General features: G+C 50.4%; 382 protein-coding genes, 30 tRNA genes, 6 rRNA genes, 2 pseudogenes, 2 riboswitches and 2 other annotated features (2 of these 424 running past the window's edge). Of the genes and pseudogenes, 347 read left to right on the top strand and 73 right to left on the bottom strand.

All coding sequences use genetic code 11. From position 1 onward, the window contains the following. The 22 genes from gltX to tuf form a co-directional block, all read left to right on the top strand. On the top strand, positions 1 to 556 hold the 3' portion of the coding sequence (gltX, locus tag PRIO_RS30320; RefSeq protein WP_020427092.1) for a glutamate--tRNA ligase. It extends 908 nt beyond the left edge of the window; the window shows 556 of its 1,464 coding nt (coding positions 909–1,464); its start codon lies off the left edge, out of view; its stop codon occupies positions 554 to 556. A gap of 510 nt (positions 557 to 1,066) precedes the next feature. Next, positions 1,067 to 1,759, top strand: a complete 693-nt coding sequence (cysE, locus tag PRIO_RS30315; RefSeq protein ID WP_020427091.1) for a serine O-acetyltransferase — start codon at positions 1,067 to 1,069, stop codon at positions 1,757 to 1,759. Positions 1,760 to 1,817: 58 nt separating this feature from the next. Beyond that, positions 1,818 to 3,224 (top strand): cysteine--tRNA ligase, encoded by a 1,407-nt coding sequence (cysS, locus tag PRIO_RS30310; RefSeq protein ID WP_046507627.1) that lies wholly within the window; start codon positions 1,818 to 1,820, stop codon positions 3,222 to 3,224. Then, positions 3,221 to 3,658: a Mini-ribonuclease 3 gene (locus PRIO_RS30305; RefSeq protein ID WP_020427089.1), complete on the top strand. Its 438-nt coding sequence runs from the start codon at positions 3,221 to 3,223 to the stop codon at positions 3,656 to 3,658. Before cysS ends, PRIO_RS30305 begins: the two co-directional genes overlap by 4 nt. Before the next feature lie 41 nt (positions 3,659 to 3,699). Beyond that, a complete protein-coding gene (gene rlmB, locus PRIO_RS30300; protein ID WP_020427088.1) occupies positions 3,700 to 4,461 on the top strand; it encodes a 23S rRNA (guanosine(2251)-2'-O)-methyltransferase RlmB in 762 nt (253 codons plus the stop codon). A 2-nt stretch (positions 4,462 to 4,463) separates the two neighbouring features. Continuing rightward, a complete protein-coding gene (locus PRIO_RS30295; RefSeq protein ID WP_020427087.1) occupies positions 4,464 to 4,985 on the top strand; it encodes an NYN domain-containing protein in 522 nt (173 codons plus the stop codon). A gap of 163 nt (positions 4,986 to 5,148) precedes the next feature. After that, positions 5,149 to 5,793: an RNA polymerase sporulation sigma factor SigH gene (gene sigH / locus PRIO_RS30290; protein WP_020427086.1), complete on the top strand. Its 645-nt coding sequence runs from the start codon at positions 5,149 to 5,151 to the stop codon at positions 5,791 to 5,793. A 487-nt stretch (positions 5,794 to 6,280) separates the two neighbouring features. Continuing rightward, positions 6,281 to 6,430: a 50S ribosomal protein L33 gene (rpmG, locus tag PRIO_RS35220; protein WP_074086515.1), complete on the top strand. Its 150-nt coding sequence runs from the start codon at positions 6,281 to 6,283 to the stop codon at positions 6,428 to 6,430. A gap of 20 nt (positions 6,431 to 6,450) precedes the next feature. Beyond that, on the top strand, positions 6,451 to 6,642 hold the full coding sequence (secE, locus tag PRIO_RS30285) for a preprotein translocase subunit SecE (RefSeq protein WP_020427085.1): 192 nt from the start codon (positions 6,451 to 6,453) through the stop codon (positions 6,640 to 6,642). Positions 6,643 to 6,663: 21 nt separating this feature from the next. Then, positions 6,664 to 7,197, top strand: a complete 534-nt coding sequence (gene nusG / locus PRIO_RS30280) for a transcription termination/antitermination protein NusG (RefSeq protein WP_020427084.1) — start codon at positions 6,664 to 6,666, stop codon at positions 7,195 to 7,197. Positions 7,198 to 7,272: 75 nt separating this feature from the next. Then, entirely contained in the window at positions 7,273 to 7,698 is a 426-nt protein-coding gene (gene rplK / locus PRIO_RS30275) for a 50S ribosomal protein L11 (RefSeq protein WP_020427083.1), read from the top strand. Between the two features lie 80 nt (positions 7,699 to 7,778). Beyond that, positions 7,779 to 8,471 (top strand): 50S ribosomal protein L1, encoded by a 693-nt coding sequence (gene rplA, locus PRIO_RS30270; protein WP_020427082.1) that lies wholly within the window; start codon positions 7,779 to 7,781, stop codon positions 8,469 to 8,471. Positions 8,472 to 8,539: 68 nt separating this feature from the next. After that, positions 8,540 to 8,693: a sequence feature (ribosomal protein L10 leader region), on the top strand. Between the two features lie 64 nt (positions 8,694 to 8,757). Then, on the top strand, positions 8,758 to 9,261 hold the full coding sequence (gene rplJ / locus PRIO_RS30265) for a 50S ribosomal protein L10 (protein WP_020427081.1): 504 nt from the start codon (positions 8,758 to 8,760) through the stop codon (positions 9,259 to 9,261). 65 nt (positions 9,262 to 9,326) lie between these two features. After that, positions 9,327 to 9,689, top strand: coding sequence for a 50S ribosomal protein L7/L12 (gene rplL / locus PRIO_RS30260; RefSeq protein ID WP_020427080.1), 363 nt, complete (start codon positions 9,327 to 9,329; stop codon positions 9,687 to 9,689). 135 nt (positions 9,690 to 9,824) lie between these two features. After that, on the top strand, positions 9,825 to 10,421 hold the full coding sequence (locus PRIO_RS30255) for a class I SAM-dependent methyltransferase (RefSeq protein WP_020427079.1): 597 nt from the start codon (positions 9,825 to 9,827) through the stop codon (positions 10,419 to 10,421). 424 nt (positions 10,422 to 10,845) lie between these two features. After that, positions 10,846 to 14,391 (top strand): DNA-directed RNA polymerase subunit beta, encoded by a 3,546-nt coding sequence (gene rpoB, locus PRIO_RS30250; protein ID WP_039832596.1) that lies wholly within the window; start codon positions 10,846 to 10,848, stop codon positions 14,389 to 14,391. A gap of 110 nt (positions 14,392 to 14,501) precedes the next feature. Next, the gene (rpoC, locus tag PRIO_RS30245; protein ID WP_020427077.1) at positions 14,502 to 18,113 is read left to right on the top strand and encodes a DNA-directed RNA polymerase subunit beta'; all 3,612 of its coding nucleotides are present in this window, start codon (positions 14,502 to 14,504) and stop codon (positions 18,111 to 18,113) included. Positions 18,114 to 18,295: 182 nt separating this feature from the next. Next, positions 18,296 to 18,547: a ribosomal L7Ae/L30e/S12e/Gadd45 family protein gene (locus PRIO_RS30240; protein ID WP_020427076.1), complete on the top strand. Its 252-nt coding sequence runs from the start codon at positions 18,296 to 18,298 to the stop codon at positions 18,545 to 18,547. A gap of 133 nt (positions 18,548 to 18,680) precedes the next feature. Continuing rightward, positions 18,681 to 19,100 (top strand): 30S ribosomal protein S12, encoded by a 420-nt coding sequence (rpsL, locus tag PRIO_RS30235; RefSeq protein ID WP_020427075.1) that lies wholly within the window; start codon positions 18,681 to 18,683, stop codon positions 19,098 to 19,100. A gap of 45 nt (positions 19,101 to 19,145) precedes the next feature. Next, on the top strand, positions 19,146 to 19,616 hold the full coding sequence (rpsG, locus tag PRIO_RS30230) for a 30S ribosomal protein S7 (RefSeq protein ID WP_020427074.1): 471 nt from the start codon (positions 19,146 to 19,148) through the stop codon (positions 19,614 to 19,616). Between the two features lie 48 nt (positions 19,617 to 19,664). Continuing rightward, a complete protein-coding gene (fusA, locus tag PRIO_RS30225; RefSeq protein WP_020427073.1) occupies positions 19,665 to 21,743 on the top strand; it encodes an elongation factor G in 2,079 nt (692 codons plus the stop codon). A 108-nt stretch (positions 21,744 to 21,851) separates the two neighbouring features. Then, a complete protein-coding gene (gene tuf / locus PRIO_RS30220; protein WP_020427072.1) occupies positions 21,852 to 23,042 on the top strand; it encodes an elongation factor Tu in 1,191 nt (396 codons plus the stop codon). Between the two features lie 154 nt (positions 23,043 to 23,196). Here the strand turns inward: tuf and PRIO_RS30215 are convergent, their stop codons facing one another. Next, positions 23,197 to 23,538 carry a cupin domain-containing protein gene (locus PRIO_RS30215; RefSeq protein ID WP_020427071.1) on the bottom strand — a complete coding sequence of 114 codons (342 nt, stop codon included), beginning with the start codon at positions 23,536 to 23,538 and terminating at the stop codon, positions 23,197 to 23,199. Positions 23,539 to 23,829: 291 nt separating this feature from the next. Here PRIO_RS30215 and PRIO_RS30210 point away from each other — a divergent pair, with 291 nt between their 5' ends. The 36 genes from PRIO_RS30210 to rpsI all read left to right on the top strand — a co-directional run bounded on the left by PRIO_RS30210 (position 23,830) and on the right by rpsI (position 43,604). Then, complete coding sequence (locus PRIO_RS30210; protein WP_020427070.1) at positions 23,830 to 24,540, top strand: Crp/Fnr family transcriptional regulator; 711 nt, start codon at positions 23,830 to 23,832, stop codon at positions 24,538 to 24,540. 209 nt (positions 24,541 to 24,749) lie between these two features. Then, a complete protein-coding gene (locus PRIO_RS30205; RefSeq protein WP_081487121.1) occupies positions 24,750 to 26,114 on the top strand; it encodes a protoglobin domain-containing protein in 1,365 nt (454 codons plus the stop codon). 256 nt (positions 26,115 to 26,370) lie between these two features. Then, on the top strand, positions 26,371 to 26,679 hold the full coding sequence (gene rpsJ / locus PRIO_RS30200; RefSeq protein ID WP_006676490.1) for a 30S ribosomal protein S10: 309 nt from the start codon (positions 26,371 to 26,373) through the stop codon (positions 26,677 to 26,679). A 38-nt stretch (positions 26,680 to 26,717) separates the two neighbouring features. Continuing rightward, positions 26,718 to 27,341, top strand: a complete 624-nt coding sequence (gene rplC, locus PRIO_RS30195) for a 50S ribosomal protein L3 (RefSeq protein WP_020427068.1) — start codon at positions 26,718 to 26,720, stop codon at positions 27,339 to 27,341. Positions 27,342 to 27,366: 25 nt separating this feature from the next. Further along, complete coding sequence (gene rplD, locus PRIO_RS30190) at positions 27,367 to 27,990, top strand: 50S ribosomal protein L4 (protein WP_020427067.1); 624 nt, start codon at positions 27,367 to 27,369, stop codon at positions 27,988 to 27,990. Beyond that, positions 27,990 to 28,283, top strand: coding sequence for a 50S ribosomal protein L23 (gene rplW / locus PRIO_RS30185; protein ID WP_020427066.1), 294 nt, complete (start codon positions 27,990 to 27,992; stop codon positions 28,281 to 28,283). The genes rplD and rplW overlap by 1 nt, the downstream gene beginning before the upstream one ends. A 27-nt stretch (positions 28,284 to 28,310) precedes the next feature. After that, positions 28,311 to 29,141, top strand: a complete 831-nt coding sequence (gene rplB, locus PRIO_RS30180) for a 50S ribosomal protein L2 (RefSeq protein ID WP_020427065.1) — start codon at positions 28,311 to 28,313, stop codon at positions 29,139 to 29,141. A gap of 77 nt (positions 29,142 to 29,218) precedes the next feature. Further along, positions 29,219 to 29,497 carry a 30S ribosomal protein S19 gene (gene rpsS, locus PRIO_RS30175; protein ID WP_019908227.1) on the top strand — a complete coding sequence of 93 codons (279 nt, stop codon included), beginning with the start codon at positions 29,219 to 29,221 and terminating at the stop codon, positions 29,495 to 29,497. Between the two features lie 31 nt (positions 29,498 to 29,528). Beyond that, positions 29,529 to 29,861, top strand: a complete 333-nt coding sequence (rplV, locus tag PRIO_RS30170; protein WP_019908228.1) for a 50S ribosomal protein L22 — start codon at positions 29,529 to 29,531, stop codon at positions 29,859 to 29,861. A gap of 13 nt (positions 29,862 to 29,874) precedes the next feature. Beyond that, positions 29,875 to 30,540 carry a 30S ribosomal protein S3 gene (gene rpsC, locus PRIO_RS30165; RefSeq protein WP_019908229.1) on the top strand — a complete coding sequence of 222 codons (666 nt, stop codon included), beginning with the start codon at positions 29,875 to 29,877 and terminating at the stop codon, positions 30,538 to 30,540. A gap of 2 nt (positions 30,541 to 30,542) precedes the next feature. Further along, positions 30,543 to 30,977, top strand: a complete 435-nt coding sequence (gene rplP, locus PRIO_RS30160) for a 50S ribosomal protein L16 (protein ID WP_020427064.1) — start codon at positions 30,543 to 30,545, stop codon at positions 30,975 to 30,977. Beyond that, positions 30,967 to 31,164 (top strand): 50S ribosomal protein L29, encoded by a 198-nt coding sequence (gene rpmC, locus PRIO_RS30155; protein ID WP_019908232.1) that lies wholly within the window; start codon positions 30,967 to 30,969, stop codon positions 31,162 to 31,164. The genes rplP and rpmC overlap by 11 nt, the downstream gene beginning before the upstream one ends. A 43-nt stretch (positions 31,165 to 31,207) precedes the next feature. Continuing rightward, positions 31,208 to 31,474, top strand: coding sequence for a 30S ribosomal protein S17 (rpsQ, locus tag PRIO_RS30150; protein WP_020427063.1), 267 nt, complete (start codon positions 31,208 to 31,210; stop codon positions 31,472 to 31,474). 39 nt (positions 31,475 to 31,513) lie between these two features. Continuing rightward, positions 31,514 to 31,882: a 50S ribosomal protein L14 gene (gene rplN / locus PRIO_RS30145; RefSeq protein WP_020427062.1), complete on the top strand. Its 369-nt coding sequence runs from the start codon at positions 31,514 to 31,516 to the stop codon at positions 31,880 to 31,882. Positions 31,883 to 31,920: 38 nt separating this feature from the next. Then, the gene (gene rplX, locus PRIO_RS30140) at positions 31,921 to 32,274 is read left to right on the top strand and encodes a 50S ribosomal protein L24 (protein ID WP_019908235.1); all 354 of its coding nucleotides are present in this window, start codon (positions 31,921 to 31,923) and stop codon (positions 32,272 to 32,274) included. A gap of 30 nt (positions 32,275 to 32,304) precedes the next feature. Then, positions 32,305 to 32,847 (top strand): 50S ribosomal protein L5, encoded by a 543-nt coding sequence (gene rplE / locus PRIO_RS30135; protein ID WP_020427061.1) that lies wholly within the window; start codon positions 32,305 to 32,307, stop codon positions 32,845 to 32,847. A 48-nt stretch (positions 32,848 to 32,895) separates the two neighbouring features. Next, complete coding sequence (locus PRIO_RS35215; protein ID WP_036589425.1) at positions 32,896 to 33,081, top strand: type Z 30S ribosomal protein S14; 186 nt, start codon at positions 32,896 to 32,898, stop codon at positions 33,079 to 33,081. 32 nt (positions 33,082 to 33,113) lie between these two features. Further along, a complete protein-coding gene (gene rpsH / locus PRIO_RS30130) occupies positions 33,114 to 33,512 on the top strand; it encodes a 30S ribosomal protein S8 (RefSeq protein ID WP_019908239.1) in 399 nt (132 codons plus the stop codon). 30 nt (positions 33,513 to 33,542) lie between these two features. After that, positions 33,543 to 34,085, top strand: coding sequence for a 50S ribosomal protein L6 (rplF, locus tag PRIO_RS30125; RefSeq protein ID WP_020427060.1), 543 nt, complete (start codon positions 33,543 to 33,545; stop codon positions 34,083 to 34,085). 84 nt (positions 34,086 to 34,169) lie between these two features. Next, complete coding sequence (rplR, locus tag PRIO_RS30120) at positions 34,170 to 34,538, top strand: 50S ribosomal protein L18 (RefSeq protein WP_020427059.1); 369 nt, start codon at positions 34,170 to 34,172, stop codon at positions 34,536 to 34,538. Positions 34,539 to 34,564: 26 nt separating this feature from the next. Then, complete coding sequence (rpsE, locus tag PRIO_RS30115; RefSeq protein ID WP_019908242.1) at positions 34,565 to 35,062, top strand: 30S ribosomal protein S5; 498 nt, start codon at positions 34,565 to 34,567, stop codon at positions 35,060 to 35,062. A gap of 14 nt (positions 35,063 to 35,076) precedes the next feature. Beyond that, positions 35,077 to 35,262, top strand: a complete 186-nt coding sequence (gene rpmD / locus PRIO_RS30110) for a 50S ribosomal protein L30 (RefSeq protein WP_019908243.1) — start codon at positions 35,077 to 35,079, stop codon at positions 35,260 to 35,262. Positions 35,263 to 35,302: 40 nt separating this feature from the next. Then, positions 35,303 to 35,743 (top strand): 50S ribosomal protein L15, encoded by a 441-nt coding sequence (gene rplO, locus PRIO_RS30105; protein WP_020427058.1) that lies wholly within the window; start codon positions 35,303 to 35,305, stop codon positions 35,741 to 35,743. Next, positions 35,743 to 37,041 carry a preprotein translocase subunit SecY gene (gene secY / locus PRIO_RS30100; RefSeq protein WP_020427057.1) on the top strand — a complete coding sequence of 433 codons (1,299 nt, stop codon included), beginning with the start codon at positions 35,743 to 35,745 and terminating at the stop codon, positions 37,039 to 37,041. The genes rplO and secY overlap by 1 nt, the downstream gene beginning before the upstream one ends. Positions 37,042 to 37,138: 97 nt before the next feature. Beyond that, positions 37,139 to 37,783, top strand: coding sequence for an adenylate kinase (locus PRIO_RS30095; protein ID WP_020427056.1), 645 nt, complete (start codon positions 37,139 to 37,141; stop codon positions 37,781 to 37,783). A 4-nt stretch (positions 37,784 to 37,787) separates the two neighbouring features. Continuing rightward, positions 37,788 to 38,540, top strand: coding sequence for a type I methionyl aminopeptidase (gene map / locus PRIO_RS30090; protein WP_020427055.1), 753 nt, complete (start codon positions 37,788 to 37,790; stop codon positions 38,538 to 38,540). Between the two features lie 9 nt (positions 38,541 to 38,549). Continuing rightward, entirely contained in the window at positions 38,550 to 38,858 is a 309-nt protein-coding gene (locus PRIO_RS30085; RefSeq protein WP_020427054.1) for a KOW domain-containing RNA-binding protein, read from the top strand. Positions 38,859 to 38,860: 2 nt separating this feature from the next. Continuing rightward, positions 38,861 to 39,076 (top strand): translation initiation factor IF-1, encoded by a 216-nt coding sequence (gene infA, locus PRIO_RS30080; protein ID WP_018753971.1) that lies wholly within the window; start codon positions 38,861 to 38,863, stop codon positions 39,074 to 39,076. Positions 39,077 to 39,129: 53 nt separating this feature from the next. Next, a complete protein-coding gene (gene rpmJ, locus PRIO_RS30075) occupies positions 39,130 to 39,243 on the top strand; it encodes a 50S ribosomal protein L36 (protein WP_003322638.1) in 114 nt (37 codons plus the stop codon). Between the two features lie 19 nt (positions 39,244 to 39,262). Then, a complete protein-coding gene (rpsM, locus tag PRIO_RS30070; protein ID WP_020427053.1) occupies positions 39,263 to 39,631 on the top strand; it encodes a 30S ribosomal protein S13 in 369 nt (122 codons plus the stop codon). A 19-nt stretch (positions 39,632 to 39,650) separates the two neighbouring features. Beyond that, complete coding sequence (rpsK, locus tag PRIO_RS30065; RefSeq protein ID WP_020427052.1) at positions 39,651 to 40,046, top strand: 30S ribosomal protein S11; 396 nt, start codon at positions 39,651 to 39,653, stop codon at positions 40,044 to 40,046. Positions 40,047 to 40,177: 131 nt separating this feature from the next. Further along, on the top strand, positions 40,178 to 41,122 hold the full coding sequence (locus tag PRIO_RS30060; RefSeq protein ID WP_019908253.1) for a DNA-directed RNA polymerase subunit alpha: 945 nt from the start codon (positions 40,178 to 40,180) through the stop codon (positions 41,120 to 41,122). A 34-nt stretch (positions 41,123 to 41,156) separates the two neighbouring features. After that, on the top strand, positions 41,157 to 41,522 hold the full coding sequence (gene rplQ, locus PRIO_RS30055; RefSeq protein ID WP_020427051.1) for a 50S ribosomal protein L17: 366 nt from the start codon (positions 41,157 to 41,159) through the stop codon (positions 41,520 to 41,522). A gap of 220 nt (positions 41,523 to 41,742) precedes the next feature. Next, positions 41,743 to 42,522, top strand: a complete 780-nt coding sequence (gene truA, locus PRIO_RS30050; protein WP_020427050.1) for a tRNA pseudouridine(38-40) synthase TruA — start codon at positions 41,743 to 41,745, stop codon at positions 42,520 to 42,522. Between the two features lie 231 nt (positions 42,523 to 42,753). Continuing rightward, complete coding sequence (gene rplM / locus PRIO_RS30045; RefSeq protein ID WP_020427049.1) at positions 42,754 to 43,191, top strand: 50S ribosomal protein L13; 438 nt, start codon at positions 42,754 to 42,756, stop codon at positions 43,189 to 43,191. A gap of 20 nt (positions 43,192 to 43,211) precedes the next feature. Continuing rightward, a complete protein-coding gene (gene rpsI, locus PRIO_RS30040) occupies positions 43,212 to 43,604 on the top strand; it encodes a 30S ribosomal protein S9 (protein WP_020427048.1) in 393 nt (130 codons plus the stop codon). A 70-nt stretch (positions 43,605 to 43,674) separates the two neighbouring features. On the opposite strand, the gene PRIO_RS34205 is transcribed toward rpsI, so the two are convergent. Together PRIO_RS34205 and PRIO_RS30030 are read right to left on the bottom strand one after the other, a co-directional pair. Continuing rightward, positions 43,675 to 44,562, bottom strand: coding sequence for an ImmA/IrrE family metallo-endopeptidase (locus tag PRIO_RS34205; RefSeq protein WP_020427047.1), 888 nt, complete (start codon positions 44,560 to 44,562; stop codon positions 43,675 to 43,677). Between the two features lie 89 nt (positions 44,563 to 44,651). Continuing rightward, on the bottom strand, positions 44,652 to 45,050 hold the full coding sequence (locus PRIO_RS30030; RefSeq protein ID WP_020427046.1) for a helix-turn-helix domain-containing protein: 399 nt from the start codon (positions 45,048 to 45,050) through the stop codon (positions 44,652 to 44,654). Positions 45,051 to 45,257: 207 nt separating this feature from the next. Between PRIO_RS30030 and PRIO_RS30025 the strand changes: the two genes are divergently transcribed. The 21 genes from PRIO_RS30025 (at position 45,258) to PRIO_RS29935 (ending at position 64,662) form a co-directional block, all read left to right on the top strand. Then, positions 45,258 to 45,776, top strand: a complete 519-nt coding sequence (locus PRIO_RS30025; protein ID WP_020427045.1) for a sigma factor-like helix-turn-helix DNA-binding protein — start codon at positions 45,258 to 45,260, stop codon at positions 45,774 to 45,776. 188 nt (positions 45,777 to 45,964) lie between these two features. Next, positions 45,965 to 46,387: a hypothetical protein gene (locus PRIO_RS30020; RefSeq protein ID WP_020427044.1), complete on the top strand. Its 423-nt coding sequence runs from the start codon at positions 45,965 to 45,967 to the stop codon at positions 46,385 to 46,387. Continuing rightward, positions 46,384 to 46,731, top strand: coding sequence for a hypothetical protein (locus PRIO_RS30015; RefSeq protein ID WP_020427043.1), 348 nt, complete (start codon positions 46,384 to 46,386; stop codon positions 46,729 to 46,731). The genes PRIO_RS30020 and PRIO_RS30015 overlap by 4 nt, the downstream gene beginning before the upstream one ends. A 3-nt stretch (positions 46,732 to 46,734) precedes the next feature. Continuing rightward, on the top strand, positions 46,735 to 48,180 hold the full coding sequence (locus tag PRIO_RS30010; protein WP_020427042.1) for a phage tail sheath family protein: 1,446 nt from the start codon (positions 46,735 to 46,737) through the stop codon (positions 48,178 to 48,180). 13 nt (positions 48,181 to 48,193) lie between these two features. Next, positions 48,194 to 48,712, top strand: a complete 519-nt coding sequence (locus tag PRIO_RS30005; protein WP_020427041.1) for a phage major tail tube protein — start codon at positions 48,194 to 48,196, stop codon at positions 48,710 to 48,712. Between the two features lie 13 nt (positions 48,713 to 48,725). Further along, positions 48,726 to 49,049: a phage tail assembly protein gene (locus PRIO_RS30000; protein WP_020427040.1), complete on the top strand. Its 324-nt coding sequence runs from the start codon at positions 48,726 to 48,728 to the stop codon at positions 49,047 to 49,049. Between the two features lie 149 nt (positions 49,050 to 49,198). After that, entirely contained in the window at positions 49,199 to 52,198 is a 3,000-nt protein-coding gene (locus PRIO_RS29995; protein ID WP_020427039.1) for a phage tail tape measure protein, read from the top strand. Then, positions 52,195 to 52,395: a tail protein X gene (locus PRIO_RS35210; protein WP_081487119.1), complete on the top strand. Its 201-nt coding sequence runs from the start codon at positions 52,195 to 52,197 to the stop codon at positions 52,393 to 52,395. The genes PRIO_RS29995 and PRIO_RS35210 overlap by 4 nt, the downstream gene beginning before the upstream one ends. A 16-nt stretch (positions 52,396 to 52,411) precedes the next feature. Further along, on the top strand, positions 52,412 to 53,434 hold the full coding sequence (locus PRIO_RS29990) for a phage late control D family protein (protein WP_039786570.1): 1,023 nt from the start codon (positions 52,412 to 52,414) through the stop codon (positions 53,432 to 53,434). A gap of 1 nt (position 53,435) precedes the next feature. After that, positions 53,436 to 53,843, top strand: coding sequence for a phage baseplate assembly protein V (locus tag PRIO_RS29985; RefSeq protein ID WP_020427037.1), 408 nt, complete (start codon positions 53,436 to 53,438; stop codon positions 53,841 to 53,843). Between the two features lie 88 nt (positions 53,844 to 53,931). Next, positions 53,932 to 54,330, top strand: a complete 399-nt coding sequence (locus tag PRIO_RS29980) for a phage tail protein (RefSeq protein WP_039786568.1) — start codon at positions 53,932 to 53,934, stop codon at positions 54,328 to 54,330. Beyond that, positions 54,327 to 54,656 carry a GPW/gp25 family protein gene (locus PRIO_RS29975; protein WP_020427035.1) on the top strand — a complete coding sequence of 110 codons (330 nt, stop codon included), beginning with the start codon at positions 54,327 to 54,329 and terminating at the stop codon, positions 54,654 to 54,656. The genes PRIO_RS29980 and PRIO_RS29975 overlap by 4 nt, the downstream gene beginning before the upstream one ends. A gap of 3 nt (positions 54,657 to 54,659) precedes the next feature. After that, complete coding sequence (locus PRIO_RS29970) at positions 54,660 to 55,787, top strand: baseplate assembly protein (protein WP_020427034.1); 1,128 nt, start codon at positions 54,660 to 54,662, stop codon at positions 55,785 to 55,787. After that, entirely contained in the window at positions 55,780 to 56,331 is a 552-nt protein-coding gene (locus PRIO_RS29965) for a phage tail protein I (RefSeq protein WP_020427033.1), read from the top strand. The genes PRIO_RS29970 and PRIO_RS29965 overlap by 8 nt, the downstream gene beginning before the upstream one ends. Before the next feature lie 12 nt (positions 56,332 to 56,343). Continuing rightward, a complete protein-coding gene (locus tag PRIO_RS36480; protein ID WP_052741534.1) occupies positions 56,344 to 59,862 on the top strand; it encodes a phage tail-collar fiber domain-containing protein in 3,519 nt (1,172 codons plus the stop codon). A gap of 15 nt (positions 59,863 to 59,877) precedes the next feature. Beyond that, positions 59,878 to 60,216, top strand: coding sequence for an XkdW family protein (locus PRIO_RS29955; protein WP_020427031.1), 339 nt, complete (start codon positions 59,878 to 59,880; stop codon positions 60,214 to 60,216). Further along, on the top strand, positions 60,217 to 60,351 hold the full coding sequence (locus PRIO_RS35205; protein ID WP_020427030.1) for an XkdX family protein: 135 nt from the start codon (positions 60,217 to 60,219) through the stop codon (positions 60,349 to 60,351). 384 nt (positions 60,352 to 60,735) lie between these two features. Further along, positions 60,736 to 61,428 (top strand): phosphoadenylyl-sulfate reductase, encoded by a 693-nt coding sequence (locus PRIO_RS29950; RefSeq protein WP_020427029.1) that lies wholly within the window; start codon positions 60,736 to 60,738, stop codon positions 61,426 to 61,428. Between the two features lie 39 nt (positions 61,429 to 61,467). Beyond that, complete coding sequence (gene sat / locus PRIO_RS29945) at positions 61,468 to 62,643, top strand: sulfate adenylyltransferase (protein ID WP_020427028.1); 1,176 nt, start codon at positions 61,468 to 61,470, stop codon at positions 62,641 to 62,643. Positions 62,644 to 62,715: 72 nt separating this feature from the next. Further along, positions 62,716 to 63,462, top strand: coding sequence for an N-acetylmuramoyl-L-alanine amidase CwlD (cwlD, locus tag PRIO_RS29940; RefSeq protein WP_020427027.1), 747 nt, complete (start codon positions 62,716 to 62,718; stop codon positions 63,460 to 63,462). A gap of 90 nt (positions 63,463 to 63,552) precedes the next feature. Continuing rightward, a complete protein-coding gene (locus tag PRIO_RS29935; protein ID WP_020427026.1) occupies positions 63,553 to 64,662 on the top strand; it encodes an Mrp/NBP35 family ATP-binding protein in 1,110 nt (369 codons plus the stop codon). Between the two features lie 43 nt (positions 64,663 to 64,705). Here the strand turns inward: PRIO_RS29935 and gerD are convergent, their stop codons facing one another. Continuing rightward, a complete protein-coding gene (gene gerD, locus PRIO_RS29930) occupies positions 64,706 to 65,401 on the bottom strand; it encodes a spore germination lipoprotein GerD (protein WP_020427025.1) in 696 nt (231 codons plus the stop codon). A gap of 128 nt (positions 65,402 to 65,529) precedes the next feature. Between gerD and PRIO_RS29925 the strand changes: the two genes are divergently transcribed. Continuing rightward, positions 65,530 to 66,120 (top strand): KinB-signaling pathway activation protein, encoded by a 591-nt coding sequence (locus tag PRIO_RS29925; protein WP_039786559.1) that lies wholly within the window; start codon positions 65,530 to 65,532, stop codon positions 66,118 to 66,120. Positions 66,121 to 66,293: 173 nt separating this feature from the next. Beyond that, complete coding sequence (locus PRIO_RS29920) at positions 66,294 to 67,115, top strand: PPK2 family polyphosphate kinase (RefSeq protein WP_020427023.1); 822 nt, start codon at positions 66,294 to 66,296, stop codon at positions 67,113 to 67,115. A 51-nt stretch (positions 67,116 to 67,166) separates the two neighbouring features. Here PRIO_RS29920 and pdaB read toward each other — a convergent pair whose 3' ends face one another. Continuing rightward, positions 67,167 to 67,970: a polysaccharide deacetylase family sporulation protein PdaB gene (pdaB, locus tag PRIO_RS29915; RefSeq protein ID WP_039832611.1), complete on the bottom strand. Its 804-nt coding sequence runs from the start codon at positions 67,968 to 67,970 to the stop codon at positions 67,167 to 67,169. A 107-nt stretch (positions 67,971 to 68,077) separates the two neighbouring features. Between pdaB and PRIO_RS29910 the strand changes: the two genes are divergently transcribed. The 20 genes from PRIO_RS29910 (at position 68,078) to PRIO_RS29815 (ending at position 76,200) form a co-directional block, all read left to right on the top strand. Then, positions 68,078 to 68,689, top strand: a complete 612-nt coding sequence (locus PRIO_RS29910) for a stage II sporulation protein M (RefSeq protein WP_020427020.1) — start codon at positions 68,078 to 68,080, stop codon at positions 68,687 to 68,689. A 252-nt stretch (positions 68,690 to 68,941) separates the two neighbouring features. Beyond that, positions 68,942 to 69,172: a hypothetical protein gene (locus PRIO_RS29905; protein ID WP_020427019.1), complete on the top strand. Its 231-nt coding sequence runs from the start codon at positions 68,942 to 68,944 to the stop codon at positions 69,170 to 69,172. A 364-nt stretch (positions 69,173 to 69,536) separates the two neighbouring features. Beyond that, positions 69,537 to 71,087, top strand: a 16S ribosomal RNA gene (locus tag PRIO_RS29900). 123 nt (positions 71,088 to 71,210) lie between these two features. After that, positions 71,211 to 71,327 (top strand): 5S ribosomal RNA (gene rrf, locus PRIO_RS29895). Between the two features lie 47 nt (positions 71,328 to 71,374). Beyond that, positions 71,375 to 71,451, top strand: a tRNA-Ile gene (locus PRIO_RS29890). An 85-nt stretch (positions 71,452 to 71,536) separates the two neighbouring features. Further along, positions 71,537 to 71,612 (top strand) — tRNA-Ala (locus PRIO_RS29885). Positions 71,613 to 71,858: 246 nt separating this feature from the next. Further along, positions 71,859 to 74,786: ribosomal RNA gene (locus PRIO_RS29880) — 23S ribosomal RNA — on the top strand. 79 nt (positions 74,787 to 74,865) lie between these two features. Beyond that, positions 74,866 to 74,982, top strand: a 5S ribosomal RNA gene (rrf, locus tag PRIO_RS29875). Together the 16S, 23S and 5S rRNA genes with 14 tRNA genes alongside form the textbook arrangement of a ribosomal RNA operon. 6 nt (positions 74,983 to 74,988) lie before the next feature. Continuing rightward, positions 74,989 to 75,064 (top strand) — tRNA-Asn (locus tag PRIO_RS29870). A gap of 1 nt (position 75,065) precedes the next feature. Then, positions 75,066 to 75,141: transfer RNA gene (locus tag PRIO_RS29865), tRNA-Thr, on the top strand. An 11-nt stretch (positions 75,142 to 75,152) separates the two neighbouring features. Next, positions 75,153 to 75,227: transfer RNA gene (locus tag PRIO_RS29860), tRNA-Glu, on the top strand. Between the two features lie 146 nt (positions 75,228 to 75,373). After that, positions 75,374 to 75,449 (top strand) — tRNA-Val (locus tag PRIO_RS29855). A gap of 52 nt (positions 75,450 to 75,501) precedes the next feature. Then, positions 75,502 to 75,575 (top strand) — tRNA-Gln (locus PRIO_RS29850). Positions 75,576 to 75,580: 5 nt separating this feature from the next. Continuing rightward, positions 75,581 to 75,653, top strand: a tRNA-Lys gene (locus tag PRIO_RS29845). A 16-nt stretch (positions 75,654 to 75,669) separates the two neighbouring features. Beyond that, a tRNA-Leu gene (locus PRIO_RS29840) sits at positions 75,670 to 75,753 on the top strand. Between the two features lie 7 nt (positions 75,754 to 75,760). Continuing rightward, positions 75,761 to 75,835: transfer RNA gene (locus tag PRIO_RS29835), tRNA-Gly, on the top strand. A gap of 13 nt (positions 75,836 to 75,848) precedes the next feature. Continuing rightward, positions 75,849 to 75,925 (top strand) — tRNA-Arg (locus tag PRIO_RS29830). 26 nt (positions 75,926 to 75,951) lie between these two features. Then, a tRNA-Pro gene (locus PRIO_RS29825) sits at positions 75,952 to 76,025 on the top strand. 12 nt (positions 76,026 to 76,037) lie between these two features. Beyond that, a tRNA-Gly gene (locus PRIO_RS29820) sits at positions 76,038 to 76,111 on the top strand. A gap of 15 nt (positions 76,112 to 76,126) precedes the next feature. Beyond that, positions 76,127 to 76,200 (top strand) — tRNA-Pro (locus PRIO_RS29815). Positions 76,201 to 76,543: 343 nt separating this feature from the next. Here the strand turns inward: PRIO_RS29815 and PRIO_RS29810 are convergent. Further along, positions 76,544 to 76,957: an ImmA/IrrE family metallo-endopeptidase gene (locus tag PRIO_RS29810; protein WP_020426170.1), complete on the bottom strand. Its 414-nt coding sequence runs from the start codon at positions 76,955 to 76,957 to the stop codon at positions 76,544 to 76,546. Between the two features lie 37 nt (positions 76,958 to 76,994). Further along, on the bottom strand, positions 76,995 to 77,444 hold the full coding sequence (locus tag PRIO_RS29805; protein ID WP_020426171.1) for a helix-turn-helix domain-containing protein: 450 nt from the start codon (positions 77,442 to 77,444) through the stop codon (positions 76,995 to 76,997). A 310-nt stretch (positions 77,445 to 77,754) separates the two neighbouring features. On the opposite strand from PRIO_RS29805, the gene PRIO_RS29800 reads away from it, so the two are divergent. The 31 genes from PRIO_RS29800 (at position 77,755) to glmS (ending at position 105,574) form a co-directional block, all read left to right on the top strand. Next, on the top strand, positions 77,755 to 78,270 hold the full coding sequence (locus tag PRIO_RS29800) for an ArpU family phage packaging/lysis transcriptional regulator (protein ID WP_039785527.1): 516 nt from the start codon (positions 77,755 to 77,757) through the stop codon (positions 78,268 to 78,270). Between the two features lie 486 nt (positions 78,271 to 78,756). Further along, positions 78,757 to 79,170 carry a phage tail terminator family protein gene (locus PRIO_RS29795; protein WP_141639041.1) on the top strand — a complete coding sequence of 138 codons (414 nt, stop codon included), beginning with the start codon at positions 78,757 to 78,759 and terminating at the stop codon, positions 79,168 to 79,170. After that, the gene (locus PRIO_RS36315) at positions 79,167 to 79,343 is read left to right on the top strand and encodes a hypothetical protein (RefSeq protein ID WP_020426175.1); all 177 of its coding nucleotides are present in this window, start codon (positions 79,167 to 79,169) and stop codon (positions 79,341 to 79,343) included. The genes PRIO_RS29795 and PRIO_RS36315 overlap by 4 nt, the downstream gene beginning before the upstream one ends. Next, the gene (locus PRIO_RS29790) at positions 79,343 to 80,665 is read left to right on the top strand and encodes a phage tail sheath family protein (RefSeq protein WP_020426176.1); all 1,323 of its coding nucleotides are present in this window, start codon (positions 79,343 to 79,345) and stop codon (positions 80,663 to 80,665) included. Before PRIO_RS36315 ends, PRIO_RS29790 begins: the two co-directional genes overlap by 1 nt. A 1-nt stretch (position 80,666) precedes the next feature. Beyond that, positions 80,667 to 81,131 (top strand): phage tail tube protein, encoded by a 465-nt coding sequence (locus PRIO_RS29785; protein WP_020426177.1) that lies wholly within the window; start codon positions 80,667 to 80,669, stop codon positions 81,129 to 81,131. A gap of 108 nt (positions 81,132 to 81,239) precedes the next feature. Then, a complete protein-coding gene (locus PRIO_RS29780; protein WP_020426178.1) occupies positions 81,240 to 81,662 on the top strand; it encodes a phage tail assembly chaperone in 423 nt (140 codons plus the stop codon). 199 nt (positions 81,663 to 81,861) lie between these two features. Next, positions 81,862 to 83,811: a phage tail tape measure protein gene (locus tag PRIO_RS29775; protein WP_020426179.1), complete on the top strand. Its 1,950-nt coding sequence runs from the start codon at positions 81,862 to 81,864 to the stop codon at positions 83,809 to 83,811. Position 83,812: 1 nt separating this feature from the next. Continuing rightward, positions 83,813 to 84,514: a LysM peptidoglycan-binding domain-containing protein gene (locus tag PRIO_RS29770; protein WP_020426180.1), complete on the top strand. Its 702-nt coding sequence runs from the start codon at positions 83,813 to 83,815 to the stop codon at positions 84,512 to 84,514. 12 nt (positions 84,515 to 84,526) lie between these two features. Beyond that, positions 84,527 to 85,489: an XkdQ/YqbQ family protein gene (locus PRIO_RS29765; protein WP_020426181.1), complete on the top strand. Its 963-nt coding sequence runs from the start codon at positions 84,527 to 84,529 to the stop codon at positions 85,487 to 85,489. A gap of 5 nt (positions 85,490 to 85,494) precedes the next feature. Next, positions 85,495 to 85,791 carry a DUF2577 domain-containing protein gene (locus PRIO_RS29760; RefSeq protein WP_020426182.1) on the top strand — a complete coding sequence of 99 codons (297 nt, stop codon included), beginning with the start codon at positions 85,495 to 85,497 and terminating at the stop codon, positions 85,789 to 85,791. Then, positions 85,788 to 86,219, top strand: coding sequence for a DUF2634 domain-containing protein (locus PRIO_RS29755; RefSeq protein ID WP_020426183.1), 432 nt, complete (start codon positions 85,788 to 85,790; stop codon positions 86,217 to 86,219). Before PRIO_RS29760 ends, PRIO_RS29755 begins: the two co-directional genes overlap by 4 nt. Further along, positions 86,212 to 87,270, top strand: coding sequence for a baseplate J/gp47 family protein (locus PRIO_RS29750; RefSeq protein WP_020426184.1), 1,059 nt, complete (start codon positions 86,212 to 86,214; stop codon positions 87,268 to 87,270). The genes PRIO_RS29755 and PRIO_RS29750 overlap by 8 nt, the downstream gene beginning before the upstream one ends. Before the next feature lie 4 nt (positions 87,271 to 87,274). Then, positions 87,275 to 87,688: a hypothetical protein gene (locus PRIO_RS29745; RefSeq protein WP_020426185.1), complete on the top strand. Its 414-nt coding sequence runs from the start codon at positions 87,275 to 87,277 to the stop codon at positions 87,686 to 87,688. A 1-nt stretch (position 87,689) separates the two neighbouring features. Continuing rightward, on the top strand, positions 87,690 to 88,712 hold the full coding sequence (locus tag PRIO_RS29740; RefSeq protein WP_020426186.1) for a DUF2793 domain-containing protein: 1,023 nt from the start codon (positions 87,690 to 87,692) through the stop codon (positions 88,710 to 88,712). A 12-nt stretch (positions 88,713 to 88,724) separates the two neighbouring features. Then, on the top strand, positions 88,725 to 89,060 hold the full coding sequence (locus PRIO_RS29735) for a hyaluronate lyase N-terminal domain-containing protein (RefSeq protein WP_020426187.1): 336 nt from the start codon (positions 88,725 to 88,727) through the stop codon (positions 89,058 to 89,060). A gap of 2 nt (positions 89,061 to 89,062) precedes the next feature. After that, on the top strand, positions 89,063 to 89,674 hold the full coding sequence (locus PRIO_RS29730; protein WP_020426188.1) for a YmfQ family protein: 612 nt from the start codon (positions 89,063 to 89,065) through the stop codon (positions 89,672 to 89,674). 11 nt (positions 89,675 to 89,685) lie between these two features. Further along, the gene (locus tag PRIO_RS29725) at positions 89,686 to 91,266 is read left to right on the top strand and encodes a C1q-like domain-containing protein (RefSeq protein ID WP_020426189.1); all 1,581 of its coding nucleotides are present in this window, start codon (positions 89,686 to 89,688) and stop codon (positions 91,264 to 91,266) included. Beyond that, on the top strand, positions 91,223 to 91,759 hold the full coding sequence (locus tag PRIO_RS29720; RefSeq protein ID WP_081487084.1) for an XkdW family protein: 537 nt from the start codon (positions 91,223 to 91,225) through the stop codon (positions 91,757 to 91,759). The genes PRIO_RS29725 and PRIO_RS29720 overlap by 44 nt, the downstream gene beginning before the upstream one ends. 54 nt (positions 91,760 to 91,813) lie before the next feature. After that, the gene (locus PRIO_RS37260; protein WP_020426191.1) at positions 91,814 to 91,945 is read left to right on the top strand and encodes a hypothetical protein; all 132 of its coding nucleotides are present in this window, start codon (positions 91,814 to 91,816) and stop codon (positions 91,943 to 91,945) included. A 302-nt stretch (positions 91,946 to 92,247) separates the two neighbouring features. After that, entirely contained in the window at positions 92,248 to 92,556 is a 309-nt protein-coding gene (locus PRIO_RS29715; protein WP_020426192.1) for a hypothetical protein, read from the top strand. A 1-nt stretch (position 92,557) separates the two neighbouring features. Beyond that, on the top strand, positions 92,558 to 92,755 hold the full coding sequence (locus PRIO_RS29710) for a hypothetical protein (RefSeq protein ID WP_020426193.1): 198 nt from the start codon (positions 92,558 to 92,560) through the stop codon (positions 92,753 to 92,755). Continuing rightward, positions 92,742 to 93,134, top strand: coding sequence for a hypothetical protein (locus tag PRIO_RS29705; RefSeq protein WP_020426194.1), 393 nt, complete (start codon positions 92,742 to 92,744; stop codon positions 93,132 to 93,134). Before PRIO_RS29710 ends, PRIO_RS29705 begins: the two co-directional genes overlap by 14 nt. Continuing rightward, positions 93,106 to 93,804, top strand: a complete 699-nt coding sequence (locus tag PRIO_RS29700; protein WP_039785526.1) for a M15 family metallopeptidase — start codon at positions 93,106 to 93,108, stop codon at positions 93,802 to 93,804. Before PRIO_RS29705 ends, PRIO_RS29700 begins: the two co-directional genes overlap by 29 nt. 103 nt (positions 93,805 to 93,907) lie before the next feature. Beyond that, positions 93,908 to 94,189, top strand: a complete 282-nt coding sequence (locus PRIO_RS29695) for a holin (protein WP_020426196.1) — start codon at positions 93,908 to 93,910, stop codon at positions 94,187 to 94,189. A 299-nt stretch (positions 94,190 to 94,488) separates the two neighbouring features. Continuing rightward, on the top strand, positions 94,489 to 97,281 hold the full coding sequence (gene ppc, locus PRIO_RS29690) for a phosphoenolpyruvate carboxylase (RefSeq protein ID WP_020426197.1): 2,793 nt from the start codon (positions 94,489 to 94,491) through the stop codon (positions 97,279 to 97,281). A gap of 538 nt (positions 97,282 to 97,819) precedes the next feature. Then, on the top strand, positions 97,820 to 98,386 hold the full coding sequence (gene sigW, locus PRIO_RS29685; protein ID WP_020427142.1) for an RNA polymerase sigma factor SigW: 567 nt from the start codon (positions 97,820 to 97,822) through the stop codon (positions 98,384 to 98,386). A 122-nt stretch (positions 98,387 to 98,508) separates the two neighbouring features. Further along, a complete protein-coding gene (locus PRIO_RS29680) occupies positions 98,509 to 99,123 on the top strand; it encodes a zf-HC2 domain-containing protein (protein WP_020427141.1) in 615 nt (204 codons plus the stop codon). Positions 99,124 to 99,330: 207 nt separating this feature from the next. Continuing rightward, a complete protein-coding gene (gene cdaA, locus PRIO_RS29675) occupies positions 99,331 to 100,161 on the top strand; it encodes a diadenylate cyclase CdaA (RefSeq protein ID WP_020427140.1) in 831 nt (276 codons plus the stop codon). Continuing rightward, positions 100,154 to 101,614: a CdaR family protein gene (locus tag PRIO_RS29670; protein WP_046505843.1), complete on the top strand. Its 1,461-nt coding sequence runs from the start codon at positions 100,154 to 100,156 to the stop codon at positions 101,612 to 101,614. Before cdaA ends, PRIO_RS29670 begins: the two co-directional genes overlap by 8 nt. Before the next feature lie 110 nt (positions 101,615 to 101,724). Continuing rightward, the gene (gene glmM, locus PRIO_RS29665; protein ID WP_020427137.1) at positions 101,725 to 103,065 is read left to right on the top strand and encodes a phosphoglucosamine mutase; all 1,341 of its coding nucleotides are present in this window, start codon (positions 101,725 to 101,727) and stop codon (positions 103,063 to 103,065) included. 676 nt (positions 103,066 to 103,741) lie between these two features. Continuing rightward, entirely contained in the window at positions 103,742 to 105,574 is a 1,833-nt protein-coding gene (glmS, locus tag PRIO_RS29655; protein WP_020427135.1) for a glutamine--fructose-6-phosphate transaminase (isomerizing), read from the top strand. A 241-nt stretch (positions 105,575 to 105,815) separates the two neighbouring features. Here the strand turns inward: glmS and PRIO_RS29650 are convergent, their stop codons facing one another. Together PRIO_RS29650 and PRIO_RS29645 are read right to left on the bottom strand one after the other, a co-directional pair. Further along, positions 105,816 to 106,982 carry an MFS transporter gene (locus PRIO_RS29650; protein WP_020427134.1) on the bottom strand — a complete coding sequence of 389 codons (1,167 nt, stop codon included), beginning with the start codon at positions 106,980 to 106,982 and terminating at the stop codon, positions 105,816 to 105,818. 6 nt (positions 106,983 to 106,988) lie between these two features. Then, positions 106,989 to 107,273, bottom strand: coding sequence for an Atu4866 domain-containing protein (locus PRIO_RS29645; protein WP_020427133.1), 285 nt, complete (start codon positions 107,271 to 107,273; stop codon positions 106,989 to 106,991). Positions 107,274 to 107,451: 178 nt separating this feature from the next. Between PRIO_RS29645 and PRIO_RS29640 the strand changes: the two genes are divergently transcribed. Next, the gene (locus PRIO_RS29640; RefSeq protein WP_039786636.1) at positions 107,452 to 108,384 is read left to right on the top strand and encodes an AraC family transcriptional regulator; all 933 of its coding nucleotides are present in this window, start codon (positions 107,452 to 107,454) and stop codon (positions 108,382 to 108,384) included. A 359-nt stretch (positions 108,385 to 108,743) separates the two neighbouring features. On the opposite strand, the gene PRIO_RS29635 is transcribed toward PRIO_RS29640, so the two are convergent. Continuing rightward, complete coding sequence (locus PRIO_RS29635) at positions 108,744 to 109,106, bottom strand: hypothetical protein (protein ID WP_020427131.1); 363 nt, start codon at positions 109,104 to 109,106, stop codon at positions 108,744 to 108,746. Between the two features lie 857 nt (positions 109,107 to 109,963). Here PRIO_RS29635 and PRIO_RS29630 point away from each other — a divergent pair. From PRIO_RS29630 to PRIO_RS29600, 7 genes are all read left to right on the top strand, one after another. Further along, on the top strand, positions 109,964 to 110,806 hold the full coding sequence (locus PRIO_RS29630) for a transporter substrate-binding domain-containing protein (RefSeq protein ID WP_020427129.1): 843 nt from the start codon (positions 109,964 to 109,966) through the stop codon (positions 110,804 to 110,806). A gap of 18 nt (positions 110,807 to 110,824) precedes the next feature. Further along, positions 110,825 to 112,159 carry a CapA family protein gene (locus PRIO_RS29625; RefSeq protein WP_020427128.1) on the top strand — a complete coding sequence of 445 codons (1,335 nt, stop codon included), beginning with the start codon at positions 110,825 to 110,827 and terminating at the stop codon, positions 112,157 to 112,159. 43 nt (positions 112,160 to 112,202) lie between these two features. Continuing rightward, complete coding sequence (locus tag PRIO_RS29620) at positions 112,203 to 112,961, top strand: amino acid ABC transporter permease (RefSeq protein WP_020427127.1); 759 nt, start codon at positions 112,203 to 112,205, stop codon at positions 112,959 to 112,961. Then, complete coding sequence (locus tag PRIO_RS29615) at positions 112,961 to 113,713, top strand: amino acid ABC transporter ATP-binding protein (protein ID WP_020427126.1); 753 nt, start codon at positions 112,961 to 112,963, stop codon at positions 113,711 to 113,713. Before PRIO_RS29620 ends, PRIO_RS29615 begins: the two co-directional genes overlap by 1 nt. Positions 113,714 to 113,968: 255 nt before the next feature. After that, positions 113,969 to 115,381: an ABC transporter substrate-binding protein gene (locus PRIO_RS29610; RefSeq protein ID WP_039786632.1), complete on the top strand. Its 1,413-nt coding sequence runs from the start codon at positions 113,969 to 113,971 to the stop codon at positions 115,379 to 115,381. 60 nt (positions 115,382 to 115,441) lie between these two features. Then, positions 115,442 to 116,413 (top strand): carbohydrate ABC transporter permease, encoded by a 972-nt coding sequence (locus PRIO_RS29605; protein WP_020427123.1) that lies wholly within the window; start codon positions 115,442 to 115,444, stop codon positions 116,411 to 116,413. Between the two features lie 3 nt (positions 116,414 to 116,416). Continuing rightward, on the top strand, positions 116,417 to 117,271 hold the full coding sequence (locus PRIO_RS29600; protein ID WP_020427122.1) for a carbohydrate ABC transporter permease: 855 nt from the start codon (positions 116,417 to 116,419) through the stop codon (positions 117,269 to 117,271). Between the two features lie 155 nt (positions 117,272 to 117,426). Here the strand turns inward: PRIO_RS29600 and PRIO_RS29595 are convergent, their stop codons facing one another. Then, the gene (locus PRIO_RS29595; RefSeq protein ID WP_231869776.1) at positions 117,427 to 118,428 is read right to left on the bottom strand and encodes a HAMP domain-containing sensor histidine kinase; all 1,002 of its coding nucleotides are present in this window, start codon (positions 118,426 to 118,428) and stop codon (positions 117,427 to 117,429) included. A 50-nt stretch (positions 118,429 to 118,478) separates the two neighbouring features. Continuing rightward, on the bottom strand, positions 118,479 to 119,153 hold the full coding sequence (locus PRIO_RS29590; RefSeq protein ID WP_020427120.1) for a response regulator transcription factor: 675 nt from the start codon (positions 119,151 to 119,153) through the stop codon (positions 118,479 to 118,481). A 197-nt stretch (positions 119,154 to 119,350) separates the two neighbouring features. Between PRIO_RS29590 and PRIO_RS29585 the strand changes: the two genes are divergently transcribed. Genes PRIO_RS29585 through arsC form a run of 5 tightly spaced genes read left to right on the top strand, consistent with a single transcriptional unit; the run spans position 119,351 to position 124,155 of the window. Then, positions 119,351 to 121,720, top strand: a complete 2,370-nt coding sequence (locus tag PRIO_RS29585) for an ABC transporter ATP-binding protein/permease (protein WP_020427119.1) — start codon at positions 119,351 to 119,353, stop codon at positions 121,718 to 121,720. Next, the gene (locus PRIO_RS36310; protein WP_020427118.1) at positions 121,717 to 121,968 is read left to right on the top strand and encodes a hypothetical protein; all 252 of its coding nucleotides are present in this window, start codon (positions 121,717 to 121,719) and stop codon (positions 121,966 to 121,968) included. The genes PRIO_RS29585 and PRIO_RS36310 overlap by 4 nt, the downstream gene beginning before the upstream one ends. Positions 121,969 to 122,013: 45 nt before the next feature. Next, positions 122,014 to 122,367 (top strand): ArsR/SmtB family transcription factor, encoded by a 354-nt coding sequence (locus PRIO_RS29575; protein WP_020427117.1) that lies wholly within the window; start codon positions 122,014 to 122,016, stop codon positions 122,365 to 122,367. Between the two features lie 57 nt (positions 122,368 to 122,424). Next, positions 122,425 to 123,714: an arsenical efflux pump membrane protein ArsB gene (locus PRIO_RS29570; RefSeq protein WP_020427116.1), complete on the top strand. Its 1,290-nt coding sequence runs from the start codon at positions 122,425 to 122,427 to the stop codon at positions 123,712 to 123,714. A gap of 21 nt (positions 123,715 to 123,735) precedes the next feature. After that, on the top strand, positions 123,736 to 124,155 hold the full coding sequence (gene arsC / locus PRIO_RS29565) for an arsenate reductase (thioredoxin) (RefSeq protein WP_020427115.1): 420 nt from the start codon (positions 123,736 to 123,738) through the stop codon (positions 124,153 to 124,155). Between the two features lie 716 nt (positions 124,156 to 124,871). On the opposite strand, the gene PRIO_RS29560 is transcribed toward arsC, so the two are convergent. Further along, on the bottom strand, positions 124,872 to 125,939 hold the full coding sequence (locus PRIO_RS29560) for an LLM class flavin-dependent oxidoreductase (protein WP_020425648.1): 1,068 nt from the start codon (positions 125,937 to 125,939) through the stop codon (positions 124,872 to 124,874). 398 nt (positions 125,940 to 126,337) lie between these two features. After that, the gene (locus PRIO_RS29555) at positions 126,338 to 127,537 is read right to left on the bottom strand and encodes an oxalate decarboxylase family bicupin (RefSeq protein ID WP_020425649.1); all 1,200 of its coding nucleotides are present in this window, start codon (positions 127,535 to 127,537) and stop codon (positions 126,338 to 126,340) included. A gap of 169 nt (positions 127,538 to 127,706) precedes the next feature. On the opposite strand from PRIO_RS29555, the gene PRIO_RS29550 reads away from it, so the two are divergent. The 4 genes from PRIO_RS29550 (at position 127,707) to PRIO_RS29535 (ending at position 133,912) form a co-directional block, all read left to right on the top strand. Continuing rightward, complete coding sequence (locus PRIO_RS29550) at positions 127,707 to 128,564, top strand: copper amine oxidase N-terminal domain-containing protein (RefSeq protein ID WP_020425650.1); 858 nt, start codon at positions 127,707 to 127,709, stop codon at positions 128,562 to 128,564. Positions 128,565 to 128,607: 43 nt separating this feature from the next. Continuing rightward, on the top strand, positions 128,608 to 130,164 hold the full coding sequence (locus PRIO_RS29545) for a tetratricopeptide repeat protein (RefSeq protein ID WP_020425651.1): 1,557 nt from the start codon (positions 128,608 to 128,610) through the stop codon (positions 130,162 to 130,164). A gap of 50 nt (positions 130,165 to 130,214) precedes the next feature. Further along, positions 130,215 to 130,476 (top strand) — a binding site (T-box leader). An 81-nt stretch (positions 130,477 to 130,557) separates the two neighbouring features. Further along, the gene (locus PRIO_RS29540; protein WP_020425652.1) at positions 130,558 to 132,249 is read left to right on the top strand and encodes a glutamine--tRNA ligase/YqeY domain fusion protein; all 1,692 of its coding nucleotides are present in this window, start codon (positions 130,558 to 130,560) and stop codon (positions 132,247 to 132,249) included. A gap of 400 nt (positions 132,250 to 132,649) precedes the next feature. Then, positions 132,650 to 133,912, top strand: a complete 1,263-nt coding sequence (locus tag PRIO_RS29535) for an Nramp family divalent metal transporter (RefSeq protein WP_085981493.1) — start codon at positions 132,650 to 132,652, stop codon at positions 133,910 to 133,912. Between the two features lie 424 nt (positions 133,913 to 134,336). Here the strand turns inward: PRIO_RS29535 and PRIO_RS29530 are convergent, their stop codons facing one another. The 3 genes from PRIO_RS29530 to PRIO_RS29520 all read right to left on the bottom strand — a co-directional run bounded on the left by PRIO_RS29530 (position 134,337) and on the right by PRIO_RS29520 (position 137,478). Further along, the gene (locus PRIO_RS29530) at positions 134,337 to 135,644 is read right to left on the bottom strand and encodes an ABC transporter substrate-binding protein (protein ID WP_020425654.1); all 1,308 of its coding nucleotides are present in this window, start codon (positions 135,642 to 135,644) and stop codon (positions 134,337 to 134,339) included. 107 nt (positions 135,645 to 135,751) lie between these two features. Then, the gene (locus tag PRIO_RS29525; protein ID WP_020425655.1) at positions 135,752 to 136,588 is read right to left on the bottom strand and encodes a carbohydrate ABC transporter permease; all 837 of its coding nucleotides are present in this window, start codon (positions 136,586 to 136,588) and stop codon (positions 135,752 to 135,754) included. Further along, a complete protein-coding gene (locus PRIO_RS29520) occupies positions 136,588 to 137,478 on the bottom strand; it encodes a carbohydrate ABC transporter permease (protein ID WP_020425656.1) in 891 nt (296 codons plus the stop codon). The genes PRIO_RS29525 and PRIO_RS29520 overlap by 1 nt, the downstream gene beginning before the upstream one ends. 191 nt (positions 137,479 to 137,669) lie before the next feature. Here PRIO_RS29520 and PRIO_RS29515 point away from each other — a divergent pair, with 191 nt between their 5' ends. The 3 genes from PRIO_RS29515 (at position 137,670) to PRIO_RS29505 (ending at position 142,199) form a co-directional block, all read left to right on the top strand. Further along, the gene (locus PRIO_RS29515; RefSeq protein ID WP_020425657.1) at positions 137,670 to 139,487 is read left to right on the top strand and encodes a sensor histidine kinase; all 1,818 of its coding nucleotides are present in this window, start codon (positions 137,670 to 137,672) and stop codon (positions 139,485 to 139,487) included. 27 nt (positions 139,488 to 139,514) lie between these two features. Then, entirely contained in the window at positions 139,515 to 141,095 is a 1,581-nt protein-coding gene (locus PRIO_RS29510; RefSeq protein ID WP_020425658.1) for a response regulator, read from the top strand. A 96-nt stretch (positions 141,096 to 141,191) separates the two neighbouring features. Next, positions 141,192 to 142,199, top strand: a complete 1,008-nt coding sequence (locus PRIO_RS29505) for an HD-GYP domain-containing protein (RefSeq protein ID WP_020425659.1) — start codon at positions 141,192 to 141,194, stop codon at positions 142,197 to 142,199. 20 nt (positions 142,200 to 142,219) lie between these two features. On the opposite strand, the gene PRIO_RS29500 is transcribed toward PRIO_RS29505, so the two are convergent. Beyond that, positions 142,220 to 143,383 (bottom strand): N-acetylmuramoyl-L-alanine amidase family protein, encoded by a 1,164-nt coding sequence (locus tag PRIO_RS29500; RefSeq protein ID WP_020425660.1) that lies wholly within the window; start codon positions 143,381 to 143,383, stop codon positions 142,220 to 142,222. A 166-nt stretch (positions 143,384 to 143,549) separates the two neighbouring features. Here PRIO_RS29500 and PRIO_RS29495 point away from each other — a divergent pair, with 166 nt between their 5' ends. Continuing rightward, entirely contained in the window at positions 143,550 to 144,551 is a 1,002-nt protein-coding gene (locus tag PRIO_RS29495; RefSeq protein WP_020425661.1) for a TIR domain-containing protein, read from the top strand. A 4-nt stretch (positions 144,552 to 144,555) separates the two neighbouring features. Continuing rightward, a complete protein-coding gene (locus PRIO_RS29490) occupies positions 144,556 to 144,789 on the top strand; it encodes a hypothetical protein (RefSeq protein ID WP_020425662.1) in 234 nt (77 codons plus the stop codon). 1,023 nt (positions 144,790 to 145,812) lie between these two features. Here PRIO_RS29490 and PRIO_RS29485 read toward each other — a convergent pair. Further along, complete coding sequence (locus tag PRIO_RS29485; RefSeq protein ID WP_020429509.1) at positions 145,813 to 146,511, bottom strand: ArsR/SmtB family transcription factor; 699 nt, start codon at positions 146,509 to 146,511, stop codon at positions 145,813 to 145,815. 96 nt (positions 146,512 to 146,607) lie between these two features. Here PRIO_RS29485 and PRIO_RS29480 point away from each other — a divergent pair, with 96 nt between their 5' ends. Beyond that, the gene (locus PRIO_RS29480; protein ID WP_039789205.1) at positions 146,608 to 147,228 is read left to right on the top strand and encodes a flavin reductase family protein; all 621 of its coding nucleotides are present in this window, start codon (positions 146,608 to 146,610) and stop codon (positions 147,226 to 147,228) included. A gap of 12 nt (positions 147,229 to 147,240) precedes the next feature. Here the strand turns inward: PRIO_RS29480 and PRIO_RS29475 are convergent, their stop codons facing one another. Next, a complete protein-coding gene (locus PRIO_RS29475; protein WP_020429513.1) occupies positions 147,241 to 148,344 on the bottom strand; it encodes an LLM class flavin-dependent oxidoreductase in 1,104 nt (367 codons plus the stop codon). A 312-nt stretch (positions 148,345 to 148,656) separates the two neighbouring features. On the opposite strand from PRIO_RS29475, the gene PRIO_RS29470 reads away from it, so the two are divergent. Beyond that, on the top strand, positions 148,657 to 149,997 hold the full coding sequence (locus tag PRIO_RS29470) for a PQQ-like beta-propeller repeat protein (protein WP_020429514.1): 1,341 nt from the start codon (positions 148,657 to 148,659) through the stop codon (positions 149,995 to 149,997). A 121-nt stretch (positions 149,998 to 150,118) separates the two neighbouring features. Here the strand turns inward: PRIO_RS29470 and PRIO_RS29465 are convergent, their stop codons facing one another. Continuing rightward, on the bottom strand, positions 150,119 to 150,646 hold the full coding sequence (locus PRIO_RS29465) for a type III toxin-antitoxin system ToxN/AbiQ family toxin (RefSeq protein ID WP_020429515.1): 528 nt from the start codon (positions 150,644 to 150,646) through the stop codon (positions 150,119 to 150,121). 318 nt (positions 150,647 to 150,964) lie between these two features. On the opposite strand from PRIO_RS29465, the gene PRIO_RS29460 reads away from it, so the two are divergent. After that, positions 150,965 to 152,248, top strand: a complete 1,284-nt coding sequence (locus tag PRIO_RS29460) for an ArsB/NhaD family transporter (protein WP_020429516.1) — start codon at positions 150,965 to 150,967, stop codon at positions 152,246 to 152,248. 131 nt (positions 152,249 to 152,379) lie between these two features. After that, a complete protein-coding gene (locus tag PRIO_RS36475) occupies positions 152,380 to 152,526 on the top strand; it encodes a hypothetical protein (protein ID WP_231869775.1) in 147 nt (48 codons plus the stop codon). Between the two features lie 260 nt (positions 152,527 to 152,786). On the opposite strand, the gene PRIO_RS29455 is transcribed toward PRIO_RS36475, so the two are convergent. Beyond that, the gene (locus tag PRIO_RS29455) at positions 152,787 to 153,332 is read right to left on the bottom strand and encodes a glutathione peroxidase (protein WP_020429519.1); all 546 of its coding nucleotides are present in this window, start codon (positions 153,330 to 153,332) and stop codon (positions 152,787 to 152,789) included. A gap of 216 nt (positions 153,333 to 153,548) precedes the next feature. On the opposite strand from PRIO_RS29455, the gene PRIO_RS29450 reads away from it, so the two are divergent. From PRIO_RS29450 to deoC, 8 genes and pseudogenes are all read left to right on the top strand, one after another. Continuing rightward, a complete protein-coding gene (locus PRIO_RS29450; protein ID WP_020429520.1) occupies positions 153,549 to 154,223 on the top strand; it encodes a Na-translocating system protein MpsC family protein in 675 nt (224 codons plus the stop codon). A 147-nt stretch (positions 154,224 to 154,370) separates the two neighbouring features. Then, a complete protein-coding gene (locus tag PRIO_RS29445; RefSeq protein ID WP_020429521.1) occupies positions 154,371 to 154,760 on the top strand; it encodes a response regulator in 390 nt (129 codons plus the stop codon). A 201-nt stretch (positions 154,761 to 154,961) separates the two neighbouring features. Then, on the top strand, positions 154,962 to 157,226 hold the full coding sequence (locus tag PRIO_RS29440; protein WP_020429524.1) for a PAS domain-containing hybrid sensor histidine kinase/response regulator: 2,265 nt from the start codon (positions 154,962 to 154,964) through the stop codon (positions 157,224 to 157,226). A gap of 428 nt (positions 157,227 to 157,654) precedes the next feature. Further along, complete coding sequence (locus tag PRIO_RS29435) at positions 157,655 to 158,731, top strand: bifunctional 3-deoxy-7-phosphoheptulonate synthase/chorismate mutase (RefSeq protein ID WP_046505821.1); 1,077 nt, start codon at positions 157,655 to 157,657, stop codon at positions 158,729 to 158,731. Between the two features lie 138 nt (positions 158,732 to 158,869). Next, a pseudogene (locus PRIO_RS29430) lies at positions 158,870 to 159,319 on the top strand (SulP family inorganic anion transporter); the annotation flags it as partial. A gap of 232 nt (positions 159,320 to 159,551) precedes the next feature. Continuing rightward, positions 159,552 to 161,309 (top strand): methyl-accepting chemotaxis protein, encoded by a 1,758-nt coding sequence (locus tag PRIO_RS29425; RefSeq protein ID WP_020429529.1) that lies wholly within the window; start codon positions 159,552 to 159,554, stop codon positions 161,307 to 161,309. A 216-nt stretch (positions 161,310 to 161,525) separates the two neighbouring features. Next, positions 161,526 to 162,356 (top strand): prohibitin family protein, encoded by an 831-nt coding sequence (locus PRIO_RS29420; RefSeq protein WP_231869773.1) that lies wholly within the window; start codon positions 161,526 to 161,528, stop codon positions 162,354 to 162,356. A gap of 161 nt (positions 162,357 to 162,517) precedes the next feature. Then, complete coding sequence (gene deoC, locus PRIO_RS29415; protein WP_020429531.1) at positions 162,518 to 163,195, top strand: deoxyribose-phosphate aldolase; 678 nt, start codon at positions 162,518 to 162,520, stop codon at positions 163,193 to 163,195. 807 nt (positions 163,196 to 164,002) lie between these two features. Here deoC and PRIO_RS29410 read toward each other — a convergent pair. Both PRIO_RS29410 and PRIO_RS29405 read right to left on the bottom strand, forming a co-directional pair. Continuing rightward, entirely contained in the window at positions 164,003 to 165,283 is a 1,281-nt protein-coding gene (locus PRIO_RS29410) for a glycoside hydrolase family 125 protein (protein WP_020429532.1), read from the bottom strand. A gap of 24 nt (positions 165,284 to 165,307) precedes the next feature. Further along, positions 165,308 to 168,067, bottom strand: a complete 2,760-nt coding sequence (locus PRIO_RS29405) for an alpha-mannosidase (protein ID WP_046505817.1) — start codon at positions 168,065 to 168,067, stop codon at positions 165,308 to 165,310. Positions 168,068 to 168,422: 355 nt separating this feature from the next. Here PRIO_RS29405 and PRIO_RS29400 point away from each other — a divergent pair, with 355 nt between their 5' ends. Genes PRIO_RS29400 through PRIO_RS29375 form a run of 6 tightly spaced genes read left to right on the top strand, consistent with a single transcriptional unit; the run spans position 168,423 to position 178,552 of the window. After that, on the top strand, positions 168,423 to 169,337 hold the full coding sequence (locus tag PRIO_RS29400; protein ID WP_020429535.1) for an ABC transporter permease: 915 nt from the start codon (positions 168,423 to 168,425) through the stop codon (positions 169,335 to 169,337). Positions 169,338 to 169,353: 16 nt separating this feature from the next. Beyond that, the gene (locus tag PRIO_RS29395) at positions 169,354 to 170,265 is read left to right on the top strand and encodes a carbohydrate ABC transporter permease (RefSeq protein ID WP_020429536.1); all 912 of its coding nucleotides are present in this window, start codon (positions 169,354 to 169,356) and stop codon (positions 170,263 to 170,265) included. A 38-nt stretch (positions 170,266 to 170,303) separates the two neighbouring features. Further along, entirely contained in the window at positions 170,304 to 171,935 is a 1,632-nt protein-coding gene (locus PRIO_RS29390; RefSeq protein ID WP_020429537.1) for an extracellular solute-binding protein, read from the top strand. A 33-nt stretch (positions 171,936 to 171,968) separates the two neighbouring features. Continuing rightward, positions 171,969 to 174,272, top strand: coding sequence for a glycoside hydrolase family 3 N-terminal domain-containing protein (locus PRIO_RS29385; RefSeq protein ID WP_020429538.1), 2,304 nt, complete (start codon positions 171,969 to 171,971; stop codon positions 174,270 to 174,272). Between the two features lie 3 nt (positions 174,273 to 174,275). Then, complete coding sequence (locus PRIO_RS29380; RefSeq protein ID WP_020429539.1) at positions 174,276 to 177,533, top strand: alpha-mannosidase; 3,258 nt, start codon at positions 174,276 to 174,278, stop codon at positions 177,531 to 177,533. Between the two features lie 2 nt (positions 177,534 to 177,535). Beyond that, on the top strand, positions 177,536 to 178,552 hold the full coding sequence (locus PRIO_RS29375) for a glycoside hydrolase family 130 protein (protein ID WP_020429540.1): 1,017 nt from the start codon (positions 177,536 to 177,538) through the stop codon (positions 178,550 to 178,552). A 23-nt stretch (positions 178,553 to 178,575) separates the two neighbouring features. Here the strand turns inward: PRIO_RS29375 and PRIO_RS29370 are convergent, their stop codons facing one another. After that, complete coding sequence (locus PRIO_RS29370) at positions 178,576 to 180,912, bottom strand: helix-turn-helix domain-containing protein (RefSeq protein WP_020429541.1); 2,337 nt, start codon at positions 180,910 to 180,912, stop codon at positions 178,576 to 178,578. Between the two features lie 161 nt (positions 180,913 to 181,073). Between PRIO_RS29370 and PRIO_RS29365 the strand changes: the two genes are divergently transcribed. The 8 genes from PRIO_RS29365 (at position 181,074) to PRIO_RS34195 (ending at position 189,692) form a co-directional block, all read left to right on the top strand. Continuing rightward, positions 181,074 to 182,174 (top strand): amidohydrolase/deacetylase family metallohydrolase, encoded by a 1,101-nt coding sequence (locus tag PRIO_RS29365; RefSeq protein WP_020429542.1) that lies wholly within the window; start codon positions 181,074 to 181,076, stop codon positions 182,172 to 182,174. Continuing rightward, the gene (locus PRIO_RS29360; protein ID WP_039789217.1) at positions 182,152 to 183,255 is read left to right on the top strand and encodes a DgaE family pyridoxal phosphate-dependent ammonia lyase; all 1,104 of its coding nucleotides are present in this window, start codon (positions 182,152 to 182,154) and stop codon (positions 183,253 to 183,255) included. The genes PRIO_RS29365 and PRIO_RS29360 overlap by 23 nt, the downstream gene beginning before the upstream one ends. Before the next feature lies 1 nt (position 183,256). After that, positions 183,257 to 184,012 carry a 2-dehydro-3-deoxy-phosphogluconate aldolase gene (dagF, locus tag PRIO_RS29355; RefSeq protein WP_020429544.1) on the top strand — a complete coding sequence of 252 codons (756 nt, stop codon included), beginning with the start codon at positions 183,257 to 183,259 and terminating at the stop codon, positions 184,010 to 184,012. Further along, positions 184,005 to 185,018, top strand: coding sequence for a sugar kinase (locus PRIO_RS29350; protein WP_046505809.1), 1,014 nt, complete (start codon positions 184,005 to 184,007; stop codon positions 185,016 to 185,018). The genes dagF and PRIO_RS29350 overlap by 8 nt, the downstream gene beginning before the upstream one ends. A 10-nt stretch (positions 185,019 to 185,028) precedes the next feature. After that, positions 185,029 to 185,751, top strand: a complete 723-nt coding sequence (locus PRIO_RS29345; RefSeq protein WP_020429546.1) for a GntR family transcriptional regulator — start codon at positions 185,029 to 185,031, stop codon at positions 185,749 to 185,751. Positions 185,752 to 186,583: 832 nt separating this feature from the next. Beyond that, positions 186,584 to 186,742, top strand: coding sequence for a GNAT family N-acetyltransferase (locus tag PRIO_RS36305; RefSeq protein ID WP_167345680.1), 159 nt, complete (start codon positions 186,584 to 186,586; stop codon positions 186,740 to 186,742). 196 nt (positions 186,743 to 186,938) lie between these two features. Then, positions 186,939 to 188,231: a homocysteine synthase gene (locus PRIO_RS29340; protein ID WP_020429547.1), complete on the top strand. Its 1,293-nt coding sequence runs from the start codon at positions 186,939 to 186,941 to the stop codon at positions 188,229 to 188,231. 405 nt (positions 188,232 to 188,636) lie between these two features. Then, positions 188,637 to 189,692 (top strand): hypothetical protein, encoded by a 1,056-nt coding sequence (locus PRIO_RS34195; protein WP_144412141.1) that lies wholly within the window; start codon positions 188,637 to 188,639, stop codon positions 189,690 to 189,692. 578 nt (positions 189,693 to 190,270) lie between these two features. On the opposite strand, the gene PRIO_RS29330 is transcribed toward PRIO_RS34195, so the two are convergent. Next, complete coding sequence (locus PRIO_RS29330) at positions 190,271 to 191,359, bottom strand: RNA-guided endonuclease InsQ/TnpB family protein (RefSeq protein ID WP_046505805.1); 1,089 nt, start codon at positions 191,357 to 191,359, stop codon at positions 190,271 to 190,273. A 114-nt stretch (positions 191,360 to 191,473) separates the two neighbouring features. Between PRIO_RS29330 and PRIO_RS37550 the strand changes: the two genes are divergently transcribed. The 5 genes and pseudogenes from PRIO_RS37550 (at position 191,474) to PRIO_RS37365 (ending at position 193,733) form a co-directional block, all read left to right on the top strand. Continuing rightward, on the top strand, positions 191,474 to 191,671 hold the full coding sequence (locus PRIO_RS37550) for a helix-turn-helix domain-containing protein (protein WP_082118151.1): 198 nt from the start codon (positions 191,474 to 191,476) through the stop codon (positions 191,669 to 191,671). A 67-nt stretch (positions 191,672 to 191,738) separates the two neighbouring features. Further along, positions 191,739 to 191,930 (top strand): hypothetical protein, encoded by a 192-nt coding sequence (locus PRIO_RS37115; RefSeq protein WP_020425988.1) that lies wholly within the window; start codon positions 191,739 to 191,741, stop codon positions 191,928 to 191,930. An 18-nt stretch (positions 191,931 to 191,948) separates the two neighbouring features. Further along, the gene (locus PRIO_RS37110) at positions 191,949 to 192,227 is read left to right on the top strand and encodes a serine hydrolase domain-containing protein (protein ID WP_020425989.1); all 279 of its coding nucleotides are present in this window, start codon (positions 191,949 to 191,951) and stop codon (positions 192,225 to 192,227) included. Between the two features lie 12 nt (positions 192,228 to 192,239). After that, positions 192,240 to 193,250: pseudogene (locus tag PRIO_RS29325) on the top strand (serine hydrolase domain-containing protein); the annotation flags it as partial. Positions 193,251 to 193,271: 21 nt separating this feature from the next. Further along, positions 193,272 to 193,733: an S-layer homology domain-containing protein gene (locus tag PRIO_RS37365; protein WP_331709856.1), complete on the top strand. Its 462-nt coding sequence runs from the start codon at positions 193,272 to 193,274 to the stop codon at positions 193,731 to 193,733. A gap of 150 nt (positions 193,734 to 193,883) precedes the next feature. On the opposite strand, the gene PRIO_RS29320 is transcribed toward PRIO_RS37365, so the two are convergent. After that, positions 193,884 to 194,360, bottom strand: coding sequence for a hypothetical protein (locus tag PRIO_RS29320; RefSeq protein WP_331709824.1), 477 nt, complete (start codon positions 194,358 to 194,360; stop codon positions 193,884 to 193,886). A 151-nt stretch (positions 194,361 to 194,511) separates the two neighbouring features. Between PRIO_RS29320 and PRIO_RS29315 the strand changes: the two genes are divergently transcribed. The 9 genes from PRIO_RS29315 to PRIO_RS36295 all read left to right on the top strand — a co-directional run bounded on the left by PRIO_RS29315 (position 194,512) and on the right by PRIO_RS36295 (position 204,064). Next, complete coding sequence (locus tag PRIO_RS29315) at positions 194,512 to 195,981, top strand: RNA-guided endonuclease InsQ/TnpB family protein (protein ID WP_046505802.1); 1,470 nt, start codon at positions 194,512 to 194,514, stop codon at positions 195,979 to 195,981. A 154-nt stretch (positions 195,982 to 196,135) separates the two neighbouring features. After that, positions 196,136 to 196,324: a hypothetical protein gene (locus PRIO_RS29310; RefSeq protein WP_020425895.1), complete on the top strand. Its 189-nt coding sequence runs from the start codon at positions 196,136 to 196,138 to the stop codon at positions 196,322 to 196,324. A gap of 270 nt (positions 196,325 to 196,594) precedes the next feature. Then, positions 196,595 to 197,458, top strand: coding sequence for a helix-turn-helix transcriptional regulator (locus PRIO_RS29305; protein ID WP_046505798.1), 864 nt, complete (start codon positions 196,595 to 196,597; stop codon positions 197,456 to 197,458). Positions 197,459 to 197,608: 150 nt separating this feature from the next. Further along, positions 197,609 to 198,949 (top strand): ABC transporter substrate-binding protein, encoded by a 1,341-nt coding sequence (locus tag PRIO_RS29300; RefSeq protein ID WP_020425892.1) that lies wholly within the window; start codon positions 197,609 to 197,611, stop codon positions 198,947 to 198,949. Positions 198,950 to 199,020: 71 nt separating this feature from the next. Further along, positions 199,021 to 199,887, top strand: a complete 867-nt coding sequence (locus PRIO_RS29295; protein ID WP_020425891.1) for a carbohydrate ABC transporter permease — start codon at positions 199,021 to 199,023, stop codon at positions 199,885 to 199,887. Positions 199,888 to 199,899: 12 nt separating this feature from the next. Further along, positions 199,900 to 200,775 (top strand): carbohydrate ABC transporter permease, encoded by an 876-nt coding sequence (locus PRIO_RS29290; protein ID WP_020425890.1) that lies wholly within the window; start codon positions 199,900 to 199,902, stop codon positions 200,773 to 200,775. A 60-nt stretch (positions 200,776 to 200,835) separates the two neighbouring features. After that, positions 200,836 to 201,789 (top strand): glycoside hydrolase family 43 protein, encoded by a 954-nt coding sequence (locus PRIO_RS29285; RefSeq protein ID WP_020425889.1) that lies wholly within the window; start codon positions 200,836 to 200,838, stop codon positions 201,787 to 201,789. Positions 201,790 to 201,846: 57 nt separating this feature from the next. After that, the gene (locus tag PRIO_RS29280) at positions 201,847 to 203,835 is read left to right on the top strand and encodes an AbfB domain-containing protein (RefSeq protein WP_020425888.1); all 1,989 of its coding nucleotides are present in this window, start codon (positions 201,847 to 201,849) and stop codon (positions 203,833 to 203,835) included. A gap of 70 nt (positions 203,836 to 203,905) precedes the next feature. Further along, positions 203,906 to 204,064: a hypothetical protein gene (locus tag PRIO_RS36295; RefSeq protein WP_167345565.1), complete on the top strand. Its 159-nt coding sequence runs from the start codon at positions 203,906 to 203,908 to the stop codon at positions 204,062 to 204,064. A gap of 132 nt (positions 204,065 to 204,196) precedes the next feature. Here the strand turns inward: PRIO_RS36295 and PRIO_RS37255 are convergent, their stop codons facing one another. Further along, on the bottom strand, positions 204,197 to 204,322 hold the full coding sequence (locus PRIO_RS37255; protein ID WP_269451279.1) for a hypothetical protein: 126 nt from the start codon (positions 204,320 to 204,322) through the stop codon (positions 204,197 to 204,199). Positions 204,323 to 204,461: 139 nt separating this feature from the next. Here PRIO_RS37255 and tnpB point away from each other — a divergent pair, with 139 nt between their 5' ends. Beyond that, the gene (gene tnpB / locus PRIO_RS29275; RefSeq protein ID WP_046504599.1) at positions 204,462 to 205,541 is read left to right on the top strand and encodes an IS200/IS605 family element RNA-guided endonuclease TnpB; all 1,080 of its coding nucleotides are present in this window, start codon (positions 204,462 to 204,464) and stop codon (positions 205,539 to 205,541) included. Between the two features lie 480 nt (positions 205,542 to 206,021). Here the strand turns inward: tnpB and PRIO_RS29270 are convergent, their stop codons facing one another. The 3 genes from PRIO_RS29270 to PRIO_RS29260 form a co-directional block, all read right to left on the bottom strand. Beyond that, a complete protein-coding gene (locus tag PRIO_RS29270; RefSeq protein WP_020426839.1) occupies positions 206,022 to 206,822 on the bottom strand; it encodes a polysaccharide deacetylase family protein in 801 nt (266 codons plus the stop codon). A 181-nt stretch (positions 206,823 to 207,003) separates the two neighbouring features. Then, entirely contained in the window at positions 207,004 to 207,204 is a 201-nt protein-coding gene (locus PRIO_RS29265; RefSeq protein ID WP_046505792.1) for a hypothetical protein, read from the bottom strand. Positions 207,205 to 207,403: 199 nt separating this feature from the next. Continuing rightward, positions 207,404 to 208,270, bottom strand: a complete 867-nt coding sequence (locus PRIO_RS29260) for an AraC family transcriptional regulator (RefSeq protein WP_020426837.1) — start codon at positions 208,268 to 208,270, stop codon at positions 207,404 to 207,406. 175 nt (positions 208,271 to 208,445) lie between these two features. On the opposite strand from PRIO_RS29260, the gene PRIO_RS29255 reads away from it, so the two are divergent. The 8 genes from PRIO_RS29255 to PRIO_RS36290 all read left to right on the top strand — a co-directional run bounded on the left by PRIO_RS29255 (position 208,446) and on the right by PRIO_RS36290 (position 220,776). After that, positions 208,446 to 209,033 (top strand): hypothetical protein, encoded by a 588-nt coding sequence (locus PRIO_RS29255; RefSeq protein ID WP_231869772.1) that lies wholly within the window; start codon positions 208,446 to 208,448, stop codon positions 209,031 to 209,033. A 5-nt stretch (positions 209,034 to 209,038) separates the two neighbouring features. After that, positions 209,039 to 213,070 carry a glycoside hydrolase family 2 gene (locus tag PRIO_RS29250; protein ID WP_046505789.1) on the top strand — a complete coding sequence of 1,344 codons (4,032 nt, stop codon included), beginning with the start codon at positions 209,039 to 209,041 and terminating at the stop codon, positions 213,068 to 213,070. A gap of 31 nt (positions 213,071 to 213,101) precedes the next feature. Then, entirely contained in the window at positions 213,102 to 215,576 is a 2,475-nt protein-coding gene (locus PRIO_RS29245) for a GH36-type glycosyl hydrolase domain-containing protein (RefSeq protein WP_020426834.1), read from the top strand. Positions 215,577 to 215,975: 399 nt separating this feature from the next. Beyond that, positions 215,976 to 217,931 carry a heavy metal translocating P-type ATPase gene (locus PRIO_RS29240; protein ID WP_020426833.1) on the top strand — a complete coding sequence of 652 codons (1,956 nt, stop codon included), beginning with the start codon at positions 215,976 to 215,978 and terminating at the stop codon, positions 217,929 to 217,931. Between the two features lie 203 nt (positions 217,932 to 218,134). After that, positions 218,135 to 219,076, top strand: coding sequence for a thioredoxin-disulfide reductase (gene trxB / locus PRIO_RS29235; RefSeq protein ID WP_020426832.1), 942 nt, complete (start codon positions 218,135 to 218,137; stop codon positions 219,074 to 219,076). Between the two features lie 155 nt (positions 219,077 to 219,231). After that, the gene (locus tag PRIO_RS29230) at positions 219,232 to 219,465 is read left to right on the top strand and encodes a glutaredoxin family protein (protein WP_020426831.1); all 234 of its coding nucleotides are present in this window, start codon (positions 219,232 to 219,234) and stop codon (positions 219,463 to 219,465) included. A 140-nt stretch (positions 219,466 to 219,605) separates the two neighbouring features. Further along, positions 219,606 to 220,046 (top strand): GNAT family N-acetyltransferase, encoded by a 441-nt coding sequence (locus PRIO_RS29225; protein WP_020426830.1) that lies wholly within the window; start codon positions 219,606 to 219,608, stop codon positions 220,044 to 220,046. A gap of 568 nt (positions 220,047 to 220,614) precedes the next feature. Continuing rightward, positions 220,615 to 220,776 carry a hypothetical protein gene (locus tag PRIO_RS36290; RefSeq protein WP_167345678.1) on the top strand — a complete coding sequence of 54 codons (162 nt, stop codon included), beginning with the start codon at positions 220,615 to 220,617 and terminating at the stop codon, positions 220,774 to 220,776. 120 nt (positions 220,777 to 220,896) lie between these two features. Here PRIO_RS36290 and PRIO_RS29220 read toward each other — a convergent pair whose 3' ends face one another. Both PRIO_RS29220 and PRIO_RS29215 read right to left on the bottom strand, forming a co-directional pair. After that, entirely contained in the window at positions 220,897 to 221,091 is a 195-nt protein-coding gene (locus PRIO_RS29220) for a hypothetical protein (protein ID WP_020426829.1), read from the bottom strand. Between the two features lie 130 nt (positions 221,092 to 221,221). After that, the gene (locus PRIO_RS29215) at positions 221,222 to 222,382 is read right to left on the bottom strand and encodes an ROK family transcriptional regulator (protein WP_020426828.1); all 1,161 of its coding nucleotides are present in this window, start codon (positions 222,380 to 222,382) and stop codon (positions 221,222 to 221,224) included. Between the two features lie 404 nt (positions 222,383 to 222,786). Between PRIO_RS29215 and xylA the strand changes: the two genes are divergently transcribed. The 9 genes from xylA to PRIO_RS29170 all read left to right on the top strand — a co-directional run bounded on the left by xylA (position 222,787) and on the right by PRIO_RS29170 (position 237,462). Next, positions 222,787 to 224,106: a xylose isomerase gene (gene xylA, locus PRIO_RS29210; RefSeq protein ID WP_020426827.1), complete on the top strand. Its 1,320-nt coding sequence runs from the start codon at positions 222,787 to 222,789 to the stop codon at positions 224,104 to 224,106. Between the two features lie 189 nt (positions 224,107 to 224,295). After that, a complete protein-coding gene (gene xylB, locus PRIO_RS29205) occupies positions 224,296 to 225,792 on the top strand; it encodes a xylulokinase (protein ID WP_020426826.1) in 1,497 nt (498 codons plus the stop codon). Positions 225,793 to 225,952: 160 nt separating this feature from the next. Beyond that, entirely contained in the window at positions 225,953 to 227,737 is a 1,785-nt protein-coding gene (locus PRIO_RS29200) for a cache domain-containing sensor histidine kinase (protein WP_020426825.1), read from the top strand. Then, positions 227,734 to 229,287: a response regulator transcription factor gene (locus PRIO_RS29195; RefSeq protein WP_020426824.1), complete on the top strand. Its 1,554-nt coding sequence runs from the start codon at positions 227,734 to 227,736 to the stop codon at positions 229,285 to 229,287. Before PRIO_RS29200 ends, PRIO_RS29195 begins: the two co-directional genes overlap by 4 nt. A gap of 429 nt (positions 229,288 to 229,716) precedes the next feature. Then, positions 229,717 to 230,697: an ABC transporter permease gene (locus PRIO_RS29190; RefSeq protein ID WP_020426823.1), complete on the top strand. Its 981-nt coding sequence runs from the start codon at positions 229,717 to 229,719 to the stop codon at positions 230,695 to 230,697. A gap of 65 nt (positions 230,698 to 230,762) precedes the next feature. Next, positions 230,763 to 231,668, top strand: coding sequence for a carbohydrate ABC transporter permease (locus PRIO_RS29185; RefSeq protein ID WP_020426822.1), 906 nt, complete (start codon positions 230,763 to 230,765; stop codon positions 231,666 to 231,668). A gap of 149 nt (positions 231,669 to 231,817) precedes the next feature. Further along, positions 231,818 to 233,554, top strand: coding sequence for an ABC transporter substrate-binding protein (locus PRIO_RS29180; RefSeq protein WP_020426821.1), 1,737 nt, complete (start codon positions 231,818 to 231,820; stop codon positions 233,552 to 233,554). 140 nt (positions 233,555 to 233,694) lie between these two features. After that, positions 233,695 to 236,079, top strand: coding sequence for a glycoside hydrolase family 95 protein (locus PRIO_RS29175; protein WP_046505779.1), 2,385 nt, complete (start codon positions 233,695 to 233,697; stop codon positions 236,077 to 236,079). A 246-nt stretch (positions 236,080 to 236,325) separates the two neighbouring features. After that, complete coding sequence (locus PRIO_RS29170; protein WP_039786312.1) at positions 236,326 to 237,462, top strand: transglutaminase domain-containing protein; 1,137 nt, start codon at positions 236,326 to 236,328, stop codon at positions 237,460 to 237,462. Positions 237,463 to 238,940: 1,478 nt separating this feature from the next. On the opposite strand, the gene PRIO_RS29165 is transcribed toward PRIO_RS29170, so the two are convergent. After that, on the bottom strand, positions 238,941 to 240,434 hold the full coding sequence (locus PRIO_RS29165; RefSeq protein WP_231869771.1) for an amino acid permease: 1,494 nt from the start codon (positions 240,432 to 240,434) through the stop codon (positions 238,941 to 238,943). A 134-nt stretch (positions 240,435 to 240,568) separates the two neighbouring features. Continuing rightward, positions 240,569 to 240,783, bottom strand: a riboswitch (Lysine riboswitch). Between the two features lie 100 nt (positions 240,784 to 240,883). Beyond that, positions 240,884 to 242,017, bottom strand: coding sequence for a virulence factor (locus PRIO_RS29160; RefSeq protein WP_020426869.1), 1,134 nt, complete (start codon positions 242,015 to 242,017; stop codon positions 240,884 to 240,886). A gap of 242 nt (positions 242,018 to 242,259) precedes the next feature. Here PRIO_RS29160 and PRIO_RS29155 point away from each other — a divergent pair, with 242 nt between their 5' ends. Together PRIO_RS29155 and PRIO_RS29150 are read left to right on the top strand one after the other, a co-directional pair. Beyond that, positions 242,260 to 243,249 (top strand): MBL fold metallo-hydrolase, encoded by a 990-nt coding sequence (locus tag PRIO_RS29155; RefSeq protein ID WP_020426868.1) that lies wholly within the window; start codon positions 242,260 to 242,262, stop codon positions 243,247 to 243,249. 119 nt (positions 243,250 to 243,368) lie between these two features. Then, complete coding sequence (locus tag PRIO_RS29150; RefSeq protein ID WP_020426867.1) at positions 243,369 to 244,994, top strand: ABC-F family ATP-binding cassette domain-containing protein; 1,626 nt, start codon at positions 243,369 to 243,371, stop codon at positions 244,992 to 244,994. 101 nt (positions 244,995 to 245,095) lie between these two features. Here the strand turns inward: PRIO_RS29150 and PRIO_RS29145 are convergent, their stop codons facing one another. Continuing rightward, a complete protein-coding gene (locus PRIO_RS29145) occupies positions 245,096 to 245,281 on the bottom strand; it encodes a hypothetical protein (RefSeq protein WP_020426866.1) in 186 nt (61 codons plus the stop codon). A 136-nt stretch (positions 245,282 to 245,417) separates the two neighbouring features. On the opposite strand from PRIO_RS29145, the gene PRIO_RS29140 reads away from it, so the two are divergent. Both PRIO_RS29140 and PRIO_RS29135 read left to right on the top strand, forming a co-directional pair. After that, positions 245,418 to 246,287, top strand: a complete 870-nt coding sequence (locus PRIO_RS29140) for a cation diffusion facilitator family transporter (protein WP_020426865.1) — start codon at positions 245,418 to 245,420, stop codon at positions 246,285 to 246,287. 211 nt (positions 246,288 to 246,498) lie between these two features. Beyond that, entirely contained in the window at positions 246,499 to 247,581 is a 1,083-nt protein-coding gene (locus tag PRIO_RS29135; protein ID WP_020426864.1) for a C40 family peptidase, read from the top strand. 305 nt (positions 247,582 to 247,886) lie between these two features. Here the strand turns inward: PRIO_RS29135 and PRIO_RS29130 are convergent, their stop codons facing one another. Both PRIO_RS29130 and PRIO_RS35180 read right to left on the bottom strand, forming a co-directional pair. Beyond that, a complete protein-coding gene (locus tag PRIO_RS29130) occupies positions 247,887 to 248,270 on the bottom strand; it encodes a hypothetical protein (protein ID WP_020426863.1) in 384 nt (127 codons plus the stop codon). A 297-nt stretch (positions 248,271 to 248,567) separates the two neighbouring features. After that, a complete protein-coding gene (locus PRIO_RS35180) occupies positions 248,568 to 248,735 on the bottom strand; it encodes a DUF1328 domain-containing protein (RefSeq protein ID WP_046505773.1) in 168 nt (55 codons plus the stop codon). A 182-nt stretch (positions 248,736 to 248,917) separates the two neighbouring features. Here PRIO_RS35180 and PRIO_RS29120 point away from each other — a divergent pair, with 182 nt between their 5' ends. From PRIO_RS29120 to PRIO_RS29075, 10 genes are all read left to right on the top strand, one after another. After that, positions 248,918 to 249,424 carry a DUF948 domain-containing protein gene (locus tag PRIO_RS29120; RefSeq protein WP_020426860.1) on the top strand — a complete coding sequence of 169 codons (507 nt, stop codon included), beginning with the start codon at positions 248,918 to 248,920 and terminating at the stop codon, positions 249,422 to 249,424. Between the two features lie 255 nt (positions 249,425 to 249,679). Beyond that, complete coding sequence (locus PRIO_RS34190; protein ID WP_141639058.1) at positions 249,680 to 250,030, top strand: hypothetical protein; 351 nt, start codon at positions 249,680 to 249,682, stop codon at positions 250,028 to 250,030. A gap of 88 nt (positions 250,031 to 250,118) precedes the next feature. Further along, entirely contained in the window at positions 250,119 to 250,466 is a 348-nt protein-coding gene (locus tag PRIO_RS29110; protein ID WP_020426858.1) for a YflT domain-containing protein, read from the top strand. 214 nt (positions 250,467 to 250,680) lie between these two features. Continuing rightward, positions 250,681 to 251,853: a SpoIIE family protein phosphatase gene (locus PRIO_RS29105; protein ID WP_039786352.1), complete on the top strand. Its 1,173-nt coding sequence runs from the start codon at positions 250,681 to 250,683 to the stop codon at positions 251,851 to 251,853. Then, positions 251,850 to 255,518 (top strand): response regulator, encoded by a 3,669-nt coding sequence (locus PRIO_RS29100; protein ID WP_039786349.1) that lies wholly within the window; start codon positions 251,850 to 251,852, stop codon positions 255,516 to 255,518. Before PRIO_RS29105 ends, PRIO_RS29100 begins: the two co-directional genes overlap by 4 nt. An 82-nt stretch (positions 255,519 to 255,600) precedes the next feature. After that, the gene (locus PRIO_RS29095) at positions 255,601 to 256,470 is read left to right on the top strand and encodes a CheR family methyltransferase (protein WP_020426855.1); all 870 of its coding nucleotides are present in this window, start codon (positions 255,601 to 255,603) and stop codon (positions 256,468 to 256,470) included. Positions 256,471 to 256,488: 18 nt separating this feature from the next. Next, complete coding sequence (locus PRIO_RS29090) at positions 256,489 to 258,159, top strand: response regulator (RefSeq protein ID WP_020426854.1); 1,671 nt, start codon at positions 256,489 to 256,491, stop codon at positions 258,157 to 258,159. Between the two features lie 97 nt (positions 258,160 to 258,256). Then, positions 258,257 to 258,595 (top strand): STAS domain-containing protein, encoded by a 339-nt coding sequence (locus tag PRIO_RS29085; protein ID WP_020426853.1) that lies wholly within the window; start codon positions 258,257 to 258,259, stop codon positions 258,593 to 258,595. 18 nt (positions 258,596 to 258,613) lie between these two features. Then, on the top strand, positions 258,614 to 259,066 hold the full coding sequence (gene rsbW, locus PRIO_RS29080) for an anti-sigma B factor RsbW (RefSeq protein ID WP_020426852.1): 453 nt from the start codon (positions 258,614 to 258,616) through the stop codon (positions 259,064 to 259,066). Further along, positions 259,063 to 259,833 carry a sigma-70 family RNA polymerase sigma factor gene (locus PRIO_RS29075; protein ID WP_020426851.1) on the top strand — a complete coding sequence of 257 codons (771 nt, stop codon included), beginning with the start codon at positions 259,063 to 259,065 and terminating at the stop codon, positions 259,831 to 259,833. Before rsbW ends, PRIO_RS29075 begins: the two co-directional genes overlap by 4 nt. Positions 259,834 to 259,966: 133 nt before the next feature. On the opposite strand, the gene PRIO_RS29070 is transcribed toward PRIO_RS29075, so the two are convergent. The 3 genes from PRIO_RS29070 to PRIO_RS29060 form a co-directional block, all read right to left on the bottom strand. Next, on the bottom strand, positions 259,967 to 260,299 hold the full coding sequence (locus PRIO_RS29070) for a DUF5665 domain-containing protein (RefSeq protein ID WP_020426850.1): 333 nt from the start codon (positions 260,297 to 260,299) through the stop codon (positions 259,967 to 259,969). Positions 260,300 to 260,452: 153 nt separating this feature from the next. Next, the gene (locus PRIO_RS29065; protein WP_020426849.1) at positions 260,453 to 260,956 is read right to left on the bottom strand and encodes a YtxH domain-containing protein; all 504 of its coding nucleotides are present in this window, start codon (positions 260,954 to 260,956) and stop codon (positions 260,453 to 260,455) included. 185 nt (positions 260,957 to 261,141) lie between these two features. After that, positions 261,142 to 262,893, bottom strand: coding sequence for an alpha-glycosidase (locus tag PRIO_RS29060; RefSeq protein ID WP_020426848.1), 1,752 nt, complete (start codon positions 262,891 to 262,893; stop codon positions 261,142 to 261,144). Positions 262,894 to 263,345: 452 nt separating this feature from the next. Here PRIO_RS29060 and PRIO_RS29055 point away from each other — a divergent pair, with 452 nt between their 5' ends. The 4 genes from PRIO_RS29055 to PRIO_RS29040 all read left to right on the top strand — a co-directional run bounded on the left by PRIO_RS29055 (position 263,346) and on the right by PRIO_RS29040 (position 267,795). After that, positions 263,346 to 264,668: a sugar ABC transporter substrate-binding protein gene (locus PRIO_RS29055; RefSeq protein WP_020426846.1), complete on the top strand. Its 1,323-nt coding sequence runs from the start codon at positions 263,346 to 263,348 to the stop codon at positions 264,666 to 264,668. A 19-nt stretch (positions 264,669 to 264,687) separates the two neighbouring features. After that, positions 264,688 to 265,995 (top strand): sugar ABC transporter permease, encoded by a 1,308-nt coding sequence (locus tag PRIO_RS29050; protein ID WP_020426845.1) that lies wholly within the window; start codon positions 264,688 to 264,690, stop codon positions 265,993 to 265,995. Beyond that, positions 265,992 to 266,828, top strand: a complete 837-nt coding sequence (locus PRIO_RS29045; RefSeq protein ID WP_020426844.1) for a sugar ABC transporter permease — start codon at positions 265,992 to 265,994, stop codon at positions 266,826 to 266,828. The genes PRIO_RS29050 and PRIO_RS29045 overlap by 4 nt, the downstream gene beginning before the upstream one ends. A gap of 241 nt (positions 266,829 to 267,069) precedes the next feature. After that, a complete protein-coding gene (locus PRIO_RS29040; RefSeq protein ID WP_020426843.1) occupies positions 267,070 to 267,795 on the top strand; it encodes a pirin family protein in 726 nt (241 codons plus the stop codon). 93 nt (positions 267,796 to 267,888) lie between these two features. Here the strand turns inward: PRIO_RS29040 and PRIO_RS29035 are convergent, their stop codons facing one another. Further along, the gene (locus PRIO_RS29035; RefSeq protein ID WP_020426842.1) at positions 267,889 to 268,113 is read right to left on the bottom strand and encodes a DUF1128 family protein; all 225 of its coding nucleotides are present in this window, start codon (positions 268,111 to 268,113) and stop codon (positions 267,889 to 267,891) included. 145 nt (positions 268,114 to 268,258) lie between these two features. On the opposite strand from PRIO_RS29035, the gene yyaC reads away from it, so the two are divergent. Both yyaC and PRIO_RS29025 read left to right on the top strand, forming a co-directional pair. Continuing rightward, a complete protein-coding gene (gene yyaC, locus PRIO_RS29030) occupies positions 268,259 to 268,804 on the top strand; it encodes a spore protease YyaC (RefSeq protein ID WP_020426841.1) in 546 nt (181 codons plus the stop codon). A 105-nt stretch (positions 268,805 to 268,909) separates the two neighbouring features. Continuing rightward, entirely contained in the window at positions 268,910 to 269,695 is a 786-nt protein-coding gene (locus PRIO_RS29025) for an alpha/beta fold hydrolase (RefSeq protein WP_020426840.1), read from the top strand. A 639-nt stretch (positions 269,696 to 270,334) separates the two neighbouring features. Here PRIO_RS29025 and PRIO_RS29020 read toward each other — a convergent pair. Both PRIO_RS29020 and PRIO_RS29015 read right to left on the bottom strand, forming a co-directional pair. Further along, positions 270,335 to 271,627 carry an MFS transporter gene (locus tag PRIO_RS29020; RefSeq protein ID WP_167345705.1) on the bottom strand — a complete coding sequence of 431 codons (1,293 nt, stop codon included), beginning with the start codon at positions 271,625 to 271,627 and terminating at the stop codon, positions 270,335 to 270,337. Between the two features lie 5 nt (positions 271,628 to 271,632). Further along, entirely contained in the window at positions 271,633 to 272,136 is a 504-nt protein-coding gene (locus PRIO_RS29015) for an ArsR/SmtB family transcription factor (protein WP_020426028.1), read from the bottom strand. A gap of 263 nt (positions 272,137 to 272,399) precedes the next feature. Between PRIO_RS29015 and PRIO_RS29010 the strand changes: the two genes are divergently transcribed. The 3 genes from PRIO_RS29010 (at position 272,400) to PRIO_RS34185 (ending at position 277,423) form a co-directional block, all read left to right on the top strand. Further along, positions 272,400 to 273,062, top strand: a complete 663-nt coding sequence (locus PRIO_RS29010) for a DUF6483 family protein (RefSeq protein ID WP_020426029.1) — start codon at positions 272,400 to 272,402, stop codon at positions 273,060 to 273,062. A gap of 353 nt (positions 273,063 to 273,415) precedes the next feature. Beyond that, positions 273,416 to 274,609: a class I SAM-dependent methyltransferase gene (locus PRIO_RS29005; protein WP_020426030.1), complete on the top strand. Its 1,194-nt coding sequence runs from the start codon at positions 273,416 to 273,418 to the stop codon at positions 274,607 to 274,609. Between the two features lie 144 nt (positions 274,610 to 274,753). Further along, positions 274,754 to 277,423 (top strand): O-antigen ligase family protein, encoded by a 2,670-nt coding sequence (locus PRIO_RS34185; RefSeq protein WP_052741532.1) that lies wholly within the window; start codon positions 274,754 to 274,756, stop codon positions 277,421 to 277,423. A 302-nt stretch (positions 277,424 to 277,725) separates the two neighbouring features. On the opposite strand, the gene PRIO_RS28995 is transcribed toward PRIO_RS34185, so the two are convergent. Together PRIO_RS28995 and PRIO_RS28990 are read right to left on the bottom strand one after the other, a co-directional pair. Next, positions 277,726 to 278,379 (bottom strand): SdpI family protein, encoded by a 654-nt coding sequence (locus PRIO_RS28995; protein WP_020426280.1) that lies wholly within the window; start codon positions 278,377 to 278,379, stop codon positions 277,726 to 277,728. A gap of 1 nt (position 278,380) precedes the next feature. Beyond that, positions 278,381 to 278,713 carry an autorepressor SdpR family transcription factor gene (locus PRIO_RS28990; RefSeq protein WP_020426279.1) on the bottom strand — a complete coding sequence of 111 codons (333 nt, stop codon included), beginning with the start codon at positions 278,711 to 278,713 and terminating at the stop codon, positions 278,381 to 278,383. Positions 278,714 to 279,042: 329 nt separating this feature from the next. On the opposite strand from PRIO_RS28990, the gene PRIO_RS28985 reads away from it, so the two are divergent. From PRIO_RS28985 to PRIO_RS28905, 17 genes are all read left to right on the top strand, one after another. Then, the gene (locus tag PRIO_RS28985) at positions 279,043 to 279,657 is read left to right on the top strand and encodes an undecaprenyl phosphate transporter UptA (RefSeq protein ID WP_020426278.1); all 615 of its coding nucleotides are present in this window, start codon (positions 279,043 to 279,045) and stop codon (positions 279,655 to 279,657) included. Beyond that, positions 279,654 to 280,220, top strand: a complete 567-nt coding sequence (locus tag PRIO_RS28980; protein WP_046505765.1) for a thioredoxin family protein — start codon at positions 279,654 to 279,656, stop codon at positions 280,218 to 280,220. The genes PRIO_RS28985 and PRIO_RS28980 overlap by 4 nt, the downstream gene beginning before the upstream one ends. A 6-nt stretch (positions 280,221 to 280,226) precedes the next feature. Beyond that, positions 280,227 to 280,856: an MBL fold metallo-hydrolase gene (locus tag PRIO_RS28975; RefSeq protein ID WP_020426276.1), complete on the top strand. Its 630-nt coding sequence runs from the start codon at positions 280,227 to 280,229 to the stop codon at positions 280,854 to 280,856. A 188-nt stretch (positions 280,857 to 281,044) separates the two neighbouring features. Then, positions 281,045 to 281,221 (top strand): hypothetical protein, encoded by a 177-nt coding sequence (locus PRIO_RS36285; RefSeq protein ID WP_020426275.1) that lies wholly within the window; start codon positions 281,045 to 281,047, stop codon positions 281,219 to 281,221. 58 nt (positions 281,222 to 281,279) lie between these two features. Beyond that, positions 281,280 to 281,813 (top strand): RNA polymerase sigma factor SigY, encoded by a 534-nt coding sequence (gene sigY, locus PRIO_RS28970; protein ID WP_020426274.1) that lies wholly within the window; start codon positions 281,280 to 281,282, stop codon positions 281,811 to 281,813. Continuing rightward, positions 281,800 to 282,129, top strand: a complete 330-nt coding sequence (locus PRIO_RS28965) for a YxlC family protein (RefSeq protein WP_141639044.1) — start codon at positions 281,800 to 281,802, stop codon at positions 282,127 to 282,129. Before sigY ends, PRIO_RS28965 begins: the two co-directional genes overlap by 14 nt. 267 nt (positions 282,130 to 282,396) lie before the next feature. Continuing rightward, positions 282,397 to 282,588 carry a PLD nuclease N-terminal domain-containing protein gene (locus PRIO_RS28955; RefSeq protein WP_020426271.1) on the top strand — a complete coding sequence of 64 codons (192 nt, stop codon included), beginning with the start codon at positions 282,397 to 282,399 and terminating at the stop codon, positions 282,586 to 282,588. Beyond that, positions 282,588 to 283,499 carry an ABC transporter ATP-binding protein gene (locus PRIO_RS28950; RefSeq protein WP_020426270.1) on the top strand — a complete coding sequence of 304 codons (912 nt, stop codon included), beginning with the start codon at positions 282,588 to 282,590 and terminating at the stop codon, positions 283,497 to 283,499. Before PRIO_RS28955 ends, PRIO_RS28950 begins: the two co-directional genes overlap by 1 nt. Continuing rightward, the gene (locus tag PRIO_RS28945; protein ID WP_020426269.1) at positions 283,496 to 284,266 is read left to right on the top strand and encodes an ABC transporter permease subunit; all 771 of its coding nucleotides are present in this window, start codon (positions 283,496 to 283,498) and stop codon (positions 284,264 to 284,266) included. Before PRIO_RS28950 ends, PRIO_RS28945 begins: the two co-directional genes overlap by 4 nt. 157 nt (positions 284,267 to 284,423) lie before the next feature. After that, positions 284,424 to 284,807: a hypothetical protein gene (locus PRIO_RS28940; protein WP_020426268.1), complete on the top strand. Its 384-nt coding sequence runs from the start codon at positions 284,424 to 284,426 to the stop codon at positions 284,805 to 284,807. 367 nt (positions 284,808 to 285,174) lie between these two features. Beyond that, positions 285,175 to 285,462: an Asp-tRNA(Asn)/Glu-tRNA(Gln) amidotransferase subunit GatC gene (gene gatC, locus PRIO_RS28935; RefSeq protein ID WP_020426267.1), complete on the top strand. Its 288-nt coding sequence runs from the start codon at positions 285,175 to 285,177 to the stop codon at positions 285,460 to 285,462. A 22-nt stretch (positions 285,463 to 285,484) separates the two neighbouring features. Beyond that, positions 285,485 to 286,942 carry an Asp-tRNA(Asn)/Glu-tRNA(Gln) amidotransferase subunit GatA gene (gene gatA, locus PRIO_RS28930; protein ID WP_020426266.1) on the top strand — a complete coding sequence of 486 codons (1,458 nt, stop codon included), beginning with the start codon at positions 285,485 to 285,487 and terminating at the stop codon, positions 286,940 to 286,942. A gap of 100 nt (positions 286,943 to 287,042) precedes the next feature. Continuing rightward, complete coding sequence (gene gatB, locus PRIO_RS28925; protein ID WP_020426265.1) at positions 287,043 to 288,476, top strand: Asp-tRNA(Asn)/Glu-tRNA(Gln) amidotransferase subunit GatB; 1,434 nt, start codon at positions 287,043 to 287,045, stop codon at positions 288,474 to 288,476. 97 nt (positions 288,477 to 288,573) lie between these two features. After that, entirely contained in the window at positions 288,574 to 289,044 is a 471-nt protein-coding gene (locus PRIO_RS28920; protein WP_020426264.1) for a GNAT family N-acetyltransferase, read from the top strand. A 41-nt stretch (positions 289,045 to 289,085) separates the two neighbouring features. Further along, entirely contained in the window at positions 289,086 to 291,011 is a 1,926-nt protein-coding gene (locus PRIO_RS37100) for a DUF4097 family beta strand repeat-containing protein (protein WP_020426263.1), read from the top strand. A 125-nt stretch (positions 291,012 to 291,136) separates the two neighbouring features. After that, on the top strand, positions 291,137 to 291,568 hold the full coding sequence (locus PRIO_RS28910; RefSeq protein ID WP_020426262.1) for a Fur family transcriptional regulator: 432 nt from the start codon (positions 291,137 to 291,139) through the stop codon (positions 291,566 to 291,568). 208 nt (positions 291,569 to 291,776) lie between these two features. Continuing rightward, the gene (locus tag PRIO_RS28905) at positions 291,777 to 293,498 is read left to right on the top strand and encodes a glycosyl hydrolase family 18 protein (protein WP_020426261.1); all 1,722 of its coding nucleotides are present in this window, start codon (positions 291,777 to 291,779) and stop codon (positions 293,496 to 293,498) included. Between the two features lie 92 nt (positions 293,499 to 293,590). Here the strand turns inward: PRIO_RS28905 and PRIO_RS28900 are convergent, their stop codons facing one another. Further along, positions 293,591 to 293,956: a DUF2614 family zinc ribbon-containing protein gene (locus PRIO_RS28900; RefSeq protein WP_020426260.1), complete on the bottom strand. Its 366-nt coding sequence runs from the start codon at positions 293,954 to 293,956 to the stop codon at positions 293,591 to 293,593. 128 nt (positions 293,957 to 294,084) lie between these two features. Here PRIO_RS28900 and PRIO_RS28895 point away from each other — a divergent pair, with 128 nt between their 5' ends. The 21 genes from PRIO_RS28895 to PRIO_RS28800 all read left to right on the top strand — a co-directional run bounded on the left by PRIO_RS28895 (position 294,085) and on the right by PRIO_RS28800 (position 305,644). Beyond that, positions 294,085 to 294,960: a nucleotidyltransferase-like protein gene (locus tag PRIO_RS28895; RefSeq protein WP_020426259.1), complete on the top strand. Its 876-nt coding sequence runs from the start codon at positions 294,085 to 294,087 to the stop codon at positions 294,958 to 294,960. A 439-nt stretch (positions 294,961 to 295,399) separates the two neighbouring features. Continuing rightward, positions 295,400 to 296,950 (top strand): 16S ribosomal RNA (locus PRIO_RS28890). Positions 296,951 to 297,356: 406 nt separating this feature from the next. Continuing rightward, positions 297,357 to 300,284: ribosomal RNA gene (locus PRIO_RS28885) — 23S ribosomal RNA — on the top strand. Positions 300,285 to 300,349: 65 nt separating this feature from the next. Further along, positions 300,350 to 300,425: transfer RNA gene (locus PRIO_RS28880), tRNA-Asn, on the top strand. 3 nt (positions 300,426 to 300,428) lie between these two features. Continuing rightward, positions 300,429 to 300,518, top strand: a tRNA-Ser gene (locus tag PRIO_RS28875). A gap of 61 nt (positions 300,519 to 300,579) precedes the next feature. Continuing rightward, positions 300,580 to 300,654, top strand: a tRNA-Glu gene (locus PRIO_RS28870). Positions 300,655 to 300,823: 169 nt separating this feature from the next. Beyond that, positions 300,824 to 300,899, top strand: a tRNA-Val gene (locus PRIO_RS28865). 34 nt (positions 300,900 to 300,933) lie between these two features. Continuing rightward, positions 300,934 to 301,007 (top strand) — tRNA-Met (locus tag PRIO_RS28860). Positions 301,008 to 301,037: 30 nt separating this feature from the next. Then, positions 301,038 to 301,115, top strand: a tRNA-Asp gene (locus PRIO_RS28855). Positions 301,116 to 301,254: 139 nt separating this feature from the next. Further along, a tRNA-Phe gene (locus PRIO_RS28850) sits at positions 301,255 to 301,330 on the top strand. A gap of 20 nt (positions 301,331 to 301,350) precedes the next feature. Then, positions 301,351 to 301,426: transfer RNA gene (locus tag PRIO_RS28845), tRNA-Thr, on the top strand. A gap of 4 nt (positions 301,427 to 301,430) precedes the next feature. Then, positions 301,431 to 301,516, top strand: a tRNA-Tyr gene (locus PRIO_RS28840). A gap of 5 nt (positions 301,517 to 301,521) precedes the next feature. Further along, positions 301,522 to 301,595: transfer RNA gene (locus PRIO_RS28835), tRNA-Trp, on the top strand. Positions 301,596 to 301,619: 24 nt separating this feature from the next. Further along, positions 301,620 to 301,695: transfer RNA gene (locus PRIO_RS28830), tRNA-His, on the top strand. Between the two features lie 47 nt (positions 301,696 to 301,742). Next, positions 301,743 to 301,818, top strand: a tRNA-His gene (locus PRIO_RS28825). 19 nt (positions 301,819 to 301,837) lie between these two features. Continuing rightward, positions 301,838 to 301,912 (top strand) — tRNA-Gln (locus tag PRIO_RS28820). Positions 301,913 to 301,917: 5 nt separating this feature from the next. Next, positions 301,918 to 301,992 (top strand) — tRNA-Gly (locus PRIO_RS28815). Positions 301,993 to 301,998: 6 nt separating this feature from the next. Continuing rightward, positions 301,999 to 302,069 (top strand) — tRNA-Cys (locus PRIO_RS28810). Between the two features lie 36 nt (positions 302,070 to 302,105). Beyond that, positions 302,106 to 302,184, top strand: a tRNA-Leu gene (locus tag PRIO_RS28805). Positions 302,185 to 302,574: 390 nt separating this feature from the next. Further along, positions 302,575 to 302,784, top strand: a complete 210-nt coding sequence (locus tag PRIO_RS35800) for a hypothetical protein (RefSeq protein ID WP_144412140.1) — start codon at positions 302,575 to 302,577, stop codon at positions 302,782 to 302,784. 901 nt (positions 302,785 to 303,685) lie between these two features. Continuing rightward, positions 303,686 to 305,644, top strand: a complete 1,959-nt coding sequence (locus PRIO_RS28800; protein WP_020431497.1) for a carbohydrate-binding protein — start codon at positions 303,686 to 303,688, stop codon at positions 305,642 to 305,644. Between the two features lie 498 nt (positions 305,645 to 306,142). Here the strand turns inward: PRIO_RS28800 and PRIO_RS28795 are convergent, their stop codons facing one another. Further along, positions 306,143 to 306,778 carry a ParA family protein gene (locus PRIO_RS28795; RefSeq protein ID WP_020431496.1) on the bottom strand — a complete coding sequence of 212 codons (636 nt, stop codon included), beginning with the start codon at positions 306,776 to 306,778 and terminating at the stop codon, positions 306,143 to 306,145. Positions 306,779 to 307,493: 715 nt separating this feature from the next. Between PRIO_RS28795 and PRIO_RS28790 the strand changes: the two genes are divergently transcribed. The 4 genes from PRIO_RS28790 to PRIO_RS28775 are packed head-to-tail and all read left to right on the top strand — an operon-like array spanning position 307,494 to position 311,380. After that, entirely contained in the window at positions 307,494 to 308,162 is a 669-nt protein-coding gene (locus PRIO_RS28790) for a hypothetical protein (RefSeq protein ID WP_020431493.1), read from the top strand. After that, on the top strand, positions 308,152 to 309,015 hold the full coding sequence (locus tag PRIO_RS28785; RefSeq protein WP_020431491.1) for an ABC transporter ATP-binding protein: 864 nt from the start codon (positions 308,152 to 308,154) through the stop codon (positions 309,013 to 309,015). Before PRIO_RS28790 ends, PRIO_RS28785 begins: the two co-directional genes overlap by 11 nt. Beyond that, positions 309,008 to 310,216, top strand: a complete 1,209-nt coding sequence (locus tag PRIO_RS28780; protein WP_046505756.1) for an ABC transporter permease — start codon at positions 309,008 to 309,010, stop codon at positions 310,214 to 310,216. The genes PRIO_RS28785 and PRIO_RS28780 overlap by 8 nt, the downstream gene beginning before the upstream one ends. Positions 310,217 to 310,234: 18 nt before the next feature. Then, the gene (locus tag PRIO_RS28775) at positions 310,235 to 311,380 is read left to right on the top strand and encodes a hypothetical protein (protein ID WP_020431486.1); all 1,146 of its coding nucleotides are present in this window, start codon (positions 310,235 to 310,237) and stop codon (positions 311,378 to 311,380) included. Between the two features lie 78 nt (positions 311,381 to 311,458). Here PRIO_RS28775 and PRIO_RS28770 read toward each other — a convergent pair whose 3' ends face one another. Both PRIO_RS28770 and PRIO_RS28765 read right to left on the bottom strand, forming a co-directional pair. Beyond that, positions 311,459 to 313,066, bottom strand: coding sequence for a response regulator (locus PRIO_RS28770; RefSeq protein WP_020431484.1), 1,608 nt, complete (start codon positions 313,064 to 313,066; stop codon positions 311,459 to 311,461). Continuing rightward, positions 313,059 to 314,804: a sensor histidine kinase gene (locus PRIO_RS28765; RefSeq protein ID WP_197545371.1), complete on the bottom strand. Its 1,746-nt coding sequence runs from the start codon at positions 314,802 to 314,804 to the stop codon at positions 313,059 to 313,061. The genes PRIO_RS28770 and PRIO_RS28765 overlap by 8 nt, the downstream gene beginning before the upstream one ends. A 418-nt stretch (positions 314,805 to 315,222) precedes the next feature. Between PRIO_RS28765 and PRIO_RS28760 the strand changes: the two genes are divergently transcribed. The 6 genes from PRIO_RS28760 to PRIO_RS28735 all read left to right on the top strand — a co-directional run bounded on the left by PRIO_RS28760 (position 315,223) and on the right by PRIO_RS28735 (position 322,510). After that, positions 315,223 to 316,584, top strand: coding sequence for an ABC transporter substrate-binding protein (locus tag PRIO_RS28760; protein ID WP_020431480.1), 1,362 nt, complete (start codon positions 315,223 to 315,225; stop codon positions 316,582 to 316,584). Positions 316,585 to 316,675: 91 nt separating this feature from the next. Further along, positions 316,676 to 317,551: a carbohydrate ABC transporter permease gene (locus tag PRIO_RS28755; protein ID WP_020431478.1), complete on the top strand. Its 876-nt coding sequence runs from the start codon at positions 316,676 to 316,678 to the stop codon at positions 317,549 to 317,551. A 23-nt stretch (positions 317,552 to 317,574) separates the two neighbouring features. Further along, positions 317,575 to 318,396, top strand: coding sequence for a carbohydrate ABC transporter permease (locus PRIO_RS28750; RefSeq protein WP_020431476.1), 822 nt, complete (start codon positions 317,575 to 317,577; stop codon positions 318,394 to 318,396). Beyond that, on the top strand, positions 318,393 to 320,708 hold the full coding sequence (locus tag PRIO_RS28745; RefSeq protein WP_020431474.1) for a glycoside hydrolase family 65 protein: 2,316 nt from the start codon (positions 318,393 to 318,395) through the stop codon (positions 320,706 to 320,708). The genes PRIO_RS28750 and PRIO_RS28745 overlap by 4 nt, the downstream gene beginning before the upstream one ends. After that, the gene (pgmB, locus tag PRIO_RS28740; protein ID WP_020431472.1) at positions 320,689 to 321,396 is read left to right on the top strand and encodes a beta-phosphoglucomutase; all 708 of its coding nucleotides are present in this window, start codon (positions 320,689 to 320,691) and stop codon (positions 321,394 to 321,396) included. The genes PRIO_RS28745 and pgmB overlap by 20 nt, the downstream gene beginning before the upstream one ends. Next, complete coding sequence (locus PRIO_RS28735; RefSeq protein ID WP_020431470.1) at positions 321,386 to 322,510, top strand: DUF4432 family protein; 1,125 nt, start codon at positions 321,386 to 321,388, stop codon at positions 322,508 to 322,510. Before pgmB ends, PRIO_RS28735 begins: the two co-directional genes overlap by 11 nt. 771 nt (positions 322,511 to 323,281) lie before the next feature. On the opposite strand, the gene PRIO_RS35165 is transcribed toward PRIO_RS28735, so the two are convergent. After that, positions 323,282 to 328,696: a CBM35 domain-containing protein gene (locus PRIO_RS35165; protein WP_082118150.1), complete on the bottom strand. Its 5,415-nt coding sequence runs from the start codon at positions 328,694 to 328,696 to the stop codon at positions 323,282 to 323,284. A gap of 268 nt (positions 328,697 to 328,964) precedes the next feature. On the opposite strand from PRIO_RS35165, the gene PRIO_RS28720 reads away from it, so the two are divergent. The 17 genes from PRIO_RS28720 (at position 328,965) to PRIO_RS28635 (ending at position 383,376) form a co-directional block, all read left to right on the top strand. Further along, entirely contained in the window at positions 328,965 to 330,149 is a 1,185-nt protein-coding gene (locus PRIO_RS28720; protein ID WP_046505751.1) for a sensor histidine kinase, read from the top strand. Next, the gene (locus PRIO_RS28715; RefSeq protein ID WP_020431457.1) at positions 330,143 to 330,790 is read left to right on the top strand and encodes a response regulator; all 648 of its coding nucleotides are present in this window, start codon (positions 330,143 to 330,145) and stop codon (positions 330,788 to 330,790) included. The genes PRIO_RS28720 and PRIO_RS28715 overlap by 7 nt, the downstream gene beginning before the upstream one ends. 258 nt (positions 330,791 to 331,048) lie before the next feature. After that, entirely contained in the window at positions 331,049 to 331,981 is a 933-nt protein-coding gene (locus PRIO_RS28710; protein WP_020431455.1) for an ABC transporter ATP-binding protein, read from the top strand. Positions 331,982 to 331,995: 14 nt separating this feature from the next. Beyond that, complete coding sequence (locus tag PRIO_RS28705; protein WP_046505745.1) at positions 331,996 to 333,273, top strand: ABC transporter permease; 1,278 nt, start codon at positions 331,996 to 331,998, stop codon at positions 333,271 to 333,273. Continuing rightward, the gene (locus tag PRIO_RS28700; RefSeq protein WP_020431451.1) at positions 333,236 to 334,384 is read left to right on the top strand and encodes an ABC transporter permease; all 1,149 of its coding nucleotides are present in this window, start codon (positions 333,236 to 333,238) and stop codon (positions 334,382 to 334,384) included. Before PRIO_RS28705 ends, PRIO_RS28700 begins: the two co-directional genes overlap by 38 nt. Before the next feature lie 256 nt (positions 334,385 to 334,640). Then, positions 334,641 to 335,336, top strand: coding sequence for a thioesterase II family protein (locus tag PRIO_RS28690; protein ID WP_020431447.1), 696 nt, complete (start codon positions 334,641 to 334,643; stop codon positions 335,334 to 335,336). 92 nt (positions 335,337 to 335,428) lie between these two features. Continuing rightward, complete coding sequence (istA, locus tag PRIO_RS28685) at positions 335,429 to 336,556, top strand: IS21 family transposase (RefSeq protein ID WP_020431445.1); 1,128 nt, start codon at positions 335,429 to 335,431, stop codon at positions 336,554 to 336,556. 390 nt (positions 336,557 to 336,946) lie between these two features. After that, on the top strand, positions 336,947 to 355,405 hold the full coding sequence (locus PRIO_RS28680) for a non-ribosomal peptide synthase/polyketide synthase (RefSeq protein WP_331709823.1): 18,459 nt from the start codon (positions 336,947 to 336,949) through the stop codon (positions 355,403 to 355,405). A 65-nt stretch (positions 355,406 to 355,470) separates the two neighbouring features. Next, positions 355,471 to 356,727, top strand: a complete 1,257-nt coding sequence (gene fabD, locus PRIO_RS28675; RefSeq protein WP_020429590.1) for an ACP S-malonyltransferase — start codon at positions 355,471 to 355,473, stop codon at positions 356,725 to 356,727. Between the two features lie 48 nt (positions 356,728 to 356,775). Then, positions 356,776 to 361,590 carry a type I polyketide synthase gene (locus tag PRIO_RS28670; protein ID WP_046505738.1) on the top strand — a complete coding sequence of 1,605 codons (4,815 nt, stop codon included), beginning with the start codon at positions 356,776 to 356,778 and terminating at the stop codon, positions 361,588 to 361,590. A 16-nt stretch (positions 361,591 to 361,606) separates the two neighbouring features. Further along, entirely contained in the window at positions 361,607 to 366,427 is a 4,821-nt protein-coding gene (locus PRIO_RS28665; RefSeq protein ID WP_020429588.1) for a type I polyketide synthase, read from the top strand. 40 nt (positions 366,428 to 366,467) lie between these two features. Further along, positions 366,468 to 368,009, top strand: a complete 1,542-nt coding sequence (locus PRIO_RS28660) for a phytoene desaturase family protein (protein ID WP_046505733.1) — start codon at positions 366,468 to 366,470, stop codon at positions 368,007 to 368,009. After that, positions 368,002 to 374,700 carry a non-ribosomal peptide synthetase gene (locus PRIO_RS28655; RefSeq protein WP_020429585.1) on the top strand — a complete coding sequence of 2,233 codons (6,699 nt, stop codon included), beginning with the start codon at positions 368,002 to 368,004 and terminating at the stop codon, positions 374,698 to 374,700. The genes PRIO_RS28660 and PRIO_RS28655 overlap by 8 nt, the downstream gene beginning before the upstream one ends. A gap of 38 nt (positions 374,701 to 374,738) precedes the next feature. Next, positions 374,739 to 375,785 (top strand): methyltransferase, encoded by a 1,047-nt coding sequence (locus tag PRIO_RS28650; RefSeq protein ID WP_020429584.1) that lies wholly within the window; start codon positions 374,739 to 374,741, stop codon positions 375,783 to 375,785. A gap of 43 nt (positions 375,786 to 375,828) precedes the next feature. Then, positions 375,829 to 377,541 (top strand): ABC transporter ATP-binding protein, encoded by a 1,713-nt coding sequence (locus PRIO_RS28645; RefSeq protein WP_331709855.1) that lies wholly within the window; start codon positions 375,829 to 375,831, stop codon positions 377,539 to 377,541. After that, positions 377,538 to 379,451, top strand: a complete 1,914-nt coding sequence (locus PRIO_RS28640; RefSeq protein WP_020429582.1) for an ABC transporter ATP-binding protein — start codon at positions 377,538 to 377,540, stop codon at positions 379,449 to 379,451. The genes PRIO_RS28645 and PRIO_RS28640 overlap by 4 nt, the downstream gene beginning before the upstream one ends. Before the next feature lie 373 nt (positions 379,452 to 379,824). Further along, positions 379,825 to 383,376, top strand: a complete 3,552-nt coding sequence (locus tag PRIO_RS28635) for an alpha-amylase family glycosyl hydrolase (protein WP_046505729.1) — start codon at positions 379,825 to 379,827, stop codon at positions 383,374 to 383,376. A gap of 145 nt (positions 383,377 to 383,521) precedes the next feature. Here the strand turns inward: PRIO_RS28635 and PRIO_RS28630 are convergent, their stop codons facing one another. The 3 genes from PRIO_RS28630 to PRIO_RS28620 all read right to left on the bottom strand — a co-directional run bounded on the left by PRIO_RS28630 (position 383,522) and on the right by PRIO_RS28620 (position 385,941). After that, positions 383,522 to 383,998, bottom strand: a complete 477-nt coding sequence (locus PRIO_RS28630; protein WP_020429580.1) for an SAM-dependent methyltransferase — start codon at positions 383,996 to 383,998, stop codon at positions 383,522 to 383,524. 100 nt (positions 383,999 to 384,098) lie between these two features. Next, complete coding sequence (locus PRIO_RS28625; RefSeq protein WP_046505726.1) at positions 384,099 to 384,914, bottom strand: MerR family transcriptional regulator; 816 nt, start codon at positions 384,912 to 384,914, stop codon at positions 384,099 to 384,101. 106 nt (positions 384,915 to 385,020) lie between these two features. Further along, entirely contained in the window at positions 385,021 to 385,941 is a 921-nt protein-coding gene (locus PRIO_RS28620) for an aldo/keto reductase (RefSeq protein ID WP_020429578.1), read from the bottom strand. A 163-nt stretch (positions 385,942 to 386,104) separates the two neighbouring features. On the opposite strand from PRIO_RS28620, the gene PRIO_RS28615 reads away from it, so the two are divergent. The 4 genes from PRIO_RS28615 to PRIO_RS28600 all read left to right on the top strand — a co-directional run bounded on the left by PRIO_RS28615 (position 386,105) and on the right by PRIO_RS28600 (position 390,465). Next, positions 386,105 to 386,491 (top strand): MerR family transcriptional regulator, encoded by a 387-nt coding sequence (locus tag PRIO_RS28615; RefSeq protein ID WP_020429577.1) that lies wholly within the window; start codon positions 386,105 to 386,107, stop codon positions 386,489 to 386,491. 450 nt (positions 386,492 to 386,941) lie between these two features. Beyond that, positions 386,942 to 387,808 (top strand): ABC transporter permease, encoded by an 867-nt coding sequence (locus PRIO_RS28610; protein ID WP_231869985.1) that lies wholly within the window; start codon positions 386,942 to 386,944, stop codon positions 387,806 to 387,808. A 36-nt stretch (positions 387,809 to 387,844) separates the two neighbouring features. After that, entirely contained in the window at positions 387,845 to 388,738 is an 894-nt protein-coding gene (locus tag PRIO_RS28605; protein WP_039789274.1) for a carbohydrate ABC transporter permease, read from the top strand. Positions 388,739 to 388,866: 128 nt separating this feature from the next. Continuing rightward, positions 388,867 to 390,465, top strand: a complete 1,599-nt coding sequence (locus PRIO_RS28600) for an extracellular solute-binding protein (protein WP_020429574.1) — start codon at positions 388,867 to 388,869, stop codon at positions 390,463 to 390,465. Between the two features lie 126 nt (positions 390,466 to 390,591). Here the strand turns inward: PRIO_RS28600 and PRIO_RS28595 are convergent, their stop codons facing one another. The 4 genes from PRIO_RS28595 to PRIO_RS28580 form a co-directional block, all read right to left on the bottom strand. Beyond that, complete coding sequence (locus PRIO_RS28595; protein ID WP_020429573.1) at positions 390,592 to 392,112, bottom strand: DUF4179 domain-containing protein; 1,521 nt, start codon at positions 392,110 to 392,112, stop codon at positions 390,592 to 390,594. A gap of 20 nt (positions 392,113 to 392,132) precedes the next feature. Beyond that, on the bottom strand, positions 392,133 to 392,642 hold the full coding sequence (locus tag PRIO_RS28590) for a sigma-70 family RNA polymerase sigma factor (protein ID WP_020429572.1): 510 nt from the start codon (positions 392,640 to 392,642) through the stop codon (positions 392,133 to 392,135). A gap of 203 nt (positions 392,643 to 392,845) precedes the next feature. After that, entirely contained in the window at positions 392,846 to 395,077 is a 2,232-nt protein-coding gene (locus PRIO_RS28585) for a helix-turn-helix transcriptional regulator (protein WP_020429571.1), read from the bottom strand. Positions 395,078 to 395,250: 173 nt separating this feature from the next. Then, on the bottom strand, positions 395,251 to 396,006 hold the full coding sequence (locus PRIO_RS28580) for an AraC family transcriptional regulator (protein WP_020429570.1): 756 nt from the start codon (positions 396,004 to 396,006) through the stop codon (positions 395,251 to 395,253). A gap of 326 nt (positions 396,007 to 396,332) precedes the next feature. On the opposite strand from PRIO_RS28580, the gene PRIO_RS28575 reads away from it, so the two are divergent. From PRIO_RS28575 to PRIO_RS36280, 10 genes are all read left to right on the top strand, one after another. Then, a complete protein-coding gene (locus tag PRIO_RS28575) occupies positions 396,333 to 397,469 on the top strand; it encodes a BMP family ABC transporter substrate-binding protein (protein ID WP_020429569.1) in 1,137 nt (378 codons plus the stop codon). 102 nt (positions 397,470 to 397,571) lie between these two features. Next, on the top strand, positions 397,572 to 399,134 hold the full coding sequence (locus tag PRIO_RS28570; protein ID WP_020429568.1) for an ABC transporter ATP-binding protein: 1,563 nt from the start codon (positions 397,572 to 397,574) through the stop codon (positions 399,132 to 399,134). Continuing rightward, positions 399,127 to 400,173 carry an ABC transporter permease gene (locus PRIO_RS28565; protein WP_020429567.1) on the top strand — a complete coding sequence of 349 codons (1,047 nt, stop codon included), beginning with the start codon at positions 399,127 to 399,129 and terminating at the stop codon, positions 400,171 to 400,173. The genes PRIO_RS28570 and PRIO_RS28565 overlap by 8 nt, the downstream gene beginning before the upstream one ends. Next, complete coding sequence (locus tag PRIO_RS28560; protein ID WP_020429566.1) at positions 400,170 to 401,105, top strand: ABC transporter permease; 936 nt, start codon at positions 400,170 to 400,172, stop codon at positions 401,103 to 401,105. The genes PRIO_RS28565 and PRIO_RS28560 overlap by 4 nt, the downstream gene beginning before the upstream one ends. A gap of 265 nt (positions 401,106 to 401,370) precedes the next feature. After that, positions 401,371 to 402,327, top strand: coding sequence for a nucleoside hydrolase (locus PRIO_RS28555; RefSeq protein ID WP_020429565.1), 957 nt, complete (start codon positions 401,371 to 401,373; stop codon positions 402,325 to 402,327). A 3-nt stretch (positions 402,328 to 402,330) separates the two neighbouring features. Then, positions 402,331 to 403,743: an ADP-ribosylglycohydrolase family protein gene (locus PRIO_RS28550; protein WP_020429564.1), complete on the top strand. Its 1,413-nt coding sequence runs from the start codon at positions 402,331 to 402,333 to the stop codon at positions 403,741 to 403,743. A 1,036-nt stretch (positions 403,744 to 404,779) separates the two neighbouring features. Continuing rightward, on the top strand, positions 404,780 to 405,541 hold the full coding sequence (locus PRIO_RS28545; protein ID WP_081487226.1) for a methionine ABC transporter ATP-binding protein: 762 nt from the start codon (positions 404,780 to 404,782) through the stop codon (positions 405,539 to 405,541). Continuing rightward, positions 405,534 to 406,196, top strand: a complete 663-nt coding sequence (locus tag PRIO_RS28540) for a methionine ABC transporter permease (RefSeq protein ID WP_020429562.1) — start codon at positions 405,534 to 405,536, stop codon at positions 406,194 to 406,196. The genes PRIO_RS28545 and PRIO_RS28540 overlap by 8 nt, the downstream gene beginning before the upstream one ends. 70 nt (positions 406,197 to 406,266) lie before the next feature. Then, positions 406,267 to 407,112: a MetQ/NlpA family ABC transporter substrate-binding protein gene (locus tag PRIO_RS28535; RefSeq protein ID WP_020429561.1), complete on the top strand. Its 846-nt coding sequence runs from the start codon at positions 406,267 to 406,269 to the stop codon at positions 407,110 to 407,112. Between the two features lie 81 nt (positions 407,113 to 407,193). Then, positions 407,194 to 407,340 carry a hypothetical protein gene (locus PRIO_RS36280; RefSeq protein ID WP_167345676.1) on the top strand — a complete coding sequence of 49 codons (147 nt, stop codon included), beginning with the start codon at positions 407,194 to 407,196 and terminating at the stop codon, positions 407,338 to 407,340. A 138-nt stretch (positions 407,341 to 407,478) separates the two neighbouring features. Here PRIO_RS36280 and PRIO_RS28530 read toward each other — a convergent pair whose 3' ends face one another. The 6 genes from PRIO_RS28530 to PRIO_RS28505 all read right to left on the bottom strand — a co-directional run bounded on the left by PRIO_RS28530 (position 407,479) and on the right by PRIO_RS28505 (position 413,141). Next, positions 407,479 to 408,468 (bottom strand): metallophosphoesterase family protein, encoded by a 990-nt coding sequence (locus PRIO_RS28530; protein ID WP_020429560.1) that lies wholly within the window; start codon positions 408,466 to 408,468, stop codon positions 407,479 to 407,481. A 151-nt stretch (positions 408,469 to 408,619) separates the two neighbouring features. Beyond that, positions 408,620 to 408,961, bottom strand: coding sequence for a DMT family transporter (locus tag PRIO_RS28525; RefSeq protein WP_020429559.1), 342 nt, complete (start codon positions 408,959 to 408,961; stop codon positions 408,620 to 408,622). Then, complete coding sequence (locus PRIO_RS28520) at positions 408,958 to 409,956, bottom strand: HAD family hydrolase (protein WP_052741530.1); 999 nt, start codon at positions 409,954 to 409,956, stop codon at positions 408,958 to 408,960. The genes PRIO_RS28525 and PRIO_RS28520 overlap by 4 nt, the downstream gene beginning before the upstream one ends. Positions 409,957 to 410,002: 46 nt before the next feature. Then, a complete protein-coding gene (locus PRIO_RS28515) occupies positions 410,003 to 411,349 on the bottom strand; it encodes an ABC transporter substrate-binding protein (RefSeq protein ID WP_046505717.1) in 1,347 nt (448 codons plus the stop codon). 34 nt (positions 411,350 to 411,383) lie between these two features. Continuing rightward, positions 411,384 to 412,220: a carbohydrate ABC transporter permease gene (locus PRIO_RS28510; protein ID WP_081487263.1), complete on the bottom strand. Its 837-nt coding sequence runs from the start codon at positions 412,218 to 412,220 to the stop codon at positions 411,384 to 411,386. A 39-nt stretch (positions 412,221 to 412,259) separates the two neighbouring features. Then, the gene (locus PRIO_RS28505) at positions 412,260 to 413,141 is read right to left on the bottom strand and encodes a carbohydrate ABC transporter permease (protein WP_046507532.1); all 882 of its coding nucleotides are present in this window, start codon (positions 413,139 to 413,141) and stop codon (positions 412,260 to 412,262) included. Positions 413,142 to 413,360: 219 nt separating this feature from the next. Here PRIO_RS28505 and PRIO_RS28500 point away from each other — a divergent pair, with 219 nt between their 5' ends. The 4 genes from PRIO_RS28500 (at position 413,361) to PRIO_RS28485 (ending at position 417,127) form a co-directional block, all read left to right on the top strand. Beyond that, complete coding sequence (locus PRIO_RS28500; RefSeq protein WP_020430957.1) at positions 413,361 to 413,921, top strand: GbsR/MarR family transcriptional regulator; 561 nt, start codon at positions 413,361 to 413,363, stop codon at positions 413,919 to 413,921. Between the two features lie 1,083 nt (positions 413,922 to 415,004). Continuing rightward, positions 415,005 to 415,457: an Lrp/AsnC family transcriptional regulator gene (locus PRIO_RS28495; RefSeq protein ID WP_020430961.1), complete on the top strand. Its 453-nt coding sequence runs from the start codon at positions 415,005 to 415,007 to the stop codon at positions 415,455 to 415,457. 59 nt (positions 415,458 to 415,516) lie between these two features. Further along, positions 415,517 to 416,464 carry an EamA family transporter gene (locus PRIO_RS28490; protein ID WP_020430963.1) on the top strand — a complete coding sequence of 316 codons (948 nt, stop codon included), beginning with the start codon at positions 415,517 to 415,519 and terminating at the stop codon, positions 416,462 to 416,464. 123 nt (positions 416,465 to 416,587) lie between these two features. After that, positions 416,588 to 417,127, top strand: a complete 540-nt coding sequence (locus PRIO_RS28485; protein WP_020430965.1) for an NADPH-dependent FMN reductase — start codon at positions 416,588 to 416,590, stop codon at positions 417,125 to 417,127. A 106-nt stretch (positions 417,128 to 417,233) separates the two neighbouring features. Here PRIO_RS28485 and PRIO_RS28480 read toward each other — a convergent pair whose 3' ends face one another. The 5 genes from PRIO_RS28480 to PRIO_RS28460 all read right to left on the bottom strand — a co-directional run bounded on the left by PRIO_RS28480 (position 417,234) and on the right by PRIO_RS28460 (position 424,611). Next, on the bottom strand, positions 417,234 to 419,429 hold the full coding sequence (locus PRIO_RS28480) for an alpha-galactosidase (protein WP_020430967.1): 2,196 nt from the start codon (positions 419,427 to 419,429) through the stop codon (positions 417,234 to 417,236). A gap of 145 nt (positions 419,430 to 419,574) precedes the next feature. Then, entirely contained in the window at positions 419,575 to 422,103 is a 2,529-nt protein-coding gene (locus PRIO_RS28475) for an ABC transporter permease (protein ID WP_020430969.1), read from the bottom strand. Further along, entirely contained in the window at positions 422,100 to 422,801 is a 702-nt protein-coding gene (locus PRIO_RS28470; RefSeq protein WP_020430971.1) for an ABC transporter ATP-binding protein, read from the bottom strand. The genes PRIO_RS28475 and PRIO_RS28470 overlap by 4 nt, the downstream gene beginning before the upstream one ends. 92 nt (positions 422,802 to 422,893) lie before the next feature. Further along, a complete protein-coding gene (locus PRIO_RS28465; protein WP_020430973.1) occupies positions 422,894 to 423,928 on the bottom strand; it encodes a sensor histidine kinase in 1,035 nt (344 codons plus the stop codon). Next, positions 423,925 to 424,611, bottom strand: a complete 687-nt coding sequence (locus PRIO_RS28460) for a response regulator transcription factor (RefSeq protein WP_020430975.1) — start codon at positions 424,609 to 424,611, stop codon at positions 423,925 to 423,927. The genes PRIO_RS28465 and PRIO_RS28460 overlap by 4 nt, the downstream gene beginning before the upstream one ends. Before the next feature lie 253 nt (positions 424,612 to 424,864). Here PRIO_RS28460 and PRIO_RS28455 point away from each other — a divergent pair, with 253 nt between their 5' ends. From PRIO_RS28455 to PRIO_RS28405, 11 genes are all read left to right on the top strand, one after another. Further along, complete coding sequence (locus tag PRIO_RS28455) at positions 424,865 to 425,167, top strand: A22B family peptidase (protein ID WP_020430977.1); 303 nt, start codon at positions 424,865 to 424,867, stop codon at positions 425,165 to 425,167. A gap of 46 nt (positions 425,168 to 425,213) precedes the next feature. Beyond that, positions 425,214 to 425,891, top strand: a complete 678-nt coding sequence (locus PRIO_RS28450) for a PspA/IM30 family protein (RefSeq protein WP_020430979.1) — start codon at positions 425,214 to 425,216, stop codon at positions 425,889 to 425,891. 4 nt (positions 425,892 to 425,895) lie between these two features. Further along, a complete protein-coding gene (locus PRIO_RS28445) occupies positions 425,896 to 426,381 on the top strand; it encodes a PspC domain-containing protein (RefSeq protein WP_020430981.1) in 486 nt (161 codons plus the stop codon). A gap of 3 nt (positions 426,382 to 426,384) precedes the next feature. Then, positions 426,385 to 427,089, top strand: a complete 705-nt coding sequence (locus PRIO_RS28440; RefSeq protein WP_020430982.1) for a PspA/IM30 family protein — start codon at positions 426,385 to 426,387, stop codon at positions 427,087 to 427,089. A 432-nt stretch (positions 427,090 to 427,521) separates the two neighbouring features. After that, on the top strand, positions 427,522 to 428,169 hold the full coding sequence (gene liaF, locus PRIO_RS28435) for a cell wall-active antibiotics response protein LiaF (RefSeq protein WP_020430983.1): 648 nt from the start codon (positions 427,522 to 427,524) through the stop codon (positions 428,167 to 428,169). Positions 428,170 to 428,208: 39 nt separating this feature from the next. Beyond that, the gene (locus PRIO_RS28430; RefSeq protein WP_020430984.1) at positions 428,209 to 429,243 is read left to right on the top strand and encodes a sensor histidine kinase; all 1,035 of its coding nucleotides are present in this window, start codon (positions 428,209 to 428,211) and stop codon (positions 429,241 to 429,243) included. A 14-nt stretch (positions 429,244 to 429,257) separates the two neighbouring features. Beyond that, positions 429,258 to 429,914: a response regulator gene (locus PRIO_RS28425; protein ID WP_020430985.1), complete on the top strand. Its 657-nt coding sequence runs from the start codon at positions 429,258 to 429,260 to the stop codon at positions 429,912 to 429,914. 76 nt (positions 429,915 to 429,990) lie between these two features. Further along, positions 429,991 to 430,932, top strand: a complete 942-nt coding sequence (locus PRIO_RS28420) for a YwmB family TATA-box binding protein (protein WP_020430987.1) — start codon at positions 429,991 to 429,993, stop codon at positions 430,930 to 430,932. A gap of 448 nt (positions 430,933 to 431,380) precedes the next feature. Next, positions 431,381 to 432,931, top strand: coding sequence for a glucose-6-phosphate dehydrogenase (zwf, locus tag PRIO_RS28415; RefSeq protein WP_020430989.1), 1,551 nt, complete (start codon positions 431,381 to 431,383; stop codon positions 432,929 to 432,931). Positions 432,932 to 433,228: 297 nt separating this feature from the next. Beyond that, entirely contained in the window at positions 433,229 to 434,683 is a 1,455-nt protein-coding gene (locus PRIO_RS28410; RefSeq protein ID WP_046501121.1) for a transposase, read from the top strand. 541 nt (positions 434,684 to 435,224) lie between these two features. Then, a complete protein-coding gene (locus tag PRIO_RS28405) occupies positions 435,225 to 436,811 on the top strand; it encodes a peptide chain release factor 3 (protein ID WP_039789498.1) in 1,587 nt (528 codons plus the stop codon). Positions 436,812 to 436,923: 112 nt separating this feature from the next. On the opposite strand, the gene PRIO_RS28400 is transcribed toward PRIO_RS28405, so the two are convergent. Further along, positions 436,924 to 437,160 (bottom strand): small acid-soluble spore protein SspI, encoded by a 237-nt coding sequence (locus PRIO_RS28400; RefSeq protein WP_020429766.1) that lies wholly within the window; start codon positions 437,158 to 437,160, stop codon positions 436,924 to 436,926. Positions 437,161 to 437,317: 157 nt separating this feature from the next. Between PRIO_RS28400 and PRIO_RS28395 the strand changes: the two genes are divergently transcribed. The 8 genes from PRIO_RS28395 (at position 437,318) to PRIO_RS28360 (ending at position 446,174) form a co-directional block, all read left to right on the top strand. Then, positions 437,318 to 438,007: a potassium channel family protein gene (locus PRIO_RS28395; RefSeq protein WP_325175574.1), complete on the top strand. Its 690-nt coding sequence runs from the start codon at positions 437,318 to 437,320 to the stop codon at positions 438,005 to 438,007. Positions 438,008 to 438,036: 29 nt separating this feature from the next. Next, positions 438,037 to 438,834: a TrmH family RNA methyltransferase gene (locus tag PRIO_RS28390; RefSeq protein WP_020429762.1), complete on the top strand. Its 798-nt coding sequence runs from the start codon at positions 438,037 to 438,039 to the stop codon at positions 438,832 to 438,834. 602 nt (positions 438,835 to 439,436) lie between these two features. Continuing rightward, positions 439,437 to 440,066: a hypothetical protein gene (locus PRIO_RS36470; RefSeq protein WP_063850484.1), complete on the top strand. Its 630-nt coding sequence runs from the start codon at positions 439,437 to 439,439 to the stop codon at positions 440,064 to 440,066. A gap of 467 nt (positions 440,067 to 440,533) precedes the next feature. Further along, positions 440,534 to 441,175 carry a DUF1349 domain-containing protein gene (locus PRIO_RS28380; RefSeq protein ID WP_020433384.1) on the top strand — a complete coding sequence of 214 codons (642 nt, stop codon included), beginning with the start codon at positions 440,534 to 440,536 and terminating at the stop codon, positions 441,173 to 441,175. A 32-nt stretch (positions 441,176 to 441,207) separates the two neighbouring features. Next, a complete protein-coding gene (locus tag PRIO_RS37250) occupies positions 441,208 to 441,804 on the top strand; it encodes a sugar O-acetyltransferase (protein WP_046505707.1) in 597 nt (198 codons plus the stop codon). 438 nt (positions 441,805 to 442,242) lie between these two features. Then, a riboswitch (cyclic di-AMP (ydaO/yuaA leader) is annotated at positions 442,243 to 442,375 on the top strand. 4 nt (positions 442,376 to 442,379) lie between these two features. Beyond that, complete coding sequence (locus PRIO_RS28370; protein WP_039790937.1) at positions 442,380 to 442,850, top strand: C40 family peptidase; 471 nt, start codon at positions 442,380 to 442,382, stop codon at positions 442,848 to 442,850. A gap of 220 nt (positions 442,851 to 443,070) precedes the next feature. Next, the gene (locus PRIO_RS28365) at positions 443,071 to 444,108 is read left to right on the top strand and encodes an ABC transporter substrate-binding protein (protein ID WP_020433389.1); all 1,038 of its coding nucleotides are present in this window, start codon (positions 443,071 to 443,073) and stop codon (positions 444,106 to 444,108) included. Positions 444,109 to 444,116: 8 nt separating this feature from the next. Next, on the top strand, positions 444,117 to 446,174 hold the full coding sequence (locus PRIO_RS28360) for an iron ABC transporter permease (protein ID WP_020433390.1): 2,058 nt from the start codon (positions 444,117 to 444,119) through the stop codon (positions 446,172 to 446,174). Between the two features lie 404 nt (positions 446,175 to 446,578). On the opposite strand, the gene PRIO_RS28355 is transcribed toward PRIO_RS28360, so the two are convergent. The 3 genes from PRIO_RS28355 to PRIO_RS28345 are packed head-to-tail and all read right to left on the bottom strand — an operon-like array spanning position 446,579 to position 450,153. Next, a complete protein-coding gene (locus PRIO_RS28355) occupies positions 446,579 to 447,976 on the bottom strand; it encodes a sensor histidine kinase (protein ID WP_020433391.1) in 1,398 nt (465 codons plus the stop codon). After that, positions 447,970 to 448,665, bottom strand: coding sequence for a response regulator transcription factor (locus PRIO_RS28350; protein WP_020433392.1), 696 nt, complete (start codon positions 448,663 to 448,665; stop codon positions 447,970 to 447,972). Before PRIO_RS28350 ends, PRIO_RS28355 begins: the two co-directional genes overlap by 7 nt. A 15-nt stretch (positions 448,666 to 448,680) precedes the next feature. Continuing rightward, entirely contained in the window at positions 448,681 to 450,153 is a 1,473-nt protein-coding gene (locus PRIO_RS28345) for a VCBS repeat-containing protein (protein ID WP_020433393.1), read from the bottom strand. Positions 450,154 to 450,364: 211 nt separating this feature from the next. On the opposite strand from PRIO_RS28345, the gene PRIO_RS28340 reads away from it, so the two are divergent. From PRIO_RS28340 to PRIO_RS28290, 10 genes are all read left to right on the top strand, one after another. Next, positions 450,365 to 450,568 carry a sporulation protein Cse60 gene (locus PRIO_RS28340; RefSeq protein ID WP_020433394.1) on the top strand — a complete coding sequence of 68 codons (204 nt, stop codon included), beginning with the start codon at positions 450,365 to 450,367 and terminating at the stop codon, positions 450,566 to 450,568. Between the two features lie 112 nt (positions 450,569 to 450,680). Then, positions 450,681 to 451,361, top strand: coding sequence for a response regulator transcription factor (locus tag PRIO_RS28335; protein ID WP_020433395.1), 681 nt, complete (start codon positions 450,681 to 450,683; stop codon positions 451,359 to 451,361). Beyond that, positions 451,336 to 452,322, top strand: coding sequence for a sensor histidine kinase (locus tag PRIO_RS28330; protein WP_020433396.1), 987 nt, complete (start codon positions 451,336 to 451,338; stop codon positions 452,320 to 452,322). Before PRIO_RS28335 ends, PRIO_RS28330 begins: the two co-directional genes overlap by 26 nt. A 79-nt stretch (positions 452,323 to 452,401) precedes the next feature. Further along, the gene (locus PRIO_RS28325; protein WP_020433397.1) at positions 452,402 to 453,160 is read left to right on the top strand and encodes an ABC transporter ATP-binding protein; all 759 of its coding nucleotides are present in this window, start codon (positions 452,402 to 452,404) and stop codon (positions 453,158 to 453,160) included. After that, the gene (locus PRIO_RS28320; protein ID WP_020433398.1) at positions 453,157 to 455,238 is read left to right on the top strand and encodes an ABC transporter permease; all 2,082 of its coding nucleotides are present in this window, start codon (positions 453,157 to 453,159) and stop codon (positions 455,236 to 455,238) included. Before PRIO_RS28325 ends, PRIO_RS28320 begins: the two co-directional genes overlap by 4 nt. 141 nt (positions 455,239 to 455,379) lie before the next feature. After that, positions 455,380 to 457,209, top strand: coding sequence for an APC family permease (locus PRIO_RS28315; protein WP_039790938.1), 1,830 nt, complete (start codon positions 455,380 to 455,382; stop codon positions 457,207 to 457,209). Between the two features lie 164 nt (positions 457,210 to 457,373). Continuing rightward, positions 457,374 to 457,967, top strand: coding sequence for an RNA polymerase sigma factor (locus PRIO_RS28310; RefSeq protein WP_020433400.1), 594 nt, complete (start codon positions 457,374 to 457,376; stop codon positions 457,965 to 457,967). After that, positions 457,933 to 459,171: a DUF4179 domain-containing protein gene (locus PRIO_RS28305; RefSeq protein ID WP_046505700.1), complete on the top strand. Its 1,239-nt coding sequence runs from the start codon at positions 457,933 to 457,935 to the stop codon at positions 459,169 to 459,171. Before PRIO_RS28310 ends, PRIO_RS28305 begins: the two co-directional genes overlap by 35 nt. A 118-nt stretch (positions 459,172 to 459,289) precedes the next feature. Next, complete coding sequence (locus tag PRIO_RS28300) at positions 459,290 to 460,021, top strand: AAA family ATPase (RefSeq protein WP_085981680.1); 732 nt, start codon at positions 459,290 to 459,292, stop codon at positions 460,019 to 460,021. A 690-nt stretch (positions 460,022 to 460,711) separates the two neighbouring features. After that, on the top strand, positions 460,712 to 461,373 hold the 5' end (the start) of the coding sequence (locus PRIO_RS28290; protein ID WP_020433406.1) for a non-ribosomal peptide synthetase. Its footprint extends 1,957 nt past the window's final position; only the first 662 of its 2,619 coding nucleotides appear in the window; it begins with the start codon at positions 460,712 to 460,714; its stop codon lies off the right edge, out of view.

The following is a 461,373-nucleotide window of genomic DNA, read 5'->3' as shown; positions in this document are numbered from 1 at the left end:
CTTCACCGCGAACCGTCTCTCCAAGAGTCCGGCTGTTTTTGATACGAATAAGCTCGCGCATTTGAACAACCACTATATCAAGCATGCCGATCCGAAGCGGATTGCGGCTTTGGCCATTCCCCATCTGCAGCAAGCCGGAAGATTGCCGGCATCGCTGAATGAGGAACAGCAGGCTTGGGCGGAAAGTCTGGTGGCGCTGTACCAGGAGCAGATGACTTCCGCGTCGAATATCGTGGAGTTGTCAGAGCTGTTTTTCCGCAGCCATGTAGAGCTTGAAACAGAAGCCGCCCAGATTCTGGCCGAAAGCCAGGTTCCTGAGGTCCTGTCCGCTTTCCTGGCCAAGGTGGAAGCCACCGGTGAGTTTACTGCCAGCAACATGGCCGTTCTGATTAAGGAAGTGCAGAAGGAGACCGGACATAAGGGCAAAGCGCTGTTTATGCCGATTCGTGTCGCTTTAACCGGACAAACGCATGGCCGTGATTTAAACGCTACCATCGTGCTACTGGGCCGAAACCGGGTCATTGAACGTCTGAAATCGCAGATCAAAGGGGCTTAAGCGGGGACAGCAAGGCGGAGAACCCCTTGTCAGTCCGTTGTCTTTTAGCTAAGATAGAAGAATAATAATAATAGCTGGGATCAGGAAAAGTACGCGTACAAAGACAATTGCCAGAGAGAATAACCGCTAAGGAATCTCCTTTGCAGGCTGGAAGTTATTCATTTGTCTGCCGCAGAACATGCGCCTGTGAGCTGCACGGTTGAGCGTTCCTGCTAGGAATGTTAGACCGTGCCGGGAACGTTGCCGTTACAGACGCCAAGAGGGACACAGGGCACTTGCTGGCCGGAAATACTGACCAGTACAAAAGGCCATGTCCAAGCAGAGTGGAACCGCGGTTAAACGTCTCTGCAGCTTTATGCTGCAGAGGCGTTTTTTGTTGAAATTTGGGGAGAGTTGTACGCGAAAGCCAAGGCTCACAGCATACACATAGAGAGAACGTGGGCTGCAGACAATACCTTCCTTGCGTACCTGTAAACAGGAGGCGGGAAGTCAAAGAAGAGGGGAACCGTGATGTTTAAGCATATCAAGTCGGACATTCGGGCAGTATTCGACAACGATCCCGCAGCCCGCAGCTGGTTTGAGGTTGTCTTCACTTACGCCGGACTTCATGCGATTTGGGCACACCGGATAGCCCACTCTTTTTATAAGCGGCGTTGGTTTACACTTGCGCGTATCGTTTCCCAGGTGAGCAGATTCATGACCGGTGTTGAAATTCATCCGGGGGCAACGATCGGCAGCCGCCTGTTCATTGACCATGGAATGGGTATTGTAATCGGAGAGACCTGTGAAATCGGGGATGATGTAATTATCTATCAGGGAGTAACGCTAGGGGGAACGGGTAAAGAAAAAGGGAAACGTCATCCGACCGTAGGCAACAATGTGGTCATTGGCTCCGGCGCAAAAGTACTGGGATCGTTCCAGATCGGCGATAATTGCAATATCGGCTCCAATGCGGTTGTTCTCCGTGAGGTGCCAAGCAATAGTACGGTGGTAGGCAATCCTGGGCGGGTGGTCAAGCGCAATGGGGAACGGGTATCCGACAGGCTCGACCATACCAAGATGCCGGACCCGCTTGTCGATTCACTGCGTTTCCTGCAAAAAGAGATCGAAGAGATCAGAGAGCAACTCGGTACGGAAGACAAGCAGAAAAAAGAGCAGCGCCGGCTGGAAAGCCAACAGTATATTGGTGATTACGAAATTTAAAGCACACCGGGATTCTTCAGGAGAAACCGGGGCCACGCAGAAAGGGTTGGAAACAAAGATGGCTTTGCAAATCTATAACACAATGACACGCAGCAAGGAAACATTTGTTCCACAGGAATCAGGAAAAGTGAAGATGTACGTATGCGGACCGACCGTGTATGGCTACATGCATATCGGAAATGCCAGACCGGTCATTGTTTTTGACATGGTCCGGAATTACCTGGAGCAGACAGGGAACGAAGTGAATTATGTGACCAACTTCACGGATGTGGATGACAAGCTGATCCGCAAGGCCGAGGAGATGAAGACTACAGTAGCTGAGGTTGCGGAGATTTTTATCGCTGCCTACCAGGAGGATCTGGCCGGGCTCGGTGTAAAATCAGCGACGATGAACCCGCGGGTTACCCAGAGCATGGAGCTGATTATTGAGTTCATCAAGGAGCTTGAGAATAAAGGCTATGCCTATGAGAGCGGCGGCGACGTCTATTACCGCACAGCCAAATTTGCCGATTACGGCAAGCTGTCCCGCCAGAATCTGGAGGAACTGCAGTTCGGCATCCGGGTGGAAGTGGATTCACGCAAAGAAAAACCCGAGGACTTTGTCCTCTGGAAGGCAGCTAAGCCTGGAGAGGTCCACTGGCACAGCCCATGGGGCGAAGGCCGTCCCGGCTGGCATATTGAGTGCTCGGCCATGGCCCGTGAATTTCTTGGCGATACTATTGATATTCATGGCGGCGGACAGGATCTGCAGTTCCCGCATCATGAATGCGAATGCGCCCAGACCGAAGCGTTGACCGGAAAACCGCTCTCCAACTACTGGATGCATAACGGGTTCATTAATATCGGTGACGAAAAAATGTCGAAATCGCTCGGCAACGGTCTGCTGGTGAAGGATATCCGCCAGCGCTTCAAAGCGGGGGCCATCCGTTATTTCATGCTCTCCACCCATTACCGCAACCCGCTGAATTTCACTGAGGAATCCATGCTGTCCGCAGAAAAAAGCGCAGAGCGCATCGCTCTCGCGGAGAGCAATGTGAAGCACCGGCTTGAGCTTGATCCGGAAGGGGCCAAAGGCCGGGCAAGCGAACAGATCACAGAGCGGTTGGCTGCGATTGTAGCCAATTTCCATGCTAAAATGCAGGATGACTTCAACACCCCGGATGCTATTACCGCCGTGTTTGACTGGGTAAGCCTTGCGAATAATACACTTGCGAATCCGGAAGCATTGTCCGCAGACTTCTCGGCACTGCTGCAGGCTTTTACCGAGATGAATGCTGTGCTGCGCCTGACCCCGGAGAATGAGGAAGAGGCTGCCGGCGAGGAAGTGGAGAGGCTGATCGCTGAACGGGCCGAAGCGCGCAAGAATAAAAACTGGGGACGTTCCGATGAGATCCGCGATGAACTGAATGCCATGGGTATTCTGCTTGAGGATACCCCGCAAGGCATGCGGTGGCGGCGCAAATGAGCGGGCCGTTTAATCTGGAGAGTGCCTGGTTTCCCTATGAGCCCTCCAAGCCGGCCCGGCTGCTCTCTCCGCTCGTACTGGCATATGCCGGGGATGCTATCTATGAAGTGGCGGTACGCCAGTATTTGATCTCGCTGCCGAATCTTCGCCCGAATCATTTGCACCGTACAGCGACCGGGCTGGTTTCGGCCAAAGCGCAAAGCACGATCCTTGCGTACCTGGAGCCGGAGCTTACCGATGAAGAGAAGGACGTCGCCCGGCAAGGAAGAAATGCCAAATCGGGAACCATCCCCAAAAATGCGGATGTTCTGGAATACCGGCATGCTACTGCTTTTGAGTGTCTGATCGGTTATTTATATTACACAGGCCAGCAGGCCAGAATCCGGGAGCTTGTTGACAGCAGCATACAATACATGATGAATCGGCCTAAGTGAGGCTGCACGGGTATATATTTTAGAGAACAGGAGGCATGAACATGGAAGAATTGAAGACAGAAGAGGAAGTATTGGCCGGCAAGCATTCAGTGCTTGAAGCGCTTCGTGCCGGCCGTACACTCAATAAGATTTGGATCGCCGAAACGGCGCAAAAGCATCTGACCGCACCCATTATTGCCGAAGCGCGCAAAGCGGGAATTGTGATTCAGCATGTGGACAAAAGAAAGCTGGACCAGCTTGCACCCGGAGTGCAGCATCAAGGGGTAGTTGCACAGGCTGCACCTTTTGCGTATACAGAGGTAGCCGATATTCTGGCAGCGGCAGAAGCCAAGGGAGAACCTCCGTTTCTGCTTTTGCTGGATGAAATCGAAGACCCTCACAACCTGGGCTCCATTCTGCGTACCGCTGATTGCACGGGTGTGCATGGAGTTATAGTTCCCAAGAGACGGTCTGCACAGATTACAGCAACTGTGTCCAAAACCTCTGCAGGAGCCGTTGAATATGTGCCCGTCGCACGTGTAACCAACCTTGGGCAGACTATTGACCGCCTCAAAGAGCTGGGAGTCTGGGTAGTAGGGACCGATGTGGATACGGATCAGAATCTGTATGCATCGGATATATTTACAGGTCCGGTAGCGGTGGTAATCGGGAACGAGAATAAAGGAATGGGCCGTCTGATCCGGGAGAAATGCGATGTTCTGCTGAAGCTGCCTATGGCCGGTAAGATCAATTCGTTAAATGCTTCGGTCGCTGCAGGCGTTATCATGTACGAGGTGCTGCGCCGCCGGCATCAGCAAGGATAGTTATGGCCGACTGGCGCGATATTCTGCTTGTGGATGGATACAACATGATTGGCGGCTGGCCTGACCTTGCCGAATTGTCACTCTCAGGAATGCAGGGAGCGCGGGACCGGCTGCTGGATATGCTGGCAGATTATCAGGCGTTTTCCGGGCTGCGCGTCATTGCCGTATTCGATGCTTACCGTGTGCCGGGCCTGGGCAGGTCTTTTGTGCAGGGGAAAGTGCAGGTGTTCTTCACCAAGGAAAAAGAAACGGCCGATGAATGCATTGAGCGGCTGGTCGGTGAGTTCAGTCACCGCAGACGGCAGATTTACGTGGCCACCAGCGATTTTGTGGAGCAGCACGTCATTTTTGCTCAAGGGGCATTGCGGCTGTCGGCCAGGGAACTGCGGCTTGAGATCGAAGAGAGCCAGAAGCAGGTCAAAAAGGTGATCGAGCCCAAAAACATCAGCTCCACAAGGCATTCCCTGGAAGAAAAACTGCCGCCAGAGACCCGCAGACGTCTCGAAGACTGGCGGCGTCAGTAAGAAGGCTGGAGAATGAAGCGTTTTCCGATAAAATACCATAATATGCTATTGAAGATTGTTTTTGGTCAATCTGCGGTTGACGGTGTTAGGTAACATAATATATACTGATCCTATATTTCGCGAAGTAACGATGTGTCTTGCGTTGCAGCCGGGGGGATTCTTGGTGAGTGTCGACCTCAAGGAATTAATGCTGTCCGAGTATGATTTCATAAGTGATGAAGAAATTGTCGAGATCTTCCGTGGTGGCGATAGTGGCGCATTGGAGCATCTGATTAACAAGTACCGTAATTTTGTCCGAGCCAAGGCCCGTTCATATTTTTTGATTGGGGCAGACCGTGAAGATATTGTACAGGAAGGCATGATTGGCCTATATAAGGCAATCCGTGACTTTAAGGGCGACAAGCTTTCTTCGTTCAAGGCTTTTGCTGAACTCTGTATCACCCGGCAGATTATAACTGCTATTAAGACGGCTACCCGCCAGAAGCATATTCCGCTCAATTCCTATGTTTCTTTGGACAAGCCGATCTATGATGAGGATTCCGACCGGACCCTGATGGATGTCATTTGCGGAACCCAGGTGCTGGATCCTGAAGAGCTCATTATCAACCAGGAGGAATTCATCGGTCTGGAAGATAAGATGGCGGAGATTCTAAGCGATCTGGAACGCAAAGTTCTGATGCTCTATCTGGACGGACGGTCCTATCAGGAGATTGCAGAGGACTTGAAGCGGCATGTGAAGTCGATTGACAACGCCTTGCAGCGGGTGAAACGTAAATTGGAAAGATATCTGGAAGTGCGTGACAATTGATGATATAATGTACAGGAAAGGCTCGGGACTCGAGTCTTTTTTAGTGTTTTGTGCCGTTTTCAACTGAATTGACAAGAGAATTGCAGTCCGTCCCGTTGACAGCAGGTTTACACGCAGTGCAAATGCTCCATAATGTTAAGTAGAGATGGATAAGTCATGCCGAACGCAGCACAACCAAGGAAAACTTTCGTTTCAGCAGACTATACCGGAAGATTCTCCTTGAGAATCTGAAAAGGGTTCATGCAATTATGGATTCTGGTCTTACTAGACAGCGATTTGATGTGAAAAATTAAGACCAAAGACAACACGCTCTACATGGCTACAGCACCCGAAATTACCCAATGCGATGGGGGAATTCTTTCGTTGACACAGTGGTTGACATTATGCTAAAGTGTTTTAGGTAGGCCTAAATTCGCGGCTTTTTTTAGGATCAATATTTGCGTCTTCTAATTTAAGATTAGAAGGACGTCTTCGGGAGGTGCACATCATGCGGGTAATTATCACTTTGGCTTGTACAAGTTGCAAACAAAGAAACTATGCGACAACCAAAAACAAGCGAAATCACCCCGACCGCTTGGAGATGAAGAAATTTTGCAAGTTCTGTAACGAGCAAACTCCTCATCGCGAAACCAGATAGTCTTTGGAGGTGTAGTCGGCGTGAAACGTAGTTTCAAGTCTTTGTTTTCCTTTTTCACTGAGAGCTGGAGTGAACTCAAAAAAGTTCGCTGGCCTAGCCGTAAGGAATTGAAGAACTACACATTGATCGTTCTCGGTACAATTGTAGTGATCGCTCTTTACTTCTGGGTTCTGGACATCGGTATTTCCGCTGTGATTGAAGCGATTATTTAGAGAGGTCCCAGGTGGCTTGATATGGAAAAAAGATGGTACGTTGTTCATACCTATTCCGGGTATGAGAATAAGGTTAAGGCCAATTTGGAAAAACGCGTTGAGTCTATGGGCATGGAAGACAAAATATTCCGTGTTCTTGTTCCTATGGAAGAAGAACTGGTAAACAAGGACGGCAAGAAAAAAACCGTTATGCGTAAAGTTTACCCTGGATATGTTTTGGTCGAAATGGTTCAGACTGATGATTCATGGTATGTGGTCCGCAATACGCCGGGCGTTACCGGATTTGTTGGTTCGACAGGTTCCGGGTCCAAACCTACCGCTCTGCTTCCGGAAGAAGTTGAACAAATTCTGAAGCATATGGGCATGGTTGAACCTAAAGCGAAGATTGATTTCGAAATCAAGGAATCCGTACGTATTATGGTTGGTCCCTTTGCGAATTTTGTGGGCTCCGTGGAAGAAATTTTGGCTGACAAGAGCAAGATCAAAGTGCATGTCAACATGTTTGGACGGGAAACCCCGCTGGAGTTGGATTTCACTCAAGTGGAGAAAATATAACAGTCGCAAGGGTTTCTTGTGGGAGAACGCTATATAGCGTTCGAATACCACTATTTACGCAAGGAGGTGTCACTCATGGCTAAAAAAGTTATCAAAATGGTGAAACTGCAGATTCCTGCAGGGAAAGCGAATCCAGCGCCTCCAGTAGGTCCGGCGTTAGGTCAAGCAGGTGTCAACATCATGGCATTCTGTAAGGAATTCAACGCTCGTACTGCCGACCAGGCTGGCCTGATCATCCCGGTTGAAATTACAGTATTTGAAGACCGTTCCTTTACCTTCATCACCAAAACTCCTCCGGCTGCCGTTCTGCTTCGCATCGCTGCAAAAGTAGAAAAAGGATCCGGTGAACCAAACAAGAAAAAAGTAGCGAAGCTGGGCCGCGCAGCGGTTCGTGAAATCGCTGAAACCAAAATGCCTGACCTGAACGCTGCTTCTATCGAAGCTGCAATGCGTATGGTTGAAGGTACTGCCCGCAGTATGGGGATCACAATCGAAGACTAATATGTTTTCGGTGAACCGGTCTTGCATGACCGTAATATGTGGGAGGGATTTCCGCTAATACCACAAAGGAGGAACATTTCATGGCTAAACATGGTAAGAAGTACCAGGAATCCGCTAAGCTGATCAACAGCGAAGCGACTTACGAGCCTTCAGAAGCTGTAGAGCTTGTGAAAAAGGCGGCAACTGCCAAATTCGACGAAACCGTTGAAGCAGCAGTTCGTCTGGGTGTAGACCCGCGTAAACAAGACCAAGCTGTTCGTGGTGTTGTTGTCCTGCCTCACGGCACAGGTAAAACACAACGCGTGCTTGTATTTGCAAAAGGTGAAAAAGCGAAAGAGGCAGAAGCTGCTGGCGCGGATTATGTAGGCGATCAGGATATGATCAACAAAATCCAACAGGGCTGGTTTGAATTCGATGTCTGCGTAGCTACACCTGATATGATGAGCGAAGTCGGTAAGCTCGGCCGTCTGCTTGGTGGTAAAGGCCTCATGCCTAACCCTAAAGCCGGCACAGTTACTTTCGACGTTACCAAGGCTGTTCAAGAAATTAAAGCTGGTAAAATCGAATACCGTCTTGATAAAGCAGGCCAAATTCACGCGCCTATCGGCAAAGTGTCTTTTAATGCTGAACAATTGAACGATAATCTTAAAGCTCTGATCGATGCTCTTAACCGTGCGAAACCGGCAGCTGCCAAAGGTGTATACCTGAAAGGCATCGCAGTTTCGTCCACTATGGGACCGAGTGCTCGTGTGAACACCACTGCTTTCAGATAAATAAAGGTTGACTCCTGGAGTCATCTTTGATAGTCTGTAACAGTTGTGAACTTTAAGGTGATCATTCTTGAACTTGAATATGCTTACCGTAGACAGTAGGTGCCGCAGGGCTTAATTTCCTACCGAGGTGTTGTGATAGAAACAAGAAGTGTATGGCGCTTGCCTGACCACTTTCGTTTTATCAAGCCTTCGTGAATCTGCGGAGGCTTTTCTAATGCCTGCGTAGGAACGGCGAGCATTCCCCGGAAAGAATCGTCATAACATAATTTTCAGGAGGTGTATACAATTGGCAAATGCAAAAGTAATCCAAGCTAAACAGGATGCGGTTGATGTTGTAACTGGCAAACTGCAGAACAGTGTTTCTACTGTTGTTGCGGACTACCGCGGATTGAATGTTTCCCAAGTGACTGAACTGCGCAAGCAGCTTCGTGAAGCCGGGGTTGATTTTCAAGTCCTGAAGAACACATTGGTTCGTCGCGCAACAGCTGCGGCTGAACTGACTGAACTCGATGCGGTTCTGACTGGTCCTACAGCGGTCGCTTTCAGCGAAACAGACGCAGTAGTAGCAGCCAAGATTCTGAACGATTTCGCTAAAAAGAACGATGCTCTGAAACTTAAGGGTGGCGTTGTAGAAGGCCGTGTCATCGATGCGGACCAACTGAAGGCACTGGCTGAGCTTCCTTCCCGCGAAGGTTTGCTGTCCATGCTGCTTAGCGTGCTTCAAGCTCCAATGCGCAACTTCGCGCTTGCAGTTAAAGCAGTCGCTGACAAGGAAGAACAAAGCGCGTAAGCCTTTGCTTCCAGCATCATAATTTTTAAACCAAACAAATTTAAATGTAAAATGGAGGTTCAATCATGAGTAAAGAAACAATCTTGGAAGAAATTAAAGGCATGAGCGTATTGGAACTGAACGACCTGGTTAAAGCAATCGAAGAAGAGTTCGGCGTAACCGCTGCAGCTCCAGTAGCAATGGGCGGAGGCGCTGCAGTTGCTGTAGAAGCAGAGCAATCCGAATTCGACGTAATTTTGACAAGCGCTGGCGCTTCCAAAATCAACGTTATCAAGATCGTTCGCGAAATCACAGGCCTGGGCTTGAAAGAAGCTAAAGACCTCGTAGACAACGCTCCAAAGCCAATCAAAGAAAAAGTAAGCAAAGAAGATGCAGAAGCTGTGAAAGCGAAATTGGAAGAAGCAGGCGCAGCTGTAGAATTGAAGTAGTATAGCCTTATGATTAACCCGGGAATGGGCGTTATGCTTGCTCCCGGCTCTCTAGCAACCCCCTTGAACTTGTTCAAGGGGGTTGCTGTATAAGTTATGTCTTGCCAGATAGAGCAGAACGAAAGGGAGGATTATATGTCGCAGCATTATTACTCACAGCAACCGGATGCACGTCATGACAGACGTACCATTGATACGGTGCTGAGAGGAAAAAGCCTCCGTTTTACCAGCGATGCCGGTGTCTTCTCCAAAGGAGACATTGATTACGGCAGCCGTGTACTGATTGAAGCCATGGAGATTCCGGATGGATCGGCTGTGCTTGATGTGGGCTGCGGGTATGGACCCATTGGAATCAGTGCGGCTTACCTGGCACCCAAAGGACATGTCACGCTGATTGATATCAACAGCCGGGCCGTAGAGCTTGCCCGTGAGAATGCCCGGAACAATGGGGTTCACAACGTTACTGTTATGGAGAGCGATGTACTCTCTGCAGTGAAGGGACAGAAGTTTGATGTGATTGTAACTAATCCTCCGATTCGTGCCGGTAAGGCAGTGGTGCATCAGATTTTTGAAGAGGCTTATGACCATTTGAATGAAGGCGGAACGCTGTGGTTGGTTATCCAGAAGAAGCAGGGAGCGCCATCGGCGGCAGCCAAGCTTGAAAGTTTGTTTGGGGATGTAGAAGAGGTGGGCAAGGATAAAGGTTATCGGATCATTAAGGCCCGGAAATAAAAATATATAACCTGTTGACATGTGTTGTCGATAGTGTTATTATTATAAAATGTCAGTATTAAGCTAGGCTCCATGTCTTTAGTTTGCTGAAATGTCAAGTAATATATTGTCGCCCGGTAAGCGCAGGCCGTACGGCAAGTTTTTGCGAATTCAGTTCTCTATGTTCCTGTCTCGGCGAAGGTCGCCGGGCCAATAGATAATAGCGCTTAAACTGTTGCTTGGTGACGTATAATACCTACGTTTTAGGCAAATCTACGGATAAGGAGTATTTTGGCCGTGGAAAAGATGCGCTCTTTTTTCGAAGATTTCGATAAGGGCTTTTCTTTATTTATGGCTGAATCCTTATGTTATGGTTCCATTATACGGGTCCAAACAAGGGTTCGCAATCAATTTTTAAGTGAGTAGACATGAGGGGTGAGTAAAGTTGGCAGGACATCTTGTTCAGTATGGTCGACGCACTCGGCGGAGCTATGCGAGAATTAAAGAGGTACTCGAGGTCCCTAACCTGATCGAAATCCAACAAAAATCGTATGATTGGTTTTTGGAGGAAGGTTTGCGTGAAATGTTTCAGGACATCTCGCCAATCCAGGATTTCACAGGGAATTTGGTGCTTGAGTTCATTGATTACAGCCTAGGCGAACCGAAGTATACGGTTGACGACGCTAAAGAGCGGGACGTAACATATGCGGCTCCTCTACGTGTGAAGGTGCGGCTCATTAATAAGGAGACCGGTGAGGTCAAAGAGCAGGAAGTGTTCATGGGAGATTTCCCGCTGATGACGGAGACCGGCACTTTTATTATCAATGGTGCGGAACGGGTTATTGTCAGCCAGTTGGTTCGCTCTCCAAGCGTCTATTTCAGCACGAAAGTAGATAAGAACGGCAAAAAAACCTACACCGCCACAGTAATTCCAAACCGCGGGGCCTGGCTTGAACTGGAGACCGACGCTAAGGATATCATGTATGTCCGTATCGACCGGACCCGTAAAATTCCAGTTACAGTACTTCTGCGTGCTCTCGGTTTCGGCAGTGATGCTGAAATCCTGGAACTGCTGGGTAATGATGAATATATTCGCAATACGCTGGATAAAGACAATACGGACTCCACGGAGAAGGCGCTTATTGAAATCTACGAGCGTCTGCGTCCGGGTGAACCGCCGACACTGGATAATGCCAAGAGCCTTTTGGTTGCACGTTTCTTCGATCCAAAGCGTTATGACTTGGCCAATGTAGGCCGTTACAAAATCAATAAGAAGCTGCACATTAAGAACCGGTTGTTTAACCAGCGTCTGGCACAGCCTTTGGTTGATGAATCCACTGGAGAAATTCTGGCGGAATCCGGACAAATGGTTGACCGCAGACTTCTTGATGAGCTGATTCCTTATTTTGAGAAGGATGTCGCTGCCAAGACCTACCGTGTTACCGGCGGAGTGCTGGACAGTGAAGATATCCCGCTGCAAACGATCGATGTATTCTCGCCGATCGAAGAAGGCCGGGTTATCAAGCTGATTGCCAACGGCAATATCGACAAATCCGTTAAGCATATTACCCAGGCTGATATTATATCCTCAATCAGCTACTTTATTAATCTGCTGCACGGTATCGGCAACACAGACGACATTGACCACTTGGGTAACCGCCGTCTGCGTTCCGTAGGTGAATTGCTGCAGAACCAATTCCGCATCGGGCTGTCCCGTATGGAACGCGTAGTGCGTGAGAGAATGTCGATTCAGGATGCGAATGCAATTACTCCGCAGGCCCTGATCAATATTCGTCCGGTCATCGCGTCCATTAAAGAGTTCTTCGGCAGCTCCCAGCTGTCGCAGTTTATGGACCAGACGAACCCGCTGGCAGAACTTACGCATAAGCGTCGTCTGTCTGCACTCGGACCCGGCGGTCTGACCCGTGAACGCGCGGGCTTTGAAGTTCGGGACGTGCATCACAGTCACTACGGCCGGATGTGTCCAATCGAAACACCGGAAGGTCCGAACATTGGTCTGATCAACTCCTTGTCCACCTTTGCCCGCATCAATGAATACGGCTTTATCGAAGCTCCGTACCGTTGGGTGGATCCGAAGACCGGCAAGGTCACAGAGCATATCGATTATCTGACCGCCGATGAAGAAGACAACTATGTAGTTGCGCAGGCAAACGTGCAGATTGATGAAGATGGAACCTTTAAGGAAGATATGGTTATCGTCCGTTACAACAAGGATTCAGACAACATCACGACTATGCCTAGTAACCGTGTTGACTACATGGACGTTTCGCCAAAACAGGTTGTATCGGTCGCTACGGCGCTCATTCCGTTCCTGGAGAACGATGACTCCAACCGCGCACTGATGGGATCTAACATGCAGCGCCAAGCCGTTCCGCTTCTGATTCCGAAGGCTCCGCTTGTCGGTACAGGAATGGAGCATAAGTCCGCTAAGGACTCCGGCGTATGTATTGTCTCCAAATATGACGGTATTATTGAACGCTCTTCTGCCAATGAGATCTGGCTGCGCCGGGTTGAGATGGTTGAAGGCAAAGAAGTCAAAGGGGATATCGTTAAATATAAATTACACAAATTTATGCGTTCGAACCAAGGGACTTGCATAAATCAGCGTCCGCTTGCTAAAAGAGGCGACATTGTGAAGAAGGGTGACATTCTTGCGGATGGTCCTTCCACCGAAATGGGCGAGTTGGCTCTGGGCCGCAACGTAGTTGTTGCCTTTATGACTTGGGAAGGTTACAACTACGAGGATGCGATCCTGCTGAGTGAGAAGCTGGTGAAGGAAGATGTATACACTTCGATTCATATCGAGGAATACGAATCCGAAGCTCGTGACACGAAGCTGGGACCTGAAGAAATTACCCGTGATATTCCAAATGTCGGTGAAGAAGCACTGCGCAACTTGGACGAACGCGGCATCATCCGCATTGGTGCGGAAATCAATGCCGGTGACATCCTTGTAGGTAAGGTAACTCCTAAGGGTGTAACTGAGCTGACTGCTGAAGAACGTCTGCTCCATGCAATCTTCGGGGAAAAGGCACGTGAAGTTCGCGATACCTCCTTGCGTGTTCCGCATGGTAGTGATGGTATTATCGTTGACGTCAAAGTATTCACACGTGAGAACGGTGATGAGCTGCCTCCGGGTGTAAATCAGCTGGTTCGTGTCTACATCGCCCAGAAACGTAAAATCTCTGAGGGTGACAAAATGGCCGGACGTCACGGTAACAAGGGTGTCGTTGCCCGTATTCTTCCTGAGGAAGATATGCCATTCCTGCCGGACGGTACACCGGTACAGGTAGTACTGAACCCGCTGGGCGTTCCTTCCCGTATGAACATCGGACAGGTGCTGGAGGTCCATCTTGGTATGGCTGCTCTTCGTCTGGGCATCCATGTAGCTACTCCGGTATTTGACGGTGCCCGCGAGTATGACGTCTTTGATACGATGGAAGAAGCCGGCATGCAGCGCAATGGTAAGACTGTGCTGTACGACGGACGTACAGGTGAGCGCTTCGAGCGTGAAGTAACTGTCGGTGTCATGCACATGATCAAGCTGGCGCACATGGTTGATGATAAGATTCATGCCCGTTCCACAGGTCCTTACTCACTCGTTACCCAGCAGCCTCTCGGCGGTAAAGCCCAGTTTGGTGGACAACGTTTCGGGGAAATGGAAGTATGGGCGCTTGAAGCTTACGGCGCCGCCTATACACTGCAGGAAATCTTGACGGTAAAATCCGATGACGTGGTTGGCCGTGTGAAGACGTATGAATCCATCGTCAAAGGCGAGAACCTGCCGGAACCTGGCGTGCCTGAAGCGTTCAAAGTATTGATCAAGGAACTGCAGTCGCTTGGTATGGATGTCAAGATCCTCAGCGGTGATGAGCAGGAGATTGAGATGAAAGAACTGGACGATGAGGACGAGACGTCAGGCGACAAGCTGAGCCTTAACTTGGAAGGCGCGGAAGTTGGAATAGAGTAGTCAGATCAAGAGTGATTTCATGTAAATGAACCGTGCCCTCTGTTGACCTAACCGTCAAGAGAGGGCCTATGCGGTAATAAATCAGGATAGAGATTAAGGAGGGTTGCTCCTTGTTGGACATTAACAGTTTTGAATTTATGAAGATCGGGCTTGCATCTCCGGAAAAAATTCGCTCTTGGTCCCGCGGAGAAGTGAAAAAACCGGAAACCATTAACTATCGTACTTTGAAACCGGAAAAAGAGGGCTTGTTCTGCGAGCGCATTTTCGGACCGCAAAAGGACTGGGAATGTCATTGCGGCAAGTACAAACGTGTACGTTACAAAGGCGTTGTGTGTGACCGTTGCGGCGTTGAAGTAACTCGTGCCAAGGTTCGCCGTGAACGCATGGGTCACATCGAACTGGCAGCACCCGTCTCTCATATCTGGTATTTCAAAGGGATTCCTAGCCGTATGGGCCTGGCCCTCGACATGTCCCCGAGATCGCTTGAAGAGATCATCTACTTTGCATCTTATGTTGTAACTGATCCAGGTGAAACACCACTGGAGAAGAAACAGCTTCTGTCCGAGAAAGAATACCGCAGCTACCGTGAAAAATATGGCTACGGATTCCAGGCCGGTATGGGTGCCGAGGCCGTTAAGAAACTCCTTCAGGATATCGATATCGATAAAGAACTGGAGTTCCTCAAAGAAGAGCTCCGTACAGCTCAGGGCCAACGCCGCAACCGGGCGATCAAGCGCCTGGAAGTAATCGAGGCTTTCCGCAACTCCGGCAACAAGCCTGACTGGATGATCATGGATGTGCTTCCGGTTATTCCTCCAGAGCTTCGTCCAATGGTTCAACTCGATGGCGGACGTTTTGCTACGTCTGACCTTAATGATCTGTATCGCCGTGTAATTAACCGGAACAACCGTCTGAAGAGACTGCTTGATCTCGGTGCACCTGATATTATCGTGCAGAACGAGAAACGTATGCTCCAAGAAGCCGTGGACGCATTGATTGACAACGGCCGCCGTGGCCGCCCTGTAACCGGGCCTGGTAACCGTCCGCTCAAATCGCTCAGCCATATGCTAAAAGGTAAGCAGGGACGTTTCCGCCAGAACCTGCTCGGTAAACGCGTTGACTATTCCGGCCGTTCCGTTATCGTTGTAGGACCGTATCTCAAAATGTACCAGTGCGGTCTGCCGAAAAAAATGGCGCTTGAATTGTTCAAGCCATTCGTCATGAAAGAGCTCGTGAACAAGGGGCTTGCCCATAACATCAAGAGCGCCAAACGTAAAGTTGAACGTGTAAGCCCTGAAGTCTGGGATGTGCTTGAAGATGTTATTAAGGAGCATCCGGTTCTGCTGAACCGCGCACCTACGCTTCACAGACTGGGGATTCAGGCATTTGAACCGATCCTGGTTGAAGGTCATGCCATTCGTCTGCATCCGCTCGTATGTACGGCTTACAACGCTGACTTTGACGGTGACCAGATGGCGGTGCACGTACCACTGTCAGCGGAAGCTCAGGCTGAAGCTCGTATTCTTATGCTGGCATCGGGCAACATCCTGAACCCTAAGGACGGCAAACCGGTAGTTACCCCTTCCCAGGATATGGTCCTTGGTACATTCTATTTGACCATGGACAACAAGGAAGAAAAAGGGACCGGTATGATTCTGCGCACGGTGAACGAAGCTGTATCAGCTTACCAGCGTGGAACCGCAGGCCTACATGCACGTGTAGCCATTCCTGCTAAAGCTCTCGGCAAAACATGCTTCACCGAAGCCCAGCAGAACGCAATGCTCGTTACGACGATCGGTAAGATTATCTTCAATGAAATCTATCCGAGCAGCTTCCCGTATATCAACGAAGCAACTAAGACCAACCTGCTGCAAGGCACACCAGAGAAGTACTTTATTTATGAAAAAGGCGCGGATATCCGCGAGCTTATTCTGAGCCTGCCGGACGCAAGTGCTGTAGGTAAGGAATATTTGGGGCTGATTATTGCCCGCTGCTTTGAAATCTACCATACAACCCAAACATCCATGATTTTGGATAAAATCAAGCAGCTCGGCTTCACGTACTCCACCCGTTCCGGTGTAACAGTAGCCGTATCGGATGTTATTGTACCTGAAGAAAAGATAACCATTCTTAAAGAGTCGGAAGCCAAGGTTGATGTGGTTGCGAACCAATACCGCCGTGGTCTGATTACCAATGATGAGCGTTATGACCGTGTTATTGAAATCTGGTCGAAGACTAAGGATGATCTGACGAACATCCTGCTGAAATCGATGGACCGGTTCAACTCCATCATGCTCATGGTGGACTCCAAGGCGCGCGGTAACAAATCGCAGATTACACAGCTGGGTGGTATGCGTGGTCTGATGGCTACGCCGTCCGGACGGATTTTTGAATTGCCGATCAAGGCGAACTTCCGTGAAGGCCTTACCGTCCTCGAGTACTTTATCTCCACTCACGGAGCGCGTAAAGGTCTGGCGGATACAGCGCTGCGTACAGCGGACTCTGGTTACCTGACCCGCCGTCTGGTTGACGTGGCACAGGATGTTATCGTCCGTGAAGATGACTGCGGCACCGATAAAGGCTTCACTGTCAGCCGTATTCAGGATGGCAAGGAAGTTATTGAGGATCTGTACGACCGTATTGAAGGACGTTACTCCTTTGAAACTGTCCGCCATCCGGAAACGAAGGAAATCATTGTTAACCGGAACGATCTGATTGACTCCGATAAGGCTGAGGAGATCGTGAATGCCGGGGTAACCAAGCTGCAAATCCGTTCCGTGCTGAGCTGCCGTGCCCGTCACGGGGTCTGCAAAAAATGTTACGGACGCAATCTGGCAACGGGCAAACATGTGGATATCGGTGAAGCCGTAGGGATTATCGCCGCTCAATCCATCGGTGAGCCGGGAACCCAGCTTACCATGCGTACGTTCCATACCGGTGGTGTTGCCGGTGATGACATCACGCAAGGTTTGCCGCGTATTCAGGAGTTGTTTGAAGCCCGCAACCCTAAAGGACAGGCGACAATCAGCGAAATTGACGGGGTAATCAAGGAAATCCGTGAAACCAAGGACCGCCGCGAAATCGAGGTTCAAGGTGAAGCAGAATCCAAGACCTACTCCATTACCTATGGTTCCCGTCTGCGCGTCAGTGAAGGCCAGGAGATTGAAGCTGGAGATGAACTGACAGACGGTTCGATCGATCCAAAAGAAATGCTGCGCATCAAAGGGATCCGCGGGGTACAGAACTACATTCTGCAGGAAGTGCAGCGTGTATATCGTAACCAGGGCGTAGAAATCAATGATAAGCACATTGAAGTTATGATCAAGCAGATGCTGCGTAAAATCCGCATCATCGAAGCCGGCGATACAAATCTGTTGCCGGGCGCTTTCTCGGATATCCATGAATATGAAGCTGCCAACAAGGAAGCCATCCTTACCGGTAAAGAGCCTGCAGTCGCTAAGCCAGTGCTGCTCGGGATTACCAAAGCTTCCCTTGAGACAGATTCCTTCCTGTCTGCGGCGTCCTTCCAGGAAACGACTCGTGTCCTGACAGATGCTGCAATCAAAGGAAAAGTGGATAAACTTCTCGGCTTGAAAGAAAACGTTCTGATTGGTAAGTTGATTCCTGCCGGTACGGGTATGAACCGTTACCGCAATGTCAAACTGAGCGATCCGAATGAAGAAAACCTGCTGGAAGACTTAGAAACTGTACCTGCTGAATAATAGAATCACCATGAGCAGTTTAATCGCGTCACGGTTCCTTAGGGGAGCGTGGCGCGGCTGGCTGCTGTAATTTTCAGCAAAATTATTGCTGATTTTCTTGACATCATCCGATGATAATGCTAATATGTCTAAGGTGCGTGAGTAGCCGCGTTATTCTTATTCATTGGAGGTAATATTTTATTATGACTGATGATATGGGATTGCAGGATGCTCAGGTCAAGATCGGTACCAAACAAACCGTCAAGGCGGTAGAATTGGGCCAAGCTGCAGAAGTCTATGTGGCGGAGGACGGAGATCAACGGCTTACTTCCAGAATTGTTATGCTTTGCAACAAACAGGGCGTGAAGATCACTTACGTGGACACCATGCTGAACTTGGGCAAAGCCTGCGGTATAGAAGTTGGTGCTGCTATGGCAGCCGTCTTAAAACAATAGCAAGGAAATTGTTTTTGTGCCGGGGGTACACACCGGAAGCAAAGACTTTTCATTTGTCTTTTTATGAACCACCTGGGTCTGTGGACTTAATGTTCGTAAATGGATTATCATTTCAGGAAGGGGGTGGCACAACATGCCAACTATTAATCAATTGGTTCGTAAAGGCCGTCAAGCCAAAATCGAAAAGTCCAAATCTCCCGCTCTGCAAAAAGGGTTCAACGCCCTGAAGCGTGAGGCTACAAACTTGAGCGCTCCGCAGAAACGCGGTGTATGCACTCGTGTAGGCACAATGACACCACGTAAACCAAACTCCGCACTTCGTAAGTATGCCCGTGTTCGTCTGACGAACCGTCTTGAGGTGACTGCTTACATTCCGGGGATCGGACATAACCTTCAAGAGCACAGCGTAGTATTGCTGCGCGGAGGTAAAGTTAAGGACCTTGCGGGAGTTCGTTACCACATCGTACGTGGCGCTCTGGATACAGCAGGTGTAGCTAACCGGATGCAGGCTCGTTCCAAATACGGTGCGAAACGTCCTAAAGCTAAGAAATAAGATTACAAGACCTGAATAATAAACATTTAAGAAAGGGGGATATCCATGCCACGCAAAGGTCCAGTTACTAAGAGAGATGTATTGCCAGATCCATTGTATAATAGCAAGTTGGTTACCCGTTTGATCAACCGTATTATGCTGGGTGGTAAAAGAGGTGTCGCTCAAAGCATTCTGTACAATTCGTTTAAATTGATCCAAGAACGTACTGGCAAAGAGCCGATGGAAGTTTTCGAAGCTGCCATCAAGAATATCATGCCGGTATTGGAAGTTAAAGCTCGTCGTGTCGGCGGTGCTAACTACCAGGTGCCTATCGAAGTTAAACCTGAGAGACGTACTGCTCTGGGATTACGTTGGCTCGTGAACTACTCACGCAACCGCGGCGAGAAGACTATGGAAGAGCGTTTGGCGGCTGAGATCATCGATGCTTCCAACAACACAGGCGCTTCCGTTAAGAAACGCGAAGACACGCACAAAATGGCTGAAGCGAACAAAGCGTTTGCTCACTACCGCTGGTAGGATCTAAAGCCGTTCAAATAACTTATATTTTGAAGGGAGACCCATTTCATGGCAAGAGAGTTCTCCTTGAAAAATACACGTAATATCGGGATCATGGCACATATTGATGCTGGTAAGACTACTACCACTGAGCGGATTCTATTCTACACAGGCCGTACGCACAAGATCGGTGAAGTTCACGAGGGTGCTGCTACAATGGACTGGATGGAACAAGAACAAGAGCGCGGAATCACCATTACTTCTGCCGCTACAACTGCTTCGTGGAAAGGTCACCGCATCAATATCATTGATACTCCGGGACACGTTGACTTCACTGTTGAAGTTGAACGTTCCCTTCGTGTATTGGATGGGGCAGTAGGCGTTTTCAGTGCGAAAGAGGGCGTTGAGCCTCAGTCTGAAACTGTATGGAGACAGGCTGACCGGTATGGTGTTCCCCGTATCGCATATGTCAACAAAATGGATATCATCGGCGCGGACTTCCTTAACGTTGTAGAAAGCATGCGTGACCGCTTGCAAGCCAATGCAGTTGCCATTCAACTGCCAATTGGCGCCGAAAACGACTTCGTTGGTATTATTGACCTGGTTGAGCAGAAAGCTCACATCTTCAAAGATGACCTGGGCCAAAACATCGAAGTAACGGACATTCCGGCTGATTATCTGGAACAAGTTGAGGAGCGCCGTCTCGAGCTGATCGAGAAGGTTGCAGAACTCGACGAAGATCTGACTATGAAGTACCTGGAAGGCGAAGAAATTACAGTTGATGAAATCAAGGCTGCACTGCGCAAAGGCGTATGTGAAGTTAAGATCTTCCCTGTAATTGTCGGATCCTCCTACCGCAACAAAGGTGTTCAGCTGATGATGGATGCTGTTGTTGATTACTTGCCATCTCCTCTGGATGTACCTGCTATTCAAGGTCATCTGGATGACGGTACTGAAGCGGTTCGCCACTCTTCGGATGAAGAACCATTCTCAGCACTGGCATTTAAAATCATGACTGACCCTTATGTCGGTAAACTTACGTTCTTCCGTGTATACTCCGGTATTCTGGAATCCGGTTCTTACGTAGTTAACGCTACCAAGAACAAACGTGAGCGCATCGGCCGTATCCTGCAGATGCATGCGAACAGCCGCCAAGAAATCTCCATCGTATATGCTGGTGATATCGCGGCAGCCGTTGGTCTGAAGGACACAAGCACCGGTGATACACTTTGCGACGAGAAACATCCGGTTATCCTGGAATCGATGAACTTCCCTGATCCGGTTATCGAAATCGCAGTTGAGCCAAAAACCAAAGCTGACCAAGATAAATTGGGCGTTGCTCTAGGTAAGCTGACTGAAGAGGATCCAACTCTTCGTGCGCATACTGATGAAGAAACTGGCCAAACCATCCTGGCAGGTATGGGTGAGCTTCACCTTGACATTATCATCGACCGCATGCGCCGCGAATTCAAGGTAGAAACCAACGTGGGTAAACCGCAGGTTGCTTACCGTGAAACATTCAAAGCACCAGCACGCGTCGAAGGTAAATTCGTTCGCCAATCCGGCGGTCGCGGTCAGTACGGTCACGTATGGGTTGAATTCGAACCTCTCGAACCAGGTACTGGCAGCCAATTCGAAAGTAAAGTTGTCGGTGGTTCCGTTCCTAGAGAATACATCGCTCCTGCACTTGCCGGTATTGAAGAGCAAATGAAAAACGGCGTTCTTGCAGGCTTCCCGCTTGTAGACGTTAAGGCTACCATCGTAGATGGTTCCTACCATGATGTTGACTCCAACGAAATGGCGTTCAAAATCGCCGGCTCGATGGCACTCAAAGCAGCCAAAGACAAGTGTAAGCCTGTCCTGCTTGAGCCAATCATGAAAGTGGAAGTAACTGTTCCTGAGGAATACATGGGCGATGTAATGGGTATGCTGAACTCCCGTCGCGGCAGAATCGAAGGTATGGATTCCCGTGGTGGAGCGCAGATTATCCGTGCGAAGGTGCCTCTTTCCGAAATGTTCGGTTATTCCACAACACTCCGTTCCGGTACTCAAGGACGCGGCGTATTCTCGATGGAACTTTCTCACTACGAAGAAGTGCCTAAGACTATCGCTGAAGAAATCGTCTCCAAGAACAAAGGCGCAGAGTAATCGCATTTTTTAACTTGCCGTCCGGATATCAAACTCAGTCATCTAAGAATTGCATGTAGGCGGGCGGCTCAAATATAAGGAACCCCACATTAAGGAGGAACTGTTCAAATGGCAAAGGCAAAGTTTGAACGTAACAAACCGCACGTTAACATCGGTACTATCGGTCACGTCGACCATGGTAAAACAACTCTGACTGCTGCAATCACTACTGTATTGTCCAAAAAATACGGTGGCGCTGCTGTAGCATTCGACCAGATCGACAAAGCTCCAGAAGAACGCGAACGTGGTATCACAATCTCCACAGCTCACGTTGAATATGAAACTCCTAACCGTCACTACGCACACGTAGACTGCCCTGGACACGCCGACTATGTTAAAAACATGATCACCGGCGCAGCGCAGATGGACGGAGCAATCCTGGTTGTATCCGCAGCTGACGGCCCTATGCCACAGACTCGCGAACACATCCTGTTGTCCCGCCAGGTAGGCGTTCCTTACATCGTCGTATTCCTGAACAAATGCGACATGGTTGAAGACGAAGAACTTCTGGAACTGGTTGAAATGGAAGTACGCGATCTGCTGAACGAATACGAATTCCCAGGTGATGATACTCCAATCATCCGTGGATCCGCTCGTGAAGCTCTGCAGAACCCTGATGGCGATTATGCACAGAAGATCGTTGAAATGTTCGAAACGATCGACACGTACATTCCGCTTCCAGAACGCGATACTGACAAGCCTTTCTTGATGCCTGTCGAAGACGTATTCTCCATCACTGGCCGCGGTACTGTGGCAACTGGCCGTGTAGAACGCGGAACAGTTAAAGTCGGAGAAGAAGTTGAAATCGTGGGTATCCACGAAGACAAGAAAAAATCCGTTGTTACGGGCGTTGAAATGTTCCGTAAATTGCTGGATTCCGCTCAAGCTGGTGACAACATCGGAGCCCTGCTGCGTGGTGTTGACCGCAACATGATCGAACGCGGACAAGTATTGGCTAAGCCAAACTCCGTTAACCCACACACTGAGTTCACTGCTCAGATCTACGTTCTGACTAAAGAAGAAGGCGGACGTCACAAACCATTCTTCACTGGTTACCGTCCACAGTTCTACTTCCGTACAACTGACGTAACTGGCATCATCAACCTGCCAGAAGGTACTGAAATGGTTATGCCTGGTGACAACATCACTGTAACCGTACAACTGATCTCCCCTATCGCTATTGAAGAAGGTACTAAATTCTCCATTCGCGAAGGCGGACGTACAGTTGGCGCCGGTACTGTTGCTTCCATCCAAAAATAATCCGGTTCTATCCGTTAGGATAGTTCTGAACCCAAGAACAGGGATTCTTCTAACGAAGAGTCCCTGTTTTTTCAAATTATAAGGATTTATATGTTTCCCGCTTGTATAAAAAACTCCACTTTCAAATAACTGAAAGCAGAGCTGCAAATGTATTTTAGATCTCCTTGGCGTACATGGGCGCAGGAGTCTTACTTAAGACAACATGCAAACTTGCGGGTTGATCACTGGTGTTAGTATAGGCAAAGGATTCATCACCGGCAATATGGAGAATATCTCCTTCCACAAAAGCATAATCCGCTTCGTTCACTTGGATGCTTCCTTTTCCTTTTAAGGCTAAGAGGTATACCTCGGCTCCAGGGTGCTTGTGGACAGGCAACTGCTGACCGGGCATAAAGTTAAGCACAAATACCAAGCTGTCGCCTTTTTGAAAAAGCACTCTCTTCGTAAAATGCTCCTCATGATACTGAATTGCTTCCGCTACTGTTTTTTTCTCCATGCTAATCCCTGCTTTCAATTATTTTTTTGCTGCAATTACAGCTTAACCTCATATTTACAATGTTCATGGCCGGTAGCATTACATTTGATCGCTTTTACGGCAACTCTTCGTCCCAATATTTTTGAGCTTCAGCTCCTTTAAGTTTCTATTTCTATACTCTGATTTTGCGGGAGAAAGAGATACTTTTCCTTGATGCAGATCAATTTTTCCGGAATATTGTGCGGCCAATCACTCGGGCTCCTTAGAATCCTTGTTATGGTGAAATAGCAGAGAAGAAAGGGAGGGAGAAAAATGATGAATTGCAATGCTTGTGAGTCATTATCTTGTGCCCGGGGGGTGCCGGTGTTTGAGAGTCTTTCGGACAAAGAACTGGAGATGATCGAAGCTATCATTGAATCCCATCATTATAATAGAGGCCAGCAGGTATTCAGAGAGGGCGAAGAGTCGGATTCATTGTTTGTGGTGAAAAACGGACTCATTAAATTGACCCAAAGTAATGAAGAGGGAAAGCAGCATGTGGTGAGATATCTTTTTCCGGGAGATTATTTCGGGCAGTTCGCGCTGCTGCACCATAAACGGAATAACTTTACTGCGGAGATTGTAGAAAGTGGAAGGGTATGCCGGTTGCGGCGTAAAGATTTTCTGCCTCTTTTAGAGCAAAATGCTTCCTTGGCGTTCAGTTTTTTGATGTCCATGAGCGAGCAGCTGCAGCAGGCAGAGGAGACAGCAGGCGTCATGCATATGTTTGAGGTGGAAACGCGGCTTGCAAGGCTGCTGGTAAAATTGACATATAGCAACAAAACAGAGCCGTTCTCTCCAACCCGAAACCAAGTGATTGAACTTCCTTCAGCAAAAAAGGAAATCGCAGCCATGATTGGAACTACCGCTGAAACCTTAAGCCGCAAGCTGCACAAATTAGAAGCCGGAAATATTATTGCTGTACGCAAAAGAAGTGTGGAAATTATCGATATGGAAGCCCTTTGCCAAATAGGAGGGTGCTGAGAGAGGAAGTTCCATATTGTTATATATAGAAAGTGATTTGAGCCTCATCAATGAAAAACTCCACCTTAACTTCGACATTTTCAGACAATAAACTGCGATACATTCCATATTAAGCGACAATTTTCTACAGAATAATATTTAAAATTCTTTACATCTCGCCGGCTTATAAGGTAGAATATTTCTATATAATAATGTAAATTATTAGAAATATGGGGGAGCTGGGTATGGAAAAAAGGCCGTTTTCTTTTAAACATGGATTTTCGTCACGCAATGCTGATAAGGAAGACCTCGCCGCCCCCTCAACTGTTAATAATGAAGGTTCATCTCTACCGCGAAGTTCCTTTTATACCCTTGAAGGCCATGATGAGTTGAATGAGCAAATGAAAATGATAGATTTATCTGTAGAAGATCTGAAGCTGCTGCAGCAAATGAAGCCAATCGTCGAGAAAGATATCGACTACATTACCGACCAGTTTTATCAGACGGTGCTGGGTGTGGATAAGCTGCAGACGATCATTCTGGAACACAGCAGTATAGAGCGGCTCAAAAAAACCTTGCGTGAGCATATTATCGAAATGTTTGAAGGTACTATTAATGAAGAATATATCGCCAAACGTCTGACTATTGCCAAAATACATAAGCGAGTTGGGCTTGAGCCCAAATGGTATCTTTCCGCTTTTCAGAATCTGCAAAATGTATTTATCACTGTCATCTACAATGAGACCGGTAAGGATAATGAACGGCTCAAAGTTGTTCAGACGGTAACCAAGCTGCTAAATCTGGAGCAACAGCTGGTTCTGGAAGCTTATGAGAAAGAAAATATCAGGGAGAAAGAAGAGCAGTATCTGGCAGTGAAAAATGAACTAAAGCAAAAAATTGCCGAATTCAGCGGCGAGCTAATAGATCTGAGCATTGATACCAATGCTGCTGTAGAGCAATTGGTTGCGAGCAGCAATGAAGTGAACGATACTTTCCGCCGTACGGCCGCATCTGCTTTGGAATCGCAAGGAATGGCCACAGAAGGTCATGGACATCTGGATAGTCTTACAGGACAGATTAACCTGATCTATGAGAGCACGCATGCTATGGAGCGCTCAGTGAATGAGCTAAGCAGCTCATCCAAGCAGATTCAAAAGATTGTGGCTGCAGTCCAGGATATAGCTGATCAGACTAAAATATTGTCGCTTAACGCCACCATCGAAGCAGCACGGGCAGGTGAGCATGGCAAAGGCTTCAGTGTAGTTGCCGGAGAGGTAAGCCGCCTGGCGGAGGATACGAAGAATACAGTTGTGCGAATTGGGGAGCTGACAGAGCAATCAGGGAGTCTCACGAGGCAGGTCGTTGAGGAAATCCGGAAAGTGCAGGAGCTGACCCAAAGCGGCAGGCTTCAATCCATAGAGACCAGTCAGCTTTTCAGCGACATTGTGAAATCCATGCAGGTTAGCACACAGGAGATAGTGACCGTAGAAGAAGAGATTAAAGTGTTGATTCAGACCATCGAAGGGATTGGATCAAGCACAGCACAAACAGCGGCATCTGCGGAGTACTTTAAGAAAGCTACAGATGATCTCTAAACCATAACAGTGTCCATTGCCCAATAACTTCTATAATAATAGAAAGAAAACAGTGCCTGAAAAAATTATGCACTGTTTTTCTGTTTTCACTTGCAATGTTACCGCCTATTATATATAATAATAAATGTTGTTCTGAGACGTTGCGATGATGTGAGAGGTTACTGACACACCCGGCCCCTTTGCCATGAGGCCGACGTCAGAAAATTTTCACGGAGTATGTCCGATAATAAATTGGGCGATAGAAGGAGGGACTAAAATGGCAAAGCAAAAAATTCGTATCCGCTTGAAAGCATACGACCACAGAATTCTTGATCAATCCGCAGAGAAAATCGTTGAAACAGCAAAACGTTCGGGTGCTGGTGTATCCGGGCCGATTCCGTTGCCAACTGAGAAACAAGTTATTACTATTCTCCGTGCGGTACACAAGTACAAGGATTCCCGTGAGCAGTTTGAAATGCGTACTCACAAACGTCTGATCGACATTGTGAATCCGACACCACAAACTGTGGATGCCTTGATGCGCTTGGATCTACCGTCCGGTGTAGATATCGAAATCAAATTGTAATATTACTAAGTAACTAGGAAAGAAAAGAGGTGTCAACATTGAAAGGTATCTTAGGAAAAAAACTCGGTATGACTCAAGTGTTTACTCCAGAAGGTAATGTAATTGCCGTTTCGGTTATCGAAGCTGGACCTTGTGTGGTACTGCAAAAGAAAGACCTGAATATCGACGGATATGAAGCAGTGCAGTTGGGCTTTTCCGACAAAAAGGAAAGTCGCTCCAACAAGCCTGAACAGGGTCACGCCAAAAAGGCAAATGCAACACCTAAGCGCTACGTTCGTGAAATTCGCGGTGTTGACCTCGGGGCTCTCGAGGTTGGACAAGAACTGAAGGCTGATATCTTCACTGAAGGCGAATTTGTTGACGTAACTGGCACTACTAAAGGTAAAGGTTTCCAAGGCGTTATCAAACGTTGGGGCCAAAGCCGCGGACCAATGGCTCACGGATCGCGTTATCACAGAAGACCGGGTTCCATGGGTTCCATTCAAGCTAACCGTGTTCCTAAGGGCAAACGCCTGCCAGGACATATGGGTCATACGACTGTAACGGTTCAAAGACTTGAAATCATCAAGGTAGACGTTGAACGTAACGTGCTGCTGGTTAAAGGCGCAATTCCGGGCCCTAAAAACAGCTTCGTGAAAGTTAAAGAAACCGTAAAGAAATAATTACTGAAGAAAGGAGGAACATGAAATGCCAAAAGTAACACTTTTTAATATCAGCGGTAGCGAAGTTGGTGAAGTTGAACTGAGCGAAACAGTATTCGGTATTGAACCGAATGTGCATGTCCTGCACGAAGCTGTGCTTATGCAGAGAGCTTCCCTGCGCCGTGGTACACACAAAGTAAAAGGACGTTCTGAAGTGCGTGGCGGCGGACGTAAGCCTTGGAAACAAAAAGGTACAGGTCGCGCTCGTCAAGGCTCCATCCGTTCTCCACAATGGAAAGGCGGCGGCGTTGTCTTCGGACCAACACCACGCAGCTATTCCTGGAAATTGCCTAAGAAGGTTCGCCGTTTGGCCATCAAATCCGCTTTGTCCTCGAAAGTTATCGGGAATGACATTATCGTATTGGATAGCCTGACCATGAATGCTCCGAAGACGAAAGAATTTGCAGCAATCCTGAACAACCTGAAAGTGGGCAGCAAAGCTCTGATCGTAGCTCCTAGCTATGACGATAATGTAGCTCTTTCCGCTCGTAACATCCCTGGGGTGAAATTCCTGGCGGCTGACGGCATCAATGTTCTTGACGTACTGACGTACGACAAACTGATTATCACTAAAGAAGCAGTTCAGAAGGTAGAGGAGGTGTTCGCGTAATGAAAGATCCTCGTGATATTATCAAACGTCCGGTGATTACGGAACGCACATCCGAATATATGAGCGAATTGAAGTACGCTTTTGAAGTGGATATCCGTGCTAACAAGACCGAAATCAAAAAAGCTGTTGAGGCTATTTTTAAAGTAAAAGTAGTTAGTGTGAACACAATGCGCGTACCCGGCAAGCTGAAACGTTACGGCAAATATTCCGGTTACACTCCGGAGTGGAAAAAAGCCATCGTTAAGCTTAGCCAGGACAGCAAGCCGCTTGAGTTTTTTGAAGCGGTAGAATAAATTCTGTGAAGTAAGGAGGGAAATATAGTGCCAATCAAAAAGTACAAACCGACCTCTCCGGCAAGACGCGCAATGTCCGTGTCTACGTTTGAAGAAATCACAACAAACCAGCCAGAGAAATCGTTGCTTGCGCCTCTGAGCAAAAAGGCAGGACGCAACAACCAAGGTAAAATTACGGTTCGTCACCATGGCGGCGGACATAAGCGTAAATACCGTATTATCGATTTCAAACGGACTAAAGACGGCATACCAGGTAGCGTTGCTACAATCGAGTATGACCCGAACCGTACATCGAACATTGCTTTGATCCACTATGCTGATGGAGAGAAACGTTATATCATTGCTCCTAAAGGCCTTAAAGTTGGGGATAAAGTAGAGTCGGGCCCTGCAGCCGATATCAAAATTGGTAACAGCCTTCCTCTGGAAAACATTCCGGTAGGTACAGTTATCCACAATATCGAGCTGAAGCCAGGCAAAGGCGGACAGCTGGTTCGCGCTGCTGGTACAGAAGCTCAACTGCTCGGTAAAGAAGAAAAATACGTTTCCGTTCGCCTGAACTCCGGTGAAGTACGCAGAATCCTCAGCGTATGCCGCGCAACGATCGGTTCCGTAGGTAACGAAGATCATGAATTGATCAAAATCGGTAAAGCCGGACGCAGTCGCTGGCTTGGCCAACGTCCAGAAGTGCGCGGTGTTGTCATGAACCCGAACGATCACCCACACGGTGGTGGTGAAGGCCGCGCTCCAATCGGACGGAAATCGCCTATGTCTCCTTGGGGCAAACCAACCCTCGGCTACAAAACGCGTAAGAAAAACAAGGCATCTGATAAATATATCGTTCGCCGCCGCACAAAATAAGACGCTTCTGGTAAGTTAGCTTAGCGCGAAGCGTCGATTCGCGGTTTTGAAGAACCGGATGAAGGGAGGATTCATACATGGGTCGCAGTTTAAAGAAGGGGCCGTTTATCGATGGCTACCTGCTGAAAAAAGTTGAGGAATTGAACGCGGCAGATAAGAAGGTCGTTGTTAAAACCTGGTCCCGTCGCTCAACTATTTTCCCTCAGTTTATCGGACATACGTTTGGTGTATATGACGGCCGCAAACACGTGCCTGTATACGTAACGGAAGATATGGTAGGGCACAAGTTGGGCGAGTTCGCGCCAACACGTACTTACAAAGGCCATGCGGGTGACGATAAGAAAACCAGAAGATAATTAAGGTCTTCGTTTGAGAGGAGGGACAACAATGGAAGCAAAAGCACATGCAAGATCGGTGCGGATTTCCGCTCGCAAAGCGAAACTGGTTGTTGACTTGATTCGCGGCAAGCAAGTGGGGGAAGCAATTGCAATTCTTCGCCACACTCCAAAATCCGCTTCTCCAGTAGTGGAGAAACTGCTTAACTCGGCAATTGCCAATGCTGAGCATAACTATTCTATGGACGTGAACAGTTTGTTCGTTAGCGAAGTTTTCGTTAACCAGGGTCCTACTATGAAACGTTTCCGTCCGCGCGCCATGGGCCGTGCAAGCCGGATCAATAAACGTACCAGCCACATTACTTTGGTGGTATCTGAGAAATAAGGAGGGATAACACGTGGGTCAAAAGGTAAATCCAGTCGGACTCCGAATCGGTATTATTCGCGATTGGGAATCTAAATGGTATGCAGGCAAAGATTTCGGTACTCTTTTAATGGAAGACGTCAAAATCCGGGAATACCTTAAAGGCAAGTTGAAGGATTCCTCTGTTTCCCGCATCGAGATTGAAAGAGCGGCAAGCCGGGTGAATGTTACAATTCACACTGCTAAACCAGGTATGGTAATTGGTAAAGGCGGAGCAGAAGTAGAAGTACTTCGCAGCGCAGTTACAACTATCGCTGGCGGCAAAAAAGTGCACATCAACATCAATGAAATCAAACACCCTGAACTGGATGCAATTCTGGTTGCTGAAAGTATTGCACAACAATTGGAACGTCGCGTATCGTTCCGTCGTGCACTGAAACAAGCAATTCAAAGAACTATGCGTTCCGGCGCAAAGGGAATTAAAACTCAAGTCGGCGGACGTCTTGGCGGCGCTGAGATTGCCCGTTCAGAAGGTTATAGCGAAGGAACAGTTCCACTTCATACGCTTCGTGCCGATATCGACTACGGAACGGCTGAAGCACATACAACTTACGGCCGTATCGGTGTAAAAGTATGGATCTACCGTGGAGAAGTTCTTCCCCCAGCTAAGAAACAAGCTGCTCAGGAAGGAGGCAACTAATCATGTTGGTACCAAAACGCGTTAAACACCGCAAGCAACAACGCGGTCACATGAAGGGTATGGCAAAAGGCGGTACTGAACTCAACTTCGGTGAATTCGGTCTGCAGGCTCTGGAGCCTTCTTGGATTACTAACCGTCAGATCGAAGCTGCACGTATTGCAATGACACGTTACATCAAACGTGGCGGTCAGGTTTGGATCAAGATTTTCCCAGATAAGCCTATTACTCAGAAGCCTCTTGAGGTTCGTATGGGTAGTGGTAAAGGTAACGTTGAGAAATGGGTAGCTGTAGTAAAACCGGGCAAGATTATGTTCGAACTCGGAGGCGTGTCGGAAGAAATCGCTCGTGAAGCGATGCGTCTTGCCGCTCACAAGCTGCCTGTAAAGACTAAGTTTGTGAAACGTGAAGAATTGGGTGGTGAAGCAAATGAAAGCTAATGAACTTCGCAACTTAACCACTGCCGAGATTGAACAGAAGATCGCTGGTTTCAAAGAAGAGCTCTTCAATCTCCGTTTTCAATTGGCAACTGGCCAACTGGATAACCCGACTCGGATTCGTGATGTGCGCAAGGAAATAGCTCGTGCTAAAACCGTTATCCATCAAAGAGTACTTGGGATCAGTTAAGTGACGGCGGATTCTTAATCCGTAATCAGGAAGGAGGCTAACTATGAGCGAAGAACGTAATGCACGTAAAGTGCTGATCGGTAAAGTAGTCAGCGACAAAATGGATAAAACCATCGTAATTGCTGTTGAAACCTATAAAAAGCACAATTTGTACCACAAACGCATCAAGTCCACGAAGAAATTCAAGGCACATGATGAAGAAAATGTTGCAAAAATCGGTGATATCGTGAAAGTCATGGAAACTCGTCCATTGTCCAAGGACAAACGCTGGAGACTGGTTGAAGTGGTAGAAGCAGCGGTTATCATCTAAGACGACCTATGAAGCTTGATCGGAAGGAGGAAATTAATAATGATTCAACCATTTACACGTTTGCATGTGGCTGACAACTCTGGTGCGAAGGAACTGATGTGTATCCGCGTACTGGGTGGTACTGGACGCCGTACAGCAGCAATCGGTGATCTGATCGTTTGTTCCGTTAAACAAGCAACACCAGGCGGCGTTGTCAAAAAGGGTGATGTTGTTAAAGCGGTAGTTGTACGTACCAAACGTTCGGTTCGCCGTAAAGATGGATCTTACATTTCATTCGATGAAAACGCAGCTGTTGTTGTTAAAGACGACAGAAGCCCGCGCGGAACACGTATCTTCGGACCAGTTGCTCGCGAACTTCGCGATAAAGACTACATGAAGATCGTTTCCTTGGCACCGGAAGTAATCTAAAGGGAATGTCCCAAAAAGCGTCATAGGAGGTGTAATAAATGCCTAGAGTGAAAAAAGTTCTGGAATCCCATAACAATAAACTGCACGTGAAAAAAGATGATGTGGTGCTTGTGATCAGCGGGAAAGACAAAGGTAAAAAAGGCCGTGTCATCGCTGCTTATCCTCGTGAAAACCGCGTCCTGGTAGAAGGCGTGAACATGGTGAAAAAACACCAGAAGCCGAACCAGCTGAATCCACAAGGTGGAATCATCGAGCAGGAAGCTTCGATTCATGTGTCTAACGTAATGCACATTGATCCGAAGAGCGGTAAGGTTACACGTATTGGTTACAAAGTGCTCGATAACGGTAAGAAGGTTCGGGTAGCTAAGAGATCCGGAGAGATTATCGACTAATACAGTCCCAAAGAAAGGAGGTAAAGCTTCATGGCGGCAAGAATGAAAGAACGTTTTCTGAATGAAATTACACCTGCTTTGATGCAGAAGTTCAACTATACAACTGTTATGCAAGTGCCTAAGATCGAGAAGATCGTCATCAACATGGGTGTGGGTGATGCTGTTCAAAACTCCAAGGTACTTGATGCTGCAGTAAACGATATGCAACTGATCGCTGGTCAAAAGCCGGTAATCACCAAAGCAAAAAAATCCATCGCCGGTTTCAAACTGCGCGAAAATATGCCGATCGGGGTTAAAGTAACACTGCGCGGAGACCGCATGTATTACTTCCTGGACAAATTGCTTAACGTAACTCTTCCACGCGTACGTGACTTCCGTGGGGTTTCGTCTAAATCATTTGACGGTCGCGGTAACTATACACTTGGTCTTAAGGATCAACTGATTTTTCCCGAAATCGAATATGATAAAGTAGACAAAGCACGCGGTATGGACATCGTTATCGTAACAACTGCTAAGACGGATGAGGAATCCCGCGAGCTTCTGACTCAGCTGGGAATGCCTTTCACAAAATAAGGACGGTTCATCCATTTCTCCGAAAATGTTTAGGAGGTGTCAGGCTAAGTGGCAAAAACTTCAATGAAAGTTAAACAACAACGCGAACCAAAGTTCAAAGTACGTGCATATACACGTTGCGAGCGTTGCGGTCGTCCACATTCGGTACTGCAAAAGTTCAAAATTTGCAGAATTTGTTTCCGTGAGTTAGCTTATAAAGGCCAGATTCCTGGCGTGAAAAAAGCAAGTTGGTAAGAAGTTTATAAACGGGAAGGAGGTTTACACAAATGACTATGTCTGATCCTATCGCAGATATGCTTACTCGTATTCGTAACGCCAACACTGTGCGTCACGAGACAGTAGAAATGCCTGCTTCGACAATGAAGAAACAAATCGCGGACATTCTGAAGCGTGAAGGTTTCATCCGTGATGCTGAATTCGTTGAAGACAGCAAACAAGGGATTATCCGTATCTTCTTGAAATACGGCCCGAACCAGGAGCGCGTTATCTCCGGTCTTAAAAGAATCAGTAAACCAGGCCTTCGCGTTTACACGAAGAGCAATGAAGTGCCTCGTGTACTCGGCGGTCTTGGAATCGCGATTATCTCCACATCTAAGGGAGTTATGACCGACAAGGAAGCTCGTCAGTCTAAATCGGGCGGAGAAGTTGTCTGCTACATTTGGTAATAAACGTCACAAGATAAGGAGGTGCAACACATGTCTCGTATTGGTCGCAAACCAATCGCAGTACCTAGCGGTGTAGATGTCACTTTGAACAACGCCGTTATTACAGTAAAAGGTCCTAAAGGCACTTTGACTCGTGAGCTTCATAAAGACATGAAGGTTACAGTTGAAAATAACGAAATCACCGTTGTTCGCCCGTCGGACAACAAATTGCATCGTTCACTTCACGGCACAACCCGCTCCGTTGTCAACAACATGGTTAGCGGTGTGACTGAAGGTTTCTCGAAATCTCTGGAGCTGGTTGGGGTCGGATATCGTGCAAGCAAATCCGGAGATAAAATCGTACTGAACGTTGGCTACTCCCATCCGGTAGAAATTACACCGGAAGCAGGCATCGAGTTCGAAGTTCCTGCGAACACCAAGATCATCGTTAAAGGGATCGACAAAGAACGTGTTGGCGCATATGCTGCCAAGATCCGTTCCGTACGCGAACCTGAGCCGTATAAAGGTAAAGGTATCAAATATGAAGGCGAGCGTATCATCCGCAAGGAAGGTAAAGCCGGTAAGAAGAAATAATCGGCTGAGCCTTAATTGTAAGATACCCCGTGCATCTTAAAGTGAAGCTGTTTACGGCAAACTGAAGGGAGTGAAAGGGAAGTCATGATTACAAAAGAGGATAAAAACAAGGCTCGTCTCAAAAGACACCTGCGTGTTCGCAAGAAAATTCAGGGAACTGCTGAGCGTCCGCGTTTGAACGTGTTCCGTTCTTCGAAACACATCTACGCTCAACTGATCGATGACGTGACAGGTGTTACAATCGTATCTGCCTCGACACTGGATAAAGATCTGAGCGCTACTATCGGGAATGGCGGCAGCGTTGAAGCTGCAGGCAAAGTGGGTCAATTGATCGCTGAGCGCGCCAAAGAAAAAGGACATACTGTGGTTGTATTTGACCGCGGAGGGTATTTGTACCATGGACGGATTCAGGCTTTGGCTGACGCAGCTCGCGAAGCTGGTCTTGAATTCTAGAATATTTCTAAAAGGAGGTTAACGACTTGCGTATAGATCCGAACAGTTTAGAGCTGACAGAAAGAGTTGTACACATCAACCGTGTAGCAAAAGTTGTAAAAGGCGGACGCCGTTTCAGCTTTAGCGCACTTGTTGTTGTGGGCGACGGCAACGGCTATGTCGGTGCAGGTATCGGTAAAGCCGGCGAAGTTCCGGATGCCATCCGTAAAGGCATTGAAGACGCCAAGAAAAACCTGATCCACATTCCAATCGTAGGAACTTCGATTCCCCATCTGGTTACTGGACATTTCGGCGCAGGACGCGTGCTGCTGAAACCAGCATCGGAAGGTACTGGCGTTATTGCCGGCGGTCCTGTTCGTGCGGTATTGGAATTGGCAGGCGTTGGCGACATTTTGACAAAATCTTTGGGTTCTTCGAATTCCATGAACATGGTCAATGCAACTCTGGAGGGACTTTCCCGCCTGAAACGCATTGAAGAGGTCGCGAAGCTTCGCGGCAAATCTGTCGAAGAATTGCGCGGTTAAGGAGGGGAACGTCAATGGCAAAATTGCAAATCACCCTCGTACGCAGCGTGATTGGACGTCCGGAAACACAACGTGTTACTGTTAAGACGCTCGGCCTGCGTAAAACCAACTCGTCCGTAGTTCACAATGATACTCCTGCAATTCGCGGGATGATCAACAAAGTGAGCCACTTGTTATCCGTTACTGAAATTGAAGGCTAAACGCCTCTCATAAATTAACAAAAATAAGGAGGTGCAAACGATGAAGTTACATGAACTTGCTCCAGCTCCTGGCTCACGCAAAGAACGCAACCGCGTTGGCCGTGGTCCAAGTAGCGGGAACGGTAAAACTTCCGGCCGCGGTCATAAAGGGCAAAACTCCCGTTCCGGCGGCGGTGTTCGTCCGGGCTTCGAGGGTGGACAGAATCCACTCTATCGTCGTCTGCCTAAACGTGGTTTCATCAATCCTACCCGTAAAGAGTATGCGATTGTGAACCTGGAAGATCTGAACAGCTTTGCTGAAGGAACAGAAGTGACTCCACAGTTGCTGATTGAAACTGGTGTTGTTAAGAATTCCAAAAGCGGCATTAAGATTCTCGGTAATGGCGAACTGGCCGTTAAATTGACTGTACAAGCAAATAAGTTCTCTCAATCTGCGGTAGAGAAAATCGAGGCTGCCGGCGGTAAAACCGAGGTGATCTAATGTTCAAGACGCTTAAGAATATATGGCATATTGAAGATTTGCGCAAAAAGATCCTGTTTACCCTGTTCGTTCTGATCATTTACCGCATCGGTTCTTTTGTACCGGTTCCTGGTGTGAACAAAGAAGTACTGGAATCAACAAATCAGGGCGGCGAAGCTTTGATGGGTCTTTTGAACACCTTCTCGGGCGGAGCGCTCAAAAACTTCTCAATCTTTGCGATCAGTATTTACCCGTACATTACGGCATCCATCATCGTGCAATTGCTCTCGATGGATGTTGTCCCTAAGTTTGCCGAATGGGCTAAACAAGGGGAGCACGGGAAAAAGCAACTGGCGCAAATTACCCGTTACGGCACCGTAGTACTCGGTCTGATTCAAGCTTTTGCTACATCGATCGGGTTTAACCGGATATATGGAACTGAGATGATTCCAAATGCAACCTTTGCGGATTACCTGCTTATCGCGATCATATTGACGGCGGGAACATCGTTCTTGATGTGGCTGGGTGAGCAGATAACAGAAAAGGGAATAGGAAACGGGATTTCGATCCTGATTTTTGCGGGCATCGTCGCCGCCATCCCGGGATATATTACCACTACGGCACAGTCAAGCTTTATTCAGCCGGATCAGGTGTTCCTGAATATTCTTAAAGTCGTTATTATACTGATCGTGATTGTAGCGATTATTACAGGGGTTATCTTTGTACAGCAAGGTATCCGGAAAATCCCTGTACAATACGCTAAACGAGTGGTCGGTAACAAAATGTACGGTGGACAGAATACACATATCCCGCTTAAGATTAATGCGGCAGGTGTAATTCCGGTTATCTTCGCCGTTTCGCTACTTCAATTTCCGATTGTAATCTCGAGCTTTTGGTCAACTCATGAATGGGCTAAATGGGTCACCAACAATCTTGCTCATGATAAGCCGCTAGGCATGGTTCTTTATGTGATCATGATCATCGGATTTACGTTCTTCTATACGTTTGTTCAGATGAATCCCCAGCAAATGGCTGACAACATGAAAAAGAATGGTGGTTACATCCCAGGAATCCGTCCAGGTAAGGCAACTGAGAAGTATTTAACCAGAGTGATGTCACGCCTGACGATGTCCGGTGCACTGTTTCTGGCTGTAATCTCTATCCTGCCTGTATTGTTCGGTTCTTTGTCCGGGTTGCCTCGGCAGGTACAGATTGGTGGTACAGCCCTGCTGATCGTAGTCGGTGTTGCACTGGATACGATGAAGCAGATCGAGAGCCAACTGATCAAACGCCATTACAAAGGCTTCATCAATAAATAGTCGATAGGTTCCGGAGAAGCATGAACTCACTGACTTTCCGGCACCTATTGTGCTGTTTCTTGCTTGGTGGCGAACTTTTGGGGGGAGAAGAGAAATCGTGAACATTTTATTCATGGGCCCTCCTGGGGCAGGCAAGGGGACACAGGCAGCTGTAGTTGTAAAAGAGCTTGGTATTCCTCATATTTCGACGGGAGATGCCTTCCGCTTGGCAATCAAGCAAGGTACACCTGTTGGATTGAAGGCCAAATCTTATATCGATCAAGGCTTGCTTGTACCTGATGATGTGACCATTGGAATTGTTGAAGAACGGCTGCAGCAGTCCGATTGCGAAAAAGGTTTTTTATTGGATGGCTTTCCAAGAACCCTTTCGCAAGCGGAAGCGCTGGAAGATATCTTGAGCCGCTTGAATCGTTCGCTGGATCATGTAATCAACTTGAATGTGGACCGTGGACTGCTGATGGCGCGTCTTACCGGGCGCCGGATCTGTACCGTCTGCGGAACATCCTACCATTTAATTTTCAACCCGCCGAAGCAGGAAGGCATTTGCGACATTGATGGCGGTGCATTGTATCAACGTCCGGATGACAACGAAGAGAGCGTAGGCAAGCGCCTGGACGAGTATGATAATAAGACAGCGCCTTTGCTTACGTTTTATGACAATAAAGGTCTTTTGCGTCAGGTGAACGGGGAAAACGAAATCAATGTCGTTACTTCCGAAATCGTATCTTTGCTGCGGGGTTAATGTAATGATCATTTGTAAATCCGAACAGGAACTTGCCTTTATGAGGGAAGCTGGTCGAATTGTTGCCGAGAGTCACCGGCTGATTGCTGAGGCTATTGAGCCAGGCATTACGACTGGAGAACTCGACAGAATCGCCGATCAATACATTCGCAGTCAAGGTGCTGTGCCGTCTTTCAAAGGTTACAACGGTTTTCCTGCCAGCATTTGCGCTTCAGTCAACGAACAATTGGTGCACGGATTTCCGGGTAAGCGTAAACTGATCGAAGGCGATATTGTTACGCTGGATATTGGTGCAGAGTACCGCGGTTATCACGGTGATTCCGCCTGGACCTACGGTGTGGGCAGCATTTCCGAAGAAGCCCAGCGTTTGCTGGACGTCACGGAAGGCTCCTTGTACGCAGGACTGGCGTTAGTCAAACCGGATGTGCGCTTGTTTACAATCTCCCACGCCATTCAGCAATACATCGAGGATGCCGGGTTCTCCGTCGTGCGCGAGTATGTTGGCCATGGCATTGGGGCAGAACTGCATGAAGAACCGCAAATTCCGAATTATGGCATAGCGGACCGCGGACCACGTCTGAAGCCGGGTATGGTACTCGCGATTGAGCCGATGGTGAACGCAGGGGACAGATATGTCAGAACGCTGGAAGATAACTGGACGGTCGTTACGGTAGACGGTTCATTGTGTGCTCACTTTGAACATACAGTAGCTGTTACACCGGACGGCATGGAAATTTTCACAAAACTGAATGCGTAGGTGATCTTCATGAATATTGGGAGCAGCCCGCAGATTGGTCAAATCGTGAGAATTCTCAAAGGCAAGGATGCCGGAGAGGCTGCCGTTGTTATCGCAGTTGTGGATAGCAGATTTGTATATATTGCAGATGGGGACAAACGCAAGTTTGATGCGCCGAAGAAGAAGAATATTCAGCATTTGGAGCTCATACCCTTCATCTGCAGTGAGATTGTAGACAGTTTGGAAGAAACCGGCCGGGTGACGAACGGAAAACTGCGTTTTGCAGTCATGAAGTACGGTAAGCCTGCTGGAAAAAGTGCTAATGAGAAAGGAGACTAACTGTGGCTAAGGAAGATGTCATTGAAGTGGAAGGTACGGTCATTGAGCCGTTGCCGAATGCAACGTTTAAGGTAGAGCTTGAGAACGGTCATCAAATACTTGCCCATGTGTCCGGGAAATTGCGGATGCACTTTATCCGTATCCTAACCGGGGACAAAGTGGTCGTGCAGTTATCGCCTTATGATTTGTCTAAAGGCCGTATAACTTACCGTAAATAGATGGGAACTACAACAAAAGTTTTGCTTCGCAAAACTTTGAGGAGGTAATTAACATGAAGGTAAGACCTTCTGTAAAGCCCATTTGCGAAAAATGCAAAGTCATCCGCCGCAAAGGGACTGTTATGGTAATTTGCGAAAATCCGAAACACAAACAAAAACAAGGTTAAGAAGGGGGTGTAGCGTAAAATGGCTCGTATAGCTGGAGTGGATTTGCCACGTGATAAACGCGTTGAGATCGCCTTGACTTATATTTTCGGAATCGGTAAAACGACTTCCCAGAAAATTTTGAATGAAACAGGCATTGACGTTAACACACGTGTCCGTGATTTGACGGAAGATGAAGTCAGCAAATTGCGTGAAATGATCGACAAGTCAGTGAAGGTTGAAGGTGACCTGCGTCGTGAAATTTCCTTGAATATTAAACGTCTTACTGAGATCGGCTGCTACCGCGGTGTTCGCCACCGTCGTGGATTGCCTGTTCGCGGTCAACGTACCAAAACAAATGCCCGTACCCGGAAAGGCCCGCGTCGTACGGTAGCAAACAAAAAGAAATAAGAAGGGGTGATAAGAGACAATGGCTAAACCGAAAAAAGTCGTACGTACCAAACGTCGCGACCGTAAAAATATCGAGAGCGGCGTGGCACATATTCGTTCCACGTTCAACAACACTATCGTTACGATCACGGATCCTCACGGAAATGCAATTTCCTGGGCAAGCTCCGGCGGTCAAGGATTTAAAGGTTCCCGTAAGTCGACTCCATTTGCAGCGCAAATGGCAGCCGAAACTGCTGCTAAAGCAGCTATGGAACACGGCATGAAGTCCGTTGAAGTTATGGTTAAAGGACCGGGCGCGGGCCGCGAAGCAGCCATCCGTTCCCTTCAGGCCGCTGGCCTTGAAGTAAACCTCATTAAAGACGTAACTCCGGTTCCTCACAATGGATGCCGTCCGCCGAAACGTCGCCGCGTATAATGAAATCAGAATTGTGATTGTGGTATAATTCTGACGCATCTGCTAATAATAGGTGTTTAGGCATACTACATGATGCACCTGATGGGGTGACAGTTTCATATAGGAGCGACGTTTGAAGGAGGGGTACACTCGTGATAGAAATCGAAAAGCCGAAGATTGAGACCGTAGAAGCCAATGATGAAGGAACCTATGGGAAATTCGTAGTTGAACCGCTGGAACGTGGATATGGCACGACTCTGGGGAACTCGCTTCGCCGGATCCTGCTTTCCTCCCTGCCGGGAGCCGCAGTGACTTCGGTCCAAATTGACGGCGTTCTGCATGAGTTCTCGACCGTTCCTGGCGTAATGGAAGATGTGACGGAGATCATTCTGAACCTTAAAGCTCTTTCCCTGAAGATTCATTCAGATGAAGAGAAAGTGTTCGAGATTGATGCTGAAGGTGAAGGCATCGTTACCGCAGGTGATATCCGTGCGGACAGCGATGTTGAGATCCTGAACCCGGATCTTCATATTGCAACGCTGGGACCTGGCGCGAGACTTCACATGCGAATTTTTGCAGGCCGTGGCCGCGGTTACGTCCAAGCGGACCGTAACAAACGCGAAGATCAGCCCATCGGCGTTATTCCGGTGGATTCCATCTATACGCCTATCTCCCGTGTGAATTACGGCATCGACAACACTCGTGTCGGTCAAGTGACCAACTACGACAAGCTGACGATGGAAATTTGGACGGATGGCAGTATTAGACCGGAAGAGGCTGTAAGCCTGGGAGCCAAAATTTTGAACGAGCACCTCGTTTTGTTCGTAGGTCTTACGGATGAAGCGAAAGACGCCGAAATTATGGTGGAAAAAGAAGAAGACAAAAAAGAAAAAGTGCTTGAGATGACAATCGAAGAGCTGGATCTTTCTGTTCGTTCTTACAACTGCCTCAAACGTGCCGGTATTAATACCGTACAGGAGCTGACTACGAAAACGGAAGAAGATATGATGAAGGTCCGCAACCTGGGCCGCAAATCTTTGGAAGAAGTTCAAGAGAAGCTTGAGGAACTGGGACTGGGACTCCGTACAGAAGAATAGCTGGCAGATTGCTTGAGTAAAGGAGGGAAAACAAATGGCATACCAAAAATTGGGCCGTGATTCCAGTGCGCGCAAAGCGTTGTTCCGCGACATGGTAACGGATCTGTTTCTTTATGAGCGCATCCAGACAACAGAAGCTAAAGCGAAGGAAGTCCGTTCCATCGCTGAAAAGCTGATCACCAAAGCGAAAAAAGGCGATCTTCATGCCCGCCGTCAAGTCGCTGCATTTGTTCGTCGCGAGACTGTAGATGGTGAGCAGGATGCAATCCAGAAATTGTTCGCTGATATTGCTCCTCGTTACACAGAGCGTCCAGGCGGATACACTCGTATCCTGAAGCTGGGACCTCGCCGTGGCGACGCTGCGCCTATGGTTTATCTTGAACTGGTAGACCGCGCGTAGGATCACAAGTTATGATTTCCGGATGTACCCCTTAACGCACATACTTGTGAATAGTATGGGCAGAGATGTATTAACGTTATTGTGCTGCAGGGGCATTTGAGCCCTGCTGTGCAATATCCGCGGGAATCACCTTGTATAGAGTAGAAGGAGCTCCCGCCGGGGCTCTTTTTTTAATGTCGAACAGCTGCTGCAGTATGGAAATGGTGAAAGGAAGAACGGAATGCGTAATCTGTTGATGAAGGTCAATTATGACGGCACCCGCTATGATGGCTTTCAGACCCAGCCTCAGGGCAATACGATTCAAGACCATCTGGAACATGCCATTCTCCATCTAACCGGCGAGACGCTTAAGATTACGGGCTCAGGACGGACAGATGCAGGGGTGCATGCCTATGGCCAGCCGTTCAATTTCCTGACTGCTTCTAAAATCCCGCTTGAGCGGTGGTGTCTGGCGCTTAATGCCCGGCTGCCGCAGGATATCGTAGTCACTGAGGCACGGGAGGTCCCGCTTGAGTTCCACTCCCGCAGAGGGGCTAAGCGCAAAACTTACCGTTACACGATTAACGGCAACCGGTTCCCGGACCCTTTTCAACGGCGCCTGCAGTATCATCATCCGGTGAAGCTGGACCTTCCGGCAATGCAGCAAGGTTTGGCCCATATCATTGGTACCCATGATTTCACGTCGTTCGCGTCCAGAAAGTCTACAAAGACTTCTCATGTCCGGACGATTTTTGAGGCTCATATGGAGGTTGACCGTAGTATGTGCCGGAACGGGACTGCTGATCAGGGAGTGATTGACACTTATATTACGGGCAGCGGCTTTCTGCAGCATATGGTCCGCATTATAATGGGAACGCTGATACATGTGGGTGAAGGCAAAATCCGTGCGGAGGCGGTTGCGGATATTCTTGCAGCCTGTGACCGTGCGGCAGCGGGGCCTACGGCTGTAGCTCAGGGATTGGCACTGTGGAGCGTGGAATATGACGAGGCAGGGCTATAGGGTTCAACGCATTTATTTTTATAAAAAAATATGCATTGAAAATTAGAAATCACTTGCGCTTGTTATGTTTATGCTGTAATATAAAAGTTGTGTTTTCTTGATGGCTATCCCACAGCCCCGATCAAGGAAATGCCAAAACCAAGCTTTTTTTAACTCACATAATCGTAATTTAATGAGAACTTAGATATACGAAACAGATGATTTTCGTACGAGAACAAGGAGGAAACATTCATGCGTACCACCTATATGGCGAAGCCGAACGAAGTTGAACGCAATTGGCACATTATTGATGCCGAAGGCAAAACACTTGGTCGTTTGGCCAGCGAAGCCGCTGCTTTGATCCGTGGCAAACACAAACCGCAATTCACTCCACATGTTGATACGGGAGATTTCGTAATTGTTATCAACGCTGAGAAGATTCACCTGACCGGCAAGAAATTGCAAAATAAGAAATACTACCGTCACTCGATGCACCCAGGCGGCTTGAAAGTTACTGTTGCTGAGGACCTGCTGAAGACCAAACCGGAACGTGTCATTGAATCTGCCGTACACGGCATGATTCCTAAGACTCGCCAAGGGGATCACATGAAGCTGAGACTCAAAGTATATGCAGGCGCCGAGCATCCACATGCAGCACAAAAACCTGAAGTTTACGAACTTCGCGGATAAGAATAGAGGAGGACAGTTTCATGGCACAAGTACAATACTATGGGACAGGTCGTCGTAAACATTCGGTAGCACGTGTTCGCCTTGTACCGGGTGAAGGACGCATTGTCATTAACAAACGTGAGATGGACGAATATTTCGGTGTGGAAACATTGAAGATGATCGTAAAACAACCTTTGAACCTGACTGAAACACTGGGCAACTACGATGTAATCGTTCTTGCTCACGGTGGCGGGATTTCGGGTCAAGCCGGAGCAATCCGTCACGGGATCGCCCGTGCTTTGCTGAAAGTTGATCCTGAATACCGTGGATCTTTGAAGAAAGCCGGATTCCTGACTCGTGACCCACGCATGAAGGAACGTAAGAAATATGGCCTCAAGGCTGCACGTCGTGCGCCTCAGTTCTCGAAACGTTAAGATCTCTTGCATATCAAGCCTCTGGCCCAAAGGGCCAGAGGCTTTGTTAATTTTGTAGTCCTATCTTTTATCATAGAAACTTTCTAACGGAGCTCTGGTCTGCCTCAAGGATCTGTTCAATATCCCTCATTTGCAGCACAAAGTTTCGTTTTGATAAACCATATTTGTAGACAAGCTGGTGAATTTGTAAGGTTAATTGTCCATCAAAGCAGATCAAATCGCCTCTTGTTGCGGACTCGATTTCAATATTCTTCAATGATTCGAGGTCAATCTCTTGAAACCGTTCTTCGACAGGGACTACCCATTCATGTTGGCTTAACAGAGTCTTCTGATCAAGACAAACGATAAGTTGGTCCGGTCCATCTAAAGTGCTGTGAGGATCGTAATAAGCAAATATTTTAGTCTCATAATTATCTTGATTAGGCTCAGCATTCTTTCTCCTTGATAATTGTCGACCACCAGCATCAGGTATAAGTTCTCCTTCATACTCGCGGCGCAGGATTTGATCGAAACGTTTTTTAGCCATATCTTTGGATACACCAAAGATACTGGAAAGCTGATGGATAGCAACGTCATATTCATCAGATAATGCACCTGGTTGAATCATAAAAAAAGGCATAGTTGCATAAAGAAGAAATTTCTCTGCATCTTCCTCCTGGGCTTTAATAAAGGGGCTAGGAAGGACCATTTGATTGCCTGCGTGTCGCAGTATGTGACAGAGCTCATGCAAAAATTCGAAGCGTTGCTTCATTGGTGTTATTCGATTATCCAAAAGTATGCAGCGTATACCCGAATTGGATTCATAGGCTCTACTCCTGATAGGTGCGTACTCTACGTAGATATTCAGCTCTGTAGAGAGTTTTTCAATCGTGATATCTTCCGGAATTTGAATGTGATGGTCTATGTAAATTTGTTCCACAAAATGCTCCAGATGTGTTTTTTTATAATGTATAAACATAAAAAACCTCCATGATGGGAATGTATGTTCGTATATTGGGTATGAGGAATCAGCTCGTTGGCTGAAACCACGATTTTACGCAAAATAATTTATTTCTCACCTGGAAACTCCGATTTTTTCTTCTCTAAATCCTTGATGAATTGCCAAAAGGTTAACATTTCCCGTTTGCGTTCTTCAGGAGCCTCCAAATAATCTTTAAAAAAAAGCCCATGCTCCGGATTATTTAGGAAAGCCTCAAATTCAGAAAGTTCAGACAGCATTGGAGTTACAGCTTCTTGGTTCGTTCCGGAAGCCAAACGCTCCATATCTTCGGCAGTTATACCCAAAGCACGGCAAACCTTAATTACATTATCGACAGATGCGCCCCCTACTCCCCGCATTAAGATTGATCTAAGAGTAGTATAGGGAAGGCCCGCCTTTTCTGCAAAAGCTTTCGTGTTCAGGCCTGTTTCCTCGATTAACTTCTTTAAGACTTCAGCCCTCTGCACAAATACTCCTCCTCAAAAACATCAAAGTAACACGCTACTTCGTATTGTTAATATCATTTTAGTGCTTTTGGTTCTCAAAGTAAATATGCATTATCGTATTATTAAGTGCATTTTGAGTTGACAATATACGATATTGAGCATATCATGAATTCAAAATACGAAATTGCGTATTATTGAGTGTATTTCATAATTATTGGGGGAATGAGCATGAACAATATGTATGTAGATCGGCCGTTATTTTCATATTCGGAATTTGTAGATGACATGCTTCCAGATTATCAAATTTCCTTGAGGGGAGCAGAACAATTATATAGGCATGCTGATGCGGATGATAAAAAGGTAATCGCTGGTATGATCAGTGACTGCGAATATGTTGTAGAGTGGCTGAGCACTGGTCGGCAGCCGGGGAACAAGAGGGGTATAGAACGGAGAGCCGGTTACGAGCGGGAAATTCTTTTAGAACCAATGCGTATGCAAATTTTCACCAGACATACTCATACTAATGCGGTCAACTCAGAAGGCCTCTCAGAGGATCAGCAGTTACGACTGGAATATATAATGGCACTGTTAAGCAAAAGGGAACGGGAGTGCTACATGCTGGCTAACGGAGAGGGGTTTTCGCATGTTGCCATCGCTGAGATGCTCACGATTTCGGCAGGCAGTGTAAGTGAATATATCCAGCGGGCGCAAAGAAAAATCTGCTCGATAATGAACGGGAAGAATTAATGTGCCATAAAAGGAATTATTAATATAAAATGGATTAATTGTCTAGTGAAAGCCCTCAATAGATGCAAAGACAAATAAAAGCTTTGAGCTGACAATAACGCCAGCAAAGGAGGTGTAGAAAAGATGATAAAATGGAAAATTGTGTTCTGCTGTTTTGAAAAAAGATTCTAACTGCTAGGAGGGGAAATGTGACAATTACTTTATTGATCATGGCTATAAAAAAATTCCTGGAGAAGGAATTAGCTGATGACATGCTGCCTATACCAACAGTGCTTCTGGGTTATTTGAATCAGAGTACTGCCAGTAGCGCGGGGTACCCAGTAATTATGATTCTGCCAGCGGAAGGCGAAGGAGCCACCAGCAAAGATGAGATTCAAGTCAAGCTGTTTTTTGGAACACAGTCCGAGGATAGTACAGGTTTAATCGATCTGCTTAATTTGATGGATCGGGTACGCATATTACTTTTACGTCAGCGAGTCCTTGAGCAGAAATTTGCTATGGATGGTAGCTGGAAATGGAAAATGAACGAGGAGCATTCTTCATCCGAATGGGGTGGAGAACTAACAACTACCTGGGCATTGCCCCAAATTAGACAGGAGGTACAATTGTGAGCCGAAATATAAATAAGGACAAGCATCAGAATGAGCAGGTGGAAGCTGATATGGTACAGGTGATTCCAAATCAAACCTTGAAAACTATGGTTGGTCTTGAAGAAGAGAAACAAAAACAGGTCTTAATCTATCTGGGACCAAACCTGCCAGGTGGACAACTGCTACAATCCACCGTTTTCCGATCCGGTATTCCATCTTATTTGCAGCCACTGTTGGCTGAAAAGCCGGATGTGTCTGAGTTGATTGTACCGATAGCAGAAATAACGGCTGTACAAGACCGTATTGTTCAAACCGGAACAGCTGAATATGTAGTTTATCAAAGGCTTTTAGGAAAGGGGATTTAATCAATGGCTTCTAAACATGGTGTAACTATTATTGAACAATCCACATCGGTTCTGGCACCGACAAAGGCAACAAGTGGTATTCCTTTTGCAGTAGGGACATCCCCCGTTAATTTGGCTACTGCGGCCGTGCCAGTGAACACTCCAGTACTCGCATATACTTACGCGGAAGCGGTGGCTGCACTAGGGTATAGTGATGACTGGTCACATTATACGCTGAGCGAATTAATTTACTCTCATTTTGCCTTGTATGAAAAAGCTCCATTGATACTGGTGAATGTGCTTGACCCCGCTACACATAAGACGACAGTCACACCTGCTGTGGTTGCTGTCAGTAACCGAGTGGCTATCCTGCAGGCAGAGGGGGTTCTGCTGTCAACGCTCCTTGTCAAATCTTCAGACGGAGCATCGGCTTATGTGCCAGGCACCGATTATACTGCTGCTTTTGATGATAATGGGCATGTCATTATAACAACGAAGTCAACTGGTGCTATAGCGGCAAATGTGAGCCAGTTGTCCATTGGTTATAACAAACTGGATCCGGATGCAGTGGAGGCTGATGATGTAATTGGAGGCGTGACGCAGTCCGGTGAATATACCGGTTTTGAACTAGTAAATCAAGCCTACCCTCGTTTTGGCGTTCTTCCTGATATACTGTTGGCTCCGGGGTGGTCGCATTTACCTGCAATCGCTGCGGTTATGAAGGCAAAAGCGGGAAATATCAATGGCAACTTCAAGGCAATGGCTTTGACAGATATTGATCCTGCTCAGCTTTATACGGCGGCTGGCTCATGGAAGTCGGATAACAGCTATACCAGTCCTCTCCAGATTGCAGCTTACCCTATGCTGACCTTGGGGGATAAGCAATACCATTTCTCTACGCAACTCGCAGGACTTATCGCCGCAACCGATGCCAATAACGGTGGAGTTCCTTTTGTATCGCCATCTAACAAAACTTTGCAAGCAGATGGTACCACTCTTTCCGACGGGACAAGTCTGTTTTTAGGGATTGACCAGGCAAGCTTCCTTAACAGTTCAGGGATTGTAACAGCAGTTAATCTTGGAACGAGCGGCTGGAAGTCTTGGGGGAACAACACAGGGGCTTATCCGGGGGTAACGGACCCCAAAGACAGCTTCATTCCGGTTCGCCGCATGTTTAACTGGATCGGGAATAGTCTGATTATGACCTATATGCAAAAGGTTGATGATCCAATGAATAAGCGACTTATTGCAGCGGTTACGGATTCGGTAAATATTTGGCTTAATGGCCTGGTTGCATCCGGTGCGCTGTTGGGAGCACGGGTAGATTTTAATGAGTCTGAAAATCCGGTAACGGAATTGATGGCCGGCAAGATTACATTCCATTTACACATCACACCGCCTGGACCGGCACAAGAGATTTCATTCCTGCTTGAATACGACACAACATACTTAGCTGCGCTGGTAGCGTAAAAGGAGGAGAAATATGACTAAAAGATCAGAAAGAGTTATTGATTATTCGGTGTACTTGAACGCTACAGATTACTTGGGTACGGCAACTGCCACATTGCCGGAAATTACTTACCTGGTGGACACAGTTAAAGGGGGAGGAATCGCGGGTGAAATGGCCGCCCCTTCCCCAGGCCATACGGGAGCGATGAGTTTGGCGCTTAAGTGGCGTACGATTGAAAAGGCGGCAGCTGCGCTCTTAGCACCAAAGGTTCATACGCTGGACCTTCGGGCTTCGATTCAGACATTTGACACGGCAACGAGTGAATACCGTGAGGTACCGTTCAAGGTTACGGTCCGTGCAAGACCACTTGGCTTAACGCTCGGAAACCTCGATACCGCCGCAGTGATGGATACCACCAATAACTTTTCAGTGAATTATTTGAAAGTGTCGTTGGATGGCATTGAAGTGCTGGAAATCGATAAATACAACTATATTCATAAAGTAAATGATGTAGACTATCTTGCTACCACCAAGGCCAATCTGGGCCTATAAGGAGAGATGAGCAATGGAAACAGAGAGCAGTATAGGGGAGGTTGTGGCGGAACTATATACTTTTGCCCGACCGGTTACATTTGAAGGCAATACTATTGAGAGCCTGAATATTGATTTCGATAAACTGACTGGCGAGGACATCCTTGTCTGTGACAGGCAGTATCAAGCTGAAGCAGCCCGGCAATCAAGCGGGGAACTAATCAAGGAAACCAATAAAGCCTATCAGGCTTATATTGTAGCAAAGGCTGCAGGCGTTCATGTTGGATTGATAAGAGCACTTTCAGCCAAGGACTTTACAAAACTGACCTTGCGGGCGCAAAGTTTTTTGCTGCTGTAGGCTGCGGGGACGGCGATGGGATCAAAGACATCGCTGTCTCCTTAGCCATGCTCACCCATACCCCTATTCCTTATTTCCTTGCCTTGCCTCTTGAGGAACTGGGGGATTGGGTCGAGAGGGTGACCCGGATTAAAGGAAGGAGGTGACCTATGGCAGGGACAAGCAGCTTGAGCAGCAGCATTTATGAGATTGTTTTCCGTTTGAATGCGCTCGTGACTCCTGCTTTTCGTCAGTCGGTCGAGGAGGCCGAACACCAGGTTCAAGGTTTAGATCAGGCGCTGCAGGAGATGGTCAGGCGCGGTTATTTTGATACGCTTCGAAGAGAGGTTGAACAGGCAGATGACAGCATCGCGGATGCAGGTGGAAATGTCGAAGGATTCGGCGACAAACTTAAAAATGCAGTAAAAGAAATTGATTTCTCAATGCTTAATAAAGCAGTGGAACCGCTGAAGGCGGTATGGACTGCTGTGAATGAATCTTCCGAGGCGATGGCGCAGCTACAGGCTGAAACCGGAATGTCCTCGAAGGAAATGAAAGAAATGAAGGAAATCTCCAATAACCTGTACAGTCAGAATTACGGTAAAAACTTTGAGGATATTGGTAACGCCGTAGGAGCTGTGAAGCAAGTTTTGCAGCAAACAGGGGATGAATTGGAGAAGACAACACAGACAGCCATGACGTATCGTGATGTCTTTAAAGAGGACATAACTGGCTCTCTGCAAGCAGTTGATTCAATGATGCAAAAATTCGGTATCTCCTCTGAACAAGCGTATAATCTTATGGCCCAAGGCGCTCAAAAGGGGCTGAACACATCCGGCGGCCTCTTGAATGCAATAGAGAAATACAGTGTTGATTTCAAGAAAATGGGGTATTCTGCCGACGAGATGTTCGAATTATTGAGTGCAGGCATGGAGAATGGAGCGAGCTCGCTTGATGGTGTTGCCGATACTGTGAAAGTATTCGGAACAACAATTAAAAACGGCTCGGATTCCACAAAGGCTGCAATTTATGAGCTGTTTGCACCTGAGCAACTGAAAAAATTCAGCGCAGCACTTGTTAGTGGTGGAACGAAATCGAAAGAATTCGCTCAACTTGTAAAAGTTGCAGGGAAGGCAAGCGCAGCTGCACTTGTTGGAGATCTTAAGTCGGGCGGGGATTCCGCAAACAAGGCTATGCTTCAATTGCAAAAGACGCTGGGCACCGGTGATACAATCTTTAAAGGATTGGCAGACGGATCTATGACCGGCAAGGAAGCGATGGAGCAGGTTATTCTTAAATTAAAGGGGATCAAGGAGCCGATTCATCAGGCGAAGCTTGCCGGTTCCTTGTTCGGATCTCAGTTCGAAGACATGGGCAACAAGGCAGTATTGGCGCTTGGTCAAACCCGAAATGAGTTTGATATGACCAGGCAAACCCTGGAAGAAGCAGCTGAGATAAAAGATAGTACTCTTTCGGAGCAGTTTGCTGCAATGGGACGGGAACTGCAGGCAAACCTTGTAATTCCCTTAACGGAAAGCTTAATGCCTGCACTTCAGGGATTGACCAGTTGGGTTTCCAACAATAAGGAGTCGCTGATGGTAATCGGTCTTACAGTTCCTGCTGCGGTGCTGGCTACAAAAACAGTGAAGATTGTCCAAGAATTTTCTAAAATCGTTACTGCGGCCAGAGGGGCTAGTGGAGCAGCCGGAGGAATCGCCAGTGCGCTGGGGTTGCTCACGAATCCAGTTGGTATCGCCGTAGCAGGTGTAGGCTTACTCACTGCCGGAGTTATTGCTTATAAGAAGCACCAGGAAGATGCACGGCGTGAGCTTTTGAATATGGGGGACGTATTGGACAAAGCTTACTCTAATTATGCAGAAATCGACCATGCAAGCAAACGGACTCAGAATCTCATTACGGAATATGACCGTCTGACCCAAAAAATTAAAAATGCCAAAACTCCTGCGGACGAATTGGCTGAGGCTAGAAGGAAACAACAGCTTGTAGAACAAGAGCTTATCGAAATGAATCCGGATATTTTGTCTGCAGAAGGCTCTAAGAATAGTAAATTCCGCGAGCAGTTGGGGTTAGTCGGGGATATTAAAAAAGCCCATGAGCAAATGAGCCGTCGCGAGATGGAACATGACGCACTTTCAGCACAAGCGAAATTGCCTGATTTGGAAAGCCGGTATTCAGAATTGACCAAAAACCTCAGCACACAAAATTCTGATTATGAGAAGTCTAAAGTATCATTTCGTGACTATCATTTATACATGAATCAACTGGATGAGATTATGGGCGGTCAGGGAAATGATGAGCAGAAGCAGCAACAAGTAGATGAGGTGCTGCAGAATCTCAATAAGGCTCAAGGTACAGATTATGGTGGATATGCTGGTATTGCTGTTGCAACAGTTAGACAAGACTACGAAAAAATACAAGGTTCATTTGATAAGTATTATACCAAGATTAAGAAAACCCAAAGTGAGATGACCGAGGCTGAAAATAGCTTTTCCTCCTATTACGATCTACAAAAACGAATGATCGAGCTTGACCTGGGAGGCACTCTGGAGCAACAAGCCAAGAAATACAAGGATATGTCCGCTGCCCAGCAAAAGCAATTTAATCAAGCTATGAGTTACATGGTTAATCTTAATGCGGAGGTGGATAAACTACCTGCTGAAAAGAAAGTGAATTTGCAGCTCATATGGGAGCAGACTGGGCAGATTCCGAATTTCAGGCTTTCGGATGATGAGTGGAACGATGTCCAAGCGATGATTAAAACCAAAGGCAAACCCGATTCGCAAACTAAAGCCGGTCAGAAGGCAATTTATTGGGCACTGCATGATCCGGATTTTGAGGGGTATGCTGAAGGAGGAATTGCTAACGTCCCATCTATATTTGGCGAAGCGGGTCCCGAAATTGCCATTCCTTTGAATGGTAAACAGCGATCACGCTCTCTATTAGAAAAGGCGAATGATTTGATGGGCTACGGTGACGGGTTCAGCGGTAAAGGGGATATTCATGTAACCTGGGCACCGAATGTATCACTGCAGGGCGGTGATAAATCTATGGTCGAACAATTGCGTGAGGCCTTGAAGCAGACGGAGGATAGCTTTGAACGCCGCTTCAAAGCCATGGTCCAACAACAAAGGCGGGTGAGCTTCCAATGATCTATAGAACCGTGCAAGGTGATACTTGGGACGGAATCGCGTTCAAGTTATATGGAGATGTTCAATTCATGACATTGCTCTTAAATGCTAACCCTACACAAGCTGACGTCAGTATTTTTTCTGGAAATATCGTTCTTAAAGTGCCAAATTTACCTTCTGAATTAACCAACTCATTGCCTCCTTGGCGAAGGGAGTGAGAGTAAGTTGGAATGGATGCAAGACGCACGCAGGGCGGTGCTGGAGCTTAAGTATAACGGAAAGGACATCACGATGGACATCGCAAAGTCTCTGACCGACTTTCAATATAATGATGCTGTATCCGGCTCTCTAGATGATCTTACTGTTTCGCTTGAGGATAGGGAACGAAATTGGCAAGGCCCTTGGGTACCGGTTGAAGGTGATCAGATTAATGCTTCAATTCGAACCATCAATTGGGATAAGCCAGGAGAAAACAAAAAGTTGCCACTTGGAACATTTGAGATAGACAGTATTGATTTTAATGGTCCCCCTGACACTATATCCATTAAGGCGGTCTCACTTCCTATCAGTTCAGAAATTCGGATGCAGCGCAGTTCACGCAGTTGGGAAAAAACCAATTTAAAAACGGTAGCCGCTCAAGTTGCTAAGCGTGCTAACCTGAAATTAATATATGAGGCTCAGGACAATCCTTCTTATGAACGTCTGGAGCAGTCGGAAATGTCGGATTTGGCCTTTTTGTTGAACACAGCTACTCAAGAAGGCATAGCAATCAAAGTATCTGGAGGAAGTCTGATTCTCTTTGATGAAATGGTGTATGAACAAAAAGAAGCAATTACAACGATTGTACGGGGAGATGATAATGTTACGGGTTATAGCTTTGCGTTGAACACTGCATATGCAGCTTTCCGGGCATGTACGGTTACCTATACTCCTCCTACGAGCAAAGAACCTCTCAAAGCAACTTACACACCTAACGGTGCACCAAAGAATGGACCTGTACTTAAGATCAACGAGCAAGTTGATACTAAGGCTGATGCATTGCGATTAGCCCGTAAAAGGCTGCGGGAGCGAAATAAAGAAGGGGGGAAAGGGACCCTTTCTCTGATGGGAGATATTCGGATGGTCACAGGACTAACTATCAATATCAAGGGATGGCAGCGGTTTGATGGGAAATATATTATTGAATCCGCAAAGCACTCAATTGGAAGTAGTGGTTATACAACTAATTTGGAAATTCGCAAAGTATTGGGGTGGTAAGATGATCCTAATTGGACGGGTATCAACATCAGATGCGGTGGCGGGAAGTGTCAGGGTTACTTTTGCAGATCGTGACGATATGGTTTCAGGAGAGCTGCCGGTCATTACGCCGGGCGGTTGGGGGCGTGGCAATGCCATCCCGCTGCCTGGCGAGAGAGTACTGTGTGTTTTTTTGGATAACGGGCGTTCGGCCGGATTTTGTCTGGGGACTTATTTTGCAGAAGATGACCCGCCTTCCGGTACAAAAGATCAGCGCGGGGTGTGGTTTGAAGACGGCAGCTATGTCTATTATGACCGGACGGCGAAAAGACTGAATATCAAAGGGACCGGCGGGATGAAGATCGAAGGTGATTTGACTGTAACAGGCATAGTATCGGCCGACGTATTCAACACGAAGGGCGGGGTGTAAGAGGATGAACATGATTGGCATGATAATGGAGGGTGTGGATCAGCTAAACCATCTCCAAAGCAAGCCGGATAATAATATTGACTATAGGATGAACAAGATCGGCAGCCTGGGGCCTGTCATTTTTGTTGTCGCGGAAGGAGCGATTCGAACCATTGATGAGTTTAAGCGCAGCAGTTCTAGCCGGTGGGCACAGCATGACATTATTGGAAAGAAGCCCAAAAAGGAATTCATTGGTCCTGGATCGGATTCGGTCTCGTTCTCAGTCCGTTTTTCCGCTGCCCTCGGTCTTAATCCCCGCAAGGAGCTCGATAAGCTCACGGAATTGGACCGTGCCGGTAAAGCTCTGCCCTTGATCATCGGGCGCAAATATGTGGGCGTAGGGCTTTGGGTCATTACTGGTTTGTCTCAGGATTGGAATACCTTGGACAGCATTGGTAATGTTTTGGACGCACAGGTCACGATTTCACTTGAGGAGTATGTAAAATGATATATACCGTGGATATGACGCAGCCTACACATATCAATTTCACACCGGAAACGGTGGAAGAAGAAGTTTCTCAGAATATTCGAACTATTCTCACTACTCCACGGGGGTGCGCACCATTGGCCCGGGGAATTGGCTTGGACTACACTATTATTGATGAGCCGGCATCCATCGCCGAATCACGCTTGATCGCAGAGGTTATCACTGCTATTACAGAACAAGAGCCACGCGCCTCGGTATCAGAGATTTCTTTTAAGGATGATATAAAAGATTCTCTGAACGGCTGCCTGGCAGTTGTGGTGAAATATACACTGGTAGAGGAGGAATAGTAATTGGAATATGCTGAACTACCGGATATCCTCTTTTCTGAAGAGGACGCCGCTGCCATCCAGCAAGATGTGATCACTGTATATGAAGGCCTTGCTGGACGCTCATTGCAGCCCGCCGATCCGGTGCGGCTTTTTTTGTCTTCTCTTGCAGCGATCATTGTCCAGCAGAAGGTGCTTATCAACCAGACGGCTAAAGGGAATTTGCTGCGCTACGCTTCTGGAGCTGTCCTTGATCACATGGGGGCTTTTCAGGGTTCGGAGCGGCTGAATGCATCAGCGGCAATTGTCACACTACAGTTCGTTTTATCCATTCCGCTGGCCTCGGCTACCTCAATCCCTACAGGAACACGTGTTGGAGCGCAAGGTGGTAACGGTTCGATATTTTTTTCAACTACTGAGTATGTAGAGATCCCAGCGGGTGAGACGGCCGGTATAGCAACAGCAGTATGCTCCGATCCAGGAGCTATAGGGAATGGATTTTTGCCTGGACAGATTAATGTTCTAATGGATCCGCTTCCTTTTGTCCAGTCTGTGAGCAATCTGACGATTAGTTCCGGTGGAGCGGCTGCAGAAACGGATGAAGCTTTTAAAGAACGTATTCGAAATGCGCCTGAATCTTATTCAACAGCTGGCCCACAGGGAGCATATGAGTTTTGGGCAAAGTCAGCTTCGTCCGCAATCATAGATGTACATGCTTACTCACCAGCAGAAGGACGCGTAACCGTCGTTCCTTTACTTGCAGATGGTGAGGTACCTAGTCAGGATGTGTTGGATTCCATTTCCGAGACATTGGAAGATAGGGGCATCCGGCCATTAACAGATTTGGTTACAGTGAGTGCGCCGCAACCGGTAAGCTATAACACGATTGTGACTTATTACATCAGCCGCAGTCGGGCTTCGGAGGTTTCAAGCATCCAAGAGAAGATTTCTGCGGCAGTCACTGCATATCAACGGTGGCAAAAGGTCAAGCTTGGGCGGCATGTTAATCCATCGGAGCTGATCAGCCGCATCATGGCTGCCGGAGCGCAACGGGTAGTGCCAACAGCGCCGGTATATACGATCTTGACCGCAACCCAGGTTGCCCAGACAGGCACTACGACAATCACCTTTGGAGGGTTGGTTGATGATTAATATACAGACAGTAAGCCTGCTTGATCTGATGCCGCCATCCATTCGCAATGATTCTGCTATGGCTGCTGCAGCGATCGCACTGGATACACAGTTGCAGGGGATAACCAACATGATTGCAGCCCTGGATATCTTCGGACGGTCAGCGGAGTGGACAGATGCGGAAACGGATGAACTGGCATGGCAATACAACCCACCTTATTATGATCCGGATTTACCATTGGATCAAAAGCGGTTACTGATCAAAAATGCGATTGCATTCCATCGGCATAAAGGTACGGCGGGAGCAGTCGAGGATCTGATTGCAATACTTTTTGGTGAGGGCGCGGTGGAGGAGTGGTGGCAGTACGGTGGCGACCCGTATCATTTCCGGGTTGTGACCAACAACGCCGATGTAACCACCATCCGGGCGCAGGAGTTTGTCTCGGCGGTGGATGCAGTCAAACGACTGTCCGCCGTCCTGGATAGCGTCACAATATCACAAGCAGAAGAGCTGCCGTTATACTTCGGCGGTTTTTTGCATTTTGGAGAAACGATTACGATTTAAGGAGGGGTACATGTGGCAGTATTTGGCGGCATGACATTAACAAATAAAGGCCTCGTGCTACAAGGCAAGGCGCAGGCGGGGGCGCAGCTCAAATATACTCGCATAGCCATCGGAGATGGGGTACTGAGCGGGCAGTCCATCCCCGCGATGAATGCTCTGATATCACAAAAAAAGAGCCTATCTATCACCCGTCTTCAGACGCAACCACCGAATAAAGCGGTAATAGGTGCCTCTCTTTCAAATGCCGATATCACAACCGGATTTTATTTCCGGGAGGTTGGGGTTTTCGCGCAGGATCCGGACGCTGGGGAAATTCTATATGCTTATGCTAATGCAGGGGTAACGGCGGATTATATCGCCCCCGGCGGTGGAACGGACATTATTGAAAAGGTGTTTGACTGTATTGTTGTTGTGGGAACAGCATCGAATATTACAGCAACTCTTGATGATTCGCTTGTTTTCGCTCGGGAGTCCGAGGTCACGGCAAAGTTTAATGTATCGACTGGTCATAAACATACTGGAGTAGCTGGGGATGGACCAAAGATAACAGCTTCAGGATTAGCTGACTCATCGGTGGGTACGGCGCAGCTAGGAGCGAAGGTAGTCACGCAAGCAAAGATTGGGGATAAGGCAGTGGGAGCCGGTCAGCTTATGGATGGTGCGGCTACAGATACGATAATTGGTAATCGGACCATATCAGACGCCGCAGCCCCAACTGGAGACACTGGTACGCCGACTACTCTGCTGGGCTTGCTGGCAAATATGATCAAATCCATTACAGGTAAATCCTCCTGGCGGACAGCACCAGCCACAACGCTGGAGGCTGCCAAGGTCCACGCGGATGATTCCATCCGGCACATTACGGCAGCAGAACGAACCACATGGAACGCCAAGGCGCCTTTAGACTCTCCTACTCTGACTGGGACACCGACAGGCCCAACACCTGCGGCTGATACAAGCACTAAACAATTAGCTACAGCAGAATTTGTGCTGAATCAGGCCGGAACCGCTGCGCCGGGGCGTGACTTCAACAATTCTGGGCTAGTCGGCACATCGAAAAAGTATGCGCGAGAAGATCATCTGCACCCAGCGACGTACCCGAATGATTACAAAACAGCCGCCGCTCTACCGTCAACATATCCGGTGGGTTCGAGTATATTCTTTGCCCTAAATGCAAGTGGTAATGGATGGCCGAGCACCTATGGCACAATTCATACCATTAGGGGATACGATAGCGGAGTGTCCGCAATTCAATACTTTTATCCGTATAATGTCAAAGCTCCTGTAAAGTGCAGGATGGCTTACTATCCTAACGATGTGTGGGGAAATTGGGCGGAAGTCATCGACTCCAGTGGACCATCTACCACCGCATTAGTCCCTAACTTAAATGCTGAGTATGTTGGCGGGTATGGTATATCATTCTCCGCAATTGCCAATACGGTAGCTGTGAGAAATGGAAGTGGAAACCTAACTGGCGTACAATTCGTATCAAGTGCACCCAGTGGGTCAGCCCCGTTTGTAGTCGCATCTAACACAATGGTTCCAGGGCTAAACACAGAGCTTCATGGTGGATTCAAAGTAAGTGAACTTGAGCGCAAAGCAGCAGGTACGATATCTGCTGACCTAAACGCTGGTGCAGCGCTTGTACATGGAAAATATATTTACTCAGATTCCGTCGCTAACTCACCTGTCGCTGGTCTGTGGGGCACTTTGGATGTTACTGTGAGTGATGGCGGCACCTATAACGGGTCAAATTGGATATTTCAAGTTGCCCGGGTGGCAAGTTCAAGCGCTGGGACGACACGAGAGTTCAGAAGAAGCAAGATAAACAATGCTGCCTGGAGCGCCTGGAGTGAGTATTGGCACGCAGATACGCATAACTCCACAGGAGACCCGCACACGCAGTATGCATTAAAATCAACCCTAGCCGATACACTGACCTACGGTGGAGTCATAAACATGTTAGGAGATTCCGGACGATTCGTAGGCCCTGAAAATGACCCAAAGGACTACAAATGTTCCGACGCTTTTGCGAATAGCACCTTTTTCTCATCATGGAACGGAACGTCTGTAGCGGATGGCGGGAAATTTATATATGACAACTCAACCTACGGTGGTGCAGCAGGTTCACTAAACAGCGATGTAGCCAGTCTAGTGACCGCGATTGGTGGAAGTACTCGATATGGCCCAGAGTATCATATCGCCTCATACACAATGGGGCCTGGAACATATGGTCCTAATGCAACCGTTCCTACAGCCTATTTGATGACCGCTTGTAGTAGCATGCCTGCGGGTGGAGTCGCTAGTCGTTTCACGGTATCTTTTTGGATTAGATTAAAAACGGGGACACGTGTAGTAATAGATAAGGACTTCAGGCTTCGGAAGAACGGAGTGATCCAGTCCGCGCCTGTACAGCTAACTAGCGCCGATGGATGGATGCACATCGAAAATGTAATTGGCGCAGGCAGCGGTTACAGTAATGGTGCGCCTTATATACACGCCACCGCTGGCGATGTCGTTCAGATTGCGCTGCCTGTAGTTGTTTTGGGCGGTGTAGGTGTAGGTGTCCACAAAAATCCTGTTATGGGCGCGTCTTTGGGGTTTGTCCCACTTCCGCTTAGTTCCTATACAGCTAGTGATGTACTTGCCAAGCTATTGACTGTAGATGGTGCAGGCAGCAAGTTAGATGCTGACTTGCTGGACGGGCACCATTCCGGCGACTTTCTTCTAGCAGATGGAAGTAACTCCATTTTCTTAGAGCTTGGAGCAAACAGAGGCTCAGGGGGCGTGTCATACATTGACTTTCATACTTCAGGTGCCGGTGACTTCGACGCAAGAATCATAGCAGATGGTGGAAACGGAACGGGGAACGGTACTCTATCACTTCAAGGCGGACGCATCGTTACCAACACACAATTATGGGTTGCCCAAAATACCGCATACGGTGCATCTAGTTCACTTACGTTACCTATTGGCGACAGCGATACCGGGATCAATTGGGTTACCGATGGACGACTTGATTTTTATTCGAATGGTCAGCTTCCTTTCCAATTGAATGGGGACGCGTATTTCAAAACCACTTCTGATGGAATGGTGTCGCTGCCCCATTTTTGGAATGCATATCGTTATAAACCGCTAGTATCCGCGCGTTTGTCGGCTGATACTCCTATCGCTTCAAACGTCATGACGAAGTTGCTTTTTTCGACAAAAGAAGGGGATGCCAGGGGGGAATTTTCAAACGGGACATACACCGCGCAGACAAATGGTTGGTATTTCGTTTCCTCTTTTGTAAAAGGCTTAATAAATACAAATGCAAGTGCTAATTTAAAGATTTTTGTTAATAATGCGTTCCATAAGAGCCTTGCGACACTTGCAGGCAATGGTAACACGCTGTCATTAAATGGCACAGCTATGATATGGTTGACTGCTGGTTGGGCATTGGACATTAGAGTCGAAGTTTTCGGCGGAACGAATTTGTGGGGTTCAAGTACAGATGCCGGATACTTGCACATTACGAAACTAGCGGACTAAAGGAGGGCAATTATCATGAATATGTTTGACGCGATGGTGTACCTGTATCCAGATTTAGAGCCTAAAAAAGACTTTCAAATATGGGATGACAGTGACGGAAAAGGACCATACATCGGAGTGTGGGAGACGGATACCCCGAAACCTACAACCGAAGAGTTACAAAGGGCATGGGAGGAATTACAAGCACAACCAGTACCGGAGTTACCAGAGACTGACGCTGAAAGAATGGCTCGTTTAGAGGCGGAAAACGCAACTTTATTACTGGAGCTTGTGCAGACACAAACAAGGCAAAATCAAGTGGAGAAGGATCAGGCTGCTTTACTCCTGAGTCTCGTGGAAGGAGGTGTGCTGTAAATGAACTGGTACGCATTGGTTAAGCGTTACTTTGACGCGGGGTTGTATACAGGGGAGCAACTGCAGGTATTTGTAACCACCAAAAAGATCACAGATAAACAAGCTAAAGAGATTACAAAAGCAACCGCCGTATAGGCGTTTTTATGAGGGCCTCAGCGAGTTGAGTACGCGAAGCGTGCAAACAAAAAACCACCCGCTATGCGGGTGGAGGGATTTTTAAGAAACCACCCATTCCCCAAAATACTCCAAAAACATTTCTCCCTTATACTACAGATATCCCGAGTTAGTATGTATCATAATCATTCATGTCTACATTGGCCCTGCCGGATTGCCGGCGGGGTACTTTTTTGTTCAGAAACACCTGGAAGCAGTAGCGCTCAAACTCTGTACACAACTTTCACCCAAAATGGATAAAACTATTGACTTCAGCCCTGAATGTCTTATACTATTCCATATAAGATTAGTTGGAATTAGCGGATTTGTTTGTTATGCGGAATACCAGGATGGGGGAATATAATAATGAACTTATTGGAGAAAGAAGATTTAATCAGAGTCAAAGCCGAAGAATTGGAACATGCAACACCGGAGGAAATCATCCGCTGGGCTGTAGAGACTTTTCCTAATATAACCTTTGCCTGCAGCTTCGGTGCCGAAGATGTAGTGCTGGTAGACATGCTTCAGAAGGTCAGTCCGTCCACAGATGTTTTTTATCTGGATACGGATTTTCATTTTAAAGAAACGTATGAGACCAGAGATATAATGGCCGATAAATACGGTATGGAATTTGTCCGTGTATCGCCGCAGATTACGCCGGCAGAGCAAGCCGTTCAATATGGCGAGGCGCTGTGGAGCACCGACCCCAATCAATGCTGTGCAATCCGCAAGGTAGAGCCGCTTACCCGGATTTTGTCGCAGTATGATGCCTGGATTACAGGAATCCGCCGTGACCAGGCACCCACCCGGGCCAATGCCAAAAAAGTCGAATACGACAATAAGTTCGGTCTTGTTAAGTTTAATCCGATTGCCAACTGGACTTCCGAGGATGTCTGGAGTTATATCCGTGAGAACGATGTCGTTTATAACCCGCTGCATGATCGCAATTTCCCGAGTATTGGGTGCGAACAATGTACACGGGCGGTTATGCCGGGTGAAGATCCGCGTGCGGGCAGATGGTCAGGTTCAGATAAAACAGAATGCGGACTGCATAAATAAGAACAGAATTTGAATTGCACAGAAGGAGAGAGCGCATAAATGACTTCGATACTTCCTCATGGAGGAACACTGATTAGACGTGTAGCTGAAGGCGCACACAGAGAAGAACTGCTTCAGCAGGCTTCAGGTTACAAATCAATACCTGTGAATACCTGGACTTTATCGGATTTGGATTTGATCGGGGTCGGTGCATTTTCGCCGCTTACGGGCTTTCTGAATGAAGAAGACTACCACTCCGTTGTCAAAAGCATGCGTCTCGCTGACGGCACGGTATGGAGCATCCCGGTTACGTTGTCTGTCGAGGATGAAGCGGCTTCCGGGCTTGCCGTGGGCGAAAGAGTGTCGCTGATCGGTGAGGAAGACGGGGTTATTTATGGACTGCTCGATATTGAGAGTATTTATGAGGCGGATCAGCAGTTTGAGGCGCAGAATGTGTTCAAAACGACGGACCCTGCGCATCCTGGTGTGAGCAAATTACTGGCTAGAGCGTCAACCTATGTTGGAGGGCCTATTACCGTTCTGAACCGTCCTGCGCCTGAGAAGTTCAAAGAGTTTTACTTCGATCCCGCACAGACACGGCAAATCTTTGCTGACAAAGGCTGGAGAACCGTTGTAGGCTTTCAGACCCGCAATCCGGTGCACCGCGCTCATGAGTACATTCAGAAATGTGCTATGGAGGTTGTGGATGCGTTATTCCTTAATCCTTTGGTGGGGGAGACCAAGTCTGACGATGTGCCGGCGAATGTGCGCATGAAGAGCTATCTTGCTTTGCTGGAGAACTATTATCCAAAGGACCGCACCTTTCTAGGCGTGTTCCCCGCTGCCATGCGCTATGCCGGACCGCGGGAAGCGATCTTTCATGCGATGGTGCGTAAAAATTACGGCTGCACCCATTTTATTGTCGGCCGCGATCATGCGGGGGTGGGTGACTACTATGGCACCTACGAAGCTCAAGAGATTTTCTCGAATTTCACGGCGGAAGAGCTGGGAATCACTCCTCTATTTTTTGAACACAGCTTCTTCTGTGTAAAATGCGGAAACATGGCTTCCAGCAAAACCTGTCCGCATCCGGGGGATCAGCATTTGACGCTTTCAGGCACCAAGGTCCGGGGACTTCTGCGGGAAGGCAAGTGTCCGCCTCCGGAGTTTACGCGTCCTGAAGTAGCAGAGATTCTCATCGAGGGAATGTCTGTGGAAGTCACCGCCCAATCCTAAATAGCCAGTACTATTTGGCCCTCTTGTCCCATATAGATGAGTAGAATCTATCGGGACGAGGGGGTCTTTGTTATGTCTGGCCGAAAGCAGGGGAAAGTCTCGGTCTGGATCTCGTGGAGCAGCATTAAAAAAGGCATGCTTGGTGCTGTCCTGCTGGCGGTGATGATCGGTATTATTGCCTATGATATGCCAACCGCCAAAACACTGAATTACTGGAGTCTGCCGCTGTCGGGCAAAGTCATTGCCATTGATGCCGGGCATGGAGGCCCTGATGGGGGAGCGGTCAGCCGGGAGGGCCTGATTGAGAAGGATATCAACCTTTCGGTTTCTCTATATTTGCGGGATTACCTGCAGCAGGCGGGAGCGATAGTGGTTATGACCCGTGAAGGGGATTACGACCTGGCCCGGCAGGATACGAAGGGGTACGCCAAACGGAAAACAGAAGACCTGAAGCAACGGGTAAGAAGCATTGAAGAGAAGAGGGCAGATTTGTTTGTAAGTGTGCATATGAACAGTGTGCCTTCAGGACGCTGGAGCGGTGCCCAGACCTTCTATTACCCGAATCACACAGGCAACAAAGCTTTAGCGGGTTTTGTGCAGGCTGAGCTGAAAGCAACACTTGAGAATACCGACCGGATAGCCAAGACTGTAAATACTGTATATTTGCTGAAAGCTTTGAAAATGCCTGCTGTGCTTGTGGAGGTTGGCTTCCTGTCCCATCCACAGGAGTCGGCGCTGCTTGGAGACGATGTCTACCAGCGGAAGGTGGCCACCAGCATCTACCGCGGGATTTTGCGGTACGCCTCGGAACAGCCTTAGCCGTTACTACGTTTTGCGGAAGGGTAATGTTATAATAGATCCAAAATACCGGAGCCTTACCCGTCCGGAGAGAAAATTGAGGTGCTTTCCATGCTGACCAGGGAACAAATTCAGGAACTATTGCAGCCGCTTACTGACCCGGAATCCGGAAAAAGCCTTATTGAATTGCAGCTGATTCGCGATATCATGGTCAAAGAAGACCGGATCTCCCTATCGCTCGTATGTCTGGATACCGATGAGAAAAGCCGTATGGAGCTCGAGCAGAAGGTTCGTGATCTGCTGACAGAAGGAGGCGCGGGCAATATTCATATCCGGCTGCGTGATGCAACCGATTATGAGCGCTCTATCCTTCGCGGAGAGAGCACGGAGGACAAGCCGGAGCCGGAACAGGGCGGGGCGCTAAAAGGCCACGCAGCGGGCCTTGAGGGGCACGAGCTGATCAATAAGGATTCAGGAGTGAACTTCATCGCGATTGCCAGCGGCAAAGGCGGAGTAGGCAAGTCTACTGTAACCGTTAATCTGGCGGTCGCACTGGCCCGGAAAGGCAAAAAAGTCGGACTGATTGATGCGGATATCTACGGCTTTAGCATTCCGGATATGATGGGAATTGAAGAAGGACCGATCGTGGAAGAAGGAACGATTATTCCTGTAGAACGTTTCGGAGTAAAAGTTATGTCTATGGGCTTTTTTATCCGCGAGAATAGCCCCGTGATCTGGAGAGGGCCAATGCTTGGCAAAATGCTCCGCCAGTTCTTCAGCGATGTCGGCTGGGGCGAGCTTGACTATATGCTCCTCGATCTGCCGCCAGGTACAGGCGATGTGGCACTGGATGTCCATCAGATGCTTCCGCACAGTAAGGAGATCATCGTTACCACCCCTCATGCGACAGCAGCCTTTGTAGCGGCCCGAGCGGGTTCAATGGCTCTGCAGACCGATCATGAGATCCTTGGAGTCATTGAGAATATGGCTTATTACGAATGTTCGTCCTGCGGAAAGAAGGATTATATCTTCGGCCGGGGAGGCGGAGCAAGACTTGCGGAAACCCTGCATACGGAGCTGCTGGCCCAAATACCTCTGGGTGCACCGGATAATCACATTTCAGAACCGGACTTCTCACCGTCTGTATATAAGGCGGAGACCGCAACGGCGCAGCTGTTCGCTGAAATTGCTGACAAGCTGATCGCCAACAATGAGCAGTAAACCAAAAGAGGCCGTTCCCTTTACCGGGAGGGCCTCTTTTGTCTTAGGAGCCTGAATCATCGCCGCCTTGTTTACTTTTTCCGCCCTGCCCCTGCCCCTTTCCCTGTCCTTCTTTACCTTCCCCGCCTTTTTCTACCTTAGGCTGCAGCTCGTCCTGCACCACCGTCTTTAGAAGATCGAGCACCTCCATGCGGAACAATGGATTTTGCATGGCTTCCTGCATGATGGTCATGGATTGCTTGCGGTAATCGGAGGTTTTGGTAAGATCAAGGAACATCTTCATCATTTCAGGTGATTTCATGATTTCGGCGACTGACTTTTGGTATGTTGGATCTTTGATTAGCTGAAGGTGAAGCTCCTTGCTTTGTGAGTTGACCGCTTTGGCAAAGTCACCTGCGAACTTCGGATCGGTCATGATTTTTTCAATTTCCTTCTGGTACTCCGGTGCTGTAATGGTGTCCTTTACCGCGACCCGGATTTGTTCAGTGGTTTGCAGCGGCATCATTTTCATGCTTAATCCGCTGGTGCTGGTTCCTTCGGTGCCGGAGCTTGGAGTGGACATCGCTTCCTCGACGGCTTTTTTTCCCTCTTCGCTTTTCAATATATCTACAACCATGGTCTTCATTTCCTTGTAACTGACTTGTCCGGAAGAGGAACCGCTCTGTTCGCTTCCACATGCCGTTAAGGCCATAACCATGCTAAGCACCAAGCTTCCAGTCCACAAAGTCCTCCACTTCATTGGCGCTGCCCTCCTTTATAGGATTCCTGCATGTAGTATGCCGCAGAGACAAGCTTTTATGTTGCCTGGCAATGGTTTTTTGTCGGTAAGCTTGGTAAAATAAATCTGACATGTGGGAGGTGAACAGGCTGAATATAAAGAAATGGTTTTTTTTATTCTGGACGACGCTCCTGATCGGGGCTGGAGGGGCAGTCATTGCCGGATTGGCACTGCAGACCGTAAACGGCACCATTCATTTTAAAAGCACAGCCGATACTTTGATCTACCCTTTGATTCTCCTTGGCTACGGTATGCTTGTGAGCGTTTACGCCCAACTGGGGTTTTTTGCGTATCTGATTCTGAACTACATGGGAATCGGGGTGTTCCCGCGGAGGGTTTGGCAATACGTTCAGGTAGTTTTGGCGGTACTTGCACTGCTTGAGCTGATTTTTCTGCGTACCTTTGTAGGGAGCGGACGGGATGTTTCTTCCGATTGGATTTTAGGCATCGGCATTCTGCTTACTGCCCTTATTGTTGCTTATTTCAAAGTGCGGAGCACGAACCTCACAGCCTGGATTCCGACATTTTTCTTTATGACAGCCATCACCATCGTTGAGATCATTGGCGTACTTCAGATTGGGGTGGACAGTGCTACTGTATTTATTGTGATTCCGCTGGTTGCCTGCAATGCATTCCAAATTCTGATGCTGCACCGTATCCTGAAGCCGATATCCGCATAAGCTGCAGCCCATAAACCCCGGTCCTCAGTCATGAGAAGTCGGGGTTTTGTTGAAAATATAAGCAGGACGGCGTTGGTGTCCGAACTTAATCCGATTAAAATCGGAAGCATCAGGTTAATCTTTAAGAACAGTTACATAACTAAAAAACGGTTGAGACGACTAGGAGGGAATATATGAACATCAAGCGCTATATGATAAAAGACACAAATGAATCTGTCCTGAAAAAACTCGACCCCGACGAGAGCGGGGACTTTAAATCCAAGGAAGAGGCGGAAGCCAAAACGGCAAAGCTCAAAGAGCGTCTAGCCGAACTCCAGGATATCCTTTTTGCCCAGAAAAAGCATTCCCTGCTGGTCATTCTTCAAGGAATGGACTCCAGCGGAAAGGATGGCACGGTCAAGCACATTTTCTCCGGCATTAATCCTCAGGGGTTCATGGTCACCAGCTTTAAGAAACCTTCTCTGGAGGAAGAGGCGCATGACTTTCTATGGAGAGTGCATATGAAGACGCCGCCCAAGGGATACATCGCCGCGTTCAACCGGTCGCATTATGAGGATGTTCTGGTGCCGCGCGTGCATGGAACTTTGAAAAAAGAAGAAAGGAAGCGCCGCTTCCGCTACATTCGCGAGTTTGAAGCTATGCTGGCTGAAGAAGGCACAACCATCATCAAGCTCTTTTTGCATATTTCCAAAGATAAGCAGCTTGAAAAGATCCAGGAACGGCTGCAGGACCCGGCCAAACATTGGAAATTTGATGCCAGTGATCTGCAGGAGCGGCAGTATTGGGATGATTATCAGGCAGCCTATGATGATGTCTTCAAGGAAACCAGTACAGATACCGCACCCTGGTACTGGATTCCGGCCAATCACCGGTGGTACCGCAATTACCTGGCTTTAGCCATTGTTGTCAAAACCCTGGAGGGCTTGGATCTGAGCTACCCGAAACTGGATACCCCCACACCCGATATTTCGCAGCTCATCTCTCCAAGACATTAATAACTGTTGGCCCGCATCTGCACCAGGAGCACTGCGATACCACCTTGATTTCTACATCCCGGCGGCATCCTCCAAACCATCATTTAACATGGCGGAATCCCGGACTTCTTTACCTTCAGCACTGCCCTGGCTGATTAGTTCGGAGACAGTGACAAATTCATAACCTTGGCTGCGCAGATTATCGATAATCTGAGGAAGGGCCTCATGGGTCTGCTTGCAGGAATCACTGGCATGCAAAAGCACAATATCACCGGGATGCGCCTTGCTGGTCACTCGTCTCACGATATTGTCCACGCCGATGTTTTTCCAATCCAGCGAGTCAGTATCCCACTGAATGACCTTGTAGCCCAGATCGGTTGCCACCTGAAGCACTCTTTTGTCAAAATCACCATTCGGCATCCGGATCAAATTTGGCTCTTTCCCGGTTAGCTCCGTCAATACAGTATGGGCTGTGGTGATTTGGTTTTTTATTTCTTCATTGCTTAAGGCACTGTAGTTCACATGCTTGTGGCCGTGGCTGCCGATTTCGTAGCCTGCGTCTTTAATGCTTGTAACGATTTCCTGATGCGTCTTGCTCCAGGGGGAAGAGAGGAAGAAGGTCGCTTTATCTACCTTTTTATCTTCGAGCACCTTCAGAATCGGTCCGGGCCGTTTCTCTCCCCAGCTGATGTCAAACGTTAAGGCGATGAGCTTCTTTTCCGTCGGCACACTGTAAATGGCGGAAGGGGCCGTTTCCGAAAAAACGGTAATATTCCCTCTCTCGACATAGACGACACCGGCAGCAAGAAGCGCAGCGGCAAAGATATAAATGAACCGTTTTATCTTTTTGCCGCTGAATACATAAAAAGAATTCATAATGTCAGCGCTCCTCTCCCATGCGAAATGCTTGTTTGTTCTAAATGTATGCTCGTACAGGGCGCTTATGACCTTAGATATGTCCAACATACTTTCAGGAGGTAATTATGCTATCTTTTCCCGCTTTCGCCAGAGATTTATCTACCATCCGCAAGGCCTTATTGTTCGCACTTTTATTATTTGTGGCGGGAGGAGTTATAGGCTGGATTGGCACCGGCAGTCTGCAAAAGCTGCTTTCCGGCCAGTTGGAGGGTTTAAGTAAAATCAGCGGCAGCCTCAAGGAATCCGCACATCCGCAGTGGAGCTTTTTTCAATTTATATTTCTGAACAACAGCATCAAAGGCGTGCTCATAATCTTCCTGGGTGCTATTTTTGGTATCCTGCCTGCATTGTTTTTATTGATTAATGGCGGCGTAATCGGCTATCTGATTCATATCTCGGCCATGCAAGGCATGGATTTGTTTGACCTTATTGTCAAAGGGCTGCTCCCCCACGGGATTATTGAAATTCCGGCCATCATCATCGCCTGTGCCTTTGGTTTGCAGTTTGGCTGGAATGTAATCTCCGATCTATTCAGTTCAGCTGCGGCAAGAGAAAAGAGAAGCGGGGCGTGGCCGGCCTTTATGCGCCAAACCTTAAGAGCCTCCATATGGATAGTGATCCTGTTATTCGTAGCGGCCATCATTGAGAGCACAATTACATTTTCACTTTTATCATAAAATTCCACAGAAATGAGCATAACATTAAAGGCATCCGATTTTGGGTTTTGCCGGGGAGGAACGCATGCGGGGTTTTCGGAGAAAGCCATAAGGAATTTTTTTATAATTATGGTTACAGACACGACGCTCCGGTTAATCTAGTTTAAGTGGATATATAACCCTCTCTTCCCCTCCAATGGACTATCTTCAATTGCACAAGCAACGGCGCTTACGGATTTTGTTGGACTTAATTTCATGAAGGAGGCCAAGCATATGTTGGGAATGTTGTTCAACGAGAAGGAATGCAAGGAGCTGGACTATGTTTTGCGTAAAGAGCTTGATGAAATGCTCCTTGATTTAAGTGATCAGCGCTTGGACCACAATATCAGGCATGCTATTGCCAATCGATATAAGACTGTATTTCGGATGTATGCACGGTTTGCACCGCAGAAGGAGCTGTCCAAGTATGCATGGGGAGGACGTTATTCCCAGTCTAAACATTAGAACCTTTGATTTTAATTAAATAGGTTGACTAAAAGGGAGCCGCTGTGATACATTATATCTCGCGCTCCTTTTCAATGTTTTGGAGAGCGGCAAATGGCAGGCAAAGATGAAAAAAACTTTTTTCGAAAAAAACGCTTGCCAAATGCATAGGCGCTGTGATATATTATAAAGGTCGCCGCTGACAAGCGACGATGAAAGAAAAAGACATTGATCTTTGAAAACTGAACAACGAGTGAGTGGGATTTCACACAAGTGAAATCCAAAACAGATGAGTTTCACAGCGTGTTTCACGCTTTAGAAATTTCATCAGAGAATGCAAATTCTCGTCAGATGTTTCAAAATGAGCTATCGCTCTTTTCAATACCAATTGGAGAGTTTGATCCTGGCTCAGGACGAACGCTGGCGGCGTGCCTAATACATGCAAGTCGAGCGGAGTTTATCCTTCGGGGTAAGCTTAGCGGCGGACGGGTGAGTAACACGTAGGCAACCTACCCTCTAGACTGGGATAACTACCGGAAACGGTAGCTAATACCGGATAATTCCTTGACCCTCCTGGGTTTGGGATGAAAGGCGGAGCAATCTGCTACTAAAGGATGGGCCTGCGGCGCATTAGCTAGTTGGTGGGGTAACGGCCTACCAAGGCGACGATGCGTAGCCGACCTGAGAGGGTGAACGGCCACACTGGGACTGAGACACGGCCCAGACTCCTACGGGAGGCAGCAGTAGGGAATCTTCCGCAATGGGCGAAAGCCTGACGGAGCAACGCCGCGTGAGTGATGAAGGTTTTCGGATCGTAAAGCTCTGTTGCCAGGGAAGAACGTCCGGTAGAGTAACTGCTACCGGAGTGACGGTACCTGAGAAGAAAGCCCCGGCTAACTACGTGCCAGCAGCCGCGGTAATACGTAGGGGGCAAGCGTTGTCCGGAATTATTGGGCGTAAAGCGCGCGCAGGCGGCTGCTTAAGTCTGGTGTTTAAACCTTGGGCTCAACCTGGGGTCGCACTGGAAACTGGGCAGCTTGAGTACAGAAGAGGAAAGTGGAATTCCACGTGTAGCGGTGAAATGCGTAGAGATGTGGAGGAACACCAGTGGCGAAGGCGACTTTCTGGGCTGTAACTGACGCTGAGGCGCGAAAGCGTGGGGAGCAAACAGGATTAGATACCCTGGTAGTCCACGCCGTAAACGATGAGTGCTAGGTGTTAGGGGTTTCGATACCCTTGGTGCCGAAGTTAACACAGTAAGCACTCCGCCTGGGGAGTACGGTCGCAAGACTGAAACTCAAAGGAATTGACGGGGACCCGCACAAGCAGTGGAGTATGTGGTTTAATTCGAAGCAACGCGAAGAACCTTACCAGGTCTTGACATCCAACTAACGAAGCAGAGATGCATTAGGTGCCCTTCGGGGAAAGTTGAGACAGGTGGTGCATGGTTGTCGTCAGCTCGTGTCGTGAGATGTTGGGTTAAGTCCCGCAACGAGCGCAACCCTTGACTTTAGTTGCCAGCAGGTAAGGCTGGGCACTCTAGAGTGACTGCCGGTGACAAACCGGAGGAAGGTGGGGATGACGTCAAATCATCATGCCCCTTATGACCTGGGCTACACACGTACTACAATGGCCGGTACAACGGGAAGCGAAGCCGCGAGGTGGAGCCAATCCCAGCAAAGCCGGTCTCAGTTCGGATTGCAGGCTGCAACTCGCCTGCATGAAGTCGGAATTGCTAGTAATCGCGGATCAGCATGCCGCGGTGAATACGTTCCCGGGTCTTGTACACACCGCCCGTCACACCACGAGAGTTTACAACACCCGAAGTCGGTGGGGTAACCCGCAAGGGGGCCAGCCGCCGAAGGTGGGGTAGATGATTGGGGTGAAGTCGTAACAAGGTAGCCGTATCGGAAGGTGCGGCTGGATCACCTCCTTTCTATGGAGAATTGTTCTCTGCAATGAGAACATTCAAATCGGAAGTGTAAGCTTCCATTAGAACCCTCGGGTTCGAACACTCACTCGTGTTCAGTTTTGAAAGAGCAAGTCTCTTTCGTATACGTTTGGTGGCGATAGCGGAGGGGTTCCACACGTACCCATCCCGAACACGACCGTTAAGCCCTCCAGCGCCGATGGTACTTGGACCGAAGGGTCCTGGGAGAGTAGGACGCCGCCAAGCGGACAATCAATCCTTTGATTGATTTCCTTATGTTATATATGTTATATGGGCTTTTAGCTCAGTTGGTTAGAGCGCACCTCTGATAAGGGTGAGGTCGGTGGTTCGAGTCCACCAAGGCCCACCATATAACAACATAAGTAAGTAGGGGTCCCCGAAAAGTACTCGGAATCAACCTCGAAGCTGCACCTCACTTTTTGGGGTGAATGTATGGGGCCATAGCTCAGCTGGGAGAGCGCCTGCCTTGCAAGCAGGAGGTCAGCGGTTCGATCCCGCTTGGCTCCACCAAACTTGTTTCAAAAAGTATATGCAAGAACTTGATCCTTGAAAACTGGATACCGAAACGAAAATGCGTTTTAGAACATCTTTTAGCTAAAACTTGTGTGAACAAGTTTTAAATAGTTATTAGTATGCTGAAAGCGAAGATTTTCGATTGTCCAGCGACTTTTGGGCGGAGATCCCTTTGTGAATGATGTAAATCATGAACAGGATCGGAGTCCAAGCGGAGCGAACAAGCGAAACGATCTACGCGATGGTTAAGCTAATAAGAGCACACGGAGGATGCCTAGGCGCCAGGAGCCGACGAAGGACGTGGCGAACAACGAAACTGCCTCGGGGAGCTGTAAGCAAGCTTTGATCCGGGGGTGTCCGAATGGGGAAACCCGGCTGTGGTAATTCGCAGTCACTCACATCTGAATCCATAGGGTGTGAAGAGGCAGACCAGGGGAACTGAAACATCTAAGTACCCTGAGGAAGAGAAAACAATAGTGATTCCGTCAGTAGCGGCGAGCGAACGCGGAACAGCCTAAACCAAGGAGCTTGCTCCTTGGGGTTGTGGGACGTCTCACATGGAGTTACAAAGGAAAGTTATAGGCGAAGAGGTCTGGAAAGGCCCGCGATAGAGGTAAAAGCCCTGTAGCTCAAATAGCTTTCTCTCCGAGACGGATCCCGAGTAGTGCGGGGCACGTGAAACCCCGTATGAATCCGGCAGGACCATCTGCTAAGGCTAAATACTACCTGGCGACCGATAGTGAAACAGTACCGTGAGGGAAAGGTGAAAAGCACCCCGGAAGGGGAGTGAAAGAGAACCTGAAACCGTGTGCTTACAAAAAGTCAGAGCCCATTTTAGGGGTGATGGCGTGCCTTTTGTAGAATGAACCGGCGAGTTACGTTTAACATGCAAGGTTAAGGTGAGAAGCCGGAGCCGCAGCGAAAGCGAGTCTGAATAGGGCGATTGAGTATGTGGACGTAGACCCGAAACCGTGTGATCTACCCCTGTCCAGGGTGAAGGTGCGGTAACACGCACTGGAGGCCCGAACCCACGTACGTTGAAAAGTGCGGGGATGAGGTGGGGGTAGCGGAGAAATTCCAATCGAACTCGGAGATAGCTGGTTCTCCCCGAAATAGCTTTAGGGCTAGCCTCGGTGAATGGAGTCGTGGAGGTAGAGCACTGATTGGGTGCGGGGCCCGCAAGGGTTACCAAGCTCAGTCAAACTCCGAATGCCATGGACTTCTTGCCGGGAGTCAGACAGTGAGTGCTAAGATCCATTGTCAAAAGGGAAACAGCCCAGACCATCAGCTAAGGTCCCCAAGTGTGTGTTAAGTGGGAAAGGATGTGGAGTTGCACAGACAACCAGGATGTTGGCTTAGAAGCAGCCACCATTGAAAGAGTGCGTAATAGCTCACTGGTCGAGTGACTCTGCGCCGAAAATGTAACGGGGCTAAACACACCACCGAAGCTATGGCTTGATGCTTTGCATCAGGGGTAGGGGAGCGTTGTGTAAGGGTTGAAGGTTGACCGGAAGGACAGCTGGACATTACACAAGTGAGAATGCCGGTATGAGTAACGAAAAGATCAGTGAGAATCTGATCCGCCGAAAGCCCAAGGTTTCCTGAGGAAGGCTCGTCCGCTCAGGGTAAGTCGGGACCTAAGGCGAGGCCGACAGGCGTAGTCGAAGGACAACAGTTTGAAATTACTGTACCACCGTAATCCGCTATGAGCGATGGGGTGACGCAGGAGGGTAGTGACGCGGACTGATGGATGTCCGTCCAAGCAGTGAGGCTGGTGTGTAGGCAAATCCGCACACCGTAAGGCTGGGCTGTGATGGGGAGCGAAAATTACAGTAGCGAAGGTCATGATCTCACACTGCCAAGAAAAGCCTCTAGCCAGGAGAAGGTGCCCGTACCGCAAACCGACACAGGTAGGCGAGAAGAGAATTCTAAGGCGCGCGGAAGAACTCTCGTTAAGGAACTCGGCAAAATGACCCCGTAACTTCGGGAGAAGGGGTGCCTCGGTAGGGTGAATAGCCCGAGGGGGCCGCAGTGAAAAGGCCCAAGCGACTGTTTAGCAAAAACACAGGTCTGTGCGAAGCCGCAAGGCGAAGTATACGGGCTGACGCCTGCCCGGTGCTGGAAGGTTAAGGGGAGCGGTTAGGAGGCAACTCCGAAGCTGTGAACCGAAGCCCCAGTAAACGGCGGCCGTAACTATAACGGTCCTAAGGTAGCGAAATTCCTTGTCAGGTAAATTCTGACCCGCACGAATGGCGTAACGACTTGGGCGCTGTCTCAACGAGAGATCCGGTGAAATTTTAATACCTGTGAAGATGCAGGTTACCCGCGACAAGACGGAAAGACCCCATGGAGCTTTACTGCAGCTTGATATTGAATTTGGGTACGATCTGTACAGGATAGGTGGGAGCCGTAGAAGCCGGAGCGCAAGCTTCGGTGGAGGCGCCGTTGGGATACCACCCTGATCGTATCTAGGTTCTAACCTGGTACCCTAAGCGGGTACGGGGACCGTGTCAGGCGGGCAGTTTGACTGGGGCGGTCGCCTCCTAAAGAGTAACGGAGGCGTTCAAAGGTTCCCTCAGAATGGTTGGAAATCATTCGAAGAGTGCAAAGGCAGAAGGGAGCTTGACTGCGAGACCCACAAGTCGAGCAGGGACGAAAGTCGGACTTAGTGATCCGGTGGTACCGCATGGAAGGGCCATCGCTCAACGGATAAAAGCTACCCTGGGGATAACAGGCTTATCTCCCCCAAGAGTCCACATCGACGGGGAGGTTTGGCACCTCGATGTCGGCTCATCGCATCCTGGGGCTGAAGTAGGTCCCAAGGGTTGGGCTGTTCGCCCATTAAAGCGGTACGCGAGCTGGGTTCAGAACGTCGTGAGACAGTTCGGTCCCTATCTGTCGTGGGCGCAGGAAATTTGAGAGGAGCTGTCCTTAGTACGAGAGGACCGGGATGGACGTACCGCTGGTGCACCAGTTGTTCCGCCAGGAGCATGGCTGGGTAGCTACGTACGGACGGGATAAGCGCTGAAAGCATCTAAGCGTGAAGCCCCCCTCAAGATGAGATTTCCCAGCATGTAAGACCCCTTGAAGACGACGAGGTAGATAGGTTGGAGGTGGAAGCACGGCAACGTGTGGAGCTGACCAATACTAATCGGTCGAGGGCTTATCCAAATAACTAAAATGCAGTTTTCGTTTCGGATTCAGTTTTCAGGCGATCAAATTCCTGAAGCATTTGCACCGCAAGTGCCCGTTTGGTGGCGATAGCGGAGGGGTTCCACGCGTACCCATCCCGAACACGACCGTTAAGCCCTCCAGCGCCGATGGTACTTGGACCGAAGGGTCCTGGGAGAGTAGGACGCCGCCAAGCATATATTCCCTGATAGCTCAGTTGGTAGAGCACTCGACTGTTAATCGAGTTGTCACAGGTTCGAGTCCTGTTCGGGGAGCCATGCTCTCATAGCTCAGTAGGTAGAGTGCTTCCATGGTAAGGAAGAGGTCACCGGTTCGAATCCGGTTGAGAGCTCCACAAATTTTTGCGGCCCGTTGGTCAAGGGGTTAAGACACCTCCCTTTCACGGAGGTAACATGGGTTCGAATCCCATACGGGTCACCAATTTACATCTTCGAATTCTGGGATGAGAATCCATGGGGTTCGTTGAAGCACCGGCTTCGTAAGGAATACTTCGCAATCTCGTAACGGAGTGGAGAGTATCCCATACAGGTCACCAATTATTTTCCCTTGAGGACAACCATACATATGGAGGCTTAGCTCAGCTGGGAGAGCATCTGCCTTACAAGCAGAGGGTCGGGGGTTCGAACCCCTCAGCCTCCACCATAATCGTTCTCATATTGAAAGTGATTGTGGGCATACTATAGGTATCCATCATAGGGGATTAGCCAAGCGGTAAGGCAACGGACTCTGACTCCGTCATCATAGGTTCGAATCCTATATCCCCTGCCAAATGGGAGCCATTAGCTCAGTTGGTAGAGCACCTGACTTTTAATCAGGGTGTCGAAGGTTCGAGTCCTTCATGGCTCACTTTTATCAGTATCATGCGCGTGTGGCGGAATGGCAGACGCACCAGACTTAGGATCTGGCGTCTTACGACGTGGGGGTTCAAGTCCCTTCACGCGCACCATTTATTTGCGGACGTGGCTCAGCGGTAGAGCATCGCCTTGCCAAGGCGAGGGTCGCGGGTTCGATTCCCGTCGTCCGCTCCATAATTTTGATTTTGCGCCCTTAGCTCAGCTGGATAGAGCGTTTGACTACGAATCAAAAGGTCGGGAGTTCGAATCTCTCAGGGCGCGCCATTTTTTATTTATGAGGAATATATTAACGGGATGTAGCTCAGCTTGGTAGAGCACCTGGTTTGGGACCAGGGGGTCGCATGTTCAAATCGTGTCATCCCGATTTTACACCTGTGCGGGTGTAGTTCAATGGTAGAACTTCAGCCTTCCAAGCTGATAGCGTGGGTTCGATTCCCATCACCCGCTCCATAATTTTATACGCTTCGGGATGTAGCTCAGCTTGGTAGAGCACCTGGTTTGGGACCAGGGGGTCGCATGTTCAAATCGTGTCATCCCGATAACTCAGCTTGTGAGCTGACAATGAACTCTTACTTTTGTAAGAGTTTTTTTGTATTGGGAAATTATGCTTTCCTTTTCTTGTGGGTTCGGAAATTATGTAATGCTAAACCATGAGGGTTCTTGGAAGCTTCAGATGATATAGACGATGTAGGAGGATTACGTGCTATCAGTGGAATGAAGCGGACTGAGCAGAGACCTTATTTTGCGAAAAAGCCTGCTTTCCTGGCCGATTTGGACTCAGGGGCCGTTATATTGTTCGTTTGAGCCCTAAAATAAGGGGAGATAGGACAAATAGCGGAATCTCAGTCTGATTGTCATGTGGAGTGGAGGAACATACGTTCTCTACTCATCTAAAAAAAAGATGACTTCCGGTGGGATGCCAATCCGCAGGTAATAGCGCAATAAAGGCTCCTCTTGTTCGGGTGAACTCCCCGATGACAAAAGCTTGATGGCAAATAAATTAGCTTGGCGTTCCAGCTTGCCAGGTGAAAAATAAGAATTTTCCTCCAGAAAGAACCGGTTGATTCCTTTATGCAGGCGGTCATGGCCGAGCTCATGCGCACAAACAAAACGCTGCCACTCCAAAGGAAGCTCATTATGAATCACGATAAATCTTCGTCTAAGCTTCCGGTAATACAAGCCTTTCGTACTCTGTCCAAGGTTCATGAACCGAATATGAATGCCCAGTGCTTTGGAGAGCTCGAAGGGGCTGTTCGTTTTATATTTTTTGATCAACTTATTGATGATCTCATCCATATTCTTCACCCGCGCATAATAATGTATGTGATGTTATTCAACTCTTGCCGCCGCTTGAATCGTGCTTGGGTATAGTTCTTTTGTTCATCTGCTTGGCATCCCAGAAAAGGCCGGTCAGCACATCTTTAATCCGCTGTTTGTCTTCTTTATTCAAGGGAATCCCGTCAAACATAAGCTCCCCGTCATCCTCCAGCATTTTGCGGAAATCCCGCTTATCCTTACTTGTGGCCCATTCGGGAACCTTATCCTCAGCACCGCTCTGCATATCCTCGGATAAATAGCCTGCATGTTCCATTAGCTCCTCATAGGGGACATCAGCAGCCTCTGCGATCTTGCGCAAGGTAGCTGGTTTCGGCACCCCTCTCCGTCCGTTTTCGATCCGGGAGATCTGCGCACCGCTGATGCCCGCAAGAGAGGCCAGTTGATTGATTGTCAGCCCTTTTTGTTCCCGAAGCTGTCTCAGATAATTGCCGAATTCTTCTGCCATCGTTGATCACTCCTTATCGCCTATTGCTCTATTAATAATAATATAAGCTATTATTGTCAATAGGTAAACATAAAGTGAACAATTATGCCAAAAGGTAATACAAGTCGTTTATCTAAGATAAATCGTGATAATAGCTAATTTCTCCTTCCAAACGGCCTTATATGGGATTTTACGGAATTGGTAATCAGGTGGTATATTATTGAAAAAGGCGAACAATATACGAACAAGAAGAATTTTACCACATCTCACAGGAAACTTCTGCAATAATCATCCGAAACCAGCCCAAATGCAAAGGAGTGTATATATGATGATGAATTTATCTTCTTTACCTGAACTGGACCGCCGCCGTACTCAAACCACTATAGAGAGCATGTTGGAGAAGTACCGTATTTTTAAGACGGTTACTTTTGAAGCGAAGGAAGCGGGGATAACGTATTCTTACTCCGAGAGATTTCACGGTCCGACCCATACCATTACTGACCAGACTGCGACCATCGCCGCTCATAACGTAGATGTTCCTGCCGCAAGAAGAGCCTACTGTGCTGCATTGGATTCTGTAGTGGACAGGCTGGACAAGCGGGAGCAGCAGCTCGTGCGGGAACGCTATATGCGTAGAGATGAGGTATATGATTACACCGTGTACAATCATGTGTTTGATCCGCCGGTCAGCAAGGATACCTATGTTAAAATACGGTCAAAGGCATTCTACAAGATGGCGCTTGCGCTGACGGACCTGGGGTTGTTATCGCTCGATTCACTAATGAAAAACGGATCATCCATGAAGCAAGAGGAGCTGAAGAGCAGGAGACTGCCCAGCGTATATTAAGGAAGCGGAGGGTAAAATAAATAGAACACTGAAGTTCAAAATAAAAAGCGAAGGCTGTATTGTCCGAGGGGATGATGCAGCTTTTTTGTTGGGGAGGTAGATACCCTTGGCCGCCACCGAAAGGGACTTAAGTTATCACCGCCTAAAAACCGCCCGGAATCCTCTCAATGTTCTCTCTAATCTCGTCCTAATACCGGCTCCATGCGGAAATAAAGGGGGTATGATGTTAGCATGGCAAATAAAGCAGAAGGACACCGCAGGAGCATGAATGCTCCGAGGATTCAGCCTCGTTAAAAAACGAATGATTGATTTTTTGCGGTGAAAGCTTCTTCTGGCACCTGCCACAATACAAAGCGGATATTACTCCTGCAGAGGGGGATATATCCGTTTTTAATTTAAGGGGGGATACAGGGCTAATTATTAATGGACTTAAAGGTAAATGGCATCGGGTGACCGTGCCAGCAGGGTCAGGAAAGGATGCTTAATATGTCTGTACAACAATTACGGAATCAGATCAACGCTGCTCTTGGCCGCTACTTTCCGGACTTACCGGTATATGTCAGCGGGGAAAAGCCGCGGGGTGCTTATTTTGAGCCTGGATTAATCTCGGCAACTCTGGACAGGCAGCGGGAAGGCAGATATCTGGCGGTCTATCGTTTTGGTATCCGTTATGAACAAGGCAGCCGCTTAAATGCGGAGAATATGGCTGATGGATTAAGTGAAGCTTTGGCTTCAATGGAGCGTGAAGGCGAGGCTTTTCGCGTAATCAGACAGGCTTGGGAGGCAGGCACAGAAGGGAAAGGGCCGTTGTTTACGGCTGATTTCATGATCTATCTGCAAACTGCAGCAGTGGAGAGGGTGCCTATGAGGCATATGACGGGAGGAGAAAGGCTGAAATGAATACAAATGAAGTTAGTGATACAGCCTTCAGCACAAAGCAGATTGTAAACTCGCTGCACTTTTCCCCGGGGGAAAAAGATGTGTTGAATGTTATTTTGCTGGAGGATCAGAGCTACACGCTGGAAGAAGCAAGAGAGCAACTGAAGAGCTTTTTAAATAAGGAGGTTATCTAATGGCTGGTGGAACATGGACAACGCAAAATAAGGTGCGCCCTGGGGTGTACGTGAATGTAGCATCAAATCAGAGTGCAATTGGAAAAATGGGGACACGCGGCATTACAGCGCTCGCGCTTTCTCTTTCGTGGGGAGCACCGGGAGTCATTACAAAGATTACGGCCCAGGAGGATTTTGAAAAGCTGCTTGGCTACGATTTGGGACATCCCACCCTGCTGCCGGTACGTGAAGCACTGAAGCGGGCCAGCACTGTGCTGCTATACCGATTGAATGAAGGCGTGAAAGCAACGGTAACGAATAATGGTCTGCAGGTTACGGCCAAGTACGGCGGCGAGCGCGGGAATGATATCTCTGTAATCATTGAAAAAAATATTGAAAATAATGTTTTGTTCGATGTAAAAACACTCTTGGCTGGAACAGAGCTGGACAAACAAACTGTCGGCGACGCCGATGAACTCGCAGCTAACGATTATGTTACGTTCCAGAAGAACGGGACTGAGGGCTTGACCCTGACGGCAGGTATACGTCTTGCGGGTGGAGCGGGCGGTACAGTAACGAACGCTGCGCATAGTGATTTCCTGGGTGCCCTTGAAGTTCAAGAGTTTCAGACCGTCGGGCTGCTGTCCAAGGACAATTCACTGAAGGCGCTGTATAGCGCTTTTGTGAAACGGCTCCGGGATATGGAAGGCAAAAAGGTACAGGCTGTAGTGTCTGATTATGCTGCTGCCGGCCATGAGGGCATTATTAGTGTGAAAAATGGGGTAGTACTCAGCGATGGGACTACAATTGATGGTGAGCATGCGGTTGCCTGGGTAGCCGGTGCCTCGGCTGCTGCTGCCGTAAACGAGTCTCTAACTTATCAAGCCTATGATGATGCCGTAGACGCCGATGTGCGCCTCAGCCATTCTGAGACAACAGATGCCCTGCTGAACGGTGAATTCCTCTTCACTTACAGCGGCGGCCGGGCTGTGGTAGAGCAGGATATCAACACTTTTACGGCATATGCTCCGGATAAAGGCAGAGCCTTCTCCAAAAACCGTGTACTCCGTGTGCTGGATGGAATTGCAAATGATCTGAAGTCTATCTTTGAAAAGTACTACATTGGCAAGGTTGCCAATAATGAAGATGGCCGGACAATGTTCTGGTCGCAATGTGCGACTTATATGAATGATCTGCAGAATATCGGGGCGATTGAAGATTTTAAGGCCCAGACGGATGTTGTGGTTGCTGCCGGTACGGACAGTGACAGCATCGTTGTGGATGTGGCTGTAAAACCGGTCGATTCCGTAGAAAAAGTATATATGAAAGTGAAGGTGGTCTAAGATGGCATTTTTGAAGGCTAGCGATACTCTTTCCGGCCAGGAAGGCCGGGCTTATGCTGTGATTGGCACACAAACAGAAGAGATGTTCTATGTAAAAACACTTGAAGCTACCGTAGAGAAAACAAAAGCGGAAGTGAAAACACTTGGACGCCGGGGGGTGCAGCATAAAGCGACCGGATGGTCGGGCAGCGGCACGATGACGATTTTTTATATGACCAGCCGTTTCCGTCAAATGATGCTTGACTACATGCATACAGGTGTGGATCAGTACTTCGATATCGAGGTTACCAATGATGATCCTTCATCGAGTGTCGGGGCACAGCGGATCATTCTGAAAGGTGTTAACCTGGACAGCGTGATTATGGCTTCACTGGATACGGAGTCGGATGCTCTGGAGGAAGAAGTCAGCTTTACCTTTGAGGATGTACAGATTGCCCAGGCCTTTGGCAGCCCTGCACTTCAGTAATAAGAGAAATACAGATCTGAGGAAGAACGGCCCGGACGCGGCAGGCGGCGGGTCTCTTCTCTGTCTGTACGGTAAAACTTAAACCCATAAACTTATAGGAGGATCATCATGAGTGAATTAAGTATGTTTTTTGCGCAAAATGTGGCTTGTGATACAACGGAGGAATTTGTGGTTTCCCAGCGCTTTAAGGATAAAGAGGGCCAACCCGTGGCCTGGAAGCTGCGCAGCATGACCGAGGATGAGAACCAGGAATGCCGCAAGGCGGCTACCCGCAAGGTTAAAGGGAAAAGTGGGGTGTATACCTCTGAGATTGATCCCAATGACTACATGGCCAAGTTGATGACTTCGAGCGTAGTGCACCCCGATCTGAAAAATGCGGAACTGCAGCGTTCCTATAATGTGCTTGGTGCAGAGGCCTTGCTGCGTAAAATGCTGCTGCCCGGCGAATTCGCTGCGCTTGGTGAACGGGTTCAGGCGCTCAACGGCTTCGCCACCGATATGAACGAATTGGTGGAAGAAGTAAAAAACTAATTAACGGAGGCGACGGTGAGGCCAACCTGGCCTACTACGCCCTCCATGAGCTGCATATTTTACCGCATGAACTGATGAAGCTGTCCGCACGCGAACGGGCTGCCATCTATGCGATGATCGCTGTCCGGGTGGAGAAGGAGAAGCGGGAGCAGTCGCGGAGCAAGGGGAAGAGGAGATAGGCGATGAAGGGGGTGGAAGAATGAGAATAGATGTTTCTAAAGCCGTGATGCTTCCGGTCAAGTCGCTTGCGATCTGGAAAGTGTTAAATAAACAGTCCCAGCGCATTGGTGTCAAGCTGGATCTTGCCAATCGTTCGATTAAGGGAATGCAAGCCGCACTTACACGCTCCAGCGATGAATTAAACCGCACTTTGGACAAAGTTAACCAATCTTTGCTGGATATTAATGATACGCTGCTGGAAGGCTTCAAGCGAATGCCGCCGCAGATTCTGGTCACCAGAGACATTGTTGTCGGACAAAGTCAGCAGGCCAGTCAGTCCCAGCAGCTTGGGGTGCGTATGCTGAATGCTTCTCCAACCGTACAGGCGGCTAAGAAGGAAGAAGAAAAGGCCAAAGAGGTGGAATGGTGGAAAGGGTTCGAAAAGAAAGAAAAAAAGGAGGAAAAGGAAGAAGAAAAGAAGCCTGAAATTAAAGTTGAACCCTTACCTACACCCAAGATCAATTTGAAAAAAGAGCCTCCGGTTCCACCGGTCCCTCCAACGCCGCCACAGCCAGATTCCAAGATACTGAATTTTTTGAAGACTGCGGACTGGGTTACCCCGTTCAACAAGATTAAGTCTTTCGGGGAGAAGGCAGTCAAGGCTGCTGTAAAACCAGGAGATATTGCAGACTGGAACAAGCTGAATGATAATGTGGATGCGGCAATGGGCAAAATCGGTGTAAAGGCGCTGGGGGCCCTGCGGCCTGTAATGGATACACTGAATCAAGCGCTCACCTCCGGCCAACTGGCCCCAACGATTGACGCATTGGCAAATGGCTTTTTGGTGATAGCCAATGTAATCGGGATGATTGTGGATGGATTATTATGGCTGGTTGGTGTAGTGCAGGAGAATTGGGCGATTATTGAGCCGATTCTTATCGCGATAGCGGTTGTCTATCTGGCGGCAATGATCGTTCAGGTATATTTGCTTGCTGCAGCCTGGCTGGCTGCGAACTGGCCGATTCTAATCGTGATTGCGGTAATCGCGGGTCTGATCTTAATTTTTCAGAACCTGGGGATATCGGCGGGGCAGGTTGTAGGGGCTATCGCGGGGGCGTTCAGCTGGTTGATGGCGGTTTTCCAAAATATTTGGATAGGCCTGCAAAATGGATTTTATGTGGTTTGGGATGGCATTGTTAATGGATTTAATACTGCTGTTCTTTTTGTGAAGCAATTGTTATATGGCTTAGGTATGGGTACGCTGGATGTCCTCTATAATATGGCGGTTGGTGTTGAGAGCTTTGCTGATGGTTTTGTGAAGGTTATGGTAGAGGCGATCCGTTGGGTGGTTGACAAGTTCAACGGCATGGCTGAAGCGTTAAGCAAAATTCCTTTCTTCGATAAGATGGGGATCGGCACGATCAAGCTTGACCTGGATGGGCTGAAGGTTCCCCATGCCGCCAGCGAGCTGGTGGATAAGTACCGTAAAGAATTCAAAACACTGGAGCCTCCTGAGGATATCACTAAGCAGGAAACGAAGCATAAAGAGTATGTGGATACGAAAGATGCTTTTAACTCCAGCTATACACAGGCTAAAGAATGGACAGACAACAAGGTCGAAAGTATTTCGAGTGCATTTTCTGATAAAGGGCGCGATGCCAAGAAATTAACAAAACCGCCAGCAAGCGGGCAACAGATTCAGAACACTGCCGGTCTTTTTGCCAATCAGGGCGGCAACCTGAACAATGTGAACAGGGTAAATGAGGTCGGCTCCATCAACGACACCGTAGACATCTCCAGTGAGGATCTTGAAATGATGCGCGAGCTGGCGGAGATTCAGGCCATTCAGAACTTTGTGGAGCTGACGCCTACAGTGCAGGTGACTACCGGGAACATCAACAATGCCGGTGACATCGATACGATCATCAACAAGATCGGGCAAAAGCTGAATGAGGAATTTGTCTCTACGGCCCAGGGGGTGTATACGTAACGTGGAAGAATACGGTTTTTTCTTGAGTTTTAATGAGCTGGAGGATCTCTTCCGGTTGCCTGTGAATCCGGAGACGCTGGAAATCAAAGAGTCGGGAGACAGCAAAAGCTATACCATAGTCGATCTGGGTGAAATCAATGCCATTGCCTACCCGAAGCTGACGGAGATCACGATTGAGAGTATCTTCCCGGCGCAGCATTATCCTTTTGTGCTGGTGCGCAGTGAGGGGCCTAACCGGCTGCTGCGGCCTTTTGAATATGTGGAGATGATCCAGAAATGGATGAAGAGCCGCAGGCCGATCCGGTTTGTGTTGTCCGGGGTGAACTTGAAGGGGGAGCAGGATCACTCAGCCGTACCGAATGATTTGGCCTTGAATATGGCCATGAGTATCGAGAGCTTTACTTGGAAGCTTAGCGCGGGCACCTCCGGTGACGTGGAGTATTCACTATCCCTCAAAAAGTACGTGTTCTACCAGGCCAGTCCTGTAAAGATCGTCAAGGGCCAAGTTAAGGCAGAGCCAAAGCGGGCGAGTGATAAAGCGGTCCCCAAAACGTACACGATGAAAGCGGGCGACAGTCTGTGGAGCATTGCCAAGAAGATTCTCGGTGATGGTCAGAAATATAAGGTGATACAGAAGCTTAACGGCATCAAGGACAGTGAGCTGAAAAAGCTCCCCATCGGCAAAGTCCTTAAGCTGCCGTAGGAGGGAAAGCGTATGGAACTGCTGTTGAAAAATAAAGAAGGGCTCCTGTGGGATATTGCCGGGATTGTCTCAGATCTTTCCTGGAAGACGTCCCGGGCAGGCAAGCCGGCAACGCTGGACATGACTATTATCGACAGCGGCATCTATCAGCACCCCAAATTTAAGATCAGCAACGGGGATATTGTCCAGTTCCGCAAAGATGGCATCAATGTATTCTACGGGTTCGTGTTCAGCATTGATACCGGGAGTGATCAGCAGATCAAGCTGACGGCCTATGACCAGATCCGCTATCTGCTCGGCAACGGAAGCTACGTGCTTCAGGATGTTACAGCCAGTGAGCTCATTTCAAAAATTGCCAAGGACTACGGATTGAAGACCGGAGTGCTTGAAGAAACCACATACCGCATGCCTTCTTTAATAGAAGATGATAAGAAGCTGCTGGATATTATTATGAGGGCTATTGGCGGTGAGCTGGAGAAGAAGGGGCGGCTAATGGCTTTTTATGATGACTTCGGCCAGCTGACGCTGCGGGGAATGGACTCGATGAAGCTTGATCTGGTGCTGGGAGCAGGACATTATCTTTATGACTATTCGCTCAAAAAAAGCATTGATGACGATACCTACAATACGATCTATCTCTATAAGGACAACAAAGAGAGCGGCAAGCGGGAGTTCTACCCGGTCAGCGACCCGGAGAATGTGAAACGCTGGGGTATTCTGCATCTCTACAAAAAAGCCGATGACAAGGCGAACGCCGCACAGATTCAAGAGAACGCAGACAACCTGCTGAAGCTGCATAACCGGGAAAAAACAAGTCTTTCCGTACAGGCCATAGGCGATCTGCGGGTTCGTGCAGGCAACCTGATTTATGTGCTGTTGGATGCGCTGGACACCAGACTGTTTTTGGTGGAGCAATGCAGCCATAAGATTTCTGGCGGGGAGCATACCATGTCCCTGGATATAAAGGTGGTGTAGAAATAATGCTCGATATTATAAAAAAAGCAAGTCTCGGCGCCGTAGGGAGTACCAACCCTGTGGCTTTTTCGTATGGGACGGTAACCGTGGCAGCACCGCTGCAGATTCAGGTGGACCAGCGGTTTATTTTGTCAGGAGCCGCTCTGGTTCTTCCCGAATCCGTCATGGAGAGCAAGCTCGAATGGGATGGAAGGGAAATTGTTCTGCGCCGGGGGCTTGAGAAGGGGGACCGTGTCCTGATGGTCCGGATGCAGGGCGGGCAGAGTTACGTTGTACTGGACAGGCTGGTGGATCCGATATGATACCCGTAATTGGAAATGCAGGCCCGATCACCGCACCTCTTGAAGGAGACACCTCCTTGGGGAACACTGAAATGTCCAGTCTGACCTACAGAATGGATTGGGACAAAAAACGAATTACGAGCCGGTTGGACGGCCTTGAAGCAGTGCAGCAGGCAGTGGCCAAAATGCTGCGGACAGACCGTTATGAGCATCTGATCTACAGTTCTGATTACGGGACTGAGTGGAGTCTTGTGCTGGGAAAAGACAGGCTGCTGGTGAGAGCTGAAATCAGGCGTATTGTTAGTGAAGCATTGCTTCAGGATGAGCGGATTATCGGGCTGGAGGACACTAAGGTTTCTTTTAACGGAGATAATCTGAGCTTTAGCTGCAAGGTGATTACCCAGTACGGAAATTTCGAGCTAAGAAAGGAGATGAGTGAGGGTGTATGAAGATCAGACGTTCGAGGCTCTGCTTGGGCGGATGCTGGACCGTGTGCCATCCAGCCTGGATAAACGTGAAGGCAGCATCATTTATGATGCGCTGGCTCCGGCGGCCGCCGAAATGGCTCAGATGTATATTGAGCTGGATGTAAACAGCAATCTGTTTTTCGCGGATACGGCTACTGGTGAATATTTGGAACGCAGCATTGCCTGGTCGGGAATAACCAGACGTGCCGCAAGCAAGGCCGAGCTCAAAGCAATGTTCTATAATAGCGCGAGTGGACTGCTGGATGTTCCGCTGGGCAGCCGTTTTTCGCTCGATTTGCTGCATTATACGGCGGTGGAGAAGCTGGCTCCGGGAACCTACAGGCTGGAGAGCGAAACAGCGGGGGAGGAAGGCAACCGGTATTTTGGCTCCTTGCTGCCTATTGATTATATTCCTGTTCTGGCACGCGGAGAGATAACAGCCCTGCTGATTCCCGGTGAAAATGCCGAGGATGACGAGGCGCTGCGCCAGCGTTATCTGGAGTCGGTCAGACGCCCGTCAACGAGCGGCAACAAATATCATTATATGGAATGGGCGCTGCAAATAGACGGCGTAGGGGGAGCGCGGGTTTTTCCGTTATGGAATGGACCGAAGACGGTGAAAGTGGTCATTGTGGATGCCGCGAAGCGGCCTGCCTCAGAACTGCTGGTGTCGCAGGTGCAGCAATATATCGATCCTGTCTCTGGACAGGGTGAAGGCCAAGCGCCGGTGGGTGCGGTAGTGACTGTGGCGGCTGCAGCCGGGAAAAGCATCAGCGTGAGCGCCAAGGTTACACTTGCTTCCGGTTATAGTCTGCAGGAGGTAATCGATGCTTTTAAGGAGATCCTGGAGAAATACCGCAAGGAAAAGGCCTTTACTGCGTCCTATATCAGCCAATCTGTAATAGGTTCACTGCTGCTGGATACAGAAGGCGTTGTGGACTATAGCGGGCTGAAGTTGAACGGCGTAACGGGCAATGTCACTCTAAGCGAAACTGAAGTGCCGCTGTTCAGCAGCGTCGTGCTGGAGGTGTAGGGTGATGGGATACCCGCAGCAGATTGATGAATTTACGGACAAGCTGAACAAAAAAGCAAACGGCGGCAGCTATGTTGTTGAGGAGAAACTGTTCCTTACAGATGGGGTTTACAGCGGTCTGCTCGCACATGACAACATTAACAACCAGAGCATTGCGGTGTACACAGGTTCCCGTTACAGCGGAGTGGAGCTGCGGAATTTCTCAGTTTCTTTTCCGGATGAAACGCCTTGGCGGAGGATGATTAAGATTTTTGCCGAGGTTCCTGAAGTCTATGTCACTTATGAGACACCGGGCGATACTGTGGAAGCCGATGACATCAATGTCCTGCAGTGGGGGCTGACTGCTGCCCAAAGGGAGCTTGAACGCTACAAGGCAACGGGACGCATAGACGGAGGATCTTTTAGAAGAGAGGTGTAAAATGGCACAAACCATTCAAGTAAAACGCGGCACCCGGGCGGAGCTTGCTGCTTATGGAGTTCTGCAGGCGGGCGAGATGGGCTTCTGCACAGATACCAAGGAAGTCTATATTGGTGACGGCACCTCCAACTCCATGGTGGGCCGGGCGATGTCCGGTCCGGAGGCTTCACGTCCGGCAGCCGCTTCTGCGGGGCGGGTATACATTGTAACCAGCGGAACGAACAGCGGCTATTTGTATTTTGACGATGGCGCGGCCTGGCGCCGGATCAATGTGCAGAAGCTGAGTGATCTGACAGGGTCAGTGGACGAGGTTGCCGATGGGGCAACCTATGCCAAGGTACTGAAGGCAGACATCACGGCAGGACATATAAATAAGATCTCTGACGGTACAAATATCAAAACTGCAGCTGAGATCAAAACCCATATCGACGATGCGTCCAAGCACCGTGTAATCAATGATGCGGGAACGGCTATTACCGATCTGTGGTCAGCACAAAAAATCAGGAATGAGATCGAGCTGGCCAAGCATAACATCGAGCCGCAGAGTTCAGTGAAGGACCAGAATCTGGCCGTTCCCCCGGCGAGTCCTGCGGAGGGCGACCGTTACATTATTCCTGCGGCGGCAACAGGCGTCTGGGCGGGCAAAACCAGTCAAATTGCCGAGTATCAATCTGCGGCATGGGTGTATTATACACCGGCTGTGGGCTGGACGGCTTATGTTGACGATGAGCAGAAAATCTACAGCTGGAACGGCAGTGCCTGGGTTCGTACGGGTGGAGCATTACAGACGATTACAGCCGGCAATGGCCTTACCGGGGGCGGACAAGCCGATTCAGTAACACTGAACATTGGGGCAGGCTACGGGATTGGTGTGACGGCCGATGCGATTGCAGTGACCGCCGGCAAAGGGATCACCGTCGATGCGAACGGTGTAGCGGCCAATGTAGATGGAAGCAGCATCGTATACGACACAGTTAATGGCAACCGGCTGATGGTGGGTGCTATTGACGGCGGCACATTCTAGGGGGCGATGATAATGGCTCTGAAGACTTTAATTCAAATCCGCCGCGGCCAAGAAAGCGCACTGGGAACTCTTGCTGTTGGCGAACTCGGGTTCTGCACCGATACAGGCAAGCTCTACATCGGTACGGGCACTGTCAACAAACTGCTCGTAGCCTCACAAAGCACCGGTGATATGCTGAAAAGCATCTATGACACCAACAACAACGGCAAAGTGGATTACGCGCAGGCGGCGGATACCGTACCTTGGTCAGGGGTAGACGGGAAGCCGGCGGTGTATCCGCCAGCGGCTCATACGCATGAGTACATGCCTAAAGGCCCGCTGAGCTGGAATCAGCTTAAAGGGGTGTAACTATGACCTATGGCGAGAATTTATACGGGACCATAAGCTATTCTTCCAGTCCCGCGACACAAGACGGGCCGGAATTTAGCAAGCCTGACCTGATGAAATACCTGCCGGAGTATTATCAGGGTGTACTTGAGATGGAGCAGATCCAGGATAGCCATGCTGCGGAATGCGGACAGCTGGCCTATTCGATAGAGGATTCAGCATTGCAGACGAATGTGGAGTCGGCAACCTGGGGGCTTGCGCGCTGGGAGAAGGTGCTGGCCCTGACCACGGACAATACCAAATCCTATGCCGCCCGCCGGGAAATGATCAAGGCCAAGCTGCGCGGAAGCGGGACCACTACGCCGGAGATGATCCGGCGGACGGCGTCCGCTTTTTCCGGAGGGGATGTTCAGGTTGTGGAGGTGCCGGGAGCATACAGCTTTGAGGTGCGTTTTGTAGGGACGCTGGGCATCCCGGAGAACATGGCAGGGTTAATCCAAATCATAGAAGAGATTAAGCCTGCACATCTGGATTATAAGTTTGTGTACAGCTATACCTGGTGGAATTCGCTGAAGTCACTCACCTGGAATGCTGCGCACGCCAGAACATGGAATGAATTAAGAGTATACGAATAGGAGTGTGAACTATGCAGACTACGGGCAATTTGGGGCTGAAAAAGCCGGATGGCACAGATATAGTCGATATCGCCGATTTGAACGGTAATATGGATGTTTTGGATACTGCCGTTAAAAATGTGCAGGATCATGCCGTGGATACGGTAAAGCATATTACAGCGGCGGAACGCACCGCTTGGAATGCTAAGGCTTCCACAGCTGCAGCCACTGCTAGCGCTGCCGGACTGATGGCCGCAGCGGATAAGGCGAAGCTGGACGGAGTAGCGGCCGGAGCCAATAAATATGTACATCCCAATCATACCGGGGATGTGACCAGCACAGGGGATGGGGTTACCGCGATTGCTCCCGGGGTTATTGTAAACGCGGATATTAACGCGGCTGCGGCAATCGATGCAACCAAGATCGGCACTGGCGTTGTATCGAATGCGGAGTTTGGGTATTTGGATGGAGTGACCAGCGGGATACAAGGACAACTCAACAGTAAAGCGCCTTTGGCGACCACCCCGCAGCAGACGACAGCGGATATTACCTATTATGTGCGTACGGATGGGAACGACGGTAATAATGGATTGGCGAATACGGCGGGTGGGGCGTTTAGGACGATTCAAAAGGCAGTTAGTATGATTCCTGATACCGTCAACCATTTTGTGGCAGTAAATGTTGCGGCTGGTACGTATGCAGAGATTATTAGTCTATCTGGATATTCAGGATCTGGTCAAATAGCTGTGATGGGTGACAGTGTTGTATCTACGAGCAGAACGGTAGATGCAATTAAAATGTACAGCAACTCATGTTTTGTTACAGTAAATGGGTTCAACTGTTTGCCCCCTAGTGGTACTAATGCTGTTTCAGTAATATCAAGCGTCGGTGCCTTGATCAATAATATAAACAGTACTGTCGCCGCAGGAACAGGTGCCGGTTTAGATGTGAATTTAAGCAATATTAGAGCAACGTCATGTAATTTTTCCAACAAATTCATTGCAGTTAATGCCGTTAATGCCAGCGTTGCGTATATCGAGAATTTCACAGGTTCAGGAAACACTTGGGGAAATAGAAGTGTTCTCGGTTCTGTAGTCACAGCGGCAGGAACTCGTGTAACAGGTACTAGCGGAGATTCAAGTGATAACGGAATTTTAACCTACGGCGGTGTTATTAACCCATGGGGAGATAATACACATGACATCAGAGCAATAGTGTGGTGCGGCGGGCTGGCTTCAGGTTTAACAACCACCGCGTCCGCGTGGAATTTGCTTAGATATGTAATTTCCACCAATCAACAAAGCGGGTACAACACCACTACGGGAGTATTCACTAGTCCACAAACAGGTTGGTATAAAATCAAAGCGGCTGTCCAGTTACAGAGTGCCCCGGCTGCCACTTATCAACTCGGTATACTGCAAAATGGTTCTAGCAGATGGATTGCGGATGTTTTAACAACGACTGTGACCACACATACTTTCTTATCAGGAGACATATTCCTGTATCTCCCAGCTGGACAGACTGCTGCCATACAGCTATACACAGACATGTATTCCGTTGCCATAGTAAATGGCATGGATACAACCCACCTTGAAATTGTGCGAGTTGCATAAAAAGAATGGAGATGATGAAATGATTTTATCGCTTGCTATAGAACAGTTGTTTCCAACGGCGGAACCGAATAAAGATTTTGAAGTATGGGACAACGGCCCGGAACCCATCCTGCGGCCCGGAGCCGAGGAAAAAGGCCGAGTCCGCTACGAGATCAAGCCGCCGAAAGAAGGCGAGAAACCAGCAGAGGACGTCCATTATCGCTACGGTATCGACTACAACCTACTCACTGAGGGTGAGGATTACGATATCGTAGAGCGTGGACCCTATATCGCAGTCTGGAACCTGGATAAGCCCCAGCCGACAGAAGCCGAGCTGCAAGCCGCTTGGGAAGCCTACCAGGAAGCCGAAGCCAACAAGCCGCCGGAACTTACTGGGCTTGAACAGCTCCAAAAGGAAAATCTTCTGCTGAAGTCGCAAAACAATGCTCTGTCTGAGAGGGCTGACTTTATTGAAGATATCATTGCAGAGATGGCGATGAGGGTCTATCAGTAATAACCAGCCTGCTCTATATGGTTGAAGGTCAAAATGGGAAGAAGGTGATTTTTAATGACTATGTTTTTCGCACAGCGTGTAATCTTGGGGAAAACCAAGTTCGCTGAAGTTCCAGCAATATTGAAAGCTGGCGTAAAAGAAATCCTGGTGGATAACGGACTTGAGTTCCTGACTGAAGAAGTATAGATAAACGCTAGCGCCTGCTATGGCGTTTTTATTTTGCCCCCGGGGACCCGGGGGTTTTTGTACATCAATATATAATGAACTTGAAAAATGAATAAAAGGGTAGAAGTGCGGAGGGGAAGTTTGGAACTGTAGGAGCGTTAGCGTCCGCCTTTGTCTGCGGATTTCAACCGTTATAAACGGTATACATTCAAGAAATCTGCAGACAACAGCGGCTGGAAGTCCAAACATTCTCTGGAGTCACGGCCAATCCCAAAATAGAAAAATCACAAGTTCAGTTAATATAAAAAGAAAGGGGTGAAACAATGAACAGCAACGACGTAGCAAACTTGGAGAAAATTCTTCCCCTGGCTGATAAATATGGGCTGGCTTATATCGTGGCCCTGATCCTGCTGGTGATTGTTCTGGTGCTTTTGCGCTCGATTGTCAAAGGGAATCTGGTGCCGCGTGAACTGCTTGAACGGGCTGAAGAAGACCGGGACCGTCTGCAAAATATTCTGGATAAAGAGCGCTCAGATTTCATGGCACCCACGCTTGAAGTGCTGCAGAGACTGAAAGTTGATTACACATCAAGCGGTGTGAATGTAGTAAATGAAGAAGATCGGGGAGGATAACGTGCTGAGTAGATGGATCAAACGATTATCGCCCCTGCACCGGGAAAAGGAAAGGGAGCTGACCCAAGCCTCGGCCCGGGTAATGTTCTCTATCCTTCGATATAAGGACGTATCCAAAGAGATTCAGGAGGAGATCCAAAATAACGGATTTGCCGAATTTCTAATCTATGATCGGGGTGTCAACAATGGGCGTAATTGATGTTTTGCTGTTAATTGCATATTCGATGTCTTTGATTTGTGCGCTGCTGCTGATAGCTGCGCTTTTTTTGTATTTTCGCAGACGTCTGCGGGCAAAGGCGGTCAGCCTGTTTATGGTGGCAGCCTTTTTCTTTCTGAGTGCCTACACCGTCCAAATGGCAATCGCCTTGTGGATTCGCTTCACCGCAGTGCCTGGAGCAGGTGCTGTGCTGGCATCACTCCAAACAGAGGCCTTGGCGGTTGCCCAGACCGGAACCACAATTGGGCTGCTCATCCTAACCTTATTGGTGTTCACGAAACGTCAGGATTTGTTCATTGTTCTCCAGGAGGGCAAGAAGGGAGGAGCAAGCCATGCTGACCCTGACACAAATCAAAAATAAATCCGCTCCCCGGCTAATCGGCCTGCATCCCGTCGTACTCGCAGCAGTGGGTGCTCTAATCGAACGCTGTTACGCCTGCGGTGTCCCGATCCTCATTACGCAAGGGCTCCGGACGGCTGCTGAGCAGGATGCGCTCTATGCTCAAGGACGCACGAAGTCGGGGGCGATTGTTACTAATGCCCGGGGAGGACAGAGCTACCACAATTATGGCTTGGCGGTTGATTTTGCATTGCTGCTGCCGAATGGCTCAAGCGTGTCCTGGGACATGGCGCGCGACGGAGACAATGATCAGGCAGCGGATTGGCTGGAGGTGGTGCAGCAGGCTAAGCGGCTGGGTTTTGAATGGGGTGGAGACTGGACGAGTCTGAAGGATTATCCCCATTTTCAGATGAGCTTCGGATTGACGCTTTCCAAGCTGCGAGCGGGAGCACAGCCTTCAGTACAAGCGGTGGAAGCGGCGTATAAGCTAATCAACGGAAGGACTAAGGAGGAACAGAATCTGAATAGTGATGTGATTACCATAGTAAAAGTAAATGGCGCAAAAATAGCCGACGGCCGGTTAGAGCACGGTGTAACTTATGTGCCGGTACGTGCTGTAGCGGAGGCGCTGGGAGCTTCAGTCGGTTATGATCCGGTTACCCGAACCGTTGAGATTACAAGTGGCCGCTAGAATAACCGCAGCTGTATATTATGAATAATCAGCAATACTTACCCTGAATTGGAAACATTAACATACTTGAGCGGTAAACGCGAAACTTAAAGGAGTGATTTTTATGATCCAAACTGGTATTCTGGATAATGTATTGGCTTTTGCATCGGTATTAGCGGTATTTACACTTGCCTTGGTGCAGTTGATCAAAAATAATATCAATCTTCCGCGCAATGCCGTGCCTTTTATCGGACTTGGGATTGGGCTGCTCATAGGGGCTGCTGCGTATCCTTTTACCGATCTGGGGCTTACGCTCCGGTTATGGTCAGGGGGGCTTGCCGGATTATCCGCGACAGGTTTATTTGAATTAGCCTTCAATGACCGCCCGGGAACCACTCAAAAATAATACGTGAATTTAATTGACAGCCGGCTCCCTGGAGCTGGCTTTTTTTGTGTGACTGCGTGATATATTATCACACCAAAACTACATAAACCCGACGCAGATCAGGCAGCATAAATAGGAAGAGCTACATATATTTTTTTAGACTGTATAAACAGCTGGATTGGTGTATAATCGTAATTGCTGTATCGCTTTACCGCGTAATAAAGTTGGAGATTTCCGGGCAGTTTTATTGTATGATATGAGGAAAGCTTCAAATAGACAATGTTAAAAGCATTGATCCGGAAGAGGATGGGGGGAGCAGCATGACCGAACTTACGACTGCCGTGAGCAAAAGCAACTCAAACAATCTGCTGCGGCGTGACGTACGGTTCCTGGGGAATATTTTGGGCGAAGTCTTGGTTCACCAAGGCGGCAACGAACTGCTGGAGATCGTAGAGAAGATCCGCGAAACCAGCAAATCGCTGCGCTCATTGTTTTTGCCTGAACTGCACAATGAATTCAAGGAGCTAATCAATTCACTTGATCCTGAGAATCGACACCAGGTGATACGGGCGTTCGCTATTTATTTTCAATTGGTGAACATTGCCGAGCAGAACCACCGGATTCGCCGAAAACGCGACTACGAACGTTCAGCCGGGGAGACTGTACAGCCTGGTTCTATCGAAAGCGCGATTCAGGAGCTCCGCGAGCGGGATTTCTCACACGAGGATGTTCATGAGATCATGAACGGCCTGTCTTTGGAGCTGGTCATGACAGCTCACCCTACGGAAGCCATGCGGCGGGCGATCCTTGATATTCATAAGCGTATCTCCGATGACGTGATGGGTCTGGATAACCCTACCCTGACCTTCCGGGAACGCGAACAGCTGCGTGAGAAGCTGCTGAATGAAGTCATTACCTTGTGGCAGACGGATGAACTGCGTGACCGCAAGCCTACGGTACTGGATGAAGTCCGCAATGGAATGTACTATTTCCATGAGACGATTTTTCAGGTGCTGCCGGATGTGTATCAAGAACTTGAACGATGTCTGAGCAAATATTATCCGGGCCAGAATTGGCATGTTCCAACCTATTTGCGTTTTGGCTCGTGGATCGGCGGAGACCGTGACGGCAACCCTTCAGTAACCGCGGCTGTGACCTTACAGACCCTGCGTTTGCAGCGCAAGCTGGCGATTCGGGAGTATCAGCGCATTATGCGCGAACTGATGCAGTATCTGAGCTTTAGTACAAGCATCGTCAAAGTAACGCCGGAACTGCTGCAATCCATTGAATCGGATCGGGACATTATTCAACTGGATAAGGCGAAATCCTGGCATAATGATAATGAGCCGTACCGGATTAAGCTTGCCTATATGATCGCGAAGACACAGAACGTTATGGATGATGAGAAAAAAGGTACACCTGAGCGCTACGCTTCACCGGAGCAATTTATAGATGATTTGAATGTGATTGACCGCAGTCTGCGCCATCACTATGCCGACTATGTTGCGGATACCTACATTAAGAAACTGATTCGTCAGGTAGAGCTGTTTGGATTCCATACCGCGACTCTTGATGTCCGCCAGCACAGCCAGGAGCATGAAAATGCCATGACAGAGATCCTGGCCAAAATGAATGTTACGCAGGATTATGCCAAGCTGCAGGAGAACGAGAAGATCGGGCTTCTGGAAAAGCTGCTGAATGATCCGCGTCCGCTGACTTCGCCGTATCAGACCTACAGCGAAAGCACGGAGGAATGCCTTGCTGTGTACCGTGCCATTTTTACGGCGCAAGAGGAGTACGGCAAACAATGTATCACTAGCTACCTCATCAGTATGGCTGAAGCCGCGAGCGATATTCTGGAGGTTATGGTGTTCTCCAAGGAAGTCGGCTTATTCCGCAAAGACAACGATGGAACTGTTGTTTGCACACTTCAGGCTGTGCCGTTGTTCGAAACCATTGACGATCTGCATAATGCACCGCAAATCATGCGGACATTGCTCAACCTGCCGATCTACCGTGATGCGGTTAGGGCGATGAATGACCTGCAGGAGATCATGCTGGGATATTCGGACAGCAACAAGGATGGCGGCGTAGTTACCGCTAACTATGAGCTGCGGGTGGCACTCAAGGAAATTACAACTACGGCGGATGAATTCGGCATCAAACTGAAATTTTTCCATGGCCGCGGCGGAGCCCTTGGCCGTGGGGGCATGCCGCTGAACCGCAGTATTCTGGCTCAACCAGCTTCGACGATTGGCGGCGGCATTAAGATTACAGAGCAGGGCGAGGTCATCTCCTCACGGTACTCGATGCAGGGAATCGCCTACCGCAGCTTGGAACAGGCAACCTCCGCGCTGATCACGGCAGCGATTAATGCCAGATCGCCGCAGGCTGATCTGTACGACCCTAAATGGGAAGAGATTGTGGCCCGGATTTCTGAAGTATCACTGAGCAAATATCAGGACCTGATCTTCCGTGATCCGGATTTCCTGAACTACTTTAAGGAATCGACGCCGCTTCCTGAGGTTGGAGAGCTTAATATTGGGTCGCGTCCTTCCAAACGAAAGAATAGCGACCGCTTTGAAGACCTGCGTGCGATCCCTTGGGTTTTTGCCTGGACACAGAGCCGTTACCTGCTTCCTGCATGGTACGCTGCCGGAACGGGGCTGCAGAGCTTCTACGACGACAAGGAAGAGAACCTGAAGATCATGCAGCATATGTATGAAAAATTTTCGTTCTTCACTACGTTAATTGATACTCTGCAAATGGCGATTGCCAAGGCGGATCTGATTATTGCCAAGGAATACGCCGGCATGGGCAAAAATGAGGAGGCGCGTCAGCGCATCTTCGGACAGATCGAAGCGGAATTCAAGCTGACCTCCGAGCTGATTCTCAAAATCACCGGACAGCAGGATATTCTGGATAACGTTCCTGTCATCCAGGAATCCATTCGCTTGCGGAATCCTTACGTTGATCCGCTCAGCTACCTGCAGGTGCAGCTCTTGTCTGAGCTGAGAGCCCTTCGTGAAGCCGAGGGCGATGACGCCGAGCTTCTGCGCGAGGTGCTGCTTACCATCAACGGCATTGCCGCCGGACTGCGGAATACCGGCTGATATTATAGTGGACCTGGAAGCCGGCCCGGCCGCTTCCCAATCCCCGTCTGCCTCTGTATTGGAGGCCGGACGGGGATTTTGTTTTGGTAACCGGGACTTGGGAATCCGGTAGGGACGGGTTCAAAAAACGGAGCTGCAAGGATCAAGCAGCTTCCTGCCTTTTGCCCCTGCCCATTGTTGCCGATGTGATTTTGGGCAGAGCGGCAAAGTAACTCTAGGGTATAGGTGAGGAGAAGGCATGGAGAAGAATTTTGGAACTGTAGGAGCGTCAGCGACCGCCTTTGTCTCCGGATTTCAACCGCGAACAGCGGTACAAATCAGGAAATCTGGAGACAACAGCGGCCGGAAGTCCAAATATTCTTAGGAATGCCGCCGTATCCACCTGCCCCTACTGTGCAATTATTTTTGCCCAATATATATAGAAGGTAACAATACTATCCTTGATTTTTACACAAACTTGAATTACGATTTAAGAGCTTGTACCGTGGACAATCAAGAGATGAACGACCAAGGGCGGCAAGTCTGGGGGAGTTAACAGGTGGAGAATTTGGAAGGCAGATTGACAAAGCTCGCCTTGAAGGGCGACCAAAGGGCATTTGCCGAGCTTGTGGAACTATATAAAGACAAAATATATCATTTGGCCTACCGGATGCTGAACAACCGCCATGAGGCAGAGGATATTGTTCAGGAAACGTTTTTGCGTGTATACCGGAATTTGGACCGTTACGATGACAAACAGAAATTTTCAACCTGGATCTACCGCATCGGCACGAACCTTTGTATTGACCGGCTCCGCAAGCGGCGGCCGACGTATTCATTGGATGCCGAGATGAATGACCAGGAGGGGATTGACGGCTATTCCATGATCCCCAGCGATAATGTGACCCCGGAAACGGAACTGCTGCTCTCCGAGACGCAGAGTCTGATCTATGAGGCCATCGACAGCCTGCCTGTGAAATACAGGTCGGTGATGATTTTGCGTTATCTGCAGGATTTATCTCTTCAGGAGATTAGTGACGTCATGGATATGCCTGTAACTACGATTAAGACCCGCGTGCACCGCGGGCGGGAATTTTTACGTAAAAAATTAGGCCCCAAAATGTAAAAATAGATTATTTTTTATGAAACGCCTGACGGGCAGCGACGTATGTAAGTTAAGCAAGTCTTATGCGCTCTGCCCCTTTGCCATGTAATAATTAAATAGCACTCATGAAAGGATTGGCTCCTATGGAATGCAAACTGGCCGTCTCTATGATGCACGACTACCTGGATGACGACTTGCCCGAACTGCAGCAGAGGGAATTGAAGGAGCATCTTCTATCCTGTACAGATTGCCGTGCCAAGTTCAAAGAATTGGAACAGACCGATATGCTGATGTTTTCCCTGATGCACCAGAATCCTGTGGCTTCTGAGGATCTTGTAGGCCGGATTATGAATTCATTACCGCATGTCAAGAAGGAGCGGGCTTTTATTACCTGGATCAAACGGCATCCTGCGCTTACAGCGGCGTCCGTATTTATTCTCGTAATGCTGATGAGCTCCGTTACTTTTTGGAATCAGGATCGGCAGCTTGTTGTCAGGGGAAGTGACCTGGAACAGGTTGTCATCAAGGGTGATACGGTTATTGTACCTTCCGGCAAAACAATATCCGGTGATCTGACGGTGGAGAATGGAAAAACTCAGGTGTATGGTGAAGTGAACGGCAATGTGACGGTGATCGACGGTTCCTTGTATCAGGCTTCAACAGCCCATATCTCCGGGCAAGTCAAAAGCATAGACCAAGCGGTAAGTTGGCTCTGGTATAAAGTGACGAACATGTTCTCTGAAGTTGCCTACCGTTAATAACACTTGGTCACTTTTAGCAGAAATATCATTTGCGCCTCTTTTTCCGGAAAGATGGCGCTTTTTTGCTGCCTGGAAATATCATGCGGTGAATCCCTGCGGGTCTAAACTTGCAACCTGGGCTGGAACGTTATAACCTAGATATGTTACAGAACTTACAGACATTTTACATAAACCCAGCTAATATGAATTGACGGGGGTTTTGGCATGAGTTATTTTTCAGACATGACATGGAAAGATTCCATTAAAGATATAATCGATATACTGATCGTCAGCTATATTATTTACAAAGTGCTCAATATGGTGCGCGGAACCCGGGCGGTTCAGCTGCTCAAGGGGATTCTGGTGCTGGTTGTGATTTGGGCACTGAGCACACTGCTCGATTTGTATACCCTCAAATGGCTGATGAACCAGATTTTTACCTTCGGGATCTTTGCGATATTTATTATCTTTCAGCCGGAACTGCGAAGGGGGCTGGAGCAGCTTGGCCGGGGCAAGTTTTTTGGACGGGCTGCCGAGAACGATGAAGAGATCAGCAAGCTGATCGGTGAAGTCATTAAAGCTGTGAATTATTTGGCGCAGCGAAAAATAGGGGCGTTAATTGTCTTCGAAAGAGCTACCGGGCTTAATGAATATACGGAATCCGGTATTCCTATGCGCTCTGTGGTCAGCTCCGAGCTGCTGATCAATATTTTTATTCCGAACACGCCGCTGCATGATGGTGCGCTGATTATGCAGGAAGGGCAGATTGCCGCTGCCGCCTGTTATTTGCCGCTGTCGGAGAATCCGTTTATCAGCAAGGAGCTGGGGACACGCCACCGCGCCGCGATCGGGATTAGTGAAGTGGCCGACTCTGTCTCCGTTGTAGTCTCGGAAGAGACCGGACAGATTTCGCTGGCGATTAACGGGCAGATCGTGCGCGATATTAAGGAAGAGTCCTTGATCTCCAAGCTGTATGAGGAGCTGCGTGCCACTTCATCGCTCAAGGAGAAAAGCTCCGCTTTCTGGAAACGGAAGGGAGATAAGAACAATGGATAAGTGGATGAAGAATAACAATTTTAACAAAATTCTTGCCCTTGCCCTTGCGATTATCCTGTGGACCATTGTCCATGTAGATACTGCACCTACCAGCCAGACCACGGTCAACAAGGAGTCCAAAATTATCGAAAATGTTAAGATAGAGGTCAAAGGATTCGATGAGGACAAATATGTAATCACGTCCCAGGATGCCGTAAGCGTCAGGCTCGAGGTCCTGGGCAAAAAATCGGATCTTACCTATAAATTTTCGGATGCGTATAAAGTGTGGATTGATTTAAGCAACATTCAACCGGGGGATACCACACTGCCGCTTCATTATTCACTTCCAAGCGGAGTGACGCTGCAGGATATTAACCCCAATGAAGTGAATGTCCGTGTGGAACTGCGGAATACCAAGTCTTTTCCTGTTTCCATCGTTACTAAAGGGAAGCCGGCGGCGGGTTATCAGGTGGGTGCTCCTGTCATAGATCCAGCGGAAGCGCAGGTTACGCTGGCTTCAAGTGAGCTTAGCAAGGTGTCCAAGGTACAGGGGACCATTGAATTGGATGGTGAAAGCGAGACGATTAAGGATAAAAAGCTGAAGCTGTACGCAGTTGACAGCAGCGGCAATGAGATTAAGGATGCGGTCATCGAGCCGTCCACTGTTACTGTGGATCTGCCGGTCACTATGCCATTCAAAAGCCTGCCGCTTGACATCAGCTTTACCGGCCAGCTTCCAGGAGCGTTGGCGTTGTCCCGGGTGTTGCCCGAGCAGGACACAGTAACGGTATATGGAACCGAAGAGTCCTTAGCCGGTTTATCCTCCTATGAAGCAACGCTGAATTTAAGCGCAATAGATTCCGCAGGTACAAAAGAGCTGAAGCTGGAGCTGCCTGCTCCGGAAGGCACGGTGAAGATTGAACCTGCAGTCTTGAATGTCTCTGTAGTGACCTCGGAAGTAGCCGAGAAAACCATCGATAATATCCCCATTAAGCTGGAGGGGGTAGACAACGGGCTATCCGCCCGGATCACAGATCCAGCCAGCAAAGCTGTTACTCTGACGGTATCTGGAGCCCCGGCTTTACTGAATCAGCTGGACAAAAATAATATCAGTGTGGTGGCGGATGTTGTTGGCCTCAAGGCCGGGAACCATGCCGTAACGCTGCATGTCTCGCTGCCCAGGTTCATTGCTCTCGCGAATGCTTCGCAACGGCTCACGGCAACGGTAGAACTGCTGGCTCCGGCAACGCCGGAACCCACAGCGACGCCGGATAACAGCAGTGCAGCAGTGACCCCTGAGCCAACTACGGAGCCAGCCTTCGTTGAAGAAAGCCCCACAGCACCTCCACAGAGTCCGGACACTGCTGATCCTACAGCCACACCAACCCCTTCCGAAGGAGTACCGGAGAACGGCGCTAATTCAGGTGCTCTTAACGGAGTTGGCAACAATGTAAGCAGTACGGATGGAACGTAACTTTTTCAGCCGGTCGGCGTCTAACCTGTGAGTCAGAAGCACACGAAACAAGAATTCATTCATACAATAATTCATTAAGCTGAAGCAGCGTATTCTAAAGGAGAAAACAGATGGGTAAGTATTTTGGTACAGATGGCGTGCGCGGAGTTGCAAACCGTGAATTGACTGCAGAAATGGCCTATAGCATCGGCCGCTGCGGAGGATATGTATTGGCAGGAAATGTGGAGAAGCCCAAGGTGGTTATAGGCATGGACACGCGGATTTCGGGTCCACTGCTGGAATCGGCGCTTGTAGCGGGCCTGTTGTCCATTGGAGCCCGGGTCATTCGTCTGGGCATCGTAAGCACGCCTGCGGTGGCTTATATCACCAGATTGCTGAAGGCTGATGCGGGAGTGATGATTTCTGCTTCGCATAATCCGGTTGAAGACAACGGGATTAAGTTTTTTGGCGGAGACGGCTTCAAGCTGACAGATGAAACCGAGCTGCGGATTGAAGAGCTGATGGATGCCGAAATCGATGAATTGCCGCGCCCTGTAGGTGCGGGTCTGGGGACAGTAAGCATAGATAATGATGCAAAATATTTATATTTGGACTATCTTAAAACAACGATTTCCCATAGCTTCGCTGGACTTAAAGTGGTACTGGACTGCGCCCATGGAGCAGCCTATGAACTCGCGCCGCGCTTGTTCAGAGAGCTGGGGGCGGAAGTGATTGCCATCGGTTCGGAACCGGATGGACTGAACATTAATGACGGCTTTGGCTCCACACATCCGGAGACGCTGCGAGAGGAAGTTCTGCGTCAGGGTGCGGATCTGGGACTTGCTTTTGACGGGGATGCTGACCGCTTGATTGCCATTGATGAGAATGGCGACGAAGTCGACGGAGACTTTATCCTCTGTATTTGCGGAGATGCAATGAACCGTGCCGGCAAGCTTAAGGATGGCACCATTGTGTCCACAGTTATGAGTAATATCGGATTCTACAAAGCGACAGAGAAATTGGCACTGAACACAGCAAAGACCGCAGTTGGTGACCGTTACGTGATGGAAGAAATGCGCCGGGGCGGATACAATTTGGGCGGGGAACAGTCCGGACATGTGATTTTCCTGGATTACAACACAACAGGTGACGGTATTCTGACCGCGATCCAGCTGGTGGAAACAATGAAGTCATCGGGCAAGAAGCTCAGTGCGCTGAAATCGATGATGACCAAATATCCGCAGGTGCTGGTGAATGTTCGCGTACAGGATAAGACCAACTATCCGAACAATCCGGCGATTGAAGCGGCTATTCAGGAAGTGGAAGGCAAGCTCGGCGATAATGGCCGTGTGCTGGTGCGTCCTTCCGGTACAGAGCCGTTGATCCGCGTGATGGCGGAAGGTCCGGATAAGGCGGAACTGGATCTTTATGTTGGCCACATTGTTGATGTTGTTCAGCGTGAACTGGTGTAATTAATCAGATTAATGTTAGAGTTGTTCAGCCGGTGGAGGGAGTGCTTGATCTGCTTCAGCGGCTGAATATTTAAATTTATGTCCATTCTTCTGTGCGAACTGTCAAAAGTATTCCTGTAATACAGCGTTGCAAAAATGATGTAAGGTGCATATAATAGATTAAGTGTCATTCCAGAAGGAAAGCGGGGATAGTAAGGTTGGCAACAGCAAGCGCCAGAGCTTGATCTTGCGCGGGGGAGAAGGGACAGCAGTTGCCTATAGGGCAAGGCTTGAACGGATCACGGCAGATGTAAGCTGACGAGGTGGAGGTGTTCGAAATGTTCGGCGGGGACCTCCCGGTGATGCACCAGAGCCGTAAATGGAAGCGGAAAATGCGAGGGCGACCTTTCACACAACGTTTCTGTGGGTGCAACCAGAAGTTATTTTTCATTTCATGGGCTAGTGCAGTAACGGAGAGAAACACAGAGCGTTCTGCTGCGGCAGAGGAGAAGACTGTGCATTTCATGAACATAGATACAAGGGAAACGGATACTGTTCTTTTTTAAGGATTGCGTAATCGTGTGAACTTGGTGAGCCTGAAATACAACAGAATATTTGCTTTTTCTCAAAAACATGCCGCACGGCACGTTTCTTTCCTTATGCCGCCCACACTATAAATTGGACGGGGGAAATTATAATGTGTGGTATTGTAGGATATATCGGGAATCAGAATTCGCAGGGGATCTTGGTAGAGGGCTTGAAGAAGCTGGAGTATCGCGGTTATGATTCGGCAGGGATTGCCGTATTTACCAAAGAGGGCCTTCAGGTTGTAAAAGCACAAGGCCGTATGGCGAACCTGGAATCCAGACTGGAAGCAACTCCACTTACCGGCAGCGCCGGAATCGGGCATACACGGTGGGCGACGCATGGTAAACCTTCCGATGAGAACTCCCACCCGCACACCGACGAGAGCAAGAAGTTCTCGGTCGTACACAACGGGATTGTGGAGAACTACCTTGACCTTAAGGAAGAACTGATTGCCGGGGGATGCCACTTTACTTCCGAAACGGATACGGAGGTTATTTCCCACCTGATCGCCCGCGAATATAATGGTGATATTGTAAAAGCTGTACAAAAAGCGATCACCTTCATGCGCGGTGCATTTGCACTGGGAGTTCTGACTGAATATGAGCCCGACAAACTGGTGGCTGTGCGTCAAGCAAGCCCGCTGATCATTGGTCTGGGTGAGGGCGAAAACTTTATCGGGTCCGACATTCCCGCTTTGCTGGAATATACCCGCAACGTATATATTTTGAACGACGGCGAAATGGCTGTACTGACACGGGATGCTGTCGAATTGATGACGATTGAAGGCAACTTTATTTCTCGGGAAATGATTACTGTCGATTGGGATGCAGTTACCGCAGAAAAAGGCGGCTATGAGCATTTCATGCTGAAAGAAATCCACGAGCAGCCAAAAGCATACCGCGATACGATGCGTGGACGTACGAATGCTGAAGGCAGCAAAGTGATTCTGCCAGAGCTTAACCTGACGGAAGAGCAGATCAAGAACATCCGCAACATCCAGATTGTTGCCTGTGGTACGGCTTATAATGCAGGACTTGTTGGACGCAATCTGATCGAGTCCCTGGTACGTATTCCTGTAGAAAATGATATCGCTTCGGAATACCGTTACCGTTCGCCGATCGTTACACCGGAAACCCTGGTTATCGTAGTTAGCCAATCCGGCGAAACTGCGGATACACTGGCAGCGCTGCGTGAAGGGCAAGCGAACGGTGCGCATGTACTGGCAATTACTAACGTAGTGGGCAGCTCCATTGCCCGTGAAGCTAATGATGTGCTGGTGACCCTGGCTGGACCGGAAATTGCCGTAGCTTCCACCAAAGCCTACACTTCACAGATTATTGCATTCACGCTGCTTGGTCTGTATCTGGCTGAAGTGCGCGGTACTCAGAGCGAAGCACAGGTCGCTGAGATTTTGGCCGCTATGCAATCCCTGCCAGAGCAGGTAGAACAAATTCTCGCACAAAAAGAAGCGATCAAAACCTACGCTGAGCAGATTGCTGAACATAAGCACCTGTTCTTCATTGGCCGCGGCGTTGATTACGCTGTTGCTCAGGAAGGCTCGCTGAAGCTGAAAGAAATCTCCTATATTCACTCCGAAGCTTACGCTGCGGGCGAATTGAAGCACGGCACCCTGGCGCTGATCGAAGAGGGCGTTCCGGTGATTGCCCTGGCCACCCAGGAATCCGTTCTGGAGAAAACCGTCAGCAACATCAAGGAAGTAAAAGCCCGCGGCGCTGACGTCCTGGCGATTACGCACGAAGAGCACGTTACCGACCTGTTGAAATCCGTCGATCAAGCCTTCGTGATTCCTAAGACCCTGCCGCTGCTGACCGCTGCATTGTCCGTAGTTACGCTGCAATTGCTCGCCTACTACGCTTCGCTGGCCCTGGGCCACGATGTCGATAAACCACGAAACCTGGCGAAAAGCGTTACGGTGGAGTAAGGGGTTAAGGTATTATAAAATCTTTTGTTCAGTGAAAATAAAGTTTGACATCCAGATTAAACAACATGACTCCAGTGCGGGGCTGCCTTCGGGTAGCCCCGTTTTTATTTGCTTCTGGGGGTGGGACGAACGTAAATCAGGATAGGACACCGTTCGACGTGAATGGATCGTTCCTTCTGTCATTCCTTGATTTTGTAGAATCTTTCATCATTCCCTCGAAGTATTACTGAACCACTTTATTTTAAACGGCTTGCTCTACAGCTTCGCGATTTTTCTTTCTTGTCATCGAGTAGAGGGCGGAGAGGATAGATAAGAGTATAATCAACCCGCCTGCTACAGGATTGACGGAAATGCTGTATTGGCTCACTACGAAGCCGCCTATCATGGAGCCGAGTGCGACTCCAATGTGAAGCGACGAAGTATTGAAGCTGAGCTGAATATCCGCTGATTCGGGAGCCGTCTCGATAAGATAGCTCTGAATGGCCGGGCTTGGCGCCATATTGAAGGTACACCAGACAGCGACCACCAGCAATAAGCTGAACAAGTTGGATACGGCGTAAGGCAGCAGCAGAATCGCTGCGGCATGCAGCACGAGCGTGAGGATGATCGTCTTCCGCGGCCCCAGCTTGTCGGAGGACCAGCCGCCGATCCAGCCACCGGCAATTCCGGCGAGGCCGTAAACCAGGAGCACCAGACTGATTATAGGTGCGGATAAGCCCATTGTTGTTTGCAGATAAGGCGTAATATATGCATAGATCGTAAATTGACCTGTCATCTGCAGTATGGAAACCAAATGGACCGAGAGAATCTTGGAGCTCTTCAACGTGCCAAGCTGTGTCCGGAGAGAAACTGACGGTTGCGGCGGCGTTTTAGGCAGAAAGCGCTGTACGCATAAAGCCACAATCAATGTAAGTGCGGCGATTAAGACAAACGTCATTCTCCAGCCCCAGCGATCGCCAATCCATGTGCCGAGCGGCACGCCAAGCATCAGGGCAGCGCTCAAACCCATGAATATAATGCCGATTGCGCGGCCTTTTAATGCCTGAGGCACGATGCTGGCCGCCAATGTAATGGACAGAATGATGATGACAGAGCAGCTTGCGGCAAGCACTACTCTGGAAATCAGGAGCAGGGTAAAATTCGGACTAATAATGGACAGGATATTCCCCGCAAAAAACACACACATCGCGATAATGAGCAGCCTGCGCCGCTCCATATTGGCCGTCAAGCTAATAATAACCGGTGATCCGAGGGCGAACACAAGAGAATATACGGTAACGAGCTGTCCCGCGGCCGCAACGGAAACCTGCAGGTCCTGGGCAATCATTTCGATAATGCCCGCAATGACCAGCTCGACCGTACCGACGACAAAGGCGGCAATCGTTAAAATCCAGACTCTTCTATCCATATCTCCTCAATCCTCCTTGCTTTCCCGAAACAGAATCATACCGGCATGATAGAGAATTCCGTCCCGGAATTCCCCGTCAGCGGTAAAGCCTGTATCATCGACATAATCGATATGGTTGCCCGTGATTGTATAACTGCCTGTGTAGGCGCTTTTTCGGTTGCCGCGCGCCTCGTCATACCGGCCGTTCGTCAATAGTTCATGACGAATATAATCGTCCGCCGTAACCCACATCCCTACATACGGCTTGTTGTTCCCGGAGTTCATATTGTTTAAATCAGTGTTTATCTTCATAAGCAATCTTCTCCTTTAATCATTTACAGCCGCTATAGATATTATGAGGCACTTGAAAAATGGACAGATAGAAGATTCATCGCAAAAGATTGCTCATTCCTTTCAAGCAACTAAACGAAACAGAAGGAAGAAGCTATAATAACTGTAGTAAGTGTTCTGAGATGGAAGGTGGGGAAACGTGCCGAAAACAACAAACCTTATACAAAAACAGAAAGAACTCGCGGAGCTTATTGACCGGTTCTCACCCGGGGAAGGGGTTCACGCGACGGACATACCATCCTTATACTGTATTCGAAGCTCGAAGATCACCGAGCCAATCTATAGAGTTCATGAACCTGCTTTATGCATCGTTGCCCAGGGTAAAAAAGAAGTGATGCTGACAGAGGAGAGATACCAATACGGACCTTCGGATTATCTTGTGGTTTCGGTTGATTTGCCGGTATCGGGGCAGATTATTGAAGCTTTATCCGATGTGCCGTACTTGTGCTTCAGGCTTGATTTTAAGCCTGCTCAAATTGTAGAGATTCTGGAGGAGTCCGAACTTCGCGCGGTTCAACCAGCGGATTCCAGGCGCGGGCTGTTTATCAGCCAAACAAGCACTTCCCTTCTTGATGCCGCTATAAGGCTTGTACGGTTATTGGAGACACCTGAGGACATTAAAGCTTTGGCACCAATGTACATTCGTGAAATCTTGTACAGGATTTTGAAAGGGCAGCAGGGGGATGTGCTGAAGCAGATTGCTGTGGAGGGAAGCAGCGCTTACCGGATCAAGGAGGTCATCGAGCAAATCAAGCAGAATTATGCCCAGCCGCTGCGAATCGAGGAGCTGGCCGAGCTGGCTAATATGAGCCCTTCATCGTTGCATAGACATTTTAAAGAAGTCACAGCGATGAGCCCTCTGCAGTATCAGAAAAGAATCAGATTGCAGGAAGCGCGGCGCCTGCTGTTATCCGAAACTGCTGATGCGGCGGAAGCCGCTTTTCAGGTAGGCTATGACAGTCCCTCTCATTTCAGCCGTGAGTATGCAAGGATGTTCGGCCTGCCGCCGATCGCCGATATGAAACGACTGCGCGCGATGGTGGCTGGGGGACGTTGGAATCCGCAAACTTAATGCTCTGATCGCGAATTTCAACCGGCTGCTTCTTGATTTTTTGCCACTGCTCATGCAAGTGCAACCCGTTTCCACAACTCATCCCGTTCCAATGAGCTGTAATTCACCAGCTTCTCATGGAATACATCTCTCCCAATACCTCAAGCCACATTGATTTCGTTAAAATTCTGTTTTTCGCCGCGGTTTCTTTCTATGGGTCAGTGGACAATAGTTGTAAAAAAGCAGATTTGTTTCCGGGTCTACAATCGGTCTGATCAAGGTGTACTCATGGCGAATAGGATCAAAGAAGATCCCAACCATCCATAAACTCATCCATTGAGTTGTAGCCAAATCTTTTATACAGTGGGTAGTCAGGGTCACTAAAACGCCGATCTTGCTCCAACAAGTAAATTCCAAGGATCGTGAACCGGTAAAACAGTTAAACCTATTTTTCCTAAATAAGGTTGAAGGGTACTAGAAATCGAGTCGACATTTACAAGTCTGCCACCGGTATCGGGATATGTTTGATTATTTTCTTTAAAATACTCGGAAAGCAGCTTTGCAATATGTTGCAAATCCTCCCAGGCCTTCTTTTGTTTGTCTGTCAGTAAGGGGCGGGCATCCTCTGGTGAATTTGCCGACTTAATCCCCGGATAATTCGTCTTCGCGTAATTTTCCAACTCTTCTGCTACAGTAAGGTAGCGGTGTCCGTCAGGCAACGGCGTTAATGTTCCGTTTTCCAAAAGACCAAGAAATTCTCTTTCAAATGTAGGCCGAATAGTAAGCACCACTCTCGCACTGCCAGAACGCATTTGTTGGAAACTGAAAATTGGAGGGTGTTATTGAAATGGCTAAACTGATCTACGCTGCTAACATATCATTGGAAGCGACGCAAGAGTGAAATTCACTCTATTCCTTTATTTTCTTTGATCAAATACATCTAGAGAGCAGCCTGAAAGAATGATAAATTTCAATCCCGCCTGCAAAGCCGCTAACTTAGCGGCTTTTTTTATGTACTAGTTCTTATTTTACATCTACGGCATAGATTACGTCGTTGACTTTCAGGCACTGAATCATTCAGTATAAAAATGGATAATGCTGTGAATCAATTGAAACAATTGCCGGTCCACAGTTTGAAGTGCATAGTAGATTGCAGATAGAATGGGGGTCTCAGTGCCGCTTGCCTATTTGCTTGGCATATGGATTGCAGCATTTACGGTGGACGAATGGCTGCACGGAATAATGATGCTGCTCCGCTGGAGAAGCAGGGTCTGGGAGAAGAAGGACTGGTAAAGCCTGTCCCCATTTCGGACAACGGCGTAGAAGCGCAGGCCTAAACAAGGCAGTTTTAACTGAAAATATTAGTTCAACGCAACAGCGACAGTCCAGGACTTTATTCGTCCTTAGCTGCCGCTGTTTCTTCTGAACGGTTCCCCGTTTCCTATCTTAAATCGTCGACGTAATTCGCCATTTTCCGTCATAATACTGCCGTTGTGCCTTGACACAGTGTATACCCCGTGACATAATATTTTCATACTAAATTACTATGATAAGTTGGGGATCATGGTTTTTTCCGTTACTAAACGAGGGGGAAGTTACAATGAAAAAGAGATTTTTGCCAGGTGTATTTATATTGTTGCTGGGAGTTATTATTGCGGGTTGCGGAAACAAAAGTGAGGCAGGCTCCGGAGCGCAAAACGATGCGGGAGCAGGCTCGAAGACCATCGTTGCGGCGACGAGCGGGGTTAGCAATCCATTCAGTTATGATAAAGACGGCAAATTGACCGGATACGATGTTGAAGTTATGAAGGCTATTTTTGAAGGTCTTCCCGAATATAAATTGGAGGTTCAGGCCATTGAATTCGAAGGCATTCTGACAGGCCTGGATAATGGACGTTTCCAATTGGGCGCAAATAATTTTGGCTCCAATGCGGAAAGACGCAGTAAATACAATTTCTCTCTGCCAATTATTGAAAATGCGAATGTGTTCGTTGTCCGCAAGGATGACAATACCCTCAAGTCCGTTGAAGATCTGAAAGGCTACAAGGCTGTGACTGAAGTAGGCAACTCCGGCGCAACACTGCTGGAAAATTATAACGCGGATCATCCGGATGCCAAAGCAGAAATTATGTATACCGACGAAAACTTCGTAAAGCAGTTTGAAGGGATTGAAGCAGGGCGGTATGATGTGCGCATCATTTCCCGCGTTTCAGCCGAAAAGGCGATTAAAGAGCATGGTTTTACCAACCTGAAGGTAGTTCCTTTCTCTACTGAAAACAGCGATCCGGGTTCCTATATCCTGTTCTCCAAATCTGCAGACAGTACGCTGCTCGATGCAGTCAACAAAAGAATCAAGGAAATTTATAATGATGGAACTTTGCTGAAAATTAGCGAAGAACAACTGGGCGGCGATTACTTGCCTAAGAAAGAATTAATGGAGTAACAGGAGAAAGGTGAGGACATGAAATTTCTAGTCACAGGAGATGCACTGTTCTCCAGCAGCAATTTATATAAAACCATGGACCCGGAGCTTCTTGCTCTTTTGCAGGGAGCTGATGAGGTTTTTACCAATGCAGAGTTCGTCACGCCCAGAAAAAATACGGCTCCGGCTGCAGGCCGCGGCTATCAGACAAGTGTGCGGCCCAAGGCGCTGGACGAGTTTGGGCATTTGAATATTCGTTATGTCAGCTTTGCGAATAATCACACGGGTGATTACGGGGTTGAAGGACTTGTTGACACCATTGAAGAGGCGGAAGAACGCGGCTTGATCCCTTTGGGTGTTGGAATGAGTCTGCACGAAGCCCGTAAGCCGGTGTTTGTGGATACAGCAGACGGCCGTATTGCGATCATTACCATTGATGTGACGCGAAGTGAAGTATTTGCAGCATCCAACCCCGGAAACGGGGTTCCGGCCCGTCCGGGAGTTAATCCTCTTCGCTGGTCCCGTACGTATGTCGTTAATGATCAGGATTTCGAAGCACTGAAAGAGATCAGTGAACGAATCGGCATCGCTCCAAGCATGGAGATAGGCAAACGAATCGAGACCTACAAAAGCAAATCGGAAAATCATTATGAATTCGGCTCTCTGTTCGAAGGATACCTGACCTTTGAAAAAGGAGATCAGTCCCGTGTCAAAACGACGGCGCATGAACAGGATCAGCAGGAAATTTTCCGGACAATTCGTGATGCGAGGGAACGTAGTGATTTTGTTTTTGTAAGCTTGCATACGCATGAAGGGGAGAATGAGAACTGGTATTCGGATTACCCCGCAGAATTTATCGAAACCTTTGCGCGTGGTGCGGTGGATGCGGGAGCGAGCTGTGTATTCGGACATGGCGCCCACTTTACCAGAGGCGTGGAACTGTACCAGGGACAGCCCATTTTCTATAACTTGGGCAGCCTGTTTATGGAGTTTGAGGCAGGAGAATCGATTATTTCTCCAGAAATGTTCACGGCCTACGGTTATGCTGAGAATGAATCTCCATCTACCCTGCACAAAAATAGAACCAAAGACAGCGAAGGAAACTGGCAGGGCTTCTATAGTGACCGGAAGTTTTCGGAGAACTTTTTGGTATCGTTTGATCTTAGTGTGGAGGAAAACCGGTTTGACTACGAACTGATCCCGATTGATCTTAGGCTTACTCATCCCACTGTGACCAAGCGCGGTTTGCCTGTGCTGGCTTCCGAAGAAGCTGCTGCATCCTTGGTTGAAAGGCTGAATGCCGTAAGTAAAGAACGTTATAATACGGAAATTGTCTGCGAAGGAAAGTTTTTTAACGTTAAAAAATGGAAATAATTCCGTTTCGTGTAAAATGAACATGGAAGGAATGTAAAACTTCATGGGAAAGATTTTTGATATTAACGCGGTGTTCACATCAATTCCTCGTCTGTTAGAGGTTCTTCCTGTGAGTCTGCAAATCACTGTGATTTCAATGATAGTCGGCCTCGTGTTTGCTTTGATATTTGCAGTGATCCGTATGAAAAAAATCCCTGTATTGAGTCAACTGGTTACTGTCTTTATCTCGTTCATACGGGGGACACCAATCATTGTTCAGTTATACTTGACCTATAATGGTATTCCGTTGTTATTAAAATTCATTAATCAGCAGTACGGGACAGATTACAACATCAATGCTGTGCCTGCAATGCTTTTTGTTTTGGTTACTTTTGCGTTCAATGAAGCAGCTTACAATTCCGAAACCATTCGCGCTGCTCTGCAGTCGGTGAATAAAGGCCAGATCGAAGCTGCCGAATCACTGGGCATGACTTATCTCCAGGTTTTGAGAAGAGTCATCGTCCCTGAAGCGCTTGTCGTTGCGATTCCGCCGCTTGGAAATGCATTAATCGGATTGTTGAAGGGAACATCCTTAGCGTTTGTTGCAGGGGTTATCGAAATGACCGCGAAAGGTAAAATTATTTCAGGGAGCAACTTCCGGTTTTTTGAAGTTTACCTCGCACTTGCCATTATTTATTGGGTCATGACGATTATTATTGAACAAATTCTTAGATATCTGGAGAAAAGATTTTCAATTCCTGACCCCGTTGGGCAAAAAGTGAACCGTGGCGGTTGGTTTTCTTGGGGAAGGAGGGAGATCTGATGATCAGGGTAAGCCATTTATCCAAATCCTTTCACGGGAATTTAATCCTGGACGATATTTCGGTTGAGATTGAAAAGGGAGATGTCGTGGCCTTGATCGGTTCGTCCGGTGCGGGCAAATCCACATTTTTGCGTGCGTTGAACTGCCTTGAAAAAGCGGATCAAGGTGTGCTGGATCTGGAAGGATTCAAGATCGACTTTAGTACGATTACGGGCAAACAGCGGCTGGAGCTTCGGAAGCAAACAGCGATGGTTTTTCAGCATTTCAATCTGTTTCAGCATCGGACAGCGCTGGATAATGTAAAGGAAGGCTTGAAGATCGTTAAAAAAATGAATGATCGCGAAGCTTCGCAAATTGCCAAAGAGCAATTGGAGCAAGTGGGGCTTTCCGAACGGGCTCATTATTATCCCAAGCATCTGTCCGGAGGCCAACAGCAGCGTGTTGGCATCGCCCGGGCTCTTGCCATGAAGCCCAAGCTGCTGTTGCTGGACGAACCCACCTCAGCTCTTGATCCTGAGCTGGTGGGCGAGGTGCTTCAAACCATCAAAAAGACAGCGGCTACCGGTCAAACGATGATTCTCGTTTCCCATGAAATGAGTTTTGTATATGAAGTAGCAAACAAGGTACTCTTTTTGGATAAGGGGAAAATTGTTGAAGAGGGGACTCCGGACGAGGTCTTCAATCATCCTAAATCCGCGAGGGCAAAAGAATTTCTTCAAAACTATTTCCGCAACAAATCCAGCAATCTCTGATATTAGCCCAGTTCTTTTCGTATACATTTTTTTGTTAGACAGCAAATACACCCCGGGAAGGCGCCTAACAGGTGCCTTCCCGGGGTGTTTATTTTTAGCCAGTCACGGGTCATAGGGCGGCGGCTGCCTGAACGAAATCCAATAAAAGTGGAATTTTACCCAATGATCGGTTCCTTATGCCTGCGGACCATCGGTTCTATAATTATGTATGCGGTTACACAAAGCCGAGGAATCAATATAAAGGGGAGGCAAAGTATGAAAAGTATGAAACGTGTTTTAGTAGGGATCTCTACTATGCTTGTGATGACAACTGCTCTTACAGCGTGCGGAGGAAACTCGAATTCTAAATCTAACTCATCCAGTCCAAGCGAAGCTCCAGCAGCTTCGGCCAGTGCATCAGCGGCACCAGCCAAGGGAGATGGCTCGAAGGTCACCATCAATCTCTGGAGCTTCACGGACGAGATTCCAAACATGAGCAAAAAGTATCTGGAAACTCATCCCGACGCAAATGTGGAATTTAAAACTACGGTGATTGCAACCACGGATGGCGCGTATCAGCCTGCTCTTGACCAGGCTCTGGCCGCTGGCGGGAAGGATGCTCCGGATATTTTTGCGGCTGAAGCGGCGTTTGTCCTCAAATATACGCAAGGCGATGCATCCGGCTATGCTGCTAACTATGCGGACCTGGGCCTTGACGATCAGATGGTGAAGGATGCGGGTATTGCCCAATATTCGGTTGACATCGGCAGCAAAGACGGGCAATTGAAAGGACTCGGCTACCAGGCGACCGGCGGAGCCTTTATCTATCGCCGCTCGATTGCCAAGGATGTTTTTGGATCAGATGATCCGGCCACTATCAAGAATGAAGTTGGACCTGGCTGGGAGAAGTTCTATGAGGCGGCTGCCAAGCTAAAAGCCAAAGGGTATGGCATCGTTTCCGGAGATGGCGATATTTGGCACGCGATCGAGAACAGCTCTGAGAAAGGCTGGATTGTCGATGGCAAGCTGCATATCGATCCGAAGCGTGAAGAGTTCCTTGATCTCTCCAAGAAGCTGAAGGATAACGGTTATCACAACGATACGACGGACTGGACGGAAGCATGGTACGCAGATATGTCCGGCTCCGGTGCCCAGCCGGTCTTCGGTTTCTTCGGTCCCGCTTGGCTCATAAACTATACGATGAGCGGACAAGTAAAAGACACGAATGGCGACTGGGCAGTTACCGAACCGCCGACAGGCTTCTTCTGGGGAGGCACCTGGCTGCTTGCCAACAAAGACGTTACCAAGGATGATGCCAAGAAACAGGCTGTTGCAGACTTTATCAAGTGGGTGACGCTCGATACCTCCGAAACCGGGCTCCAATATTACTGGGCTAACGGAACGATGAAAGAGGGCGAGCAAGGCACGAAGGACAGTGTTGCCTCCTCTGTCGTCATGGCGAAGTCTAACGGCGAAGTTCCGCTGCTCGGCGGACAGAACATGTTCGATGTGTTCGTTCCGGCCAACGCTAACGCTTCCGGCAAGAACTTGACCCAGTACGACGAAACGATTAACAAGCTATGGCGCGAGCAAGTACGCGAATATACTGCGGGCAACAAAGACCGCGCTAAAGCGATTGAAACCTTCAAGCAGCAGGTCAAAGACCAGCTTGGTATCGATAGCGAATAAGAAAGAATCGGAGGGACGGGGAGTTATCCCGTCCCTTCATATAACTAAAGGGGTGAGAGCATGCGCCGCAAAGGTGTGAACTACTCAAAATTCGGCTATATCTTCACGTTGCCGTTTGTTTTGGCATTTCTGATCTTCTCGTTATATCCCATTTTATACACCGCAGTCATCGGGTTCACCAATATGCAGGGGCTGATACCCAAACCGGTTCATATTTTGGATAACCCGTTTCAGAATTTCAAAGACCTCCTTTTTGATAACGTCTCATTCCGGAAGTCTCTAATCAACACCGGGTTGCTCTGGATCGTCAACTTCATTCCTCAGATCGTTCTCGCGCTTTTGCTCACTGCCTGGTTCACGAACAAGCGCCTTAACATAAAGGGACAAGGTGCGTTCAAGGTTCTGCTCTATATGCCGAATATTATCACAGCGGGTACAATCGCCGTGCTTTTCAGCAGTTTGTTTGCTTATCCGATGGGGCCCGTAAACAGTATTTTTGAGATGCTGGGATGGTCCGATGCTCCGATTTTCTTCCTTCAGGATAAGACAACAGCGCGGGGCATTGTGGCGTTCATCCAGTTCTGGATGTGGTACGGCAACACCATGATCGTTCTTGTCGCAGGTGTTATGGGCATAAATCCCGCTCTCTTCGAGTCTGCGGCGATTGACGGCGCCAACGGATTCCAGACCTTTTTCCGTATTACGCTGCCGAGCCTCCGTACCATCTTGCTATTTACGCTGATTACATCGATGGTCGGCGGGTTGACCATGTTCGATATTCCACAGTTGTTTCTTGCGGGCGGACCGGACGACTCCACGCTTACCACGTCCATGTTCATCTATGGGCAGGCGTTCAAGGGAAGCTATATGTACAATCGCGCTGCAGCCGCGAGCATGATCATGTTCGTCATTGCGGCCATATTGTCTGGATTGGTGTTCTATCTAATGCGTGACCGCGACGCGGGTAGAATGAAGAAAGCGGAAAAGAATTATAAAAAATCTGCCAAAGCAGCAGCCGTGAGGGAGGTATAGCAGATGGACCACAATCATAAAAACGGAACCGTTACCCGAAAGATAAACAAGACGATTATCTATATCGTCTGCATCTTTTTGGCGGTGCTGAGTATCCTCCCTTTTTGGATCATGTTTGTAAATGCTACCCGCTCTACAGCGGAAATCCAAAGCGGTCTGTCACTGCTTCCTTCGACCCATATGATGAGCAACCTGCGGGTGCTGCTCGATAAGAGCTTCGACCCTATACAAGGGTTCCTGAATTCGTTTACTATCTCCAGTTCGGCAACTATCTTAACTGTCTACTTCTCGTCCTTGGCGGCCTATGGGCTTGTGACGTATGACTGGAAGCTGCGCAAACCATTCTTTACCTTTATCTTATGTGTGATGATGATTCCTTCACAGGCAAGTGCCATCGGATTCTATCAGTTCATGTATAAAATACATTGGACAAACAGCTTTCTTCCGCTGATTCTGCCTGCAATAGCAGCCCCGGCGGTGGTGTTCTTCATGCGCCAATACCTGCTCGCAACGCTGTCGATAGAGATCGTAGAAGCAGCGCGCGTAGACGGGTCCGGCGAATTCAGAACCTTTAACCGGATCATCCTGCCGCTGATGATGCCGGCCGTGGCGACGCAAGCCATCTTTGCCTTTGTGGCCAATTGGAACAACTTGTTCATGCCGCTGATTTTGCTGACACAGAAGGAAAAGTATACCATGCCGGTCATGGTGAGCTTACTGCGCGGCGATATTTATAAGACAGAGTTTGGTTCGATCTATATGGGGCTGGCCTTGACGGCTTTACCGCTGTTTGTGGTGTACTTCCTGTTATCCCGGTACATTATCGCAGGCGTAGCGCTGGGAGGCGTTAAAGAATAACCCCTTTCCGGGCAATCAAGTCTAATGGCGGCCAATATGCGATGCAAGATTATCTTTTAATATAATTTGACAACCCGTTTAAGGATGTCTTGAAGCTAATGCCTCGGAGACATCCTTATTTGTGTTTCTGTGTAAACGCTCATGACCCTAAATGCTTATTTTGCACTGACTGGCCCAGGCAGCTTAATCGTAAAAGCCGACCCCACCCCCGGCTCGCTGCTGACCTCAATCCTTCCTCCGCTTAAGCTGATAATACGGGCAACCAAAGGCAGGCCGAGGCCGTTGCCTTCGGCAGAGCGTGCGGGGTCGCCCTGGTAGAATTTCTCGAAAATATGCTTACGGACCTTCGGGGTCATTCCTATTCCTGTGTCGGCTATGACTGCTGAAATCCATGGGCCATCGGGCCGGAGAGAAACCGAGATTTCTCCGCCTTCCGGCGTGAACTTGATCGCATTGCCAAGCACATTGAGCCATACCTGCATCATCAGCTCTTCATTGCCATAATAGTGAAGCTCGTCCAGATCAATGTTAAGGTTCAACTGCTTAGGCTCCCAAGCCGATTCCAGCAATAACAATGCCTGCCGGAGCTGTTCATCCAGACGGTATTCTGTTTGTTCTGTGAGCAGTTCCTGGTTTTCCAGCTTGGATATTTTGAGGATATTGCCGGATAGGGCGGACAGCTGCCGGGCGCTGTCTATAATCATGCCGGTGTATTCGTCATGCTCTTCTTTGCTTAGGCTGTCATCCTGCAAAAGGGTGGCATACCCCTCGATCGCCGCAAGGGGTGTTTTGAACTCGTGAGACACATTGACCACGAAATCATTACGGAGCGTCTCAATGCTGCGCAGCTCCTGAACCATAATATTGAAGTGGTGAGCAACGTCGCTGATTTCGCCCACCCGGTGCGATTCATCCAGATGAATATCGAAGTTTCCTCTGGAGACTTCCTTGGCCGCCTTGATCAGATCCGCGATGGGAGCCAATATTTTCCGGCCTACGGTCACTGTGATCGTCGTCCCGATGACGAGGCTGAATAATATAATGGTCAGGACCGGCGGGAAAGGATTTCTATGCTGCATGGCATCGTTGCCCAGACGGATATATAGATAAGCCAAGATCGCCATGACTAAAAGGAAGGACACAACAATTACAAACACCAACGATACAAAATGCCACCACAAGCCTCTGTTTTTAGGGGGGCTTATCCTCATCCCAGCTTCACCGCCTTGTAGCCGAGTCCTCTTACGGTGACAATTTCAAAGTCAGTGCTCTCCCTGAAACGCTCGCGCAAGCGGTTAATATGGACTACCACCGTATGCTCGTCAGATTCCGTATCCATTCCCCATATTTCATCCATCAGCTGCTGTTTGGTAAAGATTTTATTCGGATAGGAGATTAGTTTATACAGTAAATAAAATTCCTTCTGCGGAAGAAGGATGCTCTCCTGTCCCTGGATAACGGTTAAAGCGTCATAATCCAGTATGGTTGCTCCCCACTCAATTCGGCGTTCGCTGATAATTTTGGCACGCCGCAGCAGCGCCCCCACACGCAGAAGCATTTCATTTACATTGATCGGTTTCACCATATAATCGTCGATTCCAACGAGAAATCCCTGTTGTTTGTCGGCAAAGGTCTCCCGTGCAGTCACCATAAGAACCGGAAGATTATTGTTATTGTCTCTGAGTGTCCGCGTCAGCTCGTAGCCATCCATGAGCGGCATCATAATATCGCAGATGATCAAATCGATGTATTCCTTATCCAGTACCGTGAGTGCATCCTCGCCGTTAACTGCCGGGATTGCCCGGTATCCATTTTTGGTCAGGACTGTACAGAAGAGCTGCCGTAATTTGCTGTCATCCTCAACTACAAGAATATTAAACATGAGGTTTCCTCCCGGGATGCTTCATAGGGTTCAGTATATAGATGGATTAAGTATACAGCATGAACATCAAGTGAATCTCAACTGCGAAGTTGAGGTTTAGTTTATATTTAGCGTTTATACTGGGGCCAGCAAGACAAGAACAGAGAAAGAATAGAGAGAGCAAAGAGTACAGGGATAGAAAAAGGAGACTGGATAAGATGCTGCAATTAAAAAACATCACGAAAAGCTATAAGACCGGAGATTTCACGCAGGTTGCACTGGATAAGGTGAATCTGAATTTCAGGGAAAGTGAATTTGTTGCGATTTTGGGCCAAAGCGGATCGGGCAAAACAACACTGCTGAATATTATCGGCGGGCTGGATCAGTATGACAGCGGAGAGCTGGTTATCAACGGGCAGTCAACGGAGCACTTCAAAGACGGTGACTGGGATGCGTACCGCAATAATAGTGTTGGCTTTATTTTTCAAAGCTATAATCTGATTTCGCACCTGAGCATCACGGATAATGTGGAGATGGGGATGACACTCAGCGGGGTAACCCCAGCCGAGAAGCACCGCAAGGCGCTTGAAGTCTTGGAGAAGGTCGGACTCAAGGAGCATGTCCACAAAAAGCCGAACCAGCTCTCCGGCGGACAGATGCAGCGGGTAGCGATTGCCCGGGCCCTGGCCAACAATCCGGATATTATTCTCGCGGATGAGCCGACGGGGGCGCTGGATACGGAAACCAGTGAGCAGATCATGGAGCTGATCAAAACCATAGCGGAGGATAAGCTGGTCATCATGGTTACGCATAATCCGGAGCTGGCTGAGAGCTATGCGGACCGTGTCATTCGTTTTTCGGACGGTCATGCGGTTTCGGACAGCAACCCGCTGGCGAATCAGAAGACCTCAAGCTCTTATAAGCTGAAGGAAACCAGCATGAGCTTTTTTACCGCCCTGAAATTATCCGGGAAAAATATCGCGACCAAGAAGTGGCGGACGGGCCTGACTGCTTTTGCCTCAAGTATCGGAATCATTGGCATTGCCTTGATCCTGTCCTTGTCGAATGGATTCGATAAGCAGATCAACACCTATGAAACGGGGGCGCTCTCCAACTTCCCGATCCAGATTTCTCAGACGCCAATAAATGTAGAACTGGGACCGCCAGCCGGCAAAGACTCGGAGCTTCCCTCGTACCCCAAAGAGAAAAAGCTATACCCCTATGATCCCAGCGAGAATTCATCGCAGCATACAAATGTGCTCACCAAAGAATATATCGGGTATTTGAATCAGATTGACCCGGAGCTTATTGATGGTATTTCCTATACCCGCACTGTGAATATGAATGTACTGGTTTCGGATGGGGATAAGGCAACTGTACTGGACAAAAACAATATCAGCTTCACCGCATATCCCAGCAAACAGGGGAGTGAGGCGGGGAGCTATCTGGAGCAATATTATGATGTGCTGGAAGGAACCTTCCCTGCCAAGCCGACGGATGTTGTACTCATCGTGGACGAATACAACCGCCTGACCGATGCTGCGGTTCATGCCCTGGGGCTGGATTATAAGGCAGAGAGTATCGGTCTGGGAGATCTTATTGGTAAACAACTGAAGCTCGTTATGAACAATGACTATTACCGTAAGAACGGCGGGCAGTTTACCGTAAACGGAACAGCTGCGAATATAATGGACCTCTACAATAGCCCAAAAGCAGTGACTCTGAACATCGTTGGGGTATTGCGGGGCCAGGAAGGCTCAAGCATATCTACGCTGTCTCCGGGCATCGCCTATTCGGATGAGCTTGCCGCTTCATTTATAGCAGATGCACAGAAATCGGAAATTGTTCTGGCGCAGGAAAAAGCAGATTTCAATGTGCTGACCGGCCAGGCATTGTCTGATGGTGTTGCGGGCGGCGGAGCAGCAGGTACAAATCCGCTGATGATGGCCCCTGGTGCGGGTGCAGCAAGAGGCGCTGCTTCCTTAACTAAAGAGGATGTGCTGGCGTCTTTGGGGGCAACGGACATCCCTAACTCGGTTTCGCTGTACCCGATTGATTTCAGCGCCAAGGAATCGGTCACGGCTTATCTGGATAAATGGAATGAAGGACGTGATACCAAGGATCAGGTGAAATATACCGATTTGGCCGCTATCGTCACCAATATATCCGGCGGTATTATGGACGGGATTACGATGGTGCTTGTTGCTTTTGCGGCGATTTCCCTGGTGGTGTCGCTGATCATGATCGGGATCATCACCTATATCTCCGTCATGGAACGGACGAAGGAGATTGGAGTCCTGCGCGCCCTGGGTGCCCGCAAGAAGGATATCACACGGGTATTCAATGCCGAGACTTTTATTATCGGAGCCTGCTCAGGCCTCCTGGGGATAGGTATTACCTACCTGCTGACGATTCCGGTAAATGCCATTCTCTATAATCTGACTGAGCTGTCGAATGTCGCCCAGCTGAATCCGCTGCATGCGCTAATTTTGGGTGTGATCAGTGTGGGTCTTACGATGATCGGCGGATTCATTCCGGCCAAGATGGCCGCGAAGAAGGATCCGGTTACTGCCCTGCGCAGTGAGTGACGGATTTAGCTGTTGATCCAAAAATATATCAAGTGCAGAAAACCCGCAAAGCCTGCTGCTCTGCGGGTTTTTTGCTTTTATCGTTCAACGTTTTCATTATACTCCTATTTCACACCGTAACTAAGCTGTTCAATGTGCCAGTAGGTCTGGCGGTATTTCAGCGGTGGCAGGCCGGTGATTTCCTTGAACACACGTCCGAAGTGGGTCATATGTATTTGTGGATTGTCAATTTTGAAGACCTCGTTTAGTATATAAGCACAGGCTTATATGACTGAGGATGGAGAGAGGCTGTCATGGAGGAAACTACTGTCATTGCAGATATGTCGAGGATTGCTGATGACCTGAAGCTGTTAGGTGATAGAACGCGTCTCCTGATGCTGTCTCTGTTAAAGGAACGGGAATGGTGCGTGTGCGAATTTGTTGAGATTTTTGACATCTCCCAGCCCGCCATCAGCCAGCACCTGCGGAAATTAAGAAGCAAAGGCATCGTCAAGGAACAGAAGAGAGGCCAGTGGATACACTATTCCCTTAATGTTGAGGACAAGCCCCATATCCAGGCCGTACTTCAGCTCACACCGGATAGTTCCACCATCCTGGCCGTGCTGAATAAAACACAGGTGACGGTTTGCTGTGAATTATTGCATTAATCAAGACGGTTTTTGAAAGGCCCGGATGAATTCCGGATGTACACTGGAGGTTAACTTTTGGGGATTTTAGCAGGTCTTATCTTTGTAGTAACACTGGTATTTGTCATTTGGCAGCCCAGGAATCTGTCCATTGGGTGGTCTGCCTGCGGCGGGGCGATACTTGCTTTGCTTGCCGGTGTAGTCCGCTTTGGTGATGTTATCGATGTCACCCTGATCGTCTGGAATGCCACATTGGCATTTATCGGGATCATTCTGATTTCTTTAATCCTCGATACAATTGGTTTCTTCGAATGGGCTGCATTGCACATGGCCAGAGCCGCACGCGGGAGTGGTACCCGGATGTTCTTCTTCGTCACGCTCCTTGGGGCAGTGGCGGCCGCGTTTTTTGCCAACGACGGTGCGGCGCTCATTCTAACCCCGATTGTGCTGGCTATGGTCCGTGCGCTGGATTTTGATGAGAAGAAGGTCTTTCCGTTCATCATTGCCGGAGGATTCATTGCCGATACCACTTCATTGCCGCTTGTTGTAAGTAATCTGGTGAATATCGTATCGGCGGATTTTTTCGGAGTGACCTTTATGGAATACGCTGGCCGTATGCTAATCCCTACCCTGTTTTCCTTGGGGGCAAGTATTCTCGTACTGTATCTCTTTTTCAGAAGAAGTATCCCGCGGAATTTTGACAGCTCACAGCTGAAAAACCCGGAAGAGGCTATTAAAGACAAACAGATGTTCAAGCTGTCCTGGTTTGTGCTTGCGGTTCTGCTGGCTGGATATTTCGTCAGTGAATTCCTGAACATTCCGGTGTCGGCCGTGGCCGGGGTTGTCGCAATCTTTTTCCTCATTATGGCAAGGAAGAGTCCTAATGTGCATGCAATGGAAATAGTGAAGGGTGCGCCTTGGGCGATTGTATTCTTTTCCATTGGCATGTATGTTGTCGTGTATGGTCTGCGCAATGCCGGTCTGACGGATGTCCTGGCTGATGTGATTCAGGCTGTAGCCGATCAGGGGCTGTTCGCTGCGAGCGTGGGGATGGGCTTTATTGCTGCTGTTATCTCTTCAGTAATGAACAATCTGCCTACCGTGATGATAGATGCGCTGGCGATTGATGCAACGCATACCTCCGGGCTGATCAAGGAAGCTTTAATCTATGCGAATGTTATCGGTTCTGATTTGGGACCCAAGTTTACACCGATCGGCTCTCTGGCAACGCTGCTGTGGCTGCATGTGCTGTCAACCAAAGGGTTGAAAATATCCTGGGGGACCTATTTCAAAACAGGTATTATCCTGACCATTCCCACGCTGTTCATCACGCTGCTTGGCCTCTATATAACGTTGATCCTATTCTAGACACAAAGGAGACTGCAACTTATGGACAAGAAAATCATTTACTTTTTGTGTACAGGAAACTCCTGCCGGAGCCAAATGGCCGAAGGCTGGGCCAAGAAATACTTGAGCGATGAATGGAAGGTGTACAGCGCAGGAATAGAGGCCCATGGTCTGAATCCGAAAGCCGTAAAAGCTATGAACGAGGTGGGCATTGATATATCGGGACAGACGTCTGATATTATCGATCCGCAACTGCTGGGCAACGCAGACCTTGTCATTACCTTATGCGGGGATGCTGCTGATAAATGCCCGGTTACACCGCCACAGGTGAGACGTGAGCACTGGGGATTCGATGATCCTGCGAAAGCGCAGGGAACGGATGAAGAGAAGTGGGCGGTTTTCCAGAGGGTACGCGACCAAGTGGGCGAGCGCATTAAGCGGTTTGCGGAAACTGGCGAATAAATAGGGTGAACGGCCAAGTGGCGGGAGCGATTGCTGCGGGGGGACATAGGAGAGAACTTAATTGAGGTCATAAAGGGTGCTCCAGGCATAGCTAAACTAAAAATCTATTCAGTTCTTGGAAGCCTCACAGGAATATACGCAATGCAGGAGGATAGGGCTCCATCCGCGGACTGAAGCGGACAGAGGAGCCCTTATTTTGCCAAAAATCTTACTTTATCTACAGTTACGGACACAGGAGCCGTTATATCGTTCAATTGAGCCTGAAATAAAGGGGAAAGGGAGAAATAAAGGCATCTCAGTCCGTCCTGCGGAATAGCCGAATCTTCTATCCATAACGGCTCTCCTGTCCGTAACGGCTGCGGATCGATCGCGAAGGCATAGGGCGATCCGTCTTTACCGGCTTCCTCGCAGGTGCTAGTTGGAAAAAGGGAACTTATTTTTCCGGAAATTAAGAAATCCTGAGAGTGAAGTGGAAAAAGTAAACTTAATTGGGCCACTTTTCTCGAAAAATGGATAAATGAGCTGAATTAGTGTCCCTTTTTCCACTTCATCTGCCCCGGGTAGGGTACTCCGGCAAATTAGTGTACCTTTTTCCACCTAAAGAGTTGCCGTAGGATTCATGGGGAGTCGTTCTCCAGGTAACGTTAGAACCAAGACGGCTGCGCTGTCCCGTGGAGGACGGCACAGCCGTTTTGTTCTAAGGTCAGGCAGCTTTTTTACAGAGCGCCTTTCGCAAGCTCCCGGCGCACAATCGGGGCAACCTTGGTGCCCAGCAGCTCGATGGCGCGCAGGACTTCGCGGTGCGGCATGGTGCCGACATTTACATGCAGGAAGAAGCGGGTAACGCCGAGATTTTTGCGCAGCAGCAGAATCTTCTCGGCGACATATTCGGCATCGCCTACATAGAGGGCACCCCGCAGGCTGCGGGCATCGTCATAAGTCGCACGGTTATAGGCTTGGCCCCAGCCCCGTTCGCGCCCGATCACATTCATCTGGGCCATTGTCGACGGATAGAACAAAGCGGCCGCCTGTTCGGTGGTTTCACCGACAAAGCCATGCGAGTGTGTGGCGATCTGCAGCTTGTCGGGGTTATGCCCGGCTTTGGCGGCAGCGTCCTTGTAGAGCTGGACCAGCGGAGCGAAGCGCTCCGGCATGCCGCCGATGATGGCGAACGCGATGGGAAGGCCGAGCATGCCTGCCCGGATCGCAGATTCGGGATTGCCGCCGCTGGCAATCCATACCGGCAGCGGGTCCTGGACGGCGCGCGGATAGACCGGAAGGTTGTTGATGGCCGGACGATGACCGCCGCGCCAGGTAACCTTTTCCGAGGCTCTAATCTTCAGCAGCAGCTCCAGCTTTTCTTCGAACAATTCATCATAGTCATCCAGACTGTAGCCGAAGAGCGGGAAGGATTCGATAAAAGAGCCCCGGCCCGCCATGATTTCCGCCCGGCCGCCCGAGAGGCCGTCTAGCGTTGAGAAGGCTTGGTAGACGCGCACCGGATCATCCGAAGACAATACAGTAACGGCACTGGTGAGCCGGATATTCTTTGTCATAGCCGCCGCCGCAGCGAGCACCACAGCAGGGGCGCTGCCGGCATAGTCAATGCGGTGATGTTCCCCGATACCATATACATCCAGGCCGACCTGATCGGCGAGTACAATTTCTTCTACCGCTTCACGCAGTCTTTCGGCGTGGCTGATGACCTCGCCGGTCACCGGGTCCGGCGTAGTCTCCAAAAATGTGCTGATGCCGATTTCCATACTGTTTTCCATCTCGGACATTTCAATCCGCCTCCTTTTTTTCGTATTTTCATCTTACTATACTTTTTAATGTTTCTCAACTTTAGTAAGTGGATTGGGCCATAAAAAATACCCGCCACCCATTAAGTATGGGCGGCAGGCGGATGCAGTAGTGCTGTGTTTAGGATTTTTTTTTGCCAACAGCAAGCTGCACGATCATGATGACAAGAACGAGCAAGGCAATGAGCTGGTCTGTACTCATAGGGGTCCGGCCTCCAATCCTTAAGTATAGGATGGCTCTTCGGACCGCATCCCCTCTCCCAAGGAGCTGCTTTGTTCCCCTAATACAGACTATGAAGGGATAACTGAGGTTATTACTTCATCCCCTGAATCATTATGCTGCTGAATGGATCTCCTGTGGAACCTGTGCTCCTTCCTCCTCATGCTTTTCGCTCCGGCCCGCCATATCCTGGATAGGTGACGACAGGCCATTTGATTTTGCGCAGCGCATCTATCAGCTCCGGCCCCACGTTCAGATTGCTGCTGACAAGCTCTTCAGGCGTAAGCGCCATCCATTGGTTCAGTGAAACATCGGCAAAGCGGTCACTTTTGAACATTTCCAGGAACCAGAGGGTTTCCTTGCCGGTATTCTGGATATAATGTCCGAAAGCAAAAGGAACATAGCCGACATCTCCGGCCCTGTAATTGAAGGTACGGGCGGCACCGTTGCCGCCAAAAACCGTCATGCGGCCTTCTCCGGCCAGATAATACTGCCACTCATCATTGTTCGGATGCCAGTGCAGCTCACGCATCGCCCCCGGCTCAATCTCGACGAGCGCTGCGGCGATCGTCCTGGAGACGGGGAAATTCGAGCTGTCAACGATCCGCACGCTTCCGCCCGGCGTTTTCAGCGGAGGCTGGGCCAGCAGCCGGTGCTTGAAGCTCAGCGGAATTTCGCCGAAGGGAGATTGTACCTTTTGACTCTGCAGGGAGCCGGGGACCTGGTCCTGGTAGATGTAGACCTGCTCCTTCGGAAGATAGTCAAAGGCCGAAGGGGGCACCCCGAAATTGGCCGACAGCACTTCCTTCGGCGTATGGGCGAACCAGTCAGAGAGGGACAGGGTATTGAGGTCGGAGAACGTACCGTCGTCAAAAACAAGCAGGAATTCACAGCCCTCCGCAAGCCCTTGAATGGAGTGGGGAATACCCGGGGGAAAATACCACAGATCCCCCGGGCCGATATCGGCAATAAAGTTCCGGCCGTTCTGATCCACCGCTGTGATCCGTGCGCTCCCAAGCAGCATATAGGACCATTCGGCCTGCTGATGCCAGTGCAGCTCCCGTACGCCGCCCGGAGTCAGGCTCATATTAACTGCGGCAAGTGTGGTGGCAACGGGCAATTCTCTAACCGTTACCTCCCTGGACCAGCCGCCGTGATTAAGCTGCATATGGGCGTCGGAGAAAGAGAATTTCAGATTGGGAATGAGTCCATTGTCCGTAACCGGAGGGATGAACATATCCGGGTTCTCCCAGTCCCGCATCACATCGCGGGGGCCAAGGTCTACGTTGCCTGCGCCGTCGCTGCGTATCGGCTGGGGAATGCCTGCTTTTTTGGCTGAACCATGTTCCGGGGATTCCATGGGTCTGGCTCCTTTCCTGATTGCAATTGCTCAATAGAGAATATATGCCGGAAGGCCGTTTGAAGATGCCCACAATTGCAAATCAGGAATTGACAGAGACCGCCCGAAGATGGATTCTTAATAATGGACTTATATTTGGTATTTCCATTCATAAAGGAGAGGATCTAAAATGAGTTATCCGGGCTACCGGGTCCACCGGTTAGGCAGAATCAGAGCTTTAATCATCTTGCTATTTGCCAGTCTCTTATCAACGGTCTACATGCCAACATCTTCAGCAGCAAGTGCCACACCAGCAGCGGGGAAGCAAATTCAGCCGATACTGATCAACGACAACTATGTGCTGTTCCCGGGAAAGCTGGCGCCCTATACGCAATCGGGTAAATTAATGGTGCCTATCCGCCCGTTCACGAAAGCGCTTGGCGCGCAGCTGGTGTATAATGCCCAGACGAAGAGCGTTTCGGTTTCACTTCTCGGCGGCACTGTGTATAATATCAGGCCCGGGCAAACTACAGCAGAAGCCGCTGACGGAACGGCGTTCTCCTTGGAGGCGGCACCGGTGCTGCGTGACGGTGTGCTTTTTGTGCCAATGAGCCCTGTGCTGGGAGCCTTGAAGTCCATCCGCTGGGAGAATATGTTGAATACAATCGACCGCCCCATACTGGTGGTGCAGGGCAGACAGGGATTCACTCTGCCGCAGACGGGGCCATGGCTGAAGGTCACACCATTTACGGGCCTAGCTGGAGAGAACTACAATCCGTTGTATCCGACGGTACTGACGCAGGAGCCATCCGGCAAGGGATACCGGCTGAATCTGAGTGTGATCAACACATCCGGGTTCATTATTCCCAAAGGAAGCGCAGCGCTGGAGCTGATCGCTGTCGACAGTCAAGGGCAAGCAACGATCCGGAAGATCCCGGGTCCGGCCGGCCAGACGGCTAAGGCTGCGGCGTTAGCGTTCACAGTGAACATTCCGTCAGCGGCTGAGTATGTCATTTATAATTCCCGGACAGCTGATTTGGGACACTAAGAGAACATTAACCAGAAGATTATAGAGAGCAGGGTATACACATATGACAGACAGCGGACCAATACGCTACCGCTTCAGCGAAGCCCCGATATGGGAGCTGCAGCGCAAATATTATGAAGAGCTGGGGATGCAGGCCTGGAAAAACGACCAGGTTCCGCAGTATATTACGAGCAATCCGATGATCGGGACCAGCTATGCAGAGATGATCTTTGGTTTTTTACAGGACCGGGCGGGGATGGGGCACACCACGGAGCCGGTCATTATTCTGGAGCTGGGTGCAGGTGCCGGACGCCTCGCGTTCCATGTGCTGCAGAAGCTGTGTGAATTAGTGGATTATGCGGGGCTGCCGCTGCCTCCGTTTACCTATGTCATGAGCGATCTTCCGTGGAAAAATATCACCGGCTGGCAGCAGCATCCCGGCCTGATCCCTTTTGTAGAGCAGGGCATCCTCGATTTCGCGCGTTTCGACGCTGTTGCGGATACCGAGCTGCATCTTATAGAAAGTGGAAGGGTGATTACACCGGGGATGCTGGCACAGCCGCTGATGGTGATCGCCAACTACTTTTTTGACAGTATCCCGCAGGAGCTGCTCTATGTGGATGAAGGCAAAATATATGAGTGCGAGGTATCGCTGCAATACCCGGAGCAGTCAGACACGATGGGGCCCTCCGAGGTGCTGAGGGATCTGATTCCCGAGTATCACTACCGCCGGGCAGCAGGCTATGAAGAGAAGTTCTACCCGTACCGCGAGGTGATCGCGTTCTATCAGGAGAAGCTGGAGGATTCGCATGTGCTTTTCCCGGCGGCGGCGCTGGAATGTATGGAGCGGCTGAGTGCGCTGTCCGGGTCTGGCTTCCTGCTGCTGACCGCCGACAAGGGCGACCACCGGCTGGAGAACTGGGAGTTTGCTGAGCCGCCGAAGCTGATCCATCATGGCAGCATCTCACTTACAGCCAACTATCATGCGCTGGTGTGCTATTTTGAACAAAAAGGCGCATTGGCTTCATTTACCGAACATCATTACAAGAACCTGAACGTCGGCTGCATCTTTATGCTGGAGGAGCCGCTGCGCCATGTCCAGGCCCGTCTGGCCTACCGCAGGTTCATTGAACGTTTCGGGCCGGATGACTTCTTCAGTCTGAAGCTCTGGATCGACCAGAACTACGATACTATCGGGCTGCAGCAGATTCTGGGCTTCTGGCGGCTGGGCGGCTATGATGCCGAGCTGTTCATCCAGAGTGCCGAGCGGATTTCCGGCCTGCTGGAAGATGCCAGCGATGAGGAGATTCTCGATTTGAAGCTGGGGATCGACCGGATGTGGACAGGCTTTTATCCGATGCCGCAAAAATATGATCTCGCCCTGGACAGCGGGCTGCTGCTGTTCGAGATGGGACTGTACGAAGACTCGCGGCGTTTTCTGACGCAATCGCTGCGGGAGACGGAGGATGAGCCGGTCGTCACAGTGCTCTATTGCCTGGCCATCTGCAGCTATGAGCTTGAGGATCTGGAGGCTGCGCTGGAGTATACCCGCCAGGCGCTGGTGCTGGAGCCGGAGCATGAGGAGGCACTGGATCTTCTGGCGGCGCTCAGCGGGGACTGAGGCTGCCTTTACAGCAGCGCAGTTATTTTGTAAAATACAAGAAATTATAATCAAATGCGATGAGGAGAAGAGTAGATATATCCGTTCTTTTACAGAGAGCCCCGGACGCTGAAAAGGGGTAAAGAAAGGTGTATTGAACCAAGTCTCTGAGCGGCGTACCGGAACTAGCAGATGCCGGGGATGGTGCGACAGGAGCTCCTGTTACAGAGCTAGAGTATAAGCCTTGCCTGCCGGCAATGCCGTACTTAATGAGATTAATATGGCGACATATTAATAAACCTGGGGTGGTACCGCGAGAATCTCGTCCCCAAGACCATACGTCTTGGAGGTGGGGTTCTTTTTTGTTGGGAAAGATTCAGAGCGGTCATCACATTCATACAGGAGGGTTCACACATGGGCAACGACAATGCAATGGAAACCGCAGCAGCGGAAAACTACATGGATAAGCTGATCAAGGAGGATATAGAGTCCGGTATCTACAGCAGGGAGATCTGCACAAGGTTCCCGCCGGAGCCGAACGGATATCTGCATATCGGCAGTGCGTTTGCGATTCACACCAACTATGGGCTTGCGCACAAATACGGCGGCACCTTTCATCTGCGCTTCGACGATACGAATCCGCTCAAAGAGGACATGGAATATGTAAAAGCGATCATTCAGGATATTGAATGGCTGGGCTGCAGCCCCGGAGAACATATTTATTACGGCTCGGACTATTCGGAGCAAATCTACAATAGCGCGCTGAACTTAATCCGCAAAGGCAAAGCCTATGTCTGCGATTTGTCGCCGGAAGAGGTGACCGCCTACAGAGGCACACTGACGGAACCGGGAAAAAACAGTCCTTACCGGGAACGGTCCGTGGAGGAGAACCTCCGCTTATTCAGCGGGATGAGGGAAGGGGCTTATCCCACCGGTTCCCGGGTGCTGCGGGCCAAAATCGATATGTCTTCACCGAACATCAACCTGCGTGATCCTGTGATCTATAGAATTATCCATGCGGAGCATTACCGTACAGGGAATGCATGGTGCATTTACCCGATGTATGATTTTGCCCACCCGATCCAGGACGCCATTGAAGGGATTACCCATTCCTTATGCTCGCTTGAGTTCAAGGACCACCGCCCCCTCTATGAGTGGGTGCTGGAGGAACTGGGCATTGAAGAAGCCCCTAGGCAAAGGGAATTCGGGCGGGTCAATCTGACAGGGGTGGTTACCGGCAAACGGTATCTCAGAGCACTCGTTGCGGGGAACTACGTGGACGGCTGGGATGATCCCCGGCTTCCCACACTGCGCGGTCTGCGGAGACGGGGATTTACCCCGGAGAGCATCCGCAGCTTTGTCAGAGAGATCGGCATGGTCCGAAACCAGACGATGGTGGACTTCTCGATGCTGGAGCATTGCCTGAGACAGGACCTCAAAGCCAGTGTGCCAAGTATAATGGCCGTGCTTGATCCGCTAAAGGTCGTAATTACCAATTACGAGGCGGGGGAAACAGAGTGGCTGCCCCTGGCCAATAATAGCGAAAATGCGGAGCTGGGTGTGAGAGAGGTGCCGTTCTCAGGCACTGTCTACATTGAGCGGGATGATTTCATGGAGGAACCGGCGCCGGGTTTCCGCAGGCTGGTTCCGGGCGGTGAGGTCCGGCTGAAGGGGGCTTATATCATCAAATGCAACGAAGTCATCAAGGATGCCGGAACCGGTGCGGTCCGCGAGCTGCGCTGCACCTATGATCCCCTGACCAAAAGCGGCGGGGCAAATAGTGGACGCAAGGTCAAAGGCACCCTGCACTGGGTCTCGGCCAGTCATGGCATACCGGCAGAGGTATACCTGTATGAGAAGCTGCTGGAAGACAATGAAGGCCCCAAGGCGGAAGGCGAAACCTGGGAGGAGTACATCAATCCGGATTCCATAAGGCTGATGCTGAGCTGCCTGCTGGAGCCTTTTGCGGCTGGCGCCAAGCCTGAGGATAAATTTCAATTTATGCGCCAGGGATACTTTTGCGTCGACAACAAGCTGAGCCGGGAAGACCGGCTGGTTTTCAACCGGATTGTTCCGCTGAAGGATACGTGGAAGAGCGGGAAATAAGCCGCCGTGAATGGGATGAAGAGACAGGTAATAGCAGCGGGCGGGAGCCGGGGGTGACCCGGACCCCGCCCGTTAATTTTTAAGCAGAAGCAGATGAGCTGAAGTTTCACTTTATGGGGCTTTGTTACATAAGAATAAAGTAACCTGCTCTAGGCTGAAGAGATATTCGCATGAGTGTTGCCTGCACCCCGAAACATTAAGCGCACAAGGGTTAATAAATAGGGTATGGAAATGATGCCAAGCAATAGTTTCGTAAAGGCATTTACATTTTTCAAAACACAGATTATAATAAAACTAAATTAAATGTTGCACCAGGGAAACTTTCGTGTGTATAGACAACTTTTCCGGGCAAGAGGAGGGATTGATAATGATGGAGCAAAATTTGGCAGAAACACCTCCAATGATACACAGACAAAAAAACAAACTCACCGCGCAGGCAGTGCTGAACGGGGATGTCAAAGGATTGAAGAGGCTCCTTCCTTTCCTGGGCCCGGCTTTTATCGCTTCTGTAGCCTATCTGGACCCCGGGAATTTCGCCACCAATATTACAGCAGGCTCTAAATATGGTTACCTCCTGCTGTGGGTTATATTCGCGTCGAATCTGATGGCTGTTCTGATTCAATCGCTGTCCGCCAAGCTTGGCATAGCTACCGGCAAGAATCTGCCCGAGGTAGCACGGGAGAGATTCCCGAAGGGCGTATCCATCTTTTTGTGGATTCAGAGTGAACTGGTGATTATCGCTACCGATCTGGCGGAGTTTATCGGGGCAGCGCTCGGACTATATCTGTTGTTCGGCATTCCGATGCTGCCAGCCGCATTGATAACCGCTGTTGGTTCATTCGCCATTCTGGAGCTGCAGCGGCGCGGGTACCGCACACTTGAGGCCGGAATCGCCGGTATGGTGCTGATTGTCGTACTGGCCTTTACGTTCCAGGTCATCATGGCCAAGCCGGATGCCGGGGCAGTCGCCGCCGGGATCTTCACCCCGCAGTTCCAGGGCGTTGACAGCATTCTGCTGGCTGCGGGCATCCTGGGTGCGACGGTAATGCCGCATGCGATCTATCTGCATTCTTCGCTGACACAGAGCCGCGTAGTCGGAATCGATGACAAGGAGAAAAAACAGATTTTCAAGCTGGAGTTCATCGACATTCTGATTGCCATGCTGATTGCCGGTGCGGTCAATATGGCGATGGTGGTTGTGGCCGCCGCGTTGTTTTTCAAGAACGGCTTAGTGGTCGAGGATTTGGATATCGCTTTTGAGCAGTTCCGCCATTTGGCAGGACCGGTTACTGCGGTTTCCTTCGGACTGGGTCTCTTGATTGCCGGACTCTCCAGTTCGTCAGTGGGGACGATGGCAGGGGATGTGGTCATGCAGGGCTTCATTAATAAAAGAATCAATCTCTACCTGCGGCGGGCGATTACGATTATTCCTCCGCTGGCCATCATCGCCTTCGGCATCAATGCTACAAGCGCCCTGGTCATGAGCCAGGTGGTGCTCTCGTTCGGGATTGCCTTTGCCTTGATTCCGCTGGTGATCTTCACCAGTGACCGCAAAATCATGAACGGGCTGGTGAACCACCGGATTACTACGGTTCTGGGCTGGATCATCTCCGCACTCGTTGTATCGCTGAATCTGTTCCTGATTGTAGAGATGTTTGTCTAAGGCTTCCAACCAAGAGCGTAACTGTATTTCATACAATTAAAAGTTAGTAATTACTCGCTTAATCCGTTGTAATTGTACTCTGTACACTTAAAAAGCTATCGTTTCGAGAAAAGAATGCCATTTGCGATGTTTAAGTGCACCCAATACAGCTAGCGCTTAAAAACGAATGGTAAATTTGCTTTTAACTGCAGTAAATACATCTATCGAGTCTAAGGGAATAGATTCTTAGGATTAGGAAAAGCCCGCCCCCGGCATCTGTCAGGTTGTACCTGAATGGATGACCGGAGGCGGGCTTTTTTGAAAGATAAGAAAGTTCCCGCTGGAACGCTGCCGTCCCTCAAAAGGACGGCGAAGTCGTTTCTGCTTAGCTGCCCAGCATGGATTATTTGCGCTGAAGACTAGGCTCTGCTGAATGGAGGTAAGATTACTGCTTCACGATATCCTGTACGGATTTGTCGAGCTTCTCCAGGAGCTGATCGTGATTCAGCTGGCCGCCCAGGTATTCCTGCATAGCTGCACCGAAACCTTGAGTCACCCCGTCTGGGAACATATCCCAGTTCCAGCCGAGGGCTTTATCGGATTGCTCCTGCACTGCAACGGCGACCTGGCCGATATCCGCTGCATCCGTTTCAACGTTGGTTTCAGCGGGGATGAATTTGAATTCCTTAGTCAGATATTTCTTGCCGGTTTCCGAGCTCACGAGCCAGTTGAGGAATGCTTTGGCTTCTTCCGGATGTGCCGATTTGCTGTTCACAATATAGTTGTTAGGCACACCTACGAGAATGGTTCCTTCTTCGTCGCTGATCGGCAGCGGGAGCAGGCCGAGGTTCAGGTCCGGATCAATCTTGTCGATATCCCCTTGCGTCCAGTTGCCCTGCATCATCATGGCCGCTTTGCCGGATGCGAAGTCTGCAATCTGTGTAGCATAATCTGTAGTCATTTTATTATCCTGTGCATTGTCAAAGATCACATCCACCAGGTCAAGCCATTGCTTGAACACCGCATTGTCTTTAAAGGTTTGGGTACCGGCTTTGAGATCATCGATGAATTTCTTCGGGTCCGGCTGATGAGCCAGGCCTACGTTCACCAGGTGCATCCCCATGGACCACCACTCATTGGTCGCTTCAAACGGCGTGATGCCTGCGGCTTTCAGCTTGGCTGCCGCGTCTTTGAGCTGTGAAAGTGTTTTGGGTTCTTCTGTAATCCCTGCTTTGGTGAAGAGGTCCTTATTATAGATGAGTCCGTAGCCTTCAACATTCATCGGCATCCCGTACAGCTTGCCATCGACGGTAGCCGGCGTTTTGGCGGTTGGAATCAGATTGGCCACCCAGGGCTCGTTCGACAGATCGGTGGCACGGTCCATATATGGAACCAGGGCCGTATAACCGCCATTGTTGAAGATCTCCGGTTCAGAGCCGGAAGCAAGCTCTGCTTTGAGCAGCGCGCCGTAGTCTTCACCGCCGCCATGTGTTTCCACTTCAACCTTCACACCGGTTTCTTTCTCATACTCTTCGGCCAGCGCATTTAACTGCTCGGCAATTTCGACCTTGAACTGGAACATTTTGATCGTTACATCCTTGGCCGGGGCTTTAGTAGTCTCGGGTGCAGCCGTCTCTGTTCCTGTGTTGACAGCGTTTCCACCGTTTGCGGAATTATTATTGCCGCCATTGCCGCAACCTGCGATAATAAGTGTGCAAACGGTTGCGATAACAAATGCGAACTTTCTTTTCATAGTATAACCTCCCTGGTCTAGTGGTCCTACAACCTGATCGTAATGCAAATTTGAATGAGCTTACACTTAATATTTTGCTCAAAAAAGTGGATATTATTGCAGAGGGTCTAACCCTTAATGGAGCCTGCGGTGACACCTTCAACAATATAACGCTGCAGAGACAGGAAGAACAAGAGAATCGGCGTAATCGCCATGACCAGTCCGGCGAGAGCAAGATCCCACTTCTTGGTGTACTGGCCGAAGAACTTGGTAACAGCCACCGGCAGTGTGGTCAGGTCCTTATTACCTCCAATGACAAGCACCGGCAGCAGGTAGTCATTCCAGATCCACAGGGTGTTCAGAATAATGACGGTAACAATGATCGGCATGAGCAGCGGGAAGACGATTTTGAAGAAAACGCCATAGGGGCTTGAACCGTCAACACGTGCAGCTTCCTCCAGCTCTATAGGCACACTTTTGATGAAGCCATGGAACAGGAACACGGACAGCGGCATTCCGAAGCCGAGATAGCAGGCCACAATGCCGTACAGCTCACCGCGCAGCTCCAGCATGCTGGTCACCCGGACCAATTGCAGCATCAGAGACTGGAACGGAATGATCATCGCCGATACAAGCAGCAGAAACACAAAGGAATTGAAGCGTGACGGCTTTCTGACAATCTGGTAGGCAGCCATGGAGCTGAACATCACGATGAAGATTACGCTCAGCACTGTGATTTGCAGGGAGTTCCAGAACGCCTGGGGAAAATTGATCGCATCCCATACTTTGGAGTAATTATCCCAGTGAAACACCTGCGGGAACGATGCCGCATCAATCAGGATTTCCTTCAGCCTCTTAACCGAGTTGCTCAGCACCAGGTAGAACGGAGACAGGAACACCACGGCCAGAAGAATGGCGAATATCTCAAGGATGAAATGGTTCAGACGATATCTGCTAGTCTGCATTATGCGGACACCTCTTTCCGTTTGGTGAGCCAGACCTGTGTGACGGTGATCAGGGAGACGGCGAAGAAGAAGAGCAGCGCTTTGGCGGTCCCGAGGCCGTAACGGTTGTTGATCAGTGCTTCCGCGTAGATGTTGTAGGCAAGCGACTGGGTTGAGGTTCCCGGTCCGCCTTTGGTCAGCGACAGGTTGAGATCGAACATTTTGAAGGCATTGGAAGTGGTCAGGAACAGGCAGATGGTGATGGATGGCATGATTAGCGGGACATAGACACTCTTGAACAATTGCGGAGCGCGTGCCCCGTCGATCTTGGCCGCTTCAATCAGATCCTTCGGAATTCCGGCCAATCCGGCGATGTAAATGACCATCATATATCCGGCTGTCTGCCAGACGAACACGATCACGAGGCCCCAGAAGCCGGTGCCCGCTGTACCCAGCCAAGGCAGCTGGAAGAAGGAAATACCGGTCATCTCGCCGATGGTAGCGAAACCTTTGGTGAAGATAAACTGCCAGATGTAACCGAGCAGAATGCCGCCAATTACATTGGGCATGAAGAAGATCGTGCGCAGCACCTTTTTGGTCTTCAGCGCCGTCATCAGCAGGAATGCAAGCAGCAGTGCCAGGACATTGGCTGCAATAACGGATACTACCGTGAAGCGTAAAGTAAAGAAGAGGGAGTCCCAAAACTTGTCATCATTCGTAAAAATCCGTTTCCAGTTGTCCGCACCGGTCCAGACCGCTTTGTCCAAATCCAGTCCGTTCCAATTGGTGGAGGAGTAGTAAAAGCCGAGAATGAAGGGTGTGACCACAATGGTCAGGAAGAAGAGCAGGGCGGGCCAGAGGAAAATAATTTGCTGTCCCCAGCCTCGTTGCAGACGCAGAGCTTTTCTCATATGGAGTCTCCTTTTTATATAGTTAATCTTCGGGTTCACATCTTCATTATAGGAACCGGCAAGTATGACTAACACTCAATTTGATGATGATAAAAGTGGATTATATTGCAGGGATGCTTGCGCAGCGGATATTCGGCACAGTAGTATACGTGAAGAAGTAACCTTCGGCAAAACCTACAGGAGGACAAAGCATGTTCAAAAACAGCATACGGACCCGGCTGATGGCGCTTGTGCTGCTGGCCTCTGTGATTCCATCAGCGATTTCAGTTACGTTCTCTTATCTCTATACCAAGGAATCGGTCACGGAGCAGTCCGTGAAGCAGAATACGAAGCTGCTGACGCTCGGGGAGGCCAACCTGAGCAGCTACTTCAGCGGTATGAATCAGCGGGCGATGTCGCTGTACAGCGGAATCAATGTGCCCAGCTCTTTTTATACCGTTCTGCTCACCTCCAAAAGCAAGCAGGATGCTACGCCCGGCTCCGCAGTCCCGGATAACCGGGCTGTGATCTCCACCCAGCTTTCCAACCTGTTTCTCTCGGACCGGAATACTTTTCAGATTCATCTGTATGTGCGGGCAGCGCAGCAGTCCAATCTGCTGCGGGGCGGGTATTTCCGCCAGGAGGCTAACAGCCGCTATGCTTTGGGTGAGCACCTTGATGGGACGTACCGCCCCTACATCGAGGTCACCCATATAGAGCACCAGTATGGGATAAGGTCCGGTTTTCCTAATTTGAAGCCGGGGATTGAACCGGTATTTACAGCCCATTTTCCAATTTACAAGACCCCAAGCTCCGACGTTCTGGCCGACCTGTCGATTGACTATCGCCTTGCAGAGCTGGAGGGGATTGTCAAATCCATGTACAATTCCGATACGGAACGCCTGTATGTGTTAAATGATCAGGGGCAAGCGTTATTCGCATCTGATCCCGATTGGATCGGCAAGCCGGTTAAGGCGGGCTGGAGCCAGCTTCCCGGGAACAGCAGCAGCGGTCATTTTACCTGGAAAAGGGACGGTTTTAAGGGGATTGTCATGTACCGGCATATTGAGGACCCGTTGTTCAAAGGCAGCATTATCAAGCTTGTTCCCTATGAGGATCTGTACGAAGATGCCCGGGTTATCACCCGGTTCAATACAGGTATTGGTATATTGTTTCTGCTCGTGGGCGGAATCAGCGCAGTGCTTATCTCTATTGGCTTCACCAGACCGATCAAGAAGCTGATCTCCTTCACCCAGAAGGTGCAGATCGGACAGCTGGATGCGCGTATGGATGTGGAACGGGAGGATGAATTCGGCCTGCTGACGCGCAAGATTACGGGGATGACCCGGACGATCAACGATTTGATTCTCAATGAGTACAAGCTGGAACTGGCGAATAAAACCAACCAGCTGAAGGCGCTGCAGGCTCAGGTCAATCCGCATTTCCTGTATAATGCCCTGCAGTCCATCGCCAGCTTGTCTTTGCGGTACAATGCGCCCAAGGTGTATGATCTCATCTATTCCCTTGGCAGCATGATGCGTTATTCGATGAATACTGAACGCACGCAGGTCCCGCTCCGCGATGAAATCGAGCATGTGCAGAACTATGTCATCCTGCAGACGGAACGGTTCGGTGAAGAGAATCTGCGCCTGGATGTCGATGCGGAGGAGGAGGCGCTGGATGTGGTGGTGCCCAAAATGATTCTGCAGCCGATTGTGGAAAATATTTTCAAGCACGGCTTCGCGGACGGCATCCAGGGCGGGGTCATCTCCATCAGGTGTGCGCTGGATGGCCAAGGCCGGTTAATGCTTGCCGTCAAGGATAACGGCAAAGGAATTGCGCCGGAACGGCTGGAAGCCATCTTGGCCGGACTGGCAGAGAGCGGCAGAACGGAGCGTGAGGAGATCGGGCTGTACAATGTGCTTGCCCGGCTCCGCCTGCAGATGAGCAGCGGGGCGCAGCTGCTCCTGAGCGGAAATGAGGACAGCGGCGTAACCGTTACACTCCTTATTCCGCTGGATAGCATATAAATCACTTACAGAAAGGGGCGGCGGACAATGAAGGTGCTGATCGTAGATGATGAGAAGCATGTGCGGGAGGCCATCCGCTATTTTGTTCCGTGGGAGAAGTATCATATTACAGATATTTATGAGGCGTCGAACGGGCAGGAAGCGATGCGGATCATGCAGGAACAGCAGCCTGCGATTGTCTTTACGGATATGCGGATGCCGCTCATGGATGGAGCAGAGCTGCTGGAGTGGCTGCACAGCCATTATCCGCATACCAAAACTATCGTAATCAGCGGCTATCAGGACTTCAACTATGTGAAGCCGGCGATTGTCTACGGCGGAACGGATTATTTGCTGAAGCCGCTGAACAGCAAGCAGCTGATCGCCGCCGCTGAACATGCCTTCAAGCTGTGGTTGGAGGAAGAACAGGAGCGGCACCAGGCGCACCGCCAGAATATGCAGCTGAATGTGCTGCGGCCGCTCTACTGGGATAAGATGCTATCGGATCTGGTGGCGGGGCAGGCTTCTTTTCAGGAAGTAAGAAATTCACTGTGTGAAGAATTGGGTATGCCGTTATTCGTGGCTGAATGCCGGGTTGCGCTCATCTCGCTCCAGGGGGCAGACTGCCGGCTGCTGCACAGATTTCAGGGCGATGTGGGGCTGACCTCATTCGTGCTTGCGAATGTCTGCAACGAGGTGCTGGCCCCCAAGCAGAACGGCTTCGCCTTCCGCAGCTGGCAGGGCGGAGCGGATATTGTTCTTCTGCTGTGGAGTGCTGTTGCTGAGGCGGAAGAAGAGATGCACCGTATTAACGAGTCCATTAGACAGACTTACGGCGTGCAGATGGATATCGGCCTCAGCCTTCCGGTTGCTTTTCCGGAAGGGCTGCAAAGGGCTTTCCGCCAGGCGCGGCAGAGTCTGGGCGAGCGGAATCTGCTGCAGCGGGAAGGACGGATTCATCTGTTCCAGGAGCAGTCTGGAACAGGTAGTTCTGAAAAGAACTACGCATATGAAACGCAGTTGGACAAGCTAAGAATCGCTGTCCTCTCCGGTGATCTGGACAAAATGGAACGTGTCGTGGATGAGTGGTCAGATCAGCTGGCGGGTCTGCCGCTGCTTACGGAGAGCCAGTTCCAGCAGCTTCAGGCGGAGATCTCGGAAGTCCTCCGCCGCTTGCGGCCGGACGGGGAGATTTCGTTTGAGCTTTGCTATGACAGCGAAGGGCTTTTTTCTGTGGAGAACTGGCGGAGCCAGCTCAAGACATTGCTCCAGCGCCTGACGGAGGGAAATGCCCAGACGCCGGACAGCTGGCTTGTCGAGGAGATCCGGCAGTATCTCCAGCAGAACTATGCCCGGGATATGACATTGCAGCATATTGCGGAACGCTTTTTTATCAGCAGGGAGAATGTCTCGCGGAAGTTCAAGCAGATTACAGGGGAGAATCTGTCCGATTATTTGACCGGCCTCCGGGTAGACAAAGCCAAAACACTGCTGCAGAATACGAATCTGCGGCTGTCGCAAATCTCGGAGCTGGTCGGCTATGAGGATGAGAAATATTTCAGCCGTGTATTTAAGAAGTCTACCGGGCAATCGCCCAGGGAATACCGCAAGCAGGGAGAGAGTCCATAACAATTTTTCCAGTTTTAACCCTTTCAGCATTTCCAGCTTTTGACCGATAGTAAAGATAAGGGAATTATTCATTCGGTTGATTCGGGAGGACGGGGTATGGAAAGGTATTTAGGCAAAAAAATAAAAAATGACTTGATCAATTCCTACGGGGTAACGGTAATTCCCGCGAACAGCATTCTGAATGCTGAACATTTGGAGCTGATCCGCAAGCAAAAAATCAATATTCTCGACATCATCTTTGCGGGTGAAGAGGGACAAGCACCTTCCTGCAAGGAGCTGGCTTACGACGTGGTGAATAAATCGAAGGATTTATTTGAGTCCTTCCGGATCTCCCGCAAGGTTCCGCTCGCGGATATCCGGAAGGAAGTTGTGCCTGCGATTCAGGAAATATCCCGTCATTCCGATATATTTGCGTTATTTGATGCGATTCAGGGCAAGGACGACTATACATACCAGCACAACATCGGAGTAGGTGTATTGTCGACACTGATCGGCAGATGGTTGAATATGAGCGAATCGGATCTGTCGGTGCTGTCCCTGGCCGCAACCCTGCATGATATCGGCAAGCTGAAAATCCCTTCCGAGATTTTGAACAAACCGGGCAAGCTAACCCCGGATGAATATGAGTTAGTTAAGAAGCATACGATTCTGGGCTACGAAATGCTCAAGGAAACCACGGGAGCGAACTCCCATATCACGCTGACGGCGCTGCAGCACCATGAACGGAATGACGGCAGGGGGTATCCGCTGGGGCTGAAGGAAGAACAGATCGATGCCTACGCCAAAATCGTCGCCGTCGCCGATATCTTTCATGCGATGTCCTCCAGACGTCCCTATCATGAGCCTGTGCCCTTCCATATCATCGTTGACCAGATGAGAAGAGGCAGCTTTGGTGCGCTGGACCCGCATATTGTCTCGGTATTCCTGGAGAATATTGTGAAGCGGACGGTTGGCCGCGAGGTTATTCTGACCGATGGGCGGGTCGGTGAAATCGTCTACTTGAATCCCCACGATATTGAGACCCCTTTAGTTAAAGTCGATGATGAATATATTGACCTCAGCAAGCTGAATACGATTAAGATCAAGGAGATCAGTATCGAGTAGCAAGCAGGGAACCTCTGTATTTAGTCAAAATAATCCGCCAGCCCGTCGGCGATGGCCTTGGCTGCTTTTTTCTGATATGACGCTGTGCGGACGATGGATTCGTCAGAACGGTTGCTCAGAAATCCCAGCTCCACCAGCGTCGCCGGGAGGCTGTTTTCCCGCAGAATGTGATAGTCCCCGAAAGACAAGCCGTTGGACTTCAGACCAATGCCCTGCCGGAGCCGGTTCTCGATGGAGCGGGCCAGCCGCAGATCATTATTTTCCGAATAAAAAAAGGTGAGTGTCCCCGACACCTTCTTCGGGGAAGAATTGTAATGAATGCTGACAAAAGCATCCGCCCGGAGCTGCTGCCCGATCTGCACCCGCCGTGACAGGGAGGGCTTCTGGTTCCCCCGCGTGCGGGTCAGCTCCACCCTTGCCCCTTTTGCCCGCAGATAATCGCGCACATAAAAAGCCGTCTGCAGTGTCAAATCCTTCTCCATTGTGTCGTAGCTTGTGCCCAGCATTCCCGGGTCACTGCCCCCATGTCCGGGATCAATGACAATCAGCTTGCCGCGGATGCTTCCGGAGCGATTGCTGCTCCCGCTGTTCCAGGTGCTCCCTGTGCTCCCCGTGTTTCCTGTATTCCCTGTGCTTGAGGCTCCTCTGGCAATATACTGCCCTGCTACCCAGCCGACCTCTCCGCCCGTGGTGCGGATCCGCGCCCAATCTCCCTGACGCAGCAGAACTGTGACGGAATCCCCTTCTTTTAAGGAGCCCAGCACTTTATAACCCGTTCCCGGGCCTCCCCTGATCCGCAGCGATGAAGCGGTGACCTGTACGGTTCCGCCGGCACTGCCGGAGGAGCGGCTTGAGGTCTTCACGGAAGCGGCCCCGGCTGCGTTCCCGGACGCTGGACCAGCTGTTCCGCCGGTTCGCTTAAGATAGTACCCGGCAACCCAGCCGGAGACCGAACCCGCCCGCACCTTAAGCCAGCCGTGCTGCTCGTCCGTTACAGTTACCAGCGCTCCGCTTTTCAGCGTTCCGGTCACAGACGCGCTTGCGGCCGGTTCACTGCGCACATTCAGCGAAGAGGCGTAGACCTTTGCCGTGTAGGCTCCGGCTGCATGGGCTGATTCAGGATGTCCAGGGTTGGACAGTAATAAAGTGACTGCCAGCATGGCAGTGGATAAGGTTTTTTTCATATTATGTAAGATCCTCGTTTCAGAAATAGGTTAAAGGTTTATTACCCGTTCCTGTCGGAGGGAAACAGCAGACTCTTAAAATTTTAAAAGAAAAACAGCCTCTGTTCCAGAATTGCATTCACCTGTATAATTGTTACATATTGGAAGCCGACAAAGGAGTGCCGACGTGACCAGACCGAAATTATTCATTGGATCTTCAAGAGAATCTATCCGTTACGCGCGGGCCATCCACGAGCAGCTGAAGCGGGAGGCCCAGGTGAATCCGTGGTATGCCAATGCCTTCCGGGCAAACGAATACACCATGGAAGCGCTCGAACGTCATCTGGATGAGAGTGATTTTGCCGTATTTGTATTCTCGCCGGATGATGTAGCGAGGATCCGCGGCAAATATTATTATGTGACCCGTGACAATACACAGTTTGAAATGGGGCTGTTCTGGGCGAGGCTGCGGCGGAGCCGCGTCTTCTGCCTGCTGCCGGACCAGGTTCCGGTCCGCAAGGATCTGATTCCCGGCGAGAATATTGAGGAATATCATCTGCTCTCGGATTTGTCAGGACTTACGCCTCTGGAATACGAATGGCAGCATGAGAACCCCGTGGCTGCTGTGGATGTCAGCTGCGGCAAGATCATCGACAGCATTCAGGCGCTCGGCAGCTTCCGCGATCCCCAGCAGGAGCTGGAGCAGCTGAAGCTTGAGCTTAGGCGAAAAGAAAGTATCCTTCACTTCTTCTGGCAATATAATAGTAATGTGACTTCTCCGGAGGACCGTGAAAATTACCAGGCGCTCAGCGAAGCGGTCCGCAATTCGTTCCTGCCTCCCAAGCACTGCCGGGTGATCGGTGCTGCCATGTGGCAGGCCCGCGGGCAGGAAGCTCTGGTGCAGGTCGGCGGAAATGTGGGACGCGGGCATTCCTATCCATTTTCACCGAACGAAGAAAAGGGCTCCCGTCCAGGTGTGCTAGAGGCTTTTCTGACCAAGGAATGGACCTTTTTTCAGCGTACAGAAGTTGCTGAGGTCTATATCCTATGCTATCCTTTAGGTGAGAGGCATGTCCTTTCTGTGCATTTTTCCGGAAGCGACGGATTATCTGCGGAGGATCTGACCGAGGTCGTGGCGTACAACCGGGATTTGTTCCGTACCGTCAATCATTTAGTGGGAGGGGACTGACACGATGAAGAACATGAAGAATGCAGTAAGTTTGTCCAGTGCTGTCCGCCGAACCGCAAACGGCAGCAGCAGAGGCGCCAAAGGCCGCACGAAGCGCAAGGCAGGGACCGGAAGTCCCACTAATCTTTCGCCTTCAGCCATCAATGTCTATATTGCGCCTTCGCTTGAAGGTGGAGATGACGAATACAAGAAACTCATCAGCGGGAAGGTTGATAATAACAAACCTTCGTTTGCTTAACCGTAAATAGGGCCCCCGGTTCATGTCGGGGCCTTTTTTTTATATATTGAAATTATACATTGTCAAAAAATACGGATATCTTAGAAGTTGGTTCCCTTTCCACCCCAAACTAACCTTCTCCACCACTTCATTGTGATGAGATCCTGCGAATGAGTGAGTATTCGTGAGAATACCCCTTAAATACGAGGGAGCGGACTGAGGAGCCCTTATTTTGCCTAAAACCTTGTTTTTTCAGCGGATACGGACTCAGGAGCCGTTATATCGTCCGATTGAGCCTAGGCGAAGCTTCTATCCATAACGGCTTTCCTGTCCGCAACGGCTGCGGATAGATCGTGAAGGGAGCTCATCGTGTCCGCAGAATGACTAACACCATAATCATACGGCTCCCAAAGCATGTCTTAACTGACTTTTGGGCAAGGTTGTGTATGTGGTTTAACAATACTCTGGGCAAGAGTTGCGCATGTGGTATAACAATATGAGCTCTAAGCAAGCCGAAAGATGCTAAGCCTGTCTATAGTACAACGATCCGTCTTCAGCATGCCCCGTTGATATTGGAGCGGTGGGGAATCCCTGCGCCCGTAAGTTCCGTGTTGTTATTCACCGGTCAGGAGTAATTTTGTTCTGAAATTATTACGCCAGAATTTTGTATGCTGTTTGCTAAGCCGGATTCGATCGCCTTTTTCCAACTGGCGCTTGCGAAGAAGCAGGGAAGCAGTGCTAGTTGGAAAAAGGGAACTTATTTCTCCCCAAAATCAACAATTGTGAGCTTGAAGTGGAAAAAGGGAGCTTAATTGGGCCACATTTCCTGATAAAGGGCGAAATGTGCTAAATTAGTTACCCTTTTTCCACCTCACCTGCGGAGAATAGGGGGGCTTAAGCAAAATAGTGATCCTTTTTCCACTTGGGATTGCCGAAGGATTTATAACAGAGTTCTCCAGGCGAAGCCAACTGAAACCCCAAACAACTACCTTATCCGGCCAAGGGCGGCGAATCCGTTTCTGCTTGGCAGGCGGGCAGAATTCGTCACACAGGAACTGAAAAGGTCAGCGGAAATGCAGCTGCCAGTCCTTTTTGGCCGTCTGCGGTTATAACAACCGCTCTCGTCTGCGGGAGCCGGTTCACCCACTGGCGGTCCAGCAAAAGTTGAAGGATAGCAGCGCCCAGTGCCCCCGCAAGATGATGACGTCTTTCGCTCCAGTCCAGGCATTTGGGGGCAAAAGCGCGCCGGCATTTTTTTACCTGGTCCAGATCTATTCCCAGCCTCTTCAAGGCGTGCTCTCCCTGGGCTGTAACGGAGAAGCCGTTCGCTTCCTCAGCAATAATCCCCTCAAGCCGCAAAGCCTCCGTTAACTGCACCCCGAATTTTCCCGCCAGATGGTCGTAGCAGGTTCTGGCATGACGCATGGCCTGATCCTGTACGGAGTGGCGGAGTGAGCTGACCTTCACCGGGGGCGAGATCGACAGCAGCAGTTCTATCACCTGGGCGATTTCCGGACTGGAGATGCCATAATAACGGTGTCTGCCCTGGGTATGAACGGTAAGTATGCCGCCTTCCGCCATCTTGCCGAGATGGAAGCTGGCGGTTTGGGGTTTGATCCCGGCGGCAGAAGCCAGCGCTGAGGCCGGGTGGAGACCGCCGCCCATCAAAGCGGTCAGAATGCTTGCCCGGGACGGTTCTGTGATCAGGGATGCCACTTGGGCAACGGCTGGATTGGCTTGCATGGTATAGCCTCCTTCTGCATTCCATATTTCGATGAATATTGTAAGAGTTCTATTTTACAATACAATCAATACATTTGCAGAGGAGATTTTAAGATGATGAATCCTTTTGTGCAGCCCCGGCAGACGGTAACTATACAACCCAAAATTCTTTATTACGGGACACCGGTCATCCTGTTGACGACACTCAATGAGGATCTGACCGTAAATATAAGTCCGATTTCATCCTCATGGGCTTTGGGGGAGCATATTATTCTGGGCCTGGGGACGGGCGGAAAAGCACTGGAAAACCTGCAGCGGAAGCCTGAGTGCGTGATTAATCTGCCTGACGCTTCGCTGTGGGAGCAGGTGGAGGGGCTGGCCCGGCTCACAGGAAAAAATCCGGTTCCTGCTGAGAAGAAGGAGGCCGGATTTATTTTTGAAAAGGATAAATTTGCTTACGCAGGACTTACAAAGGCCGAATCCACTAGAGTACAAACGGCCAGAATTGCTGAATGCCCGATCCAGATTGAAGCGCGGGTGAACCATATCCGTATTCCGGAAGATGCAGCGCATTTTGCAATTGTTGAGACGCAAAGCGTGCAAGTGCATGTCCATAAGGAACTGGTTGCCGGTGAACATCATATTGATCCGGCCAGCTGGAACCCGCTGATCTATAATTTCCGCCATTACTTTGGCTTGAGCCCAGAGCTTGGCAAATCCTACCGGTCGGAAACGTAAATATTCCGGTGTTCAAAGTCCACGCGCGGGAGAGATGCCGCTGTTCTTCTTCGCAATTTCCCGCCGCACAACCGGAGCTACCTCGGTGGCAAGCAGTTCAATAGCGGCTGCCACCTTGGCATACGGAAGTCCGCCGATATCGAGCTGGGTCATGAAGCGGTTGTGGCCGAACAGCTCATGCTGGTAGAGAATCTTTTCGATAATCTGCTGCGGGCTGCCGACAGCCAGTGTATTGACCGGAGATACGAAGCGGCCAAAATCCCGGCGCGAGACACGGTACTCCTGACCGGGATGCGGACTGATGGCATTGCGGTAGCTGTAATAATAAGGGTAATATTCGTCCAGCGCCTGTTGTGAGGTCTTGGCAATATATCCATGGCTGGTGATGGCGATCTTCAGGTCTGATGCGGCATGTCCCGCTTCGGCTCCGCTCCGGCGGTAGGTATCGGCAAGGTTCTGGAACGGCTCCGGACTGCCGCTGAGAATAGCAATCGCCATCCCAACGCCAAGGCTTCCGGCCTGTGCGGCGCTGTCGGCGGAGCCGCCGATGCCGACCCAGAGCGGAAGCTTCTGCTGCAAGGGGCGTGGGGCTATTTCCGCATTCTTCAGCGACGAGCGGAAATTCCCCTGCCAATTCATCACTTCACGCTGGTTCAGCTGCAGCAGCAGCTCCAGATTCTCGGTAAAGAGCTGTTTGTAGTCTTCCAGATCATACCCGAACAGCGGAAAAGACTCCAGAAAAGCACCCCGGCCGGAGATGATTTCCGCCCGGCCGCCGGACAGCAGGTCAAGGGTGGCGAAATCCTCGAAGACCCGCACGGGGTCGATGGTGCTCAGCACCGTTGTCGCACTGGTGAGCTTGATCCGCCTGGTCACCTGGGAAATGGCGGCCAGCACCACCGGCACGGAGGAAATGACAAAATCCAGCCGGTGATGCTCACCCACCCCAAACACATCAAGCCCCGCTTCATCGGCCAGCTTGGCCGCCTCTATGACTTCTTTCATCCGCTGCTGCGGGCTGATCCGCTGCCCTGTATGGCAGTCGGTTACGATATCCCCTAAAGTGTATAGGCCAAATTCAAATTCCGGTACTTGTTCTTTCGTGTGCTTGTCCATCTTGTTAACCCCTTGTTATTCAGAATATTACCTCATGATGAGCAGTTTGCCCGTACGTTTGTCCGTAAAGGAGGAATACAAGTTATTGTATCATAATGACTTACAAAATGTAAGTATATGAGCGTAAGTTTGTTGATGCGCGGTTTGAGGGGGTGATTAGGTTTAGTGTGTTGGATTTTACCGTTTTCATCCATGGGATTTCGAGCGGGGCTGCAGGTATAATGGGAAATTATTGAATTATGGAGAGGGTAAGTTATACTGGGTCTAGAGAAAGGCGATGGGAATGGCTCATAACTAAGGAGGAATAGCTTGATGAAAAAATTACAGGTCAGGCAGAGGGCCTGCGCTATCATTGCCGGATTAAGCCTGCTGTTTGCGCCGTACTCCGTACATTCGGCTTGGGCTGATTCGCATACCTCTTACATAGGAAACAACAGTGATTATGACTGGACCGCGACGACTCCGGGTGCCAAAACCGTCTGGACCCAAACTATGGATATGAATACGGCGGCAGCGGATTACGAAACAATGAATCAGGGATCTGCAGTTACCGGAGGCGGGAAGGCCTATGTCATTCAGAAAGGACAGGCCGTAGCGATCAATGTGCAGACGGGGAAGGTAGCCTGGAAATATGGGGCCAAGCTTCTCGGCCCGCTGCTCTATCAGAAGGGGGTAGTCTATGCCCGTTCTGAGGGGGGGACGATATATGCCGTGCATGCCGACACTGGCCGCAACAAATGGAGTTCCACAGTCAAAGCCAAAGGCAAGCTGAGCATTGATCAGGATCAGCTGTATGCTGCAGACAGCGATATTATGGCTTTCCGTCTGGGGGACGGCAAATTTCTCTGGAAGGATAACTACAGCGAAGCGTTGTTTTCCCCGCTGGTATTCCAAGGCAACCTGGTATTTGCCCAAAATTCGTCGTCCGGGGTTTACACGTATATGGTTTTGCATGCCTTTGACCGGACAACAGGCAAGCACCTATGGGAAGCAGACAACCAGGCTCTTCCGCTAACGGCAGCGAATGGAACAGTGTTGTCTCAGCGGCTGAGCAATCTGATCGATCTGGTGCCCTTGACCACCCTGGACAGCTTGGATGCCAAAACCGGCAAGCGGGTGAAGACGGCAGAGTATAACCCGAAAAATATTGACCCGGTCAATCCCGAGCCCGTAAATGGTGTGATCAGCAGCGGGGGCAGGGCTTGGCTTCTCGGGGGACAGATTTATATCGGGGAAGGAAACAGCTTATACAGTTATCCTCTGGAGGCTGACCCTTCCAAAGTCAAAGCGATTAAATACACTGCTTCGGGCAGCGGGCTGTCCCTGGACTACGCCGCAGGTCCATATGACGGAAGAGTGTTTTTCAGCAATGCTCAGGCTGTTTACGGTATAAAGACGGCTAATCAGTCGCCGGTGCCGTATCCCTCAGGCGGACAGATTGCCAGATTTGACCTGCTGGGTCACGGCATGTATCTGGCAGAGCCCTCCGGCAAGCTGATGGCGATTAATCTCCTTACAGCGAAGCCTGTCCTGCAGCTGCAAACCTCAGGCCGAGTGTTTGGACCTACCCTGCTGGAGAGCGGGATGATTATTGTGCAGAGCCAAGGGAAGCTGACAGCGTTCAAGGAACCGGCGAGCCTTAGAATGCAATAAGGAATAGAGTGAAAAGCGGCTCACTGCGAGGGGGAGCCGCTTTTTGCTATGGGCGGGACAGGTTCGTTTACGAGCGGGATTGCAAAAAAAGCCTCCTTAACAGGGGGCTTAACAGATAAATCTATTCTTCTTTGGACGCAGCAACATCTTGAGAGGCTGCTGGCACGATATTATATCCAAATAGAGCTGCCTCTAGCGCTATGTAATTACAACAACGTGCATTAAGTTTGGGCTGTTTTTGACTTTTTACAATCGAATACAAACGGCTCGCTTTTTTCTTTATCGCTTGTTCGTTCGATCTGATAAATAATGCCTGATTAGTTAACAATCCACGGTACTGTACGTCTGCAACATGAGAAATGTCAATGTCGATGATTGCCGACTTATGAACTGGGATCATGTTATTCAGGTTAATAACACCCAATTTTCCGCCGTCAATTTTTACGACGTCAACCGCACGGTCCGGGATCGTCCTATGCTTTGGTTTAGGGGAAGAAAGCGGGGCATAATATTTATGACCATTTACTTCAAATATGATCCCTACAAATTTCCGATTATGCTTTGGATCAAGACTAACGAGCGGATCGTATGCCCGTAGATAATCCAAATAAGCCGGATGAATTCCACATATTTTTATATGTATCCCCATTTACGACGACTTCTCTCTCAAATAAAATAATAAGGGTAGCATCACGCTACCCTTAACACTCTTTTTTAGTCCCTCACTTGTACGGTAGAGGATCTCCGGCTTTTTCCGTTTCCCACTTATACGGCTGAGAATCTCCGGCTTTTTCAATCCCTCACTTGTACGGTAGAGGATCTCCGACTTTTTGCTTTTGTACTGTGAGATGACCCTCACACCAATATTTTAAGAAAATTTACTCTATTTGTCAATAAGGTTGATTGTATTCAGACTCTGCTTTAACATTGTATACCACATGCAATGCAAATTTGAACGGGAGGAATTATGGAACAGCAAGGGATTTGGGCGATAGGGATATTTTTGCTTACATACGGATTGATTATTTCCGAGAAGGTACACCGCACGGTTCTGGCGATGCTCGGAGCCCTGATTATGATTGCAGCGGGAATTGTGTCGCAGGAAACCGCTCTTGAGCATATTGATTTCAATACGCTTGGGCTGCTGGCAGGGATGATGATGATGGTAGGGATTACCGCAGAGACAGGCTTGTTCAGTTACGTGGCGGTAAAAGCGGCCAAGCTGGCCAAGGGGGAGCCCAAACGAATATTGGTGGCTCTGGTGCTGGTTACCGCGCTGGCCTCCGCTTTCCTTGATAATGTGACGACCGTACTGCTGATGGTACCGGTCACTTTCAGTATTACAAGGCAGCTGCGCATTCACCCGCTGCCCTTTCTGCTGTCGCAGATTATCGCCTCGAACGTAGGCGGAACAGCAACGCTGATAGGAGATCCGCCGAATATTATGATTGGCAGCGCCGTGAAGGAGCTGACGTTCATGTCATTTATCAGCAACCTTACTCCGGTGATTCTGATCATCATTTTGGCGTATTTGCCGCTGTTTCTGCTCATGTTCGGCAAGCAGCTGAAAACTTCGCCCGAGCTGCAGCGGAGTGTGATGGAGATGGACGAGCGGGCGATGATCACGGACCGCAAGCTGCTGCGCAGATGCCTTTGGGTGCTGGGCCTGACGATTCTCGGCTTTTTTCTGCATCAGGCGATTCATTTGGAGTCGGCGACAGTGGCGCTGGCCGGGGCCTTTCTGCTGCTGCTCCTTACCGGAGGAGAGAAGATGCTGCATAAGGCTTTTGCCAGTGTGGAATGGGTGACGATCTTTTTCTTTATCGGTTTGTTTGTGCTTGTATCAGGGCTCGTGGAGACAGGCGTGATTGCAGAGCTGGCAGGCCAAGCCATGGAGCTTACCGGCGGGAACCTGGCAGCCAGCTCGATGCTGATTTTATGGCTGAGCGCGATAGCTTCTGCTTTTCTGGACAACATTCCATTTGTAGCGACAATGATTCCCCTGATTCAGGAGATGGGCAATCTGGGCATTCACAACCTGGAGCCATTGTGGTGGAGCCTCGCACTTGGAGCATGTCTGGGTGGTAACGGGACGCTGATCGGCGCGAGTGCGAATCTTATTGTAGCGGGCCTCGCGGCAAAAGAAGGATATCCCATCACGTTTATGAGATATTTGAAGGTCGGCTTTCCCTTGATGCTGCTGTCAATGGTCATCTCAAGCCTCTATATCTACCTGCGGTACCTGATCTAATTGTGAATTTTTGTTGACAGAGCAAAAGATGGTGGAATGCGGCCCGTGAGAAGGCGCTGGCTGATCTGAAGCAGCATGAAGATGAGTATTATCAGTTCCTGGCCAAGATCGGCGATACCACCCCTGAGCTGGTGAAGCAGGTGAGTCCGATCAGCGACATCAAGGATACGCCGTTCACTGAGGAGGGAACAAAGCTGCTGGAGGGCACGAAGAACTTCCTGGTGGAGGAGAAGCTGGCCAAAAAAGATTTCAATATCAGCGACTGGCAGTTGCAATAAAGTATACGTGATCCGAGGTATATGCATAATTTTTGACATGATCGGTTGGCTGGATATGGCTTGTCAGGGTTTCGGAGTGTTCACAGAAGCTTAGTGGTGGAAGTAAGGCTTGTTCGTCTCTAAAAATCAAAAAAGAGTGTCTGCTGGCCGCAGGCACTCTTTTTTTGAACTGTTTATTAGGGAATTCTTATTGGCTGGAATGGGGATGCTTATATAAAAAAGAAAACTAAAACCGGAATCCTGTTTGAGGCTCCGCTTGCCTACAGCAGCTGCTGAATGGCCGGTTCAAGATCCATCGGATCAACGGGGGATTCGTAGCGTTTTACAACATTCCCTTGGCGGTCAATCAGGAATTTGGTGAAATTCCATTTGATTTCGTCATTATCAAGCGCTGCAGGCTCACGCTCCTGGAGCATAGTGTGCAGCAGTTTACCGTTTGAATCCGTGGTATCAAACCCTTCGAACCCTGCCTGTTCTGTGAGATAGGTGAATAGGGGATGTTGCTGCTCTCCTTTAACATCCACTTTCTCGAAGAGAGGGAAGCTGACCCCGTAATTGATCTGACAGAATACATTAACCTCTTCATTACTGCCCGGCTCCTGTTCCCCGAACTGGTTGCTGGGAAAACCCAGAATCTGCAGCCCCTGGTCCTGATATTTCTCGTATAGCTTCTGCAGATCCGAATATTGTGGGGTGAAGCCGCATTTGCTGGCAGTGTTGACAATGAGCAGCACCTTATCCTTGTATTGCTCCAGGCTGGTTTCCTTGCCCCGTATGCTGCGGGCACTATATTGATAGACACTCACTGCTGTTTCAACCTCCATATTATACATCATATTAATTTATAGTAATTTAATTGTACGCAACTTAATTTAAAATGTCAATAATCTAGACTAATTTTACTGTATACGAAGTTGTTGGATAATATTATACTTAAGAGAACTAACCGTTTCTTTCAGCAGGTAAGTTCTCCCCATACTAGCAAACACAGACAAAAGAATATAATTGCTGGAGGAAATTGAATGAGCACTACGGAACTTACTAGCCAACTATCCAGTTATGCAGGAAGACTGCTTCGGGAGCGATTCGGGAAGGGACCCGAGTCTATACATGCTTCTATCGGGAAGCAATGCATAGCACTGCATATACGAAATTTTATCGGACCTGTAGAGCGGTTTTTGCTTAACAAGGAAGAGGAACAGGCTTTTCGGTATACACGGGAGCTATTGATGAAATCGCTGCTTCCCGAGCTTTCAGCTTACCTGAAGGACACGATGGCTATTGAGGTCGGCGAGCTTTTTTATGATTGGGGGATACATAACGCTTCAGGAATAATCGTTGCGCTTATCAAAAATGATGATGTAGCCATTGACGATTATGCCGGACGGGATGAGGTTCATGCCCAAATTAACGAAGTGAGCAGAAAGGTGCAGAAGGAGCCGGTCCATACCGATTCCTGGTGGCTGGGTCCCCGCACCCTGATTATTAAGCGTGAAGGCATTCTGATTCCTCTGGAGAAGGAACTGATCGGCCTCGGGTATGAGAACACGCTCAAAACAACCAAACGCAAGATGGAAAAACGATACTTGGAGGGTACCACCACGATTGCACCGATGCTTGGCAAGGAGCTTGCCGACATCTACGTGGATTGGGATTTCGACAAAGATACCAGCGTAATAGCCTATACTTTTCTGTAATCACCATATATGAGGCGGAAATGAGTCGGACATGCAAATGAGCCGAACATGAGCCGGAGAAGGGGGAATGGTCCCTTTCTTCGGCTTTTTATTTTTTTCGGCTGTCTCATCAGAGGACTTACGCTGGACATTTAGGGGGACAAGCTGGTGATAGAATACAAGCAGACAGTGCTATACGTGGAAGATAATCAACTCAACATGGCTTTGATGCACCATATCTTCAAAAAAAACCTGCCTTCTGTACGGTTGCTGAAAGCAGAGACGGCAGCGCTTGGTCTGCAGATCGCCCGGCAGATGCTGCCGGATCTGATTATTCTGGATATTGGTCTGCCCGACCTGAATGGATATGAAGCTATGGACCAGCTCAAAAATGACGAATTAACCCGTCCGATACCCGTGCTGGCGATCAGCGCTTTTGCCCAGCGCTCGGACATCGAACGGGCCCGGAAAACGGGATTTTCCGGATATATTACCAAACCCTTTCAGGTGAAGGCCCTGACAGAGGCTGTGGAGAGGCTTTTAGCCGGAATTGCGTGATGCTGCAGCCATTTCATGAGAGAGGGAAGGAATCAGCGCTAGGTGTGGATCTGGGGAGAACTCCGCCTGAAAAACGGTTTGGTTCAATTGAAACCAAGCTTAGATTACCAATTGACTTTCGCCTAATAATACAAGATATTTATATTGAAGATTTTATATAAAATTCTTGCGTTTGATACTCCACAAACGGGCGGTGACTACATGTTAAGACAGCAAGCACAAGGATATTCCCACTTTGAGCATGCATGTAAAACGGGAATGATCGGGGTAGCATTCCTTTCCGTTAACGGGCAGTGGACCAGCGTAAATCCGGCTGTAACTTCGCTGCTTGGATTTACCAAGGAACAGCTCTTGTCACAACATCTCAGAGAGCTTGTGTGCGAGGATTCATTGGAATCCTATGCAGCCATGGTGCGGGCTCTGGATGCTGGAGAAGCTCCTTTTGCCGAGTGTGCAGTCCATTTGTCCTCCGCCTCCGGAGCGCGTGTGCCGGTGCAGCTGCATATGACGCTTATCAGCAATCCTTCGACCGGAGAGAAGCTGTATTATTTAATCCATATCGCTGAGCTTGCTGCCGAAGAACCGGCGGATGAGCCGCTTTCGCCTGTGGACAAGCTGTACCGGCAGATTGTGGCCAACATCTCGGATGTGGTCTATTATGCGACTTCAGACAATATCTGCAGATATTGCTCGCCTTCGGTAAGCGAGGTGCTGGGCTATGATTCAGAGCAGCTGGTGGGCCGGGACATCCGCGGGCTGATCCACCCCGATGATCTGGCTGCGCTTCATTTCCCCGAAGCTCAAGATTTTCAGAGAGTCCAGATTCGGGTCCTGCATACGGACGGCCGTTATCTGTGGATTGAATTCACGCTCCGGCTGATTGCAGAAGGCACACAGTACAGTGTGCTAGCCGTAGGCCGTGATATCACAGAACGCAAGATTGTGGAACAAAAGCTGCAGGAGTCTGTAGAACGGTATACTTCTCTGAAAAAGTATAACCATGACGCGATCATTTCCCTGGATCTTGAGGGGAGGATCATCAATGGGAATGAGAAGGCCTGCCAGCTTACAGGCTACAGCATCCCGGAGCTGGCCGGAATGAATGTGGGCCGGATTATCGGCGCAGAGCACCTTGGGGAGGTAATTGCCTATTCCAAAGAAGGCAGCCCTGCAGAAGTGAATATCGACCACATTTGGCACCGGGAAGGGTACTCTGTTGAGGTGCTGACTACGATTGCACCGATCATCATCAACCAGGAGACGGTAGGCCTCTATATCATCGCTAAGGATATTACCGACCAGAAGAAGCTGCTGATTGCCAAAGAGGCTGCGGAAAAAACCAACCGGGCCAAAAGCGAATTTCTGGCGATGATGAGCCATGAGATCCGCACGCCCATGAACGGTGTGATCGGAATGACCGATCTGCTGCTGGAAATGAGTGAGCCGGGTTCGCTGCAGAGAGAGTATCTGGATATCATCCGCCAAAGCGGGGATACCCTGCTTGCGATCATCAACGATGTGCTGGACTTTTCCAAAATCGAGGCCGGGAAAACCATTCTGCATGAAGAGCCGTTTATGCTTATGCCCTGTGTGGATTCGGTGCTTGAGCTGCTGCAGCACAAAGCTGATAAAAAGGGCTTGAAGATTGAGGTCAGCATCGGTCCGGATGTGCCGGAGCATCTGATCGGCGATGGGGAAAGGCTGAAGCAGATCCTGCTCAATCTGGTGGGAAATGCCGTGAAGTTTACCTACACCGGCGGGATTAAGGTGACGTTGCGGGTACTGGCACGAGCCGGGGGAAGCGTAACACTTGAATTCACCGTAGCGGATACCGGTATTGGCATTCCCGAGAGCTCCCGCAGCCGGCTGTTTGAGCCCTTCTACCAGTTGGATCATTTCATAGACCGGCGGCATGAAGGGACGGGTCTGGGACTGGCGATTACCAGGCAGCTCGTGGAGATGATGGGGGGGTCAATCGCTCTGGATACTACAGTAGAAACAGGCGCATCTTTTGTGTTCACCGTGAAGCTCCGGGAGGAAAGCGGCAGCTTACCAGACTCCGCAAGCGGCACTGAGGGGGACGAAGCGCTCTCTGGCGAACGGTCCTTGCGGATTCTAGTCGCGGAGGATAATGAAATCAATCAGATTGTGCTGCGGAAAATTCTCGAGAAACGCGGCTATTCTGTCGATGTTGCGGGAGACGGCCTGCAGGTGATGGAGATGGCCCGCGAGCAGAGCTACGATCTTATTTTTATGGATGTGCAGATGCCGCGCATGAACGGCCTGGAAGCTACGCAGGCGATCAAAGAAACGCTGCCGCCAGACAAGCAGCCGGTCATTATTGCCGTTACGGCAAATGCGCTTAAAGGTGACCGTGAGCTGTGCCTGGCCGCCGGTATGGATGAGTATATCAGCAAGCCTTTGCGGAGCGAAGCGATTACGAATATCGTCGGCAAATTTTTCTGAGGCAGGTTATATTGTGAATAAATGTCTTGCATGTGGATCATATTTTGATTAAGATAGCAGAAACTGGCACATTTGAGGTGCCAGCCATAATGAAATGACGATGACGGAGAGAGTAAGCGCGGGGAACGGATCTTAACAGGGAAGGTGTGCCGGAGACTGAGAGCACCCTCAAGAGACGGTTTGCGCTGAAGTTCACTTCCGAGTCGGCCCCTGAAGTACACTGCTGCAGCAGGTATGCGTAGGGAGGCCCGCGCTCCGCGTTAAAGGGTGTAAGATAGAGTTGATTTCTGCCTGAAGTGTTTGATGTGCTGAACCGTCAGAAGTGATTGATTTCTAAATTAGGGTGGTACCACGGCTCCTCGTCCCTTGCGACGGGGGCCTTTTTGCGTTCATCATCAAATTCATTTTACAAAAAGGAGTGGAAGGTAATGAGCAATGTGGAATTGGAAGGGCTGAGAGCCCGCCTGGATGAAATCAACGGACAACTGCTGGAGCTGATCTCCGAGCGGGCCCAGGTTGTACAGGAAATTGGAGCTGTAAAAGAAAAGCAGGGTGTGCCGAAATTCGATCCCGAACGGGAAAAACAGATGCTGGAGAAGCTGGTGGCAAGCAACAAGGGGCCTTTCACAAGCGGGACCATCCGCACCCTTTTCAAGCAGATTTTCTCCGCATCGCTTGATCTGCAAAGTACGGATCATAAGAAATCCCTGCTGGTGGCCCGGAAGAACCACGCGGAAGATACAGTGATCGTTCTGCCGGGGGGTGTAACCGTTGGCGGACCATCCTCGCTGATGGTTGCCGGACCCTGCTCGGTAGAGAGTGAATTGCAGACCCGTACCGTTGCCGCAGCGCTGCAGAAGGCCGGAGTGAAGGTTATGCGCGGCGGAGCCTTCAAACCCCGCACCTCCCCTTATGACTTCCAGGGTCTGGGAATGGACGGCCTGAGAATTCTTCGGGAAGCAGCCACAGAATACGGTCTTCTGACCATTAGTGAAATCGTCGATCCCCGGCATATAGAAGAGGCGCTTGATTATGTGGACGTAATTCAGGTCGGCGCGCGGAATATGCATAACTTCGAACTGCTCAAGGCCGTCGGAGAAGTGAACAAACCGGTGCTGCTGAAGCGGGGCTTGTCCGCGACGCTGGATGAGTTCGTTCATGCGGCGGAATATATTATGTCCCGGGGCAATATGGAGATTATGCTGATTGAACGCGGCATCCGCACCTATGAGAAATCGACCCGCAATACACTTGATATTTCAGCTGTGCCGATTCTCAAGCAGGAATGCCATTTGCCGGTGCTGGTCGATGTGACCCACTCTACCGGCCGCAAGGACATTCTGATTCCTTGCGCCAAGGCTGCGCTCGCTGCCGGGGCCGACGGCATCATGGTGGAGGTGCATCCCGATCCGGCTACCGCGCTGTCCGATGCTGCGCAGCAGTTGAATATTGATGAGTTCAATACCTTCTTCAATGAAGTCAAGGCTTCGGGACTATACCGCTGACTCCGCTGAAGCCAAAAAAATTCAATATATAGAATTTGGACGAATAGGGCAGAAAAAGCGGGAATATCGTCATAAATAACGCTTACAACACCAGATTGAACTTTTGTGGAGGGTATGGCAGGTCAAGTACAATGAGACGGCATAGAGTATTTATTCGCCGCTACCGTGCTGGCGGGAATCTTGCAAATTCTTATGGGGATGCTGAAGCGGGGGAGATTTATCACCTTTTTGCCGCAGCCGGTCATGACCGGATTTGTCAACGCGCTGGCTATTCTGATCTTTATGGCGCAGCTGACTCATTTCAGCGGAAAGGGCTGGGTGATGTATGCTCTAGTGGTGCTTACGCTGCTCATTATCTATAGCGTTCCCCGGTTCACCAAGGCGGTGCCTTCGGCGCTTGTGTCGATTATAGTAGTGTCCGTGCTCAGCATCGTGCTCCATCTGGATGTGAGAACCGTTGGCGATATGGGGGACATCACCCCGGCATTGCCGGTATTCCATCTCCCGCAGCTTCCATTTACCCTGGATACGCTGCTGATCATTGCGCCCTACTCTCTGTCGCTTGCCGTTGTCGGATTGCTGGAATCATAGTTATTGTGAGACTAAGAGGCTGTCCCAAATGCCAAAAATGGCTGCTGGGGCGGTCTTTTTTATAATTTGAATGTTCGGGCAACCGCCCTGTGCGCGAATATTTTGATACAGGAAAAAGGATTTTTAAAAACGCTGTCGAAATTTTCCGTTAGAGGGACATTTGTCATTGCTGGATCAAGAATGCCCTACTTTATGAACGCAATTGCCGCGCACGAAAGGGAAGGCCTCCATGTTTTCTTTTGTTAGAAAAAGACTTATTGCCCGCATCTTCTGTGTCATGACCGCCGTTATTCTCTGTATCGCTGCCGGAAACATCGCCATTCAATGGGTAAACACCGGATCAGCGGTAAAAGGGACGATCAGCAGCTACAATATGAATATTGCCAGCCATTATGCTGCGCAGGCGGATGCCGGACGCTTCAGCGATTTTTTGGACGACCCGCAGGAGACTGACCTGTACTGGTCGCTGCGGGCTGAACTGGACCAGTTCCGGCAGTCGATCGGCGCCCGTTATGTATACTTTGTGAAGATTGATGAAGCGAATCAGCCGCTCCTGATGATTGACGGCAGGCCCAAGGGCGATCCGCTGGCTTCGCCGATTAATGAAAATACGGATATGCCGGACGCCGCAGTTGAGGCGGTGCTTGCCGGAGAGAATGCCAGCACGCCGCTGATCAAGAACCCCGAATATGGGGATTATATCTCGGCGTATGTACCGATGAGAGACGGCCAGGGGAAGTTGGTCGGTGCGCTGGGCATTGATACGGATGTCGCCGTCCTCAGCACATTGACCCGGGATGTTCTGCTGCAAAGCCTGCCGCTCTACGGCGGCATTCTCGCCTTATCTCTGGCTGCACTGGGCATCATGGCCTGGTTCGTGTCCCGGGCCCTGCGCCCTCTGCGTACGATCACAGAGAGTGCGGGTACCATGGCCCGGGGCGATCTGGCTGAAGCAGCCCGGATTCTGCACGCCCGTCCGGTGAAGTCCCGGGATGAGATCGGAACGGCTTATCAGGCGATGCTCCGGATGTCGGGGGATCTGAACACAAGAGTGGAGGGAATAGTGTCCCATGTGTCCACGGCGTCCGATCTTCTCTATGGTTCCTCCGAGACATTCGCCAGGAATGCCGATGATGTGCTGCGGATGAGCGAAACGGTCAATGGCAAAATCGCAGACATTTACGCTGGTGCCAGCTCGCAGACGGAAGGGGCACAGAGCAGCGCCTTGGCGATAGACGAGATGGCGCAAGGCATCTCCCGCATTTCGGCATCTGCTGCCTTTGTCTCTGAATCCGCAGTCAAAGCACTGGAGATTGTGGATTCCTCCCAGGCGGCTATGCACCAGATGAACCGGCAGATGAAGTCGATCTCCCTATCCACCGGACAGACCCTGGAGACCGCGCTGCTGCTGCAGAGCTATGCGGAAGAAATCGAAGGGGCGCTGGCTGCGATAAGGCAGTTTGCGGATCAGACGAAGCTGCTGGCGCTGAATGCTTCAATTGAAGCCGCCCGCGCCGGAGAACACGGGCGGGGCTTCACCGTCGTAGCCGGCGAAGTGCGCAAGCTGGCTGAGGGCTCGGCCGCGTCGGTGGAGCGGGTCGCCGATTTATTGCTGCATATCGGCAATGCGTCGGCAAGCATCGGTACGCAGATGACGGACGTCTCCAAGGAAGTCAAGGAAGGCGCGCGAATGTCTGCGGAGTCGGAAGCTGCCCTGCTGCAAGCCTCCGCCGCTTTTCGTGAGGTGGCTGAGCAGATCACCGATGTGTCGGCAACGGCAGAGCAGCTGTCCGCAGGTTCGGAAGAGGTGGCTGCAACGGTAGGCAGCATGGCTCATATTGCCGGCGGTGTGTCGGAGCAGACCCGGCAGATCCGTGAGCTGACAGATCTTCAGCTGGAGAAGATCAAAGAGGTCTACGAGGCTTCGATGACCATCAGCGCGAATACGAGCGACATGCGGGAAGCCATCCGCCAGGTGAAGGTATAGGCAGAGACACGCCAGATAATAAGTCTTTTTTAGCAGAGAGGACCCTTTGCGGAGGGTTCTTTCTTTTTGAAATATAAAACCTTATCTGCTGAGCGCTCTTAAGTATCCTGCTATTTCCCGCTGAACCGGATATTCGTTGCGACGATTTCCCATTTTCATCCGTATAGAAAGGTAACCGTTAAGGATTAACCATAATTCAGAGGGAGGCAGATGAAAGTGGAGGTTAACCCGAAACTTAAGCAGGTTCGTCCAGGCAAAATTATTAGCATTGTTGTTGCGGTCTTATTGGTAGTGATTATTGGGGGCAACGCGTTTACTTCTGTGGAGTACGGCCATGTGGGTCTATACAAAACCTTCGGCAAGCTCAACAACAATATGCTCTCGCCCGGCATCCATTTCAAAATTCCGTTCATTCAGACAGTCATTCAGGTCAATACGCAGGTTACCAAGGCCGAGACGGATACATCCGCGTCGTCCAAAGATTTGCAGCCTGTATCCACGCATGTGGCCGTCAACTATTCCGTCAATAAGGATTCCGCCTATAATCTCATGAATAATATCGGCGGGAATTTCGATGGAGTCATTATTAATCCGGCGATTCAGGAAATTGTGAAGGAGGTTACTGCCAAATATCCTGCAGAGGACCTCATCACCCGGCGTGATCTCGTTGCAGGAGAAATCAGCGAGCTGCTGACCAAGCGGCTGGGCAGATATGATCTGGTCGTAAATGACATTAATATTGTGAACTTCAAATTCTCGGATGCCTTCAACCAGTCGATTGAAGCCAAGCAAGTTGCCCAGCAGCAGGCGCTGAAGGCCGAAAATGATCTGCGGCGGGTCGAGATCGAAGCCAAGCAGAAGATCGCCCAGGCCCAGGCGGAAGCCGAATCGCTGCGGCTCAAGAAGCAGGAGGTAACTCCGGAGCTGGTGCAGCTGAAACAAATCGAGGTGCAGGAGAAGGCGCTGGAGAAATGGAACGGTGTGCTCCCGAGCGTCACTGGCGGCGCTACGCCATTTGTCGATGTACAGTCGCTGACGCAGAAATAAGAAAGACCTTCTCCTGCGCAGTTACAAGTGAACAAGAGCCTTGCTCCTTAGGGAAGCAGGGCTGTTGTTTATACTGCCGTACAGCTTTCCAAAGGGCTATAGTATTGGTATGATTACTAAGAATGCGAAGTCTACTACCGATTATCATGGAGGAATTCACAATGAGTACAAACACACTATCCGGGATCATTGACCACACCCTGCTGAAGGCGGATGCCCGTAAAGAAGATATCATCAAGCTGGCGGAAGAGGCCAAGACGTATACATTTGCTTCGGTCTGCGTGAACCCGGCCTGGGTTGCTACAGCGCACGAGGTGTTGAAGGATACGCCTGAAGTGAAGGTATGCACGGTTATCGGGTTCCCGCTGGGCGCTTCGACACCGGAAACCAAGGCATTTGAGACCACAAACGCGATTTCGAACGGGGCGGGAGAAGTGGACATGGTTATCAACATCGGCGCACTGAAGGACGGGGACAATGAACTGGTGAAGCGGGATATCGCTGCAGTTGTCGGTGCAGCCCGCGGCAAAGCACTGACCAAAGTGATCATTGAGACCTGCCTGCTTACGGATGAAGAAAAGGTCCGTGCCTGCAAGCTTGCCGTAGAAGCCGGAGCCGACTTCGTGAAAACGTCGACCGGATTCTCCACCGGCGGCGCAACCAAGGAAGACATCGCGCTCATGCGTGCCGCAGTTGGCCCTGACATCGGCGTCAAAGCTTCCGGCGGTGTGCGCAGCGCGGAGGATGCGCTGATCATGGTTGGCGCAGGCGCAACCCGTATCGGCACCAGCGGGGGTGTGGCTATCGCCAAAGGCGAGCAAAGCCAGAGCGGCTACTGACACCAGGCAAACGGCTGCGGCCCTCCTTGTATCAAGGATGGCGCAGCCGTTTTTGCTTAAAATATAAGGGTTTAAATGTTATGAAGTGAAGTGGAATTAGTATACTTAAATGAAACAAAAAAGCCTCTTAAAGAAGGAATAGTGGGAAAAAGTAAACTTAAAATGAACAAATTCACGGGTAAGCAGGCGAATGGGGCAAATTAGTTGTCCTTTTTCCACTTAACATTAGCGGGGAAGCGGGATGGAGCGATTTAAGTTTACTTTTTCCACTTGGATTAGTTACTAGCCTAGTCGGGAGAAATGTGAGAGGAAATGTTGCGCCTGGCTAGGCGGCTTGCCCGAAAACAACGGCAGAAATACCGTTGTTGAAGCAGCGAAGGCGAACTTGTTCAAAGGATTTATATGTTTCACGCCGCAAATCATCCTTCTAATTCGCGCAGAAACGGTACCGTCCTTTTACAGGACGGTACCGTTTCTGCTTACTGTGCGGAAGATGTTACCCTGATTGCGACAACACGGCAGAATCCTGCACAATGAGCAACAATATTCGTTCTAATCGGGCTATGTTGGACTATGTTGGCTATGTTGGCGAGAATCCTGCACAATGAGCAACATTTCAAGCACTGTAGGCTTTGCAGCTAAGTGTGATGCCGCGTAACCGTCAGGGTGATTTTGTGTGCTTCTACTTTGCCAATAGATGCACTGCCAATAGATGCTCTGCCAATAGATACTTTGTCAATTTATGCTCTGCCAATTCTTGACCGCAGCATTGCCGGCAGTTCCCTTGTTCTTGGCAGACCATGGCCTCTAGACCAGCCCCTTCTCCATGGCCCTGCTGATCAGCGTGGCGAACAGGCTGTTGGACCAGGCGAACCACTCGCGCGAGAAGTCGGAGGGATCGTCCGGGTGGAAGCCTTCGTGCATATACCCGGTACCCGCATCGGTACGGATGAGCATGTCGATCAGCTCTTTCATTTCTTCATCATTGTCGGCCGTCAGCGCCTGCATGGACAGCGCCATATGCCACACATAACCTCCCGGCGTATGCGGGCTGCCGATTCCCTTGGCATGCTTGCCTTCGAAATAGAAGGGGTTGTCAAAGCTGAGGGCAAACCGGCGGGTATTCTGATAGACGGCATCCTCCACACCCACATAACCAATATAAGGAATGGACAGCAGCCCCGGAGTGCCGGCATCGTCCATCAGCGAATAATTGCCGTAGCCGTCCGTTTCATAGGCATAAATTTTGCCGTATTTCGGATGGTTCACGATTCCGTACGTACGGATGCCGAAGTCGATCTCCTTGCGCAGTTGTGCGGCTTGTGCCGCAAGCCGTTCATCGTGGTATACCTCGCTTGCGATCTCCCGGATATACCCCAGGATCACCACAGCGAACATATTCGAAGGGATGTTGTAGCCGAATTCGCAGCTGTCATCGCTTGGACGGAATCCCGACCAGCTCAAACCGGTATAGTTGACGGGCATGCCGCGCCCGTTATTGTACAAAGTCTCCGTATCCTGAAGCGTCTGGCGTATAAAATGGTACGGGGATTTCTCCCCGTGCTGCTGCTCCGTGCGGATCACATTCACGATGGAGGTCAGCGCCTGATAGCAGGCGGCATCGAAGATATCTGTTTGCTCCGCTTCCTTCCAGTACATATAAGCCAGCTGCACAACGAAGCAGAGGGAGTCCAGTTCATATTTGCGCTCCCACATCCACGGATTCAGATTGCAGTCATCGGTGTCCCGGTAGTGCTTGCCGCTTGCCGTTTCATTGAAGGCATTGGTGTACGGATCAATGTTGACATAGAACATCTGCCGGGCGATCAGGCCGCGGAGGATGCGCTGGAGTTCAGGGTCATTTTTGGCAAAAGGAATATAGTGGCGCACCTGCTCGGTGGAATCACGCAGCCACATGGCCGGGATATCGCCCGTGAATACGAAGGTGGTGCCGTCGTCAAGCAGCTTGGTTGTGGTCTCCAGCGTATTCGGAAAACAGTTGCGGAACAACTGTTGCAGTTTCGGATGATGGGCGAGCCGTTCGTCGGCTTCACTCAGATATTGGGTAATGGAAGCTGGCAGGTTCATAGTCAAACTCCTCCTGAACATAATTTAAGGTTGGGGGTGAAGCGGATTTAACGCGCAGGTGACGATTTGGGCCGGGCCCACAGCCTTGCGAAGCATCCCTTCTTCTAATTGCTCCGGTGGCTTGCGCCGCTCCAGAATATCACTGGCATATACAGCCTCCACGGGAAAATGGGCCTTCAGCGTAAATTCCTGCTCCTTGTGCGCCAGATTGTACCACCGCAGGATAATGTCTTCATGGGCCGCCGACATTTTGAACGCAGAGAGGGCCAGCGTGCGGCCTTGCCACTCCAGCGGCTGATATACCGCAGGTAATGAACCCTGCTGCCAGCCGGTCTGGACGGCGAACCAAGGGGTTTGATATTGATAAGCCCAGGCAAAAGCCTCGGACTGGACAGCATCTCCGGCATGGGGACAAAGGGCGAATTCTACCGTATGCTCACCCAGGCACTGGGCTTCGGGCGTGGGGAACACACCCCAGTCTCCCAGCTCTGACACGCTGCGCAGCAAAGTTATGGCAATCGTGTTTTTTCCATCGCGCAGCACCTCATATTCATTCAGTCCTTTGTTGGCTACCGTGAAGCCTGTCATGCCATCCGACACACTGACAAAAGCCTGCTGGTGCTGGGCGTTGCTCGGATTGATCCAATCCGGAGCCGGATTGATATCGCGTTCTGCCGCTTCAAAGACAGAGTCGACCAGATGGGTGGCCGCAGCAAGTCCGGTAGGAAAAAGGACGCGCAGCCTGTGGTCCTTGGCCTGGTTATTGAAGGCGGCAGTGACCTGTACGCCTTGCCCGCCAGCCTCCAGGCTGACCCGGGTCACGATCCGCAGCGGTGCCTGCTCAGAGGAACGCCCGGCCTTGCGCTGCCGGAACGGAACCATTTTCCGCTTCTCCTCCTCGAACGAAGCCTCGGCAGAAGCCGGGATTTCCCATTCATGCACAATTTCGTACGTAATGCGGTAGGCTTCGTGCTCGACAAGCGAGATGCGGGCAGGCACACCCCGTGTCGTCAGCGGGACATCGCCCTCCGGCTGGCGGAACACATATTCATTGCCGATATCGCCGTAGTCTTCATAGATGCCCTGTGCTTCATATACCCGGCCGGTGCGCTTATCCGTCACATCATAGGAGCCGTCCTCCCGGATATGAACGGCAAGGAAGTTGTTGGCCATGCCGGACTCCGTGAGCGTCAGCGGACTGGCGGGAGCCCCGGCGGACTCACCCGGCGGCTGTATCCACGCGTAGGTCTTGTAGCCGAGCGGCGGCACCTGTGCGGCTTCAAAGGTCAGGCGGAGTGTGCGGGCCATGTATGGCCTGCGGAACTGGTCGTCCGGCAGCTCGTACCCGAAGCGGGTACCCATATCCTCCGCACGGCAGGCAAGGACTTGTCCGTCTGCATCCACCAGCCGGCCGCTGTCCAGCGCAAGCGGCAATTGGTCCAGTGCTTCGGCAATTGCCGCAGGATTCGGCCCCTCCTTGAAATAACGCTTGGCGGCGATCACTTCCACGCTTACCGTCCCGGTGCGGTCCCAGCCTGTCGTGTTGAAGACGGTTACGGGAATGCCGGATGCTCCCCAGCAAGCCACGCCGGATGTTCCGATTTGTCCGGAAATGGCTTTCAGGCTTTCCTCTATAATGGCTTCGCCCACATGCCGGCTCTTCTCAAAGCGCCCGGTCATTTCCCGGTGGACCTCGTCGACGCTGCATCCGCAGATACTGTCATGCGGATGGTTCTGCATCAGGGTCTTCCAGGCATAGTTCAGCAACTGGTGGGGGTAGGCCTGTCCGCTGGCCAGATAAGCCAGCGTGGCCAGAGGCTCGGCCCCTTTTTCCAGCAGTGTCTGTCCCCGCTGATTCATCTGCTTCAGGTAGATACGGGCGGAAGCGGTGTTGACCAGCGTCCCCCAGCCATCTGTATGCTGGCTGCGCAGTTCACCGTTTACAATCACGAGATTGGCTGGCAGCGAGGGCTTAAGCGCCTCCAAATATTGTTCAAAACTGGAGTGGACAAAATCCACATCCGGGTACAGCGCCTTGGCGGTTTCCAGGGCATCTGAGAGATTACGCTGCACAGGCTGATGATCGCAGCCGTTCATGAACAGCAGCTCAGGCGTGGACGCATATTTGCCGGCATCGGCAAGCTTTTTGTCCCAGAACACTTTGGCTTCCTCCGGTCCGGCCGGGACTTCGTTGCCGTTGCTGTACCAGTTGGCAAATAGCAGCCCAAGTACGCGTGAGCCGTCGGGGGACTCCCAGAACATTTCGGAATAAGGCGATTCATAGCTTGCGCTGTTCAGCTCGCCTACCATGTTGTCAAAGCCTGTCGGCTTTACACCGCGTCCGAACACCGCAGTCTCAATATCCGCCTGCCGGAGCAGCTGGGGGGCCTGTCCCATATTGCCAAAAGAATCCGGGAAATAGCCCAGCTTCGAGATCACTCCATACTTCGCGGCATCCTGATGGCCGGTCAGCAGATTGCGCACATTGGCCTCTGAACTGGTCAGGAATTCATCCTGCAGCACATACCAGGGACCGATGACAATCCGTCCTTCGCGGATGAAGCGCTCCAGAATTTCTTTTTTCTCAGGGTGAATCTGAAGATAGTCTTCAATGATAATGGTCTGTCCGTCCAGATGGAAATAACGATAATGCTCGTCCTTTTCCAGGGTCTCCAGGAGTTCATTCATCAGCTTGGCCAGCAGCACATGATGACGCTCATAAGGCATGTACCATTCCCGGTCCCAATGCGTGTGGGAGATCAGGTGAGCGGTTGTACGGGTCATGACAGAAACCTCCTAATCGTCAGTCAATCATTTAGTCAGGCATTCGTAGCAAATGTTTGCATACCTGCCCCGTGACGACAATATGTAACTTTTGCAGACGCAGAAGCGGTTCATAATTCACACATTTCCGCTGCGGCGGCATCAGGAGGCAACGCAGAAAAAGAAGGGCGGCAATAGCTGATACAGCGCGGTTTTGCCTTCCGTTAACATGACAATGCAGATCCTACATATTTACGGTGTGAACTTTGGTTCTCTACACTTTGTCATGTAAGCGTTAGCAGGAGTTGCATGTGGAGATGCGAAGCAGCTAAACGGCTTAATGTCATGACTAACCAACATAGAAAGGAGTGGAACAATGAAAGGGAATAAGACCCTCGGCAAAAGGATCTGGCAAAACTGGGAGCTCTACCTGTTCATGGCTCCGGCATTACTGTATTTCCTCATCTTTCATTACGGCCCGATGTACGGCATCCAGATCGCTTTTAAGAACTTTGTGCCTTCCAAAGGAATCACGGGCAGCTCGTGGGTTGGGTTTGACCATTTTGAACGGTTTTTTAATTCCTATTTTTTCTGGGATCTGCTGTGGAACACCTTCAGCATCAGCTTCTATGAATTGGCGGTCGGATTTCCTTTGCCGATTATTCTGGCGCTGGCCTTCAACGAAGTCCGGAACGGCCCTTTCAAAAAGTCAGTCCAGACGGTTACCTATGCGCCGCATTTCATTTCTGTAGTCGTTATGGCGGGGATGATCATTACCTTTTTATCGCCCTCCAGCGGAATGATTGTCAGGGTCATCGAGTTCCTGGGCTTTCAGCCTGCGGAATTTCTGACCGATCCGGCCTGGTTCAAAACCGTGTATGTCTTCTCGGGTGTCTGGCAGAGTACAGGGTGGGGGACCATTATTTACCTGGCGGCACTGTCAGGCGTGGATCCCCAGCTGCATGAAGCGGCCATCGTGGACGGGGCGAGCCGGCTCAAACGGGTGCTGCATATCAATCTGCCGACGATTGTGCCCACCATTACGATTATGCTGATTTTGAATATGGGCAATATTCTGGGGCTGGGCTTTGAGAAAATTCTGCTGCTGCAGAACTCGCTCAATATGGAGGCGTCTGATGTGATTTCCACCTATGTATACCGCGCCGGTCTGGTCAACGCCCAGTACAGCTTTTCGACGGCTGTCGGTTTGTTCAACTCGGTAGTCAACGTTATTCTGCTGGTTACCGTCAACAGGATTGCCAAACGCACCAGTGAGAACAGCCTCTGGTAGAAAGGAGTTGAAGTCTTTGGTTACTGCCATGAAAGAATCCAGGGGAGACAAGCTGTTTCTGATCAGCACCTATGTCTACCTGTGCCTTGCGCTGGTGGTTGTCGTCTATCCGCTGGTCTATATTCTCAGCGCTTCGATCAGCTCGCCGCAGGACGTCAATTCGGGAGCCATGTGGCTGTTCCCCAAGAATGTGACACTGGACGGTTATAAGCTTGTTTTTGAGAATCCGAAGATATGGAATGGTTATTTGAACACAATTATTTACACGGTGCTGGGAACTCTGCTTAATCTGGCGGTCACCCTGCCGGCCTCGTATGCGCTCAGCAGATCGGATTTTGTCGGGCGCCAGCTGTTCATGGCCTTCATTCTGTTCACGATGTTCTTCAGCGGAGGACTGGTGCCGACTTATCTGCTGGTCAAGAACCTGGGCCTTATCAACAGCATGGGTGCTTTGATTCTGCCTGTTGCCGCTTCGGTCTGGAATATCGTCGTGGCCCGCACCTTTTTTCAGACGACCATCCCGAAGGAGCTCCAGGAAGCGGCGCATATTGACGGCTGTACCAATCTGAAGCTGTTTATCCGCATTATTCTGCCGCTGTCGGCACCGATTGTGGCTGTAATGGCTCTATTCTATGGCGTAGGCCACTGGAACAGTTATTTTCCATCCCTGATCTATCTCAATGACGAAGCCAAGTATCCGCTGCAGATGGTTCTGCGCCAGATTCTTGTCCTTCAGGAAATGTCGGCTGAGACTACAGGTGCCGCGATTAACGGCGAAGTGGCCATGGCCATGAACTCGAAGGCGGAGACAGCATCGCTGATCAAATATGGAGTCATTGTCGTCTCTACACTGCCCATTGTGGCTGTCTATCCGTTTTTGCAGCGTTACTTTGTCCAAGGGGTCATGATTGGCTCTGTAAAAGGGTAAGCGGTTAAAATGTAATGATAATAAGGGAGGAATCATCTATGCAAAAGACCACACGCAAACCATGGAAGCTGCTGCTGTCCGGGACCATGATCCTGACACTGCTGGCAGGCTGCGGCTCATCCAATGAGGGGGAAGCGAACAGCGGTACCGGCAACGGCAAAGGCAACGGCAACATCACAGTGAACAAGGAAGGCTTCCCGATTGTTACTGAGCCGGTTACATTGACGATGATGGCACCGGATGTGGGGATTCAGAACTGGGAGAACATGCCTGTGCTTCAGCAGATGCAGGAGATGACCGGCATTACGCTGGAATACCAGAATGCGCCGAAAGACAGCTTCGAGACCAAGAAGAATCTGGTGTTTGCCAGCGGGGATTACCCGGATATTTTTTATGCTGCCGGGCTGACGACTGCCGAGCAGATGAATTATGGGGAGCAGGGCATTCTGATTCCGCTGGAGGATCTGATCGATGAATATGCCCCGAACTTCAAAGCACTGCTGGAGGATAACCCCGATGTCCGCAAATCGATCACTGCCCCGGACGGGCATATCTACTCTTTGCCGGTGGTAGAACTCAGCCAGCACTGGTACCGTAACCCGATGTGGTACAACGGGGATTTCCTGAAAGCGCTCAATATCGACAAGCTGCCTGAAACGACGGAAGAGCTGTACACCTACCTGAAGCGGGTCAAGGAGGAAGATCCAAACGGCAATGGCGTTGCGGACGAAATTCCGATTTCTTCTGTTACGACGGCCGCTGCGAACCTGCGCGATATCCGCACGTGGCTGCTGGGCGCCTTCGGCATTTATGAAGAAGAAATCTATGTAGATGATGCCGACAAAGTACACTATACGCCGCTTGAGGAAGGCTACAAGGAGTATCTGACCTACATGAACCGTTTGTGGTCCGAGGAACTGCTGGATCATGAGAGCTTCTCCCAGACAGCGGAGCAGAAGAAGGCCAAGGCGCAGAACAACCGCGTCGCCCTGTTCTCCGACTGGCATGCTTATATGACCAAAGGCGGAGAGCAGTCAACCGCAGATCCGATGTTTGCGCCAGTGAGAAGCGAATCGGTCGCCGCACCGGCGATTGCCAAGAACAGAGGGATTACAACCGGCGCCTTCGCCATTACGGAGAGCAATCCGCAGCCGGAGGCCTCCATGCGGTGGGTAGATTATCTCTACTCCTACGAAGGTGCGCTGTTCTTCAATAAAGGGCCGGAGGGGACGCTCTGGGAATACACGGATAAAGAGAACCGGGTCAAGCAGTACCTGCCTGTGCCGGACGGTAAGGAAATGGAAGACTTCCGGGCCACCTTGACACCGAACTATGGCATCCCGGCTCCAACCCTGTCCATGGATGATATTAACAAAGGGCTGAAAACAGACTTCGACCTCTGGGTGGAGCAGGAGACCAAGCAGAAGCTTCTGGACAAAGGCGCACGGATTCCATTCCCGGCCTTGTTCCTTACCGTGGAAGAGCAGACCGAAATCAGCAGTCTGAATTCGGATCTGAGCACGTATGTGAAGCAGATGGAGGCAAAATTCATCACCGGTGCCGAGCCGCTTACGGGCTGGGATAATTATGTGGCGACCGTCAAAAAAATGGGCGGAGAGCGTGTAGCCGAAATCAACCAGGCCGCCTATGACCGCTGGAAATCCAACTAAGACATGCCATGTTAGCAGAAAGGTGCTGTAGAAATGATCTATAAGGATAAGACATGCTCTGTGGAAGATCGGGTACGGGATCTGCTGCCGCGCATGACACTTGCGGAGAAGGCTGGACAATTAGTCCAGCCTTTCGGGTGGCAGTGCTATGAGAAGCGCCCGGACGGAACTGCCGGCATGACGGAAGCCTTCAAACGCCGGATCGCCAGCGGCGGCGTGGGTTCGCTGTATGGAACCCTGCGCGCAGACCCCTGGACGGGCGTGACGCTGGACACCGGGCTGTCTCCGAAGGAAGGGGCAGAGACAGTCAACGCCATTCAGGCTTATGCCATGAAGGAGAGCCGCCTGGGGATTCCTATCCTGTTCGGGGAGGAATGCTCGCACGGGCATATGGCTATCGGCGCTACTGTATTTCCCGTACCGCTGGCTCTGGGCAGTATGTGGAACCCTGAATTGTACCGGGAAATGTGCCGGGCTGTTGCACTGGAGACCCGCAGTCAAGGCGGAGCGGCGACTTATTCGCCGGTGCTGGATGTGGTGCGTGATCCCCGCTGGGGAAGAACGGAGGAGACTTTTGGCGAAGACCCGTTTCTCATCGCCGCCATGGGTGTAGAAGCGGTGAAAGGACTGCAGGGGGAACGGCTCGATGGGGAGGATTCCGTTATGGCCACCCTGAAGCATTTTGCTGCCTATGGCAGCTCGGAAGGGGGACGGAATTCCGCGCCCGTGCATATGGGGCTTCGCGAGCTGCATGAGGTGGACCTCCTGCCCTTCCGCAAAGCGGTGGAGGCTGGAGCGTTATCCATTATGACCGCCTATAACGAGATTGACGGGGTTCCCTGCACCACCAACCGTTATCTGCTCCAGGATGTGCTGAGAGAGCAATGGGGTTTTGAAGGCTTCGTCATCACGGATTGTGGAGCGCTGGGGATGCTGACAAGCGGGCATAACACGGCGGACAGCGGTGAGGCTGCGGTAGCCCAGGCGCTGCTGGCCGGCATCGATATGGAGATGTCGGGGGAAATGTTCGAGAAGCATCTGTCCGCCGCCATCAGCCATGGGCGGCTGAAGGCATCCGACCTGGACCGGGCAGCCGCCCGTATTCTGGAGCTGAAGTTCAAGCTGGGGCTGTTCGACCGTCCCTATGCTGATCCAGAGCGGGCTGGGCAGGTGATTGGCCGGCCGGAGCACCGCGCGCTGGCCCGCCGCATCGCAGGGGAAAGCATCGTGATGCTGAAGAATGAGGCTGATACGCTCCCGCTCAGCAAGAATATTAGGCGGGTCGCGGTTATTGGGCCTAATGCGGATGCGCCATACAATCTGCTCGGCGACTATACCTCACCGCAGCCCAAAGGGGCTGTTGTCACCGTACTTGACGGCATCCGCAGTGCCCTGGGCGGCAACCCGGACAGAGTGCTGTATGCGCCGGGCTGCCGGATTAAGGGCGATTCCCGGGAAGGCTTCCCGCATGCGCTTGCCTGCGCAGCCGAGGCGGATGCCGTCGTCATGGCGATAGGCGGCTCCAGTGCCAGGGATTTTGGCGAAGGCACCATTGATCTGCTCACCGGTGCCTCGGTGGTGACGGAACATTCATGGAGCGACATGGAATGCGGCGAGGGGATCGACCGTTCCACGCTGAACCTCATGGGCGTGCAGCTTGAACTGGTGCAGGAGATCCGCAAGCTGGGCAAGCCGCTGATCGTGGTCTATATCAACGGCCGCCCGATTGCCGAGCCATGGATTGCGGAGCATGCCGATGCCATCCTGGAAGCCTGGTACCCCGGACAGGAGGGCGGACATGCTATCGCCGATATTCTGTTCGGCGAGGTGAACCCTTCCGGGCGCCTGACCATCAGCATTCCCAAGCATGTGGGCCAGCTTCCCGTGTATTACTACAAGCGGCGGACGAGAGGCAAACGCTATTTGGAGTCGGATTTTAATGCCGAGTACCCTTTCGGCTACGGCCTCAGCTTCAGTGAATTCCGATACAGCAACCTGAGAGTGCAGCCTGCCGTCATTCCTGCGGATGGCGAAGCGCTTGTATCCGTTGAGGTCACCAACACGGGAACCCGGGCGGGAAGCGAGGTTGTCCAGTTATATATTTCAGATCTGGCATCCATGATTACACGTCCCGAGAAGCAGCTTAAGGGCTTCCGCAAGATCCGCCTGGAGCCGGGGAATACGCAGACGGTGACGTTCAGCGTTGGCCGGGAACAGCTGGAATACGTGTCCGCAGACCTGACCCGTATCGTGGAGGAAGGGGAGTTTACCCTTATGGTGGGGCCCCACTCCGAAGAATATTTGACCGCGCCGCTCCATGTCCGGGAGGAGGGCTAAGCCATGAAGCGTATAAACCGCTTTATCGACTGGCTTGCAGAGAGACAGTGGACTGAACGGATAGAGCTTACGGAATGGAAACTGCGCAAATCCCGTTATCTCGCTCCGGGCGTATACGAGCACGAAGAAGAGCTTCATCCGGATTACAAGATTTCACGGCTGGATGGCGGCTACGGCACCACGTATTTCCTTCAGCGGCAGGTTGCGGTCCCTGAAGGCTGGGCGCCGGAAGAGACTGCACTGCTCTATATCGGGCGCGGGGAAGGGCTCCTAAGCATTAATGGCGCGCCTTATCATGGCCTGGACAGCAATCACTGGTTCATCTCGCTGCCCCCCGGCAGTACCGGGGGTGAGCTTACGCTGGACATCGAGCTCTATGATCCGGTGCCCGAGCCGGAGGACCCGTTGAACCGCCAGGCGGTGATCAAGCCGCCGCTGGAGGGGGTCACCATTTCGCTGGTGCGTGTTCATCTTCCCGTATACAGCCTGCTGCATACTGTGAAGACGGCACACGAAGCAGCTCTGCTGCTGCCTGAGGGCGATATGCGCCGCATACGTACCCTGCAGGCGCTGGAGCAGGCCATGGATGCTCTCTATATGAAGGGGCATCTGCTGTACAGCGGCGATGCCGCCGCCGGGGTTGAAGAGAGGCTGCGTGCGGCGGTGTCTATGGAACGGTCTGCGGGGACATCCGAAGGGATCATGCATATGGTCGGGCAATCCCATATTGATATTGCCTGGCTGTGGCCGATTCGGGAAACGGTGCGCAAGGTCAGCCGCACCTTCTCAACGGTCTGCGCATTGATGGACAAATACCCGGATTTCCGCTACTCCCAGAGCCAGCCCCAGCTGTATGCTTACGCGAAGGCGTATTATCCCGGACTGTATGAGCGGATCAAAGCCCGGATTGCCGAAGGGCGGTGGGAGCTGGTCGGAGGGATGTGGGTGGAGCCGGATCTGAACATCCCCGGCGGGGAATCGCTGGTGCGGCAGATGCTGTATGGACAAGGCTTCTATATGCAGGAATTCGGCAAGCGGTCCACGGTTGAATGGCTGCCCGATACCTTCGGCTATTGCGCGTCCCTGCCACAGCTGCTGAAGCAGGCCGGAATTGATTATTTCATGACCACCAAGCTGGGCTGGAATGATACCAACCCCTTCCCGCATACACTGTTCCACTGGGTGGGCATTGACGGAACGAAGATCGTAGCCTATCAGAATCATGGGGTGAACGAGCATACCCGACCGAAGGATGTCCAGGAGCACTGGCAGTCCAATGCCCAGAAGGACCGGCATAATGAACTGATGCTGCTCTATGGACACGGTGACGGCGGGGGCGGCGTCACTCATGAAATGCTGGAGTATGTAGCCCGAACGGACCTGATGCCAGGCCAGCCGGTCAGCGGGTTCTCTACGGCGGAGGCTTTTTTCTCAGAGATTGGTGCCCGCCAGCCGGAGCTTCCCAAGTGGTATGGGGATCTCTATCTGGAGCTTCACCGTGGAACCTTCACAACACATGCCTACAATAAGCGGAGTAACCGTAAGGCAGAGATTTTGTACCGCCAGGCTGAAATCTGGAGTGTGCTGGCGGAACAGGCGGGCCTTCTGGAACAGGCGGAGGCGAAGCCGAAACTTGACGGTGGCTGGAAGCTGATGCTGCTCAATCAGTTCCACGATATTATCCCCGGTACGTCGATTTCTGAAGTCTACACTACGTCACGGGAGCAATACGCCGAGGTTTTCAGCCTGGGCCGGCAGGTGCTGGAGACGTCTCTCCATGCCCTGGCAAGCAAGGTGGATACTTCGGGTGCCGGCCGTCCTTACGTGGCCTTCAACAGTCTGGGCTGGGAGCGGACGGAGCTGATCCGGCTTGAGGGGGACTGCAGCCTGGCTGCGGTGCAGGCCTTTGATGAAGAGGGCCGGCTGGACAGCGAATGCTGGAGCATGGAAGGAGACAGCGGCAGATATACGCTGGTTGTGCGCGTCCGCAAGGTCCCTGCCTTTGGCTGCCGGGTATTCTGGCTGCGGGAAGCTGCGGAACGAGGGAGGGGACAAGCCCCGATACCGGCCCCGGTACCAGCACTTGCACAAGCGCAGGCCCCAACTCCGCCGATCACGCCGGAACAGGCTCTGCTGGAATCGTCCGAAGGCGCAGCCGGACCGGTCAACGGGCTGGCCGGGATCAGCGCCGGAGACGCTTTTCCGGACCTGTGGGAGACGGAATATTATATTCTTCAGTTCAATGAAGACGGGGAAATCAGCCGCTGGTATGACAAAAGCGCCGGACGGGAGCTGCTTCCGCCCGGTCAGACCGGCAATCAGCTGCGATATTACCATGATACGCCTCCCCTATGGGATGCCTGGGATCTGGACCCGCGTTATGAGCAGCAGCCTGCGGGCCGGGCGGAGCTGCTGGAGCGGAAGGTCCTTGTCAGCGGACCTGTGCTGACGGTGCTGAAATTCCGCTGGCAATTGAACCAGTCGCTGATTGAACAGGAAATCATCCTGCCCCGGCACAGCCGCCGGGTAGATTTCCAGACCCGAGTCAGCTGGAAAGAGGAGCATAAGCTGCTAAAGGCCGCTTTTCCGGTGGATATTGTGGCTGCCAAGGCCACATATGAAATTCCGTTCGGGGCGCTGGAGCGTCCGACCCACCGCAATACCAGCTGGGAGCAGGCCCAATTCGAGGTCTGCGGCCACCGCTGGGCAGATCTGTCCGAGAGCGGCTATGGTGCAAGTCTGCTGAATGACTGCAAATACGGCTATGACATTCATGACGGAGTCATGCGGCTGTCACTGCTGCGCTCACCCCGTTGGCCGGACCGGCAGGCAGACCGGGGTGAGCATGTGTTTACGTACTCCCTGTACCCGCATACCGGGGATTGGCGGCAGGCACAGGTTGTACGGGCAGCGGCAGAGCTGAATGAACCTCTGCTGGCGGTCAGCGAGGACCCTCATCCCGGCAGGTATCCAAGCACTTATGCCTGGCTGGGATTGCAGAGCGGGCCGGTGGTGCTTGATACCATCAAGAACGCGGAGGACGGCAGCGGGATCATTGTAAGGCTCTACGAATCCACAGGGGGTAGAGGTACAGCCACACTAAATTGGCAGACCGCGGATATCGGAGCCTGCCGGGTAAATCTGCTGGAGTGCGGGACGGAACCCCTGGATACTGCCGGGGGAGCGCTAACCCTTTCTTTTAAACCTTATGAGGTCCAGACGGTCAAACTATACCGCGAACATCATTCGCAGGAGGAGTAGATATGAAAATCACAAGACATAAGAGCAACCCGATCGTCGTCCCGGGCGGTTATGAATGGCGCAAGGTTACGGTCTTCAATCCTGCAGTTATTATCGACAACGGGAAATTCTATATGATCGAACGCACTGCCGGTTCCCTGACTCCATGCAAGAACTTTCTGGGCCTGCTGGAGAGCGAGGATGGCGTGAACTTCACCCATGTGAAGGATGAGCCGATTGTGACGCCGGATATGCTGGGATTTCCTTACGGCAGTGTGCAGGACCCGCGGATTGTCAAAATCGACGGAACCTTCTATCTGAACTACGCCCTGCGGCCCTGCGCCATGAGCTATTATCCGACCGGGGCAGGCGTCCCGGAGCGCTCCATTCCAACATACCCGGATGGCTGGGGAGAAGAGGAAGGCCATTGGCTGACCCGGTCCTCCATTCTGAAGTCGGATAACCTGCTGGATTGGGAGTTCGTGGCGGACACAACACCGCTGGATATCAACGACCGGGACAATATTCTGTTCCCTGAGAAAATAGGCGGCAAATTCGTGCTGCTGCGCCGCCCGGAGGAATACGTGGGGGAAGCCTACGGGACCGAAAAGGCTGCCATGTGGATTACGTATTCTGAGGACCTCATTCACTGGGAAGAACCGAAGCTGCTTGCTACCGCCGGGAATCTGTCCTGGGAGTCGCGGAAGATCGGAGGCTCGGCACCGCCGGTGCGCACGGACAAGGGGTGGCTGGTGCTCTACCACGGCGTCGATGAGAACATCGTCTACCGCGTAGGGGCGATGCTGCTGGATTTGGAGCAGCCGGAGAAAATTATTGCCCGGACGCATAATTTCATTATGGAGCCGGAAACATACTACGAGAAATTTGGTTTTCAGATTCCCAATGTGATCTTTCCGACCGGCAATGTGGTCAAGGACGGGCTGCTCTACATCTATTACGGGGTAACGGATACGGCGATTGCGTTGGCGACGGTTCCCCTGGATGAACTGGTAGAGCATATCCTGCAGGAAGCGCAATAAGCAGGGCTGAGGCTTATGCCAACTTATACCGGTCTTTTCGCCACAGAACGCTTCAAGGAATGGTCCTTGCGGTACTGTCCCGGCGTCAGGCCGGTTTCTTTTTTGAACTTGCGGATGAAATTCGGCGCATCCAGGTAACCCACCTGCTCAATGATTTCCTTGAGGGGCGCACTGGTATTCTCCAGCAGCCGGATCACCTCATCCACACGGCGCTGCCAGATATACTGTGAGAAGTTAGTCCCGGTCTTCTCTTTGAAGCTCCGGCTTAAATAAGAGGTTGAAATGGCAAACTTCAACGCCACATGCTCCAGGCTGAGCGTATAGTCCGCAAACTGCTGGTCCACATAGGCCAGGATATCATCCATCAATGAAGATTCGCCAGTCTCTGTATTCCGCTCCACCTGCCCGCAAATGGCAGCAGCCAGAGACAGAAGCCTGCTTTCCAGCTCCTCAAGGGTCTCGAAGGAGGTCAGCCCCGGCATATCTGCGAACACGCCGTCCATGCCAAGCTCCGAAGCAATGCGCAGAAACGCGTTCAGCAGATCAAAGCAGATGCAGCGCAGCAGATGAATTTGCAGCGGCTCATCCTTGATGGTGTCAATCGTGTCGGCAATCATTTGGACGGCAACGGATTCGTTGCCCTGCTTGAGGCTTTGCTCCAGCTTCAGCATGGATTTGCGCGGAATCCAGAAATTGTCCGCTGCGGGCGCGTTCCGTTCGGCCAGCTGCTCGAAATACGTCACGTATCCGCTGCGGCGGATCATCCGGTGCTCCAGCGCGGCTGCAGCTTCGATAAAAGATTGATTGACCCGCGCCAAGTCCCGGTAAGCCATACCGACACCGATATTGGGCACCAGCTGCGAGTGGTCGCGGATTACGGTCTGGATCGCTTCAACAACCTGCTCCATACGGCTCTGGACAGATCCGGCTTCATGGCCCGGAAGCGAAATAATCAGGGCAAACTGGTCCTTGGCCGAGAATTCGACGCCGAAGATTTGGGCATCAGGACCGGGCAGGCATAGGTTGCTGAGAATTTCCTGCAGCAGATGGCGCTCATGCCAGGGCTTGCCGCCCGGCGCGGCGTCATCCCATGACAGAATAGCCGAAAAATACAGCCCTTGCTCCTGCGGATGCCTGAAGCCTGCACTGAGGATCATCTGCTCGATCTCGGGATCATCCGGCTTGCCGTGCTTGAGCAGCAGCAGCATGCATTGATTGCGGACGAATGGCTCCTGAAGATCAATCCTGGCGCTGTAATCGTGAAGCGTCTGCCGGATCCATTCCCATTCATTGCGGGTCTTGAGCGCGTCATTGCCGCTGCTTCCCAGTCTGGCGAATTCCATCAGGTCCTTGATCGGATGGTACTGACGCTTGGCCAGCAGCAGGGCGGCAGCGATGCCGGTTACCACAGTAATGCAGAAGACAATCAGAATCAGAGTCTGGACATGGGCGACACGGCTGAAGAACTGGTAGCTCGGCATCGTAGTCACATAGGTCCAGCCATTTTCATCCGATTGTACAGACACGACGGAATACTGCTCACCGTCCAGCACCAGATTATGAATACCCGGTTCGAGCGCGGATAACGTGCTCAGCTCCTCCCGGGGCAGGCTCACGCCGTGGCTGTTCGCGGTCAGCACCTCGCCGCCGGCGCCAAAGATATAGCTGCTTCCCGAAAAATCGCTGAGGATGGAATCCATGACTCCGGTAAGCTTCGATTCTTTCATCAGGTACAGGACCGTTCCATAGGGAAACGGATCATTCGGCTTCACCGGAACGAGCATGGCCAGCATGGGTTCCTTCCGGGAATTGACGGTAACGCTTTCAGCAGGGCGCACCAACGGCTGCCGGGTTTCATTCAGGGCTTGCCGTAAATCCTCCGGAGTCCAATGCTCAAACTGATAGAGGGTATCGAAGGTAACATGAAGATCAGCCAGGCCGCGGTAGGAATAAATGTTGGCATCGTCATGAAAATAAAGAAAGAGGTCCTCCACAATGCTGCTGCTGGCTTTGTAGTTCGCCAGCGCTTGAATTGCTTCCAGGCTGTAATAGGGATGCCGGACCATATATGGAGTCAGATGCTTATCATAGGCGATTCTGCCCGAAATTTCCTGGAGTTCAGTCATCCGGGCATCGATGGTGCTTTTTACCTGATTGAGCTGGTTGACGTTGGATTGTTCAATTTCAACACGGAGGCCCTTCACGGCATTCTCATAGACGAAAATAGTCACGCCGGTCAGTGGAATCAGGAACATAAGGATATAGGAAAAGGCGTATTTCAGCAGCAGCTTTGATTTAAAATGATTCCAGTTCAACCGGAATGTGGTGAGCAAGGCTGACTTGGGTGCAAACTTTACCATTAAGCAGTCCCTCCAGTGTTAAAATGTGCGGATTTCTAAATCACTGTTCTCATCTGGATCATACTTGTGCTAATATAAACATTATAACATTATAATCTTTAAGTTGAAGCAGTCTCCGGTTTTAATTTATGAAGCCGGGGATGGAGAAGGAGATGGAACAAGTGGGCACAGAGAATGTGCTGCGCAATTTGCAGCTGGTTGACGGGCGGACGGTTGACATCGCCATCCGGGACGGAATCATCAGCGCCATTACACCGGCAGGCCGGGCTGAAGGAAAGACAATGCTGGACGGCTCCGGGCTGTACGTATCCAGCGGATGGATTGATTTGCATGTACATGCCGTGCCTGAGCTGCATCCTTATGGCGATGACATCGATGAAATTGGTGTCAAACAGGGAGTAACAACAATCGTCGATGCCGGGAGCTGCGGTGCGGACCGGATCGGGGCTTTTTATGCTGGAAGCCTGCTCGCTGCTACCAATGTATTGGCTTTTCTGAATATCTCCCGGATTGGTCTGGAGCGTACGGATGAGCTGTCGCAGCTGGAATGGATTGACCGGGATGAGGCTGTGCAGGCGGCAGCGGCTTATCCTGATTTCATTGTGGGGCTGAAGGCCCGCATAAGTCAAAGTGTCGTCAAAGAAAACGGCATTCAGCCGCTCAAGCAGGCCCGGGCGCTGTCCGGTGAGACGAAGCTTCCGCTGATGGTGCATATCGGCTCCGCTCCGCCGGAAATCTCCGAAGTGCTGGAACTGCTGCAGCCGGGGGATGTTATTACCCATTATCTTAACGGCAAGTCCAATAATTTGTTTCATGCGGACGGCACGCCGCTTCAAGGGCTGCTGGAGGCAGTCGCAAAGGGAGTTCATCTGGATGTGGGTCATGGCACCGCAAGCTTTTCCTTCCGGATTGCCGGGCAGGCCAAGAAGGCGGGCATTCCACTGAATACGATCAGCACGGATATCTACCGGGGGAACCGGCTGAACGGGCCGGTGTACAGCATGTCAAATGTGCTGTCGAAATTTCTCTATCTGGGCTACAGCCTGGAGGAGATTATCCATGCGGTCACCCGGAATGCGGCATTGTGGCTTAAGAGGCCTGAGCTTGCAGGCATCAGTGTAGGACAGCAGGCGAATCTGACACTGTTTGCCCTGGAAGAAGGCCGGAAGGAACTGACGGATTCGGAAGGCGATGTCCGGGTTGCGGACCACTATATTGAGGCTAAAGGAGTTTTTGCAAATGGGTCACTCATTACATGCTAGATATGGTCTGAAACGCGTAATTAACGCCAGCGGGAGAATGAGTATCCTCGGAGTCTCTGCTCCGACGGATACCGTCATGGAGGCGATGAAGCAAGGCGGACAGCAGTATGTGGAAATCGCGGATCTCGTGGATAAATCCGGGGATTATATTGCCCGGCTGCTCGGGTCGGAGGCTGCGGTTGTCGTGAATTCGGCATCCAGCGGCATTGCGCTGTCGGTGGCGGCCATCGTAACCGGCGGTGATCCCCGGCTCAGCCTCCGCCTGCATCAGGAGCCTGTGCTTAAGAATGAAATTATTATGCTGAAGGGCCACAATGTGCAGTACGGTGCTCCTGTGGAAACGATGGTTTTCCTGGGCGGCGGCCGGGTGGTTGAAGCGGGATATGCCAACGAAGGCCGTAAGGAGCATATTGAACAAGCCATCTGTGAACGCACCGCAGCCATACTCTATGTCAAATCCCATCATACCGTCCAAAAAAACATGATTTCCGTGGAAGAGGCCTGGGAGGTTGCCGCGCGCAGCGGAGTTCCGCTGATTGTCGATGCGGCTGCGGAAGAGGATCTGCTTAAATATGTCCAATACTCCGATCTTGCCATCTACAGCGGCTCCAAAGCCATTGAAGGCCCGACCTCGGGAATCGTTGCCGGCAAACGAAAATATGTCGAATGGGTAAAGGTACAGCTGCACGGGATCGGCCGCAGCATGAAAGTCGGCAAAGAGACCACCTTCGGGCTGCTCCAGGCGCTGGAGGAATACCAGGACAAGCCTGACAACAGTGAAGTGGAGAAAAAAGCGCTTGAGGCGCTTCAGCCGCTGGGCACACTACACGGAGTTTCGGTCCGCATCGTGCAGGATGAAGCGGGCAGAGCCATATTCCGGGGACGCATCCAGATCGATGCCGCCGCTGCGGGAGTGGATGCCAAAACCGTTAATGACCAGCTGCGCGAGGGCGAAATTGCAGTGTACACACGGGACTATGGAGTGAAGCAGGGATATTTCGATATCGATCCCCGGTCTTTGCAAGGGGATGATCTTCAGGTAATCATAGACAGAATACATGAAATTGTGGAGGGCAAATAGAATGAGTCAAATTCAGCAGCGTTTGTACAGGAACAGAGCCGCACTTAATGTGCTGGCAGGCAGTATGGAGAATGCCAGAGACGTCTTTGCGGCTGCGGAAGGGCATGTCCTGGTTGGCGTACTCTCCAAAAATTACGCCACCGCAGAGGAAGCGGCCGCTGCCATGACCGCATACGGCCAGGACATTCAGGATGCCGTATCCATCGGCCTGGGAGCCGGTGACAACCGCCAGGCGGCGGTTGTGGCGGAGATTGCGAAGAGCTATCCGGGAAGCCATATCAACCAGGTATTTCCGGCAGTAGGGGCAACCCGCGCCAATCTCGGAGCCTGGGACAGCTGGATCAACAGCCTGGTTTCTCCCTGCGGGCAGGCGGGTTTTGTGAACATATCAACCGGTCCTGTCAGCTCGGGGATAACACCGCAGGCCATTGTTCCCGTGGAGGCCGCCATTGCCCTGGTGCGGGATATGGGCGGCAATGCGCTCAAGTATTTTCCCATGCAGGGCTTGAAGCTGGAGGAGGAGTACCGTGCCGTCGCTACAGCCTGCGGAGAAGCCGGGTTTGCCCTGGAGCCGACAGGCGGCATCGATATGGACAATTTCGGGCCGATTCTGGAAATTGCCCTTCAGGCAGGGGTGCCGCAGGTCATTCCGCATGTCTATTCCTCCATTATTGATGCCGGCACAGGCCATACGAACGTGCAGGATGTCCGCAGATTGCTTGGTATCATGAAATCGCTGGTGGACCAATATGCCTAGGATTGCTGCTTTTGGCGAAGTGATGATGCGGCTGCAGGTGCCGGGCTATGAAACGCTGGTTCAGAGCAGCAGGCTGGAGTACTCTTTTTCCGGGACCGGGGTTAATGTTACGGCCGCGCTGGCCAGATACGGTCATAACGGAGCCATCATTACGACTCTGCCGGAGACTCCGCTTGGCGATGCGGCTGTCGCTTATCTGCGCAAGCTGGGGATCGATACGTCTCTGGTCAGCCGGGGCGGCAAACATCTGGGGATGTATTTTCTCGAAAATGGCTTCGGCGTCCGTCCCGGCAGGGTCACCTATACAGACCGGCTGGGGAGCAGCTTCAACACCGCAGCGGAGAGCAATTATGATATGGCTGCTCTGGCTTCCCGTGTAGATGTCCTTCATTTGTGCGGCATCACGCTGGCTATGAATGATGAAGTGCGCAGGCAGATGAAGCGGCTCGCTGCGGAGGTGAAAAGCGCGGGTGGCAAAGTCGTCTTTGACTGCAACTACCGCCCGTCGCTCTGGGGGCCGGACGGCTATGCCCTTGCCCGCCCGCATTATGAAGAGCTGCTGCAGCTGGCGGATACCGTGATGATGAATGAGCAGGATGCGCGGTTTATTCTTGGCATCGGAACGGGAGAATATGATAGAATAACACAGTTGAAGCATGCCATTCCCGAAGTGGTGAAGCGCTTCGGCATCGGAACAGCAGCGGGAACCCACCGCGAGATTAACGATAACAATACGCATTCTTTAACCGGATATATTTATCATCAAGGCAGGTTCGAGTTTTCCCGGAAGCTGGCCTTTCCCGTGCTTGACCGGATCGGCGCCGGAGATGCTTTTGCCAGTGCCGTCATCCATGGGGAATTGCAGCAGTACCCGCCGCAGCAAACGGTCAATATGGCAGCGGCGGCGGCGATGCTGGCCCATACCATTGTAGGAGATACTACGCTTTTTACAGAGGGTGAGGTGCTCCGGGCGCTGTCGGAACATACCTTAGATGTTGAAAGGTAGTGAACGGCCCGTGTCCCTGAAACGCAAGCAAGGTCCTTTATATCAACAGATCCAAAAAATCCTCAAAGACCGGATTCTGCACGGCATCTATCCGCTGGGCAGCATCATTCCTTCCGAGCCGCTGCTCGAAAAGGAATTCGGGGTCAGCAAGATGACAGTCCGCGGCGCGGTCCAGGAGCTGGCCCAGGAAGGTTATGTGCAGAAACGAAGCGGCATCGGCACGATAGTTACCCGCAATACTTCTTATCAAAAGCTCTCCAAGGGCAAGAGATTTACGGAGCTGCTGGTCGAGGAAGGCCATAGGCTCGAAAAAAGGCTGCTGTCCTCCAAGCTCATTGCGAATGCTGCCGGGACGGAGGAATTCAACCGGTATGGACCCTACTGCCAGCGGATCGAACGTCTCTATATTCTGAACGGACAGCCGTATATTCATCTGATGCACTTCCTGACTGCCGCTGCGCTGCCAGATGGTGGAGCCAAGGAGATGAGCACGGATATTCAATCGCTCTATGACTCTCTGGAGGAGAACAACATCGTGCTGGAGAATTTTAAAGACCGCTTCTTTGTGGAGCCGGCTGCTGCCGAAGTCTGTCTGCTGCTGGAGCTGCCTCCGGGCACACATGTGCTCAAGCGCCTGCGCAACTCCTACGACGGGGAAGGCCGGCTGATAGAACACAGCATTGGCAGCTATAATACCGCGCTTCATCATTATCTGGTCAGTTACGATGCCTGAAGCCGGCTTTGAACCGTATAACTAAACTTTTGAGGGACAATCGTTCCTGTCAGCATGAGGAATAATCGTTCCTGTTAGCATAAGGGGCAATTGTTCCTGTCAGCCCCCCCCCGCCGTTCGCGGCGGGGGCCTTTTGTGTGTGGAAATTAGCAGATAACGTTCGCTGATACGTAAGCGGGTGTGGGGAATGCGTGGGATATGGTGAAATGAGAGGTAAAAGTGCTTTTGAATTCGGCGGATGCGGGCTACATGGATAGCGTCAAGGGGTTGGTGTAGAAGAGTAATGTATCTTCCCAGGATTTTGTTAGCGGGTTAAGTGGAAAAAATACCACTAATTGGGTCAGTTACCCTGCGCTCTGCAGGTTAAGTGGAAAAAGTATCACTATTCTAGCTCATTTCGCTCTCTGTAGGGGAATATGACCTGATTAAGTTTCCTTTTTCCACTTAAACCCTCATAATCGCTGTTTTCGGAGAAATTAAGTGTCCTTTTTCCAATTAGCTATTCTACATACATGATGCGGGCAGAGGATAAGGCACCTTTGAATTCGTCACATGCAGGCAAGTTGGCGGGATGAGAGAGAAAAGTATCTTGGAATGAGTTAAAATGGGGTTACGAAGCCGAGGATATTAGCCAATTTCACATCATGACCCTGGCTCCGCCGGGGGATTCGATAAGCAGAGCGGGCAGCTTGCGGGAACCAGCGGATACCATTGCTGGAGGGCATGTCCACCGGGCAAGGCGGAAATTGGTTGTGATTTCTCCAGAGCGTTCCGGGGCATGGGGTTGATGACCGAAACGCTAATTCCTGTAATCTAAATTGGCGCTGATCATATGGGGCTTGAAATTATCGAAGCTACGGTTGACCCCGGGAATGAGAAATCCATTCGACTGCTGGCTGCGTTAGGGTTCTGTAGAGCGGAAGAACTGGTGGACAATCTGGTATACTTTTATTTACGGCGGGAGAGATTTGCAGGAGCCAGTGAAGGTTAGGAGAGACTTTCAAATCCATTCATGCAAGCGGTTTCTTCAGTGCGGAATTAGTCTGATCGACGGTTTTATCTGAGATAATAAATCACATTGGATTAATGAGAATTTTTTCTTCCCAAATAACATGGTTTGTGAGAGAATAGGTACAATTCTTAGTTGTTAAAGCTTACCATTACACATTTAAAGGGAGGAAAACCCATTGTCAGAAGACCGCAAGCTGTCCTTTGAAACGTTAGCCGTGCATGCAGGCCAGGAGATTGATCCAACTACCTTCGCACGTGCAGTGCCGCTGTACCAGACCACTTCCTATGGATTCCGTGACGCCGAGCATGCGGCCAATTTGTTTGGGTTGAAGGAATTCGGCAATATTTATACGCGTCTTATGAATCCGACCACCGATGTGTTTGAGCAGCGGCTTGCCGCGCTTGAAGGCGGAGCGGGTGCGCTTGCGACAGCTTCCGGGGCAGCGGCGATCTCTTTTTCTGTGCTCAATATTGCCGGGGCCGGAGATGAAATAGTCTCTTCAGCAAGTTTGTATGGCGGCACTTATAATCTGTTCTCTACAACACTTCCCAAGCTGGGAGTTAAGGTGCATTTTGTGGACTCCGACAACCCGGAGAACTTCCGCAGTGCGATCACGGACAAGACGAAGGCGATTTATGCCGAAACGATCGGCAATCCGCAGGGGAATGTACTGGATATCGAAGCCGTGGCGGCGATCGCCCATGAGCACGGAATCCCGCTGATTGTAGATAATACGTTCCCGAGTCCGTACTTGCTGCGTCCGATTGAATTTGGGGCGGACATCGTTGTCCATTCAGCCACCAAATTCATTGGCGGGCACGGCACGTCAATCGGTGGCGTGATTGTGGACAGCGGCAAGTTCGATTGGAAAGCGAGCGGCAAATTCCCCGGCCTGACTGAGCCGGACCCTAGCTACCACGGTCTGGTCTACACGGAGGCAGTCGGTCCGATTGCCTATATCATCAAAGCACGGGTGCAATTGCTGCGTGACTTAGGCGCATCGATATCACCGTTCAACTCCTGGCTGCTGCTGCAAGGGCTTGAGACTCTGCACCTGAGACTGGAGCGCCACAGCCAGAATGCGCTAAAGGTGGCTCAGTATTTAGAGCAGCATGAAGCTGTAGAGTGGGTAAGCTATGCCGGGTTGCCGAGTCATCCATCCCATAAGCTGGCCCAGAAGTATCTGCCTAAAGGACAAGGGGCAATTCTCACCTTTGGGATCAAGGGTGGAGCGGCTAACGGTGTTAAACTGATTGAGAACGTAAAGCTGTTCTCCCACCTGGCTAATGTCGGCGATTCCAAATCGCTGATTATCCATCCGGCAAGCACCACGCATCAGCAGCTATCGGATGCGGAGCAGATTACAGCGGGAGTAACCCCGGAATTGATCCGGCTCTCCATCGGCACGGAAGCCATCGACGATATTCTCTATGATCTGGAGCAGGCTATCGCGGCCAGCCAACAGTAGTTAATACAGATATACAGCATACAGGATTACATTTGATGTTCCCGTTTTTTTACAAAGCCTGGTTCTCAGCGCCCACGGGTGACTGGGATTCAGCACCTCATGCAGGCCACTGCCCACATACGCAACCGTTCACCGGAAGAAGAGCGGCGTATTTGCACAGTGGCCTTTTTGCTTATCTGCAATACTAACTCATATCACTTGCCTTGTAAGCATATGCCTAAAAAGGGGGAGCGGCGGCAGAACGTCATTGTTCTCCTGGTTTGGTGCCCCTGATTAATTGGTAACGCTTGCATATTTTGCTTAGGGTTCCCGTATTTATAAGATGAGTGTAATCCCATGCCGGCGGCAGCATCAAGCCAAGAGATCACCGGCAGTAATCCAAAGCTAAAAAAGGTGGGTGCGGAGATGAAGGGTGAACGTGAGCAGGATCAAAACCGGAATAAGAATGAGCGCCCGTTCAAGTATCTTGCCGGGGACCGGACCATTGGGGTGGAGATGAGCCAATCGGCGACAGTGGCTTCTGCGGCTGCGGAGTTTCTTGCTGAAGGGGAACGCGCAAGTATAAGGGAGCCGCTGAACCGTGCTTATGTCAGACGTCCGGGGGAACGTCCGGCTTTTCTGGTGCTGCGGGATGGGCGCGAGGAGCGGCCGGCCCTGCGGGAGGATGCCGGAGCCATGCCGGCAGGCCCCTGTCTGATCCGCAGCGGCGAATGGCTGCTTGCCCCTGAGGTGAACGGGCTCTATGCCAGCTGGCTGTTCAGCGAGACTGCGGCGCAGGAGGAGCGGATTCTGCAACGGATCTACTACCGGCTGCGCGCATCGGCTGCCGCGCTCCTGGATTCGGCGGACGGTCTCTGGGCCGCCGTCATGCTGCCCTTCATGCCGGAGCTGGCCGATCAGCCGGCCAGGCTGGCTGCGCTGCAGGATGCGCAGCTTGAAGCGCTGTTCGCGGCGGTCGCGGAGCGCCAGCGCCTGGGCGGCGACTGCCGCGTGGACCTGCTGGCGCCGTATCCCGCCAGCGCAGCCGAATTCGCGGCGCAGCGCGAATTCATCGAGGGCGTGGCCGAGCAGACCCTCGGCCACGCTTACGCGGCGGCGTGCCGCATCGGGGCGGTGATCCTGCCCGATGTGGAGCGCGCCGCCGCCGGGGAAATCGCGCGCATCGCCGATTTCCTGGTGCTGGACGGCGCGGCGGGCGAAGCCGCGCCGGAAGACGCCGCCGGAGGCTTCGCCAAGGCGGCGGAGGAGATCCTGGCCGCCGCGCGCAGCGTGAAGCCGGCGGCGGCACTGCTCGCCGCCGGGGCACCGGCGGCGTACGCGCTGGCCGATCTGTACCGGATCGGCCTTAGCGGGATCTTTTGCAGCGCGGGCCAGAGGACCGAGGCGCTGCTGCGGGCAGCCTGCCTGACGTGGATCGCCCGGCAGGATCATGCGGATACAGCCGCCGGAGGAAGGCTGTAACCGTCCCGCGTTCGTCCGTGTGATACCCGTCCGAACGGATCGTTCAGCACAAGACTCGTTGCTCCTGCAGGTCAGTGCTGAAGCCTTGCATAAAGGCAAAACCCGATTTCTCCTGCCGTCAGGATGCAGGGGAATCGGGTTTCTTGTTGTTTTGGAAATTTGCCCGATGTATAGAGGACGGATCATCCGAAAATAAACATATAAGTAAGCCCGATGCTTCACACTAACCTAACTTAGTCAGCCCTGGCACGGGAATGCGAGAGAGCTGAGGAATTATATCGAGCGGCTTGTGGTTACGGAATATTTGGGGATTAGCCAAGAGGAAGAGGATCAGATTGCGGATTGGTTTGCCATCGACCACTTCATAGATAAGAATAAACATCACCTGTCTGCTCTGAAAGACTTCACTGCAGTAGCAGAGGGACGTTATAGTGAATACTCCCACCGCCTATAGAGGCGGGGGCTTCTTGTTTCGACGATCGCTGCCTTTTTGTAGAAAGGTCTTACATGATCTCCACAAGCGTTCGATGCAGTATGCATCCCGTTCGGGGCAAACCCTCCCTACGGCGATCGATCCATCATGCACTAATTTTCAAAGCCCGCTGCAAAATGACCTTAGCGGATACGATGTCTCGGTCCTGCACCCATCCGCATCTTTTGCATTCATGAAGCCGAATAGCCAACGTTTTCGGCACATCCGCGCCGCATATACAGGTCTGCGATGTGCCGTGGGCAGGCACTTGTACGAATCGCTTCCCCTGTCTTTCCGCTTTATACGACAGATACGTCATGAACTTTCGCCATCCGGCATCCGCGATGCTTTTGGACAGCCGGCGATTTCGGAGCATGTTTTTCACTTTCAATTGCTCCACCGCGATCAGATCATGCTTCATGACGATGCGGTACGATTGTTTATGCAAAAAATCGTTGCGCTGCCGCGCGACTTTCTGGTGGATTTTCGCGACCTTCCGTTTGGCTTTCTGCCGATTGCAGGAACCGCGTTGTTTGCGGGATAGCCGCCGCTGGGCGCGTCTGAGCCGCTTCTCCGCTCTTCGCAGATGCCGCGGGTTGTCCACTTTCGTCTCGTCAGACAGCGCCGCAAACATGCGCAGCCCTACGTCGATGCCCACGGCCGCATCCACCGACTGGCCTGCTTCCACGGCCGCCAGCTTCACGCCTATATTTGCCATCCACCCGTCTGCATATCGTTTTACATTGATTTGGGTCACGTTTGCCCGGTCGAATGGACGGTGTGCATGCATGCGGACCCAGCCGATTTTGGACAAATAGACGGATCCCTCGTGGGCCAATGTCTTGGCTACCGCACCAGGCTGGGGGTATGTAAAAGAGAGATATCGGTCGGCCGACTTGTAATGGGGAAACCCCGCCTCCCCGCGAAAGAATCGCTGATAGGCATCATCCAGCCGTCGCAGGCAATCCTGCAGCACTTGCGAATGAACGGCTTTATATTCGGGGAATTCCTTCTTGAAAGCGGGCAATTCGTCCTGCTGCATGGCATAGGTGACGGGTTTACCCTCCTGAGTGTAGGCGGTATCTCGTTGCTCCTTAGCCCGATTGTACAACTTCTGGCACAACCTCAACGTTCGAATCATGAGTTGCTCCTGTTTGGGAGTTGGATAGAGGCGAAACTGATAAGTGATTTGCACGAAAGGTCACCACCTTAATCGGATCATATGTTCCTATTATATCACACAAACATCCAACATCTATCCTCTTATTGGAAAAAGATAGGATGATTTTGACGCCCAAGGGCACACACAATAGAAAATGCATTTAGGCTTCGCCTAACCGAGTTTCATCCCCTACCTGCAGAGGAAGGGGACTTCTCTCAGAAGGCCGTTAAAAAAGTGCTGAAGGATTGTTATGGAAACGGTACAGAAGCGGCCAAGAAATTAAGTGTGGACCGGTCGGTTATTTACAGAAAGCTGAAGAAAATGGAAGAAGTGCTCCGGAATTAAATGAACACATTTCCATAAAATGCCGTAGAAACATCTATGCCTGTTATTTCAATGGAAATGGAGTGGAATGAAGTTGTTAATGTTGCACAACCGTTCTGCCTTTTGGACGAGGACAGTGCTTGCCGCTGCCCTGATTCTGACTCTGGCGTCCCCGGCGGTACAAGCGTCTGCCGTTCCTCCCGCATCTGCATCTCCGGCAGCTGTTGCCGCACAAGCCAAGCCGCTGACGACGGAGAATGCCGCAGCATTCCTCAAGTAATTCTTTAGCTCGGAAGAGGTGAAAGCGCAGCTTGCCGGTGCGGTTGTCATTGTGGTTAAGGATGGCAAGACGGTGATTGAAGAAGGTTTCGGCTACGCGGACAAGGCTGCCAAAACAGCGGTTGACCCGGATGAAACGGTCTTCCGCATGGCCTCGGTATCCAAAACCTTCACTGCCGCTGCCGTCATGCAGCTGGTAGAGCAAGGCAAAATCGATTTGAAAGCGGATTTCCAGACCTATACCGGAGTATCAATTGAGGATTATGTGCTGCGGAATATGCCGCCGGTTGTCCCGTGACCGGGCACTTCCTACATGTATGACAACTTCGCCTCACTGCTGCTTGGTCTGGTGGTAGAGAAGGCCAGCGGCGAGCCCTATGAGGATTACATGGAGAAGCATGTGTTTGCCCCGCTGAATATGGATTCAAGCGGCTTCCTGCTGGAAGGCAAGCTGAAAGAAGATCTTGCTACCGCTTATGGTGCTACCGGCAAGGCGCTTGATCTGTATACAGTAACTCCGACTGTTATGCCGCATGGAGGCATGCTGTCTACTGCCGACGACATCGGCAAGTTCATGACGGCTTTTCTGAACGGGGGCGTTGCGGGGAATAGCCGCATTCTGTCTGAACGTACAGTAGATTCCATGGAGGAGTACCGTTCCTCCATCCACCCTTTGCTGCCGAATACCACCTACGGCTTCGAAGCACCTATTCAGCTTACCGGTGCGGGCAGCAGCTCCAGGATTATCACCAAAGCAGGCGATTTAATCGGCTTCAGCACTTATATGTTCCTGATCCCGGAGCAGAACACCGGGGTGTTCATTGCCTATAATCAGCGGAGCGCACTGCGGGAGCTGTTCTACCCGGCGTTCATCCAGACATTCTTCCCGCAATATGCCGCACCGGCGAAGCTGGACGCCTCCCAGCCGCTGAGCGCTGAAGCTCTGGAGGCGTTCACAGGCTACTATGCAGATCTCCGTCTCAAGAGCCTGGTCTCTACAGTTGCTGTACAAGAGGGTGCACTTACCATTAGCGATGCCTTGCTGGGCATCCGCCAGCTGCGCCAGGTAGACGATAATCTGTTCATTGATGAGCTTACCAGGAAATTTACCGGCTTTGAATTGACGCCGGGCGGACAAGGAGCTTATCTGAAAGAGCCGTACCTTAATCCTTACAGCTATGAGAAGAAGGGTCCGGACGGTGCCGGTTATGCCGATGTCACTGCAAGCCATCCTTATGCTGCCCCGGTTATGATGCTGCAATCGCTGGGCTATCTGCCGAATGATGCGGCGCTCAGCTTTCAGCCTGAGGCGGGAATTATACGTGCAGAGTATGTGCGGCTGATGATGGAGAGCAGCGGTGTCAAAGAGAGCAAGACCGTGAAGCTGGCGTTCCCTGATCTGCAGGGACATCCGGATGCCGGCTATATACAAATGGCTGTAGAACTCGGAATGGTTGAGGGAACGGCGGGCGGAGACTTCCAGCCTGACCGGGTCATTTCCCGCCAGGAGGCGGCGGTCATGGTGTGGAGACTGCTCAGTGCACAGTACCCAGATAAGCTGTTCCAGGATGTGAAGCTGGCCGATAGTACGGATAAATGGGCAGTTCCGGCAGTGAAGATGGCCGTGGCTCTGGGATTATACGGTCCGGACATCAAGGCTGATGCCAAGGGGGCAGTTGACTTCAAGTCCAGAGAAGCCCTGAGCAAAAAAGAGAATGCTGCCATTCTGTATGCTCTATTCACGAATCCGATCGATCAGATCGTGGCAGGACTGATGGAGAAGTCCGGCAAAACAGGTAACTGAGATCGCTGCTATGCCCAAAGTCTCGCAGCCGTCCCAGAACATTAGCTAACCGGAGACATCAGATATGAATACAAAGAAGAGCACATTTTAATCGATGTCCTCTTCTTTGTATTCAAAAATCGCTTAACGATCAGGAACTACCCCACATGCTCAACAACGGACCCGCCTCACCGTAGACCGGATCACTATCCGGCAACGGCACCTCGCGGATTTCAGGGAGCGCCGCTGCGAAGTCTTCCGGTGTGGCCCGGCGGGTGTTGTAGTCTGCTCCGCCGGGATAAGCGCCGGTGATGCGGAAGTCCTGCGTGGACGTGAGCCGCTTATGTGCCGTACCGGCAGGCAGCACCAGGACATCCCCGGCCGAGACCTCAACCCTGCGCCCGGCATCCCGCCTAGCTGCAGGCTGGCGCTGCCGGACATCACACCGAGCACCTCATGCGCATTGCTGTGGTAATGGTGATAGCTGAATACACCGTTCACCCAGCTGTTCCGCCAGCCGTTATCATTGAAGAGCTGCTCTGCGCTTTCCGGATTCTCCTGTAGTGCGCGTTTATACAGAACTGCCGGAAGCCCGGGGTTATTCGGCAGCAGCTTGTCGGCCTTGAAGGTGAAAGCTTCTATCAGCACTCGCCGAGAGGACTCCCGCTTCTGCAAGCGGTGAGGTGAATCGGCGACCTCCTGAACTTGCCCGCAAGATGTTCTTTCCTTCCATCTTTATTAGCGGTATAATAAAAACGGAACATACATTCGCATTCCGTGATTGGAAGGAGGTGAAGTCATGTCGGATTCAACGATGATGTACAGGACCCATCAAGTATGGATCAAACCGGGCCATCGGTTGTTTACGTACCTAAATGAAGCGTGTCAGAACGCCAGAAATCTGTACAATACGACCAACTTTTACATCCGGCAAGTGTTTACTTCTTTTGGACGAAAAGGGCCCCTTCAGCCATTGCAACAACAAGTGATGAACACACTGGAAACAAGGCTCGAAGCAATGAATGAAAGACGGAGCTTTCAAAATCGTTCCCGCCTGTTCGAGCTGCCTTCACAGGAGAATCCCTTTGTGTCCTACCCCTTTCTGGACGCGTTGTTCAAAGTGATGGATCAACCCGATTATCGCGCACTTCCTACGCAGAGCAGTCAAAGCATCATGAAGGTGGTGTTTCAAAACTGGACCGGCTTCTTCGCGAGCATGAAGGATTATCGTAAACATCCGGAGAAGTACACCGGCAAACCGAATATACCGGGTTACGCTCGCAGTCCGGTGAAAGAAGTGGTGTTCTCCAATCAGGATTGCGTGATCAAAGAACGGAAGTTTCTTAAGCTTCCCAAGACCAGGCGACAGCTTAACATCGGCAAGCTGGGCCGTGCCCACGGACAACTGAAACAGGTACGTGTAGTGCCCAGCCATGGACACTATGTCGTCGAATTGATCTTCGCTTGTCCAATGGAAGAGAAGGAAGCCGCGCAAGAAAACGTGCTAGACGTCAAACCTTCTGATTTACTTATGGACGTGAATCGTTCTGATTACCTTATGGCCATTGATTTGGGTGTAGACAATCTTGCAACCATCGTCACGACAACGGGTTCGAAGCCGATGATCGTGAAGGGCAAGATCGTCAAAGCGATCAACCAGTATTACAACAAGATGAAAGCGCACTATACCGGAATTCTTCGTCAAGGCAAGGAACCGAGAGAAGGGTTACACACCTCCAAACGGATGGAACGTCTGCATCGGAAACGCTACCTCCGGATCAAAGACTTGTTTCACAAAGCCAGTCATCGCCTGGTTAGGTTGGCCGTGGAAAAACGCATCGGCACGATCGTCATCGGACATAACGATAGATGGAAGCAATCATCGGCGATCGGACGGCGAAACAATCAGTCGTTCTGCCACATCCCACACCAGATGCTGATCCGCATGATCCAGTATAAGGCGGCTGAACAGGGAATAGCGGTCATACTGACGGAAGAAGCATACACGTCGAAAGCCAGCTTTCTGGATCACGATCCCTTGCCGCGTTATGGCGAAGAGGGGACATGGACGTTTTCCGGCAAGCGAATTCATCGCGGGCTGTATCGAAGTAATAAAGGGTTCATCCATGCCGATGTAAACGGCGCTGCCAACATTATGCGCAAAGTATTCCCAAACGTAGTTGCCAAGAGTACGGATGGGATAGAGGAGTTGGACGGTAACCAGTCCGTCAACGTGTCAACTCCCCTGGTGTTAAGTATCCTGAAATAATTCAGGTTGAGACATCAGAAACCCCCACTTCAGCCGAAGCGGTAGCATCGGTAAGTGGCGGGAGTATTCATAGATCCGTCCCGCATACTTAATCATCTCCTGTTCTTTAGTTGTCATTACCCAAACCAGGTTACCGGACAACCATAAGGTGATTATGGCCTACAGTGTAGGGGAGGATTACGATCCGTTCCTGTATAGTATGCAGCTGCTGGATGAGCCGAAGGATCTGGAGGGTCTGGGGGCAAGAGTAATCTCAGGCGGTGTGCGCGGACTGTTTACTCTGACCGAAGCGATCATTATGTATGACAAACAGGGCCACTATTGGGCAGCAGTGTCTTTATGAATCCGTAACCCGTGAACAAATAAGCAAGATTCCGGAAGAAGGTAGACAACAATGAAACAGCCGCTGAGTACCGTGGTCATGCCGGTGTCCTGCGGCTGTTTTGCTGTGGTTCCGATTAGAGTAAACACTGCAGCAATGCAGCACCTGGACCGTTAGAGAACTTAGTCACACTCCCCTCTCTCACAAAACTATGTTCGTGCTAAAATATACTTATGCATTGAACATAGTGAGGCGAGTTTTCACAGGTACATCCAAAAAGGGGAGTATACAATGCAAAATGATACTAAAAACTTCGTGATCAGCATGGAGCGGTTTATGCCCCATACCTTCCAGGCCGAGAAGGGTGAAGGCCTTTTTATGTCGCATTCCCACGAATACGATGAACTGACTCTTATTTTGGAAGGTGAAGGGTATTACAGTTCGGCGGAACAGAATATCAAGGTGTCCAAAGGGGATCTTATTCTGATACCGTCCCGGCTTCACCACGGCTTTGTCTGTACCGAGCCCTGGCAGGGGATCTCTGTACATTTCTATCATGACAAGCTGCCGGCATACTGCCAGTACCTCTTTCATAACGCAGAGCGGGAGCAGGACCGGATTCGCAGTGCTTATCTCAGTGAAGAGGATATGCGCTGGGCGGAGATCAGCCTCATTCAGCTGGAGAAGGAATGGAAATTAGAGAGTTATAATGCAGATTCTTATGTCTTGATGCGGGTAGCCTTGGAGACGATCCTGCTGCTGTTCCAGCGGAACAGGGTAACCATGCTATTGCCCCATGTCTTAAATGACCAGTTCACCATCCAGGAGGTATTGAAGGAGATCCATGCCGGCTATCATACCCAGATTACGGTTAGCGAGCTGGCTTCAAGGTATTTTCTGTCCGAAAGCAATCTGCGCAAAAAATTTACAGAGCTGATAGGCGTTTCGCCAAAACAGTACATTATCAATCTTCGCCTGCGTGAAGCGAAGCGCTTACTGCAGCAGACCGATAAGGCGGTTGAGATCATTTCTCACGAGGTCGGGTTTACATCCTCCAGCCGATTTTATCATTTTTTTGTCAAAGCTGCGGGAGCCACGCCACTGGAATGGCGCAAAAAAGTCGGTGAACAGACATTGACCAATAACCATCCCTAAGGGTGGTTATTTTTTTGACCGTCGAAAACGCTTTTAGTTAAGATTTTTTTGATCAGTAACTAAAGCGTTTTCATGATTGTTCCGGATAGCATTTCCCCTAATAATTTAGGAGCAGGGAATAAATTTATAGTTAAGGGGTGTCGAATAAAAATGAATGTATCGAAAAGCAATTCCGGCAAGTATCTGCTCTTGTCCCTATCCTTGGCACTGCTTACCGGCGGCTTGGCCGGTTGTGGAAACAGCAAGAAGGAGCCGGAAGCCGGAAATATCCCAAATGCCGAGGGACAGGTTACGATTCAGTTCGCCGGATGGGGCGATCCGTCGGAGAAGGAGGTATTTACAAATCTGATTCAAGCCTTCGAGAAGGCGAACCCCGCAATTAAAGTTGATTATCTGCACATTCCCTCAGGGGATTACGTAGGCAAGATGAATACGATTCTAGCCGGAGGAAATGCCCCCGATGTACTGTATGTGCCGGACGGCGACTTTGGCCGCTGGGTGAGCCAGGATCTGCTGCTGCCTATCGAGGATTTGTTGAAGAACAGCAGCATTGATACCGCCGACATGTGGGCGTCGGGTCTTGAACGTTACCGCTATGATGGCTCGGCTAATGGTCAAGGTGAGCTGTATGCGCTGCCTAAGGATATTGGTCCTCATGTGCTGTACTACAACAAGGATATTTTCACCAAAATGAATGTTCCGTTCCTGTCCGCAGATACGCCAATGTCCATGGAGCAACTGCTGGATACGGCTAAGAAGCTGACGGTCAGCAAGAATGGCAAGACAACACAATATGGTATGGGACCGGTCTGGTGGGAGGACTTCGTGCTGGCACACGGCGGCAGCTTCCTCAGTGACAACAAACAGGAATTCGTCGGCAACAGCCAGGAGACCATCGATGCCCTGCAGTTTGCAGCGGATCTTACCAACAAACATGGAGTCGTTCCAAGTTCTTCTGCGCTCAAAGATCTGAACGACAGTGAAATGTTCAAGACAGGCAAGCTGGCGATGATGGTAAGCGGCCGCTGGATGGTACCGGAATTCCGCAAGCTGAACTTTGATTGGGATGTAGCGCCGCTGTCAGGCAAGGGCTGGGGCGGGATCAGCGGTTCGGTAGGACTGGCTATCTACAGCAAGACGAAGCATGTGGAAGCGGCTTACAAATTAGTGGAGTATCTTGGCGGACCGGAAGGGCAGAGGGAACAATCCCTTATGGGCTTCTCCATCCCAAGCTTCAAATCCATGGCGTCTACGGATGTCTTCCTGCAGCCGGGTCAGAAGCCGGAGCATGCCGAGGTGTTCATCCAGGCGGTGGAAAAAGAAGTCTCAGGACCATGGACTGCCTTGCCTAACGCCAAATGGTACGATCTGCTCGCTCAAGGGCTGGCTCCGATGTGGGAAGGCAAGAAATCCGCAGCTGATGTATTAAATGATTTGAAGCCCAAAATAGATGCAGCAATCAAAGAGGGGAATTCCGGCTTGTTCAAGTAAACAGAAGGTGAGTCCGGTGAAGAAGAAGGAATTCAGGCTTTTCCTTCACCCTCGAGTAATGGAGGATAATCATGAAACGAAGGGAATATCTATGGGCATATTCATTCATTGCCGCACCCATCCTGGGATTCTTGCTGTTTGCGTTCATCCCTCTCAGCTATTCAGTCTATGTAAGCTTCACGGATTATAGCGGTTATCAGACACCCGTATTCAATGGCGGGGACAATTATGTGAAGCTGGTTCAGGACGAGTTGTTTTGGAAAACTCTGCGCAATACACTCTATTCGGCTCTTAGCATCCCTATTGGCATGATCTGCTCTTTGGGCTTTGCAACCGCGTTGAATCAGAAAATCCAGGGTATCCGTTTTTTCCGGACCATGTTTTTCCTGCCGACGATCAGCTCGGTCATCGCACTTACGCTGCTCTGGAAATGGATCTTTAATGATACCTACGGATTGTTAAATCATTTGCTGGAGCTAGCTGGAATCCAGGGGCCTGCCTGGCTCAGCAGTGAGCAGTGGGCGATGCCGGCCATGATCATTCAAGGGGTATGGTCCGGACTGGGCATCAATATCGTGCTGTATCTCGCGGCTCTGCAGGGCGTGCCCAGAAGCTTCTATGAAGCGGCAGAGATTGACGGTGCAAATGGCTGGCAACGGTTCCGCCATATAACGGTTCCCTGCATATCGCCTACTACACTCTATATTCTAATCACCGCCATCATCGGGGCGCTTCAGGATTACCCGCGGTTCCAGATTATGACCGAAGGCGGGCCGAACTATTCCACGACGACGATTGTATACTATCTCTTCCAGAATGCTTTCCGGTATATGAATATGGGGTTTGCCTCATCTATGGCGTGGATTCTCGGGTTGATCATTCTGGCCGTCACGCTGCTGAATTTCTACTTTTCCCGGCGCTGGGTGCACTATGAATAGGAGAGGATACGCGTGAGTACGAGAACAACAACGGCAAACGGCGCCTGGGGCAGCAAGAAACAGGCCAGAGAGCGTACCTTCAAAGGGTTCGCGTATCTGTTCCTGTCGGCCGGAGCGCTGGTTATGGCTGTTCCCTTTCTGTGGATGCTGTCCACTTCGCTGAAGCAGCAGGGAATGGAATTTGAAATGCCGCCGAAATGGATACCTCAGCATTTTGAATGGAGTAACTATCATTTTGTATTGTTTGAATCCGATATTGTTCAAGGATTTGTAAACACATTGCTCATTATCCTGCTGCCTTGTCTGGTAGGCTTGTTTACCAGCGCGCTGGCAGCCTATGCCTTCGCGCGGCTACTTTTTCCGGCCCGGAATCTGCTGTTCGGACTGCTGCTGGCCACCATGATGATCCCCGGTGTGGTCACCATGATTCCGACCTTCATGCTGTTCAAGAACATCGGCTGGATTGACAGCTGGATGCCGCTGATCATACCGGGGATGTTCGGTGCGGCAGCGGCCGTATTCCTGCTGAGGCAATTCTTCCTGACGATCCCGAGGGAGCTGGAGGATGCTGCCAAGGTAGATGGAATGAATCCGTTCCACACCTTCCTCCGTATCATGCTGCCGTTGTCCAAGCCGGCATTGATTACGCAAGGACTCTTGAACTTTATAGCAGGCTATAACGATTATCTTGGACCGCTGATTTATATCAACTCGCCGGAAAAGTATACCCTGCAGCTGGTTCTTGCGTCCTTTCAGGGGTTCTATACTTCGCAATGGACCTATATTATGGCCGGCTCCGTGCTTGCGCTGATTCCCACACTGCTGGTGTTCTTTTTTGCACAGAAATATTTCGTTGAAGGCATTGCCTTGACAGGGATGAAGGGCTGAGCGTCCGGCGGCAGTAAGTACGATTAACCTATAACACCGATAAGATGAGGAGAAAAAAACATGGCAGGTACAGAAACATTTCGCAATCCCATCGTCGCACGCGCTGCCGATCCTTGGGTACTGAGGCACACAGACGGGAATTATTACTTCATGCACACACAGTCCGGAGGGCTGGGGCTAACCCAATCCTCCAGCCTGACCGGTCTTGCCCAAGGCCGGAAGAAGACCATCTGGTCACCGGAACCCAATGGACGGTACAGTTACAACCTGTGGGCACCGGAAATTCACCATCTAAATGGTAAATGGTATATCTATTTCACCGCCAATGACGGCGGAGGCGATGAATCGCGGCGCATTTGCGTACTGGAGAACGGGGAAGCCGATCCGATGGAAGGCGAATGGGTATGGAAGGGCGCGCTGCCGACCCCTGTTCCCGGCCTGGATGGAACTGTGGTTACGGTACAGGAACAGCTTTATTTTTTGTATGCCGGATATGGACATTACCCTGATTATGGTTCTGCTATCTATATCATGCGAATGAGTAACCCATGGACACTGGAGGGGGATCACGTCCTGCTTACAGCTCCAACTCTGGACTGGGAGAAGCAGGGGGGCATGGCCATTAATGAAGGACCGGTAACGCTCCACCGTAACGGACGCATCTATCTTGTCTATTCGGCCAGCACCACCTGGTCGGAGGATTATGCGCTGGGCATACTGACCATGGAGGAGTCGGCTGACCCGATGGAACCGTCTTCCTGGACCAAATCTCCAGTCCCTGTGTTCCACAAAAGTGTCGAGAACGGAGTCTATGCTACCGGACATAACAGCTTTACCGTGTCGCCGGACGGAGAGGAGGACTGGATTGTCTATCACGCTCTTCCCGCTCCGGGTGCTGATGCGGGCCTGCGGGCAACCTGTATTCAGAGATTCACCTGGAAGGAGGATAGAACCCCGAATTTCGGCATTCCGGTGAGTGCTGATGAGGATATTGCGGCACCGTCAGGAGAATAGGCTAAGCGGCCATTCATTTCTTGTTATCTAATTTATAGCGAAGGGATGAGGATCAGTATGAAGAAAGCTATGCTATTGACTCTAATCGCAGCCTTGTTAGTCATGGGAATTTCGGTAGCGCCTGTACAGGCGGCAACGACAGGAACGGTAATCTCTAGCAGTGCGGCGGAGCCGGAGCCGTATTATGCGAGGGCAGTGAAGCTGGACAACGGGAATCTTCTAAGTACCTTCACCCGGAGATTCCCCGGAAATACTGATTGGGCAGGCATGAAGGCTTTTCCGTTCTACCGGAGCACGGACGGCGGGGCGACCTGGTCTCTGCTCAGTGAGATTGATCCCAACAATTACGGGCTGGACCGGAATCAGCAAGGGATGACAACGTTATATGTGTTACCGCAGAAGGCCGGAGATTATCCGGCGGGAACCCTGCTGTTCGCGTCGACGGATTGGAACAATTCGGTTCCGTATACCATCCACATTTGGAGAAGTACCGATAATGGCGCTACCTGGCAGTTCCATAGCAATCTGGCTGCGCGGGGGACCGCGGGAACCCAGCGTACATGGGAGCCGGAATTCTCGGTAACCAGCGACGGGCGTTTGATTTGTTATTATTCGGATGAACGTCAGCCGGGCTATAATCAGGCCATCGCCCAGGAGATTTCAAGCGATGGAGGACTGACTTGGGGGAACTACAGTATTATCGTCGGCAATTCGTCGAACTGGGACTGGCGTCCGGGGATGCCGCGGGTAGTGAAGGTGAAGAACGGAACTTATTTCATGTTCTTTGAAATGCTGGGGGCGGCCCCGAATTTCGCAGTCCGTTATAAAACGTCAGCCAACGGAGTGGATTGGGGAAGTGCGACGGATCTGGGGAACGTAGTTGGTACAGGGATTTACCGCGCCTCCCAGACGCCGGAGATTGCTTATATCGATAACGGGACGGCCAACGGCAGATTATATGTGCGCGGCATGACCGATGTGATATCCTCCGCAAATAAAATGTTTACAAGCGGAGACTATGGCGCCACCTGGACCCAGGTTGATGCGCCGCTTACTGTAAAGGGCTCCAATCAGAACACACCTGCGGCCTGGAGCGGTACGCTTCTGCCCCTCAGCCATTCTATGCTGCTGGAAGTCAACACGGTGAAGGTAGGGGACCGTAATGAAATCCGCGCCAATGTGGCTCAGGTGAACGGGGATTCCTCCATTGTATCCGGCGGAATCTACAAGCTGATCAATCAGAATAATAACCTGCTGCTGGACAATGCCGGGGGCGGCTCACCGGCCGGTACCGAAATCATCCAATGGAGTGATCTTGGCGCGGATACCCAGTGGTGGCGGTTGGATTACAGAAATAGCGGCTTCTTCCGGGGAATGAGTGTGAACAACAGTCTGGTCTGGGAGGATCCGGACGGAGCCACGGCTCCGGGGACCAAGGTCATCCTGGGGACGAACAATGACCTGGACACCCAGCGGTGGAAATTCGCCCACAAGGGCAGCAGCTATTACACGGTCATGAACGGGCACAGCGGGTTGATGCTGGATAACGCCGGGGGCGGCTCGCCTGCCGGAACCAAGGTCATTCAGTGGGGAGCCAACAGTCTGGATACCCAGAACTGGAAGCTGGTCCGGGTAGATACGGAGATTCCGGTCAATCAGCTGGAGAGCTTCAACATGCACAGCTATGTGCAATATCAGGACGGGAGAGGAAGAATAGACGGAGGACAATACAGTGCAGAATCCCAGTGGAGACTGGTCAAAGGACTGGCGAATGAATCCTCTGTGTCTATCGAATCCGTTAATAAACCGGGCTTCTATCTCCGTCACAGGGACGGGAAGGTCTGGCTGGAGGCTAACGACAATTCTGCCCTGTTCAAGAATGATGCAACCTGGCAGCTGCGCGCCGGACTGACAGGCTCATGGGCGGCTTCCTTTGAATCCTACAATATCCCGGGCGCTTATATGAGACACCGGAATGGCTTGCTGGAGATATCCACTATATCAACGGCTGTAGATCAACAGGATGCAACATTTTACGTGAAATAGGCGGCAAGCTGTGTCATCTACACAAGAAGGAGCGTTAATGCAATGAAGGAGCCGCATACGAAGGAAGCCTATGCGAAGGAGGCACATACTGTTCTCCTCACCGGTGATTCAAGGCTTCTGCTATACCCAGTTGACCGATGTCGAGCAGGAGATTAATGGGCTGCTGACCTATGACCGGAAGCCCAAGGCTCCGGTTGAACGGATTCGCAGTATTATAAAGGGTGAATAGCCCGTTAGACCAGAGGCGAAGTGTAATTAAGGCCATCCATTTCGGATGGCCTTAATTATAATTATAAAGTTTAGTCCAGAAGCTTGTACATCAGGATACTTTCAATCTTAGTATCCTTAATGTGAAAGGGCATCACACCCACATAGTTTGCCGGTGCATACCGGTAATCATCTTCTTCGTTAGGCGCTCCATTCCAATCAGATTCCCTTCGGGATAAGCTTCCTTCAGCTTGTCGACACTGTCGCCAACTTTAACCATCAGTTGTCAGAATTCCCCCATTTCTAAAATGGTGGGATGAATGGCAACGGTCTTTCTTATCTAAAGGAAATTTTCTTCCATAAATACGAACATTTGTGCTATGATGGATTCGTAAATTCCTGGAAAGGAGTTGCGAGGCATGTTCGTACTTAAAGCGCATAAGTATCGGATCTACCCCACCCATGAGCAACAACAATATCTGGCAAAGGTGTTCGGATGTGTCCGCTTTATCTACAACAAAATGCTTGCGGATAAGATCGAACACTATAAACAAACGGAGAAAATGCTCCATAATACACCTGCCAGGTACAAGAAAGCATTCCCGTGGCTGAAAGAAGTGGACAGCCTGGCCTTAGCAAACGTTCAGCTCAACCTGGAGAAAGCCTATAGGCATTTTTTTCGGGATAAGAACGTGGGTTTCCCTACATTCAAAAGCAAGAAAACGAACAACAATAGCTTCACAACGAACAATCAAAACGGAACGATAGCCACCAAAGCTGGAACGATTAAAATTCCGAAACTAAAGACAAGAATCCGAATCAAGGTACATCGTCCATTCTGGGGGCGAATCAAATCCTGCACCCTATCCAAAACACCATCAGGAAAATATTTTGCCTCCGTACGGGTAGAAACAGATATCGCTCCTTTGCCAAAAACAGAAAAGAAGATTGGCGTAGATCTGGGACTAAGAAACTTTGCGATTACTTCGTGTGGCGAAGTGATCGCAAATCCGAAACATCTTCGTCAATCTGAACAACGATTAGCCAAACTGCAAAAGGACTTGTCGAGAAAGAAGAAAGGAAGCCATAACCGAAATAAAGCACGTTTGAAGGTCGCCAAGCTTCATGAAAAAATAGCGAATCAGCGTAAAGACTTCTTGCACCAAACGTCAACCCAAATGATACGCGAAAACCAAGTGATCGTGATGGAAGACCTGCGTGTAAAGAAAATGATGCAGAATCACAAATTAGCGAAAGCCATATCCGAAGTATCGTGGAGCATGTTCAGAGAGATGCTTACTTACAAATCAGAATGGTACGGTAGAGAATTGATGATTGCCCCAAAACACTTTGCGAGCAGCCAAAGATGTTCCTGCTGCGGCTATAAAAACGCAGAAGTGAAGAACCTTGCGGTACGTGAATGGACTTGTCCTGAATGTAGTGTACAACACGACAGAGATGTAAACGCAGCTAAAAACTTAATACAATTAGCCATATAAGATGGCAACGATTGGGCTAGGAACTAGCCTCTAAGCTTGGGTAAACTTGGAGCAGTAGCTCTATTGACCAAGAAGCACCCACCTCTTAGGTGGTGTGTAGTTCACTGCTTGCATCTTTACCCCTTCGGGCGATCTCATCCTCGTCGATCCCGATGCCCTGATCCCTTATTCGGATGACGGCCTCCCGCTGGCGGATAAACGTTTCAATTGCTATATAAACTTAAAGAATTCATAAAAGGGAAGAAGTGCGGAGGGGAAGTTTGGATACTTACAGAGCGAATGCGTCCGCCTGAAAGCTTTCCGTAGGAAAGCTCGCTATCTTCAGCATAAACAGTCACCGGATTTCAACCGCTAAAGGCGGTTCAAATCAAGAAATTCTTACGACAACAGCGGCTGGAAGTCCAAACATTCCCCGCAGTGACGAACAATGTAAAACTAAAGTTCAACTTATATAGCTGCCGGCCTCAAGTGCCCGATGCTTCAATCCAGCTGCAGGGTAGCGCCTGAGGGGATCTGGCGGACTTGATCCTCTGCCGTAATCCATACATCCACTGCTGAGGGGTTATAGACGATGGACCGGGAAGCGGAGAAGCGCAATCCCCGGACAGCGGAGAGATAGTCAACAATCTCGATATTGGTGGCATACCAGATATCTTCATGGCCGCCCATCATGCCGGCGAACTGCTCTAATTCCTCCCAGTTATTGTTGTCGTTGAATTCATAGCTGTGCCCCCAGACATACAGGAGCTGCATTCGTGGGTACTTAGGCTTCTCCTCCAGGAATTGCTGTCCAAGCGCCAGCATATCACGGTGATGGCAGGTGGGATGCCAGGCCAGCGGGTTGTCCGGCAGGATGAAGCTGCCGTGGGACTGTACAGTTCGCGAATATTCGATTCCCAGCGCAGGAAGAATGCTCAACACCCCGTCATTGTAATCGCCGAACGGATAGGACATGCCCCTAACGGGATACCCGGCGATTTGCTCCAGGTGTTCGCGGTCCCTCAGAACCTCTTCGGCAATGCCTTCACGGGGGGTCATGGAAAGGAAAGGATGAGTGCAGGTATGCGCGGAAATTTCATGCCCTTTATAAAGGGAGGCCGCTTCTTCCCTGGTAATATAGCTGTCCTTGCCAAAGAATCCCGAATTTAAATGAAAAGAGCCCTTCAAGCCATGCCGGTTCAGGACCGCGACCAGCTGTCTGTCATAGATTCTACCGTCATCCCAGCTCGTTGTTAGCGCTTTAGTAACACCGCCCGGAAAAAGATCAAGTTTGATTTTCATAACATCGTACCCTCCTGATTGCTCGATTGTTTCCATTATGAAGAATGCCAGAGTCCGCAGAGATTAGCAAGTCTTGTTCATAGACGACATATTGTCATCTGGCTTCAATGAGTTCAAAAAAAAGGTTTTTTGGGCAGCATAGAGCTTCATACAGAGCTAAGCGGATTTTTCCCTTAACATTTTAAAAAGTGCCGTTGTTAGGCGCGGCGCAGCCGTGATCGGTGAAAACAACGGCAAAAGTGCCGTTGTTAAGCCTCAGCACGTCAGCTAGCCGTGAAACAACGGCAAAAATGCCGTTGATACGTCCCTGCAGGGAAGTTGCCGGGGCAGTACCGGGAAATCCAGCGATTGTAAGTCCGGATTCCCCGATGGCTTGGGCCATCCAGCATCCCCGCGTTGTGCAATAGTGTGCGCTTGATAAGCAGCGGGGCGGGGACTGTCCATCCGTAAGCGTGATGTGTCTTCAAGCGATTGCGCGTTCTCTCGTTCAGCAACTTATGCGCTGTTCATTTTACCCGTACTTTTTCTTCAAAGGCTGCCTTCAATTCCGCCCGTGGCTCCGATTCCGGCCTGCCGTCACGTTACAGCCCGGCCTTATGTGTCCGGTATTCGGAAGGCGTGCAGAGGAACACTTTTTTGAATTGTCTAGAATAGTAATTATGGTCCCGGAACCCGCTATCCATCGCGACTTGCGAGATGGACAGCTCCGGATTGCGCAGCAGTGTGCAGGAGTAGTCCAGCCGTTTGCGGATGATGTAATCCATGGGCGTCGTATGATAATTCCGGGTGAACACGCGGAGGAACTGGCGCTTGGACATAAAGGCCAGATCGGCCAGATCCTGCAAAGAGACAGGCTGCAAAAAATGCTCCTCAATATAGGTAATCGCCTCCCCGATCCGCAGCGCTTTGTTCTCCGTCCCGCCGCCATTCTGCCGGTAATACCTTGAGAGGGTGCCGACTAGCGCTGTGAAATAGGTGCGGATCATCAGCCGGTACCCGTCTGACTGCCGGTCATGCTCCTCCAGTATCCGGTCCAGCAAAAGATTCACCTCATCCAGCTGCCTTGGCTCCAGCGAGAGCATCCCCTTGAAGAACATCTCTTTGCGGAAGAACGGCTCCAGATAGAACAAGGCCTGAAATCCCGGCAGGAGCTTCAGCTCAGGCAGCTGCAGCAGCTGATCGGGATGGAACATTACATTGACGTATTGAATATTCTGCACATTTTTGTAGCCGTGGGAGATATCGCTGTGAATAAAAAATACCTGTCCCGCAGAAACGGGATACTCCCTTCCTTCGATGATATGAATCGCACTCCCCTCCAAAATGACCACCAGCTCCGAGAAGTCATGGGAGTGAACATAATAGTCATGGGTAAGCGGGCATTTCTGAATTCGGAAAGTAAAGCCGGGCTCCAGTCCCAAATCCCGTGCATACAGTTTATTTGTCATGTCGTTATTATGCTAAAGAAGGGCTTGATCGTCAAGGAACCGGCCGTCCGGATGCGCTAATCTGAAGAGGTAGATGACACAAAGTTGGAGGGTGCTTATGCAGCGCTGTTTATACAGGGGCGAGTGCAGGGAAGGCGGAGTTCCGGAGTCCTTTTTCCCCTCTCGGCTTCAACAATTGAATGAACGTATGGAACTGCTGGATGTAACCCGGCTCAGCATATTTAAGGGCGGCAAAGAGCTGTTCCTTTATTATGAATGCGGCGGAGAGCGGCATGAACCGGAGAAGCTGTTGGCGGATAACGGGGAACTGCTCCAGGTCTGGCCGGGAGGGGAACAGCCGAGATGGTGGGCGCCCATGATGGATATTTTTCATTATCAGCAGCCTGTTTCCAGAGAGTATTGGAAGCGCAGCCAAGGGGAAAGAACACCCTTTGGAAGGGTGGCTGTTTTGAAGCCGGAGCAGGTTTCAAGCTATGTCTATTACCATTATCAGTATCAGGAGGAGCGTCCGGGAGACGGGGACAAGTACGGGATCATCGGGCTTCATGAGAATTTGCTGTTCTTCTATTCCGAGCTGCCCGCGACGGTGGAACCCGTGCCGTATTCCGGCAAGCTGACAACGAATCTCAGGCCGGAGCATTGGGGGGAAGTTATGGAGCCGCATTTTATCAAGTGGGGGGATGCGCAGCCTGACCAGGAAATTTGGAAAAAGCTCACTATGGTGCTAAACGTAGCCGTCCCCGCAGGCAAAAAAGAGGAGTGAAAAGGATGCGCACATCGATATGTTTGAACGGCGAATGGGATTTCATGCCGCTCTACGGCCAGCCCCTCAACCGGACTCTTCCGGAAAGGCTGGTGTATGAGGCACGCAAGGTACAGGTTCCTTCCAGCTGGCGCCACGGCTATCCGCAGCCATCAGGCAAAAAATTCGGAGAGGTCGCAGAGCATGGCTTCGCGCCGCTGGATGTATACGGCTATCCAAGGGAATGGGATGCGGCGGAAGCTGGTGTGCTGCACCGGTCCTTCCAGGTGCCTGAGACTATGCTGGGGCAGCGGATTGTCCTGCGGTTCGATGGGATTATGCAAAAGGCGGCGGTTTATCTGGACCGCGAGCGGATCGCCGTCTGGGAGGACGGGTATCTGCCCTTGCGGCTGGATATCAGCTCACGGGTGAAGCCGGGTGAGGAGCAGCACCTGCATGTGGTCTGCGGAAGCTTTGATCAAACGGTGCTGCCCTCCGGGGACAGGAAGATTACGGGGCTTGCAGGCTCCTGGTTCGGCAGAATGGCAAGGGGAATCTGGCAGGATGTATTCCTCGAAAGCTATCCGCTTGTAACGCTGGAGGATATTACGATCCGCACCCTTTTCCGCCAAGGCCTTCTGGAGGTGGACGCGCTAATTGGTACGGAATCCGGCAGCGCGTATGCGGAACCGCTGCGGGTATTCCTTAAGGTAAACGACCGGAAACCAGGGGCGTTGCCGGTGCTTGAAGCGGAGGCTGGTGCAGAAGCCGTACCTCTGCAGGCAGGAGAAGGCCGGCAATTATGTGAGAACGCGGACAACAGGGAGTGGCAGAAAGCCCGGTTTGTGCTGTCGTGGCCGGACGCCAGGCTGTGGAGTCCCGAAACTCCTAATCTGTATGAACTGGAGCTTGAGCTGCGGGCAGGAGGGGAAACTCTCGACCGCCGCACCGGAACGTTCGGCTTCCGGGAATTCTGGTGTGAAGGTCCGCAGTTTATGTTGAACGGAACTCCCGTTAACTTGCGCGGGGATTCCTGGCACTTCCAGGGTGCGGCGCAGCAGACAGAAGGCTATATCCGCAATTGGTACCGCATGTGCAGACAGGCGGGCGTCAACAGCATCCGGCTGCATGCCGAGCCGTATCCGTCCGATTATTTGCGGATTGCCGATGAGGAAGGGATGCTTATCGTCGATGAAACCGCGATTTATGGCTCCAGCAAATCGATGGATGCCAATCATCCGGATTTCATAGCCAACTGCCGGGCACATGTGCAGCGGTTGGTGCAACGTGACAAAAACCATCCTTCCGTCATCCTGTGGAGTGTGCAGAACGAGATGCGCTGGGTCGACGGCCGGGACGGCTACAAGCAGCATATTCCCGGCCTGATGAAGCTGATGCGGGACCTGGATTCCACCCGCCCAATCATGGTCGAAGGGGATAACCGGCTGCTCCCCAAGGAGCTTACGGAGGTAGAGAGCCGGCACTACAACATCGACGGAACGATCTCCCAATGGGACCGTACGGTTCCGCTCACCTTTGGTGAACACGGCGGCTGGTGGTACATCTGCCCGCAGAACAGCAGCATGTACGTGGGGCTTGGGGCATACCGCGATACGGACGCTAGTGCTGCCGGGCTTGCCCAGAAAGAGCGGCTCTTCGTGGAATATGCGCGGCGCCAGGGGGTGTCCGGCATCTCCACCTTCAACTTCGTCCATTATTTCATGCGGGCGATGCCGGACCGGGATATTGCTCTGCCGCCTGCGGATCTGACGGAACCAGGACCCAAGCCTGTGCTTATTCCGGCATACTCACTTTCACTGAACAACGGACTGCTGCCGGAGGAATACCCGGCGTATCGGGTCAACCCCTCCTTCGATATCATGGCGGAGGCGTTCAAACCGGTCACGATGATAGCTGCCGAGTATAACCGCTGCTTTTTCGACGACTCGCCGATCCGCCGCAGCTTCGATGTGTATAACGATACGCTGGCCGAACAAGCAGTAACCATTGAATGCACCGTTCAGCAGGACGGACGCGTGGTTCATACGCGGGCCTTCAGCTTCCGGCAAGAGCCTGCTGAACGGCGGTGTATCCGGCTGGAGTGGATGCCGGATTCCGTCGATGGCGAGGGGGAAGCTGTGCTTGCGGCCAGGCTGTTCCATGGGGGGGAACTGAAGCATGAGCTTAGTCTCAGCTACAGGCTGCTGTCCGGCAGCTGCAAGACTGCTCCGGTAGCACTGGAGCTGCCCGCCGTTTATACAGGCTCAGATAGGGACTATGAGGTGATTAAAGTTCTGGTTCCTGACCTGGACCGCATAGATCCTGAAGCCATAGAGCAGCTGCCCGGCGGCATTCTGCTGATTGTCGGCAGCAAAATGCCGGATATGGACGGGGGGCTGGACCGGAAGCTGAGGGGTTTTGTTCAGCAAGGAGGCAGGCTGCTGCTGCTGGAGCAGCTTCATCTCTCCCCCGGCAAGCTTCCCCTGGTCCGCAGAGAGTTCATCCGCGCCCAGGCGGGCAGCTATGAACATCCTGTACTTCAGGGTCTTGGCGACGAGGACCTGATGTTCTGGCATGAGGAGCTCCGCGAGGAAGGGCCGCTGCCGATTATTAAGGCAGCTTTTGAGAAGCCGGTAACCGGGGATTTCACCCTGCTGCTGGAATGCAGCAGCGGTGATTTCGGCGACGGCGGGGACTTGTGGTCGCCGCTTCTGGAATACCGGAACGGTGCAGGAATGTTCCTGGCTAATCAGCTGGAGATCATGGATCATCTCCACCGGATTCCCCAGGCCTGCCTGCTGCTGCGGGGCCTGCTCCGCTATGCGGGCCGCGCGGTCCCCGCGGCTGCGGCACCGGTGCCCGCTGCGGTATGGGTCCGCAGCGGCAGCCCGGCGGAAGCTTTGCTCCGCAAGCTTCGCCTCAAGGGCACTTGGCTGGACAGCGCCGCAGGCTTATCCAGCCTAAGTCCCGGCCTCCTCGTGGTGGAGGCCGGGCTGCTGAACGGACCGGGCGCGGCTGAGGCCGTCCGGCAGGCTGCAAGTGCCGGCAGCAGGGTGCTGGTGCTGCCGGCAGAGCCCGGCGGGCAGGAGGCACTCGCCCGCCTGCTGGACCGTCCCGTGCGCATCGCGCCGCACGGGACGTACCATCTGGAGGCGGACTATGCGCACGCCGCCGTCCAAGGATTCAGCCCTGTCGACCTGTTCGGGTTCGACAAGGTATTTCTCTCGCCCCGGGATGTAGTGAACCGGGAGCTGGCCTTGCACAGGCTGGAAGTCCCGGACGCCGAGGTGCTGTGCACCAGCGTGGAGGGAACAGCCTGGAAGGATTATTTTGCCGGGCAGCACACAGCAGAATACAGCAGACTGGCGCTGGTCGAGCTGAACCGCGACAAGGCGCGTGAACCCGGAGGCTTTCTGATCCGGATCGCGGCAGGCGAGGGAGAAATTATCTGCTCGCAGCTGCTCACGGAAGCGGACAGCGACAAAAGCCTGCGCCTCTACACCCGCCTGCTGGGAAATATGGGCGCCGCCTTCGCGGATGAGCTGCTGATCCGTGATAAAGGGGATGCGGAATGGGCAGTGGAAACTGCAATGGTGCTGCCTTGTCCGCCGTATGTGGACTATCAGGCCATGAAGGATTATTATACCGACCCTGAATTCTCCTTGAACAATCTGGGTGAGGGGCTGTACGGCTGGATGAAGAAAAAAGAACGCCGCGCCGACGGAACACTGCTGATTCCGGACCCGGCAGGCTGTCCGGTGTTCCTGAGCTGCTTTGTGCATCTCCCGGCACTGTCTGAGGACAGCAGGACTGGAAACGTCCGCACCGGCAGGCTGCAGGTGCAATCGGACAATGCCTTCGAGATTTATATGAACGGGGAACAGGTTGCAGCCCCGGAGAAGGAGATCCGGCTGAGCAGCGGAATCAACCGGCTGATTGCCATCGTCCAGGGCGGCCGGGAGGACTTTGCCTTCGGCATGGTGTTCTTGAATAGCGATGGTACTTATATGAACGATTTGGAGTACCGGCTGACGATGGATGAGGTAGAGCCCAAGTGAGCATTTTCCAACCCCGAGAGGAGCCAAACTTATGATGAAGCAACCCGGACCCGCAAGTCCTGCCGGCCTATCCGGCTCTAAAGAGCACAAGAAGGGCGTAGTAAAAACCGCTGGAGGCGCAGCGGTTGTCCGTGAGCAGCAGCTTGACCAGTATTTTACGTTCCGCGACGAACTGAAGGAAGTCGAGTTCAAACGTCATGACATGCCGACACCATGGATGAACTACCTGTCCAACGGCACGTTTCACACCATGCTGTCCCATGCGGGCGGCGGGGTGGCTTTTTATAAATCCCCCCAGATCTGGCGGATTACCCGCTACCGGTTTTTCCATCTGCCGACAGACCGTTCCGGCCCCTATATTTACCTCCAGGATGCCGGAACGGGGCGTTATTGGTGTCCTACCTATGAGCCTGCCTTCCAGAAGCCGCAGGAATGGAGCAGCAGCCACGGCCTGGGGTATACCCGTTTCGAGGCTCAGGAGGATGAGGTCGCTGCGAAGACCGTTTATTTTGTCGGGCCCTATGAGAACTCGCTGATCTGGAATCTGACACTGACGAACAACAGCCCTGCGGTGAAGGTGCTGAATGTGTATGCTTACGCCGAGTTTGGCATGATGGAATTCATGCGCGAGCTGCAGTGGCAGTGCTACAACAAACATCAGGTATCGGTGCAGTATCACCCCAAGGAAGCGCTGGTCTACAAATACGGTGTTGAGAATCAGCCGAAGCCGGAGGAGACGCCGCTGGTATACATGATGTCCGATACGCCGCTGCACAGCTACGACGGCGACCGTGAAGAGTTTATCGGCAGCTACCGCAGTGAATCCAATCCCGCAGCCATTGAGCAGGGAGGCTGCACGGGCTCAACGCTCCTGGGCGGGGACCCCTGCGGCGCGCTCCAGGTACAGGTGACCCTGCAGCCCGGTGAAACCCGGACCGTGAACTTTTTCCTGGGGACGGCAATGGATGAAGTGGAAGTAGAGCAGGCTATTGAGCATTCGCGGGAGGCGGATTTCGTCGCCCGTTCCTATGCAGCCCTTAAAGAGAACTGGGACAGCTATCTGGGCGCTTGGAATTGCGAATTGCCGGATGCAGATGCGCAGCGGATGCTCAACATCTGGAACCCGTATCAGGCCCAGCGGAACTTCCTCTTCTCACGCAATATTTCCTTTTATGCCACCGGCACCTTCCGGGGTGTAGGCTTCCGGGATACCGCGCAGGATATATTGGCCGTGGCCCCGTTTGATCCGGAGGCGGCGAAAGAGAAGGTCCGCCTGCTGCTGGGGCAGCAATATCAGGATGGACATGTGAACCATTATTTCTTCCCGAATGAGGGCTGGGACCCGGTGACCAGCATTCATTCCGATGACCATCTGTGGACCGCGCTTGCGGTATGGGACATTCTCGCGGAGACCGGGGATGCCGGATTTCTGCAGGAGAGCCTGCCCTTTTATGACGGCGGCGAAGGCACGCTGTATGAGCATTTGAAGCGGGCCATCGATTTTACCGCCTCCCGGCTGGGACCGAACGGCTTCCCGTTAATGCTGCGTTCGGACTGGAACGACCAGCTTTTCCGTGTATGCCGCCAGGGCAAAGGGGAGAGCATCTGGACGGCGATGCAGCTCGGGACGGTACTGCTGCGCATGAAGGATCTGGCAGCGGCATCCGGCCATCCGGAGCATGCAGCAGGTTATGAAGCGATGTATGAGAACCAGAAGGACCTGGTGAACACGCTGGGCTGGGATGGGCAGTGGTTCCGGCGGGCGGTGATGGATGACGGGCGTTTCCTCGGTACGGATGAGCACGACGAGGCCAAAATCTGGCTCAACGCGCAAACCTGGGCCACCCTGTCCGGCATGGCCGAGCCAGACAAAGCCGTGCAGGCTATGGACAGCGTGCGTGATATTCTGGATACGGAGCTGGGCATTAAGAAGCTGCATCCTTCCATCACCACTTTCCCTGATCCTGCAGACCCGCTGACCAATTACAACAAGGGCACGGGTGAAAATGGCGCGGTCTTCTGCCATGCCAATACCTGGGCTATTATTGCGGAATGTATGCTGGGTAGAGGAGATCAGGCCTACAAGTATTACCGCCAGCTGATTCCGAACGTCGCTATGGAGCAGGCCGGAATATGGCGCTATAAGGCAGAACCGTATGTCTATGCCTCCAATCTGTTCGGGCCGGAATCGGATAAGTTCGGACTGGCCAACGTATCCTGGCTGACCGGTACTGCCGCTTGGATGTATATTGCTGCTACCCAGTATATTATGGGCATTAAGCCAGTCCTGGAGGGGCTGTCCATTGATCCGTGCATTCCCTCGGAGTGGGAAGGCTTCACGGTGAACCGGAGATTCCGCGGCTGCCTCTACGAGATTTCTGTAACCAACAGCTCACATAACTGCAAGGGTGTGAAGGAAATCCGTGTGGATGGCCAGCGGCTGGAAGGCAACATAGTGCCCGCTTACCCGGAAAAAGCTATGGTTAAGGTAGAGGTTATCCTGTAGCCCTTGCAAGTTCACGGACAGTAAGCGTCAGCAAAAAAAAGGCATCCCGGCAGCCGCTAATCAGTGGTTTGGGATGCCTTTTTTTTACCCCAAAATGTTCAGGTTAGTCTCCTGCTTTACTTTTTCGCAGATCATGGTATATTATAGCTACAAGTTGCACTGAGGAAATAAATTTGTACAATTGCAACAACGATTATCATTCTCATTTACCATGCTGTCCCGGCTGAGCCGGGGCAGCATGTGTCATTTTAAGGGCCTTAATAATGGCTCTCATTCTCAGTAAGGACACAGTTATTCTCAGTCAGCATGTATGCCAGTAGGAGAAGCTGCGAAGTATTTTCCTAAGCATTTGTTTACCCCAAGCAATTCCCGAAAATGAAACAGGAGAGTGATTTCCCTATGCAAGCGACATCCAAACAACTGCCTAAATCCCTGGCGCGCGAAGGCAGCGCCCAGCAGCCGCGTACTCCGCGGCCGCGCCGGTTCGATCCCAAGGCTATGCTCAGCAATGCTGAAATGCAGGCAGCACTCGGTAGCGGGCTGCTTCTGCTTATTGCCTGGGCGGTCAGCGGCTGGTCGGAGATTTTCTCCATTCTGCTGTATATTGTTTCTTACTCGGTAGGCGGCTGGATCAAGGCGAAGGAAGGCGTCGAGACGCTGGTGAAGGAACGGGACCTGGACGTGAATCTGCTGATGATTGCCGCCGCGCTGGGCGCGGCTTCAATCGGGTATTGGAACGAAGGTGCGATGCTGATCTTTATCTTTGCTCTGAGTGGAGCACTGGAGAGCTATACGATGGAACGCAGCAAAAAAGATATTTCGTCGCTCATGGCCCTGAAGCCGGCCACCGCTGTGCGGATTGAAAAAGGCGGTATGAGCGAGGTTGCGATTGATCTGCTCGCGGTCGGCGATCAGCTGCTTGTCCGTCCGGGAGAGATTATTCCGGCAGACGGTACGGTCTATCGCGGGGAATCCGCGGTTAACCAGGCCTCCATTACGGGTGAATCCCTGCCTGTTGAGAAAAGCGCGGGCAGCGATGTATTTGCCGGAACCATCAATGGAGAAGGCCCTCTTTATATAGAAGTGACCAAGTCGGCGGAGAACACTCTTTTTGCCAAAATCATCAAGATGGTCGAAGAAGCGGAAACCGAGGTGCCGGAATCGCAGCGCTTCATCAAGCGGCTGGAGTCGATTTATGCCCGGGTAGTGGTTGCTGCAACGGCAGCGCTGATTGCTCTGCCGCCATTTTTGCTTGATTGGAGCTGGAGCGCGGCCTTTTATAAAGCAATGGTGTTTCTTGTAGTAGCTTCCCCCTGTGCATTGGTATCTTCCATCATGCCGGCGATGCTGTCGGCCATCTCCAAAAGTGCGCGTAAAGGTATTCTCTTCAAAGGCGGCGTTCATTTGGAGAACATGGCGAAAACCTCGGTGGTGGCTTTTGACAAGACCGGCACACTGACGGAGGGGCTTCCGCAGGTAACTGATTTTATTGCCGGAGAAGGATATGACCGCACTGAACTGCTGGCAGTCAGCGCCTCGATTGAGAAGCTGTCGCGCCATCCGCTGGCGGAAGCGATTGTGCGCAAGGCCGAGGAGGAGCATCTTGTGCTGCATGTGATTGAAGAAAGCACCTCTGTTACCGGCTGGGGGATTGAAGGGCTGATCGAAGGGCGGCTGTGGAGAATCGGCAAGTCCAATCTGCTGGATGAACGGAATGAGGACGGAGATGAGCAGTGGAAAACGCTGCGGCGGCAGCTGGAGAAGGAAGGCAAGACGGTATCGCTGATTCTTGACGTCGAAAAGATTGCCGGGATGATTGCGCTGCAGGATACGGTGCGGCCGCAGGCCGTTGCAGCGGTTCGCAAACTGCAGGAGCTGGGTGTAAAAGTAGCCATGCTGACCGGTGACCGCGCGGCGACGGCGGAAGTGATTGCCGGACAGACCGGTGTAGACTTGGTGTTTGCAGGACTGCTTCCTGAGGATAAAGTAACACATATCAAAGCGCTGCGTAAGCAATACGGGAATGTGGTTATGGTGGGCGATGGGGTGAATGATGCCCCGGCACTGGCCACAGCGACGGTTGGTATAGGAATGGGCATGAAGGGCAGCGGCGCAGCGCTTGAAATCGCCGATGTCGTGCTGATGAACGACAATATTGAAGAGATTGCCTCCACAATTACCCTGGCCCGCCGCTCGCAGCGGATTGTGAAGCAGAATATGGTTTTTGCCGTGACAGTAATCGCTACATTGATGCTGAGCAACTTTTTACAGGGAATTGCCCTTCCGTTCGGTGTTGTTGGCCATGAAGGCAGCACGATTCTGGTCATCCTTAATGGACTGAGATTATTGCGGTGAGGACGGCAGTGTCCAAGTTTTTTGTCAATTCCAGAAATTTAATTGTTTAAAATTGAATTGTTCACAAAATGGAGCGATTACATTGTGTCTGGCATATTGACAGATTCGCTTAAGGTGAGCATAATTAGTACTACATTATAATAATTTTAATTAAGGAAATATAAACCGGCGACCAAGCCGTCCATCTCAAGGAGGATATAGTCATGTATAAATCAATCATTATTGGTACCGGACCTGCCGGATTGACTGCAGCCATCTACTTGGCCCGGGCCAATCTGAATCCGTTGGTTATTGAAGGTCCTCAGCCGGGAGGCCAGCTTACCACAACTACTGAAGTAGAGAACTTTCCGGGGTTTCCTGACGGGATCATGGGCCCGGAACTGATGGACAATATGCGCAAGCAGGCTGAACGCTTCGGCGCCAAGTTTGTGACAGGCTGGGTCAACAGTGTTGAACTGGGCGAGCGTCCGTTTAAGCTCAATGTGGAAGGAATGGGCGCGCTGACTACGGATACCTTGATTCTGTCGACGGGTGCAACGGCCAAATACCTGGGTATTCCGGGTGAGCAGGACAACATCGGACGCGGTGTCAGCACTTGTGCGACCTGCGACGGATTTTTCTTCCGCGGCAAGGAGATCGTAGTGGTTGGTGGCGGCGATTCAGCGCTGGAGGAAGCAGGCTTCCTGACCCGTTTTGCTTCCAAAGTAACCCTTGTTCACCGCCGCGAAGAACTGCGTGCCTCCAAAATCATGCAGGACCGCGTCCGCGACAATGAAAAGGTGGCCTGGAGCCTCAACCGCACCCCGCTGGAAGTGACTTCCGGCGACAGGGGCGTGAACGGCATTAAGGTGCTTAACAACGTGACTGGAGAAGAAGAGTTCATTGAAGCCAGCGGTGTATTCGTCGCTATCGGGCACCACCCGAACACAGCGTTCCTGGGCGGACAGATTACAACGGATGCGAATGGCTATATCGTAACGAATCCAGGCACCTCAGAAACCAACATTCCCGGCGTATTCGCTTGCGGAGATGTGCAGGATACCCGTTACAAACAAGCGATTACCGCAGCAGGCAGCGGATGTATGGCAGCAATGGATGCCGAGAAGTACATTGAGAGCCTGGAGCACAGCGCGGTTATTCTGTAACCCTAACTTGGTATAGCAGGCACTGCGGTGCTACAATATAGAACATTGATATATTAGCAACGCTCACAAAACTTGGACTATGCTTCCGGAGCGAGTTTTGTACGAAGCTGATTCACGAAGTAACGCTCACAAAACTTTTAGGAGGAGATTTTACTATGGAAAATGTAATTGTGTACACTTCAACCAACTGTCCGCATTGCCGTCAGGTCAAAAGCTTCCTGAGCGAGAAGGGCATCTCCTACGAGGAGCGCAACATTGAACAAAATGATGATTATGCCCAGCAGGTTTGGGATATGGGGATGAGAGCTGTGCCAGTCACTGTCATTGGCGACTTCAAGATTGTCGGCATGAACAAAACCCAATTCGACAAGGCATTGGCGAACGTATAATCATTTCCACTAAATAGCCTGCATTAGGGAAAAGGCTGCTTCCACACGGGAAGCGGTCTTTTCTTTCTCGAAATATGAGCAGCGGATTGCTTTATGCTATTTATTATTCCTTGTATTTTTGCTGAAAGGAGCTGGGACATTTGTTAATCAGCCTAAAGAATTATTGGGACAGAGATGCAGTAGAGCGGCTGCTGGCAGAGTGTATGGAGGCCGGGGCTGCTGAGATCGCAGAAGAAGTAGACCGGTATCTTACCGGGGATTCCCGGGAATTGCTGGGCACCTTCGTAAATGGCGAGTTGGCCGGTCTGGCCGGCATCCGTCATGAACCGGGGGAGGCGATCGGACTCCTGCATATTGCTGTACAAGCCCGCTTGCGGGGCCGCGGCATTGGCCGGGCAATGATCGAAGAGCTACGGAGATGCCAAGGGAATGATATGCTGCGGGCAGAGACGGACCTTGCTGGCGCGGGCTTTTTCAGAAAAAGCGGATTTGTGGTCACCAGCCTCAGCGAAAAGGATCCGGGCGTGGAGCGCTTCGACTGTGTTCTGCCGGTCAGCAGCCAAGCGGAATATGCGCTTTGATGATTCGCAGTTTTGTTCCTGTATAATCTGTTCTGTTATAATTCAGACCATTGCTTGTTCATAGGAATTGCCAACCCGGTTGATGCGGTCATCACCGGGTTTTTTGTTATTTAGCAAATGATGATTGCCTTCTGTTGTGGATAAGATGTATATAAAGTTGGGAATAGGTATTTTTTGCTAATTATGGCATAAATGCAGTTGCTGAAGCCCTGGCGGATCAGCCCAATCAAAAGTATTTCTGCCATTGTTCCCACCGTCTGTGCCCGACCTGTCCAAACAAAGGCATGTTTCTGCCCATCCAGCAGGTTAGCAAGTGGAAAAAGGGAACTTATTTCTCCCTAAAATCAACAATTGTGAGGTTTAAGTGGAAAAAGGGAACTTAATTAGGCAATATTACCTCGTCAGGAGTGAAATGAGCTGAATTAGTGACCCTTTTTCCACTTAAGCTGCTGAGCGAAAAGTGCTTGAGCAAATTAGTGACCTTTTTTCCACTTAACGAGCTGACGAAAGCCTTAGAAGATACGTGCGCTTCTTACACAAAACTTCGAGACGCTGCTAAACGGTCGGTGTGCTCCGAAATAACGGCAGAAACGCCGTTGTTGAAGCCCAAACGGTCGGTGTGCTCCGAAATAACGGCGGAAACGCCGTTGTTGAAGCCCAAACAGTCGATGTGTTCCGAAATAACGGCAAAAATGCCGTTGTTGAAGCGCTAGAGGTCAGTTTGCTCTGAAATAACGGCAGAAATGCCGTTGTTGAAGCGTCAGGGTGGCTTTTTGCCCCGCTAGGCAGGCAGCTATTTTGACTAAGGCTTTGGTTTCGGTCCATTTGCAGTGGCAAAGTATCCGCCAGTTCAGATAAAGTACATAATGATTTGAAAAAGAGCATACACGGCAATTCCGCTGACAATGAGCAGCAGTCCCGATTTCTTCCTCGACTGGAACAGCCGGAGAACGCCGAGGCTGATGAGTGGAGCGATGATGAGCAGCAGCAGCAGCACAGTGATGAACATCTGCGCCGAAATATCAGACGTATCAACATAGGTCATGGATTCTCTCCGTTCAGAAAAAGGGGTATGGTGACATATATCACACTTTTATCCCTTATTATATAGGATTGATCTTCCTTTGACTGTACCTGATTCTTCCGTAATTGCGGCGAATTTACGTCAATTTGCTCTAGAGCGTCACGCGGATGTTCCCCAGGAAATGCATCACTGCCGAAAAGCCTGCTCCAATCATGGTTCCCCGGCTGCCCAGCCGGGAGAAGGTGATTTCGAGCTGCTGTTTGTGATAAGGAAGCGTCCGTTCGGCCACCACTCTGCGCAGTGGCTCTCCGAGCCAGGGCTCGGCTTCGGACAGGGCGCCGCCGATCACAATCAGCTCAGGGTTGAAGCTGTTGATCAGATTGGTTACCCCAATACCGAGATATTCGCCAATGGTTGTGAAATGGCGCAGCGTGTCCTCCTGTCCCTCATGCGCATACCGGACCAGCTCGGTTGTACTCCGGGCGGGGAGCGCCAGCCCGGGATTGTCATAGGTTCTCTCCGAGGCGTACAGTTCCCAGCATCCCCGGCTGCCGCAGCTGCAGGGTTTTCCTTCGGCCTCTATGGTCATATGGCCGGTTTCCCCGGCATACCCGCGTGCCCCCTTGTACAGCTCTCCGCCAATAATGATTCCAGAACCAATCCCCGAACCTGCACTGATATAGAGCAGATGGCGCACATCGCGCGCTGCGCCAAAATTCAGCTCCCCTTGTGCTCCCGCGTTAGCCTCGTTGTCAATGGTGACGGGGACTGCGAATGACTGCTCCAGAATGGCCCGCAGATCAACCATTTCCCAGCCCAGATTGGGCGCAAACAGCACCATGCCATGCTCATCGACCATTCCCGGCACACCTACCCCAATCCCCACAATGCCGTAAGGCGAGGAGGGGGCGGATGCAATCAGCTCTGAAATGATCGCCTTCATTTTCTCCAGGACATAAGGCAGATCGTGGACTTCCAGCGGGCAGTCCAATTCCTGAAGAGTGCTGCCCCCCAAATCGCACAGCACTGCCTTCAATTGCTTCACCTGCAGCTCGATGCCGATTACACTGCCGGCCATGCTGTTGAAATGCAGCATCAGCGGTTTGCGGCCGCCGCTTGATTCTCCCGGCCCGGCTTCGGTAACCAGCTCCTGTCCGCAAAGCTCAGAGACGAGGTTGGAGACGGTGGCCTTATTCAGCCCCGTCATTTCGGATACCCGTGCCCGGGATACCGGAGAATGCTTGCGAATCGTATGTAAAATAATCGATTTGTTGATTTTTTTGACCAGCGCCTGATCACCGGTAACCTTCACGTCTTACACTTCCTTCTTGGCAACGTTCTCATGTACAGTATGCCACTTAGTCTAGTGTGATGCGCGGGAAAATGCAACAGGCAAGCGCCAGCATTTTTATTCTGAAAGGTTACGGCACCAGGTACAGCGAGGGAGAAGCATGAATGAGAGTCTATCAGCTGTGGGACTGCAAGTCTTGCTGCGGCAGACGCATAGCGAGCAGTGCTCAGGGGTATTTTATGTTCATGATTAGCAGACAGTCTGAAGAGAGAATCGCGTAATTGAAGGGACTGGCCGGAGGCCATGCCAGCGGAAAATAAAGTTGCAAAAAACTTTGTTTAACCAATATACAAAGTCAAAAAGATGTGTTAAGATGATGCTGTAAACGCTTGCGGGCGAAGCAAAATATCGAGGAGGATTTCACAATGGCTTATTTTGAATCTGTAGGCAAGATCTCTTACGAGGGAAGCCGTTCCACCAACCCTTACGCATTTAAATTCTACAACCCGAAAGAAATCGTAGCCGGCAAAACCATGGAAGAGCACCTGAAGTTTGCAATGGCTTATTGGCATACACTAACCGCTGGCGGTTCCGATCCGTTCGGCGCAGAAACTGCAGTCCGGGCCTGGGATAAACTCAGCACTTTGGACAAAGCGAAAGCCCGTGCGGAAGCAGCTTTTGAATTCATGGAAAAGATGGACCTTCATTACTACTGCTTCCATGATGTGGACATCGCTCCTGAAGGCGCATCTTTGCGCGAATTCTACAGCAACATCGATACTATCGTAGATATCCTCGAACAAGGCATGAAGGCTTCCGGCAAAAAATTGCTGTGGAACACTGCCAACATGTTCACTAACCCGCGCTACATGCACGGTGCAGGCTCCACCTGCAATGCTGATGTATACGCACACGCTGCTGCACAAGTGAAGAAAGGCCTGGAAGTGGGTAAACGTCTGGGTGCAGACAACTATGTGTTCTGGGGCGGCCGTGAAGGCTACGAAACACTGCTGAATACCGACATGAGCCTGGAGCAGGACAACATTGCCCGCCTGTTCAGCATGGCTGTAGATTACGCTAAGGAAATCGGCTTCGACGGCCAATTCCTGATCGAGCCTAAACCAAAAGAGCCTACCAAACACCAATATGACTTCGATGCAGCAACAACGATTGCGTTCCTGCAGAAATATAATCTCGACAAGCACTTCAAGCTGAACCTTGAAGCCAACCATGCGACACTTGCCGGCCATACTTTCGAGCATGAGCTGCGCGTAGCCCGCATCAACGGCATGCTGGGATCCCTTGATGCCAACCAGGGCGATCCATTGCTCGGCTGGGATACCGATGAATTCCCTGCAAGCATTTATGATGCTACCCTGACGCTGTATGAAGTGCTGAAGAACGATGGACTTGGCAAAGGCGGAATCAACTTCGACTCCAAAGTACGCCGTCCTTCCTTTGAGCCGGAAGATCTGTTCCTGGCCCACATCTCCGGTATGGACATCTATGCCAAAGGCCTGAAAGTGGCTGCCAAGCTGCTTGAAGACCGCGTATTTGAGAACTTCATCGATAAGCGATACAGCAGCTTCACTGAAGGCGTTGGCGCTGACATCGTATCCGGCAAAGCCACTCTGGCTTCGCTGGCTGACTATGCGCTGAACAATGAGAATCCGCGCAAGAATGAGTCCGGACGTCAAGAACTGCTGAGAGCTACACTCAACCAATACATCCTTGCTGAGCAATAAGAGCGGGACTTAGGTCAAGCCTGAAACACTAACGCAACGGGGGTTGCTGAAGAGAGCATTCTTCGGCAGCCCCTTTTTTGATGAATAGACAGGCAACGCTTCATATAACTAAGCAGATGCTTACGAAGCGGGTTTTGCTTGAAGTAAATTCAGGAAGCAGAAGCTCGCAAAACTTTTAGGAGGATAACTATGAAATATGTAATCGGTGTCGATCTTGGTACCAGTGCGGTAAAGACAGTATTGGTAGACCCGCAGGGGAAGGTGGCTTTTGAGCATTCCGAATCGTATCCCTTAAGCCGTCCGCAGCCGAACTGGAGCGAGCAGAACCCTGAGGATTGGGTACAGGGCACTCTGGTCAGCCTGCGCCGTCTGATCGAAGTTTCAGGCGTGGACCCTTCGCAGGTAGATGGCATCAGCTTCTCCGGGCAGATGCACGGGCTGGTGCTGGTGGACCGTGAAGGCAAGGTGCTGCGCCCAGCCATTCTCTGGAACGATACCCGGACTACGGCGCAGTGCCGGAAGATCGAGCAGACACTCGGCAGCAAGCTGATCGGGATTGCCAGAAACCGTGCGCTGGAAGGCTTCACGCTGCCCAAGATTCTGTGGGTGCAGGAGAATGAACCTGAAGTGCTGGCACAGGCCGCGCTGTTCCTGTTGCCGAAGGATTATGTGCGCTACCGGCTGACCGGTGACTATGCCATGGATTACTCCGATGCGGCAGGTACGCTGCTGCTGGATGTTGGTGCCAAAACCTGGAGCGCCGAAATTGCGGAGGCCTTCGGCTTGCCGTTCTCACTCTGTCCGAAGCTTGTGGAATCATTCGATCTGACCGGCACACTGCTGCCTGAGATTGCCGAAGCTTCCGGCCTGCTGCCTTCCACCAAAGTGTTCGCCGGCGGCGCAGATAACGCCTGCGGCGCACTTGGTGCCGGTATTCTTGGCGAAGGCCGGACCATGTGCAGCATCGGCACTTCCGGGGTGGTGCTGTCTTATGAGAGCAATAAGGATCTGAACCTGGAAGGCAAGGTGCATTTCTTCAATCACGGAGAGAAGGATGCCTATTACATCATGGGCGTTACGCTGGCTGCCGGTTACAGCCTTACCTGGTTCAAGGAAACCTTTGCCGGGGATAAAAGCTTTGATGAGCTGCTTCAAGGCGTAGACTCCATTCCGGCCGGCAGCGGCGGCCTGTTGTTCACACCGTATATTGTCGGCGAACGCACCCCGCATCCTGACCCGAATATCCGCGGCAGCTTCATCGGCATGGATGCCGGCCATACGCTGGCCCACTTCACCCGTTCGGTGCTGGAGGGGATTACGTTCTCGCTGCGTGAATCTATTGATATCGTGCGTGATTCCGGCAAGGAAATCACCGAGGTTGTAGCCATCGGCGGCGGCGCCAAAAATGAAGCCTGGCTGCAGATGCAGGCGGATATTTTCAATGCCTCGATCATCAAGCTGGAGAGCGAGCAGGGACCGGCTATGGGGGCGGCAATGCTTGCAGCTTACGGCAGCGGCTGGTTTGCCTCCCTGAGTGAATGCGCAGAGGCCTTCATCCGTCCTGCGGAAGTGTACAAACCCAATGCGCAGCAGGCTGAAGTCTATAACGGATTGTTTCATCTCTATCAGCAAGTATACGGCCAAACCCGTGAACTTAACGACAAACTGGCGGCTTACCGGAAATAGCTTCCCGCGTGCTGTAATGGCTGCTTCACTTTATCCCCAAGAGCCTTTCGCTACGCGCGGAGGGCTTTTTGTTGCCGTTTTCAGCGAATTTCTGTAATGTATGTGTATTCCAAGGGAGGAGCCTTACCGGGAAAAAGAGGGTCAGGGGAGGCGTAAAGCCATGTTTCACTGGTTCGTCAAATTGATGAATGATATAAAAATCCGTAATAAGCTGCTGCTTGCCTTTTTGGGGGTGACCTTGCTGCCCGTGCTGCTGGTAGGGGGGTATCTGACTTTTGAGATGAGGACGATGGCCTTTGACAATGCCCTGGAGCAAGCCTCCACTAACGTAGACCGGGTCCGCAAAAGAACGGAAGAGGTTATTGGTGTCTCCCAGGATATTTCCTACCGGTTGAACAACGATACCCGGCTGAAACGATTGGCTGTCCGAAAATATGAGAGTATTTATGAAGTGGTGAAGGCTTACCAGGACTATACAGACGTGCGGGAATACATACGGCTGTATTCGGAGATCAGCAATATTCGTCTATATACGGACAACTCCTCACTGCTTAATAACTGGGAGCTGATTAACCCTTCACCGGCCATTAAAGAGAGCGAGTGGTATCAGCGCGCACAGCGGTATGAGGGGTTGGTAGGCTGGGAATATATTGAAGACGAGCGGGATCACCACAAGTATTTAAGTCTTGTCCGCAAAATAGAGCTGGAGGGGTCCAGCAAAACCGGAGTGCTGGTCATCAATGTCAACAGCAATAAGCTGACGTCCATTTTGAACCAGGAATCATTTGATACCATGATTGTGGATGACCAGAACAATATTATTGCCTCGAACCGGAAAGAACGGGAAGGCAAGACATTGGCCGATATCTCATTTGATACCAAACTGCTGGGGCGGGGGAGCGGCAGCTATGAGGCAGTAGTGGAGGGGGAGCCGTCCCAAATTGTGATTGATGAGCTGAGTCCGCAGGCCAGCCGCAACGCCCTAAGGGTCGTCTCAGTCTTTTCCATTGACAGCATTGTCAAAGAACCCAACCGGATTATCCGGCTGGCGCTTTCGGTCATCGCCATCAGCGTAGTATTGGCTTTCCTGCTGATTTTCAGCTTTTCTTCGCTCTTCTCCCGGCGTCTGCTGCATCTCAGCAAGCATATCAACCGGGTGGGCACAGGGGATTTTGACACCTCTCTGCAAATTGACGGCAAGGATGAGATTGCGCTGCTCGCGCGGCAGTTCAATTCCATGGTGCGCAGTATCCATGATCTGATGCTTGAAGTGCAGGTATCTAATGAGCAGAACAGCCTGCTGCAGCAGAAGCAGAATGATATCCGCTTCAAAATGCTGGCGAGCCAGATCAACCCTCATTTTTTATTCAATGCGCTGGAGTCGATCCGAATGGAAGCCCATATGAAAAACCAGCAGGAAATTGCCAGGGTTGTCCGCCTTCTCGGCCAAATGATGCGCAGCAGCCTTGAAGTCGGGCGCAGTAAGGTTACACTGAAGCAGGAACTGGATATGGTCAGATGTTACTTGGAGATTCAGCAATTCCGCTATGAAGAGCGGTTAAAATATCATTTTATCGTAGACCCGGCCATAGAATCTCTCTCCATGCCGCCGCTGATCATTCAGCCGCTTGTGGAGAATGCGGTCATTCATGGATTGGACAACACCCTGGAAGGGGCGGTGGTGACGGTGGAGATCCGGTATGAGCAGGAGCATGCCGTATTTACGATTACGGATAACGGAGTAGGAATCACACAGGACAGGCTGGAGCAGGTACGGAGTACGCTGGAGACTCAGGAGGAGCAGGAAGGGGCAAGGATTGGTCTGCGCAATGTGCATGACCGCTTAAAGCTGTCCTATGGTGAGAAGTACGGACTGACGATCGAAAGCCATCCGGACGAAGGCACCAGGATCTCCTTCCGCATCCCAATGGAGGTTGCAAAATGATGATTAAAGTGCTGATTGTGGATGATGAGCCCAAGCTGCGTGAAGGCCTGAGAGCTTTGATTCCATGGGGACAGTTGGGATTTACAGTAGTGGCCACAGCGGCTAATGGCTTGCAAGCCCTTGAAAAATACCATATCCATGATCCCGAGCTGATTGTGGTGGATATCCGCATGCCCGGAATGGACGGGCTGGAGCTGATCGGTGAGCTTCGGAACGAAGGCTCGACAAGCCATGTGCTGATCTTAAGCGGGCATGCCGATTTTGATTATGCGAAGCGGGCGATTGGCTACCGGATCGACGGGTATTTGCTGAAACCGGTGGATGAGGAGGAGATGATCTCCCTCCTGAAGGAGCTGCGGGAAACCATTGACCGGGAAGACCGCTTCAGCCGCTGGAACGAAGAGGAGCCCACCCGCAACCGGGAGAGTCTGCTGCGTGCATTGCTGCAGCCGCCGGCAGAAGAGTCCGGGGCGGATGATCCGGGCAAGCAGGCTGCTGCGCTTGGCCTTACGCCCGGCCGTGTGGAGGTGGTTCTGATAGAGCTGCTTGCGCCTGCCCATGCCATCGAAGAGGAAGAACGGAAGATCATTGCTGCTGTGGAGCAGCATTTCTCCGGCAGCGGAGACCGGCTGTTTTTTACGCTGCCGCCGTATATCGGCCTGCTGCTGAAGGAGCCGCTGCAGGATGGGATGCGCCGGGAGCGCTTGATTGAAGAACTCGCCGGGCTGATCTGCCCATGCGGGTTCAACTTCACCGCTGCTGCGGGAGGGGCGGTTCCCCGGCCGGAAGAAGCAGCGGAATCGTTCAATGCGGCGCGTGACTTATTGCGGCGGGCCTTCTTTTATCGCAAAGGAATGATGCTTACTGCAGATCCATCAGGCATGTTGTTCCCTGATTCCGGGGAAGCGGATACAGAGCAGGTGACGGATGCGGAGAGCCGTCTGCTGCTGGCCGTCGAAACCGGGAGCCGGGCGGCCATTGAGCCGCTGGTACAGGCGATCAGCGCCGGACTGATCGCCGCAGGCGGAGAGGAGCAGCAGATCAAAGACACCTTCGTGCGCATTCTCAGCACGGTATTAGCTAGGCTGGAGCCGGTATACCCGGAGATCCGCAATAATACAGTCAAGCACTTTCCGCCGATTGGAGAGCTGTACCAGAGCCATTATCTTGAGGATCTTCAGGAGCAATCCGTCGCCTTTCTGGCTGAGATCGCAGGGCAGATGACCAGCGGCGTCAAGGGGAACGAGATCAAGAAAATTACGGAGCTGATCCAGCGCAGGTATAACGAGAACCTGAAGCTGGAGACGTTATCCGAGCTGTTCAGTTATAACAGTGCCTATCTGGGCAAGATGTTCAAGAATACCACCGGCGAGTATTTCAACACGTACCTGGATAAGGTGCGGATTGAGAAAGCCAAAGAGTTTCTGGCCCAGGGGATGAAGGTATATGAAGTGGCCGAGAAGGTGGGCTACATGAACTCTGATTATTTCAACGCAAAGTTCCGTAAATATGTCGGGACCTCCCCAAGTTCCTTCCGCAAAAATAAATGAGTGCGTTTGCATTGAAAAAAGCGGTCCGGCTCTTTCAGCCGGGCTGCTTTTTTTGAAAGATACTTATCCTAATTCCAACTAACACTTGTTTACCGGCTTCTACGCAGGTGCTAGTTGGAAAAAGGGAACTTATTATTCCGGAAATTAAAAAATCCTGAGCTTTAAGTGGAAAAAGTAAACTTAATTGGGCCACTTTTCTTGTCCAATGGCAAAATGAGCTGAATTAGTGTCCCTTTTTCCACTTCATCTGCCCGAGGATAGGGTACTCCGGCAAATTAGTGTCCCTTTTTCCACATAAAGAGTTGCCGTAGGGTTCACGGGGGGGCGTTCTCAAATCTCTAATTTCTATCTGATTTTAGATCAAATTTATAGGGTACTGCAATCGCTTACAGCGTTCTAGAATAATAGACATAGAGAGGAGGGGGCTTTATGAAAGCGGACACAGCAACTGCTCCAATCCCGCCGGATACCCGAAAACGCAACAAAAAGCCTGCTTCAGGAGGACGGTTTTGGAGAAACTTTAAGAATCAGAAGTATTTATGGATGATGTCGATCCCCTTTGTAATCTGGGCATTCGTCTTCAGCTATCTGCCGTTATGGGGCTGGACGATGGCGTTCCAGAAGTACAAGCCCGCACGCGGCTTTTTTGAACAAGAATGGGTGGGCTTCGACCACTTTAAGACGCTGTTCAGCGATTCGCAATTCCTTCTGGCGCTGCGCAATACGCTGGCGATGAGCGGAATGGGCCTGGTCGCAGGCTTTATTTTTCCGATAACGTTTGCCATTTTGCTTAATGAGGTCCGCCTCGGCATTTTCAAACGGTTTGCTCAGACCGTCTCGTATCTGCCCCACTTTGTATCATGGGTGGTTGCGGCCGGTATTGTAACCAAAATGCTGTCCAGTGAAAATGGTCTTGTAAACGATATCCTGTTAGGAATAGGGTTTATAGACTCGCCTATCCAGTTTATGGCCCAGGGCCATCTCTTCTGGGGAATCGTTACCTTATCGGATGTGTGGAAAGAAACCGGATGGAACGCGATCATTTATCTTGCGGCTATTTCGGGTATCGGACCTGAGCTCTACGAAGCGTCCCGGGTGGACGGTGCCAGCAGGCTCCGCCAGGTATGGCATATTACACTGCCGGGTATCCGCCCGACCATTATCGTTCTGCTGATCATGTCGATTGGGAACTTGCTTAATATCGGCTTTGAGAAGCAATTTTTACTTCAGAACAACCTCGTTACCGATTATTCGCAGGTGCTCGATCTGTACTCTCTGAAATACGGGCTGGGCATGGCGAGATATTCCTACGGTACCGCGATCAATATATTCAACTCTGTGATCAGTGTAATTCTGCTGTTTACGATTAATGGAATCTTCAAACGCACAACCAAAGAGAGCCTTCTGTAAATAGACAAGGTCCCTTTAACCAATCGTGGCGGCAAATTGCCTTTTCGTGAAAGGAGAATATTATTGTGGGAAATACAGCTCTTACAGGAAAGTCGTGGGCAGACCGGATTTTTGATTTCATCGTATATCTCGTGGTACTAATCGTGATTGTGGTCACGATATACCCTTTTCTAAATGTGCTTGCGATCTCGCTGAATGATTCAGTGGACAGTGTACGCGGCGGCATCACAATCTATCCCCGGGAATTTACCTGGGACAATTATTTGAAAATTTTCACCTTCTCGGGGCTGGTCACAGGGTTCAAGATATCCGCTTTACGGACCGTCGCCGGAACCCTGCTCGGGTTGATCAGCGCCTCCATGCTGGCATTCACCGTCAGCCGTCCGGACTTTCAAGGCCGCAAGTTCGTTTCGACATTTCTGGCGATGACCATGTATATATCCGGAGGTATGATCCCGGTTTACATGCTGGTTAAGGATCTGGGCATGATGAACTCTTTTGCAGTCTACATTGTTCCCGGTCTGGTTAGTGCCTTCAATGTGTTCGTTATCCGCTCCTTTATCGACGGCTTGCCTTATGCGCTGCAGGAATCCGCGAAGCTGGACGGGGCCAATGATTTCACGATCTACTTGCGTGTCATTTTGCCGCTTTTGAAGCCGGCGCTGGCGACCATCTCGCTGTTCCTGGCCGTGGGCCAATGGAATGCCTGGTTTGATACGTATCTGTATAACGGGTCCAGCCCTCATCTGACCACGCTGCAATATGAGCTGATGAAGGTCCTGCAGACTACAACCAGCGGCAATAACGGCGATTACCGCTCCAATATTGCTTCAATGGCATCCAATCAGGTCTCCCCGGAGTCGCTCAAGATGGCGATTACGATTGTTGTAACAGTGCCCATCCTGATGGTCTATCCGTTTATTCAGAAATATTTCGTCAAAGGCATGACGCTTGGAGCCGTGAAGAGCTAGTCACATTTTCAGTTGCAGGGGAGCAGGTCTCCCCTGTCATTTACTCCGGGATATATCCGTTTTCCTGCAGCAAACCGCATTTGGACAAGGTATTAACAGGCATTTACCTGTGATACGATAGATTAACAATTTTAAGGAGGGTTTCATTCATGGCAAGGAATAGACAAATAAAAGCCAAAGCATCGGCGATTACGCTCACTTCTGTTATGCTGCTCGGCTTGCTCGCCGGCTGCGGCGGTAATAACGGGAATAACGCAGCCGGAAATGCCGCGAATACGGGAAACAATGCCAACAAGGCTGAGGATACTTCTCCACTGACCATGACTTACTTCAGTGCAGACCCTAACCCGAACTGGACAGGAATGCAGGATGAAGTGGGGAAGGTTCTTACCGAAAAGACAGGTGTGACCCTAGAAGCGGAATTTGCAGTCGGTGATCCCCAACAAAAAGTAGCCCTGATCGCTGCCAGCGGTGAATATCCCGATCTGATCAGTGCCAAGACTGACATCAGCAAGCTCGTGGATGCAGGCGCAATGCTGGATCTTACGGACCTGATTGATAAATATGCTCCCAACATCAAAAAAGTGCTTGGCGAAGAAGGCCTGAAACGTTCACGTTACAGTGATGATGACCATGCGATATATGCTATTCCTACCTATGCAGGTGTGGATAACAAATATTTTGATGCAGGCGGCGGCTTTGAACTTCAGCACCGTGCCGTTAAAGAAGCCGGTTATCCGGAAATCAAGACCGTTCAGGATTATGAAAACGTCATCAAGGCTTACCTTGAAAAACATCCGACCGATGAGAACGGCAACAAAAACATCGGTATGACTCTGAATGCAGATGACTGGTACATGTACATTACAGTGACCAACCCGGCTTTCATTACTACAGGTTCCCCTGATGATGGAGAATATGCGATTGATATTGATACGCAAGAAGTGACCTATCACTTCCGCCGTCCGGCCGAGAAAGAATATTTCCGCTGGCTGAACCATATGAACGACATCGGTTTGCTTGATCCGGAGAGCTTCGTTCAGAAATATGACCAGTACAAAGCCAAGATTGCTACAGGCCGTGTCATTGGTCTGATTGACCAAGACTGGGGTTACGGAGACGGAGAAAAAGCACTGAAAGCTGCAGGCAAGCTGGATCAAGGATATGCACACTTCCCTGTGACCTTGTCTGAGGAGTACAAGGATACTTCCTTCTGGCCTACAGGCTTTATGGCCGGCAACGGAGTCGGGATCAGCGTAGATGCTAAAGATCCGGTGCGTGCCATTAAATTCCTGGACTACCTGGCTTCGGATGAAGGCCAAGTGCTGATTAACTGGGGGATCGAAGGCAAGCACTACAACGTTGTTGACGGCAAACGCGTCATCCCTGAAGATGTAAATAACCGTAAATATAATGACACCACCAATTTCCAAAAGGAAACCGGACTGGGAAATGTCGGCTCCAGCTACGCACTGCTTAGCGCTCACTATGGCGACGGCGTATTGGATCCGACCGGCAGCTACTATACCACCCGTTTCCCTGAGCAAGTTACAGCAGGCTACAATAAAGTAGAGAAAGAAACACTGGCGGCCTACAAAGCCAACACCTGGAAAGATTTGTTTCCAAGCGAAGATGAATTCAAGGTTAAGCCTTGGGGCGCTGCCTGGAACATCACTATCCCTGGCGACAGCGAAATTGTTGTGCTTGACAACAAGCTGAAGGATATTACCTGGAAACGTATTCCAGAAGCTATCCTGTCCAAACCGGCTGATTTTGATAAAGTTTGGGATGCCTACATGGGAGAACTTGATAAAGCCGGTGTATCGAAGGCAGAAGATTTACGTGAAGAGCTGGTTAAAAAACGTGTGAAACTGTGGAATGAATAATTAGTCGTTACTCCTTCAGAAAAGCATGAAGACGGCGGGAAGCCCTAATGTAAGTCCGGGCTTCCCGCCGATTGCTGTTTACCCTGTAACATCAGGAAGATGTCGTTTATCACTGAGTCCTAACGAGACAGACAGGAGGCATGTACGTGGGAGAGAGCAGGAATACCGGCCGGCATAAACTGTGGTACAACAGACCGGCCGCCGTATGGGAAGAGGCGCTGCCGGTGGGCAACGGCCGGCTTGGGGGGATGATCTTCGGCGGAGTGGAGGAGGAGCTGATCCAGTTAAATGAGGATACCCTGTGGTCGGGCTTCCCGCGCGATACAACCAATTATGAAGCCTTGCGCCATTTGGCTCCGGCCAAGCAGCTGGTAGCGGAGGGGAAATACAAGGAAGCGGAAGCGCTGATTGATGCCAAAATGCTCGGCAGACGTACGGAATCCTATCAACCGTTAGGGGATCTGAAGATCAGGTTCGACCTCGCAGGTCCAGTAGAAGATTACCGCAGAGAGCTTGATTTGGAGCAGGCATTGGCTGCCGTCTCCTATACCGCCGGAGGCGTTAAGATCGTTCGTGAAGTACTCGCCAGCAGACCCGATGAGCTTATAGCGATCCATATCCGTGCGGAGGGCCGGGGAGAACTGAACGTATTGCCGGATTTCACCGCGGAGCTAAGTTCGCCTCATCCTTCCTGTTTCCGGATGACTCCGGACGGAACACTGATCATGACCGGACGCGCTCCGTCACATGTGGCCGATAATTATACGGGGGACCATCCGCGCTCCGTCTTGTATGAAGAGGGCCTGGGCATAAGTTATGCGGCGGCCCTGGAGATCCGTACGGATGGCGGCACTTGTACGGCTGAGAACGGAAGTCTGTCGGTTTCCGGTGCGAACGCCGTTACCCTCCGGCTGGCGGCGGCAACCGATTTTGCCGGGTATGACAAGATGCCGGGAAGGGGCGGCACAGTGCCTTCAGAGCTGTGCCTCAAGCAGCTGGCTTCGGCCTCTCAAGCATATGCAGAGCTAAGGCTGCACCATATCCGGGATCACCAGACCTTGTTCCGGCGTGTGAGTCTTGAACTTGCCCCTGCTTCTTCTCTGGCGGAGCTGCCAACCGATGACCGGCTGGCACAGTACCGCGAAGGGCAAGCAGATCCGGCCCTGGAAGTGCTGCTGTTCCAATATGGCCGCTACCTGATGATCGCAGGCTCCCGGCCCGGCACACAGGCTCTGAATCTTCAAGGGATCTGGAACCCGCATGTTCAGCCGCCATGGAACAGCAACTATACCACGAACATTAATGCAGAAATGAATTATTGGCCAGCCGAGCCGTGCGGATTAGGTGAATGCCATGAACCATTAATGGATTTAATTACAGAGCTTAGCCTGGCCGGGAGACGCACCGCAAATATTCATTATGGAGCGCGCGGCTGGAGCGTTCATCACAATACCGACCTCTGGCGGATGACCACCCCCTCCGATGGACTGTCCATGTGGGCTTTCTGGCCGATGGGCGGCGTGTGGCTTTCCCGGCACCTGTGGGAACGCTATGCCTTCCGCCCCGACAGGGCTTTTCTGCAGGACACTGCATTTCCTGTGCTCAAAGGAGCCGCTTTGTTCTGTCTGGACTTTCTGGTAGAGCTGCCGGATGGCCGGCTGACTACGGGCTTGTCCACCTCACCGGAGAATGTTTTTCTTACCGCCGATGGGGAGCCCTGCAGTGTGTCTGCCGGATCAGCTATGGATATGTCGCTGATTGCCGAATTGTTCTCCCACTGTATTCAGGCTGCGGAAATTCTGGATACGGAGCCTGAATTCCGCAGGGAATTAACCGCTAAGCGGGCCCGTCTTGCGCATCCCGGGATCGCTCCGGACGGGCGGATACGGGAATGGCACAGGGATTTTGCCGAGAAGGAGCCGGGACACCGTCATGTCTCCCATCTGTACGGCCTGTATCCGGGTAATGTGATCAGCCCTGACCAAACGCCGGAGCTGGCGGCTGCAGCGGCTTTGTCGCTGGAGACGCGTCTCGAGTCCGGCGGCGGACATACCGGCTGGAGCGCCTCCTGGCTGCTTAATCTGTATGCCCGGCTGCAGGATGGCGAAAAGGCTTACCGCTGTGTGCAGCGGATTCTGGAGGCAGCCACGCTGCCGAATCTGTTTGGCAACCACCCGCCTTTCCAGATCGACGGCAACTTCGGCGTTGCGGCAGGGATCGCCGAAATGCTGCTCCAGAGCCACCAGAACGGGCTGCAGCTGCTGCCGGCGCTTCCCGGGAGCTGGAGCGGGGGCCGGGTCAGCGGACTTCGGGCGCGCGGCGGTTTTATCGTTGATATGGAGTGGAGCGGCGGCCAGCTGGTCCGGGCAGTGCTTGTGTCTACGCATGGCTATCCGTGCAGCGTGTCCGGCAGCCTTCCACTAACGCTGCAGAAACCGGATGGGGCGCTTTCAGATGCGGGCGCTGTTTTTGAGACCATTGCCGGAGAAACTTATATTCTGATCCCGCAGCATAAAAAGAACTAAAGCGCAAGCGCATCAAGGCGGTTTCCGCAGCAGAGGGTTACTCTGCGCGGAAACCGCTTTTTTTGCCTGCCGGACTTATTCACCAGGCCTGCTGGACCGATAATAATAACCAGGAGGGCGCAGTTGGTCTTTCTGATCTTCTGAAATATTATAGTCGTGTAATGCCGTATTTCCGCATTTAATAAAATAGAGTATACACGCGGAACTTCATCCATATCCATTGCAGCAGAGAAAGCAGGGGCATATATGAAAAAACGATATACACTGGTCAAAGCCATGCTTGGAGGAATGCTGGTATGCGCTGCTCTGCCGCCTGCCCTGTACTGGGGCTGGGATCATGCTTACGCCGCCAGCACTTCAGCGGTGCTGCAATCGGGGGCGGAGATGGCCCAGAAGCTGACTGCAGCCATGAATAACCGCAGAGAGAACATTACGTTCGTATACGAAGGCAAGACAACCAACCTGAAATCCCAGGTGCAGAAGGCGATTGACCAGGCGATGGGCAGCGATCCTTACCTCTATTATATTATCGACAGCTACGCTTTTTCGTATCGCGGAAGCAGCCGGTCGGCCAAGGTAACAGTGCAGGTGGCGTACCGGGAGACGCTGCAGCAGACGGCTCTGGTGAACAAGCAGGTGAAAACCCTTTTACAGCAGATCATTACCCCTGGAATGAACCAGCACCAGAAGGTGAAGGTGATCCATGACTGGGTGGTGCTGCATTTGCAATATGATAACACATACCGCAAATATACCGCCTATGAAGGATTGCAGACCGGCAGCGCCGTTTGCCAGGGGTATTCGCTTTTGACCTACAAATTGCTCCTTGGCGCAGGCATCCCGAACAAAATTGTGGAAGGTACGGCAAAACCAGAGGGAGGCGTTGCCCAGTCACATGCCTGGAATCTGGTGCAATTGGACGGACGCTGGTACCATTTGGACACAACCTGGGACGATCCAACTCCCAGCCCGGAGGGTGGCGTCAGCACGGTCTACTACATGAGGACAGACGCCCAGATGCGCCGTGACCACAGCTGGACCAAATCCTACCCGGCAGCGTCTGTCGGCTATGCCCAGACCCTGTCCGAACTGGTCAGCCGCGGCGGGCAGAGCGTGCCGGTATACCAGGAGCTTCAAAAAAAGCTCGATTACCGGCTGTACGAGGAGGATGAGGTGATTACTTCTGCGGCAGAGCTGAATACGCTCGTGCGTGAGGCGGCTGCTTCCGGCAAGCAATCCCTGTTATTCCGTTACCGGGGCAGTGAAAAACTGCTCAAAATAGATCTGCAGGGGCTTTACAGCTTAGGCCTGGAGAACTTGGCCTACACCAGCTCCCCGTTTGACAACACCGGGGATTTGAAGGTTTATGTGACCTGGAAGTAGGCAGCTGGCGTGTTTTTTGGCTGAATGCCGCTTGTTGTGCGTCTCCCGGCCGGATGTTTCCTGCTATGGGCCTAGCTGCTGATCGTCTCCTGGCCGGACGTTCCCGTTATGTGCCTAGCTGCTGATCGTCTCCCGACCGGACGTTCCCGTTATGTGCCTAGCTGCTGATCGTCTCCTGGCCAAACGTTTCCCGCTATGTCCATCCGCTTTGCGTCTCCCCGCCCCGGCTGTCTTCCGGACACAGAAGCCCTTATTTATAAGAAAACACGGATTTTTCGGCGCTCCCGGACTACAGAGCCCTTATTTCCTTGTTTTCGGGGAGATTGCAGCCTTTTTCACCTCAATAACGGCTTGTGTGTCCGGATCACCTTGTATATTGCCCGTTTGCAGAGAATCAGCGGAACGTGAGTCCGCATAGATACACCTAGCCGATGGGGCTGAAAGGAGGGGCTGCTGCCTACAGAACAATGGCCCTGGGGACTGGCATCCATCTTATCTGTGCGGGCAACCTTCCTGGTCACCTGGGCAGAAAGGCAAGAACGGCAGTAGGATACTGATCAGAGAGTTAAGCAATGGGAGTACGATACTGATCAGAAAGTTAAGCAATGGCAGTAGGGTACTGATCAGAAAGTTAAGCAATGAATGTACGATACTGATCATCAAAAAGGGATGCATCTGGAGCTGGTTGGCTCCAAATGCATCCCCTTTTTTAAAAGAAATTTATATGTTTTGGGGGAACTGACTTCCCCTTATTTAACTGTAAAACAGTGTGAAAAAATGTGGATATCTTGGAAGCCTCACAGGAATATACGCGATGCAGGAGGATAGGGCTCCATCAGCGGACTGAAGCGGACAGAGGAGCCCTTATTTTACCAAAAATCTAACTTTATCTACAATTACGGACTCAGGAGACGTTATCACGTTCGATGGAGCCTGGAATCAAGGGGAAAGGGAGAAATAAAGGCATCTCAGTCCGTCCCTGCGGAATAGCCGAATCTTCTATCCATAACGGCTCTCCTGTCCGTAACGGCTGCGGATCGATCGTGAAGGAATAGGGCGATCCGTCTTTACCGGCTTCCTCACAGGTGCTAGTTGGAAAAAGGGAACTTATTTTTCCGGAAATTAAGAAATCCTGAGAGTGAAGTGGAAAAAGTAAAACTAATTGGGCCACATTTCTGGTCCAATGGCGAAATGAGCTTAATTAGTATCCCTTTTTCCACTTCATCTGCCCGAGGGTAGGGTACTTCGGCAAATTAGTGTACCTTTTTCCACTTAAAGAGTTGCCGTAGGATTCATGAAGAGTCGTTCTCCAGGTAACGCTAGAACCAAGACGGCTGCGCTGTCCTGTGGAGGACGGCACAGCCGTTTTGGTTCCTGATTTAAGAAAATATTGCACAACTCCTCGCATGTTCTGTCCCAACCACTACTCATACGGACGGAGAGAGCTTCTGGTCCCGGCTTCGGCTCTGAGAAGCGGATTACTCCGGATGCGTGCTTAGGTCGCATTGATCCAGCGGGACAATGCGGCTCTTGCGGAACCAGCGGTAGCCGAACCAGATCAGCAGGAACAACGGCAGACTGATATAGGAGACAAGGATGCCGTACCAGTCGATGCTTCCGCCGTTGAAAGCGCCGAGATTCTGGCCAAAAACAGCAATGAGGCATAGGACCAGTGCGAAGATCGGGCCAAAAGGGAACCATCTGGCCCGGTAAGGCAGTTCCTCCAGCGAATGTCCCTGCTTCACAAAAGCGCGGCGGAAACGGTAATGGCACACGGCGATGCCCAGCCAGTTAATGAAGCCGCACATACCGGATGCATTGAGCAGCCAGTTATAGACCGCCCCGTCGCCAAAGAATGAGGCCAGAAAAGCCAGCATGCCGACTGCAGTGGTAACCAGCAGCGCACCTACAGGTACCCCGCGGCGGTTGAGTCTGCCGAGGGCACGCGGGGCCATGCCGTCCTTGGCCATCGCATACAGGACGCGGGTGGAAGCATACATGCCCGAGTTCCCGGCTGACAGCACTGAACTCAGGATGACTGCGTTCATGACAGATGCCGCAATCGCAAGTCCTGCTTTATTGAAGACAATCGTGAACGGGCTGACGCCGATATCATCAATTCCGCTGCGGAGCAGATCGGGGTTGGTGTAAGGGATCAGCAGCCCGATGACAAGTATGGCGAAGATATAGAAGATTAGAATGCGCCAGAACACCCGGCGGATGGCCAGCGGCACATTCCGGCGCGGATTTTCACTCTCACCTGCGGCGACCCCGACAAGTTCAGTCCCCTGGAACGAGAAGCCCGCAGCCATGAAGACGCCAACGAAGGCAAAAAATCCGCCGTGGAAAGAACTGCCGCCAAGCTGGAAGTTGCTGAAACCAACCGCCTTGCCGCCCAAAATACCGAAGATCATCAACACACCGACCGTTAGAAAGACGATAACGGTAATGATTTTGATAATGGCAAACCAGTATTCCGATTCCCCATAGCCGCGTGCAGACAAAAAGTTGAGTCCGAACATCAGCAGCAGAAACAGAAGGCTCCAGAGGATGGAAGGGCTGTCCGGGAACCAGTACTTAATAATGACAGTGGCAGCGGATAGCTCTGCAGCGATAGTGACCGCCCAGTTGTACCAGAAGTTCCAGCCGATGGCAAAGCCGAAGGCGGGGCTGACAAACCGCGTGCCGTAGGTGCTGAAAGAGCCGGAGTCCGGCAAGTAAGTTGCCAGCTCACCCAGGCTGGTCATCAGAAAATACACCATAATGCCGACAGCAGTGTAAGCCAGCAGGGCGCCTCCCGGACCCGAAGAGGCGATCGCACCGCCGCTGGCGAGGAACAGTCCGGTTCCGATGGAGCCGCCGAGGGCGATCATGGTTAAATGTCTGGCCTTGAAGGTTTTGCGCAGCCCCGGCGCGGATGTATTGCTGTTCTGCCCCGGTTGGTGCGGCTGATTGTTGTTCCTGACTTGCATAAATAGGACACTCCCTCTGAATTATAATGTTTCTGTTCAAGGGCTCTAACCAAGAAGCATATCCATTCGCAAGCGTAAAAAAACCGCAGACAGATTCTGCGGTTTTCGTATTTACAGCTCCGCACCATACTCCCTGTTCAGATAGCGCAACACAGTGCCTGGACGCAGTTTCCTGACGGGCCATGCCCTGTGACAGTTCCGTACCTTTCGGCAACGGCCCCAGCCGGCGCAGCATAATAAGAGCAGCGGCGCAGACTTCGGCGGATATTCCTTTCGGCGGCGTTTCACAGACGGCTCTTATAGCGTCTCCTCGCGCGTACTCTTTATATCCGCGACCTCTACCTCATCCTAGGTATGATGAGGCTATCTTTATAATGATATGAACACAACAGGGATTAGTATAATGCAACTTGCCTGGGCAAGCAATGACAAATTACGGCAGGTAAGCGTTAGGTTCTCCGGCGCTCCGACATCTGCTGCCATACAGTACCGGCAGCCTCTTCACCGGAGGCGATGCGCTCCAGCGCCATTCTGGCCTGCAGACCTACCTCGAATTCCGGGTCGTCCACAGCCAGGCTTAATGCCTCCTGAGCCTCGGCCGTGCCGACCTCATAGAGGAAGCGCGCTGCCCGCCAGCGGACCAGCTTGCTCTTGTCCGTGAGCGACGCCGTCATCATCGGCGTCGCTGCGGGATCGCCGATGTCGGACAGCGTGTCTCCGGCCGTGCGCCGCACGGCCGGGGCGCTGTCTGCCATCGCCTCATAGAGCAGCTCCATCGCCTCGGGCGTGCGGATGTCGCCCAGGTACACGACCGCCAGCCTGCGGATATGCAGCTTGGGGTCGTGCAGCGCCGCGCGCAGCTCCGGCAGGAGCTCTGCCGTCGGCGCAAGGTCCTCCAGCGCGGCGTAGCGCACGCGCCAGTCCTCGTCCTTCAGGTCTCGCAGCAGCTCGGCCTGATCCTTCTTCTCCCGCTGCTCGACGAACTCGCCGCCGGCCCCGTGCGCGATGGCCTGCTGCACGAGGGAGTCGAGGCGTTCCTGCGGATACGCCGCTTCCAGCTCCTGCTCGACCTCGCGCGCGATGGTCTCAGGCTCGCCGTACCGCACGCCGTAATCGGTGAGCTTGCGCTCTTTGATCAGTACGGCGCTGGCGACATCCGTTACCGCCTTTGTGAACCGGGCGGAGAGGGCGATGCGCTCCTCACTCGCGCCGGTTTTGACGCGGATCTGGATCGGGATGCCGCGGAACATCTGCACGAATACCTGCGATTCCCCGAAGTGTGCACCGGCATTCTCATCCTCCAGGTTGAAGTCTGCACTTAAGCCCTCTGCGCCGAACCGGGTCTGGACCTCGCGGAGAATGGCGGCCCAGTCAGCGCTGCCTTTGCGCTCCAGTGCAGCGAAATCGGCAGCGTGATAAATGCTGGTAACGCCCGGAATCGTGAGCATTTCCCGCGCCCAGGAAGGGGCGGAACGCTGGCTTTCCGGTGTATAGGTACGGCGGACTCCGGGCTCCAGAGTCTCATCCAGATGAAGCTTCATCGTATTGGGACTTGGAGTCGGTTCTATAAATGTAATCTTCATACGCTAGGCTCCCCCTTTGAACGGCATGCTGGCCGTAAGTACTTTACCCGCATTTTACCTCATTTCGGGCACCCAACACAAAAGGCAGACCGCATATGTCCGCTTAAGCCTGGTACGAAATGGTTAAACTTTTAATTAAATAAGGATATGCGCTCAGCGCACGTTTTGCAAAACGAGCCGTGGAATCCTATAATTCACAAAAAAGAGATATATTCCGGCAGCTTGTTAAGGAGAGATACGGAATGGCCAGAGTACGCTACAATAACATCGACAATGTCAGTACGGATAAAACGCTTAAGCAGCTCCGCCAATGGCGCGAGGAACGGCGGATGAAGAAAAAGGATTACTCCTATAAAGTACCCAATCTTCCTCCAAAGCTGGACTATCTGTCGGAGAACCGTCTGGATACGACCGTTACCTGGATCGGGCATTCCACTTTTTTGCTTCAATATGAAGGGGTAAATATTATAACCGATCCTGTATGGGCCCGGCGGCTCGGGTTTGAGAAACGTATTACCCCGCCCGGGATTCCGCTCAGCGGGATTCCGCCCGTGGATCTGATTCTGATCTCCCACTCCCATTACGATCATCTGCATCTCGCTTCTATCCGTAAGCTGTACAAGGCGGGAACTACGCTTGTGGTGCCGGTGGGGCTGAAGCGCAAGATGGTGCGCAAAGGGTTTGTGAACTGCCTGGAAATGCAGTGGTGGGAGGAGATAAAGGTAGGTGCGGTGAAGCTGACCTTTGTCCCGACGCAGCACTGGACGCGGCGGACGCCGTTCGATACCAATACCTCGCACTGGGGCGGCTTTGTGCTGGAGCCTGCTGAACCCCGCAAGCATCCCCAGGGAGACGGAGGCTCGCGAAAGCTGCCGCCCAATCTGTATTTTGCCGGGGACAGCGGCTTTTTCCCGGGGTTCAAGGAGATTGGCAGGCGCTTCAAGCTGCATGTGGCGCTGATGCCGATCGGGGCCTATGAGCCGGAATGGTTCATGAGCTCACAGCATGTGACCCCTGAGGAGGCCATTCAGGCCTTTTTGGATGTTGGCGCAGAGCTGATGATTCCGATGCATTTCGGAACCTTCCGTCTGGCCGATGACACCGCGCGTGAGGCGCTGGACCGGATGGAGCAGGCGCGGCTGGCACAGGGGATTGCCGGGGAGCGGATACGCACGCTGGCCTACGGGGAAACGCTGATTGTGCATCCCGAGGAACGCATGCCTGGCCCATAGAATCGCCTGCATCCACTTTTAGGGCAAAACTACACTTTATAGGGTGATCTGCGGGCCTTTTCCCTTATATTTATGCTATAATGAGCCGGAACCCTAAGTGAAAAGGATGGTAATGCTTAATGATCAGTACAAGCGGCGTAACACTCCGCTACGGAAAACGCGCACTATTTGAGGATGTAAACATAAAATTCACACCCGGCAACTGCTACGGCCTGATCGGGGCCAACGGTGCCGGCAAATCCACGTTCCTGAAAATTCTGTCCGGAGAGATTGAAGCCAATACCGGTGAAGTGCACATGACTCCTGGTGAGCGGCTGGCAGTTTTGAAGCAGAATCATTTCGAGTATGATGAATACCCGGTGCTGGAAACGGTAATCATGGGGCATACCCGCCTGTATGACATTATGAAAGAGAAGGATGCCCTCTATGCCAAAAGCGATTTCTCCGAAGCCGACGGCCTGCGCGCCGGTGAGCTTGAAGGGGAGTTCGCCGAGCTGAACGGCTGGGACGCCGAGCCGGATGCGGCGGCGATGCTGATCGGCCTTGGCATTATGCGCGAGATGCATGACAAAAAGATGGCCGAACTCAGCGGCAACGAGAAGGTCCGTGTTCTGCTGGCCCAGGCTCTGTTCGGGCGCCCGAACAACCTGCTGTTAGATGAGCCTACCAACCATTTGGATCTGGAATCCATCGGCTGGCTGGAGAACTTCCTCATGGATTATGAGGGCACTGTTATTGTTGTATCCCATGACCGCCACTTCCTGAACAAGGTATGTACCCATATTGCGGACATTGACTTCGGCAAAATCCAGATGTATGTCGGCAACTACGACTTCTGGTACGAGTCCAGCCAGCTTGCGCAGGCGCTGCAGCGTGACGCGAACAAGAAGAAGGAAGACAAGATCAAGGAGCTGCAGGCGTTTATCCAGCGCTTCTCGGCCAATGCTTCCAAGTCCAAGCAGGCAACCTCCCGCAAGAAGCAGCTGGAAAAGATTACGCTGGACGATATCCGCCCATCGAACCGGAAATATCCGTTCCTCAACTTCAAGCCTGAGCGTGAGGCCGGCAAGCAGCTGCTTACGATCAGCGGCCTGACCAAAACAGTTGAAGGCGAAAAAATGCTGGATGAATTCAGCATTGTGGTCAATAAAGGCGACAAAATCGCTTTTGTCGGTCCAAATTCCCAGCCGAAATCCCTGCTGTTCGACATCATCATGGGGGAGAAGGAAGCCGACGCCGGAGAGTATACCTGGGGGGTTACAACCACCCAGGCTTATTTCCCGAAGGACAACTCCAGTTACTTCGACGGGGTGAATCTGAACCTGGTGGAATGGCTGCGCCAATATTCCAAGGATCAGGACGAAACCTTCCTGCGCGGATTTCTGGGCCGGATGCTCTTTGCCGGTGAGGAAGCGCTGAAGAAGGCCAGTGTGCTGTCCGGGGGCGAGAAGGTCCGCTGTATGCTGGCCAAGATGATGCTGAACGGGGCGAATGTGCTCGTATTTGATGAGCCTACCAACCACTTGGATCTGGAGTCGATCACTGCGCTGAACAACGGGCTGATTGATTTTGACGGTACCATCCTGTTCACTTCCCATGACCATCAGTTCATCCAGACGATTGCCAACCGTATCATTGAAATTACACCGGCAGGGGTTATTGACCGCACCATGACCTATGATGAATATCTGGAGAATCCGGAAATCAAGGAAATGCGCGCCCGTATGTATCCTGTAGAGGTGTAAGAACTATATATGAGGCTTTGAACACTAATCCGTTCATAGGAAAAACGGCTGCGTCATCCCGGAAGGGATAACGCAGCCGTTTATGTTCGAATCTAACAGATCTATGAGCCTCCGGTCCGTCGGCGCTGGTTGTTGGGCTTTTTGTTGTTCTGGCTTTTCAGCGGTTTGGCGGAACCGGCCTGAAACGTGGAGCCGGGTCTGGCGGAAGTTTGCTGCTTCTTCTGTTCCAGCTTTTGGCGGATGGCATCCGCCAGATTGATCTTTGGTTTGTCGTTGCTCTCGCTCATTATGTAACCCCCTTAGGTAGCAAGTTCTTTCCTTCATTCTAATTGTTTTTAAATGCTGCCACAAGGGCAAGAATAATTCAAAGAATGATCTGCCGGTGCTCCGGAACCGTATAGAGATCAATAGGGGGGATTGGCAGTGGCTGATATCTATGATGATATTCGTAAAGGTGAACGGGGCGCTCTGATCAGCATTATCGCCTATATCATTCTTTCGGCCTTCAAACTGATCAGCGGCTATGTATTTGGCTCAAGCGCGCTGCTGGCGGACGGCTTCAACAACCTCACCGACATTGTGGCTTCGCTGGCGGTCTTGATCGGCCTGCGCATTTCGCGGAAGCCGCCTGATTCCGATCATACCTACGGGCATTTCCGCGCGGAGACGGTGGCGGCGCTGCTGGCTTCCTTTATCATGGCCATGGTCGGCATTCAGGTTATTGTGGAAGCGGTCCGCTCCTTGTTTGAAGGGGCCAAAGAAACCCCGCAGCTATGGTCTGCCGGGGTGGCGGTGGTGTGTGCCGCAGCCATGATGGGGGTATATATATATAACAAGCGGCTCGCCAGACAGATTAATAACGGTGCGCTGCTGGCAGCAGCCAAGGATAATTTCTCCGATGCCATGGTCAGCATAGGTGCTGCGGTAGGGATCGTCGGTGCGCAGTTCGGCTTGCCCTGGATTGATTCGGCCGCAGCCGTGGCCGTCGGCTTGCTCATTTTGAAGACGGCTTGGGATATTTTCCGCGATTCCACGTACCGCCTGACGGACGGATTCGATCAGGATCGATTGCTGGACCTGCGCAGCACGATTGCCCGGACACCCGGAGTCGAAGGCATCAAGGATTTAAAAGCCCGCGTTCACGGCAACCATGTGCTGGTGGATGTGGTTGTAGAAGTCAATGCCGAGATTACAGTAATGCAGGGCCATGAGATTAGCGACTCCATCGAGGAGCGGATGAGCACGCTTCATAATATTATGAATGTGCAGGTTCATGTGGAACCCAAGCAATAATATCCTGAATTTCTCCTAGTTAGCTGTAATTTCCACCAAATTCAAGGAGGAATCAAGACTATAGACCCGGATGTTACCATAAGTTGGCAAGCTTTTTTGTGAAATTTGGAGCATGTTCCAATTCCCGGTCAAGCCTATAATGAGTGCAGAAAGCAACTAACGAAGCGCGCGACGTTGTTGAATTTCTCACTACGCTAACCGGGGGAACTCTATGATCGTACCACATAAAAGGATAGCAGCATCGCTGCTCGTCTCGGCATCACTTGCACTGTCATCCGGAGTATTCAATCCTCAGCAGGTGCAGGCGGCTTCTGTTGCTGCTAATTCATCTATTACAGCATCTGCAGCGCAAACAGGTGTGATTATATCTTCTGTCCGTCTGCGCTCAGAGCCGTCGACAAGCGGGAAAGTGCTGAAATATTTGAATAAAGGCGACCAGGTGGCCATTCTTGAAGAAACGAACAGCTATTGGTATAAAGTCAGAACAGCAGGCGGCGACGTGGGGTATACCAGCAGGGGAGAGCAGTATATCAGTGTGGCTGCAGCCCCGGCAGCTCAAACGGGAGTGATTCAAGCAACTGTCCGGCTTCGGGAGGCCCCCTCAACCAGCGGACAGGTGATAGGCTATTTATACACAGGTGACCGGGTAACTATTGTGGAAGAAACGAATAGTTACTGGTATAAGGTGAGAACGGCAAATGGCAATGTTGGTTATACCAGCTCGTCGGATCAGTACATTGCAGCGGATGGGGGAACAGCAACACCGGCTCCAGCTCCGGCGCCTGTACCAACTCCGGCGCCAGCCCCAACGCCTGTGCCGGCGCCAGCCCCGGTGCCTACGGCTCCTCCGCAGGCGAATGTAATTGAGAGTGTAATCGCCGCCGGTATGGGTTATCTTGGGACTCCTTATGAGTTCGGCTCCAGCCGCAGCGATACCAGCACCTTCGATTGCTCCGATTTCATCCGGCAGATCTTCATGGACGCAGCCAATCTGAAGCTTCCTGCCGATTCGCGGCAGCAAGGAGATTGGATCAAGCAGAACAGTACGGTAGTGACGGATATCTCGGGGCTCAAGCGCGGGGATCTGATGTTTTTTATGGATTATAAAGGCAGCTCGGATTCAGCTTATGCCGGAATTGACAAGTCTACGGCAAGAATTACGCATGTGGCTATGTATTTGGGTGACGGCCAGCTGCTCCAGACTTATTCCGTGGCCTCCGGCGGCGTACGGGTTGATAAATTAAGCGCTTCTTGGATGAAACGTTTCCTTTACGGAGGTTCGGTCATCCGCTAAAATATAGAGTGTAGGGCATGAAGCGAGAGCAGTACAGTTTGTGACGGGTGAACTAGGGCGGGTGTTTGGCGGGGCTATCCCTTCAGTGGAATGATTCTACTGTAGGGATAGCCCCTATTTCTATGGCGCGGCCGGATTTTCACTGGCAGCCGCAAAAAAGCCGGGCAGGATCTGTACAGATCCTGCCCGGCTGCTTGTATGTACGCCCGCAGAGAGAGTATAGGACGCGGTTTACGGGCCCCATCAAAGCTGTAGATAAGCTTCACAGCATGTTTTTGAGTTCCAGGCTACAATGGAGGGAGTGATTACAGGGCTGGAGTGATTACATAGGCGGATGAAGGTACCTTGATCCATGCTTTGCCCAGCCATGTGTAAATTTCTCTCCATTCATTGCCCGCGCTGTCGGTCGTTACAGCTCCTGTAGTATCTATGGTCTGGGCGCTCAGCCAGCCGGCTGGAGTCATGCTGCCCACGGAAAGGTGGAAAGGAGTGGCTTTTGTCAGAATAATCATAGGTGTTGCCGGTTTGAGATCTGTTTGCGTGATTACCGTTTCGAATTTATCACCATAAGTGCTGCCTGTTACGGTTGTGGCGTTAGCGGCGGTACCGGATACTTCATCGGCTGAAGCCGTTGCTGCAAAAGAAGCTACAAGTCCCATTGCTACTGCGATGCTGGCGAATTTTTTCATCGGTGATTCCTCCTAGGATAAGTTTGGTTGTTGTAGTGGGATTTCCCATGTTTATCTGTGCTAATATGATGTAAACAGAAAAAGGACCCTATGAACCAATCGGATTATTTTTTTTATTTTACGCAGCACTGTTGAGGATGCGAGGCCTACAATTTCTGTAATGTGAATAAGATATAGGGAATTTAGAAGCGGGGGGTGCGGAGCAGAAAGCTTAACGCACAAAAAGCCCGAAACTCCAAAGGAGTTCAGGCTCAGAGGTCTGCCTATGCAGATTATGTTGAAGACAGCAGGCCGGGGTTACAACGATCTTCCCCTGCGTCCCATGAAGAGTGAAACGATGAACAGAATCAGGAAGATGTAGAACAGTACCTTTGCAATGCCTACAGCGGCTGCAACAACATTGAAGAATCCGAAAATACCGGCGATTAAAGCTATGACGAGCAGAATTACCGACCATTTTAGCATGATGTGTCATCCTTTCGGTGATGAAGAATATAGTCGAATGTAGTCATTGTTTAAACGGGGACTTTTGTTTTGAAACAAGGAGCAGGGGCCCTTGACATTTTGTTTCGGCCCATTCCGGTAAGGGTAACTATGCAGTACAAGGCAGAGCAAGCCGACATTCAAGATTGGAAGGGGTTTTGGAAATGATCATTGATCTTAGCGTCGCACTGGTTGCGATTGCATTCGCCGTACTTGTCTTCTTTTTAATTAAAACCTTGAAATCAGCGAAGGAATCCCTCGACAAGGTCAGCCAGACTCTGCAGGAAGTTCAGAAAACGATCGATGAGCTTACGTATGAAGTGAAAACAACGGTCAGACACGCTAACGATATTACCGCAGATGTTCAAAACAAAATTCAAAAGATTGATCCGATTGTCGATTCCGTGAAGAACCTTGGCGATGTCATGAACGAATTGACACTGACTGTGAAGCAGGTATCCGTAACTGTAATTGAGAAATACCGCAAATCGCGTGAGCTGAAGGAAAAGGCCAAGGCTGTATCTATAGAAAATACTCCGCTTACTCCTGCGGAAGAACGGACCGTGAAATCCTACGAGACTGTAAATGCCAAGAAAGCTCCAGGAAAGATCGCCATGGCACTAAAAGGCGTAGACACAGCTGCTGCCATCTGGCAGAAATTCCGTCATTAACCGGCAAAGCTGAGGAAAGCCCTCGGCGGCAATGACAGGCAGCAGAAACCTGATGAAAGGCGGGATGGTTCAATGAACGTTATCCTTCTCTTGCTGGGTCTCCTTTCTCCCTATTTTTCTGCATCTCCGCAACAGGAGCCTGTTGCTGCCGCTTGGATGTACCCGCAACCGCCCGTAGTCCAGTCCTTTGAGCACAGTGTGAATATCAGTCCCTATATAGGAAGTTTTAACTCCTTAGCAGGGGTGTCGCTCTACATGCCGCTCGAAGAACTGCTGCAGGTTAAGGGCTCACCGCTTGAGGTTACGCCAGATCCTTGGCAGGGCTGCCAGGAGTACCATTATGCCGATATGTCTGCAGGAATTTGTGAGGGGGCTGTACTGTATGTGCATGTCACTCCAATGGAAGCAAGACAATACGGCCTGTATCTGAATGACCAGCGGATTGAACCGCATAAGAATAATCTCGCCCAGCTGCTGGGCACACCTGATTTTGTTGCCGAGGACGGAGATGTATATATGAGAGGAACTACCGCACTCAAAATTTACCGTAATTCCCAGACAGGTGAGTGGGACGGTATTGATTTGTTTGACGGAAATTCTTCCTGAGGCGTTTCAATAGGACGATAAAATGGTTAATGAAATTCAGCCATCTTAATAGCGTTGTCCTCTCATATTATACAAGGAGCGTGATTTCATGGATTCAATCCGTACGCAGGCTTATGCCAAGCTGCTGGAGAATGGTATTCAGGCGATAGAAGAAGTGAACCGGCTGTTGGGCAGCGGCTACACAAGGGATGACCTCTATGTAATCAGCCATAATGAGGACCGCGAAGGCCGGATTGCGGATGCTGCGGATACGAATGAAGTGGGATTGCATGAAGAGGGGCTGTTCGGCGCAATTGCCAACATGTTCCGCTCGCGGGGTGACGCGCTCCGGAACAAGATCACGTCACTGGGATTCAGTGCCGCAGAAGCGGCATATTACGAGAAAGAGCTTGATTCGGGCAAGGTTCTCGTGATCGCCAAAAAAAATCTGCATTAATCTGATTGTTTTCGTATGAAGAGTCCTATGGAACAATAGCGTAACCTCCAGTCCCACTACACGTGGTGGTGCTGGAGGTTACTTTGTTGAATACGATAACATGCCTTTCTTCCAGTATATTGTTTAATGGAAACCAGCCGTTTAAATATCGTATGATAGAATGGACTATTGCTGAATTTTACGTTGACACACTATACGTGCGGGGTGAAGAAGATTGAGAATTTTGATCGTAGACGATAATCCGACCAACGTAATCATTATCCGTGAAATTCTAAAAAAAGAGAATTACCGGAATTTTATAACCGCAGCTTCTGCCAAAGAAATGCTCAAACTGCTGGGTATCGGCTCAGAAAATGAAGAGAAGCGTTCCAGACAGTCCGATATAGATTTGATTCTGCTGGATATGATGATGCCGGAGATGGATGGGATTGAAGCCTGCCGGGTTGTCCAGCAGCATGAACATCTGCGGGATATCCCGATTATCATGGTTACCGCCGTCGGCGATTCCAAGAAGTTAGCGGAGGCGCTGGACGCCGGTGCTGTGGACTATGTGACCAAGCCGATTAACAAGGTTGAGCTGATGGCGCGTATCCGGCTGGCGCTGCGCCTGAAACGCGAGAAGGATTGGCATGTGGAGCGGGATCAGCGGATACAGGATGAGCTGAAGCTGGCCGCCCTGGTGCAGAATGCGGTTCTCAGTCTGCCGCTGAAGGATGAGGCGTTTGAAGTCCATGCCATCTATCAGCCGTCATTTGAACTCGCGGGGGACCTGTATGCCTGGTATCCCCTGGGGGATGGACGGTATGCCGTTATTCTGCTGGATATGATGGGACACGGGATTTCCTCGTCACTGTTCTGCATGTTTTTGGCCTCCGTGCTCAAGGATACCGTAACCACCTATGTGCAGCCGGAGAAAGTCATTCAGGAGCTGAACCGGCGTTTTAACCAGCTATATATCGAGAAGCAGCTGGTGCAGTATTATTTTACCGCGATCTATCTTGTCATCGATACCCGGCTGAAACGCATTGACTACGTGAATGCCGGACACCCGCCCGGGCTCTTCTTTGAAGGGGGAGCCGCCAAACCGGTTTTACTGGAGAGCAACTGCCATCCTGTGGGTTTATTCGACAGTATTGAGATCCAGCCGCAGACCCTGACCTTTGAGGATGAAGGCCACTTGGTGCTGTATACGGACGGGTTGCTGGAAATGGCCGAGGGCGGCCAGGAAGAACAGCTGGAATTTATGACCTCTCATTTGAATGGGGGGCATGAATGGCTGGAAGAGCCAATGCGTGCCGCTTTCTTCAATGAGGCTCCTAATCAGGAGCGGGACGATGATAAATGCCTGGTATGGATTTCGCTGAAGAAAGGAACAGATCCGGAATGAAAATAAAGGCAAAACTGCTGATCGGCTTCAGCGCAATACTCGCCATTATGCTGGCGCTGACCTTTATCGGATACGATCGGCTCAATTATATGAGCAGCCAGCTGGACAGCTTTCAGGACAGATACAGCAAGGGCCGCTCTTCCTCAGGACTCCGGGGGGAAGTTAACGACATGGCGCGTATTCTTACGACATCTATGCTGAATGCTGATCAGCTCTCGGTCGATTCCCAAAAAAACGAGATTGAGGCAAAAGTCAAAAAAGCTGAGGGATACTTGAAGGCGATAGAGGAGTCGACGGAAACAGCGGAAGAAATGCAGCTGCTGACCCGGATTAAAGCGGCGTACACCGCTTATATGACTTATCAGAACAAAGCGCTTGATATGCTCTCCGCCGGCTATTTTCAGAATGCGAATGCTTACCGGAATTCGGAGGGGCAGAAGATTCAGAATGAGGTGCTGGACAGCCTGAATGCCCTCTCGGATTATAACGCCTTCAGAATGACCGAGGAAAACAACAATGCTCAGGCTGCTTATGAGCGGTCTATTCAAATGGTGACCTTAATTATGATTGTGGGGCTGCTGCTGGGGCTTGGAGTTGTGTTGTGGGTAATTCCGAGCATTACACGCGGTCTTAATGTCGTTTCCATGATGATTAAGAGCTTTGGCAATGGCAAAATGAGGGCTATCCGCCGGATCAAGGTTACCTCCAAGGATGAGATTGGGGAGGTGGCCAGGGTGTTTCAGAACATGGCGGGCGATCTCGAACAGAAACAGGAGATGGAGAAGGCTTATGCGCAGGCGCAAAGCGATCAGGCCTGGCTGAATGCGAATATTGCCCGTGTGACGGAACTGCTGCGCGGGGTCAGCTCGCTGGAGCAGGTATCGCAGACCTTTATCAGTGAATTCACTCCTGTACTCGGAGCCGAATACGGGGCGATCTATCTGAAGGATCAGAACCATCCGAACCTGCTCTCCAGCAGCGCCTATTATGCAGGTGAAGCAGGCGGGAAGCCTAAGGACAGCTTTGAAATCGGCCAGGGTCTTGTGGGGCAAAGCGCGCTGGACAAAAAGCCGATAAAGCTGGCCAACGCTCCGGAGGACTACGTTTCGGTTACATCCGGATTTGGAGGTTCGCACCCGGATCATATTCTGATTTATCCGGTGCTCTTCGAAGATGAGCTGATGGGGGTTGTGGAGTTTGCTTCCTTTACACCACTCAGCAACTTGCAGAATGAACTGCTGCATCAGCTTGCGAACAACCTGGGTGTGATTCTGAATAATATCAGCCGGCGGCTTGTGGTGGAAGAGCTGCTGCGGGAATCCCAGGCGCTTACCGAAGAATTGCAGTGCCAGTCGGAGGAACTGCAGACACAGCAGGAAGAGCTCCGCCGCTCCAACGAAAATCTGGAGGAGCAGACGGATGCGCTCAGACGTTCCGAAGATTTGCTGCAGCGCCAGCAGGAAGAACTGGAGCACTACAATACCGAGCTGGTCGCCAAAACCCGGGCCCTGGAGGATCAGGTCCAAGAGGTTGAGGAGAAGAAGGATGAAATCGAGCAAGCCCGCCGCCAGTTGGAGAAGCAGGCGATGCAGCTTGCAGTGACCAGTAAATATAAATCCGAGTTCCTGGCCAATATGTCCCATGAGCTTCGCACTCCATTGAACAGTCTGCTGATTCTATCCCAGCTGCTTACGGAGAACAAGGAAGGGAATCTGACAGAGAAGCAGGTGGAATTTGCACATACCATCTATATGTCCGGTGCGGACCTGCTCAAAATGATCGATGAGATTCTTGATCTGTCCAAGGTGGACGCCGGCAAAATGGAATTGAACTACGAAGAAATACCGCTGACCGATTTGAAAACCTTTGTGAAGCAGAATTTTGCACCGCAGGCTGCCAAGAAAGGGTTGTCTCTGCGCCTTTTATTCGACGAGCCGCTGCCGGATGCGATTTATACGGACAGCCACCGCCTGAAACAAATTCTCCGGAACCTGCTGTCCAACGCCTTCAAGTTTACAAGTGAGGGCTTTGTGGAATTTTCGGTGAGTGCCGCAGATAAGGAACAGCTGCCGGCCTTTCTTCCGCATGAGTACAATTATATTGCGCTTTCCGTGAAGGATAGCGGGATTGGCATTCCTGCGGATAAGACAGACATTGTCTTTGAAGCTTTCCAGCAGGTGGATGGAACGACCAGCCGCAAATATGGCGGTACAGGACTGGGCTTGTCCATCAGCCGTGAGCTTGCCCGGCTGATGGGGGGAGCCATTGGACTGGATTCGCGCGAAGGCCAAGGCAGCATTTTCACCTTGTACCTGCCGGTTAAAGGCCAATACAGCCTGCTTCCAGGTGCGGTCCAGGCTGCAGCCGCCCAAGAGGCTTATGCTGTGCCTGATTATGATAGCGGCCGGGGGGAGGACTATACTCAGGAAGCATCGCCTGCACCGCTGGAATCTGTAGTTGTGGAGGATGACCGTGAGGATTTGTCTTCCAAGGACAAGGTTCTCCTGATTATTGAAGATGATGAGAAGTTCGCCAGGATTCTGCTCGATATGGCCCGGAGCCGCGGGTTCAAAGGTCTGGTGGCTCTCCAGGGGGATACCGGTCTGAACATGGCTACAACGTATCTGCCGGACGCCATTATTCTTGATATTCAGCTGCCGGTTATGGATGGCTGGGCCATTCTCCGGGAGCTCAAGGGCTCTTCACAGACCCGGCATATTCCTGTTCATGTCATTTCTGTGAATGATGAAGTGAAGCAGGGACTGATGATGGGGGCTATGGCTTATTTAAGAAAACCTTCTACCAGGGAAGCGCTGGAGCGGGCGTTCTCACAGATTGAGAGCTATACAGCCAGCACCCTGAAGCATTTGCTGGTTGTAGAGGATGACGATATTCAGCGCCGTTCCATTATGGAGCTTATCGGACATGATGATGTGGCCATCACTGCAGTCTCCACCGGCCATGAAGCGCTGGCAGAACTGCGCAAGCAAAAATACGACTGTATGGTTCTGGATCTGATGCTGGACGATATGACCGGCTTCGAGCTGCTGGACCAGATCCGTGATGATGAAGAGCTGAATGATCTGCCGATTATTATCTATACCGGCAAGGATCTGGACAACAAGGAAGAGACCAGGCTGCGAAAATATGCAGAATCGATTATCATTAAAGATGTGCGTTCTCCGGAAAGGCTGTTGGATGAAACCACATTGTTCCTGCATCGTGTGGAAGCCAATCTGCCTGAAGACAAGCGTAAAATCCTGCAAAAGCTGCACAATAAAGAAGAGCTCTTTGACGGTAAGAAGATATTGCTGGTCGATGACGATATCCGCAACGTATTCGCTCTGTCCAGCGTACTGGAAGGTTACCATATGGAAGTGAAATTTGCGGAGAATGGCCGGGAGGCGCTGGACATGCTGGTCGAGCAGGAGGACTTCGATCTGGTGCTGATGGACATGATGATGCCGGAGATGGATGGATACGAGGCGATGCGCCGGATCAGGCAGATGCCGCAATACCAGAAGCTGCCGATTATTGCGCTTACAGCCAAGGCGATGAAAGAGGACCGCGCCAAGTGTATTGAAGCCGGTGCCTCCGATTATATGAAGAAACCTATCAGTACGGAACAGCTTCTTTCGCTAATGCGTGTGTGGTTGTATTCGTAAGCCTGCTTTTGGGGTAATAGGATTACAGTATAAAATATCACCGTGCCGGTAATACGTCAGGAGCAAGGGAGCCTTGATAACAATGACAGCGATGGAACGCGGGTACGAAGAGCAAATGATCCAGACCGCCACCAGACAGGAGCTGGAGCAGATTGAGATAGAACTGCTTCTCAGCGGTGTACACCGCTTCTATGGATATGACTTCAGGAACTATGCGCTGCCTTCCCTGAAACGCCGCATCTGGCATCACGTACATGCGGAGAATGTGCCGACAATATCCGCACTGCAGGAGAAGGTGCTGCATGACCGTGCCTGCTTTGAGCGGTTTGTATACAGCCTGTCCATACCGGTGACGGAGATGTTCCGGGACCCCGGACTTTTCCTGACCTTCCGCCAGAAGGTCATCCCGCTGCTCCGGACTTATCCCTATATCCGGATCTGGCATGCCGGATGCTCCACCGGAGAAGAAGTATACTCCATGGCCATCCTGCTGCATGAGGAAGGGCTGTATGACAAAGCGCGCATCTATGCCACGGACATGAACGCACGCTCGCTGCAGCAGGCCAAGGAAGGCGTATACGAGATCAGCAAGATGAGGCAGTATACCAAGAACTACATGGAAGCGGGCGGTACCCGCGCGTTCTCTGAATACTATACAGCGAAATATAACTCAGTGATTCTCCAGCCTTATTTGCGCAAGAATATTATTTTTGCAGAGCATAATTTGGCGACAGATACATCGTTTAATGAATTCAATGTAATTTTCTGCCGTAATGTCATGATCTATTTCAACGACGAGCTTAGAGATCACGTTCACGGACTGTTCCATGAGAGCCTAAGCCGTTTCGGAGTCCTGGTACTCGGTTCCAAGGAGTCTATTCATTTCACCAGGTACAGCGACAGCTACGAGCCCTTGGATAGAGTAGAAAAAATATACCGCAAAAATAAATAGCGGGTTAGGAGGGGGCCAATGGGGGTTCAAGAACCGATTCATATACTGCTTGTCGATGACCGTCCTGAGAATCTGCTGGCACTGGAAGCAGTGCTTGAAAGCCAGCATTATACGCTTGTCAAAGCCAATTCCGGTGAAGAAGCACTGCGGTGTTTATTAAAACATGAATTTGCAGTGATTGTACTGGACGTACAGATGCCGGGTATGGATGGAATTGAAACCGCCAAATTAATCAAAGCCAGGGAGAAAACGAAGGATATTCCGATTATCTTTATCTCAGCCAACAGCAAAGAGGCGGAGCATTTATTCGCGGGATATTCTGCCGGCGCGATTGATTATATGGTCAAGCCCTTCATTCCCCAGATTCTGAAATCCAAAATTGAAGGCTTCGTTGATATGTACCTTACGACCAAGAAACATCAGATGCAGACTATGCTTCTGCAGCAAAAGACGCAGGAGCTGGAGAGAATAAACGGAGAGCTGACCAGGGCCAAGGAAGAGGCGGAAATTGCCGCCAAAGCCAAAACGGAGTTCCTTGCCATGATGAGCCATGAGATCCGGACGCCTATGAACGGTGTAGTGGGCATGATTGATCTGCTGATGGAAACAGAGCTTGCCCCTGAGCAGAAAGAGTACACGGAAATTATCCGTAAAAGTGCCGATACCCTGATCACCGTCATTAACGATATTCTTGATTTCACCAAAATGGAATCAGGTAAGATGGAAATGGAGGAGCAGTTATTTGAGCTGCAGACCACTATCCAGGAGGTGTTTAGCTTATTTTCTGCAGAAGCCGGCAAAAAAAATCTCGAACTGGCCTATTTCATCGACCAGAAGCTGCCTAGGCTGATTTACGGGGATATGGCCCGTTTGCGTCAGGTATTGATCAATCTGGTGGCTAATGCGGTTAAATTTACCAACCAGGGCGGGGTTTATCTTGTTGCTTCCAGCGTGCCTTCGGAAGATAATAAATTAACGGTCGAGTTTACCATTAAGGATACCGGCATCGGAATCTCTCCCGAGAAATGTGACCGGCTGTTCCAGCCTTTCTCCCAGCTGGATTCCTCGATGACCCGCAAATATGGCGGAACAGGTCTGGGACTGGCCATTTGCAAATCTTTGGTAGGGATGATGGGCGGTGAAATCCGCGTGGAATCCATGGAGGAAAAAGGTGCAACCTTTGTTTTTACAATCAAGACTGCCGTTCCTGAAGACGAGCTTGGGAAAAACCTTCAGGAAGAAGAGCATCCTGGCGGTATATCCGGTCAGCAATGGCGCAAAAAAGTGCTTGTAGTGGATGATCATCCCATCAATCAGCGTCTGATGGTCAGTATGCTGGATAAGCTGGGGTATGAAACCACAGTCGCAGAGGATGGACAGCAGGCAGTGGAGCGGTCGCTTCATGAGGATTACGATTTTATTTTTATGGACCTGCAGATGCCGGTGATGGATGGCCTAACGGCGACCTCCAAAATCCGGCAGAGTTCCGGCCATAACGCCACCAAAGCCGTTATTATCGCCATGACAGCCAATGTAATGGAAGGAGTCCAAAACCGCTGTTCGGCTGCGGGAATGGACGGGTACATTAGCAAGCCTTTGAAGATGAGCAGTGTACAGCAGATTATTTCACGTTATGCTAGTGAGGATCATCCGGCAACACAGCGGAATACCACTCTTTTTAAGGCATAATCCAATAAGTACCAGTGTGTCAATGTCGCGCTTTTTGTTTCAAGGGTACAGCTTTAGGGTTATTGGTAAAGAAAACATTTATCAGGAGAGATTGTCTATGAATACAAATAAAAGCGAAAAGTTCCACACAAGAACTGAAACTGAAGGCAATGTAAGCACGGTTTATTTAATCGGTGAGCTCGATTTGTCGGTTGCTCCCGATTTTCGTCTGGTTATGGAACCGCTCGTAGGGGACACTGGGCTTGATCTTGTGATTAATCTGAAGGAATTGAGATATATCGACAGCACAGGGATTGGGATTCTGCTCTCTATTTTAAAAGCAAGACATGGAATGGATGTTAAGTTTTCGGTCGAAGAAGTTCCGCCGCAAATACAGAAATTATTTGACATGACAGGTATCTCCAAGTTTTTTGCCCCCCAAGAGAATTCCCACTAGGAAAGGATCGAACTAAGGATGAGTGATGACGTGCAAAAAGTAGTTCTTCAGTTACCCGCAAGCGCAGAATATGTCGATATCGTCAGATTGAATTTATATGGCATTGCCTCCAAGATGGGTTTTACTTATGAGGACATTGAGGATATGAAAGTAGCTGTATCGGAAGCCTGTAACAATTCTGTACTCTATGCCTACGGTCAGGAAGACGGTTTGGTTGACGTAATCTTTGAAGTTGGATCAAGTGCCTTGTCCATCACGGTCAAAGATGAGGGGGAGAGCTTTGACGGTATGGATGCGTCCGGTGAACGCATGACGCTGCATGACAAAGAGCTGAATGATGTTCAGGTAGGCGGGCTGGGATTTTACCTAATGCAAGCGCTCATGGATGACGTTAGCGTTGTGAGCGAAGCAGGAAAAGGGACAGTCGTAACCCTGACCAAACGGCTTAATTTCAGCGAGGAGAAGGTATGAACGAAAAAGTGACTCCCCCTGAGTCCATGAACGAAGCGGTAAGTCTGATCTGGGAATACCAGCAGACCAAAGATAATGAAATTGCAACAGCTTTGATCCGGAAATATGAACCGATGGTGAAGATGGCTGCCGGGAAGATTGCCCGCAACCGTCCTGACCTTTATGAAGATCTGTATCAGGTAGGCCAAATGGCGCTGATTAGACTGCTGCAGCAATATGACATCAGCCTGGGAATTCCGTTTGAGCCTTATGCTATGAAAAGCATGATCGGGCATATGAAAAATTTTCTGCGCGACAAATCCTGGTACATACAGGTTCCTAGAAGGATCAAAGAGAAGGGTGCCCTTGTTCAGCAGGCCATTGATGAGCTAACCATCAGATTGGAACGTTCTCCTGCAGTTGAGGAAATTGCCCATTATCTTGATCTTACCGTAGAAGAAACAGTCGAAGTCCTGGCCGGAAGAGAGTGTTACCATTACGTATCCCTGGATTCCCCGCTTTCTCAAGAGGAGACAGGTGCTACTCTTGGGGAACTCATCAGCTCTGAAGCCAATGATTATGAGACCGTGGAGAAGCGAATGGACCTGCAGCAGGCTCTGGGACAACTGAAAGAACAGGAGCAGCAGGTGCTGCTGCTGGCTTTCCAGGATGGCCAGTCACAGCGTGCCATTGCCCAGAAGCTTGGAGTGTCGCAAATGAGCGTATCGCGGATTCAAAAACGGGCTACAGAAAAGCTGAAGCAGATCATGGCGAATTCATCCTATTGATATAGATAACGTGTATAAGCCTGTATAAGTCTTGTAACCAAAAGGACATGCCCTTCCCGGCCGGGAATAGGGCATGTCCTTTTGGTTTGGGTGCAGCAAATGTATAAGCGGATGGTGCTGATCCCGGGAGGGATCAGCTATTGGCATCAATATATTTTTTGATTTCACCAAGATATTCTCCGATCACCGGCACATTCAGGAACAGGCTGAGAATATAGCCCAGTAAGCCGAGAATCACAAAGGTGCCAAGCGAGAGTCCCAGACCGCGGGATATGCCTGCCATCAGATTGGTAATAATCCGTTTTTTAGGGTTGGTATAGTTTTCAAGGATATCCTTGAATTCCGATTTTTCCAGGGAATCAGCAATTTTATCAAGCCGGGCATTCAACCGTTTGACCTCATGCCTCAGCTCGAAGGGATGCTCTTCCACTTCGTACCTTTTCGTGTTGCTGCCCGCATCTCCCATAAGGCATACCTGCTTTCTATAGCCCGTAACCGGACTTTAATAAGGGAATTAAGCCTCATTCGCCAGTAAGAAGCCATCTTTCACATAACAACAGCCAGCTGCTAGTGAGCTGGCTGTTCCCTGCATTTAGATCAAGCCCCGGGTCACCACAGATTAGTAAGAGGATTTATAAGAGGCTTTAACTTCCTCTTTGGCATCATTTGCCGTATCCGCTATATCCTTGGAAGAAGCGGAAGCTTCTTCGGCAACATCTTTGGAAGCGTCTTTTACGTCAGAGGCGACATCAGCGGATGCGCTCCCCACCGTATCACCGATTTTTTTACCCGTTTCCGATAAAGTGGCGGCTATTTGCTGTTTGCTGTCGTTGACTGTGGTGAAAATATCCGAAGCTTTGGCCGACACAGTGCTGGCAAGGTCCGTAGCCTTTTCCCCAACAGTTGCAGCAATCGATTTGGTTTTATCCGTTACGACACCGGCAACCTCTTTGGTTTTGTCCGTAGCGGTCGAGAATTTTTCCGACAAGTCACTGCGCATTTCACGGCCCGGCTTGGGAGCGAACAGCAATGCTGCAGCAGCACCAATCAAACCTCCGATAAAAACTCCTTTGAAAAATGTGCTTCCACTCTCTACCGGATATTCCGTTTCTGCTTTATTCATTCCAATCACTCCTCATTGGATTATTGTAGTCCAGCATCCCGGCTGCAGGTAATGACCTGGGCCGTCATCTGGATACCAGGGTGGCCTGTAGGTTCTTACTTCGTATATAAACGTGGGTGAATGGGCTGAAACAGCAAAAAAGCATGGGAAAGATTGCGCAAACCACTTGAAATGATTGCCTATCCTTAAGTCTCGCGAAGAATCACATATCCGTAGGCGGGCAGCTGGAGCTGTCCCCGTTCCCCGATGTCTGCCGGCTGCTGGAGCTCCAGATTGATCCAGGTGCTTTCTGGTTTAAGCGCTGAAATGTGGGCGTCTATGGGAAGTTCGGAGTTGTTCATGATTACCAGGAACCGGTCGTGCTCATCCCACCGTTCATAAACAAGCAGCTCCGGGTGCTCCGGGTGTTCAAGAAATTTAATCGCACTGCTGCGGAATGCGGAGTTCGCTTTGCGCAGCCGGATAGCCCAGCGGTAATACTCCAGCAGGTCCTGATTCTGTTTCCGGGGTTCCCATTCCATGCATTTCCGGTTGTGTGGATCATACTCCCCATCCATGCCGATTTCATCCCCGTAATAAATACAAGGCGTGCCCTGATAGGTCATCAGGAACAGAAAGGCCAGTTTCAGACGCCGGATATCCCCGCCGCACAGGGTCAGGAAACGTACGGTATCGTGGCTGTCCAGCAAATTAAAGGAGACTTCCGTAATCTGCTGCGGATAATTGGCCAGTAAAGTTCCGACCGACCGCGAGAACTGCCCGGCACTGGTCTGCCCACGGGCAAAAAAGTTCAGCAGCATGTTCGTCAGCTGATAATTCATTACGGCGTCGAACTGGTCTCCGAGCAGCCATGGCAAGGAATCATGCATGATTTCTCCAACGAGATAAGCATCGGGATTGATCTGTTTGACCATCGTGCGGAAATCGCGCCAGAATTGATGGGAAACCTCATTGGCGACATCCAGGCGCCATCCGTCCACACCGATTTCCTCAATCCAATAGCGGCCGACCTTCAGCAGGTATTCCTTGACTTCCGGATTCGCTGTGTTAAATTTAGGCATAATCGGCTCAAAGGCGAAGGTATCATAGGTAGGGATTCCTCCGTTTACGACGGGAGGCCACTCTTTCACATGAAACCAGTCAGCATAACGCGAAGCGCGCCCGTTCTCCAGCACATCCATAAAGGGGGGGAAGGTATGGCCGCAATGGTTAAATACGCCGTCCAGCAGCACACGGATTCCCTTTGCATGGCAAGCATCCACAAGTTCTTTCAGCAGTTCATTTGTCCCGAAATGGGGGTCTATTCTTAAATAATCTGCAGTGTCGTATTTGTGATTGGTGGTTGCCGCGAAGAGCGGGTTAAAATAGATGGCGTTAATGCCAAGTGCGCACAGATAATCCAAATGCTCCAGCACGCCTTGCAGGTCTCCGCCAAAAAAATTTGTCGGGCTCGGTGTGCCCCCCCATTCCAATACGCCTTCGGGATCATTGGAAGGGTCCCCGTTCGCGAAACGTTCCGGGAATATCTGATAAAAAACAGCATCCTTCACCCAAGCGGGCGGCTGGTGCACATCTTCAGGACTCAGTATTGGAAAGTCAAATAAGCCCTCATAGATAATTTCAGGGGGATGTTCCAGAAACCCCTTTTCAAGAAAATATACTGTATTTCCGTCTTGGTGCAGCGCAAAATAATAGGCCAGCCGGCGGTGAGGCGGCCGAACGGCAGCCTGCCAGTAATCGAACAAATTATCGCTGGACAGACGTTCCATCGCATATTCGGAATGGGTTCTGTCCCAGCCGTATTTGTCTCCGCAAATCAAATCTACCCGTGATACATCGTCCCGTTTCGTCCGGAGGCGAATATGGATTACAGTCTCGTCGTAGGCATAGGACCAGTTCTGGCCCATCCGGTGATAAACGCTTTCCAGGTGAATCATACCCACATCATCCCTTCGCGGCAGCAAACATAAAAAAAGGTTCAACCTCACAATTGTGGAGGTTGAACCCTTTCGGTTTCATTGCCTTTAAATTTTCCTGCATCATAACACATGTTTTCCGGTTATGGCAAGCGTCTTATTTTTGTTAAGCCGGGAGGGTTGGAAAATGGAGATATACTTAGATAATGGCAGAAATCGGAAGAAAACAATATGGAAAGCTTGGAAAAACGGAGGGATTTTTAAAATAAAGCGCTTGCATTCGAATTTCCGGTTATTATAAAATGATGGCAAACAAACTTGGGTATTTCATTAATACACTAAATTAAAGGCAATGTTACCTGTAAGGGTACAACCTCGGCACTTTGTGCAAAAGGGGTTGTGCCTTTTTTATTTGCCTGAATTTGTATGAGTGACAGGTTTGTTCAATGAGTAATTACAGGGGAGATGAGTACATGAAGAGATTTAAGCGTTCCAAAATGAATGCGGTATCAAAGATTGTAGTTCTATGTATGCTTCTGGTTATGACGGCCACAGCCTGCAGCTCCAACAGCCCGAATACTGCCCCCAGCCCGAAGGGCGGGAACAACCAGACTGCCGAAACTTCTGCTCCAGAGAATACCGCCGATCCGGAAATGGAGCCGGAGCAGGGAGCGAAGCTGATGGTTTGGGAAGCCAAGGAGCAGCTTGAGTACATGAAGGGGGTTGCCGCCGATTTTGAAAAAAAATACGGTGTCCCCGTCAACGTTGAAGAATTGGCGGGTGGCGATCAGGGGGGACGGCTGGCCACGGATGGCCCAGCCAAGCTTGCGGCCGATGTGCTGACCCTTCCGCATGACCAGATCAGCCAGGCCGTCAAAGCCGGTCTGCTGTTGCCCAATGATGTGTTTGAGGAGGAAACGAAAGCAAGCATGGTGGAGACAGCGGTGCAGGCATCATCCTATGATGGGGTTCTGTACGGTTATCCCAAGTCGGTAGAGACTTATGCGCTGTTTTATAATAAGGACCTGGTTCCCGAGGCCCCCAAGACCTGGAATGATATTATAGCTTTTGCCAATACGTACAACAAACCGAAAGAAAATAAATTTGCAATCATGTGGGAATTTGTCGGGTATTATACGTATCCGTTTATCGGCAGCTTCGGCGGCTATATTTTTGGCGACAGCAATAGCAATCCAAAGGATATCGGTTTGAATAATGAAGGGACAATCAAAGGGTTCACCTTTCTCCAGAGCCTGAAAAAAATCCTGCCGCTGAATGCGGGAGATATCACCTTTGACGTAAAAACCCAGCTTTTCCAGGAAGGGAAACTTGCCATGAACATTGACGGTCCGTGGTCCACAGGGTCGTTCAAGGATCATGTCAACTTCGGTGTGGTACCGCTTCCAAAAGGGCCTAACGGAGAGGAAATGATATCTTTTTCTGGCGTCAAATCCTATTATGTTAACTCTTATACCGCTTATCCCGTTGCTGCCCGGTTATTCGCACATTTTGCCAGCAGCAAGGACAATCAGCTTAAAAATTATAAAATGACCGGAGCGATCCCTGCAAGCATTGAAGCCGGAGAATCACAAGAAATCAAAAATGACCCCATTACCCTCGGGTTCTTTGAGCAGTTCCAACACTCTGTGCCAATGCCTGCCATATCAGAAATCAACGCCGTATGGGAACCCTTGAAGGCCGCATTTGTGTCCTTGTGGAATGATCCGGGTCTTGATGTCAAGCAGACTATGGATCAGACGGTTAAGACGATTCAGTCCGATCTGGAGTCGAAATAAAGGACAGGTGATTTGACTTATGCCAAAAAAAACAGGCGCAGCGGTGCTTTCGGCTGTAATCCCGGGCCTGGGCCAGATGTACAATAGGCAGTGGTTGAAAGGGCTGGCGTTCCTGCTGACGGGTATGGCCTGGTTCTATTTCATGACCCATGGTTTGACCGGTCATCTGCGCGGTCTGATTACATTAGGCGAGCTGCCAAGCCGCATGGTCAAGGTGGGTAAAATGACCCGGATGGTAGAGGGCGACCACTCCATTTTCATGATGATTAACGGCCTGATGGCCCTGCTTGCGCTGCTCTTGTACTGCGGATTTTATCTGCTGAATATCAGAGATGCCTTCATGGTCGGAGCTGCGCGGGCGAGACAGGAGCAGATCCGGTCCTTTGGCCAATCGCTTAAGTATATGGGCCGCAGACATTTTGCCTATCTGGTGCTGGCCATCCCCTTAACGGCTATAGTTTTTCTGACGATCCTGCCGCTTGTGTTCTCGGTCCTCCTGGCGTTTACAAACTATGCGGACCCGATTCTGCCCCCGGCTAATCTGGTGGACTGGGTCGGCTTCGGCAACTTTAAGAAGATGCTGAGCCTGGATGTATGGAGCACCACTTTTGGCGGTATTCTGACATGGACCTTGTGCTGGGCGGTGATCGCCACGGTAACGACTTACATCGGAGGGGTCCTTGTCGCAGTGCTCATTCACCAGCCGCGCGTCCGCTTCAAAAAGCTGTGGCGGACTCTGCTGATCGTGCCTTTTGCCATTCCCAATATGATCTCGCTGCTCGTGATGCGCAATATGTTCAACAACCAGTTCGGACCGGTCAATAAATATCTGGGGATGATTGGGCTGAACGGCCTGCCTTGGCTGACAGACCCGTTCTGGGCTAAAGTCACCGTTATACTGGCCAACATGTGGATCGGCATTCCGGTTACGATGATCCTTGCCTTCGGTGTGCTGACGACCATACCGCGGGACTTGTATGAGGCAGCTGAGGTGGACGGTGCCGGATCGGCGCATAAGTTCCGGATGATCACATTGCCGATGGTGCTTTTTGCAACCGCCCCCATTCTCATTATGCAATTCGCAGGCAATATCAACAGCTTTAACGTGATCTATCTTATGACTAACGGAGAGCCGGTCAATCCCCATTATCAGTATGCGGGCGACACCGATCTGCTCGTGACCTGGCTGTATAAATTGGCGCTGAACCAATCGCAGTACAGCTTCGCTTCCGTCATCGGAATTATCATCTTCCTGCTGGTTGCCACATTCTCCATCTGGAGCTACCGCCGGACACGATCCTATAAAGAGGAGGACATGATTACATGAACCGGAAACCGGAGGAAGCCGCAAAAACGATTGGCAGCTATGCCTTGCTTATTCTGCTTAGCTTCATCAGCCTGTTCCCCGCTTTTTGGATTGTGATGTCCTCGTTCAAGACGGGAAACAGCCTGTTCAGCGACACCTTGATTCCGCGCAGGATGACCTTAGTTCATTACCAGGAATTGTTTGAGCAGACCAAGTATCTGCAGTGGTTCCTGAACACACTCAAAGTTGCGGCGCTCTCGACACTCATCGGCACCTCTCTTTTACTGCTGGCCTCTTATGCTATATCCCGGTATCGTTTTGCGGGCAGAAAAAGTATGCTGACGGCGTTTTTGGTATTGCAAATGTTCCCGGGATTCATGGCGATGATTGCCATTTACGTGCTGCTGAACACACTGGGGCTGCTGAATTCGCACTGGGCCCTTGTGCTTGTTTATAGCAGCGGCTCAATAATTACGAACGTTTTTGTAGCCAAAGGCTTCTTTGACACCATCCCGAAAAGCCTGGAGGATGCCGCGCGGATAGACGGGGCGAGCCACATGAAAGTGTTCCTCTCCATCATGATGCCGCTGTCGAAGCCAATGCTCACCTATGCCAGTCTGATGATCTTTAACGGCTGCTTTGTGGACTTTATATTCGCTGACCTTATTCTGCGCACAGAGGAGAAGAGGACGCTTGCTGTTGGCCTGTTCCGCATGGTGAATCAGAGCAATTCCACCGAGTTCACCCTGTTCGCGGCAGGCGCGGTTCTGGTCGCTCTCCCGGTAACACTGCTCTTCATATTTCTGCAGCGGTTCCTGATTGACGGCCTGACTGCAGGCGCGATGAAAGGCTGACCGGGGTCAGGCGGATAGACGGTACACATCAATAATTGGCCGCCTTGCGGGGAGCTGCAGTTCCATACACAGTTCCCCGCAAGGTGGTTTTTTGGCATGGAACTATTTAGTAAATAATGCTGATTGACCTGGAAGGTATGCGGGTAAAAAATACATAATTACAGCGCCTAAGACAACAATCAATTGAGAAGCGGCCATACCCTGAAGTAAGGATAAGGTTCCTACATCATTGGAGGTGCAAATGATTATGATCAAAGTCATTACATCAGCAGAGCGCCATACTTCGAATAGAGAATGGATACACAGTGAGTTCAGCTTTTCTTTTGCCGATTATGATGACCCGAGCAATGCGCACTTTGGAGCCTTGCTGGCCCATAACGACAATGAGCTTAGCCCCGGGCAAGGCATGCATGAGCATCCGCATCATGATCTGGAGATTATTACTTATGTAGTCTCCGGGGTGCTGAAGCATCAGGATGACCTCGGCAATCATGCAGAACTGCAAGGGGGGAGTGTTCAGGTCATGAGCGCGGGGACGGGGATCAATCATTCGGAAACGAACCCGTCAGACAGTGAGCATGTCCGGTTTCTGCAAATATGGCTGCTCCCGGATCAGCCGGGGCGGCAGCCCAAATGGGATGCAAAGTTCTATCCGGCAGAGCATAAGACCAATACTCTTTTGCCTGTAGCATCAGGAAAAGGGGAAGAGGGTGCGCTGGAGATCCATGAGAATGTAACCGTCTACCTGTCTTCTCTGGAGCGGAGCCGGGAACTGAAATACCAGCAGCGTGAAGACAGGCGGACGCATATCTATCTCATCTCCGGCCATCTGGAGATTGCTTGCTCGGACGGAGTCTTCCAGCTAGAGCCGGGCGATGCGGCCCGCATCCGCAAGAGCTGTGATCTGCACCTTAAAGGAACGGGCAGTGACAGCAACGCGGAGTTCATACTGATTGACCTTCCATAGTTTCCAGAGCGGACGAGTCAAAAGAGAGCCCCATCCAAACATCCGTCAGCCGGTGGATGTCAGGATGGGGCTACTGTCCGTGTGTATTCCTGTTTATTTGTCCCGCAGGCGTCCAAGCTCGGAGACCAGCGCTTCCACCTGGGAAATGCTCAGCCTGTCACTGCCCATCGCGACTTCATAAATATCAAGAATGTCCTCGTAATTCTTCACTGAAAAGGCAGAGGCCTGCATGGCTGCCGCACTCGCCATCTTCAGCTTGCTCTTAATGCCCTCGATCATATATTCAACATTTTCCTGGGTAGGCTGCGATAAATCCATTGGGTTTAACAGTCCTCTCTATATTATTAATTCAAACATTCTAACATGTTTGAGGGTGCAAACACCATTGTTTTGTCCATTTCGGTGATATCTGTTAAATTAAAAACAATACATGTGCCATAAAAAACAGAAGGAGGCAAGGACATTGGCAATCAGGGAGCAGGAAAGCAGAAAACGCAAGAAAAGGGATGCTTCCGGGCTGATATTCTTCTTCCGGGAGATCGCGTCCCAGCATCCGCCGGAGCAGATCACGTTTCTGTGCATCGGCACAGACCGGTCCACAGGTGATGCGCTTGGGCCGCTGACCGGCAGCCAGCTCTTGGAGCAAGGCTTTCCGCATGTAAGCGGGACAATGCCTTCTCCGTGCGACGCAGATAATTTGGAGGCACGGATAGCGGAGATTCCTGCCGGGCAGATTGTTATCGCCGTTGACGCCTGTCTGGGTCCCCCGGCTTCACTTGGCTATTTCCTGACGGCTGATGAGCCGCTGCGGCCGGCACAATCGGTGGGGCTTAACCTTCCGGCAGTGGGGCATTACAGCTTGGCAGCTATTGTAGATGTCTATGGACCACGGCCATACCGGACGCTGCAGAGTACTCCCCTGCACAGAGTGATGGTAATGGCCAAACAGATAGCGCTGGCGGCTGCGGCCGGTTTCGGGATGGAGACCGGGAAAGCGTTTCAAGATTGAAGAAATAGCTTAAATAATTAAGACAAGCAAACCGTCTCAGACCACAGGTCGTCAAGTAGCCTGCGGGCCGGGTTTGACTACTACATAGAAAGAGGGGAAGCTGCCATGGAAATTGTTCGTTGTGAAGGAAGCAATATTTGTTACAGTGATCAAGGCACAGGTGACGTTATTGTACTGCTGCACGGCTTCTGTGGAAGCTCCAGCTACTGGGAGCAGGTGATTCCGCTCTTGAGCGGCAATTACCGGGTAATCGCTCCGGATTTACGGGGCCATGGCGTCTCGGATGCTCCACTCGGGGCGTACAGCATAGACCAGATGGCTGATGATGTGTTGTCTCTGCTTGATGCCCTGGAGATTCCAGAGTGTTATCTGCTGGGGCATTCCCTTGGCGGCTATATCACGCTTTCCTTTGCCCAGCGCCACGCCTCCCGTCTGAAGGGATTCGGTCTGATTCACTCTACCGGTTATCCGGACAGCGGGGAAGCCAGGGAGAACCGTCTGAAAAGTGTCAGCATGATTCAGAATGAAGGAATCTTCGCTTTTGTGGATGGGCTGGTACCGGGCCTCTTTGCACCGGGAGCTGCTCCGCAGCTTCTCGAACGCACAAAGGAAATTGGTTACAGAACACCTCCGCAAGGGGCAGTCGGAGCGGCAATGGCGATGCGTGAGCGTCCTGACCGCCGCGACGTGATCTCAGCTACGGCACTGCCGGTGCTGCTCGTAGCCGGTGCAGAGGACAGCAAGGTGACCCCGGAACAGACATTTACCTCGAACAAGCCAAATGTCACCCAGGCAACCATATCCGGGGTAGGGCATATGAGCATGTACGAAGCACCTGAACGTTTGGCCGAAATCATCAAGGACTATGTGCATGCGGCTGTGCGCAAATAATCAGAGACCTTATGCGGGGCAAAATCCTGCAGAGAACACCCCAAAGAGGCAGCACCCGACGGAACGGGACTGCCTCTTTTTATTATGACCATACCCCACAATGATAAACTATAGTTCAACTTATTTATATAAAGCGAACTTGAAAAACGAACAAAAGGGAAAAGGGATGGAGGGGAAGTTTGGATACTTACGGAGCGAATGCGTCCGCCTAAAAGCTTTCCGTAGGAAAGCTCTCATCGAAAGCATAGGCAGTCTGCGGATTTCCACCGCGAACAGCGGTAACAATCAAGAAATCTGCAGAAGGGCAGCGGCCGGAAGTCCAAACATTCTCCGGAGTCCCGACGAAGTCCCTAATGTAAATATCTTAAGTTCACTCTATATAGTTGGAAAAAGGAAACTTATTCCACCCCAAAATCAATAATTATGAGATTTAAGTGGAAAAAGGAAACTTAATTGGGTCGTATGACTGCGTAAGGAGCGAAATCAGCTAAATTAGTTAACCTTTTTCCACTTCAGCTGCGGAGAACAGGGTACCCGGGCGAATTAGTTATCCTTTTTCCACTTGGAATTACCGAAGGATTCATAAAGGGTTCTACAGGCAACGCTAAACTGAAATCTAAAACGGCTGCCTAATGTATATTACTGGAAATTACGGATAGCCGGAATGCTCAGCACGAGCGCAATGCAGGCCATGCCCAGCCCCGAAAAGATGGCAATGGTTGCTACACCGCCGATCAGATCGGCCAGCCAGCCGACCAGAATATAGCCGACCGGCAGCAGGGCGAAGGAGCCCAGGAGATCAAGGCTTGCTACACGCCCGAATGCTTCCTGCGGAACCAGCTCCTGCATGCTGATCTCCCAGATCAGCATAAATACCATGAGCCCGAAGCCCTCCAGGGAGAAAAGAATCACAGCACCCGCCGCACTGGGAACGAAGGGAAGGAGAAGGAGAGACACCCCGCTAATAAAAGCTCCGCCATAAGCCATCAGGCCGCGGCGGCTCCATCTCTGCCGGGTCCCGAAGATCAGGCCGGCAAGGATGGCTCCGGCACCGGAACAAGTGACGGCAAGCCCATAGAGGTAGGGGTCCCAGCCATGCTGGACTTTAAAGAGCCACGGAACCAGAATGCTCGTAATTCCGCCATAACAGATATTGATAAATGAAAACGCAAGAATGGTGATCCAGAGCCAGGGGTGGCTGCGCAGCACGGCAAGCCCCTCCATGAAATCCTGCTTCCAGTCGGCTGAGGGGGACGGAGCGGCCATGGACCCGGCCGTGCCGGATGCATCAGTCCGCACTCTGGCAATCAGCGCTCTGCGCAAATAAATTAAGCATATGAATGAGAACACATACGTAAAAGCATCGAGCCCAAAGCCGATTCCTGCCGACAGATGAGTGATAAGCAGCCCGCCGAGAGCAGGACCGATCAAACGGACGGTCTGTGTAGTTATTTGGGTTACCGAGTTTGCCGTGACCCGGATGTCCGGTGTAAATACAGTAGCCCGGACCGCCGCATATGCCGGTTGGAAGAGGCCGTCAAGCAGGCCATAGCAGCCGATTAATATCAGCAATAACGGAATGCTGAGCAGTCCGGTCAAGGCCAGCACGGCCGTAGCGAGCATGATTAAAGCGCGGAAAATATCGGCCAGCATCATGATCCCCACCCGGTCATAACGGTCCACAATGTGTCCGGAGACCGGCAGCATGAGGATGTTGGGCAGCATGTAGACAGCCATTACGACACCCATGGTTGTCGTAGATCCGGTCAGGGAATAGACCAGGACAGGGAGAATAACCATAGTTACTGAGCTTCCCAGGAAAGAAATCAGATGTCCCAGCCACAAAAAGGGGAACGCCCGGGATTTGGCAAAAGGTGCGGCAAACCCGCGGAACGGATTGGTTTTACCTGATTCAGAAGTGCTTGCAGGCATCATCTCTAAGGGTTCACCTCCGGCTCAGGAGTCCTTAAGTGTCCGATGACGATGTCAACGCCATATTCAGTCCCCAAGGTAACCCTGGATTCCCAGGAGGAAATGAAATCCATCATCTCCCGCCGGAAGCTCTCCAGCTCTTCCGGGGATAAGGTCAGTCTTGTAGTGAAATGGTCCACCTGATCCTCCGCCCGGAATTGAAAACCGCTGAAATTTTCCGCACGGAACCAGGTGGCCTTTGAACGGTAAAATTTCTGGATAATGCCTCCGGCAGCCTCTGTCCGGACAAGCTCCAGCAGTCCGCCCTCAAACAGCTTGCTGATATGATAATGGACATTCCCCGGAGTCTTCTCCAGCTTTTCGGCAACCTGCTTGGAGGTCAGGGGCTCTGCAGCCAGCAGATGCATGATCTTGATCCGCAGTGCACTTTCCAGCAGCTTTTCCTGTTCGGGGGACACCTTCAGAGGCTGGCGCTGGATGGAAGCTTGATATTCCTTATCTTCATTCATCTGTAAATCCTCCTATCTGGAATCAGTCCGTACTGCAATTTAGTTCGATCTGGATTACAGATCGTATTGATGGCAGTGTATTCCATCTTGTGCAGATCTGTCAACAGACAATCGCTGCAATGAGCTGCTGCATGGCTCCGACTTGCCAAGTAGCGCTAAGCGGTGTAATGGTTTAAGATGAATCCCAAGGGCAGTCTTAAAAAGCTGGCCGCTGAAGGAAGAATTGCAGTCCAGGTGCTGCAGCTATGGAAGGAGTGTGCAATATGTTCCGGAGAGATTACATCGTGCGGATGATTGAGGACATGACCGCAATGGTCGCCAAGGTAATGACGCTTAAGCAGGAGAAAAAGACAACCGAAGCCCTGTGGGAGGTTGACGAGCTGCTGATCCGGCATTTCCGCCTGAATTCCCGGCTGCTGAATTCATTATCCGTAGAGGATATTATTGATATGTATCTGCTGGGGGGCGTTGTGGAATCCGATAAGCTTCAGGGTGTGGCCCGGCTGCTTAAGGAGGAAGGAGCCATCTATACAGCGGCGGGAGACAAGGACGCAGGGCTGTTCAGAGCCATGAGGTCACTGCATCTGTTTTTGTATGCTGATCTGCATGGTGCTGACCGTACTTTGCTGCAAATGCCCGCTGATATCGACGAGCTTTTGAGAGAAACCCAGGCATACAGTCTGCCGGCAAAAACAGAGCGGCTGCTGCTGTCCTACATGGAATCGCTCGGGCGCTACGCCAAGGCGGAAGACAGTCTCTACAGGCTGTGGGAGCAAGGAGAGGATGTTGTCCAGGAAGGCAAAGAACTGTACAGCCGGCTGCTGCTGAAAAGTCCGGAAGAACTGGAACTCGGCGGACTTCCCGAACAAGAGGTCAGAGACGGCCTGAAAGAATGGGAAAGACGTACGGCTGCTGTCAGACAGTAATGATGCCTTGCGCGGACTGCAATTTTGCAGCTGAAAAAATGCTATACTATATAGATTGAACTTATAATCCGTAGCGTTCACAACAGATCACAACAGAGAAATTGTTGCATGACTGCACTTTCTGCAATAGAATTGCCCAAGATTCAGCGATGAATCACATTCTACTGCATTTCGTGCAATGTATTACCGGATTTTAGGCCAAAAACAACTTTTCCAGGGGATTCTACTGCAGAGATTGCAACAGATCCCGTTTAACAGCCGATTTATCGGGCATCTGCTGCATAAAGTGCAATAGAATGCGTGCAGACCTTAAGTATCATACTATAAATTATCTTCTATTTGGCGAAAGTGAGATGTACCCTGTGGAATCTTTAAATGCTTTGATTGAACAAGTCATGAGCGGCCGTACACTGATTACGGCAACTCTTAGCCAGCTGCGAAGCAAAGGTGAAACCACCTACACCAAGGTGCAGGTGAAGCCCGTTGAATTAAAGGGCAAGCTGCATTACCAGTTTGCCTACTATACCGGTCCCAAGGTCGAGCACCGCAATATTCCGGCGGAGTCTGCGGCGGCGGAATTAATGTCGCTGTTTAGAGAGAAGTTTCGTCAGGGGCTGCTCTGTACCGTCGAGGCTGATTATCAAGTGCTGATCAGTAAAAAGTATAAGGTATCCATCCTGACCAAATCACCGAGCAAGCAGGAGGCGCCCAATCTGGACCATAACCGTCGCAAGCGGTATGTGCTGGATGAAGGCGAGCCGGTGCCGTTTCTGGTTGAACTGGGCATTATGAACAGCGAGGGAAAGGTGCTGGCCAAGAAGTACGATAAGTTCCGTCAGATCAACCGTTTCCTGGAGATGGTAGAGGATGTGCTGGCCGATCTGCCAACCGGCCGTCCGCTGACCATTGTGGATTTTGGCTGCGGCAAATCCTACTTGACCTTTGCACTGTATCACTACCTGGCCATTCGCGAGCAGCGGGAGCTGAATATTGTCGGGCTTGATCTCAAAGCCGATGTGATTGAGCACTGCAGCGCGCTTGCGGCCAAGCTCGGCTACGGCAAACTCCGTTTCCTGGTCGGGGATATCGCGGATTACAACGAGCTGGAGCAGGTGGATATGGTCGTAACGCTTCATGCCTGTGATACTGCAACCGATGCAGCACTGGAAAAAGCGGTCCGCTGGGGTGCCTCAGTGATTCTGTCTGTTCCCTGCTGCCAGCATGAGCTGTTTGCCCAGATCGAAAGCGGGGTGCTGAATCCGCTGCTGTCGCATGGCATCCTGAAGGAGCGCTTCTCAGCCCTCGCAACCGACGCGATCCGGGCGAAGCTGCTCGACCTTATGGGATACCGCACACAGCTGCTGGAGTTCATTGACATGGAGCATACCCCGAAGAACATTTTGATCCGTGCGGTCAAAGGCGCAAGCGGAGACAATGCCGCCAAATGGCGCGAATACAGCGCATTCCGTGATTTTCTCGGTGCGAAGCCGTATCTTGAACGCGTCTGCACTGATCTGCTGCCGGGTGAAAGCACAGTGCAGGGCTAATCTCTTTCATACGATGAATCATTAATGCCATGACAGGACGGCCGCTTCCCCGCGGGAGCAGGTTCGTCCTGTTTGTGCTGCCTTTTGGTTTATGCATATTCTGGAAATACTAGAGGTAACTTGACTCATATAGGGGAAATCCGAATGAGATTGAATAACCAGGACAGCCAGAAAAAAGCGCTGGTCTTCGCTTGTACAGGCGCAGTATTCGCTGCGGTCATGGCAGCTTCCCTGCTGAGGGGGATGTTTTTTGCCGGAGAGATCTATCCGTTTCTCACAGTGTGGCTGGTGCTGTGCGGGATTTTTTGCGCCTGGGGCCAGGCAGTATCTGCATCGCGCAATGATGAAGGAAGGGATCATGTCCTTAAGATCGCTGTGGTGAATAAGCCGGCTCTGATCCTGCTGGGCTGCCCGTTGGCAATCTTTGTCCTATACGCGTGGGCGGGTCTGCGTGGTCCAGTGTCTGCTCAAGATACAGCGGATGAGCTGCTGCGCTGGGCATTTTATGCCACTTTTGCCCTACTGGCCTATTTCTGTGCGGCTGACCGCCAAGGTGCACGGCTTCTTGCGGCAATTTGGCATGTGACGGGAATGACCCTCAGCTTAAGCGCATTGCTTGCAGTATGCGCTCAGCTGAAGCTCCCCTATGCGGTAGCATACACCGCAGCGCCTGAAGTCAGCGCCACAGGCGCCAGACTGGCTGGCCTGCTGCAGTATCCGAATACCTTTGGGGTGGTCATGGCTGTATTCCTGCTGGAGCGGCTGTTTGCCGCTGCGGTCCATGTGCAGCGGGCACAGTCCCGGGCGGCAGAACGTGGCGCTGGAACTAAGGAGCGGAGCGGGAAAAACGGCACTAGCGGGCGGGAAGGTACTCGGAAGGGCAGAAAGCGGGAGGCTGCGCAGGGGATTAGGGAGCGGAGCGGCAAGACAGGGACTAGCGTGTGGAGAAACATGCGGAGAGAGCGGGGGAATGCGCACAGGATTATTGAGTGGGAGTGGAGCGGCGAGAAGGGGATAAGCGGGTCGAGAAACATGCAGAGAGAGCGGGGCGTTGCGCACAGGATTATCGAGTGGGAGCAGAGCGGCAAGAAACGGATTAGAAAGTTGAGCGGGCTGTGCAGTAGCGCAGGAGGGCGGCAGCTGCTGCGCATGCTGCCGCTTTTCCCCTGCGCCGCCGCGCTGCTGCTCAGCGAGTCGCGCGGCGCGTGGCTGGCCGCGGCCTTGGCCTCTGCCGCGGCCCTGCTCTGGAAGCGGCAGCTTTGCATGCCGCTTCTGCTTGCCGGTGCCGCGCCTGTGGCCGCCGCGGCATGGCTTTACCGCCAGCTGGCCCGGACCGGGCTGGCGGTAGAGCCGGTGTCCGGCCTGCTTCTGCTGGCCGGACTGTGGGGCGCCGCGCTGCTTGGCGGCGCCTGGCTGTGCCGCCGCCGGACTGGCGCGGCAGGCGGGTGGCATGCCGCCAGGGCAGCGCTGGCGGCGGCACTTTGGACGGCTGCGGGCAGCGCCGTCCTCCTGCAGGTGAGCGAGCGGATCACCGGACCGTCATCGACGGTCGCCGCTCGCGGCCTGTTCTACCGCGATGCCTGGAAGCTCGCGGCAGAAGCGCCCTGGCTGGGGCGCGGGGGCGGGACTTGGCGGAGCACGTATCTCGCCGCCCAGTCCCGCCCCTACGTGGGCAGCCAGGTGCACAGCGGCTACCTGGACCTCCTGCTGAACCTGGGAGGCGTCGGCCTTGCGGTAATCCTGCTGCTCCTGTTGGCCGCAGGATGGCTGGTGGCGGCAGGGGCGCCAAGGCTGCTGCCGCCCCTGCTGGCGCTTGCCCTGCATAGCGCCGTCGATTTTGACTGGAGCTACGGCCTTGTCTGGCTGCTGCTGCTCCTGCTGCCGGCGCTTGCCCGTGCCGAGAAGCTTCACCACGCTGCCACAGACAACTTACCGGTACGCGACATAGCTGTCAAGTCGCTGCCCATCACAGGCGGCCCCGGAAGTCTGGCAGCAGAGCCTGGCCTCGCGCCAGCAGCTCCGCTCCCTTTACACGCTGCGCCAGCTGGAGCCGCAGACAACTCACCGGTACGCCTCGTCTCTGCCAAGTCGCCGCCTATCACTGGAGACCCCTGGCGGCTGGTACCTTTTGCAGTGCAGCATCCTCTGTTGAGAGTTTCGTTAGTGACACTGCTCTGCGGCGTCACTCTAGCGCTGTCTGTGTTGTCCTTTCAAATGATGAAAGGGGAGTCGTTATATAAGCAGGCGGCGGGTGCTTCCCACAGAGAAGAGAGGATATCCCTGCTGCGGCAATCCCTGCAGTGGAACCCCCGTCAGCCGAAGGCCGCTGCGGCTTTATCCCGGATGCTTCCGGAGCCGGAGGGAAGCGCCCTGCTCCGGAAGGCTCTGGGCTATGCTCCGGAAGATGCCGCTTTGAACTGGGAACTCGCTAAACGGGCCATGCGCGGAAAACATCCGGGAACGGCTCTGTACCGGGTGCGCAAAGGGGAAGCACTGGATGTTTTTAATGTAGTCAAACGGGTAGAAGCAGCCGAAGGAATGCTGGATATGAGTGTACGGAAACTGAAGGACGGGGATGAGCTAGGGGCGCTCCAGAGCGCCGATGCCGGATTGGAGCTGCTGCGGGAGTACCGTCTGTTGATTGAACAAGAAGGCAGCAAGGGGCTGCAGCATAATGACCGCCGGTTTGGCGCCCAAAAAGAAGCCGAAGGCATAGACCTTCGGCTGACGGAAGCACGTGCTGCTGCATGCTATTTACGGACGGCAATGCTTCCTGTAAGCGGGGAGGGCACCGAGCCGGAAGTTGAGCCTTGACTTTGTGGGTTTTTTCGTCCCCATATCTATCATTGAACCTCGAAGTTGCATTGGAGAACGTAAGCTAAGTGGAAAAAGTAAAACTAATTCGCTGAAATCCTGTCGGCAACAACCTTTAGTGGGATTTTGTACACCTAATTCCTGGGTTTTTACTCCATAAGGGTGATTTCAGCCGGATTAGTGATACTTTTTCCCACATAGGGTACCTTCATGGGCCCAATCGGTTCGATTAGTGATACTTTTTCCACTAAAGAGGACTGCCTTTTGGAACCATTTCAGATTGCGAAATAAATAAGATGGCTTTAAGCCTTGGTGCGGGATGAGATCAGCCACGAATACGCAAAGGGCAGGATGATGGCAATCACCAGCGCGGCAATAATCATACTGATGGACAGGCTTTGTGGTAAAAATGCTCCCAGCGCGATCAGCAGACCGCCGATCATCCACATCACACCGGAGAAGCGGTGCGTCTTCCGCCATACCTCCGGGCTGGCGAGTGTCCATGCAGTGCGGATACCTGTGAAATAGTTGTCTCTGATCTGCGGCATAAAGTTGCCGACCACGATAAACAGCAGGCCAATAGCGACCATAGCTATTTTGCCGGCAGGAATATTCTGATTCAGACCGTAAGAGACGGTCAGCACGAGCATAGCATCGAACAAAGCCGCGATTGCCAGACGAATCATTTTGTAGGCATTTTGAAATTTGCTGTAGTTCTCTTTCTTTGGATCAACGCTTTTGATGAACTGCATCGCCAGCGGGAAAATGAGGCCCAGAAAGCCTGTAAAAGCGATAACCGATCCTTTGCTCCAATAACGGTCGGCCTCTCCCCTGATGTCAAAATGGGCAGGCAGCTGGTCGGGCAGCTTGCCGTAATTGGCCAGCGCATAACCCAGCGAGAGAACGCCCAGAATGACAATCACTGTGTCCTGCCACTTCCATTTAAAGTCTTTCATATCAATCAACCTCCTTGTGTGTATCCTTAACCGGTTTGGGTTTGGACTCTGTGCGGCCATGTGTTTCGCGCTCTTTTCCAGTACCTGTGAACTCAAGGAACCAGCCTAGCACCTCTTCAAGCACGGTCGTATCGAGCGAATACAGAATGAATTGCCCCTGACGTTCGTCCTGCACCAGTCCCGCATGCTTCAGAGCATTCAGATGATGCGAGATGCTGGGTTTGGACATATTAAAATAATCGGCGATCTCCCCGGCGGTACGATCCTTTTCCCTTAACAGCCGCAGGATCTGCCTCCGGGTCGGGTCAGCCAGCGCCTTGAAGGATTCGTTCATGTTCATCCGGCCTTTCAATATTTAAATAATTATCTAAATATATAATAAGTATTCCGGAACAGTTATGTCAATCGTCTATTTTTAAATACAAGAATATTTATCTTGTCATAAATTCCCTTCGTTTTTTTGCTGGAACGGCACCGTGCTTATTTAAGGAGAGGCGCCTGCTTCCTGCTTGCCGGAGGGATTTTCAGTTTCCCTTAAGTAGAAGTCGTAAGCCCGCATATGCTAGAATAGGCTAGGAGAAGCTGGGTACATAGAGCGGAATCGCCAAGAGCCTTAATTAGGCGTAAGCGAATTCGGCGAAAAAACGGGAGGAGGAGCTGCATTTGCACGTTATTTCTGATCTGATCTCGCATTTGTTTGAATGGATTCAGAGTCTTGGGTATTTCGGGATTATGATCGGGCTTATGATTGAGGTTATCCCAAGTGAAATTGTGCTGGCCTTTGGCGGATATCTGGTCTCGCAGGGGGAAATTAATTATTTTGGTGCGGTGCTTTTTGGTACGGTTGGCGGAGTTATCGCCCAGATATTTGTGTATTGGATTGGCCGTTATGGCGGCAGACCCGTGCTGGAGAAATACGGAAAGTACATTTTTATCAAGAAAAAACATATTGACCATTCCGAAGAATGGTTCAATAAGTATGGCACAGGCGTCATATTCACCGCCCGGTTCATTCCGGTTGTGCGGCATGCCATATCGGTTCCTGCCGGGATCTCGCGCATGCCGCTGGGCAAGTTCACTTTGCTGACTACACTTGCCGTAATTCCGTGGAGTGCGCTGTTTGTCTATTTGGGCTATACACTTGGCGACAAGTGGGAAACCATTGATGAAGTAGCCGCCAAGTACACCCATGAGCTGATCCTAGCGGCCATTGCTATTATAGTTATATACTTCCTGTTCAAGTGGTACAAATCCAAGAAGAAAGGTAGTGCAGTATGAAGCAGAATGTAGCTCATAAGTTTGGTCAGGGCCTTACTCCGCGCCAGTTCGTGGAAGGTATGACGAAGAACCAGCAGGCTTTTGAATCGTGGTACGAAAAATTCGCCTGGGAAGATCAGGATGACCGTGCGTATTTTGAAAGTCTGAATCACCGGGACGATCTGCGCGTGCTGATACTGGCTGCCGACTGGTGCGGTGATGTTGTGCGCAATGTGCCGGTGGTGTTCCGCATTCTGGAAACCGCAGGGATCAAAACCGAGGTTCTGATTCTGGAAGAAAATCAGGACGTAATGGATGATTTCCTGACTATGGGCGGAAGATCAGTGCCCATCGTTATTTTTGCCGATACAGGCGGTTATGTACTGGGCCACTGGGGTCCCCGTCCGGAGCATGTGCAATCGCTGATGAGGGAGTTCAAGCGGGAGAATCCGGACCGTGAGGCACCTGACTATGAGAGCAAAATCGCCGAAGTCCGCAAGGCGATGGGCCAAGCTTACGGGGAAGGAACGGAGTCGCACGCAGTGATTGCCAAAGAGCTGCGCAGCCTGATCTCCGGATTCTAAAAAGCGATGCTTAATATTCGTTCCTATAATCTGGGTCCCCTTCAGACGAATGCGTATCTGCTTACCGGGGCGGATCCCGGACGCGGTGTCATCATTGATCCCGGTGCGAATCCCGCGGCTCTTCTGCGCGCTGCCCAGGAAATGGAGATTGAAGCTGTTCTGCTGACCCACGCCCACTTCGATCATATTGCCGGGCTTGACGAGATCCGCCGGGCCAAGAAATGTCCGGTGTACTTACACACGCTGGAGAGCGAATGGCTCGGCAGCCCCAAGCTGAATGGCTCGCTGATGTGGCCCGATGTTACGCCGCCCATCAGCACCGAACCTGCCGAGTATGATTTGGCAGATGGCCAGGTGCTTAATCTGCTGGGACTCACCTTCCGTGTGATGCATACGCCGGGGCATTCTCCCGGCAGCGTCAGCTTCCTATGCGGCAGTGATCTCTTTTCTGGTGATGTGCTCTTTAAACTGGGGGTCGGACGTACCGATTTGACTGGAGGCCGGGAACGGGACCTTATCGATTCCATCCGGAACAAATTGTACCGCCTGGATGAGGAAGTCAGAGTATTTCCCGGCCATGGGCCGCGGACAACGATCGGTTTTGAGCGGCAATGTAATCCTTACGTTCCCATGTAATGATCCGCTTCTGCCGGAATCGACATTTTAGAACAAAAAACTGATGGACAAGTGACTACAAAGTTGATAGTATAATGTTAATTAAATGTAACATTTAACCTCGCGAAGCACGCAGACTGTGGAATAATCCCGGTTTGCGTTCTTTTTTTGTCTGTTTTTCGGGATAAGGGGTTTAGGGGGCGGAATGGATGAAAGATACTGAAGAGGAAGTGCATGAAGAAGAGGCGCATAAAGCGCCGATTTCTACTACGGGCGGGCAGGATAAGAAGGAATGTCTCTTCTGGAGCTTCCCACACGGCAAAGGGGCGATTCAGCCCTGGCGGCGCAGACTATGGGAGCTGCAAAATAATTCAGACCGCGAATGAACGATTAACCATACATAGCCGTATTACAAATGAATGAAAGCTACAGATGGAGGAGCAGATGAGCGACGGGACGCACGAACGGATCATCAGAGCGCAGCACGGCGATGCTTCCGCGCTGGCTGTACTGCTGCAGGAACATTATGCCTTTCTCTACAAATACCTGGTCAAGGCTACCATGAACCCTTTGCTCGCAGAGGAACTTGCCCAGGATACCATGGTCAGGTGCATGGAGAAGATCGGAACCTATAACGGAGCTTCGTCTTTTTCCTCGTGGCTGATTACTATTGCTACCCGGCTGTATATTGACAGGAAGCGCCGATGGAAGCTTGAAATGAAGTGGAAACGCCAGGAAGAGGGTGTACGGTCCATCCGCTGGCGTTTTGAGAGCCGGAACCTGGAGTGGAGCGAAGTGCTTGATGCGCTCTCACGGCTGAGTTCTGTCCAGCGAATGGCGGTGCTGCTTAAGCACTATTACGGTTACGGGTATGAAGAGATCGCGGATATTCTGCAGATTCCTTCGGGCACTGCCAAATCGCGTGTGGCAGCAGGACTCAATCAACTGCGAAAGGAGCTGAGTGATGATGAACACTGAGAAGGATGATGAATTGCTGCAGATGCTGTCAGGAGATCTTGAGCGTCTGGATGCGCAGTATGATGACATTTCGCCGCCATCTTTGCCGGGACTTAAGCGGCTTATTGCCGAGGAAGCTCTCCGCCGACAGCATCAGCGCCGCAGAGAGCTCCAGATGTTCTTGCTTGTCGCGCTATTCATGGTGAGCATTGTCATGGTTAGCTTGGGATTAGCGCCAGTGATCTACTGGATACTGCAGGCGGCTGTACCAATCGCTGGGCTCGGTTGCCTGGCAGTGGTCCGGCTTAGGCTGCGGCGGGAGGATGCGGAAGAGTGAAAGAGCTTCAGGACGTGCCTTATTGGTTGTGGGGTTGTCTGGCTGCAGCGCTGCTGCTGCAAGGAACATTAATATTTCGTAATGCCCAGAAGCGCGGCCGGGGCAGAGTGGCTTGGTTTTGGGGGATATGGGGGTTGACCGGAATTCCTACACCCCTCATTTGTTATCTGTTGTTCGTGGTCCTTCCTGACCGGAAGAGGGCGAACAGAAAGCTTTGATCAACCGGAGCATAACTCCGGTGAAGAATTTAAAAGGCGGGTGGCAGTCATGGAAGAAATCAAATGGGGATTGATTTGGCCGCTGCTGGCATTACAGGTCCTGCTGGCCGTTATCGGCCTGGTTTCTCTGGGCAAGGCTGAGCAGACCCGGGGGCCCAAGTGGCTATGGGTTATTATCTTGATTTTTGGCAATCTTCTGGGCAGCGTTGCTTATTTTACAGTAGGAAGGAAAGATAACTGATGCCGCTGCTGACAGTTGCCAATTTACGCAAGGTTTATGGCGGGCATACACCGGTAGATGGGATCTCCTTTGATATTGAAGCAGGGAAGTGTGTGGCCTTGCTGGGGCCTAATGGTGCGGGAAAGACGACTACCCTGCGCATGCTTGCGGGGTTGCTTAAGCCTACCTCGGGACAGATTTCCTTTGAAGGAGGTCCCGTTGGGGATTACCGCAAGCGGATTGGCTATTTGCCGCAATCTCCGGCATTTTATAACTGGATGAGCGGACAGGAGTACGTTGTTTTTGCTGCGAAGCTGTACGGCGTATCCTCGAAAGAAGCAGCAGGACTTGCAGCGGATGTTCTGGAGCATGTGGGCCTGAGAGATGCGGCGAGGCGTAAGATCGGCGGATATTCCGGCGGGATGAAGCAGCGGCTTGGACTGGCCCAGGCTCTGATTCACCGTCCCCGGCTGCTGCTCCTGGATGAGCCGGTGTCCGCACTTGATCCCATCGGACGCCGGGAAGTCATGGAACTGCTGCGGGGAATCCGGGAGGATACCACCGTTATTTTCTCTACGCATGTTCTGCATGACGCCGAAGAAATATGTGATGATATTATTCTGATGAATCATGGTTTAATAGCAGAGCATGGGGCGTTGTCACGCCTTCGCTCACAGTATAGCATTCCGGTCATACGGTTAACTACAGAGAGAGAAGAGAAGGCGCAGCGCTGGCTCGAGGATCTTGCACACAGATCATTTGTTGAGCAGTCAGCCGTCTCTTCCGGGTCCGCTACCCTAAATGTGAAGAATGTGGAGCTTGCCCGGCAGATCATCCTTCAGGAAGCCGGAAACCTTGATATTCCATTGCTGCAATTCGAAGCCGGCTCTTCCACTTTGGAGGATTTGTTTATGAAGGTGGTGGGGGCATGAGGAATATTTGGACGCTCTATCACAAAGAAATGCTGGAATCCCTGCGCAGCTACAAGCTGATCTGGGTTCCGGTGGTATTTATCATTCTTGGTATTATGCAGCCGCTCACGACTTATTACATGCCCGAAATCCTCAAAGCTTCGGGAAATGTCCCTCCAGGCATGCTGGAGGGATATGAGATGCCCGGTTCTGCTGTGGTAATGGCCCAGGCACTTCGACAATATGGCACCATCGGCATGCTGATACTTGTGCTGGGTGTAATGAACAGCTTGGCTGGTGAGCGAAGCAGCGGAACTATAGAGATGCTGTTGGCCAAGCCGGTGGCCCCGGCGGCTATTGTTTCAGCCAAATGGGCTGCGCAGCTGACCGTTCTTGTTATGGCCCTCGGGCTTGGTGCAGCAGGGGCGGCCTACTATACAGAGCAGCTGATGGGCCCGCTCTTATGGAGCAATCTGGCGGCTGCGGCCGGACTGTATGGGCTGTGGCTGCTGTGCGCAGTCTCGCTGACGCTCCTGTTCAGCGCATGGCTGCGCGGCCCTGCCGCTGCTTTTCTGGGACTGCTGGCTGCAGCAGCAATGTCGCTGGCCCATAGCCTCTTGCCTTCGCTGCTAGACTGGACCCCGGCGGCGCTTACCGCTATTTCTGCCGAAATGATGACAGAAGGGGACGGAATGGCATGGGGCCCGGTCTTTTCTGCCGTAATACTGATTGTTATATGTGTTGCCTCCGCTTCACTCTTCATTCACAGGAAGCAATTACCGGAATAATGAGATATGCGATTTTTGAAGATTTTCAACGTTTTTCAGAATATTTTCTGCTAAATGTCAGGTAAACCAACTGCTGGCGCTGGACAGCTCTATCTTTTTTTAGTAGACTGTGGGAACAAGCAAGACTATGATAGATTCCAGGTCAGGAGGTAGGGCGATGCTGCGTTTAGGTGAGAGGATTGTTATTGTCGCGGACGCATTTGAGCAGGGTCTTCCTATTGGAGACTATGGCTACCTAATTGCTTATGACCGTAATCCTGACAATGCGTTTGATTACGTCATCCGTGTTCCGCAGGCGAACAGAAATTTCTATGTTACAGCCGAGGATGTTGAAACGGAAGAGCAGTTGCTGGCAGCTCAGGCTGAAAGTGCAACGCACGAAGCGTTGATTGATTATGCTTTGTCCACGCACAACGAGAAGCTGTTTCATCACTTGATGAATGGCGGCGATGTGGAAGCAGTGGAGACGGAGACAACCACTAAGGAAAGCCTGTCCCAGGCGGATTTCATCAAACAGGTGAATCTTCGTGCTTGGATTTAAGGAAAGCCGGCGCAAGCCGGTTTTTTTTGTATTGCGTAAATTATGATTCCCTTCTGCTACAGACAAGGTGTGGTGGGGCTAAGAATCACTTGCTTTGATTCGCTTAAAAGGCCAGCTTTGCACCAAAACAACAGCAAAAATGCTGTTGTTGAAGCGCCGCAGGGCAGTTTGCCCTGTCCACCCTTATAAGTTGCTATATTTCGCCTGTTTAACCCGAATACTGGACAGTGTCCGGCCCCACTTTGTGGGGCTTTTCAGATTGAAGTGGCCGTGGAACCACATGCGCATTGAATTGTAGAGGCTTCTACAATATAATTAAACACGTTATCCGGGCGCTTTAGCCCTTTAAACAGGAGGGATATTCCGAATGAGCATTACAGTCCATGATGTGCAGCATGTGGCCAAGCTGGCCCGCCTGCATTTAAGCCCGGAAGAAGAGGCGAAACTAACTGAACAGATGAATGCTATTTTACAATATGCAGAGAAACTGAATGAACTCGACACCGAGAACGTCAAGCCGACAACCCATGTGCTGCAGGTCAGCAATGTCATGCGCGATGATGTGGTCAAGGAGAGCTTGTCTCAAGAAGAAGCTCTGCTTAACGCACCAGAAGATGAGGACGGGCATTTCAAGGTTCCCGCAGTTCTGGAATAACTATAGCGAAGGAGGAAGAATGTTGAGCCTGTTTCAATATCGATTGCCTGAATTACATAACATGCTGCGGAGCAAAGAGATTTCGGTCGGCGAACTGACAGAGGAATCTCTGGCTGCCATTGCAGAGCGCGATGGTAAGGTGCATGCGTTTTTGACTTTAAATGAAGAGGGGGCCCGTGCTTCTGCGCGCGCGCTGGACGATAAACTGGCCTCCGGAGCAGCCCGCGGACTGCTTTTTGGCCTTCCGGCCGGAATTAAGGACAATATTGTGACCAAAGGATTGCGCACTACCTGCGCCAGTCAATTCCTCTCCAATTTCCAGCCTATATACGATGCGACTGTTGTCACCAAGCTGCGGCAGGCGGATGCCGTTACGGTCGGCAAGCTGAATATGGACGAGTTCGCCATGGGCGGCTCCAATGAGAATTCATCGTTCGGCCCCGTCCGCAACCCTTGGGATGTGGAGCGTGTTCCCGGCGGTTCCAGCGGCGGATCTGCAGCGGCAGTGGCTGCTGGAGAAGTATTGTTTACCCTCGGTTCCGACACTGGCGGTTCTATCCGCCAGCCTGCGTCCTATTGCGGAGTAGTGGGCCTTAAGCCGACCTATGGACTGGTTTCCCGTTATGGACTTGTCGCGTTTGCTTCATCCCTGGATCAAATCGGCCCGATTACACGGAATGTCGAGGATTCTGCCTATGTGCTGCAGGCCATTGCAGGCTACGATGCCCAGGATTCGACTTCAGCAAACGTGGATATTCCGGATTATCTCAGTGCCCTTACAGGTGATATTTCCGGCCTGCGGATTGCAGTGCCGAAGGAATACATCGGCGAAGGTGTGGATGCATCTGTCCGCGACACCGTGCTGTCCGCACTGAAAGTGCTTGAAAGCCTTGGTGCGGTCTGGGAAGAGGTTTCTTTGCCGCATACCGAATATGCAGTAGCAACCTATTATTTGCTTTCTTCTTCGGAAGCTTCCTCCAACCTGGCCCGCTTTGACGGTGTCCGCTACGGAGTAAGAGCCGATGACGGCGGGGGTTTGCTTGATCTGTACCATAACTCCCGCAGCGAGGGCTTTGGAGCCGAGGTTAAGCGGCGGATTATGCTGGGTACTTACGCACTGAGCTCCGGTTATTATGATGCTTATTATTTGAAAGCGCAGAAGGTGCGGACTTTGATTAAGCAGGACTTTGACGATGTATTTCAGAAGTATGATGTGGTTATCGGACCTACTGCACCTACTACAGCCTTCAAGCTCGGATCACAGATCGAAGATCCTTTGACTATGTATTTGAATGATATTTTGACGATTCCTGTCAGTCTCGCCGGCATTCCTGCGGTCAGCATTCCCTGCGGCTTTGCCGAAGGGCTGCCTGTAGGTCTGCAAATTATCGGCAAAGAATTTGATGAGAGCACCGTTCTGCGCGTTGCGCATGCCTTTGAACAGCATACAGATCATCATAAGCAGCTCCCGCAGCTGTAACTGCAGCTGTCCGGGACGTTCGGGCTTCGGAGCAGGTTTTCACGAAGATACTCAAGCAGGAGTATAGGCTCACAAAACTTTTAAGGGAATGAGAATAGATATGGCTAAATACGAAACGGTCATCGGACTGGAAGTTCATGTGGAGCTTCATACCAAGTCCAAAATCTTCTGCGGCTGCTCCACGGAATTCGGTGCTCCGCCCAATACACATACCTGTCCTGTCTGTCTGGGGCATCCAGGCGTCTTGCCGGTATTGAACCGGCAGGCCGTTGAATATGCCATGAAAGCAGCGATGGCACTGAACTGCACGATTGGCGACGTCAGCAAATTCGACCGCAAAAATTACTTTTATCCCGATTCACCGAAGGCCTACCAGATTTCCCAATACGATCAGCCTATCGGTCTGAACGGCTGGATCGATATTGAGGTGGACGGACAAACCAAGCGGATCGGCATCACCCGCCTGCACCTGGAGGAAGACGCCGGCAAACTGACCCATGTGGACGGCGGCTTTGCTTCACTGGTCGACTTCAACCGTGTGGGCACGCCGCTGATTGAAATCGTCTCCGAACCTGATTTGCGGTCTCCGGAGGAAGCGCGCGCCTATCTGGAGAAGATCCGCGCCATTATGCAGTATTGCGACGTATCCGATGTGAAGATGGAAGAGGGCTCAATGCGCTGCGATGCCAACATCAGCCTGCGGCCGGAAGGCCAGGCCGAATTCGGCATCCGCGCGGAGCTTAAGAACATGAACTCCTTCCGCGGGGTACTGCGCGGACTGGAATACGAGCAATTCCGGCAAAGTGAGATTCTGGATGACGGCGGTGTTGTCGTTCAGGAGACCCGCCGCTGGGACGAAGCCCAGGGCAAAACGCTGTCCATGCGCGGCAAGGAAGAAGCGCATGACTACCGCTACTTCCCGGACCCTGACCTGATTGTGCTGCATATTGATGATGCCTGGAAGGAGTCCATCCGGGCAAGCATTCCGGAGCTGCCGGATGCGCGGAAGAGCCGTTACAGCACGGAATATGGACTTACCGCCTACGATGCCGGTGTGCTGACCTCCTCCAAGCCGCTCGCGGATTTCTTCGAGGGCAGTCTGGCTTATACGAAGGATGCCAAAGCCGTTGCCAACTGGATGATGGGTGATTTGCTGGGGTATCTGAACAATGGGGGTCTGGAACTGCCCCAGGTGAAGATTACTCCGCAGGGATTGGGAGAAATGATTGGTCTGATCGCAGGCGGAACCATCAGCAGCAAAATCGCCAAAACTGTCTTTAAAGAGATGCTGGAGAGCGGCAAGCTTCCGGCGGCAATCGTTGAAGAAAAAGGCCTCGTGCAAATCAGCGATGAGGGGGCGATCAAGCAGATCGTTGAAGCGGTTGTGGCCGCCAATCCACAGTCTGTTGAGGATTATAAGGCAGGCAAGCAAAAGGCGATTGGCTTCCTCGTGGGACAGGTTATGAAGGAGAGCAAAGGCAAAGCCAATCCGGGGCTGGTCAACACGCTGCTCGCAGAAGTGCTGAACAGCTAGACCTTACCTGCTTTTTGGTTAATATACAGTAGAACATAAGCGGTAGGGCTTGTCGGTTAACGGCAGGCCTTTCGCGGCATATAAGGGGAATGTGCGGATGAGCATAATAATCAGGCTGGATTTGCAAAATGGGGATATCCTAAGCGAGCTTTGGAGCCTTCAGCATAAGGCCTACAGGCTGGAGGCAGAGAGGATAGGCTTTCATGAAATCCCGCCGCTGCTGGAGACCAGAGACATGCTGAGCCGCTCAGAAGAGTGTTTCTATGGCAGCTTCGACGACAGCGGTGAGTTAATGGGCGCTGTTGCCGTCCAGGAGGAATCACCCGGCCAGCTTACGGTGACCCGAATGATGGTTAATCCGGATTTTTTCCGCCAGGGAGTGGCGGGGAGGCTTTTGGAATATATTTTCGGGCAATATCCAGGTATGGACCAGTTTATCGTTTCTACAGGGAAGCTTAATGAGCCGGCTGTTGCACTGTATACCAAACATGGATTTGTCCCTGCCGGACTTGAAGAAGTTGCTCCCGGTGTCGAATTGATTGAATTTCACCGGAGCGGCCGGCTTTGAATATTAAGAATGAACGTTATGACGACAGGAGGAGTCCCGAAATGAGTCCCGAGCCTAATGATTCTGCCATGCTTCCTGTGCAGGAGGAAGGAGAGTATGGCCCTGCTGTACAAGCAGGAGAAGCTGATCAGCAACAAAAGCTGCCTTTCATTCCTCCGCGCCTGAAGCGGCGTCCCCGCCGCAAACGCAAATTCATTGCCGGACTGCTGGCAGCGCTCATTCCGGGCACGGGGCATATCTACTTCGGGCTGCTTCGCAAAGGAATCTCTTTTATTTTTATCATTCTGCTTGATATTGCTGCACTGCTCTACTTCTCATCGATTGGCATGCAGATTAATGTGCCGCTGCTTATTTTGCTGGCGCTGATGATTCCGGTGCTATATTTCTACAGTGTGTTCGATGTGCTGCAGTCTGCCGACCGGCTTCTGCGTCTGCCTGGAGAGCAGGACCCTGAGCTCCCGCCTGTTCCGAAACCGCATGGACAACGGCGCCGTCTGGTCAGTGAACCGGGGATTTCCTTTGGGCTTATGCTGCTTCTCGGTGGCGCGCTGCTATTTCTTTTCCAGCAAAAGCCGGTCTGGCTGCAATATTTCATCGAGCATTATGCCGGTGTGACAGTTGCGGCGGTATTGGCGGTTTGTGGAGTATTGCTTGCAGTCCGCGAGATCATAAAAGTGCTCTCCTGGCAGAACGGCAGCGAACGGCGCAGCCGCCGGGTTGGCAGATACACAGCTTCTGCGCTGCTCATAGCCGTCGGGGTTCTCTTGTTTCTGGACTGGAGAAACGGAACCGACCATATGCTGATCTTATTGAAATGGTGGCCGATTATAGCTGTGCTCTGGGGATTGGAGTATCTGCTTATATCCTTCTTCTCGCGGCATTTGAGCCAGGGGAGAGCCCGATCCCGTTCACGTATGGATTTGCGGGGGCTGCTGTCTGCGGTCGTGCTCGCGGCCAGTGTGTTTATTGTTTCGGAACAGGAACATTATCTCCATCTATGGAATCGGGTCAGTCTGAATCTAACCGCAGCGGCTGTGGATTATGGCGAAGCCAAGGGAAGCAAGTTCCAGAAGGCTCCGATCGTTATTCCGGTTGAGCTGGGGACCTCCAAAATTACTGTAGACGGCATCAACGGTGATATTCTGATTCACCGCGCACCTGTCGAGGATATTGAAGTTGCAACAACCGTATGGGTAGATCAGTTGGAGGGTGCTGTCGCAGAGGCGATCTCGGAGCAGTCCTTTGTAGATGTAACTGAAGGGAATACGATCAAAATCATCCCCAAAAGCAAGGCCTATGGAGACTCCGGCAAACGCCAGCCGCGGATGGACCTTGAGATTTCATTGCCTGAAGACCGCCGTTTTAATCTAGAGGTGCGGACGATGAATGGAGGCATTACCTTGCAGAATGTGGAGGCCATAGAGGGTATCAATTTGGAGACCGGAAATGGGGAATTGATCCTCCACCGTATTTTCGGCAATGTCAAAGGGAAAACACTGAACGGGGCCGTGCGTGCCAGAACGGTTCAGGGCAGTGTGGATTTGGCGACAAGCGGCGGGGATATGGCGGCCTGGGATGTAACGGGGGCGCTTAAGCTTTCGACCGCTGTTGGCAATATTTCGGCGGCAGGGAGCGGAGATCAGATGGAGCTGTCCAGCAAGAACGGCAACCTGGAGATTAACGGAGCCAGATCGAAACTGCAGGCCGAATCCCTCAACGGCAAAATCCGTGTTCAATCTGCCGACTTCGGAGGCAACTGGGATATCTACAGCGCGGTAGGTGATATTGACCTGTACTTGCCCGCATCCGGAAATTATACCGTGGACGGCTCCAGCGGTTATGGCGATATCGTTTCTGATATTCCTGAGCTGACCATCGACAAAAAAAATATTTCCGGCGAAGTAGGCACTGGCGAATTTAAGCTGCATGTGGAAGGTAACAGCAACCTAAATGTGAGGAAATATTGAATTAAGTAATTTATATTATATAATAATCAATATAATGTAATGACTTCGTTGACAACATTGAAAGCCCGGTCTTACAATTACATTATAGTTATTATTATGTTTTTTATTAAAAGGCGGTGGCATTGATGGGTAGTGGCGTACAGCATGCATTGGAACAACTGAAGACAACCGGTGTCCGTATTACGCCCCAGCGTCATGCGATTCTATCGTATTTGATGGAAGCGATGAATCATCCTACGGCAGATGATATTTACCGTGCGCTTGAGCCGCAGTTTCCAAGCATGAGTGTGGCAACAGTGTACAACAACCTCAAGATGTTCATGGAAGCGGGGATGGTCCGCGAGCTGACCTACGGCGACAATTCCAGCCGTTTTGATGCGAATGTATCTGATCATTATCATGTTATCTGCCAGGAATGCGGCCGGATTGAGGATTTCAGCTATTCATCGCTCCATGAGGTGGAACAGCGTGCCGAGCAGGCGACAGGGTTCAAAATCCATGGTTTGCGGATGGAGCTGTACGGAATCTGCAAATGCTGCACAGAGAAGACACAATAAGTTTCTGAATAGTGAGAGTTATTTTAAACGTGCGGAATCCGGCAACGGAGACCTCACGTTTTTTGGATTTTTTATGATTTTTTTATGACACCCTATCAAATAAGCCCAACTCTTCCAGCAGATTTGCGCAACCAGAGGGCTAGAGATAGCGTATACTTAAGAATGATTCCCCCGCAGTATAATTCTATAAGTGATCTGGAGGTACGTTTTGAATAGAAGACAGAGACAGAGACGCGTCAAGAAACGCGGAGGTCTTTTTCGCCGTTTACTGGGACTTGTCATTATAGCTGCTGCAGCCTACTGGGTTGTTTTTTATGTATTGCCGAACCGTCTGCATACCGATCCTGATTGGAAAGGGTTAGAACAGCCTGTTTTTGTCAAAGGAGAGCTGACGGGCTATTCCGCTTCAGGTACCGGGGACGCGCTGCTTTTACCGCTTCCGCTGCTCCAGAAATATGTAGACTCATCCATCCGTTATGAAGAAGATACCAAGTCTGTAATCTTATCGACAGACAATGAGCTTTTATATATGCAAGAAGATACTAAAACCGCCAGTCTGAACAATAAACCGCTCCAGCTCCGGCTGGCGCCTGAAGAAAAAAACGGGATGACCTATCTGCCCGCAGATACGCTTGAAAATCTGTACGGTTTTGAGGTGGAAGAGGATAAGGACACCGGAGCCGTTCTGCTGATGACCGCTGGAGAAACGGTCCCGCTTGGCAAAGTCAAGGGCGAGGAAGGCGGCAAAACCCAACCTCTGCGCAGTGAAGCGACTATCCATGCACCTATTGTGGCCGATATGTCTCCCGGAACGGTGGTAAAGATTTGGAACTCGGACAATGAGGACTGGCTGTACGTACAGATGGACAACGGCTTTACAGGCTATGTCAAAGCAAAAGATATCATCCAAGACGGGGAAAAGGCAGTCGAGGTGAAGCCGGCCGCTCCCTCGCGCGCAGAGCGCAGCTGGAAAGGCAAGCCTGTGAATCTTTACTGGGAAGCGGTATATGAACGTAAGCCTAACCCCGCTAATTTTGGCGCTCTCCCCGGGGTTAACGTGGTCAGCCCTACCTGGTTCGAGATCGTCGATATAAAAGGTAACGTCCGCAGCAAGGCTGACAGTGCCTACGTACAGTGGGCCCATCAGCAAGGGATGGAGGTATGGGGGCTGCTGACCAACAGCTTCGATGCCGACCTTACCACCCAGGCGTTGTCAAGCTATGAGAAGCGGATGAATGCCATCGTGCAGATGCTTGAATATGCTGATCTTTACGGTCTTGATGGGATTAATATCGATTTTGAAAATGTCTACACCAAGGACGGAGAGAATGTTACGCAGTTCATGCGGGAACTGAAGCCGATGGCCCAAGCCAAAAACCTCATTGTCTCGATGGACGTGACTCCAAAATCGAACAGTGAGATGTGGTCACTCTTTCTGGACCGCCGGGCACTTGGCGCAGTTACCGATTTTCTGATCGTCATGGCTTATGATGAGCATTGGGCGTCCAGTCCTACCGCAGGTTCTGTTGCTTCGCTGCCATGGGTGGAGAAATCCGTAAGCCGTATCCTCGAAGAGGATGACGTTCCTGCAGAAAAGCTGATACTCGGTATCCCGCTGTATACCCGCATTTGGTCGGAAACCACAAAAGACGGAAAAACCAAAGTCAGCTCCAAAGCCGTCAGCATGAATGCCGTTCAGGAAATACTGGCTGAAAAGAAATTGAAGCCTGTGCTGGATAAGGATTCAGGTCAGAATTATGTAGAGTATACGGAGGATGGTGTCCTTCGCAAGATCTGGATAGAAGACAAGGTTTCGTTAAAAGCCAGGGTAGAGCTGGCCAAATCCTTCGGGTTAGGAGGCATTGGCTCCTGGAACCGCAGCTTTGCCGTTCCAGAGGCTTGGGAGACCTTGCAGCAGATTAGCAAATAGACGGTAAATATTGCAGGTACAGCACAGGGGTTTCCTTAAGGGAACCCCTGGTTTTTTTTCTATAACATAATTTAAGCGCCAAATGCGATAAGCTAATGCTTCAGTTGTTGTCCTTCAAGCTGCTCCGCAGTGACCGTTGCCTGTGCGGGGTCCATCGTGAGAATCGTATGGCAGAACATACAGCGGTCCGTTTTTCCCAGCATTTTGGTCAGCTTGTGGCATTCCGGACATTCTACCTGCACGGCGCTTGTTGAGAGCATGCCCGCCCAAAAATAGATCGCCAGACTGGCAATCATAGACACCAGGCCAATGACAAGCCCGATTGCAGCAACAATCTTTCCGGCCGAACCCCAGAATACGATGCCCGCCGTTCCCAAGATCATCAGGCCCATTCCCAGCATGGTGAGCAGCAGGCCCCAAGTGCGAAAAGCGTTGATTTTAGCTGATTTAAACTTCATGAGTATTTGCTCCTAACTGAAATATAGTTCGGTTGTCCAGGAGGAACTGCCATGAATATGTAGAATATTAATATTTAAGAGAATTATAACTGACAGACGCAAAATCGCCAAATTTGATGGAGGGAAGTATGGAACTGTCCAATTTGACCCTTTTTAGTGGAGAGACGTTTGACGAGAGTGTACTGGGAGCTGTAGCCCTGCACCAGACCGGCAGTGCTCCGTTTCAGAGCGCGCTTCTCCATGATTTTGATATGGTAGTACTGATGCTGCATGAGGAACAGGAGAAGGAACGCATTATTACTCATACCATGGCCGGTGAACGGCGCACACAGTCGGTCCATGTAGGTCTTTCCGCTCTGGAGAGGGCGGTAATGGCAGGGGATAACAATGAACTCTTCACCAGTCTGATTGCGGGTGAAGTCATTTGGGACCCTAAGGGAATCCTCGGTGAAATGCGCCGGGAGATTATCCAGTTTCAGGGGCCGATTAAGGAACGGATACTGTTTATGGAATTCTCCAGATTTCTGCATATGTATGTGAAATCTAAGCGGTATATGGAAGCTGGCTGCACTATGGATGCATACAACTGTGTATTGATCGCTCTGTATCACTGGGCGCGTATAGAAGTAAGCGAGGCAGGCTGTTTTCCTGATCCGGCGGTGTGGGAGCAAATCAAAGGCCTGAATTCATCCGTTCATAAGCTGTATGAGGAGTTGACCGTTAGTACAGAGACATTGGATCAGAGAGTGGAGCTTATTCTGCTAGCTTGTGAATTTTCCATTATGTCCAAGATGTCCGATTGCTGTACCATACTGCTGAATATACTGGGGAGCCGCAAGGAACCCTGGAGTATAAAAGAACTGCTCCAGCACTCCGGACTTAGCCAGCTTGGCGCTGAACTGCCGCTGGTACTGCGCAAGCTGGTATCCCGTTCACAAATCAGAGAGATTGCTTCGTGGGCAGAGGATGCCGGGGATGGTCATGCTGTACGCTATACCTTGTGAATATAAATGATAATAACGGATGGATAAGGAGAGGCGAATATGCTCTCTTTTTTTGTTGGGTTCTTGTTCACGTTATAAAATCACTTGAGGGAATATTTATAGTTGACTCTTGTGTTAATGTTGTGTTAAATTATAACTCGTCCCTCTGACGCGGTTAAGATGCTGCAAAGCATGCGGAAGACAACTGGAAAAAAGAAATTAAAAAAAGGTTGACTAAAATGAGGGCGCTGTGATATATTATAAAGGTCGCTGCTGACAAGCAACGATGCAAGAAAATGAGAACTTGATCTTTGAAAACTGAACAACGAGTGAGTAGGATTTCACGCAAGTGAGATCCAAAACAGATGAGTTTCACAGCGTGTTTCACGCTTTAGAAATTCATCAGAGAATGCAAATTCTCGTCAGATGTTTCAAAATGAGCTATCGCTCTTTTCAATACCAATTGGAGAGTTTGATCCTGGCTCAGGACGAACGCTGGCGGCGTGCCTAATACATGCAAGTCGAGCGGAGTTTATCCTTCGGGATAAGCTTAGCGGCGGACGGGTGAGTAACACGTAGGCAACCTACCCTCTAGACTGGGATAACTACCGGAAACGGTAGCTAATACCGGATAATTCCTTGACCCTCCTGGGATAAGGATGAAAGGCGGAGCAATCTGCTGCTAGAGGATGGGCCTGCGGCGCATTAGCTAGTTGGTGGGGTAACGGCCTACCAAGGCGACGATGCGTAGCCGACCTGAGAGGGTGAACGGCCACACTGGGACTGAGACACGGCCCAGACTCCTACGGGAGGCAGCAGTAGGGAATCTTCCGCAATGGGCGAAAGCCTGACGGAGCAACGCCGCGTGAGTGATGAAGGTTTTCGGATCGTAAAGCTCTGTTGCCAGGGAAGAACGTCCGGTAGAGTAACTGCTACCGGAGTGACGGTACCTGAGAAGAAAGCCCCGGCTAACTACGTGCCAGCAGCCGCGGTAATACGTAGGGGGCAAGCGTTGTCCGGAATTATTGGGCGTAAAGCGCGCGCAGGCGGCTGCTTAAGTCTGGTGTTTAAACCTTGGGCTCAACCTGGGGTCGCACTGGAAACTGGGCAGCTTGAGTACAGAAGAGGAAAGTGGAATTCCACGTGTAGCGGTGAAATGCGTAGAGATGTGGAGGAACACCAGTGGCGAAGGCGACTTTCTGGGCTGTAACTGACGCTGAGGCGCGAAAGCGTGGGGAGCAAACAGGATTAGATACCCTGGTAGTCCACGCCGTAAACGATGAGTGCTAGGTGTTAGGGGTTTCGATACCCTTGGTGCCGAAGTTAACACAGTAAGCACTCCGCCTGGGGAGTACGGTCGCAAGACTGAAACTCAAAGGAATTGACGGGGACCCGCACAAGCAGTGGAGTATGTGGTTTAATTCGAAGCAACGCGAAGAACCTTACCAGGTCTTGACATCCAACTAACGAAGCAGAGATGCATTAGGTGCCCTTCGGGGAAAGTTGAGACAGGTGGTGCATGGTTGTCGTCAGCTCGTGTCGTGAGATGTTGGGTTAAGTCCCGCAACGAGCGCAACCCTTGACTTTAGTTGCCAGCAGGTAAGGCTGGGCACTCTAGAGTGACTGCCGGTGACAAACCGGAGGAAGGTGGGGATGACGTCAAATCATCATGCCCCTTATGACCTGGGCTACACACGTACTACAATGGCCGGTACAACGGGAAGCGAAGCCGCGAGGTGGAGCCAATCCCAGCAAAGCCGGTCTCAGTTCGGATTGCAGGCTGCAACTCGCCTGCATGAAGTCGGAATTGCTAGTAATCGCGGATCAGCATGCCGCGGTGAATACGTTCCCGGGTCTTGTACACACCGCCCGTCACACCACGAGAGTTTACAACACCCGAAGTCGGTGGGGTAACCCGCAAGGGGGCCAGCCGCCGAAGGTGGGGTAGATGATTGGGGTGAAGTCGTAACAAGGTAGCCGTATCGGAAGGTGCGGCTGGATCACCTCCTTTCTATGGAGAATCGTTCTCTGCAATGAGGACATTCAAATCTTAAATCTAACCGGTCGGTTAGTGACTCACTCGTTGCTCAGTTTTGAGAGTTTAAGCTCTCAATGGACATATTGGTTTCCAGAACTTGCTTGTAGTCAAGCAGCTCGGAAACATGATATGATCTTCTTCCGGAGTTAAATCCGGAAACACTTGATCCTTGAAAACTGGATACCGAAACGAAAATGCGTTTTAGAACATCTTTTAGCTGAAACTTGTGTGAACAAGTTTTAAATAGTTATTAGTATGCTGAAAGCGAAGATTTTCGATTGTGCAGCGACTTTTGGGCGGAGATCCCTTTGTGAATGATGTAAATCATGAACAGGATCGGAGTCCAAGCGGAGCGAACAAGCGAAACGATCTACGCGATGGTTAAGCTAATAAGAGCACACGGAGGATGCCTAGGCGCCAGGAGCCGACGAAGGACGTGGCGAACAACGAAACTGCCTCGGGGAGCTGTAAGCAAGCTTTGATCCGGGGGTGTCCGAATGGGGAAACCCGGCTGTGGTAATTCGCAGTCACTCACATCTGAATCCATAGGGTGTGAAGAGGCAGACCAGGGGAACTGAAACATCTAAGTACCCTGAGGAAGAGAAAACAATAGTGATTCCGTCAGTAGCGGCGAGCGAACGCGGAACAGCCTAAACCAAGGAGCTTGCTCCTTGGGGTTGTGGGACGTCTCACATGGAGTTACAAAGGAACCGGGTAGGCGAAGAGGTCTGGAAAGGCCCGCGATAGAGGTAAAAGCCCTGTACCCTAAACCCTGTTCCCTCCGAGACGGATCCCGAGTAGTGCGGGGCACGTGAAACCCCGTATGAATCCGGCAGGACCATCTGCTAAGGCTAAATACTACCTGGCGACCGATAGTGAAACAGTACCGTGAGGGAAAGGTGAAAAGCACCCCGGAAGGGGAGTGAAAGAGAACCTGAAACCGTGTGCTTACAAAAAGTCAGAGCCCATTTTAGGGGTGATGGCGTGCCTTTTGTAGAATGAACCGGCGAGTTACGTTTAACATGCAAGGTTAAGGTGAGAAGCCGGAGCCGCAGCGAAAGCGAGTCTGAATAGGGCGATTGAGTATGTGGACGTAGACCCGAAACCGTGTGATCTACCCCTGTCCAGGGTGAAGGTGCGGTAACACGCACTGGAGGCCCGAACCCACGTACGTTGAAAAGTGCGGGGATGAGGTGGGGGTAGCGGAGAAATTCCAATCGAACTCGGAGATAGCTGGTTCTCCCCGAAATAGCTTTAGGGCTAGCCTCGGTGAATGGAGTCGTGGAGGTAGAGCACTGATTGGGTGCGGGGCCCGCAAGGGTTACCAAGCTCAGTCAAACTCCGAATGCCATGGACTTCTTGCCGGGAGTCAGACAGTGAGTGCTAAGATCCATTGTCAAAAGGGAAACAGCCCAGACCATCAGCTAAGGTCCCCAAGTGTGTGTTAAGTGGGAAAGGATGTGGAGTTGCACAGACAACCAGGATGTTGGCTTAGAAGCAGCCACCATTGAAAGAGTGCGTAATAGCTCACTGGTCGAGTGACTCTGCGCCGAAAATGTAACGGGGCTAAACACACCACCGAAGCTATGGCTTGATGCTTTGCATCAGGGGTAGGGGAGCGTTGTGTAAGGGTTGAAGGTTGACCGGAAGGACAGCTGGACATTACACAAGTGAGAATGCCGGTATGAGTAACGAAAAGATCAGTGAGAATCTGATCCGCCGAAAGCCCAAGGTTTCCTGAGGAAGGCTCGTCCGCTCAGGGTAAGTCGGGACCTAAGGCGAGGCCGACAGGCGTAGTCGAAGGACAACAGTTTGAAATTACTGTACCACCGTAATCCGCTATGAGCGATGGGGTGACGCAGGAGGGTAGTGACGCGGACTGATGGATGTCCGTCCAAGCAGTGAGGCTGGTGTGTAGGCAAATCCGCACACCGTAAGGCTGGGCTGTGATGGGGAGCGAAAATTACAGTAGCGAAGGTCATGATCTCACACTGCCAAGAAAAGCCTCTAGCCAGGAGAAGGTGCCCGTACCGCAAACCGACACAGGTAGGCGAGAAGAGAATTCTAAGGCGCGCGGAAGAACTCTCGTTAAGGAACTCGGCAAAATGACCCCGTAACTTCGGGAGAAGGGGTGCCTCGGTAGGGTGAATAGCCCGAGGGGGCCGCAGTGAAAAGGCCCAAGCGACTGTTTAGCAAAAACACAGGTCTGTGCGAAGCCGCAAGGCGAAGTATACGGGCTGACGCCTGCCCGGTGCTGGAAGGTTAAGGGGAGCGGTTAGGAGGCAACTCCGAAGCTGTGAACCGAAGCCCCAGTAAACGGCGGCCGTAACTATAACGGTCCTAAGGTAGCGAAATTCCTTGTCAGGTAAATTCTGACCCGCACGAATGGCGTAACGACTTGGGCGCTGTCTCAACGAGAGATCCGGTGAAATTTTAATACCTGTGAAGATGCAGGTTACCCGCGACAAGACGGAAAGACCCCATGGAGCTTTACTGCAGCTTGATATTGAATTTGGGTACGATCTGTACAGGATAGGTGGGAGCCGTAGAAGCCGGAGCGCAAGCTTCGGTGGAGGCGCCGTTGGGATACCACCCTGATCGTATCTAGGTTCTAACCTGGTACCCTAAACGGGTACGGGGACCGTGTCAGGCGGGCAGTTTGACTGGGGCGGTCGCCTCCTAAAGAGTAACGGAGGCGTTCAAAGGTTCCCTCAGAATGGTTGGAAATCATTCGAAGAGTGCAAAGGCAGAAGGGAGCTTGACTGCGAGACCTACAAGTCGAGCAGGGACGAAAGTCGGACTTAGTGATCCGGTGGTACCGCATGGAAGGGCCATCGCTCAACGGATAAAAGCTACCCTGGGGATAACAGGCTTATCTCCCCCAAGAGTCCACATCGACGGGGAGGTTTGGCACCTCGATGTCGGCTCATCGCATCCTGGGGCTGAAGTAGGTCCCAAGGGTTGGGCTGTTCGCCCATTAAAGCGGTACGCGAGCTGGGTTCAGAACGTCGTGAGACAGTTCGGTCCCTATCTGTCGTGGGCGTAGGAAATTTGAGAGGAGCTGTCCTTAGTACGAGAGGACCGGGATGGACGTACCGCTGGTGCACCAGTTGTTCCGCCAGGAGCATGGCTGGGTAGCTACGTACGGACGGGATAAGCGCTGAAAGCATCTAAGCGTGAAGCCCCCCTCAAGATGAGATTTCCCAGTATGTAAGACCCCTTGAAGACGACGAGGTAGATAGGTTGGAGGTGGAAGCACGGCAACGTGTGGAGCTGACCAATACTAATCGGTCGAGGGCTTATCCAAATAACTAAAATGCAGTTTTCGTTTCGGATTCAGTTTTCAGGCGATCAAACGTCTGATATGCATATTCCCTGATAGCTCAGTTGGTAGAGCACTCGACTGTTAATCGAGTTGTCACAGGTTCGAGTCCTGTTCGGGGAGCCATATGGAGAGGTGTCCGAGTTTGGCCGAAGGAGCACGATTGGAAATCGTGTAGGCGCCACAAGCGTCTCGAGGGTTCGAATCCCTCTCTCTCCGTAGCAATACTTCCTTGAATAGGGATGAGAACCCTCTGTGGTTCGTTGGAGCATGAAGATATGGCCCGTTGGTCAAGGGGTTAAGACACCTCCCTTTCACGGAGGTAACATGGGTTCGAATCCCATACGGGTCACCAATTTACATCTTCGAATTCTGGGATGAGAATTCATTGGGTTCGTTGAAGCATCGGCTTCGTAAGGAATGCATCGCAATCTCGTAACGGAGTGGAGAGTATCCCATACGGGTCACCATTATTACTTGATTTTTATTAAAGTGATTTGGTACAATAAGTTTTGTTGATTTATGGAGGCTTAGCTCAGCTGGGAGAGCATCTGCCTTACAAGCAGAGGGTCGGGGGTTCGAACCCCTCAGCCTCCACCATAGTATCCTTTCAAAAGAATACGCTTTATACTGACGCGGGGTGGAGCAGCCCGGTAGCTCGTCGGGCTCATAACCCGAAGGCCGCAGGTTCAAATCCTGCCCCCGCAATTTAACCCCAAAAAGAGTAGTGCTTAATTTGGAACCGTGGTGTAGTTGGCCTAACATGCCTGCCTGTCACGCAGGAGATCGCGGGTTCGAATCCCGTCGGTTCCGCCATCATGTTTGCTTCAGGGATGAGAATCCATCATAGGGTTCGTTGAAGCATTGCTTCGTAAGGATTACATCGCAATCTCGTAACGAAGTGAAGAGTATCCCGTCGGTTCCGCCATCAAGGTTTACTTAATATAACTTATATGGCTCGGTAGCTCAGTCGGTAGAGCAAAGGACTGAAAATCCTTGTGTCGGCGGTTCGATTCCGTCCCGCGCCACCATTTTTCTTACAACTTAATATGCCGGTGTAGCTCAATTGGTAGAGCAACTGACTTGTAATCAGTAGGTTGGGAGTTCAAGTCTTCTCGCCGGCACCATTGTGGAGGCTTAGCGAAGTGGCCAAACGCATCAGACTGTAAATCTGCTCACGTACGTGTTCGGTGGTTCGAATCCATCAGCCTCCACCATTTTTAGGGGCATAGTTTAAAGGTAGAACAACGGTCTCCAAAACCGTTGGTGTGGGTTCAATTCCTGCTGCCCCTGCCACACAAATTTTAAAAGTTTCATATGGCGGCCGTGGCGAAGGGGTTAACGCACCGGATTGTGGTTCCGGCATTCGTGGGTTCGAGACCCATCGGCCGCCCCATTACTTTTAGAATTATTGATCTAATTAGGATGTAACAGTTTCATATGGCGGCTGTGGCGAAGGGGTTAACGCACCGGATTGTGGTTCCGGCATTCGTGGGTTCGAGACCCATCAGCCGCCCCATTACTTTACAAATGAATATTGGGGATTAGCCAAGCGGTAAGGCAACGGACTTTGACTCCGTCATTCATAGGTTCGATTCCTATATCCCCAGCCATTAATGCGGACGTGGCTCAGCGGTAGAGCATCGCCTTGCCAAGGCGAGGGTCGCGGGTTCGATTCCCGTCGTCCGCTCCATTTTATGGCGCCATAGCCAAGTGGTAAGGCAAAGCTCTGCAAAAGCTTTATCCCCAGTTCGAGTCTGGGTGGCGCCTTCATTTTTTTATTTAGCCCTAATCATATTTGTACGCGCCGGCGTGGCGGAATGGCAGACGCGCTCGACTCAAAATCGAGTGGGAAACCGTGGAGGTTCGAGTCCTCTCGCCGGTATTATTTTTACTAAGAACAGCCCATTAGATGAAAATTCTAATGGGCTGTTTTTATTTTAATCACTTCATTCATTCGGTTTGCGGAAGTGACTTTAAGGCATATGAGTTTACGTACGGTTTACCGCTTCGTGACAGTATAACAGAATTCCAATCTGGGCGCGGCAGCATATCTATACCTATATCCACTGCCGGAGGAAAACCCTAAAAATGTCGTTGGGAATTCTACTCCCACGCGGTTTCCTGCGCCAAATGACATTTTTGCTATTCTTGCCTTTACAATACTCCCAAATCTTTATTCAAGGACTATATTTTCATATGGTATTTGTTTACAAAAATATATTCAACTGATAGAATAAAATGGAAGTATAATAATTCGAAGAGATATAAAAAAATGAAATTAAAAACGAAAGTAACAACACTTCTTTTCACCGTTTTAATGTCTTTAAGTTTAGGTTCCTCTGTTTTTGCACAATCATCCACAGAAAATCAAAGTGCATCTACTGCTGCCAAAGCTGGATGTAATGGGGAGTTTGGGGGCCGAGGGTTTACCTCCGGCTTCCTTCAGATTCCACCTCGCGACGACATCCTTGCCTTCAGCTAACAGTTCCTACTGCCAAGCCTGTAGCGGACTTTCACCGCCTAGTTATCGCCCATGCCGGGCGCACTATAAAAAGTCCGCAGAATTGTATGATGTACAATCCTACAGACTTTTCGTGTAATACCGGCGAGAGGACTCGAACCTCCACGGTTTCCCGCTCGATTTTGAGTCTCTTTGAAATGTCGGAGACCCAGACGTTACTTAACGTTTATCGTGTATAAGCGAGATAAGGGAAAGTAAAACTCCTAACAAAAATAGTACCCCGCTCGCTGTAAAAAAACACTTAGATTGAAATACTCAGAAGAAAATAAAATATGCCAAAGTCGACTCCCACTCCACAGATGGACTTCAAGCACAAGTGGAACCGCATACAATTTGAACAAGCATACTTGCCATTCCTAAAACGGAAAAGGAAAGCCCCACAATCATTTTTCTCATATTATTAATTTAACCTGTGATTAATCACTATACCAACAGGAGTCCAATAATTGCTTTTTCCAAGGTAAGAGTTTTCATTATAAGCATCAATTCCAGCAGCAAGTTCGATATTAATTCCATAAGTAGCAGTTACCAATTCTAACAATAAAATGATCTATAATGATGTGTCACTTGATTATGTTGACCCAGAATTAATAGGGACAACTAACCCAAACTCTGTACAAAAATCTATTACAGCAGATGGATTAATTACACCACAAGCAACATATGTTAGTAGTGTATATGAATTTTTATATGCTTCGTTAGAAACTTTGCTGATGCAGAAAAGGTTAGTATTACTCTGCCACTTCCGAAGCTGAGCAGGGAAATATTGACTTTATGAAAAGAGTAATAGAGCATCACTGGTGAAATCATCATTCACTGATGATAGAGTGTTTTCTAAAAAATATGAAAGAGGTGTTTATTTATGTTAAAACGGTTAAAGTTTTTAAGTTTAATTGTTTGTATGCTCGCCAGTCTTTTAGCTGTCGTTCCTTTGACAGCAATCGCGGCGGGTACAATTGTAAGCTATCCATTACCGTCGATCTATACCACGACCAGTCAATACACGGTAACAGCAGACTCTACCAATATACCGGTAATCGACACTTCGGCGGTATTTGTAAACTATAATTATTGTAATTTCTCTTTTTCAGGTACTACTACAATCACAATAACAGCAAGCGAGCCAATCAATACCTATAATATTTCTCCCAAAGCTTTGGGAATCACTGCAACAAAGAGCGGAAATACACTTACATTTACACTTTCATCACCAACATATCTTATAGTTAAAATCAATAATCTGAAAGATCTGGTTATTGCGGCAGATGCTCTTGAAACCAATGTTCCGGCTTCATCCGGTACAGGTATATACAATGTTAAAACTCAATACGGTGCCGACAGTACCGGTGCCTCAATGGCTACAACTGCAATACAGAACGCCATCAATGCGGCTAACGCAGCAGGTGGCGGTATAGTATACGTTCCAGCCGGAGTTTACAAGAGCGGCAACCTTGTTCTAAAAAGCAATGTTTCGGTTTATCTGGAGGGTGGTTCTGTTATAAGGGGTTCTGGAAATCCAAGCGATTACACTACCCATTTTCATAAGAATTCTCTGAATAAGGATGGAACATGGTTTATCTATACCGAAACAAATGCAAACAATATTAAGATATACGGCAGGGGAACTATTGACGGCAATGGTCATTATATGAGGAATACAAACAATTATTTGAACAATATTCTTGTACCCTTGCAGTGCAGTAACTTCACGGTTGACGGCATAACCATAAGAGACAGCGGTGGCTGGGCTACAATCGTTACAAGATCTAATAACGTAACCTTCCAGAATACCAAGCACTTCAACAACAATGAACTTGATTATGAAAATGATGCAATAGACATTCAAGAGAGCCAGAATGTACTTATAAAGCACACTGTAGCAGTATCTGAGGATGACACCTACTCATTTAAGACATGGGATGTAGCAACTACGGATATAGCTGCAAACTGGCCGGGAAGTCCTGAAAACCAGTCAAATGTAGTTGTGGATGATGCTTTGGCTTGGAGCAGATGTGGAGCATTCAAGGTTGGAGATGGAGTGAAACAGCTTCAGGATGGCATCGTTGTTAAAAACTCTTATGTATACCGGTGCTGGCGTGCTTTAGCAGTAGGTCATCTTTATGGAACTCCAGCAGCTCAAAACATCATATTTGACAATATAGATGTAGAAGGCTTCTGGCCAAGATCCGGTGTTCACTCCAGATGGTTTGATCTTTCTGCAAAAACTGGTCCGATAAAAAATGTGGTCTATAATAATATCAATTTACGCGCTTTAGGTGAAGTTTCAATAATGAAGGGTTGGAGTGACACATCTACTGTCTCCGGAGTTACATTAAACAATGTTCGCGTCGGTGGAGTTGCGGCAACTACATTGGCAGAATTGAAAATAACAGATACTAACAGCTATGCTGCAGCTCCCAAATTCAACACATTGAAATTTGAAGCGGAAGGCTATAACCTTAGTTCAGGTGTTATATCCTATGAGTCAAGCACTGATGGTGGGCTGGATGTTGGTGGAGGGAGTAATGGCGACTATATAGCATTTAAAGATGTTGACTTTGGTAGTACAGCTAAAACAAGCATTGATTTGAAGGTTGCATCCGCTAATTCCGGCGGAAGGATCGAATTCCACTTGGACAGTCCTACAGGCACCATGCTGGGTTATTGGACGGCAGAAAGCACAGGCGGATGGCAGACATGGTCAGTCAAGAATATCCCGCTTAATGCCGGGACAGCTGTAGGAACTCATACGGTATATGTTACTTTTGTTAAGTCAGATTCAACCACGGTTGCAAATTTAACTTGGTTCCAGTTCAAATAGAATGGAAACTGTTTGATGTAATTGCAATAAGTTGGACAAAGGGGTATATCAAATGATATACCTCTTCATTCAGCTAAAGTTTTTTCTACGACTGACCAATTAACACACAATATCTGGAGTCGTGTGAGGAGATCCTTCTGGCGAAGGGCGTCATCGACGAAACGACAAGCTCCCCGGAGCGAACGATATATTCGTTCCAGCTTCGGAGTCCTGTCATTCGCCGGTGGCGTGTTTTCGTTTTTCTGAAAAACCGCTCGTGGTCATTATTTGTACGGGGAACATGCGGCTGGTCGTAGCAAGTGAATAAACCCTTCCAGAACCCCTTGGTGTAACTTTTTAAGTTGGCTACCATAGGTTGGTCGATTCAAAAGTGTAATTTTTCTCGACCCAATCCAACAACCACTGCATTTGGATCCTTCGCCAATTCTTGATACGCCGCGGCTACCTTGGATTTGGGTTCAAATTCAATGATGCTTTGGCTGTAAAAATTTGCTTCTCCTACTTTACGGACAAGGGGATTTGAACTTCGAAGATATGGAAGGTTTCGCGGTAATAAACTTTGACCAAACGAAAAGCCTCCTTGTATAAATTGGTGCGGGTATTGCACATAGTCATCAGGATACCTTCAATGCTGATACGCGGATTGATGCACTTTTTGACTTTTACAATGATTCTGAGCAACTGAGTCAATCCTGTGGCAGACCATGGCTGCGGATTGACGGGAATCAGTACACTATCACTGGCTGCCAAAGCATTGATCGTTAGCAATCCAAGTGAAGGGTTAATCTCGGCAACTGACAACTCAATGTTGCTCGGAATGAGATCGATATTGCCGTGCGTGTGGATGTACTCCTCGGCAGGCGGCAGCGGTTCGTCACTCATAATAGCGTTCATGACGTTGAACATGGATAACTGGAGTTGATCCGGCTGCTCAATGCCAAAGCACATCGAGAGATTGCCTTGAGGGTCAAAATCGACCAGCAATACTTTTTTTCCTTCATTAGATAAAGCGTAAGCCAGATTATAGGCAGTGGTCGTTTTGCCTGTACCGCCTTTCTGATTGGCAATGGTAATAACCGTTGTTCTTCCTGAGTTCTTCCCAAATTTCTCTCCAACGTCCAAAAATGGCTTCATTTTGACCTGATGCCGGGAACCCTTACGGGGCTTGGGCAAAACTAAAAAAACCGCGAAAAACCTTGATTCTACAAGGATTTTCGCGGTTTTTATGTAGCCAAACAGCTAATTCGAATGGGGATGGATGATTCATCTATTGCCCAGGCTACCGGATTTTCTATCCAAACCATTAAAGATTGGCGTAAGCAAGCCTATTAAATTCCGTTCCTTTGGAGCGGTTTTTCTTTTTGCTACGAGCTATTGTCCCATTCCTCTGTGCTCACCCAAGCTAACATTTTGCTCTCCTCCTCTGATTCATCCATTACGGCTACGGCTTGTTCCTGTAACTCCTTAACTCCAGCGCCGAGTTAATCTCAGACTGCCGCGCTACAAATTGACATACCATAGTTAGAAAGTAGAAGTTATAAGCTTAAAATAAATGAAATGAGTGGTATGCAGGAGATCATTCATTTAAGAAAAATTTAAGATCTACACACCTAGATTTTTAAGATGTTCTGTCTATACTTCGTACCAAGAAGAATAGGAGGAACATGGAAATGAAGAAGAAGGAACGTGGCAAGCTAAAGAACAGGAAATCCAGGTTAGTAAGAATATCAGTATTCACAATTGTTCTTCCCGGAGTGCTAATAGGAACAGCAAGTAAAGTGAGTTTAGATTCACAACATTAAAGATATATTGAAAAGTAGGATTACATATTAAAAACGGAGGTGTCTTAGTGAAAAAAATCTTCATGATTGCATTAACTATAACCATTTTAATTGGAGGAAGCCTCTACTTCAAAAATCAAAGTAGCTACTCAGAATATGCAAGCATGCGGGATGATAAAACCATCTCAGGGAAATTAATTACCATAGATAACAATCCGAAGGATATCACGACAGAGAATGAGAATCCGGGCAAAGATGAACCCCCAGAGGATGCAACGCTAGATGATGAGAGGACTCCTGAGGATATTGCCTTGGACAAACGACTTGATGAGCAGAGAAAAGAAAATGAAAGAACCTATCGGGAGAAAGGAATAAAAGGGTCATCAATTAGGCCAACGATAGAAATTCCGTCACTTTCTATCGAGGATATAATAGGTATCTACAAAACTGTTGATGCATACATGAGAGAAAATCCAGATCGGTTTCCCGAACCAGCGGACGATGGCACCAGGGGAAGCACTGATGATCCAAGAATCCAAAATATTCTATATGCAGAAGAAAAATCAGGTATCATAGCAGGATTTGAAAATGAAAATCTGGTGGCATGGGAAGTGAAGAAGCTGGACGGAGAATATACCATTCTCCTGTTAGGGAGAAAGTCTGCGGGGGATGGATGGAAAGTTTTATCAGAAGGGGATGTATATCAATTGAGAAAGGTAATTAGCGATGGAAATTAAAGCGGAAAATTTAACAAGAACATTCGGAACGAAACGGGCAATTGATGAACTGAATTTCACATTGCCTGAGGGCGTGTACGGGCTCTTGGGGGATAATGGGGCAGGAAAAAGCACCTTGATGCGAATTCTTGTGGCAGTCGACCATCAAACGAGCGGCAAGGTTTCCTTTAACGGCAAGGATATCTTCCATATGAACGACGACTACCGGAATCTTGTGGGATACATCCCTCAGGATTTCGAAGTGTATCCCGCGTATACGGCAACAGAATATCTGGAATATATGGGAGCACTGAAGGGATTGTCAAAAAAAGAACTAAAGCACAAAGTTCCAGAGGTATTAAAGTTTGTTAACCTGGAGAAAGTTGCCAATAAAAAGGTCAAAACCTTTTCCGGAGGGATGAAAAGACGGGTGGGCATTGCCCAAGCCATCATCAACGACCCAAAGATATTAATTTTTGATGAGCCCACCGCTGGGCTTGACCCACATGAGCGAATCCGTTTTTCAAACATCATAAGCGAAATGGGACAGGATAAGATCATTCTGTTTTCAACCCATATTATTTCGGACATCGAAGCAATCACCACTAATGTGATCATCCTAAATCAGGGCAAAATTAAAGAGCAGGGTAATGTGCAAAAGATGTTATCCGGGATTAAAGGAAAAGTGTTCACCGAGGAGATGGATAGAGAACGACTTGCCTCCTTTAAGAAGGAACACCTCATCGTACGAATCCGGCAGGAAGAAAACATTGTCAGTGTACGGTACTTGGGAGAACAGGAATCAGGCGCAATCGTATGCGAGCCCACGCTGGAAGATTACTATATCTACTTGGGGAGTGGGCGCCATGCGTAATTTCATTTCATTGGAACTGAAAAAAATACGAAATAAAAATACGGTGATTATCAGCCTACTCTTTCTCACAATTATTCTGATCCCCTGGGTTCAAACCGCCCAGAGTATCGATGTCTTGGATGATGAGGGAAACATACATAGCGGTCTTGGGGGCTGGCAAATTTTAAGAGAGCGCACGGTTGAGGGCACGATGACTACGGATTATTTATTACAAATGAAACAAAACTACCAAAACAGCGTGGACAAACCTTATATTGAGGGGGAAGTGGATACAGACCGCAAGTTGGGAAAAAGATTGACCTTTCCTCACGATGCGCTGCACTGGGAACTGAACTTTCCATATGAAAAGTACCGTGTGCTCGATAACAGCTTAAATTTAACAGATGAGCAGCTCGCCAATTTTTATGTGGATTGGAAGGGCAGTTTTACTGAATATTTATCCAATGAACAAAATCTATTTCCTTATACAGAGAAACAAATCGAAATCATATCCCAGAAAATGCAAAAAGTAACCACCCCATTTTTATTCAAATACGATAGTGGCTGGGAGTACCTGAAAATAGGTTTATTACATACGATCCACCTTTTCTTTATGTTCCTGGCCTTTATCTTATGCGAGGGATTCTCCAAGAACGGCAGCAAAGGAATTGACAAGGTGACCTTATCCACCAAGGAGAGCCGGAGGAAGCTGATCAGCTATAAGCTTGGCGCCGCCTGTGTGTTTTCTACGATAGCCTATTTTGTGTATATTGCGGTCGTACTGCTGTTTATTACTGCAGTGTATACGCTGCACGGCTGGGACTCTTCGGTTCAGATTGGAACGATTACATTTTATTCCATGAATCAGCTTAAAGAGGGGTTACTCTATATTGCCATGGGATACTTTTCCACCCTTGTCGTGACGCATCTTATCCTGTTTTTGTCCGTGGTTTTTAAAAGAGGGAAACTGGTATTAGCACTTTCACTGATTTATTTTTATCTCGTCAATACTTATCAGATGGGGAGGGGGGCGCTGATTGAAAAAGTGATGGTCTTCATGCCCCAGAACTTTATCAATAATCTTATAGGCATAGAGAACTTATATTTTGTGGGTAATACCGTGTTTCCTTATGTTTTTGTCGCCCTGTTTCTGGGTACTGTGTACATTCTTTTATCTCGAATCGGTATCTCTATATGGATGAGAAGATATTATTTACAGTAGGGGAAGGCAGGTGAAATCATGAGCTATTTATCAAAATTAAACAGAAGTAAAATCCTAAACATAAACGTATTCGGTTTTATAATGGCATTGTTTCTGATACTTACCTTTTACAACCTAGACATCATCAAAACAGGTTATTTAAATCAGGCAAGATATGAGGTAACAGATGGGACGGAATACCGGTATCTCTATCAACCGGAGGTATTGGATGAAGTTAAGGTTAACAAAATTTTGGAAAAATACAGAGGACTTAGCCTACCAGAAGACAGGAATACAGCGGATGTTGCAGATTTGCCAGCCTTGGATATGATTATTCAAGTATATGGCTCGGACTGGACTGGAATACGGGATGTCTCAGCAGAACAATTCTATCAGGACAGGTCAGACATCATCAGAAGTGCACAGGAGGAAGCGGGGAGTTCCAGGGAAGGAAACAGCAACGGGACTTTTGCAGCGGCTTCTCTCTCCGAACCTATCCGGATGGGTTATGCCGAGGGCTGGAAGAACGTTAACTCAGGGATGAGCCAGTGTGTTTTTATTGTCCTGGTTCTCATTTCCATTGTCCTGGTCCCAATTTTTAATGAAGACGAGACCTTGGGCATGGACGGACTGGTGAAATCCACGAGATTTGGGAAACGTAAGCTGAGTAGGATACGGATCATCAACGCCTTCCAGCTCTCTTCATTGCTTTATCTGGCGGCAGTGGCGATTTACATTACGCCTATATTCTTTATGTACGGTGTACAAGGAGCGGATTTGCCTATACAAAGTAGTCCACAATTTTTTTTATCAACGGTTGAGGTGAATTACTTCGAGCAGTTTTTGATCAACCTGGTCATTGGATATATGGCAATCTCACTGATGACAGGGATTACCTTATTGATCAGCGTATTAGTCACACAGGTTTATACTGGCTACGCCCTGTTACTATTCACCATAGCCATATCTTACGGCATTCAGATGAGCGAGGTATTCTTTCTGAAACATTACGTGGGCAATTTTCTGCCCATGCAGATAGCCGAGTTCAACAGCTTTTATACAAGTTTTGAATCCTATGGAGGTATTTCTACAATCATTGCCGTTCCTTCCATTACTGTTGCGGTTTTATTTATACTCCTACTATTTTTGCCAAGATGGATTAATAAAAGGATGAGGTATGTTTAATGTCATGAATGCAATTATGAGCGACGAACCGCTTCCACCTGCTTAGGAGTACATCTACTCTCCAACAAAGGGCGGCTATTATCCCAATTCAGTCTGTGAATAATTCAGCTTGTATTCCTTGGGACTCATCCCTGTGTATTTGGAGAACACGTGGGTGAAATAGGCAGGTGTCTCAATACCGACTGCTTCTGCGACTTCAAATACTTTACTCGCCGGATTCCTGAGTAATTTCTTGGCCATTTCAATCCGGTACTTATTGATCGCGTCGATGATGGACTCATTGGTTACTTTTTTGTAAAGGCGGCTGAGGTAGCTGCTGTTGATATGGATATGGTCCGCAATAATTTGCAGATTCAGGTTCTGGTTGTAGTGCTCTTTTATATATTTCTGGCATTCTATAACGATGTAATTGGGCTGTTTGTCATTAAACGCCACTGCCCTTGAGCAGCTTCGAATCAGACGTTTTAGGATGTCTGCCAACAGCTGAATGCTTTTGCTCTCCTGGATTTGCTTATATACCGCGGATTGGCTTTCATCCAACTCGGGTGCGAAGGGGTGGCTGGCGCTCAGCAAACGGAAACAGTAAGAACCTATGAGCAGACAAGCCACCTTTACGTTCTCAATCGGCTCTTTGATATTTCTGTAGCTCTCCAGTAAACGCTCCAGTTGATCGATTGCCAGATCGTTTTGTCCTTGCTGCAGAAATTCGGCAATTCTCTCTGCGGTATGATGGGGAGGAGCTCCGGGAGTGAGTGTCTGGCTGGTGTGAGGCATATAGACAGCCACATAATTATCGCTATAAAAGCTGCCTTGCAGCGCTTCTCTCGCCTCCCGGTAAGCCATAGACAGCGTCTGCACATCCCGGTGCATCAGGCTGATGCCGATATTGAGATGGTATCGTCTGAAGTTCTCTGCCATGGCGAGAATTTCATTACATATCGTGAGCAAGGCTTGTGTCGAGACTGCTGCATTGCCGTCGCCCATGGAGACAATAGCCAGTAAGGTGTTTTTTTCCATTGGCATTATATAAGTGGGGCGCTCCTCGAAGGCTAGCGCAAGGAATTGGCGAATGGAAGCCAAGAACCGGTGATATTCATTCGTTGGGGGAGAGCCCAGCGTATCCTCAACCTCCAGATGGACCCCGAAATAGTTCTCCAATTGCAAACCAAGCTCCCTTGAGCGGCTGAGCAAACTCGCTTCATCGCTGATCAAGCCGTGGGCGGCCTCCTTCAGAAATTTTTCACTGATTTCGGAAAGATGGTCGTTGATCTTGCTCTCCAGCTGTCTCAATTTCTGCTTCTGCTCATTTTCCTTTTCCAGCAGCCGCGTTGCTTTTTCAATGGCCCCGGGAATCTTCTCGGTGGGATTGGTCTTGACCACAAAATCTACTACTTCATACTGAATGGCAGTTTGGGCATAGGAGAAGTCAGCAAAGGCTGTGAGGATGATAACCTTGATCTGCGGAAAGTTCTGGTGGACATAGTCCGATAAAGCAAGACCGTCCATCCCCGGCATGCGGATATCGGTTACAATAATATCGATATCATTATGGCCGAGCATCTCCACGGCTTCTATCCCATTGGATGCTTCACAAATGACTTCACATTGGAGAGTTGCCCAATCCACAAAACACTTCAGCCCTTTTTTGATAACAGGCTCATCATCAACGATCATTACGTTATACATGCGATAGCTCCCCCTGATCTGCAGGTATGTGAAGGGTAACTTTGGCTCCTGCCCCAAATTCGCTCTCTACCTCAATTCCATAAGGCTCGCCATAGATCAGCTTGACCCGTTTTTGCGTGTTGATCAGGCCAATATTGTTGTGGCCTTGTTTGCGAATGGTGATACTTTCGAAATTACTCCAATTTCGGGGAACAACCTCAAATCCATTGCCATTGTCCGTGATCTCAAAATAGACCGATTCGTTTCTGCGGTAAATGCGGATGTGGATGATTCCTTTGCCCAGCTTTTTTTCCACACCGTGAACCACAGCATTTTCCACCAGGGGTTCGACACTCAGCTTGGGAAGCAACAGATCCAGTATGGTCTCGTCCTCAATATGGATTGTATACTCAATTTTATCCTCAAACCTTTCTTTCTGCAGATAAAGATAAAATTGGATAACATCCAGTTCCTGACGAATCGGAACCTTAGCCAGACTATTCGAATAAATACCTGCCTGCAGCAGCTCTGTAAGGGACGTTACCATTTTGTAAACGGTCTCATCTTTGGACAATTTGGCTTTGTAGCCAATGGTAATTAACGTGTTGAACAGAAAGTGGGGATTGATCTGCGCTTGCAAAAATTTGATCTCCGACTCTTTGATCAGCAGGTGCTTCTCATAAACTTCCTTGATGAGATAATTGATTTCTTCCGTCATTCTGTTGAAGGTGGTACTGAGCTGGTTGAGCTCCACATTTTTGTAGGCCGGCATTCTTACGTTGTAATCACCTTTCTTGACCTTATGGATACTCCGCAGCAGATCACGGATGACCCGGGTAAAGCGAAGAGATAACAGGACGCCTGCTGCAAGGGATACGAAAGCAATCAGAGCGATGATCCGAATGTAATTACGCATGCTCTCGGACAACTTGGAGAGTACTTGCTTCTTAGGAATGCCTGCAATGAAAGTAAGCCCGGTGGTGCCGATGCTGCGGGAAACGGTCAGGTAGCTTTCATGGTTAAGCTTGACTTCCCTTACTTCGGCATTGTCTTTCAGCGCGAAGACGGCGGGAGAAACGATAGAACCCAGCTCCTGCTTATCGGCACTGGAATAGATGGCTCCCCGGTTATCAATGATGTAAGCCATAGCACCCGGAAAGGCGAGCAGCCCGGAATATTGGTCCGCTAAATCTGCCTCATCCGTGCCGAAAATCAGCACAAGGCGCTGCTGGGGAAGGTTGATATTGGACACGATTCGTGTGAAGTAGAGGGTACGGTCCTCGTAGCTTGGCGTGATAATTTCCTTGCCCCGAACCCTGCCGTTAACGGAATGAAAGACAGCGAGATTGTTTTTGTTAATTTGTTCAATATTGGGCTGTGACTTCAAAACGGATATGTAATTGTCCTTATCAAAAAAAACATAAGCCGTTGACAGCAGGCTGATATTCCAGGCGTTGTTGAACATAAGGCTGTATTTCAGGTCCTCTTCCATTTCACTTTTATTGAGAAATTTTTTGTAGTAGTCGTCTCCCAGGGACACATCCTCGATTGACCAGGTTCTTATCGTTTTATTAGCGAGGAAATGCAGGGAGGTGTTATCGATAATCTGAAAGGATTTCTCGATATTGTCATTGGTCTGGCGGATCAGAAGAGACAGATTATCGTTGGCATTCTTCGTCAGAATCTGGGAGATGTTCCAATAGAAATAGCAGCCGGCGAACGTCATCGGGAGGAGAATCAGAAGAAGGATAGTTATCACAATTTTATTCCTTACCGGAATGCGGGAGAGTAATCCCCGAATTGGGCGAAGGCTGAGTCGTCGCATGATCTGTTCATTGGACATGCTGGTCTGCTCCTTGGTCGATGATACTATCTGTAGTAAAGCTATTATACAATCTTTTATTTGTGGCGAATAGCTGAACAGGACAAAATACAGCCATTTCCGGCTATGTGGTAAAGAAAACAACAAAGAGTTAAAGAAATCGGAAGAATTCTACAACCCCTTTCATTTGTACGGATGTTGTGGCCCTATTAGCTCAAGATATCAGAAAAGATAATACTGAAATACGAATTCATTCTCCGTAGTCCTTGTTCTACAATGAGAGCTGTAACAAAGCGCAGTCGGCTGTAGATTAAGCCTCTGCATCAAGCTGTCATCATTTAAAGGGGGATTTGATTTGAGAAAGCCATTGTTCAAAACAAGCTGTACCTTAGCCAGCACTCTGATTCTGGCCCTGTCCGTTTCGGCATGCGGATCGCAGAATTCACCGGAGAACAGCGGGACATCCGCAACCGCTGCATCAACCGCCTCGGGTCAGGCAAACGATGCTCCCGCTGCCAAGGCACCGGTGAAAATTTCCTATCTTACCTTCCGGGTAGGTACCCATGCGTCAGCCAAGCTGGAGGAAGAACAGATTAAGCAGTTTAATGCCAAGTATAGCAACGAAGTGGAGGTTGTGGTTGAAGAAATTCCAAGTGACTCCGCATATGAGGATAAGTTGAAGATTCTGGCAGTCTCCGGTGATGTTCCGGATGTCGTCATGGGCAAAAACGGAATCAATGACATCCTGATTAAAGGGAATCTTGTAACCCCTTTCAATGACTATCTGGACAAGGACCCGGAATGGAAAGCAGAGGTTGGGGAAGCGGCGCTCGCTGCCAATACCCGGGACGGAAAGGTCTGGTCCATAAGCGATCAGAAGCAGAATATCGGGTACTTCTACAACAAGGAAATGTTTGAAAAGGCGGGAATCAAGCCGGCGCAAACTTGGGATGAATTCATGAGCAACAATGAGAAGCTCAAAGCGGCGGGCTTCGTTCCGCTTGCGTTGATGACAGGAGAAAACGCCTGGACGACCAACCTGATTCTGGCTGCCCTTGTGGGCACAAACGGGGAGGCAGGCAATACGTTCATGAACACGCTGCATCCCACCGATTTTAATACGCCTGAAATGATTCAGGCGCTCAACATGATGAAGACGATGCTGGAGAAATACACGACCAAGGATGCGCTGGGTGCCGGTTATGCCAATGCAGCGAACGCTTTCTCCCAGAACAAGGCGGCTATGATTGCCAATGGTCCCTGGATGATTGGAGACTTTAGCGACTCGACCAAATCAAGTGAAGGTTTCGATAAAAAAGTGGGTGTCGCAGCCTATCCGAACAACAGCCTAATCTCCACCTATGAGGTTGGCTATATGATCGGAGCCAAAACACCGGAAACCCGCGACGCCGCTGAGAAATTCATCCGCTTCAAGACGGGGATAGAAGGACAGACCATCGCGCTTGAATACGGGAATGTGATGCCGGTATCCGATAAGATTCAGCCTTCGGATGCTCTGAAGCAGAAATATCCGCTTTTTGTTGAATCCATAAAATTGGCCCAAGAGACGCAGGTTCATTACCAATCCTTTGACTCTATTGTCTATCCCAACATAACCGATGCCTGGAAGAGCCTTTATCCAAAACTGGTATTTGGTCAATCAACAGCAGAGGAGATTGCCAAAGAGCTGACGGAAATTGCAGCCAAGCATAAATAATCAGCATGCTGATAAGCAGGAGTATGAGCGATGATCGGATTTTCCGGCAGGTCTGCTTTCCGGGAAAATTTGATTAGGGAGGACCATATGGATGGTTAGGAAAAACAAAGGATACATTACGCTGTTTCTGTTGCCGACGGTTGTACTATTTATTGTTGTCTATGCCGTATCGATTGTCATACTGTTCGGCACATCCTTTACAGAATGGTCGTCCGGACGAAAACCGGTTTTTATCGGACTGGCCAACTATATTCAACTGTTTACGGATGATTCTGATTTTCGTAAAAGTTTTCTGAATACGGGTCTCTGGGTTTTGCTCCAGTCGACAATCCATGTCGCTATCGGTACCGCGTTCGCAATTATTCTCAATATGAAGGAATTCTACTGGAAGTTTGCGCGGACGGTTTACATGTTTCCCAATATCATCTCGGGCGCAGCCGTGGGTATGCTGTTTTTGTGCATGCTCAATCCTGATTTTGGTGCGGTGAACAGCATTGTCCGCTTGTTCGGCCATGCGGATTACGCTCAGAACTGGTTTATGGATTACACAACCGCCTTCTTCTCAGTCACAATGACCTGGCTGCCCTATGCGGCTGTCGTCACTATACTGATTCTGGCCGAGATTGCGGCGATTCCAGACAGCCTGTTTGAATCGGCGCGTATCGATGGGGCCAGCGAGCTGAAGATCATTTTTTATATCATCCTTCCTATGCTGCGCAATATTATTGGTACCTGTGTGATTCTTGCCGGAACAAGTATGCTGCAGAAGATGGATATTATTATGATGACGACGGGCGGCGGACCCGGCAATGAAACCATGAATCTGCCCATTTATATTTACAAGACCGCACTCATGGAGAACAACTTCGGTTATTCCAATTCGGTGGGTGTCTTCCTAATCGGCTTTGGCTTGGTCTTTGTCCTGCTGTGCCGAAATCTGTTCAGAATAGGCAGCTCCCAAAACTGAATGGGGCGACTGGGGTGAAAATAATGAAAAAAGGTTTGGGTGTGCTCAAATATGGGTTTGTGCTCCTGATTGTACTGTTGTCGCTCGGCCCGTTCCTCTGGGTACTGATGGCTTCATTCAAGACGAATGCCGAAATTTTGAACAATTCGCTCGGCTGGCCAAGCAGCTTCCGCTTTTCCAATTACGTCATGGCTTTCAAAATTGCGCCGCTATCCCGGTTTTACATCAACAGTGTAATTGTGGGCATCTTCGGAACATTATTAAATTTATTGCTGCTCGGTATGGCGGGCTATGTGCTGGCCCGCTTTCAATTCCGCTTCAAGAACCTGCTGATGGGAGCGTTCTCCCTTTCACTGCTGATTCCAGGCGCTGCCATGCTGCAGCCGCTGTATTTGACGGTTAACACATTGGGGCTTTACGACAAGGTGATTGGACTTATTATCGTATATGCCGGCTTTGGCCTGCCGGTCTCGCTCTATATTCTATCAAGCTATTTCCTGACGATTCCCAAGGAAATGGAGGAATCGGCTTATCTGGACGGCGCCAGCTTCATCCAGACGTTCTTCCGGATTATTTTGCCCATATCGAAGCCGGGTTTCGGCACGGCGGGTGTGATGCAGTTCCTGCTCTGCTGGAATGAATTTCAGTTCGCTATTATTCTGACGACAGGCAATCAGAGCCGTACGCTGCCGCTTGCACTCTACTATTTCAAAAGCCAGTTTGCCAGTGATTACGGCGTCATGTTTGCTGCGACGATGGTCGTTATTGTACCTAGTATCCTGGTCTATATCCTGCTGCAGAAGCAAGTTGTATCCGGACTTGCTGCGGGAGCGGTGAAGGGATGATGAACCGGAAGATGACACTGGGGAAAAAAACCGGAGAAACAGAGGGGTTGCAGATGAACGAGGAAAACCTGTGGTGCCTGAAAGAAGACGGATATCACCCTGGACTGCACAAGCATTATGAAGGACTCTTTACCCAAGGAAATGGCTACATGCATGTCCGTGGAAGTTTTGAGGAGGGGTGCAGCGATGCGCCCCAGGACGAAGAATATCTGCGCTTTCCCGAAAATGTAACACTTGAGAAGCCGCGGCATCCCAAGTCCAAGCAGGGAACCTTCATCCCGGGCATCGTCGGCCGGCATCCGCTGCTGAAGGAGGAGATTGTCAATCTCCCCTATTATCTGGGGCTTGAATTTTTGTCTGCCGGCGAGCGTCTGGATATGGACCGGTGCCGGATCAGCGGCTACCAACGCTGGCTGGACCTGCGGGATGGAAGTCTTCATCGTTCAGTTGTATGGGAAACGGCAGAGGGCATGAAAATTCATTGTACATTCACCCGGTACCTCAGCATGGCGGATACCCATCTTTGCATTCAGCAGGTACAGCTTGAGGTGTTGTCAGGCGAAGGCAGCCTGGAGGTGAAGGCCACGCTCCGGGCGGATGTACGCACCAATGGAATGAATCATTATGCCCGGATTGTTCCCTCGGCGGATTCAGAGGGCATCCTGTCACTTGAGACTATAACGGAGGAGGGCAATCAAATCTTCATGCTGTCTGCGCTGGAAGCCTCCGAGGCGATTGTCTGGCATGCAGAAAATACCCGGATGACGGCTGCACTTCGAGGGAAGTGCAGGCTGCGGACCGGGGACCGGTTGGCGGTCAGCAAGCTGACTACGGTGACAACGGATCAGGACATGGAGGAGGGGACGGTCCGCGACAGGGCGCTTGCACATCTCGGCCACGCCCGCAATTTGGGCTTGGAACAGCTGTATAACCGGCATGCTGACAGATGGAAGAGCAAGTGGCAGCATGCCGATATCCGCATCAAGGGTGATGATGCGGCGCAGATAAACGTCCGCGCTTCCCTCTACCATCTGATCCGCTCCAATGCGGAACAGGATGCGAGGGTGGCAATCTGTGCCAAGGGCTATGCCGGCGAGGCCTATTTTGGCAGGTATTTCTGGGATACGGAGATCAACCTGCTTCCCTTCTTCCTGCACACCAACCCGCAGGCCGCCCGCAATCTGCTTCTTTTCCGCTACAATACGCTGGAGGGAGCCAGGCGCAATGCGCGGAATTATGGATACCGGGGAGCACGGTATGCCTGGGAGTCCTCGTTAAGCGGGGAAGAGCAATGCGCGAATTGGCAGTATGCTGATCACGAAATTCATATAACAGCAGATATAGTTTATGCCCTGTACCACTATGTGAATGCTACAGGAGATGATGAATTTCTGGAGCGCTACGGCATTGATATTCTGGTTGAAACGGCCCGCTATTGGTGTGACCGTGTGGATTGGAACCGGGAGGGGTATGGCGAGCTGCTCGGCGTTATGGGACCGGATGAATATTTGCCATTCACCCGGAACAATGCCTTTACTAACCGCATGGTCAAATTCAGTCTGGAGCAAACCGTTGCTTGTCTGGACAGCCTGCAAAGCGGTAAGCCGGATAGCTATGCGGCTGCGGCAGAGCGGCTGGGTTTGCGTCCGGATGAACGGGAGCTCTTCCGGCACACGGCGGAAAAGCTGAGGCTGCCTTACGACAGCCAGATGGAAATTGTTCCGCAATCCGACGATTTCGCCGGCTATGCCGATGTGGAATTTGATAGTCTCTGGACAGACCGCTCCAGGCCATTTGGCCATTTCATTTCCCAGGAGCGCAACTATCGCTCCAAGGCGTTAAAGCAGGCGGATGTTCTGGAATTAATGCTGCTGTTTCCACAGGAATTCCCCCGGGAGCAGCTGAAGGCGGCTTATGCGTATTATGAGCCGATTACGACGCATGATTCCTCCTTGTCCGTGGCAGTTCACGGCATTGTGGCATCCTGGCTGAACCTTAAGGAGGAAGCGGAAGCTTTTCTGCAGCGGGTGATGGCTATTGACTTTTCTCCGGAGAAAAAGGGTGCCGCTGAGGGAATTCACATCGCTAATTGCGGCGGTCTGTGGCAGCTTATCGTTTACGGATTTGCCGGTTTGGCAAGTGCGATGTGGAGCGACACCATAAAGCTGCAGCCCCGTCTGCCTGAAGGCTGGGAGGAGCTGAGCTTCCAGATCGTGTGGCGGGGGGAGCACTACCGGATATCGGTTAATTCAGGTGCTTATGAAGTACAGAAGCTGAACGGGGGGGAAGCGGTTGCGGGCACAACCATTTGAGGCAGCCATCTTTGATCTGGATGGCGTCATTGTCGATACCGCAAAATTTCACTACAAAGCCTGGAAACGACTTGCCGGGGAGTTGGGATTTGCTTTCAGCGAAAGCGAGAATGAGCAGCTGAAAGGTGTCAGCCGCATGGAGTCCCTTGATCTTCTGCTGCGGTGCGGAGGGATAACGGATGTATCGCCGGAACGGAGGGAGGCATTGGCTTCGCGGAAAAACGAGTGGTACAAGGAGCTTCTCGCAACACTAACACCTGCTGATGTATTGCCTGGTGTGCGCAGCTTTCTTGGTCTATTGCGCTCACAGGGAATCCAAACGGGGATTGCATCGGCCAGCAAAAACACTCCTCTCATTATGGACAAAGTGAATATCAGGCCGCTGTTTGATGCAGTGGTAGACGGGAATAGCATTGTCAGGGCGAAGCCGGACCCGGAGGTGTTCCTGCAGGCAGCCAGGCTGCTCGGTGTGGCACCGGCAGCATGTTTTGTATTTGAAGATGCGGCGGCTGGTGTAGAGGGGGCGCTCCGGGCAGGCATGCGTGTTGTCGGCATTGGGGATGGGCGGCTGCTTGCCCGCTCCCATCTTGCCATCACCAGCTTTGAGCAGCTTGAGCCCGTTTTTCTGATGAGTCATATCGGCGCCGCTGATCACATCGGACGGGGAGATCTCCTGTATGAACAATAAGCAAATAAACATATTGATGCTGACGCAAATGCAGCCGGACATTCCGCATGCGCTGCCGGGAGGCGGTTTTGTCACCCTGACGCTTTTTACAGACCGCTTTGGGTCACAGCTGCATCTGTTGACCGTATCCAATGGCAGGCTTGCCTTTACTGTGATTCTTGAACGGGGGATGGACATTGGGGAAATCAAGCTGGAGTCTGAGAAGATCAGCTGGGAGCGCGATGAGCGGTATCTGCTCCATCCGGATCACGTGGACCTGTCCGACAATGAGCATTCAGGCTGGGATTCGGGCTTCTATGCGGCTGTGGCTGCTATCGGTCCTGAAATTTTCGGCACCCCGGATGAGGTGAGAACGGTCCACGGGACGGGGTCTTATTCTCCCGCGTTGCTGGAATCATTACGTCTGGTCTGGGATGAGCGGCAGATCTGCTTGGAGGGCATCGTTCCAGTGAGAGGATATGGAACGTTGCCTGTATATGAAAAAACAATCCGGATCATAACGAATTACGGGGCAGCTGCGCTGTTCCGGAAAGATACGGTGCGGAATTTAACAGATACAGCTCAGCCTGTAGACGACGGTTACCATATTCAACTGTCGGGGGCCTTTATATCTGGCGGCGGAAGTTATGTCCTGCCGGTTACGGCAAAAAAACTGCTGCTCCGCGACTCTGCTCCTCCGGAAAAGGACCCGTTCGCTGTCTACGCTGCTGAGACCAGGCTGGACCCGATCCGCTGTTATCAATATGTTCCTGAGCCGGTGGAGGGGCTGTCCGATCTGCCGCAGGTCCGCGACTATTGCGCTGCCTCAGGCGACGGCCAGGAGTTGACAGCCGAGATGCTGGTGAACACAGGAAATGATGCCGCAGCCTATGTGATTCGTTCCCTGCAATGCTATCCCCGTTCACTGCTGGCCAAAAGGGCCATTGAGGACTGCATGTATGCTCTGGAGCCTTGTAAAACCAGACCCAATTCCATGAAGCAAAAAACGATAGACGGCGAAGTGGTCTACGTCGGACCCCGTGGCCAGTGTACCGGCTGGATCATCTTGGGGGCGACACGTGACAGGGTGGAAATTGACACCCTTACGCACTTGATCCGAAGTGCAGCAAGGTGATACATGTTAGGAACGCAGACTCCATCCATATAAGTTGAACTTGAAAAATTCATAAAAAGGGTAAAAGTGCGGAGGGGAAGTTTGGAACTGGAAGAGCGGTAGCGTCCGCCTGAAAGCTTTCCGTAGGAAAGCTCGCTTCGGAAGCATAATCAGTCACCGGATTTCAACCGCAAAAGGCGGTTGCATTCAAGAAATCTGGGGACAACAGCGGCTGGAAGTCCAAACATTCCCCGCAGTGACGTTATACCCTACAATGTAAAACTAAAGTTCATCTTATATAGTACAACCTCTCAAAAGTTCCTCCCCGTTTCTCCAAGAGGAGAAAACAAAGCCAAACGGCTCATACAGCAGAGGAACGAGTTCTTCCAGCCTCCCCTGAAAAAAAGGGGGGGCTTCTCTAATGGACCCAGATGACCCTATTTCATGCAAACCCACCATTATGCTCCGGGAAATGCCAGCTTAGCGTCTCCTCAGTCCATTAGCTTGAATAAAAAGCCCGGATTGTTGAAATAACGGCGCTGGAGTCCGTAAGATCGTGGTTCCCTTTGCCCGGTCCGTCTGGAGGATTGAGATGTTCGGCTTCGTTCCATCCCCCCTAAATAACCAGTCACTGGTGGATATCCGGCGACTGGTTATTTTACTATTGCTGCATAGGAAATCACTCATCACAGATCATATCCTGTACAACAAGAAGCGCCCCCCTAACAATCATCAGGGGGAGCGCCTTGTTTATGCCTTGCAAAACCGGTATTTTCCGTTTCTACGCAATGCTTATCGCAAATAATTCATCAGAATCTGCGCAGCCTCTGCACGGGTGGCGGGAGCTTTGGGAGCGAAGGTACCGTCAGCCCGTCCTTTCACGAAGCCGAGCGCAGCCGCTGCAGCCACTTGTTCCGCTGCCCAGTCGGAGATGCCCGCAGCATCCTTAAGGGAAGGGCTGGCCGGAGCGGCCGGAATTACACCATTCTGGAGCCGGTAGGCCCGCATCAGAATGACAGTCATCTCTTCACGGCTGATCTCCGCAGCCGGTTGGAAGGCTTCCGGAGTCCGGCCGGTAATCAGGCCGGCCTTCACCATGCCGGAGATTGCCTGCTGATACCAGGCGCCTTCCGGGACATCGGCGAAGGAAGTGGTACCGCTGCCGTTCAACTGCAGCGTATTGGCGATCAGCTGCACGAATTCAGCCCTGGTAATATTCCGGCCTGGCTGATAAGCCTGCTCCGATATGCCTTGGATCAGATGCTTAGCAGACAGCTCTCGTAAAGCTTCAAATGCCCAGTGAGTGACCGGAACATCGCTGAATTGCTTCGAATACTCCAGCAGCGCGTACATGCCGCTGCCGTCAAGAAGCGCCTTCAACCCGCCGTCTTCAGCTGCTCCGCCCAGGTATGTGAGTGTACCGTCGCTTTCCACACGATACAGACCAAGCAGCTTCGGATTGAGTCCCTCAGCCGGCCAGCTGAAGCCTACCGGAACCTGATATTTCTCAAGCCGGTGGACCGCTCCATCCGCACCGGATAGACTCAGATCATACTCTATCAGCTTGCCTTTCAGCGCTACACCGGCTTCCGTCTTCAGCTTCACTTCTTCCAGCGCCTTAAGCTTTGCCTTCAGAAGGATCTTTGCACCGCTGCTCTCTGCAGCAGGTACGGCTCCGGCCAGTTGCTTCAGCAGCTCCGGCGCCAGTACAAGCTCTATTCCGTCTCCCTGCAAACGCAGCGAATTTGTTCCCAGCAGCTCTCCGGCCTTCAACGGAAGCTCAATTGCAGTTGCTTGCCCTACCTGCACTGTAACCACCCCGTTCACCGCAGGACTGCTCAGCTGGGCGGTTGAAATGACTGCAGCCGAAGGCAGTGGCATGGCGGTCTGCTGTGGTGTTGCCGTAGGCCTGACCGTTGATAACGGCGGGCTTGCCGGTGTCACCGGAGGATCCGTTGGTGTCACCGGAGGATCCGTGGGCGTTACCAGTTGACGGTTGACTGTCAGCTCAATAGTCTCTGTATTGACCGCATCTGCATAAGGACGGTTCCCAATAATACGGGTATTGGTCACCTGCACCTGGTATGCCCCGGCATCAGCAGCCCCGGCCTTCTCAACAGCCAGGCTGCTGCCATGTGCATTGTCCAGGACCAGGCCATTCTTCAGCCAGCGATAGCTTAGTTCCCCGTAAGTTGAAGCGGCAACTACGTTGAAGGTTACTGGATCGCCCTCCACTACAGGGTTAACGGTTGCCGCGAACGATTGGACCGACGGGATTTCATGCGCCGGATACACCTTGAGCCTAAGCTCCGTTCCGGTGACACGGACCGGGTTCACCTCCGCTTTGCCGGTCAGCACCACACGGTACTTTGTCCCGTCCTGTTCCATTCCCGGGGTGAAGCGGTATACCGCACCGGTAACACTCGGGAGGGGCAGCCAATCACTATTGCCGGTCCGCTTCACTTCCCACCCGATAGATTCAATGTCTCCTGTCGTATCAACTAGAAGCGTTAAAGGGTCACCCTCAACAGCCTCCAGCGCAGGCGGCAAATCCAGCGCGAAGGCAGGTGCGATCCATTCCGCATCGGCTGGAAGCACCTTCAGGATGTATTCCTGCTCTCCGGTTAAGCCTCCTTCGCCAGTCACGACGGCCTTGTACCGGTAGCCGCTCATCGCTTCCGACAAATCCGGAAGCGTCAGCACATCGCCCGATCCGACGGGTTCGCCGTAGCCTTTTCCCTTGTCCACATACCAGGTGTAGGACAGTGTTCCTGACCCTGTTCCGGCAGCGCGGAGTATTCCGGCTGATCCTGCCCGCAGCGAGCCTTCACTGACAATCCTCACCTCCGGTGCCTTAAGAGTCCATTTCGCAGTCAGTGTCAATGCACCAGGCACCGTCTGGGCTGCAAAATCCCATTTCGCAGCATCGTTGTACCAGCCCTCCAGCTCATAGCCTTCCTTCGCTACAGCAGGAGCAGTCAACGGTTCGCCGTACACAGCCTGAACAACTGTCTGCGCCGGACTTCCGCCATTGGCGTTAAAAGTAATATCATAGCGTCCTCCGGACTCCGTCAATGCACTGATCTCACTATTGCTGAGGTTGCGTATTTCAATTTTCATGCGTTGATTATCTTTCCCCTGGTCATCAGCCAGCCTTACTGCTGCACCGTTATTATTGGATGCTCCTTCTACAGTGATTACTTTATTATTACTTTTGTTAACTATTTTATAGTAGTCACCGTCTTTTTCCAGTTTCCACTGCTGAGTATTTGGTATAGATCCTGTAGCTCTTGTATTCTGACAGAGCTGCTGTATGGCTGAACCGGGAAGAATGTCGAGGACATGCCCGCTTTGAACCGACTGGATCTGGTAATACCCTGTACCGAGATCCAGGAATCTCCACAGCTGATTATTTCCATCGCCATTGGCCCATTGGTTAATTACCGCCAGCGGATCACTTGAAACTCTGTCCACATCCAATGCTTTTCCGCTGTGTTTCGGCTGGATTTTAACCATCTTTTCAGGAATGATTTTCCTGGCAATTGAACTCATAAATCCGCCGCTGGTTTTATCAATGGTGAGACTGTCGATATTGAATCTTCCGGTATCCCCTTGTTCACGGATGAATTCAATTACATTTTTTCCGGCGTTCAAGTTAACTGATTCCGTACGGTTAGCCCACGAATCCCAACTCGCTGTCGGAGGTAAAGATACTTGTTTTATTCTTTGTCCGTTAACATACATCGTCATTGTTATGTTGGAACTCTGTGCGCCGGAATACCGCAGAGCTGACGTATAGGCAGCTGTATTGGGTACGTTTACTTCAAACTTGAGTGAATCGCCTTTTTGCTCAAATCCGCCTACAAATCCGTTGCCTTCATACCATAAATGATCTTTGGCAATCTGCAGGCTTCCTTGTCTGGCTGCTTCTTCTGCCTGATACCTCCAGGGAGTACGTTTGGTAAGATGAATACTGTCGATATTTATAATGCCGGAATTATCCGTACCATTCTTGTAAGTGATCGTGTTTGTTCCCTCTTTCAGACTTAAAGTCTCAAGCTGCTCCTTCCAGACAGTAGGTCCGCCAGTAGGAGGGAGGGTGATGTTTTTAATCTTAGTGCCATTCAAATATAAACCTAAGGTTTTACCCGCAGCTTCTTTTGCATATCTCAGCTTAACATCATAAGACGCCGCATTCTCAACATTTACAGAAAACTCCACGGATGAGTTCGCTCTGGATAGCCCGGTTACATAACCGGTACCCAGATTGCCGTCTTTTGCGTAGACGACTTCAGCATCATCCGGGTCTGTGATTGTTGCATCTTCTGCTCCATAATGCCAGGTAGTTGCTTCGGTAACTGTTATATAGTCAAGATTGACGTTGCCGGTGTCGCCGCTATCATATTTATACATGATGGTATTTTCGCCTTGTTTAAGGAAAACATTGTCATAGCGGTCGGCCCAGCTGTTCCAGCTCTTTAAGCTGAAGAAATCTACCTGCTTTATTTTTTGCCCGTTTACATACATACTCAGGGTCCTGTCATCATTAAACCCCAGGCTGTAGCCCAGATTAACCGAATAGCTGCCTGCATTGGCGGCATTTACCTTGAAGGTGACCGCGGAATTTGAAATCCATAATCCTCCGGCAAAGCCGGTTCCGCTGTAACCCGGATGATCAGTATCTACCTTTGCATTTCCGGACAGTTCGGCATTTTCTGCTTCGTACAATGTGCTTTTTTTGATAATCATGGCGTCGAGGGCCAAAGAGCTCTTGCCCGAAAGACGGATCTTGTTGCTTCCGGCATTAAGCTTAATATTATAAGCTGATTGAATATCGAAGTTTGCCTCAAATCCGGCATTGGATGCAAACGAAATATCCCGCACGGCCTCTTGATTGACTCCTAATTTCATGTTAATAGCATTCGCCGTATTATTGTTGTATCTGAAATCCAATGAGTAGGTTCCTGCAGCCTTCGTGTTTACTGTAAACTCCACATAGTCATTGGCGCTGCTGTTATTGTATTTTTCATATAGGGCGCCCGAAGCAAAAGCACTTTTCCCGACGACTTTGGAAACTCCTGACAAACTGGCATCCTCGGCTTCATAAATTTCGCTTTTTTCCTCTCCTGAGGGTCTGTTCAGGACAGTGCCGGGATTGGAAGGGATTCCTAGATTGATGAAGTCATTATCGTCCCAATGTATACGCTGAGCTCTTATTCCTCTGTTTCCGCCGCCTTGTCCGTGGGTCGGTATTCCATGGTACATGATCCAATCCTCTGAATTATCCTCAGACTTAAGGAACAATGGGGATCCCGGGCCATATGAGCTGTTTTCATCCGATCTTTTCATTACAGGCTCAGGATATTTCTTCCATGATTCGGCTTTCATCACATCAGAGGCTGCATCAGCTACCGATACACCCACAGAATAGTTATCATTCATAAAGCTGCTTGCAGAATAGGCGAAATAGATCTTGCCGTTTCTTTCAACTACAGCAGCACCTTCATTGATATTGTCGTGATGCTTTTCCCAGTCATATTGCGGCCTTGCCACAGTAGCTTCTGTACCTTCCAATGTCCACGGGTTCTTCATTTTGACAATCGTAGGGCTCTCGTCAAATTTCGTCTTTGCAGGATCTTTAGGATCAGGGTAATAGTAGTATTTTGTATAGGTGAAGTATGTTTCGCCTTTAATGGATATAACGCCGCAGGCCAAACCATAGCCCTGCGTATTCAGAAGTCCCTTCTTGACCGTAACCTGCCCATCTTTGTCCGCATTAGCGGATTCCCCCTTGAGCTCCCAGGTGCCTTCAAAAGGATCGGGGGATGAGTTCTCCAGGACGTAGGAGCTTGGATGTCCATATCCGAAGCTCTCCTCTGGACCTGAAGAGAAATAAAGATACCATTTGCCATCCAGTCTATATACGTATGGACCCCAAACAAACCCAAAATTACTCGGCTTCTTCCAGACTATTTTGCTTTTTGCAGTGGATACTCCGAGAATGGTTTCATGTCTTTTTAATGTGATGTTATTATCGCCAGAAAAAGCTGAATAGTAATAGCCGTCTGCAGCCCTGGCAATAGTAGGATCGGCACCCCCCATAAGCGGGTTAACATAATTAGAGGTTACCTCTGCACTAGAGATGCCTGTCAGCAATAATGAAAGCAATATCGCAAAGGGGAACAGAAATAAACTTTTTTTCCTCATCGTAATCTCCTTTGTCTAATTATTTTTTGTAACCGCTTGCATTTTTCTGTAGCGCTACGCATTCATTATAAAATATAAGCGGAACTGTTTTTCGGCATCATGTATTGCGATATTTTGAGGAATTATATTGGCAAGAGAAGAGCCAGGAATAAAAATCCGCTGTCCTTGCCTTTTTTTTAGCTTTCTTATGTTTTTTTTACTTGTTTGTTGTAGTATAGATAAAGCCAGTTATGGTTAAAATTCCAACTTCAGTAAGAGGGTATCGATCATGAAAGATCTATATACAGCCGGTAATCGAATGCTTGTGCAAAAAATGCTCAAGGGATTTTCTTTGTTTTCGATTTTTACGACGATTCTTCAAGATTATCCGGGGGACACGCAATCCATTCTGTTTCTTACCCTTATTGCTGTACTATTGCTCGTGAACGATTTCACCAGAGTCAAGTTTCAGAATCAGACTAAGGCCCTGTGGTATGTATCTTTTATTCTAAGCAATCTATTGGCTGGTTTTTTATTGTTTAAGGTCTACTGTATAGGCACGCAAATCTACATCATTATTCTGCTTGTTGAGATCATTGTCAGCACACACAAAATTCCTGTATATGTATTGTGCCTGCATTTTTCTATTTTTACGGCTTCGCTGATAGCAGATCATACTACCCTCAGGGATATTTTATCTTCCTATTTAATTATCATTTCCATTGTTTATTTGTTCCGGAATGTTTTGATTGAGAAGGCAAGAACCCAAGAGCTAAATCAGGAACTGCAAATTGCCAACACGACACTGCAGGAGTACTCAAACAAGATTCAAGAGCTGACCATCTCCCAGGAGAGAACGAGGATTGCCCAAGAACTTCATGATTCACTGGGGCACTACCTTATAGCCTTAAATATGAATCTTGAATATGCCAGTACAATCGTGGATGTGGAGACAGATAAGGCAAAGCTGGCCATTCAGAAGTCGCAGCAGCTTTCCAAGGAGTGTATCGTCAATCTCAGGAAAACAGTGGTGCTTCTGGGGGATGAGAGAGCTTCTAAAGAACTCTTGCAGTCCCTTCACGAGATCTTCGACAACTTTCTCGAAACGAATAAGATTCAATTTGAACTGAACATGGATGAAGATATTGAATATGTGGATTCCGATATCAAAAATTGTATTTACAAGACCGTACAGGAGTCTATCACCAATGGTATTAAGCACGGGCAGGCTACACACTTTTCCATTGCCATTCATAAATATTCCGATCATATCTCCTTGCTCGTTCATAATAATGGAGCAGACTGCAAAGAGATCATCAAATCCAAGGGGATTCAGGGGATAGAGAACAGGATCTTAGCCCTGGGCGGAAAGGTTGTTTTTTACTCGGGCGAATCTTCAGGATTTCGTGTTGAGGCCAATATTCCTAAAATTACTGTTGATTTCGGGTTTAACAAGGAGGCACATTCATGGTAGATATTATGATAGTGGATGATCAGCAAATTGTCCGGGAAGGCTTGAAGATGATTCTTAGCCTGCATGAGGAAATCAATGTTATCGGTGAAGCGTCCAACGGAGAAGAAGCCTTGGAGCTTCTCAGCTACACTTCCCCTGAAGTTATTCTGATGGATATCAAAATGCCGGTAATGAACGGAATTGAAGCGACAAAATTGGTGAAAGCCAAATACCCCGGGATCAAGGTGATCATTCTTACTACGTTTAATGACAGTGAGTATATTTTTACAGGTCTGAAAAATGGGGCAGACGGGTACATTCTAAAAGATTCAGGCTCTCAGGAAATCATTTCTTCCATTAAAACTGCTTGTGAGGGGAATATTCTGCTGAATCCCAAGATTACACGGGAAGTAGTGAATGCGCTGAATTCTGTAAATAATGCAGGTACTGAGAACCTGCGGAATGAGCAGATTCTGCAGCTGCTTACACCACGTGAGCTGGAGGTAGCCAAATGCATTATGGAAGGCAAAAGCAATAAAGAGATCAGCAGTGACTTATTTATTACTGAAGGTACTGTCAAAAATTATGTCTCACGAATGCTGGAGAAACTTGAGCTGAAGAATAGAACCGAATTAACCCTATGTCTGCAAAAATCGCTATAATTCTGGTGCATGGCTAACCCGCGTTTGACTGCTGCCAGCTTGCTTACGGTATGCCGTTTTTACAGTAATCCGTCTGATCCACAGACTGACTATTGTAAGGACGGCATTTTTTAATTTACCTCCCCCATATGACTAAAGTAATAACCTAACTGATAACTAAAGTAATACTCAGATTGAGTACTATAGTGAATATTTTTAACTTGGAGGGGGGCGTAGAATGAGAACAGAACAAGAAATGAACGCGAGGTGCTTTAACCGATGCTTGAATTAACAAATTTGACCAAAAAATACAATGATATCACTGTTGTTAATAATATTTCCCTAAATGTGAAGCGTGGTGAGATTTTTGGCTTGTTAGGTCCTAATGGAGCCGGAAAGTCAACGACCGTATCCATGATAAGTACAGTGCTTACGCCAACCAGCGGAAGTATAACCATTGATAATAAATCCCTTAGGGAAAAACCTGCAGACATCAAAAAAATTATGGGCATTGTGCCGCAGGATTTGGCGCTGTACCAAGCCTTAAGCGCCAAGGAGAATCTGGAGTTTTTCGGCAGCCTGTATGGACTTTCCGGAAAAAAACTGAAAAACAGAACCAACGAAGTATTGGATATCATCGAATTACAGGATAAGAAAAACCAGGATGTAGCCGAGTTTTCCGGAGGGATGAAGCGCCGGGTCAATATAGGGGTCGCGCTTATGAATGATCCCAAGCTGCTGATCCTGGATGAACCCACGGTAGGCATTGACCCTCAATCCCGGAACCATATCCTGGAGACTGTGAAAAAACTCAATCAAGACAGAGGAATGACGGTGATTTATACAAGTCACTACATGGAGGAAGTGGAGTACTTATGCAAGAATGTTGCCATCATCGACCACGGCTCCTTGATCGCGCTGGGAACCAAGGAAGAACTAAAGCAAAGCCTGGCGGCGTGTGACACGCTGACAGTGAATTATAGCGAAGCGAGTGAAGGCGCACTTGAACAGTTAAACCGGATTCCCGGTATTTCCAAGGTTAATATAGAGGGCAATCAGATCAGCATGCTGGTTTCCACGAATGACAAGAATGTGATTGAGATTGTGGATGAAATCAAAAAATTAGGAATCAAACTTACCAGTTTCAAATATGAGGAAGTTAACCTGGAAAGTATTTTTCTGCAGATAACAGGCAAGGCCTTAAGGGGGTAGCGGGGGGTGGTATTGTGAGAAAGCTATTACGTTTATTTCTATTGGATTTGCGGCTGTTAACTAAAAATAAAACATTTTATCTAAAGCTTATTCTGTTTCCATCCATTCTAATCCTCATCCTGGGAACGGTATTTAGTGATTCGAGCTCCAAGATCAAAACCTTTAATGTAGCTTTTTATAATGCTGATAAGGGCTCTTCGGAAGGGACTCATTTCGTATCCTTGGGAAATGTCTTAAGGGACAATGTATTCAAACAAGAGGACCTGAAACAAATTGTAAATTTAAAAGAAACCACCAGCTATAAGCAAGGCAAGCAATTACTCCAGGACGGTAAGGCTGCAGTATTTGTTTACGTACCGGAAACCTTCACCAAGACCGCCATGAATAATGAAAAAACGGATATCGTCCTGATGGGTGACAACGATAAACCACTGGATAAAGAGATCGTTGCGACTATTCTGGACCGGTTCAATGCAAGTGTCAGGACAATGAATGTTGAACAACGGACGATCCTCCAGTCCATAAGCAGTACAGGCAATATTCCTAAGGACAAAATAGAAAAGGTTATGAGCCAAATCTCAGGAAATAAGCAGCTTAGTCTTAAAATACCGGTGGTGCCAACCAATAAAGATGCCGTGCCTATAGATGCTATGCAGTATTATTCGATCGCAATGGTAGTTATGTTCTCCATTATGACGGCATTTGTGCTGGTTCACAGCATAGTGGATGAGAAGCAGAACCACACCCTGTTCCGAATCAAATCCACACCTACCTTGAATATACAATATGTGCTCGGCAAACTTTTCGGGATTATTTTATCTGTTGTGATCCAAATGATCGTTGTGATCATGATTAGCCGGGTTGTGTTTCAGATGAAATGGGGAAACCCTTTAGAGCTGCTTGTTATTACTATTGTTTATGCTTTTGCCATCGGCAGCATTATTCTGCTATGGGGATTTACCGCGAAAGACCATGTGACTGTATCCAGCTTAGCTTCTCCTGTGCTGTACATTTTCAGCTTTTTGGGCGGGAGCTTTATCACCAAAAGCGGATTGCCGGATAGCCTGCGCGTCATTCAGGAGATCATCCCTAATGGTAAAGCAATAAATTCATATCTAAAGGTATGCCAGGGGGTAGGCCTGAGCGGCATGTATATTGATTTGTTGGAGCTTATAGGTATAGGACTGATATTTATTATCTTTAACATTAGGGTATACAGCGGAAAAAGGTGGAATAAAAGTGCAATTTATAGTCATGGTAAAAAACCAGCTGAAACTGATGTTTCGAAATAGGACCGCGGTATTTGCAACAATTGCAGTGCCCTTAATCCTGACCTTCTTATTTTCCTTTTCCCAGGGGAGCAGCCAGGAACGCTTATATGTAGCGGATGCGGATCATAGTGCCTATTCGAAGCAGCTCATGGATATGATCCAGAGGCATAACCAGGTGAAAATTGTACATTCCGACGAGGCCACTATCAAAAAAAAGGTTGACGACCAGGATATTCCCTTTGGTTTGGTAGTGAAGCAGGGGTTTGGCAGCCGTCTGTCATCCGGTGAAGATTTACCTGTTTATTTTGTACAAAATTATGAAAACGGCGATGGGACAATTCTGGAGGAGATTATTACCAGCGAAGTGAGCACGCTCCAAAAGGTTATTCATGACTCACAAGTGATCTCCACAGAACTGAATGCAGATGGCTCAGGCATTACAGCCAGTGTATTTAAGGGGATCAATGAGGCCTCGAATCTAACGATAGATGATCAGACTTTAAGTAATGGAGAGAAGACCCATGACAATGCCACAGCAAGGTTAATCGGTTTTCTGGTCATGTTCATTTGGTTCGTCGTCATTCAGGGATTACGGACCTTAATTGATGAAAGAGAAAACAATACGTTTAGCAGATTGCTAAGCACACCTGTTGATTACAAAAAATATCTGCTGGCAAAGATGACGGCGACCTATCTGTTTGGAGCTGTTCATGTCCTGGTCATTTTGGCCGCCGGCAAGTATTTGCTTAAGATTAGTATCGCAGACAACGCGCTTGCGGTTGGCATTCTATTCGCTGCTTATTTATTTGCCTTAACCAGCATCACTATGATTGTTATACCATTTATGCGGAATCAGAAGCAGTTTACGTCTTCAGCTTCAATAATCATAGCCGTAACCGGAATGCTCGGCGGTTCCTTTTTCTCCATGGAAATGGCTCCAGGGTTCATGCGGGTCCTATCCAGGTTCACTCCGGAATCGTGGGCAATCCAATCCTTATCAGCCGTTATTTTTGACCATCAGCCTATGACTTCAGAATGGGTTCCGCTGGCAGTATTCGCAGGGATCGGGGTTGTAGGCCTCGCAGCCGGCTTCTTATTCATGAACAGAGAACTTAAGGCATTGAGGGGCTAAAGGATAATCAAAATATAAATCAGGAAGTGGTTAAGTTGGGTATAGTGGAATTAATTGGGATCGTGGAACTCATTGTCGGGATTCTCATTAACGTATTTATTGGCACACTTGGTCAGGCTATTTTCAGAAAAGACGATAGAACCTCCAGAGTTATATTGAGAGTCATTGGGGTCTTCCTTATTATTAATGGGATTTCAAGAGCTTTTCATGTCTGATGAAGGCAACAACAGCTAATTCGATTAGTACGGGGTGAATCATGAAATTCCTATTTTGTCTGCCGTATGCTGGCGGTTCAGGTTCAATCTATTACAAATGGAGCACACTTCTGAGCGATACGATACAGCTCTGTCCGATTGAGTTAAAGGGGAGAGGGAAACGCATCCATGAGGTTTTTTATGAAGATATAGATGAAGCGGTTAATGATATCTACGTTCAGCTGAAAGACAAGATTGACCAACATGAGTATGCCATTTTTGGCCATAGCATGGGAAGCCGGCTGGCTTATAAGCTGTATTATAAAATTGACAAAATGAATAATAGAAAACCCAAGCATATATTTTTCTCGGGATGCGGGGCGCCGAATATCCCCAGGCGGAAAAGTATGCTTCATAGCTTGCCTGATCCTTTGTTTATTCAGAGGATTATGGAAATGGGGGGGACCCCTGAGGAGTTCGTTACGAATAAGGACTTGCAGAAATTATGTCTCCCTATACTAAGAAACGATTTTAGAATTCTGGAAAAAGACAGGTACACCGAACATGAGCAGAAGCTTGGCTGCGACATCTCTATATTATCCGGGAACAAAGACACGTTGAGCGCTGAAGCGATCGTTTCATGGAAAAACTATACGGATAGGCAATGCAAGCTGTATATGTTCGAAGGAAATCATTTTTATATTAACCATCATGCAGATGATATTACAGCTATTATTAATCAGACCTTAAATGAATAGTACTTATACAGCTATCGATACTCCAAATGCTAGTTCGTCCAGATATTCCTGGCTGTTAGAACTAACAAATAAGCTCTCAGGGGTGATTCATAATGAGAAACGAGGAGTATCTCACGGTCCAGGAAATGAAGCAAAAAGGGATGAGCATTAGCCGAATTGCCCAACTGCTGGGCAGGGACCGTAAAACGATCCGCAGATGGCTAAACGGGAAGCCGCCTGATAAACAGCATCATTTGCCCAATCTACAAAAGCTGGACCCTTATAAAGACTATATTTATCAGCGGATGAATGAAGGATGTATAAATGCGGTTATGCTCCTAAAGGAAATCCGGCACAAAGGATATCAAGGCGAAGCCACCCTGCTGAGGGAATATATGCGGCCCCTGCGTTCCCAAATCCAGGCCAAGGGCGGGAACCGCAGAGAGGCGCTACCCGGTGAAGAAGCGAGGGTGGACTGGGGCGAGATTACTGTCAATCTGCATGGCATACAAACCAAGCTATATCTTTTTGTCATGACCTTGGAGTATTCCCAAATAATCTATGCAGAATTTATGGAGAATCAAAAGCTTGAAACCCTATTGAACTGCCAACTCCATGCCATGGAATATTTCGGCGGTGTTACGAGGCATGTAATATATGAGAATTTGCGGAGTGTCTCAAGCGGCTTGGACAGTCAGGGAAGGATCGTCTGGAACCGGCGGCTTATCCAGTTTGCCGGGCACTATCATTTTATGATGGGGTTCTACGGTTCCCGCTTCAATAGCAGCCGCGGGGAGCGGGGCATAAGGTTCGTGAAACGCAACTTCCGGGTAAATGAATACACCTTTACGCAGTTGGGCGAAATGAATGATAAAGTATGGGATTGGATGGATGATATGGCCAATAAGAGTGTGCACGAAGCCTCGGCGGAGAGACTCGTAGATCGCTTGGCACGGGAAGAACTGCAGCAAATCAACAGGGATCGCTTTGAAATCGCAGATCATCATTTCAGAAAGGTCTCTAATGACTGCCTGGTATCCTACCAAGCGAACCATTATTCAGTTCCCGGGCATTTTGCGGGGCAGGTGGTTCATATTCTTGAACAAGACGGGTGTATCCGTGTCTTTCATGGAACACAAGAGATAGCGGTTCATCAAAAGGCGTTTGGGAAGCAACAGATTTTCCGGCAAGAGGAGCACTCCAGGACGGGGCGCAAATCAGACAGCAACAGAGTAAAGTAAAAAAATTATATCAGAACCCCCCTTTCCCCTATTTTTTAATTTTTTCCGGGACAAGGGGTAGTTCTTTTTCCGGTTTTGGTAATAAAATTCTGATAATTTTAACGGATTGTTCAAATCTTCGTGTCGCCCCCCAGTCTACTTCCTTCCCTGTGATGGGGAATTTCAAATGATGAAAATGGGTAAAAAATAACTTCATTGACAAAAAAAGATTACAGGTATATCATTCTATTTGTTCAATATATTTACTGATTTGTAACTATTTAATATACGGTTTATTCTTTCTGCACACCTCTCCAAGGCAAGATCAGACAGCATTATTTTTTTATTCATATGGCGAAAAAAGTCGTAATTCCCAAAATATAGACGAATTTTATCTATTGCTGTAAATCTTTGATAAAGGGTAAAAAAGCTAATTTGAATTTTATAGTAAAGGAGTTCAAGAGTATGTCTGATCTGTTGAAAAAGGATAATTTACACGGGTCGAAAAAATTATCGGGGGAGCTGGCGGGGAGTTCTTTTCCAGTTGACTATGCTAAACGCGATAAGAAGGAGATTCAAAGAGAACAAATCGTATTTACTGTAGCTAATGAATTAAGTGCACAAATGGATACGCCGGGCAACGGATCAGATGAACATATACATACAGTATTATCCACGGCGTTAATTCTGTTGTTAAACAAATATACGGGAGATAATTACATCGTTATTGGAACCCCTCTGTTGACGAAGGATTTGGTGCTTAAGAAGCATATTGTTGAACAAAGTACGGTTCAAGACTTATTAGCGGGTGTAGGCAATACTTGGCGGGAAGCCCTTGAACATCAAAATGACTCCATCCATGAACGGTTAACCCAATTGAGCCAAGATGCTGGTGAAGAGGGTCCGCTATACAACATCATGATTGTTCTCGAAGGATTTCAGGAACAAGCCAATAAGACGAATCCTGATGCCGATATGCTTTTCTCTTTTGCCAAAAGGGGCCAGGCCCTGGAGGGGACCATTCAATATAATGCGAGCCTGTATAAGCAAGATACGGTCCGCAGAATATCCAACCATTTCTTAAATGCACTGAAGGCGGTGTTGTGCTCCCCTAAGATTGCGGTGAAAGATACAGAGATTCTTACAGAGATAGACAAGCGGCAGCTGCTGTATGAATTTAACGACAACGCTGCGGAATACCCCCAGGAAGCAACGATCCAGGAATTATTCGAACAACAGGTGGAGAAAACACCGGTACATATAGCAGTGGTGCAAGGAAACCGGACATTAACCTATCAAGCATTGAATCAGCGGGCCAACAGCCTGGCGAGAGCCCTGCGGACGATGGGGGTAAAGCGGGAATCCATAGTAGGTATTATGGCGGAGAAGTCTCTGTCAACGGTCGTCGGCATCCTGGGGATTTTGAAGGCGGGCGGAACGTTTCTACCGGTTGACCCCAGTTATCCTGTAGATAGAATACAATACATGTTAAAGGATAGCGGAGCAAAAATGCTTCTAACAACCAACAAACATGTTAATGAGTTGAATTATGACGGTGAGATTGTTGCTCTGGACAGTGATTATTTGTATCACAATGAACAAACCAATCCGGGAAATATAAGCGTAGCGACGGATATGGCGTATGTGATCTATACCTCAGGAACTACGGGAAGACCCAAGGGAGTAATGGTTAATCATTCCGGCATCAGCAATTTGAAGGCTGTATTTGAGAAGGATTTAGGCATTCATGAAGAGGACAAAATTATTCAGTTTGCCAGTTTTTCATTTGATGCTTCGGTCTGGGAGATGAGTATGGCCTTGCTGAATGGGGCCGAGCTGCATATTCTCTCCAATGAAACCATCGGCAGTTATTTTGAATTCACAGACTATATCAATCGCAATCACATTACAGTAATGACGTTGCCGCCGGCATACTTGAACCATCTGGACAGCAATGAAGTAGAAACTGTGAGACTGCTGGTAACGGCCGGTTCCCCCATAAGCAGAGTGTTATTGGAAAAATGGGCGTCAAAGGTGAAATATATCAATGCCTACGGACCGACTGAATCCACTATCTGCTCAACAATGTGGGCTTGCAGTACCCCGATGGAGAAAAAGGCAATTGAATTTCCGGTTGTGCCTATCGGCAAACCTATTGCTAATCTGCGGGCATACATTGTGAATGGCCATGACAAGCTTGTACCTATAGGGGTGGCTGGAGAACTATGTGTCTCAGGAATTAGCCTGGCGAGAGGATATTTGAATAAAGCGGAATTAACGGATGAGAAGTTCGTTGATCATCTTTTTGAGCCTGGAGCTAAAATGTACAGAACCGGTGACCTGGCCCGCTGGCTGCCGGATGGAAATATAGAGTTTATCGGCAGAATAGATAATCAGGTCAAGATTAGAGGCTATAGAATAGAGACTGCAGAGATCGAACACCAATTGCTTCAGCAGCAGGCCATCAAAGAAGCGGTAGTGGTAGACAGAACCGATAAATGGGAAGAAAAGTATCTGTGCGCCTATGTGACAGCAGATACGGAAGTGAAGATCCCGCAGGTGAGAGACGAGCTGGCAAAGGTGCTTCCGTCTTACATGCTTCCGGGTTATATCATGCAGATTGAACAGCTGCCGTTAACGCCCAACGGAAAGATTGACCGCAAGCAATTGCCGGAGCCGGATCTGAGCCGGATGCGGGAAGCGTATGAAGCTCCGCGCAATGAGGCGGAAGAGCAGCTTGCGGCGATTTGGGGCAAGGTGCTGGGAGTGGAGCGGATCAGCATTCATGATGATTTCTTTGACCTGGGCGGACATTCGCTCAAAGCAGGGCTGCTGGTGTCCCAGGTACGGAAGGTGCTGGGCGTCGACATCAAAGTCAAGGAAGTATTCGAGCATTCCACAATTCAGCGGCTGGGCAGCCTGATCAGCGGCCTGGAACGGAAGGATTATGCAGGTACAAATATATCCCAAGCGGCGACCCAGCCCTATTACACCGCCTCTTCGGCAGAGAAGCGAATGTATGCGTTATGGGAGATGGACAAGCAGAGTGTAGCCTACAACGTGCCGGTTGTCCTGGAGTTCAAGGAACTCCTGGAGGGTGCCCGGGTTGAAGCGGTGCTGAATGAAATGGTGCGGAGACATGAAGCACTGCGCACCCATTTCGCGGTTGTGAACGGGGAAGTGGTCCAGTACATTAACGAAAGCTGGCGGCTGGACTTCACCAGCAGGACGGTGCAGGAAGGGGAAGCCGGGGAAGCCATCCGCAGCTTTGTGGCCCCGTTCAATCTGGGTCAAGCGCCACTACTAAGAAGCCGGCTGCTCAGATGTGGGGAAGCGAAGTCGGTTCTGATCCTGGATGTTCATCATATTGTGATGGACGGYATTTCTAGSGGATWATTTATCCGGGAATTCAAAGCTTTGTAYGAGGGAGCGGCACTAGCAGCCCCGGTGCTTCAGTACAAGGATTATTCGGAATGGCAGAACCGGCTGAACGGGCAAGAAACGATGAGCAGAGACGAGTCCTATTGGCTGGAGCGGCTGGCCGGGGAGCTGCCGCTGCTGAATCTGCAGACGGATGAGGAAAGACCCCGAGTCAAGCAATTTGAGGGGGACCGGATACACTTCGAGGCGGGGGCTGAGTTAACAGCAGCTCTGCACAGGGTGGCCCGGGAAACGGGAACAACGGTATATATGGTGCTGCTCGCCGTCTACAACGTGCTGCTGTGGAAATATACCGGGCAGGAAGATATCATCGTGGGCACCGTAGAATCGGGGAGAGCGCACAGCGAACTTCAAGAAACGATGGGAATGTTCGTGAATACGGTGGCTCTGAGAAATTACCCGGCAGGAGACAGAACGTTCCGGGAGTTCCTGGAGGAAGTCAAGCTGCATACATTGGCAGACTTCGAGCATACAGCCTATCCCTATGAGAACCTGATGGATCTGCTGAATCTGCAAAAGGATACAAGCAGAAATCTGTTGTTCGATATCATGTTTGCTTTTGAAAGTGGGGACTATGGGTTTGCACAAGGTGAGATAGCTCATGGAATAAAGATCATAGAACCGGAACTGAAGGTAGCTATGTTTGATCTAACCTTAACGGCCAAAGAGCTGGGCGGCAATCTGGACTTTAGCTTGGAATACTCTAGCAGACTGTTCAACAAGGCTACGGTGCAGAGAATGGGGGAACATTATACCCGCCTTTTGGCAGAGGCAGCCGCTAACCCGGATAAAGAGCTTGGCAGGCTGGACATGGTCAGTGATCAAGAGAAGCATCTGCTGCTGAACGTATTCAAGGGTACACCTACAGACTATCCGAAGGACAAGACCATCCATGAATTATTCGAGGAGCAGGTAGACAGAACTCCGGATCAGCTTGCAGTGGTATGCGGAGACCAGGCTCTTACCTACAAAGCGTTAAATGAACAGGCCAATAGCCTGGCAAGCGTATTGAGAACATACGTGGCGAAGAAGGATTGTGTTGTAGGGATTCTGGCACAACATTCCCTGAAAATGATAGTAGGTGTATTGGGTATTTTGAAGGCGGGTGCAGCGTATCTGCCGATCGATCCGGAGTATCCGGAAGAACGGATAAGATATATGCTGAAGGACAGCCAAGCCGCAGTGCTCTTAGCTCACACGGGGATCATACAAGATTTAATTGATGAGGTCCCGGTTATCGATTTGGAAGATAACACGCTGTATAGCCGTCCGGCAAGCAACCCGGAGACTGGAAATGACGCAAACCATCTGGCTTATGTGATCTATACGTCGGGAACGACCGGAAATCCCAAAGGAGTTATGGTTGAACATAAAGCACTTATTAACTTATGCCTGTGGCACAATCATTTTTATAGTATCACTGAAGAGGATAGAGCCACGAAGTATGCCGGGTTTGGCTTTGATGCTTCAGTATGGGAGATCTTCCCCTATCTCGTCGCTGGAGCTTCCATTCATATTGTGGACCGGTCAATTATGCTGAATATCACGGAGCTTAACCGTTTCTATGAGGAACAGGGAATCACAATCAGTTTTCTTCCTACACAGATTTGCGAGCAGTTTATGGAATTGGAGAATAAGTCGCTCCGCAAGCTGCTGACAGGAGCAGATAAGCTTAAGAAATATAGAAAACAAACCTATGATTTAATTAATAATTATGGGCCCACAGAAAATACAGTAGTTACTACGAGCTTTGTTGTGGATAAAGAATACAAAAATATACCTATTGGCAAACCGATTGCGAATACTGACATTTATATTCTGGATCAGCATAATATGCTGGTGCCGACCGGAGTCCCCGGCGAGTTGTGTATCTCCGGCGCTTCATTAGCGAGAGGGTATTTATTCAGGGATGATCTGACCCGTGAAAAGTTTGTGGACAATCCCTATCAGCCCGGCACAATTATGTATAAAACCGGAGACTTGGCTAAATGGCTGCCTGATGGAAATATACAATACTTAGGGAGAATTGATAATCAGGTAAAAATTAGAGGGTATAGGGTTGAGACGGCAGAGATTGAAAGCCAGTTATTAAAGCTGGAAGCTGTGCGGGAGGCGGTCGTCGTCGCCAGAAATGATGATTACGGGAACTCTTTTCTGTGCGGTTATATCGTTGCCGGCCCGGAAATATCAGCAGCTGACATAAAAGCGGAATTATCGAAGGTATTGCCGCTGTACATGATACCCGGCTATATCGTTCAAGTGGATAAAATGCCGCTTACCCCGAATGGGAAAATTGACAAAAAAGCGCTTGAACGGATAAAGCTGACCGAATCATCGGGCAGAGTTCGGGAAGCGCCCCGGACCTTTATAGAAGAGATATTAGTCAGGGTGTGGGAAAACACGCTAAGAGTTGAACGGATCGGGATTACTGACAATTACTATGAACTCGGCGGTGACTCCATAAAGTCTATTATGCTCGTGTCGGGACTTCAGAAGTATAATCTGAGCCTTGAAATAAGAGATATCATGCAGTACCCGACAATAAAAGAACTGAGCCGGCATATCAAAAAACATACGGTTGAGGTTGATCAGAGAGCTGTTGAGGGGGAAGCCGGGTTCTCGCCGATACAGCGCTGGTTCCTGGAAAGCGGGTTTACGGTAGCAAACCACTTTAATCAAGCGTTTATGTTTGCTGTTGAAGAGGGGATGGAGGAAGAACTGCTGTGTTCAGCCTTCGAGGAAGTGATTAACCATCATGATGCTCTTCGAATGATCTACCCACGGGATCAGGACGGGATAAAGCAAATAAATAGAGGAATGCATCAGTCAAGGGATGTATTGAAATTAGATATATATGATTTAAGAGAAGATCCGGATTACAAGAATACTATAGAAAGCTTGGCCAATCAAATCCAGCAAGGAATGGATTTGGAAAAAGGCATCCTGATCAGACTTGGACTATTTAGAACCGGCGCTGGCGATCAACTGCTAATCTCCATCCATCATATGGTGATGGACGGTGTGTCATGGAGAATCCTGCTTGAAGATCTGGAGTATGCTTATGGATGCGCCCGGGACGGAATGGAAATCAGCCTGCCCGCAAAAACGGCTTCTTACAGGGAATGGACGCACAAGCTTGCCGGGTTGGCAGACAGCAGAGAGATGCGAAGAGAGCTTCCGTATTGGAAAATGGTCGAAAATACGCAGGTTGCAGAAATCCCCAGAGATTTTGCGGCGCAAGAAAGTACCTTTGGCACAAGCAGCGATATCATGGTTTGTCTTTCAAAAGAATGGACAGAAAAGCTGCTGAGAAAAACGAGTGCTGCCTATAACACGCAAATCAATGATCTGTTACTCTGCGCCTTGGGAATGGCGGTCAAAGACTGGACAGGCAGCAACAAGGTTTTATTCAGTCTTGAAGGCCATGGCCGGGAAAGTCTGGTTAAGGATCTTTCGATAGACCGGACCATTGGCTGGTTCACATCCATGTACCCGGTGATCCTGGATATGAGCCACAGCGATGATATGTCAGCTAGCATCAAGTACACCAAGGAGTCCTTAAGGGGAATACCCAATAAAGGGAGCGGTTACGGGGTGCTCAAGTATTTGACAAGCCCGGAGCATAAGGGGGATGTCCAATTCAAGCGGAAACCGGACATCAGCTTTAACTACCTTGGGGAATTTGCTGATCCTGCCGGGCAAGGAATATTCAGATACTCAGAACTATCCAGCGGCAGAGGTGTTTCGTTGTCCAATCAAAAGCTGAATGCCATAGAAATCAATGGACTGATTATAGACGGACAATTGAAATTAGTATTTAACTACAGCACAGAGGAATTTAAATATGAGACCATTAAGAGATTGTCCGAAGGGTATTTGCAAAATCTAACTGCAGTTATCGGGCATTGCGAGGCCCGAAATAATACGGAGAAAACACCGTCGGATTACGGAGACAAGGAGTTAACATTGGAGGATCTGGATATAATCATCTCCAGTGGAGAGCAGGTGGAAAAGATCCATTCTCTTACTCCTATGCAGAAAGGAATGCTCTATCATCTATTGCTGGATCATCGCTCGCAGGCCTATTTCGAACAGCTTGTGTTCACATTGGAGGGAAGGCTCAATCTGGCATATTTGAACACGGCGCTTAATAAGCTGATCGAAAAATATGAGATTCTGCGGACCGCATTTTTTTACGAGAAGCTCAGCACTTTTAAGCAGGCCGTCGTGAAAGAACGAACGATAAGTGTGAACTACGAGGACATAAGTCGGCTTGATGACCGCGGCAAGGAAATATTCTTAGAACATTTTAAGGATGAAGACAGGGCCAGAGGGTTTGACTTAACTAAGGATTGCCTGGTCAGAGTATCTGTCATTAAAATCGGCCGCCGGAAGTACCAGCTTCTCTACAGCTTCCATCATATTATTATGGACGGCTGGTGCACGGGCTTATTGATGAAAGATGCGGCGGAGATCTATGCAGCGTTAAGCGCAGGCCGGCAGGTGACCTTGGATTCCACTGAACCCTACAGCGGGTATTTGAAGTGGCTCGATCAACAGGACCAGGAAGCTGCGATGGACTATTGGAGCCGTTATCTTGAAGGCTATGAGCAGGAGGCGGAAATCCCCCATTTTTATTCGAACGGGGATGCCGGTTACCGGCGAATGAATACATCCATCCAGCTAAGTAAAGAAGTGACTTCCGGGCTGAAACAAGCGGCAGACAAGAACCGGCTGAGCTTAAATGCCCTTATTCAAACGGCCTGGGGAGTATTGCTGCAGAAATACAATCATTCCGGGGATGTTGTGTTCGGCTCCATTATCTCCGGGCGGCAATGCGAAGTTGCGGATATTGATAAGATGGTGGGCTTGTTCATCAATGCCGTTCCAGTAAGAGTGAGAGGGAAGAAATCCACCCCCTTCCTGGCATTGGCCCAGCAAATCAATCATGATTTTTATGAAGCTAATACCTCCTACGGATATTGTTCACTGGCAGATCTGCAAGCATTAACCAGCATGAAGGGCAAGCTCATTAATCATATGGTGGTCTTTGAGAACTATCCGCTTGAGAAGCTGGCAGGGGCTGAGGACGGCGTCAGGGCTGCACTGAATATAACCAGCATCGAGGCATTTGAGCAGACCCATTATGACTTTGGAGTCGTTGTCCTGCCGGGTGAAGAGCTGACCTTTGAATTCACGTATAACGGTAATGTCTACAGCGGGGAAATTATCGATCTAATCGGCAGAAATTTATGCAATATTTTGAATGCTGCAGCCTCAGATCCTACTGTGCGGATAGGCGATATCAGCGGAATAACCGAGCAGGAAAGAAATTTGGTATTAAGCGGGTTTAATAACACAAATTCAGAATATTTAGTGGATAAAAGCCTGCAGCAGCTCTTTCAGGAACAGGCCGAAAAGTCGCCTGATCAAGTGGCGGCAGTCTTTCAAGACAAGCAGCTCACTTACAAAGAGTTGAATGAACAAGCAAACCGCCTGGCTAGAGCGCTGCTTGAAAGAGGCGTAGGGAACAATAGTATTGCCGCACTGCTGCTTGAGCCGTCAGAAAATCTGCTGGTGGGGATATTAGGGGTTTTAAAGGCAGGCAGCTCCTTTTTCCCCATAGATGAGGAGGCACCTGTCACTAGAATCGGCAATATTCTAAAGGATAGCCAGGCGAAAATACTGATCTCCAACTCCAAATTAATACAAACGCTGGATGATGACATTGATATTGAATGCCTGGACATCGGGGATGAAAGCTTATACGGAGGGCAGGACAGCAGCAATCTGCAAGCCAGCTATGACTTGGAGGATGCGGTGTATGTTATCTATACTTCTGGAACAACAGGCAATCCCAAGGGAGTAAGCATCCGGAATCAATCCTTAGCGAATTATGCGGGGTGGGCTGTGCGGGAACTGAACCTCGATGCTTCTAGCAGATCGCTCATCACATCAAAGTACAGCTTTGACTTATGTTATACCAGTATTTTTCCTGTACTTGTTTGTGGCGGAGCGGTGCACGTCATTCCAAAAGAAGGATATCTGAATCCGCCGGAATTATTGGAGTACGTGCAGCAAAATCAGATCAGCTATCTGAAAATGACTCCAACTTTGTTCTCGACACTGATGGATTATGAATCCATATGGAGATCCTGCACCGGTCTGAAGACGGTTATCCTGGGCGGAGAACGTCTGAGTATGCAAAATGTGATGAAGCTTGCGAAGGAATGTCCATGGATCAGGTTCATGAATCATTACGGACCAACGGAGAGCACCATTGGCTGTATCGCCCATTACATAGATCTGGATAATCTTCATGAAGGTATGCTTTACCGGCAGATCGGCAGACCCATCACGAATACGAAGGTATATATTGTTGACTCAGCAAATGAAGTAGTCCCGATAGGGGTGACTGGCGAGGTCTGCATCAGTGGCATGGGATTGGCAAAGGGCTACTTGCATAACGAGGCTCTGACAGAGGAGAAGTTTGTTAATAATCCCTTCCTGGAAGGGACAAGGATGTATAAAACGGGTGATCTCGGGAGATGGCGGCCTGATGGCAGCATTGAATATTTGGGCAGGCAGGATAATCAGATCAAAATCAGAGGATTCCGAATTGAAATTGGAGAGATTGAACAGCAGCTCTTAAAGCAGCAGGCTATCAAAGAAGCGGTAGTGGTGGACAGAACCGGTGCAAATGAAGAAAAGTATCTGTGCGCCTATGTGACAGCAGATACGGAAGTGAAGATCCCGCAGGTGAGAGACGAGCTGGCAAAGGTGCTTCCGTCTTACATGCTTCCGGGTTATATCATGCAGATTGAACAGCTGCCGTTAACGCCCAACGGAAAGATTGACCGCAAGCAATTGCCGGAGCCGGATCTGAGCCGGATGCGGGAAGCGTATGAAGCTCCGCGCAATGAGGCGGAAGAGCAGCTTGCGGCGATTTGGGGCAAGGTGCTGGGAGTGGAGCGGATCAGCATTCATGATGATTTCTTTGATCTGGGCGGACATTCGCTCAAAGCAGCGCTGCTGGTGTCCCAGGTACGGAAGCTGCTGGGCGTCGACATCAAAGTCAAGGAAGTATTCGAGCATTCCACAATTCAGCGGCTGGGCAGCCTGATCAGCGGTCTGGAACGGAAGGATTATGCGGGGACAAGTATATCCCAAGCGGCGACCCAGCCCTATTACACCGCCTCTTCGGCAGAGAAGCGAATGTATGCGTTATGGGAGATAGACAAGCAGAGTGTAGTCTACAACGTGCCGGTTGTCCTAGAGTTCAAGGAATCCCTGGAGGATGCCCGGGTTGAAGCGGTGCTGAATGAAATGGTGCGGAGACATGAAGCACTGCGCACCCATTTCGCGGTTGTGAACGGGGAAGTGGTCCAGTACATTAACGAAAGCTGGCGGCTGGACTTCACCAGCAGGACGGTGCAGGAAGGGGAAGCCGGGGAAGCCATCTGCAGCTTCGTGGCCCCGTTCAATCTGGGTCAAGCGCCACTACTAAGAAGCCGGCTGCTCAGATGTGGGGAAGCGAAGTCGGTTCTGATCCTGGATGTTCATCATATTGTGATGGACGGNATTTCTAGNGGATNATTTATCCGGGAATTCAAAGCTTTGTAYGAGGGAGCGGCACTAGCAGCCCCGGTGCTTCAGTACAAGGATTATTCGGAATGGCAGAACCGGCTGAACGGGCAAGAAACGATGAGCAGAGACGAGTCCTATTGGCTGGAGCGGCTGGCCGGGGAGCTGCCGCTGCTGAATCTGCAGACGGATGAGGAAAGACCCCGAGTCAAGCAATTTGAGGGGGACCGGATACACTTCGAGGCGGGGGCTGAGTTAACAGCAGCTCTGCACAGGGTGGCCCGGGAAACGGGAACAACGGTATATATGGTGCTGCTCGCCGTCTACAACGTGCTGCTGTGGAAATATACCGGGCAGGAAGATATCATCGTGGGCACCGTAGAATCGGGGAGAGCGCACAGCGAACTTCAAGAAACGATGGGAATGTTCGTGAATACGGTGGCTCTGAGAAATTACCCGGCAGGAGACAGAACGTTCCGGGAGTTCCTGGAAGAAGTCAAGCTGCATACATTGGCAGACTTCGAGCACACCCATTATCAATTCGAAAAGGTAATCCAAAAGCTGAATCTTAAAAGTGATGCCAGCAGAAATCCGCTGTTTGATGTTATGTTTGTGCTTGAGAATCTGGATTACGGATTGGGGCCTAATGAAGAACAGGCTAAGGTCAAGCTGATTGAGCCAATGGCCGAAGTAGCCAAATTTGATCTAACTTTAACAGCCAAAGAGGCCGGCGGCAATCTGGACTTTAGCTTGGAATACTCCAGCAGATTGTTCAACAAGGCTACAGTGCAGAGAATGGGAGAACATTATGCCCGTCTTTTGGCAGAGGCAGCCGCTAACCCGGATAAAGAGCTTGGCGGGCTGGACATGCTGAGTAATCAAGAGAAGCATCTGCTGCTGAATGTATTCAATGGTGCGCCCGCAGACTATCCGAAGGACAAAACCATCCATGAATTGTTCGAGGAGCAGGCGGACAGAACTCCGGATCAGCTTGCAGTGGTATGCGGAGGCCAGGCCCTTACCTACAGCGAGTTAAATGAACAGGCGAATAGCCTGGCAAGCGTATTGCGGGAGAAAGGAGTGGGCGCAGAAGCTATTGTAGGGATTATGGCTGACCGTTCTTTGGAGCTGATCATAGCAATACTGGGTACTCTAAAGGCGGGCGGGGCTTATCTGCCGATTGATCCGGAATATCCGGCCGACAGAATCAATTACATGCTGACGGACAGCCAGGCTGCCATGCTTTTGTTCCAGCATCATATCGTCAAGGATTTAACATACGCAGGCGGGCGGCTGGAGCTGGAGAATAGCGAGTTGTACATAAGAGAAACGGGAAATCCGGTAAAGGCCAGCCTGCCGGAAAACTTAGCTTATGTAATCTACACTTCGGGGACGACGGGCACACCCAAGGGCGTAATGGTAGAGCATAGAAATTTGGTCAATTACATTCATTGGGCCAATAAACGTTATGTTGCCGGAGAACAGACTGCTTTTCCGCTGTATTCCTCGATATCATTTGATTTAACCGTGACTTCCATTTATACACCGCTGATATCCGGGAACACCATCGTAATCTATGACGGGGAAGACAAGGCCCTGCTTACCAGAACTATAGCCGAAGAGAATAAGGTCAATATTGTAAAATTAACTCCGACACATTTGAGATTACTGGAGGACATGGACCTCTCCCGGTCCAGCATCAGAACATTCATTGTCGGCGGTGAAGATCTGAAGATAAAGGTAGCGGAAAAGATACACCGCGCATTCGATGGCCGCATAGAGATCTATAACGAATATGGGCCTACAGAAGCGACCGTGGGCTGCATGATTTACAAATATAATGCTGAACGGGATAAGGGGACCTCAGTCTCTATCGGTATCCCTGCAGACAACACGCAATTATATATTGTAGGAAGCCGGATGGAGCTGCTGCCCGTTGGCGTTGCCGGAGAGTTATGTATTGGCGGCGACGGGGTAGCGCGGGGATATCTGCACAAAGAAGCGTTGACAGCCGAAAAATTCGTAGATCATCCTTTTAACGCAGGCAGCAAATTATACAAAACCGGGGACATGGCGAGATGGCTTTCTGACGGCACGGTAGAATATCTGGGGAGAATGGACAATCAAGTCAAAATAAGAGGCTACCGGATCGAAACCGGCGAGATCGAAAACCGGCTGCTGCAAATGCCGGACATAACAGAAGCGGTTGTTGTAGCCAGAACAGATGAGCAGGGCCATAACTACTTATGTGCTTATGTAGTATCCAATAAAGAGGTAATCGCATCGGAAGTTAAGGGAAGGTTGTCGAAGGAACTCCCCAACTATATGGTTCCCGGCTTTACCGTTCAGATCGCCAAGCTGCCATTGAGCTCAAACGGAAAAGTGGACATCAAAGCCTTGCCGGCAGTGGATATCAGCGAAATGCTTGCTGCTTCTTATGAGGCTCCGAACAATAAGGTTGAAGAAATTCTGGTAGACGTCTGGCAAAGGGTGCTTAATATCGAACCCATAGGCACCAATTATAACTATTATGAAATGGGGGGAGACTCCATCAAATCCATCCTCATTGTATCGGCATTGAGGGAGCATGGCCTCAGACTTGAGGTGAAGGATTTGATGCAATATCCCAGCATTAAAGAGCTCGCCGGTTATGTTAAACACGAGGATGTACAGGCACCTCAGGAAGCCGTTGAGGGCAGCGTGCCATTCCTGCCGGTTCAACAGTGGTTTTTTGAGCAGGGGCTTCCACAAGAAAACCATTACAATCAGGCCTTTATGTTCTATAGAAAAGAAGGTTTGGACGAAGAGATATTACGAAAAGCAGTGGTGGCTATCCTGGTTCATCATGATGCCCTAAGAATGGTGTACAAAAGAACGCCAGATGGGATTACGCAATGGAATCGCAGTGCGGATTGTGCCGGGGCTGCGTTTACCCTGGATGTCTATGATCTGAGGGGCCAGGACGAGAAGCGCAGCATTCCCGCACTGTCCGATGAATTGCAGAAAGGGCTTGATCTGGAGGAAGGGCTCCTGGTCAAGCTGGGATTGTTCAAGACTTCTCTGGGAGATCATCTGCTTGTGGCTGTGCATCACCTGGTTATAGACGGGGTGTCGTGGAGAATTCTGATTGCGGATCTGGAAACAGCTTACCGGAATATTGCTGCTGGAGCCGCCGCAAGCCTTCCGCCCAAAACAGCATCCTACAGATCTTGGGCGCAGAAGCTGAAGGAATACGCATCGGGCAAAGTGCTGCTGAAGGAGGCGGAATACTGGAAAGGAATCACGAATACAGGCAGCGGACCATTGCCTAAGGACTTCGGGGAAGAAAACAGGGGATGCGGCGAGCGAATGGAGGTCAGCCTTAACTTCTCCAAGGAACAAACCGCCAAGCTCTTGAGAAATTGCAATACGGCGTATAACACGCAGATTAATGATGTTTTGCTCTGTTCCCTGGGGCTTGCCTTCAAGGAGTGGGGAGGGATGGATCAGCTGCTTGTAAGCCTTGAAGGGCACGGAAGAGAGGAAATCTTCCAGGGGGTTTCAATAGACCGGACCATCGGCTGGTTCACTACAATCTTTCCGGTCGTCCTAGATATGACCCGTAGCCATGATCTTGCCTACTCCCTCAAGCGTACCAAGGAAATGCTGAGGCATGTCCCCCACAAGGGCATTGGATATGGAATATGGAAATACCTGGCGGACGGGAATAAGGAGCTGCGCGCTTTCGAGCCTGAAGTAAGCTTTAATTATCTGGGTGAATTCGGGAGGGAAGCCGGAAGCAGCCTGCTGGAATTTTCCAGACTGTCCAGCGGAGCCAGCATTTCGATTGATAACAATAAGCTTAAAGGGATTGATATCAATGGTCTGATTATGGAGGGAGAGCTGGAGCTGGTGTTCAGCTACAGCACGCTGGAATATACACGTGAAACGGTTGCACAATTAACCGCAGCTTATCACACCAGCCTGCTTCAAGTCATAGATCATTGCGCACATCGGCAGACTGCAGAGAAAACGCCATGGGACTATGGAGATCCGGATTTGAGCCTGGAGGATCTGGACACACTGCTTGCCTGCGGACAAGAAATCGAGAAGATTCATTCCTTGTCACCTATGCAGGAGGGAATGATGTATAACACCATCGTGGATGCAGGCTCCAGCACATATTTCGAGCAAAGCGAATTGAACATTGAAGGATACCTGAATGTAGAAATTCTGAACATGGTTCTGAATGAATTGACCGGAAAATATGAGATTCTAAGAACCGCCTTTTTCTATCATGATATTAAAAAATTCAAGCAAGCGGTTCTAAAGGAGAGAAAGCTCCGCATTCATTACGAGGATATCAGTTCCCGGAGCATGCAGGAGCAGAGCAGCTATATAGAACAGTTCAAGGTACAGGATAGAAGCAATCCTTTTGATCTTGAACAAGACTGCCTGCTCCGGGTAGCTGTCCTAAAGACGGATACCGGCAATTTCAAGGTCGTGTACAGTTTCCATCATATTATTATGGACGGCTGGAGCGCAGGCATTATACTCCAGGAAGTGATAGCCCAATATAAAGCCCGGCTTCAAGAAGCAGAGCTGAAACAAGAGAAGGCCGTGCCTTACAGCGATTACTTGGATTGGCTGGACCATCAGGATAAAGCTGCTGCACTGGATTACTGGCAGTCCTATTTAGAGGCTTACGAGTCGGGAACGGTGATACCTGAGCTGCAGCATCAGGAAAAGGGCTTCATGCATCAACAGGAGCGGACCTCACTGGACGCGCAGGCAACAGCCAAGCTGAAGTCCCTTGCTGAAGCCAACGGCATAACCTTAAGCTCGGTAATCCAGACCGCTTGGGGAGTAGTTCTGCAAAAATACAGCAATACCCATGATGTTGTATTCGGCTCTGTCGTGTCCGGCAGACCTAGTGATATTAAAGGAATCGAGAGGATGGTGGGCTTATGCATCAACACCGTACCAGTCCGGGTCACAGGGGGGGACCAGCTATCCTTTATTGCTCTGGCCAAGAAGCTGAATAAGGATTTCATCCATGCCAATGCATTCAGCTTTTGCCAGCTGGCAGAGATTCAGGCCTTGTCCCCTATGAAAAATAATCTAATCAATCATGTAGTGGTCTACGAGAATTATCCTGTCGATCAAAGCCTGGCTGATCTCCAGGAAGCTGAAGGAAGAGAGGTGAAAATTACCGCAGCCCAGGGGTTTGAGCAAACCAATTATGATCTGGAGATTCTGATTGCTCCCGGCCGTACACTGCAAATAAAGATTACGTATAATGGCTGCAAGTACAGCAGGGACGTCATAAATGCCCTGATGGATAATCTGATGCATGTGCTAAGCTGTGCGGTGTCTAATCCGGACCAAGCGGCAGAGAGCATTGATATGGTGAGTGAACAGGAAAGAAACAAGCTGTTGTATGAGCTTAACTGCACCGGGACAGCTTATGCCAAAGAGAAGACCATTGCACAGTTGTTCGAAGAACAGGCCGAACGGACGCCGGAAGCTATAGCACTGGAGTTTCATGGCACAGTTTTAAGCTACAGGGAGCTGAACAAGAGAGCGAACCAATTGGCCAGGGTTTTGCGGAGAAACAGTGTGGGTGCCAATGTCATTGTTCCGATTCTGGTAAAAAGATCTTTAAATCTGCTGGTGGGCATTCTCGGAATATTAAAGGCGGGAGGGGGCTATTTGCCTCTGGATACCGATTATCCGGTAGACAGAATTCACTATATGCTTCAGGACAGCCAAGCCAGTCTTCTATTAACTGAAAAAGGTCTGGCGGCTCCCTTGGGCTTGAATGAAGCTGTCACCATCTTGGATATTGGCTCAAAGCAGATACAGGATGAAGATGACTCCAATCTTCAGAGCATTACCAAAGCCGATGACCTGGCTTATGTACTCTATACTTCAGGTTCCACCGGCAATCCTAAGGGGGTGGCGGTAGAACAGCGGGGGGTCCACAACTTTATTAAAGGAATTACAGACCGGATAAGCTTCACGGAGGATAAAATCATTCTCTCGGTAACTACGTGCTCCTTTGATATTTTCGGCTTAGAATCGCTGCTGCCGCTCACCCGGGGCTTAAAGGTGGTCATTGCCAGTGAAGAAGAGCAGAAGGACCCTCACTTGCTAAACAAAGTCATATTGGATTCAGAAGTAAACACAATTCAGTTGACTCCGTCCAGGCTGAAGCTAATGCTAAACTGCAGCAATACGGCAGAAAGCTTTAAAAAATTGAAGCTCATGATGATTGGGGGGGAAGGATTTCCGAAGGATTTGCTGGTCCAGCTACAAAAGTTCACGGACTCCAGAATCTACAATATGTATGGCCCGACTGAAACCACGATCTGGTCCACTGTAAAAGAACTGACTCACGAAAACAGTGTGAATGTCGGAAAGCCCATAGCGAATACGCAGGTCTACATTGTGGATCAAGCCGGACATCTGGCGCCTATAGGCGTTGCGGGTGAATTGTGCATAGCCGGAGACGGCGTAGCGAGGGGCTACTTGCATAAGGAAGAGCTGACTGCATCCAAATTCGTGGACAACCCTTTTATGCAAGGCACGAAGATGTACACAACAGGAGATTTAGCCAGATGGCTGCCGAATGGAGAGCTGGATGTGATCGGGAGATTGGACAATCAGGTCAAAATTGGCGGGTACCGTATTGAGCTGGGGGAAATTGAAAGTGTAGCAGCCCGGCATGACAAGATCACGCAATGTGTAGTGGCCGGACAACCCAATTCTTTGGGCTCACAGGATCTGGTGTTATATTTTGTGGCCGCAGAGAAGATAAGTACGTCTGAGCTTGTAAATTTTCTGTCGCCCGTTCTGCCTAAGTATATGATGCCGCAGATGTACATTCAGATTGATGAAATTCCGCTGACCGCAAATGGCAAAACCAATCTTAAGGCCTTGCCGAAACCGGGGAACGTACGTCCGGAGCTGCGGGATGACTATGAAGAGGCAGTTACAGATCTCCAGAAAGAGATTCAACAGGTCTGGTCGTTGATTCTGAACATTGAGCAGGTCGGCATCTATGATAACTTCTTTGAGGTAGGCGGTAACTCCCTGAAAATTGTGGCCATGTATAACGAGCTCCAGAAGCTGTATCCGGGTAAAATTCAAATCACCGATATCTTTTCTTATCCGACGATCAGCAGGCTGGCCCAGTTCATTGATAATCAGTCCGCCTTCGCCGAGGCAGCGGTTGCCCTGGATCATGAGGGGATGGCAATTGAATTGCCTGCTGTATATCTTGCCGGAGAGGCTGAGCCTGATGACGGCCGCGTTCTGAGATTCAGCTTCGCGGGAGATTCCTATGCCGGGCTGGTGCAGGCATGCACCCGTAACCGCTATGAAATCATTCATCTATTGCTGGCCGGTTATGTCTTCCTCTTATCTGACATCTGCCAAAGGGAACGGCTTGCCGTGCAGTTCTCCGATCAGGCAGCCGGCAGGTTCGGCTGGATTGAGGCGGATATAACTGGACTTGATAACTTTTATGAGATTGTCAGCCTGGTTAAGGACCAGCATAAGCATCTGCTTGAGTCCCCCCGCTACACGGTTCAAAGTGACCTGGAAATGTTCAGAACCGGCTCGGGAAGCACCGTGGTACCCCTGTTCTCAAGGGTGAATGACAGCCATCCGGCAGCGGATCATGAGGACGATGATTTGGTGCTTGAAGCCGCCGAGAAGGCCGGTGAGATTGAAATCGTATGGAGGTATAACCGCAGCAAGCTGAAGCAGGCCAAAATGTACGAGCTGTTCAATCAATATATTAAGCTGCTGCAAGTCATCATAGAGAGCGGTGAACGCACTTCAAGTGAAGTGGAAGTGTAGAAGTACAGTCCGATGTGAAACTTTTCTCATATTATTAAAATCTTAAACAGATTGGGGAATATACAATGTCAAAAATAGCATTTCTCTTCTCAGGCCAAGGCTCCCAGTATGTGGGGATGGGCAAAAGCCTCTATGATAACTTCAGTATTGCCAAAGAAACCTATGCTGAGGCTAGTGAGGTTTTGGGATTTGATCTGGGCAGGCTCTGTTTTGAAGGCAGTTCAAGTGAGTTATCCCGGACAGAAAATACACAGCCGGCCATATTGGCAGCAAGCATAGCCCAGTACAGGGTATATATGCAGGAAATTGGAGAACAGCCCTGCTATGCCGCCGGCCACAGTCTGGGTGAATACTCCGCTCTGGCAGCCGCAGGGGCGATTGAATTTGCAGATGCTGTCAAGCTGGTCAGAGCCAGAGGCTTGTATATGAAGGAAGCGGCAGAAACTGGAGCAGGAGCCATGGCGGCGATCAGGGATGTGGAGGACAGCGTCATTGAGGAGGAGTGCAGAACGCTCTCTGCCCAGGGAAGAATTATTGGGATTTCCAACTATAACGGGAACAAGGATATTGTAGTCTCGGGAGAAGCGCAGGCTGTTGAACGTCTTGTTGAGGTCCTGAAAAATCAAGGAGCACAAATCTTCAAACTGAATGTCAGCGCAGCCTTCCATTCTCCAATCATGGAACCGGCAGCAGTGAAATTAAACCGTGAGCTGGGCAATTACAATTTCAGTCAGCCTCAATATCAGGTGATATCCAATGTGTCCGCATTGCCTTATGAGGATAAAGGGCAGATCAGGGATATCCTGACACAGCAGATCGTAAATCCGGTGAACTGGTATGCGACAATGAAATATCTGGAGCGGAACGGGATAGACACCGCCATTGAATTTGGGCCCAAAGCGACGTTAAGAAATCTGGTCAGAAACAATACAGGGATTGCTGCTTACAGCTATGACAAACAGGAGGATATCGAAGAAATTCAAGCAGCTCTGCTGCCAGAGAAAGGAACCTCCAATTCGTCAAGCACGTTCACTCTGATCTCCCGCAGCCTCGGAATCTCTGTAGCCACCAAAAATAACAATTGGAACAACGAAGAATATACGCGCGGGGTCATCGAGCCGTATGAACGGATCGCGAAGCTTCAGGCTGAGCTTGAGGAAACGGGAAAACAGCCCACGGTAGAACAAATGCATCAGGCTGTAGACATGCTGAGATCCGTCTTTCAAACGAAGCAGACCCCAAAGGAAGAGCAGATCGAACGGTTCAACCAATTGTTTCAGGAGACAAATACCCGGAAATATTTCGAAAATTTCAGTGTATAACGCATCACCGGCAAGCTGCGATTCCACAATTAATGACGAGGTGGGGAAATGAAAAATGGTTTTATCAGCTTAAAGGAGCTGAAAGCTTCGGCTTTCACCGCCAGCACCCTTGAATCCGAAGATAGGCTTCTTCGGGACTCCGCAGTGAAGCCGATGTCTGAGAGCGACATTGCCATTATCGGCATGTCCGGCAAGTTCGGTGAGGCTAATGACCTGCGGGCCTTCTGGGAGGTCCTTCTGAAAGGAAAAGAGTGCATCCGAGAAATCCCCCTGCACAGGAAAGCGGACGCTGACAGATATCTCGAATTCAGCGGGGGGAAGTCTCCACATGAAGACACCCAGTATACGAGGATTGCGTACCTGGATGAGATCGATAAATTTGACTGCGGTTTTTTTGGAATACTGCCCAATGAAGCCAAGCTGATTGATCCCAGACAGAGGCTGTTTTTGGAATCAGCCTGGAGTACCTTGGAAGACGCAGGTTATGGCGGGGGGAAATTATGCGGAAGCAAGACAGGAGTTTATGTAGGTCTGAGCAGTGACGGCAGCAACGAATATTTCAAGCTGATTGAGCAAGGTGATCCGTCATTGATCGGTCTGTCGACCGCGGGGAACATCAAGTCCGTCATCGCCGGCAGATTGGCTTATATTTTGGATTTCAAAGGCCCTTCCATGATGATTGATACGGCCTGTTCATCCTCTCTGGTTGCGCTGCATGTGGCCTGCCAAGCTATAAAAAATCATGAATGTGAGGCCGCCCTGGTCGGGGGTGTCAATATTAAGATATTTCCCAAGACGGAAGAGGAGAACAACCTGAACATCGGGATTACCTCCTCGGACTCCAGTATTAGAACTTTCGATGATCAGGCGGATGGCACCAACAGCGGGGAAGGCGTTGCGGCAGTTCTGATCAAACCGCTGGACAAGGCGATCCGGGACCGGGATCATATTTATGCAGTGATTAAGGGGAGTGCCGTCAATCAAGACGGCAGCTCTGTGGGAATTACGGCTCCCAACATGACTGCACAGGAAAATGTAATTACAGACGCTTGGAAAGAAGCGCGTATTGACCCCCAAACGGTTACCTATTGGGAAGCACATGGTACGGGTACCAAGCTGGGAGACCCAATTGAGGTTCATGCCATACACCGGGCCTTCAACCGGTTCACAGACCGTAAGCAGTTTTGCGCCATCGGCTCCGTGAAGACCAATATCGGCCATCTGGACAGTCTGGCAGGGCTGGCGGGACTGATCAAGGCAGTGATGGCCATACAGTATAGAAAAATCCCGCCCAGCCTGCATTTCAAAGTTCCCAACCGGAATATCCAATTCAGCAGCTCACCGGTGTATGTGAACGATCAGACCACCGATTGGAAGGGCTATGACGGGGTGTACAGATGCGGGATCAGCAGCTTCGGCCTTAGCGGAACCAATGCCCATGTCGTCCTGGAGGGGCCTCCCCCGCTGGAGCAGCGCCAGGACGAAGTCCCGGCCAATCATATTTTTACCGTGTCTGCCAAAACTGAAGCGTCATTGGAGAAACTGATTTTGAATTATTTAGAGTTTCTCGGCAAGGAACAAGAATTAAGAATAAGTGACCTCTGCTACACCGTCAATACCGGAAGGCTTCCTAATCAATGCAGAATCGCAATGATCGTTTCGTCCACCGAGGAATTGATCCGCAAGCTGAAGCTGCTGGCCCGTAATGGAGCGGGAACCTATAAAGCTGAAGATATCTATTACCGGAAACTGGAGCGGAACCTGAAATTTATAGGTAAAAGCATGACCGGCAGCGGAGGTTTAACAGAATCATCCCACAAGTCCATAGCAGATTTACAGCTGCTGTGCGGGGCTTATTGTGATGGTGCGGATATGGACTTTGAGGGAATCTACCGCCAGCTCGACTGCAGGAAGGTAAGCTGGCCTACATACGCTTTTGAACAGAAGAGATTATGGGTAGAGCTGCCGGAGTCAAGGAGATCCCTGACTGCCGCCCGGACCAGACACCCTCTGCTGCAAGAACGGGCTGTTAGCTCACTGAATTTGGAAGTCTACGTTTCCTATTTGAATGTACAGGATTTTTGGGTCCTGAATGAACATCAGGTTAATGACGCCTGCGTGATTCCAGGCACGGCATACTTGGATATGGCGAAAGAAATAGGGACAAGGCATTTCGGCGAGGCGCGGGATATTATTTTGAGCGATGTCAGCTTTTTAAACCTATTGAAGGTAGAGAAGGATGAAGTCAAAGAAATTCATACTATCGTTAATATTAAGGATGATGCTTTGAAATTCACAGTCGCCAGCAGAGCATCTGCAGCGGAAGAGTGGATTAAGCATGCTGAGGCCTGGATTGGCAGGAAGGAAAGGCAGCCGCACACAACCTATGACATCGAGACCCTAAAAACAACCTATGATTCGGTGTATGCCATTCGCCGCAATCAAAGCTGGCCGGTGATTGAGGAATCCAGCTATACTTCCGTTCAATACGTAGAGGATACCAACCGGCCGGAGAGCATTATTAACGTGGGCGGACGGTGGAAATGCACCAATGCAATCTATAGAAGCAAGGAAGGGGTATTGTGTGAGCTGGAGATTCAAGCAGAATATGCGGAAGATCTGGAGCAGTTCTATCTGCATCCTGCCATGATGGATTGTGCGGTAAATGCAGGTACTTTTACGATCAATGAGGATACCTACCTGCCTTACTATTACAAAGAATTTAGAATCTTTGGCCCTACGCCCAAGAAATTTTACAGTTATATCACCAAGAAGAACAATGAAAATGAGGAAACAGGGAAATTTGATCTGCTGCTCCTGAATGAACAGGGGGAAGTATTCGGGGAAATCAGCAGTTATATTGTCAAAAGGGTTCATAGCTTCACGCCGCTTGAACAACCGTCCGCTCAGAAGTCCATCTATCATAAGCTTGGCTGGGTGGAGAAGAATGAATACAAGCTGCTCCGCCGCAGTGAGGCTAACGGGGGGATTCTCCTGTTTCACAATCAGGCCAAACTGGCGGGGGAAATTATAGCTTCCTTGCGGCAGGCAGGTAAAAAGGTGATCGAGGCCATACCGGGACAGGCCTTTTCCGAGCGGGGGGAGCAAGCTTATAGCTTGGGCGGGCGGCAAGAGGATTACGATAAGCTGTTCGCTGCAATTGAACTGCAAAAAATCAGTCAAATCATTCATTTGATGACGATCCAAGATCATTCCGCAGAAGGCGGTCACCAGCAACTTGAGTACAACCTGAAGCTTGGGCTGGACAGTTTATTCTATTTATCCCAATCGATCATGAAGCATCCGAATGATCCGGTAGAGCTTGTATTATTCGCAGAGCATGTCCACCGGATCAGCGGTTCAGAAACGGCAGTCAACCCGCATCATGCAGCCTTCTTTGGCCTCGGGAAGGTGCTGGGGAAGGAATATTCCAAGCTGAATGTAAGGTGCATAGATATTGATGGAGAGACCCGTGCAGCAGAATGTATCCGCGAGATCAACGGAGAAAAGCAGGTGGAGCTTGTGGGGTACAGAGAGGGAAGACCTTATGTTCAGGAACTGCAAGCCGTTCCTGTGCCGGCATTGCCGGATCAGCAAGCAGAGATCAAGAAGGACGGCGTATATATCATTACCGGCGGTCTGGGCGGATTGGGACTGGAAGTTGCCCGGTATCTCTCTTCCCTGGCGAAGGTTAACCTGATTCTGGTGGGCCGCTCCGGCTTGAGCCATCCAATTGATCCGGGCAGCAAGAATCATACCAGGACAGAGATCATGAATCACATTAGAGCGAACGGTTCGAATGTGGACTGCTATCAGGCGGATGTAGCGGACGAACGGGAGATGCAAGCTATGCTGGCGCAATTAAGGCAGCGGTATACAAGCATTAATGGCATTTTCCATTGTGCGGGTGTTGCGGGGGAGGGCTTCATCTTTAGAAAAGATAAAGCGGCCTTTGATCGTGTGACCAGGCCCAAAATTCAGGGGACCCGGATCTTGGATAAGCTGACTGCAGAGGACAAGCTGGACTTTTTTGTAATGTTCTCATCCATCACCTCGCTGAGCGGAAGCATGGGACAGGCAGATTACACAGCAGCCAATGCCTACCTGGATTCGTACGCCGAATATAGAAGTCTCATCAAGCCTGAACAGAAGACGCTGACGATCAACTGGTGCGGCTGGAAAGATACCGGGATGCTCGCCGATTACAGGAACAAGCTTGGTAAAGAAGCAGGGACTGAGGAGAATCAGAATGAGCAAGGGTTCAAAAATATCGGAACGCGCGAGGCGATAGAAGCTCTGAATGTAGTCCTGAACAAGGAAATCTCGAAGGTGATTATTGGTGAACTGGATGATAAGGTCTTTGGATTATACAAGGATCAGATCACATTCAGCCTCGCACCAGAGATAGCTGCAAGAATTAGGCCAACCCGGCCCAAGGCTCCTGGTCATACCGGGTTGCCCCCCGTGCCAATGGAGCACAGGGATTATAGCGGGATCGAAAGCGCCATTGTAAAGGCCTGGGTCAAGGTGCTTGGCTTGGAGCAGATCAATATTAACGATAAGTTTTATGATCTGGGGGGAGACTCGATATCGGCGATTTATTTAGTCAAGGAAATCGGGAAGGTGTTCCCGTCGCTGATCGATATCTCTGATATATTCACCTATCCGTCCATCAGTGAAATGTCGGATTATATTCAAAGCCTATTGGAAGACAGGAACGGGCATGCCGCCGGCTCTGTTCAACCGGTGACCAGTGAAGAGGAAACGGAGGAGGATCTCGACGGTATTTTGAGCAAGCTGGCTTCCGGGGAGCTGGAGGTTAGCGAAGCCAACCAATTGCTATATTCCGGTCAAAAATCATAATGGGAGTGATCATCCAATGAGCGTGGTTCAAACCTATATCTTTGAGCAGGTCAAACAGCATAAGCTTACACAGGAAGAAGCGAAGCAAATGCTTAGGGAGCTGAAAAGCGAAGGTGCCAAAAAAGAAGACATCGCGATCATAGGCATCTCGTGCAGGCTGCCCAAAGCAAGCAATACCGATGAGTATTGGAGCAATCTGATGGGCGGATTGGACTGCAAGGTGGAATTCCAGAAAGAAATGATCGAGCATATCAAACCCATTGTGAATAATAAAGCCTATGCGGATTTTATGGGAGCCCGGTTTATTTCAGAGGAAGAAGCGGAAGATTGCAAAATGGGCGGGTATCTGGAGGATGTGGACAAGTTTGATGCAGAGCTTTTTAATATTTCTCCCAAAGAAGCCAAAGCCATGGACCCTTCCCATAGAGTGCTGCTGGAAACCGTCTGGACAGCCATAGAAGATGCCGGTTATGCCGGCGACAAAATATATGGCAGCCAAACCTCCTTGTACGTAGGCAAGGATCATGTCAATGATACGTTATACCGCTATGTTACAGAGGATGAATCCACAAGCATGACAGGCAACTGGCCAGGGTTAATGGCGGGGCGGATTAATTATCTGTTGAATCTGAAGGGAAACTCTATGGTGCTGGACTCCGCGTGCAGTTCGGGCTTGTTAGGCGTACACCTGGCTTGCAATGCGCTGAAGAACAAAGAATGTGAAATGGCTATTGTCAGTGCGATTTCTCTGGGGATATTCCCGCGGTTCAGTACAGCCCGCAAGTCAATGATGGAATCGCAGGATGACCGGGTGAAGACCTTCGATAAAAATGCTGACGGCACATTTTTCAGCGACGGTGTTGCTGCGGTTATTCTGAAACCATTGAGCAAAGCCAGACAGGACGGAGACAATATCTACGCCGTCATTAAGGGAAGTGCGGTCAATAATGACGGTGCTTCGAACGGATTGACTGCTCCGAATGCGGTAGCACAGGAAGAGGTTCTTCTCAAAGCCTGGGAGGATGCGCAAATTGACCCCGGGACGATCCAATATATTGAAGCGCACGGCACAGGAACCAAGCTGGGAGACCCCATAGAAATCAAAGGACTCACGAATGCGTTCGCCAAACATACCGACAAAGCCCAGTTCTGCGGAATAGGTTCAGTGAAGGCCAACATTGGCCATACAGTCGCCGTCTCGGGTCTGGCTTCCTTAATCAAGGTTGTTCTGTCCATGAAGCATAATGTAATTCCCTCCAGTATTCATTTCAAAGAGCCTAATTCACTGATTAATTTCATCAAATCACCGGTGTTTGTCACGGAGAAGCCGCTGCAATGGCCCAAAAGTGTACTGCCCAGAAGAGCAGGGATCAATTCTTTTGGATTTGTGGGAACCAATGCTCATGTGGTGGTGGAAGAAGCGCCTGATCAGGCGGCAACCAGCGAGGCTGCAGGCCCGGAGTATGAAATATTCACAGTATCTGCGAAGACAGAGCATTCTTTGCGCCAGCTGATTCACCAATACGCCGAATTCTTCAGACAGGGAACGGAAACCAATCTGAGCAACATTTGCTATACCGCCAAAACGGGACGGGGCCATTATGCGTACCGGTTAGCGCTGATTGTGAAAAGCTATGAAGAGCTTGAACAGAAAATCAGTAAGCTGGCCTCTAACGGGTTAAGCGATATTTCCGGCAAGGGAGTGTATTATGATTGCCACAAAATTGGATCTGACCGGAAGCAGGTCAGGGACCAGGGTGAAATTACACTGTCGGAACACAGAAAACTGAACAGCAAGGCCGGCAGTCTCCTGGAGGAGATTGTAAATGACACGAGCGGGTATCTGATTCTGAATCTGGCGGAAATCTGCAATTTATATGTGAAAGGGGCCAAGGTTGAATGGAGCCTGATGTACCGGGACAATAAAAGAAGAATCGTATCCTTGCCCACATACCAATTCGATAGAGTGATGTATTGGGGGGAAGTGAAAGATAGAAGATCTGAATTGGAGGTGTCTGTAAAAAATATCAGCCATCCTTTGATTGACCAGTGCCTGGCGGATTCCATGGATGAAACGATCTATTCTACTACATTCAATGTCAACACACACTGGGTGTTAAGCGACCACAAAATTATGGGGGTCAGCGTGATTCCGGGAACAACCTATTTGGAAATGGGAAGAAAAGCATGCTCCCGGCTGTACCATACGGATTATCTGGAGCTAAGGGATGTGTTCTTTTTTACACCGCTCTCGGTAGGGCAAACAGAAGACAAGCAGGTACACACCATCGTGAAGAAAGAAAAGGGATATACCCGTTTCATTATTGCCAGTCAGGAGCAAGGCAAGTGGATCACACATGCGGAAGGAAAAGCTTACAATCCAGCAGATGAATCCAAGGATGCCGAGCGCTTGATCTTCGATTTGGCTGCCGCCCGGAATGACAGCAGGAAAGAAACCATCAAGGTTAAGTATGAAGATACCAGCTTGAGCAGCAAAGTATTCTCCTTCGGCCCGCGTTGGCTGAATTTCAAAGAAGTCATCCTTGATCATAACGAACAGCTGGTAGAACTGGAATTATCCGAAGCCTTCAAGGGAGATCTTGAGGAACTGATCCTTCACCCTTCGCTGCTGGATAATGCGGCAAATGTGTTCATTGGAGAGGATGATGACGACAGCACTTTTCTCCCGCTATCCTACAAGAATATCAAGATCTACTCTGCAATGCCTCAGCATTTCTATGCCTATGTCCAGAAAAAGTCAGGTAACAAGGAAACTAAGACATGTGATATTCAGTTGATCGATATGCAGGGCAGGATTTTTGTGGAAATCAAGGACTATGTACTGAAAAAGGTCAATCATTTGCTGACGCTTTTTAAAGAAAACGACGATTTGAGCGGGGCCTTCTATCGTTTGAATTGGGTTCAGGCCGAGCCTGCAGCGGAAGGCCGCAGAGGTCATGAAGGAACGGTACTGGTATTCAAAGACACACAAGGAATCTATGAGAATATTGCCGGGCCATTGCAGAATAAAGCTGCGGATACGATTCAGGTTGAGTTCGGAGAAGCCTACAAGAGGCTGACCCCTAACCATTATGTGATTCAGGGTACAGAGAATGACTACATCAACCTAATGAATGAAATCAAAGATCGTAATATACGGCAAATTCTTCATTTATCCTCCATCACCGGGGAGGCGGCGGCAACTTGTGCGGATTTGGCGGATCAGCAGAACCGGAGCTTGCACAGCCTTTTCTATTTAGCCAAGAGTATCAGCAGCAATAAGATTAAAGAGAATATTGATGTGGTCCTAATCTCTGACAATGTAACGGAAGTGACGGGACATGAGCAGGAGATCAATCCGCTGGGCGCTGCATTGTTCGGCCTGGGCACAGTACTTACGCAGGAGTTCAAGAACATTCATTGCAGAGCGCTTGATGTGGATAGGGAAACTCCGGCAGAGCTTATCAGTGAAGAGATTCAACGTATTGAATCCAAGTATCAGGTAGCGCTCAGAAGCGGCAAGCGTTATACCTGTGAGCTGGACCGGCATGAGCCTGAGCATCAAGAAGAGCAGGGGCTGGAGATTAAGGAGCAAGGTGTGTATATCATCACAGGGGGCACAGGCGGCATAGGACTGGAAATTGCCAGATACTTGGCAGGGAAGAACGCAGTCCATATCGCATTAATGAACCGTTCCAAGCTGCCGGAAGCAGCATCCTGGGATCAGCTGATTCAGGAGAATCCGGAGCATAAGCTCTCCCGGAAGCTCCAAGCGATCAAAGACATCCGGGAATCGGGTTCCGAAGTCAGTTGCTACAGCTGCGACATTGCCGATCCGGATCAGGTTAATGAAGTGGTTCAGGATCTCAAAGGAAAATACGGCCGGATCCATGGCATATTCCACTGTGCAGGGGTTGCAGGGGAAGGTTTTACCTTTAGAAAGCCCAAGGCAGTATTTAATGAGGTTGTGAGTCCCAAAGTGACCGGCACGTGGATATTGGACCAGGCAACCAGGGAGGAAAATCTGGAGTTCTTTATCCTCTTCTCATCGATTAATGCCATCTTTGGCGGCTCAGGGCAGGGTGATTATACTGCAGCGAATGCCTACCTGGACTCCTTCTCATATTCCCGCAATAAAAGAGGTGCGCGTACTATATCGATCAATTGGCCGGCGTGGAGCGAAGTGGGAATTGCAGCCGACTATGGAATTACCGAGGAATCATCGGTGTTTCATATGTTAACGGTAAAGCAAGCGCTGAATTTTATGGATGAGATGGCAGCAGGCGGCATTACCCATGCTATTCCGGGAAGCCTGAACCGCCCTTTGCTGGCATCCGTTCAAGACCAACTGCCATTTACTTTGTCTGGAGCGATCAGAAGCAAGCTGAAGGGTACGGGAAGAACAAGAACGGAACCCAAGGAAACCCCTGAAATAGAGGCAGCGGGTGATATTGTTCTCAAAGGGAAGGGAACGGAATACTCCGAAACAGAGAAAAATATCGCACAAATGTACTCCCTGATCCTCGATATGCACGAATTGGATCTGTATGAAAGCTTCAATGCCATGGGGGGAGACTCGATTATGGCAACTCAATTACTGAAGCTGATCGATAAAAAATACCCGGATATCGTTGATATCTCCGATATTTTCACCTATTCGTCGGTAGTTGAGCTGGCGGAATATATTGACCGGGAATCCCATAGAAGCACCCCGCCGGCACCGGTAAAAGCAGAAACGGTTAGCGAGCCTGTGGAGCAGGAGCTGAGAGATTTAATTGAGAACCTGAAAAAAGGCACGATCGATGTTCAGGATGGTTTGAAGATGCTAGAGAACTAAAGGCCAGTGCATCCTAATAACTTTTTGAAAAGGAGAAACAATGGACAATCATACAACCATTATTATTGGCGCGGGTATCGCAGGAATGGCAGCCGGATGTTATTTGCAGATGAACGGGTATGACACCATGATTATGGAAGCAGGGGCTTTGCCTGGAGGCCTCTGCACCGGATGGAAGCGGAAAGGTTATTATTTTGACGGATGCATAAGCTGGCTGGTCGGTTCCGGCCCGAACAATACCTTTCACAAGTTCTGGAGTGAATTGAATGTGATCCAGAACATGGAGTTTGTTAATGATGAGGAATTCGCCGTAGTTAATTTCAAAGACGGAACGAAATTCACGCTGTATGCCGATGTGGACAAGCTGGAACAGGAGTTGCTTAGAGTTGCCCCCGAGGATGCAGCGCTGATAAAGATTCTGACGGATGCAATCAAAGTGATCTCGAGCGTAGATTTGAGAATCGATAAAGCGCCTGAGCTGTTTGATCTTTCCGACTTTCAGGCATTCAAGGCCAAAGCCGGTGAATACATGGAAGTGATGAAGAAATGGGGCAGTGTGACTATTGAAGAATTTGCCCTGCAATTTAAGAGCGAATTTGTGAGAACGAATTACCGGAAGATTTTCTGGTTCAATGTCGATACGGCCGTTGCTTATTTCATGGCTACTATGGGCTGGGTCAATGCCAAGGCATCGGGTTACCCGGTGGACAGTTCTATGCAGCTCTCAAGGATCATTGAGCAGAGATATATGGGGCTTGGGGGAAAGATCCACTATCAATCCAAGGTCTCGCGGATTTTGACTGCAGAAGATAAAGTGACAGGCGTCGAGTTGGATAATGGAAGAATCTATCACGCAGATCTGGTGATTTCGGCCGCCGATGGCTACAGCACCATTTTTGAAATGCTGGAGGGGAAATATGCAGATGATGATCTGAAATATTGCTATGAGAACTTCAGCACCAAGGCCGCACAAATATATGTGGGGCTGGGAATATCCCGGACATTTGATGATATGCCCCATTATATGAGCCTGGAGCTGGAGCAGCCGCTGCGTGCAAATGGGGATTCCAAGGCTGATAATCTGTTCGTGAAAATATTCAATAAACACCCTGGCTTCGCTCCAAAAGGCAAAACCAGCGTTGTGGTTTATGCAAAGACTTCGAATGGATACTGGGAGAATCTGAAAGAAACCGATCCCCGCCAATACGATGAGCAAAAGAAAGCAGTGGCCGATGAGATCATTGACCTGCTGGAAGCTCGGCTCGGAAAGATCAGAGAGAATATTGAGGTGGTGGATGTTTCTACGCCTCATACGATCAAGAGATATACGAATAACCGGAACGGCAGCTGGATGGGGTGGGAAAAGCAGATGGATAACATTATGCAGGAGAAAAAACTGAAGCGTTCTCTGCCCGGACTGGCGAACTTCTATATGATCGGGCATTGGACTCAGGTAGGCGGAGGATTGCCGAGTGTAGTGCTGCAGGCGCGGAATTTGGTACAGGTTCTCTGTAAAGAAAATGGACAGGTTTTTTCCACAACGATTGGAGAGTCTTCGCCCGGGGTGAGCAGCCGTGGATGATACCTCCATCATCAAGAAGTATATCCTGGAGCAGATCAAAGCTCAGAGCATGGACAGCGAGATGGCCCTGAGGATGCTGAAGGAGCTAACCCACAAAGAAAAGAAGGACAGCAATGAAATTGCGATTATCGGAATTTCCTGCAAATTCTCCAATGCCGGTAACACACGGGAGTATTGGAGCAATATTGTGAATTCGGTAGGCTGCATCAGAGATTTGCCTCAGGTCAGAAAAACCGATTTGGACCCGTTGATGAACTATGCAGAAATGGACGCCTATTTCCAAGCCGGGTTCATAGAGGAGATCGATAAGTTTGATGCCGCGTTTTTTAGAATCTCGCCGCGGGAAGCGATGCTTATGGACCCGAAGCAGCGGTTGTTCCTGGAGACTGTCTATCATGCCATTGAGGATTCGGGATATGCCGGCCGGAAAATATACGGGTCTGATACAGGGATGTATGTAGGCCATGACCACAGCGGCGATTTGAAAATATCCTATGCATCCTTGATCAAGGATTCGGATATGATTGCGATGACAGGCACCTACCCTGGAATTCTTGCGAGCAGAACCTCTTATATTTTCAATCTCAAAGGTCCCTGCCTTGTCGTAGATACGGCCTGCTCCTCAGGATTGGTTTCTGTACATCTTGCCTGCAACGCCCTGAAGAATGAAGAGTGCAGCATGGCCATTGCCGGCGGGGTGAACCTGTTTCTCCTGCCGCAGCAAACGGGGATGATGAGTGAAATTGAAGCAGGCAACGGCCAAATAAGCATTTTTGATAAAAATGCAAAAGGCACAATGTGGGGAGAAGGCATCTCTGCACTCGTATTAAAGCCCCTGAACCGGGCCATTGAGGACGGTGATCACATATACGCTGTAATTAAAGGGAGTGCCATCAACAATGACGGGGCTTCCAATGGAATTACCGCTCCGAGTGCGGAGGCCCAGGGGGAGCTGATTGTCAGAGCCTGGGAGAATGCCAAAATCGACCCGGAAACCATCGCATATATCGAAACCCACGGCACCGGAACGATTCTGGGCGACCCCATCGAGATTAAAGGGATAGCCAATGCTTTTAAAAAATATACCGCCAGAAAGCAGTTTTGCGGCATTGGTTCAGTGAAACCCAATATTGGACATACAGTGGCGGCTTCAGGAATAGCATCACTGATAAAAACAGTCATGGCGATAAAGGAGGGGATAATTCCCCCCAGCATAAATTTCCGTGAGCCCAACCCGCTGATTAATTTCAGCAATTCTCCTGTGTATGTCAGTGACCGGGCAAGAGCCTGGGAGAGCGGGGCTGAGCCCAAAAGAGCAGGCGTAAGCTCATTTGGATTCAGCGGGACCAATTGCCACATTGTGCTGGAAGAAGCGCCGGCCAGGGCGGTGAATGCCGAGTCCCCACATCCTGTAGAGATATTGACACTGTCTGCCAAGAATAAAAAATCACTTCAGGAGTTAATAGCAAACTATGTGCAGTTTCTGAATGAGGATGGCGAATTCGATTTGCCCGGCCTTTGCTACACAGCCAATACCGGCAGAAAGCACTGTGAGTATAGAGTATGCCTGAAGATTAAGGACAAGGCAGAGCTGATAAGGGAAATGAACAAGCTGAACGATAACCCGATCCATCTCCCGAACCTGAAAAAACTGTCACACGCTGAAGACCGTGAATTGAAAAACAGTGCCCGCCAAAAAGTAGAGGCTTACAACAAAAGCGGCAGAACAGAGACGGACATATTAAATGAAATCTGCAGCCTGTATGAAAAAGGGGGAGAGGTCGACTGGGAGAGCTTATATGAAGGGGAAAAGAGGGGAAAAATCAGTATCCCGGTCTACCCGTTCCTGAAGGAAAGACACTGGGTGAATGCACCAAGAAGAAAAACGGCAGAACCAGACGAAGAGGAACAGGAAGGCCTATGGCAAAATAGCCTAGAGGCTGCAGCTGCAGGGATTCAGCTTGAAGGCAGAGACAGCGGCAGATATTCGAAAGCGGAAATCAGTGTCGGGCAGGTTTGGGGAGCCGTCCTGGGAATGAACCCGATGTCTGTAACGGCAGACTTCTATGAAATCGGCGGTGATTCAATTATTGCCATCGAAATTGTGAACACCCTAAATACAATTATGGGCCTTAGCCTGCAGGTGCCGGTTTTATTTGAGCATTCAAATATCGAAAGGCTGGCTGCTTATATTGAAGGCCAGGCCGGCACGGATAAGGATACACGCGGGAATTCAGCCATACCCCGCATTGCAGCGGCGGAGCACTACGAAGTGTCTTCTTCGCAGAAGAGGATTTATATTCTCAACCAGTTAAACGCCCGGAGCACATCCTATAATATTCCGCTCTTTGTAATGATGGAAGGCCCACTGGATGAAGGACGTCTTGAACATTCATTCGAAGCGCTTATTCAAAGACATGAGGTTCTGAGAACATCCTTTAGCTTTGTGAATAAGGAGCTTGTGCAGGCGGTTGATGATCATGTTCATTTGGCTGTTGAGAAATACCATGCAGACGATGAAACAGACCTGGATCAAATCACCAGTCAGTTTATCCGGCCGTTTGACCTGAGTAAAGCTCCGCTGATACGGGCAGGACTGGTCGAGATCCGCAAGAACAAGCATCTTTTGATGCTTGATGTACAGCACATCATCGCTGACGGCTCTTCCATCCCGCTGCTGCAGAAAGAAATTATCCATTTGTATGAGCATAATCCGCTGCCTGAGCTGAATATCCAGTTTAAGGATTTTGCGAAATGGCAGAATGATCTATTTAAGACAGACTACATGAATAAACAGAAGAAATATTGGCTGGATGTCTTTTCCGGTGAGCTGCCAATTCTCAATTTGCCGGTTGATTATCCGCGGGACAGCGGGCAAGGGGATCAGGGAGAGCGGTTAACTTGTAATGCCGGCAGAGAGCTGACGCAACGGTTAAATGAATATAGCTCCAAAGAAAAGACCACCTTGTTCATGACCTTGCTGGCTGCCTTCAACGTGCTTCTGTTCAAGCATACGGGACAAGAGGATATCATTGTGGGTTCCCCCATTGCCGGCCGGAAGCACAAGGAACTGGAACAGATGATAGGGATGTTCGTCAATACGCTTGCGCTCAGGAACCGTCCTTCGGCTCATATGGTGTTTAAGGAGTTTCTTGCCGGGGTCAAGGAGAATGCGCTGCAGGCATACGAGCATCAGGACTACCCTTTTGAAGAGCTGGTGGATCACTTGAATATGGACAGAAATCTAAGCGGAACCGCCCTGTTCAATGTCATGTTTGTTCTTCAAGTCATGGACAATCCGGCCTTTGAAGTCAACGGCATGCACTATGCTCCTTATCCTTATCACAATAAAACAGCAAAATTTGATCTTGCGCTGCAGGTATTTCCGGGCCTAGATGAGCTCAAATTTGAATTCACTTACGCTGCCAAGCTATTCAAGCGAAGCACCATCGAAAGCTTCGCCAGACGTTTCCTTCGGGTACTCGAACAAGTTGTTGCCTTGGAGCATGTCCTTATTGGAGACATTGATGTGCTGGATAGGGAGGAGCTGCGGGACATAAGGCGTTATGGTCAGGCGGGGCTGCCGGCCGCGTATAACACCAAGACGATCGTCGAAATGTTTGAGGCGCAGGCCGCACGAATTCCGGACCATTTGGCAGTCTCCGGTTTCGACCGTTCCTTAACGTACCGTGAATTGAATGAACAGGCCAATCAGCTGGCCAGAGTCCTTATCCGAAATGGTGCCTGCAAAGACAGGGTGGTGGGCATCATCGCTGAACGCAGTACAAATTTTGCGGTTGGGATTATGGGCGTATTGAAATCGGGCGCAGCCTACTTGCCCATTGAGCCTGCTTATCCCCCGGAAAGAAAACGATTTATGCTGGAAGACAGCGGGGCTTGTATGGTCCTTACCGACACGGCTCATCGGAGGAGTCTACAGCATGGAATCAGGGAAATTTGCCTTGAGGAGGTCGCGGGCAATTCCGGGGAGCAGGGAAATCTTGAGGCTACAGCATCGGCGGATAGCCTGGCTTATGTCATCTACACTTCGGGCTCGACCGGAAAGCCTAAGGGAGTAATGATTGAGCACAGAAGCGTAACAAATCTTGCAGAAGCACTCGATGAGAAGATTTACAGCCTGCATGGCCCGAACCTGAACGTGGCATTGCTCGCACCATTTGTATTTGATGCATCCGTGAAGCAGATATTCTCTGCATTTCTGCTGGGACATCATTTGAACATTGTGCCTGGAGATGTGCGCCAGGATGTAATTCAGCTGGCTGAGTATTACAAGCAGAATAAGATCGATATTTCGGACGGGACCCCGGCGTATCTCCGTTTGCTGGCAGAAACGTCCCTGTGTGCCCGGATCGGTGTTGCGCATTTCATTATCGGCGGAGAGGCGCTTTCCATTGCAGAGGTTAAGCGGTTCTATACCAGTTTTGCCAATCATAAGCCGCCTTATATAACAAATGTTTACGGGCCTACGGAATGTTGTGTGGACGCTACCGCCTTCACCATTAAGCCGGAGGAGACCGGGCAGATTCAGGAAATGCCGATTGGGGCGCCTATAAAAAACTGTTCGGTATATATTCTTGATGAGCAAAAGCGAATGGTACCCCGGGGCGTCCTTGGTGAGCTTTACATCGGCGGACATGGCGTCGCAAGAGGATACTGCAATAATAAAGCATTAACGAGCAGCCGGTTTGTTGAGGATATTTATCATCCGGGAATGTATATGTACAAAACCGGAGATATGGGGAAATGGACGGAGGACGGTCTGATTCATTTTGCAGGAAGAGCTGATCATCAAGTGAAAATTAGAGGCTTCCGCATTGAACTGGATGAGATCAGGCATAGGCTGCTGTCCTGTGATGGAGTGCAGGCGGCTGTCGTTCTGGTTCAAAAGGATCAGCGCCAAGAACCTTATCTTTGTGCATATGTTGTGTGCAGGGATGAGCAGGTCCTTCCCGGCCTTAGAGGATATCTGGGGGAATACCTGCCTGATTATATGATTCCTCGGGTAATTATGCCCGTAGACCAGATTCCTATGACCGCCAACGGCAAGGCCGATACGTCACAGCTGCCGGACCCGCAGGAGATGAGAGATCACTCTCTGGGATACGGCGCCCCCAGAAATCGTACCGAAGAGATATTATGTACGGTCTGGTCCGAGGTGCTTGAACTCCGGCGGATAGGAATCCATGATAATTTTTTTGCGGCAGGCGGAGATTCCATTAAGGCAATCCAGGCGGCAGCAAGGATGGAAAAGTACAATTTAAGGCTGGAGGTGAAGCATCTCTTCCAGTACCAGACCATCGGGGAGGTCTCCAAAAAGGTACAGGATCGGGCGGGGCATGCCGGGTACGGGGCAGTGACCGGAGAAGCGGGTCTTGTGCCTATCCAAAGCTGGATGGTTGAACACTGCCGGGACACCTTGCAGCATAGAAATCTGTCTTTTGTGCTCTATAGGGAGGCTGGCTTTGGCGAAGACAATATCCGGAAGGTCTTTACTGAGATTATTAGGCATCATGACGCCCTCCGGATGGTATTCAGAGAACAAAACCGGCAAATGCTGCAGCATAACCGGGGGCTGGACGGGGAGCTGTTTGATTTCTATCTGATAGATCTGGCGGATTCCCCCTCCTTCAGCGAGGAGGCACAGGCTGCCGTGAATCAGGTACAGGCCAGTATGGATCTCGAAAAGGGTCCGCTGGTCAAGCTGGCCTTGATTAGAGCCGGATACGGCGAGCATCTGTTAATCGTCATCCATCAGATGATTATCGACCACCTGTCGTGGAGAATTATTCTGGAGGACTTCAACACAGCCTACACACAATTATTGAATCATGAGGATATCGGACTGCCTCCCAAGACAGCACCATTTCTGCAGTGGTCCAATCATCTGCATGAATATGCGGACAGCATAGAGCTGCTCCGCGAGCAGCCGTATTGGGACCAGGTAGAGAGCATAAAAGCTGAACCGCTGCCTACCGACTATAAGGCGGACGAAGCCAGAGTGAGAGATAATTTAACCCTGTATCAAGCATTCGATTGCACGGAGACGGAGCAAGTCATGTCATCCATCCGAAGCAACCCGCACTTCACAACGGAAAGCATCATGTTGACGGCGCTGGCATTAACGATCCGGGCGTGGACGGGGAACGCAGCGGTTGTGGTGAACTTAGGCAATCATGGCCGTGATATGGATAGTAAGGACATTGATACTTACAGGACAGTAGGCAGATTCTCAATCCTTTATCCTGTGGCCTTGCAACTTCCGGAGAGCAGGAATATCGATTTATGCCTGGAGTATGTCAAGGAGTACCTGAGCGGCATCCCCAAGCAAGGAGGAGGGTACGGGGTCTTGAAATATTTGAGCAGCCATCAGGAAGGAATACGCTTCCGCTTGAACCCCGAGCTGTCATTTAACTATATGGGGCAATTTGACGCCGAGTTCAATACAAGCACCTTCAGAATATCCCCTTTATCAGGGGGTGAGGATAGAAGCGGCGAAGAGATCTGGAGCTATAAATTGAAGTTCATCAGCTTTATAAGAATGAACCAGCTGAACATTGGCATCGAATATAATCAACAGCAATATGCCCGGGAAACGGTGAATGCTCTGCTGCAGCAATACATGGAATACCTAAAAAAAGCAGCAGAAATCTCGGAAGCGATTCAAGTATAATATCAATCCCTGAACCCTAACTAATGGAGGTCTATACAATGACAAATGCAACGAAAAGTGAACAGTCCATGCCCACAATTTTTCCCCAGGCTGTAGTTATGCAGATTGTATCTGGTTTAGGATTTTCTCTTGCTGTCAAAACCGCAGTGGAGCTAGGTGTGTTCAGTGCCTTTAACAACGGGAAAATTACAGTCTCTGCTATGGCAGAATCCCTGAGCTTGAATGCCCCGGCCCTGTCCAGGCTGTTAAAGGCACTCCAATCCATAAGCCTGGTGACTCAAGACGAAGAGGGAAACTATGAAGTTACGGAGTATGGAGCCACCCTTCTCACCGGGAAATCTCCCAGATCCCTGGAGCCGCTGGTGAAATACCTGCTGCATGAGACCGTAGTGCAGTCAATGGTTGAGATGAAATATAGCATTCAGACAGGCAAACCTGCATTTGAGAAGGTTTTTGGCGAGCAATGGTACGGAAATCATGAGATGAAAGACAATTATTTGCAAACCATGGACAAAGCTATGGAGATCTACTCCAGGATGAGTCTGCCCGCCCTGCTAGCGTCCTACCCGTTCGGTCAATATGATGTCATCGTTGATGTGGCCGGAGGGCTCGGTCAGCTGATTTCCGGAGTGCTGCAATCGGTTCCCGAAGCTAAGGGGATCTTGTTCGATCTTCCCGAAACGATAGAAAGGGCCAGTGCGAATATCGGAGGGTCAGAAATCGGAGAACGTTGCACACTGGTCCCAGGCAGCATGTTTGAGCAGATACCCTCCGGCGGCAGTCTATATATGATCAGCAAGGTGCTGAATGACTGGGACGACGAGCATGTCGTCAGTATTCTTGCCAACATCCGCAAGGTCATGACAAGGGAGGCCAAGCTGATTATTATCGAGAATCTCCCGGCGAAAGAGGGACTGTCCCCGGAAGAGGCCTTCCGTGATTTATTGTTCCTGGTCTGCTCCGAAGGCGGAAGTGTCCGGAATCTGGCCGAGCTGGGCAAGCTGGTTGATCAAGCCGGATTGGATATCTTGGCCGTCAAGCAAACACCAAGTAAATTTTCCATAATCGAATGTGCAGTCCGATAAGCCAGAGCTTGTATAGCGGGAGGTCGGGAACTTGGCAAAATTGATGAGATTTTTAAAGCCATATAGAGTTCACATCAGTTTGATTTTCATATTAGCCTTTTGTCAGGCCATGGCGGAGGTCTATCTGCCTACATTAATGTCAGACATAGTGAATAAGGGAATCCTAAGAAAAGATACCCGTTATATTCTGGAAATTGGGGAGTATATGATTCTGGTGGCTTTATTTAATGCAGTGGTCATTACATTGACCAGTTATATATCTGCGAAGGTCACGGTAGGTTACGGAAGCTCTCTGCGCACTGCTGTGTTTGCCAAAGTACAGAGTTTTTCGCTGCGGGAATTGGATCAGATAGGTACGGCTTCCCTTATTAACCGCACAACAAATGATATTACACAGTTCCAGCAGATATTCACGACGATGCTGCGCGTGATTATTGTTCCGATGATCCTGATTGGAAGCATCATTATGGCTGTTTCCAAAAACGCACAGCTTTCTCTGGTTTTTCTGGCAGTTCTGCCGGTTCTCGGACTATGTACTGCTGTTATCGGGAAGAAAAGTATGCGTTTCTTCAAGGCAATGCAGGAGAAGCTGGATCAGTTAAACCTGATTGCCCGCGAGAATCTGAAGGGGATCAGGGTTATCCGCGCTTTTCATCAAATGGAGGGCGAGACCCAAAGATTTCATGAAGCGAGCAAAGACCTGACGGCTGTATCGGTAAAAGCAAACCTGACCATCGCGCTGGTCATGCCGCTGATGATGCTGATCATGAATGCAGCTACTTTGGCGGTACTATGGTACGGAGGGAAGTTCATTGGCAGCGGGAGTATGCAGATTGGGGATCTGATGGCATACATCCAATATATGATGCAGATCATTATATGCATCGTGTTTGTTTCGATGATGTTTTCGGTAATGCCGCGGGCCAGAGCCTCGGCGGAACGGATTCAGGAGGTTCTTGCGCTTACCCCGGACATTCAGGACAAGCGCCAGGGCCGGAGTGGTGAATCCGGCAAAGGCCGCATTGAATTCCGGAATGTCACCTTTAGTTATCCGGGGGCGGAGCGCCCGGCTTTGCGGGATGTTTCCTTTCTGGCGGGTCCGGGCAAGACCCTGGCCATTATCGGCGGCACCGGCTCCGGAAAATCCGCGTTAATCAATCTCATCCCCCGTTTTTACGATTCACAGGAGGGGAGTATTCTCTTGGATGGCGTGGACATCAAGGAGATTCCGCTGCAGAGCCTTAGAGCCAGAATGGGGGTAGTCCCGCAGCAAACGGTTCTCTTCGGGGGCACGGTTGCTGATAACCTCAGGGTTGGCAGCAGGAATGCAGCTCCAGAGGAGATCAGGAAGGCTGCTGAAATGGCCCAGGCCCATGAGTTCATCCTCCGTATGGAAGGCGGATATGCTGCGGAAATAACACAAGGCGGGACGAATCTTTCCGGCGGACAGAAGCAGCGGCTCGCCATAGCCCGTGCACTGGTCCGTAGACCGGATATCTATATTTTTGACGATAGCTTCTCATCCCTTGATTTCACTACGGACCTTCATTTAAGAAACGCGCTTAAGAAAGAGACATCGGCAGCTACCGTAATTATTGTTGCGCAAAGAGTAAGTACGGTCATGGATGCAGATACCATTCTTGTCATGGATCAGGGCTGCATAGCCGGCATGGGGACGCATAAGGAACTGCTCGATACCTGTGCGGCTTATAAAGAAATCGTCTCCTCACAGCTGTCAGGGGAGGCGTCGGCATGAGCAAGGAGGATAAAACCTCGTTAATGAACAAATCTATGAGAGGCCTCAATCCGGTAGGCTCCATTGGTCACCCCAAAGAAAAGGTCAAAAACTATAAAGGCACGGTCAAACGAATTCTGGGATATCTGGATAAATATAAGCTGCAGGTGTTAATGGTATGTCTGATGACTGTGGCCAGTACACTATTCAGTATTTTCAGCCCTAAAATAATGGGGGATGCCACCAATATCCTGGCAGAAGGGATTTCCGGCAGACTGAAGAATACTGCTGGAGCCCATATTGATTTTGCGGCGATTAGAAGTATCATATTCATTCTGTTCAGCATCTATCTGATTAGTGCGGTCTTCTCCTATTTGCAGCAGCATTTCATGGTGAATATTTCACAAAAAATTGTTTTTCAAATAAGGGAAGATTTGAACCGGAAGATGGCCCGGCTGCCCTTGAAATTTTTTGATTTGTACTCCCATGGCGAGTTATTGAACCGTGTGACCAATGATGTGGATACAATCGGAGTCACCCTGCAGCAGAATCTTACCCAGCTGATTTCGGCCGTAATTCTCATTGTTGGAGTGTTGGCCATGATGCTGCTGATCAGCCCTTTATTAACCTTGGTCACAGTAGTAACCATTCCATTAAGTGTCTTATCGATCAAGTTTTTGGCGGGACGGTCGCAACCCTATTTTATCGCCCAGCGCAGAGCTGCGGGGGAGCTTAACGGGCATGTGGAAGAAATGTACACAGGTCTAACTGTCGTAGAGGCCTACGGGCTGGAACAAGAATCGGAGGAGAAGTTCAGGGAGATCAACGGCAGGCTGTGTGAAGCGGGGGTGAAGTCCCAGTTTATTACCGGCTTTATGATGCCCTTAATGGATTTCATCAATAACATCGGGTATATCGTAGTGTGCGTTGCCGGTGGGATTTTCGTAATTCATGGAAAAATAAAGATAGGCGATATTCAAGCCTTTATTCAGTATTCTAAGCAGTTTTCCCGGCCGATTAACCAAATCTCGAATATTATGAACAGCTTTCAGGCTACGATCGCATCCGCTGAACGGATTTTTGAAGTACTGGATGCGATGGAAGAGCTGAAAGACATGGAAGCTGCAGAGGCTATTGCCATTGCGAACCCCCAGGGCCGGGTCGGCTACCACAACGTCAGCTTTGCGTATGATGGGGGAGAGGCTCTGCTCCGGAATGTTGATTTTCAAGTGGAGAAGGGGAACACTGTGGCTATTGTAGGTCCAACGGGGGCCGGGAAAACTACGCTGGTCAATGTGCTGATGCGGTTTTATGAAATTAATCAAGGGGAGATCCGGATTGATGGCGTGGACATCAGAGATATGCAGCGGGCCGGTCTGCGGAGAATGTTCGGTGTGGTCCTTCAGGATACCTGGCTGTTTCATGGAACGATCAAGGACAATATAGCTTACGGCTGCCCCAATTGCACCTTTGCGGAGATTATCCATGCTGCGGAGCTGGCCCATGCTGATCATTTTATCCGGACTTTGCCGGACGGCTATGATACTGTGATCAACGAGGAAGCTTCGAATCTCTCCCAGGGGCAAAAACAATTACTGACCATCGCAAGGGCTTTTCTTACCCACCCGCCGATTCTGATTCTGGATGAAGCAACCAGCAATGTAGATACACGTACGGAGATATATATTCAGAAGGCTATGAACACCTTGATGAAGGGGAAAACCAGCTTTGTTATCGCCCACAGGCTGTCCACTATCCGCAATGCGGACATTATTCTGGTGATCGATCAGGGGACGGTAATTGAACAGGGCAGCCATCTGGAGCTTTTGGCCAAAAGAGGAGCTTACTTTGACCTCTATCACAGCCAATTCGATTCTCAGGGGCCGGATCTGCATCCGGTGACTGCAGCAGGAAACTCTATTCATTCATAAAAAAAACGTAAATCCCGGCTTGGCCGCACCCTGTCAAGCAGACAGATAAAAAAGCAGCCCGCACGTTCCGGTACCCAATCGGTGCGCGCGGGTTGAGTTTTGACTGAAGATTCTATGCATACGCTTTCATGAACGTTCAAATTATCATTGACCAGGAAAAAGATGGGGATTATAATCAGAAAAGGAAAAAGTCGATTGTATGCGGAATTTGAATTTCTTCTTGGTTTGTTTATCAGCTTGAATTGTAAGCGCGTACATGAGTGCTTTTCTATATGTCCAACAGGGGGCGGTTGATGAAAAATTGTAGCGGCGTATTTTTTTTCACTTTAATGCAAACGTTTGCGCTTCTATTAAATTCATGGGAGGTTTGTCCGTGTTGAGAAAAAAAACCAGGTCATATGTTTCATGGTTAGTCATTTTTGCACTTTGTTTTAGCTTGTTCGGGCTGTCCGGCGGGGCTTCTGCAAGCAATACCGATTATACAGTAACCTATACGAATTCTACGGCAGCTGCCGTGACGCTGCATTGGACTGCAAATAACTGGACAGATTCTACGGACACGGTTATGTCCAAGAGCGGGTCTACATTTACTGCAAACATTAGTGTGCCAGAAGGTGCTACATTAATTTATTGCTATCACATTACGGCGCCTACGGATTATTGGGATAGTAATGGCGGGAAGAACTGGACGGTGGTTATACCGGCTGAGGGGAAGTATGAAGGCGAAAGCGCGGTTTTGTCTGGAGGGGCAAAGGTAAATACCGATCACACCGGGTATTCAGGGACCGGGTTTGTGGATGGATACAATGTTCCCGGAGCAACTGCAACTTTTACCGTTCAGGCTTCAACAGCAGGCACTTATAATGCCACTCTCCATTACGCTAACGCAAGCGGAAGTGCGAAGACAGTTTCCATATACGTCAACGGAAGCAAAGTTAAACAGACAACCTTGGCAAGTCTGGCAAACTGGAACACCTGGGGTGACCAAACCGAAACCCTCTCCTTACTGGCAGGGAATAATACGATTGCATACAAATATGATTCTAATGACAGTGGTAATATTAATCTTGATTACATGACACTTTCTGCTGGAATTACTCCAACGCCTACAGCAACAGCCACGCCTACAGCAACAGCCACGCCTACAGCAACGGCAACGCCTACAGCAACAGCCACGCCTACAGCAACGGCAACGCCTACAGCAACAGCCACGCCTACAGCAACGGCAACGCCTACAGCAACAGCCACGCCTACAGCAACGGTAACACCTACAGCAACGGCAACTGCAACACCAGCAGCCGGGATAACGGTTCATGTGAAGAAACCCTCAAGCTGGAATTCAATGCGAATCCATTACTGGAATCTGAGTCCAGCAACCGTTCCGACAAGCGGGGCATGGCCGGGAATTCTGATGAATTCCGACGGAAATGACTGGTACAGCTATACGATTGCCGGAGCCGCGAGTGCCAGTATGATTTTTAATGACGGCAGCGGTAAACAGACGGCCGATTTGTCCCGCAATGTGAAGGAGTCCTGGTTTTACACGGATAACATGTGGTATGAAGCCAACCCGGAACTCCCCAAAATTCCAGTGATTTCAGTCTCTCCTGCACCAAAAACATATGATTCTGCCCAGACGGTGAAGCTTTCCAGCACCAATAGCGGGGATAAAATTTACTATACAACCAACGGTTCAACACCTACGGCAGCATCAGCCTTGTATACCTCGCCAATTCAGGTGGCTTCCTCTATGACCATCAAGGCTTTTGGTGTGAACTCAACCGGTCAGGCAGGAAATGTAGCTTCTTTCGCTTATGTCATTGACTTAAATGCCGATTTACAGGCTCCAACCATCACTCCGAATTTGCCTGTGGGGCATTCCGATACTGCGGTTACCGTATCCTTTAACATAAAAGATAACAAGGCAGCAACCACAAGGGCATATTATACCGATGATGGTACGGAACCAACCGCAGGTTCTAAAGCTTATATTTCTGGCAATGCAATGGCCGGTTTGACGGGACCTTCCATCCTGATCTCCAAAACCACCACCCTGAAGTTCCTTGTGATAGACGGAGCTGGGAATCAAACCACACAAAGCTTTGTCTACAATATTGGAAAGTCGGGAGATTTCCGGGAGGACAGCATTTATTTCGTCATCACTTCGCGGTTCTATGATGGCGATCCAAGTAACAACGAGCACGCATGGGATGATGCCAAGGCGAATAATCCGGATTCGGACCCGGCTTGGAGAGGAGACTTTAAAGGGCTGATTCAAAAGCTGGATTACATCAAAGCCCTCGGATTCAGTGCCATCTGGATTACACCTGTTGTGCAGAATGCGAGCGGTTACGATTATCACGGGTACCACGCGATCAATTTTGCCAAAGTAGACCCAAGGTATGAATCTGCGGGAGCCTCCTATCAAGATTTAATCAATGCCGCGCATGCAAAAGGGATAAAAATTATTCAGGATGTCGTTGTCAATCATACCGGCAATTTCGGTGAAGAGAATTTGTTCCCCATGTTCAAGAAAGATGAGACCAAGCCGGATACCGTCAGCAACTTGCTCAAAATAACGGATAAGCTGCCGTCAAACTATGATTCCATGACACCCGATCAGCAATATCAGGCAAGAATTGCCTTAATGAAGACGGCGGAGACAAACAATAACATGTACCATACGGAGAAAAGCCTTTCCTGGGAATCCTACACCGTACAGACAGGACAGATTGCCGGAGACTGCGTCGACCTCAACACGGAGAATCCTGTAGTTGACCAATATCTGATTGACTCCTATAACCAATATATTGATATGGGTGTTGACGCTTTCCGTCTCGATACAGTGAAGCATGTGAGCCGGTATATTTTCAATAAATACTTTATTCCTGCCTGGAAGACAAGAGGAGGCTCGGACTTCTTCATGTTTGGTGAAGTGGCCACCCGCTACAGAGATGTATGGAACAGCGGAATTCCGGCAATTTCGACGCCGTTTTATACCTGGAAATCTGCGAAATCGTATCCGGGCGATAGTACAAATGATTACGCTTCCAACAAAGCGTCGGTTGAACAGGAGTGGGCAGACAATTCTACTACAGCAGGCCAGCCTACTTCGAACAATGCTTTCCTGAACGGCAATACCTATCATGCGCCTGACTATTCGATGAAATCGGGTATGGATGTAATTGATTTTCCGATGCATTGGGCTTTCAAGACAGCACAGGAAGCCTTCAGTATGAGAAGCGGTGACCAATTCTATAATGATGCAACCTGGAATGTAACCTATGTCGACTCTCATGACTATGCACCGGACCAGGCTCCGGAAAATCAGCGGTTTGCGGGTACACAGGATACTTGGGCTGAGAATCTCGCGCTGATGTTCACCTTCCGGGGAATTCCCGCCATCTACTATGGCTCGGAAATCGAGTTCAAGAAGGGAGTAGTCCTCGATGTAGGTCCAAACGCACCGCTCAGCGCAACAGGCCGTGCTTACTATGGCGATCACATAGAAGGCAGCGTTACGGTTCAGGATTACGGTAAATATACGAATGCAACCGGCACGCTTGCCGAATCGCTGAATTATCCTTTGGCGAAGCATATCAGACAGCTGAATCTGATCAGAAGAGCGGTTCCAGCCTTACAGAAAGGCCAGTATTCTACAGAGAATGTATCAGGGAACCTGGCATTTAAAAGAAGATACACTGACAGCGCCAAAGGCATTGACAGCTTTGCCTTGGTTACGATTTCGGGAAATGCTACCTTTACCGGGATTCCGAACGGAACCTATGTGGATGCGGTGACTGGCGATACCAAAACCGTTACCAACGGTACGATTACCCTGACATGCTCCGGCAAAGGGAATGCAAGGGTCTATGTCCTGAACGGCAAAGGCGGAATTGGAGAGACCGGACCTTATCTGAAATAAAACAAACGTACAGGATGTAAGAAATAAAAACCCGTAAAACCTTGATTTAACTGGGCTGAGATAAAGATGTTTAAGATGTGGGCGGTATAGCAATTACAAGATGCTATACCGCTTGAATAATTCGATCTGCTAAGCTCTTCCCTCCTTAAAAATTAAAAACTTCTGCCCAATTAAAGGAACCAGATTCTTCAGTACTTTTCGGCCACCTGCTGCACCATGCCGGGACACCGGGGGTTTCAACCCTGTCAAGGCTGGGCGTGTAAGGCTTAATATCAAGAACGGGAGTATTGTCGTATGCATCCATAAATGCCACTTGAATTATGCCCTTTTCAAAGTCGATTTGGATAATTTCCGCTGCGGTCAACGCTATCGGATTAGGACGCATAGGCGACCTTGTAGCAAAAATCCCCATGACCTCGGGAGAGCCTTTGTACGGTGACTCGGTTTGCAGTACGGAGCGCGAATGCTCGTCGTCGTGATCGCTAATCCACCAAAGTACATTGATATGGCTAAAACCCTCTAATGATTGTAAAGCCGGAATGAATTTTTTTTCCAATGTAATGAAAGTACCGCTCTCGTTGCTGCGAATCTTGCCAATGGAATGTACTTCTAAATTACTCATATTATATCCTCCTCGTATTCGATGTCAGGTGCAGCGTAAGCCCTCACACCATGTGAGAGTCAAGAGGATAAAAAAACGTCCAGCAAAATGCAAGACGTTTTTATACAATCTCCAATGGTATTTGAAGTTCTATTAGGTATTTTTCTGGATTATTCTCATTCCATGGGCCACAGTGTACGATTTGCCGTGTTTGCCCGGACATCTTATATTGGCTGTTCTGTTGCAGCCATTCAGCAAAAGCTATATATGCTCCAGCTATATTAGTGAAATCACCACATACCATTGTGCAAGCCATCGTGGGTATAGGCTCGGTATTTCGATAGGTAAAGCAGTTTGTACTTTTTCCCTGTTTTTTTACAGGAAGGCATAGCTCAACATCCACATGAGACTCTTTGTACTCTATGTCGTGATAAATAGAAAAAGTATTACTGTAAATATGTATGTGGTTTTCTTCGGCAAAAGCAGATAACTCTTGCCATAGTTCGCCCTCGGCGTAATAGTCCCGAATGATTCTACGCAGGGATAGAACTTGATAACTTGGAATGGACTTAATTGAAATGTTATAGTGAATTTCATTTTTCTGCCCTAAAAGCTCCTTTTTAGCGACTTCGATTTTTCTTAATTTAACTATGTTATCTTGAATTGTCTTTTCTATTTCCGCATATTTTGCGTCAAGCTGTTCTATAAGCGATTTATCATCCATTTTGTCAAGGGCTACTGCAATTTCCGAAACATTAAATCCACTATCCCGGAGATAAATAATTTTATTTAGAACAGGTATTTGCTCGACCGAATACATACGGTATCCTGTCCACTTGTCGGTTTCTGCTGGCTTTAAAAGTCCTACTTCATCATAGTATCGGAGCATTCGGATTGAAATTTGTGTCAATTTAGAAAATTCTCCTATTTTGAACATCTTATCACCAACTGTTATCTATAATCTCGTTGTTACAGGCAGCAGGAAAAAACTAAGAGCAAGGATGAGGGATACCATTCTCTAAAAAACGGTATCCCTAAGCCCGTTAAGGAAGCTTGTTCCCCGCTGCACGGTAGATCTCATACCACTCTTCCCGGGAGAGGGTGATATCTGAAGCCTTGGCAATGTCGAGCAGGCGCTGGGTGTTGGTAGTGCCTACAATCGGCTGCATCTTGGCCGGGTGTCTTAGGAGCCAGGCGATAGCGATGGCAGTGTCGGCCACACCTTTTTCGTCAGCCAACCGGTTAATAACCTTGTTCACTTCCGGGAACTTGTCATTTCCCAGGAATACGCCTTCAAAGAAGCCGTATTGGAACGGGGACCAAGGCTGAATGGTCATGTCATGCAGACGGCTGTACTCCAGAATGCCGCCATCATGCACAACGGAAGCGGAGTTCGTCATATTCACATTGAAGCCGGAGTCAATCATGCCGGAAACCATAATGCTCAGCTGCAGCTGATTGAAGAGCAGCTTTTGTTTGACATTTTTTTTGAGCAGCTCAATTTGCAGCGGGTTCTGGTTGCTGACACCGAAGTGCTTGACCATGCCTTTTTGCTCCAGGTAATCGAAGGCTTCAGCGACTTCCCCCGGCTCCATTAAGGTGTCAGGACGGTGGAGCAGAAGCACATCCACATAATCGGTCTTCAGACGTTTCAGGCTGTTCTCTACGGATGACACAATATGCTCTTTGGAAAAGTCAAAAAAGCCTTGGCGGATGCCGCATTTCGTCTGAATCATCAACTTGTCGCGCATGCCCGGGCTGCTGGCAACGACATCGCCAAACACTTCTTCAGCTTTGCCGGCGGCATAGATGTCCGCATGGTCAAAAAAATCAATGCCTGCTTCCAGAGCACTGTGAATATGAACGTCAGCTTCTTTGGCCGACAAGTCGGCAATCCGCATACAACCTAATGAAATCTCGGCAACCTCTAATGTGCCATTACCCACGTTAATTGTTTTTACCATTAATTATTCACTCCTTAAATGTAAGGTACGCTGTAAATTTTAGACCTTAGAGTTAGGTGTAAGTCAATAGATTTCCTGGCGGGGCTTTTAATAGAAGCGCATTGGTGTTAACTTAAAGGTAATTCTACTTGCCGGAGCGTACGCGGCGGAATGGAGCTGACATATGGGTTACAGCATCAAAACCATAGCACAAAAGAGCGGACTTAGCCAATATACACTGCGTTATTATGAAAGAGAAGGTGTTCTGCCCGTTGTAGCAAGAGATGAACATGGCAACCGCTGCTTTCACGACGAGGATCTGGAGCTGATCTCCCTGATCTGCTGCCTGAAGGATACGGGGATGCCGATTGCTGAGATCAAGCAATTCATCGCGTTATCCCGGGAAGGGGTGGAAGCGCTGCCGGACCAGCGGAAGCTGCTGCAGGCCCATAAGCTGCAAATTGATGAGAAGATTAAGTTTTTTCAGAGCTTTGCGCAGAAGATTGAACATAAGATTGCATATTTTGCGTCGTTGGAGAGAGAGGCCCAAGAACGAGCTGCAAAGAAGTAATGGTTTAAATATGTGGAAAAAGGCCCCGGAGCTGCCCTGAAACAGGAGCGCTTACGGGGCTTATTTGCGTGCATTCTTTATTTTCTCCACAAAAGTCAGAAAAGTGCACCAGCCGATACTCCACATCATACAGGAATACCCTCAAGCTGCACTGTTCACCCTGCGGAGATGTCTTCTATACTCAGAGCATACATTGGACGGAGCCGCTGAGTGCAGCTTCAAGCGTCCAGACGGTGGCGGGAAGGCGTATGCTGCCGCAATGAACTATATAGAAGTAACAGGAGGGTGAAGGCATTGAGACACCGTAAACGCAAGTCCGTTACAGCGCTCGCCATAGAGCTTCCTATTAAGGAGGCGGGGCAGCTGCCGTCAGAGACAGGGGCAAGGACCGGGAAGAAGAGGAAAAAGGGTTTTCTGCATGAGCTGGTCCATAACCGGGTTCTTTTTCTGATGCTGCTGCCTGCATTGCTGTTTTTTCTGGTCAACTCGTATTTCCCGATGGTCGGCGTGTATTACGCGTTTACCCAATTTGACTTCAATTCCGGAATGTTCGATGCGCCCTTTGTGGGCTTCAAGAACTTCGAATTTCTCTGGAAGTCCGGCACACTGGTGAAGCTTACGCTCAATACAATCGGCTACAATCTGGCGTTTATCCTGCTAGGGAATGTGCTGGCCATCGTCTGTGCGATTCTGCTCAGTGAGCTGCGTGTCAAATGGTTCAAAAAGCTGACCCAATCGATCATGTTCCTGCCGTATTTCGTTTCTTTCGTTATTCTGAGTGTTATCGTATATAACGTGTTCAATTATGATAACGGTTTCTTGAATACGCTGCTGGCCCAATTCGGAGCCGGCCCTGTAGATGTCTACAACAAACCGGGCGTCTGGATCTTCCTGATTATCGTATTCTATCTCTGGAAAAATCTTGGCTACAGCATGGTCATCTACCTGGCCTCCATTACGGGGATCAGCGACGAATATTATGAAGCGGCCAAGATCGACGGTGCGCATATCTTCCAGCGGATCTGGTATATCACGGTGCCGATGCTGAAATCAACCTTTATTGTGCTGCTGCTCTTCTCGCTTGGAAGTATCATGAAGGGGCAGTTTGACCTCTTTTACCAGCTGATCGGCAACAACGGGGTGCTCTATAATACTACGGATATTCTGGATACGTATGTGTTCCGCTCGCTTAAGGTTACCTTTGATATCGGAATGGCCACAGCAGCCGGGCTGTATCAATCGCTGTTCGGCTTCATTCTGATCATGACGGTCAACTACATTATCCGCAAAATAAACGACGATTACGCTTTGTTCTAGGAGCTGCCGGACATGATACGGAAGGAGAAAAAGAGCATGCATATCAAAGACGATCATTATACAAGGCTGCTGCAGGGGCTTGCCTACACGGTTATCATTCTCGGCTCGCTGGCCTGTCTGGTCCCGTTCCTGCTGATTATTTCGGCTTCCTTGACGGCCAATGATTCGATTATTAAGGACGGGTATCATCTGATACCGGCGCAATTCTCGCTGGAGGGGTACAAAACAGTGTTCACCTTCCCGGACGAGGTGCTGCGGGCATATGGCGTTACGCTGTTTACAACGGTGACGGGCACGACACTGGGGCTGTTTTTTATGACGATGGCCGGTTATGTGCTGGCCCGCAAGGATTTTAAATACCGCAATACTTTCTCATTCTACATTTACTTCACTACCCTGTTCGGCGGGGGACTGGTGCCCTGGTACATTATGATGACCAAATATCTGCATCTCACTGATTCGTACGGTGCGCTGATTTTTCCGGGGCTGATGACGCCGTTCCTGATTATTCTGATGAAGAATTTCATCCGTTCCGCCGTCCCTGAGGAGCTGTTCGAATCCGCCAAGATCGATGGGGCCGGTGACTTCAAAATCTATTGGAGGATTGTGCTCCAGCTGTCGATGCCCGGCATCGCCACGGTTGGCCTCTTCCTCGCTCTGGCCTACTGGAACGATTGGTTCTCGTCTTCACTGTTCATTAATGACCCCCATAAGTACCAGCTGCAGTTCCATTTGTACAATGTCATCAATTCGGCGGCTTTCATAGCCAATATGGGCGCAGGTACCGGTGTCAGCCTGGGCAGCGATTTGCCTACCGAATCGACCAAGATGGCGATGGCTATCATTGTTACCGGACCTATTTTGTTTTTGTACCCGTTCATCCAGCGCTATTTTGTGAAGGGACTGACGATCGGGGCTGTAAAAGGTTAGAACCGTATGGCAGAAAGCACCATTACCGGGCTTTTGTTATTCGGCTAACATAGAGTTACAAGATGAGGGCAGTTTTGTACGAGGTGAATTCAGGGAGCTAGGCTTACAAAACGTTTAGGAGGGTTCATATGAAAAAGGCAACAGGCAGAAAAACACTGGCAGCGCTTACAACGGCTGCGCTGGCCCTTTCGCTTCTTGCGGGATGCGGCGGCAATAACAGTAACGGGAACAAAGACAGCGCGGGGACAGAGGGCGGGAGTAATACTGCCGTGAAAACAGAGGGTAACGCCGCAGCCGCAGCGGACACCGGAATCGACACCTCGAAGAAGGTGGAGCTGCAGTTCTACATGCTTGGCGACGCTCCCAAGGATCTGCCGGTCATTCAGGATGAAATCAACAAGATGGCCCAGGAGGAACTGAATGCTACCGTGAAGTTCAACTATACGAGCTGGACGGACTGGGATCAGAAATACAAGCTGCTGCTGTCTTCGGGCCAGGCGATTGATCTGATTTTTACAGCGGACTGGACCCAGTACCAATCCTATGCCAAACGGGGCGCCTTCCTGCCGCTGGATGATCTGCTGCCCAAAGCTGCTCCGGAGCTGCAGAAATTCGTTCCTGAAAGCATGTGGGAAGATGTGAAGGTGGACGGCAAAATCTACACCGTTCCCGCAACCTATAAAGAATATGTGACCAACGGTTTTGTATACCGTGAGGATCTGCGCAAGAAATATAATCTTCCAGCCCCAACGGATCTGGCCAGCTATGAAGCCTATATGGACGGCATTGCCAAAAACGAGCCGGATTTGATGCCGATGTCCCTGAACAGTGATATCGGCAACAATCTTCATTACATTTATACCGAGCTGAACAAAATGGTTGGCGCTCTGCCGTACGGCATGGGCGTGAAGTATGAATCACCTACTACAGTGTACTCCTACTGGGGTTCTGATGAGCAAAAAGAAGAGCTGAAAACCATGAAGCGCTGGGCAGACAAAGGCTTTATTCCGAAAAATGTGCTGAATATCAAGGATACGATGCAGGACCCGATTACTTCCGGCAAAGCAGCCAGCATGTTCGGGGATAACCCGACGCGCTATAATGACATGAAGATGAAGATCAGCACCACACATCCCGATTGGGAGCTGGCCTACTATCCGTTCGGCAAAACCACAGGTTATGCAACACCCGTACATCCTATACACAATGGTTTTGCGATTCCGAAGAGCAGCAAAAATCCCGAGCGGGCACTCGCTTTCTATCAGAAGCTGGTTCTGGACAAACGGTATAACCAGTTGACGCAATACGGAATTGAAGGCAAGAACTACACGGTGGAGGACGGCTATTACAAGCTGGTCGGCACGAGCACATCCAATGGCTTCACCCGCGAAGGCATGAACGGCTGGGCGTGGAGAAATCCGGAATTCATGCTGTTCGACAAGGGCTTTGACGGGGTAAAGGCGATTTTTGAGGAGCTGGACAAGATCCAGAAGCCGGACCTGTTCCTGGGATTCGCCGAGGACTACACCTCCTATCAGGCAGAGAAAGCCGCCCTGGAGCAGGTAGAGAAGCAGTACCTGTTTCCGCTGGAAGCGGGACTGGTAGCGGATGTGGACAAAGGGCTGGAAACCTTCATGCAGAAGGCCAAACAGGCGGGTCTGGACAAGATTCAGGCTGAATGGACGAAGCAGTGGAACACTTATACTGCTGAAAAAGGAATTAAGTAAGGGAGTTGCCCCGCAAGCTGTTGGCTGGCGGGGCTTCTTGTTGTGTAGATGAAGCTGGAAAGTCCCTGTTAGGTGCTGGCCGTAACTCCAGGGAATGTTTGGACTTCCGGCCGCTATCGCTCGCTTTTATTTCTTTGAGAACAACTCGATACTTTGCGTCTCCAAAATTGGATTCCAGATGCGTTCAACTGATAGGGTAAGCGGCTGCGGGTAATCTGCAGCTTGACTGTCAAAAAATAAACTCATCTCATCCATACCCGTACCATCACTAGAGGTCGTGGTGCCGCCGAAATTGTGTAGTGCAGTTTCCCGATTCGTTCTTTCATGCACCTGGCCCTTCGCATCGGTAAATTTGTCGGCCAGGCTTGCGCCGATGTACTCCGCCTGCACCGCCCCTTGCGAATCGGTATAATAAAACAGGTTGGTCACTTTGCGCCGGAGCAGAATCTCTGCCTCTGTTGCATTATGCTCTTGCTTGGATGTGACAATTTCCCAATCGTTTGTCGGGGCTTCAATAACTTGCTGCTTGTTCAGATCGATCACAAATTTCATGCGGTCCGGCTCCAGAGCCGAGATGCCGGCAATCTTCAGCGAGGCGGAATCCGGCTGGTTAAGCCCGGTATGCTTGAACACCAGCGTTGCCTGCGATTGGTCTTTGTACACCTCGGAATTATCGGCCGTGATTCTGCCCGGATAAACCAATTTATCGGTTTGACTCCCGGTGGTTGCGATCAGAACCGGATTAAGCAGGCTGAAAATCCGTTTGGTATTCGCCTTGTCATATTCCAGATCGACATAGGTATTAAGCGGAGTATACTCCACCTGGAGCACTTTGATCTTTTGACCGTCCACCGTCAGCGTGCGATCCACAGGCAGTGTATGCTCTTGGTCCTTGAATCTGGCCGGATCAAGCTCGAACGATACCTCCAGGCCGGTCCGGTACTTGTTGCTGCTGGAAGCGAGCGCCTGGTCGGACGTTTCGGTGAGGATCAGAGTGAACTTCACATCCTTGGAATAGGCGATGGATCCCGGATAGTTGGTGGAATAAATATAATCCTTGCTTTGGCCGGGCGGAATCCGGGATTCACTATCGTAAGCCATTTCCAGGGCTGCGCCTCGATGCGGATATGGAACCTCGAAATCCCCGAATTGAATTTTCGTATCCGCGGGTGTGATTTCTTTATCCGTATCGTTGTGCACGCTGAACAGGATATACACTTTACGGCCATCCGTGACGGCGCCGTCCACATCCATGCGGTATCCTTTGTTTGTCGCGCTTTGACGGACGGGCTTAATCAGATCCCGTTCCAGTATGTCGGCAACCAGCCGATTGTGTAATGGCTGGTTGCGATAGGCCGCAAAGTCATCCCAGCTTTTGGTGCTGGCCGCCTGCACTGAACCGCCGGGGTCGAAATCGTCCGTACCTCCGGCTGGCAGGCCGATGGGGAAGAAGATCAGAAAGACGGCTGCCGCCGCGGCCAGTACCGCCCCCGCTCCGTAAGAATAGAAACGCCGCTTGCTGCGTTTTTTTCCCTGCGCTACTCCGTTACGCATTGCATTAAATATTTTCATTTCCCGAATCGTCTCCGCATTTAGATTGACCTCCTGGGCATCCTGCTTCAGGATGCGCTCTTCTTTCTCAGACATTTCAGCCACCTCCCGCATGTTCACAAATAGTTCCGCAACTGCTTGAGTCCTTCGCGCAGCCAGGTTTTGATCGTGCCTTCGGGCTTGTTCAGCACCTTGGCAATTTCGGCACTCGTCATATCCTGGTAATATTTGAGCATCACGACATGCCGGTATTTCGGCTTCATCCGGTTCATCGCCCGCTCCAGATCGAGCCGGTCGCTGCTCCTCATCTCCTGGGTTTCCTTCTCCTCCAGCTTCTCCGCCGGAAAGACGCGCTTTTTGCGCCGCAGCTCATCCATGCAGCAGTTGATGGTAATCCGGATTAGCCAGGGCGTGAAGGCCTGCTCGTTTTTGAGCTTTTTGCGCTTCATCCAGGCCCGGCACGACGCTTCCTGCACCGCTTCCAGGGCATCCGCCTCGGAACGCAGATAGCTGTACGCGATCGCATACAGTTTCCGGTGCTCGCCCGCAAGCCGCTGAAAGAATACCTCTTCATCCATCAGCGCAAGATCCGCTGTATTGGCCTTGTTCATTATGTTCTCCACCATTCAACACCCCCCTCTTCCTTGTTTGTGCCTCACTATGGAAGAAGTCGCCCCAAAATATGTTTTCACAAGTAAGACGGAGCTGACCGTCAAAACGATTGATTTTTTTTAACTAAATTAAAACACATACAAGAATAGGCCAACCAGTAGTTTCTGGTTGACCTAATAATACAAAGACAACCCTAATGGGGTGTCTTAAGATGACACTATGCCTGCCTGGAACGCCGATAGTCGGTGGGCGTTGTGCCGAAGCTGCGCTTGAACATCCGGTGCAGGTAGGAGCTGCTGGTGAAGCCGCAGCGTTCGGCGATGGTGGTCACCGGCAGACCGGTATTCTCGAGCAGGCTGCAGACCTCGCGCATCCGCACCTCCAGAATGACATCCACGATACTGGTCAGCGTCTGCTGCTTATAGAGGCGGCTGATGTAAATCGGTGACATATTCAGTTCATCAGCAATCTGGTTCAGGCTTAGACTCGGCTCCATATAAGCTTCGTTGATCTTTTGATTGATCTGGCGGACCAGGTCATGCTGCTTGGAGTTTTTTTTCTCGGCCAGCTGTTCGTGCATTTCACTAAAGAGAGCGAAAAAGGCCTGCTCCAGCGCGTCAACGGTTTCGACCGAATCCAAAGCGGGCAGCTCAGCAGTCCCATCATTGTGTAAACGGTTACGTTTTTGGATGTTGATGAGGATCTCCTTGATCGTCACACTGAGCCGGGATACAGCCAGCTGCACCGATGGAAACGGATAGTCTGCCGTCTCCCGGATAATGCTGCTGAACTGCTCCCGGGCCTCGTCGATTTTGCCGCTCATCAGCGCATCGGTGAGCTTTTTCTCTTTTTCGGTAGGGTAGTGATAAATGTTAGCTTGAAGGGCACAGATGTACTGGGCGCTGATGATGCAGCCATGGCCGAAGAACAATCTGTGGTTCGATGCTTCTCTAACCTGCTTGTAGAGCTGATGCAGCTGCACGGGATTGTGGTCAATATGGCTGTAGGCAAGCGTCAGGCTGACCTTCAAATAATCGGAGCAGGCCTGCTGAATCTGGCGGAGCAGCGTCTCAATCAGTTCTGTGTCCGTGTATTCCTTGGCGTCCACAATATTCAGAAGCACCAGGATGCCGTCATCATTCATATCTACCGTCTCTACGCGGTAGGTCTGGCCGCAAATCTCTGAAGCGATGTTCATAATGGCGAACTTATAGGCAAGCAGATACGAGGAGCGGGACTCTCGGAACTCCTGGTAATTGTCAATCCGCAGCAGAATCAAACGGTAATCATCGTCGAAGGTAAAATGAATGCCGAGCTGCCGCAGCTTCTCGACCTGCTGGATGGATTGCAGCGGCTTGAGGCCGAGAATCAGATCGCGCAGCGTATTTTGCCGGATGGTGAACATGCTGTCGCGTTTCTCGCCTTCGAGAATATTCATCTCCCGGACAATCCGGCTAATCGGCAGATACACCCGGCGCGACATGAGCCAGGAAAAGGCCAGGCCTCCTACGAAAATCAGCGCAGCAATCAGCAGGGTGGCGTTGCGGATGCTGTTGGTCTGTCTGGTGATGATGTCATACGGTGTGATGCGCACATACTGCCAGCTAAGATCATCCGGCGCCGTATAAGAGATCAGTGAGTTGACCCCGCCGAATTCACCGATAAAATAACCGGCCTCCCGGCCCTGAATCCGCTGCTGGACCCAAGCTGCTTCCAGCGGAGACAAGCCGTGTGGTTCCAGACTGTCCACAGACAGCAGCTTGCCCTGATCGGCAAGAATAAAAGTGTCGCTCTTGGAGTCCACGGGACTGGTGATTTCTTTGTTAATCCAGGGAGCGGAAATGTTGACAATTACGGCTGAATTAATGGCCCTGTCCCAGCCAATCGCATCGTAGCACAGGAAGGTATAAGCCCGGACCTGACCGTTCTCCGCAGCACCATTGGAATACACGCGCGGAATGGGTGTGAACGGCTTGTATTCCTGGTAGTGGTTCAGAATATCCAGGATATTTCTGTCCACCAGCTCCTGCTCGGTAAAGACGCCGTTCTGGCCGTGGGAGGAGGCGATGTACAACCTGGCGCTTTTGGGATTGTAGACATAGATGGATTCAATGTATGGCATGGAGCTGAGGTAATTCCCCAGTTCGGACATGGCAGCCGTGACATCATAGATATCCGGCTTGTCGTAGAACACAATTTTGGAAACGGTGCTGTTGCGGTAGATCTGGAATGAAAGCGATTGCGCCGCATCGGTCATGTTGACCACCTCTTTGCTCGTTTGCGTGAGATTGCCGAGGTCGGAGCGGAAAGCCTGCGTTTTTTCTACGCCAATATAATAGTTGTAATAGAGGATGGTGGAAGCAAGAAAGGTTAAGGACACACATAACGTCATACTGACCAATATTCTGCTGTACAGCGCTCTTTTATTGCCGGCCTTGTTCAGTCTCATAAGCATCCCCCTAATTCTCTGTGTACGCGGATGTACGGTCACGGCTGTTCTCTATTGTTCATAGTATCAGTATAAGCTTCACACCGTGAACAGAACAGTGGAGCAACATGAGAATAGTGCACAGGACGGCGTTCAGGGGAGTGAACAAATCCAACATTTATGCACAAAAGCTGCTATTTGACCTTGCTCTGGAGGCGAAAAGTGCGCGGGGAGAGGCCGATCTCTCTTTTGAACATATTGCAGAATTGGGCATCGTTCACGAACCCGGCAGCCGCAGATACCCCGGAGATATGCATTTGGGTATGCAGCAGCAGGGATTTGGCATAATCCAGGCGCTTCAGTAAAAGATAACGGTGAGGGGAATGGCCAAATCTTTCCTTGAACAGATGCCGGAACCGGTCATAGCTGTAACCGGACATTTCAGCCAGCGATGTGATCGAAAGCTTGTGGCGGTAATGCTCATTCATATAATTCAGTACATACTGCATTTGGTCTTCTGCCGGAGAATGAAAATCCGACGCGGCAAGCAGCCGCTGGAGATACACAGTGACTTCGCTCATCTGCAGATTCAGCAGCTCGGCGAACCCGTCGCGCTTGCGCTTGAACTCTTCGTTCATCCGCAGCAGTGTTTGCAGCACGGTATGTTCCTTATCGTCATCGTAGACACCGGACAGTGTATTGATAATCGGATTTCCGCAGTGGAAGCCAACGAAGAGAACCTCCGGGCTGGGCTGATGATTTTCGTCATGCTTGAAATTGGGCGGGATCAGGGCAAAGGTGAAGGGGCGGAAATGAAAGCTGCGCGGTCCAATACTCGTAGTCCCATGACCGTGGATATAATAGACCAGCTCAAAACATTCATGCTGATGCGGCGGAATATAAGTATTCGCTTCATGCTCTGCATTTACAATATATAGGACCCGATCCATGATGAACCTCCGTTTATTGTCTTTTAGCCGAATCGTACAAAAAGTTGACCGAAAATATATAAATATTTATGTTTTCATTTGTTATGATCTTATCAATTAAACCGAAGATTCACAACTAGACTGGCCATCTTGTTCGGAATTTGCCCGGTTTAAGGTGGAAATGTAACACGTAATGTTTGTTTTTCATAGTGATTTGCTAATTTTCAGAATTTCAACCGTCTTTCATGAATGCTGTTTCCTGCTGCCCGGTTAACAAAACGTGCAATTGGGACATTATGCTATTTGTTCAGCGTTAATCCAATACAAACAGGGGTGTGAACTTAACAATGAAAAAGAATGTGCTCGCTTTATTGCTGCTGGCGGTAATGGTACTGGTTACGGCCTGCGGAAGCAATTCGTCCGGCAAAGGAAATGCTGCCAATACGGGAACGAATGCGGAGGGCGGAGAAGCTGCTGCAGGAGACAAGCTGAAGGTTGTGCTGCTGATTCCGGGAACACTGGGGGATAAGTCGTTTTTTGATGCAGCCAACAGCGGCCTGCAAAAGGTGAAGGACGAGCTTGGCGCGGAGACGAAAGTCGTGGAAATGGGCGCGGACAAGACGAAATGGGAGCCGACTTTTAACGATATCGCTGCTGAAGACTGGGATGTTGTGATCTCCGGCGGATCGGAAATTACCGAAATGTTCAATGCGACAGCGGAAGCAAATCCGGACAAAAAATTCATCAACTACGACACCGACATCGAAGAAGCACCGAAGAATATGTACAACATGTCCTATTCGACCAATGAGGTTTCATTCCTGGCAGGAGCGGTAGCGGCGCTTGCTACACAATCCGATATGCCAAATGCCAACAAGGAGAACGTGATCGGATTCGTGGGCGGGATGGATATTCCCGGAATCAACGCCTTCCTCGTCGGCTACATTCAGGGAGCGCAGTATGTAGATCCCGATGTGAAGGTGGCCGTATCGTATGCGGGCGACTTTGTGAACCCGGCGAAGGGCAAGGAATTGTCGCTGATCCAGTACAACTCGGGCGTGGATGTGATTTTCAACGTCGCTGGCGGCACGGGGCTTGGCATTTTTGATGCAGCGAAGGAGAAGACCAAATACGCGATCGGCGTCGATTCCGACCAGGCAATGCTGCTCAAGGACACGGATAGTGAAAAAGCCAATCTGATTGTCACCTCCGCTATTAAAAAGATCGATATGGCCATTCTCGGCGCAGTGAAAAAACTGCAGGACGGCACGCTGGAGATGGGCAAACGCGATGTGCTGGGCTTTGTGGAAGATGGCGTAGGCATCGCTGAGAACGACATTTACAAGAATGTATTCCCTGCAGACCTGCAGGCCAAAGTGGAAGAAGTGAAGCAAAAGCTGATCAACAAGGAAATTACGGTCGACAACGCAATGGGCATGGAAACCTCCGAGGTTGAAGCCATCCGTAATGCCGTTAAACCTTAAGTCACACCGGTAAGCCGGCTCCCGCAGTTGGAATCTCTTCGTTACGAAGAGTTCCAGCTGCCTATTTTTGCAGATTACCAAGTTGAAAGGCGTTGATGACCCATGGCAAATGCTCTGCTGGAAATGCGGGGAATCACCAAAGTGTATCCGAACGGCGTTGTTGCGAACAAGAACGTTGAATTTTCTTTGCGCGAAGGAGAAATCCATGCGATTGCAGGAGAGAACGGTGCGGGCAAATCCACTCTGATGAAGATTATGTTCGGGATGGAAGAGCCCAGTGACGGTGAGATCTACATCCGGGGAGACAAAGTAAAGCTCCAGTCCCCGCAGGATGCGATCGACCGCGGCATCGGCATGGTTCATCAGCATTTCATGCTGGTGCCTTCTTTTACCGTGGCGGAAAATATGGTGCTGGGCATGGAGCCGCGAAAAGGCGTAGGCTTCGATTATAGCGAAGCGGTGCGTCTGACGGAGGAGACGGCGCGCAAATACAACCTCGCGGTGAATCCCAAAGCGAAGGTGGAGGACCTGACCGTCGGCATGAAGCAGAAGGTGGAGATTCTGAAGGCGCTCGTGCGCGGCGCCCAAATCCTCATCCTCGACGAGCCGACGGCAGTGTTGACCCCGCAGGAAACGGAGGAGCTGTTCCATGAGCTGCAGCAGCTTAAGGGGCAGGGACATACGATCGTATTTATCTCGCACAAGCTGAAGGAAGTCAAAGCGATCTGCGACCGGATTACCATTATGCGCGGCGGCAGAAGCGAAGGCGTCTTTCAAACCAGCGAAGTAAGCGAGCAGGAAATCTCGCGGCTGATGGTCGGCCGGGATGTGGTGCTGAAATATGAGAAGGACAAGACTTCCCCCGGCCAGCCGGTGCTTGCGGTGGACCGGCTGGGCGTCACAGACAGCCAAGGAAAAGCGCTGTTGTCCGAGGTCAGCTTCTCGGTCCGCGAAGGGCAGATTGTCGGCATCGCCGGTGTCGAGGGGAACGGGCAGACACAGCTGATCGAGGCGCTGACCGGCGGCCTGCGCGGGGTATCCGCAAGCGGATCAGTACGTGTACAAGGGACAGATATCCGTGATGCGGATATCCTGGACATCCGCGGCCTGGGGGTGTCTTATATTCCCGAGGACCGGATGCGCCAAGGCTCTGCTGGAGAGGCCAGCATTGCCGACAACCTGATTTCTACGCGGTATCGTTCGAAGGATATGAACAAGGGGCCATTTCTCAAGGGCTCCAGGATTGCCGCTCTGGCAGCTTCGCTGGTAGAGGAGTTCAAGGTGCGCTGCTCCGGCCCGCAGCAGCCGATCGGCATGCTGTCCGGGGGCAACATGCAAAAGGTGGTTGTCGCCAGGGAATGCTCCACGAATCCGCAGCTGCTCATTGCCGAGCAGCCGACCCGGGGTGTGGACATCGGCGCTGCGCAATTCATTCACCAGAAGCTGCTGGAGCTGCGCTCGGATCATTGCGCCATTGTGCTGGTATCGGCAGATTTGAATGAAATTCTGGAGCTCAGCGACAGCCTCCTTGTCATGTATGAGGGTCAGATTGTCGCCTATTTTGATAAACCTTCTGCGGTAAGCGAGGAGGAGTTGGGACTGTATATGCTGGGAATCCACCGGCAGGATAAAGAGCAGACCGGGAGGGCCGTAAACCATGTTTAAAGTCAAATACTTCGAGGCCATCCGGACGGCGGCGGTTATTGTCATAGCGCTGATTATTGCCTTTCTGATCATCTCGCTTGTCAGCGACCAGCCGGTGAAGACCATCGGAATCTTCCTGCTGGAGCCGTTATCCACCAAGGGGCATATCGGCAACGTCATTGAGATGGCGATACCGCTGATGTTCACAGGACTGGCCGTCTCACTGCTGTTCCGGGCCAATATGTTCAACCTGGGGGCGGAGGGGATCTTTTATTTCTCCGGTGTCGTTGCCTCTGTACTGGCGATTCACCTCAGTCTGGGCAGCTGGCTGCATCCGCTGGTAGCGATTGCTGCGGGCTCCATCGTAGGGGCGCTGCTGTCAGCGATCCCTGGTATTCTCAAGGCCAAGTGGAACGCCAATGAACTGGTAACTTCACTGATGTTCAATAATATTTTGTTCGGCGTGGGGCTGTACCTGCTGAACTATCACCTGCGGGATGCCAAAGCTTTTGCCAACGTTTCCTTTAAATTCGAGAAGACGGCGCAGTTGAGCAAAATTTTCCCGGGCACCCGGATTCATACCGGACTGATTATTGTGCTGGTGCTGATTGTACTGGCCCATCTGTTTCTCTACCGGACCAAGTGGGGGTACGAGCTGCGGATGACAGGGGCCAACCGCGAATTCGCCCGCTATTCGGGAATGAAGACGGCCAAGGTGATTATCCTGGTCCACCTGATCGCCGGATTTATTGCCGGCATGGGCGGCTCGGTCGAAGTGCTCGGGATGTACAGCCGGTTCCAGTGGACCTCCCTGCCAGGATATGGCCTGGATGGTGCGCTGGTAGCGATGCTGGCCAAAAACAACCCGCTGTCCGTCATCGCCTCTGCGCTGTTTCTGGCCTATATCCGGATAGGCGCCGACCTGATGGCAAGACTGTCCGATGTGCCTTCTGAGATGATCTCCATTATTCAAGCCGTTATTATTCTGCTGATTTCCGCTGAGCAATTCCTCAAGTTCTGGAAGAACCGGATGCTGCTGAAGGAGGCCAAGGAAGCATGAACAGTCTGCTGAACGTCATTCTGACGACGGATTTTGCCTTTTCGGTGCTGCGGGTGACTACGCCGATTCTGTTCGCTGCGCTGGGTGCGCTGATCTCAAACCGCGCGGGCATCATCAACATCGGGATGGAAGGCATTATGCTCGTCTCCGCTTTGACCGGTGTCATTGTAAGTGCCTATACGCATAGCGCCTGGGTCGGACTGCTGGGAGCGGTATTAGCGGGAACGCTCATTGCCGGAATTTTGGCTTTTTTCACCTTAAAATTCAAAACCCATATTATTCTCGGCGGTGTGGCGATCAATATGTTCGCATCAGGCGGTACAGTATTCATTCTGTATCTGCTTAGCGGGGACAAAGGCTCATCCACTTCCTTAGCGAGCAAGGTGCTGCCGAGTGTGGAGATTCCGCTGCTGAAGGATATTCCGGTGCTGGGCCCGATCCTCTCAGGCCATCATATTTTGACCTATCTCTCGATTCTGGCTGTGCTTGTGGTTTATTATCTGCTGAACCGCACGCCGCTTGGGCTGCGTATCCGCTCGGTAGGCGAAAATCCGCATGCGGCCCAGTCGGTCGGAGTCAGTGTGATCAAAATCCAGTATACCGCACTCCTGCTCAGCGGGTTCTTCGCCAGCTTGGGCGGAGCCTACATGTCGATGGGTTATCTGTCACTGTTCACCCGTGATATGGTGGCCGGCCGGGGCTGGATTGCCATTGCGGCCGAATCGATGGGCCGGAGCACAACAGTGGGTACGGCGTTAACCTCACTTCTATTCGGTGCCGCCGACGCGCTCGCCAATGCCCTTCAGGTATTGAAGATTCCGGCGGAGCTGATCGCTACGCTTCCCTATGTGGCGACCGTCATCGGCCTGATCATTTACGCCGTATCCGAAACACGGAAGAAGAACAAGAAGCTGAAGACTACTACCAAATAGGTGGGGCTATCAAGGCCACCTAGATCTAACGAAATAGAATGAAAAACAATCAGATGTGAGTGACGGAGGGGAAGTTTGGAACTGGAGGAGCGATAGCGACCGCCTTTGTCTGCGGATTTCAACCGTAAACAACGGTATAGATCAAGAAATCTGCAGACAACAGCGGCTGGAAGTCCAAACATTCCCCGCAGTTACGATCAACCACAATTGGAGCAGCTTCAATTTCGTTTTATATTACAGATAAATTCACAAGGGAGCGACGACGATGCCAACACCTATCATTATTGACTGCGATCCGGGGCATGATGACGCGATTGCCATTCTGCTTGCGCTGGCTCATCCGGAGCAGCTGGAAATCCGGGGGATTACCACGGTTGGCGGCAACCAGATTCTTGATAAAATCACGGACAATGCGCTTAAAGTGCTCAGCTTTGTCAATGCCGACATCCCCGTAGCTAAAGGAGCGGCGGCACCTCTGCTCGGCAAGCTGGTAACCGGGGAACAGGCCCACGGCGAATCCGGCATGGACGGCCCTGCGCTTCCGGCCAGCAGGTTCAAGCCGGTGGAACAGGGCGCGGTAGAATTCATGCTGGAGATCATCCGGTCATCGGAAGAGAAAATTACACTGGTGCCGACGGCACCGCTTACGAATATTGCCCTTTTAATTACAGCTTATCCCGAAGTAAAGGAAAAGATCGAGAAGATTTCCCTGATGGGCGGCGGATTGGCTTACGGAAATGTGACTACAACGGCAGAGTTCAATATTTATGTGGACCCCGAAGCGGCGCGTATTGTCTTCGAATCCGGGATTCCCATTGTAATGAGCGGATTGGATGTGACGGATAAAGCGGCTATTTTTGAAGAAGAGATTCTGGAGCTGAAATCGCGGGGACCTGTGTCCGTGATGGTAGGCGAGCTGCTTGATTTCTATTCGATTTATGGCAAAAAAATGGGCTATGTCGGCAGCGCGCTGCATGATCCGTGTGCGGTGGCCTGGCTGCTGCGGCCGGAGCTGTTTGAATCGGAGCATCTGCACATTACGGTAGAAACGGAAGGCCGGCTGACCAGAGGAATGACGGTAGCCGACCGGAGAAAGAAGCCGGACCGTCCCGCCAATACACAGGTGCTGCTGGGCGTGGACCGCGAAGCCTTCATGAAGCTGCTGTTCGATGCGCTGGACAGACTCGACCGGGAGCATGGGCTTGCGGCGGGAGAGAAATAGCGCATGGCGGGCTGGGAACGGCTTCAGGAGACGGTGCGGCTGGAGCTGCTGCAGCGTGAGGAGGAAGGCTGCCGGACCGGCAGCCTGGCAGAGAAGCTTGTCGCTGCTGGAAGCGAGGAAGGCAAGCTGATGGAGGTTTACCGGGAACTGATGTCACTTCCTGTGGCAGAAGACTTCCCGTATCAGGAGCCGTCGGAGCTCGCAGCGATCCGGCGTTTGCGTCCGGAAGGGCCGCGCAGGCTGGCGGTGGAGTGGACTCCTGAGCAGTGGAGGGACCGCTTCTACGGAGCCTGGCTGGGCAGAAGTGTCGGCTGTGCGCTGGGCAAGCCGCTGGAGTATTGGGATTATCTGTATGGCAAGGACGGGCGTCCGGGCTGGGAAAATATTGAGCTGTGGTTCCGCGGGGCGGATGCCTGGCCGATTAAGGGCTACACTCCGGAGCACTCGCGGGCGGAGGCCGAATATGGTCTGGGCTTAAGCGGCTGGTCGTTCACAAGCACCAGAGAGAAGATCAGATATATGGAGAGTGACGACGATATCCGCTACACGCTGCTTGGCCTGATGCTGCTGGAGCAGAAGGGGCTGGACTGGGATTCGTGGGATATCGGCAAGCTGTGGCACGGGCATCTGACCTATAGCCAGGTATGCACCGCAGAAACGCAGGCCTACATGAATTTTGCCCGGGAAACCTCCCATCTGCACGGTGAGAAGCCGGAAGATTGGCCGCTGCGGCAGGAGCGGGTGCGGATGCACCTCAATCCGTACCGGGAGTGGATCGGCGCAGCCATCCGCGCGGATGGGCTGGCCTACGGAGCTGCCGGATGCCCCGAGCTGGCCGCCGAGCTGGGCTGGCGGGATGCCTCCTTTTCCCATGTAAAGAACGGAATCTACGGCGAAATGTTCTATGCCGCAATGATCTCCGCCGCGTTCGCGGGGCTGGATAATGAGCGCATTGTGGAAATCGGACTGAGCGAGATTCCGCAGACAAGCAGGCTGGCCAGTGACGTGCTGAAGGGAATTGCAATCGCGCAAAAAGCAGGCAGCGAACGGGAGCTTGTCAGCAGGCTGTGGGACCGGTTCAGCCACTATGATCCGGTGCATACCAATAACAATGCCGCCATTGTCGCCGCCTCACTGGTGTACGGAGGCGATGATTTTGAGAAGGCTGTGGTGGCTTCGGTATATGCGGGAATGGATACGGACTGCAACGGTGCTACCGTTGGCTCCATCATGGGAGCGAAGCTGGGGGCTGCACAGCTGCCGGACAGCTGGACGGCGCCGCTGAATGACACATTGTATGCCGATCTGCCCGGATATCACCCGATTGCAATATCAGAGGTCGCCGAGCGGAGCTACCAGGTGTTCCTGAAGATTCGCGCGGAGCTTGAGAACGGAAATCCGCATCAACGGAAATAGAAGCAGGTCATAAACAGAACGAAGCATCTTTAGTACAACAGGAAAGTCCGCAGCCTGATTCACGGCTGCGGACTTTCCTGTCAGGACGTTAGGATACTGGCGGAAGAGCTGCTTTTGAGCGGCTGTGCGAGCTGAAGTCGGGGATTCAAAGAGTACACCGCTGATCTGGGATCAGCGGTGTTTTGTGCATATTTAGAAATTATGATTCCCCTTTTTTGTGGATAAGATGTGTATAAAGTTGGGGATAAGTAGACTTGAATTGAGCAGATTCAAGTGGAGATCAGCCGGATTCGATCTCCTTTTTCCAACTGGCCTTTGCGAAAAAGCAGATAGGCAGTGCGTCCATGGCATAGGCGGCGGAATCTCCAGGGCAAGCGTCCATCTAGTTGGAAAAAGGGAACTTATTTCTCACTAAAATCAACAATTGTGAGAGTTAAGTGGAAAAAGGAAACTTAATTGGGCCAAATTCCTTCGTCGGGAGCGAAATGAGCCGAATTAGTTAACCTTTTTCCACTTCACCTGCGGAGAACAGGGTGCCCCAGCAAATTAGTGCCCCTTTTTCCACTTTGCCTGTGGAGAATAGGGCAGGGTGTTCGAAAAAATTAGGAACTGCCGAAGGATTCATACAGAGTTCTCCAGGCGACACTAAATCCAAAACGGCTGCCTTATCCAGTCAAGAACGGCGCAGCCTTTTCTGCTTGTGTGCTGCTGTAGTCCTGCTGTAGTTCTGCGAATTTACTGTTTTTGCTGACGGGCTGGAGTTCTTGGGATCTATTTTGCAGGATGGCTTAGGCAATGTATGCATTTGGACCGCTTTGTGAATCATTTTGAGAAAGAAAGCTGCTGCTCTTTTTCGGACAATGCTTCCACGATCTTGATATATCATTTTCAGAAAAATGATGACACAGCGAAAAAAATACCTTATTATTTAAAGAGATTTTTAATAAAACAGTTTTTAAATAATTGTAATACACTTAGTTGCGGAACTAAGTACTGTATTCTGGGGAGTTCATGCAGTCTGGGGGGAGGGTTTCATATTCTAGCACTGAGTGGGGTAAGCAAAAGCTTCGATCTGAAAGAAGGCCGGTATTGTGCTGTTGATAAGGTATCGCTGGAGGTTCGGGCCGGAGCTATTCACGGCATAATCGGGGCCAGCGGTGCCGGTAAATCCACTCTGCTGCGGCTGATCAATCTGCTGGAGCGTCCAGACGCAGGCACTGTGACGCTGGACGGCAGACTGCTGACGGAAATGCCGGAGAAGCTGCTGCGCAGGGAACGGCAGAAGATTGGCATGATCTTCCAGCAGTTCAATCTGGTGGGCAATGCCACCGTCAGCCGGAATGTGGCTATTCCGCTGGAGCTGGCCGGAGCGCCGCGCAGTGGACGGATGGAGCGGGTCCGGGAATGCCTGCACTTTGTCGGCCTGGAGAGCAAGGCCGACCAATATCCCGCCCAGCTCAGCGGAGGGCAGCGGCAGCGGGTGGCGATCGCCCGGGCACTGGCGAACAGCCCGAAGCTGCTGCTGTGCGACGAGCCGACCTCCGCGCTTGACCCTGGGACAACGGCCGATATCCTTGATGTGCTACAGCATATCAAGGACATGCTGGGGGTAACAGTGGTCATCGTTACGCATGAGCTGGATGTTGTGCGGAAAATCTGCACCGACGTATCTGTCATGGAAGGCGGACGGATCGTCGATTCCTTTTCCCGCAGAGACGGCGGTTTTCTGGCACCGGAAGGCCATGCGGGAAGCTACCGTGAACGGATTACGGGCAAAGCGGGGGAAGCACATGTTTGAGAATCTGCTGAAATACCAGGATCAGATGTGGCAGTCCATCGGGGAAACTTTTGTCATGGTCGGCATTTCGGCAGGAGCGGCAGTGCTGCTCGGGCTTCCGCTGGGGACTGTTTTATACTTTTGCCGCAAGGGCCAGCTCTATGAGAACAAGACGCTGTCGCTTGTACTGAACAGCATTGTCAATGTGGTCCGTTCTTTTCCGTTCCTGCTGCTGGTGGTTGCATTGATTCCCTTCACCCGTATCCTGGTGGGAACGGCCATCGGTACTATGGCGGCTGCTGTGCCGCTGTCCATTGTCGCTATCGCTTATTACTCGCGGCTGGTGGAGCAGTCTTTGCTGGAGGTGCCGAAGGGTACCATTGAAGCTGCATTGTCCATGGGAGCCTCGAAGGCCGGGCTGATCTTCAAGTTCCTGTATGTGGAGGCGCGTTCGGGCCTGGTGCTTGGCCTGACGGCTTCAACCATCAGCTTCATATCCTTTTCAACCGTGATGGGCGTGGTCGGCGGGGGAGGGGTTGGCGATTTCGCCATCCGCTACGGGTATCAGCGTTTTGAGACCGAGGTGATGGTCTACGCGATTCTCGTAATGATTGTTCTGGTGCAAATCATCCAGTTTGCCGGAAGCACCCTGGCAAGGCTGCTGGATAAACGCTGAGCGGCCGGGGAGTCTTAGGTTTGAACAACAGAACAACAACAATATATAAAAATGGGGGTTCACTGCACAAATGAAAAAAACGTTGAAATACACACTTATGCTGCTCGTATTGGTCATGATTGCCGCAGGCTGCGGAAACAACAAGAAAACTGAAAGCACACCGGAAGCCACTACACCGGCAGCAACCGCCACCGAACCAGTTAAAATCAAAGTAGCCTCGCTCATTCCGCCAATGACCGATATCCTTGATATCGTGAAGCCGCTGCTCAAGGAAGACGGTGTGGACATGGAAGTCGTCATTCTGTCTGATAATGTCCAGCCTAACGAGGCGCTGGCTAATAAGGAAGTGGACGCGAACTTTTTCCAGCACGTTCCTTACATGGAGCAGTTCAATGCCAGCAAGGGTTCCAAGCTGGTAGAGGTGCAGCCGGTATATGATGCGATCTACGGCGGTTATTCCAAACGGTATAAGTCAATTGCCGATCTGCCGGAGGGGGCAACCCTGGTCATGGCGAATGACCCATCCAATACCGGACGCTCGCTGCAAATGTTCGCAAAGGCCGGACTGATTAAGCTGAAGGAAGGCGTGGGCATTCAGGCGACCCAGGCCGACATTACCGAGAACGCCAAAAAGTTCAAGTTCCAGGAAGTTGACCTGCTGATGCTGGCCCGCATGCTGGATGACGCCGACCTGGTGGCAATGACTCCGGCCTATGCCAGCCCGCTCGGACTGACACCGAAGAAGGATGCGCTGATCACTGAAGGAAGCGACTCCGAATTCACCATCACCCTGGTTGCCCGCGAGGACAACAAGGATTCCGACGCCATCCAAAAACTGGCGAAGCGCATCAGCGGCCCGGAAGTGAAGAAGTTCCTTGAGGACAACTATGCGGACATTGCGTTGCCTGCGTTTTGAGGCAAATAGCCGCTGTAAGCTCTGCTGCGGGCTAATCCGGCCCGCAGGGAGATGGACAACGGCCCGATACGGCCTAAGGGAATGAGCAAATCAGAGGTAAAAGTACCTCTGATTCTGCTGATCCGCCCGGGAATGAACCAATCAGAGGTAAAAGTACCTCTGATTCTGCCGATCTGCCCGGGAATGAACAAATCAGAGGTAAAAGTACCTCTGATTCTGCTGATCTAGTAGCCCACGCGCAAAGCAGCCTTCTCCACTAACGGGAGAAGGCTGCTTTTTGTTATAGCTCTGTTTGCCTAAGCAGCTGGCTGTTCCGGCATCGGGAAATTGCTGATCTGATTTTGCGAATATATCTTTCCCTAGGCACTAGCCGCGTACATTTACAGGCGTAGCCACCTCATACTGCGCTGATTCAATCCAGCTTCCCGTAGTGAAATCCCGTCCCCGGACGAGCACCTTATCGCAGTAGACTTCCACGTAATACCCTTGGCTGCCGCTTTTGTGCTCATCCGCGTTAGTCCAAAGGTAAGCAACAGAAGCGGCATTGAACATAGTTGCCGTCTCGCCGTTGCCGGGGTACATCGTGTTGCTGACCTCAAGCTCCCAGTGGGTATGGCCGGTGAAGAGAAGAGTCTGCGGATACTTGGACAGGATGGCCCGCAGTTCCTTATCCTGTGTCACCCCGTACCACTCCTGTGACTCAAGCGAACCTGCTACTGTATCCTTCAGCGGCTGGTGCAGGAACAAAAATATAGGCTGTGATTGCGCTGCAGTGTCATCAAATGCCTGAACGCTCACAGGCAGCCTTCCAGGTTCGTGCTCAACGACCGTCTGCCCGGAAAGCTCAAGAGGGTCTGTTAGCTGCCGGCCAAGCTCCCGGGCTTCCGCCGCCCGCTCGCCAAGCTTCCGGTCCAGCCACCGGAGCTGATCTTCTGACAGATTGCAGAAGGTAGGCAATCCTTCCTCTGTTCCAAGGAAAATAAAATGATATCCGCAGATCCAGTGGTCATGATAGGGGCCGGTCATTCCCGTGCGGGAGGTGTACATCGCCAGGCGGGATTCCCAGTGGCCGAGACCCACGTCATGGTTCCCCAAGGTGTAACGGATCTCCGGGAGTGCTGCCTGATGCAGCTGCAGAATGCGGTGGACTTCCTCGTATTCTTCCGTAAAGCCATGATCCGTAATGTCCCCAATATGCATAATCCCGCTGCTGCCCTGGGCATGGAGGGCCAGATCCTGCAGCGCCCGCCCGAAATTCAGATTATACTCATGCGATGGATCGGCGGTGACATGGGTATCCGTAATGATTTGGAAGGTGAGCAGCGGCTGTTGTCCGCCAGATTCGTTTGTACTCATTCTCGAAAGAGCCTCCTTGGATTGCATGATCAACTGAATAAAGCAACTCTGTACATATACAGCCCGTTTCGTCGTGGATGGTCCAGTTCAGGAATCAGATCGGATCGGTTTGCAGGTGCTGGCAGGGGCATCGTTAATACTATTAACTCTGTTAATGTCCCTTGGCGCTAATGTTCAAACCCACAATTCCGGCCACAATCACAGTCACCCATAAGAGGGAGGACAGGGTCATCCGTTCGCCGAAATACAACGCCCCCACCAGGGAAATCAGGATGATTCCCGCGCCTGACCATACCGCATAAGCTACTCCGACCTTGATCGAGGTGAGCGCCACATTCAGCGAGGTGAAGCTGATCCCGTAGAACAGGAACATCAGCACGGAGGGCCAGAGCCGGGTGAAGCCATGGGATATTTTCATAGAGATGGTTCCGGACAGCTCGAACAGAATCGCCAGTACCAGAAAAACCCATGCCCATGCGCCTTCGGCCCTCATCTTGCTTTCCTTTCGATACTTAGCTCTTCATAGGACTGCACAATAGAATCAGCATCAGGCAAAAGACAGCGCGCCGCCGCTGCGTCCACCGCGCTGGTGATCCCGCCGTGCGCCGCTGCGTCCACCGCGCTGGTGATCCCGCCGTGCGCCGCTGCGTCCACCGCGCTGGTGATTCCGCCGTGCGCCGCTGCGTCCACCGCGCTGGTGATCCCGCCGTGCGCCGCTGCGTCCACCGCGCTGGTGATCCCGCCGTGCGCTGCTGCGTCCACCGCGCTAGTAATCCCCGCCACGGAGTCCGCCGCGCCGGCAATTCCAATGGCCACAGCCGCACCGGCGGCCTTGGCCATCCGCATATCGCCGTTCGTATCGCCAATCACGGCGGCCTCGGCAGGAAGTACCCCCAGCCGTTCACAGGCCAGCAGCGCCATATCGGGGAATGGCTTTCCCCGTTCGACCTGATCCGTGCCGATCACGGCGGAGAAATACCCGCGGATGCCAAGCCAGCGGAGGTGGTTCTCCGCCGCGGCCGTTTCATCGGCGGTTACTACGGCGAGGGCTGCACCACAGGCTGCGCATTGGTCCAGGAAACGGAGCAGGCCGGGGAGGGGGAGCACCGGCCTGCTCCGCTCCAGCAGCGCATCCGCTTCCTGACGGCAGAGCGTCACCAGTTCCATGGACTCGGCCCAGGACAAGCCGAGCAGGTAGCCCTGCCAGGACAGGATGGCGTACAGGTCGCTCATTGTGCCCATAGCCAAGGGACCATTGCGGTCATAGCCGGTAATTTTCCCCCCGGCATCGTGGACGGTCCCCAGCAGGACGGCCCGATGCTGAACCGGGAATTCAAGACCGTGCTTTGCCAGCTGCCGGGTGAACTGTTCCAGGAAACACTCGGCCCAGCTTCCCCAGAGGGAGATGAACTGGAGCAGCGTGCCGTCCTTGTCGAACAGGATTGCGGATATGGAATGCTTCCCTTGCGGTGTGATGAGTTCAGGCATGCTGCCACCCCTTGAATTTAATCATTTTACGTCATTATATTCCTGCTTATTTCATCTTATCCAGTGCTGCTTGGGCGGTTTGCTGTGCTTCCTTAAGCGCTTCTGCCGCCGGGGTATTCTCAATCTGCACCTTGTCGGCAGCGATTTTCAGCGCATCGCTGATTTTGCCCCCGGTAGGGTCCTGGAACGGGGCGGAGGCGTGGGATGCCTGCATCAATGGAACTTTGATCTGCGGATTGGTTTCGCTGAACGAGACGAATGCCGGATCTTTAAGGGCAGACTGGCGGACGGAAATGTATCCGGTGTTGATCGACCAGAAGGCGGTGTTCTCGGAATTCGTGAAGTAGGTCAGCCACTTCATAGCTGCCTGCTTCTCGGCATCTCCGGCCTTGGCCGGAATGCCGGCCATAAGCGCCTCTGCTACCGGTTTTCCTTCACCTACTCCTGCCCAGCCCGGCTGCTCCATGGCCGAGACGATGCTGAAATCCAGATCGCCCTGGTCCCCGCTGGAGCCGGTGTAGCCTGCCGCCTGGCCCTTCATTACATCATCAATGGTTTTGTACCAGTACTCCCAGCCTTGTCCGCCGGAGTGAATGCGCATAATCTTGTCCTCATGAATCCATTTGCGGAACAGGTCCCAGGTCTCTACCCACTCAGGAGAGTCAATGGTTACTTTCGTTCCATCCCCGCTAAGAATGCTGCCGCCCTTGCTCATCACAGCATCAATCATGTTGCCGGAGCCCCACATCGGCTCCCAGCCGAAGAAGGTTGTCTTGCCGCCGTCTTGGACGGCCATTTTCTTAGCGGCTGCGGCGAGGTCTTCCCAAGTCTTCAGCTGGCTGGCGTCAATCCCGCTTTTCTCAAAAGCATCCTTACGGTAATACATAACCTGTGTCGTTCCGTACATCGGAAGGAAATACTGCTTGCCGTCAACCTGGCCCTGCTTCAGGAAGGTCTGGACAAAATCCTCTTTATTAAAATCCGGCTGCGCTGCAATCAGCTCATCCATTGAAGCAAAATATCCCTTGCGCGCCCAGTCCATATTGGAGGAAAGCACGGCTGCAGGAACCTGTCCGGTAGCAATGGCCGCCTGAAGCTTCTGTTCCGTTTCGCTGTAATCCGCCTGCACAATACCTTTGACGATGACCTCCTGCTGCGAGGCGTTGAATTTCTGAATGAGCGATTCCATATTTTCGCCGAGCTTGCCGCCGAGTCCATACCAGAATTCAATTGTTACCGGTTTGCCTTGTGTCGGTGCGGCTTCCGCAGCGGGAGCTGCGGAGGCACCGCCCCCCGCCGTATCATTGTCTGAAGCGGAATTTCCGCCACAAGCTGTGATTACTGTGAGTCCGGCAATCATGGATACCAGTGACAACCTTTTTAATACGTTCATCATCATTCTCCTCTTTGTTCATTAATGTAAGATTTCAGCCTTTACTTGAACCTGCCGTCATATTGACACTTTGCATAATTGTTTTCTGCGCCAGCAGGAAGACAAGCAGCAGCGGGGCGATGGTGAAGGCGCTGGCGGCCATGATCAGCGGCCATTGTAATCCGTATGCACCCCCTTCCACGAAAAAGCTGCGCAGGCCAGCCGAGACTAACTGCAGGTCAGGGTTTTTGGTAATCAGCATCGGCCAGAAATAATTGTTGTACTGATCAATGAAGGTAATCAGCGCCAGCACGGCAAAGGAAGACCTCGTAACTGGCACCAGCACCGTCCACAGAATCCGCATATGCGAGGCGCCGTCCACTTCACCGGCCTCCACCAGCTCATGCGAGACCTGCAGGAACGCCTGCCGGATCAAAAAGATCGCGAAGATGCTTACACAGTTAGAGAGAATCAGGCCGGCATAGGAATTCAGCAGATGCAGCTCAGACAGCACAAGATAGCCGGGCAGGTAAACTGCGGTAGCCGGGACCATATAACCAAACAGAATGACTCCGGCAAAAAGCCCCTTCAGGCGGAATTTCATATGTGTCAGCGCATAAGCCATCATGCCGGAGTTGATGATCTGCAGAATGACAATGGAAGCCGCGACGAATATGCTGTTGCCCATGTATCTTGCGAACGGAGCCTCATTCCAGGCAGCGGAAAAATTGCCCCAGAGCGGCACTTCAGGCCAGAGCGTAGGCGGGGAGCGCCAGATTTCATCATTGGTTTTCAGTGCGCTGGTGACCATCCAATAGAAGGGAAAAGCCATCAGCAGGGCAAGCGCGGCAAAAAACAGATGGCGGACCGGGCCGCCCAGCCGAGTGAGCATACGCAAGCGGTGAGACCTCCTTTTTAGAAAATGAAAAGATTATTGATAATGCGTGGTCCGCCTGCTGACGCCGAAGGAGAATACGGACAGCAGCATGCAGATGGTGACAAGAACGACAGCTACACTGGAAGCCTCTCCAATCTGAAAGGATTCGAAGGCGGACTGATAATACAGATACAGCAGCGTGCGGGTGGAGCCGGAGGGGCCCCCTTGGGTCAGCACATTGATCTGATCGTAGGCCTGAAGCGCCTGGATAAGCTGGACCACGAACAGAAACAGGGTGGTTGGCGAGATCAGCGGCAGGGTGATGCGGAAGAACTTCTGTCCAGCGCTTGCGCCATCGAGGTCCCCCGCTTCAAGCAGATCTGAAGGCACATTCCGCAGCGCCACCAGATAAAAGATCATCGCCCAGCCCACGGATTTCCAGATGGTCACCAGAAGGACTCCCACAAGCGCCCATTTGGGGTCCTGCAGCCAGCCGATTTTTTCGAGTCCGAAGACATCCAGCACTGTATTGGCAAGGCCGACCTCAGGTTCATAGATCCACGACCAGACAATGGATACTGCAACGGTTGGCGTGACCCATGGCGAGAACAGCAGCACCTGATAGAGTGCGGAGCCTTTCAGCTTGCGGTTCATCAGCAGGGCGAGTCCGAGGCCGAGCAGAATGATCGGCAGCACACTGCCTGCACAGAAGAGCACAGTTACTCTCAGCGCTTTGTAAAAGGCCGGATTGCTGAAGAGATCAGCATAATTTTGTAATCCGACAAAAGTTTTTTCCGGGCTCATAAAATCCCATTCCGTGAAGCTGAGATACAGCACATACAACAGCGGCGCCAGCCAGAACAGGACGAACGGTACCATCGCCGGCAGCGTGAACAGTATGGGCTTCAAGCCGCTAATAACCTTTGAGCGTGTCATTTTTGTTCCGATACCCCATTCCATCAGCTTTGTTTTGCGGTATAATGCAGAGGAAGCTATCTGTTCAAAAAAAATTGTACACTCATGGCGCAGCCCTGTGGTCAAGCGAAGGTAAACATCATTCGGAGATTGTGTAAAATTTGCAGGAAAGCTGCTACGAAGCTTCAGTATTGTGTAATGTAGAGGGAACGATTCTAAAAAAGAGTGAAGGTGCAGCGAATGAAGCAGACCGCATTTGGCGGGGACAACCAGCATTTATCACCCAGGGAGCAGCTGCTGCGTCCCATGATTGATGCGATAGCGCAGACGATGGATCTGTATGGTGCCAATTATTCCTTTGGGCAGCTTTACGGGATCATGTTTTTTGAGGACAAGCCGATGACGCTGGAGGAAATGAAGCAGGTCATGAATATGAGCAAAAGCAATATGAGCTACGGTGTCCGCTCCCTGATCGCTTCCCGGATGGTGACCAGGCTGGAGGAGAAACGCGAGCGGAAAGAGCTGTATGTTGCGGAGACGGATTTTTTTCAGGCATTCAAAAACTTCTTCAGCCTGAAGCTCCAGCGGGAAATCGATGTCATGCAGGAGGCGATGAGCACGGTGATGCCTGAGCTTCAGGCGCTGATCCAGGCGGCCGACACTCCCGAAGAGGAGCGGCAGGCATGCCTGCGGGATCTGGACAAGCTCCAGCATGCGGTAGAATATTATGCCTGGCTGCAGCGGTTTGTGTCAGGCTTGGAGGAAGGGGAGTTCTTCGGCAGACTTCCCGGCAGGGAGTAGAGGCTGAGCAGCAACTATGCAGCAAGCGGGGGGCAATTTAGCCATATAATTCGGGCTTAGTGAGCCCCCCGGCCTGTGGGGGTTGAACAACGGCAAAACTGCCGTTGTTCCGAACAAAGCGGCTACGCCACCCTTCCTTCGACAACGTAGCCGTTTTGTATTTTAGTTTAGCGTTGCCTGAAGGGCCCTCCGTGAATCCTGCAGCAATTCCAGGTGGAAAAAGGTTAACTAATTTGCTTGACGCTGCCTGCGCCCCGCAGAGTAAGTGGAAAAAAGTAAACTAATCCAGCCCTTTTCGCCCCTGACGGAGGAATATGGCCTGATTAAGTTTCCTTTTTCCACTTAATTCCCACGAATGTTGATATATTGGTCAAATAGGTTCCCTTTTTCCAACTTACGCTATCTCATCTGCTTCTTCACGAGCATTTTCTAAAAAGAACAAATTTAGCTAACTTAAGGCACATAATACTGTACAACGTACATGATTCTCGCCCATTCGGCTTGCGTGAGACACACAATGCTGTACAACGTACAAGATTCTCGCCCATTCGGCTTGCGTAAGACACACAATACTGTACAACGTACAACATTCTCACCAGATCACCATGCTTATTACACTCATGATTGACCACGCAGAGTTCGCCCAAGACTCGCTGTGAGCACTTCACGTGAATCCCCTCACGATCCATCCGCAGATGATACGTACAGGGGGTCCGTTATTGGTGCGGATCAGGCGATTCCCCTCAATTTACAAGTTAACCAGACTAGAATCCGTTAAAGGTGCAAATGCTCACCGTTCCAGCGCTGATTGGAGATTTGAGCAAACTTGTACTTTCCAGATCTCCTCTCAAGCAGTTCCTTAAGCAGGAGTCACTTGCTGCCGGCTGCAAGGAGGGGGATTTTTTTGCGCATGACAACAGCCTTACGAATCGTCATTTTCTGGCCCTGTTATAGCTTTGTGAGTAACGATAACAAAAATAAATACTTGAAATGATAACGATTAGATTGATTATAGGTATTCACTCCAACGATTAGTTATAAATGAAGGGGATTGTGCTATAATTTTGCCCGGGAGGCGTTCCTATGGATGAACTGGATATCAAAATTCTGAAGCTGCTTGAAGAGAATGGAAGACTGCCCCACGAAGAGATTGGCAGGCTGCTGCATATCTCCCGGCCCACGGTGCATCAACGGGTCAGCAAACTGGAGAAAAACGGTGTGATTAAAGGATACAGGGGCATTGTGGACTGGGGGAAGCTGGATCAGAAAATTAAGGTCATGATCTCCGTGAAGGTTGTCAGCCAAAGCTTCCGGCAAGCGGCAGATCAAATCATCGGCATTCAAATCCCTGGTGTGAGCGTTCTGGAATGCCAGCGGATGGCAGGGGAGTGGTGCATGCTGCTGAAAGTGAGAGTGGCTTCACCGGAGCAGCTTACCCTTTTGCTGGATGAAATTCTCCGGATTCCCGACATCAAGGAAACCTCGACGACCTTTATTTTATCTACTATATATGAAGATGGAATGAAGGGAATATAGGAGGCCAAACAATTTATGCAGTGCAGGTACATACTTATTTACGGAGAGGGTGGTAGTGCATGAAGCAGAAGGCCGGGGCGAATCCGGTATACGTGATTGGCATAGCGCTGGTGTCCGTTTATTTATTTTGGGGAGGCACTTATGTCGGCATGAAGGTTGCGATTGAGACGATGCCGCCTTTTCTGATGGCCGGAATCCGTTTTTTTGTGGCTGGTGCTGTACTCTATATCATTTCCAGATTAAGCGGGGCTAAGCGCCCGGCAGGACGCGAGTGGAGGTCTTCGGCTATCGTCGGTGCGCTGCTGCTGCTTGGCGGGAACGGACTGGTGGCCTGGTCGGAGCAAAGGGTCTCTTCATCGATTGCTTCCTTGATTGTCGCTGCTGTTCCCGTCTGGATGATGCTGTTCGGCTGGCTTAGCCGCAGCGGCAAACGTCCAACCACCGGCGTTATCACCGGCATTGTGCTTGGACTGCTGGGCATTGCCGTTCTGGTCTTCCAGCCGGGACATAAAGACAATGGGACCGCTACAGACCTGACCGGCATTATTACTCTGCTGGCAGCTTCCCTCAGTTGGGCGGCAGGGTCCATGTACTCGCGCAGCGCCCGGATGCCGGATTCTCCGCTGATGTCAACGGCTGCGCAAATGCTGACAGGTGGCGTGCTGCTGCTGATTTTCTCCTATTTTACCAGCGACTGGTCCAAACTGGACATTCCGGCGATTTCCCTCCGTTCGTATGCCGCTCTGGGTTATCTGATCGTCTTCGGCTCGATCATAGGCTATACCGCCTATATCTGGCTGCTCAAAAACGCTGATGCTGCCCTGGTTTCAACCTATGCGTTCGTGAATCCGGTAGTCGCTGTGTTCTTCGGCTGGCTGCTAGCAGGCGAACAGCTCACTGTCAATACGTTGACCGCCGCCGTGATCATTATCGCTTCTGTGGTGCTGGTTACTGTTTTCCGCAGCCGGGCGGTACCGTCAGCAAAGATGATGGAACAGGGCAGGTGAACATGAAAAGCAAAAGCCCGCTGCGCAGTTCCCTGGCAAAGCAAATGATCAGGATAAATTAGTCCTTCGAAGTATATAATGGAAGTAAGATTGAGAATACATTATTTTTGAGGAGGATCAATCATGTCTGCATTGAATATTGGTATTATCTTGGGAAGCACGCGCCAGGGCCGTTTAAGCCCGCAGGTAGGCGAATGGGTAAAAGGCATTGCCGACCAGCGCGGCGACGCCAATTATGAAATTGTGGATATTGCGGATTTCAAGCTTCCATTACTGGGCGAAGCGGATGCTTCGGAACAAGCCGGACGTTGGAATGACAAGCTGAATGCACTGGATGGCTTCGTTTTTATCGTAGCGGAGTACAATCACAGCATTACCGGCGCGCTGAAGAACGCTCTGGATTATGCCCGGGAAGCATGGAACAATAAAGCTGCAGGGATTGTAAGCTATGGCTCCGTCGGAGGCGCCCGCGCGGCTGAACATCTGCGCGGCATTCTGGGCGAGCTGTCTATCGCGGATGTCCGTATCCATCCGGCGTTATCCCTTTTCACTGACTTTGAGAACGGACAGACCTTCAAGCCGGCGGAGCTTCACCTTACGAACGTAAACGGCATGCTGGATCAGGTCGTTGCCTGGAGCGGCGCGCTGAAGACACTCCGCTGAGGAACCTGTGTGATATACCAAACATCCCTTACCTCCAGGCGGTCCTGGGGTGAGGGATGTTTGGTTTTTTATACGTATTTTCCGTCTACATAATCTGAACGTAAGCCTACGCTTTATCCACCGCCACAAAATGCAGCAGCTTGCTCTGGAAATCACCGTGCAGCTCCGGCAGGAGCAGTCCGGCATACATCAGCCGGTCGCCGCCGTATACCGCGCCGGTTTCTTTAAGGACGTAGTCCTTCTCCGGGTCCAGCCCCTGAAGGCGGAGGCGCGGGCGGCTCATATTCGGTCCGGCCAGCACACGGAAGTAGCCGGCCAGTGCCTCGGAACGGTCCGCATCGACGAACATCCAGGCCGTTTCATTGCCTTCAAACGGCGAGAGCAGGCGGTACATATCGCCCTGCTGGACGAGGGAACGGATGTCCTTGTAAAAGGCCACCTGGGCAGCCGCTTCCGCCTGTTCCTCCGGTGTGAAGAGGGTCAGATCCAGCTCGTAGCCGAAGTTGCCGGACATGGCCACGTCGCCGCGCATGGAGAGCGAGGTGCTGCGGTGCACCTGGTGGTTCGGCACTGCCGAGATATGGGAGCCCATGCTGCTTGCCGGATAGACGATGCTGGTGCCGTACTGGATTTTGAGGCGTTCCACGGCATCGGTATCATCGCTGGTCCAGGTCTGCGGCATGTAATGAAGAATGCCGGGATCGAATCTGCCGCCGCCGCCGGAGCAGCTTTCGAACAGCACATGCGGGAATTTGGAGGTGATTTCCTCCATGACCCGGTACAGCCCCAGCATGTAGCGGTGGGCTGTTTCTCCCTGGCGTTCCGGCGGCAGGGCAGCAGAGCCGATCTCGGTCATATGCCGGTTCATATCCCATTTGACATAGGTGATCGGTGCCGATGCCAGTACGCTGCTAACGGATTCGATGATATAGTCGCATACCTCCGGGCGCGACAGGTCCAGAATCAGCTGGTTGCGGGCCTGGCTGCGTCTGCGGTCCGGCACATGCAGGCACCAGTCGGGATGGGCGCGGTACAGCTCGCTGTCCGGCGACACCATCTCCGGTTCGAACCAGAGGCCGAACTGCATGCCGAGCCGTCTGACCCGTTCCACCAGATCAGGCAGGCCCTGCGGCAGCTTGCGGGTATCCACGAACCAGTCGCCCAGCGAAGTGGTGTCGTCATCGCGGCGGCCGAACCAGCCGTCGTCAAGCACGAACAGCTCGATGCCCAGCGCCTTGCCGGCACGGGCGATATCTTCGATTTTGTCGGCATCGAAGTTGAAGTAGGTAGCTTCCCAGTTGTTGATCAGCACCGGGCGGGGCTCGTCACGGTATAATCCTCTTGCCAGCCGGGTCCGGTACAGCCGGTGGTAGATCCGGGACATGCCGCCGATGCCCTGGTCCGAGTAGACCAGCACCGCTTCGGGGGTCTGGAAGCTCTCGCCGGGCGCAAGCAGCCAGCGGAAGCCGAACGGATTGATGCCCATCGTTACGCGTGTAGTTCCGTATTGGTCCACATCGGCGTTCGCACTGAAGCTGCCGCTGTAGACCAGGCTGAAGCCGTAAGCCTCTCCGCTGTCTTCCACAGTCTGTGGGGCCAGGAGGGCCAGGAACGGATTCTGCTGATGGCTGCTGGCCCCGCGCTTGCTGTCAATGCCCTGCCGTCCATTGTGCAGGGGAGCACGGACGAGATGGCGTTCGCGGGCCCAGGACCCGGACAACTGAATCAGCTCGTAGTTGGCATGCGGAAAGTCCAGGGCAACCGACAAGGCACGGTTCAGCTTCAGCGGACCGCTGCCCGTATTGGTCAGCCGTGCCGAGCGGATAACAGCGTCGAAGCCGCTGATTACAGTGTAAGACAGCTCAGCGCGCAGGCCTGCTGTGGCATCCTCCAGCACCAGCTGCAGGGTTTCGGCCTCATCGCCGCTTTCGGCATATACGGCAGGGAGCCCTTCCAGTGCCGGTTTGCCCTTAAGAATGCTATGGGATACATAAGTAAGTTCGGTTACGGATGTGCCGTTCAGCAGCTCAGCCTCATAAGCAGGCTCCCGGAAGTCCCCTGAGCCATACCCCGGATATTCCTGGGGAAGTGTGTCCAGGGAGAACGCGGGTTCCTTGGGATCGACAGTACTGCTGAAGCCCATGGCGCCGGGAACGTACAGATCGGATATGGCGGAGCCGCGGATTTTCCGGCCCCAGTGCAGATGCACGGGATAGGAGCCGCGGGTAAGGCCGAATACATAGCTTGTATTTGTCGTTTGCAGATGAAAAATCTGTTGCTCGGCATCATAAATAATGGACAAGGAAACAACCTCCTAGAATATGCAGTGAAAGCGTAAAATGGAGAGACAGCTTCATTATAAGTCCGTTTTGTGGCCAAGCGTATGGAGAAAAGCAGAGTCCATATGGACGAATGTCGTTAATTTTGCAAGATGAAGAAGCTAGTGGCTATTCCGTTTGCCGCAATCTTTCTACAATTGTGTCCTTGCTCAGCATTCTGTAGGAGGATAAGGTGACTGTATATGCAATAGCGGCCAGGACCGGAACGGCCAGAATGAAAGGCAGCCAGCCCATATGGAAGACGGTAAAGGCCATGCTGTCCGCGATACTTTTGGAAATACTGTATGTCAAAAATACGCCTAACGTGGAGATGATGGACACTGTTAAAAGGACATTGAACAGCCCTTCATACACCAGAACTTTTTTCAGCTGCGGTTTGGTCATGCCGATGCTCTCCAGCAGTGCAAATTCATTCCTTCGGGCAATGACGCCGGTAATCACTGTATTGATATAATTAAGGACGCCGATCAGGGCAATGACAAAGCTGAGGCCGTAGCCTACCGTCTGGAAAATGCGGATGAACCCGCCAAGCTCCTGCCTGTAATCTTCCCTGGATTTGAAGACCAGTTCTTCGCTTGATGCCGCAAGGGATTTGGTGGTCTGCATAACACTGTCCAGCTTGGCCGGATCGACGTGAAGCGTGGCCGACAGAGCCATAGGCGGACCGCTTCCGGCAGGCAGCTTCCTTGTCAATTCTGAGGAGGGGAAGAAGGCATTATAGCCATAGGGAGAGTAGACTTGGGTAGTTGCAGCATATAGGGCATTATAATTTAAGACGGCCATGACCTCATAGCTCTTTCCCAGACCTTTGTACTCAATATGGTCACCTGGATGATAATAAGATTTATCAGTATCCCCTGCCTTTATGGATGTGGTCACCAGCACATAATTTCCAGAGGCAAATTTCTGGGGATCGAAGCTGCCTTCAAGGACATCTTTCTGCACCAGTTCATACCACCCGGCATCAATGCCGTACAGATCAAGCTGAATGAAGTTATTCTTAAAAACCCATGTAAGAGCCGGTTCAGATGGAGCACCCTCTGCCAGAGGCTTCAGTGCTGCGCGTATCGTATCATCTATAGTGTAGTTTTCAAATTTAAAATAGACACTGTCCACCCTTTCGACTCCATCAATCTTCCCCAGTTTGCTTATGAAAGGCCCCGAAAGCTTATAGGGATCACCGGATTGCTCGCCTGCGGACAGCACGATTGCCTTGTTGCGGATGACCATGTCTCCAGATAAAAACGTGCTCAGGTACTTATTGACATCCAGTGAAGAGATGACGGTAAAAATAATGCTGAACAAGATCATGCTTAAGGAGAGCGAGGTCAGCATAAGGAACAGCTTCTTTTTATTGCGGAAAAGGTTGGCGAAGGCCATGCCGTACAGCTTTGCTCCGCGTTTCGAACGTTTGTTTACCTTGCGCTTTGCACTTACGCCTGCGAACCGTACGGCCTCCACAGGAGCAATCCGCGCGGCCATCCGGCCCGGCTTGCTTGCGGCGATCCAAACCGTCAGGTAGGCGAAAACGGCTCCCCCGATAAAGATCCACGGACTATTGGAATAGGAGGTTTCAACAGGCCCGTCTGAAAGGGAGCCCAGCAGCGGGGACAACAACCGGCCAATTCCGTAACCCAAACCGAGCCCGAAGGGGAGGCCGGCCAGATACAGCAGTTGAGACTGGATGGTGATGATTTTCTTGAGCTGTCTCGGCGTTGTTCCTATGGCCTTTAACAGGCCGTAAAATTTGACATCCCGTACAACCGAGATATAAAAAATATTATAAATCAGCAAATACCCGCTCAGCATAATGATCAGGATGACAGCCAGATAAGGGACCACTTTGGTGATATTGTCCGTGAGAGATGAAGTGGTGTAGGCCCAGTTGATCCCGATCGGCACATCCAGACCGGTATCCGCGAGCACTTTGTTCAGTTTCTTTTCAATATCCACAGCATTGCTGAACATTACGCTCAGCTCTGTGGTGTTCACGTAGGAACCGCTGGCTTTGGACTTTACCGGATCAATAGAGGACAGGTTCTTTTGCACCCAAGCTTCGGAGACGAAGGCGAGACCTGCAATCGACAAGTTTTTGTCCGCATCATAATACCCCGACACGATAAAATCCTGCCGAACCACACGCTCCCCGATATCAATGTCCAGAGTGGCCTTCTGGCCCAGCGAATGCGGGATGCCGAGCTTATCCATCACCCAGGTGTTCAGCACAACCTCATTTTCTGCGGCAGGCAGCCCGCCTTCGATAAAGTTAACAAAGCTGTGCCTGGCATAGGATTCGTCAATCTGCTTAACCTCAACCCGATTGTCTTTGAACACCTCATTGCGCAAGTCGCCTGCATTCAGTGAAACGCCGTATTCCCGTATGGAGGAATGTTTCTTCAGCGTTTCCGCCTGTGCTGGGGTAAGATATTTGAAGCCTCCGTGAAAATCAGTGCCTGAGGTTTTCATCTGGGTCAATTCCATCGATTTGTTAAGGCTTAGAACCAATGTGAAAATAGAGGTGATGAGCAGGGTCGTCAGGATGACAGCGCAGATTACAGCCACATTGCGCATCGGACTGGCCTTCAAGCTTTTCAGGGAGAGACGGGTCACAATCTTGCGGTTGTTTGTGCTGATCATAGCGGATTTGCTCCGCTGGAGGCAGTGCTGCCTGAAACAATGTGTCCGTCTTCAATACGAATAATGCGGTCAGCGGTCTGGGCGATGGACTCGTTGTGGGTGATCATAACAATGGTCTGATTGAATTTCTCACTCAACTGCTTCAGCAGAATCAGCACCTCCTGGCTGGTTTTGCTATCGAGATTGCCTGTAGGCTCGTCCGCCAGAATGATAGAAGGTTTGGTAGCCAGGGCTCTGGCAATAGCTACGCGCTGCTGCTGGCCGCCGGAGAGATTGGAAGGCAGATTGTGGATTTTCTCCTGAAGGCCCAAGGCCCGGATCACCTCGTCCAGGTACGCCTGATCGACTCTGCCGCCGTCGAGCTCTATGGGAAGCAATATGTTTTCGAGCACATTCAGGATCGGGACAAGATTATAGCTCTGAAAGATAAATCCGACCGACCGGCGTCTGAAAATCGTCAATTTCTCATCGCTCATCGCAAAAATATCGTTCCCGTCTACTATAACCTTGCCCGCCGTAGCCCGGTCCAGACCGCCCAGCATATGCAGCAAGGTGCTTTTTCCGCTGCCGCTGGTGCCGACAATGGCCAGAAATTCCCCTTTCTCCACAGATAACGAGACATCGTCCAGCGCTTTTACCGTCGTCTGCGGATCTTTTCCGTAGTATTTCTTCAGATGTTCGATTTTCAAAATAGGCATGGGTACGTCATTCCTCCATATCGTTGGTTGCTCCTTAAGATATCAGACCAATCTAACCGGGTTGTGTCTGAAATCTGTCGGTATTGACACAATCAGATTTGGGGGAGGAAGACCGTGAGCTTCGTTCCTTTACCCGCCTCGGATGCTGCCGTAATAAAACCTCCCTGGATGCTGATAATTTTCTGCGTTAAATAAAGCCCGATCCCGATGCCTTCGTAATCCCTGGCGCTACATCCCCGGTAAAACCGCTTGAAGATATGTTCAAGCTCATCCCTCTGAATCCCTATTCCTGTATCGGAAACATCAATCCGTGTAAACATCTCATTGCTCTCGGCTGAAATCCGGATGGTGCCGCCTGCTTTTGTATACTTGACTGCATTCTCCAGCAGGTTGAACAGTGCTTCGCTGGTCCACTTATGATCGTGGCGGGCTCTCGTCAGCGGATCACATTCAATCTGAAGGTCGATCCCTTTGTGCTCTGCACGGGTGTAAATATGCGATACGGCCCGGGTAATTGTCTCAATTACGGGACCGGAAGTGCTTTGCAGCGTGATCATGCCCGCTTCCAGTCTCGACAGCTTGACCAGAGAGGTAATCAGCCATTCGAGCTTTTCCGATTGCGATTCTATCTCGTTCAGCAGAAGCCGGGTATTGCCGCTGAGTTCGGGCGTTTCGGCAAGCAATTGGCTGTACATCATGATACTGGAGAGAGGGGTTTTGGTCTGATGGGAGATATCGGAGATCAGCTCTTTGATGGTGTTCTTTTCGGTTTCCAGATTCTGCTCATTCGTTTTGTTGATCTCAATGTAGCGCCATAACTTATGCTCCAGGGAAGAGAGGCTGGTCTCGTCAAAATGGGTCATTTTCTCCCGCCCATGAATCGCCCGGTCCACCATTTCATCAACAGAATCCATGAAGCTTGTAATCTGCCGCCGCAGTGTCCAGTTCCTTACGCCTCCCAGTAGCAGCATGCAGGATACGAAGAGGACTGTCCATTCTATGAATGCCGGGTGCCCCCCTTCCAGAAAGACGGCTGTACCGGCATAACCTGAGACCAGGAGCAAAAAGATTACTGAAAAAACGAGGTTGCACCGTTTGAAGCTGCGGACATATTTACTGCTGGTCATAGATTTGGCCTCTCCGCCCACATATACCCCAGGCCGTAGACTGTTTTTATGTATTTCGGAGCCGCAGGCTCGTCCTCAATCTTGGTACGCAGCCGTTTGACGGCAACTGTCAGGGCGTTCTCATCCACAAACTCCGCCTCCTGCGTCCAGATCCTGTCGATTAATTGTTCTCTGGTTAAAATCGTACCGGGGTTCGTCACCAGAATTTTCAGCAGCTTCAGTTCGGTTTTGCTAAGGATGAGTTGTTCCTTATTTTTATAAAATTCCAGTTTTCCAAAATCAAAGCTTAGAGGACCGAGTGTTATTTTGTCCTCGCCGCGGGAGGCAGTTCGTTTGAGGACGGCCATAACCCTGGCCCGGAGGATCATCAGGCTGAAAGGTTTTGTAATATAGTCATCGCCCCCAAGCTCAAACCCTGTAACGATATCCGGTTCCATATCATTCGCAGTCAAAAAGATAATCGGCACCTGGGAGGTTCTGCGGATCTTCTCGCAGTAGTCCAGTCCGCTTCCGTCGGGAAGATGGATATCCAGAATGATAAGATCAATCTTATTAGAAGAGAGGATTTGCTCCGCTGAGGTTATATCATAGGCTTGCTGTATGGCCAGATCATTCTGGGCAAGGGTCAGAGCGATGCCTTTATTCAAGCTCCGGTCATCCTCAACGATCAATAGTGTTTTCATAGCTTCTGCTCCTTTGTTCTGCCGCATGCAGTTGGCAGCCAGATTTACTTCCATAAGTATGTACAAGGATAAAGTATTACGCAAACGGAAAGGTCACGGTGCGGAGAGTAATGTGAACCGGTAGCCTGCAGTCCCATAGCCTCCCCGACTAAGGTCCAGTACACAAAACCGTCCCCGGTCTGTTTTAGAAGTCTGCGGATTGCCCTAGAATAAGGCTATAAGGTTCAAGGTTAACGAAAGGCGGTGAGAAAAAATGCAAAGAAGACAAGGTAACGGACTTGCGATTGTTCTGATCGTGCTTGGAGCGATTATGCTGATGGGGATTGCCCTTCCGCTGATCCATGGAATGTTCAGAATTTTGTTCCCGGTATTGCTGGTTGTTCTCGGGTACTACGGGATTAAAAGCGGACGCAAGATTATCGGCTGGGTGGTAATGTTCATCGGTGTCATGTCCCTGATCGCCAAGCTTTCCTGGATCATCGGACCGCTGCTCGGTATCGCGCTGGTGGTTTGGGGCATCTCGGTGCTGAAGGGCAGAAGAAACGGAACATATTAAGCATCTGAAGATTACTTAATAAGAAGCAGGGAGGGAGCAGGAAATCATGAGTGTTTTTCGCAGCATGAGGGATATTACCGTAGCTAACTTGAATGAACGCCTGGAACAAAGCCAGGACCCGGTGAAGCTGATCGATCAATTTCTACATTCAACCCGTGAGGAAATCACCGAAGCTGAACGCTTGTACCAGCAATATGCAGCCCATACGAAGCAATTGCAGCAGCAGGTCAATCAGGCGACAGCCATGAGGAACAAACGTGAAGAGCAGGCACTGCTGGCGCTGAAGGCGGGCGAGGATCATCTGGCCAAGCTGGCGCTGCAGGAGAAGATCATTCACGAGGAAAAGCTGGAGCAGTACAGCGGTCTGCTGGAGCAGAGCCAGCAATCACTTTTTGAGCTTGAGAGTCAACTGAACGAGCTGAAAATGGAGTATCAGACCGTATACAGCAAACGCCAGTATTATGCAGCACGGATGGAGTCGCTGCGGCTGCAGCAGCGCATGAACCAAAGAGCCACAGCTTACGGCAACGGCAGCGATGTTCCCAAGATGTTCGGCCGGCTGGAAGACCGGATGAGCGATTGGGAGCTGGAGGCGAAAAGCCTGCGCGATTTGCGCCGCATGGGGCAGGAATACGCCATTCAGGCAGGAGAAACCGTGGCGACCGTACTCGAAAGAGAGATGGCCCGCCTGAAGGAGAAGCTGAACAACGATGGAAAGGAGTAGTTCTATGACCCGATTGTATCGTTCAACCCGTGACAAGGTGATGACAGGGCTGGCAGGTGGATTGTCCGAGACGCTCGGCATCGACTCCACACTGTTCCGGATTCTGCTGCTGGTCAGCATTCCTTTTACCGGCGGAGCCACCATTCTGGTGTACTTCATCGCAGCCTTTATTATTCCCAAGGAGCCGACCCAGTATAATCCTTTCGGATCTGGACCTGGAGCAACGGGTGGTCCCTATGGCGGCCCATACGCAGGCAGACCTGAGCATGGACGCGGACCGCAAGGACCTTATGGTCCTCACGGACAAGGCGGATACGGCCCTTATGGCAGCCAGCCGGGCTACAACCCCGGTTATGACAAAGCGGGCGCTTATTCGGCACAAGACTCCGGTATTGATGCCATGATGAAGGACATTGAGAAGAAGGCACTGCAAAAAGAAGTAGAAGAACTCAAACAAAAACTTTCTAAATACGAGAAGGGAGAAGTGTAAATTATGGGAGTATTTCAACGGATTAAGGATATGACAAAGGCGTCGGTAAATGACTTGCTGGATAAGGTAGAGGACCCAATCGTAATGCTGAACCAATATCTGCGCGATATGGAGGCTGAAATTCACGAAGCTGAAGTAACCGTAGCGAAGCAGATGGCTAATGAGCGCCGCATGAAGCAGCGTGTTGAGGAAGCGGCAAAAGTATCCGGACAACGTGCCGCTCAAGCTGAACTGGCACTGAAGAATGGACAGGAAGAAGTTACCCGCAAGCTGCTGGAAGAAAAAATCTACTTCGACCAGAAGCATGCCGAATACAGCGAGCTTCACGCTCAGGCAGAGGTTCAAGCCAAGGAACTGGTGCAGCAGCTTCATGATATGAAGGATGAATTCTACAAGCTGCGCAACAAACGCAACGAGCTGGTATCCCGTGCGCAAATGGCCAAGGCCAAAAAGCAAATGTCGCAAATCAGCAGTGTTCATGCCATCGAGAGCGGCAGCGCGTCCCTGGGCTTCCACCGCATGGAAGAAAAAATCATGCAGCTTGAAGCAGAAGCAGATGTGCTGCGTGCGCCTTACAGCCCTTCGGCAACAGCATACAGCAAACCGGTTGATGCCGAAAAGCAGCTGAAAGTGGAAGAACAGCTCGCCGCACTGAAGAGCAAGCTGAACACCACTCCATCTTCTCCATCATTGGATAAAAAAGAGTAATAAAGCCTGTTCCTAAACAATAGGCAGATATGATATGCTGATCAAGGTAAAGCCATACGGTATGGATCTTCCATACCGGTATGGCTTTTGTAGCGGGATGCGGGCAACGCTGCAGAACCTTATGAACCTGCAATTCAATTTTAAGCGTTGACATCGTTTACTGATAGACCCCATCTAGCTTTAAGGCATCCTAACTAATTGTATTTTCTGCAGTTAAAAGGGTGGGGAACCCCGTGCTTTTAACGTTAGATGTATTTTGTGCAGTTAAAATTGGCTAAAGTCGCTTATTTACTGAATTGCAGTCTTTTTAAGTGTAGAGAGTACAATTAGCTTGGCTTTTGAGCAAATTTGGGACTTTTTAATTGTAGGAAATACAGTTAAAACATGCTTACGAAGAGAGTTTTGCTCCGCAAAACTTATAGGAGGTGCGGAATGGATAAACGGAACCGTATGATTGCCATTGGACTGATCGGCGTCGGCTGCTTGATGATTTTTGGCAGATGGCTCGGATTTTTCTCCATTGTCGCGCTTCTGTTCCTGCTGCTCGGGATTTACCGGACAACGTCGGGCAAGGTCAAGCAGGGGTATAAGCTCCTGGGGGTTGGGGCAGTGCTGCTGATGCTGGATCATCTGCTGCTGGTGCTCGGAATTTGCCTGATCTCTCTGGGGATGTTTTTTGTGAAATCCAGACGGATGCAGCGCAGGGGCGGGTTTATGCAGAAGCAAAGCTTCTCGTCCAGGTTTGACTGGGATTTGTCGCCTTGGGTTATGCGCAGCCTGAGTGCGTGGCATGTGCTGGGGGAGGCGGATATTGATTTGTCGCTGGCAATGGCGGAGGACCCGGAGACGGTGATGCTGTTCCAGGGGATTTTTGGCGACACGGATATTCATCTGTCCGAGGATTACGGGGTGGAAATCGAAGCCTTCGTGCTGTTCGGCTCTATTGAATTCGGCAGTCACCGCGATACAGGCATGCTGAACCGGTTGAACTGGAAGTCGGCTAACTACGACAGCTGTGCGCAGAAAGTGAAATTCAATATTTCTTATTTAATGGGTGACCTGGATGTGCGGGCAGACTGAGCGGCCCTTATACTTAACCAAGAAGGAGAGCTTCCCGGCATGGGCAAAAAAAGCAGCAACATGGTTACGCGCAGCATGGGTGAGGGGGCTCTGTTCTCTTTGGTCATGCTGCTCGTTATCCTGTACATTATGTATACATATGGATATTTGCAGCCGTTTGAGGATTGGAAAATCGGCGTAAGAACAGCGGTCACGCTGATTCTGCTGCCTGTGGTGTTCGGCATTGTTTTTGGCTTCTACCAGGGATTTCGCACCAAACGGAAGCTGGAGCGGCTGCGGGCTACCCTGGTGGCCTGGGAAAAAGGAAATCTGACTCCGGCAATGCCGGATCTCGGCAATGATGAGCTGGGCAGGCTCAGCGGGCAGCTCAGCCGGATCAGCGGCAAATGGGAAAACCAGGTGAACACGCTGCAGCGGCTCTCCACCAACAATGCCAAGCTGGCCGAGCAGGCCCGTGTATCCGCGATTATGGAAGAACGGCAGCGGCTGGCCCGGGAACTGCACGATGCCGTGTCCCAGCAGCTGTTCGCCATCTCCATGACGGCAACGGCGGTGGGGCGGACGCTGGAAAAGGACTTTGACAAGGCGCAGCGGCAAATTGCGCTGATTGAAGAGATGTCCGCCGTTGCCCAGTCCGAGATGCGCGCGCTGCTGCTGCACCTGCGTCCGGTCTATCTGGAGGGCAAAGGGCTGCGGGAGGGGCTTCAGGAGCTGATCAAGGAGCTGGAAATCAAGATTCCGATCGACATCGTATTCGAAATGGACCCGGATGTGCAGCTGATGAAGGGTGTGGAGAATCACTTGTTCCGCATCGTGCAGGAAGCAATCTCCAACACACTCCGCCACGCCAAGGCGGAGAAGATGGAGATCCGGCTGCACCGCCGGGGCGATACCGTCCGGCTCACCTTGCGGGATGACGGGGTCGGCTTCGAGATGGATGAGAGCAAGCAGACCTCCTACGGCCTGTCGAATATGCAGGAGCGGATTAACGAGACCGGGGGCTCGATCCAGTTCATTACCGCCCCGGGTAAAGGCATGCGGATCGAGATTACTGTACCATTAGTCAACGAATAGGAGGCAAGGGTGCCATGGAGATGGAGGAAGCAATTAAAGTGCTGCTTGTAGACGATCACGAAATGGTCCGGATTGGTCTTGCCGCGGTGCTTGGCACCGAGGATGGAATAGAAGTGGTGGGCGAGGCCGGAAGCGGAGAAGAAGGCATCCGGCTTGCCCAGGAATACAACCCTGATGTGGTCCTGATGGATCTGGTGATGGATGGCATGGACGGGATTGAAACAACGAGACAGCTCCTGAAGCTGTACCCGGATTGCAAAGTCATTGTGCTGACCAGCTATCTGGATGATGAGAAAATGTATCCGGTGATTGAAGCCGGCGCATTCAGCTATCTGCTGAAAACCTCGCGGGCCAGCGAAGTGGCGGACGCGATCCGCGCGGCCGCAAGAGGCCAGTCCGTGCTGGAGTCGCAGGTCGCCTCCAAAATGATGAACCGCTTCCGCTCTAATGCCAAGAGCAGTGAAGCGCCAGCCTACAAGGAGCTTACCGAACGCGAGATGGAAGTGCTCAAGCTGCTGGCTCAGGGCAGATCCAATCAGGATATTGCTGACCAGCTGATCATCGGCATTAAGACTGTGAAATTCCATGTGACGAATATTCTCGCCAAGCTGGGTGTGGAGGATCGCACCCAGGCGGCTATTTATGCCTATAAAAACGGACTTGCAGAATAGCTGCAAGGTATATAATCTTTCTTCCTGGTTATCCTGTTTAGTAGATTACTAGACCGGATAGAGAGGAAGATGGAAGATGGGGAACAGAGGAACAAGCAGAGGTGCAGGCAAAGGAGCAATCCTGCTGATAGGACTCGGCATAGCGGCGGTGCTTATGGCCGGGTTCCGCAGCCCGGAGGGAGCCGGTTCATCCGTACAACTGTCGTCTGCGATTGAGGGACATACAGGCTTAGGTTCAGCCGTTCATCCGGTTTTTCTCCAGGCAGGTTCCTCCAACCTGGTTCAGGCGCAAGTCCGCCCCTCGTCCGCCGCAGCCGACGAAGCTTCATCCCCGGCGGGGTCTGAGGATGAAGGCCTTGTTGGTTCCCTCTCAATGCTAACTGCTCTTGGCCGTGCAGCCACTCTGCCGGATTCCCCGCTCCGGCTCGTATTAAAGTGGCAAGGTGAAACCAGCGGCGGCGCATCCGGTGCATCCGCTGGGGCTGCGGCAGAGCGCCTTGCCGGTAAGCTCGGGCTTGGGCCGGTCCGCACGTCAGATGAAGACGGGCATATGACCTCCCGCGCAGCTGCGGCTCTCGCCGGAGCGAAGGTCTCGCTGTTCTGGAGCGAGCTGGGAGGCGGACGCAGCTATGTGATCGTAACCTTCGAGACGGCAGATCTGCGGCAGACGCCGGAGCTTCCGGCCGCTGCGGCGTCTGCCGGGCAGAAGCTGCTGCAAGCCGGAATTGCAGCGGAGTGGAACGCCTCGCTGCAGGGTGCCGCGAAGGAGCAGGGCGGCGCGGGGGATGCACTATTTTCCATAGAGCAATCGCTCCAGGAGCAGCTCCCCGGTATAAACCCGGAAGAAAGCTATGAAGATAACACTACATACAGCCGCTCCTACAGTGTGCCAGGGCTTGAACGCACAGTCCGCAGCGGCAGCCATGCCCTTGCTCTCCAGCTTGCGGTTCATACGAACGGGAACAATAATGCCAACCGGGTAACGATAGGTTTGCCTTTGATCACTATTGAATATTGAGCTGTATATACAAGCGGATGGGTTTTGCAGAAGGTATGCCAGACTTAATTTTCAGATAAGCCGTTGCGCGGATCTTATCTCCTGTGGACGGTTTTTTGTTGTGCCTGCAATGTGAATGAAAGTTAGGCGTACCGTGAAGTGATTTTAGAGGTTCGGGCGGGTATCCCGGTCAAAAACTCCGCACGCAGGCACCGCGTTGCGGAGCCTCTGGCATGAGGTTATAATATGTGTGTGAATGGCAGGCTTCATAGTCCTATAAGCGGGAGTGCATAAACAGATAAGAAAGAGTAATGGAAATTTGCGAAATCCCGAGAAAAACTGTCAGGAATGTGATAGCATCCTATCCACGGATATGATAAAATGACATCACGCCGTCGTACGTTTTTTATGAACTGTTTGGCGTTGAGAATGATTGTCAACTATATTACATACAGAGAGATGAGGAGCCATGGCTGAAAATCAAACCCTTGATGCACTGCATACACCCGGTGCTGTATTCTTTATCTTTGGGGCCACCGGAGATCTAGCCCGCCGCAAGCTTTTCCCGGCGATTTACAGTTTGTACCGTGAAGGCAAACTGACCCATGATTTCGCGGTCATTGGCGTGGCTCGGCGTCCCCGTACCCAAGAAGAATTCCGTGAAGATGTGAAGGAATCGATTCAGGAATTCTGCCGCTACCAGGCGGGGGATGCATCCGAATGGAATGAGTTCGTACAGCATTTTGAATACAAGTCTCTGGACATCAACAATATTGAGGGCTTCCGTGAGCTGAACGCGCAGACTGAAGCGCTGGAAGAGAAGTTCCGGATTCCGGGGAACCGGATGTTCTATCTCGCCCTCGCTCCCGAGCTGTTCGGCAGTGTCTCGTTCAATCTCAAGGCTGGCGGCATGCTGCAGACCCGGGGCTGGAACCGTCTCGTCATCGAGAAGCCGTTCGGCTATAACCTGGAATCCGCAGAACAGCTGAACGAGCAGATCCGCCAGGTGTTCAAGGAAGAGGAAATTTACCGGATTGACCATTACCTGGGCAAGGAAATGGTGCAGAACATTGAAGTCATCCGGTTTGCCAATGCTTTCTTCGAACCGCTCTGGAACAACAAGCATATTGCCAACATCCAGATTACCCTCGGTGAAACCGTCGGTGTGGAAGAACGCGGCGGATATTATGACCATGCCGGTGCGTTGCGCGATATGGGCCAGAACCATATGCTGCAGCTGCTGACGATGATCGCGATGGAACCGCCAAGCCGTCTTTTGGCTGAAGATATCCGTGATGAGAAGGTCAAAGTGCTTCGTTCACTGCGGCCTTACGCTTCCTCCGGGGAAGTCCATGAGAATGTGGTGCGCGGACAATATACGCAAGGCCTCTACAAAGGCAAAACCCTCCCGGCTTACCGCCAGGAAGACAAGGTTGATCCGGAGTCGAATACGGAGACCTATTTTGCGGCCCGTGTATTTGTGGACAACTTCCGCTGGGCGGGTGTACCGTTCTACATCCGCACCGGCAAACGACTGCCTGTGAAGACAACAGAAGTGGTAGTGGAGTTCAAGGGTATGCCGACCAACGTCTATTTGGGCCAAAAGCATAAGCTCGAACCAAACCTCCTTGTCATTCGCGTGAATCCGATGGAAGGCATATACGTGAAGATCAACGCCAAGAAGCCGGGCTCGGAGTCGGAAATCCAGCCGCTCGCCATGGACTTCTGCCAGAGCTGCATGGTGGGCATCAACTCACCGGAAGCCTACGAGCGTCTGCTGCATGATGCGGCACGCGGCGATTCGACCTATTTCACCCGTTGGGATGAAGTGTCGTCGGCCTGGTCCTTTGTGGACCGTATTGCCCAGGCTTGGAGGGAAGGCACCGGCGACCTGGCCTCCTATCCGGCTGGATCCTGGGGGCCGGTTGAAGCTGATCAGCTGCTGGCCCGTGAAGGCTTCCACTGGTGGCCGGTCAACGGACAGGATGAGGACAATGTGGTGTGGCAGGCTAACAGCTAGTTCATTATGTAAATGATATATGGTGTGAAGGGAATCCCCCTGCAGAGGCTGCAGGGGGATTTTTATGCGAATAATGATCAACTAAGTTGACTTTTTGGGGTGTATGATTGTACTTTGTGCAATAGAAAGTTCATTTATCTGCGGCAAATCGCATTCTGCTGTATTTCGGAGACAATTTCATAATTCAAAACCCTTGCTAGGATTGGTTTTTTTGAGCATAGAAAAGGGAGTACCTCCCCAAATCTCGAAGATATAGGTGACCAAACCAACATCCGAGAATGAAAAGAGGTAATCCCCATGTATTCTATTCGGCAAGAAGAGCTGTTTTCCTTTGAGGATTTGTTGCTGATGCGACCGGAAGATAAATACAGTCAGATCTTTGAACACTTAAATCTCGCTCCGGTCTTGCACGCGCTTGGAAAAAAGAACAACCGTGGGCGGCCGGAAGAACTAAACGTACCCGCGATGATCTACTCGCTGCTCATCGCAAAAATGGAGGGCATCGAGTTTGTATCCGCGTTGGTCCGGCGACTTCGATTCAGCGAGGAATTTCGGGTGCAGTGCCGGTTCACCGGTTCCAACCGCATCCCGAGCGAAGCCTCGTACTCCCGTTTGATTCATGTGCTTGAGCAAACGGGCATGCTCGAGGACCTTCAGGATACTCTGGTGCTGTCCGCCCTGGAGGAAGAGTTCGTTACGGGTATGCATCTCGCTTTGGATTCCTCTATCGTTGAGGCTTGGGATAGCCTATTTAGCGAAGCTGCATCCAAACGCCGCGCGGCCCGCCGTGCTAAAAAGCCAAGTGATGCTCCGGTGGCTCAGCAGCTGCAGCTAGAACTCACCGAGCCCGAGTCCGAGCCTGTGGACGAGCGGCCCAAAAAACCCGTCTACCCGCCTGGACGTCCTTCTGCTGAAGAAAAGGAACGTCGGCGCAAGGAACGGGAAGCTTATGAAGAGAGCCTAGGACCGTTTGAGAAAACCATTGAACAGATGCTGCCCTACACGTACGATGAATTGCTTGCAGCATTACCCCGGCATGCCGCGCGTTGTGACAAGAAAAATGCGAAAGGTAGACTTACCAGTTATTACGGGTTCAAGGCAAATCTGCTGGTCGATGCGGACTGTCAGTATATTCTTAGTGGCTTATGGAGTTCGGCGAATTTGAATGACCAGCGCATGGCGGTTATCCTTCTCAAAGGCCTGCTCCTGAAGTTTCCTAGGTTAAACGTAAAGCATGTCTTGGGAGACAAAGGGTACGACAGCGCAGCCATCTACCAGTTGATTCATTCGTTAGGCGCCTATCCTACGATTCCAATGATTCACCACAAAGAGCCGCCCAAGGGAATGAACTCGGACTACAATCCCGTATGCTCACAGGGGCATACCTACCGCTACGACAGTTTTGATGCCAAGTACGAAACGCTGAAGTATACCCAGCCGAGCCAGTGCAAAGACTGTCCACTTTCCGGTTCCGGCTGCCAAAAGGTGTTTAAAATCCGCATACAAACGGATTTACGCAAGCACACCTATCCCGCAAGAGGTAGCGAGAGCTTTACAGAGCTGTACAAGAAGCGTACGGCAGTGGAGCGAGTTTTTGCATATCTTAAAGAGTATTTTGGCATGAAACGTACGCGTCACCGCGGCGTCCGGGCAAGAGTTGATTTCCAGCTCAGTACACTAGCTTACAATCTCAGCAAGTTTGCGCTAGACAAGTTAAACCAGCGGTTACGCAACTCCCAGCAAGTGGCCTGATTTTTTAAAAAATGACCTTAGATTTTGGCCGAGTCTTGCTATTCAGCAAACTGAATTATGAAATTGACTCTTTCGTGCAATAGATTTCGGGAGAGGGAGTCTAATGACACCTTGTTCACGGAATTCTGCTGTACAAAGTGCAATAGCTTCAGTTTTCTGACTGATTTAGGGGAGATCTGCTGTACAAAGTGCAATTGAACACGCTCGAACTTTGATTTGAATGAGTTGCAAATCGGCGTAAGAGCGGTCGAAAGTCCAAATATTCTCCGCAGCAGCTCCAGCCTATTTTTTATAAGACCTATTCCACCTTATACAGCTCAAGATAATTTACCTTCCCCCGCATAGATGTAGATAATCTCCACCGGATTTTGTTATACTGAGAAGGATGCTTTCAACAGAAGCGGAGATGTAACTGTAAGTGTACTGTAGGCAATGGCAAATTCACCGATGAAGGGATTTGTACAAATGAGCAGAGCACCGATTTGATGGGTAACCGGCAATGGAAGAGAAGCAGGAATTTATATATGAAGGGATATGTGCAATGAACAAAGCACTGGATCAGAAGCTGCAACAGGAAGTGGACAAACGCAGAACGTTTGCGATCATTTCCCACCCGGATGCGGGGAAAACAACATTGACGGAGAAGCTGCTGCTGTTCGGCGGCGCGATCCGCCTGGCGGGGTCGGTTAAGGCCCGCAAAGCGAGCAAGCATGCGACAAGTGACTGGATGGAAATTGAGAAGCAGCGCGGAATCTCGGTAACGTCCTCCGTGATGCAATTTGACTACATGGGTCACCGGGTGAATATTCTGGATACTCCGGGTCACCAGGACTTCAGTGAGGACACCTACCGTACCTTAACGGCTGCGGACAGTGCGGTCATGCTGATCGACGTCGCAAAAGGTGTGGAAGCCCAGACCATTAAGCTGTTCCAGGTCTGCGCGAAGCGGGGCATTCCGATCTTTACCTTCATCAACAAGCTGGACCGCGAAGGCCAAAGTCCGTTCGAGCTGATGGAAGAGCTGGAGAATGTGCTGGGCATCCGTTCCGTACCGATGAACTGGCCGATCGGGGGCGGACGCGAGCTGTGTGGCGTATATGACCGGATGAAAAATCAGGTAGAGCTGTTCCAAGGCGACGATCACTCTGTAATTAAGGTTCAAAAGGTAGAAAGCTATAATGACCCGGTCATCCGCGAGATGGCCGGAGAATACCTGCATGACCAGCTGTGCCAGGATCTGGAGCTGCTTGACGTGGCAGGGGATGCTTTTGACTATGAAAAAGTGCTGCGCGGTGAGCTGACACCTGTATTCTTCGGCAGTGCGATTAATAATTTTGGCGTGCAGACCTTCCTGGACAACTTCCTGGAGCTGGCACCGAAGCCGGAGCCGCGCCGCAGCAACGCTGGTGACGTTGAACCGACGAACGAGAAATTTACCGGCTATGTGTTCAAAATCCAAGCGAATATGAACCCGGCCCACCGCGACCGGATCGCCTTCCTGCGGATTGTGTCGGGGAAGTTCGAGCGCGGGATGAGTGTCAAGCATGTGCGTGCAGGCAAGGATATTAAGCTGTCCCAGCCGCAGCAGTTCCTGGCCCAGGACCGGGATATTGTTGAGGAGGCTTTTCCGGGGGATATTATCGGGCTGTTCGATCCCGGTATTTTCCGCATTGGGGATACGCTGAGCCAGGCCGGGGATATTGAGTTCGACGAGCTGCCGACGTTCTCGCCGGAGATTTTTTCCAAAGTCAGCATCAAAAACGCGCTGAAATCGAAGCAGTTCCAGAAGGGGATTGACCAGCTGACCGAGGAGGGCATGATTCAGGTGTTCCGCACGGTCAACTTCGACGATATCCTGCTGGGCGTTGTCGGACAGCTGCAGTTCGAGGTCTTCGAATACCGCATGAAGGGCGAGTATGGCGTGGATGTGCAGCTGCAGCGGATGAGCTACCAGTTCGCACGCTGGATTGTGGATGAGAACAAGCCGGACCCGAGCAAGTTCCGCATCAACTCCACACTCGTTACGGACAAGAAAGGCAACTATGTGGTGCTCTTCGAGAACGAATACGCGATGCGTACCGCGATGGAGAAGAACCCGACCGCGAAGTTCCTGGAAACTGCTCCTTGAGTGACCGGACTTCCCGCCGCGAATAACGAATAAGCTTTGGCAAAAAAACCTCCGCCCTACGGTGCCGCACCGTAGATAGCGGAGGTTTTCTGGCTCCATATGTCCCGCTTCCTTAGGAGGTAATGGACCCTGGGGTGATTTTCTCCAAATGCCTGTGCAGCATCGAGACCAGCGCGTCCTGCTTGGCGTGATCCAGGTCCTTCCACATCATTTCGAATACAGCCCCAAGTCCAGGGAGCGCCGCTTCCGGCCCGTCCACCGAGCCTTCAATCATCTCCCGCAGACCGGCTTCGGACTGTCCGTGCACCTTATGGATAATCGCCTGGCGCAAATCAATGGTAACCGGCATAAGTAATGCCTCCTTCACTATAGTGGTTATTCATCCGGAGAGGCTGCTGGCCGCTCAGATTAAATTCTAAAGATCTGCTTCCATTGCCTCGTTATAATGTGCCCTGAAAGCGCTGGGGAAATTCAAGTTTGGGTGGGCTTATGCTATACTGTGTGAGATGCAAATTGCTACGGGAGGTACAGATATGGCTGCAAAAAAACAATACGCCGTAATCGGAATGGGGCGTTTCGGCTCAAGTGTCGCCAAAGCACTCAGCGGTATGGGGTTCGATGTGCTGGCGATCGATGCTGACGAGCAGCGCACGCAGGAAATCTCGGGCATTGTAACCCATGCCGTATCCGCAGACTCGACCGATGAAGAGGCGCTGCGCGCATTGGGTATCCGCAACTTTGATGTAGTTGTGGTGGCGATTGGGGAAGATATCCAAGCCAGCATTCTAACGACGCTGATTCTGAAGGACCTGGGTGTACCGGCGATTCTGGTCAAGGCCAAAAGCGAGCTGCACGGCAAGGTGCTCAGTAAAATTGGCGCAGACAAAGTGATCTATCCTGAACGGGATATGGGCATGCGGGTGGCACATCATCTGGCTTCGCCCAATATTCTTGATTATATCGAGCTGTCGCCGGATTACAGCATTCTGGATATGAAGGTCTCCGGAACGATGCTGGGCAAAAATCTGCAGGAGCTGAATATCCGTGCCAAATACGGCTGCAATGTCATGGCGATCCGCCGGGGCGAGGAAATGAATATCTCTCCAAGAGCCGAGGACCGGCTGGCGGAAGGGGATGTACTCGTTATCGTTGGCCGGAAGGACAATCTGACCAAGCTGGAAATGGCGTATCAATAGGCAGGGCAGGAACAGAAAGGTAGGGCTTTATGGAGATTATGTCACCCCAAAATACGCGGGTAAAAGAATGGGCCGGACTGCAGGAGAAAAAGCACCGCGACAAAGCGGGCAAGTATATCATCGAAGGGATCCATCTCGTGCAGGAGGCTTTGCTGGCCGAAGCCGATGTGGAATGTCTGGCCTATGATCTGGATAAAGGCATGCCTGCGGAGCTGAAACCGCTGCTTCAGTCCGTGCAGGGCATGGAGGTGATCGGCGTTTCGGCGGCGGTCATTGCCAAATGCAGCAGCACGGGTACGCCGCAGCCGGTTTTTGCCATTGTGCGCAAGGGGCAGCAGGGACTGGAGGCCATCCTCGCAAAGCGGGATAGCTGGGTTATGGTGCTGGACGGGGTCCAGGACCCCGGCAACGTGGGGACGATCATCCGCAGCGCGGATGCCGCAGGCGCGGACGGAGTAATCCTCGGCAAAGGCTGCGCCGATCTGTACAACCCCAAGACCCTCCGTTCCACGATGGGCTCTATGTTCCATCTCCCGGTAGTGGAGGGGGAACTAAGCGGCATTCTGCCGCAGGCCCGGGAACGCGGTGCCCTTGTGGTTAGCACTTCGCTGACGGGGGTGGAATCCTGCTACACCCATGATTTTCACGGCAGCCAGTGGCTGCTGATCGGCAGCGAAGGCCAGGGCATCTCACCGCAGGCGGCGGCCCTTGTCGACAAGAGCATTATCATCCCGATGGCCGGCCGGGCCGAATCGCTCAACGCCGCTATGGCGGCTACCATCCTGCTGTTTGAGGGGATGCGTCAGCGGGGGATTCAGCGGCAATGAACCCATTTTGTGAGTTGTAATTCTTTGGACCGTTTGGAATTTAGTTTGTCACCGAATTGGAACGTTGTTTGTCACAACAAAGTCAGTCTCGATGTGTCTGAAAGCCTTGGTACATCGGGATTTTTTTGTTTTCTTTTTTAGTGAATTATTTGGACAGTCAAAAGTTATATAGCGCTAAGAAACCAGCGAATCGCGCTTCACATCAGCGTTTTCCTGCTTGGATCTAATTATTTTCGTTATGGATAAGTGAGGATTCTAAGCAAACAGGCGAAAAATAGACTTGCGTAAATAAGCGGTAACGCTGGCCTGAATCGTTTTCTGGATGCGCTGCCGGTCTTGTTCGTTCGTAACGGCTTCTAGCGGATATTCAAGCATCGGGGCATTCGTCCCTCGGTCCGTCGGAAGCTAAGAAGCAGATACAGGGAAGATAATTCAGTAGTCGAAGAAGCGAAATCAGCGGACACATCTGCAAGACTCATTTCGCTACGCGAATCAGTGGCATGGTGGCATGGATGGCTTCGCTCATCCTATTCAGCCCTTAAATCTTTTGATATCTTGAATACAGTAACGTTATCGGAAATTCAGTTGAAGGGATAATAAACATGAAAACTCTATTTCGACCTGTCGGACTTGCTGAAATGAAATTGATACTAGATCTAAACCTAAGGGGATTTCCTCCAAGGCTACCTGAGCAACCAATTTTCTATCCAGTTCTAAATCAAACCTATGCAGACCAGATTGCTTTGGAATGGAATACTAAGGATAAATTCTCAGGTAACGTTGGATTTGTAACAGAGTTTATTGTTGCCAGCCCTTTTATTGATAGATATGAAGTACAAATTGTAGGATCAAGAAATCATAATGAGTTATGGATTCCTGCCGAAGATATAGACGAACTTAACAATAATATTGATGGTCAGATTAAGTTAGTTAATGTGTTCTATGGCTATGACTATAAAGGGCTTACCCCTGTGTTAACCATTTTTGAAGATAAGAATCCAATAGAACAATTCGTTATTTGGAAAGAAATATTGGATTACAACTCAATGGATTTCTATTGTGAAATCAAAGAACACTGGAAATATATTTTTATGAATTATTCATACTGGAAGAAGATTGATTTTATTGATTATGGAATAACTGAAGAAATGAAATTTGAAGTACTTTTAACTATGAAAGAATACTGGAAGGATCACTTTCCGCAAACTGAATTATTTGAAGGTAACACATAGAAAAACTGAACTTCCGATAACACCATATTCACGCATCGGGGCATTCGCCACTCGGTCCAGTTGGAGTTAGAAGCGAATTCGGGGGAGCCAATTGGCAGTAGCGAGGAAGCAGATTCAGCCGGACACCTCCTTCCATCTAATCCGGTATTTATGATTTATGCCGAAGATAGTTACAAGTTATGGCAAAACTACGTTACAGTAACGTTACAGTATCGCTGAAATCAGGCCTTTTTAATGTCAACTTGAAATACAACTCTCATTTGTGAGTTGTAATTTCACTTGTCACCGTTTGGAACATAGTTTTAGCACAACATAGTCAGTCCTGATGATCAAGAAACCCTTGATGTATCAGGGCTTTTTTGTAATTTCTCACTTAACGCCTTGAAAAACACCAGTATGAGAATATTCTGCTATAATTTGATAACTTTTTACCTTCACTAAATGATCTTTGATGATATCATCATACTGTGTACATATTTTGGAAAGAACAGGAGGGAAGTCCAATAGGCCAGACCGATTTTGAAAACTTTAATTGGCTTAATCCAGGCAGCATCCGGTTTGAGAATGAAGCAATGATATTGCACGCGCCTGAACATAGCGATTTTTTCTGCAACAATGGAGCTGTATCAGAAGAAGGGGCCACCCCGAGCACTCTCGCAAACGCACCGTTTTTTTTCACGGAGGTTTCTGGTGATTTTGTGATGCGCGTCAAGGTTCAGCATGATTTTAAAGATATTTATGATTCTGCTTCAGTCATGGTAATGAAAGACATCAATGTTTGGGCAAAATTGTGTTTTGAACTTACCGATTTCAATACCCATGCAGTTGTGAGCGTAGTAACAAATCCATTATCAGACGATGCGAACGGTAACAATATCGATAGTAATTCCGTTTGGCTTCAGATTACACGGGTAGGCCAGTCCTTTGCTTTTCATTATTCATTAACGGGTACTCAGTTTTATATGGCAAGATTCTTTAATTTACCTGTCGAAGAGACCGTTAAGGTAGGGTTTGTCCCGCAAGCTCCGACTGGAAAGGGTGGCGACAGAATCTACTCTAATTTTTCACTGGAGAATAAAACCGTAAAGAACATAAGAGCTGGTGAATAAGTTTTGCTAATTTATTTTGATCAGGAGGCCATATGAATATTTCAGAAATCAAACAGATGATAAATTCAGGAAAAATGTATGATGATGCTGCCAAAGATATTTCTGCACTTAGAACACAGGCAATATCTACTTGCAGGAAGTACAATTACAAAGTAAATACAAATGATGAATACGATATGTCCATTCTAAAAGGCTTATTTGCAGAAGTCGGGGAAAATGTATATATTGAGTCCGATTTCCGGTGTGAGTTCGGTTTTAATATTTCGATTGGGAATGAGGTATATATTAACCATGACATGATCATTCTTGATTGCAACGAAGTAAAAATTGGCAACAATGTGTTTATTGGTCCCAGAGCGGGACTATACGCAGCAAATCATGCGGAAGATCCTTTTGAAAGAGCGGAGAAAGGGGTCTATTCTGCCCCCATAATTATACAGGACAATGTATGGCTTGGCGGTGATGTTAAGATTACACAAGGCGTGACCATTGGCGAAAATAGTATTATTGGAGCAGGGAGTGTAGTTACAAAAGACATTCCGCCAAATACTATCGCTGCAGGAGTTCCTTGCAAAGTAATTAGACCTATTAAATATTCTGACAATCCCTGGAGAAGACCAAGCGAATAAGTCTAACATCTCACTAGGAAAATAAAGTTGAAATTGTGCCATGCTGGTGATTTTAACGTGTCCTCTTCAAAAATGAAGCACTGCAATCCGGGCTAACGGGTTGCGGTGCTTTGTTTCGTTCGGCCTTTTTCCACCATCCGGACCGGCAGGCAAGAGCGGGGCGAGCCGCTGGAGCGGATATTGCGGCTTGGCGGCAAGGAAGCGGAGAGTAACATTTATGTAACCTTTATACTATAAATATAATATAGACTTACAGAGGGAGAGATAAAATTAGTATCAATCATGTTCATTTAACGGGTTACTGGCTCCCTATTGGCGGAGATTATACTATAAACTGGGTATATTTTTGTATTATTTTACAATGAAAACGATAAAACAGGAAATAGGATTGACAGAGTGATACTAGATAAAATACTATAGAAATAGTTACAAAAAATTAATGAATTGTTGCCGAATTTCATTTTGAAAACGGGGGAACCACTTTTGGGTGAATTATTCTTGAAAGCAAAGGAATATAGGGAACCTTTAACCGAACCCTCAGCTAACTCCGTAGGCATTGAAGGGAGCAAAGGGTTCTGAAAAAGTTCATTATGTCGTTGATAGGGTCTGCGCTATTATTCACAGCTATTCCAGCGAATACATACGCAAGTGAAATCAGTCTTGAGAATGAAGTGAACGGGGTATTGGGGACTCCTTATGTATGGGGAGGAACGACGGCAGCCGGTTTTGATTGTTCAGGCTTCATTTTATATATTATGGAGAAGTTCAATGCAGGTGATCTGCCGCGTACCACAGGATCTCAAGCCAAGGCTGGCACTGAGGTGTCCAAGGATGACTTGCGGCTGGGGGATTTGGTCTTTTTTAATACTTTCGGTAACGGGGTTTCCCATGCAGGCATTTATATCGGGGATGGCCAGTTTGCACATTCCTCAAGCAGCAAAGGCGTAAGAATAAGCAAGCTCTCGGATTCCTATTACCGTGACCGTTATGTTACAGCCCGCCGTGTAGTAAGCGATACCAGCTATCGTCAGATGGCCGGTGAATAAAGTCCTCTGGGACAGAAAACTTCAAACAGTGTCTATTATTATTGCCCCGCCTTGTATTCAGAAGATTGAATATAAGGCGGGGCTATTTAATTTTAATTTTAACTTTGACTTTCAGCGGAATCCCATATAATATAACTAGTGAATGATAATCATTATCACTGAAGTGATAACGATTATCACGGACGCAATTAAATGTTATACATATAGGGGGATATCCGGAGTGAACAAAAGGTTATTGAGCGTAATAATGCTTATCATTGTCGTATTGGTTGCAGCAGGCTGTGGATCTAACAACGCAAATCGTTCAGCAGCGGATGGAGGCGCAACTAACAATGCAGCCGCTCCAAATGCAGACGCTACGAACGAGGGCAGTGCAACCGCAGCTGGCCCTATTGTATTAAAAGACGCTAAAGGCGAGGTAAAGCTGGACAAGCCCGCGCAAAAGGTCGTAGTCCTGGAGTGGACTTTTACAGAAGATGTTATTGCGCTTGGTGTGCAGCCGGTGGGTAATGCAGACAACGAAAACTATAAGCTGTATGTAACGTCTGAAGCACCACTCGATGCAGGCGTGACGGATGTGGGAACCCGCTCTGAGCCGAATCTGGAGACGATAGCCTCCTTGAAGCCGGATCTGATTATTGCCAACACCGACAACCATGAAGCGATTTATGATCAATTGAAGGCGATTGCGCCAACACTGATTTTGGGCCTGTATCCGCCTGAGGGACAAGGCGACCAATATACGGAGATGGAAAATATCTTCAAAACCATTGCTGCTGCTGTCGGCAAAACAGCTGAGGGGGACAAGGTTCTTGCTGATCTGGATGCACATTATGCGGATGCGAAGACGAAGCTGGCTGCAGCAGGCAAGGAAGGCCTGAATTATGTGCTGACACAGGCATACAGCTATCAGAATGCAGCGACCATGCGTCTTTTTACGGACAACTCGCTGGCCGTACAAACGCTGGACCGGATTGGCCTGAAGAACGACTGGAAGCCGGAGAAATTCGAGATGTACGGATTCACGACCTCCACAGTTGAAGCGCTGCCTGCAGTTAAGGACACGAATCTGCTCTATATCGTCCAAAAGGATGATGATATTTTCTCAAAGGAACTAAAGGACAATTCTGTCTGGAATGGCCTTAACTTTGTAAAAGAGAAACGTACCTTCGGATTGGCCAGCACAACGTGGGTATTTGGCGGTCCGGTTTCCTCCAAAGTCCTCGTTGATGAAGTTGTAAATACGTTAACGAAATGAGCACCTATATGAATACCAACACGGGCAAAGAAACCTCACCCGGGATGACCTGGCGGCTGATAGGAATATTTGGGGGCGGCCTGGCCGCCCTTTTCGTTGTATCCCTGCTAAGCCTCTGTTTCGGGGAAGCCAAAATTCCGGCTGCTGCGGTATGGAACGGACTTTTACACCGTCAGGATGTGATGGAGCATAATCTGCTCTGGGATATCCGGATGCCGCGGACAGTGATTGGCATTTTGGCCGGAGCCGCACTTGCTGCGGCAGGCGCCGTATTGCAGACGATAACGAAAAACCCGCTCGCTTCCTCAGATACGCTGGGGATCAATGCCGGGGCTTACTTTATGGTTGTTCTGGGGATGGTCGCTTTTCCGGCTATGCAGCAGCAGTATCCTTTGCTGCTGGCAGCTGCCGGGGGATTGCTGGCGGCACTAGCCGCCTATGTCCTGGGCGGAGGACGGAAGGCTACGCCTGTCCGCCTGGCTTTATCCGGCATGATCGTATCGATGGTGCTTGGAGCATTCACTTCGGCCCTGCATATTTTTTTCCAGACTGAAACACAAAATCTGTTTTTGTGGGGTTCAGGCTCTTTGATTCAACTGGACTGGAGCGGTGTTCAATACGCCTGGCCTTTTGTTGTAGTCCTGCTGGGAATTTCGCTGCTTGGAGGCAGGCAGTTTGATGCACTGGAGCTGGATGAGTCCACCGCCCGCTCTCTTGGGCAGCGTGTAGGCTTAACCCGGGCGGTGGGCCTCGGCATATCGGTGCTAATGGCTGCGATTGTGGTCAGTGTGGTTGGCCCCATTGGCTTTGTAGGTCTGGTGGCCCCCCATCTGGTCCGGCTTAGCGGGATCCGCAAGCATCGTCTGCTCCTTCCCGCGAGTGCGCTGTGGGGAGCATTGCTCATCACTGCGGCAGATACACTTGCCCGTATGGTGCGGAGCAATCTGGGGGAAATGCCTGTCGGGGCAGTGATGGCGATTATTGGAGCCCCTTGGCTGATCTGGCTTGTGCTCACCAAGATGAAGAATATATCCGGTTCGGGTGGAGGGCAGTCCTCGATGAATATAGGAGGGGCTGCACTGCGTATGCGTTTTGCTCCGACAGCGATATTCATGACCGTTCTCCTGATTGGGGTCATTCTTGTAAGCATGTCGCTTGGGGGAACAAGAATCCCGGTATCCGATCTCTTGGAGAGTCTGGTCGGCAGGGGAGATCAAGCGTATTCGGTCCTGCTGAATTTACGGCTTCCGCGCACGCTTGTGGCCGCTTGCGGCGGTATTGCGCTGGCCGTCAGCGGTGTGCTGATTCAAAGCGCCGTGCGAAATCCGCTTGCGGATGCCTCTATTATCGGCGTGACCTCAGGTGCCGGGTTTGGAGCGCTGACCCTGCTGGTCGTGTGGCCGGGATTGCCGGTATTTGCCCTTCCGGCAGCCGCCATTGCGGGTGGAGTTATCGCGGCGGCTTTTGTATTTACGCTGGCCTGGCGCAGGGCTTTGAATCCGTCTGTGCTGATCCTGCTCGGAATCGCCGTTTCGGCAATCGGCTCGGCAGGCATCCAGGCCATGATCGTCAAAGCCAGTCTCTGGAGCAGCACGGCATTTATTTGGCTGACAGGTTCGACGTATGGGCGGAGCTGGGAGCAATTTTACAGCCTGTTTGCGTTTTTGCTGGTGCTTCTCCCTGTGGCCTACTATTTGGGCAGAAGATTTGATTTGCTGGCGTTTGGCGACGAAAGCTCAACAGGTTTTGGCCTGCCGGTCCGCGGAACGAGGTTATGGGCGATGATTATCGGTGTTTTGCTTGCGGCCGGGGCGGTTGCAAGTGTCGGGACGATTGGTTTTCTCGGGCTCATGGCACCGCATGCGGTGCGGATGATGATCGGGCACCACACAAGACGCTCCATTATCTTGTCGGGGCTGCTTGGCGGCTTGCTGCTTATTATTGCCGACACGGTCGGAAGAACGGTCATAGCGCCTACAGAAATTCCGTCAGGCCTGATCATTATGCTGCTGGGCGCGCCATATTTCCTGTTTCTGATGTACCGCGCGCTTGTGCGCGGGGCGTAAATGCACGGTGTTTGAATCTAATTCAGGCGCTATCCTTAAGTCTGGTTAGGATGACTTTGGGGTAGCGCCTTTTTTGTGGATAAGATGTGTATAAAGTTGGGGATAAGTCGTTGACCTTGAAATCGGTGGTCTTCATGTGGGATTATCATAGTGGATTTTTTGTATGACTGCACTTCATGCAATAGAATTTATATGGTTCTGCGTGTGAATCGCCTTCTGCTGTAGTTTGTGCAATAGATTTTTGGATATAGCGTCCAAAACGGCTTTTCCAGGGAATTCTAATGTACAGAGTGCAATAGATGGAGCTTTTCGACTGATTTATGGGTTATTCTGCTGCAGAGAATGCAATAGAATGCGAGTTCTGACCGTTCGAGAGCGAAAAGAGCTGCCCGCGCACCGGATATCTACTGCATCCGGTAACGCGGCAGCTCTACAATGACTGAAGTGCCTTTGGTGAATTCGCTCTCGATCCGCAGTCTCCCGCCATGCATCTCGATAATTTCTTTGCAGATGGCAAGGCCAAGGCCGCTGCCGGATTGCCGGGACTTGCCTTTGAAAAATTTGGTGCCCAGCTTCTCCAGATCGCTTTCTTCAATGCCTTCACCGTTATCCGCAACGGTAATGCTTATTAGGGTATCGCCTGACACTGCCGAGAGCCTGATCTCCCCCTGGGCCGGGGTGAACTTGAAGGCGTTGTCCAGCAGATTGACAAAAACCTGCTTCAAGCGGTTGAAATCCCCGTCTACAGGCAGCGGCTCATCCGGGATATCGGCATACAGGCGGATCTGCTTGGTGGACCCCCGGTATCTGAACTGCAGCAGCAAATCCTCAAGCAGCCCCCGCAGATCATAAGGTTCCAGCTCAAGCGTCAGCTCACCGGCCTGGAATTTGGAGAAATCGAGCAGGTCCTCCACTAGTCCAATCAGGCGGTCCGTTTCGCCGGTCATGACCTCAAGCCCCATCAATGTCTCTTCTGTATCCGACAAATCACCCACAAGCAGCGTTTCGCCCCAGCCTTTGATGGAGGTAAGCGGAGTGCGCAGCTCATGCGTGACTGAGGAGATGAAGTCGTATTTGATTTTTTCACTTTTGACCATTTCCTCTGCCATGTAATTTAGCGTGACGGCCAGGGTGCCGACTTCATCGTCGTGCCGCTTCTTTGCCCTGACGGCAAAATTCCCTGTAGCCATTTCTTTGGCGACACCGGTAAGCTGCTGGATCGGCTCTACAATCCGTTTGGCGATAATAACACTCAGCAGGAACCCGAAGGCAATGACCAGCAGTCCCACCCAGGCGGCGTTAATGAGGATTTTTACAATCACGCTGTATAATGGTTCGGCGGAGACCGAATAGCGCAGTACGCCAATACTTGTCCCGGATTCTTTTAAGGCAATGGATACAGCCAGAATCCGTTCCTCTTTACCGGGTGTAAGGCTCTGGTAAGTCCCTTTGCCGCTGGCCAGAGCCGCTTTGACATCGGGAGTATCAATCCGCTCAGAGCTTGCGAAGCCGAAGGAGTTGATAATTACTTTTCCCTCCGGGCTCAGCACTTCCACCTTGCTGCTCTCGTCAGGGGAGAGGTTCTCCAGTATATATCTGGCCCGTTCATTGATGGAGTAGCCCTCCAGATATTTATTAAAAAAGGTAGCAGAGGTCGTGGCCCGCGATGTCAGTGTCTCCATGGCGCTGCCCAGATAGTAGTAATGGACAGCTGCAATAAACACCCCCTCCAGCAGCAGGACAATCAGGAGCAGAACAAGGGTAACATAGACAATGAGCCGGGCTCTGATTCCCTTCAGCACGAGTGCACCCTCCATAAATAGCCGAATCCCCACACCGTTTCGAGGTATTGGGGGCCGGAAGATTCCTGTCCGATTTTTTGCCGGATCCGGCTGACATTGACGTCTACAATCTTAAGCTCACCCATAAAATACTGACCCCAGACGGAGGTCAGTATGTCATCACGGCTAACCGCTTTGCCAGGCTGCTCCATGAGCAGCTTCACAATAGAGTATTCAGTGGGCGTGAGGGGGACATCAATGGTGTTCTTCAATAATTTGCGTTCATCCAGCAGGAGTGTGAACGGGGCTAACTGGATGCTGTTCTGCGGCGGGGGAGCCTCCTCCGGGTACATCCGGCGGTACAGTGCTCTAACCCTCGCTGTGAGTTCCACCGGACTGAACGGCTTCACGACGTAATCATCTGCTCCGGCTTCCAGTCCCATGACTTTGTCGACCTCCTGACTTTTGGCAGTCAGCATGATGATGCCAAGCCGGGGGTACTGTCTGCGCAGTTCACCGCACACCTGGAAGCCGCTGATCCCGGGAAGCATCAGGTCTATAATTGCAATATCGAAATCCCTATCCTTCCCGGCAATAGCCAGGGCACTTTCTCCCGTGGCGGCTTCGACAACGTCAAAGCCTGCACGCTTCAGATTTATGGACAGCAGATCGCGTATGGGCTTTTCATCTTCCAGTATCAGCACCTTCATGATTCCAACTCCTTGTTATGGCCGGGGCTTCTGTGGCGTTCCGGCTAACTGCCGGACTTCTTCCAGCGTCAGCTTTAGCTGCTCATACTCCTGGGCTGCGGGTCTCGTGAGCTTTCTGCCGGCATTTGCGGAGGGCAGCACGGCAACGAACACTGTCGGCGCCGTTTCATCACTTGTATTCTGTAATTCGTAGAGCAGCTTGTAGGAAGCCTTGGCGGCAATCAGCTGCGCTTCAGCCGTCTGCCAATCCTTCTTCGCCAGCAGGCGCAGTTCAAGCAGCTGGGCCTTTTCACCAGAATTTGCATCCTTGTAGCTGAAGCTTATATGCTCCCATGGAGCAGGGGATTCATTTCCCGTCAGATCCAGCAGGTATTTACCGGTCCAGGACGCCGGGATATGGAAATTGAATCCCCACCGGTCGAACTGCTCCTGCACCAGCTTCAGTCCTGTCTGGCCGTCCCATTGATAATATTTCGTGATAAAAGGGGTAGCCAGCGGCGCGAAGCTCTCTGCACCGGCAGGAGGAACAAGAAAGCCGATCTCAACGATTCCGTCTCCGTTCACGTCCTCGCTGTACAGCGGATAGTCCTTAATGGCCATGCTGTGTTCGCCCAGCAAGCCGCCCGGCTCAGGGGCAAGTGGCTTCAGCACAAGATTCTTGCTGTCTGCCAGCGCCGGATGCTGATAATCATCTGATGCAAGTATATCAGTAAAAGAACCATTAGCCCAAGTCAGCAGTGAGGTATAGGAGGAATGCGCGCCAATGGCTGCATCGATAATCAGTGCGCTTTTCGCGGGTGCTGCCTTGGCATACATCGCTTGGATGACCATGCCGCTAATGTTCTGGTCGGATAAGCTCTGCATCTTGCCGCCTTGAAGCCTCAGCAGCTGGAGGTGGGACTCAGGCTGATTATCCCCATCGACTGTTGAATGAATTAAGGCGATGTCTGTTTTTCCTTCGTCCGTCATATCCCCGACCGCCAGATAATCATAAGGCTGCTTCAGAATCTCCGATAACTGGCCGCCGCTGAGGCTATATACTGACAGCTCCCTGCCCAGGCCTTCACCGCCGCTGAATCCCAGCAGCACATCCGCTGCTCCGTCCCCGGTGACATCAGCATACTTTACGTAGTCCAGCTCACTGCCGACTCCAGTAATGTTGATCAGCTTTTTCCATTCACCGCCGGTTTTGGACAGTACAAGCGCGTTAATTTCATAGCCGGTTTTATCTGTTTTGTAGAAGGCCAGAATTTCCTCCTGCCCATCCTTATCGAGATCCTGCAATTGGATGGCGCTGCTGGACTCCGATTGTACAGGCACTGTCAGGTGGGCGCCCGCAGGCAGATAAGGCTGAACAATACTTGTTATCGTTCCATCCGCGCTTCCCTGAGACGGGGCCATAAGCAAATCGCTGGGGGTTTTCATCGTACTGCAGCCTGCCACGAGCACAGTTAATCCAAGAAGAGCGCTTAGCGCTGATTTATTCATAAAGTGTAATCTCCTTTATTAGGTCTGTGGCTAGTATATCCCAGGTCCGTCTGCAAAGTAGTATCAAAACAGTAAAGGATTCACGGCCAATCCCACAAAATAGAATTTGATGTCATATGAAGGATTGTGTTCCTTATAATGAAAAAATAATAAAGTAAAAGGAGGAAAATAATTCCTGACGTCGAATTTTGATATTCAGGAGGTGATTGAAATGGCATATTATGCGGTTGAAACATTTGAAGCTCACGACATCACGGAGCTTAGTGATATGATAGATGAATTCATATCGGCAATGAAGCAAGGGCAGCTTATAGATATCAAATATCAGGCTGTACCTACCACTGTATCAACAAATTCAGTACACAAAGCCCCCTCGGATACCAAGTACACGGCAATGGTTATCTTTACCAAATAAGAGGAATCCTGTGGGCAAGCCGCCAGAGTTATGAATAATAACCGAGGCGGCTTTTCTAATTTCCACGGTATAATAGGGACAGCACTAGATGACAGGAGGATGTTCATACCCTATGGATAAAATCCTTGTAATAGAGGATGATCTGAAACTGCAGAAGTACATTCAGGAATACCTGCAGGCTTACAGCTTCGAGGTGGAGACCATTACGGATTTCAGCCGTATCCTTCAGCAGGTGGAGGAGAGCAGACCCCGGCTGATTCTCCTTGATATCAATCTGCCGGTACTGGACGGCTTTTATTATTTGAAGGTGCTGCGGAAAAGCTTCGGGATGCCGGTTATTATTCTGTCTGCGCGCAGTGATGAGAGCGAACAGATCCGCGGCATGGAGTACGGTGCGGACGATTATATCACGAAGCCTTTCCATATAGGGGTTCTTTTGGCCAAAATAAATGCTGTGCTCCGCCGTGTCTATCATCCTGCACAAGATACCGGTTATGCGGTCGGCAGCCTGAGACTGCTTAAAGAGAGCATGAAGCTGCAATATAAAGATCAGACCATGGAATTAAGCAAAAATGAGTTTCGGCTGATACATATCTTTATGCAAAACGCCGGGGAGATTCTGTCCCGTGAAGAATTGCTGGAAGCGTTATGGGATGATCAGGTCTTTGTTGATGACAATACGCTTACCGTAAACATCACACGTGTTAAAAAGAAACTAAGCCTGTACGGGCTTCATAACGCGATTACGACCAAACGGGGAGTGGGCTATGTCTTTGATCCGGCGGATTGCTGAACTGCTGCATGTTCAAAAAGGAATGCTTCTGGTCTATGTGTTGAATACGGTGATCCTCGTTATGGCCTCCTACGTCTTTTATGGCGTGAATGACATTCTCTATCCGCTTTTCGTCAGTTTTTTCATTCTCCTGGTGTATCTGGCGGTAACAGCCGTTAAGCTTAACCAATTCACCGGGAAACTGTCCGCTGCCAAGAGCAGTCCGCACATTGAAGTGGATGATACGAATGTGAAGGACAAACTCATTTTCGGTGCAATCAACGAAATTCATGAACAATACAATGGCCGGCTCCATCAGATGAACAGCTCTATTAAGGAAAGAAACACGTTGTTTTCCCAGTGGATTCATAATATGAAGGTATCCATTTCCATCATCGGGCTGGCAGCGGAAAAAGGGACGGAGGAGGCAATCAGCGATATTAAGGAGGAGAACCGCAGGCTGACGCAAAATCTCGAAGAATGTCTGAACCTGCTTCGGCTGGATGACTTTGCGCGGGATTATTTGCCGGAGAAGGTGAACCTGCACAAGGTTGTGAACAAGGCGGTCAACGCCAGAAAAAGAGAATTTATCTACAAAGGGGTCTATCCCCAAATAGACATCGCTAAACACTTGGAAATTTGCACAGATGAGAAGTGGTGCGGGTATATGCTGGAGCAGGTATTGTCGAACGCCGTTAAATACAGTGACAAAGAAGGCCGGGTCACGGTTAGAAGTGAGCTTGCCGGTGATCGCGTGCTCCTTAGTATTCAAGATTATGGAGTGGGTATCGATCAGGAGGATCTGCCAAGGGTGTTTGATCCTTTTTTTACGGGGAAGAACGGCAGAGATTACCGGTCGGCTACAGGGATCGGCTTGTATATGGTGAAGCATATTGCCCGCAAGCTTGGGCACAGGGTCAGCATCGATTCGCAGAAAGGGGCAGGCACGAGGGTGACCTTTGCCTTCCTTTCAAAAGTGTAAGGTTGTGAAAGGAAAATGCATTCATGGGAAGAGGCTTCCTTTTTATACTTCTCTTATCAGATTATGAGGAGGAAGAAAATTGGACGTCATTACGATTGATCAGCTGGTAAAGGTATATAACGCGTATAAGCAGGCCAAGGGAGTAGCTGCAATAGACGGCATGAGCTTTAATGTGGAAAAAGGGGATTTTGTCGGGATTATGGGCCCGAGCGGAAGCGGCAAAACAACCCTCCTGAATATTCTGTCCGGTGTTGACCGAGCCACTTCAGGCGAAGTTTATATTGACGGGCAGGACATTATGAAGTTGTCCAAGGATCAAATGGCGCTGTTCAGGAGAGCGCGGATCGGGTACATCTTTCAGGATTTCAACCTGCTGAACAGCCTTACCCTTGAGGAGAATATTGCATTGCCGTTAATTTTAGATAAAAGAAGCCCGGAAGAGATTGAGGAGAAGCTTGTACCGTTGATGCAGTTTCTCGGCATTCATGGGCTGAAGGACAAGTATCCCTACCATATTTCAGGGGGACAAAAGCAAAAAGTAGCAGCGGCGCGCGCGGTAATAAGCGAACCTGCGGTCATGCTTGCCGATGAGCCGACAGGGAATCTGGATTCGAAGTCAGCCCGGCAGTTAATGGACACTCTAACTTCTCTGAATGAACAATTAGGCAGCACGATTCTCATGGTGACCCATGATCCTTTTGCCGCATCTTTTTGCAGGCGGATCATTTTTATCCGGGACGGGAACGTGGAACTGGAAATACGGTCGCCGGGGGACCGCAAACAGTTCCTCGATAAGATTCTGGAGGCGCAAAGCGTGATCGGAGGGGATCACCTATGACCTTCTTTTCCATTATCCGCAAAAATCTACTATACAATGCAAAAAGGTATGTGTCCATTTATTCAGTCAATACGCTCATTGTGACGGTTTTGTTCATGTTCGGCAGCCTGCTCTATAACTCCGAAATTTTACGGCAGTTGGGAGATACCACACTTTATGATATCGTCCGCGTGGCTTTAATTGGCGTGATAGTATTCTCCTTCGTATTTATCACCTACAGCAACTTCTCCTTTCTGAAATACAGAGGCAAAGAGTTCGGGATGTACATCCTCCTGGGCCTGACCAGCAGAGACCTGACCAAGATGCTGTTGCTGGAGAACGCAGGGATTGCGGGAGTTTCCCTGGGAAGCGGACTAATCACGGGTGTTGTATTCGGCAAACTGTTTTACATGGGATTAAATCAAATTCTGCTGGTGAATCCAATCCGGTTTGAGCTGACCTTAGAGAGCCTGCTCTTAAGCAGCGGCATCTTCCTGATGATTTTTATATTTAATTTTCTGCTTAGCATGGCGTATCTCCGCAGAGTCTCTGTTGTGGATGCACTTCAGGCCGCGCATAGCCGGGAGCCCGGTAAGAGCAGCATCGCATGGGGAATACTAGCCAGTGTGCTTTTTGCCGTATCGGCGGTTATGCTGCCGGGGATTATGCTGGAAAGATGGTTCGGAGGGAATTCTGCCCTCATTGTTGTGCTTATTGTGCTTACCTTGCTGTGCCCCTATGTAATTATTGGGACAGTCATTGCGATCATGAAGTCGGCTATAAAGCGTTTCAGGAAGCTGTACAACAACAACTTATTGCTGCTGTCGAATGTATCCCACCGCTTTTTATCGTATAAAACCACGATGTATATTGTTACCCTGCTAATCGCCGGAGCGCTTTTCTTTAGCGGTTTGACGTATGCAATGTACGCAACAACCAGGGAGAACAACAGGCTGGACAATCCTTATGATGTGATGTTTGTCGAGAACCATTCCATCAATGGGTTTCATGAGCAGGAAATAGAGCAGGTATTGAAGGACAACGGCATAGCGGTTGAACAGAACCAAACGCTGGAATATATGGAAGTGCCGGAGTTCCGCAATGCGAAGGGAGTCTGGCAGCTGTGGGATACGCATACAACTGTTATTGGCGAACACCAATTCAATCAGCATATGGGAACAAGCTACGAGCTGGCGGAAGATCAGGCCTTATTCGTGAGGGTCCATAAGGAAAATATGAAATTCGAAATGCCGGATACGATCATTGCCTTCATGGACCCGGAGCATATGAATGACGGCATGCATGATTACGAGAACAAAGAAAGCTTGATGCAGGCTTTGGAGAGCTATCCTGTGAAAGAGTATCTGGAAGGAAATATCCGGGAGGTCACCGAACCGTTCGCCAACTCCCTGCACACAGCCGATGTATATTATGGTCAAGCCCTGGTTGTAGATGACCGGGTATATGAGCAGATCCGGGCCGCCGCCGGGGAATCCCAGGTTAAAAAGCTCCATCTGCTAAAAGGGGATATCGATGAACAGGGGTTCCAGGCTCTGCTCCATGCCTTGCAGGAACGGAACGGATTGGATGCTTCATATTGGAATGCCAACGATCAGAGCGCCATGAAGGATGCAGATGAGCAGAGAGCAACGCTGGAGGCCTTCAGGCCCGTATACAGAGAAGAATTACTCAGACAGGAGCTGGAATCCAGCGGGACCACCTTTTTTATCATCATGTTCCTTGGCGCCTTGTTCGCAGTTGCATCCGGAGCAGTGCTGTATCATAAAGTGCTGTCTGATATTGATCAACAACTGGAAAACATGCAGTCCCTTAAGCGGATTGGCGTGACAGCGAAGGAATTGAAGCAGATCGTATCGAAGGAGCTGGGCCTTGTTTTTTTTCTTCCGGCCGTGTTTGGATTGGGGCTGGGAATTTATTATTTCTATTTCTTATTCAGCAACCAGCCGGGGATACTCCAGCTGCTTGGAAAAGCCGGACTGGTGGCTTTGTTATTTGTTGCGCTTCAGATCGTCTTTTACTTTGGCAGCCGTAAAAAATATTTCGCTGAGTTGGGCAAACAAGGAATTTTAAATGGTTAGGCGTCCTAAACGCCGTTTTTTGGAGGAATATGAACAGAAACGAAGATCAGCCGTAATTGCCTGGGAAGTGTATAATAAGGAACTGAGATTATTATTTAATTCGAAGGGTAATATAACTTTAAAAAGTGACGGGTGAGGCTGATGATGTCTTCGGTAAAAAGATTTTTAATTGGGCGGCCGCTGAAATCAGAGCAGCTTGGCGACCAGAAACTGAACAAAACCAAGGCACTGGCAATTCTTTCTTCAGATGCTTTATCCTCGGTCGCTTATGGTCCTGAGCAAATCCTGCTGGTGCTGGTTACTCTCAGCGCTGCGGCGTTCTGGTATTCCATTCCCATTGCTGCCGGGGTGCTGGTTCTGCTGCTGGCCTTGATTTTATCCTACCGGCAAATTATATTTGCCTATCCCCACGGCGGCGGAGCATATGTGGTATCAAAAGAAAACCTTGGGAAATATCCGGGACTTGTGGCTGGCGGCTCACTGCTGGTGGACTACATATTAACGGTAGCCGTTAGTGTCTCGGCCGGGACGGACGCGATTACATCGGCTTTTCCCAGCCTGCATCCGTATAATGTGCTTATTGCCATTTTCTTCGTTCTGATTATTACAACCCTGAACCTGCGCGGGGTAACGGAGTCGGCATCGTTCCTTGCGTATCCGGTATATCTGTTTGTGCTCGCTTTATTTATCTTGATCGGGCTGGGCGTGTTCCGGATTCTGACCGGCAGCGTTCCTGCCGAGCTCCATACGCCTATCGGTACGCCGATAGCGGGCATCAGCCTGTTTCTGCTGTTAAAGGCTTTTTCCTCGGGCAGCTCGGCGCTGACGGGGGTGGAGGCCATATCCAATGCGATCCCCAACTTCAAAGAGCCCGCACCAAATAATGCAGCCAAAACACTGGCGGCAATGGGCACATTGCTTGCTGTGTTATTTACGGGAATTGTGTTTCTGGCGTATTACTACGGGATAACCCCGCGAGAGGATGCCACGGTAGTCTCGATTATTGCCGAACAGGTTTTTGGCCGGAATTTCATGTACTACTTTGTTCAGGGAACGACCGCGCTGATTCTGGTCCTGGCGGCCAATACCGGCTACTCAGCATTTCCGCTGCTGGCGGTGAATCTGGCCAAGGATAAGTTCATTCCGCGTATGTTCACGGTCCGGGGGGACAGGCTGGGCTACTCCAATGGGATTCTTATCCTGGGGCTGCTGTCGATCCTCCTGATCATTGCTTTTGAAGGCCGGACCGAGCATTTGATTCCGCTGTATGCGGTTGGTGTTTTCATTCCCTTCACCCTCTCCCAGAGCGGGATGATGATCAAATGGATCAGACAGAAGCCACCAGGCTGGGTCACCAAGTTTATCATCAATACAACAGGCGCACTGATCAGCTTCATCGTTACGATGATGTTCTTCCTGACCAAATTTACGCAGGTGTGGCCGGTACTGGTCTTTTTACCGCTGATTATCCTGATGTTCTACCGGATTCGCAAACATTATGAGGCTGTAGCGGACCAGCTCCGGATCTCGACTTGTGAGGAGGAGCCGCTGGCGATTGAAGGGAATATCATCATCCTGCCGGTCGCCGGGATCACCCATGTGGTGGAGAACTCGCTCCGGTATGCCAAATCGCTCGGCGCCGAGCAGATTATTGCCGTGCATGTCCCGTTCGAGCGGGAGGATGATGCGATATTTGAAGAAAAGTGGAAAAACTTTCACCCTGAAGTCCGGCTGGTGACGCTGTATTCGCCGTACCGCAGCATCATTCACCCGCTGACCAAGTTCATTGACACCGTCCAGCGCAAGGCGAGCGAATCGAATTATCAGGTGACGGTGGTCGTGCCGCAGTTTATTCCGAGGAAGGGCTGGCACAATATCCTGCATAACCAATCCAGCCTGCTGCTCCGCGCACATCTGCTGTACCGGCGGAATGTGATTATTACTACGGTACCTTATCACCTGAAGAAATAGCTTTTTCCGCATAACTGTTACAAGAGGGTGTCCTACAGCCGTGATTGAAACGGCCGCCGGGACGCTCTCTTTTTTTGTGAAGGGATTCTGGTCCGGGATAAAATAGTGTCACAAAACCGCACTTTGAGATTGTTATATAGGTAAACAGGAAAGGAGGCGAGCTTTTGCAGCCAACCATCCCCGGGGATAAGGAAGCCAAACGAAATGCCGTTGAAGCGGCTGTAGAACGAGTCAAAGCCGGAGACAAACAGGCATATGGAGCAGTGATTAGCCAATTTGAGCGGCAGATGTATACTTATTGCTACTATATTCTGAAAAACCATGCGGAGACGGAGGATGCCGTACAAGAAATTTTTGTCCGGGCCTATGAAAATCTTCAGCACTACAACAGACAAGTCTCTTTCTCTGCCTGGCTGTATAAGATGGCCTACCACCATTTGATCAATCTGAAGAAAAAGCAGAGCCGTTGGCTCAAACTGGTGGAGAAGTATAAAGAACAGCAGCCTGTGATGCAAATCTTCGAACACGAATCAACCGTTTATGAGCTATTGGTTTATCTCACAACAGAAGAGCGTCACATTTTGCTCCTTAAGGCGGTAGAACAGTACACCTTTGAAGAAATTGGTGACATCATTGGCCTCAAGCCGGCCACCATACGGAAAAAATATGAACGCTTGCGCCACAAGCTGGTAGAACGCATGAACCAAAAAGGAGAGAGAACACATGGGACAATCGCCGAAACCCACGGAGTACGCTGAAATGGATGCGATAGAACGGATGATTCGTGAATCGTCACTGCCAAGACAAAGCATGAGTAATCAAATTATACACAGGATTGGAGAGAACCAGGTGAGCAGAAGATCAGGAAAAGCTAAATCCAGCGTTCTAAAAAGAAGTGTGGTGGCCGCATCTGTTACAGCTATACTTGGAGCGGGCGTAATCGGTGCGGGGTTTGTATCGCCGGTCATGGCCGACGCATTGAAGAAAATCCCCGGCTTTGGGGTCATTTATAATGGGACGAGCGCCGAAGCTGTGAATGCAGCTGTAGAACAAGGGATTGTTTCCGAACCTGGACTAAGTGTAACCCATGATGGAATCACATTGAAGTTGGCTGATTTGCTGTATGATGGAACCCGCCTGTCTTTCACCCTAATACGGGAAGGAACGGATTTGGAGAATATGGTTATACCATTCAAGCTCAAAGATACACCTAAAGAGCAACTGCCTAAGGGTTATATTGTAGGACCAGAACTTCAATCAGCCGGACAAGGGAAAATGGAAGCGCTAAGTCTTCTAGCCGATGGACAAAAAATTAAATTCACGACAGGCAGCTTCGGGGATCTCCCGGGTCAAAGAAATGCTTTTATTGGCGAGATGACCCATGGTCTGAATTTGCCCGACAAATTTGAGCTGACGATTCAGACGAAGGTTACCAATGTGGAAGAGCCTTTTGAATTCAAGGTTCCGGTAAAGGTGGATAATAACGCGCTTGTGCTGAAGCCTGACGTTACCAAATCGGATGGACAGTTCAGCTATACCGTTAAGGAATTGTATCTTTCGCCTGTATCCACCCGTCTTGTTGTGGACAGTCAGGGACCGGTTCCGCAATCCCCGGAGCAAACAGGCGATTACAGCGCCAGCAAGGTGTATTATGAAATTGTGGATGACCAGGGAAATGAGCTTGATCAGCGTATGCTAGGATTTTTCAACGGTAAACCGGCAACCGAATATCACATCGATGATTTATATTCTCCGTTTGCCGGCAAGCCAAAGTCGATAACGATCAAGCCGTTCACCTTTACAGTGAAAAATGCTGACTGGAGCATTGTTGGAGAGAAGAAGGATAGTAAAGGGAATTATGTAACAGGGAAAGACCGCTTGGGCAATGATTCTTGGAAGGATAGTATGGGCACACGGACATACCTGAAAGACCTGGAAGTGACGATTCCGGTTAATCCATAGAATAGAGGAGAGAGGGCTGGTCCAAGGTCGCCATGACTAAGGGCTGGTCCTTTTTCTGTTGTAAATTGATAAGGCGGGGCGAACTCGGTATGATATAGGAAATGTTTGATTGAAGGGAGTGGAACCCATGATCTCCGATCTGTATGTAAGACAAGCAAGAATCAATCAAAGCAGTATCCCGGGACCCCGCCGTTACCCGTTCAGCCTCCCCGTTATCCGCAATATTCATCAGATTGATTTTGAGGGCAAGGTTACTTTTTTTGTGGGGGAAAACGGAACCGGCAAGTCCACCTTACTGGAGGCGATTGCCGCAAATTTCGGCTTCAATCCGGAAGGCGGTTCGCGAAACTTCAACTTTTCTACACAGGCGTCCCATTCGGAACTCTATGAATATATGACGTTGGTTAAGGGGGCAAGACGCCCGAAGGACGGATTTTTCCTGAGAGCGGAAAGCTTCTATAATGTAGCAACCGAAGTGGATCAGCTGGCTGCAGCCCGGAGCTATGGGGGGAAATCGCTGCATGCGCAGTCTCACGGCGAGAGCTTTATGTCGCTGCTGCTGCACCGCTTTTGGGGAAACGGGCTGTATATTTTGGATGAACCCGAGGCGGCCTTGTCTCCCTCCAGGCAGTTTGCCCTGATTGCAAGAATGGATCAGCTGGTCAGACAAAATTCCCAGTTCATCATCGCCACCCATTCACCGATTCTGCTTGCCTATCCGGGAGCCGGCATTTATGTGCTGGGGGAAGAGGGTTTGACCAAAACACCTTATGAAGCTACCGAGCATTATTTGCTGACGAAAGCTTTTTTGAACAATCCGCAGGGAATGCTGAGAGAACTAATGGATTAGGTGGTTGTGAAAATGAACAAACGAACCGCGATTCTGCTGGCCGCCGCCTGTACGGCGAAGGGGCCATCTATCTGAAATATACCGACTCGCGGAAGGAGACGAAGGAAGTTATTGTCTGCGGGTATACCGAGTCGGTATCCGGGAGCTCTGAACTGACAATTCGCAATGACGATACTGCGCTGAAGCAAGATTGCTATTAACGCAAAATATGCCGGTGGTCTAGCCGTCAGATGGGGCACATCTTCAGGAAGCCTCTATGTTAACGGGGGACGTTAGTTTCTGAGTATTTGCATTATCCATTAGCGGGCTGAGAAAGGTTCCACTGACCTTTAACATGATTATGAATGCGCTATCATTTTTTTTGGTGTAAGATTTTGGCATAACCTGTTCCCGAGCTTGAGCATGTCCGGAAATAACGATTTGATCTGTTGTGTTTATGTTTGCAACTGGGACGCCTCCCTTGCTTCTGCGGCTCTGTTTGTTCTCATGATTAAAGATATGTTAACACTTGCTGTTAAAATATACAATTTGATTTGCTGTAATCTAGCACCTAAAATGCTGATTTCACAAATATATCAAATGGATGTATTATTTTGTATAATTCTGTTGAACAAATACAACTCATGTGATAAATTATTCAACACATACATTTGATCTCTTACATAAATGATAATTATTAGGAGGCTAGTAATGTATAAGAGTTTAGTTGAAATGCTTATAGCCCGGTCAAAGGATGCTCACAAAGGGATTACTTTCATCAATGGGGATAACGAACACAACTATTATTCGTACAAGGAGATGTATACAAGAGCCACCGGAGCTTTACGATTCTTGAGAAGCAAAGGCATTCAGTCCGGAGATGAAGTCATCTTTCAAATTGAAAATAATGAAACCTTTATTCTCGCGTTTTGGGCGTGTATATTGGGAGGCATGATCCCTGTACCTGTCAATGTGGGGAATAATGACGAGCATAAGCATAAGCTGATAAAAATTTGGAATGTTCTTCATCGCCCATTTTTGATAACGGATTCAAGATCATTGCTTAAACCGGATTTAACCGCACACCAAACGGATTTTTACCGTTTCGCCTCGTCCATTACCAATCGCACAATACATACGGAAACCCTCGAATATTCCGGGACGGAAGATGTCGTACTCTGCAGCCCTGAATCTCATGATATTGCATTTATCCAATTTTCTTCGGGAACAACGGGAGACCCCAAAGGGGTCACATTGACCCATGATAATTTACTTACAAATCTCTATGATCTCAAGAAGAGCAGAAATTACTCGGCAAACGACTCGTTCTTAAGCTGGATGCCGCTTACCCATGATATGGGGATGATCGTTTT

The sequence above is a fragment of the Paenibacillus riograndensis SBR5 genome, from assembly GCF_000981585.1.
GTDB classification, from domain to species: Bacteria; Bacillota; Bacilli; order Paenibacillales; family Paenibacillaceae; genus Paenibacillus_AQ; species Paenibacillus_AQ riograndensis.
Note: the sequence above shows the minus strand (reverse complement) of the source record. Positions and strands in the feature narration are given on the sequence as shown.

What these genes read in the sequence shown, in the direction of transcription:
- cysE (WP_020427091.1), top strand. Translation starts at nt 1,067, where the DNA reads ATGTTTAAGCATATCAAGTCGGACATTCGGGCAGTATTCGACAACGAT.
- cysS (WP_046507627.1), top strand. Translation starts at nt 1,818, where the DNA reads ATGGCTTTGCAAATCTATAACACAATGACACGCAGCAAGGAAACATTT.
- PRIO_RS30305 (WP_020427089.1), top strand. Translation starts at nt 3,221, where the DNA reads ATGAGCGGGCCGTTTAATCTGGAGAGTGCCTGGTTTCCCTATGAGCCC.
- rlmB (WP_020427088.1), top strand. Translation starts at nt 3,700, where the DNA reads ATGGAAGAATTGAAGACAGAAGAGGAAGTATTGGCCGGCAAGCATTCA.
- PRIO_RS30295 (WP_020427087.1), top strand. Translation starts at nt 4,464, where the DNA reads ATGGCCGACTGGCGCGATATTCTGCTTGTGGATGGATACAACATGATT.
- rpmG (WP_074086515.1), top strand. Translation starts at nt 6,281, where the DNA reads ATGCGGGTAATTATCACTTTGGCTTGTACAAGTTGCAAACAAAGAAAC.
- nusG (WP_020427084.1), top strand. Translation starts at nt 6,664, where the DNA reads ATGGAAAAAAGATGGTACGTTGTTCATACCTATTCCGGGTATGAGAAT.
- rplK (WP_020427083.1), top strand. Translation starts at nt 7,273, where the DNA reads ATGGCTAAAAAAGTTATCAAAATGGTGAAACTGCAGATTCCTGCAGGG.
- rplA (WP_020427082.1), top strand. Translation starts at nt 7,779, where the DNA reads ATGGCTAAACATGGTAAGAAGTACCAGGAATCCGCTAAGCTGATCAAC.
- rplL (WP_020427080.1), top strand. Translation starts at nt 9,327, where the DNA reads ATGAGTAAAGAAACAATCTTGGAAGAAATTAAAGGCATGAGCGTATTG.
- PRIO_RS30255 (WP_020427079.1), top strand. Translation starts at nt 9,825, where the DNA reads ATGTCGCAGCATTATTACTCACAGCAACCGGATGCACGTCATGACAGA.
- PRIO_RS30240 (WP_020427076.1), top strand. Translation starts at nt 18,296, where the DNA reads ATGACTGATGATATGGGATTGCAGGATGCTCAGGTCAAGATCGGTACC.
- rpsL (WP_020427075.1), top strand. Translation starts at nt 18,681, where the DNA reads ATGCCAACTATTAATCAATTGGTTCGTAAAGGCCGTCAAGCCAAAATC.
- rpsG (WP_020427074.1), top strand. Translation starts at nt 19,146, where the DNA reads ATGCCACGCAAAGGTCCAGTTACTAAGAGAGATGTATTGCCAGATCCA.
- fusA (WP_020427073.1), top strand. Translation starts at nt 19,665, where the DNA reads ATGGCAAGAGAGTTCTCCTTGAAAAATACACGTAATATCGGGATCATG.
- tuf (WP_020427072.1), top strand. Translation starts at nt 21,852, where the DNA reads ATGGCAAAGGCAAAGTTTGAACGTAACAAACCGCACGTTAACATCGGT.
- PRIO_RS30215 (WP_020427071.1), bottom strand. Translation starts at nt 23,538, where the DNA reads ATGGAGAAAAAAACAGTAGCGGAAGCAATTCAGTATCATGAGGAGCAT.
- PRIO_RS30210 (WP_020427070.1), top strand. Translation starts at nt 23,830, where the DNA reads ATGATGAATTGCAATGCTTGTGAGTCATTATCTTGTGCCCGGGGGGTG.
- PRIO_RS30205 (WP_081487121.1), top strand. Translation starts at nt 24,750, where the DNA reads ATGGGGGAGCTGGGTATGGAAAAAAGGCCGTTTTCTTTTAAACATGGA.
- rpsJ (WP_006676490.1), top strand. Translation starts at nt 26,371, where the DNA reads ATGGCAAAGCAAAAAATTCGTATCCGCTTGAAAGCATACGACCACAGA.
- rplD (WP_020427067.1), top strand. Translation starts at nt 27,367, where the DNA reads ATGCCAAAAGTAACACTTTTTAATATCAGCGGTAGCGAAGTTGGTGAA.
- rplW (WP_020427066.1), top strand. Translation starts at nt 27,990, where the DNA reads ATGAAAGATCCTCGTGATATTATCAAACGTCCGGTGATTACGGAACGC.
- rpsS (WP_019908227.1), top strand. Translation starts at nt 29,219, where the DNA reads ATGGGTCGCAGTTTAAAGAAGGGGCCGTTTATCGATGGCTACCTGCTG.
- rplV (WP_019908228.1), top strand. Translation starts at nt 29,529, where the DNA reads ATGGAAGCAAAAGCACATGCAAGATCGGTGCGGATTTCCGCTCGCAAA.
- rplP (WP_020427064.1), top strand. Translation starts at nt 30,543, where the DNA reads ATGTTGGTACCAAAACGCGTTAAACACCGCAAGCAACAACGCGGTCAC.
- rpmC (WP_019908232.1), top strand. Translation starts at nt 30,967, where the DNA reads ATGAAAGCTAATGAACTTCGCAACTTAACCACTGCCGAGATTGAACAG.
- rpsQ (WP_020427063.1), top strand. Translation starts at nt 31,208, where the DNA reads ATGAGCGAAGAACGTAATGCACGTAAAGTGCTGATCGGTAAAGTAGTC.
- rplN (WP_020427062.1), top strand. Translation starts at nt 31,514, where the DNA reads ATGATTCAACCATTTACACGTTTGCATGTGGCTGACAACTCTGGTGCG.
- rplX (WP_019908235.1), top strand. Translation starts at nt 31,921, where the DNA reads ATGCCTAGAGTGAAAAAAGTTCTGGAATCCCATAACAATAAACTGCAC.
- rplE (WP_020427061.1), top strand. Translation starts at nt 32,305, where the DNA reads ATGGCGGCAAGAATGAAAGAACGTTTTCTGAATGAAATTACACCTGCT.
- rpsH (WP_019908239.1), top strand. Translation starts at nt 33,114, where the DNA reads ATGACTATGTCTGATCCTATCGCAGATATGCTTACTCGTATTCGTAAC.
- rplF (WP_020427060.1), top strand. Translation starts at nt 33,543, where the DNA reads ATGTCTCGTATTGGTCGCAAACCAATCGCAGTACCTAGCGGTGTAGAT.
- rplR (WP_020427059.1), top strand. Translation starts at nt 34,170, where the DNA reads ATGATTACAAAAGAGGATAAAAACAAGGCTCGTCTCAAAAGACACCTG.
- rpmD (WP_019908243.1), top strand. Translation starts at nt 35,077, where the DNA reads ATGGCAAAATTGCAAATCACCCTCGTACGCAGCGTGATTGGACGTCCG.
- rplO (WP_020427058.1), top strand. Translation starts at nt 35,303, where the DNA reads ATGAAGTTACATGAACTTGCTCCAGCTCCTGGCTCACGCAAAGAACGC.
- secY (WP_020427057.1), top strand. Translation starts at nt 35,743, where the DNA reads ATGTTCAAGACGCTTAAGAATATATGGCATATTGAAGATTTGCGCAAA.
- map (WP_020427055.1), top strand. Translation starts at nt 37,788, where the DNA reads ATGATCATTTGTAAATCCGAACAGGAACTTGCCTTTATGAGGGAAGCT.
- PRIO_RS30085 (WP_020427054.1), top strand. Translation starts at nt 38,550, where the DNA reads ATGAATATTGGGAGCAGCCCGCAGATTGGTCAAATCGTGAGAATTCTC.
- rpmJ (WP_003322638.1), top strand. Translation starts at nt 39,130, where the DNA reads ATGAAGGTAAGACCTTCTGTAAAGCCCATTTGCGAAAAATGCAAAGTC.
- rpsM (WP_020427053.1), top strand. Translation starts at nt 39,263, where the DNA reads ATGGCTCGTATAGCTGGAGTGGATTTGCCACGTGATAAACGCGTTGAG.
- rpsK (WP_020427052.1), top strand. Translation starts at nt 39,651, where the DNA reads ATGGCTAAACCGAAAAAAGTCGTACGTACCAAACGTCGCGACCGTAAA.
- rplQ (WP_020427051.1), top strand. Translation starts at nt 41,157, where the DNA reads ATGGCATACCAAAAATTGGGCCGTGATTCCAGTGCGCGCAAAGCGTTG.
- truA (WP_020427050.1), top strand. Translation starts at nt 41,743, where the DNA reads ATGCGTAATCTGTTGATGAAGGTCAATTATGACGGCACCCGCTATGAT.
- rplM (WP_020427049.1), top strand. Translation starts at nt 42,754, where the DNA reads ATGCGTACCACCTATATGGCGAAGCCGAACGAAGTTGAACGCAATTGG.
- rpsI (WP_020427048.1), top strand. Translation starts at nt 43,212, where the DNA reads ATGGCACAAGTACAATACTATGGGACAGGTCGTCGTAAACATTCGGTA.
- PRIO_RS34205 (WP_020427047.1), bottom strand. Translation starts at nt 44,562, where the DNA reads ATGTTTATACATTATAAAAAAACACATCTGGAGCATTTTGTGGAACAA.
- PRIO_RS30025 (WP_020427045.1), top strand. Translation starts at nt 45,258, where the DNA reads ATGAACAATATGTATGTAGATCGGCCGTTATTTTCATATTCGGAATTT.
- PRIO_RS30010 (WP_020427042.1), top strand. Translation starts at nt 46,735, where the DNA reads ATGGCTTCTAAACATGGTGTAACTATTATTGAACAATCCACATCGGTT.
- PRIO_RS30005 (WP_020427041.1), top strand. Translation starts at nt 48,194, where the DNA reads ATGACTAAAAGATCAGAAAGAGTTATTGATTATTCGGTGTACTTGAAC.
- PRIO_RS30000 (WP_020427040.1), top strand. Translation starts at nt 48,726, where the DNA reads ATGGAAACAGAGAGCAGTATAGGGGAGGTTGTGGCGGAACTATATACT.
- PRIO_RS29995 (WP_020427039.1), top strand. Translation starts at nt 49,199, where the DNA reads ATGGCAGGGACAAGCAGCTTGAGCAGCAGCATTTATGAGATTGTTTTC.
- PRIO_RS35210 (WP_081487119.1), top strand. Translation starts at nt 52,195, where the DNA reads ATGATCTATAGAACCGTGCAAGGTGATACTTGGGACGGAATCGCGTTC.
- PRIO_RS29990 (WP_039786570.1), top strand. Translation starts at nt 52,412, where the DNA reads ATGCAAGACGCACGCAGGGCGGTGCTGGAGCTTAAGTATAACGGAAAG.
- PRIO_RS29985 (WP_020427037.1), top strand. Translation starts at nt 53,436, where the DNA reads ATGATCCTAATTGGACGGGTATCAACATCAGATGCGGTGGCGGGAAGT.
- PRIO_RS29980 (WP_039786568.1), top strand. Translation starts at nt 53,932, where the DNA reads ATGAACAAGATCGGCAGCCTGGGGCCTGTCATTTTTGTTGTCGCGGAA.
- PRIO_RS29975 (WP_020427035.1), top strand. Translation starts at nt 54,327, where the DNA reads ATGATATATACCGTGGATATGACGCAGCCTACACATATCAATTTCACA.
- PRIO_RS29965 (WP_020427033.1), top strand. Translation starts at nt 55,780, where the DNA reads ATGATTAATATACAGACAGTAAGCCTGCTTGATCTGATGCCGCCATCC.
- PRIO_RS29955 (WP_020427031.1), top strand. Translation starts at nt 59,878, where the DNA reads ATGAATATGTTTGACGCGATGGTGTACCTGTATCCAGATTTAGAGCCT.
- PRIO_RS35205 (WP_020427030.1), top strand. Translation starts at nt 60,217, where the DNA reads ATGAACTGGTACGCATTGGTTAAGCGTTACTTTGACGCGGGGTTGTAT.
- PRIO_RS29950 (WP_020427029.1), top strand. Translation starts at nt 60,736, where the DNA reads ATGAACTTATTGGAGAAAGAAGATTTAATCAGAGTCAAAGCCGAAGAA.
- sat (WP_020427028.1), top strand. Translation starts at nt 61,468, where the DNA reads ATGACTTCGATACTTCCTCATGGAGGAACACTGATTAGACGTGTAGCT.
- cwlD (WP_020427027.1), top strand. Translation starts at nt 62,716, where the DNA reads ATGTCTGGCCGAAAGCAGGGGAAAGTCTCGGTCTGGATCTCGTGGAGC.
- PRIO_RS29935 (WP_020427026.1), top strand. Translation starts at nt 63,553, where the DNA reads ATGCTGACCAGGGAACAAATTCAGGAACTATTGCAGCCGCTTACTGAC.
- gerD (WP_020427025.1), bottom strand. Translation starts at nt 65,401, where the DNA reads ATGAAGTGGAGGACTTTGTGGACTGGAAGCTTGGTGCTTAGCATGGTT.
- PRIO_RS29920 (WP_020427023.1), top strand. Translation starts at nt 66,294, where the DNA reads ATGAACATCAAGCGCTATATGATAAAAGACACAAATGAATCTGTCCTG.
- pdaB (WP_039832611.1), bottom strand. Translation starts at nt 67,970, where the DNA reads ATGAATTCTTTTTATGTATTCAGCGGCAAAAAGATAAAACGGTTCATT.
- PRIO_RS29910 (WP_020427020.1), top strand. Translation starts at nt 68,078, where the DNA reads ATGCTATCTTTTCCCGCTTTCGCCAGAGATTTATCTACCATCCGCAAG.
- PRIO_RS29905 (WP_020427019.1), top strand. Translation starts at nt 68,942, where the DNA reads ATGTTGGGAATGTTGTTCAACGAGAAGGAATGCAAGGAGCTGGACTAT.
- PRIO_RS29810 (WP_020426170.1), bottom strand. Translation starts at nt 76,957, where the DNA reads ATGGATGAGATCATCAATAAGTTGATCAAAAAATATAAAACGAACAGC.
- PRIO_RS29805 (WP_020426171.1), bottom strand. Translation starts at nt 77,444, where the DNA reads ATGGCAGAAGAATTCGGCAATTATCTGAGACAGCTTCGGGAACAAAAA.
- PRIO_RS29800 (WP_039785527.1), top strand. Translation starts at nt 77,755, where the DNA reads ATGAATTTATCTTCTTTACCTGAACTGGACCGCCGCCGTACTCAAACC.
- PRIO_RS29795 (WP_141639041.1), top strand. Translation starts at nt 78,757, where the DNA reads ATGTCTGTACAACAATTACGGAATCAGATCAACGCTGCTCTTGGCCGC.
- PRIO_RS36315 (WP_020426175.1), top strand. Translation starts at nt 79,167, where the DNA reads ATGAATACAAATGAAGTTAGTGATACAGCCTTCAGCACAAAGCAGATT.
- PRIO_RS29790 (WP_020426176.1), top strand. Translation starts at nt 79,343, where the DNA reads ATGGCTGGTGGAACATGGACAACGCAAAATAAGGTGCGCCCTGGGGTG.
- PRIO_RS29785 (WP_020426177.1), top strand. Translation starts at nt 80,667, where the DNA reads ATGGCATTTTTGAAGGCTAGCGATACTCTTTCCGGCCAGGAAGGCCGG.
- PRIO_RS29780 (WP_020426178.1), top strand. Translation starts at nt 81,240, where the DNA reads ATGAGTGAATTAAGTATGTTTTTTGCGCAAAATGTGGCTTGTGATACA.
- PRIO_RS29775 (WP_020426179.1), top strand. Translation starts at nt 81,862, where the DNA reads ATGAGAATAGATGTTTCTAAAGCCGTGATGCTTCCGGTCAAGTCGCTT.
- PRIO_RS29765 (WP_020426181.1), top strand. Translation starts at nt 84,527, where the DNA reads ATGGAACTGCTGTTGAAAAATAAAGAAGGGCTCCTGTGGGATATTGCC.
- PRIO_RS29760 (WP_020426182.1), top strand. Translation starts at nt 85,495, where the DNA reads ATGCTCGATATTATAAAAAAAGCAAGTCTCGGCGCCGTAGGGAGTACC.
- PRIO_RS29755 (WP_020426183.1), top strand. Translation starts at nt 85,788, where the DNA reads ATGATACCCGTAATTGGAAATGCAGGCCCGATCACCGCACCTCTTGAA.
- PRIO_RS29745 (WP_020426185.1), top strand. Translation starts at nt 87,275, where the DNA reads ATGGGATACCCGCAGCAGATTGATGAATTTACGGACAAGCTGAACAAA.
- PRIO_RS29740 (WP_020426186.1), top strand. Translation starts at nt 87,690, where the DNA reads ATGGCACAAACCATTCAAGTAAAACGCGGCACCCGGGCGGAGCTTGCT.
- PRIO_RS29735 (WP_020426187.1), top strand. Translation starts at nt 88,725, where the DNA reads ATGGCTCTGAAGACTTTAATTCAAATCCGCCGCGGCCAAGAAAGCGCA.
- PRIO_RS29730 (WP_020426188.1), top strand. Translation starts at nt 89,063, where the DNA reads ATGACCTATGGCGAGAATTTATACGGGACCATAAGCTATTCTTCCAGT.
- PRIO_RS29725 (WP_020426189.1), top strand. Translation starts at nt 89,686, where the DNA reads ATGCAGACTACGGGCAATTTGGGGCTGAAAAAGCCGGATGGCACAGAT.
- PRIO_RS29720 (WP_081487084.1), top strand. Translation starts at nt 91,223, where the DNA reads ATGGCATGGATACAACCCACCTTGAAATTGTGCGAGTTGCATAAAAAG.
- PRIO_RS37260 (WP_020426191.1), top strand. Translation starts at nt 91,814, where the DNA reads ATGACTATGTTTTTCGCACAGCGTGTAATCTTGGGGAAAACCAAGTTC.
- PRIO_RS29715 (WP_020426192.1), top strand. Translation starts at nt 92,248, where the DNA reads ATGAACAGCAACGACGTAGCAAACTTGGAGAAAATTCTTCCCCTGGCT.
- PRIO_RS29705 (WP_020426194.1), top strand. Translation starts at nt 92,742, where the DNA reads ATGGGCGTAATTGATGTTTTGCTGTTAATTGCATATTCGATGTCTTTG.
- PRIO_RS29700 (WP_039785526.1), top strand. Translation starts at nt 93,106, where the DNA reads ATGCTGACCCTGACACAAATCAAAAATAAATCCGCTCCCCGGCTAATC.
- PRIO_RS29695 (WP_020426196.1), top strand. Translation starts at nt 93,908, where the DNA reads ATGATCCAAACTGGTATTCTGGATAATGTATTGGCTTTTGCATCGGTA.
- ppc (WP_020426197.1), top strand. Translation starts at nt 94,489, where the DNA reads ATGACCGAACTTACGACTGCCGTGAGCAAAAGCAACTCAAACAATCTG.
- PRIO_RS29680 (WP_020427141.1), top strand. Translation starts at nt 98,509, where the DNA reads ATGGAATGCAAACTGGCCGTCTCTATGATGCACGACTACCTGGATGAC.
- cdaA (WP_020427140.1), top strand. Translation starts at nt 99,331, where the DNA reads ATGAGTTATTTTTCAGACATGACATGGAAAGATTCCATTAAAGATATA.
- PRIO_RS29670 (WP_046505843.1), top strand. Translation starts at nt 100,154, where the DNA reads ATGGATAAGTGGATGAAGAATAACAATTTTAACAAAATTCTTGCCCTT.
- glmM (WP_020427137.1), top strand. Translation starts at nt 101,725, where the DNA reads ATGGGTAAGTATTTTGGTACAGATGGCGTGCGCGGAGTTGCAAACCGT.
- glmS (WP_020427135.1), top strand. Translation starts at nt 103,742, where the DNA reads ATGTGTGGTATTGTAGGATATATCGGGAATCAGAATTCGCAGGGGATC.
- PRIO_RS29650 (WP_020427134.1), bottom strand. Translation starts at nt 106,982, where the DNA reads ATGGATAGAAGAGTCTGGATTTTAACGATTGCCGCCTTTGTCGTCGGT.
- PRIO_RS29645 (WP_020427133.1), bottom strand. Translation starts at nt 107,273, where the DNA reads ATGAAGATAAACACTGATTTAAACAATATGAACTCCGGGAACAACAAG.
- PRIO_RS29630 (WP_020427129.1), top strand. Translation starts at nt 109,964, where the DNA reads ATGAAAAAGAGATTTTTGCCAGGTGTATTTATATTGTTGCTGGGAGTT.
- PRIO_RS29625 (WP_020427128.1), top strand. Translation starts at nt 110,825, where the DNA reads ATGAAATTTCTAGTCACAGGAGATGCACTGTTCTCCAGCAGCAATTTA.
- PRIO_RS29620 (WP_020427127.1), top strand. Translation starts at nt 112,203, where the DNA reads ATGGGAAAGATTTTTGATATTAACGCGGTGTTCACATCAATTCCTCGT.
- PRIO_RS29615 (WP_020427126.1), top strand. Translation starts at nt 112,961, where the DNA reads ATGATCAGGGTAAGCCATTTATCCAAATCCTTTCACGGGAATTTAATC.
- PRIO_RS29610 (WP_039786632.1), top strand. Translation starts at nt 113,969, where the DNA reads ATGAAAAGTATGAAACGTGTTTTAGTAGGGATCTCTACTATGCTTGTG.
- PRIO_RS29605 (WP_020427123.1), top strand. Translation starts at nt 115,442, where the DNA reads ATGCGCCGCAAAGGTGTGAACTACTCAAAATTCGGCTATATCTTCACG.
- PRIO_RS29600 (WP_020427122.1), top strand. Translation starts at nt 116,417, where the DNA reads ATGGACCACAATCATAAAAACGGAACCGTTACCCGAAAGATAAACAAG.
- PRIO_RS29590 (WP_020427120.1), bottom strand. Translation starts at nt 119,153, where the DNA reads ATGTTTAATATTCTTGTAGTTGAGGATGACAGCAAATTACGGCAGCTC.
- PRIO_RS29585 (WP_020427119.1), top strand. Translation starts at nt 119,351, where the DNA reads ATGCTGCAATTAAAAAACATCACGAAAAGCTATAAGACCGGAGATTTC.
- PRIO_RS29575 (WP_020427117.1), top strand. Translation starts at nt 122,014, where the DNA reads ATGGAGGAAACTACTGTCATTGCAGATATGTCGAGGATTGCTGATGAC.
- arsC (WP_020427115.1), top strand. Translation starts at nt 123,736, where the DNA reads ATGGACAAGAAAATCATTTACTTTTTGTGTACAGGAAACTCCTGCCGG.
- PRIO_RS29560 (WP_020425648.1), bottom strand. Translation starts at nt 125,939, where the DNA reads ATGTCCGAGATGGAAAACAGTATGGAAATCGGCATCAGCACATTTTTG.
- PRIO_RS29555 (WP_020425649.1), bottom strand. Translation starts at nt 127,537, where the DNA reads ATGGAATCCCCGGAACATGGTTCAGCCAAAAAAGCAGGCATTCCCCAG.
- PRIO_RS29550 (WP_020425650.1), top strand. Translation starts at nt 127,707, where the DNA reads ATGAGTTATCCGGGCTACCGGGTCCACCGGTTAGGCAGAATCAGAGCT.
- PRIO_RS29545 (WP_020425651.1), top strand. Translation starts at nt 128,608, where the DNA reads ATGACAGACAGCGGACCAATACGCTACCGCTTCAGCGAAGCCCCGATA.
- PRIO_RS29540 (WP_020425652.1), top strand. Translation starts at nt 130,558, where the DNA reads ATGGGCAACGACAATGCAATGGAAACCGCAGCAGCGGAAAACTACATG.
- PRIO_RS29535 (WP_085981493.1), top strand. Translation starts at nt 132,650, where the DNA reads ATGATACACAGACAAAAAAACAAACTCACCGCGCAGGCAGTGCTGAAC.
- PRIO_RS29530 (WP_020425654.1), bottom strand. Translation starts at nt 135,644, where the DNA reads ATGAAAAGAAAGTTCGCATTTGTTATCGCAACCGTTTGCACACTTATT.
- PRIO_RS29525 (WP_020425655.1), bottom strand. Translation starts at nt 136,588, where the DNA reads ATGCAGACTAGCAGATATCGTCTGAACCATTTCATCCTTGAGATATTC.
- PRIO_RS29520 (WP_020425656.1), bottom strand. Translation starts at nt 137,478, where the DNA reads ATGAGAAAAGCTCTGCGTCTGCAACGAGGCTGGGGACAGCAAATTATT.
- PRIO_RS29515 (WP_020425657.1), top strand. Translation starts at nt 137,670, where the DNA reads ATGTTCAAAAACAGCATACGGACCCGGCTGATGGCGCTTGTGCTGCTG.
- PRIO_RS29510 (WP_020425658.1), top strand. Translation starts at nt 139,515, where the DNA reads ATGAAGGTGCTGATCGTAGATGATGAGAAGCATGTGCGGGAGGCCATC.
- PRIO_RS29505 (WP_020425659.1), top strand. Translation starts at nt 141,192, where the DNA reads ATGGAAAGGTATTTAGGCAAAAAAATAAAAAATGACTTGATCAATTCC.
- PRIO_RS29500 (WP_020425660.1), bottom strand. Translation starts at nt 143,383, where the DNA reads ATGAAAAAAACCTTATCCACTGCCATGCTGGCAGTCACTTTATTACTG.
- PRIO_RS29490 (WP_020425662.1), top strand. Translation starts at nt 144,556, where the DNA reads ATGAAGAACATGAAGAATGCAGTAAGTTTGTCCAGTGCTGTCCGCCGA.
- PRIO_RS29485 (WP_020429509.1), bottom strand. Translation starts at nt 146,511, where the DNA reads ATGCAAGCCAATCCAGCCGTTGCCCAAGTGGCATCCCTGATCACAGAA.
- PRIO_RS29480 (WP_039789205.1), top strand. Translation starts at nt 146,608, where the DNA reads ATGAATCCTTTTGTGCAGCCCCGGCAGACGGTAACTATACAACCCAAA.
- PRIO_RS29475 (WP_020429513.1), bottom strand. Translation starts at nt 148,344, where the DNA reads ATGGACAAGCACACGAAAGAACAAGTACCGGAATTTGAATTTGGCCTA.
- PRIO_RS29470 (WP_020429514.1), top strand. Translation starts at nt 148,657, where the DNA reads ATGAAAAAATTACAGGTCAGGCAGAGGGCCTGCGCTATCATTGCCGGA.
- PRIO_RS29465 (WP_020429515.1), bottom strand. Translation starts at nt 150,646, where the DNA reads ATGGGGATACATATAAAAATATGTGGAATTCATCCGGCTTATTTGGAT.
- PRIO_RS29460 (WP_020429516.1), top strand. Translation starts at nt 150,965, where the DNA reads ATGGAACAGCAAGGGATTTGGGCGATAGGGATATTTTTGCTTACATAC.
- PRIO_RS29450 (WP_020429520.1), top strand. Translation starts at nt 153,549, where the DNA reads ATGAGCACTACGGAACTTACTAGCCAACTATCCAGTTATGCAGGAAGA.
- PRIO_RS29440 (WP_020429524.1), top strand. Translation starts at nt 154,962, where the DNA reads ATGTTAAGACAGCAAGCACAAGGATATTCCCACTTTGAGCATGCATGT.
- PRIO_RS29435 (WP_046505821.1), top strand. Translation starts at nt 157,655, where the DNA reads ATGAGCAATGTGGAATTGGAAGGGCTGAGAGCCCGCCTGGATGAAATC.
- PRIO_RS29425 (WP_020429529.1), top strand. Translation starts at nt 159,552, where the DNA reads ATGTTTTCTTTTGTTAGAAAAAGACTTATTGCCCGCATCTTCTGTGTC.
- deoC (WP_020429531.1), top strand. Translation starts at nt 162,518, where the DNA reads ATGAGTACAAACACACTATCCGGGATCATTGACCACACCCTGCTGAAG.
- PRIO_RS29410 (WP_020429532.1), bottom strand. Translation starts at nt 165,283, where the DNA reads ATGAACCTGCCAGCTTCCATTACCCAATATCTGAGTGAAGCCGACGAA.
- PRIO_RS29405 (WP_046505817.1), bottom strand. Translation starts at nt 168,067, where the DNA reads ATGACCCGTACAACCGCTCACCTGATCTCCCACACGCATTGGGACCGG.
- PRIO_RS29400 (WP_020429535.1), top strand. Translation starts at nt 168,423, where the DNA reads ATGAAAGGGAATAAGACCCTCGGCAAAAGGATCTGGCAAAACTGGGAG.
- PRIO_RS29390 (WP_020429537.1), top strand. Translation starts at nt 170,304, where the DNA reads ATGCAAAAGACCACACGCAAACCATGGAAGCTGCTGCTGTCCGGGACC.
- PRIO_RS29385 (WP_020429538.1), top strand. Translation starts at nt 171,969, where the DNA reads ATGATCTATAAGGATAAGACATGCTCTGTGGAAGATCGGGTACGGGAT.
- PRIO_RS29380 (WP_020429539.1), top strand. Translation starts at nt 174,276, where the DNA reads ATGAAGCGTATAAACCGCTTTATCGACTGGCTTGCAGAGAGACAGTGG.
- PRIO_RS29375 (WP_020429540.1), top strand. Translation starts at nt 177,536, where the DNA reads ATGAAAATCACAAGACATAAGAGCAACCCGATCGTCGTCCCGGGCGGT.
- PRIO_RS29370 (WP_020429541.1), bottom strand. Translation starts at nt 180,912, where the DNA reads ATGGTAAAGTTTGCACCCAAGTCAGCCTTGCTCACCACATTCCGGTTG.
- PRIO_RS29360 (WP_039789217.1), top strand. Translation starts at nt 182,152, where the DNA reads ATGGGTCACTCATTACATGCTAGATATGGTCTGAAACGCGTAATTAAC.
- dagF (WP_020429544.1), top strand. Translation starts at nt 183,257, where the DNA reads ATGAGTCAAATTCAGCAGCGTTTGTACAGGAACAGAGCCGCACTTAAT.
- PRIO_RS29350 (WP_046505809.1), top strand. Translation starts at nt 184,005, where the DNA reads ATGCCTAGGATTGCTGCTTTTGGCGAAGTGATGATGCGGCTGCAGGTG.
- PRIO_RS36305 (WP_167345680.1), top strand. Translation starts at nt 186,584, where the DNA reads ATGGGGCTTGAAATTATCGAAGCTACGGTTGACCCCGGGAATGAGAAA.
- PRIO_RS34195 (WP_144412141.1), top strand. Translation starts at nt 188,637, where the DNA reads ATGAAGGGTGAACGTGAGCAGGATCAAAACCGGAATAAGAATGAGCGC.
- PRIO_RS37115 (WP_020425988.1), top strand. Translation starts at nt 191,739, where the DNA reads ATGAAGTTGTTAATGTTGCACAACCGTTCTGCCTTTTGGACGAGGACA.
- PRIO_RS37365 (WP_331709856.1), top strand. Translation starts at nt 193,272, where the DNA reads ATGATGGAGAGCAGCGGTGTCAAAGAGAGCAAGACCGTGAAGCTGGCG.
- PRIO_RS29315 (WP_046505802.1), top strand. Translation starts at nt 194,512, where the DNA reads ATGTCGGATTCAACGATGATGTACAGGACCCATCAAGTATGGATCAAA.
- PRIO_RS29310 (WP_020425895.1), top strand. Translation starts at nt 196,136, where the DNA reads ATGGCCTACAGTGTAGGGGAGGATTACGATCCGTTCCTGTATAGTATG.
- PRIO_RS29305 (WP_046505798.1), top strand. Translation starts at nt 196,595, where the DNA reads ATGCAAAATGATACTAAAAACTTCGTGATCAGCATGGAGCGGTTTATG.
- PRIO_RS29300 (WP_020425892.1), top strand. Translation starts at nt 197,609, where the DNA reads ATGAATGTATCGAAAAGCAATTCCGGCAAGTATCTGCTCTTGTCCCTA.
- PRIO_RS29295 (WP_020425891.1), top strand. Translation starts at nt 199,021, where the DNA reads ATGAAACGAAGGGAATATCTATGGGCATATTCATTCATTGCCGCACCC.
- PRIO_RS29285 (WP_020425889.1), top strand. Translation starts at nt 200,836, where the DNA reads ATGGCAGGTACAGAAACATTTCGCAATCCCATCGTCGCACGCGCTGCC.
- PRIO_RS29280 (WP_020425888.1), top strand. Translation starts at nt 201,847, where the DNA reads ATGAAGAAAGCTATGCTATTGACTCTAATCGCAGCCTTGTTAGTCATG.
- PRIO_RS36295 (WP_167345565.1), top strand. Translation starts at nt 203,906, where the DNA reads ATGCGAAGGAGGCACATACTGTTCTCCTCACCGGTGATTCAAGGCTTC.
- PRIO_RS37255 (WP_269451279.1), bottom strand. Translation starts at nt 204,322, where the DNA reads ATGGTTAAAGTTGGCGACAGTGTCGACAAGCTGAAGGAAGCTTATCCC.
- tnpB (WP_046504599.1), top strand. Translation starts at nt 204,462, where the DNA reads ATGTTCGTACTTAAAGCGCATAAGTATCGGATCTACCCCACCCATGAG.
- PRIO_RS29270 (WP_020426839.1), bottom strand. Translation starts at nt 206,822, where the DNA reads ATGAAAATCAAACTTGATCTTTTTCCGGGCGGTGTTACTAAAGCGCTA.
- PRIO_RS29265 (WP_046505792.1), bottom strand. Translation starts at nt 207,204, where the DNA reads ATGGCCCAAGCCATCGGGGAATCCGGACTTACAATCGCTGGATTTCCC.
- PRIO_RS29260 (WP_020426837.1), bottom strand. Translation starts at nt 208,270, where the DNA reads ATGACAAATAAACTGTATGCACGGGATTTGGGACTGGAGCCCGGCTTT.
- PRIO_RS29250 (WP_046505789.1), top strand. Translation starts at nt 209,039, where the DNA reads ATGCGCACATCGATATGTTTGAACGGCGAATGGGATTTCATGCCGCTC.
- PRIO_RS29245 (WP_020426834.1), top strand. Translation starts at nt 213,102, where the DNA reads ATGATGAAGCAACCCGGACCCGCAAGTCCTGCCGGCCTATCCGGCTCT.
- PRIO_RS29240 (WP_020426833.1), top strand. Translation starts at nt 215,976, where the DNA reads ATGCAAGCGACATCCAAACAACTGCCTAAATCCCTGGCGCGCGAAGGC.
- trxB (WP_020426832.1), top strand. Translation starts at nt 218,135, where the DNA reads ATGTATAAATCAATCATTATTGGTACCGGACCTGCCGGATTGACTGCA.
- PRIO_RS29230 (WP_020426831.1), top strand. Translation starts at nt 219,232, where the DNA reads ATGGAAAATGTAATTGTGTACACTTCAACCAACTGTCCGCATTGCCGT.
- PRIO_RS29220 (WP_020426829.1), bottom strand. Translation starts at nt 221,091, where the DNA reads ATGACCTATGTTGATACGTCTGATATTTCGGCGCAGATGTTCATCACT.
- xylA (WP_020426827.1), top strand. Translation starts at nt 222,787, where the DNA reads ATGGCTTATTTTGAATCTGTAGGCAAGATCTCTTACGAGGGAAGCCGT.
- xylB (WP_020426826.1), top strand. Translation starts at nt 224,296, where the DNA reads ATGAAATATGTAATCGGTGTCGATCTTGGTACCAGTGCGGTAAAGACA.
- PRIO_RS29200 (WP_020426825.1), top strand. Translation starts at nt 225,953, where the DNA reads ATGTTTCACTGGTTCGTCAAATTGATGAATGATATAAAAATCCGTAAT.
- PRIO_RS29195 (WP_020426824.1), top strand. Translation starts at nt 227,734, where the DNA reads ATGATGATTAAAGTGCTGATTGTGGATGATGAGCCCAAGCTGCGTGAA.
- PRIO_RS29190 (WP_020426823.1), top strand. Translation starts at nt 229,717, where the DNA reads ATGAAAGCGGACACAGCAACTGCTCCAATCCCGCCGGATACCCGAAAA.
- PRIO_RS29180 (WP_020426821.1), top strand. Translation starts at nt 231,818, where the DNA reads ATGGCAAGGAATAGACAAATAAAAGCCAAAGCATCGGCGATTACGCTC.
- PRIO_RS29175 (WP_046505779.1), top strand. Translation starts at nt 233,695, where the DNA reads ATGTACGTGGGAGAGAGCAGGAATACCGGCCGGCATAAACTGTGGTAC.
- PRIO_RS29170 (WP_039786312.1), top strand. Translation starts at nt 236,326, where the DNA reads ATGAAAAAACGATATACACTGGTCAAAGCCATGCTTGGAGGAATGCTG.
- PRIO_RS29165 (WP_231869771.1), bottom strand. Translation starts at nt 240,434, where the DNA reads ATGCAAGTCAGGAACAACAATCAGCCGCACCAACCGGGGCAGAACAGC.
- PRIO_RS29160 (WP_020426869.1), bottom strand. Translation starts at nt 242,017, where the DNA reads ATGAAGATTACATTTATAGAACCGACTCCAAGTCCCAATACGATGAAG.
- PRIO_RS29155 (WP_020426868.1), top strand. Translation starts at nt 242,260, where the DNA reads ATGGCCAGAGTACGCTACAATAACATCGACAATGTCAGTACGGATAAA.
- PRIO_RS29150 (WP_020426867.1), top strand. Translation starts at nt 243,369, where the DNA reads ATGATCAGTACAAGCGGCGTAACACTCCGCTACGGAAAACGCGCACTA.
- PRIO_RS29145 (WP_020426866.1), bottom strand. Translation starts at nt 245,281, where the DNA reads ATGAGCGAGAGCAACGACAAACCAAAGATCAATCTGGCGGATGCCATC.
- PRIO_RS29135 (WP_020426864.1), top strand. Translation starts at nt 246,499, where the DNA reads ATGATCGTACCACATAAAAGGATAGCAGCATCGCTGCTCGTCTCGGCA.
- PRIO_RS29130 (WP_020426863.1), bottom strand. Translation starts at nt 248,270, where the DNA reads ATGAAAAAATTCGCCAGCATCGCAGTAGCAATGGGACTTGTAGCTTCT.
- PRIO_RS35180 (WP_046505773.1), bottom strand. Translation starts at nt 248,735, where the DNA reads ATGCTAAAATGGTCGGTAATTCTGCTCGTCATAGCTTTAATCGCCGGT.
- PRIO_RS29120 (WP_020426860.1), top strand. Translation starts at nt 248,918, where the DNA reads ATGATCATTGATCTTAGCGTCGCACTGGTTGCGATTGCATTCGCCGTA.
- PRIO_RS34190 (WP_141639058.1), top strand. Translation starts at nt 249,680, where the DNA reads ATGCCGCTCGAAGAACTGCTGCAGGTTAAGGGCTCACCGCTTGAGGTT.
- PRIO_RS29110 (WP_020426858.1), top strand. Translation starts at nt 250,119, where the DNA reads ATGGATTCAATCCGTACGCAGGCTTATGCCAAGCTGCTGGAGAATGGT.
- PRIO_RS29100 (WP_039786349.1), top strand. Translation starts at nt 251,850, where the DNA reads ATGAAAATAAAGGCAAAACTGCTGATCGGCTTCAGCGCAATACTCGCC.
- PRIO_RS29095 (WP_020426855.1), top strand. Translation starts at nt 255,601, where the DNA reads ATGACAGCGATGGAACGCGGGTACGAAGAGCAAATGATCCAGACCGCC.
- PRIO_RS29090 (WP_020426854.1), top strand. Translation starts at nt 256,489, where the DNA reads ATGGGGGTTCAAGAACCGATTCATATACTGCTTGTCGATGACCGTCCT.
- PRIO_RS29085 (WP_020426853.1), top strand. Translation starts at nt 258,257, where the DNA reads ATGAATACAAATAAAAGCGAAAAGTTCCACACAAGAACTGAAACTGAA.
- rsbW (WP_020426852.1), top strand. Translation starts at nt 258,614, where the DNA reads ATGAGTGATGACGTGCAAAAAGTAGTTCTTCAGTTACCCGCAAGCGCA.
- PRIO_RS29075 (WP_020426851.1), top strand. Translation starts at nt 259,063, where the DNA reads ATGAACGAAAAAGTGACTCCCCCTGAGTCCATGAACGAAGCGGTAAGT.
- PRIO_RS29070 (WP_020426850.1), bottom strand. Translation starts at nt 260,299, where the DNA reads ATGGGAGATGCGGGCAGCAACACGAAAAGGTACGAAGTGGAAGAGCAT.
- PRIO_RS29065 (WP_020426849.1), bottom strand. Translation starts at nt 260,956, where the DNA reads ATGAATAAAGCAGAAACGGAATATCCGGTAGAGAGTGGAAGCACATTT.
- PRIO_RS29060 (WP_020426848.1), bottom strand. Translation starts at nt 262,893, where the DNA reads ATGATTCACCTGGAAAGCGTTTATCACCGGATGGGCCAGAACTGGTCC.
- PRIO_RS29055 (WP_020426846.1), top strand. Translation starts at nt 263,346, where the DNA reads ATGAAGAGATTTAAGCGTTCCAAAATGAATGCGGTATCAAAGATTGTA.
- PRIO_RS29050 (WP_020426845.1), top strand. Translation starts at nt 264,688, where the DNA reads ATGCCAAAAAAAACAGGCGCAGCGGTGCTTTCGGCTGTAATCCCGGGC.
- PRIO_RS29045 (WP_020426844.1), top strand. Translation starts at nt 265,992, where the DNA reads ATGAACCGGAAACCGGAGGAAGCCGCAAAAACGATTGGCAGCTATGCC.
- PRIO_RS29040 (WP_020426843.1), top strand. Translation starts at nt 267,070, where the DNA reads ATGATTATGATCAAAGTCATTACATCAGCAGAGCGCCATACTTCGAAT.
- PRIO_RS29035 (WP_020426842.1), bottom strand. Translation starts at nt 268,113, where the DNA reads ATGGATTTATCGCAGCCTACCCAGGAAAATGTTGAATATATGATCGAG.
- PRIO_RS29025 (WP_020426840.1), top strand. Translation starts at nt 268,910, where the DNA reads ATGGAAATTGTTCGTTGTGAAGGAAGCAATATTTGTTACAGTGATCAA.
- PRIO_RS29020 (WP_167345705.1), bottom strand. Translation starts at nt 271,627, where the DNA reads ATGCCTGCAAGCACTTCTGAATCAGGTAAAACCAATCCGTTCCGCGGG.
- PRIO_RS29015 (WP_020426028.1), bottom strand. Translation starts at nt 272,136, where the DNA reads ATGAATGAAGATAAGGAATATCAAGCTTCCATCCAGCGCCAGCCTCTG.
- PRIO_RS29010 (WP_020426029.1), top strand. Translation starts at nt 272,400, where the DNA reads ATGTTCCGGAGAGATTACATCGTGCGGATGATTGAGGACATGACCGCA.
- PRIO_RS29005 (WP_020426030.1), top strand. Translation starts at nt 273,416, where the DNA reads ATGTACCCTGTGGAATCTTTAAATGCTTTGATTGAACAAGTCATGAGC.
- PRIO_RS34185 (WP_052741532.1), top strand. Translation starts at nt 274,754, where the DNA reads ATGAGATTGAATAACCAGGACAGCCAGAAAAAAGCGCTGGTCTTCGCT.
- PRIO_RS28995 (WP_020426280.1), bottom strand. Translation starts at nt 278,379, where the DNA reads ATGAAAGACTTTAAATGGAAGTGGCAGGACACAGTGATTGTCATTCTG.
- PRIO_RS28990 (WP_020426279.1), bottom strand. Translation starts at nt 278,713, where the DNA reads ATGAACGAATCCTTCAAGGCGCTGGCTGACCCGACCCGGAGGCAGATC.
- PRIO_RS28980 (WP_046505765.1), top strand. Translation starts at nt 279,654, where the DNA reads ATGAAGCAGAATGTAGCTCATAAGTTTGGTCAGGGCCTTACTCCGCGC.
- PRIO_RS28975 (WP_020426276.1), top strand. Translation starts at nt 280,227, where the DNA reads ATGCTTAATATTCGTTCCTATAATCTGGGTCCCCTTCAGACGAATGCG.
- PRIO_RS36285 (WP_020426275.1), top strand. Translation starts at nt 281,045, where the DNA reads ATGAAAGATACTGAAGAGGAAGTGCATGAAGAAGAGGCGCATAAAGCG.
- sigY (WP_020426274.1), top strand. Translation starts at nt 281,280, where the DNA reads ATGAGCGACGGGACGCACGAACGGATCATCAGAGCGCAGCACGGCGAT.
- PRIO_RS28965 (WP_141639044.1), top strand. Translation starts at nt 281,800, where the DNA reads ATGATGAACACTGAGAAGGATGATGAATTGCTGCAGATGCTGTCAGGA.
- PRIO_RS28955 (WP_020426271.1), top strand. Translation starts at nt 282,397, where the DNA reads ATGGAAGAAATCAAATGGGGATTGATTTGGCCGCTGCTGGCATTACAG.
- PRIO_RS28950 (WP_020426270.1), top strand. Translation starts at nt 282,588, where the DNA reads ATGCCGCTGCTGACAGTTGCCAATTTACGCAAGGTTTATGGCGGGCAT.
- PRIO_RS28945 (WP_020426269.1), top strand. Translation starts at nt 283,496, where the DNA reads ATGAGGAATATTTGGACGCTCTATCACAAAGAAATGCTGGAATCCCTG.
- PRIO_RS28940 (WP_020426268.1), top strand. Translation starts at nt 284,424, where the DNA reads ATGCTGCGTTTAGGTGAGAGGATTGTTATTGTCGCGGACGCATTTGAG.
- gatC (WP_020426267.1), top strand. Translation starts at nt 285,175, where the DNA reads ATGAGCATTACAGTCCATGATGTGCAGCATGTGGCCAAGCTGGCCCGC.
- gatB (WP_020426265.1), top strand. Translation starts at nt 287,043, where the DNA reads ATGGCTAAATACGAAACGGTCATCGGACTGGAAGTTCATGTGGAGCTT.
- PRIO_RS28920 (WP_020426264.1), top strand. Translation starts at nt 288,574, where the DNA reads ATGAGCATAATAATCAGGCTGGATTTGCAAAATGGGGATATCCTAAGC.
- PRIO_RS37100 (WP_020426263.1), top strand. Translation starts at nt 289,086, where the DNA reads ATGAGTCCCGAGCCTAATGATTCTGCCATGCTTCCTGTGCAGGAGGAA.
- PRIO_RS28910 (WP_020426262.1), top strand. Translation starts at nt 291,137, where the DNA reads ATGGGTAGTGGCGTACAGCATGCATTGGAACAACTGAAGACAACCGGT.
- PRIO_RS28900 (WP_020426260.1), bottom strand. Translation starts at nt 293,956, where the DNA reads ATGAAGTTTAAATCAGCTAAAATCAACGCTTTTCGCACTTGGGGCCTG.
- PRIO_RS28895 (WP_020426259.1), top strand. Translation starts at nt 294,085, where the DNA reads ATGGAACTGTCCAATTTGACCCTTTTTAGTGGAGAGACGTTTGACGAG.
- PRIO_RS35800 (WP_144412140.1), top strand. Translation starts at nt 302,575, where the DNA reads ATGAAATTAAAAACGAAAGTAACAACACTTCTTTTCACCGTTTTAATG.
- PRIO_RS28800 (WP_020431497.1), top strand. Translation starts at nt 303,686, where the DNA reads ATGTTAAAACGGTTAAAGTTTTTAAGTTTAATTGTTTGTATGCTCGCC.
- PRIO_RS28795 (WP_020431496.1), bottom strand. Translation starts at nt 306,778, where the DNA reads ATGAAGCCATTTTTGGACGTTGGAGAGAAATTTGGGAAGAACTCAGGA.
- PRIO_RS28785 (WP_020431491.1), top strand. Translation starts at nt 308,152, where the DNA reads ATGGAAATTAAAGCGGAAAATTTAACAAGAACATTCGGAACGAAACGG.
- PRIO_RS28780 (WP_046505756.1), top strand. Translation starts at nt 309,008, where the DNA reads ATGCGTAATTTCATTTCATTGGAACTGAAAAAAATACGAAATAAAAAT.
- PRIO_RS28775 (WP_020431486.1), top strand. Translation starts at nt 310,235, where the DNA reads ATGAGCTATTTATCAAAATTAAACAGAAGTAAAATCCTAAACATAAAC.
- PRIO_RS28770 (WP_020431484.1), bottom strand. Translation starts at nt 313,066, where the DNA reads ATGTATAACGTAATGATCGTTGATGATGAGCCTGTTATCAAAAAAGGG.
- PRIO_RS28755 (WP_020431478.1), top strand. Translation starts at nt 316,676, where the DNA reads ATGGTTAGGAAAAACAAAGGATACATTACGCTGTTTCTGTTGCCGACG.
- PRIO_RS28750 (WP_020431476.1), top strand. Translation starts at nt 317,575, where the DNA reads ATGAAAAAAGGTTTGGGTGTGCTCAAATATGGGTTTGTGCTCCTGATT.
- PRIO_RS28745 (WP_020431474.1), top strand. Translation starts at nt 318,393, where the DNA reads ATGATGAACCGGAAGATGACACTGGGGAAAAAAACCGGAGAAACAGAG.
- PRIO_RS28735 (WP_020431470.1), top strand. Translation starts at nt 321,386, where the DNA reads ATGAACAATAAGCAAATAAACATATTGATGCTGACGCAAATGCAGCCG.
- PRIO_RS35165 (WP_082118150.1), bottom strand. Translation starts at nt 328,696, where the DNA reads ATGAGGAAAAAAAGTTTATTTCTGTTCCCCTTTGCGATATTGCTTTCA.
- PRIO_RS28720 (WP_046505751.1), top strand. Translation starts at nt 328,965, where the DNA reads ATGAAAGATCTATATACAGCCGGTAATCGAATGCTTGTGCAAAAAATG.
- PRIO_RS28715 (WP_020431457.1), top strand. Translation starts at nt 330,143, where the DNA reads ATGGTAGATATTATGATAGTGGATGATCAGCAAATTGTCCGGGAAGGC.
- PRIO_RS28710 (WP_020431455.1), top strand. Translation starts at nt 331,049, where the DNA reads ATGCTTGAATTAACAAATTTGACCAAAAAATACAATGATATCACTGTT.
- PRIO_RS28700 (WP_020431451.1), top strand. Translation starts at nt 333,236, where the DNA reads ATGGTAAAAAACCAGCTGAAACTGATGTTTCGAAATAGGACCGCGGTA.
- PRIO_RS28690 (WP_020431447.1), top strand. Translation starts at nt 334,641, where the DNA reads ATGAAATTCCTATTTTGTCTGCCGTATGCTGGCGGTTCAGGTTCAATC.
- istA (WP_020431445.1), top strand. Translation starts at nt 335,429, where the DNA reads ATGAGAAACGAGGAGTATCTCACGGTCCAGGAAATGAAGCAAAAAGGG.
- fabD (WP_020429590.1), top strand. Translation starts at nt 355,471, where the DNA reads ATGTCAAAAATAGCATTTCTCTTCTCAGGCCAAGGCTCCCAGTATGTG.
- PRIO_RS28670 (WP_046505738.1), top strand. Translation starts at nt 356,776, where the DNA reads ATGAAAAATGGTTTTATCAGCTTAAAGGAGCTGAAAGCTTCGGCTTTC.
- PRIO_RS28665 (WP_020429588.1), top strand. Translation starts at nt 361,607, where the DNA reads ATGAGCGTGGTTCAAACCTATATCTTTGAGCAGGTCAAACAGCATAAG.
- PRIO_RS28660 (WP_046505733.1), top strand. Translation starts at nt 366,468, where the DNA reads ATGGACAATCATACAACCATTATTATTGGCGCGGGTATCGCAGGAATG.
- PRIO_RS28650 (WP_020429584.1), top strand. Translation starts at nt 374,739, where the DNA reads ATGACAAATGCAACGAAAAGTGAACAGTCCATGCCCACAATTTTTCCC.
- PRIO_RS28645 (WP_331709855.1), top strand. Translation starts at nt 375,829, where the DNA reads ATGAGATTTTTAAAGCCATATAGAGTTCACATCAGTTTGATTTTCATA.
- PRIO_RS28640 (WP_020429582.1), top strand. Translation starts at nt 377,538, where the DNA reads ATGAGCAAGGAGGATAAAACCTCGTTAATGAACAAATCTATGAGAGGC.
- PRIO_RS28630 (WP_020429580.1), bottom strand. Translation starts at nt 383,998, where the DNA reads ATGAGTAATTTAGAAGTACATTCCATTGGCAAGATTCGCAGCAACGAG.
- PRIO_RS28625 (WP_046505726.1), bottom strand. Translation starts at nt 384,914, where the DNA reads ATGTTCAAAATAGGAGAATTTTCTAAATTGACACAAATTTCAATCCGA.
- PRIO_RS28620 (WP_020429578.1), bottom strand. Translation starts at nt 385,941, where the DNA reads ATGGTAAAAACAATTAACGTGGGTAATGGCACATTAGAGGTTGCCGAG.
- PRIO_RS28615 (WP_020429577.1), top strand. Translation starts at nt 386,105, where the DNA reads ATGGGTTACAGCATCAAAACCATAGCACAAAAGAGCGGACTTAGCCAA.
- PRIO_RS28610 (WP_231869985.1), top strand. Translation starts at nt 386,942, where the DNA reads ATGCTGCTGCCTGCATTGCTGTTTTTTCTGGTCAACTCGTATTTCCCG.
- PRIO_RS28605 (WP_039789274.1), top strand. Translation starts at nt 387,845, where the DNA reads ATGCATATCAAAGACGATCATTATACAAGGCTGCTGCAGGGGCTTGCC.
- PRIO_RS28600 (WP_020429574.1), top strand. Translation starts at nt 388,867, where the DNA reads ATGAAAAAGGCAACAGGCAGAAAAACACTGGCAGCGCTTACAACGGCT.
- PRIO_RS28595 (WP_020429573.1), bottom strand. Translation starts at nt 392,112, where the DNA reads ATGTCTGAGAAAGAAGAGCGCATCCTGAAGCAGGATGCCCAGGAGGTC.
- PRIO_RS28590 (WP_020429572.1), bottom strand. Translation starts at nt 392,642, where the DNA reads ATGGTGGAGAACATAATGAACAAGGCCAATACAGCGGATCTTGCGCTG.
- PRIO_RS28585 (WP_020429571.1), bottom strand. Translation starts at nt 395,077, where the DNA reads ATGAGACTGAACAAGGCCGGCAATAAAAGAGCGCTGTACAGCAGAATA.
- PRIO_RS28580 (WP_020429570.1), bottom strand. Translation starts at nt 396,006, where the DNA reads ATGGATCGGGTCCTATATATTGTAAATGCAGAGCATGAAGCGAATACT.
- PRIO_RS28575 (WP_020429569.1), top strand. Translation starts at nt 396,333, where the DNA reads ATGAAAAAGAATGTGCTCGCTTTATTGCTGCTGGCGGTAATGGTACTG.
- PRIO_RS28570 (WP_020429568.1), top strand. Translation starts at nt 397,572, where the DNA reads ATGGCAAATGCTCTGCTGGAAATGCGGGGAATCACCAAAGTGTATCCG.
- PRIO_RS28565 (WP_020429567.1), top strand. Translation starts at nt 399,127, where the DNA reads ATGTTTAAAGTCAAATACTTCGAGGCCATCCGGACGGCGGCGGTTATT.
- PRIO_RS28560 (WP_020429566.1), top strand. Translation starts at nt 400,170, where the DNA reads ATGAACAGTCTGCTGAACGTCATTCTGACGACGGATTTTGCCTTTTCG.
- PRIO_RS28555 (WP_020429565.1), top strand. Translation starts at nt 401,371, where the DNA reads ATGCCAACACCTATCATTATTGACTGCGATCCGGGGCATGATGACGCG.
- PRIO_RS28550 (WP_020429564.1), top strand. Translation starts at nt 402,331, where the DNA reads ATGGCGGGCTGGGAACGGCTTCAGGAGACGGTGCGGCTGGAGCTGCTG.
- PRIO_RS28540 (WP_020429562.1), top strand. Translation starts at nt 405,534, where the DNA reads ATGTTTGAGAATCTGCTGAAATACCAGGATCAGATGTGGCAGTCCATC.
- PRIO_RS28535 (WP_020429561.1), top strand. Translation starts at nt 406,267, where the DNA reads ATGAAAAAAACGTTGAAATACACACTTATGCTGCTCGTATTGGTCATG.
- PRIO_RS36280 (WP_167345676.1), top strand. Translation starts at nt 407,194, where the DNA reads ATGAGCAAATCAGAGGTAAAAGTACCTCTGATTCTGCTGATCCGCCCG.
- PRIO_RS28530 (WP_020429560.1), bottom strand. Translation starts at nt 408,468, where the DNA reads ATGAGTACAAACGAATCTGGCGGACAACAGCCGCTGCTCACCTTCCAA.
- PRIO_RS28525 (WP_020429559.1), bottom strand. Translation starts at nt 408,961, where the DNA reads ATGAGGGCCGAAGGCGCATGGGCATGGGTTTTTCTGGTACTGGCGATT.
- PRIO_RS28520 (WP_052741530.1), bottom strand. Translation starts at nt 409,956, where the DNA reads ATGCCTGAACTCATCACACCGCAAGGGAAGCATTCCATATCCGCAATC.
- PRIO_RS28515 (WP_046505717.1), bottom strand. Translation starts at nt 411,349, where the DNA reads ATGAACGTATTAAAAAGGTTGTCACTGGTATCCATGATTGCCGGACTC.
- PRIO_RS28510 (WP_081487263.1), bottom strand. Translation starts at nt 412,220, where the DNA reads ATGCTCACTCGGCTGGGCGGCCCGGTCCGCCATCTGTTTTTTGCCGCG.
- PRIO_RS28505 (WP_046507532.1), bottom strand. Translation starts at nt 413,141, where the DNA reads ATGACACGCTCAAAGGTTATTAGCGGCTTGAAGCCCATACTGTTCACG.
- PRIO_RS28500 (WP_020430957.1), top strand. Translation starts at nt 413,361, where the DNA reads ATGAAGCAGACCGCATTTGGCGGGGACAACCAGCATTTATCACCCAGG.
- PRIO_RS28495 (WP_020430961.1), top strand. Translation starts at nt 415,005, where the DNA reads ATGGATGAACTGGATATCAAAATTCTGAAGCTGCTTGAAGAGAATGGA.
- PRIO_RS28490 (WP_020430963.1), top strand. Translation starts at nt 415,517, where the DNA reads ATGAAGCAGAAGGCCGGGGCGAATCCGGTATACGTGATTGGCATAGCG.
- PRIO_RS28485 (WP_020430965.1), top strand. Translation starts at nt 416,588, where the DNA reads ATGTCTGCATTGAATATTGGTATTATCTTGGGAAGCACGCGCCAGGGC.
- PRIO_RS28475 (WP_020430969.1), bottom strand. Translation starts at nt 422,103, where the DNA reads ATGATCAGCACAAACAACCGCAAGATTGTGACCCGTCTCTCCCTGAAA.
- PRIO_RS28470 (WP_020430971.1), bottom strand. Translation starts at nt 422,801, where the DNA reads ATGCCTATTTTGAAAATCGAACATCTGAAGAAATACTACGGAAAAGAT.
- PRIO_RS28465 (WP_020430973.1), bottom strand. Translation starts at nt 423,928, where the DNA reads ATGACCAGCAGTAAATATGTCCGCAGCTTCAAACGGTGCAACCTCGTT.
- PRIO_RS28460 (WP_020430975.1), bottom strand. Translation starts at nt 424,611, where the DNA reads ATGAAAACACTATTGATCGTTGAGGATGACCGGAGCTTGAATAAAGGC.
- PRIO_RS28455 (WP_020430977.1), top strand. Translation starts at nt 424,865, where the DNA reads ATGCAAAGAAGACAAGGTAACGGACTTGCGATTGTTCTGATCGTGCTT.
- PRIO_RS28450 (WP_020430979.1), top strand. Translation starts at nt 425,214, where the DNA reads ATGAGTGTTTTTCGCAGCATGAGGGATATTACCGTAGCTAACTTGAAT.
- PRIO_RS28445 (WP_020430981.1), top strand. Translation starts at nt 425,896, where the DNA reads ATGACCCGATTGTATCGTTCAACCCGTGACAAGGTGATGACAGGGCTG.
- PRIO_RS28440 (WP_020430982.1), top strand. Translation starts at nt 426,385, where the DNA reads ATGGGAGTATTTCAACGGATTAAGGATATGACAAAGGCGTCGGTAAAT.
- liaF (WP_020430983.1), top strand. Translation starts at nt 427,522, where the DNA reads ATGGATAAACGGAACCGTATGATTGCCATTGGACTGATCGGCGTCGGC.
- PRIO_RS28430 (WP_020430984.1), top strand. Translation starts at nt 428,209, where the DNA reads ATGGGCAAAAAAAGCAGCAACATGGTTACGCGCAGCATGGGTGAGGGG.
- PRIO_RS28425 (WP_020430985.1), top strand. Translation starts at nt 429,258, where the DNA reads ATGGAGATGGAGGAAGCAATTAAAGTGCTGCTTGTAGACGATCACGAA.
- PRIO_RS28420 (WP_020430987.1), top strand. Translation starts at nt 429,991, where the DNA reads ATGGGGAACAGAGGAACAAGCAGAGGTGCAGGCAAAGGAGCAATCCTG.
- zwf (WP_020430989.1), top strand. Translation starts at nt 431,381, where the DNA reads ATGGCTGAAAATCAAACCCTTGATGCACTGCATACACCCGGTGCTGTA.
- PRIO_RS28410 (WP_046501121.1), top strand. Translation starts at nt 433,229, where the DNA reads ATGTATTCTATTCGGCAAGAAGAGCTGTTTTCCTTTGAGGATTTGTTG.
- PRIO_RS28405 (WP_039789498.1), top strand. Translation starts at nt 435,225, where the DNA reads ATGAACAAAGCACTGGATCAGAAGCTGCAACAGGAAGTGGACAAACGC.
- PRIO_RS28400 (WP_020429766.1), bottom strand. Translation starts at nt 437,160, where the DNA reads ATGCCGGTTACCATTGATTTGCGCCAGGCGATTATCCATAAGGTGCAC.
- PRIO_RS28395 (WP_325175574.1), top strand. Translation starts at nt 437,318, where the DNA reads ATGCAAATTGCTACGGGAGGTACAGATATGGCTGCAAAAAAACAATAC.
- PRIO_RS28390 (WP_020429762.1), top strand. Translation starts at nt 438,037, where the DNA reads ATGGAGATTATGTCACCCCAAAATACGCGGGTAAAAGAATGGGCCGGA.
- PRIO_RS36470 (WP_063850484.1), top strand. Translation starts at nt 439,437, where the DNA reads ATGAAAACTCTATTTCGACCTGTCGGACTTGCTGAAATGAAATTGATA.
- PRIO_RS37250 (WP_046505707.1), top strand. Translation starts at nt 441,208, where the DNA reads ATGAATATTTCAGAAATCAAACAGATGATAAATTCAGGAAAAATGTAT.
- PRIO_RS28360 (WP_020433390.1), top strand. Translation starts at nt 444,117, where the DNA reads ATGAATACCAACACGGGCAAAGAAACCTCACCCGGGATGACCTGGCGG.
- PRIO_RS28350 (WP_020433392.1), bottom strand. Translation starts at nt 448,665, where the DNA reads ATGAAGGTGCTGATACTGGAAGATGAAAAGCCCATACGCGATCTGCTG.
- PRIO_RS28345 (WP_020433393.1), bottom strand. Translation starts at nt 450,153, where the DNA reads ATGAATAAATCAGCGCTAAGCGCTCTTCTTGGATTAACTGTGCTCGTG.
- PRIO_RS28340 (WP_020433394.1), top strand. Translation starts at nt 450,365, where the DNA reads ATGGCATATTATGCGGTTGAAACATTTGAAGCTCACGACATCACGGAG.
- PRIO_RS28335 (WP_020433395.1), top strand. Translation starts at nt 450,681, where the DNA reads ATGGATAAAATCCTTGTAATAGAGGATGATCTGAAACTGCAGAAGTAC.
- PRIO_RS28330 (WP_020433396.1), top strand. Translation starts at nt 451,336, where the DNA reads ATGTCTTTGATCCGGCGGATTGCTGAACTGCTGCATGTTCAAAAAGGA.
- PRIO_RS28320 (WP_020433398.1), top strand. Translation starts at nt 453,157, where the DNA reads ATGACCTTCTTTTCCATTATCCGCAAAAATCTACTATACAATGCAAAA.
- PRIO_RS28315 (WP_039790938.1), top strand. Translation starts at nt 455,380, where the DNA reads ATGATGTCTTCGGTAAAAAGATTTTTAATTGGGCGGCCGCTGAAATCA.
- PRIO_RS28305 (WP_046505700.1), top strand. Translation starts at nt 457,933, where the DNA reads ATGGGACAATCGCCGAAACCCACGGAGTACGCTGAAATGGATGCGATA.